411 protein-coding genes, 5 tRNA genes, 1 other RNA gene, 5 pseudogenes and 1 riboswitch (2 of these 423 cut by a window edge) are annotated in these 461,373 nt (G+C 63.0%); of the genes and pseudogenes, 189 read left to right on the forward strand and 233 right to left on the reverse strand.

Annotated features, from left to right (window positions below; all coding sequences use genetic code 11):
- The 3 genes in view from BLW25_RS14260 to BLW25_RS14270 are tightly spaced (each overlapping or abutting the next) and all read left to right on the forward strand, a layout consistent with a single transcriptional unit that may run on beyond the window.
- A protein-coding gene (locus BLW25_RS14260; protein ID WP_092902119.1) for an FGGY-family carbohydrate kinase crosses the window boundary here: on the forward strand, positions 1-533 show its final stretch. Its footprint begins 988 nt before the window's first position; the window shows 533 of its 1,521 coding nt (coding positions 989-1,521); its start codon lies beyond the left edge, outside the window; the stop codon is at positions 531-533.
- On the forward strand, positions 530-1,312 hold the full coding sequence (locus tag BLW25_RS14265) for a DeoR/GlpR family DNA-binding transcription regulator (RefSeq protein ID WP_092900120.1): 783 nt from the start codon (positions 530-532) through the stop codon (positions 1,310-1,312). The genes BLW25_RS14260 and BLW25_RS14265 overlap by 4 nt, the downstream gene beginning before the upstream one ends.
- Complete coding sequence (locus tag BLW25_RS14270; protein WP_216279369.1) at positions 1,305-2,954, forward strand: glycerol-3-phosphate dehydrogenase/oxidase; 1,650 nt, start codon at positions 1,305-1,307, stop codon at positions 2,952-2,954. The genes BLW25_RS14265 and BLW25_RS14270 overlap by 8 nt, the downstream gene beginning before the upstream one ends.
- On the opposite strand, the gene BLW25_RS14275 is transcribed toward BLW25_RS14270, so the two are convergent.
- Positions 2,955-3,419, reverse strand: a complete 465-nt coding sequence (locus BLW25_RS14275) for a 6,7-dimethyl-8-ribityllumazine synthase (protein ID WP_092900124.1) — start codon at positions 3,417-3,419, stop codon at positions 2,955-2,957.
- Between the two features lie 84 nt (positions 3,420-3,503).
- Positions 3,504-3,636: riboswitch (FMN riboswitch) on the reverse strand.
- A 224-nt stretch (positions 3,637-3,860) separates the two neighbouring features.
- On the opposite strand from BLW25_RS14275, the gene BLW25_RS14280 reads away from it, so the two are divergent.
- The 5 genes from BLW25_RS14280 (at position 3,861) to BLW25_RS14305 (ending at position 12,303) form a co-directional block, all read left to right on the forward strand.
- Entirely contained in the window at positions 3,861-4,970 is a 1,110-nt protein-coding gene (locus BLW25_RS14280) for an efflux RND transporter periplasmic adaptor subunit (RefSeq protein ID WP_092900126.1), read from the forward strand.
- Positions 4,971-4,980: 10 nt separating this feature from the next.
- Positions 4,981-8,064, forward strand: a complete 3,084-nt coding sequence (locus BLW25_RS14285; RefSeq protein ID WP_092900128.1) for an efflux RND transporter permease subunit — start codon at positions 4,981-4,983, stop codon at positions 8,062-8,064.
- A gap of 643 nt (positions 8,065-8,707) precedes the next feature.
- Positions 8,708-10,261 carry a TerC family protein gene (locus BLW25_RS14295; RefSeq protein ID WP_092900133.1) on the forward strand — a complete coding sequence of 518 codons (1,554 nt, stop codon included), beginning with the start codon at positions 8,708-8,710 and terminating at the stop codon, positions 10,259-10,261.
- Positions 10,262-10,382: 121 nt separating this feature from the next.
- Entirely contained in the window at positions 10,383-12,068 is a 1,686-nt protein-coding gene (locus BLW25_RS14300) for a pilus assembly protein TadG-related protein (RefSeq protein ID WP_171909560.1), read from the forward strand.
- Positions 12,069-12,226: 158 nt separating this feature from the next.
- A tRNA-Pro gene (locus BLW25_RS14305) sits at positions 12,227-12,303 on the forward strand.
- Between the two features lie 473 nt (positions 12,304-12,776).
- Here the strand turns inward: BLW25_RS14305 and BLW25_RS14310 are convergent.
- The 6 genes and pseudogenes from BLW25_RS14310 to BLW25_RS14335 all read right to left on the reverse strand — a co-directional run.
- Positions 12,777-12,997: pseudogene (locus BLW25_RS14310) on the reverse strand (hypothetical protein); the annotation flags it as partial.
- A 92-nt stretch (positions 12,998-13,089) separates the two neighbouring features.
- A complete protein-coding gene (locus BLW25_RS14315) occupies positions 13,090-14,499 on the reverse strand; it encodes a hypothetical protein (RefSeq protein ID WP_092900137.1) in 1,410 nt (469 codons plus the stop codon).
- Positions 14,496-15,593, reverse strand: a complete 1,098-nt coding sequence (locus tag BLW25_RS14320; protein ID WP_092900139.1) for a family 8 glycosyl hydrolase — start codon at positions 15,591-15,593, stop codon at positions 14,496-14,498. Before BLW25_RS14320 ends, BLW25_RS14315 begins: the two co-directional genes overlap by 4 nt.
- Positions 15,590-18,034 (reverse strand): cellulose biosynthesis cyclic di-GMP-binding regulatory protein BcsB, encoded by a 2,445-nt coding sequence (locus BLW25_RS14325; protein ID WP_092900141.1) that lies wholly within the window; start codon positions 18,032-18,034, stop codon positions 15,590-15,592. The genes BLW25_RS14320 and BLW25_RS14325 overlap by 4 nt, the downstream gene beginning before the upstream one ends.
- Positions 18,031-20,364 (reverse strand): UDP-forming cellulose synthase catalytic subunit, encoded by a 2,334-nt coding sequence (gene bcsA, locus BLW25_RS14330; protein WP_092900143.1) that lies wholly within the window; start codon positions 20,362-20,364, stop codon positions 18,031-18,033. Before bcsA ends, BLW25_RS14325 begins: the two co-directional genes overlap by 4 nt.
- A gap of 45 nt (positions 20,365-20,409) precedes the next feature.
- Complete coding sequence (locus BLW25_RS14335) at positions 20,410-21,093, reverse strand: hypothetical protein (RefSeq protein ID WP_143040516.1); 684 nt, start codon at positions 21,091-21,093, stop codon at positions 20,410-20,412.
- Between the two features lie 227 nt (positions 21,094-21,320).
- Between BLW25_RS14335 and BLW25_RS14340 the strand changes: the two genes are divergently transcribed.
- Positions 21,321-21,557, forward strand: a complete 237-nt coding sequence (locus tag BLW25_RS14340) for a hypothetical protein (protein WP_092900147.1) — start codon at positions 21,321-21,323, stop codon at positions 21,555-21,557.
- Entirely contained in the window at positions 21,547-22,515 is a 969-nt protein-coding gene (locus BLW25_RS14345; protein ID WP_092900149.1) for a sensor domain-containing diguanylate cyclase, read from the forward strand. Before BLW25_RS14340 ends, BLW25_RS14345 begins: the two co-directional genes overlap by 11 nt.
- 6 nt (positions 22,516-22,521) lie before the next feature.
- On the opposite strand, the gene BLW25_RS24450 is transcribed toward BLW25_RS14345, so the two are convergent.
- From BLW25_RS24450 to BLW25_RS25355, 8 genes are all read right to left on the reverse strand, one after another.
- Complete coding sequence (locus tag BLW25_RS24450; RefSeq protein ID WP_092900151.1) at positions 22,522-23,598, reverse strand: hypothetical protein; 1,077 nt, start codon at positions 23,596-23,598, stop codon at positions 22,522-22,524.
- Positions 23,585-24,427 (reverse strand): hypothetical protein, encoded by an 843-nt coding sequence (locus tag BLW25_RS14355; protein WP_092900153.1) that lies wholly within the window; start codon positions 24,425-24,427, stop codon positions 23,585-23,587. Before BLW25_RS14355 ends, BLW25_RS24450 begins: the two co-directional genes overlap by 14 nt.
- A gap of 1,071 nt (positions 24,428-25,498) precedes the next feature.
- On the reverse strand, positions 25,499-26,302 hold the full coding sequence (locus tag BLW25_RS14365) for a DUF1217 domain-containing protein (RefSeq protein WP_092900157.1): 804 nt from the start codon (positions 26,300-26,302) through the stop codon (positions 25,499-25,501).
- A 1-nt stretch (position 26,303) separates the two neighbouring features.
- On the reverse strand, positions 26,304-26,708 hold the full coding sequence (gene flbT / locus BLW25_RS14370; protein ID WP_092900159.1) for a flagellar biosynthesis repressor FlbT: 405 nt from the start codon (positions 26,706-26,708) through the stop codon (positions 26,304-26,306).
- On the reverse strand, positions 26,705-27,076 hold the full coding sequence (gene flaF / locus BLW25_RS14375) for a flagellar biosynthesis regulator FlaF (RefSeq protein WP_092900161.1): 372 nt from the start codon (positions 27,074-27,076) through the stop codon (positions 26,705-26,707). The genes flbT and flaF overlap by 4 nt, the downstream gene beginning before the upstream one ends.
- A gap of 67 nt (positions 27,077-27,143) precedes the next feature.
- Positions 27,144-28,700 carry a flagellin gene (locus tag BLW25_RS14380; protein ID WP_092900163.1) on the reverse strand — a complete coding sequence of 519 codons (1,557 nt, stop codon included), beginning with the start codon at positions 28,698-28,700 and terminating at the stop codon, positions 27,144-27,146.
- Between the two features lie 271 nt (positions 28,701-28,971).
- Positions 28,972-29,286, reverse strand: a complete 315-nt coding sequence (locus BLW25_RS14385; RefSeq protein ID WP_092900164.1) for a hypothetical protein — start codon at positions 29,284-29,286, stop codon at positions 28,972-28,974.
- Positions 29,276-29,926, reverse strand: coding sequence for a rod-binding protein (locus BLW25_RS25355; protein ID WP_366268160.1), 651 nt, complete (start codon positions 29,924-29,926; stop codon positions 29,276-29,278). The genes BLW25_RS14385 and BLW25_RS25355 overlap by 11 nt, the downstream gene beginning before the upstream one ends.
- A gap of 1,212 nt (positions 29,927-31,138) precedes the next feature.
- On the opposite strand from BLW25_RS25355, the gene BLW25_RS24455 reads away from it, so the two are divergent.
- Both BLW25_RS24455 and BLW25_RS14400 read left to right on the forward strand, forming a co-directional pair.
- The gene (locus BLW25_RS24455; RefSeq protein ID WP_171909561.1) at positions 31,139-31,693 is read left to right on the forward strand and encodes a flagellar hook-length control protein FliK; all 555 of its coding nucleotides are present in this window, start codon (positions 31,139-31,141) and stop codon (positions 31,691-31,693) included.
- Between the two features lie 8 nt (positions 31,694-31,701).
- Entirely contained in the window at positions 31,702-32,361 is a 660-nt protein-coding gene (locus BLW25_RS14400) for a flagellar hook capping FlgD N-terminal domain-containing protein (protein WP_092900170.1), read from the forward strand.
- Between the two features lie 4 nt (positions 32,362-32,365).
- On the opposite strand, the gene ubiB is transcribed toward BLW25_RS14400, so the two are convergent.
- Positions 32,366-33,907, reverse strand: coding sequence for a 2-polyprenylphenol 6-hydroxylase (gene ubiB, locus BLW25_RS14405; protein WP_092900172.1), 1,542 nt, complete (start codon positions 33,905-33,907; stop codon positions 32,366-32,368).
- A gap of 1 nt (position 33,908) precedes the next feature.
- The gene (gene ubiE, locus BLW25_RS14410) at positions 33,909-34,658 is read right to left on the reverse strand and encodes a bifunctional demethylmenaquinone methyltransferase/2-methoxy-6-polyprenyl-1,4-benzoquinol methylase UbiE (protein WP_092900174.1); all 750 of its coding nucleotides are present in this window, start codon (positions 34,656-34,658) and stop codon (positions 33,909-33,911) included.
- Between the two features lie 149 nt (positions 34,659-34,807).
- On the opposite strand from ubiE, the gene mutM reads away from it, so the two are divergent.
- From mutM to gyrB, 9 genes are all read left to right on the forward strand, one after another.
- Entirely contained in the window at positions 34,808-35,659 is an 852-nt protein-coding gene (gene mutM / locus BLW25_RS14415) for a bifunctional DNA-formamidopyrimidine glycosylase/DNA-(apurinic or apyrimidinic site) lyase (protein WP_092902122.1), read from the forward strand.
- 67 nt (positions 35,660-35,726) lie between these two features.
- Positions 35,727-36,503: an enoyl-CoA hydratase gene (locus tag BLW25_RS14420; protein WP_092900176.1), complete on the forward strand. Its 777-nt coding sequence runs from the start codon at positions 35,727-35,729 to the stop codon at positions 36,501-36,503.
- A 164-nt stretch (positions 36,504-36,667) separates the two neighbouring features.
- A complete protein-coding gene (rpsT, locus tag BLW25_RS14425; RefSeq protein ID WP_092900178.1) occupies positions 36,668-36,940 on the forward strand; it encodes a 30S ribosomal protein S20 in 273 nt (90 codons plus the stop codon).
- A 690-nt stretch (positions 36,941-37,630) separates the two neighbouring features.
- Positions 37,631-39,022, forward strand: a complete 1,392-nt coding sequence (dnaA, locus tag BLW25_RS14430) for a chromosomal replication initiator protein DnaA (protein WP_092900180.1) — start codon at positions 37,631-37,633, stop codon at positions 39,020-39,022.
- A gap of 177 nt (positions 39,023-39,199) precedes the next feature.
- A complete protein-coding gene (dnaN, locus tag BLW25_RS14435; protein ID WP_092900182.1) occupies positions 39,200-40,318 on the forward strand; it encodes a DNA polymerase III subunit beta in 1,119 nt (372 codons plus the stop codon).
- A 61-nt stretch (positions 40,319-40,379) separates the two neighbouring features.
- The gene (gene recF / locus BLW25_RS14440; protein WP_092900184.1) at positions 40,380-41,468 is read left to right on the forward strand and encodes a DNA replication/repair protein RecF; all 1,089 of its coding nucleotides are present in this window, start codon (positions 40,380-40,382) and stop codon (positions 41,466-41,468) included.
- On the forward strand, positions 41,465-41,893 hold the full coding sequence (locus BLW25_RS14445; protein WP_092900186.1) for a VOC family protein: 429 nt from the start codon (positions 41,465-41,467) through the stop codon (positions 41,891-41,893). Before recF ends, BLW25_RS14445 begins: the two co-directional genes overlap by 4 nt.
- A 3-nt stretch (positions 41,894-41,896) precedes the next feature.
- Complete coding sequence (locus tag BLW25_RS14450; protein WP_092900188.1) at positions 41,897-42,517, forward strand: LysE family translocator; 621 nt, start codon at positions 41,897-41,899, stop codon at positions 42,515-42,517.
- A gap of 81 nt (positions 42,518-42,598) precedes the next feature.
- Positions 42,599-45,049, forward strand: coding sequence for a DNA topoisomerase (ATP-hydrolyzing) subunit B (gene gyrB / locus BLW25_RS14455; protein ID WP_092900190.1), 2,451 nt, complete (start codon positions 42,599-42,601; stop codon positions 45,047-45,049).
- Between the two features lie 59 nt (positions 45,050-45,108).
- Here gyrB and BLW25_RS14460 read toward each other — a convergent pair whose 3' ends face one another.
- The 5 genes from BLW25_RS14460 to BLW25_RS14480 all read right to left on the reverse strand — a co-directional run bounded on the left by BLW25_RS14460 (position 45,109) and on the right by BLW25_RS14480 (position 49,537).
- On the reverse strand, positions 45,109-46,344 hold the full coding sequence (locus tag BLW25_RS14460; protein ID WP_092900192.1) for a saccharopine dehydrogenase family protein: 1,236 nt from the start codon (positions 46,342-46,344) through the stop codon (positions 45,109-45,111).
- 50 nt (positions 46,345-46,394) lie between these two features.
- Complete coding sequence (locus BLW25_RS14465) at positions 46,395-47,489, reverse strand: carboxynorspermidine decarboxylase (protein WP_092900194.1); 1,095 nt, start codon at positions 47,487-47,489, stop codon at positions 46,395-46,397.
- A 136-nt stretch (positions 47,490-47,625) separates the two neighbouring features.
- Positions 47,626-48,453 (reverse strand): CE1 family esterase, encoded by an 828-nt coding sequence (locus tag BLW25_RS14470; RefSeq protein WP_092900196.1) that lies wholly within the window; start codon positions 48,451-48,453, stop codon positions 47,626-47,628.
- A 123-nt stretch (positions 48,454-48,576) separates the two neighbouring features.
- Entirely contained in the window at positions 48,577-49,281 is a 705-nt protein-coding gene (locus tag BLW25_RS14475; protein WP_092900198.1) for a winged helix-turn-helix domain-containing protein, read from the reverse strand.
- A complete protein-coding gene (locus BLW25_RS14480; RefSeq protein ID WP_092902125.1) occupies positions 49,253-49,537 on the reverse strand; it encodes a hypothetical protein in 285 nt (94 codons plus the stop codon). Before BLW25_RS14480 ends, BLW25_RS14475 begins: the two co-directional genes overlap by 29 nt.
- Before the next feature lie 303 nt (positions 49,538-49,840).
- On the opposite strand from BLW25_RS14480, the gene BLW25_RS24990 reads away from it, so the two are divergent.
- From BLW25_RS24990 to BLW25_RS14510, 6 genes are all read left to right on the forward strand, one after another.
- Positions 49,841-50,350: a hypothetical protein gene (locus BLW25_RS24990; protein ID WP_253188564.1), complete on the forward strand. Its 510-nt coding sequence runs from the start codon at positions 49,841-49,843 to the stop codon at positions 50,348-50,350.
- Positions 50,351-51,221: 871 nt separating this feature from the next.
- Positions 51,222-53,594 carry a sensor histidine kinase gene (locus BLW25_RS14490; RefSeq protein ID WP_092900200.1) on the forward strand — a complete coding sequence of 791 codons (2,373 nt, stop codon included), beginning with the start codon at positions 51,222-51,224 and terminating at the stop codon, positions 53,592-53,594.
- On the forward strand, positions 53,591-54,244 hold the full coding sequence (locus BLW25_RS14495; protein ID WP_092900202.1) for a response regulator transcription factor: 654 nt from the start codon (positions 53,591-53,593) through the stop codon (positions 54,242-54,244). Before BLW25_RS14490 ends, BLW25_RS14495 begins: the two co-directional genes overlap by 4 nt.
- Before the next feature lie 2 nt (positions 54,245-54,246).
- The gene (locus BLW25_RS14500) at positions 54,247-55,011 is read left to right on the forward strand and encodes a LamB/YcsF family protein (RefSeq protein ID WP_092900204.1); all 765 of its coding nucleotides are present in this window, start codon (positions 54,247-54,249) and stop codon (positions 55,009-55,011) included.
- A gap of 6 nt (positions 55,012-55,017) precedes the next feature.
- Positions 55,018-55,710, forward strand: a complete 693-nt coding sequence (locus tag BLW25_RS14505) for a 5-oxoprolinase subunit B family protein (RefSeq protein WP_092902128.1) — start codon at positions 55,018-55,020, stop codon at positions 55,708-55,710.
- A complete protein-coding gene (locus BLW25_RS14510; protein WP_092900206.1) occupies positions 55,703-56,659 on the forward strand; it encodes a 5-oxoprolinase subunit C family protein in 957 nt (318 codons plus the stop codon). Before BLW25_RS14505 ends, BLW25_RS14510 begins: the two co-directional genes overlap by 8 nt.
- Here the strand turns inward: BLW25_RS14510 and BLW25_RS14515 are convergent.
- The 10 genes from BLW25_RS14515 to fliL all read right to left on the reverse strand — a co-directional run bounded on the left by BLW25_RS14515 (position 56,656) and on the right by fliL (position 66,393).
- Complete coding sequence (locus BLW25_RS14515; RefSeq protein ID WP_092900208.1) at positions 56,656-56,994, reverse strand: hypothetical protein; 339 nt, start codon at positions 56,992-56,994, stop codon at positions 56,656-56,658. The genes BLW25_RS14510 and BLW25_RS14515 overlap by 4 nt on opposite strands.
- Before the next feature lie 3 nt (positions 56,995-56,997).
- Positions 56,998-58,083 (reverse strand): EscU/YscU/HrcU family type III secretion system export apparatus switch protein, encoded by a 1,086-nt coding sequence (locus tag BLW25_RS14520; protein ID WP_092900210.1) that lies wholly within the window; start codon positions 58,081-58,083, stop codon positions 56,998-57,000.
- Positions 58,083-58,880 (reverse strand): flagellar biosynthetic protein FliR, encoded by a 798-nt coding sequence (locus BLW25_RS14525; protein WP_092900212.1) that lies wholly within the window; start codon positions 58,878-58,880, stop codon positions 58,083-58,085. The genes BLW25_RS14520 and BLW25_RS14525 overlap by 1 nt, the downstream gene beginning before the upstream one ends.
- Positions 58,877-60,949 (reverse strand): flagellar biosynthesis protein FlhA, encoded by a 2,073-nt coding sequence (flhA, locus tag BLW25_RS14530; protein WP_092900214.1) that lies wholly within the window; start codon positions 60,947-60,949, stop codon positions 58,877-58,879. The genes BLW25_RS14525 and flhA overlap by 4 nt, the downstream gene beginning before the upstream one ends.
- A gap of 10 nt (positions 60,950-60,959) precedes the next feature.
- Entirely contained in the window at positions 60,960-61,643 is a 684-nt protein-coding gene (locus BLW25_RS14535) for a transglycosylase SLT domain-containing protein (protein ID WP_092900216.1), read from the reverse strand.
- Positions 61,644-61,723: 80 nt separating this feature from the next.
- A complete protein-coding gene (locus tag BLW25_RS24015) occupies positions 61,724-63,130 on the reverse strand; it encodes a hypothetical protein (protein WP_143040519.1) in 1,407 nt (468 codons plus the stop codon).
- An 833-nt stretch (positions 63,131-63,963) separates the two neighbouring features.
- The gene (gene motA, locus BLW25_RS14545) at positions 63,964-64,833 is read right to left on the reverse strand and encodes a flagellar motor stator protein MotA (protein WP_092900220.1); all 870 of its coding nucleotides are present in this window, start codon (positions 64,831-64,833) and stop codon (positions 63,964-63,966) included.
- 91 nt (positions 64,834-64,924) lie between these two features.
- Positions 64,925-65,488 carry a MotE family protein gene (locus BLW25_RS14550; RefSeq protein ID WP_092900222.1) on the reverse strand — a complete coding sequence of 188 codons (564 nt, stop codon included), beginning with the start codon at positions 65,486-65,488 and terminating at the stop codon, positions 64,925-64,927.
- The gene (locus BLW25_RS14555) at positions 65,485-65,892 is read right to left on the reverse strand and encodes a DUF6468 domain-containing protein (RefSeq protein WP_092900224.1); all 408 of its coding nucleotides are present in this window, start codon (positions 65,890-65,892) and stop codon (positions 65,485-65,487) included. The genes BLW25_RS14550 and BLW25_RS14555 overlap by 4 nt, the downstream gene beginning before the upstream one ends.
- Before the next feature lie 9 nt (positions 65,893-65,901).
- On the reverse strand, positions 65,902-66,393 hold the full coding sequence (gene fliL / locus BLW25_RS14560; RefSeq protein WP_092900226.1) for a flagellar basal body-associated FliL family protein: 492 nt from the start codon (positions 66,391-66,393) through the stop codon (positions 65,902-65,904).
- Positions 66,394-66,506: 113 nt separating this feature from the next.
- Here fliL and fliF point away from each other — a divergent pair, with 113 nt between their 5' ends.
- From fliF to speB (BLW25_RS14585), 5 genes are all read left to right on the forward strand, one after another.
- Positions 66,507-68,099, forward strand: coding sequence for a flagellar basal-body MS-ring/collar protein FliF (fliF, locus tag BLW25_RS14565; protein ID WP_092900228.1), 1,593 nt, complete (start codon positions 66,507-66,509; stop codon positions 68,097-68,099).
- Positions 68,099-68,692, forward strand: a complete 594-nt coding sequence (locus BLW25_RS14570) for a FliH/SctL family protein (protein ID WP_092900230.1) — start codon at positions 68,099-68,101, stop codon at positions 68,690-68,692. Before fliF ends, BLW25_RS14570 begins: the two co-directional genes overlap by 1 nt.
- Positions 68,685-68,954, forward strand: a complete 270-nt coding sequence (locus BLW25_RS14575) for a FliM/FliN family flagellar motor switch protein (protein WP_092900232.1) — start codon at positions 68,685-68,687, stop codon at positions 68,952-68,954. Before BLW25_RS14570 ends, BLW25_RS14575 begins: the two co-directional genes overlap by 8 nt.
- Before the next feature lie 38 nt (positions 68,955-68,992).
- Positions 68,993-69,706: a flagellar type III secretion system pore protein FliP gene (gene fliP / locus BLW25_RS14580; protein ID WP_394328448.1), complete on the forward strand. Its 714-nt coding sequence runs from the start codon at positions 68,993-68,995 to the stop codon at positions 69,704-69,706.
- Positions 69,707-69,770: 64 nt separating this feature from the next.
- A complete protein-coding gene (gene speB, locus BLW25_RS14585; RefSeq protein ID WP_092900254.1) occupies positions 69,771-70,733 on the forward strand; it encodes an agmatinase in 963 nt (320 codons plus the stop codon).
- Between the two features lie 54 nt (positions 70,734-70,787).
- Here the strand turns inward: speB (BLW25_RS14585) and BLW25_RS14590 are convergent, their stop codons facing one another.
- Genes BLW25_RS14590 through BLW25_RS24020 form a run of 4 tightly spaced genes read right to left on the reverse strand, consistent with a single transcriptional unit; the run spans position 70,788 to position 79,126 of the window.
- Positions 70,788-71,966: a beta-barrel domain-containing protein gene (locus tag BLW25_RS14590; protein ID WP_092900255.1), complete on the reverse strand. Its 1,179-nt coding sequence runs from the start codon at positions 71,964-71,966 to the stop codon at positions 70,788-70,790.
- Entirely contained in the window at positions 71,963-74,191 is a 2,229-nt protein-coding gene (locus tag BLW25_RS14595) for an ATP-binding cassette domain-containing protein (RefSeq protein WP_253188472.1), read from the reverse strand. Before BLW25_RS14595 ends, BLW25_RS14590 begins: the two co-directional genes overlap by 4 nt.
- Positions 74,188-75,537, reverse strand: coding sequence for a TolC family protein (locus BLW25_RS14600; protein ID WP_171909563.1), 1,350 nt, complete (start codon positions 75,535-75,537; stop codon positions 74,188-74,190). Before BLW25_RS14600 ends, BLW25_RS14595 begins: the two co-directional genes overlap by 4 nt.
- A 34-nt stretch (positions 75,538-75,571) precedes the next feature.
- Positions 75,572-79,126, reverse strand: coding sequence for an Ig-like domain-containing protein (locus tag BLW25_RS24020; RefSeq protein WP_171909564.1), 3,555 nt, complete (start codon positions 79,124-79,126; stop codon positions 75,572-75,574).
- 550 nt (positions 79,127-79,676) lie between these two features.
- Here BLW25_RS24020 and BLW25_RS14610 point away from each other — a divergent pair.
- Positions 79,677-79,988, forward strand: a complete 312-nt coding sequence (locus BLW25_RS14610; RefSeq protein ID WP_092900259.1) for a hypothetical protein — start codon at positions 79,677-79,679, stop codon at positions 79,986-79,988.
- Between the two features lie 15 nt (positions 79,989-80,003).
- Here BLW25_RS14610 and BLW25_RS14615 read toward each other — a convergent pair whose 3' ends face one another.
- The 9 genes from BLW25_RS14615 to BLW25_RS14655 form a co-directional block, all read right to left on the reverse strand.
- Positions 80,004-81,167 (reverse strand): alpha-hydroxy acid oxidase, encoded by a 1,164-nt coding sequence (locus BLW25_RS14615; protein ID WP_092900261.1) that lies wholly within the window; start codon positions 81,165-81,167, stop codon positions 80,004-80,006.
- A 1-nt stretch (position 81,168) separates the two neighbouring features.
- Positions 81,169-82,452 carry a hypothetical protein gene (locus BLW25_RS14620; RefSeq protein ID WP_092900263.1) on the reverse strand — a complete coding sequence of 428 codons (1,284 nt, stop codon included), beginning with the start codon at positions 82,450-82,452 and terminating at the stop codon, positions 81,169-81,171.
- Positions 82,449-83,447, reverse strand: a complete 999-nt coding sequence (locus tag BLW25_RS14625) for a zinc-dependent alcohol dehydrogenase (protein WP_092900272.1) — start codon at positions 83,445-83,447, stop codon at positions 82,449-82,451. The genes BLW25_RS14620 and BLW25_RS14625 overlap by 4 nt, the downstream gene beginning before the upstream one ends.
- Before the next feature lie 3 nt (positions 83,448-83,450).
- On the reverse strand, positions 83,451-84,776 hold the full coding sequence (gene hisD, locus BLW25_RS14630) for a histidinol dehydrogenase (RefSeq protein WP_092900273.1): 1,326 nt from the start codon (positions 84,774-84,776) through the stop codon (positions 83,451-83,453).
- A gap of 20 nt (positions 84,777-84,796) precedes the next feature.
- A complete protein-coding gene (locus tag BLW25_RS14635) occupies positions 84,797-85,594 on the reverse strand; it encodes an ABC transporter permease (RefSeq protein ID WP_092900274.1) in 798 nt (265 codons plus the stop codon).
- Positions 85,591-86,538, reverse strand: coding sequence for an ABC transporter permease (locus BLW25_RS14640; protein WP_092900275.1), 948 nt, complete (start codon positions 86,536-86,538; stop codon positions 85,591-85,593). The genes BLW25_RS14635 and BLW25_RS14640 overlap by 4 nt, the downstream gene beginning before the upstream one ends.
- Positions 86,539-86,685: 147 nt before the next feature.
- Positions 86,686-87,795 (reverse strand): ABC transporter substrate-binding protein, encoded by a 1,110-nt coding sequence (locus BLW25_RS14645; RefSeq protein WP_092900276.1) that lies wholly within the window; start codon positions 87,793-87,795, stop codon positions 86,686-86,688.
- Between the two features lie 37 nt (positions 87,796-87,832).
- Positions 87,833-88,930: an ABC transporter ATP-binding protein gene (locus BLW25_RS14650; RefSeq protein ID WP_253188473.1), complete on the reverse strand. Its 1,098-nt coding sequence runs from the start codon at positions 88,928-88,930 to the stop codon at positions 87,833-87,835.
- 155 nt (positions 88,931-89,085) lie between these two features.
- Entirely contained in the window at positions 89,086-89,856 is a 771-nt protein-coding gene (locus BLW25_RS14655; protein WP_092900278.1) for a glucose 1-dehydrogenase, read from the reverse strand.
- 146 nt (positions 89,857-90,002) lie between these two features.
- On the opposite strand from BLW25_RS14655, the gene BLW25_RS14660 reads away from it, so the two are divergent.
- From BLW25_RS14660 to BLW25_RS14670, 3 genes are all read left to right on the forward strand, one after another.
- On the forward strand, positions 90,003-91,121 hold the full coding sequence (locus tag BLW25_RS14660; RefSeq protein WP_092900280.1) for an aminotransferase class I/II-fold pyridoxal phosphate-dependent enzyme: 1,119 nt from the start codon (positions 90,003-90,005) through the stop codon (positions 91,119-91,121).
- Positions 91,122-91,469: 348 nt separating this feature from the next.
- Positions 91,470-92,255: a hypothetical protein gene (locus BLW25_RS14665; protein ID WP_143040521.1), complete on the forward strand. Its 786-nt coding sequence runs from the start codon at positions 91,470-91,472 to the stop codon at positions 92,253-92,255.
- A gap of 412 nt (positions 92,256-92,667) precedes the next feature.
- Complete coding sequence (locus tag BLW25_RS14670; RefSeq protein ID WP_092900284.1) at positions 92,668-93,105, forward strand: TadE/TadG family type IV pilus assembly protein; 438 nt, start codon at positions 92,668-92,670, stop codon at positions 93,103-93,105.
- Positions 93,106-93,132: 27 nt separating this feature from the next.
- Here BLW25_RS14670 and BLW25_RS14675 read toward each other — a convergent pair whose 3' ends face one another.
- On the reverse strand, positions 93,133-94,467 hold the full coding sequence (locus tag BLW25_RS14675) for a formimidoylglutamate deiminase (RefSeq protein ID WP_092900285.1): 1,335 nt from the start codon (positions 94,465-94,467) through the stop codon (positions 93,133-93,135).
- A gap of 123 nt (positions 94,468-94,590) precedes the next feature.
- Between BLW25_RS14675 and hutI the strand changes: the two genes are divergently transcribed.
- Genes hutI through BLW25_RS14700 form a run of 5 tightly spaced genes read left to right on the forward strand, consistent with a single transcriptional unit; the run spans position 94,591 to position 100,389 of the window.
- Positions 94,591-95,790 (forward strand): imidazolonepropionase, encoded by a 1,200-nt coding sequence (hutI, locus tag BLW25_RS14680; protein WP_092900286.1) that lies wholly within the window; start codon positions 94,591-94,593, stop codon positions 95,788-95,790.
- Positions 95,787-97,331, forward strand: a complete 1,545-nt coding sequence (gene hutH, locus BLW25_RS14685; protein WP_171909566.1) for a histidine ammonia-lyase — start codon at positions 95,787-95,789, stop codon at positions 97,329-97,331. The genes hutI and hutH overlap by 4 nt, the downstream gene beginning before the upstream one ends.
- Entirely contained in the window at positions 97,331-98,131 is an 801-nt protein-coding gene (hutG, locus tag BLW25_RS14690) for an N-formylglutamate deformylase (RefSeq protein ID WP_092900287.1), read from the forward strand. Before hutH ends, hutG begins: the two co-directional genes overlap by 1 nt.
- A gap of 12 nt (positions 98,132-98,143) precedes the next feature.
- Complete coding sequence (gene hutU / locus BLW25_RS14695) at positions 98,144-99,838, forward strand: urocanate hydratase (protein WP_092900288.1); 1,695 nt, start codon at positions 98,144-98,146, stop codon at positions 99,836-99,838.
- The gene (locus tag BLW25_RS14700; RefSeq protein WP_092900289.1) at positions 99,835-100,389 is read left to right on the forward strand and encodes a HutD/Ves family protein; all 555 of its coding nucleotides are present in this window, start codon (positions 99,835-99,837) and stop codon (positions 100,387-100,389) included. Before hutU ends, BLW25_RS14700 begins: the two co-directional genes overlap by 4 nt.
- Here BLW25_RS14700 and BLW25_RS14705 read toward each other — a convergent pair.
- The 3 genes from BLW25_RS14705 to BLW25_RS14715 form a co-directional block, all read right to left on the reverse strand.
- Positions 100,350-101,090, reverse strand: coding sequence for a UTRA domain-containing protein (locus BLW25_RS14705; protein ID WP_092902137.1), 741 nt, complete (start codon positions 101,088-101,090; stop codon positions 100,350-100,352). The two genes, BLW25_RS14700 and BLW25_RS14705, sit on opposite strands and share 40 nt — an antisense overlap.
- Positions 101,091-101,157: 67 nt before the next feature.
- Complete coding sequence (locus BLW25_RS14710) at positions 101,158-102,882, reverse strand: D-apionate lactonase family protein (protein ID WP_253188475.1); 1,725 nt, start codon at positions 102,880-102,882, stop codon at positions 101,158-101,160.
- Positions 102,882-103,913: a Gfo/Idh/MocA family protein gene (locus BLW25_RS14715; protein WP_092900293.1), complete on the reverse strand. Its 1,032-nt coding sequence runs from the start codon at positions 103,911-103,913 to the stop codon at positions 102,882-102,884. The genes BLW25_RS14710 and BLW25_RS14715 overlap by 1 nt, the downstream gene beginning before the upstream one ends.
- A 196-nt stretch (positions 103,914-104,109) precedes the next feature.
- Here BLW25_RS14715 and kdsA point away from each other — a divergent pair, with 196 nt between their 5' ends.
- Positions 104,110-104,937: a 3-deoxy-8-phosphooctulonate synthase gene (kdsA, locus tag BLW25_RS14720; RefSeq protein WP_092900295.1), complete on the forward strand. Its 828-nt coding sequence runs from the start codon at positions 104,110-104,112 to the stop codon at positions 104,935-104,937.
- Positions 104,938-104,948: 11 nt separating this feature from the next.
- A complete protein-coding gene (locus tag BLW25_RS14725) occupies positions 104,949-105,761 on the forward strand; it encodes a 3-deoxy-manno-octulosonate cytidylyltransferase (protein WP_092900297.1) in 813 nt (270 codons plus the stop codon).
- 50 nt (positions 105,762-105,811) lie between these two features.
- On the opposite strand, the gene leuB is transcribed toward BLW25_RS14725, so the two are convergent.
- From leuB to BLW25_RS14785, 12 genes are all read right to left on the reverse strand, one after another.
- The gene (leuB, locus tag BLW25_RS14730; protein ID WP_092900299.1) at positions 105,812-106,918 is read right to left on the reverse strand and encodes a 3-isopropylmalate dehydrogenase; all 1,107 of its coding nucleotides are present in this window, start codon (positions 106,916-106,918) and stop codon (positions 105,812-105,814) included.
- 68 nt (positions 106,919-106,986) lie between these two features.
- Entirely contained in the window at positions 106,987-109,701 is a 2,715-nt protein-coding gene (gene metH, locus BLW25_RS14735) for a methionine synthase (RefSeq protein WP_092900302.1), read from the reverse strand.
- A complete protein-coding gene (locus BLW25_RS14740) occupies positions 109,698-110,738 on the reverse strand; it encodes a homocysteine S-methyltransferase family protein (RefSeq protein WP_092900306.1) in 1,041 nt (346 codons plus the stop codon). The genes metH and BLW25_RS14740 overlap by 4 nt, the downstream gene beginning before the upstream one ends.
- Positions 110,739-110,837: 99 nt before the next feature.
- Positions 110,838-111,929, reverse strand: coding sequence for a flagellar basal body P-ring protein FlgI (locus tag BLW25_RS14745; RefSeq protein ID WP_092902140.1), 1,092 nt, complete (start codon positions 111,927-111,929; stop codon positions 110,838-110,840).
- 32 nt (positions 111,930-111,961) lie between these two features.
- Positions 111,962-112,867 (reverse strand): flagellin, encoded by a 906-nt coding sequence (locus BLW25_RS14750; RefSeq protein ID WP_171909567.1) that lies wholly within the window; start codon positions 112,865-112,867, stop codon positions 111,962-111,964.
- A gap of 95 nt (positions 112,868-112,962) precedes the next feature.
- Complete coding sequence (gene flgK, locus BLW25_RS14755) at positions 112,963-114,420, reverse strand: flagellar hook-associated protein FlgK (protein ID WP_092900311.1); 1,458 nt, start codon at positions 114,418-114,420, stop codon at positions 112,963-112,965.
- A gap of 6 nt (positions 114,421-114,426) precedes the next feature.
- The gene (locus tag BLW25_RS14760) at positions 114,427-115,752 is read right to left on the reverse strand and encodes a flagellar hook protein FlgE (protein ID WP_092900318.1); all 1,326 of its coding nucleotides are present in this window, start codon (positions 115,750-115,752) and stop codon (positions 114,427-114,429) included.
- Positions 115,753-115,836: 84 nt separating this feature from the next.
- Positions 115,837-116,646, reverse strand: a complete 810-nt coding sequence (locus tag BLW25_RS14765) for a flagellar motor protein MotB (RefSeq protein ID WP_092900320.1) — start codon at positions 116,644-116,646, stop codon at positions 115,837-115,839.
- 112 nt (positions 116,647-116,758) lie between these two features.
- The gene (gene dnaQ / locus BLW25_RS14770; protein ID WP_092900322.1) at positions 116,759-117,457 is read right to left on the reverse strand and encodes a DNA polymerase III subunit epsilon; all 699 of its coding nucleotides are present in this window, start codon (positions 117,455-117,457) and stop codon (positions 116,759-116,761) included.
- The gene (gene coaE, locus BLW25_RS14775) at positions 117,450-118,052 is read right to left on the reverse strand and encodes a dephospho-CoA kinase (protein WP_092900324.1); all 603 of its coding nucleotides are present in this window, start codon (positions 118,050-118,052) and stop codon (positions 117,450-117,452) included. Before coaE ends, dnaQ begins: the two co-directional genes overlap by 8 nt.
- Positions 118,049-118,888, reverse strand: coding sequence for a shikimate dehydrogenase (locus BLW25_RS14780; protein WP_092900326.1), 840 nt, complete (start codon positions 118,886-118,888; stop codon positions 118,049-118,051). The genes coaE and BLW25_RS14780 overlap by 4 nt, the downstream gene beginning before the upstream one ends.
- Positions 118,885-119,520 (reverse strand): Maf family protein, encoded by a 636-nt coding sequence (locus BLW25_RS14785; RefSeq protein WP_253188477.1) that lies wholly within the window; start codon positions 119,518-119,520, stop codon positions 118,885-118,887. The genes BLW25_RS14780 and BLW25_RS14785 overlap by 4 nt, the downstream gene beginning before the upstream one ends.
- Positions 119,521-120,091: 571 nt before the next feature.
- On the opposite strand from BLW25_RS14785, the gene rho reads away from it, so the two are divergent.
- From rho to BLW25_RS14815, 6 genes are read left to right on the forward strand one after another with little or no spacing between them, the layout of a single operon-like run.
- On the forward strand, positions 120,092-121,360 hold the full coding sequence (gene rho / locus BLW25_RS14790) for a transcription termination factor Rho (protein WP_092902145.1): 1,269 nt from the start codon (positions 120,092-120,094) through the stop codon (positions 121,358-121,360).
- 22 nt (positions 121,361-121,382) lie between these two features.
- Positions 121,383-122,663: a tRNA uridine-5-carboxymethylaminomethyl(34) synthesis GTPase MnmE gene (mnmE, locus tag BLW25_RS14795; RefSeq protein WP_092900329.1), complete on the forward strand. Its 1,281-nt coding sequence runs from the start codon at positions 121,383-121,385 to the stop codon at positions 122,661-122,663.
- Positions 122,664-122,674: 11 nt separating this feature from the next.
- Entirely contained in the window at positions 122,675-124,540 is a 1,866-nt protein-coding gene (gene mnmG / locus BLW25_RS14800; RefSeq protein WP_171909568.1) for a tRNA uridine-5-carboxymethylaminomethyl(34) synthesis enzyme MnmG, read from the forward strand.
- A 3-nt stretch (positions 124,541-124,543) separates the two neighbouring features.
- A complete protein-coding gene (locus BLW25_RS14805) occupies positions 124,544-125,179 on the forward strand; it encodes a 16S rRNA (guanine(527)-N(7))-methyltransferase RsmG (RefSeq protein WP_092900338.1) in 636 nt (211 codons plus the stop codon).
- Positions 125,180-125,183: 4 nt separating this feature from the next.
- The gene (locus BLW25_RS14810; RefSeq protein WP_092900340.1) at positions 125,184-125,969 is read left to right on the forward strand and encodes a ParA family protein; all 786 of its coding nucleotides are present in this window, start codon (positions 125,184-125,186) and stop codon (positions 125,967-125,969) included.
- Positions 125,970-125,991: 22 nt separating this feature from the next.
- Positions 125,992-126,879, forward strand: a complete 888-nt coding sequence (locus BLW25_RS14815) for a ParB/RepB/Spo0J family partition protein (protein WP_092900342.1) — start codon at positions 125,992-125,994, stop codon at positions 126,877-126,879.
- Here the strand turns inward: BLW25_RS14815 and hemW are convergent, their stop codons facing one another.
- The 3 genes from hemW to rph are packed head-to-tail and all read right to left on the reverse strand — an operon-like array spanning position 126,880 to position 129,373.
- Positions 126,880-128,052 (reverse strand): radical SAM family heme chaperone HemW, encoded by a 1,173-nt coding sequence (gene hemW, locus BLW25_RS14820; protein WP_092900343.1) that lies wholly within the window; start codon positions 128,050-128,052, stop codon positions 126,880-126,882.
- Entirely contained in the window at positions 128,049-128,660 is a 612-nt protein-coding gene (locus BLW25_RS14825) for a non-canonical purine NTP pyrophosphatase (RefSeq protein WP_092900345.1), read from the reverse strand. Before BLW25_RS14825 ends, hemW begins: the two co-directional genes overlap by 4 nt.
- On the reverse strand, positions 128,657-129,373 hold the full coding sequence (gene rph / locus BLW25_RS14830) for a ribonuclease PH (protein WP_171909569.1): 717 nt from the start codon (positions 129,371-129,373) through the stop codon (positions 128,657-128,659). The genes BLW25_RS14825 and rph overlap by 4 nt, the downstream gene beginning before the upstream one ends.
- A 144-nt stretch (positions 129,374-129,517) precedes the next feature.
- On the opposite strand from rph, the gene hrcA reads away from it, so the two are divergent.
- Positions 129,518-130,588 (forward strand): heat-inducible transcriptional repressor HrcA, encoded by a 1,071-nt coding sequence (gene hrcA, locus BLW25_RS14835; RefSeq protein ID WP_092900346.1) that lies wholly within the window; start codon positions 129,518-129,520, stop codon positions 130,586-130,588.
- Between the two features lie 42 nt (positions 130,589-130,630).
- Positions 130,631-131,170 (forward strand): nucleotide exchange factor GrpE, encoded by a 540-nt coding sequence (locus BLW25_RS14840; protein WP_092900356.1) that lies wholly within the window; start codon positions 130,631-130,633, stop codon positions 131,168-131,170.
- Here BLW25_RS14840 and mutS read toward each other — a convergent pair whose 3' ends face one another.
- Positions 131,171-133,798, reverse strand: coding sequence for a DNA mismatch repair protein MutS (mutS, locus tag BLW25_RS14845; RefSeq protein ID WP_092900361.1), 2,628 nt, complete (start codon positions 133,796-133,798; stop codon positions 131,171-131,173).
- A 129-nt stretch (positions 133,799-133,927) separates the two neighbouring features.
- Here mutS and BLW25_RS14850 point away from each other — a divergent pair, with 129 nt between their 5' ends.
- Positions 133,928-136,183: an NADP-dependent malic enzyme gene (locus BLW25_RS14850; protein ID WP_092900362.1), complete on the forward strand. Its 2,256-nt coding sequence runs from the start codon at positions 133,928-133,930 to the stop codon at positions 136,181-136,183.
- A 361-nt stretch (positions 136,184-136,544) separates the two neighbouring features.
- Here the strand turns inward: BLW25_RS14850 and BLW25_RS14855 are convergent, their stop codons facing one another.
- Positions 136,545-137,777 (reverse strand): argininosuccinate synthase, encoded by a 1,233-nt coding sequence (locus BLW25_RS14855; protein WP_092900363.1) that lies wholly within the window; start codon positions 137,775-137,777, stop codon positions 136,545-136,547.
- Between the two features lie 158 nt (positions 137,778-137,935).
- On the opposite strand from BLW25_RS14855, the gene ilvA reads away from it, so the two are divergent.
- On the forward strand, positions 137,936-139,183 hold the full coding sequence (gene ilvA, locus BLW25_RS14860) for a threonine ammonia-lyase IlvA (protein WP_092900364.1): 1,248 nt from the start codon (positions 137,936-137,938) through the stop codon (positions 139,181-139,183).
- 63 nt (positions 139,184-139,246) lie between these two features.
- Here the strand turns inward: ilvA and BLW25_RS14865 are convergent, their stop codons facing one another.
- On the reverse strand, positions 139,247-139,849 hold the full coding sequence (locus BLW25_RS14865; protein ID WP_092900365.1) for an HD domain-containing protein: 603 nt from the start codon (positions 139,847-139,849) through the stop codon (positions 139,247-139,249).
- A gap of 188 nt (positions 139,850-140,037) precedes the next feature.
- Between BLW25_RS14865 and ahcY the strand changes: the two genes are divergently transcribed.
- The 3 genes from ahcY to BLW25_RS14880 all read left to right on the forward strand — a co-directional run bounded on the left by ahcY (position 140,038) and on the right by BLW25_RS14880 (position 143,240).
- Positions 140,038-141,438 (forward strand): adenosylhomocysteinase, encoded by a 1,401-nt coding sequence (ahcY, locus tag BLW25_RS14870; RefSeq protein WP_092900366.1) that lies wholly within the window; start codon positions 140,038-140,040, stop codon positions 141,436-141,438.
- 147 nt (positions 141,439-141,585) lie between these two features.
- Positions 141,586-141,927 (forward strand): DUF2853 family protein, encoded by a 342-nt coding sequence (locus BLW25_RS14875; protein WP_092900368.1) that lies wholly within the window; start codon positions 141,586-141,588, stop codon positions 141,925-141,927.
- A 110-nt stretch (positions 141,928-142,037) separates the two neighbouring features.
- Positions 142,038-143,240, forward strand: a complete 1,203-nt coding sequence (locus tag BLW25_RS14880) for an MFS transporter (RefSeq protein WP_092902149.1) — start codon at positions 142,038-142,040, stop codon at positions 143,238-143,240.
- A gap of 167 nt (positions 143,241-143,407) precedes the next feature.
- Here BLW25_RS14880 and BLW25_RS14885 read toward each other — a convergent pair whose 3' ends face one another.
- Genes BLW25_RS14885 through tsaD form a run of 4 tightly spaced genes read right to left on the reverse strand, consistent with a single transcriptional unit; the run spans position 143,408 to position 146,132 of the window.
- Entirely contained in the window at positions 143,408-143,830 is a 423-nt protein-coding gene (locus BLW25_RS14885; RefSeq protein WP_092900370.1) for an EVE domain-containing protein, read from the reverse strand.
- The gene (locus BLW25_RS14890; RefSeq protein WP_092900373.1) at positions 143,827-144,099 is read right to left on the reverse strand and encodes a YciI family protein; all 273 of its coding nucleotides are present in this window, start codon (positions 144,097-144,099) and stop codon (positions 143,827-143,829) included. Before BLW25_RS14890 ends, BLW25_RS14885 begins: the two co-directional genes overlap by 4 nt.
- A 3-nt stretch (positions 144,100-144,102) precedes the next feature.
- Positions 144,103-145,053: an NAD(P)H-dependent glycerol-3-phosphate dehydrogenase gene (locus BLW25_RS14895; RefSeq protein ID WP_092900375.1), complete on the reverse strand. Its 951-nt coding sequence runs from the start codon at positions 145,051-145,053 to the stop codon at positions 144,103-144,105.
- The gene (gene tsaD / locus BLW25_RS14900; RefSeq protein WP_092902151.1) at positions 145,050-146,132 is read right to left on the reverse strand and encodes a tRNA (adenosine(37)-N6)-threonylcarbamoyltransferase complex transferase subunit TsaD; all 1,083 of its coding nucleotides are present in this window, start codon (positions 146,130-146,132) and stop codon (positions 145,050-145,052) included. Before tsaD ends, BLW25_RS14895 begins: the two co-directional genes overlap by 4 nt.
- 118 nt (positions 146,133-146,250) lie before the next feature.
- Here tsaD and BLW25_RS14905 point away from each other — a divergent pair, with 118 nt between their 5' ends.
- The 3 genes from BLW25_RS14905 to BLW25_RS14915 all read left to right on the forward strand — a co-directional run bounded on the left by BLW25_RS14905 (position 146,251) and on the right by BLW25_RS14915 (position 149,731).
- Positions 146,251-146,973, forward strand: a complete 723-nt coding sequence (locus tag BLW25_RS14905) for a uroporphyrinogen-III synthase (protein WP_171909570.1) — start codon at positions 146,251-146,253, stop codon at positions 146,971-146,973.
- Positions 146,974-147,048: 75 nt separating this feature from the next.
- Positions 147,049-148,191, forward strand: a complete 1,143-nt coding sequence (locus BLW25_RS14910; protein ID WP_092900380.1) for a COG4223 family protein — start codon at positions 147,049-147,051, stop codon at positions 148,189-148,191.
- 10 nt (positions 148,192-148,201) lie between these two features.
- Complete coding sequence (locus BLW25_RS14915) at positions 148,202-149,731, forward strand: heme biosynthesis protein HemY (RefSeq protein ID WP_092900381.1); 1,530 nt, start codon at positions 148,202-148,204, stop codon at positions 149,729-149,731.
- A 34-nt stretch (positions 149,732-149,765) separates the two neighbouring features.
- Here BLW25_RS14915 and BLW25_RS14920 read toward each other — a convergent pair whose 3' ends face one another.
- Positions 149,766-150,968 (reverse strand): benzoate/H(+) symporter BenE family transporter, encoded by a 1,203-nt coding sequence (locus BLW25_RS14920; protein ID WP_092900384.1) that lies wholly within the window; start codon positions 150,966-150,968, stop codon positions 149,766-149,768.
- Between the two features lie 189 nt (positions 150,969-151,157).
- Between BLW25_RS14920 and BLW25_RS14925 the strand changes: the two genes are divergently transcribed.
- The 4 genes and pseudogenes from BLW25_RS14925 to BLW25_RS14940 all read left to right on the forward strand — a co-directional run bounded on the left by BLW25_RS14925 (position 151,158) and on the right by BLW25_RS14940 (position 154,776).
- The gene (locus BLW25_RS14925; protein ID WP_092900386.1) at positions 151,158-152,672 is read left to right on the forward strand and encodes a MocR-like pyridoxine biosynthesis transcription factor PdxR; all 1,515 of its coding nucleotides are present in this window, start codon (positions 151,158-151,160) and stop codon (positions 152,670-152,672) included.
- An 89-nt stretch (positions 152,673-152,761) separates the two neighbouring features.
- Positions 152,762-153,565 (forward strand): YggS family pyridoxal phosphate-dependent enzyme, encoded by an 804-nt coding sequence (locus BLW25_RS14930; RefSeq protein ID WP_092900389.1) that lies wholly within the window; start codon positions 152,762-152,764, stop codon positions 153,563-153,565.
- A gap of 41 nt (positions 153,566-153,606) precedes the next feature.
- Positions 153,607-154,122, forward strand: coding sequence for an ABC transporter substrate-binding protein (locus BLW25_RS14935; protein ID WP_290438700.1), 516 nt, complete (start codon positions 153,607-153,609; stop codon positions 154,120-154,122).
- 72 nt (positions 154,123-154,194) lie between these two features.
- A pseudogene (locus tag BLW25_RS14940) lies at positions 154,195-154,776 on the forward strand (aldehyde dehydrogenase family protein).
- 365 nt (positions 154,777-155,141) lie between these two features.
- Here the strand turns inward: BLW25_RS14940 and BLW25_RS14955 are convergent.
- From BLW25_RS14955 to BLW25_RS14965, 3 genes are read right to left on the reverse strand one after another with little or no spacing between them, the layout of a single operon-like run.
- Complete coding sequence (locus BLW25_RS14955; RefSeq protein ID WP_216279370.1) at positions 155,142-156,413, reverse strand: MFS transporter; 1,272 nt, start codon at positions 156,411-156,413, stop codon at positions 155,142-155,144.
- Positions 156,349-156,741: a hypothetical protein gene (locus tag BLW25_RS14960; protein WP_092900414.1), complete on the reverse strand. Its 393-nt coding sequence runs from the start codon at positions 156,739-156,741 to the stop codon at positions 156,349-156,351. Before BLW25_RS14960 ends, BLW25_RS14955 begins: the two co-directional genes overlap by 65 nt.
- A 1-nt stretch (position 156,742) precedes the next feature.
- Entirely contained in the window at positions 156,743-159,016 is a 2,274-nt protein-coding gene (locus tag BLW25_RS14965) for a TonB-dependent receptor (protein ID WP_171909572.1), read from the reverse strand.
- 279 nt (positions 159,017-159,295) lie between these two features.
- Here BLW25_RS14965 and BLW25_RS14970 point away from each other — a divergent pair, with 279 nt between their 5' ends.
- Positions 159,296-160,141 carry an AraC family transcriptional regulator gene (locus tag BLW25_RS14970; RefSeq protein ID WP_143040522.1) on the forward strand — a complete coding sequence of 282 codons (846 nt, stop codon included), beginning with the start codon at positions 159,296-159,298 and terminating at the stop codon, positions 160,139-160,141.
- Between the two features lie 5 nt (positions 160,142-160,146).
- On the opposite strand, the gene BLW25_RS14975 is transcribed toward BLW25_RS14970, so the two are convergent.
- The 10 genes from BLW25_RS14975 to BLW25_RS15020 form a co-directional block, all read right to left on the reverse strand.
- Positions 160,147-161,322 (reverse strand): acetyl-CoA C-acyltransferase, encoded by a 1,176-nt coding sequence (locus BLW25_RS14975; RefSeq protein WP_092900421.1) that lies wholly within the window; start codon positions 161,320-161,322, stop codon positions 160,147-160,149.
- 34 nt (positions 161,323-161,356) lie between these two features.
- Entirely contained in the window at positions 161,357-162,982 is a 1,626-nt protein-coding gene (locus BLW25_RS14980; RefSeq protein WP_092900423.1) for an AMP-binding protein, read from the reverse strand.
- Between the two features lie 78 nt (positions 162,983-163,060).
- Positions 163,061-163,459, reverse strand: a complete 399-nt coding sequence (locus BLW25_RS14985) for a RidA family protein (RefSeq protein ID WP_092900427.1) — start codon at positions 163,457-163,459, stop codon at positions 163,061-163,063.
- A complete protein-coding gene (locus tag BLW25_RS14990) occupies positions 163,456-163,878 on the reverse strand; it encodes an acyl-CoA thioesterase (protein WP_092900429.1) in 423 nt (140 codons plus the stop codon). The genes BLW25_RS14985 and BLW25_RS14990 overlap by 4 nt, the downstream gene beginning before the upstream one ends.
- A gap of 10 nt (positions 163,879-163,888) precedes the next feature.
- Positions 163,889-164,341, reverse strand: a complete 453-nt coding sequence (locus BLW25_RS14995; protein WP_092900431.1) for a cupin domain-containing protein — start codon at positions 164,339-164,341, stop codon at positions 163,889-163,891.
- A 41-nt stretch (positions 164,342-164,382) separates the two neighbouring features.
- The gene (locus BLW25_RS15000) at positions 164,383-165,516 is read right to left on the reverse strand and encodes an acyl-CoA dehydrogenase family protein (RefSeq protein WP_092900433.1); all 1,134 of its coding nucleotides are present in this window, start codon (positions 165,514-165,516) and stop codon (positions 164,383-164,385) included.
- 73 nt (positions 165,517-165,589) lie between these two features.
- Positions 165,590-166,417, reverse strand: coding sequence for an enoyl-CoA hydratase family protein (locus tag BLW25_RS15005; protein ID WP_092900435.1), 828 nt, complete (start codon positions 166,415-166,417; stop codon positions 165,590-165,592).
- Complete coding sequence (locus tag BLW25_RS15010; protein ID WP_249496145.1) at positions 166,414-166,845, reverse strand: MarR family winged helix-turn-helix transcriptional regulator; 432 nt, start codon at positions 166,843-166,845, stop codon at positions 166,414-166,416. The genes BLW25_RS15005 and BLW25_RS15010 overlap by 4 nt, the downstream gene beginning before the upstream one ends.
- On the reverse strand, positions 166,842-167,582 hold the full coding sequence (locus BLW25_RS15015) for an SDR family NAD(P)-dependent oxidoreductase (RefSeq protein WP_092900437.1): 741 nt from the start codon (positions 167,580-167,582) through the stop codon (positions 166,842-166,844). Before BLW25_RS15015 ends, BLW25_RS15010 begins: the two co-directional genes overlap by 4 nt.
- Positions 167,579-169,864 (reverse strand): bifunctional salicylyl-CoA 5-hydroxylase/oxidoreductase, encoded by a 2,286-nt coding sequence (locus BLW25_RS15020; RefSeq protein ID WP_092900439.1) that lies wholly within the window; start codon positions 169,862-169,864, stop codon positions 167,579-167,581. Before BLW25_RS15020 ends, BLW25_RS15015 begins: the two co-directional genes overlap by 4 nt.
- 105 nt (positions 169,865-169,969) lie before the next feature.
- On the opposite strand from BLW25_RS15020, the gene BLW25_RS15025 reads away from it, so the two are divergent.
- Complete coding sequence (locus BLW25_RS15025; RefSeq protein ID WP_092900440.1) at positions 169,970-170,725, forward strand: enoyl-CoA hydratase-related protein; 756 nt, start codon at positions 169,970-169,972, stop codon at positions 170,723-170,725.
- 1 nt (position 170,726) lies between these two features.
- Positions 170,727-171,836: a 3-hydroxyacyl-CoA dehydrogenase gene (locus BLW25_RS15030; protein ID WP_092900441.1), complete on the forward strand. Its 1,110-nt coding sequence runs from the start codon at positions 170,727-170,729 to the stop codon at positions 171,834-171,836.
- A 51-nt stretch (positions 171,837-171,887) separates the two neighbouring features.
- Here the strand turns inward: BLW25_RS15030 and BLW25_RS15035 are convergent, their stop codons facing one another.
- Genes BLW25_RS15035 through BLW25_RS15055 form a run of 5 tightly spaced genes read right to left on the reverse strand, consistent with a single transcriptional unit; the run spans position 171,888 to position 178,397 of the window.
- Positions 171,888-173,429, reverse strand: coding sequence for an indolepyruvate oxidoreductase subunit beta family protein (locus tag BLW25_RS15035; protein ID WP_092900443.1), 1,542 nt, complete (start codon positions 173,427-173,429; stop codon positions 171,888-171,890).
- A complete protein-coding gene (locus tag BLW25_RS15040; RefSeq protein WP_092900445.1) occupies positions 173,426-175,567 on the reverse strand; it encodes a thiamine pyrophosphate-dependent enzyme in 2,142 nt (713 codons plus the stop codon). The genes BLW25_RS15035 and BLW25_RS15040 overlap by 4 nt, the downstream gene beginning before the upstream one ends.
- Before the next feature lie 3 nt (positions 175,568-175,570).
- Entirely contained in the window at positions 175,571-176,044 is a 474-nt protein-coding gene (locus BLW25_RS15045) for a MarR family winged helix-turn-helix transcriptional regulator (RefSeq protein WP_092900447.1), read from the reverse strand.
- Entirely contained in the window at positions 176,041-177,600 is a 1,560-nt protein-coding gene (locus BLW25_RS15050) for a phytoene desaturase family protein (RefSeq protein ID WP_092900449.1), read from the reverse strand. Before BLW25_RS15050 ends, BLW25_RS15045 begins: the two co-directional genes overlap by 4 nt.
- A gap of 5 nt (positions 177,601-177,605) precedes the next feature.
- Complete coding sequence (locus tag BLW25_RS15055) at positions 177,606-178,397, reverse strand: cyclase family protein (protein WP_092900453.1); 792 nt, start codon at positions 178,395-178,397, stop codon at positions 177,606-177,608.
- 170 nt (positions 178,398-178,567) lie between these two features.
- Between BLW25_RS15055 and BLW25_RS15060 the strand changes: the two genes are divergently transcribed.
- From BLW25_RS15060 to BLW25_RS15090, 7 genes are all read left to right on the forward strand, one after another.
- Complete coding sequence (locus BLW25_RS15060) at positions 178,568-180,145, forward strand: phytoene desaturase family protein (RefSeq protein WP_092900455.1); 1,578 nt, start codon at positions 178,568-178,570, stop codon at positions 180,143-180,145.
- A gap of 85 nt (positions 180,146-180,230) precedes the next feature.
- Positions 180,231-181,748, forward strand: coding sequence for an ABC transporter substrate-binding protein (locus BLW25_RS15065; protein ID WP_092900457.1), 1,518 nt, complete (start codon positions 180,231-180,233; stop codon positions 181,746-181,748).
- A gap of 96 nt (positions 181,749-181,844) precedes the next feature.
- Positions 181,845-182,855 carry an ABC transporter permease gene (locus BLW25_RS15070; RefSeq protein ID WP_092902155.1) on the forward strand — a complete coding sequence of 337 codons (1,011 nt, stop codon included), beginning with the start codon at positions 181,845-181,847 and terminating at the stop codon, positions 182,853-182,855.
- A complete protein-coding gene (locus BLW25_RS15075) occupies positions 182,848-183,699 on the forward strand; it encodes an ABC transporter permease (RefSeq protein WP_092900459.1) in 852 nt (283 codons plus the stop codon). The genes BLW25_RS15070 and BLW25_RS15075 overlap by 8 nt, the downstream gene beginning before the upstream one ends.
- Complete coding sequence (locus BLW25_RS15080) at positions 183,696-184,568, forward strand: ABC transporter ATP-binding protein (protein WP_092900461.1); 873 nt, start codon at positions 183,696-183,698, stop codon at positions 184,566-184,568. Before BLW25_RS15075 ends, BLW25_RS15080 begins: the two co-directional genes overlap by 4 nt.
- On the forward strand, positions 184,561-185,364 hold the full coding sequence (locus BLW25_RS15085) for an ATP-binding cassette domain-containing protein (protein WP_092900463.1): 804 nt from the start codon (positions 184,561-184,563) through the stop codon (positions 185,362-185,364). The genes BLW25_RS15080 and BLW25_RS15085 overlap by 8 nt, the downstream gene beginning before the upstream one ends.
- Positions 185,365-186,076: 712 nt before the next feature.
- Positions 186,077-186,152, forward strand: a tRNA-Thr gene (locus BLW25_RS15090).
- A 151-nt stretch (positions 186,153-186,303) separates the two neighbouring features.
- Here the strand turns inward: BLW25_RS15090 and BLW25_RS15095 are convergent.
- The 7 genes from BLW25_RS15095 to BLW25_RS15125 all read right to left on the reverse strand — a co-directional run bounded on the left by BLW25_RS15095 (position 186,304) and on the right by BLW25_RS15125 (position 193,875).
- Positions 186,304-187,920 (reverse strand): terminase large subunit, encoded by a 1,617-nt coding sequence (locus BLW25_RS15095; protein ID WP_171909573.1) that lies wholly within the window; start codon positions 187,918-187,920, stop codon positions 186,304-186,306.
- 14 nt (positions 187,921-187,934) lie between these two features.
- On the reverse strand, positions 187,935-188,342 hold the full coding sequence (locus BLW25_RS15100) for a phage terminase small subunit P27 family (protein ID WP_092900467.1): 408 nt from the start codon (positions 188,340-188,342) through the stop codon (positions 187,935-187,937).
- Positions 188,339-188,560, reverse strand: coding sequence for an HNH endonuclease signature motif containing protein (locus tag BLW25_RS25520; RefSeq protein WP_394328439.1), 222 nt, complete (start codon positions 188,558-188,560; stop codon positions 188,339-188,341). The genes BLW25_RS15100 and BLW25_RS25520 overlap by 4 nt, the downstream gene beginning before the upstream one ends.
- A 211-nt stretch (positions 188,561-188,771) precedes the next feature.
- On the reverse strand, positions 188,772-189,692 hold the full coding sequence (locus BLW25_RS15110) for a head-tail connector protein (protein ID WP_143040523.1): 921 nt from the start codon (positions 189,690-189,692) through the stop codon (positions 188,772-188,774).
- Between the two features lie 47 nt (positions 189,693-189,739).
- Positions 189,740-191,704, reverse strand: a complete 1,965-nt coding sequence (locus BLW25_RS15115; protein WP_092900472.1) for a sensor histidine kinase — start codon at positions 191,702-191,704, stop codon at positions 189,740-189,742.
- 1 nt (position 191,705) lies between these two features.
- Positions 191,706-192,911 carry a sigma-54-dependent transcriptional regulator gene (locus BLW25_RS15120; protein WP_253188479.1) on the reverse strand — a complete coding sequence of 402 codons (1,206 nt, stop codon included), beginning with the start codon at positions 192,909-192,911 and terminating at the stop codon, positions 191,706-191,708.
- Between the two features lie 91 nt (positions 192,912-193,002).
- Positions 193,003-193,875 carry a LysR family transcriptional regulator gene (locus BLW25_RS15125; RefSeq protein WP_092900474.1) on the reverse strand — a complete coding sequence of 291 codons (873 nt, stop codon included), beginning with the start codon at positions 193,873-193,875 and terminating at the stop codon, positions 193,003-193,005.
- A gap of 461 nt (positions 193,876-194,336) precedes the next feature.
- Here BLW25_RS15125 and fdnG point away from each other — a divergent pair, with 461 nt between their 5' ends.
- The 5 genes from fdnG to BLW25_RS15150 all read left to right on the forward strand — a co-directional run bounded on the left by fdnG (position 194,337) and on the right by BLW25_RS15150 (position 201,587).
- Positions 194,337-197,429 (forward strand): formate dehydrogenase-N subunit alpha, encoded by a 3,093-nt coding sequence (fdnG, locus tag BLW25_RS15130; RefSeq protein WP_092900476.1) that lies wholly within the window; start codon positions 194,337-194,339, stop codon positions 197,427-197,429.
- Positions 197,426-198,367 carry a formate dehydrogenase subunit beta gene (fdxH, locus tag BLW25_RS15135; protein WP_092900478.1) on the forward strand — a complete coding sequence of 314 codons (942 nt, stop codon included), beginning with the start codon at positions 197,426-197,428 and terminating at the stop codon, positions 198,365-198,367. Before fdnG ends, fdxH begins: the two co-directional genes overlap by 4 nt.
- A gap of 10 nt (positions 198,368-198,377) precedes the next feature.
- The gene (locus BLW25_RS15140; protein ID WP_092900480.1) at positions 198,378-199,019 is read left to right on the forward strand and encodes a formate dehydrogenase subunit gamma; all 642 of its coding nucleotides are present in this window, start codon (positions 198,378-198,380) and stop codon (positions 199,017-199,019) included.
- Complete coding sequence (gene fdhE, locus BLW25_RS15145; protein WP_216279371.1) at positions 199,016-199,858, forward strand: formate dehydrogenase accessory protein FdhE; 843 nt, start codon at positions 199,016-199,018, stop codon at positions 199,856-199,858. The genes BLW25_RS15140 and fdhE overlap by 4 nt, the downstream gene beginning before the upstream one ends.
- Before the next feature lie 115 nt (positions 199,859-199,973).
- Positions 199,974-201,587: a GMC family oxidoreductase gene (locus tag BLW25_RS15150; protein WP_092900484.1), complete on the forward strand. Its 1,614-nt coding sequence runs from the start codon at positions 199,974-199,976 to the stop codon at positions 201,585-201,587.
- On the opposite strand, the gene BLW25_RS15155 is transcribed toward BLW25_RS15150, so the two are convergent.
- Entirely contained in the window at positions 201,584-203,095 is a 1,512-nt protein-coding gene (locus BLW25_RS15155; protein WP_216279372.1) for a MocR-like pyridoxine biosynthesis transcription factor PdxR, read from the reverse strand. The genes BLW25_RS15150 and BLW25_RS15155 overlap by 4 nt on opposite strands.
- A 148-nt stretch (positions 203,096-203,243) precedes the next feature.
- Between BLW25_RS15155 and BLW25_RS15160 the strand changes: the two genes are divergently transcribed.
- From BLW25_RS15160 to BLW25_RS15180, 5 genes are all read left to right on the forward strand, one after another.
- Complete coding sequence (locus BLW25_RS15160; RefSeq protein WP_092900489.1) at positions 203,244-204,362, forward strand: mandelate racemase/muconate lactonizing enzyme family protein; 1,119 nt, start codon at positions 203,244-203,246, stop codon at positions 204,360-204,362.
- A gap of 144 nt (positions 204,363-204,506) precedes the next feature.
- Positions 204,507-205,595: an extracellular solute-binding protein gene (locus BLW25_RS15165; RefSeq protein WP_092900491.1), complete on the forward strand. Its 1,089-nt coding sequence runs from the start codon at positions 204,507-204,509 to the stop codon at positions 205,593-205,595.
- 72 nt (positions 205,596-205,667) lie between these two features.
- A complete protein-coding gene (locus BLW25_RS15170) occupies positions 205,668-206,744 on the forward strand; it encodes an ABC transporter ATP-binding protein (protein WP_092900492.1) in 1,077 nt (358 codons plus the stop codon).
- A gap of 3 nt (positions 206,745-206,747) precedes the next feature.
- Entirely contained in the window at positions 206,748-207,617 is an 870-nt protein-coding gene (locus BLW25_RS15175; RefSeq protein ID WP_092900499.1) for an ABC transporter permease, read from the forward strand.
- A gap of 4 nt (positions 207,618-207,621) precedes the next feature.
- Positions 207,622-208,488, forward strand: coding sequence for an ABC transporter permease (locus BLW25_RS15180; protein WP_092900501.1), 867 nt, complete (start codon positions 207,622-207,624; stop codon positions 208,486-208,488).
- Between the two features lie 21 nt (positions 208,489-208,509).
- Here the strand turns inward: BLW25_RS15180 and BLW25_RS15185 are convergent, their stop codons facing one another.
- On the reverse strand, positions 208,510-210,579 hold the full coding sequence (locus tag BLW25_RS15185; RefSeq protein WP_092900503.1) for a bifunctional aldolase/short-chain dehydrogenase: 2,070 nt from the start codon (positions 210,577-210,579) through the stop codon (positions 208,510-208,512).
- A 114-nt stretch (positions 210,580-210,693) separates the two neighbouring features.
- On the opposite strand from BLW25_RS15185, the gene BLW25_RS15190 reads away from it, so the two are divergent.
- The gene (locus BLW25_RS15190; protein WP_092900505.1) at positions 210,694-211,668 is read left to right on the forward strand and encodes a sugar-binding transcriptional regulator; all 975 of its coding nucleotides are present in this window, start codon (positions 210,694-210,696) and stop codon (positions 211,666-211,668) included.
- 21 nt (positions 211,669-211,689) lie between these two features.
- On the opposite strand, the gene mtnA is transcribed toward BLW25_RS15190, so the two are convergent.
- Both mtnA and mtnK read right to left on the reverse strand, forming a co-directional pair.
- Entirely contained in the window at positions 211,690-212,796 is a 1,107-nt protein-coding gene (gene mtnA / locus BLW25_RS15195) for an S-methyl-5-thioribose-1-phosphate isomerase (protein ID WP_092900513.1), read from the reverse strand.
- Positions 212,793-214,070, reverse strand: a complete 1,278-nt coding sequence (gene mtnK, locus BLW25_RS15200; RefSeq protein ID WP_253188481.1) for an S-methyl-5-thioribose kinase — start codon at positions 214,068-214,070, stop codon at positions 212,793-212,795. The genes mtnA and mtnK overlap by 4 nt, the downstream gene beginning before the upstream one ends.
- Before the next feature lie 189 nt (positions 214,071-214,259).
- Between mtnK and BLW25_RS15205 the strand changes: the two genes are divergently transcribed.
- The 6 genes from BLW25_RS15205 to BLW25_RS15230 are packed head-to-tail and all read left to right on the forward strand — an operon-like array spanning position 214,260 to position 220,955.
- Entirely contained in the window at positions 214,260-215,768 is a 1,509-nt protein-coding gene (locus tag BLW25_RS15205; protein WP_092900514.1) for a sugar ABC transporter ATP-binding protein, read from the forward strand.
- Positions 215,765-216,781: an ABC transporter permease gene (locus BLW25_RS15210; RefSeq protein ID WP_092900515.1), complete on the forward strand. Its 1,017-nt coding sequence runs from the start codon at positions 215,765-215,767 to the stop codon at positions 216,779-216,781. The genes BLW25_RS15205 and BLW25_RS15210 overlap by 4 nt, the downstream gene beginning before the upstream one ends.
- 33 nt (positions 216,782-216,814) lie before the next feature.
- Complete coding sequence (locus BLW25_RS15215) at positions 216,815-217,852, forward strand: substrate-binding domain-containing protein (RefSeq protein ID WP_092900516.1); 1,038 nt, start codon at positions 216,815-216,817, stop codon at positions 217,850-217,852.
- A gap of 51 nt (positions 217,853-217,903) precedes the next feature.
- Entirely contained in the window at positions 217,904-218,833 is a 930-nt protein-coding gene (locus tag BLW25_RS15220; RefSeq protein WP_092900517.1) for a transketolase, read from the forward strand.
- A 2-nt stretch (positions 218,834-218,835) separates the two neighbouring features.
- Positions 218,836-219,837: a transketolase family protein gene (locus BLW25_RS15225; RefSeq protein ID WP_092900518.1), complete on the forward strand. Its 1,002-nt coding sequence runs from the start codon at positions 218,836-218,838 to the stop codon at positions 219,835-219,837.
- Positions 219,837-220,955 (forward strand): RuBisCO large subunit C-terminal-like domain-containing protein, encoded by a 1,119-nt coding sequence (locus BLW25_RS15230; RefSeq protein ID WP_092900519.1) that lies wholly within the window; start codon positions 219,837-219,839, stop codon positions 220,953-220,955. Before BLW25_RS15225 ends, BLW25_RS15230 begins: the two co-directional genes overlap by 1 nt.
- A 3-nt stretch (positions 220,956-220,958) precedes the next feature.
- On the opposite strand, the gene BLW25_RS25525 is transcribed toward BLW25_RS15230, so the two are convergent.
- From BLW25_RS25525 to BLW25_RS15240, 3 genes and pseudogenes are all read right to left on the reverse strand, one after another.
- On the reverse strand, positions 220,959-221,081 hold the full coding sequence (locus BLW25_RS25525; protein ID WP_394328440.1) for a hypothetical protein: 123 nt from the start codon (positions 221,079-221,081) through the stop codon (positions 220,959-220,961).
- A gap of 86 nt (positions 221,082-221,167) precedes the next feature.
- A pseudogene (locus tag BLW25_RS25530) lies at positions 221,168-221,275 on the reverse strand (ABC transporter ATP-binding protein); the annotation flags it as partial.
- Between the two features lie 185 nt (positions 221,276-221,460).
- The gene (locus BLW25_RS15240) at positions 221,461-221,784 is read right to left on the reverse strand and encodes an ABC transporter permease family protein (RefSeq protein ID WP_253188482.1); all 324 of its coding nucleotides are present in this window, start codon (positions 221,782-221,784) and stop codon (positions 221,461-221,463) included.
- 230 nt (positions 221,785-222,014) lie between these two features.
- On the opposite strand from BLW25_RS15240, the gene BLW25_RS24460 reads away from it, so the two are divergent.
- On the forward strand, positions 222,015-222,164 hold the full coding sequence (locus BLW25_RS24460) for a hypothetical protein (protein WP_171909575.1): 150 nt from the start codon (positions 222,015-222,017) through the stop codon (positions 222,162-222,164).
- A gap of 71 nt (positions 222,165-222,235) precedes the next feature.
- On the opposite strand, the gene BLW25_RS15245 is transcribed toward BLW25_RS24460, so the two are convergent.
- The 6 genes from BLW25_RS15245 to BLW25_RS24730 all read right to left on the reverse strand — a co-directional run bounded on the left by BLW25_RS15245 (position 222,236) and on the right by BLW25_RS24730 (position 226,681).
- Positions 222,236-222,469 carry a hypothetical protein gene (locus BLW25_RS15245; RefSeq protein ID WP_092900520.1) on the reverse strand — a complete coding sequence of 78 codons (234 nt, stop codon included), beginning with the start codon at positions 222,467-222,469 and terminating at the stop codon, positions 222,236-222,238.
- 192 nt (positions 222,470-222,661) lie between these two features.
- Entirely contained in the window at positions 222,662-223,594 is a 933-nt protein-coding gene (locus BLW25_RS15250; RefSeq protein WP_092900521.1) for an ROK family protein, read from the reverse strand.
- Positions 223,591-224,739, reverse strand: coding sequence for an N-acetylglucosamine-6-phosphate deacetylase (locus tag BLW25_RS15255; protein ID WP_092900522.1), 1,149 nt, complete (start codon positions 224,737-224,739; stop codon positions 223,591-223,593). Before BLW25_RS15255 ends, BLW25_RS15250 begins: the two co-directional genes overlap by 4 nt.
- A 2-nt stretch (positions 224,740-224,741) precedes the next feature.
- On the reverse strand, positions 224,742-225,860 hold the full coding sequence (locus BLW25_RS15260) for a D-TA family PLP-dependent enzyme (protein WP_092900523.1): 1,119 nt from the start codon (positions 225,858-225,860) through the stop codon (positions 224,742-224,744).
- Positions 225,860-226,387, reverse strand: coding sequence for an MlrC C-terminal domain-containing protein (locus BLW25_RS24725; protein WP_216279374.1), 528 nt, complete (start codon positions 226,385-226,387; stop codon positions 225,860-225,862). The genes BLW25_RS15260 and BLW25_RS24725 overlap by 1 nt, the downstream gene beginning before the upstream one ends.
- A 12-nt stretch (positions 226,388-226,399) precedes the next feature.
- Positions 226,400-226,681, reverse strand: coding sequence for a M81 family metallopeptidase (locus BLW25_RS24730; RefSeq protein ID WP_253188483.1), 282 nt, complete (start codon positions 226,679-226,681; stop codon positions 226,400-226,402).
- On the opposite strand from BLW25_RS24730, the gene BLW25_RS24465 reads away from it, so the two are divergent.
- Positions 226,670-226,825: a hypothetical protein gene (locus BLW25_RS24465; RefSeq protein ID WP_171909432.1), complete on the forward strand. Its 156-nt coding sequence runs from the start codon at positions 226,670-226,672 to the stop codon at positions 226,823-226,825. The genes BLW25_RS24730 and BLW25_RS24465 overlap by 12 nt on opposite strands.
- A 178-nt stretch (positions 226,826-227,003) precedes the next feature.
- Entirely contained in the window at positions 227,004-227,189 is a 186-nt protein-coding gene (locus BLW25_RS24025; protein WP_143040524.1) for a hypothetical protein, read from the forward strand.
- Between the two features lie 634 nt (positions 227,190-227,823).
- Here BLW25_RS24025 and BLW25_RS24030 read toward each other — a convergent pair.
- The 7 genes from BLW25_RS24030 to BLW25_RS15305 form a co-directional block, all read right to left on the reverse strand.
- Positions 227,824-228,030 carry a hypothetical protein gene (locus BLW25_RS24030; protein ID WP_143040525.1) on the reverse strand — a complete coding sequence of 69 codons (207 nt, stop codon included), beginning with the start codon at positions 228,028-228,030 and terminating at the stop codon, positions 227,824-227,826.
- Positions 228,031-228,129: 99 nt separating this feature from the next.
- A complete protein-coding gene (locus BLW25_RS15280; protein ID WP_171909576.1) occupies positions 228,130-229,470 on the reverse strand; it encodes a sugar ABC transporter substrate-binding protein in 1,341 nt (446 codons plus the stop codon).
- Between the two features lie 65 nt (positions 229,471-229,535).
- A complete protein-coding gene (locus BLW25_RS15285; protein WP_092900531.1) occupies positions 229,536-230,879 on the reverse strand; it encodes a sugar ABC transporter substrate-binding protein in 1,344 nt (447 codons plus the stop codon).
- 109 nt (positions 230,880-230,988) lie between these two features.
- Positions 230,989-232,326: a sugar ABC transporter substrate-binding protein gene (locus BLW25_RS15290; RefSeq protein ID WP_092900532.1), complete on the reverse strand. Its 1,338-nt coding sequence runs from the start codon at positions 232,324-232,326 to the stop codon at positions 230,989-230,991.
- 32 nt (positions 232,327-232,358) lie between these two features.
- Positions 232,359-233,762 (reverse strand): NtaA/DmoA family FMN-dependent monooxygenase, encoded by a 1,404-nt coding sequence (locus BLW25_RS15295; RefSeq protein WP_092900533.1) that lies wholly within the window; start codon positions 233,760-233,762, stop codon positions 232,359-232,361.
- An 11-nt stretch (positions 233,763-233,773) separates the two neighbouring features.
- Positions 233,774-234,772, reverse strand: a complete 999-nt coding sequence (locus tag BLW25_RS15300) for an ABC transporter permease (protein ID WP_092900535.1) — start codon at positions 234,770-234,772, stop codon at positions 233,774-233,776.
- A complete protein-coding gene (locus tag BLW25_RS15305; RefSeq protein WP_092900538.1) occupies positions 234,769-236,460 on the reverse strand; it encodes a sugar ABC transporter ATP-binding protein in 1,692 nt (563 codons plus the stop codon). The genes BLW25_RS15300 and BLW25_RS15305 overlap by 4 nt, the downstream gene beginning before the upstream one ends.
- 504 nt (positions 236,461-236,964) lie before the next feature.
- On the opposite strand from BLW25_RS15305, the gene BLW25_RS15310 reads away from it, so the two are divergent.
- From BLW25_RS15310 to BLW25_RS15330, 5 genes are read left to right on the forward strand one after another with little or no spacing between them, the layout of a single operon-like run.
- On the forward strand, positions 236,965-238,305 hold the full coding sequence (locus BLW25_RS15310; protein WP_171909577.1) for a sugar ABC transporter substrate-binding protein: 1,341 nt from the start codon (positions 236,965-236,967) through the stop codon (positions 238,303-238,305).
- A 21-nt stretch (positions 238,306-238,326) separates the two neighbouring features.
- A complete protein-coding gene (locus tag BLW25_RS15315) occupies positions 238,327-239,736 on the forward strand; it encodes an FAD/NAD(P)-binding protein (protein WP_171909578.1) in 1,410 nt (469 codons plus the stop codon).
- Entirely contained in the window at positions 239,723-240,988 is a 1,266-nt protein-coding gene (locus BLW25_RS15320) for an acyl-CoA dehydrogenase family protein (protein WP_092900546.1), read from the forward strand. The genes BLW25_RS15315 and BLW25_RS15320 overlap by 14 nt, the downstream gene beginning before the upstream one ends.
- A 12-nt stretch (positions 240,989-241,000) precedes the next feature.
- Positions 241,001-241,858: an oxidoreductase gene (locus BLW25_RS15325; protein WP_092900548.1), complete on the forward strand. Its 858-nt coding sequence runs from the start codon at positions 241,001-241,003 to the stop codon at positions 241,856-241,858.
- On the forward strand, positions 241,855-243,207 hold the full coding sequence (locus BLW25_RS15330; protein WP_092900550.1) for an LLM class flavin-dependent oxidoreductase: 1,353 nt from the start codon (positions 241,855-241,857) through the stop codon (positions 243,205-243,207). The genes BLW25_RS15325 and BLW25_RS15330 overlap by 4 nt, the downstream gene beginning before the upstream one ends.
- A gap of 32 nt (positions 243,208-243,239) precedes the next feature.
- Here the strand turns inward: BLW25_RS15330 and BLW25_RS15335 are convergent, their stop codons facing one another.
- Positions 243,240-244,544 (reverse strand): FliI/YscN family ATPase, encoded by a 1,305-nt coding sequence (locus tag BLW25_RS15335; RefSeq protein WP_092900552.1) that lies wholly within the window; start codon positions 244,542-244,544, stop codon positions 243,240-243,242.
- A gap of 98 nt (positions 244,545-244,642) precedes the next feature.
- Between BLW25_RS15335 and BLW25_RS15340 the strand changes: the two genes are divergently transcribed.
- Genes BLW25_RS15340 through BLW25_RS15380 form a run of 9 tightly spaced genes read left to right on the forward strand, consistent with a single transcriptional unit; the run spans position 244,643 to position 249,104 of the window.
- Positions 244,643-245,023: a FlgB family protein gene (locus BLW25_RS15340; RefSeq protein WP_092902159.1), complete on the forward strand. Its 381-nt coding sequence runs from the start codon at positions 244,643-244,645 to the stop codon at positions 245,021-245,023.
- Between the two features lie 11 nt (positions 245,024-245,034).
- Positions 245,035-245,415 carry a flagellar basal body rod protein FlgC gene (flgC, locus tag BLW25_RS15345; RefSeq protein WP_092900557.1) on the forward strand — a complete coding sequence of 127 codons (381 nt, stop codon included), beginning with the start codon at positions 245,035-245,037 and terminating at the stop codon, positions 245,413-245,415.
- Positions 245,416-245,426: 11 nt separating this feature from the next.
- Positions 245,427-245,708 (forward strand): flagellar hook-basal body complex protein FliE, encoded by a 282-nt coding sequence (gene fliE / locus BLW25_RS15350; RefSeq protein WP_092900560.1) that lies wholly within the window; start codon positions 245,427-245,429, stop codon positions 245,706-245,708.
- Positions 245,705-245,971, forward strand: a complete 267-nt coding sequence (locus tag BLW25_RS15355) for a flagellar biosynthetic protein FliQ (RefSeq protein ID WP_092900563.1) — start codon at positions 245,705-245,707, stop codon at positions 245,969-245,971. Before fliE ends, BLW25_RS15355 begins: the two co-directional genes overlap by 4 nt.
- A gap of 2 nt (positions 245,972-245,973) precedes the next feature.
- The gene (locus BLW25_RS15360; protein WP_092900573.1) at positions 245,974-246,681 is read left to right on the forward strand and encodes a flagellar hook-basal body complex protein; all 708 of its coding nucleotides are present in this window, start codon (positions 245,974-245,976) and stop codon (positions 246,679-246,681) included.
- Between the two features lie 8 nt (positions 246,682-246,689).
- Positions 246,690-247,475, forward strand: a complete 786-nt coding sequence (flgG, locus tag BLW25_RS15365) for a flagellar basal-body rod protein FlgG (protein WP_092900576.1) — start codon at positions 246,690-246,692, stop codon at positions 247,473-247,475.
- Complete coding sequence (gene flgA / locus BLW25_RS15370) at positions 247,475-247,909, forward strand: flagellar basal body P-ring formation chaperone FlgA (RefSeq protein WP_092900578.1); 435 nt, start codon at positions 247,475-247,477, stop codon at positions 247,907-247,909. The genes flgG and flgA overlap by 1 nt, the downstream gene beginning before the upstream one ends.
- On the forward strand, positions 247,906-248,631 hold the full coding sequence (flgH, locus tag BLW25_RS15375; protein ID WP_092900580.1) for a flagellar basal body L-ring protein FlgH: 726 nt from the start codon (positions 247,906-247,908) through the stop codon (positions 248,629-248,631). Before flgA ends, flgH begins: the two co-directional genes overlap by 4 nt.
- Positions 248,632-248,633: 2 nt before the next feature.
- The gene (locus BLW25_RS15380) at positions 248,634-249,104 is read left to right on the forward strand and encodes a flagellar basal body-associated FliL family protein (RefSeq protein WP_092900582.1); all 471 of its coding nucleotides are present in this window, start codon (positions 248,634-248,636) and stop codon (positions 249,102-249,104) included.
- 80 nt (positions 249,105-249,184) lie between these two features.
- Here BLW25_RS15380 and BLW25_RS25360 read toward each other — a convergent pair whose 3' ends face one another.
- From BLW25_RS25360 to BLW25_RS15410, 7 genes are all read right to left on the reverse strand, one after another.
- Positions 249,185-249,748 (reverse strand): DDE-type integrase/transposase/recombinase, encoded by a 564-nt coding sequence (locus BLW25_RS25360; RefSeq protein WP_366268207.1) that lies wholly within the window; start codon positions 249,746-249,748, stop codon positions 249,185-249,187.
- A 752-nt stretch (positions 249,749-250,500) separates the two neighbouring features.
- Positions 250,501-251,982 (reverse strand): ABC transporter permease, encoded by a 1,482-nt coding sequence (locus tag BLW25_RS15385; protein ID WP_092900584.1) that lies wholly within the window; start codon positions 251,980-251,982, stop codon positions 250,501-250,503.
- Complete coding sequence (locus tag BLW25_RS15390; RefSeq protein WP_092900586.1) at positions 251,979-253,022, reverse strand: quaternary amine ABC transporter ATP-binding protein; 1,044 nt, start codon at positions 253,020-253,022, stop codon at positions 251,979-251,981. The genes BLW25_RS15385 and BLW25_RS15390 overlap by 4 nt, the downstream gene beginning before the upstream one ends.
- Positions 253,023-253,119: 97 nt before the next feature.
- Complete coding sequence (locus BLW25_RS15395) at positions 253,120-254,085, reverse strand: ABC transporter substrate-binding protein (RefSeq protein WP_092900588.1); 966 nt, start codon at positions 254,083-254,085, stop codon at positions 253,120-253,122.
- Positions 254,086-254,291: 206 nt separating this feature from the next.
- A complete protein-coding gene (locus BLW25_RS15400) occupies positions 254,292-255,617 on the reverse strand; it encodes an aspartate aminotransferase family protein (RefSeq protein ID WP_092900591.1) in 1,326 nt (441 codons plus the stop codon).
- On the reverse strand, positions 255,614-257,134 hold the full coding sequence (locus BLW25_RS15405; protein WP_253188485.1) for a trimethylamine methyltransferase family protein: 1,521 nt from the start codon (positions 257,132-257,134) through the stop codon (positions 255,614-255,616). The genes BLW25_RS15400 and BLW25_RS15405 overlap by 4 nt, the downstream gene beginning before the upstream one ends.
- Positions 257,135-257,217: 83 nt before the next feature.
- Entirely contained in the window at positions 257,218-258,204 is a 987-nt protein-coding gene (locus BLW25_RS15410; protein WP_092900595.1) for a LysR family transcriptional regulator, read from the reverse strand.
- Between the two features lie 116 nt (positions 258,205-258,320).
- On the opposite strand from BLW25_RS15410, the gene BLW25_RS15415 reads away from it, so the two are divergent.
- The 8 genes from BLW25_RS15415 to BLW25_RS15450 all read left to right on the forward strand — a co-directional run bounded on the left by BLW25_RS15415 (position 258,321) and on the right by BLW25_RS15450 (position 269,309).
- On the forward strand, positions 258,321-260,711 hold the full coding sequence (locus BLW25_RS15415; protein ID WP_092900597.1) for an FAD-dependent oxidoreductase: 2,391 nt from the start codon (positions 258,321-258,323) through the stop codon (positions 260,709-260,711).
- Positions 260,708-263,110, forward strand: coding sequence for a GcvT family protein (locus BLW25_RS15420; protein ID WP_092900599.1), 2,403 nt, complete (start codon positions 260,708-260,710; stop codon positions 263,108-263,110). Before BLW25_RS15415 ends, BLW25_RS15420 begins: the two co-directional genes overlap by 4 nt.
- On the forward strand, positions 263,107-263,910 hold the full coding sequence (locus BLW25_RS15425) for an SDR family NAD(P)-dependent oxidoreductase (protein WP_092900602.1): 804 nt from the start codon (positions 263,107-263,109) through the stop codon (positions 263,908-263,910). Before BLW25_RS15420 ends, BLW25_RS15425 begins: the two co-directional genes overlap by 4 nt.
- Positions 263,911-263,958: 48 nt before the next feature.
- Entirely contained in the window at positions 263,959-264,894 is a 936-nt protein-coding gene (locus BLW25_RS15430; protein ID WP_253188487.1) for an ABC transporter substrate-binding protein, read from the forward strand.
- Between the two features lie 22 nt (positions 264,895-264,916).
- Positions 264,917-265,966 carry an ATP-binding cassette domain-containing protein gene (locus tag BLW25_RS15435; RefSeq protein WP_253188494.1) on the forward strand — a complete coding sequence of 350 codons (1,050 nt, stop codon included), beginning with the start codon at positions 264,917-264,919 and terminating at the stop codon, positions 265,964-265,966.
- Positions 265,966-267,981, forward strand: a complete 2,016-nt coding sequence (locus BLW25_RS15440) for an ABC transporter permease (protein ID WP_092900605.1) — start codon at positions 265,966-265,968, stop codon at positions 267,979-267,981. The genes BLW25_RS15435 and BLW25_RS15440 overlap by 1 nt, the downstream gene beginning before the upstream one ends.
- Before the next feature lie 25 nt (positions 267,982-268,006).
- Positions 268,007-268,759 carry a sulfotransferase-like domain-containing protein gene (locus tag BLW25_RS15445; RefSeq protein ID WP_092900608.1) on the forward strand — a complete coding sequence of 251 codons (753 nt, stop codon included), beginning with the start codon at positions 268,007-268,009 and terminating at the stop codon, positions 268,757-268,759.
- Between the two features lie 169 nt (positions 268,760-268,928).
- Positions 268,929-269,309, forward strand: a complete 381-nt coding sequence (locus BLW25_RS15450) for a hypothetical protein (protein ID WP_092900611.1) — start codon at positions 268,929-268,931, stop codon at positions 269,307-269,309.
- Positions 269,310-269,323: 14 nt separating this feature from the next.
- Here BLW25_RS15450 and BLW25_RS15455 read toward each other — a convergent pair whose 3' ends face one another.
- The 3 genes from BLW25_RS15455 to tauA all read right to left on the reverse strand — a co-directional run bounded on the left by BLW25_RS15455 (position 269,324) and on the right by tauA (position 271,991).
- A complete protein-coding gene (locus tag BLW25_RS15455; protein WP_092900614.1) occupies positions 269,324-270,160 on the reverse strand; it encodes an ABC transporter permease subunit in 837 nt (278 codons plus the stop codon).
- Positions 270,160-270,933: a taurine ABC transporter ATP-binding protein gene (locus BLW25_RS15460; RefSeq protein ID WP_092900617.1), complete on the reverse strand. Its 774-nt coding sequence runs from the start codon at positions 270,931-270,933 to the stop codon at positions 270,160-270,162. Before BLW25_RS15460 ends, BLW25_RS15455 begins: the two co-directional genes overlap by 1 nt.
- A gap of 71 nt (positions 270,934-271,004) precedes the next feature.
- Complete coding sequence (tauA, locus tag BLW25_RS15465) at positions 271,005-271,991, reverse strand: taurine ABC transporter substrate-binding protein (RefSeq protein WP_092902165.1); 987 nt, start codon at positions 271,989-271,991, stop codon at positions 271,005-271,007.
- Positions 271,992-272,280: 289 nt separating this feature from the next.
- On the opposite strand from tauA, the gene BLW25_RS15470 reads away from it, so the two are divergent.
- Genes BLW25_RS15470 through BLW25_RS15485 form a run of 4 tightly spaced genes read left to right on the forward strand, consistent with a single transcriptional unit; the run spans position 272,281 to position 275,423 of the window.
- Positions 272,281-273,525, forward strand: coding sequence for a GTP-binding protein (locus BLW25_RS15470; protein WP_092900620.1), 1,245 nt, complete (start codon positions 272,281-272,283; stop codon positions 273,523-273,525).
- A gap of 3 nt (positions 273,526-273,528) precedes the next feature.
- Positions 273,529-273,852, forward strand: coding sequence for a DUF6525 family protein (locus BLW25_RS15475; RefSeq protein ID WP_253188502.1), 324 nt, complete (start codon positions 273,529-273,531; stop codon positions 273,850-273,852).
- Between the two features lie 36 nt (positions 273,853-273,888).
- On the forward strand, positions 273,889-274,542 hold the full coding sequence (locus BLW25_RS15480; RefSeq protein ID WP_092900623.1) for a DUF1007 family protein: 654 nt from the start codon (positions 273,889-273,891) through the stop codon (positions 274,540-274,542).
- Complete coding sequence (locus BLW25_RS15485; protein WP_171909580.1) at positions 274,539-275,423, forward strand: nickel/cobalt transporter; 885 nt, start codon at positions 274,539-274,541, stop codon at positions 275,421-275,423. The genes BLW25_RS15480 and BLW25_RS15485 overlap by 4 nt, the downstream gene beginning before the upstream one ends.
- Positions 275,424-275,899: 476 nt before the next feature.
- Here BLW25_RS15485 and alkB read toward each other — a convergent pair whose 3' ends face one another.
- The 3 genes from alkB to BLW25_RS15510 all read right to left on the reverse strand — a co-directional run bounded on the left by alkB (position 275,900) and on the right by BLW25_RS15510 (position 278,601).
- Complete coding sequence (gene alkB, locus BLW25_RS15500; RefSeq protein ID WP_092900632.1) at positions 275,900-276,547, reverse strand: DNA oxidative demethylase AlkB; 648 nt, start codon at positions 276,545-276,547, stop codon at positions 275,900-275,902.
- Positions 276,548-276,674: 127 nt separating this feature from the next.
- A complete protein-coding gene (locus tag BLW25_RS15505) occupies positions 276,675-276,962 on the reverse strand; it encodes an HU family DNA-binding protein (RefSeq protein ID WP_092900635.1) in 288 nt (95 codons plus the stop codon).
- Positions 276,963-277,134: 172 nt separating this feature from the next.
- Positions 277,135-278,601 carry an AMP nucleosidase gene (locus BLW25_RS15510; protein ID WP_092900637.1) on the reverse strand — a complete coding sequence of 489 codons (1,467 nt, stop codon included), beginning with the start codon at positions 278,599-278,601 and terminating at the stop codon, positions 277,135-277,137.
- Positions 278,602-278,782: 181 nt separating this feature from the next.
- Between BLW25_RS15510 and BLW25_RS15515 the strand changes: the two genes are divergently transcribed.
- The 3 genes from BLW25_RS15515 (at position 278,783) to BLW25_RS15525 (ending at position 281,581) form a co-directional block, all read left to right on the forward strand.
- A complete protein-coding gene (locus BLW25_RS15515; RefSeq protein WP_092900640.1) occupies positions 278,783-279,631 on the forward strand; it encodes an SDR family oxidoreductase in 849 nt (282 codons plus the stop codon).
- An 83-nt stretch (positions 279,632-279,714) separates the two neighbouring features.
- Entirely contained in the window at positions 279,715-280,350 is a 636-nt protein-coding gene (locus BLW25_RS15520) for a ribonuclease HII (protein ID WP_092900643.1), read from the forward strand.
- A gap of 88 nt (positions 280,351-280,438) precedes the next feature.
- Entirely contained in the window at positions 280,439-281,581 is a 1,143-nt protein-coding gene (locus tag BLW25_RS15525) for a site-specific DNA-methyltransferase (RefSeq protein ID WP_092900646.1), read from the forward strand.
- Between the two features lie 108 nt (positions 281,582-281,689).
- Here the strand turns inward: BLW25_RS15525 and BLW25_RS15530 are convergent, their stop codons facing one another.
- The 6 genes from BLW25_RS15530 to BLW25_RS15555 form a co-directional block, all read right to left on the reverse strand.
- Positions 281,690-282,241 carry an NADPH-dependent FMN reductase gene (locus BLW25_RS15530; protein ID WP_092900649.1) on the reverse strand — a complete coding sequence of 184 codons (552 nt, stop codon included), beginning with the start codon at positions 282,239-282,241 and terminating at the stop codon, positions 281,690-281,692.
- 112 nt (positions 282,242-282,353) lie between these two features.
- Positions 282,354-283,112, reverse strand: a complete 759-nt coding sequence (locus BLW25_RS15535) for an SDR family oxidoreductase (RefSeq protein WP_092900652.1) — start codon at positions 283,110-283,112, stop codon at positions 282,354-282,356.
- Between the two features lies 1 nt (position 283,113).
- A complete protein-coding gene (locus tag BLW25_RS15540) occupies positions 283,114-284,001 on the reverse strand; it encodes a transglutaminase family protein (protein ID WP_092900655.1) in 888 nt (295 codons plus the stop codon).
- The gene (locus BLW25_RS15545) at positions 283,998-286,409 is read right to left on the reverse strand and encodes a circularly permuted type 2 ATP-grasp protein (RefSeq protein ID WP_092900658.1); all 2,412 of its coding nucleotides are present in this window, start codon (positions 286,407-286,409) and stop codon (positions 283,998-284,000) included. The genes BLW25_RS15540 and BLW25_RS15545 overlap by 4 nt, the downstream gene beginning before the upstream one ends.
- An 8-nt stretch (positions 286,410-286,417) precedes the next feature.
- On the reverse strand, positions 286,418-289,729 hold the full coding sequence (locus BLW25_RS15550) for a transglutaminase family protein (protein ID WP_092900661.1): 3,312 nt from the start codon (positions 289,727-289,729) through the stop codon (positions 286,418-286,420).
- Between the two features lie 160 nt (positions 289,730-289,889).
- Complete coding sequence (locus BLW25_RS15555) at positions 289,890-291,095, reverse strand: AI-2E family transporter (protein ID WP_092902167.1); 1,206 nt, start codon at positions 291,093-291,095, stop codon at positions 289,890-289,892.
- 399 nt (positions 291,096-291,494) lie between these two features.
- Here BLW25_RS15555 and BLW25_RS15560 point away from each other — a divergent pair, with 399 nt between their 5' ends.
- Together BLW25_RS15560 and BLW25_RS15565 are read left to right on the forward strand one after the other, a co-directional pair.
- Entirely contained in the window at positions 291,495-292,886 is a 1,392-nt protein-coding gene (locus tag BLW25_RS15560; protein ID WP_092900664.1) for a phosphomannomutase, read from the forward strand.
- Between the two features lie 9 nt (positions 292,887-292,895).
- Positions 292,896-293,915, forward strand: a complete 1,020-nt coding sequence (locus BLW25_RS15565) for an SDR family NAD(P)-dependent oxidoreductase (RefSeq protein ID WP_092900667.1) — start codon at positions 292,896-292,898, stop codon at positions 293,913-293,915.
- 655 nt (positions 293,916-294,570) lie between these two features.
- On the opposite strand, the gene BLW25_RS15570 is transcribed toward BLW25_RS15565, so the two are convergent.
- Positions 294,571-294,849, reverse strand: a complete 279-nt coding sequence (locus tag BLW25_RS15570) for a hypothetical protein (protein ID WP_092900670.1) — start codon at positions 294,847-294,849, stop codon at positions 294,571-294,573.
- 126 nt (positions 294,850-294,975) lie between these two features.
- On the opposite strand from BLW25_RS15570, the pseudogene BLW25_RS15575 reads away from it, so the two are divergent.
- A pseudogene (locus BLW25_RS15575) lies at positions 294,976-296,123 on the forward strand (IS3 family transposase).
- Between the two features lie 299 nt (positions 296,124-296,422).
- The gene (locus BLW25_RS15580) at positions 296,423-297,313 is read left to right on the forward strand and encodes a recombinase family protein (RefSeq protein WP_092900673.1); all 891 of its coding nucleotides are present in this window, start codon (positions 296,423-296,425) and stop codon (positions 297,311-297,313) included.
- A gap of 264 nt (positions 297,314-297,577) precedes the next feature.
- Here the strand turns inward: BLW25_RS15580 and ffs are convergent.
- The 3 genes from ffs to BLW25_RS15595 all read right to left on the reverse strand — a co-directional run bounded on the left by ffs (position 297,578) and on the right by BLW25_RS15595 (position 300,313).
- Positions 297,578-297,676: signal recognition particle sRNA small type (gene ffs / locus BLW25_RS15585), an RNA gene on the reverse strand.
- Between the two features lie 41 nt (positions 297,677-297,717).
- The gene (locus tag BLW25_RS15590; RefSeq protein WP_171909581.1) at positions 297,718-298,347 is read right to left on the reverse strand and encodes an HAD family hydrolase; all 630 of its coding nucleotides are present in this window, start codon (positions 298,345-298,347) and stop codon (positions 297,718-297,720) included.
- A gap of 43 nt (positions 298,348-298,390) precedes the next feature.
- Positions 298,391-300,313, reverse strand: coding sequence for a metallophosphoesterase (locus tag BLW25_RS15595; protein WP_171909582.1), 1,923 nt, complete (start codon positions 300,311-300,313; stop codon positions 298,391-298,393).
- A gap of 223 nt (positions 300,314-300,536) precedes the next feature.
- Between BLW25_RS15595 and nudC the strand changes: the two genes are divergently transcribed.
- Together nudC and BLW25_RS15605 are read left to right on the forward strand one after the other, a co-directional pair.
- Positions 300,537-301,481 carry an NAD(+) diphosphatase gene (nudC, locus tag BLW25_RS15600; RefSeq protein ID WP_092900682.1) on the forward strand — a complete coding sequence of 315 codons (945 nt, stop codon included), beginning with the start codon at positions 300,537-300,539 and terminating at the stop codon, positions 301,479-301,481.
- A 218-nt stretch (positions 301,482-301,699) separates the two neighbouring features.
- On the forward strand, positions 301,700-302,170 hold the full coding sequence (locus tag BLW25_RS15605) for an SRPBCC family protein (RefSeq protein ID WP_092900685.1): 471 nt from the start codon (positions 301,700-301,702) through the stop codon (positions 302,168-302,170).
- A gap of 55 nt (positions 302,171-302,225) precedes the next feature.
- Here the strand turns inward: BLW25_RS15605 and fnrL are convergent, their stop codons facing one another.
- Positions 302,226-302,966 (reverse strand): transcriptional regulator FnrL, encoded by a 741-nt coding sequence (gene fnrL, locus BLW25_RS15610; protein ID WP_394328449.1) that lies wholly within the window; start codon positions 302,964-302,966, stop codon positions 302,226-302,228.
- Positions 302,967-303,049: 83 nt separating this feature from the next.
- On the opposite strand from fnrL, the gene hemN reads away from it, so the two are divergent.
- Entirely contained in the window at positions 303,050-304,405 is a 1,356-nt protein-coding gene (hemN, locus tag BLW25_RS15615; RefSeq protein ID WP_092900690.1) for an oxygen-independent coproporphyrinogen III oxidase, read from the forward strand.
- A gap of 21 nt (positions 304,406-304,426) precedes the next feature.
- On the opposite strand, the gene BLW25_RS15620 is transcribed toward hemN, so the two are convergent.
- The 6 genes from BLW25_RS15620 to BLW25_RS15645 form a co-directional block, all read right to left on the reverse strand.
- The gene (locus BLW25_RS15620) at positions 304,427-305,656 is read right to left on the reverse strand and encodes a glycosyltransferase (protein ID WP_092900693.1); all 1,230 of its coding nucleotides are present in this window, start codon (positions 305,654-305,656) and stop codon (positions 304,427-304,429) included.
- Positions 305,653-307,302, reverse strand: coding sequence for an ABC transporter ATP-binding protein (locus BLW25_RS15625; RefSeq protein WP_092900696.1), 1,650 nt, complete (start codon positions 307,300-307,302; stop codon positions 305,653-305,655). The genes BLW25_RS15620 and BLW25_RS15625 overlap by 4 nt, the downstream gene beginning before the upstream one ends.
- Positions 307,299-308,408, reverse strand: coding sequence for an ABC transporter permease (locus BLW25_RS15630; protein WP_092900699.1), 1,110 nt, complete (start codon positions 308,406-308,408; stop codon positions 307,299-307,301). Before BLW25_RS15630 ends, BLW25_RS15625 begins: the two co-directional genes overlap by 4 nt.
- Entirely contained in the window at positions 308,408-309,559 is a 1,152-nt protein-coding gene (locus BLW25_RS15635; protein WP_092900702.1) for a microcin C ABC transporter permease YejB, read from the reverse strand. The genes BLW25_RS15630 and BLW25_RS15635 overlap by 1 nt, the downstream gene beginning before the upstream one ends.
- A 57-nt stretch (positions 309,560-309,616) precedes the next feature.
- On the reverse strand, positions 309,617-311,665 hold the full coding sequence (locus tag BLW25_RS15640; protein ID WP_253188504.1) for an extracellular solute-binding protein: 2,049 nt from the start codon (positions 311,663-311,665) through the stop codon (positions 309,617-309,619).
- Positions 311,666-311,832: 167 nt separating this feature from the next.
- Complete coding sequence (locus tag BLW25_RS15645) at positions 311,833-312,363, reverse strand: c-type cytochrome (protein WP_092900705.1); 531 nt, start codon at positions 312,361-312,363, stop codon at positions 311,833-311,835.
- 124 nt (positions 312,364-312,487) lie between these two features.
- On the opposite strand from BLW25_RS15645, the gene BLW25_RS15650 reads away from it, so the two are divergent.
- Positions 312,488-313,342 carry a prephenate dehydratase gene (locus tag BLW25_RS15650; RefSeq protein ID WP_092900708.1) on the forward strand — a complete coding sequence of 285 codons (855 nt, stop codon included), beginning with the start codon at positions 312,488-312,490 and terminating at the stop codon, positions 313,340-313,342.
- A gap of 24 nt (positions 313,343-313,366) precedes the next feature.
- On the opposite strand, the gene BLW25_RS15655 is transcribed toward BLW25_RS15650, so the two are convergent.
- The gene (locus BLW25_RS15655; protein ID WP_092900711.1) at positions 313,367-314,212 is read right to left on the reverse strand and encodes a universal stress protein; all 846 of its coding nucleotides are present in this window, start codon (positions 314,210-314,212) and stop codon (positions 313,367-313,369) included.
- A gap of 265 nt (positions 314,213-314,477) precedes the next feature.
- Between BLW25_RS15655 and ccoN the strand changes: the two genes are divergently transcribed.
- Genes ccoN through ccoP form a run of 4 tightly spaced genes read left to right on the forward strand, consistent with a single transcriptional unit; the run spans position 314,478 to position 317,938 of the window.
- Positions 314,478-316,082, forward strand: a complete 1,605-nt coding sequence (ccoN, locus tag BLW25_RS15660; RefSeq protein WP_092900714.1) for a cytochrome-c oxidase, cbb3-type subunit I — start codon at positions 314,478-314,480, stop codon at positions 316,080-316,082.
- Positions 316,083-316,093: 11 nt separating this feature from the next.
- Positions 316,094-316,837 (forward strand): cytochrome-c oxidase, cbb3-type subunit II, encoded by a 744-nt coding sequence (gene ccoO, locus BLW25_RS15665; protein ID WP_092900717.1) that lies wholly within the window; start codon positions 316,094-316,096, stop codon positions 316,835-316,837.
- Between the two features lie 12 nt (positions 316,838-316,849).
- Positions 316,850-317,056 (forward strand): cbb3-type cytochrome c oxidase subunit 3, encoded by a 207-nt coding sequence (locus BLW25_RS15670; RefSeq protein WP_092900720.1) that lies wholly within the window; start codon positions 316,850-316,852, stop codon positions 317,054-317,056.
- A gap of 3 nt (positions 317,057-317,059) precedes the next feature.
- Entirely contained in the window at positions 317,060-317,938 is an 879-nt protein-coding gene (gene ccoP, locus BLW25_RS15675) for a cytochrome-c oxidase, cbb3-type subunit III (RefSeq protein WP_092900723.1), read from the forward strand.
- A 115-nt stretch (positions 317,939-318,053) separates the two neighbouring features.
- Here the strand turns inward: ccoP and BLW25_RS24470 are convergent, their stop codons facing one another.
- Complete coding sequence (locus BLW25_RS24470) at positions 318,054-318,209, reverse strand: hypothetical protein (RefSeq protein ID WP_171909583.1); 156 nt, start codon at positions 318,207-318,209, stop codon at positions 318,054-318,056.
- Between the two features lie 671 nt (positions 318,210-318,880).
- Here BLW25_RS24470 and BLW25_RS15685 point away from each other — a divergent pair.
- The 8 genes from BLW25_RS15685 (at position 318,881) to ccoS (ending at position 331,619) form a co-directional block, all read left to right on the forward strand.
- Positions 318,881-320,914 carry a dynamin family protein gene (locus BLW25_RS15685; RefSeq protein ID WP_092900728.1) on the forward strand — a complete coding sequence of 678 codons (2,034 nt, stop codon included), beginning with the start codon at positions 318,881-318,883 and terminating at the stop codon, positions 320,912-320,914.
- Positions 320,914-322,110 (forward strand): dynamin family protein, encoded by a 1,197-nt coding sequence (locus tag BLW25_RS15690; protein ID WP_092900731.1) that lies wholly within the window; start codon positions 320,914-320,916, stop codon positions 322,108-322,110. Before BLW25_RS15685 ends, BLW25_RS15690 begins: the two co-directional genes overlap by 1 nt.
- A 9-nt stretch (positions 322,111-322,119) precedes the next feature.
- Positions 322,120-324,243, forward strand: a complete 2,124-nt coding sequence (locus tag BLW25_RS15695; RefSeq protein WP_092900734.1) for a dynamin family protein — start codon at positions 322,120-322,122, stop codon at positions 324,241-324,243.
- 624 nt (positions 324,244-324,867) lie between these two features.
- A complete protein-coding gene (locus BLW25_RS15700; protein ID WP_092900737.1) occupies positions 324,868-326,133 on the forward strand; it encodes a hypothetical protein in 1,266 nt (421 codons plus the stop codon).
- 1,109 nt (positions 326,134-327,242) lie between these two features.
- Positions 327,243-328,679: a cytochrome c oxidase accessory protein CcoG gene (gene ccoG / locus BLW25_RS15705; protein ID WP_253188505.1), complete on the forward strand. Its 1,437-nt coding sequence runs from the start codon at positions 327,243-327,245 to the stop codon at positions 328,677-328,679.
- Positions 328,676-329,227, forward strand: a complete 552-nt coding sequence (locus BLW25_RS15710) for a FixH family protein (protein ID WP_253188506.1) — start codon at positions 328,676-328,678, stop codon at positions 329,225-329,227. Before ccoG ends, BLW25_RS15710 begins: the two co-directional genes overlap by 4 nt.
- Positions 329,228-329,243: 16 nt before the next feature.
- Positions 329,244-331,448 carry a heavy metal translocating P-type ATPase gene (locus BLW25_RS15715; protein WP_092900743.1) on the forward strand — a complete coding sequence of 735 codons (2,205 nt, stop codon included), beginning with the start codon at positions 329,244-329,246 and terminating at the stop codon, positions 331,446-331,448.
- A gap of 9 nt (positions 331,449-331,457) precedes the next feature.
- Positions 331,458-331,619 (forward strand): cbb3-type cytochrome oxidase assembly protein CcoS, encoded by a 162-nt coding sequence (gene ccoS, locus BLW25_RS15720; protein WP_092900746.1) that lies wholly within the window; start codon positions 331,458-331,460, stop codon positions 331,617-331,619.
- Between the two features lie 261 nt (positions 331,620-331,880).
- On the opposite strand, the gene BLW25_RS15725 is transcribed toward ccoS, so the two are convergent.
- Positions 331,881-333,932, reverse strand: a complete 2,052-nt coding sequence (locus BLW25_RS15725; RefSeq protein ID WP_290438701.1) for a D-alanyl-D-alanine carboxypeptidase family protein — start codon at positions 333,930-333,932, stop codon at positions 331,881-331,883.
- 183 nt (positions 333,933-334,115) lie between these two features.
- Entirely contained in the window at positions 334,116-334,823 is a 708-nt protein-coding gene (locus BLW25_RS15730; protein WP_092900748.1) for an HAD family hydrolase, read from the reverse strand.
- Positions 334,824-334,973: 150 nt separating this feature from the next.
- Between BLW25_RS15730 and clpS the strand changes: the two genes are divergently transcribed.
- From clpS to BLW25_RS15745, 3 genes are read left to right on the forward strand one after another with little or no spacing between them, the layout of a single operon-like run.
- The gene (gene clpS, locus BLW25_RS15735; RefSeq protein ID WP_249496036.1) at positions 334,974-335,342 is read left to right on the forward strand and encodes an ATP-dependent Clp protease adapter ClpS; all 369 of its coding nucleotides are present in this window, start codon (positions 334,974-334,976) and stop codon (positions 335,340-335,342) included.
- 36 nt (positions 335,343-335,378) lie between these two features.
- Positions 335,379-336,365 carry a class I SAM-dependent methyltransferase gene (locus BLW25_RS15740; RefSeq protein ID WP_092900751.1) on the forward strand — a complete coding sequence of 329 codons (987 nt, stop codon included), beginning with the start codon at positions 335,379-335,381 and terminating at the stop codon, positions 336,363-336,365.
- Positions 336,366-336,391: 26 nt separating this feature from the next.
- On the forward strand, positions 336,392-337,204 hold the full coding sequence (locus BLW25_RS15745) for an SDR family NAD(P)-dependent oxidoreductase (RefSeq protein WP_092900754.1): 813 nt from the start codon (positions 336,392-336,394) through the stop codon (positions 337,202-337,204).
- A gap of 25 nt (positions 337,205-337,229) precedes the next feature.
- On the opposite strand, the gene gph is transcribed toward BLW25_RS15745, so the two are convergent.
- The 5 genes from gph to BLW25_RS15770 all read right to left on the reverse strand — a co-directional run bounded on the left by gph (position 337,230) and on the right by BLW25_RS15770 (position 340,950).
- A complete protein-coding gene (gene gph, locus BLW25_RS15750) occupies positions 337,230-337,886 on the reverse strand; it encodes a phosphoglycolate phosphatase (protein ID WP_092900756.1) in 657 nt (218 codons plus the stop codon).
- Positions 337,883-338,575, reverse strand: a complete 693-nt coding sequence (gene rpe, locus BLW25_RS15755) for a ribulose-phosphate 3-epimerase (RefSeq protein WP_092900759.1) — start codon at positions 338,573-338,575, stop codon at positions 337,883-337,885. Before rpe ends, gph begins: the two co-directional genes overlap by 4 nt.
- 92 nt (positions 338,576-338,667) lie before the next feature.
- Positions 338,668-339,243, reverse strand: coding sequence for a Smr/MutS family protein (locus BLW25_RS15760; RefSeq protein ID WP_092900762.1), 576 nt, complete (start codon positions 339,241-339,243; stop codon positions 338,668-338,670).
- A 3-nt stretch (positions 339,244-339,246) separates the two neighbouring features.
- Positions 339,247-340,275, reverse strand: a complete 1,029-nt coding sequence (locus BLW25_RS15765) for a murein transglycosylase A (protein WP_253188560.1) — start codon at positions 340,273-340,275, stop codon at positions 339,247-339,249.
- Positions 340,276-340,290: 15 nt separating this feature from the next.
- Positions 340,291-340,950, reverse strand: a complete 660-nt coding sequence (locus tag BLW25_RS15770; protein ID WP_092900768.1) for a Tim44/TimA family putative adaptor protein — start codon at positions 340,948-340,950, stop codon at positions 340,291-340,293.
- A 152-nt stretch (positions 340,951-341,102) separates the two neighbouring features.
- Between BLW25_RS15770 and BLW25_RS15775 the strand changes: the two genes are divergently transcribed.
- Both BLW25_RS15775 and secB read left to right on the forward strand, forming a co-directional pair.
- On the forward strand, positions 341,103-341,639 hold the full coding sequence (locus tag BLW25_RS15775) for an FxsA family protein (RefSeq protein ID WP_092900771.1): 537 nt from the start codon (positions 341,103-341,105) through the stop codon (positions 341,637-341,639).
- A gap of 176 nt (positions 341,640-341,815) precedes the next feature.
- Complete coding sequence (secB, locus tag BLW25_RS15780) at positions 341,816-342,316, forward strand: protein-export chaperone SecB (RefSeq protein WP_092900774.1); 501 nt, start codon at positions 341,816-341,818, stop codon at positions 342,314-342,316.
- 77 nt (positions 342,317-342,393) lie between these two features.
- Here the strand turns inward: secB and rlmH are convergent, their stop codons facing one another.
- The 3 genes from rlmH to BLW25_RS15795 all read right to left on the reverse strand — a co-directional run bounded on the left by rlmH (position 342,394) and on the right by BLW25_RS15795 (position 343,740).
- On the reverse strand, positions 342,394-342,864 hold the full coding sequence (gene rlmH, locus BLW25_RS15785; RefSeq protein ID WP_092900777.1) for a 23S rRNA (pseudouridine(1915)-N(3))-methyltransferase RlmH: 471 nt from the start codon (positions 342,862-342,864) through the stop codon (positions 342,394-342,396).
- Positions 342,865-342,867: 3 nt separating this feature from the next.
- Complete coding sequence (gene rsfS / locus BLW25_RS15790) at positions 342,868-343,188, reverse strand: ribosome silencing factor (protein WP_092900780.1); 321 nt, start codon at positions 343,186-343,188, stop codon at positions 342,868-342,870.
- 303 nt (positions 343,189-343,491) lie between these two features.
- Positions 343,492-343,740: a hypothetical protein gene (locus tag BLW25_RS15795; RefSeq protein WP_092900784.1), complete on the reverse strand. Its 249-nt coding sequence runs from the start codon at positions 343,738-343,740 to the stop codon at positions 343,492-343,494.
- A gap of 325 nt (positions 343,741-344,065) precedes the next feature.
- On the opposite strand from BLW25_RS15795, the gene leuC reads away from it, so the two are divergent.
- The 5 genes from leuC (at position 344,066) to BLW25_RS15820 (ending at position 348,887) form a co-directional block, all read left to right on the forward strand.
- Positions 344,066-345,499, forward strand: a complete 1,434-nt coding sequence (gene leuC, locus BLW25_RS15800; protein ID WP_092900787.1) for a 3-isopropylmalate dehydratase large subunit — start codon at positions 344,066-344,068, stop codon at positions 345,497-345,499.
- A gap of 26 nt (positions 345,500-345,525) precedes the next feature.
- A complete protein-coding gene (locus tag BLW25_RS15805; protein ID WP_092900790.1) occupies positions 345,526-346,047 on the forward strand; it encodes an HdeD family acid-resistance protein in 522 nt (173 codons plus the stop codon).
- Positions 346,048-346,057: 10 nt separating this feature from the next.
- Entirely contained in the window at positions 346,058-346,663 is a 606-nt protein-coding gene (gene leuD / locus BLW25_RS15810) for a 3-isopropylmalate dehydratase small subunit (RefSeq protein WP_092900793.1), read from the forward strand.
- Between the two features lie 275 nt (positions 346,664-346,938).
- Positions 346,939-347,835, forward strand: a complete 897-nt coding sequence (locus tag BLW25_RS15815; RefSeq protein ID WP_092902177.1) for a hypothetical protein — start codon at positions 346,939-346,941, stop codon at positions 347,833-347,835.
- A gap of 56 nt (positions 347,836-347,891) precedes the next feature.
- Positions 347,892-348,887, forward strand: a complete 996-nt coding sequence (locus tag BLW25_RS15820) for an endonuclease/exonuclease/phosphatase family protein (protein WP_253188508.1) — start codon at positions 347,892-347,894, stop codon at positions 348,885-348,887.
- A 9-nt stretch (positions 348,888-348,896) separates the two neighbouring features.
- Here the strand turns inward: BLW25_RS15820 and BLW25_RS15825 are convergent, their stop codons facing one another.
- The 3 genes from BLW25_RS15825 to ubiG are packed head-to-tail and all read right to left on the reverse strand — an operon-like array spanning position 348,897 to position 351,435.
- Positions 348,897-349,754 (reverse strand): YihY/virulence factor BrkB family protein, encoded by an 858-nt coding sequence (locus BLW25_RS15825; protein ID WP_171909584.1) that lies wholly within the window; start codon positions 349,752-349,754, stop codon positions 348,897-348,899.
- Positions 349,751-350,686: an Lnb N-terminal periplasmic domain-containing protein gene (locus BLW25_RS15830; RefSeq protein ID WP_253188510.1), complete on the reverse strand. Its 936-nt coding sequence runs from the start codon at positions 350,684-350,686 to the stop codon at positions 349,751-349,753. Before BLW25_RS15830 ends, BLW25_RS15825 begins: the two co-directional genes overlap by 4 nt.
- A gap of 8 nt (positions 350,687-350,694) precedes the next feature.
- Complete coding sequence (gene ubiG, locus BLW25_RS15835) at positions 350,695-351,435, reverse strand: bifunctional 2-polyprenyl-6-hydroxyphenol methylase/3-demethylubiquinol 3-O-methyltransferase UbiG (RefSeq protein WP_092900802.1); 741 nt, start codon at positions 351,433-351,435, stop codon at positions 350,695-350,697.
- A 49-nt stretch (positions 351,436-351,484) separates the two neighbouring features.
- On the opposite strand from ubiG, the gene pip reads away from it, so the two are divergent.
- From pip to BLW25_RS15880, 6 genes are all read left to right on the forward strand, one after another.
- Positions 351,485-352,450: a prolyl aminopeptidase gene (gene pip, locus BLW25_RS15840; protein ID WP_092900805.1), complete on the forward strand. Its 966-nt coding sequence runs from the start codon at positions 351,485-351,487 to the stop codon at positions 352,448-352,450.
- A gap of 760 nt (positions 352,451-353,210) precedes the next feature.
- A tRNA-Ser gene (locus tag BLW25_RS15850) sits at positions 353,211-353,300 on the forward strand.
- Between the two features lie 96 nt (positions 353,301-353,396).
- Positions 353,397-355,133, forward strand: coding sequence for a site-specific integrase (locus tag BLW25_RS15855; RefSeq protein WP_092900811.1), 1,737 nt, complete (start codon positions 353,397-353,399; stop codon positions 355,131-355,133).
- A gap of 317 nt (positions 355,134-355,450) precedes the next feature.
- Positions 355,451-356,230 carry a hypothetical protein gene (locus tag BLW25_RS15860; RefSeq protein WP_092900814.1) on the forward strand — a complete coding sequence of 260 codons (780 nt, stop codon included), beginning with the start codon at positions 355,451-355,453 and terminating at the stop codon, positions 356,228-356,230.
- 992 nt (positions 356,231-357,222) lie between these two features.
- Positions 357,223-357,696, forward strand: coding sequence for an NUDIX hydrolase (locus BLW25_RS15875; protein WP_092900823.1), 474 nt, complete (start codon positions 357,223-357,225; stop codon positions 357,694-357,696).
- A 67-nt stretch (positions 357,697-357,763) separates the two neighbouring features.
- The gene (locus tag BLW25_RS15880) at positions 357,764-359,263 is read left to right on the forward strand and encodes an inorganic phosphate transporter (RefSeq protein WP_092900826.1); all 1,500 of its coding nucleotides are present in this window, start codon (positions 357,764-357,766) and stop codon (positions 359,261-359,263) included.
- Between the two features lie 15 nt (positions 359,264-359,278).
- On the opposite strand, the gene BLW25_RS15885 is transcribed toward BLW25_RS15880, so the two are convergent.
- The gene (locus BLW25_RS15885; protein ID WP_253188512.1) at positions 359,279-360,172 is read right to left on the reverse strand and encodes a LysR family transcriptional regulator; all 894 of its coding nucleotides are present in this window, start codon (positions 360,170-360,172) and stop codon (positions 359,279-359,281) included.
- A gap of 104 nt (positions 360,173-360,276) precedes the next feature.
- Between BLW25_RS15885 and BLW25_RS15890 the strand changes: the two genes are divergently transcribed.
- Both BLW25_RS15890 and BLW25_RS15895 read left to right on the forward strand, forming a co-directional pair.
- Positions 360,277-361,047 carry an SDR family oxidoreductase gene (locus tag BLW25_RS15890; RefSeq protein WP_092900829.1) on the forward strand — a complete coding sequence of 257 codons (771 nt, stop codon included), beginning with the start codon at positions 360,277-360,279 and terminating at the stop codon, positions 361,045-361,047.
- A gap of 62 nt (positions 361,048-361,109) precedes the next feature.
- Positions 361,110-361,661 carry a DUF924 family protein gene (locus tag BLW25_RS15895; protein WP_092900832.1) on the forward strand — a complete coding sequence of 184 codons (552 nt, stop codon included), beginning with the start codon at positions 361,110-361,112 and terminating at the stop codon, positions 361,659-361,661.
- Positions 361,662-361,907: 246 nt separating this feature from the next.
- On the opposite strand, the gene BLW25_RS15900 is transcribed toward BLW25_RS15895, so the two are convergent.
- The 18 genes from BLW25_RS15900 to BLW25_RS15985 form a co-directional block, all read right to left on the reverse strand.
- Positions 361,908-363,002, reverse strand: a complete 1,095-nt coding sequence (locus BLW25_RS15900) for a glycosyltransferase (protein ID WP_171909585.1) — start codon at positions 363,000-363,002, stop codon at positions 361,908-361,910.
- Between the two features lie 61 nt (positions 363,003-363,063).
- A complete protein-coding gene (locus BLW25_RS15905) occupies positions 363,064-363,339 on the reverse strand; it encodes a hypothetical protein (RefSeq protein ID WP_171909586.1) in 276 nt (91 codons plus the stop codon).
- Complete coding sequence (locus BLW25_RS15910; protein ID WP_143040526.1) at positions 363,336-364,037, reverse strand: hypothetical protein; 702 nt, start codon at positions 364,035-364,037, stop codon at positions 363,336-363,338. The genes BLW25_RS15905 and BLW25_RS15910 overlap by 4 nt, the downstream gene beginning before the upstream one ends.
- Positions 364,027-365,421 (reverse strand): APC family permease, encoded by a 1,395-nt coding sequence (locus BLW25_RS15915; protein WP_092900843.1) that lies wholly within the window; start codon positions 365,419-365,421, stop codon positions 364,027-364,029. Before BLW25_RS15915 ends, BLW25_RS15910 begins: the two co-directional genes overlap by 11 nt.
- A gap of 4 nt (positions 365,422-365,425) precedes the next feature.
- Positions 365,426-365,599, reverse strand: coding sequence for a hypothetical protein (locus tag BLW25_RS24475; protein ID WP_092900846.1), 174 nt, complete (start codon positions 365,597-365,599; stop codon positions 365,426-365,428).
- Between the two features lie 9 nt (positions 365,600-365,608).
- Entirely contained in the window at positions 365,609-365,986 is a 378-nt protein-coding gene (locus tag BLW25_RS15925; protein WP_092900849.1) for a hypothetical protein, read from the reverse strand.
- Positions 365,979-366,281, reverse strand: a complete 303-nt coding sequence (locus tag BLW25_RS15930) for a hypothetical protein (protein ID WP_249495968.1) — start codon at positions 366,279-366,281, stop codon at positions 365,979-365,981. The genes BLW25_RS15925 and BLW25_RS15930 overlap by 8 nt, the downstream gene beginning before the upstream one ends.
- 646 nt (positions 366,282-366,927) lie before the next feature.
- On the reverse strand, positions 366,928-367,851 hold the full coding sequence (locus tag BLW25_RS15935) for a GGDEF domain-containing response regulator (RefSeq protein ID WP_092900852.1): 924 nt from the start codon (positions 367,849-367,851) through the stop codon (positions 366,928-366,930).
- Positions 367,848-371,993, reverse strand: coding sequence for a response regulator (locus tag BLW25_RS15940; protein ID WP_171909587.1), 4,146 nt, complete (start codon positions 371,991-371,993; stop codon positions 367,848-367,850). The genes BLW25_RS15935 and BLW25_RS15940 overlap by 4 nt, the downstream gene beginning before the upstream one ends.
- A gap of 195 nt (positions 371,994-372,188) precedes the next feature.
- Complete coding sequence (gene speB / locus BLW25_RS15945; RefSeq protein WP_092900857.1) at positions 372,189-373,148, reverse strand: agmatinase; 960 nt, start codon at positions 373,146-373,148, stop codon at positions 372,189-372,191.
- 12 nt (positions 373,149-373,160) lie between these two features.
- The gene (locus BLW25_RS15950; RefSeq protein ID WP_092900860.1) at positions 373,161-373,622 is read right to left on the reverse strand and encodes a GNAT family N-acetyltransferase; all 462 of its coding nucleotides are present in this window, start codon (positions 373,620-373,622) and stop codon (positions 373,161-373,163) included.
- Positions 373,623-373,771: 149 nt separating this feature from the next.
- Positions 373,772-378,310: a glutamate synthase large subunit gene (gltB, locus tag BLW25_RS15955; protein ID WP_092900863.1), complete on the reverse strand. Its 4,539-nt coding sequence runs from the start codon at positions 378,308-378,310 to the stop codon at positions 373,772-373,774.
- Positions 378,311-378,321: 11 nt separating this feature from the next.
- A complete protein-coding gene (locus tag BLW25_RS15960; RefSeq protein ID WP_092900866.1) occupies positions 378,322-378,774 on the reverse strand; it encodes a GFA family protein in 453 nt (150 codons plus the stop codon).
- Complete coding sequence (locus tag BLW25_RS15965; RefSeq protein ID WP_253188513.1) at positions 378,764-379,507, reverse strand: hypothetical protein; 744 nt, start codon at positions 379,505-379,507, stop codon at positions 378,764-378,766. Before BLW25_RS15965 ends, BLW25_RS15960 begins: the two co-directional genes overlap by 11 nt.
- Positions 379,504-379,764, reverse strand: a complete 261-nt coding sequence (locus tag BLW25_RS15970; RefSeq protein ID WP_092900869.1) for a hypothetical protein — start codon at positions 379,762-379,764, stop codon at positions 379,504-379,506. Before BLW25_RS15970 ends, BLW25_RS15965 begins: the two co-directional genes overlap by 4 nt.
- A gap of 21 nt (positions 379,765-379,785) precedes the next feature.
- Positions 379,786-381,219 (reverse strand): NAD(P)-dependent oxidoreductase, encoded by a 1,434-nt coding sequence (locus BLW25_RS15975; RefSeq protein ID WP_092900871.1) that lies wholly within the window; start codon positions 381,217-381,219, stop codon positions 379,786-379,788.
- Between the two features lie 161 nt (positions 381,220-381,380).
- A complete protein-coding gene (locus BLW25_RS15980) occupies positions 381,381-382,184 on the reverse strand; it encodes an undecaprenyl-diphosphate phosphatase (RefSeq protein WP_092900874.1) in 804 nt (267 codons plus the stop codon).
- A gap of 1 nt (position 382,185) precedes the next feature.
- The gene (locus tag BLW25_RS15985) at positions 382,186-383,172 is read right to left on the reverse strand and encodes a complex I NDUFA9 subunit family protein (protein WP_092900877.1); all 987 of its coding nucleotides are present in this window, start codon (positions 383,170-383,172) and stop codon (positions 382,186-382,188) included.
- Between the two features lie 197 nt (positions 383,173-383,369).
- Between BLW25_RS15985 and BLW25_RS15990 the strand changes: the two genes are divergently transcribed.
- Positions 383,370-383,454 (forward strand) — tRNA-Leu (locus BLW25_RS15990).
- A 520-nt stretch (positions 383,455-383,974) separates the two neighbouring features.
- Here BLW25_RS15990 and wecB read toward each other — a convergent pair.
- Together wecB and BLW25_RS16000 are read right to left on the reverse strand one after the other, a co-directional pair.
- Complete coding sequence (gene wecB, locus BLW25_RS15995; protein ID WP_092900880.1) at positions 383,975-385,033, reverse strand: non-hydrolyzing UDP-N-acetylglucosamine 2-epimerase; 1,059 nt, start codon at positions 385,031-385,033, stop codon at positions 383,975-383,977.
- The gene (locus tag BLW25_RS16000) at positions 385,030-386,628 is read right to left on the reverse strand and encodes a glycosyltransferase family protein (protein WP_143040527.1); all 1,599 of its coding nucleotides are present in this window, start codon (positions 386,626-386,628) and stop codon (positions 385,030-385,032) included. Before BLW25_RS16000 ends, wecB begins: the two co-directional genes overlap by 4 nt.
- A 642-nt stretch (positions 386,629-387,270) precedes the next feature.
- Between BLW25_RS16000 and BLW25_RS24480 the strand changes: the two genes are divergently transcribed.
- Complete coding sequence (locus BLW25_RS24480; protein ID WP_171909588.1) at positions 387,271-387,414, forward strand: hypothetical protein; 144 nt, start codon at positions 387,271-387,273, stop codon at positions 387,412-387,414.
- Positions 387,415-387,883: 469 nt separating this feature from the next.
- Here BLW25_RS24480 and BLW25_RS16005 read toward each other — a convergent pair.
- The 3 genes from BLW25_RS16005 to BLW25_RS16015 form a co-directional block, all read right to left on the reverse strand.
- A tRNA-Met gene (locus BLW25_RS16005) sits at positions 387,884-387,960 on the reverse strand.
- Positions 387,961-388,021: 61 nt separating this feature from the next.
- Entirely contained in the window at positions 388,022-390,055 is a 2,034-nt protein-coding gene (locus tag BLW25_RS16010; RefSeq protein WP_092900886.1) for a hydantoinase/oxoprolinase N-terminal domain-containing protein, read from the reverse strand.
- Between the two features lie 37 nt (positions 390,056-390,092).
- Positions 390,093-391,430: an RNA polymerase factor sigma-54 gene (locus BLW25_RS16015; protein ID WP_092900889.1), complete on the reverse strand. Its 1,338-nt coding sequence runs from the start codon at positions 391,428-391,430 to the stop codon at positions 390,093-390,095.
- Between the two features lie 137 nt (positions 391,431-391,567).
- Here BLW25_RS16015 and BLW25_RS16020 point away from each other — a divergent pair, with 137 nt between their 5' ends.
- Together BLW25_RS16020 and BLW25_RS16025 are read left to right on the forward strand one after the other, a co-directional pair.
- Complete coding sequence (locus tag BLW25_RS16020; RefSeq protein WP_092900891.1) at positions 391,568-392,275, forward strand: hypothetical protein; 708 nt, start codon at positions 391,568-391,570, stop codon at positions 392,273-392,275.
- A 95-nt stretch (positions 392,276-392,370) separates the two neighbouring features.
- On the forward strand, positions 392,371-393,087 hold the full coding sequence (locus tag BLW25_RS16025) for a hypothetical protein (RefSeq protein WP_092900893.1): 717 nt from the start codon (positions 392,371-392,373) through the stop codon (positions 393,085-393,087).
- Positions 393,088-393,189: 102 nt separating this feature from the next.
- Here the strand turns inward: BLW25_RS16025 and BLW25_RS16030 are convergent, their stop codons facing one another.
- From BLW25_RS16030 to BLW25_RS16050, 5 genes are all read right to left on the reverse strand, one after another.
- Positions 393,190-394,284, reverse strand: a complete 1,095-nt coding sequence (locus BLW25_RS16030; protein WP_143040528.1) for a serine protease — start codon at positions 394,282-394,284, stop codon at positions 393,190-393,192.
- A 45-nt stretch (positions 394,285-394,329) separates the two neighbouring features.
- Complete coding sequence (locus tag BLW25_RS16035) at positions 394,330-396,345, reverse strand: caspase family protein (RefSeq protein WP_171909589.1); 2,016 nt, start codon at positions 396,343-396,345, stop codon at positions 394,330-394,332.
- A gap of 127 nt (positions 396,346-396,472) precedes the next feature.
- Positions 396,473-397,867, reverse strand: coding sequence for a sensor histidine kinase (locus BLW25_RS16040; RefSeq protein ID WP_092900902.1), 1,395 nt, complete (start codon positions 397,865-397,867; stop codon positions 396,473-396,475).
- Positions 397,857-398,561, reverse strand: a complete 705-nt coding sequence (locus BLW25_RS16045; RefSeq protein WP_253188514.1) for a response regulator transcription factor — start codon at positions 398,559-398,561, stop codon at positions 397,857-397,859. The genes BLW25_RS16040 and BLW25_RS16045 overlap by 11 nt, the downstream gene beginning before the upstream one ends.
- A gap of 13 nt (positions 398,562-398,574) precedes the next feature.
- Positions 398,575-399,993 carry a trypsin-like peptidase domain-containing protein gene (locus BLW25_RS16050; protein WP_092900907.1) on the reverse strand — a complete coding sequence of 473 codons (1,419 nt, stop codon included), beginning with the start codon at positions 399,991-399,993 and terminating at the stop codon, positions 398,575-398,577.
- A gap of 165 nt (positions 399,994-400,158) precedes the next feature.
- Here BLW25_RS16050 and BLW25_RS16055 point away from each other — a divergent pair, with 165 nt between their 5' ends.
- Together BLW25_RS16055 and BLW25_RS16060 are read left to right on the forward strand one after the other, a co-directional pair.
- The gene (locus BLW25_RS16055; RefSeq protein ID WP_092900910.1) at positions 400,159-400,797 is read left to right on the forward strand and encodes a hypothetical protein; all 639 of its coding nucleotides are present in this window, start codon (positions 400,159-400,161) and stop codon (positions 400,795-400,797) included.
- A gap of 27 nt (positions 400,798-400,824) precedes the next feature.
- Positions 400,825-402,939: a caspase family protein gene (locus BLW25_RS16060; protein ID WP_092900913.1), complete on the forward strand. Its 2,115-nt coding sequence runs from the start codon at positions 400,825-400,827 to the stop codon at positions 402,937-402,939.
- 15 nt (positions 402,940-402,954) lie between these two features.
- On the opposite strand, the gene BLW25_RS16065 is transcribed toward BLW25_RS16060, so the two are convergent.
- Positions 402,955-404,109 (reverse strand): alkane 1-monooxygenase, encoded by a 1,155-nt coding sequence (locus BLW25_RS16065; protein WP_092900916.1) that lies wholly within the window; start codon positions 404,107-404,109, stop codon positions 402,955-402,957.
- Positions 404,110-404,384: 275 nt separating this feature from the next.
- Entirely contained in the window at positions 404,385-405,560 is a 1,176-nt protein-coding gene (locus tag BLW25_RS16070; protein ID WP_092900919.1) for an A/G-specific adenine glycosylase, read from the reverse strand.
- Between the two features lie 196 nt (positions 405,561-405,756).
- Between BLW25_RS16070 and BLW25_RS16075 the strand changes: the two genes are divergently transcribed.
- Genes BLW25_RS16075 through BLW25_RS16085 form a run of 3 tightly spaced genes read left to right on the forward strand, consistent with a single transcriptional unit; the run spans position 405,757 to position 408,123 of the window.
- The gene (locus tag BLW25_RS16075; protein WP_092900922.1) at positions 405,757-406,314 is read left to right on the forward strand and encodes a DUF721 domain-containing protein; all 558 of its coding nucleotides are present in this window, start codon (positions 405,757-405,759) and stop codon (positions 406,312-406,314) included.
- 10 nt (positions 406,315-406,324) lie between these two features.
- Positions 406,325-406,990 (forward strand): DsbA family protein, encoded by a 666-nt coding sequence (locus BLW25_RS16080; RefSeq protein WP_092900925.1) that lies wholly within the window; start codon positions 406,325-406,327, stop codon positions 406,988-406,990.
- Between the two features lie 5 nt (positions 406,991-406,995).
- Positions 406,996-408,123: a CaiB/BaiF CoA transferase family protein gene (locus BLW25_RS16085; RefSeq protein ID WP_092900928.1), complete on the forward strand. Its 1,128-nt coding sequence runs from the start codon at positions 406,996-406,998 to the stop codon at positions 408,121-408,123.
- An 85-nt stretch (positions 408,124-408,208) separates the two neighbouring features.
- Here the strand turns inward: BLW25_RS16085 and BLW25_RS16090 are convergent, their stop codons facing one another.
- A complete protein-coding gene (locus BLW25_RS16090) occupies positions 408,209-408,613 on the reverse strand; it encodes a hypothetical protein (RefSeq protein ID WP_092900931.1) in 405 nt (134 codons plus the stop codon).
- A gap of 131 nt (positions 408,614-408,744) precedes the next feature.
- On the opposite strand from BLW25_RS16090, the gene hemF reads away from it, so the two are divergent.
- Together hemF and BLW25_RS16100 are read left to right on the forward strand one after the other, a co-directional pair.
- The gene (gene hemF / locus BLW25_RS16095; RefSeq protein ID WP_092902187.1) at positions 408,745-409,611 is read left to right on the forward strand and encodes an oxygen-dependent coproporphyrinogen oxidase; all 867 of its coding nucleotides are present in this window, start codon (positions 408,745-408,747) and stop codon (positions 409,609-409,611) included.
- Positions 409,612-409,614: 3 nt separating this feature from the next.
- Positions 409,615-409,968, forward strand: a complete 354-nt coding sequence (locus tag BLW25_RS16100) for a hypothetical protein (protein WP_092900934.1) — start codon at positions 409,615-409,617, stop codon at positions 409,966-409,968.
- Here the strand turns inward: BLW25_RS16100 and BLW25_RS16105 are convergent.
- From BLW25_RS16105 to hemE, 3 genes are all read right to left on the reverse strand, one after another.
- Entirely contained in the window at positions 409,934-410,770 is an 837-nt protein-coding gene (locus tag BLW25_RS16105) for a hypothetical protein (protein WP_092900938.1), read from the reverse strand. The genes BLW25_RS16100 and BLW25_RS16105 overlap by 35 nt on opposite strands.
- A 66-nt stretch (positions 410,771-410,836) precedes the next feature.
- A complete protein-coding gene (locus BLW25_RS16110; protein WP_092900941.1) occupies positions 410,837-411,793 on the reverse strand; it encodes an SdiA-regulated domain-containing protein in 957 nt (318 codons plus the stop codon).
- A complete protein-coding gene (hemE, locus tag BLW25_RS16115) occupies positions 411,790-412,824 on the reverse strand; it encodes a uroporphyrinogen decarboxylase (protein ID WP_092900944.1) in 1,035 nt (344 codons plus the stop codon). Before hemE ends, BLW25_RS16110 begins: the two co-directional genes overlap by 4 nt.
- 218 nt (positions 412,825-413,042) lie before the next feature.
- On the opposite strand from hemE, the gene BLW25_RS16120 reads away from it, so the two are divergent.
- Together BLW25_RS16120 and BLW25_RS16125 are read left to right on the forward strand one after the other, a co-directional pair.
- The gene (locus tag BLW25_RS16120) at positions 413,043-413,543 is read left to right on the forward strand and encodes an ABZJ_00895 family protein (RefSeq protein ID WP_092900947.1); all 501 of its coding nucleotides are present in this window, start codon (positions 413,043-413,045) and stop codon (positions 413,541-413,543) included.
- Positions 413,540-414,274, forward strand: a complete 735-nt coding sequence (locus tag BLW25_RS16125) for a BUD32 family EKC/KEOPS complex subunit (RefSeq protein ID WP_092900950.1) — start codon at positions 413,540-413,542, stop codon at positions 414,272-414,274. Before BLW25_RS16120 ends, BLW25_RS16125 begins: the two co-directional genes overlap by 4 nt.
- Here BLW25_RS16125 and BLW25_RS16130 read toward each other — a convergent pair.
- The gene (locus BLW25_RS16130; protein ID WP_092900953.1) at positions 414,271-416,778 is read right to left on the reverse strand and encodes an ABC transporter permease; all 2,508 of its coding nucleotides are present in this window, start codon (positions 416,776-416,778) and stop codon (positions 414,271-414,273) included. The two genes, BLW25_RS16125 and BLW25_RS16130, sit on opposite strands and share 4 nt — an antisense overlap.
- Positions 416,775-417,476 (reverse strand): ABC transporter ATP-binding protein, encoded by a 702-nt coding sequence (locus BLW25_RS16135; RefSeq protein ID WP_092900956.1) that lies wholly within the window; start codon positions 417,474-417,476, stop codon positions 416,775-416,777. The genes BLW25_RS16130 and BLW25_RS16135 overlap by 4 nt, the downstream gene beginning before the upstream one ends.
- On the opposite strand from BLW25_RS16135, the gene BLW25_RS16140 reads away from it, so the two are divergent.
- Positions 417,475-418,176, forward strand: a complete 702-nt coding sequence (locus BLW25_RS16140) for an arylesterase (protein WP_092900959.1) — start codon at positions 417,475-417,477, stop codon at positions 418,174-418,176. The two genes, BLW25_RS16135 and BLW25_RS16140, sit on opposite strands and share 2 nt — an antisense overlap.
- Positions 418,177-418,255: 79 nt before the next feature.
- Here BLW25_RS16140 and BLW25_RS16145 read toward each other — a convergent pair whose 3' ends face one another.
- Positions 418,256-419,395 carry an alpha-D-ribose 1-methylphosphonate 5-triphosphate diphosphatase gene (locus BLW25_RS16145; RefSeq protein ID WP_092900962.1) on the reverse strand — a complete coding sequence of 380 codons (1,140 nt, stop codon included), beginning with the start codon at positions 419,393-419,395 and terminating at the stop codon, positions 418,256-418,258.
- Positions 419,396-419,542: 147 nt separating this feature from the next.
- On the opposite strand from BLW25_RS16145, the gene BLW25_RS16150 reads away from it, so the two are divergent.
- Positions 419,543-420,232: a DUF1045 domain-containing protein gene (locus tag BLW25_RS16150; protein WP_092900965.1), complete on the forward strand. Its 690-nt coding sequence runs from the start codon at positions 419,543-419,545 to the stop codon at positions 420,230-420,232.
- Here BLW25_RS16150 and phnN read toward each other — a convergent pair.
- From phnN to phnG, 7 genes are all read right to left on the reverse strand, one after another.
- Positions 420,214-420,768 carry a phosphonate metabolism protein/1,5-bisphosphokinase (PRPP-forming) PhnN gene (gene phnN / locus BLW25_RS16155; protein WP_092900968.1) on the reverse strand — a complete coding sequence of 185 codons (555 nt, stop codon included), beginning with the start codon at positions 420,766-420,768 and terminating at the stop codon, positions 420,214-420,216. The two genes, BLW25_RS16150 and phnN, sit on opposite strands and share 19 nt — an antisense overlap.
- 13 nt (positions 420,769-420,781) lie before the next feature.
- Positions 420,782-421,477: a phosphonate C-P lyase system protein PhnL gene (phnL, locus tag BLW25_RS16160; protein WP_092900971.1), complete on the reverse strand. Its 696-nt coding sequence runs from the start codon at positions 421,475-421,477 to the stop codon at positions 420,782-420,784.
- Positions 421,478-421,481: 4 nt separating this feature from the next.
- Positions 421,482-422,264: a phosphonate C-P lyase system protein PhnK gene (gene phnK / locus BLW25_RS16165; RefSeq protein WP_092902189.1), complete on the reverse strand. Its 783-nt coding sequence runs from the start codon at positions 422,262-422,264 to the stop codon at positions 421,482-421,484.
- Between the two features lie 14 nt (positions 422,265-422,278).
- Positions 422,279-423,151: an alpha-D-ribose 1-methylphosphonate 5-phosphate C-P-lyase PhnJ gene (locus BLW25_RS16170; protein ID WP_092900974.1), complete on the reverse strand. Its 873-nt coding sequence runs from the start codon at positions 423,149-423,151 to the stop codon at positions 422,279-422,281.
- 85 nt (positions 423,152-423,236) lie between these two features.
- Positions 423,237-424,322 (reverse strand): carbon-phosphorus lyase complex subunit, encoded by a 1,086-nt coding sequence (locus BLW25_RS16175; RefSeq protein ID WP_092900977.1) that lies wholly within the window; start codon positions 424,320-424,322, stop codon positions 423,237-423,239.
- Positions 424,322-424,915, reverse strand: coding sequence for a phosphonate C-P lyase system protein PhnH (phnH, locus tag BLW25_RS16180; protein WP_092900980.1), 594 nt, complete (start codon positions 424,913-424,915; stop codon positions 424,322-424,324). Before phnH ends, BLW25_RS16175 begins: the two co-directional genes overlap by 1 nt.
- The gene (gene phnG, locus BLW25_RS16185) at positions 424,912-425,379 is read right to left on the reverse strand and encodes a phosphonate C-P lyase system protein PhnG (RefSeq protein ID WP_092900983.1); all 468 of its coding nucleotides are present in this window, start codon (positions 425,377-425,379) and stop codon (positions 424,912-424,914) included. Before phnG ends, phnH begins: the two co-directional genes overlap by 4 nt.
- Before the next feature lie 114 nt (positions 425,380-425,493).
- Between phnG and phnF the strand changes: the two genes are divergently transcribed.
- Positions 425,494-426,210 carry a phosphonate metabolism transcriptional regulator PhnF gene (gene phnF / locus BLW25_RS16190; RefSeq protein WP_092900986.1) on the forward strand — a complete coding sequence of 239 codons (717 nt, stop codon included), beginning with the start codon at positions 425,494-425,496 and terminating at the stop codon, positions 426,208-426,210.
- Here phnF and BLW25_RS16195 read toward each other — a convergent pair.
- The 7 genes from BLW25_RS16195 to BLW25_RS16225 form a co-directional block, all read right to left on the reverse strand.
- The gene (locus BLW25_RS16195) at positions 426,207-426,824 is read right to left on the reverse strand and encodes an LbetaH domain-containing protein (protein WP_092900989.1); all 618 of its coding nucleotides are present in this window, start codon (positions 426,822-426,824) and stop codon (positions 426,207-426,209) included. The genes phnF and BLW25_RS16195 overlap by 4 nt on opposite strands.
- Before the next feature lie 85 nt (positions 426,825-426,909).
- Positions 426,910-428,247 (reverse strand): phosphonate ABC transporter, permease protein PhnE, encoded by a 1,338-nt coding sequence (gene phnE, locus BLW25_RS16200; protein ID WP_092900992.1) that lies wholly within the window; start codon positions 428,245-428,247, stop codon positions 426,910-426,912.
- A gap of 3 nt (positions 428,248-428,250) precedes the next feature.
- The gene (gene phnE / locus BLW25_RS16205) at positions 428,251-429,072 is read right to left on the reverse strand and encodes a phosphonate ABC transporter, permease protein PhnE (protein ID WP_253188562.1); all 822 of its coding nucleotides are present in this window, start codon (positions 429,070-429,072) and stop codon (positions 428,251-428,253) included.
- Between the two features lie 156 nt (positions 429,073-429,228).
- Entirely contained in the window at positions 429,229-430,125 is an 897-nt protein-coding gene (gene phnD / locus BLW25_RS16210; RefSeq protein ID WP_092902191.1) for a phosphonate ABC transporter substrate-binding protein, read from the reverse strand.
- 60 nt (positions 430,126-430,185) lie between these two features.
- Complete coding sequence (phnC, locus tag BLW25_RS16215; RefSeq protein ID WP_092900997.1) at positions 430,186-431,004, reverse strand: phosphonate ABC transporter ATP-binding protein; 819 nt, start codon at positions 431,002-431,004, stop codon at positions 430,186-430,188.
- A gap of 104 nt (positions 431,005-431,108) precedes the next feature.
- Complete coding sequence (locus BLW25_RS16220; protein ID WP_092901000.1) at positions 431,109-432,518, reverse strand: FAD-binding oxidoreductase; 1,410 nt, start codon at positions 432,516-432,518, stop codon at positions 431,109-431,111.
- Positions 432,519-432,905: 387 nt separating this feature from the next.
- Entirely contained in the window at positions 432,906-435,119 is a 2,214-nt protein-coding gene (locus BLW25_RS16225) for an NADP-dependent isocitrate dehydrogenase (RefSeq protein WP_092901003.1), read from the reverse strand.
- A 370-nt stretch (positions 435,120-435,489) separates the two neighbouring features.
- Here BLW25_RS16225 and BLW25_RS16230 point away from each other — a divergent pair, with 370 nt between their 5' ends.
- From BLW25_RS16230 to BLW25_RS16245, 4 genes are all read left to right on the forward strand, one after another.
- A complete protein-coding gene (locus BLW25_RS16230; protein ID WP_092901006.1) occupies positions 435,490-436,194 on the forward strand; it encodes a fumarylacetoacetate hydrolase family protein in 705 nt (234 codons plus the stop codon).
- An 81-nt stretch (positions 436,195-436,275) separates the two neighbouring features.
- Positions 436,276-437,100: a sulfite exporter TauE/SafE family protein gene (locus tag BLW25_RS16235; RefSeq protein ID WP_171909611.1), complete on the forward strand. Its 825-nt coding sequence runs from the start codon at positions 436,276-436,278 to the stop codon at positions 437,098-437,100.
- A 72-nt stretch (positions 437,101-437,172) separates the two neighbouring features.
- The gene (locus tag BLW25_RS16240) at positions 437,173-437,526 is read left to right on the forward strand and encodes a hypothetical protein (RefSeq protein WP_092901012.1); all 354 of its coding nucleotides are present in this window, start codon (positions 437,173-437,175) and stop codon (positions 437,524-437,526) included.
- Between the two features lie 62 nt (positions 437,527-437,588).
- Complete coding sequence (locus BLW25_RS16245; protein ID WP_092901015.1) at positions 437,589-438,053, forward strand: copper chaperone PCu(A)C; 465 nt, start codon at positions 437,589-437,591, stop codon at positions 438,051-438,053.
- A gap of 84 nt (positions 438,054-438,137) precedes the next feature.
- Here the strand turns inward: BLW25_RS16245 and lpdA are convergent, their stop codons facing one another.
- The 17 genes and pseudogenes from lpdA to mdh all read right to left on the reverse strand — a co-directional run bounded on the left by lpdA (position 438,138) and on the right by mdh (position 454,648).
- Entirely contained in the window at positions 438,138-439,526 is a 1,389-nt protein-coding gene (gene lpdA, locus BLW25_RS16250; RefSeq protein ID WP_092901018.1) for a dihydrolipoyl dehydrogenase, read from the reverse strand.
- A gap of 223 nt (positions 439,527-439,749) precedes the next feature.
- Entirely contained in the window at positions 439,750-440,154 is a 405-nt protein-coding gene (locus tag BLW25_RS16255; protein ID WP_092901021.1) for an MAPEG family protein, read from the reverse strand.
- The gene (locus BLW25_RS16260; protein WP_092901024.1) at positions 440,154-440,372 is read right to left on the reverse strand and encodes a hypothetical protein; all 219 of its coding nucleotides are present in this window, start codon (positions 440,370-440,372) and stop codon (positions 440,154-440,156) included. Before BLW25_RS16260 ends, BLW25_RS16255 begins: the two co-directional genes overlap by 1 nt.
- Positions 440,373-440,487: 115 nt before the next feature.
- A pseudogene (gene odhB / locus BLW25_RS16265) lies at positions 440,488-441,720 on the reverse strand (2-oxoglutarate dehydrogenase complex dihydrolipoyllysine-residue succinyltransferase); the annotation flags it as partial.
- Positions 441,721-441,791: 71 nt separating this feature from the next.
- The gene (locus tag BLW25_RS16270; RefSeq protein WP_092901027.1) at positions 441,792-444,755 is read right to left on the reverse strand and encodes a 2-oxoglutarate dehydrogenase E1 component; all 2,964 of its coding nucleotides are present in this window, start codon (positions 444,753-444,755) and stop codon (positions 441,792-441,794) included.
- 52 nt (positions 444,756-444,807) lie between these two features.
- Positions 444,808-445,497 (reverse strand): hypothetical protein, encoded by a 690-nt coding sequence (locus BLW25_RS16275; protein ID WP_092901030.1) that lies wholly within the window; start codon positions 445,495-445,497, stop codon positions 444,808-444,810.
- Between the two features lie 5 nt (positions 445,498-445,502).
- Complete coding sequence (gene sucD / locus BLW25_RS16280) at positions 445,503-446,387, reverse strand: succinate--CoA ligase subunit alpha (protein ID WP_092901033.1); 885 nt, start codon at positions 446,385-446,387, stop codon at positions 445,503-445,505.
- A gap of 97 nt (positions 446,388-446,484) precedes the next feature.
- Positions 446,485-446,754, reverse strand: a complete 270-nt coding sequence (locus tag BLW25_RS16285) for a hypothetical protein (protein ID WP_092901036.1) — start codon at positions 446,752-446,754, stop codon at positions 446,485-446,487.
- A gap of 53 nt (positions 446,755-446,807) precedes the next feature.
- Positions 446,808-447,320, reverse strand: a complete 513-nt coding sequence (locus BLW25_RS16290) for a hypothetical protein (protein WP_092901039.1) — start codon at positions 447,318-447,320, stop codon at positions 446,808-446,810.
- 8 nt (positions 447,321-447,328) lie between these two features.
- The gene (locus tag BLW25_RS16295) at positions 447,329-447,862 is read right to left on the reverse strand and encodes a hypothetical protein (RefSeq protein WP_143040529.1); all 534 of its coding nucleotides are present in this window, start codon (positions 447,860-447,862) and stop codon (positions 447,329-447,331) included.
- Between the two features lie 14 nt (positions 447,863-447,876).
- Positions 447,877-449,070 (reverse strand): ADP-forming succinate--CoA ligase subunit beta, encoded by a 1,194-nt coding sequence (gene sucC, locus BLW25_RS16300; protein ID WP_092901045.1) that lies wholly within the window; start codon positions 449,068-449,070, stop codon positions 447,877-447,879.
- A gap of 230 nt (positions 449,071-449,300) precedes the next feature.
- On the reverse strand, positions 449,301-450,494 hold the full coding sequence (locus BLW25_RS16305) for a hypothetical protein (protein ID WP_092901048.1): 1,194 nt from the start codon (positions 450,492-450,494) through the stop codon (positions 449,301-449,303).
- A gap of 227 nt (positions 450,495-450,721) precedes the next feature.
- Entirely contained in the window at positions 450,722-451,396 is a 675-nt protein-coding gene (locus tag BLW25_RS16310; protein WP_092901051.1) for a class I SAM-dependent methyltransferase, read from the reverse strand.
- A complete protein-coding gene (pepT, locus tag BLW25_RS16315; protein WP_092901054.1) occupies positions 451,393-452,628 on the reverse strand; it encodes a peptidase T in 1,236 nt (411 codons plus the stop codon). Before pepT ends, BLW25_RS16310 begins: the two co-directional genes overlap by 4 nt.
- Positions 452,629-452,715: 87 nt before the next feature.
- Entirely contained in the window at positions 452,716-452,877 is a 162-nt protein-coding gene (locus tag BLW25_RS24485) for a hypothetical protein (protein WP_171909590.1), read from the reverse strand.
- 72 nt (positions 452,878-452,949) lie between these two features.
- Positions 452,950-453,576: a trimeric intracellular cation channel family protein gene (locus BLW25_RS16320; protein ID WP_092901057.1), complete on the reverse strand. Its 627-nt coding sequence runs from the start codon at positions 453,574-453,576 to the stop codon at positions 452,950-452,952.
- A gap of 109 nt (positions 453,577-453,685) precedes the next feature.
- Positions 453,686-454,648, reverse strand: a complete 963-nt coding sequence (gene mdh, locus BLW25_RS16325; protein WP_092901060.1) for a malate dehydrogenase — start codon at positions 454,646-454,648, stop codon at positions 453,686-453,688.
- A 162-nt stretch (positions 454,649-454,810) separates the two neighbouring features.
- Here mdh and BLW25_RS16330 point away from each other — a divergent pair, with 162 nt between their 5' ends.
- Positions 454,811-455,560: a sulfite exporter TauE/SafE family protein gene (locus BLW25_RS16330; protein WP_092901063.1), complete on the forward strand. Its 750-nt coding sequence runs from the start codon at positions 454,811-454,813 to the stop codon at positions 455,558-455,560.
- A 107-nt stretch (positions 455,561-455,667) separates the two neighbouring features.
- On the opposite strand, the gene BLW25_RS16335 is transcribed toward BLW25_RS16330, so the two are convergent.
- Positions 455,668-455,859: a CsbD family protein gene (locus BLW25_RS16335; RefSeq protein ID WP_092901066.1), complete on the reverse strand. Its 192-nt coding sequence runs from the start codon at positions 455,857-455,859 to the stop codon at positions 455,668-455,670.
- Between the two features lie 263 nt (positions 455,860-456,122).
- On the opposite strand from BLW25_RS16335, the gene BLW25_RS16345 reads away from it, so the two are divergent.
- The 8 genes from BLW25_RS16345 to sdhA all read left to right on the forward strand — a co-directional run.
- Positions 456,123-457,019 (forward strand): HpcH/HpaI aldolase/citrate lyase family protein, encoded by an 897-nt coding sequence (locus BLW25_RS16345; RefSeq protein WP_092901070.1) that lies wholly within the window; start codon positions 456,123-456,125, stop codon positions 457,017-457,019.
- Between the two features lie 53 nt (positions 457,020-457,072).
- Positions 457,073-457,621 (forward strand): NnrU family protein, encoded by a 549-nt coding sequence (locus tag BLW25_RS16350; RefSeq protein ID WP_092901073.1) that lies wholly within the window; start codon positions 457,073-457,075, stop codon positions 457,619-457,621.
- A gap of 4 nt (positions 457,622-457,625) precedes the next feature.
- On the forward strand, positions 457,626-457,829 hold the full coding sequence (locus tag BLW25_RS16355; protein ID WP_092902193.1) for a DUF1737 domain-containing protein: 204 nt from the start codon (positions 457,626-457,628) through the stop codon (positions 457,827-457,829).
- Between the two features lie 110 nt (positions 457,830-457,939).
- Positions 457,940-458,968, forward strand: coding sequence for a MaoC family dehydratase (locus tag BLW25_RS16360; protein WP_092901076.1), 1,029 nt, complete (start codon positions 457,940-457,942; stop codon positions 458,966-458,968).
- Between the two features lie 156 nt (positions 458,969-459,124).
- Complete coding sequence (locus BLW25_RS16365; protein WP_092901079.1) at positions 459,125-459,784, forward strand: TorF family putative porin; 660 nt, start codon at positions 459,125-459,127, stop codon at positions 459,782-459,784.
- A 322-nt stretch (positions 459,785-460,106) separates the two neighbouring features.
- Entirely contained in the window at positions 460,107-460,496 is a 390-nt protein-coding gene (gene sdhC, locus BLW25_RS16370; protein WP_092901082.1) for a succinate dehydrogenase, cytochrome b556 subunit, read from the forward strand.
- 13 nt (positions 460,497-460,509) lie between these two features.
- Entirely contained in the window at positions 460,510-460,881 is a 372-nt protein-coding gene (gene sdhD, locus BLW25_RS16375) for a succinate dehydrogenase, hydrophobic membrane anchor protein (RefSeq protein ID WP_092901085.1), read from the forward strand.
- A gap of 53 nt (positions 460,882-460,934) precedes the next feature.
- Positions 460,935-461,373 carry the 5' end (the start) of a succinate dehydrogenase flavoprotein subunit gene (gene sdhA / locus BLW25_RS16380; RefSeq protein WP_092901088.1) on the forward strand. It continues 1,367 nt past the right edge of the window, so the window shows 439 of its 1,806 coding nt (coding positions 1-439); its start codon is at positions 460,935-460,937; its stop codon lies beyond the right edge, outside the window.

Consider the following 461,373-nt stretch of genomic DNA (forward strand, 5'->3'; position numbering starts at 1 on the left):
ACGCGCTGATCACGCCCGAAATCGAATCCGCGTTCCAGCGCCCTTCGACCCTGATGTTCCATCCCTATCTCTTCGGCAGCCCCCATGGTGCAGGCGCTTCGGCCAGTTTCCTCGGGCTGCGCGGCTGGCATGACCGCGGCGATATGCTACGTGCGGTGATCGAGGGGATCGCTTTCAACCACCGCATCCATGTCGATGCTTTGCGCGATGGGTTTCAGCCGGAAACCGCGCTGCTGACCGGGGGCATTTCACGCAATCCGCTTTTCGCCCAGGTCTTCGCGGATGTTCTGGGCCTGCCAGTCACGGTGACGGCGACCGAGGAACCCGCCGCCTGGGCGGCAGCGCTTTGCGCAGGCTCGGGCGTGGGGCTTTTTGACAGCCCGACCGCCGATCCGCGTGACCTTGCAGCGCTTGGCAAGACCTGGGCGCCCGATCCGGCCCGCAGCGCCGGGATGGACGCGCGCTACCGGCTGCATTGCGATCTTGCCGCCTCGCTCGCGCCGCTCTGGCCGCAGCTGGAAGCGCTGGCATGAGCAGCGCCGCCGGAAAACCGGGGCGTCGCGACGAGATCGCCGCACTGGTGATCGAGAAAGGCGAGGTCCGGATCGACGATCTGGTCCAGGCCTTCGGCGTCTCGCGCATGACGATCCACCGTCATATCGAAGTGCTCGCGCGGCAGGGGGTTCTGCGCAAATTGCATGGCGCGGTCTCGGCCCAGCCTTCGGGCGTCTATGAAAGCCTGATCGCCTGGCGCGAGACCCATGCCGCCAGCGCCAAGGCCGCGCTGGCCCGCGCGGCTCTGGCGGAAATCCAGCCGGGCCAGGCGGTGATCCTTGACGACAGCACCACGGTCGCCGCGCTTGGCCCCCATCTGGGCCAGATCGACCCGCTGACGGTGATCACCAACAGCCTGGGCATGATGCAGCGCCTTTCTGGCCCCGAGGGGCCGCAGCTGATCGCTTTGGGCGGCGATTATCACCCGACCTATAACGCCTTTATCGGCCATCTGTGTGAGACCGCGCTGGCCGGGCTGCATGTCAATCTCGCGATCTGTTCGGCCTCGGGCGTTTCGGGGGCCACGGCGCTGATCCAGGACGCGCGGGCGGTGCGCGTCAAACAGGCGATGCTGAAAGCGGCGGCGCGGCGCATCCTGCTGCTTGACCATACCAAATTCGGCAAACTGGCGCTGCACCGCTTTGCCGATCTTACCGAATTCGATGCGGTCTATGTGGATCGCGGCCTTCCCGATGCTACGGAACGCGATTTACGTGCGGCGGGTGTTCCCCTGATCCTGGTGGATGAGAATGAGTGATATACAAGATATTGACGTGCTGATCCTCGGCGCCGGGGTCAATGGCGCCGGTACCTTCCGCGACCTCGCGGAACAGGGGCTGAACGTGGTGATCGCGGATAAGGGCGATTTCAGTTCGGGCACCTCGGCGGCGCCGTCGCGGCTGATCCATGGCGGTATCAAATACCTTGAGACGGGTGAATTCGGCCTGGTCGCGCAATCAACGCTGGAGCGCAACCTGCTGCTCAGGAACGCGCCACATGCGGTGCATCCGCTGCATACGGTGATCCCGATCTTTTCATGGTTCAAAGGCATTCCGGCGGCGATCCGGACGCTGTTCGGATCGACCACCGCGCCCAGGTCGCGGGGGGCCGTGCTGATGAAGATCGGCCTCAGCCTCTATGATTTCTATGGCGCGAAACGCCGGGTGATGCCGAAGCACAGCCTCTGGTCGAAAAAGCGCGCGCTGAAGGAGATCCCGCCGCTGACGCCGAAGATCGTTGCGGCCGGCACCTATTATGACGCGACGGTGCGGATGCCAGAACGCCTGGTGCTGGAACTGCTGATGGATGGCAAGCGCGCCAATCCGAATGCCGAGGTGCTGAACTACACCTCCGGCCTTGCCGCTGAGGGCGATGTGATCCGCCTGACCGATGCGACCGGCACCGCGCGCGCCTTCCGCCCCAGGATCGTGCTGAATGCAGGCGGGCCCTGGATCGACCGGGTCAATGCGCAGCTGGGGCTGAGCACAAAACTGATCGGCGGCACCAAAGGCTCGCATATCCTGCTGGATCACCCCGGGGTCATTGCCGCGCTGAACGGCCGGATGATCTATTTCGAGGCCGATGACGGGCGGATCTGCCTTGTCTTCGACTATCTTGGCCGGGCGCTGGTGGGGTCGACTGATATCCGCGCGGCGGATCCGGATGATGTGCGCTGCGAAGAGGACGAGATCGACTATTTCATGCAGGCGATTGCTTCGCTGCTGCCAGGGCTGAGTTTCTCGAAGGATCAGATCGTCTATGCCTATGCCGGGATCCGGCCGCTGCCGGCATCGGATGCAGCGAATCCCGGGTTGATCAGCCGCGATCATTCGGCGCCGGTGATCGAAGCCGAAGGCGCGCGGACCTGGCCGGTGATTTCGCTGGTGGGCGGCAAATGGACCACTTTCCGGGGTTTTTCGGAAGAAGTGGCCGATGTCGTGCTGAAACGGCTCGGGCAGACGCGGAAAGTGTCAACGCAGGATCTCGCCATTGGTGGCGGGCGCGACTATCCGGCGGATCAACCGGCCTGGGTGGCACAGGTCGCAAGCGAGACCGGTGCCGGCCAGGGCAGGGTGAAGGCGCTGTTCGCGCGGTATGGCACAACGGCGCGCGCGGTGGCAAAGGCCGAAGGGCCGCGCCCGATCACGCTTTCGGATGCGCCGGATTATTCCCTGCAGGAACTGGGCTGGATCATCCGCAACGAACAGGTCGTGCATCTGGATGACCTGGTCAAACGCCGCACGGCGCTGTCGGTGACCGGTGTGCTGACCGATGCCAGTCTTGAACAGGCGGCGGGCGTGGCTGCCGCCGCGCTCAACTGGGATGAGGCGCGGCGGGCCATGGAAGTTGAGCGGGCGCGGGAGGATCTTAAATCCCGCAACCGCCTGCGGCTGAAATGATCAGCCGTTGATTTTGGCTTCGAGGTCGCGCATCGCCTTGACGGCTTCTGCGGCCTCGGCGCCTTTCTTGACGAAATGCGCGTGGTAAAAGCCTTCCAGCACTTCGACCGGCTGGAAGTTATGCGGCGTCAGCGAGACGGAATAGACCGGCACTTCGGTCTCAAGCCCGACTTGCACCAGGCCGTCCACCACCGCACCGGCGACGAAGTCATGGCGGTAGATGCCGCCATCGACAACCAGGGCCGCAACGACGATTCCTTCATATTTGCCGGTTTTCGCGAGCTTTTTCGCCACCAGCGGCGCCTCGAGCGCGCCGGGCACGTCAAAGACATCGATCCCGGTGCCGGGCAGCACTTTCTCCGCGCGCTCGGTAAAGCCTTTCAGCGCCTGATCGACGATTTCAGAATGCCAGCGGGCACGGATGAACGCGATGCGCGGAGATTTGGAGGAGGAGTTATCAGTCATTTCGGAACCTATCCGTTGAGTTAACGTCTTCGGCCCCAGAGCATTGCCCGCCTGACAGACCGGCGAAGCCGGGTTTCCCATCAGACAGGTTCTCTTTCATCCGGACTATACCGTCGGCCCCGGAATTTCACCGGATCTGCTGACCCTCTCCCACCGGGAGAAGCGCTCGCGGGCTATAACCGCCGGTGGGGAATCTCACCCCGCCCTGAGAACTCCTAAGGGCTAACATGAGAGAAAATATGAAATCAAGGCCCGGCCGCGCATTGCCGCTCTTGTGATCCTCACAAGAACAAATAAGCATTGCCGCCGAAGACCCGGGAAAGCGGTCGGTCCGATACAGCTATGTCAGATTGACCACTCGGACCGGAAAGTTCAGTTAAACACGGTTCAAGACCGGAATAGTGCCGGCATCCGACAGAACCGCGCCAGCAGGAGTAACCGATGATCAAGCGGCTCATAATTGCAGTCATTCTTTTGGGAATAGTTGTCGGCGGAATCGTCTGGTTCAAGTTCTTTCGTGACGAGATGATTGCGCAGTTCCTCGGGGGGATGGTGCCGCCGCCGGTCGCGGTCAATGCCGAACCGGTGCAGCCGGTGACATGGGAGCCGGGCATCGACGCCATCGGCACTTCGCTGTCGCGCCAGGGGGTCGATCTGGCAATTGAGAGCGGTGGTCTGATCCGCGCGGTGCAATTTGCCGCCAATGACAAGGTCACCGAAGGTCAGATGATGATCCTGATCGACGATGACAGCGAGAAGGCGCAGCTCGGATCTGCCGAGGCGGCGCTCAAGGTCGCCCGCGCCGAGGAAAGCCGCGCCCGCACCCTGTCGGATCGCGGTGTCGGTGCCGCGACCACGCTGGAAAGCGCCGAGGCCCAGGTCGAAAGCGCTGCGGCGCAGGTGGCGATTGCGCAGACTGCGCTTGACCGCAAAACCCTGAAAGCGCCCTTTGCCGGGGTGATCGGCATCCCGCGGGTCGAGGTCGGGCAATATGTCTCGGCCGGCGAAATCTATGCGACGCTGCAGGATCTCAGCCGGATGCGGGTCGATTTCTCGGTTCCTGAACAACAGCTTGCCGTTCTGAAGATGGGCGGTGCCGTGACGGTCACTTCAGAGGTCGGCGATTTTTCCGCCACCGGCACCATCACCGGCATCGAGCCGCGCGTTGACCCGAATACCCGGATGGTTTCGGTCCGGGCCGAGGTTGAAAACCTCTCGGGCGGGCTGGTTCCGGGACAGTTCCTGCGCGTACGCATCACGCTTCCGAAAGAGGAAGGCGTGATCGCGGTGCCGCAAACGGCGGTCAGCTCTTCGCTTTATGGCGATACGATCTATGTGATCCAGGGCGGCGAGACGGCAGAAGAACAGAAAGTCGAGCAGGTCTTCGTGAAGCTTGGTCGCCGCGCCGGCGGCCGGATCGAGGTCACCGAAGGGATCAAGGCGGGAGACCTGATCGTGACCTCGGGTCAGAACCGTCTGACCTCGGGCGCGCGGGTCAGGGTCGACAATTCGGTCGATCTGATGCCCAAAGCCGAAACCCAGGCTGAATAAGGGGAAACGGATGCATTTTTCTGAGATCTTCATCCGACGCCCGGTCCTTTCGACGGTCCTTGGCGCCCTGATCCTGTTTATCGGCCTCGCTTCGGTGGTGAACCTGCCGGTGCGCCAATATCCCGAGGTCGAGGAATCGGTCATCACCATCAGCACCGTCTATGCCGGTGCCGATGCCGAACTGATCCAGGGCTTTATCACTTCGCCCATCGCCTCGGCGGTCTCGACCACCGAGAATGTGGATTACATCACCAGCGCCTCGCGGCAGTCGGTCTCCACCGTCACAGTGCAGATGAAACTGGGCGCCGACCCGGATATCGCGCTGACCGAGGTCATGTCCAAGGTCAACCAGGTCCGCGGCAATCTTCCTTCCGACGCCGATGATCCGGTGATCCTGAAAGGCACCGGCCAGACCTTCGCGCTGATGTATCTTGCGGCGCAGAACCCGAATATGTCGCCCGAGCAGCTGAATGAATATCTGGAACGCGTGATCAGCCCCAGGGTGACCAATATCCAGGGCGTGGCTCAGATGGATATTCTGGGCGGCCAGGAATTCACCATGCGGGTCTGGCTTGATCCGCTGAAACTCTCGTCGCGCGGCGTGACGGCGGCGGAGGTGCTGGGGGCGATCAGGTCATCGAACTTCCTCTCGGCACCGGGCAAGACCGAGAACGAATATTTCGTTTATTCGCTTACGCTTGCCTCGACGCTGCAGGATGCCGAAGCCTTTGGCGAGCTGCCGCTGGTATCGGGTGAGAATGGCGTTGTGAAGCTGCGCGATGTCGCGCGGATCGAACTGGCCTCGGGCGAGCCGGAAGGGATCGTGACCTTCAAGGGCCAGCCCGGCACCTTTATCGGCATCATTCCGGCACCGGGCGAGAACCAGCTCGATGTGGCCTCGAACGTGCTCGAGGCGCTGCCAGAGCTGCAGGCCACGCTGCCCCGGGGCATGGAAATCACCATGGTCTATGACAGCACCGAGACCATCGCCGCCTCGATTTCCGAAGTGTTCAAGACCATCGCCGAGGCGGTCGCCATCGTGGTGGTGGTGATCTTGCTGTTCCTCGGGTCGTTCCGCTCGGTGCTGATGCCGATCGTCACCATTCCCCTGTCACTGATCGGGGTCTGCGCGATCATGCTGGCGCTTGGCTATTCGATCAACCTGCTGACGCTTCTGGCAATGGTGCTGGCGATCGGCCTTGTGGTGGATGACGCCATCGTCGTGGTGGAAAACATCCACCGTCACATCGACGAGGGTCTGTCGCCACCCAAAGCTGCAATTCTGGGGATGAAAGAGATCACCGGCCCGGTGATCGCGATGACGATCACGCTTGCCGCCGTGCTGGCGCCTCTGGCCTTTACCGGCGGTCTGACCGGGTCGCTGTTCACCGAATTCGCACTGACACTCGCCGGATCGGTGATCATTTCGGGGGTCATCGCGCTGACCATCACCCCCGCGATGTCGGCGCGTCTGCTGACCCATGGCGAGCCGGGGCGCTTTCAGAGGATCGTCGACAAGACGCTGAACGGGCTTGCGAACTGGTATGAGCGGCGCATCTCATCGTCGCTGGATTACCGGCCCGTGACCCTTCTGATGGTGGTCTCATTGCTGGGCGCGACGGGCTTCATGCTGATGAACACCTCGTCGGAACTGGCGCCCGAAGAAGACCAGGGCGCGCTGTTCGCGCTGATGAATGCGCCGCGCTATGCGACGCTGGATTACACCCAGGCCTTTGCCACGGAAATCACCAACCGCACCAAAGACATCGAAGAGGTCGAGACCTATTTCTCGGTCGCCGGGATGGGGACGCCGAATACCGGTTTCTATATCTGGGCGCTGAAGGACTGGGCCAATCGCGGTCGCAGCCAGGAAGAGATCAAACAGCAGATCCAGGGCGTTCTCGACAATGCGCCGGGGATGCAGAGCTTCGTCTTCGCACCGCCCTCGCTGCCCGGCGCCGGGGGTGGTCTGCCGATCTCGATGGTGATCCAGTCGATCCACGCCCCCGAACGCGTGGTCGAAGTCGCGGATGAGATCTACCAGAAGGCGATGGCCAGCGGCCTTTTCATCGTCGTGCAGAACTCGATGTCGTTTGACGCACCCCAGGTGCGGGTGACGATTGACCGTGACCGCGCGGCCAATCTTGGCGTTTCGGTCTCGGATATCGGCACCACGCTGGGCCTCCTGGTCGGCGGTGGCGCAGTGGCGCAGTTTGACCGCGATTCGAACAGCTATGATATCGTGACCCAGGTCCCGTCTGAATGGCGCGACAACCCCGAGCGGCTGAACGATTTCTTCGTACGGTCTTCTTCGGGCGCGATGCTGCCTTTGTCTGCGGTGATCAATCTTGCCCCGGGCGTCGCGGCCTCGTCGATCGAGCAGTTCAACCAGCTCAACTCGGCCACGCTGTCGGCTATGGCTATGCCGGGCATTGCCAGCGGAACGGCCTTGGCAAAGCTTGAGGAGATTGCCGCAGAAGTACTGCCGGATGGCTTTTTCATCGACTATTCCGGCCAGTCGCGGCTGGAAAAGACCGAAGGCAACACGATCATGCTGGCGTTCGGAGCGGCAATCATCGTGATCTATCTGGTTCTGGCCGCGCAGTTCGAAAGCTTCCGCGATCCCTTCATCATCATGATGTCGGTGCCGCTGTCGATTTTCGGCGCGCTCCTGCCGCTGTATATGGGGGCGAGCACGCTCAACATCTACACCCAGGTGGGTCTGATCACACTGATAGGTCTGATCACAAAACACGGGATCCTGATGGTGGAATTCGCCAATCAGCAGCGTGAAGATCACGGGCTGTCGCGGCGCGCGGCGATTGTCGCGGCGGCGAAAACCCGTCTGCGCCCGATCCTGATGACCACGGCGGCCATGGCTCTGGCCGTGGTGCCGCTGATCATCGCGGAAGGCGCGGGGGCCGCAGCGCGGCAGGCGATGGGTCTTGTGATCTTCACCGGCCTTCTGATCGGGACGCTCTTCACCCTCTTCGTGGTGCCGATGTTCTACACGCTGATCTCGCGTTCGGACGCGGCCTACGCCCTGCACAAACGGCAGGTGGAGCAGCAATTCGGGTCCACCCCGGCACATTGAGCCGGCAAAACACACCGGAAAGGAGGGCTCCGGCCCTCCTTTTTCTTTGCGCGCTCCCATGCCGGTGGCGTGGTTTCTCCGCCCGATGGCTATAAAATCTTCACAGTTTTCATGGAAGCTCGCCGCCAGGATCATGGCCCTGGCGCCATTCCGCCGGCAAATCCGCCTGTTTCTGGCAGAAGTGCTTGCGGCTGGCGCCGACATGAAGAAAACTTACGCTGCACCGGGGCGTGCGCGACGGCGGGATAATCGCCCGCTCGCAGCTCCGGACCGGCAATTATGGGAACACGGGTGAAACTCGGTCACGTCACAGCGCGGCAGACGCGCAGGTCAGTCGGCATATCATGCCGCGCCCCCGCCAGATCGCGGGGCACCTGCAACACGGGTGCCACCGGCGCAGGCCGTGGCACCTCTTCTGCCGAACCGGCCGCCGCGCCGGGCCCCTCGGATGAGGGCTCAGGCAGTATAGGGCGAAGTCTCGACGCCCAGCCCCCCGCGCCCCGACGAAGGGAAACCTTCGCAAGAAGGCCCCTCTTACTGCTGATCTCCCTGCCCTGCCTTTCTGCGGGCAATCTCATCAATCTTTACCACAACCGCGCCGGGATGATCCCTGCGCGGCTTTCTCACTTCGGAGCCAAGCCTCGTGTTATTTGAATGGATGTCTGACCCGGCCGCCTGGGCCGGCCTCGCGACACTGATCGTTCTTGAGATCGTCCTGGGGATCGACAACCTCGTCTTCATTGCTGTCCTGGCGGATAAACTGCCGCCGCATCAGCGCGACAAGGCCCGTATCATCGGCCTGTCCCTGGCATTGGGCATGCGTTTTGTGCTGCTGGCCTCGATCGCCTGGATCGTGACGCTGCAATCGAACCTGTTCACCATATTCGGACACGGTTTCTCGGGGCGCGATCTCATCCTGATCTTTGGCGGCCTGTTCCTGCTGTTCAAAGGCACGATGGAGCTGCATGAGCGGCTGGAGGGGCATTCCGGCCGAAAAGAGGGTTCTGTCGTCCAGGTCGCCTTCTGGCAGGTCCTTTTGCAGATCGTGGTGCTGGATGCGGTGTTTTCGCTGGATTCGGTGATCACCGCCGTCGGCATGGTTCAGCATCTTTCCATCATGTATATCGCCGTGCTCGTCGCGATGGCGGTCATGCTTCTGATGTCGAAGACGCTGATGAATTTCGTCTCGAAACACCCGACCGTGGTCATCCTCTGCCTTGGCTTCCTGATGATGATCGGTTTCTCGCTGATCGTTGAGGGCTTCGGCTTCCACATCCCGAAAGGCTATCTCTACGCCGCCATCGGGTTCTCGGTTGGCATCGAGGCGCTGAACCAGATCGGCCGCGCCAATCGCGAACGCTATATCACCTCGGGCGACCTGCGTGACCGCACCGCCGAGGCCGTGCTGCGGCTTCTGGGCGGGCGCAAGGGCGAGGATCTGGGCGGCACTGCGGATGTGATCGCCGACCGCGCAGCCGAGCAGGCGCTGTTCGCGCAGGAAGAGAAAGAGATGATCCAGGGCGTTCTGGGTCTCACCGACCGGCCTGCAACCTCGGTGATGACACCGAGGAATGAGATCGACTGGATTGATCTTGATTCCGACGAGGCGAAGATCCGCGAACAGATCCTTGATCAGAAGCATGCCCGTTTCCTGATCGCGCGTGGCAGCCTGGATGAGTTTTCCGGCGTGGCGCTGGCGCGTGATCTGATGCGCGATCTGCTGACGGATGGTCATATCAGTGTCGAGCGTTCGGTGCGCGAGCCGCTGGTGCTGCATGAAAGCGTCTCGGTGCTGCGCCTGATGGAACAGCTGCGCCGCGCCCCGGTGCAGCTTGCGGTGATCGTTGACGAATTCGGCTCGCTCGAAGGGATCGTCACCCCGACCGATGTGCTGGAGGCGATTGCCGGCGACTTCCCCGACGAGGATGAAGAGCCCCTGACCGAGGAACGCGCCGAGGATGGGTCCTGGCTGGTCGATGGCTGGATGGATGTCCGCCGCGCCTCGCAGCTTTTCGAGGCCGATCTTGAGGATGAAACCGAACGCTATTCGACCCTCGCCGGCTATATCCTCTGGCGGCATGGAAATATGCCGGTGGAAGGAGAAAAGCTGGAATTCGACGGGCTGGAATTCGAGATCGTCGCGATGAACGGCCGCGCCATAGACAAGGTCCGCGTCCGCCGGTCTGAAACGGTGTGAGCATGTCTGTAAGAGTTTAACAAAAACAGAGGCTTAATTTTCTTGGTGGAAGGAAGAGCTGCGGTCACAGTGAGGGATAGTGCACCGATGGCCGCAGCTCTTCCGGACAATGCCACCCGAAATGATCCGTTTTCCACATATTGGCGCCCTGTATCGCTGGCTTGCCGATACCACCGGCAGCGTGACGATCTCTTTCGTGGTGATCTTTCCGATCCTGATGCTGATCGGTGGCCTGGCAACAGACGCCGTGCGGCTCAATGCCCAGAAGCGCTATACCCAGTCTCAGGCTGATCTTGCCGCTCAAAGCGCGGCGCGGTTCCTGCCCGATCCGGTGAAGGTGCGCGCCACCGCCCGCAAGGTGGTGGCTGCGAATACGCTCTATGGCGAGATCCAGTTGCAGAATTCGGATATCCTGCTCGGCAGCTACAGCGCGCAAGGCGGGTTTGTGCCACATGCGAACCAGGCCAATCCGACCGGCGCCAGCGCGGTGATGGTAAAGGTGCCCTCGCGTTACCATCCACTGCTTCTTGGCCCGGTCATGCGCGATGAGAATGTGGTGATCAGGCGCTCGGCCGTGGCGGGGCAACAGACTGTGGTGGTCTTCACGCTGCGCAACCGCCTGCTCGGGGTGGACACCCGCAAAGCGATCCTCGATCCCGTGCTCTCGGGCCTTGGGATCGGGCTGAACGTGTCGGTTCTCAGCTATGAAGGGCTGGCGAATACCAGGTTCAAAGTCGAGGATCTTCTGTCACTGGTCTCGCTTGGCCTCGCAACCGAGGTCTTCACCATCAACGATGTGCTGCATCTGCCCCTGAGCGGGCCGCGCCTTTTTACCGGGCTTGTAAAGACCGGAGGTCTGCCGGCGGGCGCCCTGCCTGCGGCGGCGCGTGGCGGCCAGCTGGTTACCCTGGCCGAGGTGATGAACATGTCGCCGAGCCTGCTGAACGCGAGAATCGGGGATGTGCTGCCCGATGTAACGGTGAATGCCTTCGATCTGGTGATGACCTTCCTCGGTCTTGCCGCCGATCCCAAAGAGAGGCTGGATATCGGCACCGGGCTCAATCTCGGGCCGCTGGCCAATGTCGGGCTGAAGATCGGCCTGGTGCGCCCGCCGGTGATCGGCATTGGCCGCATCGGCGACACGCCGCCGCCGCGTGCGTCGGTGTCGCAGGTCGATGTGGCGCTTGGCGCAGATACGATCAATGCAGGGAATACCGCACTCTTGCGGGTCGCTCTGAATGTCGCCGTGGGAACAGCAGATGCCACCGCGCTCAGCCTCAATTGCGGTGCGAGCCAACCCTCGGATCATCTCGCACTCTTCCGGGCCGAGACCGCGCCGGTCGAGCTGGCACTGAGGGTCGGTCTTCTCGATTCCCGTGCCAATGTCGCGCCCGCCGATATGAACCGTGTCAGGCTGGCGCGCGGGGTTAAGGATGTACCAATCCGCCTTGACCAGTTCCGCAAGCCGGTGCCGGTGCGCAACCCGCTGACCCTTTCCCGCCTGGTCGCCGATGTCAGCACTTTCCTCGATTCGGTCCGAAACGATCTGCAGGCCCAGGTGAATGCCAGGGCCTGCGAGGGAGGGCTGTTGTCCCTGCTCTCCTGCCCGCTGTTTACGGTGGTGAATGCGGCGGTCGCCGCGCTGCTATCGGTGCTCAGCGGGCTGATCAGCAGCATTTCCTCGCTCCTCGCCTCGCTGGGGGTGGATGCCATCGTGCAGGCTTTGCTGGATCTGCTGGGGATCAGCGTGGCCCAGGCAGATCTTATCCTCGACGACTACAGCTGCAGCACATCTGTCCTGCAATAAGCGGGGAACGGCCAGCACCAGGCTGCGGGCCGCCCCCCTGCCCTCTTCCGCCACGGGCCCCGAAACCCGCCGGCCGGCCGCCTCGCGTTGATTTCCTGCAAAGACCAGGGAATGCCCCTTGCAAAACCCCTGCTCTGGCGCTATCCCGCCCCAATGGTCGGAGCGTAGCGCAGCCTGGTAGCGCACCTGCTTCGGGAGCAGGGGGTCGGAGGTTCGAATCCTCTCGCTCCGACCAATTTCCCGAATGATAACTGTGCTGCGTCAGGCAGGAGCTCCGTTACACCCCTCATCGCTTCCATTTGTGTCAGTTTCCGGTTCCACTGGCATGAAATCCCGAATCCGAACGCACTTCCGCCCCGCAGCTTGCACTTTCTCACCGTGTCCTTCCAGTCGCAGGCACAGGGTTATGACGCATGATCGCTGTCGGAACTGCAGTACCAGCTATTTCTCTAGGCCTTGATTGGGCAGTAGATGACTTGAGCATCCTCCTTTTTTCGCACACCGCCGCGATTTTGCGCGGCGCTTTGCTGTGCGTATATGAAAGGAGAGCACATGCATCCCAATGATTTTCCCCGTATACAGAGACGCCGGTTCGACATCGAGGCGCTTCAGTTCGAGGCTCTGTCCCTTTTCACACCGATGGTGCGAACTGCGGTTCACCGTCCAGCTCCAGCTAGTGGCCTAAAGGGCGGAAAGGGGCCAATAGCAGACCGATGACGACTTGCCGAACTCTTCGGCAGGTTGCGCCATGGCGCACCGGTTCTTGTGTCGCGCTGCGCCTCGAACCTGTGGCGGCTTGCGCTCCGCCAGAAAATGCCAGCCAAAACGAGACGATGATCCGCAGGCTTCCGCCCATTCGGGTGTCGGACGGCACGAATGAAGCCCTCGAAAAAGGCCCACCCACCGTCGGATATCAGGTTGCGCTCCAAGCCCGTCTCCCAAGCAGAGATGAGCTTGAATCATAGGACGCCTGCCAACAGAATCCCTTTTGTCAAAACGGCCTGATCCCCGGATCGCGCGCCTAGCCGCCGCTGGTCGCTCGCAGGCCGCGGCGGGTTTCGTCGGTCGACAGTTCACTGTTGAGTTTCTGGAATTGCCGCCGCGCCTCGGCGCGATCCCCGAGGTTCAGCCAGGAATAGGCTCGCAGCATAGCAAGGTCGCGGCGCAGACCGCCACCCAGCTGTTCAAGCGCGTCAAAATAGGCGATCGCCTGTTTGTAGCGCTTGTTCTTATAGGCATTCACGCCCCGCTGATCGAGGATCTGGCGCTCAATATCAAGCCGCTGTTTATGGGTAAAATCGGTCGATGCCGCGATGCGTGAGGCTTCCTCGGGCATTTGCATTTTCAGATGGGCCAGCGCCAGGCCATAGCCAGCATCCCGGCGCTGTTCCGCATTAAGCCCGGCCTTCAGCGCCGCTTTGAAGCTCTGCACTGCCTCCATCGGCTGGTTGAGATTATAGGCGCACCAGCCGCGCTGATAGATCACCGAAGTCACGCGTGAGCCGGAGGAAAGCGCAAGGCAGCGCGGCCAGTCCCCTGCCGCCACGGCAGCCTGAAAGCCGCTGCCGCCGGACCCGCCCTGAACAGCGGGCGCTTTGGCAACCGGTCGCGCCGGTACCACTTCGCCAGAGGATGCCGGGGCCGGTGTTGCTTTCGGCGTCTTTCCGGCCGCGGGCGGCTCCACGGGTGCGGTCACCACGCCGGCGGGCGCGGCTATGTCATGGCCACGCCCGGCAAGCAACCGGCTGCGCAATGTCTGCAATTCCGGATCTATCGCGGGCAGGCGCTGGCCCACCTGCGACAGGAGGGCGAGGATCTCGGCCTCGCTTGCAACCGCATCGGCCTTTTCCAGCGTTGCGATCAGATCCGCCGTCACGACGCAGGTTCCCGCCACAGAGCGATAGGTGCCAAACGCATCCGCCGCCCGCCCTGCCGCCGCCTGGGCCTCGGCAATGCGCCAGGCGTTGTTGATCCGGTTACAGCGCAAAAGTCCCGGTACCGACGAAGCCACCGAAATCGCCTGGCTGAGATTTCCCGCCGCCAGCGCAGCGTCAAACCGCATCTGGCCATCAGCAGTCGCCAGCAGATCGGTCATCGCGGCAGGCGGCTCCCATGACGGAAACTCCGCGCGTGTCGCGGCAATCAGCGCGCGGGCCTGGTCGATCTGCCCCGCCGCGATCAGGCGAAACATGTCATCAATCTCGGTCGAGGGGCCGGTCACCGTCAGCCTGCTCAAATCCGCAGGCGGTTTCCAGGCCGGGTATTTCAACTGCAACCGGCGCAGTTCGGCCTCGGTCGAAGCCTGATCCTTTTGCTGCACGTAAAAGCTGAGCGCCAGCAGTTCATCAGGGGCGGGCGCAGAAACCTCCTGGGCCGCAGCCGGGCCGGCTGCCGTCAGCAAAAGGGCGCAAAGCAGAAGGGAACGCATCATATCGGCACACATCTTTGAAAGCTGGAGGCCTGGACGACCAGCGCCATCAGATGCAGCGTGGCCGGATAATAGGGCTGATCGTCGGTAAAGCCGGGCATCACCGACCCGACCGCATTGCTGGTGACGCAATCGGCCAGCGCACCGAGGGCCGCATAGCCGGGATGGGCGCTGCGTTCAAAAACGCCAGTGCCGACGGTGTCGAAAACCGTGGCAACGCCGCCAACATCCCCCGCCACTGCCATCCGCGATGCATAGGCGCGCACCGCCGGGCTTTGCGCCTGATCCGACCAGAGCGCGAAAAGCGGAATCCGCACGGCCTCGTAGCCGGAAACGCCGGAAAAGGGTTGCGGCGCCGGGGCCACGCCCTGAGGCGTCACCATGACCCAATCCGGCACCGGGCCGCGTGCGGCCAGCGCCGCAATCAGCGTGTCTCCATCCGTGGCCAACCGGGCGAGATCGGGCAGTGAGGCAAGGGCCGCGAGGTCGCGCAGCGCCCGCGCCATGTAATAGGAAGGGTTGACAACTATCCCTTCATCGCGCCGGAAACCGTTGGTTCCTGGCAAGAGCATCAGCCTGCCGGATCCGTCCGGACAGGGCGCGATGCAGCGGCGCGCCAGATCACCTGCAATGGCCCCCGCGCGCGCAAGCCGGGCTTTGCTGTCGCTCAGCGGTGCCGCAAGGCTCAGCCCCCAGGCGTAAAAGAGATCGCCGTCGCTTGCATTGTTGCGATCCGTGACATGCGGGGTGGCATCTGGCCGCCAGCGCCAGGCCAGCAGCTCATCCTCGCGGATGGCGAGATTGGTTTCGGTCCAGCGGATGATCTGCGTCACCGCCGCATCATCGCCGAACAGCGCGGCAAGGGTCAGCCCATAGCCCTGGCCTTCGGAGTGGCTGGCATCGCCCTGAAAACCGTCCACCACGCGACCGTCCGGCGCAAGGCAGAGGGCTTTCCACGCCCGCCAGCTTTCCTGCAACGGATGATCCGGTGCAAAGGGGCTGACACTGGCCATGGCGGCATGAGGTACAAATGGCATCGCAAGCGCTGCCCCCATTCCCGCCCCTAAGCCGGCGCCCAGAAAGGATCTGCGGTTCATCGCTCTTCCCGCCCCCGTCGGCTCAACAACACATAAAGCAAGGCCGGAATCGCCGAGAGAAGCGTCAGCCCCAGCATCGCAAGCGTGAACAGAAGCGGCGACCAGGAGGCGTAATTGCCCAGAGCCGTCCGCATCCCGGCTGCATCCGGCACGGTCAGCATGCGCGGCGGGCGGATCGGGGTCCAGACCTGCCAGCTGCCATCCGCCTGGAGCAAAGCGGCCTCTCCCTGGGCCATCGACGCCACACGCAGACGGTTCAGCGCCTCGCCGATCGCCTCGGGGGCCACGCCCGGGCCCAGCATCAGCCAGAGCTCACCACGTTCGTTGAAATCGGGGCGCAGCAACAGGGCCTGGCCCCGGCGCCCCTCCAGCCAGTCCGGCAGGCTCTGCGAAGTGCCGACGAAAGAGCTTTCACGCAACAGCCTGTATTCGTGCGCAAGCAGGGCAGAGGGCGAAAAACTCTGCCAGAGGTCCCGGACAAAGCCCCCGACTGCGGCAGGATCCTCCGGCTGCCCGGGCGCCTCGGGATCCGCATCTTCGACCAGGGTGAAGGCGGAGGTACTGGTCGCGCGACTATTGGGTGCGGGCGTCCCGCCAGGGGCCGGCTCTGCGGCAACCTGCGGCGGATCGTTCAGCGGAAAGAGCACACGCTGCACGGTGCTCAGGCTGAGATCGGTCTTCTCGAAAGGCACCAGGCCGAATTCGCTTAACCCGACGACCTGCAGCCTGACCGTGCCGGACATTTCTGTCGCAGGGGCGAGTTCGGCTGCGATCCGCATCGCATCCTGTGCGAGCTTTTTAGATTCGATGGCACCCTCAGGCGCGATCACCCCCGACGGGTCCAGCCGCAACAAAACGGCGGCAAGCCCCGGGAGCAGCATGGAAGGCGAGGGCGGGATGGTCAGACTGCTGTCGTTCAACACGGCCAGGAGATCCGCGCGGCGGACCGGGCAGGCACCGTCCGGCGGATTGCCGGGCACCATCATTTCAAAGGACAGCGTGTTGCGGCCCGGATGTAGCAGATTGGCGTTGAAGCTTACGGGCAGCACCGGCAGCACCTCGCCGCCATTCTGGTCAAGCGGCAAAAGCCGGATGGTCTCGTCATTGATCTTCACCAGCAGGATCGCACCTTGCGGCAAATTGCGGGCGAACCCGTAATGCAGATCAAGGCGGGCCTTCTGATTGGCCATCAGCAACCAGTCTGCGGGCAGCGAAAACGGAAGATCGCGTCGGAAATAATGTGTATTTCCAATCACATCTCCGATTCCCAGATCGGACAGAAAGGTCTTTTCCCCCGGCCTGATTGCAGGCGCGCTTTCAGGCAGCGCCGGCGGAAAGGCCGCCAGGAAGGGGGTCAGATCGGGCAGGGTACCGTCCTGATATTCCACCTGAAGCACCAGCCCGCGACCTGCCCCGCGCCGCACCAGCGCGTTCGGCCGGTCCGAGCGGATCAGAGCCACAGTGGCGATTTCGCGGGTCTCGAAACCGTAGAACGAGGCCTGGGCGACGCGCCCGCCCGGCCCGAGCGCCCGGCCAAGCTGTTCCGACAGGCTGCGGATCAGCGCGGGATCGGTTGCCTCATCGGCCAGCAAAGCGAGGTCACGCCCGCCGGCGGTCTCGCTTTGCGCGGCCAGCGCGAAGCCCGCCGCATCCGCAGGCAGTGCGCTGTCATCAATCAGGACCCCGCTATTGGTCAGGTCGATCTCGGTCCAGACCCCGAATGTGGCCTCGGGGCCACAGAAAATCCGGTGCGGCTGCTGCAAAGACAGTCTGATGCGGTTGGCGCCATGAATCAGCGCCGCAGTCTCGACCGTAACCCCGGTGAAATCCCCCAGCTGATCAAGTCTGATCCCAACCGGATCTGCATCATTCACCACGATCTGCATCATGGCCTGATCAGGAAGGACATTGACGCTGGAATGCAGGGTAAACTGCAGTGTTTCGGGCAGCACAGTCCCCGCAGGCAGGTCGAGGCGCAGTTCCACCCCGGCGGTTTCGCCGGTCAGGCGGATGATGCCGGGCGCCACGAGGCTCGCCCCCACCTGCACCCCATCGGGCAGGAGGGTCGCAGGCCGGGGCCGGATCAGCCAGCCTGTGCTGGCGGTGGCGCTGCCCGCGCTGCGGTCACGGTCAACCGGTGTCTGGGCAATTACGGCTTCTTCGCCGGGCGCGTCCTCCGGAACCTCTGCCTCTGCTTCGGTTTGCGCCGGTGCAGGCAGGCGGATGATCCCGTCATCCGGCGCATTCGTCTGATCGACGGGCAAGGTTTCGGCCGGAGTTTCGGCGGTGGCTTCGGCGGGGCTTTCCGCAAGAGTGGAAGGCAATGCGATCTGCGGGGTTTCGGCCCTGACCGGGCCAACCGCCGCAAAAAGGGCAAGGGCCAGCGAGGCCAGGATCAGCCTGCCCCCGCCGAAGGCTCCTGTGATCAGCGGTGCGGTCATTGCGCTTTCTCCACACCGATAAAGGCCTCGGGGGCGAGCTTTGTCTGATCCAGCCGATATTCCTCGGCATCGAAATCGGCGCCGAAGGTGACCAGATGCGCGGGTTTCGGGCTTTGCTTGGCGAAAAGGGCGGCGCGGCGACGGCGGCCTGGCTCGCGCAGGAAATCGCCCAGCGTTTTCGGCAAAGAACTGATCGAGAGCCAGATCACATAGCCCAGTCCCATCAGCAGGCCTTTGCCCCGGCGGCTGTTCTGACGGATCGCCAGCCAGTTTTCCGACGAGCCGAACAGGAGCTGCGCCACCGCCTCGCGCACGATCATCGGCTGATCGGGCAGGAATTGCACCCCGACGGCAATGCCGTTTCCGGCCTCGTTGAAAACAGCGCGGACCACAGCACGAACCTCGCGCTCGAGATGCGGCGCATGGGGGAAGCGCGGGCGGAACACGACCTCATCGCCCTTGACCACCATACGGCTGCCAGCGCCCTGCGGCAGCCCGGTCAACCGCATCTTCAACCCGCTGGTCGAGACGTCAAACACCTCGGTCGGCAGGGCTTTCTCGCCCGACCCCTCCCAGCGGACCGTGCCCTCTTCGCGAATCTCAACGCGCGGCGAGCTGCGGCGCTGCTGTTTCTCGGATACCGCCCGCAACGAGAGGCCGACCAGCAGGAAGTTGATCACCGCCCAGACGCCGACCACGGAAAGCACCGAATGATCCCCCGGGAAGGCGATCCAGCGCACGACGAGCGCGACAAGCCCCGCCAGCATCAGGAAGAACAATCCCACAAGCGGCCCAGCGATAGGCGAGATGTAATCCTCGACCAGGGTCTCATCCTTGGCGGTCACGTTGAATTTCGCGCCGCGCGGCCTGAGGATGGTACTGATGATCGCCTTGGCCAGATAGGGGGCCTGGGCGACCTCATAGACCTCGGAAATCAGCGGCCATCGGTAGCGCGAGAAGATGGCGTTCTGCACCAGAAGGCTCACCGCCATATAGCTCAGCGTATAGGCCATGGCCTCGCGGAAGGTGGTGACGAAGATCTCGACGCCGAAAAACAGATAGGCAAGCGGCGCCAGAAGATAGGTCATGCGCACCAGCGGGAACAGCCAGAAGGCCATCGAATTCAGGTAGCACAGCCGCTGGAACGGCCGCAGCCCCGGGCGGAAGATCGGGTTTTTCAGCATGAACATCTGCATCATGCCCGAGGCCCAGCGACCGCGCTGCTGGATGAAAGACGCGAAGGTCTCGGGCTGCAGCCCGGCAATCATCGCGCGGTCGAGATAAAGGCTGCGCCAGCCTTTGGAATGGATCTCCAGCGCGGTTTCGGCATCCTCAGTGATGGTCTCACCGGCAAAGCCACCCACCGAATCCAGCGCCTTGCGGCGCAGAACGGCGGCAGAGCCGCAAAAGAAAGCCCCGCCCCAGCGATCAAGCCCGGGATGGATGCGGCCATAGAACATCTCATTCTCGGGCGGGCATTTCAGATCAAGATTGCGCTCGATCGGGTCTTTATTGATGAAAAAATGCGGGGTCTGAACAAGGAAAAGCTTTGGATCCTCGACGAAATAGCCGACCGTGCGGGCCAGAAAATCGCGCGACGGCACGTGGTCGGCGTCAAACACCACCACCAGATCGCCATTCAGCTTTGCCAGCGCCGCGCTCATATTGCCGGCTTTCGCATGTTCGTTCTTCGCGCGGGTCGAATAGACCACGCCGAGTTCCTCGCAAAGCGCCTGCAATTCGGCGCGCCGCGCCTTTGACTTTGCGGCCAGCTCGGGATCGGGCGAATTGCAGCGCTGATCGGTGCCGCCATCATCGCACAGCACCACCGTGCGCAGCCGCGCCGGGTAGATCATGTTGCGCGCCGCCGACAGGGTCACCGCCAGCATCTCGGTCGGCTCATTGTAAGAAGGCACGAGGATATCGACGCTGGGCAGGTTCTCGGGCTCGACGCGCGGTGGCAAGGCGCGCTCGACCGGATCGGCGGTGATAAAGGCGTTCAGGAAGAAGACGAGGATGGAATAGGTTTCAACCACCAGCAGCGCGATGGCCAGCACGAAGGAGACCGTCAGCCCCGGATCGGGCAGCGTCGAGGTCAGCCGCCAGATCCAGTAGCGCAGCACCAGGACGCTGGCGACGCTCATCATCGCGACGCGGCAGATGATATTCCCGGCAAAGGGCTTGAGCAAAATGACCAGCAGCAACGCGGCCAGACCCAGCATGGCCTGGGCCGCATTCGAAACCGGGATCGAGGCCAGCACCAGAACCGGTGTCATCGCGATCAGCCAGAGCAGCAACAGGACGCCATTGCGGATACGATCAGAGCTCATATGCGCCCTCGGCCTTGTGCTGGGGGGATCACCTTGCGCATCGTCTCATTTCCATTCCAGATCTGCGCCTGGCGCCGCGAGCGGGGAAAGCATCCTTGTGCTCCCGCCACCGGTATTGCCCGCCACCGCGCCATAACCAATGCTCGCATCAAGCACCGGCACCAGCGCCTCGGCGGCCGTCCCGGCGATGCAGTTGCGCAGCATCACATCCATCACCCGCGCGCCCTGCGGCAGACCACGCTCGGCCTGGGTCAGCCGCCTGAGCGCGAGAACGCAGGTCACATTGGGGCCCATCGCCTCTTCGGTCCAGAAATAGAGCCCGAGACTGTCCTCGCCAGTCATCAGAGCACCCGGTTTTACCGAAGTGAACGGCGCAGGCGCGCCGCCGATCCGGGTCACGAATTCCTCAAACCTGAAGCGTGCCGCCGCCAGATGGCCCAACCGCGTGCGCAGAATCAGAAGGTTATCGCCGGGCACCGCCACGTTGTTTGGCAGCCCGATCCGCTGCTCAGACCCGCCGAGCAGGCCGCGCTGCATCACAAAGGTCATCCCCTGCGGGTTGGCCCATGCCTTCGCGGCCGGAACCGGATGAAACAGCTCACGGTCCTCGATCTGCTTTTGTGTCAGACCGAAGGTATCGATTTCATATCCGCAGCCCGTCAACAGGGCGCAGAGGAATGCTCCGGCGATCATTCTGCCGATGCGGGGATAGTCTGCTCTATTCGTCATGCTTCCGGGCCGGATCAGGACATTATTATCGTTTTCGGGATCGCCCCCACGACCCACAACCCCAGGATGATCTGATTCCAGCCGAAAAGGCAACGCACTGGTTAATTTTTGCCGGGAGGTGTGGCACATGGCCGACGGTCGGGGCGGGAAGTCTTTACCGATGGTGTCACAGGATTGAGCTATTCAATAAATTAATCAACAATAATGCGCAGAACAGGAGATTATCCATGGAAGCAAGCGAGATGGTGGCCGAAGAGCTGGATCGTGGCCTGCCGCAATGGAAAGATCTGCCCGACGCCCTGCGCCCGGCGCTGGAACGCCACTGTGCAAATCTTGTCGGCCTCGCCGCTTCTTTGCGGGCAGCAGGCCGGGAGACCGACGATATCCGCGAGCTTGTGGCAGAGCTTTTGCGCAGCTATGGCGCAGATCTCATTGCGGCCCTGGAGACCAAAAATGACGATTAAGCCATTGTTCAGGCTGAATGACGAGGCCGGTCGCCTTGCCGCGCTGCGCCGTTATGAGATCCTCGACAGCGCGCCCGAGACGGAGTTTTCCGATATCGTCGCGCTGGTGAAATCCATCTTCAACACGAAATATGCCGCCATCAATCTGATCGACAGCGAGCGGCAATGGATGAAAGCCGCCGCCGGGCTGGAGCCGCTGGAATGTGGCCGGGGCGATGCCTTTTGCGACCATACGATTCGCGGCACCAGCGCGCTGGCGGTCGAGGATGCCACTGCAGACAGCCGGTTTTCCGACAATCCTTTCGTGACCGGCGAGGCGAGTATCCGATCTTACCTCGGCGTGCCGCTGACCAGCCCGGACGGATACAATATCGGCGCGATCTGTGTTTTTGACACAGGGCTGCGCAAATTCAGCGATGCCGATAAGACGGTGCTGGAGAATTTCGCCAAAGTGGTGATGTCGCAATTCGAGCTGCGGCTGATCGCCCGTCAGGACAGTCTGACCGGCAGCCTCACCCGCCGCGCCTTTGTGGAACGCATGGACCGCCTCTCCGGTCGCGAAGACCCGGTCTCCCTGCTGATGATCGACCTTGATCGCTTTAAGCTGGTCAATGACACATTCGGTCACCCGGTGGGTGACATTGTCCTGAAGAGCGTGGCGACCACGATCCAGTCCAGCCTGCGCAAAAGTGATGCGCTCGGGCGGCTTGGGGGCGAGGAATTCGCGGTGTTGCTGCCTGGCGCCGATGCCACGGGCGCGCTGGCCTTTGCCGACCGGCTGCGCAACGAGATCGCCACCCGCAAGCTCGATGAGATCGCCGGGGCAAATGTGACGCTCAGCATCGGGATCGCCGACCACCGCGCAGGAGAGAGCCGTGACCTGTGGCTGGCGCGCGCGGATCACGCGCTTTACGCCGCCAAGACGACAGGACGTAACCGCTGTGTCGTGGCAGAGTGACGCCGTTTAACGCAGCAGATTGCTGAAACGGATGTCAAAGGTGATCTGGTCATAATCCGCAATTGCAGCGGTAGAGCGGCTGGACATCACCCCGAGCCGCAGCGTTACCCCGGGGCGCAGCGAGGCCGAAAGACCAAAGCCATGGCTGCGATCTTCGCGCGGCTGGCCAAGGAAAGCGCCACCCTCTGCCCGCTGATGCCAGAGATCAATCCGCCAGTCGCGCCCCGCCCGGGCCCAGGAATAGCCCGCCTCGATCCGCTGGCGCAGGACGGTCGTCTCATCCACTTTGGCCCCGAGGGTCAGCGCGATATCGCTGACACCCGCGCGTCCGATTCGCTCCAGCGACAGGCGGAGCCGGTCCTGCATTCCGCCGGAGGTCGAGACGGCCTCATATCTCAGCCCGGCCTGCTGGACGCTGCCGCCGGCGGCAAAGACCTTTGACAGCTCTGCTGAAAGACGATGGGCATTGCTGGTATCCAGTTCGCGCCAGCTGCGGGTGCCCAGCGCGCAGAGATCGAGAAACACCCAGTCCTGCAGATGGTTGCGCGAACAAAGGCTGAGCGCAGCATCTGCGCGGCCGATCTCATGGCGGGGCGACCAGGCCAGTTCCCCGCCGGCGGTAAGCTCGACCACCCGTCCGGGCCCCCAGGCAAAGCGGGCCATCGCCCCGCCCGCGCCACCAAAAACCAGCCCGGCCTTTGCGCGAAATGCAGGGTCCGCCTCAAGCACCAGGCCGCCAATGGTCAGCCGGTCCTGCAAAACGCCGCCATTGATATTGCCGTCCCAGCCCAGCACCGGCGCAAAGCTCAGTCGCCGCGCCGTCAGGGACAGCTGCCCCGGCTCAACCCCATAGCCCTGCGCCAGAAGCTCGCGGCGCATGAACAGGGTTTCTGCTGGCCCCAGCCGCCCCGCCTCAAGCGCGGTGCCGAAGGCCCGCAGGCGAAGACGTTCAGAGCCGCTCAGAAAAGCGTTGCGCGTCAGATCGGAAGTATCGGCTTCCGCCTGCCCCGCGGCGAGACCCACAAGACAGACCCCGACAAGCGCCGCGCGGAACCAGGCCCGCAGCGATTTACGGCTTGGCATTCGGATCGCGGCCGAAGAAGACACCGTCCACCGAAACCTCGTGACTGCCCTGGTCACTGGTCAGGGTACCGCTGCCGGTATAAAGCCCCGACGTCGTCATGCCATGCTGACCGTTGCTATAGCCCGGCGTGCCACCGACATTGCCGCGCAGGGAACCCGCAATCGCCCCCTCCAGCGCCGGGTGACGCACCTCGATGCTGACATCCCCGCCATAGGCCCCAGTGCGGATATTGAAGGGCAGGTTTTCGCCCCTCAGTTCGATCCATGTCTCTGACCCGTTTTCGGTGCCGGTGCGCAGGCTGATCGACGCTGTCTGGGCATCGAAATCAAGAACGAGATTTTCCAGCCCCTGGGCATGATGGCCCGACAAAAGCGCGCCGTCATCGATGGTGACCCAGGCGAATGTTTCCCCCCGGAAGTAATATTTCCCCTTGGCCTCGATCAGCCTGCCATTGCGCTCATTGACGAATTGCGACTGGTCGGCGGTGAGGCGCAGGAGACGGGTCGCTTTCCCGGTGCCGGACCCGACCTCGGCAATCACCTCTATCGTCATATCCCGCGCATAGGGGGTGTCAGTAAGGTCGATCAGGCTGAGATAACCTGCAGGGCCGCCGGCGGGAGAATCGAACGCGTTCAGAACCTGTTGTTCGGCCCCGGTCACACTGATGCGCGAACGAACGCGGTTCCGCCCGTTATGCTGTGTCTGGTAGGTTTCAAATGCTGCGACATCAACGCCTTTGCCTGGTGGCAAATCCGTACCGCCGCCGCCTCCGCCGCCGCAGCCCGCGAGCATGGCCAGAGCAAGGAACCATACCGCCAGATATCTCATGAACTTGCCTCATATCGTTGGTCCGGTCCGTCACCCGGAAATCACTTCGCGATTGCATTTATATTAAATTACATCAACCTGAGGATATGAACAGATGGGCTGGTTACGATCCGCCCGATCTTCTCAGGTGGTGGTTATCGCAGGCCATTCCTGCGCCAGATCCCGTGAAGGACAGCCCCGGTCTGCGAGGCCTATCGGCTGGATCCGGCCGGGCGTAATTCCAGGTGCATCACACGCCACCTTCGGCGGACCGAACCTGACGGAAGATACTGCCATAGGGCCACCCCCGTGCCCGGCCTGCACGTCTGTGCTCTGCCCCGATACGGTGCCGCTCAGAGGGGCATGTCGCGACGGGCATAAAGAGGACACCCGATTGCTTTCACCTGGAAACGATTTCCACGCAGGCATAACAGAAAACTGTATTACTTCCGGTGAGCTGACGGGTCAGGTCCCGCAAAGCATCGGGCCATGCCAACAGATCGGCCAACAAATCTAAAGCGGCAACCGACCGCCGGCTCGCCAGAACATCACGATGTTATGGCGCCGGAGATGGGTGATCGCCCCTCTGGCGCCATCAATCACGAGGCGCAGTGGCAGCGCCCGGAAGCCCCGCCGGGGCATTTCCCGGTCGGCCCCGCCGTCTGTGATCGAACCGCAAGACGGACCTCGGCGGTTGCGCATCAGCATCCCGAAAAGGTCGCACGGATCATCGGGGTCAGCGATCATATCGAGCCGAACGCGTCTGCCGCGCGTTTCTGCTGCGAACGAAAAATGACTGTCGCAACCTGGCCTTAACCAGTGTCGTCTTCGCCGGCTCACTCCTCACCAGGCGCTGCCATTCTGCTCTGATCCAAAGCGACTACCGCTGACAGGAGATCCTCACGCAGCATCGCACGCATTCCAGAATGAAATGCTGGATCGGGTCATCCGAACGCTGAAGGCATAATGCATTCCGCGCCGCCGCGTTAGAGTATTCAGCTTGCTACCCGTGCCATCGGCGACTGGATCCTGCTCCACAAAACCCGACACCCTTTATCAGCCACTTGCCATATGCAGGGCTGATCCCGGTTTCTATTTTGCTGTGCCGCGACGTGCTGCCAGCAAAACAAGGGCATTCCGCGCCGGGGAGTTGCTCATAGTAGTCAGAGACTCCCGCACGATGAAGTTTCTGACCAGCTTCTCCATCTTTGTACTTTCGCTGAACTGGCTCACCGTGGAGGCGCCAAACTGGCTTTGAGCCCTGGATTTCAGCACTCGCAGCTGTTGATCAATGTCAAGATTGCTAAACCCGGCCGGCAATCCGAAAGATTTCTCAAAAACCTGCCGCAATGGTTTGTTTCCCATGATGGTAAACCATTTCGTATCCTCGCTCGCCGCGGATGCAGCCAGTTTCCCGATCTCTCTTTCCGCGTTCAAAGCAAGACGGAAAGAGTCATTTTGCTCTCCGACTGCCGCCTCGAACTGACGCACGTAATATTGATCAAGCAGAGCATCAGCAAACCCCTCATCGAGGGTCTTTGGCAGCTGAGTTCCATCCAGACCAAAGCTTGAAGCAAACGCCCGGTAGCTTTTATCCGCAAGTCGATTCGAGAGGTCTTTTGGGGAATCGACTCCATCTGAAAGGATCTTTTTGACGAATGCTTTCGCATTTATGTCCTGTTCCAGGCCAAACGCACTCAATGCGATCTTTAGCAACCTGCGATCAGATACCAGGTCATCGGCCGTCGTCACTGTCCCGATCTTATTGCGAAAATACTCCGCGTCGCGCTGATTTACCGGCGCCTGTTGAAAAGCTTTCGCTTGCGCCGGCATTGTTCGCTTCAGCAAAATCCAGCCGGCATAGCCATAAGCCGGGAGGACTGGCTGAAAACTCATCTCAGTTTCCTCCCGCCGCCAAAAGGCGCGTCTCGCGGGGAAGCAGACCGCGAAGTGCCTTAAGAACCTGATAATGTTGATCTTCGAGGACAGCCTGGCTGGCAATCGTCAGCAGGCGTCGACTGTCGGGATCCGTCAGAACCTGGCTGAGTTGTTCAATCCCGCGCAGCAGTTGCGACCTGGTATCGCCCGGGCCGGCATCACCGGAAAGGACCAGCTGGGCGATATAGCAAACCCGCCGCACCGGCGTATTGGCTTCCTCCGGATGCAGCGCATCGCGCAGCCGGAGAATATTCGCATTGGGCGTCATAACCGCAAGACGCGACCGCTTGTCACCGTTTTCGATCACCGCACCATTGATAAGGACCCTTTCATGTGGGCCGAGTTTCAGAACCAACCCCGTCATGTGGCCGCTCCTTCGCCACGCAATCCTTTCAGGACCGCCTTGTTGATTTCGATGAGAACGCCGGCATCAGCCGTTTTCTGGCGAATCTTCCGGCTATGGTCTGCAGTAAAGCGGTAAAGGTAGAACAAGCGCGCACGAAGCGCTTCAGGAAGCCCGTTTCCGGGCTCCGCTACATCGGCTGCGAGCGTCGACCACAGTTTCTCGTTGTGGAAAACCGCCTCGAGAAGTCCGCTGTGATCTTCGTTGCCCCGCCGATCTGCGGCGACAAGACGTTGCGTGATCCGTGCGATAACCTCGTATTCGGCCATGCGCGGGGTACGAATTGGCGCTGTCGGTTGCGCATAGGCAAGACTGGAGCTGAGAGTCATTCTGACATGTTCCGTACTTAAGATAGTTTAAAAGCTGGCCGGAGCCCGGAGACCCCGGCCGCGGGCCTTAACGGAACAGGGACAGCAGATTCTGTGGCTGCTGGTTGGCGATGGAAAGCGCCTGGATGCCCAGCTGTTGCTGGACCTGAAGCGCCTGGAGGCGGGCCGAAGCTTCCTCCATATCGGCATCGACAAGCGTACCGATACCGGCCGTCATCGCATCTGTCAGTGACGACACAAAACTGGTCTGGGTATCGATCCGGCCCTGAGCCGAGCCGAATTCGGCAGCGGCATCAATGGCCTTGTTGATCATGGTTTCGATATTGCTCAGCGCAGAGCGTGCGCCGGCGATTGTGGTCACGTCGATCGCGCCGAGCCCGAAGAGGCCCCCCGAAGCCTTGCCATTGACAGTGCCGGAGCTGGCCGCAATTGCGCGGGCAGTATCGGAGGAGTTGTCGATATTGAGCTGCCATGCACCGGTCGCACTCTGGGTGACCCTGGTGGACAGACCGGGCACTTTCCCGGCATCGATGGCGATTTTCAGGCCGCGCACCACATCCTCCGTGGTTTCGCCTTTGCCGGCGATATAGCTGTAAGCCACACCTCCCACACTGAGCGTATAGCCGTCGCCATCTTTGACCGCATTGCCGCCGAAGACATAAGTTTCGGCACGTTGGGCAATCGTGGCAACCGAACCGGTGACCGTGCCCTCGCCCGCAGTCGGAATCGTTGGAACAGCAAAGCCGGCGACATGTTCGACGGTGACCTGTTCGAAAGCCCGGCTCGACTGGATATCAACGTCAGCAGTGCCGTTCAGAACCGCCGTCACCCCCTCAAGGCCAAGCTTGTTGACCTCGCTGATCATGCGGGTTGCCGCTTCCGCCGCCGTCATGGCAGCACCGCTGTCATTGGTGAAGGTGACGGTCTGACCGTTTATCTTCAGCGTTGCAGAATCCCCGATCGCCAGGCCAGCCCCGGCCAGCCGCGCCGAATTCGCGCCATTCGTGATGCTGGTCACCGCAGTCCCGGCCAAATCGACCGGCGCCGTGATGTTTCCGGTGATCACCGCGACACCTGCGAGGATCTGGGGTGAACCTGAATCAACGCCCAAAGTCCCGTTGCCTGCGCTGAGATCCTGACGCGCGACGGTGATGTCCGACGTGGTGACGCCCGAATCCGAGCGGTCCAGCGAGGCAAGGAATCTCACATCATCGGTGCCGGAGACGAGGTTCAAGCCGCTGAACTGCGCGCCGCTGACGATGCCGGCGATCTGATTGCGCAACGCGTCGATATCGGTCTGAAGCTTTTCGCGCGGCACATTCTCGCTTTGCGCCGAAACGATCTTTTCTTTCATACTGTTCAGAAGACCCTGGATCTTCTCAGAGGCTTCGCGCGCGACCGAGAGCGAGGAGGAGCCAAGCGCGAGGCTGTCGGAAATCCCCTTGAACCCTTTGACGTCGGATTCCATCACCTTCGAGATCGACCAGACAGCGGCGTTATCCCGCGCGGTGGCGACAGTCTTGCCGGTGGAAATCTCCGACTGGACCTTGTTCATATTGCCGTTGATGGTTTTGAGGGTCTGCAGCGCGACCATTGCGCTGGAATTCGTCAGAATGGACGACATTTTGTTTTCCTCTGGCTGCCCTGGGTGCTTTGCACGGGGGCGAAAGCGCCGCCCTTGCAGGCGGCAATTCCGGCGTTCTGGCCGCTGCCGGGGGTCGACCCTCAGCGCCATCCCCACATCGGGATGCAGGTTAAGCTTTGCAGTTCATCCCTGCCAATTTGTTAATGCGGCAGGTCAGTTTTGCCCTGAAAATAAGCGGATTTTATGAGATTTCTTCCGATCATCCCCCATGCTGACGGGTTTCCCACCGACCCGATTTTCCAGGTGAAATTCAAAGCCGCTTCGCTTTGCCGGGCTCATCCGCCTGCACCGCGCCGCGCTGACCTTGGGAATCATAGGTGGAAAACGTTGCCGGGCGGTTCAGCCGGCCTTTTGCCGCCGCGATTCCCCGCGCCGCGGCCTCGAAAAGTACCGTATTCGCTGCGGCCATTTCGCGGATGAGATCCAGCGATTCGGGATCCGCGCCCGGCAGGGCCTCCAGCACCGCCCCGGTGTCCCGCGCCAGGTCATCAAGCGCAGCGAAATCCCCCTCCAGCAGGGCGCGGCGCGTCTGCTCCAGCAGGTCAACCAGGGTCTCAGAGCTCATTCACATCCCCTCCCATCGCCCGGAACAGTGTTTCTGCGAGACCGATTCCCCCGCGCTCCACCATCAGTTTCGCCTGTTCTGCGCACAGAAAGGACCCGAACTGCTCTTCGCCGATCCCTCCGCCAAAACTCTCGGATGTCGCGCCAAGCCCGCATTGCGCAAGCATCTCCGTCAGGAAAACCGCCTCCATCTCCTGCGCTTTTTCCATCAGGAGATGCGGATCGGGCGCCCGCTTCATCGCCGGTATGTGAGCCGGCTGGATCTGGATTTCTGCCATCAGATCGAGTCCTTTTATGTTGAATTTTTCGACTCTGGCGCGATGTCGGTAAACATCCGGTAACCCGATGCTGGCAAAAACGACGGGACTCAGAAGAGATTCCCGCATATGCAGAACGTCCAGATCAGCCTGCCGCTTCTTCGCCTGCCAATCTCTGCCAGCGTAAGCCTTGCGGGGACGAAATCCGGTGCCGGTGATCAGCCAGGGGCGGATCTGTTTTCGCTCGACCTTGCCTCTGATGGTACAGACACGCCGCTGCGGGTTTCCGCGCCAACGGCCGCGCTTCCGGAAGCAGAGCCTGAGGGTCCCGATCTGGCCGACAGCTACGAGACCTGTGACCTGCCCCTTGCCACAGGCGGGCATGAGGCGGATCGGACAAGGCGGAATAACGGCTTCGCCTTTGTACCCGCGCTCCAGTACAGGCTGCCCCAGTCCGACAGAGATCCCGAAGCCGAAGAGATACTGCCTGACGACAAGCCGGCTCCGGCGCCGCCTCATCCGACCGGGACGAGGCAGGCTGAAGCGGGTGATTTCGCGCGGGTCGGAGATCGCGCAGCACCCGCTCCGCCCCAGTATAGGCTGCCCCAGTCTGGCAGAGATCCTGAAGCCGAAGAGGCACTGCCTGACCACAAACCGGCTCCGGCGCTGCCTCATCCGACCGAGACAAACCAGGCTACAGAATGTGATCTCGCGCGGGTCAGAGATCGCGCAGCACCCGCCCCCATTTCGCTGCCGGGTGGACGTGAAACGCGGATCATTTGCGCGGCGCCCCCTGGTTCCGGTAAGTTGCCCGAACCGATCTGGTCCGCAGTGCCAGATCTGCCAGACGGGCCGGAAAGCGGCACTGGCAACCTTCCAGTTGCGCCGAGCGGTCAGAGTCTCTTGCAACCTGCAAATCCGTCTCCCGACGTGACCTCTGACGCAAATCCTGAACGCCGGGCGCAGCCCCGTATTCCGGATCCGGCCGCCGCAGCACCGCCCCCCCTCCAGGTCGAACCATTCGGGCCGGCCAATGGGTTGCCCGAGCCGCCGCTCGCACCGACTCGTCCCCTGGCCATCGAGACGCCTCCGTCTGCCCACCTGCCCCGCGCTGAAAGCACACGGGAATGGCCCGCTCAGCGACATCTGCCGCCCCTGCCACCACCGACAGGGGCAGAGCCTGGTCGTCTGACACCGTCTCCGCCTGATGCGAACGTGAACACCGGCGAGACCTCTGCCCGGATCGCGCCTGAACCGGCCCGTCTCGCAGCACCACAACAGTCGCATATTGCAGGGGCCGTAACTGGCAGCACGCCCCTGTCGGACCTTACGGATCAGGTCCTGCCTGCAGTTGCAGCGCCTTTGCCACCGCCGTCCCGTCCCGCGCCGCCACAGGCAGAGGTGAAGCCCCAAAACCTCGCGCCATTGCGGAACTCCAGGACAGAATCGCTGCCTCTTGTCATGCCGGTCATAGCTGTTGCATCGCGATCTGCGGTTCCCGGGCACAAGGCTGAGACGGCTGAACCGGTTCTTCCCGAAAACGTCAGAACCGCCGCGAATACTGAAATAATTTCGCGGCAACCGGCGGCATCCGCCGTGACCAGAACCGAATCCGATCCCCTCGCCAATGAGGCTCCGCTGCCCGCCGGCACCGGCCAGTCCGACCCTGGCACGGCGCCGCTCGGCACATATCATATGCCCACGGGACGTGAGATCCCGCCGCATCATGTGGCACCGGCCACACGTCCCGAAATGCCGGCACAGGTTCCGGCCCAGATCAGCCAGGCCGTCATAAATGCCGGCGGCCCGGTGACCGAACTGCGGCTTTCGCCGGAAGAGCTCGGGACGGTGCGGATTGAAGTGAAAACCGAGCGCGAGAAGGTGACGGTCACTTTGCTGGCTGAACGTCCGGAAACGCTGGATCTCCTTCGCCGCCATGCAGATCGCCTGGTGGCAGAATTCAGGGCGGCCGGTTTCAGTGAGATGAACCTTGGTTTCGGAAACCTCTCTGCCGGTGATCAGGGGGGCGCACAGCCTGGCCCTGCCCCTTCTGTCCCTGAGATGACCGAGGCGGCAATTTCTGCCGCGACCCCGATTTCGGCGCCGGAGACAAGGTCCGGCCCGCAAGCTTCACTTTATCTCAGATTGTAGGAGAAGACATGCAGGTCAATGCGGTGAATTCCGCCTACGGGGCAGCTCAGGCACCCTCTGAAACCTCGGCACTCTCGTCGGATTTCACGACATTTCTGAAGATGCTCACGGTTCAGATGCAAAACCAGGACCCGATGAACCCGATGGAATCCACGGATTTCGCGGTACAGCTCGCGACGTTTTCCGGCGTGGAACAACAGGTGCGCACCAATCAGCTGCTCAGCGCGATGTCGGGGGAGTTTTCGCTGATGGGGATGGCACAGCTGGCGGGCTGGGTCGGCCAGGAGGCGAGGGCTGCGGCAGATGTCGTCTGGTTCGGTGGCAACCCGGTGACACTCTCGCCCAATCCGGCCTCGACGGCGGATCAGGTTGTGCTGGTTGTACGTGACTCACGTGGCAATCTGGTGTCGCGCGAGGACCTGCCGGTCTCGGCCGAGCCCTATCAATGGCTTGGCGGCGATGCGGCCGGCAACCGGCTTCCGGATGGCCGCTATATCCTGACACTTGAAAGCTGGCGGGAAGGGACGCTGCTTGGCGAAGATCCGGTCGAATATTATGGCCGCGTCGTAGAGGCCAGGGGCGGCGCCAAAGGAACGATGCTGGTTTTCGAAGGCGGGATCGAGGTCCCCTCGGGCTCGGTCACGGCTTTGCGCCTGGCCCGGAACTGACCCCTCAGAACAGTTTCGCAATCAGCACGGCCGCCCCGAGCGTCCCCAGCGTCATCGCGGCCGCGAGCAGCAGGACTGTACCCCAGCCAAAGCCCGGAACCGGGCGCTGCATCTGATTGCGTTCGTCCAGAGCAACCAGCCTTGCCTCGGCCAAAGCCGGGAGCCGGGGCAAAAACCGCGCCAGAACGCGGCTGGTGCGCCAGAGATCACGCAGCACCGCTTTGGGCCCGATACTGGTGCGAATATAGGATTCGACCACCGGCCGTGCGACTTCCCACATGTTCAGATGTGGGTCGAGGCTTCGTGCCACGCCTTCGACGACAACCATGGTGCGCTGCAGCAGGATCAGCTCGGTCCTGGTTTCCATGCCAAAACGCTCGGTCACCTCGAACAGATAGGCCAGCAGCTTTGCCATCGAGATCCGGTTCGCCTCCATACCGAAAATCGGCTCTCCGACCGCGCGCAGGGCCCGGGCGAATTCGTCGATATTGCGGTCTGCCGGCACATAGCCCGCCTCGAAATGCACTTCGGCGACGCGGCGATAATCCTTCTGGATAAAGCCCATCAGGATCTCGGCATAAACGCGGCGGGTATATTCGTCGATCCGCCCCATGATCCCGAAATCATAGACGATCAGATCGCCATTCGGGGCGACCTTCAGATTGCCCTGATGCATATCGGCATGGAAGAAGCCGTCCCGCAGCGCATGCGACAGAAAAAGCACCAGCACCCGCCGGCCAAGTTCCGCCCGGTCGATTCCGGCGGCGTCGATTGCGGCGATTTCGTTAAGCCCGATCCCCTCGGCCCAGTCGATTGTCAGCACAGTCCGCCCCGAAAGCCCCCAATGCGGGCGCGGCACGACAAGCCGGTCATCTTTGGCCGTATGTTCTGCAAATTCAGCGGCTTCGGCACATTCCAGCCGCAGATCCAGCTCGCCCTGCACCACGCCATCGAAATGCGCGACCACATCGGAAGGCCGCAACCGGCGCGAAAACGGCGCCAGTCGCTCCATCCATTTCGCCGCATAATAAAAGGCGTCGATATCCCTGCGGAAAGCGCGCTCGATCCCCGGGCGGAGGACCTTCACCGCCACTTCGGCGCCTGTATCACGCAGGCGCGCATGGTGAACCTGGGCAATCGAGGCCGCGGCGACCGGCTCGGAAAGCTCGGAAAAAAGTGCATCGGCGGGGGCGCCGAATTCCGCGGCAATGATCTTGCGCGCCTCCTCCATCGGGAAGGGCGGCAGTTTGTCCTGCAGATATTTCAGCTGATCGGCCAGCTCGGCGCCGACAATATCGGGGCGCGTCGAAAGCACCTGACCCAGCTTGATATAGGCCGGCCCAAGCGCGGTGATCGCACGCGTCACCGGCGGCAACGAAGGATCCCCCTTCAGCCCGAGGAAACGGAACGGCCGCCCCAGCAGACGCGCGGCGAAACGCAGCCGCGGCGAGACTTCCATCGCCTCGAGCGCCACGACCATGGCGCCGGTACGCTCGAAAGTCGCGCCGGTGCGGATCAGCCGCCAGATATTATGCGGGCCGCGCATCTCAGACCTTCCAGCCGGAATGCAGCGCCGCAATCCCCAGCGAAAGGTTGCGATATTTCACCAGGTCGAACCCGGCCTTGCGGATCATATCAGCAAAGACCTCTTGTTCCGGGAATTTGCGGATCGATTCCACCAGATATTGATAGGACTCGCGGTCACCCGTCACCATCTGGCCCATCGGCGGGATGATGTTGAAAGAATAAAGGTCATAGACCTTTTGCATCAGATCATTCGGGATCTGGCTGAACTCCAGCACCATGAGCCGCCCGCCGGGGCGCAGCACGCGGTAAGCCTCGGACAAAGCGTCCTGAACCCGTGTCACATTCCGGATCCCGAAGCTGATCGTATAGGTGTCAAAGCTGTTCGTGGCAAAGGGCAGCGCCATGGCATCCCCGACCACCCAGTCGAGCTGATCGGCCATGCTGGCGGCCTCGGCGCGGGTGCGCCCGGCGATCAGCATGTTTTCGGTCATATCGCAGACCACCGCCGATGCGCCCGGCGCGCGGGTCAGATAGCGAAAGGCCACGTCTCCGGTGCCGCCCGCCACATCCAGAAGCCGCGTCCCGGGCCTTGGGGCCAGCCAGTCCATCATCGCATCCTTCCAGATCCGATGGATGCCGACCGACATCAGGTCATTCATGACGTCATATTTCGAGGCGACCGAAGAAAACACGCCATGGACCAGGCCCGCCTTTTCTTCCTCCCGCACGTCGCGAAAGCCGAAATGAGTGGTTTTGTCCTGATCTGACATGGTTTTCGCCCGGATTGTGCAGCGGATAGCGGCTCTGCACCGGGGATATACCGCAAGAATGCAAAGGGAAACCAGTCAAACCGCGCAGCCCCTTGGAGCGGCGCGGTCTTGCGCTTAGGTTGCGCTTCGAAATGCGGGGGAAGACGAAGATGCCGGAACTGCCCGAAGTGGAAACCGTGCGCCGTGGGCTTGAGCCGGTGATGGAAGGGCAGCAGATCCTCACCGCACAGGTAAACCGCCCCGATCTGCGCTGGCCTTTTCCGCCGCGCATGGCGGAACGGCTGACCGGCGCGCGCATCAATGCGCTGCGGCGGCGGTCTAAATATATCCTTGCGGATCTTTCCAGTGGCGAGACGCTGCTGATCCATCTCGGCATGTCGGGGCGGATGCTGATCTCGGGCGCGCAGGTCGGCGGCTTCCATCACGACCATCCGCAACCGGCGAAACATGACCATGTCGTCTTCGATATGGAAGGCGGCACCCGCGTCACCTTCAACGATCCCCGCCGTTTCGGCGCGATGGATCTTCTGGATACAGCGAGTGCCGAGGCGCATCCGCTTCTCGCCGTGATCGGGCCGGAGCCGCTGGGAAATGCGTTTGACGGCGATTATCTGGCGGGGCGGCTTGCGGGGCGGAAGACACCGGTGAAATCGGCGCTTCTGGATCAGCGGATCGTCGCGGGTCTGGGCAATATTTATGTCTGTGAGGTGTTGTTTCGCGCCGGTATCGCCCCCGACCGCCTTGCCGGCGATCTGACCGGCAAACAGGCCCAGGGCCTTGTGCCGCTGATCCGCGAAGTGCTGTCAGAGGCGATCGAGGCCGGGGGATCTTCGCTGAAAGATTACCGTCAGGCCGATGGCGAGCTTGGCTATTTCCAGCACAGTTTCCGCGTCTATGGCCGCGAGGGCGGCGCCTGCACCACGCCTGGCTGCAAAGGCAGCATCGCGCGGATCGTGCAGGCAGGCAGATCTTCCTTCTACTGTCCGGATTGCCAGAGATAAGGGCTCAGCTTGCCTTCCCGGGCCTCAGGTGGCAGGAGTCACGGATCTGTTAACCGGAGATCCCGCGATGGCCTATGAAACCCTGATCGTCGAGATCGAGGATTATACCTGCCTCATCCGTCTCAACCGCCCCGATGCGCTGAACGCGCTGAATTCGCAGCTGATGAGAGAACTGGCGCAGGCGGTCACCGCCGCAGACAAGAATGACAAGGTGCGCTGCATCGTGATCACCGGCAGCGAAAAGGCCTTTGCGGCCGGCGCCGATGTGAAAGAGATGGCGTCCAAGGGCTTTACCGATGTGTTCTTCGACAATCTCTTCGGCCCCGAGGCCGAGGCGATCATGCGCTGCCGCACTCCTATCATCGCAGCGGTCTCGGGCTATTGCCTTGGCGGCGGCTGCGAGCTGGCGATGCTGAGCGATTTCATCATCGCCGCAGATACTGCGAAATTCGGCCAGCCCGAGATCAATCTCGGCATTTGCGCCGGAATGGGCGGCACCCAGCGTCTGACGCGGCTCGTGGGCAAGTCGAAATCGATGGATATGCATCTGACCGGTCGTTTCATGGAGGCCGCCGAGGCAGAACGGTCGGGCCTTGTGAGCCGTGTCTTCCCGGCAAAAACCCTGCTGGAAGAAGCACTGAGAATCGCGGCGAAGATCTCCGAAAAGTCGATGATCACCGCGATGATCGTGAAAGAAACCGTGAACCGCGCCGAAGAGACCAGCCTTTCCGAAGGGCTCCTGTTCGAGCGCCGCATGTTCCATGCCGCCTTCGCGACCGAAGACCAGAAAGAGGGCATGGCGGCCTTCCTGGAAAAGCGGCAGCCACAATTCCGCGACCGCTGATTCCCGTTTGCAAAGCCGGGGCCTTTCACGTATAGGCCCCGGCAGACATGCGCGTGGGCCCGCTTAGGCATTTGTGATTCCCGTCCTCCGGGCCAGTTCTGGCCATATGGGCGGGGCCATCGGGTTTCGTGCATTTGTAGTTTGAAATCCGAAGGACAAAGCCCATGGCAAATACCGCCCAGTCGAAAAAACGCGCCCGCCAGGCCGAAGCACGCTATGACGTGAATAAAGCCCGCCGCTCGCGCATCCGCACCTTCCTGCGCAAAGTTGAAGAAGCCATCGCTTCGGGCGATCAGGCTGCTGCTGCAGCCGCTCTGAAAGCCGCTCAGCCCGAGCTGGCACGTGGTGTGACCAAGGGCGTTCTGCACAAGAACACCGTTGCGCGCAAAATGTCGCGTCTCGCGGCCCGTGTGAAAACCACCGGCGCAACCGCCTGAATTCGGTTCACCGTCCCGGCACTATCGGGGAAATTTAAGGGCGCGATCCGCAGGGATCGCGCCCTTTTCCGTTCCCGGTTTGGTGCCCTGTCTCCCGGTCCGGAGCCAGTCTGGCAGCAGTACGGCGCAGGCGCGGCGCGAAGACCGCTCCATGCCGCGTTAACAAAGCGATTCCCCAGGCGCCGGATTGGGGTCAATCCCGCGCGGGAAAAATATACACACTGTCGGATTTCGGGCGGGATTTTGCCGCTGACATGGCCTCAGACAGCCAGAGAACGTAGCGCTTCTGCCGCCTCGCCAGGATTCGCCCCGACGGACTCTGTGTCAAGCGAGTTGTTCAGTTGCAGAGCGCGCGCGCCGCTTGCTACCTTTACCAGGCGATTCACTTCGTCCTGGGGGACAGGGAAATGACGCAAACCTGATATCACAACCGACACTTTGGGCTGCCAGCCAACAAGATCGGGGATTTCAGTTTGTGTTCAAACGGATAGAGCCAACAGTCTGGCTTTTATCCGGTGCCCGGCCGGTGCAGCAGGTCTGCCCGGCATGTCTTATGTTTTGCCCTGCGGCGGAGGATGACCCTCTGACCTTCGCAGCCTTTCCGGCGCGGCGGTCATAGGGTCGGGTCTCGCAAATTCGACCGTGCCGCATCGGGCGGAACGGTGAGGTGATTGGGCAGGTCTGGTTAGAATGACGAATGAAACTTGGGGGCAGATCCGCGAAGGTCTCATCAGCCGGGTCGGACGAAATAATTATACAACGTGGATCGAACCCCTGCGGCTGTCACAGCTGGAGGGCGGTGTAGCGCTGTTCGAGGTCCCCACTCCGTTTTTCGGAGATTGGGTGCAACGCAACTATGGCGACCATATCCGCAATCAGCTGCTGACCTCCGGCGCTCTGGTCGAACGGCTTGAATTCCTGGTCGGCGCTGAAGCCCCGCGCCCTGCCGCGACCGCGTCTTCCGAGCGTGCTGCGGGTGCCAGACCCGCTGTTGCCGCGCCTGCATCGCAGACCCGCAGCCGTGCGACCCAGGACGATGATCTTCCGGGCGCACCGCTGGATGGTCGCTTCACCTTTGAAAGTTTCGTCGTCGGCAAGCCGAACGAGCTTGCCCACGCCGCCGCGCGCCGTGTGGCCGAAGGCGGACCGGTCACCTTTAACCCGCTCTTTCTCTATGGTGGCGTAGGCCTCGGCAAAACCCACCTGATGCATGCCATCGCGCATGAGCTGCGCGAGCAGAAGCCGGATCTGAAGGTGCTCTATCTCTCGGCCGAGCAGTTCATGTATCGCTTCATCCAGGCGCTGCGCGACAAACAGGTGATGGATTTCAAATCGTTGTTCCGCTCGGTCGATGTGCTGATGGTAGATGATGTGCAGTTCATCGCCGGCAAGGATTCCACCCAGGAGGAATTCTTCCATACGTTCAACGCGTTGGTGGATCAGAATAAGCAGATCATCATCTCGGCCGACCGCGCGCCAGGCGAGATCAAGGATCTGGAGGACCGGATCAAATCACGGCTGCAGTGCGGCCTGGTGGTTGACCTGCATCCGACCGATTACGAACTGCGTCTCGGCATTTTGCAGCAGAAAGCCGAATTCTACCGTGGCCAATATGGCGGTCTCGCGATCAGCCATGGCGTGCTGGAGTTCCTCGCGCATCGTATCACGACCAATGTGCGGGTGCTGGAAGGCGCGCTGACCCGGCTTTACGCCTTCGCCTCGCTGGTCGGGCGTGAAATCACCCTGGAACTGGCGCAGGACTGCCTCGCCGACATTCTGCGCGCCTCGGATCGTAAACTGTCGATCGAGGAGATCCAGCGCAAGGTCGCCGAGCATTACAATATCAGGCTCTCGGATATGATCGGGCCAAAACGCCTGCGCACCATCGCGCGGCCGCGTCAGGTGGCGATGTATCTGTCGAAACAGCTGACTTCGCGCTCTTTGCCGGAAATTGGCCGCCGTTTCGGCGGGCGTGACCATACAACAATCATGCATGGCGTGCGGAAGATCGAGGAACTGGCGGCGCTCGACAGCCAGCTTGCTGACGACATCCAGTTGCTCAAGCGGCTGTTGCAGGGCTGACCGCCCGATTTCTTGCAAGAAATCGGCCCGGAGTTTTTAAAAACTCCGGGTTGCGCCAGATGGATACGGCTCGGTCTTGACGAGACTGGCAAAGCTTCGCAAAGTCGGGCAAAACAGGCAACCGGGCTTCCCGGCTCGCTTCGTGCGCCCTGAATGCGGGCAAGAGGATTTAGACGAATGAAACTCTCGATCGAACGCGCATCGCTTCTCAAGGCGCTGGCTCAGGCTCAATCCGTTGTCGAGCGGCGCAATACGATCCCGATCCTTGCCAATGTGCTGATCGAGGCAGAAGGCGCCCAGGTGTCCTTCCGCGCGACCGATCTGGATATCGAGGTGGTCGACCGGACCGATGCGATGGTCGAACGCGCCGGAGCAACCACGGTCTCGGCGGTCATGCTGCATGAAATTGTACGGAAACTGCCGGATGGAGCGCTGGTCAACCTGTCCGAAGATGGTGCCTCGGGGCGGCTGACGATCACAGCAGGGCGCTCGACCTTCAGCCTGGCGACGCTGCCGAAAGAAGATTTCCCGGTGATGGCGTCATCGGAATACAGCACGAATTTTTCGGCCCCCGCCACCGATCTGCGCCGGCTGTTCGACAAGGCGAAATTCGCAATTTCAACCGAAGAGACACGCTATTATCTCAATGGCGTTTATCTGCATGTTTCGACCGGCGATGATGGCCCGGTCCTGCGCGCGGTAGCGACCGATGGTCACCGTCTGGCACGGATCGATGCTCCGCTGCCGGCGGGAGCCGAAGAGATGGCTGGCGTGATCGTGCCGCGCAAAACCGTCAACGAGCTGCGCAAGCTGCTTGATGATGATGAGGCGAAAATCGCGGTTTCGGTTTCAGAAACCAAGATCCGCTTCGCGACCCCGGCGATTACGCTGACCTCGAAAGTGATCGACGGCACTTTCCCGGATTATACCCGCGTGATCCCGCAGCATAACACCCGCCGGCTTGAGGTTGACGCCAGCGAATTCGCCAAGGCGGTTGACCGGGTGGCGACGGTGTCGTCGGAGCGCTCGCGCGCGGTGAAGCTGTCGCTTGACGAGGATCGGCTGGTGCTTTCGGTCAATGCCCCGGACAGCGGTGCGGCGGAGGAAGAGCTCGCGGTCGCCTATGCCGATGAGCGGCTGGAAATCGGTTTCAACGCGAAATACCTGCTGGAAATCGCCAGCCAGGTGGATCGTGAGAATGCGGTGTTCCTGTTCAATTCATCAGGCGATCCGACGCTGATGCGCGAAGGCAATGACACATCGGCAGTTTATGTCGTGATGCCGATGCGCGTCTGATCGGGCCACCGGGGGCATTCGCCCCCGGCCCCCACAGCGTATTCTCTCAAGAGGAAATGTCCTGGCTGGTTTGACTGTCAGCTTGTTGTCTCTGTCGCATTTCCGCAGCCATCGGGCCCTGCGGCTGGAATTCGATGGCCGGCCGGTGGCGATTTCCGGAGCCAATGGCGCCGGAAAAACCAATATTCTGGAAGCGGTATCGCTTTTGTCACCCGGTCGCGGGTTACGCGGCGCGACTTCCGAGGAATTCATCCGCAGGCCCGAAGCAATCGGCTGGAAAATCACAGCGGATGTTTCAGGCCCGGGCGGGTTGCACCGGCTGGAGACCTGGGCCGAGCCGGGCGGGACGCGGCAGGTCCGGCTTGATGACAAGGGCTCGACCCAGCTGGCGCTTGGTCAGGTGATGCGGGTTCTGTGGCTGGTCCCGGCGATGGACCGGCTCTGGCTGGAAGGCGCCGAGGGGCGGCGCAAGTTCCTCGACCGTATGGCTTTGTCGTTTTTTCCCGACCATGCCGAGGCCGCGCTGGCCTATGAAAAGGCGATGCGGCAGCGCAACCGCCTGTTTCGCGACGACGTCAGTGACCCGCATTGGTATTCCGCACTTGAGGCGCGGATGGCCGAGACCGGCGCGATCATCGCCGCCAACCGGAGCGCGGTGCTGGAGCGGATCAAAGCGGCCCAGGCCGGGGCGGTTTCGGCCTTTCCCCGTGCCGATCTCAGCCTGAGCCACCCGGAAGATGACAAGGGCAATCTTGCCGCCGCCCTGGCTTTGGGCCGGCGGCGTGATATGGCGGCAGGCCGGGCGCTGATCGGGCCGCATCGTGCCGATCTCGAGGCGGTCTACAGCGACAAGGGCGTGCCGGTCGCCATGTGCTCTACCGGCGAGCAGAAGGCGCTTCTCATCTCGCTGATCCTTGCCAATGCGCGCGCTCTGGCGGCCGAGACCGGTTTCGCGCCGGTTTTGCTGCTGGATGAGGTGGCGGCGCATCTCGACCCGGGCCGGCGGGCGGCGCTGTATGACGAGATCTGTGCGCTTGGCGCCCAGGCACTGATGACCGGGACGGATGCATCCCTGTTTGACAGCCTTGGCGGAAGGGCGCAGACACTGGTTGTCGCCGCAGATGGCAACCAGTCAGGAGTGACCCAATGACCCCGCAGCGCGTTACCCTGATCACCCTCGGCGTGGCCGATCTGACCGCCGCGCGCGCCTTTTATGCGCGGCTGGGCTGGCAGGAACATGGCGAGAGCCAGGAGGGGGTTGCCTTCTTCCAGATCAACGGTCTGGCGCTGGCCTTGTTCGGGCGCGAGGCGCTGGCCGCAGATCAGGGACGGCCCGGCGCCGCGCTTGGCAGCGGCGCGGTGACGCTGGCGCAGAATTTCGCGACAGAGGCCGAAGTTGACGCGGCCTATGCTGCGGCGCTGGCGGCCGGCGCAACCGCGCTGAAAGCGCCGGAAAAAGTGTTCTGGGGCGGCTATTCCGGCTATTGGTCCGATGCGGATGGCCATGTCTGGGAAGTGGCGATGAACCCATACTGGCCGCTGAATGCCGATGGCAGCCTGACATTGCCGGGCTGACCCATGACCGTGACCCTGTGGCAATTGCTGGTCTATGCCGGCGCGATGGCAGCACTCTGGGCCGTGCCGGGGCCGGTCTGGGTCGCATTGCTGGCGCGGGCGCTTTCGGGCGGCTTTGCGGCTGCCTGGCCGCTGGCGGTGGGGGTAGCGCTTGGCGATCTGGCCTGGCCCTTTGCCGCAATCATGGGGATGAGCTGGATCCTCAGCCAATATGGCGGGTTTCTCGAGATCCTGCGCTGGCTGGCGGCAGCGATTTTCCTTCTGATGGGGATCATGCTGCTGCGTACGCCCGGCGGTGCAGTTACCGCCGACAGCCGGCTCACACGGCCCGGGCTGATCGCAGGTTTTACCGTCGGCCTTGCGGCGGTGATCGGCAACCCCAAGGCGATCCTGTTTTACATGGGCGCGCTGCCCGGATTCTTCTCGCTTGATCAGCTGACCCGCTGGGACATTCTGGCGATCATCTCGATTTCCGCCTTTGTGCCGATGCTTGGAAACCTTGCCCTCGCGCTGTTTCTCGACCGGGCGCGGGCGCTGTTGCAAAGCCCGTCGGCGTTGCGGCGGCTCAACATCGCGGCAGGGGTCATGCTGATCGTCGTCGCCCTGCTTATCCCCTTTCTCTGACTACAAAATCTTGTGGCAGATGCGTGACATTCCCGCTCTGAACCGCTATAAATCGCGGGCAATCTGAGGGGTTACGTGACCATGGCTGAAGAAGCCCGCAAGCCCGCCGAGTACGGTGCCGATTCCATTAAAGTTCTCAAGGGGTTGGAAGCCGTTCGCAAGCGGCCCGGCATGTATATTGGCGATACTGATGACGGCTCGGGCCTGCATCACATGGTCTATGAGGTCGTCGATAACGGCATCGACGAGGCGCTGGCCGGTCATGCCACCGAAGTGGTGGTGACGATCCACGAAGACGACTCCGTCTCGGTGCGCGATAACGGGCGCGGCATCCCGGTCGGCATCCACCCGGAAGAGGGGGTTTCCGCCGCCGAGGTCATCATGACCCAGCTGCATGCCGGCGGGAAGTTCAACAATACCGATGACGGCGGCAATGCCTATAAGGTCTCGGGCGGCCTGCACGGGGTCGGTGTTTCCGTGGTGAACGCGCTGTCGGAATGGCTCGACCTGACCGTCTGGCGCGATGACAAGGAATATAAGGGCCGCTTCGAATTCGGCGAATGCACCACGCATGTCTATGAGGCGGGCCCGGCGCCCGGCAAACGTGGCACTCAGGTGCGGTTTCTGGCCTCGGCCAAGGTCAATCGCCCGGACGGGACATTTTCCAACCTCGAATACAGCTTCAAGACGCTGGAACACCGGCTGCGTGAACTGGCCTTTCTGAATTCGGGCGTCCGGATCGAGCTGAATGACCTGCGCAGCGCCGAGCCGCAGCATGTCGAGCTGTATTACGACGGCGGCGTGCGGGAATTCGTGAAATATCTCGACCGCTCGAAACAGTCGGTGATGGCCGAGCCGATCTATATCGTCGGCGAGCGCAATGGGATCGGCGTCGAGGTCGCGATGTGGTGGAACGACACCTATCACGAAAACGTCCTGCCCTTTACCAACAATATCCCGCAGCGCGATGGCGGCACCCATATGGCGGGCTTCCGCGGCGCGCTGACGCGGACGATCACCTCTTACGCGCAGTCTTCGGGCATCGCGAAAAAGGAAAAGATTGACTTTACCGGCGATGATGCGCGCGAAGGCCTGACCTGCGTGCTTTCCGTGAAAGTGCCGGATCCGAAATTTTCCAGCCAGACCAAGGACAAACTGGTCTCCTCCGAGGTGCGGCCTGCGGTCGAAAACCTGGTGAATGAAAAGCTCGGCGAATGGTTCGAGGAAAACCCGGCCATTGCGAAAGTGATCGTCGGCAAGATCCTCGAAGCCGCACTGGCCCGTGAGGCGGCGCGCAAAGCGCGTGAGCTGACGCGGCGCAAGACGGCGCTGGATGTCAATTTCAACGCCGCCAAGCTGAAGGACTGCACCGAGAAAGATCCGTCGAAATCCGAAGTCTTCCTCGTCGAGGGTGACTCGGCAGGTGGGTCGGCGCAGACCGGTCGCGACCGCAAGAACCAGGCGATCCTGCCCTTGCGCGGCAAGATCCTGAACGTCGAACGGGCGCGATTTGACAAGATGCTGGGCAGCCAGGAGATCGGCAACCTGGTGATGGCGCTTGGCACCGGCATTGGCCGCGACGAATTCAACATCGAAAAACTGCGCTACCACAAGGTCGTCATCATGACCGATGCCGATGTGGATGGTGCGCATATCCGGACGCTGCTGCTGACCTTCTTCTTCCGCCAGATGCCGGAACTGATCGAGGGCGGCTATCTCTATATCGCGCAGCCGCCGCTTTATAAGGTCGCGCGCGGCAAGTCCGAAGTCTATCTGAAAGACCAGGCTGCGCTGGATGATTACCTTGTAGAACAAGGGCTTGAAGGCGCCGTCCTGCGTCTGGCAACGGGCGAGGAGATCGCCGGCGCCGATCTTGCGCGGGTGCTTGAAGGCGCCCGTCAGTTCCGCCGGATCCTTGACGCCTTCCCGTCCCACTACCCGCGGCCGATCCTTGAACAGGCAGCCCTGGCAGGGGCGTTTGAGGCCGGCGCGGCAGATCGTGACCTCCAGTCGGTGGCGGATCAGGTGGCGCGGCGGCTCGACCTCGTTGCGCTGGAATATGAGCGCGGCTGGTCGGGGCGCATCACCCAGGACCAGGGCATCCGCCTGTCGCGCATTCTGCGTGGCGTGGAAGAGCTGCGGACGCTGGATGGTGCCGTGCTGCGCTCGGGCGAAGCGCGCAGGCTGGCGCAGTCGGCCGGCACCCATCGCGATGTATATCGCAATCCGGCCCGCCTCGTGCGCAAGGATCGCGAGCAGATGATCTATGGCCCCGGCGATCTGTTGAAAGCCATCCTTGCCGAAGGCGAGAAGGGCCTTTCGCTGCAACGCTATAAGGGTCTTGGCGAGATGAATCCGGAACAGCTGTGGGAAACCACGCTGGACCCGGAGGCCCGCACGCTCCTGCAGGTAAAGATCGACGATGTGGCCGAGGCCGACGACATCTTCACCAAGCTGATGGGCGATGTGGTGGAGCCGCGCCGCGACTTCATCCAGCAAAACGCGCTGACGGTCGAGAACCTCGATTTCTGATCAAAGCATAAAGAAAAAACCCCGCGAAGCAGGCGCTTTGCGGGGTTTTTCTTTGTCTGTCAGTAGCTGAGCAGCCGGTCGCCATCCTTGTCGATGATGCGTGTCGGCAGGCCGATTTCGTTAAGAAGATTGATAAAAGGCTTCGGATCCAGCTCTTCGGCATTAACCATGGTGCCGACATCCCAGAGGCCCTCGGCGATCAGAACCGCAGCAGCAACCGGCGGCACACCAGCGGTATAGCTGATGCCCTGGCTGCCAACCTCTTCGTAGGCCTCCTTGTGATCGGCGGTGTTGTAGATCATCACCTCGACCGGCTGACCGTCTTTCTCGCCTTTGACGAAATCGGCGATCAGCGTTTTGCCGGTATAGCCCGGCGCCAGGGTTGCCGGATCGGGCAGCACGGCCTTGACCACTTTCAGTGGGATGACTTCCTGCCCTTCGGCGGTCTTCACCGGTTGTTCAGACAAAAGCCCGAGGTTTTTCAACACGGTAAAGACGTTGATGTAGTGGTCGCCAAAGCCCATCCAGAATCGCACATCGGCCTGGGGGTAGTTTGCGGCAAGGCTGTGGACCTCGTCATGACCTGACATATAGGCCTTTTGCGGGCCGACAACCGGCAGATCCCAGGTCTTGCCGATCTCGAACATCCGGTTTTCCTGCCAGACACCGCCCTGCCAGGAATAGACCGTGCCGGTGAACTCGCGGAAGTTGATCTCGGGATCGAAATTGGTCGCGAAATACTTGCCATGCGAACCGGCATTGATGTCGACAATGTCGATCTCGTTAACCTTATCCATCATATCGGCCGCAGCACGGGCCCAGACGTTAACCACGCCCGGGTCGAAACCGATGCCCAGAACGGCCGTCACGCCCGCCGCTTTGCAGGCGTCGCGCTTTTTCCATTCATAATTGCCATACCAGGGCGGCGTCTCGCAGATCTTAGTCGGATCTTCATGAATTGCGGTATCAATATAAGCGACGCCGGTTTCGATACAGGCGTCCAGCACCGTCATATTCACGAAAGGAGAGCCCACATTGATGACGATCTGAGCCCCGGTTTCCCGGATCAGCGCCGCCACCGCCTTGCTGTCCATTGCGTCGACCGAATGGGCTTCAAAGCGACCTGCGACTTTCATCGCGTTTTTCTCATGGACTGAGGCAATGATCGCCTCGGCCTTGGGCTTCGTGCGGCTGGCGATATGCAGCTCCCCAAGGCGGTCATTCAGCTGCGCCGCCTTATGCGCCACCACCTGAGCGACGCCACCGGCGCCAATGATCAACACGTTGCGTTTCATGGGGAAACCGCCTCCTCTTGAGTGCTGGGGAAGGGGGGACTGCCTGGGCCTCAGCCGAGACTGTCCCGGTAATCGGCATAGCCGAATTCGCGTGCGACAGTGAGCGAGCCATCCAGCTCTCTCACCACGATGGACGGCATTTTCACGCCATTGAACCAGTTCTTCTTGACCATTGTATAGCCGGCCGCATCCGGGATCGAGATCCGGTCGCCAATCTGCAAAGGCGCTTTGAACCCATACTCGCCATAAATATCGCCGGCGAGACAGCTCTTGCCGCAAACCATAAAGCGATGCGGCCCGGTATCGTCCATCCGGGCGCTTTCGCGGTAGATCAAGAGGTCAAGCATATGCGCTTCGACCGAGGAATCCACGATGGCAAGGTCTTTGCCATTGTTCAGCACGTCGAGCACCGTCACTTCCAGCGTGGTCGTGTTGGTGATCGAGGCTTCGCCAGGCTCAAGGAACACCTGGACGCCGAACCGGTCCTGGAAGACCCGAAGCCGCTCGGCCAGGGCTTTCAGCGGGTAACCTTCGCCAGTAAAATGAATGCCACCACCAAGGCTGACCCAGTTCAGACGGCGCAAAAGCGGGCCGAATTCTTCTTCGATCCGCGAGAGCTGGCTGTCAAACAGCGCGAAATCGCGATTCTCGCAATTGTAATGGATCATGAAACCGGAAATCCGGTCCATCACCCGCTCGATCTTTGCCTGATCCCATTCGCCGAGGCGCGAAAACGGTCGCGCCGGGTCAGCGAGGTCGAAGCCGCTGGTCGAAAACCGCGGGTTCAGCCGCAGCCCACGCTGGATCTGTGCCGACTGATTGTCGAACCGTTCCATCTGGCTGATCGAGTTGAAGATGATCTTATCGGCATAGCCAACCGCTTCTTCGATCTCGTGATCCGCCCAACCCACGGAATAGGCGTGGGTTTCTTTGCCGAACTTCTCGCGCCCCAGGCGCAGCTCGTAAAGCGAGGAGGAGGTCGTGCCATCCATGTGCCGCGCCATCTGGTCAAATACCGGCCAGGTCGCGAAACATTTCAGCGCCAGCAGGCATTTCGCGCCCGACAGGCTGCGAAGCTCATCCATGATCGCCATATTCCGCGCCAGTGCGGTGCGATCGATCAGGTAATAGGGCGTCTGGATCATCGAATCCCCCCGGGTTGCAGCAGAGAACCAACGGCCACACGGCCAGAACGGCCATGTAGGGCCGCAGGCCCCCTGATGCAAGCATCATCGGTGCTGCTTAGCCCGCCGTCGGTGACGGCGGGATGACAGAAAGCTGTCACTTTGCTGCGAACCAGGCCCAGGCATCGGCGGCAATGGCGGGCGCCGCGTCATAGAACCAGTGATCGTGATCGGGGATCACCACCAGGTCGGTCGGATGCCCGGCAGCGGCCAGAAGCTGTGCCGACTGCCGCACCTGGACAAGCGGAAACAGGCGATCCTGATCGCCGACATAGATCCGGACCGGCACCGGGTTTTCCGGCTGACCGGTCGCAAAGAACGCCCCGGCATGAGCCACGATCGCCCGCACGCCCGCAGGCGGCCGGGCGGAAAGCGAGAGCGCCATATTCGCACCCGCCGAATGTCCGAAAAGGTAAATCCGGCTGCGATCTATTGCATAGAGATCGGCGGCATCGGCCAGAACCGCCTCGAGAAATTCGACACCATCGCGGCCGCCTGACCAGGCCTGGCTGTCAGCGGCATCCGGTGCAATCAGCATCAGGCCTTCGCGCTTTGCAATTTCCTGCCAGGGCGCCAGCATATCGCGCCCGTTGCGCCCCGAGCCGTGGAACAGGATCACGACAGGCGCGGTCTGGCCGGATTTCGCCCCGTCATAGCCGTACCATGTCCGGCTTACGCCATTCACCTCGAGGATATGCTCGCTGACGCCCGGAGCGGGGATGGCCGGTGCCGCGCTCTGGCGTGGCGCGGCAAGCGTCGCGTTAACAGTTTCGGTGAAATCCGCCCCGCCCGAGGGGGCAGGAACCGGGGACGGTCCCGTGGCTGGCTGCCAGTCCGGGATGAAGCGCGGCGCGGCAAGCAGAAACGCACCGCCCAAAAGCGTGAAAAAAACGAAAGAGAGGAGCGTGTTCAGGTAGCGTTTCATTCCGGGCAATTTTCAGTATCTTTGGACAGGGTTCGCCTCCTGATTGCTGCCCGATTGAGACAACCAGAAGGCGTCATGGTGATTTGTTGGGTCCAACTTTCGGGAAACAGCAACAATCCAGGGTCAGATCATGCGGATCGTTTCCTTTCCAACGGCCAAAACATAGCCGCGCCGGGCAATGGTCTTCACCAGAAGCTCGCTCACCAGTTGATTGCCAAGTGCGTCACGCAGGCGTTTGACCCGCGTGGCCCCTGCCGCCTCTTCGCAATCCGCCTCGGACCGGCCCGAGATCACCGCTTCGATCTGCACCCCGGTCAGCACTTCATCATCCATCCGTGCCTCTGCCAGCACAGAGAGCGTCTCCAGCGCGGCCTCGGTCAGGGTGAATTCCAGGTCGTTGATATAAACCGCCCGCGCCTCGCGTGAGATCATCAGCGAGGAGACCTGGATGCCTGACCGCTGGATCGCGCCGATCTTCTTGTTCAGCACGATGATCATCACAAGGAAAACCAGGGCCGCAACCAGAAGTGCAGACGAAAAGACCAGCAGCACGAAAATCACCATCCGATAGCTGGTCAGAACCTCGGAAAAAGTGGTTCCGGATCCCGCCAGAATCTCAAGAAGCCGGATCTCGGCCCCGCTGCGCAGGTCGTCATTCTCGATAAAGATCCGCTCAACCCTTGCATTGAATGCATTGGCGTCGGGCAGGTTCAGGAACAGAAGCAAGGCGGCCGCGAACAGAATCAGCACGATCCCGGCGATTCCGAAGGTCACGACCCGGTTGCCCTGTTTCAGGCTGTCAGTAACGAAGGAACCAGGCCCCGGCATTCGCTTTCCTCTCATCCAGCCCCTCCGGCCCGAAAGTGGACAGGACATTGAGCAAAGTCCAGCCGCCGGCGGCAAGACGGGGTTTCAGCTCGGCTCCGGCCTTGCCCGGAGAGCAGTTGCCATCGGAAACCTGTGCCACCCCATAGTGGAGTTGCAACGGGTCGTCTTTCTTGGCCTTGTAATCTGCGTAGCAATCAGCCGCCGCAGGCCCGGCAAGGGCAAGCGCCAACAGGGCGGCAAGCATGGTTCTGATCATCTCCGGCTCCATCGTCGGAATACTGCCCGTCCCTTAACGGGGCGTTATATTTCTCTGCTCAATCTGCGGAAATCCGCCTGGATATTCAATAACGAGCACGGCCTGACGGCGGTGATATCCCATATCACGCGCGTCGGGGGCGGCTGTTATGGCCTGGCCATGCGCCGATATTGCGCGACCTGGGCGCTGCGGGCCAGGTCGGGTCATCCGCTGCAGGACGCTGACGGCCCTCCCGAATCCAGACCGGGGTCAGGGATGAGGACAGCGACCGGCAGTGGCGCAACAAGACCCAAGGAGGCATTCGTGCAGCATTACAGGACAGCAGCGGCTCCGGCCCGGCAGAGCAACCAGTCGCATCCCGATGATTTCGATTTCGGCCAGGCCCGCGCGACGGGCAAGCCACGGAAAACAGCACGCCCCGGCCTCACCGCCGGTCTGATTGCCTTTGCTTTTGCCGTGTCGATGTTCTTGCCGGTCGGCGCAAAGGCGGAAGCCGCCTGGCAGCGCTATCCCGATCAGCTGAGCGAGCCGGTCCGTCCGGGCATTCAGCCAGAGGTGCTGAACGTGGACAGCAAACGCGGGATGCGCCCCGGCTGGGACAAACCGCATCGCGCGCGTCTGCCCGGGGTCTGCGCGCTGCAGATCGACGGGCGCCGCGGCTACAGCGGCTATTCCGAGAATTGCCTGCGAAATCAGGGGCTGCGCGAAAAGCTGCCGCGTGACTGCGGCACTGCGGCCCGCGTTTTCGGGCAGCGCGACCGGCTGTTTTCCTCGGCCTGCCTGCGCGATTTCGGCTATCTGCTGCGCGATTGATCCGCCATGGCCCGCGCGCGTCCGCAATCCGGGCGCGCTTGCGATCCTGTAGCAGATCGCCTGGCCATCGCGGCGGCCGAAAATGATCCTGTCGCGCCGCAAAAGCGCCAGATGCTGCGAGACAGTCAACTCGCGGAGCCCCAAATACCCTCCCAGCTGACCTACCGATTTCTCGCCCTCGATCAGGTGGCAGGGAATCAGAAGCCGGTGCCGGTTGTCAGGCGCCCTCAGGAGCGCGCCGGCCTCCTCGGCGGCGGCGAGCAGGGTCTGAGGGTTCAGGGCCATCGGGGGATGCGCCTGACCCTATCTATATAAAATCGCTGATAAAAACAAAGCGTGCGGCCAAACTGTCACAAAAGGCCCGAAAACAAAAGCACCCCCGAGGCCGAGGGGGACTCCGGGGGTGAGATCACCGATAACTGGTCCGCCGGTGGGTTGCCGGGAACCAGCAACCACCAACCGGCGGCCTGACAGGTTACTCACTGACACGTCAACTCGTTAAGCGCATTGGCAAGGTTCGTGCACAACGACCGCCCAAGGCCCAGACCGCCGGCGGTCTGAAACTGGAACTCTACGGATCCGGCATACAGACTTATTCCATGGGCCCGGTAAAAGTTAAATTCGCGTGGTTGCCTAGGCAGAACTGCCTATTTCCTCTTACAGGGCCACTGGCATTCGCCTTACAGGGCCACTGGCATTCGCCGACCGTAGCCTCTAACCTGCCCCGGATCCGGCCCAGCCCCGGAAGCTTGCAATAACAGGCAGAAATTTTGCAATCAGGCCCGAGACTTGCGTCACCACAGTGCTGCCCCGGCCCCGCCGAGTCCGCCTTCCGTAGCGTCAACGCGCGCCTGGACTGCGGAGGTCGGTGATGCGCTATTCGCTGCGGATCCTTCTGGCGCTCTGCCTGGCCGGCCTGCAGCTGATCGCTGTTCTTGCAGTGGTGTTCTCGTCATATTTCACCTCGGAAAAGGCGCTGATCGCCCATGCGCGCCACCTGTTGCGCGATGTCGGCACCAATGCGATCGAACATTCCAAGGGCTTCCTGAACCCCGCCCAGGGCGCCGCCGAACTCGCGGCGCGGCTGGCGCAGAACCAGGTGGTTGCCAGCGATGACCAGGCGCGGCTTGAACAGCTCCTGTTCCAGCAATTGCAGATCTCGCCGCAATTTGCCGGCCTCTATTTCGGCGGCGAGGATGGCCATTTCGTCATGGTCTCACGCACACCCGATCAGGCAGGGCCGTTCCGCACCAAGCTGATCACGATTGAAAACGGCGTCCGTCGGATCGAACTGATCTGGCGCCGCGATGATTTCTCGGTCATGGCGCGACGGCTGACCCCGGACGATCCCTATGACCCGCGCACGCGCTCCTGGTTCATTCTGGCAAAGAACAGTCTCGGCACGGTCTGGACCGACCCCTATATCTTCTTCTCGTCGCAACAGCCGGGGATCACCCTGGCGGCGCCGGTGCTGCGTCCGGTAAAAGGCAAACGTGGGGCCAGCGGCGCGCGAAGGTCGATCTGGGGCGTGGTCGGTGTCGATATCGAGATCAGCCGCATCTCGGAATTCCTGTCGCGGCTGCAGATCGGCACCTCAGGTAAGGCACTGATTATACACAAGAACGGGGATGTTATCGCGCATCCCGATCTGAACCTTTTGCGCGTGACCGCCGAAGATGGCTCGTTGCGCTTCGCCAGTATCGGCGAAATCGACGACCCCATTGCGCGCGCCGCCTTTGCGCCGCTGGCAAGCAGCGGCGAGTTGAAAATCGCCCAGCTCACCCCCTCACAATTCACCTATAAAGGTGAATCCTATGTCTCGACCGTGATGCCGACGATCAGTGGCAAATTGCCCTGGACCATCGGCGTCTATGCGCCCGAGAGCGACTTTACCGCCTCGATCAAGGACAACCGGACCCAGAATATCTGGATTGCTGTGCTGGTTGCCGCGACCACCGGCATTGTCGGGCTTTTGCTGGCCGATTACATCTACCGCCCCGTCCGCGCCTTTGCGGTTCGCAATGCCTTGATTTCTCAGGGTGAAGTCGACACCACAAAACCGCCGCCGCGCACCTATAAAGAGCTGGAAAAGGCCAATTCCACCCTGATGCAGCAAATCGTGGCGCGCCGCGAGGCAGAGCGCGAATATGGCCAGACTTTCGAGCTTTCGACCCGTGCGATGGCGCAGATCTCGCCGGTGGATGGGTCGATCATCCGCGCCAATGCGAAATTCGCCGAACTGGTCGGCGCCCCTTCGACCGGGGCGGTGATCGGGCGCAAAGTGACGGATGTCGCGCATCCTGACGATCTTGCGGCCTATGCCTGCGCCGATGGATCGCAGGTGAATGAGACCGGCGGAGCCGAGGCCAGCCAGGAAATGCGCTGGTTCCGGCGCGATGGCGCGGTGATCTGGGTCAAGCTGAATTCGATCATCATTCGCGATGAGGCGGGCAAGCCCCTGCATGGCGTGCTGACCGTCGATGACATCACCGAGGAAAAGGCCAGCGCCGGCAGGATCGAGCAACTGAACCGCGACCTCTCTCATATGGCGCGCGGCAATACGATGGGGCAGATGGCGGCCGGCCTCGCTCATGAGCTGAACCAGCCGTTGACCGCGATCTCGCAAAATGCCGATACCGCCTTGCTGGCGCTGCAACTGGGCAAATGGACCGACACCGAGCTGCGCGAGCTTCTGACCGAAATCGAAAGCCAGTCGCTGCGCGCCGGCGATATCATCCGCGCCCTGCGGGGCTTTATCCGCAAGGACGAAGGCGCGCTTGCGCCCTTTGATTTCGCTGAACTTCTGGGCCAGACGCTGCGCCTCGTCCAGGCCGAAGCCCGCGATTCCGGCGTACGGATCGTCGAGGATCTGGCTGTGCTGCCACCGGTTCTGGGCAACCGGATCCAGGTGGCGCAGGTGTTGGTCAATCTTTTGCGCAATGCCATCGAAGCCATTGCCTCTGACAGCGAAAACACGCGCCAGGTGACCGTGACCGTGCGGCCTTTGCTGCAGGACAGCCGCGATATGCTGGTCGTCACAGTCGAGGATACCGGGCCCGGCGTCAGCGACTCCATCACGCTTTTTACCCAGTTCGATACATCGAAACCCGAAGGGATGGGCCTTGGTCTCTCAATCTGCCGGTCGATCATCGAGGCGAATGGCGGCACGCTCTGGCATGAAAAGCCGGGGACGCGCGGCGCAAGATTCTGTTTCACGCTGAACACAGCTGCGGAGGCGGTATGAAAGAGCAGTCGATTGGACAGCAGGACCCCGTGGCCGGGCTCACGGTCTTTCTGGTCGATGATGACGAGGCGATCCGCAATTCGCTCGCCCGTGCACTGCAAAAGCGCGATTACCGGGTCGAGACATTTGCCTCGGCGGCGGATTTCCTGCTCCGCTATGATGGCGAGGCACCCGGCTGCCTGATCCTTGATTACGGGATGCCGGGGATGAACGGGCTGGAATTGCAGGCCTGGCTGGCCAGGGCCGGCCATGACCTGCCGATCATCTTCATCACCGGCCATGGCGGCGTGCCGGAATCGGTGCAGGCGATCAAGGCGGGCGCGCTGGATTTCCTTGAGAAACCCTTCCGGCAGTCGGTACTGATCGAACGGATCGAGACCGCTTTCGCGATGGTTGCCGAACATCACGCCGCCCGCGCCGGGACCGAGCGGCTCAGGGCGAAATTCGACCGGCTTACCAGCCGCGAGATGGAAATCGTCAGCCATATGGTGTCAAATCCGTCCGAGACCTCCAGCAAAGAGGTCGGCGCGCGGCTGGGGATCAGCCCGCGCACGGTCGATCACCACCGGGCGCGGATCCTTGAGAAGCTGCAAATCCGCTCGGTGGCAGAGCTGATTTCGATGGCGCAACATTTCCTCGCAAAGGGCTGAGCATGGGGCAGATCGACCTCAATTCCGACCTCGGCGAAGGCTATGGGCCCTGGACGATGGGCGAGGATGCCCGGATGCTTGAGCTTGTGACTTCGGCAAATCTGGCCTGTGGTGGCCATGCCGGTGATCCCGAAACCATGTTCACCGCGCTGTCGCTGGCGGCTTCCCGGAATGTCGTGATCGGCGCCCATCCCGGCTATGCCGACCGGGAGGGGTTTGGCCGGCGGGTGATTCCGATGCAGCCGGCCGAAATCACCCGGATGGTGGTGGCCCAGACCGCCGCTTTGCAGGGTCTGGCCGCGCTGGCCGGGGCCGAGATCCGCTATCTGAAACCCCATGGTGCCCTGTCTGGCCTCGCCGCGGCGGATCCGGTGATTGCCGGCGCCATTGCCGATGCGATTGCCGCGCTGCCGGGCCGCCTTGCATTGCTGGCGATCTCGGGGACGGCGCTGGAAAGCACCGCGCGCGCGCGCGGCCTTACCGTCTTTTCCGAGATTTTCGCAGATCGCGCTTATCTGCCCAATGGTCAGCTGATGCCGCGCAGCCAGGCCGGCGCCGTGCTGCATGACGCTGATGAGATTGCCGAACGCCTGATCCGGTTCCTCGACAGCGGTAAGATGCCGGTTGCGGGCGCGGCGCCGATCGCGCTTGATGCGCAGTCGGTCTGCATCCATGGTGATACGCCGGGCGCCGTCGATCTTGCCGCCGATCTGCGCCAGCGGCTGAGCGCGGCGGGCGTGGCGATCCGTCCCTTCCTGGCCGCCTGAGCAATGATGACCGACGCACCCCGCTTTCGTCCCGTCGCCGAACATGGCCTGCTGGTGGAATTCGGCGAGGGCGTCAATACGGCGCTGCATGACCGCGTGATGGCGCTGGATGCCGTGCTGAACGCCGCACCGCTGCCGGCGATGATCGAAACCGTGCCCGGGAATGCCTGTCTGCTGGTACGTTTCGATTGTCTGGCGACAGACCATGCCAGCGTGGAGGCAGACATACGTCAGCGGCTCGGCACCGGGCGGCCTCAGGTGCCGGAGGGCCAGCTGCATGACGTTACAGTGTGCTATGACGCGCCCTTTTCTCCGGATCTCGCTTCGGTAGCAGCGATGACGGGGCAGAGCCCGGAAGCAGTGATCGCCGCCCATCTCGGCGGCGCGTATCAGGTCAGCCTTTACGGCTTTGCACCGGGCTATGCCTATCTGACCGGCGTGCCGGATTCGATCCGCCTGCCTCGCAAATCCGCTGCCATCCGCGACATCCCGGCGGGGTCCGTTTTGATCGCGGGTTCGCAATGCATTGTTTCGACACTGAAAATGCCAACCGGATGGTGGATCATTGGCCGTTCGGCCACAAGGATCCTGACGGCTGATGCGGCCCGCCCCTTTCTCTTCGATCCCGGCGACCGGGTACGGTTTCGCCGTATTCGCCAGGACGATCCGGAAATGGCCCCGGAAATGACCGATGTCTGAGGTCGAACTCTGCCTGCGCTTTGCCGGCCCGCATGTCTCGATCCAGGACGAGGGCAGGCCAGGCTGGGCGCGTTTTGGTGTGCCGCAATCGGGCGCGATGGACCGGCTCGCCATGCGGGCGGCGAATGCGGCCATCGGGAATGCCCCCGGCACGCCGGTAATCGAGATTTCGCGCGGCGGCGTTCAGATCGGCTGCGAGGCGGGAGAGATCGCCTTTGCCCTCACCGGCGGTGGTTTCATCCTGGAACATGCCGGCCAGCGCCTGGGATCCTGGTCACGCGGGCTGCTTCGGGCCGGGGAAACCTTGGTGATCAGGCCTGGCATCTGGGGCAATTGGTGTTATCTGGCCTTTGCCGGGCAAAGCCTGATACCGACCTGGCTGGAGAGCGCCGCCACCCATGGGGCTTCCGGCTTCGGAGGTGGCAAACTTGCGATGGGTTCAAAGCTGCATTTTGCCCCTGTCGGGCCGCGCCTGCCTTTGTCGCCGCATATCCCCTGCCCGATCCTGGCGCGCCCCCGCCATATATTGCGTGTCACGCCCGGCCCGCAGGAGCGTTATTTTCCCGAAAGCACCATCGAGGCGCTCTATGCCGGCCCCTGGAATGTGACCAGCGCAGCGGATCGGATGGGAACCCGCATTAACGGCCCTGCAATTGCACCGCGTGCGCCGCTTGATATGGCCTCAGAACCGCTCACGCGCGGCTCGATCCAGGTGGCAGGGGATGGGGTCGCGACGATCCTCACCGCCGATCATCAGACAACGGGCGGCTATCCCCGGATTGCGACGGTGCTGGATTGCGACCTTGACGCCTTCGCGCAGGTGGCGCCGGGCCAGAGGATCGCCTTCGTGCCGGTTACGCCTGGACAGGCCATTGCTTTCGCCCGGCAGCACCAGTCCGCCTCGGAGCGTTATATTGCGCGCCTCGCTTCCCGGGGTCAGCCGGTTTAGGGCCTTTTCCTGCCCTCCTGCAGCTGGGCGAGAACCTGATCTCTTCCAAAAGCCTGTCGCGCTGCCGCAAGCTCTGTGCGCCAGATCACCTCTTGCCGCGCCAATTGCTGGTTCAGTTTTGTCCTGCGCCCGGCCGCCCATGCTTCATAGACCAGAAATCTCTGTGCCTCGGTCATATCCGCCATCGCCGCCTCATCCGGAACCCGGTTCAGCGCCGCCAGCCTTTCTCTGACTGCCTCCCGCTCTGCCGCAGCTTTGGCGAGGCTGGCCGCCCGAAGTTCAAGCACCATGCCGGCCATCCTGCGCAGCCGATGCAGTTTTTCGGCCCGATTCATCGCTCATCTCCGTTTTCTGGCTTTTTCCCTCATCATGGCGGCGAACCGGATCGCCGCCGCCACGGCGGCATAATGTTCGCGCCGGATCTCCTGGCCGATCTCGGTGATCCCGTAGATTGCCCGCGCGGTGGCAGGATCGCGCCGGATCGGCACCCCGGCCTCCTGCGCGCGTTCCTTTATCCGCGCCGCGATTTCATCGATTCCCTTGGCAACACAAACCGGCGCCCCACCCCTGATCCGGTCCCATTTCAGCGCGACGGCGTAATGGGTCGGGTTGACGATCACCACATCCGCGCCCGGCACATCGGCAAGCATCTGCCGCGTCGCAATTTCCTGCGCGCGGCGCCGGCGATCAGCCTTCATATGCGGATCGCCCTCGCTGTCTTTCATCTCATCGGTCAGGTCTTTCCGTGTCATCCGGTTGCGCCGCATGAATTCGGCCCGTTGCCAGAGGTAATCCACCGCGCCGATAACAGCGTTGAGCGCGATCAACAGGGCAAGGAAACCGGCAAGCAGACTGACCAGCAAAAGTGCCACCTGCCCGGCCCCGAGCCGGGTACTGCCAATGATCTGATCGGCGCGGCTGGTCAGAAACAGGGCCAGGGCCAGCGAAATCAGAACCATTTTCACTGATTTCTTCAGGAAATCGACGAGGCCGCCGCGCCCGAATTTCTGTCCGAAATTGCTGATAATCGAGATCCGGGACATTTTCATAGTCAGCTTCGACGGTGCAAAAACAAACCCTTTTGACGTAATCAGCCAGATCAGGATCAATGCCGCCGGCACCAGCAGGAGCGCGATGACCGGCCCGGCCATCGACAGAGCAGCCCTACCGATCACGGCGGCCGCCCCCTGATCGCCGGGCCCCGGCAGGCGGTCGGCCTGATCGAAAAAGGTCGCCGCCACCTCTCCGGCCCGGGTGATGGCAGCTTTGCCAAAAATGGCGGCGGCCAGCAGAATGCCCGCACCCGCAAGCGCGGTGTGGATATCTTCGGATCTGATCGCATCGCCCTCTTCCCGTGCCCTTTCCAGCCGGCGGGGAGTGGGGTCGAACTGCTTTTCATCCTGATCACTGTCGGAGCCTGACATCACCAGGGTCCGAACGGGTCAAGCAGGCGGACGCCCAGGGCATCGTGCCAGCTTTGCAGCAGGAAAGGACTGGCCAGAGCAAGCAGGATCAGGCCGCCAAGGGTCAGGGCCGGCGCTCCGATAAAGGTCACCATCAGAGAGGGCATGGCGCGGTTGATGGCCCCGAGCGCAAGATTATAGAGCAATGCCGCGAGGATGAACGGTGCAGAAAGCGTGAACGCGAGGGAGAAGGCCCGCGCGGTCAGCCCCAGCGCCCAGCGCGAGATCTCGCCCGGATCCGGCAGCTGACCAGCAGGCAAAACTTCATAGGAATAGACCAGCAGTTCAACAGATCGCGCCAGCCCGCCCATAGAGCAAAACAGAACAAGCCCGCCAAGTGTCAGCAGATTGGAGACGATGGGCTGGGGCTCGGGCCCGGTTCCGTTGAACATCTGGGCCAGTGAAATCGACTGACCGATCATCGTTCCTGCGGTTTGCAGGCAAAGGATCATCAGGCGCAGCGTGAAACCAAGGAGCAGGCCCGCGACAAGCTCTGCCGCAATGTTGAGGGGGGTAAAGACGGTGCTTTGCGGATCAGGGCCAAGCAGGCCAGCGGGCGCCTCAAGAACGGCGGGAAACACAATCGCCGCGATGACCATTACGGCGGTGATCTTAACCTTTTGTGGCAGGAAGCTTTCGCCCAAACCGGGGAGCAATGCGACCGCCGCGCCGACGCGCAGGAAAACCAGCGCCGCCTGCCAGATCACCGCCTCTGCGATGCTGAAAACGCCGCTGAGTTGCGCGATCAGGCCGGTCATGCCGCGACCTGCCCGAATAGCGCAGGTCGACTGTCCGCGCCGATTTCCTCATAGGAGAGGACAGGAACCCTGAGCCCCCGCGCCTGAATGACAGTGCGCAGGAACCGTCGTCTTGCCGCCGAGGTGACGATGGCAGGCGAGGCGCCGTTCTCGCCGGCTTGCCCGACCCGCTCAGCTATCCCATTGGCAAGCTTTGCAAAAACATCCGGCGGCAGGGCGACATCGCGCAATCCGCGATCCCCGTCGGTTTGATGGGCCTGGAAGGTCCGCTCCCATTCGGGGGCAAGCTGGATCAGCGGCACGGTTCCGTCTTCGCGGCGGAATTCGGCAACGATCTGGAAGCCGAGGCGCTGACGGACATGTTCGCAGACCGCCTCGGGGGAGCCGAAACTGCGCGCCTCGGCGACCGCTTCCAGGATCAGCGGCAGGTTTCTGACAGAGACCCGCTCCTCGAGCAGCAGGCGCATGACCGCATGAAGCAGATCCATCGGCACTTTTTCCGGGATCATTTCGTCGAGCAGCCGGCGGTTCGCCTCTGCCCTGTCCCGATCCGAGAGATCGGTGAATTCGTCGAGCAGGCGGCGCAGACCACGCAGCGACAGAAGTCGCGAAAGGCTGGATTTCAGAACTTCAAGCAAATGGGTGGCCAGGACTTCGGCCGGCGACACCACCGTCAGGCCGGAGAGTACCGCATCCTCCTGATAGTCCGGCCGGATCCAGCGGGCAGGCGCGCCGTAGACAGGCTCTTTAACATCCTCGCCCTCGGGTGCGCTGGCGCCATCAGACATCAGCACCAGCACGCTATCCGGAACCAGCCGGTCAGTTACTTTTGCGACACCCTGAATGCGGATCCGGTAATGTCCCACCGGCAGCATGGCCTCATCCGTGAGACGAATTTCGGGGAGAATAAGCCCATAGGTCGCGGCGATATGATTGCGCATACTGGCAATCCGCCCATCGAGGCCGGTCGCAGGATCCAGCGCCATATCCACGAGATCTGGCGAGAATTCGATATGAATTTCGTCAAAATCAAGCACATCTCCGATATGGTGTTTTGCAGTGGTCTGGGTGTTGCTGAGCACTGGTTCGGCCTTTTCGACAGGCTTTCTCCGGACAAGGCGCGCAAGCCCTGCAAGCCCGGCCGCCGTGCAGACGAACGGAAGGAAGGGCATGCCCGGCAAAACCGCGAGAACCGCCATTAACCCGGCAACGGTTGCAAGGGCCGCGGGATATTTCCCAAGCTGCTCCACCAGGCTGATATTGACGGCGCCTTTGGTGCCGCCGCGCGAAAGAAGGAGCGCTGCTGCAACCGAGATGATTACCGCAGGGATCTGACCCACCAGACCATCCCCGACTGTAAGAATCGCGTAGGTCGAGAAAGCGCGGGCGGCATCCATATCGTGCATCCCGATACCGACGCCCAGGCCCACCACAAAATTCAGCGCGGTAATCAGCAGTCCGGCGATCGCATCGCCTTTCACAAATTTCGAAGCACCGTCCAGAGAGCCGAAGAATGTGGTTTCGGCAAGTTCGGTTTCACGTCTCTGGCGCGCCTCGTCATGCGTGATCGCGCCGGCGGACATATCCGCATCAATCGCCAGCTGGCGCCCCGGCATCCCGTCGAGCGCGAACCGCGCGCCGACCTCTGCCATTCGCCCCGCGCCTTTTGTAATGACGATAAAATTCACGATCATGATGACGGTGAACACCACCAGGCCGAGCACGATGTTGCCGCCCATGATAAAGCTCGCGAAGCCCTCGATCACATGGCCGGCGGCAGCCGTGCCAGTATGCCCCTGGCCGATGATCAGCCGGGTCGAAGAGACATTGAGCGCAAGCCGCAGCAGGAGAGATGCAAGAAGGATCGTTGGGAAAGACGAAAAGTCCAGCGGCCGTTCGACAAACAGCGTGACGGTCAGCATCAGGATCGCCAGCGAGAAGGACAAGGCCAGGCCGATATCCAGCAATGCAGGAGGTATCGGCAGGATCACCATGCCGATGACAGACATCAGGGCAATGGCCATCAGGACGGTCGGATGGAACAGGTTGCGCGCTCTCAGAGTCTCCATTTCGGTCGCCTCACGGTGACCCAAAGAGCGGGCGCACAGAGCCCGAAACCGTCACGAGTGAGCCCAGGCTCAGAACATTTCCCATTTGCAACAAGGGGTAATTGTTCTCGCGCGGTGTATCGGCGGCCATCAGAGCACTGTCTAATGACTGGCCCTGCACGGATGCATAGATCGGCCTGAAGCGCTTCATATAGCGCTCTGCAAGTTCTGGTGTGAAAGAGTGAAAGCCCGCAACTGCTTTTTCCCAGCTGCCGGTCTGGTGCATCAGGTCAGACAGAAATCCGGCCGCGTAATCGGCATTATTTTGCGGGTCTATCATCGCATCAGTTGATGCGAAGGATTTACCATGCCAGCGCCAGTTTAACTGAAAACAGCCAATATCTATATTGGTCACGCCCCGGGCGATGACAGTGTTGAGCCATTGCAGCGCCTGCACCCGGGTGTCGAACCATTTACTGTCGCCCGCCTGGTTCAGCGCCCAGGGCCAGGGCTCCGATCCATTCACGCCCTGACGGCCGGTTTCGGTCATTGCGACTGCCAGCAATATGTCACGCGGAACACCGGAGACCTGAGACGCACGGTTAATCGCGTCCAGACATTGCCGGGCCTGGTCAGCATTCTGACCAGTTGCCGGAATGCCAGATGCGCATAGTATGAACAGGGGAAGGCCAGTCAAAAAGCTGTATCGTGACATTCTGTCTGATCCACAGGAGCCGGATCATTTCCGGATGAAGGGTGCAATTCGACTATTGCGCATTGGTGGTTGCCAAAGGGTTACGGAAACTGCTCCGGAACAGCCTGCATCAGATCGACTATGGCTTCGCGTGCAGTCTCGCTTTCGCCTGCCAGTCTTGTGCCGCGCGCGAGAATCCCCTCGGAGGCTCCGACTGCCGGAGATGAGAGCAATATGGCCGCCGCCGGGCTGAGGCCCGCCGCATCCTGATCGGCAATGTAGCTCCAGTCGCCGGCCCAGAACTCCGCCCGCAGGGCTCTGCGCTTGTCGCCGCTTGCCAGAAAGATAGCAGCAGCAGCATTTGCGTTTCCCAGTTGTATCGCGGCCCGCGCCCGCAGAGCATCCGCTTCGGCACCGCCGAGGCCTGCAAGGATCCGAACCGTAAGCCGGGCATCGCGAATCGCAAGTGCGGCCTCAGCAGCCAGCACCCGGTCGGCCTCCGCCTCCAGGCTGCCGGCAGGCCCAAGCCAGTGCAGCGCTTCCTGAGCGAAGCCGAAACGCAGCAACCGTTGCGCAACCTGTCTGTTAACTTCTCTTTTTCCGCGAGGAGGAACAGAAACCTTCAGCGCCTCTGTCAACAATATCTCATCCGGCGCCGCGACCGAGGCGAGGTCCCACAGGTCTCCGTCGGTATCGGGGGCTTCCGGCAGGAGATCGAACGCAGCCCGAAAATTGCCTGTCATGGCAAGAGTAAGAACTTCGGCCCGCCGGATGCGTGAATAACTGTCTGTCCCTCGCAGCTCTGCTGTCAATGCAGCGAGCTGCGCCGCCAGATCCGGCGGAAGCAGGCGATCCCCCCGGAAAGCGGATTCCGCACGCAAAATTGCCGCCTCCGCAGCCGAAACTCCCGGATCGGAGAGCACTTCTTCCGCAATATCCGCGGCCGCGTCGGCATTGCCGGTTGCGAGTTCGATTCCGGCATCCATTAACCGGACCTGCTGACCAGTCGGCCCGGGCATGCGCAGAACAGCATCCCGCAATCGGCGTGCCGTGGTTTCGTCGCCTCCCGCCATGAAATAGCTGACCAGAGCAGGTGCGAGGTGGCGGCGCAGATCCTGAGAAAGTGCCGAGAAACTGCGGGTAACTGCGGCCGTATTCGGCGCAGTTGCACTTCGCTCGGATCCTTCTGTGGCAAGCGCAAGAATTGCCCACAGGGCCGCATAGGAATCGCAGCTTTCCATTCCCGAAAAGGCCCTGCGAGGCCCGGGTTCCAGATCCACGAGGTAGCTGAGATCGTAAAGTGCGGCCTGTTGAGCCGCCTCTTCCACCGGCAGCAGTGTGAGAATTTGTCTCGCCTCCGCACCGAAGCCGAGGGCAATATTAACCCGGGCCGCCTCGAGCACGTTTTCGACCACTGGCCGGTCGAACTCTGTCAGGAGGTTCGTCCGCAGATTGCTCAACGCGGCAAGCGGCGCCTGGTCCGGAAGCCATGCCGCAATATCGGTCATGCGTTCGGGAAGACAGGGTTTGCCGTCAGCCGTCAGATTTGGCCCCGGGGACCTGTCGGTTCCGGCGCGAATTCCCGGCATCTCGCCATTCGCAATCCGCACGCCGGGTGATTCGGCCAGGGGGGATTTCGCCGGTGCCGGCAATTCCGTGAGAGCGCCTGGCACGACGACCCCTTCGACTATGCCAAGACTGATCTGCCGCAAGAGCGCATCGCGCAATGGAGTCAGCAGAAAACGCATGTCATCGCTGGCTTCTTCATCGCTGATTGAAGGCTCTGATGGCAGACCGAAACCCGCAATTTCAAGCCAGTTGTAGAAGGGCTTCTGCGCCACGCCTGACGCCGGAGACGCTTTCGGCGGTTTGATAACCGGCGCGGCATTAATCGGGGCTGCCGGGTCTTGCGACGGCTGATTTCCTCCGGCGGGGTCAACTGCCTCAAAGGGGTGCTCGAATTCAGATCCGGGGGGCGCGGGTCCGTTTCTGACATCTATCGCAATGACGCCCGGCCTGACCTCGAAAGCGATTGCGTGGCAGGTGCAGCCGATATCGATCCGAAGCGCCCCGGAGGCCTTGTCCTGCGAAAGAGACCGGATGCGGGATTTCGGGATTTTATCGAAGGCTTTGCTCAGATCATAACCGTCAGGCTGATCTTCAGCCCTGAAGGCGTAGTCCCCCTCCTCCTTGCCAAGTTTCCAATGGCCGAGCGACGGGGCTTCGATCACAATCCGCGTAAATTCATCATGTTCGCCACCACGAATCCTGGCAATTTCAGCCTGAGAAGCAGATGGCAGCAGGATAGCGAGGACCACAGCCGCACTCCGGAACGCGTGCATCATGCTGCCTCTTGCTTAAGAGCACGCAGCGCTTCTTCAAGATCGCCAAATTCCGGACGCATGTGATGCGGCGTGTTCTGGCGTCCGACCTCGATACAGATATTCGCCGGATGGCGATGCAGGTTCGCGATCAGAACCTCACGTATCAGATTGTAGAAGTGGCCATCTTCCTCGATCACCGACCGGACACGCGCGGCGAAGGGCCCCATGAGCCCATAGGCAAGGAACACGCCGAGAAAGGTGCCCACCAATGCGCCACCGATCATTTTGCCAAGTATTTCGGGCGGCTGATCAATCGAGGACATCGTCTTGATAACCCCAAGAACCGCAGCAACAATCCCAAGCGCAGGCAGGCCATCAGCCATGTTCTGCATCGCATGACTGGAATGCAGTGCATGGGTCATCTGCACGTCCATGCGTTTGTCGAGAACTTCCTCCACCTGATGGGGGTCATCGTAGTTCATCGAGGCCGCACGCAACGTGTCACAGATAAGATCAACGGCGTCGTGATCCGCCTGAATGCGGGGATATTTGCCAAAGATCGTCGAAGCACCGGGATTCTCTACATGTTCCTCCAGGGCGACGGGGTTCGCCCTGGCCAGCCGCACCAGCTCGAACAACAGGCAGAGCAGATCGCGGTAATCTTCCGGCTTCCAGCTGGGGCCTTTGAAGACCTTGCCAATGTCCCGCATGGCCTGTTTCACGCCGGACATTCCATTCGATATCAGGAAGGCCCCGACGGCCGCACCACCAATCATCGCCAGCTCGAACGGCAGGGCTTTCAGAATGATCCCGAGTTTACCGCCAGCCGCAGCATAGCCGCCGAAGACCATGATAAAGATCACTGCAATGCCGATCAGACCGATCATGGGAAATATTCCTGCCTTGGTTCACGCCAGCCTGGAGGGAAGGCGTTAAAAAAACGCCAGGCTTGCCGCCCGTCAGCCAGACAACCCACAGCTATTCGCGCGGCGCAGCCGCATTCCTGCCCGCGAGAATGGCACTGACCGCATAGGCTTTGTCCGGCGCCATGCCGGTCAGGATCGCCGCTGCGGCATCGGGGCGCATCCGCCCCAGAAACCCGGCGGCAAATTGCGACTCCATCGCCGTGAAAAGAAGGGCTGCATCTTTTGGCTTCATCGATTCGTAGACGGTGGTCAGCCGCGCAAGATCCGCCTCTGCCGCACCATCCGCGAGCGCGAGGGTCGCACGCAGTTCCGTCTCGGCCTGGCGAAGAGCTTCCATTCTGCCGTCGAGGACCTCACTCGCGAGATCCAGAGCCGCTGCGCGATCCGCCAGCGCAGCTTCCTGAGCGGTCACCCTGGCCTCCCGCGCCGAGAAGGCGGCGGCAAGCTCCTGTGGCAGCGGGCCGCAGTCTTCGGCAACCATGGCTTCCGGCACCGGATCGGCGCCCGCCGCCCAGGCAAGCGAAGATCCAAGGCCATCGCCAAACCTTACCGCCCCGGATGCCGCGAACAGAAAGGCGATCAGAACCAACGTACCGCGCCCGGTGCGCCGGTTCATTCGGCAGCTTCCATCACGCTGCCGCGTCGACGCACCAGCCGCACACGACGCAGATCCTCTCTATCCTCTGGTGTCCTGGCCATGGCATATGGCTGCAACGCTAGGCTGCCAGGCGAAGCCGCCGGGATATCATGCATCGCGGCCACCATAAGCTCGAGCCTGGTCGAGAGATCCTCCGCGCGGCTGGTCAGGACTGCAAGACGCTGGCCGGACTGACCAGCCACCTGCTGCGCCTTTTCCAGCGCGCGCGTCATTTCATCAACCTGGCCCGAGAGCACGGCAATCGCCCCCCCCATCCCGGTTTCCAGCGCAGTAAAGCGCCGCAGGCGGCCCGCCAGAACATAGCAGTAAACTGCTGCGCCCAGGGTCGCGGCCAGCAGCAGAATATCGGCGATCAAGGTCATTTAAGCCCCTCAGTTCATGACAAATTCGGTGATCAGAAGATCGCGCACCCTGCCTTCGCCGGTGACAATCTGGATACGGCGCAGCATTTGCGCCCGAAGCCGCGTCATCGCGCCAGGATCATCAAAACCAGCAGGATCGACGGCGCGCAGATAGCTGTTCAGGACATCAAGCACGCGCGGCATCAGCAATGTGACCTCGGCCGCATGGGGCTTTGCCACCTCGATCTGGGCCGCGAATCGCAAATGCCGCCCGGGCGCCCCGGGGGGCAGCGAAATCAGGATCTGATCCACCGGAACATAGGCGATATCCGAGAGCCCCTGCACCTGCGACCCGGCCAGAGCATCGTGCCCCGCGCCCAGCAACAGGCCCGATTTCATGACATAGAAACCCGCGCCACCCGCGCCGGCCGCCAATAAAAGGCCAATCAGCAGCGGCAGCTTCGTGCGCTTTTTTTCGCCCCCCTCCGCGGCAGCCTCTTCAGGAATTGCAGTATCCGACACGCGAGCCTCCGTTTCGTCTTGAGAACGAAGATAGATCGAAGGACACTAACCGATTGTTAATCCAGACCCTTCATTTCTGGTCCCGTCAGGAAAGAATTCCGGCGGAGAGAAAAGTGCAGAACGTGATCTCGATCTGGAACGGGCTGGAATTGCGGCGCAAGCTCATCCTTGCGGGCGCGACAATCGCAGTATTTCTTGCGGTTCTGGCCCTTTCACGCCTCTCGGGCGGCGGGCCATCGGTTCTGCTTTACGCCGGGCTGGATGGGCGGGCGGCGGGCGAAGTGGTCACAGCGCTGGACCAGCGCGGCGTCCCTTACGAGGTGCGGGGCGATTCGATCTGGGTCGATTCCGCCAGTCGCGACTCGCTGCGGATGTCGCTGGCCGGAGAGGGGCTGCCCACGGCCGGCGGCGCCGGATATGAATTGCTGGATACGCTTTCGGGCTTCGGCACCACCGCGCAGATGTTCGATGCCGCCTATTGGCGGGCAAAAGAAGGCGAACTCGCCCGAACAATCCTGGCGGTTCCGGATGTGCGGGCAGCGCGGGTCCATATATCTCAGGGTCCGTCAGACCCATTCCGGCGCGCGGCAACGCCAACGGCAAGCGTCACGGTGACAACCGCCTCGGGGCGCATATCGGATGATCAGGCGCGGTCCCTGAAACATCTGGTCGCTTCGGCGGTCAGCGGGATGACGCCGGCTGATGTCCAGGTGATCGACACCACCGGCGGGCTGGTGTCGCCCGCCGAAGACGGGACCAGCGGTTCCGCCAGTGATCGCGCGAAAGAGATCCGCCAAAGCGTCGAGAGGCTGCTTGCCGCCCGGGTCGGCCCCGGGAAAGCCGTCGTCGAGGTCTCGCTGGACCTGCAGACCGAGCGTGAACAGATCACGGAAAGGCGGTTCGATCCGGAGGGTCGGGTCGCCATTTCAACCGATACCGAAGAAAAAAGCAGTCAGAACAGCGCACCTGGCGGAGATGTCACCGTCGCGTCCAACCTGCCCGAAGGGGATACGGGCCCTGGTGCCGCTGGCCAGTCGCAGACGAATGAGACCCGTGAAAGGGTGAATTACGAGATCTCCGAGACGCAGCGTGAAGTGTTGCGCGGCCCGGGTGGCATTCGCCGGATGACGGTGGCTGTACTGATCGACGGCCAGATCGTGACCGCAGCCGACGGGACCCAAAGCTGGGTCCCCCGCAGTGAAAGCGAACTCTCTGCGCTCCATGATCTGGTGACTGCGGCTGCGGGAATCGACACGGCACGCGGCGACAGCCTGACGCTTAAATCTCTTGAATTTCAGCCTCTTGTGACCGAGGGCGCCGAGGCTTCCTCTGGTTTCCTCGCGCGTTTTGGCCCGCTGGATACAATGTCCCTGATCCAGGTTGCCGCGCTTACCATCGTGGCCCTGATCCTCATGCTTTTCGTGCTGCGTCCGATCCTCGCCTCCGGCCGCGCAGCGGCGTTGCCGGCCCCGCCTTTGCCGCTGCAATTGCCCGGGATGGATCTCGCCGGCGCCGCTGACGCACCACTGAACGGGGAAATAGACAATGGATTCAGCCTGCCAGACCTTCCGATGGTGGATTTCAGCGGCTCTGACGTCTTGCAGGAAGACCCGGTGGAGCGGCTGCAGCGGCTGATCCGCGAACGTCAGGCGGAATCGATCGAGATCCTGCGCGGCTGGCTTGGTCCGGATGAGGAGCGAACCTGATGCCCCTGCCGCAGCTTGAGGTCTTCGAAGCCGGGCGCAGTACGGGGCGGGACATGGTCGTCACCGACACGGCTTCGGTCGAAGAAAACCGTGCCGCAGCCTGGGAGCAGGGATACCGCGCCGGCTGGGACGATTCAGAGGCCGCCCATTTGCAGAATGGTGACCGTGTCAGGGCCGAGCTGGAGCGCAACCTCATGACACTTGCCTTCACCTGGCAAGAGGCACGGGCACATATCCTCGGCGCGATGGAGCCGCTGCTGCAAGAGATCGTCAACCGGCTGCTGCCGGATCTGGCACGCGAGACGCTCGGCCCGATCCTCGTCGGGCACCTGATGCCAATGGTGGCTGAAACTGCCGGACAACCGGCAAATCTGATCCTTCACCCGGCCGCCCGCGCACAGGTCGAGGCGCTTCTTTCGCGCAGGCCCGGCCTGCTTTTCGAGATTTCCGAAGATCCGGGCCTCGGCGAGACCCAGGTCTTCCTCCGCCTCGGAGCGAGAGAAGTCAGCATCAATCTGAACCGTGTCACCGAGAGCATTATCAGATCCGTTCAGGACTTTTTCACCCTGTCGCAGGAGACCCCCGATGGATGAACCCGCAAGTTCCAGCCCCTTTGCCCAGGTCCCGATCGAGATCACCATTTCGGTGGGCCGCGCCCGCCCCAGGGTGCAGGAGCTGCTGCGCCTGGGCAAGGATACCGTCCTGCCACTGGATCGCCGCGTGGATGATCCGGTCGAGCTTTATGTCGGTGACCGGCTGATCGCACGGGGCGAGCTGACCGAGCTGGAAGGCGACAAGGCCGGGCAGCTTGCCGTCCGCCTGACAGAGGTCGCCAATCTAAAGAGCGGATTGTGAGCGCATTTTTCCCAGTCCCTGCCCGGAAATGCGTGGCCCTGATCACAGCCGTGCTGGTGGTTTGCCTGCTCTCGGCCCCGCCGGTGCTGGCGCAGGCGATCACCCTGGATCTGGGCGGCGAAGAAACTCTGGCCTCGCGTTCGGTGCAGCTTTTGCTGATGATCACCGTGTTGTCGGTCCTGCCGGGCCTGGCAATCATGGTGACCTGCTTTCCCTTCATCGTGACGGTGCTGTCGATCCTGCGCCAGGGCCTCGGGCTTCAGCAGGCCCCGCCCAATATGCTGATCATCACGCTTGCAATGTTCCTGACCTGGTTCGTGATGGATCCGGTCTTTACCGAGGCCTGGGCGCGCGGCATCGGCCCCTTCACGCGCAATGAAATCGACCTTCCCACCGCCTTTGCCGGGGCCTCGGCCCCCTTCCGTCACTTCATGGCGGCGCGGATGGACCCGGACACATTCGCCCGCCTCGACGCATTGCGCCCGCGCGCGCCTACCGCGATCACCGAAGCGCCGCTTTCGGTCCTGGTTCCCTCGTTCCTGCTGTCGGAAATCCAGCGCGCTTTTGAGATCGGCTTCCTGATCTTCCTGCCCTTCCTGATCATCGATCTCGTGGTAGCGGCGATCCTGATGTCGATGGGGATGATGATGGTGCCACCGGCCGTGGTCTCGCTGCCCTTCAAACTGGCCTTCTTCGTGGTGGCGGATGGCTGGAGCCTGCTCGCCGCCGCCCTTGTCCGAAGTTACACATAATGAAAGCAGCCCTTGCCTGGCCGACGCAGCTGTGGCCTCTTCCCGGAAAACAAGGAGGTCAGAGATGACGTTCAACCAACCGCTCGGCGGCAATGAAATGCCGCGCTTCGGCGGGCCCGTCACCTTTATGCGTTTGCCCGCAGCGCCATCCGCCGAGGGGCTGGATGTCGCATTTTGCGGCATTCCGATGGATATCGGCACATCGAACCGGCCCGGCACAAGGCTGGGGCCAAGGCAGATCCGCGATGAAAGCCGGATGCTCAGGCCCTTTAACATGGCAACCGGCGCCGCACCCTTTGACCATCTGCAATGCGCCGATATCGGGGATGTGCCGATCAACACCTTTGATCTGAAGAAATCCGTCGGTATTATCGAGGCGCATTACGATCAGATCCTCGCCGCCGGTGCGCTGCCGCTGACGATGGGGGGCGATCACACGCTGACCTGGCCGATCCTGCGCGCGATCCGCAAGAAACACGGGGCCGTGGCGCTGATCCATGTCGATGCCCATGCCGATATCAACGACACGATGTTCGGCGAAAAGGTCGCGCATGGCTGCCCGTTCCGCCGCGCGTTTGAGGATGGCTGTCTGCAAAATGACAAGGTCTTCCAGATCGGGCTGCGCGGCACCGGCTATAGTCCCGACGATTTCGACTGGGGCCGTAAGAATGGCTGGACGGTGATCCAGGCCGAGGAATGCTGGCACAAATCGCTGAAACCGCTGATGGCAGAGATCCGGGCGCAGATCGGCGATACGCCGGTTTACCTGTCCTACGACATCGACAGCCTCGACCCCGCTTTCGCGCCAGGCACCGGCACGGTAGAGCCGGGCGGGCTCACGATCTGGCAGGGGCTGGAGATCGTGCGCGGCTGCGCCGGGCTGAACCTCGTCGGCGGTGATCTGGTCGAGGTCTCGCCACCCTATGACCCCTCCGGCAATACCGCGCTGATCGGGGCGAACCTGCTTTACGAGATGCTCTGCGTGCTGCCCGGCGTGCCGCAAAACCCACCAAAAGCGCTGCGTTAGAGACGAAAAAGCCCGCGCCGGATCAGGGCGCGGGCCAGTCACATTGCCGGGTCCTCAGCGCTCGCGCAGGGCCTCGTTGGATTTGTAAAGCGGCTTCAGCAGATAGGTCATCACCGTCTTCGCTCCGGTTTCCAGCTCGACACTGGCCTGCATCCCGGGGCGGATCTCGAGATCTTTCTGCCGCTCGGTCAGCTGCGCCATATCGACTTTCAGCGTCACGATATAATGCGGGTCACCATCTGCCGATCGTGACCGTTCGTCGATGAAAGTGTCGGCCGAGACAAAGGTGACCTCGCCCTTCAGCGAGCCATAGATCGTGTAATCATAGGCCGAGAGCTTGATCACCGCCGTCTGCCCCTCGCGCACCGAGGCGATGTCGCGCGGTTTTACCTTTGCATCGATATACAGTTCTTCATCCAGCGGGATGATCTGCAGGATCTCTTCACCCGGGCGCACAACACCACCAATAGTGGTGATACCGATTTTGTTCACAACACCTCGCATGGGCGAAACCAGAGTGGTGCGACCCAGCTGATCCTGCGCCACTTTCAGCTTCTGCTCCAGCGTCGCCACTTCGGCCAGGGTATCGGCATATTCCCGGGCGCGTTCCAGTTCCGTCTTGGTCACGGTGTCAGACAGCTGGTTCTCGGCATCGCGATGCGCCTTCTTGGCCCGCGTCACCTCGATGGCGGGCGCGACCTCCTGGGCCAGCATCCGTTCCATGATATCCAGTTCGCGTTTCGCCTGTTCAAGGATCGCCTCGGCACCTTCCTTGCGGGCGGTGAAATCATCGATCCGCGCCTTCAGCAGCGAGGTTTCCGAGGCCAGAATATCGGGCACCCGCGCCGCGAGGCCTTCGGGCACGGTAAAGGTGATCTCACCGCGCATCTCGGCCTCGATCCGGGCGCGGCGGATCGACAGACCCGCCAGCTGATCGGTGTAATCATCCACCGCCGCGTGATATTGCGTCGATTGCAACCGGCCAAGCACGTCGCCCGGTTCGACCACATCGCCTTCGGCAACGTTCAGCTCGGCCAGAATGCCGCCTTCGAGGTTCTGGATGATCTGCGGCCGCGACGAAGACACGACCGTCCCCTCGGCGCTGACAATCTCGTCCAGCCAGGCAAAGGCCGACCAGATGACAAAGACCGCGATCACCGCCCCGATGGCCCAGATCACCATTGACGGGCTTTTCGAACGGCTCTCGAATTCGTCAGACCAAACCGCCGTCATGCGCCCGCTCCTGCCAGTTTCACGCCCTGGGCTTTCGCCAGATGCGCCAGCACCGCTTCTTTCGGCCCGTCCACCGCCAGCTTGCCGTTTTGCAGGATCAGCGTGCGTTCGGTCAGTTGCAGGATCGGCACACGATGGGTTGCGACCACCGCCGTGCGGCCCTTGAGCCAGCCGCCCAGCCGGCTGACCAGCGTGGTTTCCAGCGTCTGATCCAGCGCGGCGGTCGGCTCGTCCAGCAGCACGATCTGCGGATCCTGGAGCCAGAGCCGCGCCCAGCCGATCGACTGGCGTTGCCCCACCGAAAGCCCCTCGCCCAGCTCGCGGACCTCAAGATCCAGGCCGCGCGGATGGTTGCGGACAAACGGCCCGAGACCTGCGAAATCCAGCGCCTGCAGCAGCCGGTCGTCATCGCGTTCCAGCTGGTTCATGTTGAGATTGTCGCGGATGGTGCCCTGGATCAGCCGCACCTCCTGGCCCAGATAGCCGATGCCGCGGCGCAGGTCGCGCGGATGGATCTGGTTCAGGTCGATCCCATCCACCAGCACCCGCCCCTTGCCCGGCTCATAAAGCCCGGCCAAAAGCCGCAATAGCGTCGATTTCCCCGAGCCGTTCGAGCCCAGAACCGCGACATGCTGCCCCTGTGGGATGGCAACACCGTTGATTTCCACCACCGGCGCGCTTTGCTCGTCATAGCGGAATTCAAGGTTCCTGAGTTCAAAACTGCCGGCCATACGGTCGCGGCGCAGATAGCGGCGGCCCTCTTCTTCGGCCTGACGCGAATCTGCGACCTGTTCCAGCGCTTTCAGCGAGATTTTCACCTGGCTCCAGCGTGCCATCATGGTCGAGATCTGCGACAGCGGGCCAAGGGTGCGGCCGGTCAGGATACCGGTCGCGATGATGGTGCCGACGGTGAACTGGCCGGAAAAGACCAGGTAGGTGCCGGCGATCACGGTCGCGACATAGGTGATCTGCTGCACCGCCTGCGACCAGGTGGACAGAAAGGTCGTCAGCTTGCGCTGTTCGGCGCTTTGCACCGCGTTGACGGCCACCAGCTCTGACCAGATCCGGTTGACCCGGTCTTCTCCGCGCTGCGTGGTCAGGGTTTCATGCTCGAACACCGCCTCGTAAAGCAGTTTCGCCTGCTTGATCGATGCGCCTTGGGTCTCGCCGGCCAGCCGCACCATCTTTTTGCGCATCAGGAAACCAGGCAGCACCATAATGATGCCCCCGATGACCACCAGCCAGACCAGGTTGCCGGCAATGGTCGCGATCAGCGCGAGGAAAAGCAGCAGGAAGGGCAGATCGGCCATCGTGCCGACCGTGGCCGAGGTGAAGAACTCGCGCACCGAACCGAATTCCCGCATCGCGGCAAAGACTTCCGACGGTTTACGCTCTCCGGGGCCCATTTTCATGCCCAGGAGCTTTTTCATCAGCCGCTTTTGCACGGCGATTTCGACCTTGCGGCCGGTATTGTCCATCAAAAGCGCCCGGGCGATTTTCAGCGTCGCCTCAAGGCAGACCGCCAGCAATACACCGATCCCCAGCACCCAGAGTGTCGGCTGCGACTGATAGGGGATCACACGGTCATAGATCTGCATCGAGAACAGCGAGATCGCGACGGCGAGAATATTGGCCACCAGCGAGGCGGCCGAAACTTCGCCAAAGGGGCGGCGGAAATGGCGGAACTCGCCCCAGAACCAATGCGGCCTGGCCTTGACCTCGATATGGCGGGCTTCCAGCTCGCTCAGCGGTGCGCGCGCCTGCAGGATTCGGCCTGCATAGAGACTGTTCAGATCGGAAAGAAGCAGTTCAGCGCGGTTGTCATGCGCGGTCTTGTCATAGATCGTGGCGCCTTCGCCATCGACCCCCAGCACCAGCACGACCTGGCCATTGGTGGTCTCGGCCAGCGCAGGATAGCCATCGGGTGGCAGCTGGACCGAACGCAGGATGCGGGTCGAAAGACCGCCCTGCGTCAGGGCCTGGCCCATCTCATCGAGCCCCGGCGCCGCGCCCGAGGCATCGGCGGCGCTCTGGATCCGCTCCAGCAGATCGGGCACCGAAAGTTCGGACCCGATCAGCCCGGCATAGACCGAGGCCAGCGTGGCGCGGTTCTTTGCCCGGTTGGTAAAGCGCTGGCTTGCCGGTCTGGCGGCGATGACCGGGCGGGCGCCCGCTGCCACCTGACCCGCATTCATTTCGAAAGCGATCACCCGATTATCGGTCACATTGCGCCTCCATCCACCAGAACTCCGCGCATCAGCGCGATATCCAGCCGCGCGAGCGCGATCTGGTATTTCAGCGAAGCATGATCCCGCTTCATCGAGGTCAGGGTCTCGAACTGGCCGGTCAGCTCGATCAGGCTGCGGCGGCCGGCCTTATACTGTTCGGTATAAAGACCCATATTGCCCTCCATCTGGGCGATCACCTGGCCATCGGCCTGCTCGCGCAGCGCCAGCATGTTGATCTCCTGGGTCAGCGAGACGATCTTGCGATTTGCCTCGCGGTCGGCCTCGTCAACCTTGCGCCGCGTCACTTCGACCGCTTCGTCCAGCGAGGCCAGATTGTCGGCACGACCAAAGCCGAGAATGTCACCGCTCAACGACAACCCGCCATCAATGCCGCCATCCTTGCCGACCGAAGCCCCTGCCCCGATCCCCGCGAGCAGCCCGGATTTCGCAACGGCGACCTCGGCCAGGGTGCGCGCGGCTTCGCCTTTGGCATAGACCACGGTCAAAGGTTCAGGCGTGCCATTGTCCGGCGGCAGCGAGGTCAGCCCCCGCTCGGCCTCCATCGATTGACCGGCAATGACCGCAAGCTCGGCCCAGGCGCTTTTCTCGCCCTGCCGGTAAGACATCAGCGTCGCCTCGATCTCGGCGCGGCGCTGGCTGACAAGCCGGTATTCCGACCCGTCCGACAGCCCGCCGCTGACGCGGATCTTCGTGATGCGTTCGAACTCCGTCATCTGCGTCAGGGCGCCATCAGTGATCTGTGCAAGATCGGCGGCGCGCTGTGCCTCGATATACAGTTTCAGCCCGTCATAGACCCTTTTGTTCAGGTCCTGGACAAGGCCAATCGCTGCCATCTCGACATCGGCCGCCGCGAAATCCCGTTCGGCCTGGCGTCGGCCGCGGTCAAAGATCGCGGTATCCAGAACAAGGCTGGCCGCAATCGACGACAGCGAGCTGAGGCTGACATCCGGCCCCAGTTTCGGCAGCCAGTTCTTCGATCTCGCCCGCGCGGTCAGGCGTTTGACGCGCAACTGGGATTCAGCCGAGGCCTGGCTGCTTTTCAGGACCGCAGCCCCGACCCGGCCAAAGCTGCTGTTGGCGGGCAGGATCGACTGTCTGAGCTTCAGCTGGTCGATCTTTTCCGACACAACCTCGCCCTTCCTGTCGAGATGGGCAGCGGTTTCTCCGGCGGCTGCCGGATCGCCCGGCGATGCAGAGGACCTGGTTGCCTGGGGGCCGCCAAAGCAGCCCGCAAGCGCCAGGATCAGAGCGCCGGATATGAGGGGGGCAGCGGCAGAGCGAAATCGCTCTGCCTGGCCTGCCTTGCTGGTGCGGGCTTCCATTTCCGGTTCTCCGGGTGGTTTCCGGGATGTCGGATCAGAAGAAGGTGGTGTTGATATCCTGATCCACCAGGACGGTCCCACCATCCATCGCATAGACGTTGTAGTGCTGGCCATCGATCTCGCGGACGTCCACCGGGGTGGTGTTGGTCAGCTGCAGCCTGACCTGATCCAGGCTGTCGCCGCGGATCACCAGCTCGTTGTCGCCTCCGGTCAGCGCGTGCAGATCGGAATTGGTCAGCGTCAGGCGGGCCTGCGGTGCCACATTGAGGTCGATGGTCGAGAAATCGAAGCCGGCAAGCCCGATCCGGCTGAGATCCACATTCACACTGCCGCGGTTGTCGACGATGAAGAGAGTAGAGCTTTCATTGCCAGCCGCATCGGTGTTTTGCAGCACCAGGTAGCTGCCATCGCTGACACCCTGATCAAGGCTGTAATGATCAGCGGTCACCCGGCTGCCACCGACATTGAGCCGAACGTTTTCGTTCAGCTCAAAAGTCAGCGCGTTTGCCCCACCGGTGCTGTCGACCCTGAAGATCGAGACATGTTCGCCATCGGTGGTGGTGTAAAGCTCGGTCATCACATTGGTATTGACCGCCTTGCCGAAGGCCAGCACGCCAAGGGCTTCCGGTGCCTCGGTGTCCACGATCACGTTGCGGACTAGGTCGGCGGTATTGCCGGCGCGGTCGGTCGCGGTGACGGTCGCAGTCATCGACACCCCGTCACCAACCGGCAGATAGCTTGCCGGGATCGTGACAGACCAGTTGCCGCTGGCATCTGACGCGGTGCGCAGGACCTGACCGTTCGAGAGAACAATCTCGATCTGCGAGAAAGCCTCTGCCGTGCCGCCGAAGGGCACGCCGTTCAGGCGTTCATGGGCGTTGATGTAACCGTCGCCGCTGATCAGGGTATCCGCCCCGAAATTGGTCACGACGCGGTCGATCACGATGGTCTCGGTCGGCAGGGTCGCCGTATTGCCATAACGGTCAACCGCAACTGCGACGACATTGACAGTGGTCTCGCCGGGCGGGATCACGCCGGGCGGGATGATCACGGTCCAGGTGCTGCCGGTGACGGTTGCGGCATAGGGGCCGTTTGCGCCAAAGCTGACCTGAACCTGCGAACCCGCCTCGACGCTGCCGGTGATGGTCAGGCCAGAGGCCGCCTCGGCATTGTTGAGCACATTGTCGGCCCCGGTCGAGTTGCCGGTGATGGCGAAAGGATTGACCAGGGTATCGATGGTCACCAGATGGCTCGCGGTTGCCACATTGCCGGCCACATCGGTCGAAATGACGGTTGCGGTTTGCGCCAGGCCGTTGCCGGTCGGGATCTCGGCGGCGGTAAAGGTCGCCGACCAGGTGCCCGTCGCGCCGACCGTCACGGTACGGGTGCCCGAACCGAACTGAACCACCACGGTTGCGCCTGCTTCGGCGGTGCCGGTTAGGCTGACGCCGGCGCCACGCTCGGCCGCCGAAACCACGTTATCGCCGGCCTGGATCGCATCAAATGCCACCGAAGTGCCAAGGTCGATCGAGATCACGCGGCTGTCGGTCGCGGTATTGCCGTAAACATCGGTCGCGGTGACAGTTGCAGTCGTGGCGGTCAGCACAGCGCTGCCCGAGACCGCCGGGAAGATCACCGACCAGGTGCCATTCGCGGCGACCGTCGCCGGAAGGGTCGAGCCCTGCCACGAGACCGAGACCACCGAGCCGGGCTCTGCGGTGCCGGTCAGCACCACATTGCGCGATTCCGAGGCGTTGACGATATTGTCGCCCGCCACGGTGCCGCTGAAGGCAACCGAAGCCTGGGTGTCGACGCGGAAGGTATGGGTCTCGCTGCTGCCATTGCCGGCGGCATCGGTCGAGGTCGCGGTGACGGTCGCGTTATACTCGCCGCCCGGCAGGGTGCCGGCGGGAATATTCAGCGTCCAGGTGCCATCCGCCTGGGTGGTCACGGTCTGGGTATAGCTGGTCGCGCCGGCCTGAACCGTCACCACCAGCACAGCGCCGGCAACCGAAGTCCCGGTCACAGCGAAGCCGAGGGTGTTTTCGCCATTATTGACCACATTGTCGCGGGTCACAGCGTCGAAATCGATCGGGTTCGGCACCGTATCCACCACGAGCCGGTCGGTGATCACCGTGGTATTGCCCAGCGGATCGCGGGCGGTCACGGTGATGTCGGTGGTATATTCGCCGGTACGGATCTCGGTGGTGGTGAACACCACCGACCAGGTTCCGTCATCCGCAATCACGGTGGAATGGCTGTGGCCTTCGATCACAACCGTCACCGAGGCGCCGGGCTCACCCGTGCCGCCGATGCGCACGCCGTCGGTATAATCGGCTGCGTTTTCAACATGGCCGACCGATTCCGATCCTTGCGTGATGTCCACATCCGGCGGAGTCAGATCGAGGATGAAATCCGGGCCCGGCAGCGTGGTGGTCACGCCATCGGTCTGATCGAAGACGACCACGGCCTCATAATTGCCATCGGCCGGCAGGTTGGTTTCCGGAAAAGTGACATGCCAGGTGCCGTCTGGCCCGATCACGGTCGTTTCGGTGACAGTGCCGATGGTGACGGTCACAGTATCGCCCGGCTCACCCGTACCGGAGACGTCGAGCTCCTTGTCGGGCGTATCGATGATGACCGTGGTGGAGTCTTTCGGATCGACGGTCGGCGGGCGGCGCTCGGGGTCAACCGGGCCGGTGGGGCCAGTCGGATCGACAGGGCCAGTTGGGCCGGTCGGATCAACGGGGCCAGTGGGGCCAGTCGGATCAACGGGGCCAGTGGGGCCGGTCGGATCAACAGGGCCAGTGGGGCCGGTCGGATCGACAGGGCCAGTGGGGCCGGTCGGATCAACGGGGCCAGTGGGGCCAGTCGGATCAACGGGGCCAGTGGGGCCGGTCGGATCAACAGGGCCAGTGGGGCCGGTCGGATCAACGGGGCCAGTGGGGCCGGTCGGATCAACGGGGCCAGTGGGGCCGGTCGGATCAACGGGGCCAGTGGGGCCGGTCGGATCAACGGGGCCGGTGGGGCCAGTCGGATCAACAGGGCCGGTCGGGCCTGCAGTGCCACCACCGCCACCTGCTACGGCCAGGCCGGCGAGACCGAGGCCCGCAGCCCCGGCACCAAGCCCACCCAGACCCACGAGGCCCGGCGCAAACATGGCCATGCCAGCCGGCTCATCCACCGCACCGCCGGCAAGAGCGACATCATCGCCCTCCGAGAAACGCAGCGCATCGAGATTGGAGTATTTGTCCCAGCCCTCAACCGGACCGTAGCTGGCGTAAAGCCCGCCATCAGCGGCATTCGAAAGCTGAACCGCGATCACCTCGCCATTTTGCGAGAGATATAGCTGGTTGGCGGTGCCTGCGGTGAAATACCCGTCAAGCACAACCGTGCGGCCATCGATCAGTGTCAGAACAAGACTATCGCCCTGGCGCGCATAACCGGCGACGCTCTGCCGGGAAAGATTCAGCGAAACCGCGTCGCCCGAACCCATCTGGATGAAATTGTTTCCTGCATCACCCGCAATCGCACCGCGAGAGGTGCCGCCCGCAGAATCGCGGACGACGAATTCAATCGCCTTAACCATTTTAATACTCCGCCTCATACCGCCAGGCTCTTTGGCCTGTACGTGTTTTATTGACGCACTTCCGGCGTCTATTGCCGATCTCAATACCCGGGTTTCACTTTCATTTCCAGTAGGTATCAGGCGTCCTTCACATGCCTGGCCGCAATTTTTCCCAACTTTCGCCCCAAAGTGGGTCTTTTCGGCAACCCTCAGATCCGGCCTTTCAACCCCTGGAAGAACGCGAAATATGCCTTCGCGCGCCAACTGTTGTGTTCCTGGTCGCCCGGGCTACCAGCCGCTGTTACCCGCTGCCTCATTCACGCCCCATTCAGGCCACAATCTCAAAGACCCCGGCACGGAGGGTGAAAATATCTTTGCCGGCTCAGGAATCTGTTGACGGCACTGTGAGGCCTATGCGGCGTCCCCGCATTGCGGGACAGGCCGCGTCATGACAGTCTGATGACAGGTTGCGCCACTTTCGGTGCCGCTTTCATGGTGGCCTTTCGGGCAAATGCCAGAAGGCCGCGCTCTGGCCCGACCGGTTGAATGTAGTGTGAAGCGAGGTGGTTCAATGACCCTGATCCCAACCAGAACCGCAATTATCAGCCTGCTTGGCGCCAGTGCCATCGGCGCCGCCGGTTGCGTGGAAAACCAGGCCGCAAAGCCCGCCGCCCCTCCGGCAGTCGCTGCGGCGGCACCTGCCGCGCCTGCCGCGCGCCCGCTGGATGCGGCCGGTCAGGCCCGGGTTGCCGCACGCCTGAAGGAGCTGGAGCCGGAATTCTGGACACGGCGCTCGAAAGACGGTGAAGCCGCCGCGAATGCCTGGTTGCAGCAAAAGGCAGTCGACATCGGCCGCGAAGAGGCGCGACGCGGCGCGGGCTGATCAGGTTTTGCTGATTTAGCCGCCGGTAATATAATCGCCCGCTGGCGCCGCCTTCAGCTGATCGACGGAATTCAGCCCCATCAATTGCAGCGTGATGCCGATTTCTGCGGCCAGCAGCGAAAACAGGCGCCCGGTGCCCCAGGCGCCCTCGGCCGCGACCGCCCAGGCAAAGGGCCGTCCCATCATCACCGCATCGGCGCCCAGAGCCAGCGCCTTCACCACATCGCTGCCACGCCGGAAGCCGCTGTCCACCAGAAGCTCGCATCCCGGGCCAAGCGCGGCACGCATCGCGGCGACCTGGGAAATCGTCGCATGGCCGTGATCCAGCTGTCGTCCGCCATGGTTCGACAGAACCACACCATCGACCCCGCTTTGCCGCGCGATCTCGCCATCGCGCGGATCAGAAACCCCCTTGATCACCAGCCGGCCCGGCCAGAGATCTCGCAGGGCTTTTACCTTGTCCCAGGTCAGGTGCTTGTCGAGCCGCGACGACAGGGCCGAGGCCTGGGCCAGCGCGCCGCGCCCGAATTCGGGCCTTCCCTCGACCAGTTCCACCCCCGGAAAACCGTTGCGCAACAGGTCCAGCGACCAGCGCGGGCGTTTCGCGAATTGCCAGGCCAGACCCGGCGTGATGTGTTTCACCGCGCGAAAGCCATTGCGATTATCGCGCTCGCGCACCGAGGTGATGGCGGTGTCGACGGTCAGGAAGATCGTCTCCACCCCCGCCTCTCGGCAGGCGGCAAGATAGCTTTCATTCACCGCCGGATCGCGGTCGAGATAAAGCTGAAACGCCAGGTTATCGCCCAGCTGAGGCGCAAGGCTGGCGATCCCTTTGATCGAAAAGGTCGAAAGCCCGAACGGCACCCCCGCCGCTTTTGCCGCGAGCCCGACCAGCAGATCTCCGTCGCGGCGATAAAGCCCGAGAAAACCGATCGGCCCCGGAAAAAAGGGCAAGGACCAGCGCCGGCCGAGATAGGTCGCGCTCAGATCAGGCTGCGGCGCGAGATCCTGCAGCACCCGCTGCGACAGGGCATAGCGGTCAAAGCCCATCCGGTTGCGGGCCAGCGTGGTTTCCGAAAAGGCACCGCCCTCGATGTAATCGGCAAAGATCTTCGGCAGGCGGCGGCAGGCGGCGCGGCGGAAATCATCGACATTCTGGTAGCGACGGTCGCGCGACATGTTACGGCTCCGGACGGATGGAATCGAAGAACCGCACCATCCGGTCCTCGCCTGCAAGGGGCCTCGCGCCGCAAAGGATCGCCTGAGACAGCCCGATGGCCGAGCTTTGCGGGTTATGCCGCCCGGCACCGGCGCGCAGGTTCATCACCAAAGTCGGGCACAGAAACAGCGCGAGCCGCAAGACCTCCTCCCAATCCGCGGGCAGCATGTCTTGCTCTGCCAGATGCGCGAGCCAGGGCTTCCAGAAGCTTTCGGCCTTTACCGCCAGCAACGCGTCGCGCAAAACGCCCGGCGCCCAGTCACTGTCGATATAAAGGCAGCCATCCGCCAGCCGCGCCGTAACCTGCCAGCGCCCCGGAACCATATCGCTGTCATAGAGCCAGAGCGGATGGGCGAGGATATTGTGGAAGATCGATTTCACCTCGGCCAGCAGCGCGGGCACATGTTCCCCGGCGAAAGCCGGGTCGAAAAACGCCAGATGATCGGCAGTCTCGCCGCGCTCATACCAGACATTGGCGTTATGGGCGTCACCATGCGCCACGATGCCGCCTGCATCCGCCAGCCGCGCGGGCGCAAGCCGGGCAAGCGCCGCGTCGAACAGCCCGGCAAGGGGGCGGTCATATTCAACCCCATTGATCACCGGACGGGCCAGCGCGATCTCATCCCAGGAGGCATTCTGGCCGGCAAGGTCAAAGACCTGGCCGATATAGAAAGAGGCCAGCCGCCCGCCGGGGTATTGGCCGGTCGCAGGGTCGATCAGGCGTTCGGAAAACAGACGGTGGATCGGTTCGGCGGCGGATTGATCCGGCGTGATCTCATGCAGGCTGGCCTTTGCCACCGCCAGCAGATGGTCATTCAGCGCGCGTTCTGCCGCCAGCGCACGGGCCATCGCAGGCGCATCGGGTACAAGGTCCAGCGCGCGCAGCACATCTGAAAAACGCGGGTCACTGCGGCGCCGATAGACGAGAATCTGCTCGCCCGGCAGGGTCGAAGACAGGATCGGCTGGTCCACCGGCAGACCGGCGCGGGCGAGAATATCGGCGCGGTAATATTCGCCGCGCATATCCTCCTCCCCCTCTTCCTGATGGAACTTAAAGAAACATTCGCCCCTTTCGCAGGTGAAGAACCCGTTCAGCGAATTCAGCGAATACTGGTCGTGATTGATCCGGACATCGCTGGCCGTGATCGCAAAAGTCTCATCCAGAAAAGCCGCGAGCATCGCTTCGGCACGGCCAGGATCGGTGGCGGCAGTGGCGCGGATTTCGGCAGTGCGCGACAGCGTCATGGCTGCATCTCCGGCAGAATAATCGTCTTGGCGCCCATCACTTCACCCGCAAGATGGCGCGCATAGGCAGCGGGAACCGCGTCGAGCGGGATTTCTGCATCGATCAGCTGTTCCAGCTGCGGGCCGATAAGGTCGATCAGCGCCACGGCCTCGGGCAATTCATCCCCGAAAGCATGACAGCCGGACAGCCGGATCTCGCGTTCCACCAGCAGCGTCGGGTTCAGGCTGAGCGGGCGCGCACCGATCCCCACCAGCGCAATCGCCCCGCCGCCGCGCAGGGAGCGGATCAGATGGTCGATCACCTCGGGGCTGCCGGTCGCGTCAATCGCATAGCGAGGGGGGGTCGGGCCGAGGTCGTCAAGCTGCACGACCTTGCCACCGAAAGCCGCCGCTGCACGCGTGGCGCGGATCTGGTTGCGATCAACGATGCTGACCGGGTGGCCTTTATGCGCCAGGACAAGCGCCGAAAGTGCGCCGATGGCACCGGCGCCCGTCACGAGAACCGGCGCGCCGGCAGGTGCGTTCAGAAGTCGCGCGGCATGGAGCGCCACGGCCAGAGGCTCGGCCATCGCAAGCAGGCGCGGCGGCAGACCGGCGGGTGCTTTTACCACGTTTTTGGCCGGAATAGTGACGTATTCCGCGAAGCCGCCATCGATCACCTCGCCCAGAAATCCAAGGTCTTCGCAGATCTGGCTGAGGCCCTCCAGGCAGTTGCCACAGCTGCCGCAGCTCACGCGGCTGTCCACCGCGACGGTATCGCCTTGGGCAACATGATGCACCCCTGCCCCGACCGCCGTAACCATGCCGGCAAATTCATGCCCCACAACCGAAGGGCTGCGCCAGATCCAGGCCCCGGTCGCGAAATTATGCAGGTCTGATCCGCAGATCCCCGCTGCCGTTACCCTGAGCGTCACCTCTGCCGGGCCGGGAGGCTCCGGCAGAGCGATGTCTTCGACCCGCAGATCCTTTACGCCATAAAGCCGAACGGCGCGCATATCTCAGCCTTTCAGATATTGCTTGCGGATGTCGGAAACTGCATTGGCGTGATTGTCGAACCCCTCATAGCGCGCCAGCGTTCCGGCAGCCTCGGCCAGTTCCGGAAATCCCTTTGCCGTGACATAGCCGACCGAGGACCGGCGGATGAAATCGGTCACGGAAAGCGGCCCATAAGTGCGCGCTCCCCGGGAGGTCGGCAGCACCGCATTCGGACCGAGGCAGAAATTGCCGATCGAGACCGGCGTATGTGGCCCCATCAGGATCTCGGCGGCAGCGGTGATCTCGCCCAGATGCTCGAAGGGTTTTTCCGAAAGGAGCTGGAGATGTTCGGGCGCGTAATCATTGATGAAGGCATAGGCCTCGGCCAGGGTCCCGGTCACGAGGATGCCGCCATGGGTGCCGCACAGCACCGCTTTCGAGAACGCAACCCGCTGCTCGCTCATCCGCGACCAGTGTTCCGGCAGCGCGGCCAGCGCCTCATCGGCGACGCGGCGGGAATTGGTCACGAGCCAGGCGGAACTGTCGGGCCCATGTTCTGCCTCGATCAGCAGATCCAGCGCGGCGAGGCCGCCATGCACGGTGTCATCGGCGAAGATGATCGATTCCGACGGGCCGGCGGGCAGGCCGGGGTCGATCACGCCCGACAAGAGGCGCTTTGCCGCCACCACCCAGGGGCTGCCCGGACCAACGATCTTATGGCAGGGCCGCACGGTTTCGGTCCCATAGGCCGCCGCAGCAACCGCCTGAGCACCGCCGGCCTTATAGACGGTCTTAACCCCCGCGAGCCGTGCCGCCACCAGGGTCGCCGCATCGACCTTGCCGCCCGGGATCGGTGGCGTGAAGATCGCGATATTCGGCACCCCCGCCACCACCGCCGGAACGCCGGTCATCATGGTCACGGACGGGAAGGAACCCTTGCCCCGCGGCACATAAAGCGCGACCGAATCGATGGGGATGAACCGATCCCCGGCAAAGGCGCCGGGACGGATTTCCTTCAGCGTCATCGGCTCGGGCAGTTGTTCCTCATGGAACGACCGGATGTTCGAAATCCCCAGCTCAATCGCGCGGATCACCTCGGGTTCGACCAGGGTGAAGGCCTCGTCAAACTCGGCCTCGGTGACCTTCAGCTTTTCCGCCGTCAGCCCTTCGGCCTTGTCGAAACTCACGCCGAATTCGACCAGCGCCGCATCGCCGCGCGATTTCACCGCCTCGATGATCGCGGGAACCTTGTCGAGGAAGCCCGACAGATCGGTCTCGGATCGCGCGAAGAGCGCCTCACGTTCGGCCGAAGTCAGATCGGCCAGGATTTTGAAATTGACCTCAGCCATGGACAGGCCCTCTCGCATAGTCATTTGGATTTAAGAAAGATTTCCAGCCCGACGAGCTTGTCGAGCAGCCAGATCGCCGCCAGCGCAATCGCGATGAACACCACCGAGACGGCGGCCAGATCAGGCGTGATGATCGAGCGGATGGAGTTGTAGATCAGCACCGGCAAAGTGACGATGCGGGCATCAGTGAGAAGGAGGCTCACGAGGAATTCGTTCATCGCGAGGATGAACATCAGAAGCCCCCCGGTGATCACGCCCGGCATCACCGAAGGCAGCGTGACATGAAGGAAGGTCTGCACCCGCCCTGCCCCGCAATTCTGCGCCGCAAGCTCAAGATCCGGATCCAGCAGCACTGCCGAAGACGAGACCGACCAGATGATGAAGGGAAGGTTGATGACCGCACAGGCCACGCCCACCGGCCAGAGGCTGCCCAGCACATGCCATTCGCCAAAGACCAGCATCAGACCGATCCCAGATCCGATCAGCGGCACGGTGAAGGGCAGCAACAGATAGACCTGGATCGCCGTGGTAAAGCGCAGCCGGAACCGCGACAGCGCAAGGCCCGCCAGCGTCCCCACGGGCACTGCGACCAGGGTGCAGATCCCCGCGACGATCAGCGACCGCAGAAAGGCCTGCTGCAGGTCGCGGGCCAGCGCGATTTTCTCATACCATTGCAGCGACAGCCCTTGCGGCGGGAAGGCGACCATATTGCCGGCGGTCAGGCTCGCCCCCAGCACCACCAGCGTCGGCAGCGAAAGCGTGATGATGGAAAACCAGACCAGGCTCCAGACGGTGATTTTCTGGCTGAAGGACATCATTTGCGGCCTCCCATCGCGAGGGTTCCGGCACCGAAGATCATGAACACCAGGCCCACCAGCACCGACCCCGCCGCCACCAGCATCAAAGCCAGCGCCGAACCAAGCCCCTGATCGGCGGTGCGGAAAAACTGGTCATAGATCGCATTGGCGATGAAATCCTGACCTCCGCCGCCCAGCATCGCCGGCACCGCGAAATCGGTAAGCGCCAGGGTAAACACCACCAGCCCCGCCCCGATCAGCCCCGGCTTCGCCATGGGCAGCAACACATGCCACAGTATCCGCGGCCAGCTTGCGCCCAGCGACCCGGCGGCGGTTTCGGTCTCTTCCGGGATCGCGGTCAGCGCCGGCACCAGCAGAAGCACGGCGAAGGGCAGCATATATTGCACCAGGCCAAAGACCACCGCGCCGTAATTGAACAAAAGCCGCATCGGGGCCACGCCGACCAGCGACATTGCCTCATTCACCATGCCGGAATTCCCGAGGATGATCAGCCAGCCATAGGCGCGCACCACCTGGCCGATGAAAAACGGCAAAAACAGCGTGATCAGCAGCGCCTTGCGGATCCAGGACTTTTTCACCCGGACCAGCGCATAAGCGTAGGGAAACGCCAGGATCAGCGTCAGAACCGTGGTCAGCAGAGCGGCCGACAGCGATCGCCAGGCCACCGTCAGATAGGTCGACGAGACCAGCGCCTTGCGGTAATTCTCAGTCGACCAGTCCTCCGACATCAGAAAGGTCGACGTGTCCAGCGTCCGGAGCGAGGCGTCGGCGATCTGGATCAGCCCCAGCACCAAAAGCCCGACCAGCAAAAGCGCGGGCGCGATGAACAGCCAGCCGGTATGGCGCGACAGGCGGCGCGGCCAGACCAGATCGGCAATCCGCTCCACCGCATCCATCAGGCGCCAGTGCAGCGGGTAGCGAAACTCGGGAGAGGGGTTCGGCATCGGCTCTATCCGGAAGGGTCACCCCACCCGCCGGGTGAACCACCGGCGGGCAGGCGCGGGATGGGGGGTCCGGGGGGCTTGCCCCCCGGCCTGCGCTGACGGTGCCCCCTGGCCTTCAGGCCTGGGGAGAGCCGTCAGCCCCCCTCGTTATCCCTGCATGATCTCTTTGAACTTCGAGAACCATTCGCTCTCATTCTCGACCTGCACCTTTGTCGAGATGCGGATCAGATGCGACATCTCTTCCGGCGTATCCGGGTAAGACGGATCGTCCAGCAGATCCTCCGGCGGCGTCAGCCCCGGCACAACGCCCGGCAGCCCCAGCCCGTCACACCAGACCTGTTGCGCATCCTTCGAGATGGCAAAATTGATATATTCCTTCGCCCAGTAGAGCTCGTTCTCGGGCAGGCCTTTCGGAATCCAGAGCCCGTCCGTGTCGAACTTCGCGCCCTCTTCCGGCACGGTCCAGGCCAGATCGACACCATTCTTCTTCGCTTCGCGCGCATTGGTCGAAATCGTGCAGGCGATGTCGATCTCGCCATTCTGGAACCAGGCGGTGAAGTCGGGGTCTTCGCCCAGAAGCGGCTGCTGCTGTTTCACCTGGGCGATGAAATCCCAGGCCGCCTGCATATTGCCCGGAATATCCTCGAGCTTGCCGCCGCCCGCCACCTGGGCCGGGAAATGGAAGCCGATCCCGTCATTGTAAAGCGCGATCCGCCCCTTGAATTTCGGATCCAGCAGCGCCTTCCACGAGGTCGGCGCGCCATCCGGGAACGCCCCGGGCCGGTAGGCCAGCACATAGACATAGCCATAGGTGTTCACGATCGGATATCCGTCGAGGCCCACCGGCTTTGCCAGGTCGGTCGTATTCGCAAGGTTCGCCAGGTCTGACAGATCCTCGGTCACACCGCGCAGCGCCGATTTCGTCGCATTGGTGGTGGTGTCCCAGTTGATATGGATCGGCGGCACGCGGCCCTGTGCGACAGCTGCCCAGACCTTCGGCTGGATCTCGTTATCCTCGGTCAGGTCATGACGCACCTGGATGCCGGTCGCGGCGGTGAACGGGTCAGAGACGCCTTTCTTCAGCGCCTCTACCCAGGACCCACCCCAGGCCCGCACGATGATCTCGGCGGGTTTTGCCGGTGCATCCTGCGCCATCAGCCGCCGCGCCGGCAGCGATCCGATCAGCGCCGCTGCCCCTGCAGCAGCCGTTCCGCGCAAAATCGCGCGGCGATTGGGGCGATAAACAGGGTTCGACATGTCTCAGGTCTCCTTGTTGATATGGCTTGCCGCCTGTTTAGCGGTCTTTTGCGGGAAAGATCAGCAGGTCTCTTGCAGTCCAGCCGACCGAAACTGTTGCACCCCGCGCATAGGGCGCATGTTCTGCCGGATCATGGTGAAAAACCTGTATCGTGGTCGCAAGCGCCGGCAGGGTGACAAAGTATAAAAGCCGCTCGCCTTCGAAAATCGTATCGCTGACCTGGCCTTCCAGCACGCTATCGCAACCGGAAAGCGCGTCGCCAGGCGCCGCGATCCGCACCTGTTCGGCCCGGATCGCCCCCCGCGCCTCGGCACCCGGCGCGATATCGGCCACGGCCTGGCCTGCACAATCGGTTCCATTCACGATCAGACCCGTTTCTGTCCGCCGCCCGGTCAGAAAACTCGACACGCCGATGAAATGCGCCACGAACGGGTTCGCGGGGTGTCGATACATCTCGACCGGCGCGGCATGTTGCTGGATCTCGCCCTGGTCCATCACGATGATTTCATCCGAGACCACCAGCGCCTCGCGCTGATCATGGGTCACATTGATGGTGGTGACGCCCAACTCTTTCTGAATACGGCGAAATTCCAGCTGCATCTCTTCGCGCAGCTTACGGTCCAGCGCCGCCAGCGGCTCGTCCAGCAGCAAAAGCTCCGGCTCGAATACCAGGGCCCGCGCAATGGCAACCCGCTGCTGCTGGCCGCCCGAAAGCTCATTGATCCGCCGTTTCGCAAAGCCACCCAGCCGCACCAGATCCAGATATTGCGCCACCCTTCCCGGGATCTCACGCGGGTTAAAGCGCCGCATCTTCAGCGGGAAGGCCACGTTTTCCTCGACACTCATATGCGGGAAAAGCGCCAGTTTCTGAAACACCATACCGACCGAGCGACGATGCGGCGCGACCGCATCCGCCGGCTTGCCGCCGATCAGGATCTCGCCACGCGTCGGCGTCTGAAAGCCCGCAATCATCCGCAAGAGTGTGGTCTTCCCCGATCCCGACGGGCCGAGAATGGTCAGGAACCGCCCGCGCGCAAGGCTGAACCCGGCCTGTTTCACCGCCAATGCGCCGGTGCCGAAATCCATATCCACATTCCGCGCCACCACGGCGTCAGACGAGCCCGTAGCGCTCATTTCTGCGTTGCTCCTGCCTGACATTTCCGTAGGTCCTCACCCATCGCATCGCGCCTTCCGCTGTCTTTCTTTCCCTTGACCGGTATAAGGTATATACCTGACAAGGGTTTCGGCCCGGATTTTACAGCATCACGCCTGTATTTCAGGCAGATGGCTCAGATCGAGGCCAGATACCCGCCGTCAATACCGATACATTGCCCGGTGATATAGGCCGAAGCGTCCGAGGCGAGGAAAATCACCGCGCCGATCAGATCGGCGCCTTCGCCAAAGCGGCGCTGCGGGATCTTGTCGAGCATCGCTCCCGCCCAGGCCTCGTTCTGGTAGAACACTTCCGTCATCTCGGTGCGGAAATAGCCCGGCGCGATGGCATTGACCCTTACGCCGCGCGCCGCCCATTCCGATGACAGCGCCCGCGTCATGCCCAAAAGCCCCGATTTCGACGATCCGTAAGGCGTGGCGGTCGGCACGCCCACATAAGAGGTCAGCGAACAAAGGTTAATGACCGCACCGCGCCCGCGCTCCAGCATGCCCTTCGCCACCGCCTGGGTGGTGAAAAATGCGCCTTTGAGATTGGTATCAACGATCTTGTCCCAAAGCGCCTCGCTCACTTCGGTCGAGGGACGGATTTCCTCGACCCCGGCATTGTTCACCAGGATGTCGATATCCCCCTGGCCTGCAAGCGCGGGTTCGATGCCACGAACCTCACGCTGATCCAAAGCAAGCGCGGTGACCGTGCCGCCGGCGTCACGGATCAGCCCGACGGTCTCCTCAAGCGCATTGACGCTGCGGGCGGAAATCACCAGATCCGCCCCCGCTTTCGCCAGACCCAATGCCATGGCCTGGCCAAGTCCCCGGCTGGCGCCAGTCACAAGGGCACGGCGGCCGGCAAGAGAGAAGAGCGCGTTGACACTGGACGCGGTATGCATGGCGGGCTTCCTTTCATTGCCGGCAAGATTAACGATCCTGGCCGGAAGAGAGAACAGCAGACGGCACTCTTTACATGTATATACAAGAGACATAGCTTCGGCCTGGCTGTCAACCGCCCTCGCTCTCCGCTTTCCCCTGAGGCTCCATGACCGGATCTGCCCCGCTTCTGCGCCCCGAGCTGGCTGCGCTCAGCCCCTATAATGCCGGGCTGACCCCGGCCGCAGTCGCGTCGCGCCCCGGTGTGACCCGGGTGGCAAAGCTGGGTTCGAATGAAAATCCCGCCGGCCCGGCACCCGAGGTGATCACGGCTGTTCGTGAAGCGGCGGCCCGCATCGGGGCCTATCCCGATCCGGAGGGGCGCGATCTGATCGCCGCGCTGGCAGCGTTTCACGGGTTCAATCCAGAGTATTTTACCCTTGGAAACGGCTCTGAGGATCTGCTGGCGGTGCTGGCCCGCGCGGTTCTGCGGCCCGGGGACGAGGTGGTGACGCTGTTTCCCTCCTTCCCGCTGCATGAGGATTATGCGCTGGCCATGGGTGCGAAAGTCACGCGAATTGGGCTGACCGCAGCGGGAGAGATCGACCTGCCAGCCCTGCTTGCGGCTGTGTCACGGCCGGTGCGCCTTGTGCTTTTCGCCAATCCGATGAACCCGGCCGGCCTCTGGCTTGACGCTGTCGGGCTGCGTTCGGTGCTAGCGGCTGTCCATCCCGACGCGATTACCTGTCTGGATGAGGCCTATCACGAATATGCCTCGGCCCCCGGTGACGGGCCGGATTATGCCAGCGGCGCGCCCTGGCTTGCCACCCATCCCGGCGCACTGGTGATCCTGCGGACCTTTTCCAAGGCCTGGGGGCTTGCGGGTTTGCGGATCGGCTATGCCATGACCAACACCGCCGAACTGAAGCGCGGCTTTGATCTTGCCCGCACGCCATTCAATACGAATCTCCTGGCGCAGATCGCGGCGCGGTCCGCGCTGGATCATCCCGGCGCGATGCACCAGGCCGTCAGCCTCGCTGTGCTGGAACGTGATCGTATGGCAAAGGCGCTCCGGTCACTGGGGCTGCGGGTCCTGGCCTCGCGCGGCAATTTTCTCTTTGTCGATTGCGGGCGGCCTGCCAGTCTGGTTGCTGAGGGGCTGCTTGATCGCGGCATCATCGTGAAACCCTGGAAACAGAAGGGTTATGAGCACTGGCTTCGGGTTTCGACCGGGACGGCGGAAGACGGAGACCAGGTGCTGGCGGCACTTGGCGCGCTTCTCGCCTGACAGCCTCCGCCCGGGTACGGCCACCTGCTGACAGATGAGACAGCCGCGCTGCGTCTTCAGGGCGGCGTGGCTTAGGCCGGCCTTATCCTGGTATCCCAACTTACCCGGATCATCATAGGATTTTCTAGGCTTAACAAAGTGTTGATCAAAGCAGGCTTCCCTTCTGCCGCGCGCTCGAAGTAGCGCGCTTCGTCCTTTTCCGGCGAGGCACAGCCGGCTGAAGAGACCTTAAGCCAAACATCTTTCACAAAAGTTGACGCGTTTCTTGCCGGACCGGACCGCCAATACCCCTGGCGACGTTGACATTCTATAAAGCTGTGCCGCGCAGAATGGGGCTGCCCGAGGTGCATGAAAGCGATTCCGATGCTGCCTTTCTTTTCAGGAAATCTGCCGGTCGATCGCCTGATGGCGCCGGCCGCCTTTGTCGCGAGTTCTCATGAGGTCGGGTCCGGCAGGCTGAGCCCCAATGTTTCGGGCGCAAAACTCATAAAGCCTGAAAAACCCGGCTCGGCGGTTTTCCTGTCAGACCCTTCGATTGACGTACCCGACCTGCCGGAAATGCGCTGTCTATATATAGCCGGGCGCAAAGTCGGATCCACTTCGATATCTGATGGCGCGGGGGTCATTGTCGCAATGCTGTCGGGCGACAATTCCACCATCGTGAACCTGCGCGAAGCCGTGACCGGTGCTCAGGTCAAGCTTCAGATCCGGATCGAAGAGGTTTCTCGCAGCAACAGCGAGGATCGCGGCAACAGCCTGAGCGCCAACCGCAGCGACATGCGTCAATCGATCCGAAGCTTTCCCCGGCTGAAAGCGCATTCCCTGATCGGGGCCCGGTTCCGCTCATCGCGGTTGGCGCGGGGCGAGACGGATAGGGGCAGCGGGTTAGAACAGGCGGTGGCCTGCAGGCTGCTCCCTACAATCACGCCGGGTGAAAAGAGCAGCGCACACAGCCGCTGCGGCGGCATCATTCCGAAATCAGATGGGGGTGGGTCATGCGCAAACCGTTGTACCTCGCCGATGCAATGCTCGCCGCATATACCAAGACACCACTTGCGCACATATCGGATCGCCAGGAGGGCATGGCCGCCGGAGCAATGCTTTCCTGTCACGTCGCGCGTGGCAGCCACTTAATCGACAACGCCAATCGCTGCAGGATCCGCTATTTCCCTGCCACTCCCGGATTGCGCCGCGAGGACATGCATGTTGTCGAGATGCCAACTGCCCGCGGAACTGCAACCGCGGGACGTCGGAAAGAAATGCGGGTTTTGCCCGCGTCCGCTCCCGCGCGCCTGAGCATATTCGCTGAAATGGGTTTAGAGGGCGCAGGAGCAATTTTGGATCAGGGCATCATCGGGGGCATCCGGGTGCTCAGCACAGCATCCACGTGCAGGGCCCGCGCGACGGAGACGGGCTGCGCAAATGCCCGGAGCCACGGGCGAAGGGCTGCAATCCCGGAGGATGCAATATGTCCAATCAGGCGCAGCCAATTCGGTTCTGCACCGAATAAGACATTGATCTAGATCGCAATTTCTGGGAACCTGCTATGACCGGTCGCCCGTTGCTGAGATTTTTCCTCCGCTCAGACGCTGCGGTGACGACGGAATTCGTGATCATCTTCCCGCTCGTGCTGGCGCTGATTTTCCTTATCGTCTTTATCAGCATGTATATTTCTGCAGCCAGTGATCTGCAGCAGGTCGTGCACGAACTTGCCCGCTATTCCTACCGCTATACAGGCCGGCCCGAAGCGAACCAGCTCTGCGCGACCCTTGAACGCGACGCCGTCCCAATTCTCGTCAATGCCAGCCTGCTTCTGCATCCCGAGAATTTCACGCTTATCTCGTGCAGCCCGCCTCAGGGTCCGGACAGGATTATTGTCATCGCAGCCAGCTATGATTTCGCGGGCAGTTTCGTGCAATCCGTTGGCCGGACATTGGGGCTGAGCATCGGAACGATCACCCGTCAGTCGCTGTTCATCCCGTGACCCGCATCACAGCAGCCTGTGACAAGGTCAGGCCAGGACCGCGCGCAGCGCTGATGCATATGCCGCTGCAACGGGGCCGCGCAAAATATGTTCCCCGCCCTGCACAACATGAGCGCCAAACGCCCAGACATCAGCGACCCTCAGGTCTCGACCAAAGATCCAGCGATCCATGATCTGTTCCGTGGCAAAACCCGGCCCCAGCGGATCGGTCAGGGCCACAAGATCCGCATCTGCGCCCGGCGCGATCTGCGGCTTCGCAGCTGACAGCGCCTGCGCCCCTCCCCTTATTGCCGCTGCAAAAAGGGCAGCGCCAACTGAGCCGCCAGCGGTCATAACATTGCGTGCCCGCGAAGCCAGTCTTTGCGAGTATTCCAGCTGTTTCAGTTCCCCCGCGACGGTGATCTCGACATTGCTGTCAGTGCCGATCCCCCAGGCGCCCCCCGAAGTCTGATAATCCGATCCCGGAAAGATCCCATCGCCCAGATTGGCCTCGGTCAGTGGGCAAAGGCCAACAACCGCACCCGAAGCCGCAATCGCCCTGGTCTCGGCGCTGGTCAGATGTGTCGCATGAATCAGACACCAGGAGGGATCGACCGGCGCCTGATCCAGCAGATATTCCACCGGGCGCGCGCCGCAAAAGCCAAGGCAATCCTCAACTTCCTTCACCTGTTCGGCGATATGGATATGGAAGGGGCGATCCGGGAAATCTGCCGCCAGCTGCCGGATTTCAGCCATGCTTGCCGCGCGCAGGCTATGCGGCGCGATGCCCACCCGATCCTGTTCCCGTCTCAGGGTCTCACAATGTTCAACCAGCCGCGCGAAAGCGTCATAGCTGTGCAGAAAGCGCCTTTGCCCCTCGCCCGCCGGGGTCTGGCCAAAGCCACCATGCGCGTAGAAGACCGGCAGATGGGTCAGCGCGATGCCGGTATCCCGTGCTGCCGCGAAGATCCGGCCCGACATCTCGGCAGGGTCGGAATAGGGGCGGCCGTCCGGCGCATGATGCAGGTAATGGAACTCTCCCAGCCGGGTGTAGCCCGCCTCGAGCATCTCGACAAAGGCCATGGCCGCGATGGCCTGCATCTGATCCGGGGTCAGGCTGAGGGCGAAACGGTACATCATCTCGCGCCAGGTCCAGAAACTGTCCGGACCGGCGCCACGACGTTCCGTTAACCCCGAAAACCCGCGCTGAAACGCATGGCTGTGGAGGTTGGGCATGCCGGGCACCAGAATCTCCGCACTGTGATCACCTGGCCGCGCCGCCACCTGGCTTTCGACCGTTACGATCCGCCCCGCCGCCGTCGTCAGCCGGACATCCTCGGCCCAGCCGCCCGGCAGCAAAGCCTGTTTTGCATGGATCGCCATTCACCCCTCCTGCCCGGTCCGAGAAACCGCTTCCCTTTTCATCTCATTATGTATATACCTGAAAGAGATCCAGGGGAAGAGAAAAGCCCATAGCGGCCCCTTCCTTTGCACAGGGAGACACAGATGGACGCCACGCTCTACACCAATGCGCGGATCGTCACCTGCGACGGCGAGGTTGCGCGCGACCCTGAACCCGGCGCGCTTGAGCTGGAAGTGACCGGCACCCGCATCACCGCGCTTGGCCGGGCGCTGCCGCGTGACGGGCGGCGGATCGTCGATTGTGGCGGGCGGCTGATGACGCCGGCACCGATTGACTGCCACACGCATCTGGTCTTCGGCGGCGACCGCGCCAATGAATTCGAGATGCGGCTCGACGGGGTTCCTTATGAGGAGATCGCGCGTCAGGGCGGCGGGATCAAAGCCTCGATGGCGGCCACCCGCGCCATGTCCGTCGATGCGCTGATCACGGCAAGCCTGCCGCGCCTGGATCATCTGCTGGCCGAGGGGGTCTCAACAGTCGAGATCAAATCCGGCTATGGCCTGTCGGTCGAGGCCGAGCTGAACATGCTGCGTGCCGCGCGGCAGCTGGCGCAGATCCGGCCGGTGCGGATCAGAACGACCTGGCTCGCAGCACATGCCCTCCCGCCGGAATATGCCGGTCGCGCCGATGCCTATATCGACGAGGTCGCGATTGCCGGGCTTAAGGCCGCCCGGGCAGAGGGCCTGGTCGATGCCGTTGACGCCTTTTGCGAGGGGATTGCCTTCAGCCAGGCCGAGTTAGAGCCGCTTTTTGATGTAGCCCGCGCCCTCGGCCTGCCGGTTAAGATACATTCGGAACAGCTGAGCCATCAGGGCGGCACCGCCTTTGCCGCGCGCTACAACGCCCTTTCCGCCGACCATCTGGAACATGCGACAGCGGAAGATGCGCGCCTTATGGCGGCCTCGGGCATGGTGGCCACCTTGCTGCCGGGTGCCTTTTACATGTTGCGCGAAACGGTGATGCCGCCGGTCCGGGCCTTTCGCGATCATGGCGTGCCGATGGCGCTTTCAACCGATTGCAATCCGGGCACTTCGCCGCTGACCTCGATCCTAATGGTGATGAATATGGGCGCGACGCTGTTTCGCCTCACCGTCGCCGAATGCCTGATGGCGGTGACCGCCAATGCCGCAAGCGCGCTTGGTCTGAGCGCCGAGACCGGGCGCCTCAGGCCCGGGCTTTCTGCCGATCTGGCGCTTTGGGATGTCACGCGCCCCGCGCAGCTGGTGGCGCGGATCGGCTTCAATCCGCTTCATGCCCGCATCTTCCAGGGAGACCTGCAATGACTGAGACCCTCATCCCCCAAAGCCTGATTCCGGGCGAGGTGCCGCTCTCCCTCCTGCGGCGGATCTGGTGGGAGGGGATCACCCCCCGCCTCGATCCGGTCGCAGATGCCGGCATCAGACGCGCGGCGGCGCGGATCGCCGAAGTCGCTGCCGGCAATGAGGCGGTCTATGGCGTCAATACCGGCTTTGGCAAACTGGCCTCGATCCGCATCGAGGCGCGCGATGTCGCCACCCTGCAAAGAAACCTGATCCTGTCGCATTGCTGTGGGGTGGGCGCGCCTCTGACCGAGCCCGTGGTGCGGCTGATCATGACGCTGAAACTGATGTCACTTGGGCGCGGCGCGTCGGGTACGCGCCCCGAGGTCGTGGCGCTTTTGGGCGCTATGCTGGCTGAAAACGTAATCCCGGTGATCCCAGAAAAGGGTTCGGTCGGGGCCTCGGGCGATCTGGCGCCGCTGGCGCATATGGCTGCGGTTATGATCGGCGAGGGTGAAGCATTTTACCGGGGTGAGCGCCTTTCGGGCACCGAGGCCCTCGCACGTGCCGGGCTGAAACCGGTCACGCTTGCCGCGAAAGAGGGGCTCGCACTGATCAACGGCACGCAAGTCTCGACCGCGCTCGCGCTGGCGGGGCTTTTCCGGGCCGAGCGCGCGCTGCGGGCCGCGATCATCACCGGTGCGCTGTCGACCGATGCAGCAATGGGATCGACCGCGCCATTTGCCGAAGAAATCCACACCCTGCGCGGCCATCAGGGCCAGATCGATGTCGCCCGCGCGCTGCGCGAATTGCTTGAGGGCAGTCAGATCCGCAACAGCCATGTAGAGGGGGATGAACGGGTCCAGGACCCCTATTGCATCCGCTGTCACCCCCAGGTCGCGGGCGCCGCACTTGACGTACTGCGCCAGGCGGCGCGGACGCTTGAGATCGAGGCCAATGCCGCCACCGACAACCCGCTGATCCTCTCGGATGGCCAGGTGGTCTCAGGCGGCAATTTCCATGCGGAACCAGTGGCCTTTGCCGCCGATATGATCGCGCTGACTGTGGCCGAGATCGGTGCAATCGCGCAGCGCCGCGTCGCGCTGCTGGTCGATCCTGCGCTGTCATACGGGCTGCCGGGCTTTCTGACACCGAAGCCGGGGCTGAATTCCGGCATGATGATCGCCGAAGTCACGACCGCCGCTTTAATGAGCGAAAACAAACAGATGTCACATCCGGCAAGCGTCGATTCCACACCCACCTCCGCCAATCAGGAGGATCACGTCTCGATGGCCTGCCACGGCGCGCGCAGGTTGCTCGCCATGACGCAGAACCTGTTCTGGATCATCGGCACCGAAGCGATGATCGCAGCCCAGGGCGTGCATCTGCGCGGGCCGCTGAAATCCTCGCCCCGGCTTGAAGCCGCAATCGAAGCCATCCGGGCGCGCATTCCGGTGCTTGAAACCGACCGTTTCATGGGAACCGATATGGAGGCGGCGGGCGAGCTGATCGCCAGCGGCGAGCTCGACCTCGCCGGGGCCGGCCTCTTGCCGGAGGTGGGCTGATGGACCCGTTCACCCTCCGAAAGGGCAACAGTCCGATCATTCTTGGCTTTCCCCATGCCGGGTTTTCCTACCCGCATGAGGTTGGTCAGCGCCTGAATGACGAGGGTCGGCTCAGCCGCGATACCGACTGGCATATTCAGCATCTCTATTCTGATCTGATCCCGGGCCTGACCACGATCACCGGCAATCATTCGCGCTATGTGATCGATCTGAACCGTGATCCGCATGGCAACAGCCTCTATCCCGGCCAGACCACAACCGGGCTTATTCCCGAGACCACCTTTGACAACACCCCGATCTGGCGCGAAGGGGCCGGTCCAGCCGCCACCGACACCGGCCATTGGCTGGAAACCGTGCATCGCCCCTATCACGCAGCACTTCTGGCTGAAATCGATCGGGTTAAGGCGCTGCATGGCGTGGCGATTGTCTATGACTGCCACTCGATCCGCTCGCAAATCCCCTGGCTTTTCGACGGCGTTCTGCCTGATCTGAACATCGGAACAGATGGCGGCGTGACCTGTGCGCCGGAACTCGAGGCGGCAGTGGTTGATATCGCCCGGGCCTCGGGCCATTCCTGGGTGCTGAACGGGCGCTTTCGCGGCGGCTGGACCACGCGCCATTATGGCGAGCCCGCGTCAGGTGTTCACGCGATCCAGATGGAACTGGCGCAAAGCAGCTATCTCGCGACCGAAACGCCCCCCTTCGCAACGGATCCACAGAAAGCCGCCCATTTGCGTCTCACCCTGGCACAAATACTCAAAAAACTTGCCGAACTCGCGCCCGCTTTGGCCAATCGCTGAGAGGTTCCCGCCATGACCATGACCCGCCATAACACCCGCGACATCTACCCGCCGACCGGGCCGGAGATCAGCTGCAAGACCTGGGGCGCCGAAGCCGCGCTCAGGATGCTGATGAACAATCTGCATCCGGATGTGGCCGAGAACCCGCATGAGCTGGTGGTTTATGGCGGCATCGGTCGGGCCGCCCGCAGCTGGGAGGATTTCGACCTGATCGTCGACGCGCTGCGCGATCTGGAAGCGGATGAGACTCTTCTGGTGCAGTCGGGCAAGCCGGTTTCCATCGTCCGCACCCATACGGACGCACCGCGCGTGCTGATCGCGAATTCCAACCTCGTCCCCCGCTGGGCCACCTGGGAGCATTTCAACGAGCTCGATCGCAAGGGCCTGATGATGTATGGCCAGATGACGGCCGGATCCTGGATCTATATCGGCGCGCAGGGCATCGTTCAGGGCACCTACGAGACCTTCGCCGAAATGGGGCGCCAGCATTACAATGGCGATCTGACCGGGAAATGGGTGCTGACCGGCGGGCTTGGCGGTATGGGCGGCGCACAGCCGCTGGCGGCGGTTTTCGCAGGCGCGTCGTGCCTTGCGGTCGAGGTCGATGAGACGCGGATCGATTTCCGCATCCGCACGAAATATGTCGATGCGAAAGCGCGCACGCTGGATGAGGCGCTGGCCCTGATCGCGGATTGGACCGCAAAGGGCGAGGCGAAATCGGTGGGCCTTCTGGGCAATGCCGCTGAAATCTTCCCCGAACTGCTGCGCCGCAAGCTGGCCGGTGAGGCGCTGCCGAATGGCGGCCCCGATATCGTGACCGACCAGACTTCGGCCCATGATCCCGTGCATGGCTATTGCCCCGCCGGCTGGAGCGTTGGCGAATGGCGCGTACGGCAGGAAAGCGATCCGGCTGGCGTCGAGCGCGCCGCGCGGGCCTCGATGCGGGCGCATGTCGAGGCGATGACCGGTTTCCATGATGCCGGTGTGCCCACGGTCGATTACGGCAATAATATCAGACAGATGGCCAAAGAAGAAGGGTTCGCGCGCGCCTTCGCCTTTCCCGGTTTCGTGCCCGCCTGTATCCGGCCTTTGTTCTGCGAAGGCATCGGCCCTTTCCGCTGGGCGGCGCTTTCGGGCGACCATGAGGATATCGCGAAAACCGATGCGGCGATGAAGCGGCTCTTTCCGGAAAACAGGCACCTGCATCGCTGGCTGGATATGGCCTCCGAGCGGATCGCGTTTCAGGGCCTTCCCGCCCGGATCTGCTGGATTGGCCTTGGCGACCGGCATCGTGCCGGACTGATGTTCAACGAAATGGTGGCTGGCGGAGAGCTGAAGGCGCCCATTGTGATCGGGCGCGATCATCTGGACAGCGGCTCGGTCGCCAGCCCGAACCGCGAGACAGAGGGCATGATCGACGGGTCGGACGCCGTCTCGGACTGGCCGCTGCTGAACGCGCTGACCAATACCGCTTCGGGCGCAACCTGGGTGTCGATCCATCACGGCGGTGGCGTGGGAATGGGGTTCAGCCAGCATGCGGGCGTGGTTATCGTCGCGGATGGCACGCCCGAGGCCGCGAAACGGCTGGAGCGCGTGTTGTGGAATGACCCTGCCTCGGGTGTGATGCGCCATGCCGATGCGGGGTATGAGCTGGCGAAAGACTGCGCCCGACTGCATGGTCTGCGCCTGCCAGGCATATTGAAGTGAGGGGGATTTATCCTGCCGAAGGCCGAAGCTTCCGGCCCTGGAAGAATGGCGGTGGGCAGACGGCAGAGATCGCCATTTCGCCCCTTTCTGCCGGGTCAGAGACGTTTATCTGGCGGGTCTCTACCGCCTGGGTGGCGTCTGACGGGCCGTTTTCCGAATTTCCCGGCATTGACCGCGTGATCACGGTGATCGAAGGCGGGCCAATGGTGCTGTCCAGCCCGCAAGGCGACCACCGGCTTGACGAGACCAGCCCGCCCTTTGCGTTTTCAGGCGAGGCCCCGGTCTCGGCACGGCTGATCGGTCCTGCGCTGCTGGATTTCAACGTCATGTGCCGTCGTCCCTTGCAGGCCGAGGTCAGCAAGGGCGCGCTGCCGGTGGAACATGCTTTCGACCTGGCGCTGTTGCTCGCGCCGGCGGGCGGGTTGCAGCGGCTGGACCTTGTGGATTTCACTCAGCGGCCAGATCTGATCAGCACGCTGGCCGGAACCCTGGCCATCGCGGTCCGCTTTACTCAGCCCGGGCGGGAATCGTCGGCGCGCGGTTCGAACTGAGCCATCAGCTGGTGGCGTTCTCCCGGATAGCTTTGCCGCACCAGCGTCACCCATTGGCCGGAAAGCTCCGTCCGCCGCGTCAGTTCCAGACAGGCCTCTCCCGCAGGCAGGTGCAGATCGCGCGCCAGCGCTTCGGATGCATTGACCGCCCGGATCCGGTTCTCCGCCGAAGTCCAGGGAATTTCCAGCCGCAGCCAGTGCCCCGGCGCCTCATGGCTGAAATCCTGGTCCAGTGCAGCCGGGGCGGCTGCGGGGTTGATGATCCGCTCTTCCAGACAAAAGGGCAGATCGCCCGCGAAATGCAGCCCGCGCAACGCCAGAACCGGCGCCGCAGCGTCAGAAATCCGCGCTTCACGCATCTCGCCTTCCACCGCCGGGCGCAGCGCCCGTGACATCAGCTGGAACCGCCAGGCCAGGCCGAGCGCCCTTACTTCGGCCTCGATATCGGTGATCTCCATCACCGCCGATTGCGCGCGTGGCTGTGCGACAAAGGTGCCCAGCTTGCGCCGCCGCACCAGATAGCCCTCGCGGGTCAGCTGCGTCAGCACCTTATTCATCGTCATCCGCGACACGCCGTGCGCTTCGGCCAGATCGGTTTCAAAGGGCAGCTGAAAGCCCGGTGGCCATTCCTGGCTGACGATGAAGCCATGAAATTTCGTCAGCAGCGTCTCATGCAGACTGCGTGCTTTCTCTGGCTTCATCGGGGGACCGTCCATTGGGCGCATAACCCTTCTTAGGCAGAGACGGCGCGCGCGTCCATGGTGCGGCTTATAACGGCGTCACCACCCAGCCAAAGGGCGGCAGATCACCGGTCTGAACAGCGGTCAGGTTGGCACGGAAAAGCCGGTCACCAAGCCGGAGCCTCGCTTCTCCATCCTGGATCTGCGCCGCAATGACCTGCTGCCCGGCGCTGGCCGCCAGTTCTCGCAGCAATGCCGCAACCGGCCAGGCCCCATCGCCCAGGCCACGCGGACCGAACAGCGCCGCAGGCGTCCAGACAGCAGGCGCGAAAGGCGCCAGCGCCGTCGCCATACCCAGCGTCCAGGCAGCGCCGAAGGCCGCGCGGTGGCGGGGGTCGTCATCGGTCATCGCCACGCGGCCGCCCTTCGGGTTCGGGATGGTCCGCGAACCGTAAGGGTTCTGCCGCATCGCGATGGTCGACGGGCCGATCCGGTATTCCGCCGCCCCGATGATTGCGCGGGCCGAGCGCGCGATATGCGGCACCGCCTCCAGCGTCTCCATCACCGCGAGATCGTCGGAGGCGTGGATAATCGGGCAAAAGCCGTGGCTGACAAAATCGAGCCCGGCAGGCGGACGTTTGCGGTTCAGTTCGGGGAAGAAGCTCGCCATGCCGCCGCCGCGTTTGATGCCAGGGAAGGCGCGTGCGGCCGCGGCATGGATCTGGTCCAGTGGCGGGCAATCGGGCCAGGCAGAACCCGGCGGCGTCGATTGCCGGTCAACCGAAGGGCAGACGAACACCGACGCCACAGCCAGGCCCGATGCACCAAGATCCCTGGCATGCGAGGTGAGTTCCGGCACGGGATCACCCCGGAAACGGCAGATCAGTTCCAGATCATAGATCCCCGCCGGGTAAGCAACCTGCAAAGCGGCAAAAGCGGCGAGCTGACTTGAGACCGGCTCGGTGCGCGTCGCATCGACATGGGCAAGTATGCGCTGCGGTGCGACCAGTGCCAGCATCTGAGCGGCCTCCGGGTTACGCGCCTCGTCCGGGGTCACGACCAGTGCAAGATCGGGGAAGACGGTGCCCGCCGGGATCGCGACCGGTGCGGCTTTGGCGGCAATGCCCGCACCGCTCCAACTAAGCGTGACCGACTGGCGCAGCGTATCGGCGCCGGTCAACTGATAGGGCCAGGGCAGGGCCAGCGGGCGGTTATAGGTCTTGTAAGAGGCATCGCCCCATTGGCGCTGATCCTCCATCTCGAACGTATCGCCCTCGAACGCGCAGCTGATCGTCAGCCCATGCGCTTCATGTTCGAGATGGACGATATCCATAAAGGGCTGCCATGGCTCGATCAGATCAGGGAAGCGGCTGTGGTCCACCGACCCGTCGCTATGGGTCACACGGGCCGGCGCCCCGGCAACCCCGGTGACCGGATGCAGCACGGTAAAACCGGTTCGATTCGTCTCGAATATGCCTGAAATTCGCGATTCAGCGGCAAAGGTGAGGCCGGTCGTACCGATGGTCAGCGAAAGGCTCACATGCTGTTCCGCGCCGTTCGAGCGGAAGACCATCGGGAAGCGGAGCAGCAGGTCGTCCCCCCTGGTCGTACGCCCGACCGCGCCGATTTCCGGGCGCACGGTGCCCCAGTCGCGGTCGCGCACCAGAAAGGCGATCTGACGGATAATCTCGATACCACCCAAGCAGATATGGCGAAGGGCGCCATCCTGAAACCCGAGGCTGACATCACCATGGCGGATGATTTCCGCCTCGGCCACCGGTTCGGCCGTGCCATAAAGCTCAACTGCGCCCATCAGAGCGCCCCCGGATCGACCGAGCGGCCTTCAGCGGCGGAAAGGTAAGCGGCCTCGACCAGGGCAAAGGTTTCAAGATTGTCAGTGCCCGAGGTTTCCGGCTGGCGTCCCTCCCGCAGGCAATCCACGAAATGCTGTTGGATGATCTGAACACTTTCCTGGATATTGTGCCAGGGTTGTTCCGCCCAGGGCAGAAGCGGCGGGCTGACATCCCGGGTCTGCGATCCGCCATCACGCTGGATTACCAGCTTGTATCCGGCATCAAGACGCAGGCTGCCTTCGGTCCCGTCAATCTCGATCAGGCTTTCGGGGAAGGTCTCGGGGAGGCGTTTGGTCGCGTAGGAACAATCCACCACCGAGGTCACGCCCGATTTGTGCAAAAGCTGCATCGTGGCGACGTCCTCGCCTTTGATCTTCGGATTGACCCGCCGCGTGGTCGCCGCGATCCGCGCCACATCGCCGAACAAAGCCCGCGCGATGTCGAGGATATGGATCCCGAGATCCTCGATGATGAAGCGTTCGCCCTCGGCCAGGTAAGGCTGGCCTGAGAACACATCAAAACCCGAGCGGAAGGATACGCGGCCAAAGAACGGCTCGCCGATCTCACCCGCGCGCAGCGCGTCGATCACCTGACGCACGGCGGATTGCCAGCGGAAATTCTCGTGTATCATCAGTATTTTGCCGGTCTCTGCCACGGCGGCAACCATGGCTTTCGCATCCTCCAGGGTGGGCGCAAACGGCTTCTGGCAGATCACATGCACACCGGCAGTCGCAGCCATTTCAACCAGTGCCCGATGTGAGCCCACCGTCGTCGCGATATCGGCCACATCGAAACCGCCATCGGCAAACAGCTCTGCCGCGTTCCTGTAACGGCGCGCGATCCCGAATTCATCGCCCGCAGCCGCGAGCCGCGCCGGGTCGCGGTCGCAGATCGCGACGACCTCTGCCCCTTCGATCCCCGCCCAGGCAAACAACTGGTTCCGGGCAAAGAAACCGGCGCCGATCAGCGCAATCTTCAGGGTCTGAGTCATGCCGGGGTCCTCCTGCGACGGAACTGGTATAATGAGGTAATGTGTATTTGTCACGCGACAAGCGGCGGCCCGCTCTGTACCCGCGCCGCCTCGGTCTGTACCCGCGCCGCCTCGGTCTGTCTGGCCCGGACTGTCTGGCAGAGAGACCCGATTTCATGCCATAACCGTGCCAGATCGCAGCGCCGGAGAAACACAGATGAGCCAGAACATTGTCACCATCGGCGATATTGCCTTCGGCGGAAAGAACCCGATCGCGCTGATCTGCGGCCCCTGCCAGCTGGAAAGCCATGACCATGCGCGGATGATGGCCGAAAGGATCCTTGAGGCCTGCGCGCCCACGGGCACGAAATTCATCTTCAAGGCCAGCTATGACAAGGCGAACCGGTCTTCGCTGGGCGGCAAGCGCGGCCTCGGGATGGAGAAGGGGCTCGAGATCCTCGGCCTGATCCGCGACGAATTCCGCGTACCGGTGCTGACCGATGTGCATGAGCCGGGCCATTGCGCGCCTGCGGCAGAGGTTTGCGATGTGCTGCAGATCCCGGCTTTTCTCAGCCGTCAGACCGATCTTTTGCTGGCGGCGGGCGCGACGGGCAAAGCTGTGAATATCAAAAAGGGCCAGTTCCTTGCGCCCTGGGATATGGATAATGTCGCGGCCAAGGTCGCCTCGACCGGCAACCACAATATCATGCTCTGCGAGCGCGGGACGTCCTTTGGCTATAATACGCTGGTCACCGATTTCCGGGGCCTGCCGCGTATGGCCGAAACCGGCTGGCCGGTGATTTTCGACGCCACCCATTCGGTGCAGCAGCCGGGCGGGCAGGGGAATTCCTCGGGCGGGCAGCGCGAATATGTGCCGGTTCTGGCGCGGGCGGCCTGTGCGGTCGGCGTCTCGGGCCTGTTTATCGAGACCCATCAGGATCCCGACAATGCGCCCTCGGACGGGCCGAATATGGTGCCGGTCGATCAGCTGAAAGACCTGATCGGTACCTTGCGCAGCTTTGACGCATTGGCCAAGGGCCTGTGAGGTAAACCGCGATGGATACGGTCATCATCATCCCGGCCCGCTATGCTTCGACCCGCTATCCGGCCAAGCCGCTGGCCATGCTGAAAGGCGCGAGCGGGGCAGGGCGCAGCCTGCTGGAACGCTCCGTCATAGCCGGGCGCCGCGCCGTCGAAGAGGCCGGCGGCGGCATCGGGCTTTATGTCGCAACCGATGACAGCCGCATCGCCGATGAGGCGCAGCGGATCGGGGCCGAGGTGATCATGACCTCGGAAACCGCGCGCAACGGCACCGAGCGAGTGGCAGAAGCAGTGAAGAACGCCGGGCTCGCGCCGCAGATTGTGGTGAATTTGCAAGGCGATGCGCCACTGACGCCGCCGTCTTTCGTCACCGCGCTGATCCAGCATATGCGCGATAACCCTGCCACCGGCATCGCCACACCGATCCTGCGCTGTGACGAAGACGCCGTGCGGAATTTCATCGCCGACCGCGCGGCCGGGCGCGTGGGCGCCACGACCGTGGTCGCGAACCGGCTGGGCCAGGCGCTTTATTTTTCGAAAGAGGTGATCCCGTTCACCAATGGCAAAGGTGTGGTCGACGGCCAGGTGCCGGTCTTCCACCATGTCGGGCTTTACGCCTATCGCCCCGCCGCGCTGGCCGCCTATGGTCAATGGGAGCCAGGCCCGCTCGAGACGCTGGAAGGGCTGGAGCAGCTGCGTTTTCTTGAAAACGGCCATCCGGTCGATGTGGTCGAGGTCTCGGCCCCCGGTGCGAAATTCTGGGAGCTTAACAATCCTTCTGACGTGCCGCTGATCGAGGGCTATCTGAAGCAGATGGGCTGGGATTAAAGGCCCGAAGCAATCGTCCCCGGAGCCAATGGCGCCGGGGACAAATCAGGTCAGACCGAGGCAGCAAGCGCCGCGATGATCGCGTCACCCATAGCGGCGGTGCCGATGGGCGAGCCGCCCTCCGGGCCAAGAAGGTCTGCGGTGCGCAGCCCGTCGGCGAGCACCTTTTCAACGGCTTTCTCGACGCGGGTGGCCTCGTCGCCAAGATCAAAGCTGTAGCGCAGCGCCATGGCGAAGCTGAGGATACAGGCGATCGGGTTCGCCTTGCCCTGGCCCGCAATGTCGGGGGCCGAGCCATGCACCGGCTCATACATCGCTTTCGGGCGGCCATTGGCCATCGGTGCGCCAAGGCTGGCCGAGGGCAGCATGCCGAGCGAGCCGGTCAGCATCGCGGCCAGATCCGACAGAAGATCGCCGAACAGGTTGTCGGTCACGATGACGTCGAACTGTTTCGGCCAGCGGGTCAGCTGCATCGCGCCGGCATCGGCATACATATGGCTGAGCTCGACATCCTGGTAATCGCGCTGATGCACCTCGGTGACGACGTCGCGCCAAAGAATGCCGGATTCCATCACATTGGCCTTCTCCATCGAGCAGACCTTGTTGCCCCGGCGCCGCGCGAGTTCAAAAGCCGATTTCGCGACCCGGGCGATTTCGCTCTCGGTATAGCGCTGCGTGTTGATGCCAACGCGCTCATTGCCCTCTTTGAAGATCCCGCGCGGCTCGCCGAAATAGACGCCCGAGGTCAGCTCGCGCACGATCATGATGTCGAGACCGGCAACCACATCGCGCTTCAGCGACGAGAAATCGGCCAGCGCGTCAAAGCACTGCGCCGGGCGCAGGTTGGAAAACAGGTCCATCTCTTTGCGCAGTCGCAGCAGGCCACGCTCGGGCTTTACGCTGAAATCGAGCTTGTCATATTTCGGGCCGCCCACCGCGCCAAGGAGAACCGCATCAACCTCCTGCGCCTTTGCCATGGTCGCGTCGGTCAGCGGCGTGCCATGTGCGTCATAAGCGCAGCCGCCCACCAGATCCTCGGAGACATCGAAATGGATGCCGCGGGCGGTGCCCATCCAGGAGATGACTTTTTTCACCTCATCCATGACTTCGGGGCCGATGCCGTCACCGGCAAGGATCAGGAGGGAGGGGTTGGCCATCGGGGCGCTCCGTTTGAATGGGGTCGGCAGCGGGCTAGCCGATGCCTGACCCCTGGTCAAGGTCGGGCCTATTCCGCCGCCAGTTTTACGCCATTATCAGGGGTGTAATTCAGGATCGGCGCCAGCCAGCGTTCGGCCTCAGCAAGATCCATTCCCTTGCGGGAAGCGTAATCCAGCACCTGATCCCGCTCGACCCTGGCCACGCCGAAGTAATAGCTGGCGGGATGGCCGATATAGAAGCCAGACACCGATGAACCGGGCCACATCGCCATACTTTCGGTCAGCGTGACGCCCGTATTTTTTTCGGCATCCAGCAGGCGGAAGAGGGTGAGTTTCTCGGTATGGTCGGGCTGCGCCGGATAGCCCGGGGCAGGGCGGATGCCGGCATAGGGCTCGCCGATCAGTTCATGCGGCTGGAAGGTCTCTGCCGCGCCGTATCCCCAATATTCCTTGCGCACCCGTTCATGCAGCATCTCGGCCATGGCTTCGGCATAGCGGTCAGCCAGCGCCTTGACCATGATCGAGCCGTAATCATCATTCGCCCGCTCATAGCGCGCGGCGATCTCGGCCTCTTCCGGGCCGGCCGTCACCACGAACCCGCCGACATAATCCGGCGTGCCGTCCGGGCCGACGAAATCCGAAAGCGCCACATTCGGACGCCCGTCCCGCTTGGTCGTCTGCTGACGCAGCGTGTGCAGCATAGCCAGCGTTTCGGCACGGTTTTCGCCTGTATAGAGACGAATATCGTCGCCGGTCGCGTTGGCGGGCCAGAAGCCGATCACGGCGCGCGGGCGGAACCATTGCTCGGTGATGATGCGCTGCAGCATGTCCTGGGCATCTTCGAACAGCTGGCGCGCAGCCTCGCCCTGCTTTTCATCCTCGAGAATGCGGGGATAGACGCCTTTCAGCTCCCAGGTCTGGAAGAAGGGAGTCCAGTCGATATAGCGCGCGATATCCGCAAGATCCCAGTCTTCGATCACCCGGGCACCGGTGAATTGCGGGGCAGGGGGGGCATAGCCCGTCCAGTCGATTTTGAACGCATTGGCGCGGGCGGCTTCCAGTGGCAGGCGTTTCTTTGCCAGTTCGGCGCGTTCGTGACGCTCTGCCACCTCGACATATTCGGCCTGGATCGACGCGATATAGGGCTCTTTCTGCGTTTCACTGAGCAGCTGGCTGACCACACCGACCGCACGGCTGGCATCCAGCACATAGATCGCCTGGCCTTTATGGTAGCGCGGCGCGATTTTCACCGCCGTATGCACCTTCGACGTCGTCGCGCCGCCGATCAGCAGCGGAATGCTGAAACCTTCGCGCTCCATCTCCGAGGCCAGATGCACCATTTCGTCAAGACTGGGGGTGATCAGGCCGGAAAGCCCAATGACATCAACCTGTTGTTCGCGCGCGATCTCAAGGATCTTCTGCGGCGGCACCATCACACCAAGGTCAATGATCTCGTAATTGTTGCAGGCCAGCACGACACCGACGATGTTCTTGCCGATGTCATGCACATCGCCTTTCACCGTCGCCATCAGCACCCGGCCAGCCGAACGGCGCATCTCGCCGCCCTGAGCCGCCTTTTCCTCTTCCATATAAGGCAGGAGCACGGCGACAGCCTGTTTCATCACCCGTGCCGATTTCACCACCTGGGGCAGGAACATCTTGCCGGCGCCGAACAGGTCACCGACGACGTTCATCCCCGCCATCAGCGGGCCCTCGATCACATGCAGCGGGCGGGCGGCCTGCTGGCGTGCAACCTCGGCATCCTCTTCGATGAACTCGGTGATGCCATTCACAAGCGCATGTTCGAGACGTTTTTCCACAGGCCAGTCGCGCCATTGCAGATCGCGAACCTTTTCCTCGCGCGCGCCACCGCGGAATTTTTCCGCGATTTCCAGCATGCGTTCGGTCGCGTCATCACGACGATTGAGGACGACATCCTCGCAGGCCTCGCGCAGCTCGGGCTCGATCTGGTCATAAACGGCAAGCTGGCCCGCATTGACGATGCCCATATCCATACCAGCCTGAATGGCATGGTAGAGAAAGACGCAATGCATCGCCTCGCGCACAGGTTCATTGCCGCGGAAGCTGAATGAAAGGTTCGAAACGCCGCCCGAGATGTGACAATGCGGCAGGTTCTGGCGGATCCAGCGCGTCGCCTCGATGAAATCGACGCCGTAATTATTGTGTTCCTCTATACCGGTCGCGACCGCGAAAACGTTCGGGTCAAAGATGATATCTTCCGGCGGAAAGCCGATTTCCTCGGTCAGGATACGGTAGGCCCGGGCGCAGATCTCGGTCTTGCGCTGGAATGTGTCGGCCTGGCCCGTCTCGTCAAAGGCCATGACCACCACAGCCGCACCGTAAGCCAGGCACAGACCGGCATGGTGGCGGAACTGATCCTCACCCTCTTTCAGGCTGATCGAATTGACGATCGGTTTACCCTGAGCGCATTTCAGCCCGGCCTCGATCACCTCCCATTTCGAGCTGTCGATCATCACAGGCACGCGGGCGATATCGGGTTCGGAGGCGACAAGGTTAAGAAATTCGACCATCGCGGCCTTACTGTCGATCAGCCCTTCATCCATGTTGATGTCGATGATCTGGGCGCCGTTTTCCACCTGGTCACGCGCCACGTCCAGCGCTGCGGCATAGTCGCGATTGGTGATCAGTTTGCGGAATTTGGCCGAGCCGGTGACGTTGGTGCGCTCACCGACATTCACAAACGGGATGTCGGGCGTGAGAATGAAGGGTTCCAACCCCGAGAGACGAAGATAACGGCTCATTTTTGGATCTCGCGCGGTTTATGGGGACGGACGGCGTCTGCAATGGCCTGGATATGGCCGGGCGTGGTGCCGCAGCACCCGCCAACCACATTCACCAGCCCGTCGCGGGCAAAAGTCTCCACCTGGGCGGCGGTGTCTTCGGGTCCCTCGTCATATTGACCAAACGCATTGGGCAAGCCGGCATTCGGATAGGCGCAGGTGAAGGTTTCAGCCACCGTGGAAAGTTCCACCAGGTGCGGACGCATCGCGCTGGCCCCGAGCGCACAGTTCAGCCCGATGGTGAAGGGTTTCGCGTGGCGCACCGAATGCCAGAACGCCGTCGGGGTCTGCCCCGACAGGGTGCGGCCCGATGCATCGGTAATGGTGCCCGAAATCATCACGGGCAGCCGGCTTCCATGTTCAGCAAAGGCACTGAGGCAAGCGAAAATGGCGGCTTTGGCGTTCAGAGTGTCGAAAATCGTTTCGATCAGAATGATATCGGCGCCGCCCCGGATCAGGCCCCGGATCTGTTGGGCATAGGCTTTGTGGAGATCATCGAAAGTCACCGCGCGATAGCCCGGATTGTTGACGTCAGGGCTGATCGACGCGGTCCGGTTGGTCGGGCCAACGGCTCCGGCCACAAAGCGGGGCTTGCCGTCAATGGCGGTGGCCCGGTCCAGCGCGCGGCGAACGATGCGGGCCCCCTGGACGTTCAGATCGTCTACCGCTGCTTCCAGCGCATAATCGGCCTGCGCGATGGTCGTCGCCGAGAAGGTGTTTGTCTCAACGATATCGGCACCAGCCATGGCATAATTGAAATGAATTTCCTCGATGGCCTCTGGCTGGGTCAGGATCAGAAGATCGTTATTGCCCTTTTGCGGGTGTTCGGAGTGGTGCCGGCAGGCACAACCGGAACCATGGCCGGAATAGTCCTCTTCTGTCAGCCCAAGGCCCTGGATCTGGGTTCCCATCGCCCCATCGAGAATGAGAATCCGCTGCCTTGCAGCGGCTTCCAGGGCGGCGAGAGCCGGAGTGGGGGGGAGAATGAAGTTCTGCATGTATCCGGCGTTCCTGGTTCGCGCGGACCATATGAGACCAGATGCCTGTTGTGAAATTCATAATACTGGGGAATATTATGAGATATTTCGAATATTATCCTACTGGATAACAAATTCTGCGTGTAACGCGCCAGCCGCATGGATGCTTTTGAGAATATCGATCATGTCATACGGCTGAACACCCAATGCGTTCAGGCCGGAAACCACTTCGGACAGGCTGGTACCACCGGCAACTTCCGCCAGGCCACCGCCTTCCGTGGTGATTTCAGCATTGCTTCTGGGCACCACAACGGTTTCACCTTCGGCGAAAGGGTTGGGCTGGATTGCGATAGGGTACTCTTCCACACGCAGGGTAAGATTTCCCTGCGCCACCGCAACACGGCTGATCCGAACATCAGCGCCAATCACGATTGTACCGGATCGCTGGTCGACCACCACCCTGGCCCTGGCCGCGGGGTCGATCCGCAGGCTCTCAATCCTGGCTATGGCATGTGCCGGAGAACCACCACCAATACGGCCAAGGTCGAGCGCGACCGTGCCCCCGTCCAGCATCGTCGCCGAACGTGAGCCAAATTCCTGATTGATGGCCCGTTCAATTCTGGCGGCTGTTGTAAAATCTGCCGATTTCAGCGCAAGCCGCAAAACTGAAACCTGGTTGAAATCAAACGGAACTTCTCGCTCTACCCGTGCGCCCGAGGGGATCGTCCCCGCCGTTGGCACGCCCTGGACAACCCGAGCGGCATCGCCTTCGGCAGAGATCCCGCCTGCAATGATGGTCCCCTGCGCCACCGCATAGATCTGGCCATCCGCACCATTCAGCGGTGTCATCACAAGCGTTCCACCAAGCAGGCTTTTCGCATCGCCAATGGCCGAAACCGTTATGTCAATCCGCGCCCCGGCCCGGGAAAACGGCGGCAGGGTCGCAGTGACGAAAACGGCCGCGACATTTTTGGGACGCGAGGCTTCACCGACGACGTTGACACCAAGCCTCTCCAGAAGATTTGCCATAATCTCTTCTGTGAACGGTGAGTTCCGGATGCCGTCACCGGTTCCGTTCAGCCCTACGACAAGACCATATCCCACGAGATCGTTGCCTCTGACCCCGTCGATTTCGACCAGATCTTTGATACGAACCGGTTGCGCGAGGACCGGGATCGACAAAGCGAGGCTTGAGACAAGCAGCAGGATCAGACCTTGTAGGGCGTAGGCGAAGATATTCGGTTTCACCGGAGATATCCCGTCAGGCTGAGTTGTGACAGTCGCGCTGTGATGGTGTAGAATGCGTCCAGTCTGCTTTCGAGATCCTTAAGGCGCACCGTAGCCTCATAGGGATCTGCTTCGGTCAGGCCGTTGCGCGTCAGAGCAAGTGCCGATTTCTCTGCGGAATTCCGGCTTTGTGCCTGAGACAGTTGTTGCTCAACTGTGCCGATCCTGCCGGCAAGGACAGTCCTCGCTTCGGAAGAGTTGAAAAGATTTTCACCCGCCCTGAGCGCAAGCGCAGACCGCGAGGCGTGATCTCCAGTAAAGAGACCCCGGTCAAGCAAAGCCACCTTAGAGAGGCCCGCCAGTGTCGCGCGGATTGCAGGGTCAAGGGCGGTGAAGGGAAGCGACGCCGTCTCGCCGGGTGCCACATTGAGGCCAACCCGACCCTGGCCTCCGGTGTATAATGCCTGATATCCGGCGGTCCCGTTGAACCAGTCATCTATCGCATTGGAAATGTCGTCGACATCCGTCAGGCCGGCGATCGCGGTCTCAAGTGCGGTGAGTATCGTCTCGGAACCGGGCAAAGCCAGTCGGTCAGAAGCATCGCCGCCAAAAACCGATTTGTCGGCAAGGCGGGTGTTTAGTGCTGAACTGGCAGTGTTGAAATCACGCATGCCGGTGGACAGGATCGAAGAAAGCAGGGTGTCAGACGCGCCACTGGTTGTTCGCAGCAGGTTGGCCGCAAGCTCTGTGGTCGCTTCAGAGATGACAGATAACGCGCGCTGCATCGTCTCGCCCATCAGGGTAAGTTCGGTGGTGGCAGCGGCAAACCCGACAAGCCGGGCAAGAGCATGATCTGTGGCGGCCAGAGCTGAGAAGTCGCCACGCAAGGCTTTACCCTGATCAAAGAATTTACCGGTCGTCATCTCTTGCGTGGCCTTTTGCAGGCCCGCACGAAGTTCAGACGACTGTCGGAGAAGTGCCGGAGTCAGAAACGGGTTTGAGCTTATGCGTTCCATCGTCAGAGGCCCAACAGTGTTCTGATCATTTCGTCTACAACCTGAATGACCCGCGCATTGGCCGCGTAGTTTTTCTCGATCACCAGCAGCGACTGCAGTTCCTCATCGGTGTTCACGCCCGATGCCGCCTCAAAATCGGACAATGCCGTGTTTCTCGCGGCGGTATAGCTTTGTTCGGTCTCTTGCGTGACACGCTGGGAGGAGGTTCGGGACAAAATGGCTGCGGCCAGGCCTGCAAGGCTTCTGCTGCCGCCGGGGATCGGTGATGCGATGGTTCGGTTGGTGTTCAGCGCAGTGGAGAGTGAATTGAGAAGCGTGGAGTTTCCAACAGCGCCCGGCGGCATGGGCGCGCCGAGCCCGTCGCGCAGCCGCGTGACTTCTCCGCCTTTCAAAGGATCTGTGGCGAAATTCAATGCGATACGTGACGCGAGACCCACCTCATCAGCGGGATCAAAGGCCAGACCGCCATCGGTGAACAATCCGGGGGCGCCAGCAGGTAAAGTGGGATCGAGGCCCGCTGCGCTGAATCTTTCAATCATGTCACGCGCCATTGCGTCGAGCATAGACTGGCCTTCAACAGCCAGTTCGTCGCGAACCGCGAAGAGCGCCCCGAGCTCTCCGCCGAGGATCATGCTGCCGCTGCCCGTGGTTGCCATCGGTTTACCATTGATGGTCAGCCCGTAGAGGCCACCACTTGCCTGGGTCATTTCAGGCACGATTGTATGGACTTCGGTGAAGCCGAAAGTCACGGGGTTGCCGTCCAGCAGGACGGCGCCCCCGGCAGAGATCAGCGCAACCTGATTGCCGTCTCGTGGCATTTCCTTCAGCGGAATGATGCTGGCGATGCTGTCGATCACCTGCTGGCGCTGATCCATCAACGCCGAGACATCCCGACCGGAGCCGCTGTGAGAGGCGATCATCCGGTTCAGCTCCTGAACCTGGCGCAGGCTGCTGTTAAGACTTTCCACAGCCGAAGCGATGCCCTTCTCTGCCTTGAGACGTTCAGCCTGAATGGCTTCACTCGCCTGATTCAATCCCGTGGCAAGGGATCTTGCTGCCGAAACCGCAGCAGAAAGCCTTGCCTCGGATTCGGGATGGCTCGCGGCTTCAAGCAAGGTGGTGTCCAGCGTGCTGACGCGGGAAACGAGAGAGCCCGGAGATTCGGTTGTGCCCAGAATGGTCTCAAGCCGGTTGAGAAATCCCGCCTTTGTCGCGCTTTCACCCGCAGCGGCCTGAGCGCCCCTGCGGTCATTGATCAGATAGAGATCTGCATGTCTGGTAATGCCGACCACGCGCACGCCCTGACCCGATCCTCCGAGGTTAAGAGCCGAAAGCGAGACGGAACGGCGCGCATAGCCCGAGGTCGTTGCATTGGCGACATTGTTGGACACCGCCTCGGCCTGCCGCGAGGTGGCGGTCAGTCCGGTCAGCGCGGAATTGAGGGCCGAGGTGATGCTCATTTTGCGTTACCGTTTGATATTGGTGGTTTCCTGCAACATTTCGTCGACCGTCTGGATGACCTTGGCGTTGGACGAATAGGCCCGCTGGGTCTGAATCAGCGAGGTCAGTTCTGCCGCGACATCGGTTGTCGATCCCTCACGGGCATAGCCTTCGATCGAGCCGGTCGGGCCATCACCGGCATCCCAGAGGAAGAAGGAGCCCGATTGCGGCGAGACCTGATAGGTCTGGTTATGCAGCGAGATCAGGCCATTGGGGTTCGGCACATCGACCAGCGGGATCTGGTAAAGCACGCGGTTGAACCCGGTATCATAGGTCGCGATGATATAGCCGTTCGGATTGATCTCGACCGTGGTGAGATTGCCGACCGGGGACCCGTCCTTGGTGATCTGCACCGGCGCAAAGTCATCGGAAAGCTGGGTCAGACCGTTCGGATCACCGACGCGGCCGATAGCAACACTCATCGGGCCGCCGGCCACGGTCAGCGGCAGGGTTCCGGTGGCACCGTCATAAGCCGGCCAGGCCGGAACCGCCGGAACCGCAACAACCGTCGCGAGCGTGCCGCCGGCCGCGCGGGAATCGTCGAAGGTCAGAACATATTCCCCGATGATCGCATTGTTGCTGGCTGAATCGCGGATCACCATGGTCCAGGTGTTCGATGGCGGGCTGCCCGCCGCCGGAACGGTCGGTGTGAAGTTGAAATCCAGCGATTCCGACGTGCCGAGATTGCCGAAATATTCGATCGCGAAGGGCAGCGGATCGCCGGTGGCGCCGGCTTCGGTAGCGGTAGCGGGAAGGTTGACCCCCGCCGTGATCTGGGTGGTCGGATCGCCGGCGGTCTGGTTCGCATTGATCACAACAGGTACGAGGCCAGTGATCGTATCCCGCGGGAAGACCGGAATGGTGCCATCCGAAGTGGCAGGCCAGCCCATCAGCACCAGACCGGACTGGGTTTTCAGCACGCCATTCGCATCGGTGCGGAAAGAGCCGGTCGTCGTCATCAAAAGCGCGCGGTCCACTGAATTGGTTCCCAGCGAAACCTCGGTGATCACCGGCAGCATGCCGCGCCCCGAAACCGCGATATCCAGAGGATGCGAGGTGCCCACGAGGCCGCCGCGCTCTTCGATCAGACGCATTGTCGAGGCGCGAACGCCGCCTGCCGAATAGGTGCCAGAGCCGCGATTATTCGTGATCACCATGCTGGAGAATTCAGCATGGGCGCGTTTATAGCCGAAAGTGCCCGAATTCGCGATATTGTCTGAGATCGTCGCGAGCCGCGTCGCGTTGGCGCTGAGCCCGGCTACGCCGGCATTGAGCGCGGAGGAAATCGTCATCAGTCGCACCTTTATCCTGAATGAGCTTGCGACAGGTTTGGCCCGCAGGACTGAATTTTCCGCTAACAGATAAAATTATCGGGATTACCGGTCACGCCGCAGCAGCACGATCTCGATCCGGTTGTTGCGGCGGGAGGCCGGATCGGCCACGGCGGGCTTACGGTCGGCAAAGCCCCCGATGCGGCTGAACCGGGTCGCCTGAATGCCGGCCCCCTGGAGCAGACTGCGCATGGCACGGGCACGGTCGGCCGTCAGTTCCCAGCCCGGATTTTCAACCAGCGGCACCGGAAAACTTTGCACATAGGCATTCACCGCAAGGCCATTCACGGTCAGATTGAGCACCTCGGCCAGCATCCGCGCCAGTTGAACGGTAACTTCCTGCGGCTCGGCGGTATGGCCTTTGAACAGGCTGGCCTCATCAAGATCGAACAGTTCGATCACAAGGCCCTCATCGGTGACCCGGGTGACAACATGGCGCATCAGCTGTTCCATGGTACGGCTTTCACCGCCACGATCGAACAGGGCCTCTTTGACGGTTTTCACCATCTCGGCCTGGGCATTGTCCTCCGCCTCGCCGGCCCCTGTCTGGCTGGCGAGACCGCCGCGGCCCATCGCCGTCCGATCCTCTTCGGAAAAAATCGACTCCCCGCCCAGCGTGCCGTCGCCGCCCCCTGAAACCTTGCTGAGCGGGATAGACGGATTGAAGTAATCCGACAGGCCCTTACGTTGTTTTTCTGTCGTCGCATTCAGCAGCCACATCAGCAGGAAGAAGGCCATCATTGCGGTCACGAAATCCGCATAGGCCACTTTCCAGGCGCCACCATGATGGCCGCCGCCCGAAACCACTTTCTTCCGTTTGATGATGACTGGCGGCGCATTGCTTTGCCCGGCCATTCCCGTCACCCTTTTCACTCACCCCAGGACAGGATCACAGATCAGAGTGAAGAACGCCTTAAAGTTCTGATTTTTAGGGAATAGTCCAGAAAATGCCCGGATCTGCGGCGGCTCAGTTCCGCTTCAGCCAGATGGCGGCATCGCCCAGTTTCGCAACAAAAGCCTCATGTGCGGCGGTTTCCGCAGCGGTGATCCGAGCGGGCAGAGCGGTCGGGCGGGGACGGGGGCGCCAGTCTCCATCCGTCTGCGCGCCGCTTGCGGGGCTGTTGCTTTGCACCGGCGCCAGCACGAGGTCGGGCTGACGACCGCCGACCAGCTCAAGGTAAACCTCGGCCAGAATTTCGCTGTCGAGCAGCGCGCCATGTTTTTCACGCCGGGAATTGTCGACCCCAAAACGCCGGCAAAGCGCATCCAGCGAGGCTGGCGAGCCGGGAAAACGTTGCCGCGCGATGGCCAGCGTGTCGATGGCGCGCGCCCAGGGGATGTCGCCCAGCCCCATGCGCTTCAGTTCGAAATTCAGAAATTTCATATCGAAGGCTGCGTTATGGATCACCAGTTTCGCATCACCGACGAAATCCATAAATGCCTGGCCGATTTTCGCGAAAACCGGCTTGTCACTGAGAAACTCGCTGCTGAGCCCGTGCACCTCGAAGGCGCCCTGCGGCATGTCGCGTTCGGGGTTGATATATTGATGATAAACCTTGCCGGTGGGCAGGTGGTTGAACAGCTCCACCGCGCCGATCTCGACGATGCGGTCGCCCTGTTCCGGGTCAAAGCCGGTGGTCTCGGTATCAAGGACGATTTCACGCATTCTGGCCCGCCATTCCTGCGCGCAGATGCGCGATCAGCGCCTGTACATACGCCCGGGTGCTGTCGATTGACAGGGTTTCGACAATATGGGTGGCGCGGGCGCGCTTGTCCTGGTCGGGCATCTGGCGCGAGAGGATCAGGTCAAGCTGTCCCGCCGTCATACCCGGCCGCGCAAGGACGCGGGCGCGTTGCAAAGCGGCGGGTGCGGTGACCAGCAGCGTCGCGTCACATTCCCGGTCGATGTCTTTCTCAAACAAAAGCGGCACATCGAGAAGCAGGATATCACAGCCGGTATGGGCCAGAAACCCGGCGCGATCTTCCGCAACAAGCGGATGGATCAGCTGTTCCAGTTGTTTCAGGCGCGACGGATCGGCCGCCAGCAGCGCCTTTAATGTTTCCCGTGAAACACCCTGGTCGGAAACCGCTTCAGGAAAAGGCCCCGCCAGAGCTGCGGCGCCCTTTGCGCCGGGGGCATAAAGCCGGTGCACCGCCGCATCCGCATCCCAGACCGGGATACCCGCATCCGAGAACATCGCGGCCGTGGTCGATTTTCCCATCCCGATGGAGCCGGTCAGGCCAAGGCGAAAGGCTTTCATGCGTTTAAGACCGCAAGCCGGGTCTCATCATCCACCACCGGGCGCTTGCCGAACCAGCGCTCGAACCCTGGCACAGCCTGGTGGAGCAACATTCCAAGCCCGTCGACGACAGTGCAGCCGCGCGCCTCAGCCTCGACCAGCAGGCCGGTTTTCAACGGCGCATAGACAATGTCGGTTACAAGGCAGCGCTGGCTGATCCGGTCGAGATCAATGACAAGGTCCGGCTTGCCGGTCATCCCGAGCGAGGTCGTATTCACCAATGTGGCACAACCTTCGATCATCGCGCCGACATGGGTCCAGTCCCAGACCACCACTTTCGCCCCGAAATCCGAACGCATGGCCTCGGCCCTGGGGCGGGTACGGTTGACGATGCGGATCTCGGGCGCGCCGACCTCGATCAGCGCCGCGACAACGGCACGGGCCGCGCCACCGGCGCCCAGCACCGCAGCCGGACCGGCGGCAGGATCCCAGAAGGGCGCATTCTGCCGCAGATTGGAAATAAAGCCTGACCCGTCGGTATTATCCGCATGGATCTTACCATCTTTACGGAAAATCAATGTGTTAGCGGCCCCGATCAACGCCGCGCGATCGGTGATGATATCAGCGATCTTCAGGATCGCCTCTTTATGCGGGATGGTGACATTGGCCCCGACAAAGCCCATCTGTGGCAGGGTGCGCAGGACATGTGCCAGATCCTGCGGCGCCACATCCATCGGGATATAATGCCCCGCCAGACCATAGCGTTTCAGCCAATAGCCATGCAGCGCCGGGCTGCGGCTATGCGCGATCGGATGGCCGATCACACCGGCCAGCGGAATACGCGGATGGTCAGTCATGCGGGAATGTCCCCTCTCAGCGAAAGCCAGTTCAGAAGGGGAAGCAAGGGCAGCCCCAGAATCGTGAAATGATCCCCCTGCATCGAGGAGAACAACCGAACGCCTTCCTCTTCAAGCCGGTATCCACCGACGGAATGACGGATTTTCTCCCAGTTGCGCAAGATATAGCCGTCAAGCCACAGATCTCCGAAATCCCGCATCGTAAGCCGGGCCTCGCCGATATGACGCCAGAGCGGCTGCCCCCCCTGACAAACCACCACCGCCGAGATCAGGCGGTGGGTTTTGCCCCGCAGATCGGTCAGTTGGGCGCGTGCTTCCTCAGCGCTTTCGGGTTTGGCAAAGATCCGGCCGTTCAGCTCCAGCAGCTGATCCGAGCCGATCACCAGCGCCTCTGGCCGCTTGCCCGAGATTTTCAGCGCCTTGGTTTCGGCCAGCGTATCGGCAACGTCGCGCGGCTTTGCGCTTTCGGCCTCCAGAGCGCGGCGAATGCTGTCTTCATCCACCCGCGCGGCAAGGCTCTCAAACTCCAGCCCTGCCGCCTGCAACAGGGCGATTCTCGTCTCCGAGGCTGAGGCCAGCACCAAAGGCGGCGTTTTCTCGCCTGCTACATCTTCGGGAACATCTGAGAGCACTTGTGGATAATCCTGTTTTGTTCGCGGGACGACTCGGGCGGTTATCCCATGCCGGAAGGCCAGGGCCAGGATATCCTGACAAAGCGCCGGCCCGCGACCCCCGGTTATCCCACTGCGTATGCTGTTTTCCACCATCGGCCAGGGCAAAGGCTTTGCCCGGGCTGTGACATTTCTCCTCCACAGGCAGATAGCTGAAAACCATTTTCTAAGAACATGATATAAATAGATAAATCAAAATTCCATGGATTTTTTCCCAACCTTTCCCACTTCTGTCCACAGGTGGAAAACTTAAGGGAAAATGCCCCGGAACTGCCGCTATCCTGTTATCCTCAGGCCCTACAACAACAACATCCTTCATATCTTTTTCTTAAATATATTATGAACTCTGCACAGTTTCGGCCTCGCGGAAGGTCTTTCGACTTATGAACGCCAGTTTTGCTCAGAAAGATTGACTTACAGCGCCAGCCCCCCTATCTGCAGGCAATGCGGGGCCGTCCGGTCCTGACGCTTCCCTATTTCAGCCTCTGATCCAGCACCGCGCTACATGCGCGTCTGGCATAATGGTATTGCGATGACAGAACGCCTCAACCTCTCCGATCTCAAGGCCAAGACCCCGGCCGATCTTCTCGCTATGGCGGAGGAGTGGGAGATCGAGAATGCGCCCTCGATGCGCAAGGGCGAGATGATGTTCCAGATCCTCAAGGAACATGCCGAGGAAGGCTGGGAAATCGGCGGCGATGGCGTGCTCGAGGTGCTGCAGGACGGTTTCGGCTTTCTGCGCAGCCCTTCGGCCAACTACCTGCCCGGCCCCGATGACATCTATGTCGGGCCCGAGATGATCCGTCAGTTTTCGCTGCGCACCGGTGATTCAATCGAAGGCGTGATCAAGGCGCCGTCCGAGAATGAGCGCTATTTCAGCCTGGTGAAGGCGACGCTGATCAATTTTGACGATCCCGAACGCGCGAAACACAAGGTCCATTTCGACAACCTGACACCGCTTTACCCGGAAGAGCGGCTGAAGATGGAAATCGAGGATCCGACGATCAAGGACCGCTCGGCCAGGATCATCGATCTGGTGGCGCCGATTGGTAAGGGCCAGCGGGCGCTGATCGTGGCGCCGCCGCGCACGGGTAAGACGGTTCTTCTGCAAAACATCGCGCGCTCGGTCGCAGCGAACCATCCGGAATGCTATCTGATCGTTCTGCTGATTGACGAGCGGCCCGAGGAAGTGACCGATATGCAGCGTTCGGTGAAGGGTGAGGTTGTGTCCTCGACCTTCGACGAGCCGGCAACGCGCCACGTGGCTGTGGCCGAGATGGTGATCGAAAAGGCCAAGCGCCTGGTCGAACACAAACGAGATGTTGTGATCCTTCTTGATTCGATCACAAGACTTGGCCGTGCCTTTAACACTGTCGTGCCGAGCTCGGGTAAGGTGCTGACCGGTGGTGTCGACGCCAACGCGCTGCAACGCCCGAAGCGTTTCTTCGGTGCTGCACGGAATATCGAAGAGGGCGGTTCGCTCACCATCATCGCAACCGCACTGATCGATACCGGCTCGCGGATGGATGAGGTGATCTTCGAAGAATTCAAAGGCACCGGTAACTCTGAGATCGTGCTGGATCGGAAAGTGGCCGATAAGCGCGTCTTCCCGGCGATGGACATCCTCAAATCCGGCACAAGGAAAGAGGATCTACTGGTCGATAAATCCGATCTGCAGAAAACCTATGTGCTGCGCCGCATCCTGAACCCGATGGGTACCACCGACGCCATCGAATTCCTGATCGGCAAGCTGAAACAGACCAAGTCGAATTCCGAGTTCTTCGACTCGATGAATACCTGATCCGGAGGCCAGCGGGGTTGCGATGGCTGATACGATCTATGCCAGCGCGACAGCTCGTGGGCGGGCGGGCGTCGCGGTAATCAGGGTCTCTGGCCCGAATTCCTTCGCCATATGCAAGGCACTGACAGGCGCGGCTCCAAAGCCGCGCCTTGCCAGTTTACGCAATATCTCGTGGCAGGGTGAGCATCTCGACCAGGCTCTGGTGTTGGGCTTTGCGGAAAATGCCAGCTTTACCGGCGAAGAGGTGGTCGAGCTGCAGATCCATGGCGGACTGGCGGTGGTCAATGCTGTGCTGCGTGCGATTGGCGAAACAGGCCTCGCGCGTATGGCAGAGGCGGGCGAATTTACCCGGCGGGCGCTCGACAATGGCATGCTCGACCTGACACAGGTTGAGGGCCTCGCCGATCTGATTGATGCTGAAACCGAAGCGCAACGCAAACAGGCGCTGCGGGTATTGTCAGGCAGTATCGGAAAAACGGTTGATCACTGGCGGAGCCGTCTGATCCGGGCCGCGGCTCTGATCGAGGCAACAATTGATTTTGCCGACGAAGATGTTCCGGTCGATGTCACCCCGGAAGTGCGCGAGATTCTGACCGCGCTGTTGGATGAGATCGCACGCGAAGCGGCGGCCGTTTCAGCCGCAGAACGGATCCGCGAAGGTTTCGAGGTGGCGATTATTGGCCCGCCGAATGCCGGGAAATCCACACTTCTCAATCGTCTGGCGGGTCGGGAAGCGGCGATTACTTCGGAAATTGCCGGCACGACACGGGATGTGATTGAGGTCAGGATGGATCTTTCCGGCCTTGCGGTTACCTTGTTGGATACCGCAGGGCTCAGGGAAAGTGACGACCTGGTGGAGCGCGAAGGCATCAGACGTGCCATCCAGCGCGCAGAAGCCGCCGATTTGCGGCTGTTCCTCGGCCAGGGTGATCTTGGGATTGCGCTTCGGGAAGGTGACATCCAGCTGAGCGGGAAGGCCGACCTCGGTGGTCCTGGTCCTGGCCTCGCGGTCTCGGGACTCACTGGCGAAGGAATTGATGCATTGCTGCAGCAAGTTACAGCGCAGCTCTCGGAAAAAGTCGCTGGTGCTGGTATAATGGTTCGCGAACGGCATCGCCAGGCGCTTGAGCAGGGAATCACTGCGATCAGGGCTGTGTTGCAGATGATGGATCACGGTGTTCAATCCGAGATCGTGGCGGAAGAGTTGCGTCAGGTGCTGCGGTCGTTGGATATTCTGGTCGGGCGCGTTGATGTCGAAGAATTGCTGGGCGAGATTTTCGCCAGCTTCTGTATCGGAAAGTGAGGGTGTTTCACGTGAAACATTTTGATGTTCTGGTGGTCGGCGGCGGCCATGCCGGGGCCGAAGCTGCCGCAGCCGCGGCACGAATGGGTGTGCGGACGGCATTGGTAACAATGCGCGCGGAAACCATTGGGGTGATGTCCTGCAACCCGGCGATTGGCGGTCTTGGAAAAGGCCATCTCGTTCGCGAAATCGATGCGATGGATGGCATTATGGGCCGTGCGGGGGATATGGCGGGTATCCAGTACCGGCTTTTGAATCGCAGAAAGGGCCCGGCAGTGCAGGGGCCAAGGACCCAGGCGGATCGTAAACTTTATCGTCAAGCGGTGCAGGGCCTCCTGGCCAAGGAAACACTCCTCTCAGTCATCGAGGGAGAGGCGGCCGAACTCATCACTCAGACCGGTCGCGTTACCGGCCTGCGACTGGCTGACGGGTCAGAGATTTTTGCAGCGGCGATTGTGCTTACAACCGGCACATTCCTGAACGGACTGATCCATGTTGGTGATCAAAGCCGTCCTGGCGGCCGTGTGGGCGATAAAGCATCTGTCAGCCTTGCGCAGCAAATCCGGGAGCTTGGGCTGGAAACAGGCCGCCTTAAGACCGGGACCCCGCCGCGACTGGATGGCAAGTCGATTGACTGGGACAGGCTGGAAATGCAGCCCGCCGATGAAGACCCTGTGCTTCTGTCTTTCATGAATAGCCGTGCGGTCGCAAGGCAGATTTCCTGTGGTATTACGCATACATCTGCGGCTACGCATCAGATTATCCGTGATAATCTTGGTCGTTCCGCAATGTATGGTGGCCATATTGACGGTGTCGGGCCGCGTTATTGCCCGTCGATCGAAGATAAGGTCGTGCGCTTTGCCGACAAGGACAGCCATCAGGTCTTTCTTGAACCCGAAGGCCTTGACGACGACACAGTCTATCCGAACGGAATATCAACCTCCTTGCCCGCAGAGGTGCAGGAGGCCTACGTCCGTACTATGGCCGGCCTTGAGAATGCGACCATTCTGCAGCCAGGCTACGCCATCGAATATGACTATCTCGACCCACGCGGGCTAAAGTCGTCGCTGGAGGTTAAAGCTCTTGCAGGTCTATATCTTGCGGGGCAGATCAATGGAACCACAGGATATGAAGAGGCAGCAGCGCAGGGCATGGTTGCCGGGCTGAACGCAGCGCGTGCCTCAAGGGCGCAGGAGCCAGTAAGTTTTTCGCGCAGTGACAGCTATATCGGGGTCATGATTGACGATCTGGTCACCCGTGGCGTCACCGAACCCTATCGCATGTTCACCTCACGCGCAGAATACCGGCTCAGCTTGCGCGCGGATAACGCAGATCAGCGCCTGACACCGAAAGGTCAGGAGATCGGTTGCGTCCGGGAGGCGCGTATACGTGCGTTTGGGGCGAAGATGGAGGCGCTCGCGGCGGTCACACAGGTTCTGACTACGGCCAAATTCACACCAAAAGAGCTGGCCGAGGTTGGAATCACCGTCAGCAAGGACGGAGCCCGGCGCAGTGCCTGGGATCTGATGGCCATGCCGGATTATGATCCGACGGTTCTGGACGGGCTGGTGCCGGCGCTTGCAGATCATCCGGCTGCGGCAAGGGGGCAGGCGGAAATTGAATCGCTTTATTCGCAATATACGGATCGTCAGGCCGCTGCGGCCGAAGAACTGCGCCGTCATGAGGCGATGAAGATTCCGGCCGATTTCGATTATACCGCTCTTTCCGGTCTTTCGGCAGAGCTTACGGGGAAATTGCTGCGTAAACTGCCGGAAACCATCCATCAGGCGCGTCAGATCGAGGGGATGACTCCGGCTGCAGTGATGCTGCTGATCGCATCGCTGCGCAAGATCGCAGCGACCAGGCTGGCCGGGTGACCCTTGGATAAAACTCTTTGGAATGAGCTGGGCATCAGCCCGGAAGGGCTTGAAAAGCTGCGACTCTATGAGGCTCTGACGGCTAAATGGACCCAGAAGATCAATCTGATCTCCCGCTCCACCATGGGAGAGATCTGGTCGCGGCATATCGAGGATTCGGCGCGGATTTTTCTGCTTGCGCCGGAGCAACCGCGACTTTGGGCGGATTTCGGGTCGGGCGGCGGATTTCCTGGGATCGTTGTGGCCGCTTTGCTTCAGGATCGCGGTCTTGCAACCAGGGTTGTGCTTGTTGAATCGGACCAGCGCAAGGCCACTTTCCTGCGTGAGGCGGCGCGGCAGATGGGTATCCCGGTCGATGTGCGGGCCGAGCGGGCCGAAGCAATTGCGCCACTAGGAGCAGATGTTGTGTCTGCGCGTGCGCTCGCACCCCTGGATATGCTTTGCGCCATTGCAGAGCGGCACGGATCGCCCAATATGACCTGTCTTTTTCCCAAAGGCGAGAGCTGGGCGGATGAGGTCGCGGCTGCGCAGAAAAACTGGCGCTTCGATCTGGAGGCGGCGGACGATCCGGGGCATAAAGGATCAGCCACCCTGAGATTAAGGACAGTGCGCCGTGCCAGCCGCGATTCCCAAGACTGACGCCATGCCCTTTCCGGCGCATGTCATCGCCGTTGCCAACCAGAAAGGCGGTGTTGGGAAGACCACGACCGCGATAAATCTGTCCGCAGCTTTGGCCGAGCGGGGTCTGCGGATCCTGCTGGTCGATCTTGACCCCCAGGGCAATGCCTCGACGGGTCTTGGGGTTGCGACGAATGATCGTAAACTCACCACTTATGACCTGATTCTGTCGGATGGGGCACCGAACGCAATCATTCAGCGCACTTCGGTTAATAATCTGTGGATCAGCCCGGCGAATTCCGACCTGGCTTCGGCGGATATCGATCTTGTCGCCAATGAAAAGCGCAGCTTTCTGCTGCATGACGCGTTGCGCCATCCGGATATCGAGGCAATGGGCTTCGATGTCGTGCTGATTGACTGCCCACCGTCGCTGTCTTTGCTGACGGTTAACGCACTTGTGGCGGCAAATTCGGTGCTTGTTCCGCTTCAGGCCGAGTTTTTCGCGCTGGAAGGGCTCTCGCAGCTGCTTTTGACGGTGCGGGATGTGCGGCGCTCGGCGAATCCGGATCTGCGGATTGAGGGTGTTGTTCTGACGATGTATGATGGGCGCAACAATCTGGCGCAGCAGGTCGAGACGGATGCGCGCGAGAACCTTGGCGATATGGTGTTTCGCACGATCATCCCGCGCAATGTGCGGCTTTCCGAAGCACCCTCTTACGCCAAGCCCGTGACGGAATATGATCCGACCTCGCGCGGGGCCGAGGCCTATCGGTCTCTGGCCGGGGAAATTGCCGCTAAACTGCGGTCCTGACAACAAGAAGAAGAGGCAGAGCATGGAACGCAAAGGGCTTGGTCGTGGTCTTTCGGCATTGATGTCGGATGTAAATTTACGCCCCGAGAGTGAGGGGCCGCGGCGGGCGGACACCAGGCTGCCGGTCGAAAAGCTGCAACCGAACCCGGAACAGCCGCGCAAGGATTTCGACCAGGCGGCACTGGAGGCTCTGGCGGATTCGCTGCGGCAGAAGGGGGTCATTCAGCCGCTGGTCGTGCGGACCAAAGGCGATCATTACGAGATCGTTGCCGGCGAGCGGCGCTGGCGTGCGGCGCAGATCGCGCAGCTGCACGAGGTTCCGGTCGTCATTCGCGAGCTTGACGATACCGAAGTGCTGGAAATCGCGATTATCGAGAACATCCAGCGCGAGGATCTCAATGCGATTGAAGAGGCTCTGGGTCTGCGCCAGCTGATTGATCGCTTTGGCCATACCCAGGAAAAGGTTGCCGAAGCGCTGTCGAAAAGCCGCAGCCATGTGACCAATTTGCTTCGGCTGCTGAACCTGCCCGGAGATGTGCAAAAGATGGTGCGCGAGGGCGCATTGTCGGCCGGTCATGCGCGGGCACTGATCACCGCGCCGGATCCCTTGCGGCTTGCTCAGACCGTGATTGCGCGCGGACTCTCGGTGCGAGAGACCGAGAAACTCGCCCGTGAGGCGCTGGAACCGACGAAATCAACCCCGTCGGAGCAGGTCAGCGCGCGTGAGAGCACGAAAGATGCCGATACGCGGGCGCTTGAGGGGGATTTGTCGGCTCAGCTTGGGATGACCGTACGGATCGATCATAAAGGGCAGGGCGGCAATCTGGTGATTTCCTATCGCGATCTGGAAGAGCTGGATCTTCTTTGCCAGCTGCTGTCTTCCGGCCCCTCGGGTCTGGCCCGCGACTGATCAGGCTTCTGACAGCTCCAGGATCAGCCGGTTGAGCAACAACCGGCCGGTCGCGGTGGCTGTCAGGCGATCATCCTGCAGGGTGATAAAGCCATCCTGCTGCAGGGTTTCCAGAACTTCCGCCCGCGGCTGGCGCCCCAGCATCCTGATATAGCGCGGAAATGACATGCCCTCGCTCAGCCGCAACGACATCATCAGATATTCCAGCGCCTGATCCTGAGTGCTGATCGTTTCACGTGGAACCTCGCCTTTACCCGTCTTTCTCAGGAATTCCAGCCAGAGCTCGGGTGATTTATGCGCGAGCGTTGCCACGCGCTGGCCGTTCAGGGTGAGGCGGCCATGTGCCCCTGGGCCGATGCCGAGATAGTCGCCCATGCGCCAATAGGTCAGATTATGGCGGGATTCGCTGCCTGGCCGGGCATAGTTCGAGACTTCATATCCCGACAGACCGGCCTCGCCGCAGATCTCGGTGGTCAGATCGTACATATCGGCTGCGAGATCTTCATCAGGAAGGCCACGAAGCTTGCCCGCGTCATAAAGCCTGGCAAAGACCGTGCCCTCTTCCACTGTCAACTGGTAGAGCGAGATATGGTCGGGGCCTCGTGCCAGAACGTGGCGCAATTCATCGCCCCATGAGGCGAGGTCCTGATCCTGGCGGGCATAGATCAGATCACAGGAGGTACGGTCAAAAAGGCTGCGGGCAAGATCCAGTGCGGCCAGTCCTTCGGCGGCGCTGTGCTGGCGTCCAAGGCGCCGCAGATCCTGATCATTCAAGGCCTGAAGGCCGAGTGAGACACGGTTCACGCCTGCCAGACGATAGGCTGCAAAACGCGACGCCTCTACAGAGGTCGGGTTTGCCTCAAGGGTGACCTCGAAGTCATTGGTCATACGCCAGTGACGCGAAACCCGATCCAGTATCGCACCAACCGTATCGGGATCCATCAGGGAGGGGGTGCCGCCACCGAAAAATACCGAGTGCAGAATGCGGCCTCCGGTTTCGGCGGCGGCGCGATCCAGCTCTTTCAGATAGGCCTTTTTCCATTCGGCCTGATCAATTCTCGCACGAACATGGCTGTTGAAATCGCAATAGGGGCATTTTGCCTTGCAGAAGGGCCAATGAAGGTAGAGGGAGAAGCCCCCCTCTTTCCAGTCTTCTGCATGTTCCTGTTTCACGTGAAACACTTTTCCATAATAGCGGCGACGGCCCGCGCCCGGTGGCTGATCGCATTTTTCTGATCGGCTGACATCTCGGCAAAAGTCTGCGCGTATCCGTCAGGCTGGAACATGGGGTCGTAGCCATGGCCTTCAAGACCCCGGCGCGGCCAGATCAGTTCTCCGGCGCAGCTGCCTTCGACGGTTTCGTCATGACCATCGGGCCAGGCAAGAACCAGAGTACACCGAAACTGGCCAAGGCGCGGGGCAGGCGCCCCGCGCTCTTCAAGAAGCGCCCAGGTTTTCTCCATAGCCATGCCGAAATCTCGGCCATTCGGCGTTTCTGCCCAGTCGGCGGTGTAGACACCCGGAGCGCCGTCCAGCGCATCAATCGTCAGGCCGGAATCATCAGCCAGTGCGGGAAGGCCGGTGGCCTTTGCCGCGTAATGCGCTTTTATCCGGCCATTGCCGACAAATGTGCTTTCGGTCTCTTCCGGCTCATCAAGACCAAACTCACCGGCCGAAACGCAACGGATGCCAAGAGGCGCCAGCAATGTCGCGAATTCCTCCAGCTTGCCTTTGTTATGGCTCGCGATCACAAGCTGGTCGCCGGTGAATTTGCGGGTCATGCGCCAATGGCCTTCTTTTGTGCCTCGACCAGGGCCGCAGTGCCTCTCAGGCCAAGGTTAAGCAATACGGTGAGGTCTTCGACCGCGAAAGGCGCGCCTTCTGCCGAGGCCTGAACCTCAACCAGCTTGCCCTTGCCGGTGATCACGAAATTGCCATCGGTGCCGGCAGCCGAGTCTTCATCATAGTCCAGATCCAGCACATTCTGGCCGGCATAGATACCGCAGGATACTGCTGCGACGTGATCCAGCAGCGGATCGCCGGTGACGATGCCCTTTTGCATCAGCTTGTTCATCGCCAGACGCAAAGCGACCCAGCCGCCGGTGATGGCTGCGCAGCGGGTGCCACCATCGGCCTGGATCACGTCGCAATCGACGGTGATCTGACGTTCGCCAAGCGCTTGCCTGTCAACGACGGCGCGCAGGCTGCGTCCGATAAGCCGTTGAATCTCTTGCGTTCTGCCGGATTGCTTGCCTGCCGCGGCCTCGCGGCGCGACCGGGTATGGGTTGAGCGCGGCAACATGCCATATTCCGCCGTCACCCAGCCCATACCGGTATTGCGCAGGAAGGGCGGCGGCTTGTCTTCAATCGAGGCGGTGCAGAGCACATGGGTGTTTCCCATCCGGATCAGGCAGGAGCCTTCGGCGTGAAGGGAAACTCCGGTTTCAATGGAAACCGTGCGAAGTTGGTCGAGCTCTCTTCCAGACGGGCGCATAACTGATCCTTTCAAAGATTTGCGGTCAGATATGCGCGGGCAGGCGCCGGATGCAACCCTGATCACCAGGCGTAACAGGGGGTTGGCGCATTGACGGCGGATGGTATTGGTTCTTAAGTCAAATGAAAGGCGGGCCGGGATGTAATGGCGGACAGAAAAGAGCTGCTGCAGCAAATGAGTGACAGATCGCGCGAAGTTTTCCGGCGCGTCGTCGAAGGCTATCTTGAAACCGGTGAGCCGGTCGGATCGCGCACGCTTACCCGCAGCCTGAGTGAACAGATTTCGGCCGCGACCATCCGCAATGTCATGCAGGATCTGGAATTTCTCGGTTTGCTGGACAGCCCGCATATCTCGGCGGGGCGGATCCCGACACAGCAGGGGCTGCGGCTGTTTGTCGACGGCTTTCTCGAGGTCGGAACGGTTGATCAGGCCGACCGTGCGCGGATCGATGCGACGCTCAGCGGTGAGGATCATGATGTCGGCATGGCGCTGGATCATGTTTCGGCGGCGCTTTCCTTCCTGACCGGGGGCGCCAGTATCGTGATGACGCCAAAGCATGAATCCGCTCCGATCCGGCATATTGAATTTGTCTCGCTTTCGGCAGATCGGGCGCTGGTGGTACTGGTCTTTGCCGATGGCCAGGTTGAGAACCGTCTGTTCCATCCGCCGCCCGGGCAAACACCATCCTCGATGCGCGAGGCTGCGAATTTTCTCAATGCCATGGCGGGCGGGCGGACGCTTTCAGATCTGCGCCAACATATCCGCGCAGAGGTTGCGGCCCGCCGCCAGGAGGTTGATGTTCTGGCCCGCGAGCTGGTCGAAAGCGGGCTGGCGGTCTGGGAGAATGCAGGCCTGTCATCAGAGCGGCTGATCGTGCGCGGGCGCGCCAATCTTCTGGAAAGCGCCGGATCCGAGGATGTCGACCGGATCCGCAGCCTTTTCGACGATCTCGAACGCAAGCGCGATATCGCCGAATTTCTGGAACTTGCGGATGAAGGCGACGGAGTGCGCATCTTCATCGGCTCGGAAAACAAACTCTTTTCACTTTCGGGTTCAAGTCTGGTCGTTTCCCCCTATATGAACGCCGAGCGAAAGATTATCGGTGCCGTCGGCGTGATCGGACCGACCCGGCTGAACTATGGGCGGGTTGTGCCGATTGTCGATTATACGGCGCAGCTCGTCGGTCGGATGGTTTCCGATCGCGGACGCGGTTGAAGTGAAAAGGGGCCTTAGGCCCGAAAGACTTGAGGAGTGGTCATGGCGCAGGAAGACAACGCCGCCCAGGAAAACGGCCAGGCAGGCGATCTGCCGGAATTTGAAGAGATGTCGGTTGACGAGCTGGAGACGCTCCGTCTGGAACGTGATGAGTTCCGCGACAAGTTCATGCGGGCGCTGGCCGATGCCGAGAATTCGCGTAAACGGGCTGACCGGGATCGCCGTGAGGCCGAGCAATATGGCGGCACGCGGCTCGCACGGGATCTTTTGCCGGTCTATGACAACCTGAACCGCGCGCTTGCGGCCATTCCGGAAGAAAGCCGCGCGGCGTCGAGTGCGCTGATCGAAGGCGTCGAGCTGACGCTGCGCGAACTGTCCAAGGTGATGGACAAGCACGGGGTAAAGGCAGTGTCGCCGGCGGTCGGTGACCAGTTCGATCCGCAGATGCATGAGGCGATGTTTGAGGCGCCGGTGCCGGGGACCAAAGCCGGGCAGATCATTCAGGTGATGACCGAGGGCTTTATGCTCCATGACCGGCTGCTGCGTCCGGCGCAGGTGGGCGTGTCCTCGACCCCGGGCTGATCAGCCCAGCAGGGCCTTGAGCTCATAGATAAGATTCAGGGCCCCGATCGGCGTAAGCTGGTCGGGGCTCGTTTCTTTCAGCCGGGCCTCGATCCTGCTTTCCTGTGCGGGTTTCACGGCAGAAGGCGGCGGGGCGGCGCGGAACAGCGGCAGGTCGTCGATCAGGGCGGCTTGTTTCGTACCCTGGCGGTCGCCCTGTTCAAGTGCTTCGAGAACCGTTTTCGCGCGTTCGATGACCGAAGGCGGCAGGCCGGCGAGGCGGGCGACCTGGACGCCGTAGCTGCGGTCGGCGGCGCCGCGTTTGACCTCATGCAGGAAGATCACTTCGCCTTCCCATTCACGCACCGAGACGGTGGCGTTCTCGACGCCATCGAGTTTCGCGGAAAGCTGGGTCATTTCGTGGTAATGGGTGGCGAAAAGCGCGCGGCAGCGGTTGATTTCGTGCAGATGTTCCAGCGTGGCCCAGGCGATGGAGAGGCCATCCCAGGTGGCGGTGCCACGGCCGATCTCATCCAGGATGACGAGGGCACGGTCATCGGCCTGGTTCAGGATGGCGGCGGTTTCCACCATTTCGACCATAAAGGTCGAGCGGCCGCGCGCGAGGTCGTCTGATGCGCCGACGCGGCTGAAAAGCTGGCTGACAAGGCCGATATGGGCCGCGCGGGCCGGAACGAAACTGCCGGCCTGAGCCATCAGCGCGATCAGTGCATTCTGGCGCAGGAAGGTCGATTTACCCGCCATATTCGGGCCGGTCAGCAGCCAGATCGCGGGGGAATTGCCGGTGGTCAGGTCGCAGTCATTGGCGACAAAGCTCTGCCCGCCCTGGCGTCTGAGGGCACGTTCTACCACCGGATGGCGTCCGCCCTCGATCAGGAAAGCGCGGCTGTCATCGACCTTTGGCTCTGTCCAGTCGCCCTCGGCGGCGAGATCGGCAAAGCCGGCGCAAAGGTCGATTTCGGCGAGGGCACGGGCTGTGGCGCCAATTGGGCCCGCCTGGTCGAGAATCGCACGTTTCAGGCCTTCATAGTGACGTTTTTCTAGCTCAAGCGCCCGGTTGGATGAATTCAGGATCCGGGTTTCCAGATCTGACAGCGCAACCGTGGTGAACCGCACCTGACCCGCCGTGGTCTGGCGGTGGATGAAAAGGTCGGGATGGGCGCGGAGTTTTTCCTCGTGCGTCGTGGTGACCTCGATGAAATAGCCCAGCACGTTGTTATGCTTGATCTTCAGCGCCGAAACACCAGCATGTTCCGCATATTGCGCCTGCATGCCGGCGATCACGCCTCTGCCTTCGTCGCGCAACTGGCGGGTCTCATCCAGTTCATGGTCGAATCCGGTGGCGATAAAGCCGCCATCGCGCGCAAGCAGCGGCGGCTCGGCGACCAGCGCCCGGTCCAGCAGATCAACCAGGGTTTCATGGCCGGTGAGGGCCCGCGAGGCTTCGCTCAGCAGATCGGGCAGGTCGTTCAGTTTGCCCGTCAGGCTCAGGGCCTGGGTCAGGCCGGCGCGGATCGCGGTCAGATCCCGCGGGCCACCGCGATCCAGTGCGAGTCGCGAGAGCGCGCGATCCATATCGGGCACGCGGCGCAGGTCGTTGCGCAGATCCTCGCGCAGCCGGCTTTTATCCAGGAGCGCGCGCAAAGCGTCATGGCGGCTGCGGATCGTGGTCAGATCGCGTGAGGGCGAGGAGAGACGGCGCTCCAGCAGGCGCGCTCCGGGGGCGGTCACGGTGCGGTCGATGGCGGCCAGCAGCGAGCCCTCGCGCCCGCCCGAAAGCGCCTGGGTGATTTCGAGATTGCGTCGGGTCGAGGCATCGATCTGCATGGTGCCGCCGGGCAGTTCTTTGATCGGCGGGCGCAAAAGCGGCAGGCGACCGCGCTGCGTCAGGTCGAGATAGTCGACCAGCCCGCCCATTGCCGCGATTTCGGCGCGGGTGAACGATCCAAACCCTTCAAGAGAGCTGACCTGCCACAGTGCACAAAGCCGCTTTTCGGCACCGGTGGAATCGAAACTCGCACGGGCCAGCGGCGTCATCGCGGCGCCGGAATCAGTCACCAGGCTTGCGATTTCGGTCGATTCTTCATCCGGAACCAGCAATTCGCGCGGCGCAAGCCGGGCCAACTCGGGCCCGAGGCGCGAGAGGGCGCAGGGCATGACCCGGAACTCGCCGGTCGAGATATCGCACCAGGCCAGCGCGCCCTCATCGCGCAGGGCGGTATAGGCTGCGAGGTAATTGTGGCGCCGCGCTTCGAGCAGGGAATCCTCGGTCAGGGTGCCGGGCGTTACCAGCCGAACCACATCGCGTTTCACCACCGATTTCGAGCCGCGCTTCTTCGCTTCGGCCGGGTCTTCCAGCTGTTCGGCGATGGCGACGCGGAATCCCTTGCGGATCAGTGTCAGAAGATAGCCTTCGGCGGCGTGATAGGGCACGCCGCACATGGCAATCGGCTCGCCCTTATGGAAGCCGCGTTTGGTCAACGCGATATCCAGCGCCTCGGACGCCGCCAGGGCGTCATCAAAGAACATCTCGTAGAAGTCGCCCATCCGGTAGAACAACAAAGCCCCAGGATTCTGCGCTTTGATGTCGAGATATTGCGCCATCATTGGCGTGACGGTTTCGTCTGACATGGTTCCCCCGGGCTTCGGCGCCGACCCTACAAAAACGAAGGCGTGACGAAAAGGCCGTCATCCGGGCTTTTCATTTCATGCGTGACAAGGCATGTGCAAAGTAACTTTAATTCGCACCATGGCCCGAAAATGACCCGTTCCAGAACCACGCCCGAAGAAGCCCTCGCTTATCATTTCGAGCCGCGTCCGGGGAAATACGAGATCACTGCGTCGAAGCCAATGGCGACGCAGCGCGATCTGTCGCTGGCCTATTCGCCCGGGGTCGCGGTACCGGTCCAGGCCATCGCCGACCGGCCCGAGACGGCTTATGACTATACGGTCAAAGGCAATATGGTCGCCGTTATCTCGAATGGAACGGCGATTCTGGGGATGGGGAACCTTGGCGCGCTGGCCTCGAAGCCGGTGATGGAGGGGAAGGCGGTTCTTTTCAAGCGCTTTGCCGATGTGAATGCGATCGATATCGAGCTTGATACCGAAGATGCGGATGACATCATCAGGGCGGTAAAGCTGATGTCGCCGACCTTTGGCGGCATCAATCTCGAAGACATCAAGGCACCTGAATGCTTTATCATCGAGCAGCGGCTGAAAGAGATCTGCGATATCCCGGTCTTCCATGACGACCAGCATGGCACGGCGGTGATCTGTGCGGCGGGGCTGATCAACGCGCTGGAGATTTCGGGCAAGAAGATCCAGGACGTGAAGATCGTGCTGAACGGGGCAGGGGCCGCGGGGATCGCCTGTCTGGAACTGTTGAAATCCATGGGCGCGCGGCATGAGAATTGCATCATGTGCGACACCAAAGGTGTGATTTACCAGGGCCGTACCGAGGGTATGAACCAGTGGAAATCGGCCCATGCGGTAAAGACCGATGCGCGCAGCCTTGAAGAGGCGATGGCCGGGGCGGATGTGTTCCTAGGCGTTTCGGCCAAAGGGGCGGTGACGCCAGAGATGGTCGCCTCGATGGCCGAGAATCCGGTGATCTTCGCCATGGCGAACCCCGATCCTGAAATCACGCCGGAAGAGGCCCATGCGGTTCGCGCGGATGCCATCGTGGCGACCGGGCGTTCGGATTATCCGAACCAGGTCAATAATGTGCTGGGCTTCCCCTATCTGTTCCGGGGTGCGCTGGATATCCATGCCCGCGCGATCAATGACGAGATGAAGATCGCCTGTGCGCAGGCGCTGGCGAAACTGGCGCGTGAGGATGTGCCGGATGAGGTGGCGATGGCCTATGGGCGCAAGCTGTCCTTTGGCCGCGATTACATCATTCCGACGCCGTTTGACCCGCGTCTGATCTATGTCGTGCCGCCCGCCGTGGCGAAGGCCGGAATGGATACCGGCGTGGCGCGCCGCCCGATCATCGATATGAAATCCTATGAGGCAAGCCTGAAGGCGCGGATGGACCCGACGGCGACCATCCTGCAGGGCCTGCATGCAAGGGCCCGCCAGGCCCAGGCACGGATGATCTTTGCCGAAGGCGATGATCCGCGTGTCCTGCGTGCAGCGGTGGCCTGGCAGCGGTCTGGTCTGGGGAAATCTCTGGTTGTCGGGCGCGAGGCCGATGTGCGCGAAAAGCTGGATGCGGCGGGCCTTGGCGACGCGGTGCGCGAGCTGGAAGTGGTGAACGCCGCCAATTCCCGCCATCTCGATCAGTATAAAGACTTTCTCTACAAACGCCTGCAACGTCAGGGTCATGATCGCCAGGACATTCACCGCATTGCCGCACGCGACCGGCATGTGTTTGCATCGCTGATGCTCGCGCATGGCCATGGCGACGGCCTGGTGACCGGCGCGACCCGCAAATCGGCGCATGTCCTTTCCCTGATCAATACCGTCTTTGACGCCAAAGCGGTGGATGGCGCGGTGGGGGTGACCGCCTTGCTGCATAAGGGGCGGATCGTCTTCATCACCGATACCCTGGTGCATGAATGGCCGGATGAAGAGGATCTGGCGACCATCGCGACCCGGGCCGCCGGCGTGGCGCGCTCGATGGGGGTCGACCCGCGTGTGGCTTTCGTCAGCTTCTCGACCTTTGGCTATCCGGTGTCGGAACGCGCGACCAAGATGCACCGGGCTGTCGATGTGCTGGACCGGCGCGGCGTCGATTTCGAATATGATGGCGAGATGACCGTCGATGTGGCGCTGAACAAGGATCAGATGGCGGCCTATCCTTTCTGTCGTCTGACCGGGCCCGCGAATATCCTTGTGGTGCCGGCGCGGCATTCGGCCTCGATCTCGGTCAAGCTGATGCAGGAAATGGCGGGGGCGACGGTGATCGGGCCGATCCTCTCTGGCGTCAACAAACCGATCCAGATCTGTTCGACCTCGTCCACCGTCAATGACATCCTGAATATGGCGGTCATGGCGGCCTGCAAGGTCGGCTGATATCCGACCCCGATCTTGCTGAGGCGCTGCCGGAATTGCGGCGCCTTCAGCTTAAGGTCTGGGTCTGGATCGCCGGCCTTGCGGCGGGCGGCCTGATGCTGATCTGGCTGCTGACAAGTATCAGGTGGCGAAGGGGCAGGGCACCGGCCAGGGGATCAGCACCGGCGGCGTGACATTGCGCGAAAGTCATACTCATCTGCCGGCGCAATATGTTCAGAGGCAGCGGGTTATTCGCCGGGCGGCAGCAGATCTTGCGGGATTTGCGTCGGGCAAGCGCTGAGATCGGCCTCGTGCTGCATTTCGCGACCGAGGCGCTGAAGGCAGAGCGGGGCCTTTCCGGTCCCGCCCTGCAAGGGGTCTGTTAGCCCTTATTCGCCACGCGGGCGTTGCGGGTGGCGATCAGCCGCAGCCGCAATGCGTTCAGGCGGATAAAGCCTGCCGCATCTTTCTGATCATAGGCACCGGCATCTTCTTCAAAGGTGACATGCTTTTCGCTGTAAAGCGAATGGTCTGACCAGCGGGCGACGGTGCGCGCGACGCCTTTGTAAAGTTTCAGCTTCACGGTGCCCGAGACATATTCCTGGGTCTTGTCGATCAGGGCCTGCAGCGCCTCGCGTTCCGGCGAGAACCAGAAGCCATTGTAGATCAGCTCGGCATAGCGCGGCATGATCGAGTCCTTGAGGTGACCCGCGCCGCTGTCGAGCGTGATCTGCTCGATGCCGCGATGGGCTTCCAGCATGATGGTGCCGCCGGGGGTCTCGTAAACGCCGCGCGATTTCATGCCGACGAAACGGTTCTCGACGAAATCGAGCAAGCCGATGCCATGCTTGCCGCCCAGTTCGTTCAGTCGGGTCAACATGGTCGCGGGCGACAGCGCTTCGCCATTCAGCGCGACGGGATCGCCCTTTTCAAAGGTGATCTCGATGAATTCGGGTGTATTCGGCGCATCTTCCACGGCGACGATGCGCGAGGCGACATAGTCGGGTGCTTCAACTGCCGGGTCTTCCAGTACGGTGCCCTCGGACGAGGTGTGCAGCAGGTTGGCATCAACCGAGAAGGGCGCCTCGCCGCGCTTGTTTTTCGCAACCGGGATCTGGTTCGCCTCGGCGAATTCCAGAAGTTTGGTGCGGGACGAAAGATCCCATTCCCGCCAGGGCGCAATCACCTGGATCGACGGATCCAGCGCGGCCACGCCGAGTTCGAACCGGACCTGGTCATTGCCTTTGCCGGTCGCGCCATGTGCCACGGCATCTGCGCCGGTGGCCTGAGCGATCTCGACGAGGTGTTTTGCTATCAGCGGGCGGGCGATCGAGGTGCCAAGCAGATAGAGCCCCTCATAGACCGCATTGGCGCGGAACATCGGGAAGACGAAATCGCGCACGAATTCCTCGCGCAGGTCGAGGATGTGGATGTTTTCCTCTTTGATCCCCAGCAGCAGCGCTTTCTGGCGCGCCGGTTCCAGCTCTTCACCCTGGCCGAGATCGGCGGTAAAGGTCACCACCTCGCAGCCATATTCGGTTTGCAGCCATTTGAGGATGATCGAAGTGTCGAGGCCGCCCGAATAGGCAAGCACGACTTTGCTGGGCTTTTTCACGGGAAGTGCTCCATTGCCGGTTTCGCCCGCGATTAGCGGGAAACCACAGGAAGGGCAAGCGAGGCCGCGTCATCCGGGTGTCGCCGGGCCCTTGTGACACGGCTTTTCGGCGCGGGACGGATCTTGCGCAACATCGCGCCTTGAGGCATGGCTCTGCCATGACCGATTTTGTCCAAGCCGCAAGAGCCGCCGCGCGTGAGTTGCGCCAGCTGTTCCCCGAAACGCCGCTTCAGCGCAACGAGCATCTCTCGTCGCGTTATGAGGCCGATATCTGGCTGAAACGCGAAGATCTGACGCCGGTGCGCAGCTATAAGCTGCGGGGCGCCTTCAATGCGATGCGCAAGATGCGGGTGGCGGCGCCGGATCAGATGAATTTCGTCTGTGCCAGCGCGGGCAATCATGCCCAGGGCATGGCCTTTGCCTGCCGGCATTTCGGGGTGAATGGTATCATCTTCATGCCGGTGACGACGCCGCAACAAAAGATCGACAAGACCCGGATCTTTGGCGGGCCGAATGTCGAGATCGTGCTGACCGGCGACTATTTCGATCAGACGCTCGCGGCGGCGCAGGCCTTTTGCCTTGAACGCGGCGCGCATTTCCTCGCGCCTTTCGACGATCCGGATGTGATCGAGGGCCAGGCCAGTGTCGGTGTCGAGATGCTGGAACAGCTGGGCCGGATGCCTGATCTTGTGGTTGTGCCGGTTGGCGGCGGCGGGCTGGCCGCAGGGGTGACGACCTATCTGCATGCCGTCTCGCCGCAGACCGATTTCCGCTATGTCGAGCCCATGGGCGGCGCCTGCCTGGCCGAGGCGGTGCGCCTTGGCGGGCCGCAAAAGCTGGCAAAGGTGAACAGTTTTGTCGACGGAGCGGCGGTGGCGAGATTGGGGCAGATGACCTGGGACCGGCTGAAACATGTCAGGCCCGATCAGGTGCTGCTGGCGCCCGAAGACCGGGTCTGCATCACCATGCTCGAGATGCTGAATGTCGAGGGGATTGTTCTGGAACCCGCCGGCGCGCTGTCGATCGATGTGCTGCCGGAACTTGCCGGTCAGATCCGTGGCAAGACGGTGGTCTGTGTCACTTCGGGCAGCAATTTCGATTTCGAACGGCTGCCGGAGGTCAAGGAACGCGCGCAGCGCTATGCCGGGCTGAAGAAGTATTTCATCCTGAGAATGCCGCAGCGCCCCGGTGCCCTGCGCGAGTTTCTGTCGATGCTGGGTCCTGACGATGACGTGACCCGGTTTGAATATATGAAGAAATCGGCGCGGAACTTCGGTTCGATCCTGATCGGGATCGAAACCAAAGTGCATGGCGATTTCGATGCGTTCACGGCCCGTATGGATGCGGCCGGCTTTGCCTATCGCGATATCACCGATGATGAGGCACTGGCCGAGTTTCTGATCTGACGGTCTCTTTCATCCTCGTGACCCTGAAATCCGGCAAGGCCGAGGGTGCCAGCGGGTCTGATCTCACTGGCCTGTCAGGGTCATAAGCGCTTCATGGCGGCTGACGAAATCACGCCGAACTTCGGCGGGCGGGCGCAGGACGATTTCAAGGCCGCGCGCCAGCGCCGGATCGGGGCGGCCGAAGAACCGGTTGGCCTCAGCCTCGGAAAAGCCCGCGATCTGCACCGCCTCCAGCCAGGCCGAGACATTATCGGCCAGCTTGATCTGTTTCTTGATCGCCGCCGGCAGCATTGAAGGCAGGCCGAATTTCAGATGGACCGCCGCTGTCAGCCTTGTGTCGAGCTCGCCATAACCTGGCCCGACGGCCGCTTTCACCGGGCTGATCATGTCACCGATCACATATTCGGGCGCGTCATGCAGCAGCGCCGCCAGCTGCCAGCGCGGCGCGATGCCGGGATTGGCGCGCGAAAAGATCGCCTCGACCAGCAGCGAATGTTCGGCGACCGAATAGGGCCAGTCGCCGCGCGTCTGCCCGTTCCAGCGCGCCACAAAGGCAAGGCCATGGGCGATATCGGCAATCTCGATATCCATCGGTGTGGGGTCCAGCAGGTCCAGCCGGCGCCCCGAGAGCATTCTTTGCCAGGCACGCGCCTGTTTCGCTGCCATTCACGGCCTCCCGCCCGGGCGCAGCCCGGAATTCTGTCGGGGCACAGCGGAAACCGATCCGGAAACGGTCCCTGGATCGGGCATTCCGGCTGGTCCCGGGCCGTGCCGGAACCATCTTATTGCCCGTTTCCATTGCCGATGGTAAGGGGGCGCCGAGAAGGTTCAGCGGTCAGGTTCAGGAGAGAAGTATGGCAACGGATTATATCGTCAAGGATATCGGCCTCGCGGATTTCGGCCGCAAGGAACTGGTTATCGCAGAGACAGAAATGCCGGGCCTGATGTCCTGCCGTGAGGAATTCGGCCCGTCGCAGCCGCTGAAAGGCGCGCGGATCGCAGGCTCTCTCCACATGACGATCCAGACCGGCGTGCTGATCGAGACGCTGAAAGCGCTCGGTGCCGATGTCCGCTGGGCGTCTTGCAATATCTTCTCGACCCAGGATCATGCGGCTGCCGCGATTGCTGCCTCGGGCACCCCGGTCTTCGCGATCAAGGGCGAAAACCTTGAAGAATACTGGGAATATACCGACAAGATCTTCCAGTTCGGTGGCGAGGGCGGCACCTGCAACATGATCCTCGACGATGGCGGTGACGCCACGCTCTATATCCTGATCGGCGCCCGCGTTGAGGCAGGTGAGACGGATCTGATCGAGAATCCAGGCTCGGAAGAGGAAATCTGCCTCTTCAACCAGATCAAAAAGCGGCTTGCTGCGACCCCCGGCTGGTTCACCAAACAACGCGCCGAGATCAAGGGCGTGTCCGAGGAAACCACCACCGGCGTGCATCGTCTGTACGAGCTGCACAAAAAGGGCCAGCTGCCCTTCCCGGCGATCAACGTCAATGACTCGGTCACCAAGTCGAAATTCGACAATAAATATGGCTGCAAGGAATCGCTGGTCGACGGTATCCGCCGCGCCACCGACACCATGCTGGCCGGCAAAGTTGCGGTTGTCTGCGGCTATGGCGATGTGGGCAAAGGCTCGGCGGCTTCGCTGCTTGGCGCTGGTGCCCGGGTGAAAGTCACCGAAGTCGACCCGATCTGCGCGCTGCAAGCGGCTATGGACGGGTTCGAGGTCTGCACGCTGGAAGACGCCGTCGCCACTGCCGATGTCTTCATCACCACCACCGGCAATAAGGACGTGATCCGCATCGAGCATATGCATGCGATGAAGGACATGGCCATCGTCGGCAATATCGGCCATTTCGACAATGAAATTCAGGTCGCGAACCTGAAAAACCACAAATGGACCAATATCAAGGACCAGGTGGACATGATCGAGATGCCCTCGGGCGCCCGGATCATCCTCCTGTCGGAAGGCCGTCTGCTGAACCTCGGCAATGCGACCGGTCACCCGTCCTTCGTGATGTCAGCCTCTTTCACCAACCAGACGCTGGCTCAGATCGAGCTGTGGACCAAGGGCGAAGAGTATCAGCCCGGCGTCTATATCCTGCCGAAAGCGCTGGATGAGAAAGTGGCCCGTCTGCATCTCAAGAAAATCGGCGTTAAACTGACCGAGCTGAAAGCCGATCAGGCCGCCTATATCGGCGTGAATGTCGACGGACCCTACAAGGCCGAACACTACCGCTACTGATCGCTCACGCCTTTCGGCATATGCGCGCGCCCCGTCTCTTCTGAGGCGGGGCGCCATTTTTTCCCATTGCCGTTTGAGGCTGACCGCATAAACTCTGCCGCGACCCCGTATTGTGGGGGGGTTTCTGGGAAAATAGCGAGGACAGCTATGGGCAAGCGGGACGAACTGATCGCCAAATATGCCGACGATCTGAAGAACAAATGCGGCGTGACGCCGGATCTGGACCTTCTTACCAAGGTCACAATCGGCTGTGGTCCGACGATCTATAACGCGGATTCCTCGACCGTCGCGGCCTCGGATCCGGAAGAGCTGGCCCGGGTGAAAGCCAGTTTCCTGATCAAGAAGCTGGGCCTTGCCGACAGCGCGGCGCTGGATGAAGGCATCAATGCCGCGATTGAGACCTATGGTAAATCCGAGCGCAACAAATACCGCGCCGTGTTCTATTATCTGCTTGTTAAACATTTCGGAAAAGACGGCGCTTACGCCTGATCACGCCGGTCCGGATCCGCTCCGGATTGTAACCGGATCAATCCGACAGATTGTCATTCTCTTAAAGCCGCGTCATGGTGACGCGGCTTTCTGTTTTCGCGCAGGTCGTCATGTCCACCAATGTCCAAAGCAGCACAACCGTGGAAACCACGGTGGTTCCGATCGTGCTCGCCGTCTCTATGGGTCATCTTCTCAATGACCTGATGCAAAGCCTTATCCCGGCTTCCTTCCCGTTATTCGAGGAGAAATTCTCGCTGAGCTTTACCCAGATTGGGCTGATTACCCTTGTTTTTCAGGGGATTGGTTCGATCTTGCAACCGCTGGTCGGTTATTACACGGACCGGCGTCCGATGCCCTATGCGCTGTCGCTCGGGATGCTGTCGACCGGGGTCGGGCTGATCGCGCTGGCCCATGCCACAAGTTTCGCGATGATCCTCTGGTCGGTCGCGCTGGTCGGGCTGGGCTCGGCGATCTTCCATCCCGAGAGTTCGCGCATCGCGCGGCTGGCGGCAGGGATGCGGCCGGGCTTTGCGCAAAGCCTGTTCCAGGTCGGCGGCAATGCCGGCACCGCGCTTGGCCCGCTGGCAGCGGCCTTTGTCGTCATGGCCCAGGGTCAGCTTTCGATCCAGCTTTTCGCCGGGGTCGCGCTCGCGGGGATGCTGCTGCTGGCGGCGGTCGGGCGCTGGTATACCCAGGTGGGCGCCGGCCGGCTGGTTGCGCGCAAGACGCGGCTGAAGACCGTGGTGCCGCTGCCGCCCGAGGTCGTGCGTCGGGGCATGTTCCTGCTGATCCTGCTGATGATGTCGAAATTCATCTATTCGGTCAGTTTCTCCAGCTACTACACCTTCTACCTGATGAAGCAGTTTGCCATTCCGGCCGAACAGGCGCAGGTCTGCCTCTTCATCTTCCTCTCTGCTGTGGCGGCAGGGACGATCATCGGCGGTCCGATCGGCGATAAGATCGGACGGCGGAAGGTGATTCTCTGGTCGATCTTCGGCATTCTGCCGCTGACCATCGTATTGCCCTGGCTGCCGCTGATCCCGAATGTGATCGTGGCCTCTGTGGCGGGGCTGATGCTGGCCTCGGCCTTCCCGGCAATGGTGGTCTATGCCCAGGATCTGATGCCGCAAAATACCGGCATGGTCGCCGGTCTTCTGTTCGGCCTGGCCTTTGGCATCGCGGCCATCGGGGCGGCGGCGCTTGGCGTGCTGGCGGATGAATATGGCATCATCACCGTCTACAAGATCTGCGCCTTCCTGCCTTTGATCGGCGTTGTCGCGATCTTCCTGCCCAATCCGCGCGTTACACACTGAACCCGTTGGATTTGCGATAAATGAAGGGCGCTTCGGATTTGTCCGAAGCGCCCTTTTCTGTCACTGTAACCCTGTCGGCGGCAGAAGCCCGGGACCTTTATCTCAACACGTGCGGGGTGCATGTGGGGTGGAAGGAGGGTCCTGCAGGGGTGCGGGGCCCTCCGAATTTAATACGGCTCAACCCCACCCATAAGACAGATGATTTCCCATTCCGCAGGGCTGACAGGCTGAACTGAAAGCCGCGTATTGTTCACCAGAACCATCTGTTCCAGGCCCGGGGTCACCTTGGCCTCATCCAGCGTGATATGCCGCGTCAGCGGTTTAATCGCCCTGATCCAGACGCAGTCCCAGCGGGGATCCTCGGTGGTGCTGTCGGGGGCGCTTTCGCGGCAGACCTCGACAATGCCGACCACTTCCTTGCCGATATTCGAATGGTAGAAAAAGCCGCGATCGCCGATCTTCATCGCCCGCATATTGTTGCGCGCCTGGTAGTTCCGCACGCCGTTCCATTCCTCGCCCACGTCACCTTTGGCAACCTGGGCATCCCAGGACCAGGTGTCGGGTTCGGATTTGAAAAGCCAGTAATTCATCCGATCACCTTTTTCCATTCGCGGATGGTGACATCCTGGAACAATCCGGCCTGGGCGTAAGGGTCTGCCGCGGCCCAGGCGCGGGCCTGGTCAAGGCTGTCAACGGTCAGGATCACCAGGCTTCCGATCATCGCGCCATCGCTGTCCAGAAACGGGCCGGCCATTTCTACGATCCCGGTCCCGGCAATATAGGCCAGATGGGCATCACGATTGGCCTTGCGGGTCTCGAGATGGCCCGGCTTATCGATGCAGATGAGGGCTGCGCGCATGTCTCACTCCTGTTTCAGCGGGCGCGACATCAGGTCCCTGACCGCTTCTCCCAGATTGATTTCGCCTGCGACCAGCCGGGCGACCATGGCGGTCACCGGCATGTCGATCTTCTTTTCACCTGCGAGCCGCGTTGCCGCCTGGGCGGTCGCGACCCCCTCGACCGTGGCCTTTACCGCGTCGCGGCCCTGTCCAAGTGCCAGCCCATGCGAGAAATTCCGCGACTGTTCCGAGGTGCAGGTCAGGATCAGATCGCCCAGACCCGAGAGGCCTGCCAGAGTTTCGGCGCGCGCGCCAAGAGCGACCGCGAGCCGGCTCATCTCGGCATAGCCCCGGGTGATCAGCGCGGCACGGGCGGAATCGCCAAAACCCGCGCCGATCACAACGCCGGCGGCAATCGCGATTACGTTTTTCAGCGCGCCGCCCAGTTGTGCGCCGGTCACATCATCGCTGCGATAAAGCCGCAGCGTCTGGGTCGACAGCAGATGTTGCAAAGCCTCGGCGCGGGGGCAATCACTGGCGAGCGTCAGCGCCGTTGGCAGGCCCCGCGCGATGTCGGCGGCAAAGCTCGGGCCGGTCAGCACGGCTTTCGCCCCGCTAGCCCCCGCCGCCGCCATCACTTCGGCCGGGCCTTGCAGCGTGGTCAGGTCAATGCCCTTGGAACAGGCGACGAGGTCGGTGTTCAGAAGTTCCGGGGCCTCGGCAAGGAAACCGCGCATCGCCTGCATCGGCATGGCCAGAAGAACCGCCTCGCATTCTGCCAGATCCGCCAGCGTGTCACGGATCGAGATCCGTTCCGGCAGCGAGATGCCCGGCAGTTTGTCCGCCTCGCGCTGGCTGCGCATCCGGTCGCGTGCCGCGGTATCGCGGGCCCAGAGCCGCACTTCGCGCCCGTCTTTGGCCAGTGTGACCGCAAGGGCCGCTCCGAAGGCCCCGGCACCTGCGATCCCGATCATGCCTTCGCCCCCCGTTTCCCTGACCCCAGCATCGGCGCGGCGCTTTCATCCAGCGGCCAGCGCGAGCGGGCGATGAGGGCCGAGCTGTCTTGCGCATCAGAAAGAAAACGCTCGATCCCGGCCCAGGCGATCATCGCGCCATTATCGGTACAAAGCCGCAAGGGGGGGGCCAGGAAATCTGCGCCGGCGGCATCACAAACAGTCTCTAACCTTGCCCGAATGGCCTGATTTGCTGCGACACCGCCCGCCACTGCCAGCACGGGCGCGGGAAAAAGCTCCAGCGCACGCCGGGTCTTTTCGGCCAGAACCGAGGCCACAGCCTCCTGAAACCCGGCGCAAAGATCTCGGCGGTCTTGCAGCATCAGCCCGCCTTTCTCTGCGATGATCGCATCGCGCGCCCGCAGCACGGCGGTTTTCAGCCCCGAGAACGACAGATCGCAGCCCGGCCGATCCAGCAGCGGGCGCGGAAAGCGGAACCGTTTCGCATCGCCGAGGGCGGCCTCGCGTTCAACATGCGGCCCGCCAGGTTGTGGCAGGCCGAGGAGTTTCGCGATCTTGTCAAAAGCTTCGCCCGGCGCATCATCGATGGTCGACCCGAGGCGGCGGAAGTTTTCCGGCCCTTCGACAGCAAGAAACTGGCAATGCCCGCCCGAGACGAGCAGCATGAGATAGGGATAAGCGATGCCATCGGTCAGGCGCGGCGTCAGCGCATGGCCGGCGAGGTGGTTCACCGCGACCAGAGGCAGGCCGGTTGCCGCAGCGAGACCTTTTGCCAGCATCAGCCCGGACAAAAGCCCGCCGATCAGGCCCGGGCCCGCCGTGACCGCGATTCCATCAAGGTCACGCAGCCCGAGGCCCGCCTCGCGCAAGGCGGCCTCGACCGCATAGTCCAGCCGTTCGGCATGGGCACGGGCGGCGATTTCAGGCACCACGCCGCCAAAGGGCGCATGCAATGTCGCCTGACCCTCGACCACGGAAGACAGGATTTCGGCCTCGCCTGTGGCATGGCGACGCACGACCGCGGCCGCCGTATCATCGCAGCTTGATTCAATCCCGAGAAAGATCGTCGTTTCCGTCATGGCGCCTGGCATTCCCGGGCGGCGCGGCTTGTGGCGCGACCCTTCCTGCAGGTAGCATCCGCCCCGGCATCAGACAATGCCGGAAGACAATCCAGCCAGCGCGGAGAGGCCCCGGCGCATGCCGTCCCAGATCATCCTCAACACCCGACCGGAACCTCAGGCCAGCCGCTTCACCGCCGAACTTGTGGCCAGCTTCGGGGATCGGGCGCTTGTGGTCGCCTCGCCTCTGATGCTGCCGGAGTTTGTTGCGCCGGCCTTTCCGGATGGGGATTTCCAGGCGCTGGTCCTGACATCAGAGGCTGGCGCGCTTGCGGCTATACGTTTGCAGGCAGAGGGTGCGCAGTTGCCGCCCTGTGCCATCTGCGTCGGGGATCGCACGGCGGAAGTGGCAAAAAACGCAGGCTTAGAGACTGTTTCGGCGAGTGGAGATGCCGGGGATCTTGTCCGGCTGATCATCTCGCGGCAGGAGGACCGGCTGTTATACCTGCATGGCGAGGACCGGGCGGCAGATCTTGGGGCGGCCCTTATGCCTTTCGGGCGCAGGGTCACATCACTGGTGGTCTACCGTCAGCGCGCCTGTCCTCTGACCGCCCGCGCGCGGGCCGCGATTGCGTCGGGCGAGCCTCTGATCCTGCCGCTGTTTTCGCCGCGTTCGGCGCGGCTTTTTCTTGAGGCGGCTGAAGGGCTGCCTTTGTCGCATCTGCAGCCGGTGGTCATCAGCGAGAATGCGCGGGTGATTCTGCCAGAGGCGCTGGCCGATCTGGCGCTGGTCGCGGCGCGGCCGGACGGGCCGTCGATGCTTGCGGCGATTGCCCGCTGCTTTCCGCCGCTTGCAGGCTGACGGCGGGTTGAACAGAGGGGGCCCTGGGGCTTACCTTGCAGGCATATCGGAATGCGTCTGACGGAGTGACCCTGAATGGCAGTGGAAGAAGATCCGGCTCGGGTGACGGGCGAAGCCACCGCAGCCATTTCGCCAGATGCGAAGGAGGCGGCACCGGCGGAAGCTGTGTCTGCCGTTGAACCCGCCGCGGAATCTGCGCCCGTTGATAATGCGACTACGGGCATTCATCGCGCGCCGCCGCCACGCAGGGGCGGCTTTGTTGCGCCTTTTCTGGGTGGCGTTGTCGCTGCGGCCCTGGGGTTTGGCCTGTCGCATTTCAACGTATTTGGCCTGAGGGCCGATCTCGATGCCGAAGGGATCAGGGCCGAGATTGCACAGCTCGGGGCGCGGCTGACCGAAGAGGGGCAGACCGCTGCGGGCGCGAGCAAGGGGGCAAGCGATGCGGCGGCGGCAGCCGACAGCGCGGCCCGGGCGGTTGGCGAACAGGTTTCCGCGCTGGCCGGGCGGATTGACGGGCTTGACGCGCAGGTGCGGGCTCAGGCCGAAGCTCTGCCGGACGGGACCATCCCGCCTGCGGCCTTTGCGGCGCTGAAAGCCGAGGTTGATACGCTGAAAAATGCGCCTGTCAGTCAGCCCGGTAGTCAGATCGATGCCGATGCCCTGCGTCAGCAGATCACCGCCGAACTGGATGCCCGCGCCGGCGAGGTCGCGGCCGAGGCCGAGCGCGCGGCAGAGGCCACGCGCCAGGCTGCGTTGCGGGATGCGGCCTGGATCACGCTGAATGAGGCGGTCAAAAACGGCCAGCCCTATGCCGACGCGCTGACCGCGCTTGGCGTGACAGCGGTGCCCGAGGCGCTTGGCGCCCATGCGGCGGAGGGTCTGCCTGGCGTGCAACAGCTTGCCGCGAGCTTCCCCGATGCGGCGCGCGAAGCGCTGGATATTTCGCTGCGTTCCGATGAGGCGGGCGGTTTTGGCGACCGTGCGCTTTCATTGCTGCGCGTCACCACCGGCCAGCGTTCGCTGACGCCGCAGGCGGGAACCGATCCCGATGCGGTGCTGTCGCGCGCCGAAGCGGCGGTTATCGCCGGGGATCTGCCTGCCGCGCTGACCGAATTGAAGGGTCTTCCCCCCGAGGGGCAGGTCGCGATGGAGCCTTGGGTTTTGCAGGCCCAGGCGCGCATTGATGCCGAAGCGGCGCTTGCCGCGCTGAAGCCGTAAGGAGGGCATCATGCTCTGGTCGCTGGTCAAAATTGCGGTGTTCCTTGGTCTGGTAACCCTGCTGGCGGTGATCGCCGGTGGCATGTCCGAACAAGGCGGGACGGTGCGGCTCTGGGCTTTTGACCAGGAGTTCACGCTGAACCCGCTCGCGGCGCTGGTTGTGCTCTTGCTGGCGGTGGTGCTGGTCTGGCTCGGGCTGAAACTGGTCGGGCTATTGTTCGCGGTGCTGCGGTTTCTCAACGGCGACGAGACCGCGATCAGCCGCTATTTCGACCGCAACCGCGAGCGCCGTGGCTATGCCGCGCTCTCGGACGGGTTGATTGCGCTGGCCTCGGGCGAGCCGAATACTGCGCTGGCCCGTGCGCGTACTGCCGAGCGTCTGCTGCAAAAGCCGGAACTCACGCGGCTTCTGACCGCGCAGGCTGCCGAGGCTGCCGGGGATGGCCGCGCTGCGACCGAGGCCTGGAAGGCGCTTCTGGCGGATGAACAGACGCGCTTTGTCGCGGTGCGTGGGCTGATGCGGCAGAAGCTGGCATCAGGCGATACCGCAACCGCGCTGAAACTTGCGGAACAGGCGCTGGCCCTGAAGCCGAAACATTCCGAGACCCAGGACGTTTTGCTGAAACTTCAGGCCGAAGGGGGCGACTGGGCCGGGGCGCGCGGCACCTTGTCGCAAAAGCTGCGTTCGGGGGAATTGCCGCGCTCGGTCTATCGGCGCCGGGATGCGCTGCTGGCGCTGCAAGAGGCGAAAACGGTGCTGGATGAGGGCTCGACGATCGAGGCGCGTGAAGCGGCGATCGAGGCCAACAAGCTCTCGCCCGACCTGATCCCGGCGGCGGTGATCGCGGCGCGGGCGCTGGTGGCGAAGGGCGATACCAAAAGCGCGACCCGGGTGCTGAAAAAGGCCTGGGAGGCGCAGCCGCATCCCGATCTGGCGGCGGCTTTCGCGGCGATTGAACCGTCCGAGACGGCGGAGCAGCGTCTGAAGCGTTTCCGTGCATTGCTGGCATCGCGCCCCGATCACGAGGAAAGCCGGCTGACCGAGGCCGAACTTCTGCTCGGGGCCGAGGATTTCCGCGGCGCGAAAGCGGCACTTGCGACCATCCCGGCGGATCACCCGACGCAGCGCTCGCTTGCGATCCTGGCGGCGGCAGAACGCGGCATGGGGGCCCCGGATGAAGAGGTGCGCGCAGTGCTTGCCCGCGCCCTTGCTGCGTCGCGCGGGCCGGAATGGGTTTGCGACAAATGCGGCACGGTTCATGCGCAATGGGTGCCGATCTGTGCGTCGTGCAGCGGTTTCGACACCCTGTCCTGGCGCGAACCCGATGGCATCCAGGGCAGCCGCCCTGCGACCAGTGCCGGCCTCGCGCCGCTTTTATTCGCGGCGACACGTCCGGCGCCGGTGCCGGAATTGGTCAGTCTGCCGGACCCCGAAGAGGCCGAGGTGATCGAGACCAGCGCGCCTGTGCTGCCCGACAAGGCCGAAGAGGTGCCGGATCAGGCGATCACGCCGGATGAAATCCTGCGCCGGGTGACCTGAGGGGCGGTTGCGCCCCGGAAGGCGGGTTGTGAGATCAGCCGGGCTTTCGGTCCCGCCTCGTCAGCACCGCCCAGGCGATCAGCCCGATCACCAGGCCCCAGAACGAGCCGCCAATCCCCAGCATCCGGATATTTGCGGCCGAGGCGAGAAAGGTGATCAGCGCCGCCTCGCGGAGCCTCGGCTCTGCCATCGCGGTGGCAAGGCTGCTGCCGATGGTGCCTAGGAGGGCGAGCCCCGCGAGTGTGCTGATGAAACCGGCCGGAAGGGCCATGAACACCCCCACCAGCGCCAGGCCGAAAACGCCTGTCAGCGTGTAGAACAGCCCCGCCGCGATGCCGCCGATCCAGCGCTTTGACGGGTCTTCATGCGCTTCGGGTCCGGTCACGATGGCCGCCGTGATTGCCGCGACATTGAAGGCATGCGAGCCGAAGGGCGCCATCACCAGCGAGCCAAGGCCGGTAACCGTTACAATCGGGTTGGCACTTGTCGTATAGCCATCATTTCTGAGCACGAGCATCCCTGGCATATATTGCCCGGTCAGCGTGATCAGGAACAAAGGTAATGCGACACTGAGCGCTGCGTTCAGGGTGAAGACGGGCGCGGTGAAAAGCGGCATGGCCGGCTCGAATTGCAGGCCGGAGAACCCGACCTCGCCGCGCAGCAACAGCCAGGCGAGGCCGATGGCGAGGATCCCCACAATCGCATAGCGCGCGGTAAAGCGTCTGAGGATCAGATAGCTGCCGACCAGCACGCCAACCAGGGCCGGGTCGACGCTGGCGCCTCCGAAAGCATCGATCCCGAATTGCAGCAGGATCCCGGCCAGCAGGGCGGCGGCGATGGCAGGGGGGATCAGGCGGATCAGGCGGTCGAAACAACCCGAGACGCCCAGAATAACGAAACCCAGGGCCGAGAGCATATAGGCGCCGATGGCCTCGGGATAGCTGACGCTCGCAAGTGCTGTGACGAGGAAGGCGGCCCCGGGTGTTGACCAGGCGGTTATGACGGGGGCGCGGCAGCGCCAGCTGAGGAACAGGCCGGTCAGGCCCACCCCCACAGAAACCGACCAAACCCATGAGGCGGTCTGTGCGAGGTCGAGCCCGGCCATGCGCGCCGCCTGGAACACCAGGATGAAAGTGCCGCCGTAATTGACGATGACCGAGATCAGCCCGGCGGTGACCGGATGCAGAAGATCCCGGGCGCCGATTTTGGCTGTGGGGGCAGAGATGGGCGCAGACATGGGGGATTCCGGATTGCGATCAGTGGCCTCAGGGAGTAGCCCGAAAATGGCCGGAACGATCCGGCCAATTATTGCAATTGATACCAGCCAATCTGGCCGGGGATGGCGCATCCCGGCGTCTCGGCCTCGCATTCAGGTGGCATTGCTGGCAGGATACGAGTTCCGAAATGCGCCAGAGGAGCAGACCAATTGTTCCGCCATTCCCAGCTTGAAACCGTCAAGGCCTGGCTCCTCCATCCTGATCAGGCCGGCCTGCCATTGCATGGCCGCATCCAGCGGGCGATCCGTCAGCTGATCCTTGACGGCGCGCTGGCGGCTGACAAACCGCTGCCGGCGACGCGGGGGCTGGCGGTGTCGCTCGGGGTATCCCGCGATACGGTCGAGGCCGCTTACAACCAGCTCCATGCCGAAGGTTTCATCCGCCGCCGCGTAGGCAGCGGCAGTTTCGTGGCGGCGATCCGCGATCTGCGTCCGGTGTCGCGCCGCGCCTCAGGCCCGGGGGCGCAGGCTTCGGGTGAGGTCACTGCGCCGGGCGGGCTCAGCGCGCGGGGCGCCGCGATTGTGGCCAATGGCGGCACGCATACCGGCCCGCCGGGGCGGATTTTTCAGCAGGGCCTGCCCGAGACGCGCAATTTCCCGATCCGGATCTGGGAACGGCTGGAGCGCCAGGTGCTGCGCGATCATGGCACCAGCGCCCTGATCATGACCGACCCACAGGGGGCAGAGCCGCTGCGTCAGGCGATTGCCGACCATGTCAATCTGGAACGCGGGGCGCGCGCGACCGCGGATCGGGTGCTGATCCTTACCAGCTCGCAACAGGCGATGGCGCTGACAGCCAATCTGCTGCTTGATCCGGGCGACAGGATTTTCGTCGAAGACCCGGGCTATCACGGCGCGCGGCAGGCTTTTGCGGCGGCGGGGGCGGTGCCTGTGCCTGTACCGCTTGATGACCAGGGCATCCTGGTCGACCGCATGCTCGAGGCGCCGGACCGGGCGCGGGCGGTGTCATTGACCCCTTCGCACCAGTTTCCGACCGGTGCGACCCTGTCGCTGGAGCGCCGCCTTGCCCTGATCGGCTGGGCTGCCGAGCATCGCGGATGGATCATCGAGGATGATTATGACAGCGAATTCCATTACACAGGCCGGCCGACCGCCTGCGTTCAGGGGCTCGATCCGCATGGGCGCACGATCTATATCGGCACTTTCACCAAATCGCTGTTTCCCGGGCTGCGGCTTGGCTATCTGATCCTGCCGCCCGATCTGGTGCAGCCCTTCACGCTTGCGCGGACGCAGCAGGATGGTCACCCCGCCTCGATCCCGCAGCTTGTGCTGGCGCGGTTCATGCAGGGCGGACATTTCGGCGCGCATATCCGGCTGATGCGTGCGATCTATGCGGAAAGGCTGCGGATTCTGGCGCGGCTGGTCGAGACGCATCTTGCGGGCCTCGTCGAGGCGCGGATGCCGGCGGGCGGGTTGCAGATGCCCTGTCTCCTGACCTGTGCGCTGTCAGAGGCCCAGGTGATTGACGCAGCCGCAAAGGCCGGGCTTGGTCTCACCGGTCTGACCGGATTGCATGCGACCGCACGGCCGAGGCCGGGATTCCTGCTTGGGTTTGCCGCCTTTACCCCCACGGAACTGGAAAGCGGTGTGCGCAGGCTGGCCGCCATTCTGAATGGCCTGCTGCGTGACCGTGACGGCGCCTGAATTGGTCGGCTGACCTGTCCGGAATTGGTGGGGTCGGCACCACCGGTTCCGGGCCAGAATGGGCGGCCCCCAGTCTGCGAGATATGCCCATGCCGACGACCATTGCCCCGTCACCCCAGCCTGGCGCTGACCTGAGCGCGGCTGATATCGCCCGTTTTGGCCCCGATCCGCGGCAGAGATTCGCGCAGGGTCTTGCGGATACAGAGGCCCGGATCGCGGCCGCCTGCCTGCGTTCCGGGCGTGACAGGCGCGAAGTGCGGCTTTTGCCGGTCACCAAGACCCTGCCCGCGCATATTCTGCGCCTCGCCCATGCCGCCGGGATCCGCGATTTCGGTGAGAACAAGCTGCAGGAGGCGCGAGAGAAGCAGGCGGCGTTGTCGGATCTGGCGATCCGCTGGAGCATTATCGGCCATCTTCAGACCAATAAGGTGAAATATCTTGTAAGATTTGCTTCCGAATTTCATGCTTTGGACAGCCTGCGCCTCGCGGCAGAGCTGAACCGGCGGCTGGATGCCGAGGGGCGCGACCTGGATGTCTTTATCCAGGTCAATACCTCGGGTGAGGAGAGCAAATACGGCCTCAGCCCCGAAAGGCTCCACGAATTTCTCGGCCAGCTGGATGGTTTTGCGCGCCTGAAGCCACAGGGGCTGATGACACTGGCCATTCTCAGCCCCGATCCGGTGCGCGTCAGGCACTGCTTTGCGCTTTTGCGCCGGTTGCGCGATGAGGCCCAGGCCCTGCATCCGGAGATTTCGCGCCTTTCCATGGGGATGACCAGCGATTTCGAAATCGCAATAGAAGAGGGGGCCGATGTGGTTCGGGTTGGTCAGGCGATCTTTGGCCCGCGCCCGAAAGAGGCCGGGCCGTTCTGGCCGGGCCTCGATGATCTCTGAACCGCCTGCTGCATCTCGTGACGTTGCAGGACGGCGCGAACGTGGCCCGGCCACCACCAGCGAGGGCTGGGATAATAGCCTCCACGCGCGACGGGTTCAGAGAGATTGCCTTTTCCGCCAGCGCCCCGATCAGATTGAAGGTGCGGCATCCGACCAATGCGGCGGATTTCTCATCCTACCTGTTACAGGCGCAAAGCAGCGGTGCCGATGTCATCGCGCTGGCGAATACCGGCGGTGATGCCAGCAATACGCTGAAACAGGTAGCGGAATTCGGCAGGGTTGGCGGTGGCCAGAGATTCGCCGGGATGCTGATGTTCCTTTCGGACATCCATTCTACCGGCCTTGAAACCGCACAGGGCCTTTTGCTGACCACCGGCTTCTGCTGGGAACGCAATGAAGAGCCCCGCGCCTTTGGCGAGCGCTTTGCCAAACTGAACAACGGGCGCAAGCCGACGATGAACGAGGCCGGCGATTATGCGGCGACGATCGCCTATCCTGAGGCGGTCGCCGTGATCGGCTCGCCCGAAGATGGGGCCTGCCCGCTGATCGCGCCGTAACGCGCCTGACCTAGGCCCGCCGGGGATCTCTGGCGGGCCGAGCCCTTTTCCTGAACAGAACGAGAGACCCCGATGCCCGTAACACCGGCAAATAGCGAAGTATTGCGTTTCGACAGGCTTTATATCGGTGGCGAATGGGGGCTGCCGGAAGAGGGCGGTCTGATTGAAAGTATCGACCCCTCAACCGGTGCGGTCTGGGCTTTGGTTGCCCGGGCTGGGCGCGGCGATGTCGACCGCGCGGTGGCGGCGGCGCGCCTGGCGCTGGAAGGGCCATGGGGCAGGATACCTAGGCATGAACGCGTCGCGCTGATGCGTCGGTGTGCCGATCTTTATCAGGCGCGGGCGGGCGAGCTGGCAGAGCTGGAATCGCGTAATTCCGGTCGCGCGATCCGCGCGGCGCGGGCCGATATTGGCGGCCATCACAATGGCTGTCACTGATGGGCATCGCTGGCCGACAAGGTCTCGGAGCGGACAATCCCCTTTGACAATACGGTTCACGCTTTTACCAGCCGCGTGCCGGTCGGCGTGGTGGCGACGATTACGCCCTGGAATGTGCCGCTGATGGCGGCGGCCTGGAAGCTCGGTCCCGCGCTGGCGGCGGGCTGCATACGATCCGCGCCGATCTGTCGAAACCCGAAGAAATGCGCTCGTTGATCAATGAGGGCGCGGTGTTGCCGGGCGGGATTGATGTGCTCTGGGACCATGCCGGCATCCCCGGTCCGGGCGGCGTCGAAGCCCTGGATGTTGATGCCTGTAACCTTTCCATGACGCTGCCGGCATTCTTGTCGCATCTGGCAGGCGCGAGGGCGGTGTCGGCTGAGTGTTCGCTCCATCGTCTTGCCGCAGGATCAGCCTGTCGTAACCCGGTCCGCCTGCATGTTTCGCGGAGCCTTAGGCTTCGGCCCTTTTGAACAGGTGGTCATGGCCGGGCTTGGGGATCGCGATAAGCGGCTTGTCCTGTGGGGTCGCGACGGAAGAAAATTATTTATCAGCGTGTTGAACCTCATGCGAGGTTGGTTTCACGTCCTGACGCTTACATGGGCGCTTCTGGCCCCATGCCAGCGCGTTCCGGCGGTTGCGGCCATCGAGATCAGCGTGGCGATCAGGAAAAGGCCACCATAGCCGAGCTTTGCAGCGATAAAGCCCGAGGCAACGCCGCCAAACTGATAGACGATCATCTGCGCGCAGGCGAGGAGGGTGAAATCGGTTCCGGGCTGGTCCGAGGAACAGACCTGCATGAACAGCGAATAAAGCGCCACGATTTCCATATAGCGGATCAGGGTCTGGAACACCGCCGCTGCTCCAACCGGGTAGAGGCCCCCGAGAATGCCGAAGGCATGCAGCGTGAAAATCGCAAAACACAGGCTGCGCAGGCTGCCCAAAAGCACCAGCGTCTGATGTGCGCCGCGACCCTTTACCAGGATCGCCGCAAGGGCCGCGCCACCCAGGCCCACACTCGCCGCGGCCGCGCCCGAGAGATAGCCGATCCAGTCAAGCGGCATTCCGGCATCGACGAGATAGGCGCCTTCCATCGCTTTCACGAGCCCTTCTGAGGCGCGGTAGAAGAGCGCAAGGCCGAGGACGCTGAGCGCTTCGGGGCGGGCGAGGAAGGCCCGGATCGAGGGCCGCCGGCGTGGGGCCGGGCGGGCCTGATCCTCATACATCCATGGCAGGATGATCAGCGGCAGAAGCGTGACAAAGCCCATGATGATCATGGTCACCTGCCAGCCGAAATGCTGGTAGATCAACAGGCTGGCCGTGCCGCCGATCAGAACCGAGGCGGCAACCGCGCCACCCTGGATCGCATTGCCGGTGGCGCGTTCCTGTGGCGCCAGGGTCAGCACCGCATAACCATCAGTGGCGATGTCCTGGGTCGATGTTGTCAGAGCCAGCGCGAGGCCGATGACAAACAGCGCCGGGATATTGGTCGGCGCGATCAGCGCGAGGGCGAAGATGCACAAGGCGGTGGCAAGCTGCATCGGCACGATCCAGCCCCGCCTTGGCCCAAGGGCGCGCAGCGGATTGAAGCGTTCGATCCAGGGCGCCCAGAGGAATTTCAGCGCCAAAGGCAGCATGATCAGCGCCAGCATCCCGATCGCTTCTTTCGACACCCCGTTTTCGCGCAGGATCGGCGGCACGGCGGCAGCGACAACATAGGACGGCACCCCCTGCGCGATATACAGCGCGGCCAGAACCGCATAGCGGCGCATCGGGCCGGGCAGGGTCTCACCTGTCTGCGAAAAGCCGGTCATGGAGGGCGAGGAAAGCGGCCTCGGCGATGCTTTGGTCATCATAAACCTCGACGGGGATAGACCAGAATTGCGAGAAGGCGGCCCGCTTGCGCTCGGTCGGGGTATCGGTGACGAGCACCAGCCCCCGGATCCGCTCGGCGGTGGCCGCACGGCTGGCTTTGGCCAGCTGGTTCTGCGCCACCTCGCCGTCGTGATCAAGACGGAAGCCCCTCAGATCGGAATAGAGCACGAAGGGGCAGTCATGGCGGGCGAGCCGGTCGAACAGCGCCAGGTAGCCGGCGCTGTCGGTGATATCCTGAGGTGGCTGGAAGCGCAGGGACAAAGCCGAAGCCATATCCCGCGCCGCATGGCGGCCAAAATGGATCATATCAGAACGAAACCCGGTATCCGACGGTCACTGTGCGGCCGAGGCCCATGCTGTCGACATTGCGCGTGGCGGTGGCGGTGGGGTTGGCGTAACCCTTGTCGAAGAGGTTTTCGACCGCGACCGAGAACAGCCCCGGCCCGATCTGTTTCGACACGCTCGCATTGACCAGGTTGACGCTTTGCAGATCGATCTCGCCCGGCGCGCGGTCACGGCCCGCCAGATGCAGCGCCTCGACCCGGGCCCGCCAGCCATTCCCGAACTCCTGCGTCACCCCGAGCCGCGCCCGCAACGGCGAGCCGATCCGGTTATTGCCGATCCAGGCGTCGACATTCCCGTCGCCGTTTTTGTCAACGCGCCCCTCGCGATAGGCGATCATGCCATCGAGAACCGTCGCGTCGGAAAGGGCATACATGCCCTGGGCCTCGATGCCCCAGATCTCTTCGTGCTGCTGGCTGACCTGATTGGTGACCGGGTTGAAATTCACCCCCTCATCCGAAGTCGAATACCAGGCCGAGATCTGGCCGTTCCAGGCCTCTTCCTCGTGACGCAGCCCGATCTCCCAGGTGTCCACCACCTGCGGCTTCGGCCCGATATCGGCATAGGAGAGCGCATAGGTTCCGGGGGTGCTGCAGCCATAGGCGCCGGCGATCAGCGGGTTGTCATTGCCGTAAGCGGTGCAGATCTCGGCCACCGAATTCATCCCGGCGCGGCGGGTAAAGCTGCCGATATCGGTCAGCGAATAGCCCTGGGACCAGCCGCCGAACAGCTGCGTTGCCTCGCTGAGTTTCCAGGTGAAGCCCAGATTGCCGGTGAATTCTTCGAAGGTGAATTCACCGCCGGTCACGCTGACCGGGGCCAGATCCAGCCCGACCCGGTAGGCCGGAAAGTAGTAATAGGCGCGCGGGCGGGAGAAATTGCCGACCGTCAGATCGTAATGGTCGTACCGGATGCCGCCCGAAAGCGTCAGCGCGTCATTCACCGGCAGGGTCAGCTGCGCAAAGAGCGCCCGGCTGTCGCTGTCGAGCGGCGTCGAAATCGCCTGGCCGTTGATTGCATTCTGCCTTGTCTCGTCCGTTCCGGCCTCAAAGCCCCAGCTCAGCCCTGCTTCACGCCCGAAAATGGTCAGCGGGCTGTCGATGGCCACCGTGAGCGTGTTGCGCAGGCTTTCCAGTTCCGACTGGTTGTAATCGGCGGTCGGATCGGCCGGATTGCCGCTGTAATAGACCAGCGTATTGACCACCGGATCAAAGACGTTGAACGAAAACCGCTTCATCACGTCATTGCGGGAAAAGGTGACCGCGAGCTTGCCGAGGGCGAAATCCTGATCGGTGTAGCGCAGCGTCAGATAGTTGGAATCCTCGGTCACCGGCTTGCCGTAATAGGGGCGGCTCAGATCCGGCGCGACCGGCGAAACGGTGTAGCTGGTGAAATATTCCGGCCGCTGGTCGAGGCGAACCTGTTCAAAGCTCAGCTCGATCCGTTTGGCATCGTCGATATCATAGCCAAGGCGCAGACCCAGATTGGCGGCTTTGGTATGGTCACCGCCGCCCTGGCCCAGCATCGGATCCGAGGGCAGAAGATTGCCAGCCCCGTCAAAAGTCTCGCGGCTTTGCCAGCCGGACAGGGTAAAGGCATAGTCAAAGGCACCGATCTTTTGGTCGACCTGAACCGAAAGCTCGGGCGCGATTGAGGCACCGATGTCAGTCGTGAAGGCTTTGGCGCGCAGATCCACCGTCACCCGCGCGGTGCCATCGGCATTGGCGCCCGACCGGGTGATGAAATTGACCACGCCCCCGGTGGCCCCGGCGCCGTAAAGCGAGGAGGCGCCGCCGATCACCTCGATCCGTTCGACCGAGGCGAGGTCGATCAGCGACAGCGTCCGCGAGCTGTCGCGCAAGGGCGTGTTGCGTGGCACGCCATCCACCATCACCAGAAGGCTGCGGCCCCGGAAGGTCTCGGACGCGCCAGAAAGCGTCTGATTGCCAAAGCTGAAGCCCGGCACCAGCCGCGCCAGCAGGCTGGTTGCGTCACCGCCCTGTTCGATCTGGGTGGTGATCTCGTCTTCGCCGATCACCTGGACTGCGCCGGGGATCGCAGAAACCGGGCGTTCGCTGCGATTGGCGGTGACGACGATGGTGCCGAGAAAGACCGGCTCCTCTGTTTGCGCCCGGGCGGGCGGGGCAATCGTGATCAGGCAGGTGGTCAGCAAAAGCCCGGCAACGCCGGTCCGCTGGCGACAGCGGGCAAGGGCACGGGGCGAACTTGTGGTCGGCATGGCGGCAAATCCCTTCAGGAGGCAGGGGAAGATCGGGGGTATGCGATCAGGGTTAGACATTGCTGACGAAAATAGTAAGTTTAGCTTGTCCCGCCTCAGGATTTGTCTGGACCCATGTTCCATCCATCTGGATTTTCACGACAGAGTGCTGCGCCACCCGGGTCTTCACCAGGGGCGGGCGGGGCGATGCACGCTTCCGGGGCAGGGGGGCAGCTATGGGCAGCCGACCGGCTGACACGACGACATTTCGCGCGGCCGCGCTTTCGGACGGCGCTGCGGGTGGCGGCCGGGCTCTGGGGCAGGCTGATCGAGGCCAGGGCTGTGGTACGTCAGGCAGCCACGGAGGACGGGCATTTCCAGGCCATCGAGATCGGCGATGTGCTGTTGTCGACGCTGGATCTGGGCGGCGGCGAGCAGAGCTGGCATTTCACCCCGACCCCGGGATCTGCCGGGCGGGTGCTGCTGCTGTTGCGCCTGATCCGGGGCGGCTGGCTGCAGGAAGGCGACGGGCCACGGGTCTGGCTCCCTGCCGGGCAGATCGCGCTTCTGACCCCCGCAGGCCCGTTTGATCTCGGGCTGCCGGATGGCGGGCGCTGTGATCTGGGGCTGATCGAAAGCGATGCGGCCCCTGGCCCGGGTGTGCGGGTGCTGGCGGGCACCATGCCTTCGGTCAATCATCTCGCCTTTGTCGCGGGGTACCTTCTGCGCTGCGCCCCCCATCCGGAAGGCCGCAGCCAGGAGCTGAAACAGATGCTGTTTCGCGCGCTGGATCATGTGCTCAGCGATCTGGGCGGCAAGAACAATGGCAGCGCCGAAACCCCGTTCGAGCGGTTCAAATTCCTGATCGGCGCCAATCTGGGCCGGGCGGATCTGTCGCTGGAAGAGGTGGCGGCGGCGATGGAGCTCAGCCCGCGCCAGCTCCAGCGCTTTTTGCAAAGTCATGGAACCAGCTTCCGCGCCCATCTTCTGCTGCGGCGCCTGCATCACGCTCATGATCTGATCGAGGCCGCGGGCCAGGCAAAGCTGCGGATCGCCGACCTCGCCTGGCGCTGTGGTTTTCGCGATCCGAACTACTTTTCAAGGGCCTATGCGAAACACTGGAAAGTGCCGCCCAGCCGGGATTAGGCGCCTCAGACGGCCAGCAATTCGACCGCGACCCCCTGGCCGACGCCGATGCAAAGCGTGGCAAGCGCCGAGGCACCGCCCGTTTCTGCAAGCCGTCTTGCCGCGTTTGCGACGATGCGGGCGCCCGACATGCCGAGCGGATGGCCCATGCTGATGCCGCCGCCTTTGGCGTTGACGCGCGGATCAGCATCGCTGAGCCCCCAGGCCCGGGTACAGGCCAGAACCTGGGCAGCAAAGGCCTCGTTCAGCTCGATCACATCCTGATCGGCGGGCGGCTTTGCGCCCCGTGCGACCAGGCGCTCTGTCGCCGCAATCGGGCCGATTCCCATGATCCGGGGCGCAACCCCGGCCGAGGCCGCGCGCCCGATCCGCGCCAAAGGCGTCAGGCCAAGCGTGCTGACGCCTTTGGCCGAGGCCAGCAGCACCGCCGCCGCACCATCATTCACGCCCGCCGCATTGCCTGCGGTCACCGTGCCGCCGTCGCGAAACGGTGCCGGCAGGGCAGCGAGCTTTTCAATTGAGGTCGCGCGGGGATGTTCGTCGGCACTGACCACGGTGTCACTTTTGCGGCCCCGGATCGTCACCGGAAGGATATCCGCCGCATGCCAGGCTGCATCATAGCGGGTCTGCGACGACAAAGCGTAAATGTCCTGATCCTCACGCGAGATGCCGTAGTCTTCCGCGACATTCTCGGCGGTCTCGGGCATCGACTCGATCCCGAACTCCTTTGCGATCCGCTTATTGACGAAGCGCCAGCCGATGGTCGTGTCATAGATCTCGGCCTGGCGGGCAAAGGCCGCATCCGCCTTGGGCATCACGAAAGGCGCCCGACTCATCGATTCCACACCGCCCGCGATGATCACATCGGCCCCGTCCCGGATCGCCCGTGCCCCCGCAATCACCGCATCCATCCCCGAGGCACAAAGCCGGTTCACCGTCAGCCCCGGAACGGAAACATCCAGTCCTGACAACAGAACCGCCATCCGCGCGACATTGCGATTGTCCTCGCCCGCCTGGTTGGCGCAGCCAAAGATCACCTCATCCGGGGTCAGATCCGGATACAGCGCCAGCAGACCGTCGATCACCTGCGCCGCCATATCATCGGGCCGCACCAGGGCCAGCGCGCCGCCATAGCGCCCGATCGGCGTGCGGCGCATCGCGCAAAGAAAGACGTCATTCATCGGGAGGCTCCGGTTTCACAGAAAAAGTGGCCGTTCAGGATTTCGCGGGCTGGCGCAGCTGGAAGCGCTGGATCTTGCCGGTCTGGGTCTTGGGCAATGCGCCGGTAAAGATCACGCGGCGCGGGTATTTATAGGGGGCGATCACCTTTTTCACATGGTCCTGCAGCGCCCTGATCATCAGCGCATCACCTTCATGCCCCGGAGCGAGGATCACATGTGCCTCGACAATCTGGCCACGATCCGCGTCAGGCGCGCCGATCACCGCGCATTCCTGCACCGCCGGATGCGAAAGCAGCGCCGCCTCGACCTCGGGCCCGGCGATATTGTAGCCGGCCGAGAGGATGATGTCGTCGGTCCGGGCGGCAAAGTGGAAATAGCCCTCTTCATCCTGCCAGAACGTGTCGCCGGTCAGGTTCCAGCCATCCCGGACATAAACCTCCTGGCGCGGGTCATCCATGTAGCGGCAGCCTGTCGGGCCGCGCACCGCAAGGCGCCCGGTCTGACCGCGCGGCTTTTCGTTCATGTCTTCGTCAACGATCTTCGCCTCATAGCCGGTGATGGGCTTGCCGGTGCAGCCGGGGCGGTGATCGTCAAAGCGGTTGGTGATGAAGATATGCAGCATCTCGGTCGCGCCAATGCCGTCAAGCATCGGCTTGCCGGTCTTTGCCTGCCATTCCTCATAGACCGGCGCCGGCAGGGTCTCGCCCGCCGAAACCGCCGCGCGCAGCGAGGAAAGATCCGCCCCCTGATCCATCGCGGCCAGCATCACGCGATAGGCGGTCGGCGCGGTAAAGCAGACGGTGGCGCGGTGCTCTTCGATCATGCCGATCATATTGGGCGGGCTGGCCTGTTCCAACAGCGCCGCCGTCGCGCCAAAGCGCAGCGGAAAGACCGCGAGGCCCCCCAGCCCGAAGGTAAAGGCCAGAGGCGGGCTGCCGATGAAGATATCATCGGGCGTGACGTTGAGGATTTCCTTTGCATAGCCATCCGCGATGATCAGCAGATCGCGGTGGAAATGCATCGTCGCCTTCGCGTCCCCGGTCGTCCCCGAGGTAAAGCCCAGAAGCGCCACATCGTCGCGCCCGGTCTGCACCGCGTCAAATCGGACGGGTTTTTTCAGCGCAATCCGGTCCAGTTCCGCATCATGATTGGCGGTGCCGTCAAAGCCGATCACTGTCGTAAGAAAAGCACTGTCATTCTTGCAATGGATCAGGTCTTCCATCAGCCGTGTATCGCAAAGCGCATGGCTGATCTCGGCCTTGTCGATCACCTTTGCCAGCTCGCCTGAGCGCAGCATCGGCATGGTATTGACCACCACCGCCCCCGCCTTGGTTGCCGCAAGCCAGCAGGCCACCATCGCCGGATTATTGGCAGACCGGATCAGCACCCGGTTGCCGGGCTTCAGACCATAATCCTCGACCAGGGCATGGGCGATGCGGTTGGTCCAGTCGGTCAGCTCCTTATAGGTGCGGCTGCGGCCATTGCCGATCAGCGCAATATGGTCACCAAAGCCCTTTTCGACCATGCGGTTGGTCAGCTCGACCCCCACATTCAGCCATTCGGGATAGTCAAAACCCGTCAGATCCAGCCCCGGCCAGGTCTCTGTGGCGGGCAGGCGGTCGCGGGTGAAAGTGTCCAGATGGCCCGTTGGTCCCATCATGAGGTTAGCTCCCTGTTGGCCCCGCCGATGTCTGGTCGCTGTCTTGTCGCAGCTTGCGGGGGATGTTCTGTCTTATGGTCAGGCCGGGATCACGGCCGTGGCCTCGATCTCGACCTTGGCGCGGTCTTCCATCAGGGCGATGACCTGGACCACGGCCATGGCGGGGTAGTGGCGGCCGATGATCTCTTTGTAATGCGCGCCAAGACGCTTGAGCCCGCCGAGATATTCGTCTTTGGTGGTGATATACCAGGTCAGCCGCACCAGATGTTCGGGCCTGGCGCCGGCTTCGGCCAGCACCGCGACGATATTGCGCAGGGTCTGCGCGGTCTGATCGACGAAATCATCGCTCTCGAATTCGCATTGCGCATTCCAGCCGACCAGCCCGCCGGTCACGACGATCCGGCCCTCGGCGGCCATGCCATTCGCATAGCCTTTTGCGGGTTTCCAGCCTTCGGGATGCAGGGTCTGAATGCTCATGGTTTCTCCTGAAATGCTATGATCCGGGCCCGGACATCCTCCGGCCAGGGATGGGATTGCCCCGATCCGTCAACATAGACCAGCGTCAGACCAGCGGTCAGACGGTGGCTGCCCGCGCCGTTCTCATCGGAATGATGCGCCTCGATATGGCAGGTGATCGAGGCGCGGCCGATCCGTTTGATGGTCAGCTGCCAGTCCAGCACCTCACCGAGGCGCGAGGGCGCATGGAATTCCGCTGTGACCTGGGCCAGCGGCACACCATTGCCGCCGGCCATCATCACCTCATAGGGCAGGCCCGCCACCTCCCGGAAAAAGTTCTCGGCAACCGAATTCGTCATCTCGAAATAGCGCGGATAGAAGACGATCCCCGCCGGGTCGCAATGGTTGAACTCTATCCGGATGGGGCGGTGCCAGATCATTTCCCGTGCCTCATTCGTTGGCTTCGGGCGGCAGGAAATCAACCGCATGTGCAGCCGAAACGCGGACGACCTCTTCCACATCGGTCATGTTGTGCAACTGCTCGAACAAAGCGCGCAGATCTCCGGCAGGAGAGACCCAGAACAAAGCGCGCGACGGCACATCGCCCTTGTTGAAATAGCCATGCGGCACGCCTCTGGGCATCTTCACCAGATCGCCGGGCCGCGCCACCGACCAGACACCATCGAGTTTCACATGCAGCTCGCCCTCCTGGACCAGAATGAATTCATCCTGGGTCGGGTGGATATGCACCGGCACGAACTGGCCCGGTTCGGAATTGGTCTCGAAGGAAAAAGTGCTGCCGCAATCGGCTTTCGGGAAATAGCGCTGGCCCAGAATGTTCCATTCCACGCCTTCGATGCCCGTACCCAGCCGGGTGATGCCGCCGTCAAGTGCTTTGGTCATTGCCGTATTTCCCTGTTGTTGATGGTCGTCCTGAAATCCTGTCACAGAAGGCTGCGCGCAATCACCACGCGCTGCACATCCGAGGCGCCCTCATAGATCCGGAGCGCGCGGATATCGCGGTAAAGCTCCTCGACCTTCATGCCGCTGCGCACCCCGTCACCGCCATGCAGCTGCAGCGCCGCGTCAATCACCTCCTGGGCGGCCTCGGTCGCGTAAAGTTTCGCCATAGCAGCCTCGCGGCTGACCCGGGCGGCGCCCTGATCCTTGGTCCAGGCGGCCCGGTAGACCAGCAAAGCCGCCGCATCGATCTTGAGCGCCATATCGGCCAGATGCCCCTGCACCAGCTGCAGGGAAGACAGCGGTTCACCCTGGATCCGGCGGCTCTGCGTGCGGCTCAGCGCCTCATCCAGCGCGCGCCGTGCCATGCCCAAAGCCGCCGCCCCCACGGTCGAACGGAACACATCCAGCACCGACATGGCCTGTTTGAACCCGGCCCCCGCCGTGCCGATCAGCGCAGAATCGGGCAGGAATACCTGATCCAGTTTCAGCCGCGCCAGAGGATGCGGTGCCATCACCGAGATTCGTTCCGCGATTTCCAGCCCCGCCACATCGGCCGGCATCAGAAAGGCCGAAAGCCCGCGTGCGCCCGGCGCCTCGCCGCTGCGGGCAAAGATCACATAAAGATCCGCGATGCCCCCGTTCGAGATATAGGTCTTCTCACCAGAAAGCCGCCAGCCGCCCCCGACCTTTTCGGCCATGGTGGTGCTGTTGGCCACATCCGACCCCGATCCCGGCTCGGTCAGCGCAAAGGCTGAAATCGCCCGACCTTCCCGCGTCTTTTTCAGCCAGAGCCGCTGCTCGGGCGTGCCGAACAGCGAGACCGCTCCCATGCCAAGTCCCTGCATGGCAAAGGCAAAATCCGCCAGCGCATCATGGCGCGAAAGCGTCTCGCGGATCAGACACAGGCTCCTGACATCAAGCGTCTCGCCCGCATCGGCGCCTGAATGCCGCAGAAAACCCGCCGCCCCCAGATCCCGCACCAGGCCTTTGCAGGCGGTATCGACATCACTGTGATCCACCGGCAGATGCCCGGCGGCCCATTCCTCCAGCGCCGCTGACAACTCACGGTGACGCGTCTCAAAGAAGGGCCAATCCAGAAAACTGCGGTCGCTCATTTCATCTGTCCAAAAATATCCTGCGGGGGTCCGGGGGTGCAAAACCCCCGGTCATCGGCCAGAATCCCAAAGCTCAGTCGCCCTGGAATACGGGTTTTTCTTTCGCGACAAAGGCGTGATAGGCACGTTCAAAGTCCCGGGTCTGCATGCAGATCGCCTGGGCCTGGGCCTCGGCCTCGATCGCCTGTTCCAGCCCCATATTCCATTCCTGGTTCAGCTGGGTCTTGGTGATGCCATGCGCAAAGACCGGCCCTGACGCGATCCGTGTGGCGAGTTTCAGTGCCTCCGCCTCCAGCGCCTCCGCCGGATGGACCCCGTTCCAGAACCCCCAGGCCGCACCTTCCTCAGCCGACATCACCCGTCCGGTATATAAAAGCTCAGCCGCGCGGCCCTGACCGATGATCCGGGGCAGCATGGCGCAGGCGCCCATATCGCAGCCAGCGAGGCCTACCCGGGTGAACAGAAACGCGCATTTCGCCTCGGGCGTCGCCAGCCGCAGATCCGAGGCCATGGCGATGATTGCGCCAGCGCCGACACAGATCCCGTCCACCGCCGAAATGATCGGCTTGCCGCAGCCGATCATCGCCTTGACCAGATCCCCGGTCATGCGGGTAAAGGCCAGAAGATCCTTCATATCCATGCCGACCAGCGGGCCGATAATGTCATGCACATCGCCGCCCGAACAGAAATTGCCGCCATTCGGGGCAAAGACCACCACATCCACATCTGTCGCATAGACCAGCGCCCGAAATGTGTCGCGCAGCTCGGCATAGCTCTCGAAGGTCAGCGGGTTCTTGCGGTCCGGCCGGTTCAGCCGCAGCGTCGCGATCCGGTCCTTCACCTCCCAGAGGAAATGTTCCGGTTTCAGCCCGGCCAGTTCGGTCCTCGTGAGATTGCTCATTTCTTCATCGCCTTCTTCAGAATTTCCGTCAGAACATCGACATCCGCATCGTCGAGCCCGGCAAAGATCTTCGCCACCTCTGCCTCATGCCCCGAGGCGAGGGCTTCGAACTGGCTCAGCCCTTCGGGCGTCAACCCGACATAGACCGTGCGGCGGTCGGTCTCGGACGGGCGGCGCGCGACCAGCCCGTCTTTCTCCAGCCGGTCCACCACGGTCGTTGCGTTGCCGTTCGAGACCAGCAAAAGCCGGCTCAGCTCGCTCATGGTGCAGCCTTCGCGCCGCCGGTAAAGCGCCGCCAGCACGTCAAAGCGCGGCAATGTCGTGTCATGCGTCAGCCGCAGGAATTCGCGCAGACCGGCTTCAGAACTGCGCGTCACTGCCAGCATCCGGATCCAGAGTTTCAGCCTGCGTTTGGAACCCTCACTCACACCTCGCCTCCTGCAATGGCCAATGCCTGACCATTGATGCCCTCACTGCCCACACCGCACAACCACAGCGCGGCAGAGGTCACTTCGGCGGGCTGGATCAGGCGCAGTTGCGGATTGGTGGCGGCAAGTGTCCTGCGCGCATCATCCGCATTCATCCCGGTCTTTCCGACGATATTTGCGACCGAACGGTCGGTCATCTCGGTATCAAGAAAGCCCGGGCAAAGCGCATTCACCGTGACCGGTTTCTTCGCGACTTCCAGCGCCAGGCTTTTGACCATGCCGACCACGCCATGTTTCGCCGCCGCATAGGGTGCGACATAGGCATAGCCTTTCAGCCCGGCGGTCGAGGCGACCGCAATCAGCCGCCCCCAGCCGTCAAACTGCGACAGCGCCTCGCGGAAGGTCAGGAAAACCCCGGTGAGATTGACCGCAAGCATCGCGTTCCAGTCCGCCAGCGAGGTCTTCGCCAGAGGCGCCGAGGCTGCGGCCCCGGCATTGGCGATCACAATGTCGCAGCGCCCGGCCTCGGTGAACAGGCGTTTCACATCCGCCTCATCCGTCACATCGGCCTGCAGGGCCTGCGCGCCAATCGGCCCGGCCACCGCCTGCAAAGGTGCGAGACGGCGCCCGCAGATCACCACTTCGGCGCCCCGGGCGGCAAAGCCCCGGGCGAGATCGGCCCCGACGCCGGTGCCTCCGCCGGTGATCAATACGCGCTTGCCTGCAAGATCCGTCATGCCCTTATCGCCTCTTGCTGGCGCTGATGCAGCCGGGTCAGAGTCACCTGGCCATGGCGGTATGGGGCAGGCCATTCGGCATGGGTCTCGCCCTGGTCAATCGCGGCATGCAGCGTCCAGTTGGCATCGGCCAGATGCATCCGTCCGATCATCACCAGATCGGCGCGGCCTGCCATCAGGATGCCATTTGCCTGATCCCAGTCGGTGATATTGCCGACCGCCATGGTCGAAAGCCCCGCCTCGTTGCGGATGCGGTCGGAAAACGGCGTCTGGAACATGCGGCCATAGATCGGTCGTTCGGCCGGGTCGGTCTGCCCGGATGAGACGTCGATGATATCGGCGCCCGCCGCGCTGAACTGGCGCGCGATCTCCACCGCCTCTTCCGGCGTCACGCCGCCTTCGATCCAGTCATGAGCCGAGATCCGCACCGACATCGGCTTTTCCTCGGGCCAGACCGCCCGCATGGCGCGGAAGACTTCCAGAGGATAGCGCAGGCGGTTTTCCAGGCTGCCGCCATATTCGTCGCTCCGCCGGTTGGTGACCGGGCTGATGAAGGAAGCCAGCAGATAGCCATGCGCCGCATGCATCTCGATCATATCGGCGCCGGCGCGCTGGGCCATTTCGGCGCCCGCGACGAATTCGGCTTTCACCGCGGCCAGATCGGCCTTGTCCATCTCTTTCGGCACCGCAAGGTCGGGCTTGTAAGCGATGGGCGAGGCCGAGATCACCGGCCAGTTGCCGGTCTTGAGCGGCGCGTCGATACCACCATCCCAGGGAACACAGGTCGAGGCCTTGCGCCCGGCATGGCCGATCTGGATGCAGAGCTTCGCCGTGGTCTCGGCATGAATGAAATCCGCGAGCCGCTTCCAGGCTGCCTCATGTTCCGGCGCGTAAAGCCCCGGGCAACCAGGAGTGATGCGACCAGTGGCCGAGACACAGGCCATCTCGGTATAGATCAGCGCGGCACCGCCCTTGGCGCGTTCCGCGTAATGGATCAGGTGCCAGTCGGTCGGGCAGCCATCAACCGCCTTATATTGCGCCATCGGCGACATCACGATGCGGTTCTTCAGCTGCATGTCCCGCAGCTTATAGGGCGCGAACATCGGGCGGCTGCCCTTCTGGCCGCCTGCCTGTTCCTGGAACCAGTCTTCCGCGCTGGCAAGCCATTCGGGGTCGCGCAGCCGCAGGTTTTCATGGCTGATCCGCTGGCTGCGTGTCAGCAGCGAATAGGCGAACTGGGGCGAGGGCATATCGAGGTAACGCTCGACCTGTTCGAACCATTCAAGGCTGTTGCGCGCCGCCGATTGCAGGCGCAGCACCTCGACCCGGCGCTCTTCCTGATAGCGTTCAAACGCGGCCTGCATATCCGGCTCGGAATGCAGATATTCGGCCAGCGCAATCGCGGAATCAAAGGCCAGGCGCGTGCCCGAGCCGATCGAGAAATGCCCGGTTGCCGCCGCATCGCCCATCAGCACGACATTCTCATGATACCACTTGTCGCAGATCACGCGGGGGAATTGCGACCAGACCGCCGAGCCGCGCAGATGCGCCGCGTTCGAGATCAGTTCGTGCCCGCCAAGATGCGCCTCAAAAATCTGGCGGCAGGTCTCGACGATTTCTTCTTTCGACATCGTGGCGAAACCGAATTTCTCCCATGTCTCGGGAAGGGTTTCGACGATGAAAGTCGCGGTGTTGTTGTCGAACTGGTAGACATGCGCCCAGACCCAGCCGTGCTTTGTTTTCTCGAAGATAAAGGTAAAGGCGTCATCGAATTTCTGATGCGTGCCAAGCCAGATGAACTTGCATTTGCGCAGGTCGATATCGGGCTGGAAGACGTCCTTATATTCGTTGCGTACGATGCTGTTGATGCCGTCGCAGCCGACGACAAGATCGTAATCCCGGCGATACTCTTCGGCAGATTTGAAGATGGTCTCGAATTGCAGATTGACGCCCAGTTCGCGCGCACGGTTTTGCAGAAGGATCAGCATCGCCTTGCGCCCGATCCCGGCGAAACCATGCCCGCCGGAAACCGTGCGGACCCCGTCATGCACGACCGCAATATCATCCCAATAGGCGAAATCGGCGCGGATCGCCTCGGTCGAGACGGGATCGTTCTTCTGCATCCGGCCAAGCGCGTCATCCGAGAGCACCACGCCCCAGCCGAATGTGTCATTGGCCTTGTTGCGTTCAAGCACCGTGACGTCATGGGACGGGTCGCGCAGCTTCATCGAAATGGCGAAATAAAGGCCCGCCGGACCCGCCCCGAGGCAAAGGATCTTCATAGCCGGAACTCCCTGATTTGCGCCGATCCTTGCGGCTTTCAGAATAAATTTCAAGTTTAAAATTTTTCGACTTGAATATTCATCGTGAGAGGGCATTCTGCCATCATGGAACATCTGATCGAGAGTGATGAGGGCGGCTGGACAAAGCTGATCCTGAACCGGCCTGCGGCAAAAAACGCGCTGAATACGGGGCTTCTGGCGGATCTGGCGGCGGTGCTGAACCGGCTCGCAGGGGATCCCGGCTGCCGCGCGGTGCTGCTGCAAGGTGCCGAGGGAAACTTTGCCGCAGGCGCAGATATTGCAGAGATAGAGACGAAATCCAGCGCCGAGGCGGCGCTGGATCCGCGCAAGACCCATTGGGCGGCGATCCGCGCCTTTCCCAAACCGCTGGTGGCGGCGGTCGAGGGTTTCGCGCTTGGCGGCGGGCTGGAACTGGCGCTGATGGCAGATCTTTTGCTGGTCGGTGATACCGCGCGGCTCGGCCTGCCGGAAAGCAATCTCGGCATCATTCCCGGTGCGGGGGGCGGGCAGCGTCTTCTCGCCCGGGTCGGCCCGGCGCGGGCGGCGCGGCTGGTGCTGACCGGGGAAATCATCGACGCGGATACGGCTTTCGCCTGGGGGCTGGCCTCGCATCGCATGGGCGATGCCCTGGCCGAGGGTGCCACGCTGGCCACGCGTCTTGCGCTGCGCGCGCCGCTGGCACTGGCGGCGGCAAAGGCCGCGTTGGTCGAAGGCGCCGAGGCCCCGCTTGCGCTGACCGCAGAGCGGGCCGCATTCGAGACGCTTCTGGACAGCCAGGACAAGGCCGAGGGCATCCGCGCCTTCCGCGAAAAGCGTAAACCCGTCTATCAGGGGAATTGAGATGGCAACGGTTGCGGTGATTGGCCTTGGCACGATGGGGCTGGGGATTGCGCAGACCTATGCGGCGGCAGGGTTTGACGTGCTCGCCACCGATGCGCATGAGCTTGCCCGCGACAATGCGGTCGAACGCCTGACGGGCGCGCTCGCGCCCCGGGTCGAGGCCGGCAAGCTGACACCGGAGGCTCGCGATGCGCTGCTGTCGCGGTTCCAGGTTGTGCCGGATGCCGGGGCGATGGGGGCCGCAGACCTCGCCATCGAGGCGGTGGTCGAACGGCTTGAGGTCAAGACCGCGATCTTCACCGCGCTTGAGGCGGTTATGGCCCCGGACGCAGTGCTGGCGACGAATACCTCCTCGCTGTCGGTTGCTGCGATGGCCGAGGGGCTGCGCAACCCGGGGCGCCTTCTGGGCCTGCATTTCTTCAACCCTGCGCCGGTGATGAAACTGGTGGAGCTGGTCGCGCATGACGGATCTGCGCCAGAGGCGCTTGCCCGTGCCCGTAATCTGACCGAGGCTGCGGGCAAGACCGTGATCGCCTGCCCGGATCGCCCTGGTTTCATCGTCAACCGCTGCGCGCGGCCTTTCTATGGCGAGGCACTGGCGCTGCTGGAAGAGGGACGCAGCGCAAGCGAGATCGACGCCGCGATGCTGGCGGCGGGCTACCGGCTGGGGCCGTTCGGGCTGATCGATCTGGTCGGAGCCGATATCAACCTTGCCGCCACCGAAAGCCTGGCGCGCGCGATGGCAAACAACCCGCGCTACCACGTCTTTGACGCGCTGAAAGCCCAGGTCGCGAGCGGCAATCTGGGGCGCAAGACCGGCAAGGGTTTTCTCTTCCCTGACCGCCCCGAAACGCCGCCCGCCGATGCTGCAGCGATCGCGCTCAGGATCGAGGCCACGCTGGTGAATGAAGCCGCCTGGCTCCTCGCGGAAGGTGGCACGACCCGGGACGGTATCGATACGGCGCTGAAGCTCGGGCTGAATTTCCCGCGCGGCCCGTTTGCGATGCTGGAGGCCCATGGCCCGGCGCGCATTCGCGCGGTGCTTGCCGGGCTGGAATACGCCGCACCGCCCGCGCTGAAAAGGCGCTATCTGCCTGCGCCGGGTCTGTAAGTCGGGGTACATGCGAACAAAAGGGCCGGGAGATCAACCCGGCCATTTGCGTTACAGAAAGCTCTGGATCGTCTGGATCGCGCCGTCGAGATCCTTGCCTTCCTCATCCTTCAGTGCGGCCTCGCGCAGGCGCCGCGCCCAGTCGGCGGCATCCTCGCGATCCGCCACCAGATCAATCGCCGCCAGCACACGGTCGAATTTCGACAGGCCCCGCGCATGGGTGTCGGAATAGCCCTTGATCAGACGGCGGCAGCGGATCAGCTCGACTGCGAGCGGATAGTTGCGGTCGACCTCGGCCATCGCGCGGGTCAACCAGGCTTCGAGATGCGCCACTTCCTGTGCGTGGCGGAGCGTGCGGCGGCGCCAGAATTTCATCCCGCCCAGCACATAAAGCATCGCATAGCCGCGAAAGCTGTCGGTGCGGATGCGTCGCCCATGACCAAACCAGCGATTGAGCCGCGCCATGGATTTCGGACTGGCCTCGACCTTCGCCCCCCATTTGCGGGGTAACATGCCGGCGATTTCCTCGGCGCGGGGATGCATGAATTCGGTCAGCTGCATCAATTGCTGATCTTTCGCGCCCATCTCGCCCCGGATCCGCTGAAAACGGCTGCTGCGGGTTTTCAGATCGGCGACCCGGATCACATCATCATAACACATTGCATTGGCGACATATTTCGCCGCCTGGACCGATAGATCCCAGGGGGCATGGTCCCGCGCCAGCACCGTCGCCAGCCGATCGAGATAGTCGGCGCCATAGGCGATGTCCTGAAACCCGACCACCTTGCGCAGCCCGTGTTCCGCCATTTCAGCGACCGGAGCGGGCATTGCGCTGACCCGGGTCATCAGTTTTTCCCAGGCCGCCATCAGCTTTGCCGGGCCGCGCACGGGGGTATCCGGGCTGACGGGCGCGGGTTCGTTCTTGCCGATATCACCCTGCAGCGCGGCGTCATAACCTGCGCCAAAGGCACGAATACTGGCCTCGATCCCCTTGCCGCCGGACTGGCGGATCGCCTCTTCAAAAGCCTCGCGCGGGAAAGGGAGTGCGCCCGAGGCTGCCAGTGCCCCGAACAGGGTCGAGGAAATGACCGAGCCGTTTTTTACCGCCACCGCCTCATAATCGGCGGCTAGCAGGCGTTTCGCGGTCTGGGTTGCCGCTTCGCGCACGGCCTCAGGGTCGGCGACACCGTCGCCCGGCACCATCTTTTCGGACACCGCCAGATTGCGATGGGTCGAGGCGATCAGCGTGGTGCGGTCCGGCGTGACAAAGCCGCGAATGATGGCACGCCCGGCCTCCATCCATTCGGCAGCGATCATCACATCGACATCACCCGCCGCTGGCATCAGCGAGAAAACCGGCTGGCCGCCCTCCATCGGGGCCATTTCGACATAGTAGATCGTGGCGCCGGTACGCTGCGACACGCCCGCGACCGAGGTCGCCTGGGCCGCAAAGCCCTGCGCGCGGGCGACATCCTCGATCCAGCCGGTGAGCACGCCGCCACCCTGGCCACCGACGGCATAGATCGCGACTTTGATGATGGATGTCAGCTTTTCATCGGGCTGGCGTGGGGGGATGACCTCGTGCAGGCTCATGCCGGGAACTCCAGCCTGCGGGCCGCGCGACGACGGGCAAGCCATCCGATCAGGCGGCCACTGAGACCGGCCCGCCATTTCTCGAACCCGGTCGGGTTATGAACCACATCGGCGCGGTAAAAACTGGGGCAGAGCACAGCCGCATCGGCCACCTCGCCGCAATTGCCACAGCCGACGCAGGTCTGGTCGATCCAGGCCACCGGATCGTCGCGCAGCGGGTCATTTGTATGTTTCAGCCCCAGAGACGGGCAGCCCGACAGCCGCATACAGGCGTGATCACCGGTGCAGACCGCTGCATCCACGCCAAAGCGCGGCGCCTCGACCCGGCGCCCCTCTTTGATCGCCCGGGCTTTCAGCGGGCGCTCGCGGCGCTGCTTGTTCAGCATACATTCCGACGAGGCGACGATGACCTTGGGGCCCTTTTCCGGCGTAGTCAGCGCCTCGGTGATGGTCGCTTTCAGCTTCGGCACATCATAGGTGTGATCGATCTGGCGCACCCATTTCACACCGATCCCCTTCACCGCCTGCGAGATCGGGTTGTTGGTGGCCTTGGTGTCGTTTGCCGCGCGCGACGACATCACATCCTGGCCGCCGGTCGCCGCCGAATAATAGTTGTCGACCACCACAACGAGGCCGTCGGATTTGTTGAACACCATATTGCCGATCGAGCTGTTCAGCCCGTTATGCCAGAACCCGCCATCGCCGATGATCGAGATCGGCCGCCGCTCGCCGCCGCCGTCAAAGGCCGCATTGGCCGCCGGGCCAAGCCCGTAGCCCATCGTGGCGCCGCCGACGTAAAAGGGCGGCATCGAGCCGAAGAGATGGCAGCCGATATCGGCGGTGATCTGATGCTTGCCGCGTTCCTGCTGCACCATTTTCAGCGCGGCAAAAATGGGTCGCTCGGGGCAGCCGGTGCAGAACCCCGGCGGGCGCATCGGCACGACTTTGGTCAGATCGGGCAGTTGCGGCTTGTCTTCATTCGGCGCGCGCACCGTTGCCGGCAGCATTCCAGGCGCCGCGATTTTCAGGAACGCCGTCAGGCTGTCGAGCATGACCTGGCCGGTATATTCGCCCCCCATCGGCAGGATGCCCTTACCATGGAGTTTGACCGATGACCCGGCGCGGTAGAGATAGGTAGAAAGCTGCTGCTCGATGAACTCCGGATGGCCCTCTTCGACGACAAGGACATGGTCCTTGCCTTCGCAGAAGCCCAGAAATTCCGACGAAACCAGCGGATAGGCCACGTTCAGGCAATAGATCGGCACTTCGGTATTGCCGTAAAGATCGGCGAGGCCCATGCGCTGCAAGGCCCGGATCACGCCATTATACATGCCGCCCTGGACGATCAGCCCGGTTTTGCCCCCTTTGGGGCCGAAGAATTCGTTCAGCTTGTGGTCGACAATGTATTTCTCGGCGGCGGGCCAGCGATTGTTGATCTTGTCCTGCTCGTGCAGATAGGTGAAGGGCGGCAGCACGACGCGGGTGAAATCGGTCTGCGGGTTCTTCAGCGCGTCTTTCACCGTCAAAGCAGGGCGCCTGTTGTCGCGGCATTCAAACGTGCCGGTGACATGGCAGGACCGGATCCGGACGATCATCATGACGGGCGTATTCGTCGCCTCGGACATGTCGAACCCGTAATGCACCGCATCGACCATCGCCTGGAGGTTCGGGCGCGGGTCCAGCAGCCACATCTGCGACTTCATCGCGAAAGCATGGCTGCGTTCCTGCATGATCGAGGACCCCTCGCCGTAATCCTCGCCCACGATGATCAGCGCGCCGCCATTCACGCCGGAATCCGTCAGGTTCGCCAGCGCATCTGACGCCACATTGACGCCGACCGGCCCTTTGAACGTCACCGCGCCGCGGATCGGATAATGCACCGAGGCCGCCAGCATCGCCGCCGCGCCCGCCTCATTGGCATTGGCCTCGAACCGGACGCCCAGCTCGGCCATCAGCTCTTCGGCATCGGAAAGCACATCCATCATGTGAGAGATCGGCGCGCCCTGATAGCCGCCGACATAGCCGACGCCGGATTCCAAAAGCGCCTTGGTGAGCGCCAGAATCCCTTCGCCCGTAAAGGTCTCGCCCGCGCCTTTGCGCAGGTGTTCGACCTCGGCTTTGAAACTGCGCTCTGCCATGGCTTAAACCTCTTGCTTGCAGATATTGGCCAGCATTTTTTGCAAAGTGCCGACGAAAGCATGCCGCTCGTCATCGGAGATCCCGCGAAACATCCGCTCGGCGGCGAGGGCCATATGCGGCCAGATCCGTTCAAACGCGGCACGGCCGAGATCGGTCGAATAAATCCGCGTGGCGCGGCTGTCATTCGGGTCGGCTTCACGCCGCACGAGCCCTTCGGCCTGAAGCTGGTCGAGCGCGCGTGACAGTGTCGATTGCTCGGTCACGGCGAGTTCCGCCAGCTCGCGGATCAGCGGGCCGTCCATCACGGAAAGCACGCCAAGCGCCCGCATCTTGGCGGTGGTCAGGCCCATATCGGCCATCTCGCTGCGCAAAATGCCGTTATACTGGCCCATCAGCCGGTTCATCAGATAGGGGGGGAAGGAAGACAGCCCGATCTGGCCAAGGCGCTGCGCGGGGGCAGGGGGTTCACTGCTCATGCGCCCAGCCTCTTCGCTGCATTATAGCCAGAGCCGCCGCCCAGCCCCGGCCCCGGATGGGTCGAGGCGCCGATATGGATCAGCCCGCGCACCGGGCCAGTGCCATTGGTGGCATTGTAAAACGGCCGCCAGATGAAGAACTGATCCACCGCGCAGGAACCGCCATAGGGGTCGCCGCCGACAAGGTTAACGTTCATCCGTTCCAGATCTTTCGGGCTATAGGCGCGGCGTGCCAGAACGAGCCTGTCGAAATCTTTGATATGGCTGGCGAGAATGGCCTGAAGGCGGTCGGCGAAAGCCTCGCGCGCCTCGTCCCAGTCGCGGGCCTGGATCTCGCCCGCTGCGTCGCCTTTGATCTCGGTCGGTGCATCGGGGATCTGCATCCAGATCACGGCCTTGCCTTCCGGGCAGCGCGTGGGGTCCAGCCGCGAGGGCTGACCGACGCAGATCGTCGGCCTTGCAGGAAAGAGTCCACGTTCGGCCTCGTTAGACGATTTCGACACCGCATCGACGCTTTCCGCCAGATGGATCAGCGCCACCTGATCAAGGCCCGGTGTCTTCCATTCCGGCACCCCGTCCAGCGCGAAATGCAGCTGGAAATCGCCGCGCCCATGGCGGAAGCGTTTCAGCGCGACCTTCTCTTCGGGCAGGTTCACGTCTTTGAGCAAGCGGTTGTAAAGCTGCCCCGGCGCGACCGAGGCCAGTACCGATTTCGCCCGGATCGTGACGCCATCCTTCAGCCGGACGCCGGTCACCCGGCCCTTTTCCACTGTGATTTCATCAACATCGGCATTGCAGCGCACCTCGCCGCCATTGGCTTCGATCAACGAGACGAAAGCTTTCGCCGCCTGGCCTGCGCCGCCCTTCGAGATGGGCGCGCCAGCGGCCTCCAGCGCGAAGGCGATCACGCGACCCATGGCGCCGGAATAGGCATTCTCGACCGTCAGTCCGCAATGCAGCGCCCAGGGCGCAAACAGCGCACGGGTGTCTTCAGATCTGAAAGTGGTCTCAAGCCAGCCGCGCATCGGGTCAAGCTGCTGGCCCATCCAGCCCGCGAGGCCACGAAGCCCGCGTTTGCGGGTCTCTTTCAGCAGCACTTTCAGCGTGGCCCAGGACCAGAGTGGCTGACCCAGGATCGCGAACATGAAAGGCGCATCCGCCGCCAGCCGGTCGACCTCGGCGGCAAAGGCATCGCCGTCACCGGGCGCGGCCGCGTTCAGCGTTGCAATATTCTCTGCCCGATTGGTCGAGAGCACCAGCGCCCGCCCGTCCGGTCGCAAAACTGCGGTCGGATGCGGCGTATGGCAATAGTCAAACCCGTGTTTCGCCAGATGTGGCCCAAGCGCCGCCCCGGCCGGGCTGGTCATGAAAAGAACGAATGTGGCCGCCATCGGATCATGCAGGAAACCGGGATGCAGCTCGGTCGTGCGCAGGCAACCACCCGCAACCTCCTCGCGTTCCAGCACCAGGACCTTGCGGCCCTTCAGTGCCAGCAGACTGGCGGCAACCAGCCCGTTGATCCCGGATCCGATAATGATGTGGTCGACAGCGGCCATAGGGTTCAGCTTCCCGCAACGAGCGCCAGCGCGCGGATCGGCGAGCCGGTGCCCTGTTTGATTTTCAGAGGGGCCGCAATCAGGATCGCGCCCTTCGCAGGCAACTTGTCGAGATTGACCAGCGAGGCAAGGCCAAAGCGGTTATTGGCATGGAGCAGATTATGCGCGGGATAGGGCGGCGTCATGCCACCGGCGCAGCCCGCATCGGTGCCAATACACTGGCTGCCCCAGCCGACAATGCCTTTGTCGATCAGATATTGCACCACTTCGGCGGTCGGGCCGGGGGTATGGGGGCCGGTCTCATTGGCGTTCAGGAAAAGCGCCTCGTCATGGTTGAACCGATCCCAGTCCGAGCGCAGGACGACCCATTCGCCGGCCCGGATTGCGCCATGTTTTGCCTCCCAGGCCTTCACATGGTCGATGGTCAGCAGGAAATCCGGATCGGCCGCGCATTCCGCGCTGAAATCGAGCACATTGACCGGCGCGATCAGGCGCTGGACGTCTATTGTGTCGGTATAGCCTTCGGGGTTTTCGCGACCGGTGATCCAGTGATGCGGCACGTCGAAATGGGTGCCGGAATGCTCGCCCAGCTCTAACCAGTTCCAGGCCCAGAAGGGGCCATTCTCGTCATATTCGCTGATCTTGTGGATCTTAACCGGCGGCGTGTCTTTCGCGAATTCCGGTGGAAGTTTCAGAAGCGGCGTTTCCGGCCCGAGCGTCGCGGTCAGGTCAACCACCCTGACCCCACCCGAAGCCAGCAAACCCGCAAGCTGTATCAGCGCATTGGCTGCGGTCATATCCGTTCTCCCTGTCTGACCATCCGGTCTTTGATTGGTGTCCGGCGCGCCACCTGTTTTTCCAGGACCATTCCGGCGCGGCGTGACGCTTTTCTCAGCGCCTGTGAGAATCACGCTAGACAGAAATAAATGCGTTTGCAAATATATCTTAAAATGCAGGGATCAGAAAAATGTCCGACAGCTATGATGCGATCCTGATCGGGGCGGGGCATAACGCCCTTGCCTGTGCATTGCACCTTGCAGCAAAGGGTTGGAAAGTCGGGCTTTTCGAGCAGGCCTCTGCCCCGGGTGGTGCGGTGAAGACCGGTGAATATACCCTGCCGGGCTTTCGCCACGACTGGGCGGCAATGAACCTGAACCTCTTCGCCGGATCGGCGTTTTATAAGGATTATGGGCAGGAGCTGGCGCGGCATGGCTGCACGTTCCTGCCGGTGTCAAAGCCCTTTGCCTCGGCTTTTCCGGATGGAACCTGGCTTGGCGTGACCACGGATCGCGCCGAAACCCTCGCGCGGATCAAAGCCGAGGATCCCGCAGATGCCGAGGCCTGGGCAGGGCTGATTGAAAGCTTTCCGCAAACTGCCGAAGCGATTGGCGGCATCCTTTCAATGCCGATGAAATTCAATGCGATTGCATATTTCATGTTTAAAGTGCTGCACCGCAACAAAATCGGTGGCAGTCTGGATATTGCGCAGTTCATGGCGCAGACGCCGCGCCGCTTTCTGACAAAGACCTTCCGTTCGCCAAAGATGCAGGCGCTTCTGGGGGCCTGGGGGCTGCATCTCGATTATGCGCCCGATGTCGCGGGGGGCGGTATTTTTCCCTATCTCGAGGGAATGGTTGCACAAAATTTCGGGATGATGCTGGGCCAGGGCGGTGCAGACACCATCATCCGCGCCATGGTCGCGGCAATTGAGGCGCGAGGCGGGCGGGTCGAATGTGGCGCCAGCGTCAGCCGCATTCTGCATGAGAATGGCAAGGCGAGCGGGATTGAACTGGCCGACGGGCGCCGCATTGCAGCGAGAAAAGCGGTGATTGCGGGGGTCGCGCCGCAGGCGCTCAGCCGGCTGACCGGCGCGACGGAGCCGCGTTTCGACAAGGCGATGACCGATTACGCCTACGCGCCGGGCACGATGATGATTCATCTGGCGATGGACAGCCTGCCCGACTGGGCGGCGGGGGAGGAACTGAAGCGTTTCGCCTATATCCATCTTGCGCCCAGCCTTGATCAGCAGGCGCGGGTTTATCAGCAGGCCCAGGCCGGGCTTTTGCCTGATGAACCGATCCTGGTGGTGGGCCAGCCGACCGGCCAGGATCCGTCGCGCGCGCCGGAGGGCAAGCACATCCTCTGGGTGCAGGTGCGGATGGTGCCGGGCGAGATCAAAGGCGATGCGGCGGGCCAGATCACCGCGCGCAACTGGGAGGCGGCCACCGCGCCGATGTCCGAGCGTGCGCTGGATATTCTGGAGCGCTACGCGCCGGGCACGCGCGCGAAGATCCTTGGGAAACGTGTGGTCTCGCCCCTGGATCTGGAGGCGGAGAATCCCAATCTGGTAGGTGGCGACCAGGTTTGCGGCAGCCACCATATTTCGCAGAATTTCATGTTCCGCCCGGCGCGGGGTCATTCCGATGGCTCGACCGCGCTGAAAAACCTGCATCTGACCGGCGCGGCGGTCTGGCCCGGCGCTGGCACCGGCGCGGGGCCGGGCTATCTGCTGGCCCGAAAGCTGGCGGGGAGGGCGGCCCGGTAAAGCAAATTACTGCGCGCGCGACAAAACGGCATCAGACCGGCGCGCGATCACTGACCCATCCACATAAAAACGACAGGGAAACATGATGAAACTCAACCGCAGAGCCTTGCTGCAGCTCTCTGCTGCCAGTGTCACACTCGGCGTCTTCAGCCTGCCTGCGCTGGCTGAGATCGACGAGCTGGTGATCGCCTATAACGTCACGCTGCCCAGCTGGGACCCGACCACCGGCCCGAGTGCGGTGAACCCGACGATCCAGGGCATTTACCAGTCGGTCTTTGACCAGTTCATTCTGCAACAGCCCGATCTGAAACCGGCGCCGGGGCTTTTGACCGAATGGGGCTGGAACGAGGATTACAGCCAGATCTGGATGGTGGTGCGCGAGGGTGTCAAATGGCATGACGGCTCGGACTTCACCGCCGAGGACGTCGCCTGGAGCCTGGCGCGGGTGGCAGACCCGGCCACCGGCAGCCCGATCCAGTTCGTCTGGGGTACGCTGGAAAACCACCGGGTCGAGGGCAATCGTGTCATCGCCGATGTGAAGCAATTCGACCCCACGATCTTCAAATGGATGTATTTCCTGACCGGCTATGTGCTCCCCAAGACCTATTATGAAAAGGTCGGCGCGCAAGGTTTCGAGGCGGCACCGATCGGCACCGGCCCCTATATGGTTGAGAAATTCGAGCGCAATGCCTTTGTCCGGTTGAAGGCGAATGAGGCCTATTGGGGCGGCGCGCCCGAGTTCAAAACGGTGACGATCAAATTCGTGACCGATGCGGCGGCGCGGGTGGCGGAAATCGAATCCGGCAACAGCCATGTCACGCTGGAAATGCCCTATGAGGAATATGACCGCCTTAAGGGCTCGATGAACGGCGTGGCGACGCCCATCTCGGATATCGGGATGATTTTCCTCAATGATATTGACGTGATGCTGGACCCGAATGTCCGCAAGGCCGCCGTTCATGCGATTGACAAACAGGCGATCATCGACCGGCTGCTGTCGGGTTACGGCGTGAAAATCGACACGCTGGAGACGCCGGAATATGAGGCCTATGACCCGTCGATCACTGTCGATTACAACCCGGAAAAGGCGGTCGAATTGCTGGCGGCCTCGGGCTATTCGACAGACAATCCGGTGAAGTTCAAAATCCAGACCACGCGGGGCTTCAAGCCCAAGGATTACGAGATGATCCAGGCGATTGTGGGTCTGTGGCGGCGCGTGGGGATCGAGGCCGAGATCGAGGTCTATGAGATCGCCAAACATTACGAGCTGCGCGCGGCCGATCAGCTGGCGCCGGCGGCGTTTTACAACTGGGGGAACTCGGTCGGCGACCCGACCACGGGGACCGGGTTCGCGATGTACGGGCCGAGCCCGCATTCGGTCTGGGACGGGCAGGATCTGATCGACATGATCGATCCGCTCTGGGGTGAGAAGGACGAGGCGAAGCGGATCGCGGGCTGGAAGGCGGTGGACCGGTTCATCGCGGAAGAGGCCCTGGTGATCCCGCTGTTGCAATATGTGCAGCCTATCCTCTCGGCGAAGGGTGTGGTGGTCACGCCGCATGCTTCGGGCGCGCTGTTGCCGCATCTGATGACGCGCGGCTGAGTGTGGTGGCGCCGGGGGCTTCGCGCCCCCGGACCCCCGCGGGATATTTAAGGACAGATGAAAGGGCCGGGCCTGCGGCGCTTTCGGGATGTGGCGATGCAATTTTTCAGAACGGTAATGGGGCGGCTGGTGACGACATTGATCACGCTTTTTGGCGTGGCGGTGATTGTTTTTGTCGTCATCCGGGTGGTGCCGGGCAATCCGATTGCGATGATGCTGCCACCGGGCGCGAGCGAGGCCGATATCGCGCGGCTGAACGCGCTTTACGGCTTTGACCGCTCGATTATGGAGCAGTTTTTCATCTGGCTGGGCGGGGTTGTGCAGGGCGATTTCGGCACCTCGATCACCGCGCGCCAGCCGGTGACGGCGATGGTTTTGAGGCGGCTTCCGGCGACGCTGGAACTCTCGGTCATGGCGCTGGCCATGGCCTGCGTCATCGGGGGGGGCCTCGCGCTTTGGGGCACAAGGCGGCGCGAGACCAGCACCGAGGCGGCGATTGATATTGCCAATGGGATGGCGCTTTCGGTGCCGGATTTCCTCTGGGGGCTTTTGCTGATCCTGGGGTTTGGCGTGCTCTGGCCGGTGTTTCACATCTCGGGGCGGGTGACGCCGTCGCTGGATCTGCCCTTTGTGACGAATTTCTACCTGTTCGAGAGCCTGATCCGGCTGCGGTTCGATCTTTGGGCCGATATTGTCAGCCATATGTTCCTGCCGGCGCTGGCGCTGGCGATCCCGCTGGCGGCGATCATCGGGCAGCTTTTGAAGCAGAGCCTGAAAGAGACCATGCATCTGGATTACGTCACCCTGGCAAGGACGCGGGGCTATGGCGAGACGCGGGTCATTTTGCGTGAGGCCCTGCGCAATGCGGTGTTGCCGACGCTGACGCTGGTCGGCGTGCAGTTCACCTTTCTGATCGGCGGCACCGTCATCATCGAGCGGCTGTTTTCCTATGAAGGGCTTGGCAATATGGCCATTGAGGCGGTGATCAACCGCGATCTGCCGCTGATCCAGGGCATCGTGATCCTCTTCGCGCTGATCTTCACCGGGGTGAACCTGGTGGTTGATCTGCTTTATGCCGTTCTGAACCCGAGGCTGCGTCATGGCTGATGCCCGATCGCTTGTGAAACGCCGGGCGGGGCCGCGGCTCTGGCTTTCGGCGGGCTGGATTGGTCTTGTGGTGCTGGCGGCGATCTTTGCGCCGCTGGTTGCGCCGCAGGATCCACTGGCGCAGGATCTGTTCCTGGGCCGGATGCCGCCCTTCTGGATGGCGGGGGCGGAACCTGGCTACTGGCTCGGGACTGACAGTCTGGGCCGTGATGTGCTGAGCCGGATCATCTATGGCGCGCGGGTGGCGCTGTCGGTCGCGCTGGTGGCGGGAGTGGTGACCTGTATCCTTGGCGCTGGGCTCGGGCTGATGGCAGGCTATATGCGCGGCTGGGTCGATACCGTGATTTCGCGCTTTATCGACATCTGGATGGCCTTTCCGCCGGTGCTGTTTTCCATCCTTTTGATCGCCGTGATGGGGCCGGGGCTCACCTCGATCATCGTGGCGATTGTGGTGATCGACTGGACGCGCTTTGCCCGGGTGATCCGGGCCGAGGCGATGTGCCAGGGGGCGATGGACTATGTCGCCTCGGCGCGCGTGGTGGGGCGGGGCCGGATTTCCACCATGCTGACCGAGATCCTGCCCAATGTCCTGCCGACCATCGTGGTGCTTCTGACGCTGGAGATGGGCATTGCGGTGATCATCGAGGCGATCCTGAGCTTTGTGAACCTCTCGATCCCGACCGATGACCCGACCTGGGGCGGGATGATTTCCGAGGGGCGGATCTCGATCAACCAGGCATGGTGGGTGCTGGTCTTCCCGCTGATCACGCTTTTCCTGACCGTTCTCGCCTTTTCCCAGCTGGGGGAAGGGCTGAAGAACCGCTACGATCCGGTGCTGCGATGAATTATCTTGAGCTGAAAGGCCTGTCGGCGCGGATCACCCGGCAGAACCACCCGCTTTTGCGCAATGTTTCGCTCGCGGTTGCGCCGGGCGAGGTGCGCGGGCTGGTTGGGGAAAGCGGCGCCGGCAAGTCGATGATCGGCAAAGCGGTACTGGGGATCCTGCCGAAAGCGGTGGAGCTGACCGGGGGCGAGATACTCCTCGGCGGTGAAGATCTGCAGCGCCTGTCGGAGCGGGACCGGCGGCACCGGATCGGCCAGACCTGCGCCCTGATCCCACAGGATCCGCTGACGGCGCTGAACCCCTCGCGCCGGATCGCGCCGCAGATTACTGACCGGCTGGTGGACATTCTGGGCTGGGACCGGGCGCGGGCGGTGGCGCGGGCCGAAGAGTTGCTGGATGAGGTCAGGATCCAGGACCCGGCGCGGGTGATGCGGGCCTATCCGCATGAGCTTTCGGGGGGGATGCGGCAGCGTATTCTGATCGCTTCGGCCTTTGCGGCTGAACCAAAGCTGATCGTCGCCGATGAGCCGACGACCGCGCTGGATGTGACGGTGCAAAAGCAGATCCTGAAACTGATCAGGGATATGCAGACAAGGCACGGCACGGCGCTGTTGTTCGTGACCCATGATCTGGGCGTGGTGTCCAAGGTCTGCAACCGGCTTTCGGTGCTTTATGGCGGCATGGTGGTCGAGGATAATGACGTGCCCGGCTTCTTTGCCGGCCCGCGCCATGCCTATTCGCGGGCACTGCTGGCGGCGACGCCGAAATATACCGATCCGGGCGCCAGCCTGACCCCGGTGCCTGACCAGGTGATCGCGGAGGTGAGGGCGGAGATTGACGCATACGACCGGGGGGTGGCGCATGTCTGACGAGCTTTACCGCGTCGAGGGGCTGCGCCTCTCGCTTCCCGATCTGAACCGCAAACCGCTTTGGGGGCCGGCGCCCCGCAATGAGATCCTGAAGGGGCTCGATTTCAGCATCGCGAAGGGTGAGATCATCGGGATTGTCGGTGGCTCGGGGTCGGGGAAATCGACCCTCGGGCGCTGTCTCGTGCGGCTCCTGGAGCCGACGGCGGGGCGCGTTCTGTTTGACGGGCAGGACATCACGCATCTGGATGAGGCGGCGCTGCGGCCGCTGCGGCGAAGGTTCCAGATGATCTTTCAGGACCCGATGTCATCCCTGAACCCGCGCCACCGGGTCGGCCAGCTGATCGCCGCGCCTTTGCGCCTGCATGGCGTGGCGGATGTGCGGGGCCGTGTGGCCGAGGCGCTGGATCTCGTCGGCTTCCCGCAGGAGATGGCCGGCCGCTACCCGCATGAGATGTCGGGCGGTCAGCGTCAGCGGGTGGGCATCGCCCGCGCCATCGCCCTGCGTCCGGATTTCATCCTTGCAGATGAGATCGTCTCGGGCCTCGATGTCTCGAGCCAGGCGCAGGTGCTGAACCTGCTGGAGCGGCTGGTGAAAGAGCTTGGTCTGACGCTGGCCTTTATCAGCCATGACCTGAGCGTGATCCGGAGGCTGTGTTCCCGGATCATGGTGCTTTACCAGGGCGAGATCGTCGAAGCATCTGATACGGCAGCACTGTTCGACCAGCCCCGCGCGGCCTATACGAGGGAGCTCCTTGATGCGATCCCCTTGCCCGATCCGGATCAGGCCTGGGCCTGAGCGACTGCGCCACCCTGGCAATGGGCATCCGCGCCCGGATATGGCCGGGATGATCGGCGGGACTGGTCAGGTCCGGGGCATTTGCCTCGCGGGGTGTGGCGCGTGACCTTTCAGCAAAGGAGGCGAAGGGCCCGCTAGTCAGGGGCGGAACACCGCCGCTGTCCTGATCGGCAGCGTCGCCCGGAGCGATTTGACAGGCGCTGTCATTCAGGGCGCCCTGGACATCTTGATTCCACATTGATCCGGACCGACATGCCAAAGATCGTTCTGTGCCCGCCCAGGTATCGCGTGGGGCCGGGATGAGGTTGTGGGTGTCAAATAACGTATTGATAATAATAATAACTTTACGTCATATTGCATGAAATCTCCTCAGGATGGCCTGCGGCAAAGGGTGGCGAGCTGTCTGGGGACGCTTGCCCTGAGGGGCGCCGTCTGGACGCGCCGCCGGCCCGCGGGGGGCGCCCCTTACGGCACCGCGCCAGTCCTATGTCCCGACCTCTCCAATGCGGGGGGCCGGATAAGGGAAATTGCCGTGAACGGACACTGGACAAGAAGGCCTCGCGCGTTTAAACGAGCGCCTGCATGGCTCCGGTAACGCGATCGGCAGAGCTTTCACAGGCAGCGATTTCGGTGCCGGGTGACAGGCAAAGCCAAAGAGTTCTGAGGCCATCGACGACAAGCAGGACAGAATTGGGGCCTGTATCTGGAATATGCCGCTGTAGCTCAGCTGGTAGAGCACGTCATTCGTAATGATGGGGTCGGGGGTTCGAGTCCCTTCAGCGGCACCAGTAACTTACTGGAATACCAGCATAAAATGGCCGTCCTTCGGGGCGGCCTTTTGCTTTGGCAAAGTCGTGCAACCACGGCGGAACCAGTTCAGAAGCGGAGCAAGCGGGGGCATGATCGCGAACATGTGAAGCCTTCGAGACGCCTGCCGGGTCAGAGAAAGGCGAAGCCGCGTCCCTCATAGGGCGATGGCGTCACCTCATTGGCGATGATTCTGCCAACCGCCATTGCGGCCGCAACCGCTCCGTCGATCCTGCCCCGAGCCTTGGCCTTGGTGAACTTCTCATTCTCGTGGGCATCCTTCTCGCCCACCACGTTCCCGAAGCACATCCGCAGAAGCGGACTGTCGCCGTGGCGGAAATGCCCGGAAAGGATTGCACGCTTCAACTCTTTCACCGGCGCCGACATCGAGGCCATCCCCTGGCCGAACTGGTTCACCGTGAAACCCTCCTCCTGAAGAGCCGTGTTGACCGCAGTCAAGTTCCAGCGGTCGATCACGACTTCCTGGACAGCGAAGCGTTCGGCCAGATCGTTCAGATAAGCAATGACTGCGGAGTGATCGACCACATTGCCCGGGGTCAGGGTCAGGAAGCCTTCGTCCGCCCAGCGCAGGTAGTCCGCCTGATCCTTCTCGCTCTTCATGGCGATGTTCGCCTCGGGCAGGAAGAACATCGGCAGCACATCATAGCGGCGGGCCTCACCATCACCCTCGGCGAACACCGCAACGGCGGCGGTCAGATCCTCGACGCTGGAGAGGTCAACGCCGATCCAACACGGCCGCCCCTCAAGGGCGGAAATCGGGGTCATAGCCTCAGCCCTGTCATAAACCTCCAGAGCAAGCCAGGGCTCTGCCGCCCCTTCCTGCCAGAGGTTCAGGTGGAAGCGTTTGAAGTCCGCGATCTCGGCGGGGAAATGCTCAATCCGGCGGGATTTGGTCTGAAGCTCCTCCATTGAGAGAAACCCTGCCTCGATGGCCGGGTTTGCCATGCGCCAACCTTGTTCGTCTCGCCAGTCCAGCTTCGGATCGGCCGCCAGGATGATAGGTGCGAAGCTCGGGTCTTCGACCTCTCCGGTCGCCACCTTGTGCGAATAGTTCCACATATCCCATGCGAGACCACCTTGGCCCTCGCCTGCCGTGGTGATGATCACGCTGAGAGGGTTCGAGCGTTTCACCATCGAGTCAGTGACGGTCTTGAATAGCTTGCGACCCTCGGCGGCAGGCCATGCGTGGATCTCATCGGCAAGGAAGAACGAGACGTTCAGACCATGCTTGGAATAGGCCTCCGACGAGATTGCCTTGAGGGTGCTTTTCGACTTCGGATGGATGAGCGTCTTGCGGCTCTCGAGCGGACGGACACGCTGGCTCAGGGCCTCCTCCTGAAGCACGAACTGATGTGCCGAGTTGAAAGCGATCCCAGCGTTTTCACGGTCGGCGGCGGCCATGACAACCTGGCCGCCTGCCTCGGTCTCCGGCCCCATGAAATGCGCAAGGCCCAGAGCCGCCGCCAGAGTGGTCTTGGCATTGCCCCGTGGGATCCAGATGCAGGCAATCTTCACAGCCCGGCCACCATCCTCTTTCGTGGGGCCATAGATGCGCCGGATAATAGCTTCCTGAAACGGATGCAGGGCGAAGGCGCTGCCAGCGAAATCCCCCTCCCAGAGGGTGAGGTTGCGGACGAACCGGCACATGCGATCCGCCCGTCCCGATAGGTCGGGATAGAGCGCAGGATCAGGCACGAAAATCGGGGAGCGGGCAGCTTTTGCGGTCATGTCTTCACCTGCGATCAGGCGAGAAGCCCATCGCCCCATTTGTCTTCCTTAGGAGATTCAGCAGGCTTCGAGCCTTTTCGATGCGGGGTCAGCCCCAGTTCGGCGGCCAGCAACCGGGCTTCACGCATGGCAGCGCTCTGCATCCTGAAGGCAGGGTGAGGTGCCATCCCTTTTTCAGTCTGAACCATACGGCCATCACGCCCCATCATCTCCTCGGCCTCGCGCACCATGCCAGCGGCGATACAGTAGCTTTCCAGCATGGCGGTGGTGTCGGGCGTCAGCAGGTTCCGGCTGAACAGTTCGGGCGCGGCACGCTTCCATTCGGCCTTCGCCTGGGCTGTCAGCCATGCCGGGGCCGAAGGGCACTTGCCCCTGACAGAGCCCCCATCGATTGCGGTCAGCTTCGGCTTCCGGCCCTTCATCCCCAGAAATCCCATTTTCCAGATGTTTGCGCGCAAGACTGAGGCGCGGGTCCGGCAACCGGAGGGTCAAATTTCCGATCCCCCCTGGTCGGTCGACCAAAGCCGCCGTCCTCGGTCGCGGTTTTGCGATTGTGGCAGGAGGCACAGAGCGGCTGCCAGTTGGACCGATCCCAGAACAGCTTCTTGTCACCCTTGTGCGGCACGATGTGGTCCACCACCGTGGCAACAGCGCCGCAGGAACAGGTCGGGTGCGATCCGAGAAAGCCCTCCCGTGCCTTCTCCCACTTGCTGTCATATCCGCGCTTGCGGGCTGTAGGGCGGGCAGCATCTACCCGTGCCTGAGCCGCGGCAGCACAGACAGGACAGCGGCGGCCGGTGAAGGACGGGTGGCCGGCGGCGCAATGGCGGGGGGGGGGGCAGCCCAAGGCATCAGAACCCCCAGACGCGATAGTTGCGGATCAGGTCATCCTCGCCCAGCGGCAGTCCAGCCACACTCTCACCGATCACCACGCTTTCACGGTTGGCATAGAGATGGCCAACGCGGAGGAGGATGGCGGCACGGATTGGGTCTGGCGTTATACTATAACCCGCCGTGAAGGTTATGCTGGCGCTGTCCGTCTCAGGCCAGTCACCCACCGGATTGATGCGGGCGACATCGCCAATACCCCGGACACGATACATGGATGAGCCCAGCGCCTGCTGCTTACCATCCTTGTCCAGATAGGTGATCGAGGTAAATTTGACAGGGCGGCAGAGGAAGAGTGATAACCCCACGCAACTCATCCAGATCGAGCCGCCACATCTGAGGCATGAGGCAGCGCCCCAGATATCCGAGATGATCGAAAGCCCCTCGGTCGGCACCAGATGGGCGACACCTTCGAAACGTTCCCCTGCGCCGTCGCGGCTGGTGTGAAAGCGGATCAGGCGGTCATCGCCCGGGGCAGGGATCCTGAGCCGCGCCGAGACCCGGCCGCCGCGATCCGTGGCGGGGAGGAGGCTTTCCGGCGCGTCCGGGCCATCGAAACCGTCGAAACGGATCAGCAATTCCTTGCCGCGCTCGGAATCTGTCAGAAACCAGCGACTGCGTTCGGCGAAGATCTTATTTGCTTCAGGGCCTGCGACTTCCATGTCGATGCCGAGCGCGGTGGTGAATGCAAGCCGCGCACCGGGGCGGCGTTCGAATTCAAACACCCAGGCCTCGATATTGACCTCGATGAGGCCCGGCAGAATCCCGCGCGCATAGCCGGGCAGGAAAAGCACCGTTTCATCGGCTTTCAGCCCGCGCGCAAGCAGCCGCCCCGGCAAGGCCGTCAGACCGATCCCCGCCAATACCCCGCGCCGTGTCAGCATCATCCGCCCTCCGCCTGAGGTCATGATCGGCGCCGCGCCTGCCGTGGTCAATCCGGGCTGTCATCCGCCATCGGCAGGAAGATGCGGAAACTGGTGCCCCCGTTCTGAGGGCTGTCTGCGGTCAGGCTGCCGCCCTGACGGGTCACGAGGTTCAGGCAGATCGGCAGGCCGAGGCCGGTGCCGCCCATCCGCCCCCGCGTGGTGAAGAAGGGATCAAAGGCGCGCGCGAGGGTGGCTGGATCCATGCCCGGCCCGTCATCGCTCAGCGTGATCACCACGCCCTCGCGCCCGCTTTCCGCCCCGTCTTCCAGCCGCAATGTGATCTGCCCGCCCTGTGGCATCGCCTGGACCGCATTCGAGACAAGGTTGATCAGCACCTGCTGCAATTCATGCGGGTTCATGCGGATCGGGCGCGTCGGATGGATCTCTTCCACCAGCACTACGCCGGAGCGCGCCAGCAAATGGCGGATCAGCGGTTTCAGCCCCTGGATCGCGGCGGCGGGGTCGGTGCTGAGCGGGCCATCGGTGAATTCCTCGGGCCGGGCGAACTGCAACAGCTGCGACACCAGCCCGTTGATGCGGCGGATCTGTTCGTCGATCAGCCGCAATTCCGGCGCGATATCAGAGTCGCGATCCGCCAGCACCATGCGAATGACTTCCAGATTGCCGGAAATCACCGCCAGCGGGTTGTTGATCTCATGCGCGACCCCGGCGGTCACCTCGCCGATGGTGGCGAGTTTTTCCGCAAGGATCAGCTGGCGGCTGGTGATCTGAAGCGCCTGATTGGCGCGGGTCAGGTCCTGGGTGCGCGCCTCGACCCGGGCGTTCAGATCGGCGTTGAGATTGCGCAGCTCCTGCTCGCGAGACGACAGCAGGGCGAGCAGCTCATCCAGATGGGTCGAAACCAGGGCAATTTCAGCGGCGCCCGGAACCGGTCCGGTGCGTGCCCCCATATCGCCGGCCTCGACCAGCGCGATCGTGTCCCGCATCGCCGCAAGCGGGCGGAAAATGCCGCGCGCCCAGCTGAGTGCAAGCGGCACGAAAAGCCCGCCGACCAGCAGGAAGGCCGCGCCGATCATCAACAGTGTCACCTGGCGGGCAGCGGTATAGGGCGCTTTCGGGATGCCGGCGTAGAGCATCCCGACCCGGTTTCCCTGCACATCCGTCAATGCCTCATAGGCCGAGATATACCAGCCATTCACCACGAAAGCGGTGTCATGCCAGGGTCGGCCTATGCCCAGCACCTGGGCCGAGACTGCCGCAGAAGCGCGGGTGCCGATGGCACGTTCGGACCCGGTGGGGCGCAGCGTGGTCGAGATGCGGGTATCGCCGAGGAACAGAGTGATGACGCCGCGATCAAGCTCTGCGTCGATCTCACCGGACAGCGCCGGATCGCTTGCCGGATAGACCAGCGCCGAGATGCGGTCGATGAAACCTTCATTTCGGTTCAAAAGAATGCCGCCGACCAGCAGTCCGTTCACGCCTTCGGGCAGGATCACCCAATCGGTGGCCAGAACCACGAGCCCGCGATCCTCGCTGGTTGCATCGGTGGGGCGGCTGCCTTCGGTTGTGATCAGCGGTACCGGGGCACGGGCGGCAAGTCCGGGGGAAAGCTGCTCCAGATCTGAAGGGGTGAAAACGGCCAGCCCGCCCTCTGGCACGGCAAAGATCCCGCCGGGCAGGCGCGCGCTGGTCAGCATCAGGAAATCCAGCCCGGCATGGCGCCGCGCTTCTTCCAGAAAGGCCGGCATCTCTGCCGCTGACGCATCGCGATACGCGGCCGAGCGGGCAATCGCCGCCACGTCGCGCGCGGTATTGGCGGTGAGATGGTCAAGATATTGCCGCCCGACAGTCAGGTCACTGGTGACCCGCGCGGCGAGGATCTGGTCGGTCCTGTTCAGCCAGCGCTGCATGGTGATCCCCAACAGGATCGGGGTCAGAACCAGCATCGGCAAGAGCGCGATGATCAGCAGGCGTCCGCGTACCGAAGGCCAGCCGCCGGGCCGCGCCATGTCACTGCCCCATCAGATCGGGCGGAAAGGCCCCGAGGATCAGCGCCCGCTCCACCAGGTTTCTCAGTTCGCGCACATTGCCGGGCCAGGGCCGCGCCATCAGGGCGGCTTCGACCTCGGGTGTGATCGCGACCGGGGGCATGCCGAGCCGGCCCGACAGCGCCTCCATGAAATGCGCGGCAAGGTCGACCACATCGCGCCCGCGCGCGGCCAGCGGCGGCATCGGCAGCTGAAGGATATTTATGCGGTGCCAGAGATCCTCGCGCAGCTTTCCGGTTGCGACCAGCATCGCCGGATCGGCATTGGTCGCGGATATCAGGCGGATATCGACCGGCAGCTCGCGTTCGGCGCCGACCGGGCGGATGCGGCGGTCTTCCAGGACGCGCAGCAGCCGGGCCTGGATCGACAGCGGCAGCTCTGAGATTTCATCCAGAAACAATGTGCCGCCCTGGGCATGAAGAAAGAACCCGCGCCGCTCGCCCCCGACCTCGCCGAAGAGATCGGCTTCGGCATGGTCCTCATTCAGGGTCGCGCTGTTGACGGGCACGAAAGGCGCATCGCGGCGGTCCGACATCGCATGGATCAGCCGTGCCGCGACCTCTTTGCCACTGCCCGAAGGGCCGGTCAGCAAGACCGAAGACGGCAAGGGCGCCACCCGTGCAATGGTCTCACGAATGGCGGTGATCCCGGGCGAAGTGCCGATCAGCGCAACCGGGCCGGGCGTCATTTCCGAGCCGCGCCGCAGCTCGTGTTTCAGGACCTGGTTCTCGCCCATCAGCCGCGCCTGTTCGGCCGAGCGCGCCACCGCTGTCAGCAACTGGTTCGACCGGAAGGGTTTGAGGATCAGATCGACCACGCCGGCCTGCATCGCCTCGATGGCGATTTCCAGATCGGCAAAGGCCGAGATCAGGATCACCGGCGGCACGATGCCGCGCGCGCGCTGTGTCACCAGCCAGTCAAGGCCGCGCTCATTCCCGAGGATGTTATCCAGGACGATCACATCGAAGGGCTCGACCGCGAGCCATTCCTGCGCCTCCTGGACCGAGGCCGCCAGTTCGATCCGCCGGCATTGCGGGCCAAGGATCCGCGCCATGAAATTGCGCATCCCCGGCTCATCATCCACCACCAGCACCGAAACGCGCGCCAGCTTTGCCGCGAAGCCGGGCGGGTTGGCGGTGCGTGTCAGGGGGCGGTCGGAAAGGGTCACGCGGCGGTCTCCTCGGGGACGTGCTCTTCCCGTGTCTGGCATTTTGACCGGGCCGGAACAAGGTTGGGATCAGGGGCGGTGCTGCGAAGGGTCAGGCCGCCATCTGGCCGGAAAACCCGCTCAGCGCCTCTTCAAAGGCGCGCACCATCGGGGCCTGCGGCTCGCGCCGGATCAAAAGCGCGCCAAGGCTATGGCTTTCGCCCTGGTCGCTGACTGGCAGGAGCCGGATCTCGTCCTGCTCCGCCAGCAGCGCCGTCAGGCTGTCGGGCACCAGGCTGCACCAGGCGCCCGAACGCAGATGCGCCAGAACCCCATCCAGCCCGGAACAAAGGATCGCAGGTTTCAGCGCCGGGCGCAGGAGCGGCAGATCAGCGGTCAGGCAAAGCGGTTGCGTGGTCACATCGGCCAGGCTGACCGGCCCGCCCGCAGCAAAGGGGTGGTCCTTGCGGCAGGCAAAATACAGCCGCATCTGCCAAAGCGGCAGGTGATGCGCCTGGTCTGATTTTGCCCTGCGTGCGGGCAGCCAGCCAAAGCCGCCATCCAGCGAAAAGTCAGTCAGGCCGGCCTCAATCCCCGCGCCATCCGCGAGCGAAATCTGGATGCGCGCCAGCGGGTTGCGGGCCTCGAAATACTCACAGAACTGCGCCATCATCGGCATGGCCGAGGCGGCAACCCCCAACCGAAGCACCCCTGTCAGCCCGCCTTTGCGGCGCCCTGACAGATCGGCGCGCAGATTGCCATAATCCGAGAGGATCTGACGCCCCCAGATCAGCACTTTCTCGCCTTCGGCGGTCAGGCCCTGAAAGCGCTGGCCGCGCAGGATCAGGGGCATCCCCAGATCATCCTCGAGCTTGCGGATCGCCAGAGACAAGGCAGGCTGGCTGACACCGCAGAGTTCGGCCGCGCGTCCGAAATGCTCTTCCTCGGCAAGGGTCACGAAGAAGTCGAGATGGCGGATCAGCATGGCAATGTCCGGGGTTCAGATGCGGGGTCGCTGGCAGAGCTCGGAGGGTGGCAGGGCTGGTATACCCGGGAACGATATGTTTTCATATACATAACGAAACTGACGAATCACAGCCAAAACGGCACATCAAACACCATCGTGCCTTTGTCTGTCCGGGTCATTCGGCCCGGCTGCTTCCTGCGGCGGGTGAAATCACCATATCACAGTTTCATGATTATCAATGCTTACTGCATCATAATCATTATAAATCACAAAATAAATCCATTGCGTGGCGGGGGGTTGGTAAGACCATGTAATTGCCTCGGAATTTATTCTGCCTGCGGATGCTGCACCATGTCGCGGCCCTGCCCTGCATTGTGCATCTTCTGTCTTGCCCGCTGCCGGAGCCGGCAGCTACTGCGACAGGGTAACGGTGTGCCATCGCACACAATCCCACTCAGTCAAGGGCAGGAGCGGTTGCCATGTATGGTGCCAGTACAAAGATCGGGCGTCGCGGTTTACTGAAAATCCTCGGCGCCGGAGCAGCGGCACTTTCGGCTCAGGCGATGGGGCTTTCAACTGCCGAGGCACAGGTCTCGGCGGGGGTGCGGCCGTTCAAGCTATTGCGCGCGAAAGAGACCCGCAACAACTGCACCTATTGTTCGGTCGGTTGCGGCATTCTGATGTACAGTCTTGGCGACGGGTCAAAAAACGCCAAACCGCGCATTTTCCATATCGAGGGTGACCCGGATCACCCGGTCTCGCGCGGCTCGCTTTGCCCGAAAGGGGCGGGGCTTCTGGATATGATCCATTCCAAAGGCCGGCTGACGCATCCCGAATATCGCGCGCCCGGGTCAAGCGAGTGGGTGAAGATCAGCTGGGAGGATGCGACGAAACGCATCGCGCGGTTGTTGAAGGATGATCGCGACGCGAATTTCATCTCGCATAACGAACAGGGGCAGCTGGTAAACCGCTGGCTTTCCTCGGGGATGCTGGCCTCGTCTGCGGCCTCGAACGAGACCGGCGTGCTGGATTACAAATTCTCCCGCGCTCTGGGGATGCTGGGGATCGACTGCCAGGCGCGGCTTTGCCATGCGCCGACGGTATCGGCGCTGGCGCCCTCCTTCGGGCGCGGGGCGATGACGAACCATTGGGTCGATATCAAGAACGCCAATGTGGTGATCGTGATGGGCGGCAACCCGGCCGAGGCGCATCCGGTGGGGTTCAAATGGGTGATCGAGGCCAAGATCAAGAACAAGGCCAAGGTGATCGTGGTCGATCCGCGGTTCAACCGGACGGCGTCGGTCGCCGATATCTTCTCGCCGATCCGGGCAGGTTCTGATGCGGCTTTCCTGATGGGAATGGTGCGCTATCTGCTTGAGACGGGTCAGATCCAGCATGAATATGTGCGCGACTACACCAATGCCGCGCTGATCGTGCGTGATGATTTCGCCTTTGATGAGGGTGTGTTCTCGGGCTTCAATGCCGAGAGCAACAGCTACGACAAGACGTCCTGGACCTATGCGCGCGGCGAAGACGGGCTGGCTTTGCGTGATGAGACGATGACGCATCCGCGGTCGGTCCTGCAACTGCTGAAGGCCCATGTCGACCGTTATACACCTGAAATGGTCGAGGAGATCACCGGCGTCAAAAAAGCCGATTTCCTGCAGATCGCCGAGGTGATCGGATCCTGTTCAGCCAAAAACAAGACCATGACCTGGCTCTATGCGCTTGGCTGGACCCACCATACCGGCGGCGCGCAGATCATCCGGGGTGCGGCGATGATCCAGCTGCTGCTCGGGAATATCGGCATGGCCGGTGGTGGCGTGAACGCGCTGCGCGGGCATTCGAATATCCAGGGCTATACCGACCTTGGCCTGCTGTCCTTGCGCGTGCCGGGCTATATGAACCTGCCTTCGGACAAGCAGACCAGCCTTGCGCAATATCTGGATGAGACCACGCCGAAGGATGTCACGCCCGGCCAGGTCAATTACTGGAAACACACGCCGAAATTCTTCATCTCTTATCTGAAGAACCAATACGGCCATCACGCTACGAAGGAGAATGACTTCGCCTTCGACCTCCTGCCGAAATGGGATCGCAGCTATGACATGCTGGCCTATTTCGACATGATGTATAATGGCCAGGTCAACGGCTATATCGCCCAAGGGTTCAACCCGCTGGCGGCGATGCCGGATAAGAACAAGACCTCTAAGGCGCTGGCGAACCTCAAGTTTCTGGTGATCATCGACCCGCTGGCAACCGAGACCTCGAATTTCTGGCGCAACGAAGGCCGGTTCAATGATGTCCCGACCGAGGAGATCATGACCGAGGTCTTCCGCCTGCCCTCGAACTGTTTTGCCGAGGAAGACGGGGCGATTGTGAACTCGGGTCGCTGGCTGCAATGGCACTTTGCCGGGCAGGAACCGCCGGGCGAGGCGCGCCATGACCCGGCGATCCTTGGCGGTATCATGATGGAGCTGCGGCGGCTTTATGAGGCCGAAGGCGGCGCCTGCCCGGAGCAGGTTCTGCATATGACCTGGGATCACGAGACCTATCACGACCCATATTTCCCGCATCCCGAAGAAATGGCGAAAGAGGCCAATGGCTATGCGCTGGAGGATGTGTTCGACGAGAACGGCGTCCAGATCCTGCGCAAAGGCCAGCTCCTGGATAACTTTGGCCAGCTGCGCGATGACGGCACGACGCAAAGCTTCTGCTGGGTCTTTGCCGGGTCCTGGACCGAAAAGGGCAACCAGATGGCCAATCGAGACAATACCGATACCGGGCTGGGGAATACCCCCGGCTGGTCCTGGGCCTGGCCTGCGAACCGGCGGCTTTTGTACAACCGCGCGAGCATGGATAAAGACGGCAATCCCTGGGATCCGGACCGCCAGATCCTGCATTGGAATGGCGAGAAATGGGTTGGCTCCGACGTGCCCGACTTCCCGGCGACCATTCCGCCCGGGGCCGATGCCGCGCCGTTTATCATGCTTCCCGAAGGGGTTGGCAGGCTGTTTTCCGAGAAGGGTATGAATGATGGGCCCTTCCCCGAACATTACGAGCCGGTGGAAAGCCCGATTGCCAAAAACCCGCTGCATGAGGTCGTGACGCACAACCCGACCGCGCGCATCTTCCAGAATGACCGCGAGCGGATGGGGAACCGGACCGATTACCCCTATGTGGCAACGACCTATTCGGTGACCGAGCTGTTCCGCCACTGGACGAAACACAGCCATCTGAACGCCATGCTGCAGCCCGAGCAATTCATCGAAATGGGGGAAAAGCTGGCGGCGGAAAAAGGCATCAAACATGGCGATACCGTCAAGGTGACGACCAAACGTGGCTATATCACTGCAAAAGCCGTGGTCACCAAACGGATGCGGACGCTGAATGTGGCGGGCCAGGAAGTCGAGCAGATCGGAATCCCCTGTCACTGGGGGTTCGAGGGCGCGACCCGCAAGGGCTATCTCGCCAATACGCTGGCGCCGGGCGTCGGCGACGCGAACTCGCAAACGCCTGAATTCAAAGCCTTCCTTGTCAATGTCGAAAAAGCGGTGGGGGAACTGGCATGAACTCGCAAAACATCGTCCGCCGCTCGGCGACCTCTGATCTGACCCCGGCCCCCCAGATCCGGGACCACCAGATGGAGGTCGCCAAACTGATCGATGTCTCGATCTGTATCGGCTGCAAGGCCTGTCAGGTCGCGTGCAATGAATGGAATGATCTGCGCGGCCCGGTCGAAAACAATGTGGGTGTCTATGACAACCCCGCCGATCTGCATCCCGAGACCTGGACGCTGATGCGCTTTACAGAACATGTCGATGAAAACGACAAGTTCGAATGGCTGATCCGCAAGGATGGCTGTATGCATTGTGAGGATCCTGGCTGTCTGAAAGCCTGCCCGATCCCCGGCGCGATTGTGCAATATGCCAATGGCGTGGTCGATTTCCAAAGCGACCTCTGCGTCGGCTGCGGCTATTGCGTCGCGGGCTGCCCCTTCAACGTGCCGCGCATCTCGAAGACCGATCACAAGGCCTATAAATGCACGCTTTGCTCTGACCGTCTGGCGGTGGGCCAGGCCCCGGCCTGTGCGAAAACCTGCCCGACCGGCGCGATTGCTTTCGGCTCGAAAGAGGAAATGAAAGACCTCGCCGCGACCCGTGTCGCCGAGCTGAACGAGCGCGGCTATGACAATGCCGGTCTTTACGACCCCGCAGGCGTTGGTGGCACCCATGTGATGTATGTGCTCCAGCACGCCGACGACCCCGAGCGGTATGCCGGCCTGCCGAAAGATCCGAAAATCTCGCCCATCGTTGAGGGCTGGAAGGATCTGCTGAAACCCGCCGCTGCCGTTGCCGGTGCGGTCGCGGTTGGCGCGATGGCGGCGCATTTCATCGGGGTTGGCCCCAATACCACCGATGATGATGACCACCCCGAAGGCTCGGATGGCATGCTGCCGGAAGCGCCGCCGGACAATGTCACACCTTTCCCGCAGCACGCGGCAGAGTGAGGGGCACGCCATGGCAAAACCCAAAAAAGACCAGATCCTGCGCACGAAATTCCTTGAGCGGCTTTGCCACTGGAGCATCGTTCTGTGCTTCTTTTTCGCCGCAACTTCGGGGATCTCCTGGTTCTTCCCGACCTTTTCCTGGCTGTCCGGTTTCCTCGGCTCGCCCCAGATGGCGCGGGTGCTGCACCCGTTCTTCGGGATCGCGGTGTTCCTCGGGCTTTGCTACATGTTCAAACGTTTCATGCATCACAATCTGCCGGCCCGGACCGATAAGATCTGGTTTAAGAACGTGGTGCCGGTGCTGGCGGGCGATCACTCCCGCAAACTGCGGATCGGCAAATACAATGCCGGGCAGAAAGTGCTCTTCTGGCTGATCATGGCCTCGATTGTGGCGCTGCTGATTTCCGGCCTGATCATGTGGCGCGCCTATTTCGCGGAATATTTCCCGATCTGGGTGCTGCGCCTTGCCATCCTCGCGCATTCCGTGGCCGGGATCGGGCTGATCCTCCTGATCCTCGGGCATATCTATCTTGCGATCTGGGTCAGGGGTTCGATCACGGGCATGGTGACGGGCTATGTCTCGAAACGCTGGGCGGCGCAGCACCATGACCGCTGGGCCGAAGAAGTTGAATCCGGGAAGGCCGACCATTGAGCATCCACCCCATCCCCGAGGCGCGCCATTTCGACCCGATCCTGCGCGAGGATCTCGGCGCGCTTTATACCGCCCGCGCGACGCGGCTGCGGGCTCTGGCCGAGGGGCATGAGCTTTCGGCATTCCTGAACCTTGCGGCTGAGATTGCGTTCGCGCAGCACGCCGCGATCAGGGCCAGTTATACGGGGACAGAGCCGGTTGACGCCGCCCGTATCGCGGTATCGGGATGCTGGCTCCCGGGGCTTGAAACGATGATCACGCAGATTGGCGGGCGCGTTCCCGAAGGGGTCCATCCGCATCTCGACCGTCTTGCTGCGCTGCCCGAAGCCGACAAGATCACAGCCGCTGTGGCCCTGACCGAAAGCCGTTTCGACGCAGTCGATCCGGCGCTGGCTCCGTTTATCTGGGCTGCCTTGTCGGTTGAGGTGGCCCAGGCCGCCCGTGCCGCGCCCTTGCCGCCGATGGGCGATGAGGAAACGACATATTGCCCGATCTGCGGTTCGCACCCGGTGGCAAGCCATATCCATACCAGCGAACGCCAGGGGCTGCGCTATCTGCATTGCGCGCTATGCGATTGCGAATGGCATATGGTGCGGGCGAAATGTTCCTGTTGCGGCGAAGCGGGGCAGCTGGATTACCTCAGTTTCGACACGCCCGAAGCGGCGATCCGGGCCGAGGCCTGCAATGACTGTGGCGGTTATCTCAAAGTGATCAGCGCCGAGCGTGACCCGGATATCGAGACCGTGGCCGATGATCTGGCCAGCCTGGTGCTGGATGATGCAGCGGTGTCTGAAGGCTTTGGCCGCACCGGGTTCAACCCTTTCGCGCTTCCGGGCTGAGGCGTAAGGGGCCGGGCCGCAGGAACCGGAATGGTCCGGTCATTTCGCCGCAATGGCTTTTCCTGAACCGCGCGGCAGGGGATAAGCCTCTGACCGGGATCAGAGCGGTGGGACCATGGCTGCGTTTGACTATATCATCATCGGGGCTGGATCGGCCGGCTCGGTTCTGGCGGAACGGCTGAGTGCCTCGGGCAGGTTCTCTGTCCTGGTTCTGGAGGCCGGCGGCAGCGACCGGCGGTTCATGATCCGGATGCCGGCCGGCTATGGCCACAGCTTTTACAATCCGAAGGTGAACTGGTGTTTCTGGACCGGCCCGCAAGCGGCGCTGGCCGGGCGGCAATCTTACTGGCCGCGCGGCAAGGTGCTGGGCGGGTCTTCCTCGATCAATGCGATGGTCTGGGTGCGTGGTCAGCACAGTGATTTCGACGACTGGCAGGCGCATGGCAATCCCGGCTGGGGCTGGGACGATGTGCTGCCGCATTTTCGCGCGATCGAGACCTGGGAGGGCGGCGAGGATGCCTGGCGCGGTGGTTCGGGCGGGGTGAAGGTCGGGGAAATGGGCGCTTCGGTCCATCCGCTCAGCCACGACTGGCTGGCGGCGGCGAAAAGCGCGGGGTTCAGTGAGACCCCGGATTACAATGGCGCGACGCAGGAAGGTGTCTCGATCTACCAGATCAGCGCGGCCAGGGGGCTGCGGTCTTCTGCAGCCACCGCCTTCCTGCATCCGGCAATGCGGCGCGCCAATCTGCGGGTCGAGACTGGTGCGCTGGTGAACCGCCTGACGATTTCGGAGGGGCGCGTTACGGGTGTTGAATACGCGCGGGATGGCCAGGTCATGACCGCCACGGCGCGGGCCGAGGTGATCCTGTCTGCGGGCGCAGTGCTGTCGCCGGTGATCCTGCAACGGTCCGGCCTCGGACCGGGGGCGCTGCTGCAAAGCCGGGATGTGGGCGTGATCCGCGACCTGCCGGCCATTGGCGCCAATCTTCAGGACCATCTGGGGATCGACTATCTCTTCCGCTCGAAAGTGCCGACGCTGAACACGCAGCTCAGGCCCTGGCTCGGGCGGGCGATGCTGGGGCTGAGATACCTGCTCTTGCGCGATGGGCCGCTGGCGATTTCGGTCAACCAGGCGGGCGGGTTCGTCCGTTCGCGCCCCGGGCTCGACCGGGTGGATCAGCAGCTTTATTTCTCGCCGGTCAGCTATTCAAAGCCGACGCCGGGCAGGCGGCGACTGACGCTGCCGGATCCGTTTCCGGGGTTTTTCATCGGTATCCAGCCCTGCCGGCCGCAAAGCCGTGGCCGGATCAGTCTGGCATCAACCGACCCGAATGCGCCGCCTGTGATCGAGCCGGATTACCTCTCTGCACCGGGCGATATGGAGCAGATGCTTGACGGGGTGCGGCTGATCCGGCGCATTGCGGAACGCCCCGAGATCGCCCGCTATATCGAGGCCGAGATGCAGCCCGGTCCGGATATCAGGGATGAAGAGGCGCTGATCGCCGATATCCGCGCCCGCGCCGGCAGTGTGTTCCATGCCTGCGGGACCTGCCGGATGGGGCCGGATGACGGAACCAATGCGGTCGATTCGAAGCTGCGGCTTTACGGGATCGAAGGGTTGCGGGTGGTGGATGCCTCGGCCTTCCCGAATGTCACCTCCGGCAATATCAACGCGCCGGTGATCATGCTCGCCGACCGCGCCGCAGCGATGATCCTCGGGGACCGTTAACCGGTTTCAGCGGCGATCTGCGCTTCGAGCACCGAGGCGAGCACCCCGACCCCGCGCTGGATCGTGCGGGGCGGCACCGCCGTCACCCCCAGCACCAGCCCGGCGGGGCAGGGGTCAGGGCCAAAGCGAAAGCGGTCAAGGCCCGAGACGATAAGCCCCGCCGTCTCGCAGGCGCTGACCACGGCGGGCTCGGACAAAGCGGGATGCCGGAACGTGCCGATCCGGTGAAACCCTGCGGCGGGCGAGGCGCGCAGTTCCATCAGCCCGTCAAGCCGGGTCGCCGCAGCCTCGGCAAAGGCCATGTGGCGCGCGGCATAGATTTCGCGCATCCGGCGCAGATGGGTGGCGAAATGGCCCTCGGCGATAAAACGGGCCAGCACCGCCTGGCTGTCAGGCGAGACGCCTTGCAGGAAGGCGCGCGAGACATGCGAGAACACATCGACCAGCGGCGGCGGTGCGATGTAAAAGCCCAGCCGCAGCGCGGGAAACAGGTTTTTGGAAAAGGTGCCGACATAGATCACCCGATCTGCACGGTCGGCGCTTTTCAGTGTCGGCAGCGGTCGCCCGTCATAGCGAAACTCGCCGTCGTAATCATCTTCGATGATCCAGCCGTCGCAGTCATAGGCGGCGCGCAACAGCGCCGCGCGCCGTGCAAGGCTCATCTCGGCCCCGGTCGGATGCTGATGCGAGGGCGTGACAAAGGCCAGCCGGAAAGCAGGCGCGCGGGCAAGGCCAGCGGCCACGTCCAGCCCCTCGTCATCGACCGGAACCGGAATCATGTCAGCCCCGCAGGCAATCAGGCTGTTGCGGGCACCAATGGCGCCGGGGTTCTCGAACCAGACCGGATCGCCGGGGTTCAACAGCACGCGGCCGATCACGTCAAAGGCCTGCTGGGCGCCTGCGGTGATGAAAATCTGTTCCGCCTCGCAGGCGATGCCGCGATTGGCGCGCAGGTGATCGGCAATGGCGCGGCGCAGCTCCGGATCGCCCTCGGGTTCGGCATAGCCAAGGATGCGGTTGCGCGACGATCTCCAGTGGCTGGCGGTCAGGCGCGCCCAGATCGCCAGCGGGAAACTGTCGAAATCGGGGAGGCCGGTGACAAAGGCGCGGGGCTGATGCGGATGCGGCAGGCGCTGGTGAAAGCGCTGCGAGGCAGTGTCGATGGCGGTCGAGAGCCGGGCTGTGCGGGCCTCCGGCGGCGGCTCGACCCCGATGATCCCCTGCGGCAGCCTTGCCCCGGCCTGGGCTGAAACGTAGGACCCTGACCCGGTTCGCGCCTCGATCAGCCCTTCGGATAAAAGCCGGTCATAGACCGCCACAGCCGTCGTGCGCGAAATATCGAGATCCCGGGCGAGGCTGCGGCTTGACGGCAGGCGCCGCCCGGGCGCGAGATCGCCCGCAAGGATCAGTCCGCGCAAAGCCGCACAGACCTGCAGGGTGATCGAGGCAGGCAGGCTGCGGTCGATGCGCAGACCGAAGAGCAACTCTCCAGATGAGCGTTTGACCAAATCCCTGTCCCTTCCTCCGGTCGCCCGGCTGTAACCGGCTTCCGACAATTTCGAAAGTGGACCTTATCCGACGCACCTGGCCCGGGGCAATCTTGTCGCCACAAAGAGGCCCGCTGCAAGAGGCCAGCCTTAAGAGAGGACCGACCCCGTGAAGATCACCCGTATCGAGACCTTTTCGTCGCGCTATATCGGTTTTGTCCGGATCACGGATGCCAGCGGCGCGACCGGCTGGGGCCAGGTCTCGACTTATAATTCCGACATCACCGCCCAGGTGCTGCACCGCCAGGTTGCGCCCTGGGTGCTGGGGGTGGAGTTTGACGATCTCGACGCGCTGACCGACAAAGTGTTCGAGCGCGAGCATAAATTCCCCGGCTCGTATCTGAAGCGCGCCATTGGCGGGTTTGACACCGCGCTCTGGGATCTGCGCGGCAAAGAGGCCGGTCTGCCGGTCTGTTCGCTGATCGGTGGCAGCCCGGGGCCCTTGCGCTGCTACGCCTCGTCGATGAAGCGCGATATCACGCCTGTGCAGGAGGCCGAGCGCTTCCGCCGCCTTCAGGGCGAGTTCGGCTTTGATGCCTTCAAGTTCCGCATCGCGGCCGAATATGGTCATGACATCGATGAGTGGCCGGGCCGGACCGAGGAAATCATCCCGACGATCCGGAAGGCGCTCGGCCCGGATGCAGCGCTGCTGGTCGATGCCAATTCCGGCTTTTCGCCGCGCCGCGCGATCCAGGTTGCGGATATCCTGCTCGACAACGGGATCGAACATTTCGAGGAACCCTGTCTCTACTGGGAACTGGACCAGACCGCCGAAGTCACCCGTGCGCTGGCGGACAAACCCATCGCGGTCACCGGCGGCGAGCAGGATTGCGAGATGCCGGTCTGGCGGCAGATGATCACCGACCGCGTGGTCGATATCGTGCAGCCCGATATTCTTTATCTGGGCGGGATCAGCCGCACGCTCAGAGTCTGCGAAATGGCCCGCGCGGCCGGCCTGCCGGTCACGCCCCATGCCGCCAATCAGGGGCTGGTGACGCTGTTCACCATGCATCTTCTGCGCGCCATCGAAGGGGCGGGCAAATATCTCGAATTCTCGATCGAGGGGCCGGATTACTACCCCTGGCAATACGGGCTTTACACCGAAGACCCCTACCGGGTCGAAGCGGGCCAGGTCACCATCAGCGACCGGCCGGGCTGGGGCGTCGAGATCGCGCCGGAATGGCTGGCGAAATCGGCCTGGCAGATGTCAGACATATCGGATCTCTGAGCCCGCGCCGCGGGCTGGCAAAAGCGGTCTCATGTTTCTTCGAAAGTGGACCTTAGCCCCTGTCACGCCGGGCCACATAGTCAGAGCTTATAAAATACGAGCGGGGTCATTGATGCCCCGCCGGATCAACATAGGGAGTGAACAATGACTGCCAGGACAACCCTGTTTGCACGGCTGCTTGCCGCGTCCGCCTGCGCCACCGCCCTTTGCATCGGCGCAGCCCAGGCCGAGACGCTGCGTCTTCTGACCTGGGGCGGCTATGCGCCTGACAATGTGATCGCGCTTTTTGAAAAGGAATATCCCGATATCAAGGTCGAGGTGACCCTTTCCAACAATGAGGAAATGGTTGCCAAGCTGCGCGCCACCGGCGGTGCGGGCTTTGATCTTGCGCAGCCCAGCCATGACCGCATCTTCGCGGCGCAAAGCGAGTTCGAGATCTACAAGCCGCTGGATCTGTCGCAGATCGAGACCGGCAAGATGCAGGCCAACCTGCTGGAGGCCGTCAAAGCCAATACCACCATCGATGGCGCCGTCTACGGCGTGCCGCATCAATGGGGTACGTCCGGCCTTGTGGTCGATGTGACCAAAGCGGCAGATGTGAAGGACTGGTCCGATCTGTGCAAAGAGGAATATAAGGGCAAGACCTCGATGCGCCTGCGCCGGACGATCCTTCTCGGGATGGGCTTCTCGCTCGGCTATGACCCTTTCGCGCTTTACTCTGACACGGCGGCCTATAGCGAGATGCTCGACAAGGTGGCCGATAAGATGATCGCCTGTAAATCGGTGATCAAGACCTATTGGAATGGTGGCGACGACCTCTCGACGCTTCTGCTGTCGGGCGAGGTTGTGGCGTCTGAATCCTGGGATTCCACCGCGTTCAAGCTTTATGGCGAGAACCAGAACCTTGTTTATGTGCCGCCGGCTTCGGGCGCACTGACCTGGATCGACACCTTTGTGATCCCCGCCAAGGGTCGCGCCGATGACGCCGCCTACAAGTGGATCAATTTCGTGATGCGCCCCGAAATCGTGACCATCATGTCGGATTCGACCGGTGCGATTGCTGCGGTCGAGGGCGGGATCGAACTTCTGCCTGAGGCGAAGAAGGTTGCGGTCAAGCTGGCCTTTGACGATGCAGCCATCGCGAATATGAAATTCTTCGCCAATATCCCCCCGGGGCTGGAAGATATCGAAGGCAAGGTGCTGGAGCGTATCAAAGCCGCTTCGGGGAACTGAGGCCCCCTTATGACACCGGGACAGGCGTATCCCCGCCTGTCCCCGCCGCTACTTACCTTTGACGAGCCCCCTATGCATGATCTGGAATGTGTGAACCTGACCAGGGTTTTTGGTCGCCACAGGGCCGTGAATGACGTCTCTTTCACCGTGCCGCGCGGGTCATTCTTTTCGATCCTCGGGCCATCGGGCTGTGGCAAGACCACATTGATGCGGATGATCGCGGGGTTCGAGACGCCGGATTCCGGCGATATCCGCATCAAAGGCAAATCGGTGCTGGAGGTGCCGCCGAACAGGCGTTCGGTCAAGATGGTGTTCCAGCATCTGGCGCTGTTTCCGATGATGAATGTCGGCGAGAATATCGCTTATGGTCTGAAATGCAGGGGCGAGAGCCGTTCGGAAATTGCGCGCAAGGTCGCGGATGTACTGGCGCGGATCGGGCTGCCGGGGGTGCAGGAAAAGCAGGTCGCGCAACTTTCTGGCGGGCAAAAACAACGCATCGCCATCGCACGCTGCATGGTGCTGGAGCCGGATGTCCTTTTGCTCGATGAACCGCTTGGCGCACTGGATCTGAAACTGCGCGAGCAGATGAAGATCGAGCTGAAGCTCTTGCAGCATCAGTTCAACACGACCTTCCTCTATATCACCCATGATCAGTCCGAAGCGCTGGTGATGTCTGACAATGTCGCGGTGATGAATGCCGGTCGGTTCGAACAGATCGGCACTCCGAAAGAGCTTTATAACCAGCCGGGATCGGGCTTTGTCGCGGGCTTTGTGGGCGACACCAACCGCTGGGCGGGCCGGGTGACGGCGCTCAGCGGCGATGAGGCGCGGATCGTGCTGGACGGCGGGCCGGAAACCATTGCCCGCCAGGGCGCGACCCTGGCCGCAGGCAGCCGCGTCGAGGTGTTTTTCCGCCCTGAGACAATTTCCCTCACGCCTGTCGAAGGCGGCAACCAGCTTGCGGGTGAAATTGACAGCCTTTTGTTCAATGGCGCCAATTCGCGGATCCTGTTGCGCAGCTCGGGCCGGCTGATCGAGATCGCGCAAAGCGTAATGGATGCGACCACCCCGGTCGCGCGCGGTGACAGCGTGACGGCCTTCTTCCGCTCTACACATGCGCTGGCCTTTCCGGCGCCAGAGGCGGGGTGAGGGATGAAAAGCTCTGACGCTAGCCGGTTGACGCTGATCCTGCTGTTCGCGCCCTTTGCGCTGTGGATCATCCTTCTGATCATCCTGCCGCAGATCGGTGTCGGCTGGCTCTCCTTGCGCGAAAAGCTGGGGCCGCGCGAATATGCGTTCGGTTTCGGCAATTACTTCGATTTCTTCCGCGAGCCGATCTACTGGAACACGCTGTTGCGCACCGCCTGGATCTCGGTTCTGGTCACGATCCTTGCGCTTTTCATCGGCTTTCCGGTCGCCTGGTATATCGCGAAAATTGCACGGCAGCGGTCGCGCGCGGCCTTGTTCCTGATGTGCCTGATCCCGCTCTGGGTGTCGGATCTGGTACGCGCTTTCGGCTGGATCCTGTTGCTGCGCGAGACCGGGATCATCTCGGGCGCGCTGCAATGGGCGGGGCTGAGCTCGGGCCCGGTCGAGCTTTTGTATAACGACGTCACAGTCGTGATCGGCATGGTCTATACGGTGGTTCTGTTCATGATCGTGCCGCTGGTCTCGACGCTGGACGGGATGGATAATGCGCTGCTTGAGGCCGGTTACAATCTCGGCGGCAGCCGGATCACCGTGTTTCGCCGTATCGTCATTCCCTATGCAATGCCGGGAATCGTTGCGGGCTGCATCATCACCTTCATGCTTGCGGCGGGCAGCTATCTGACGCCGATCCTTCTGGGCGGCAAAAATTCCATGTGGTTCACCGAGCAGATCTACGAGCAATTCGTCACCCGCTATAACTGGGAATCCGGGGCGACATTCGGTGTGCTTTTGCTGGTCTTCACCTCGGGCGTGGTCTGGCTCGGGCTGCGGCTGACCGGGCAGAACCTTGCCTCCACCGTGGCGAAGGAGTGAGAGGATGAACGTCGCCGCCCCCCGTTCCGGTCTGATGCGTGGCCTTTATCTCGGCTATATGCTGGCCTTTTTCTTCTACCTCGCCGCGCCGCTGATCGCCGCCGCGATCTTTGCCTTCAACGACTCGCAATTCCCGGCCTTGCCGTGGAAGGGCTTTACGCTCAATTGGTTTTTCGGCAGCGAAGAGCCGGTGATCGGCCTGTTCCATGACCGCCGTCTGATGGCGGGGCTGATCAATTCGCTCTGGATCGGGCTGATCGTCTCGGGCCTGGCGGTCGTGATCGGCACCTGCAATGCGTTTTTGTTCGAGCGGAAGAGCTTCCCCTTCAAAAACGTGCTTTACGTGCTGATGATCGTGCCGCTGGTGATCCCGGGCGTGATCCTCGGGATCTCGATCCTGGTGTTTTCCAGCATGATCGCGAATGGCGTCAGCGATGCCTTCTGGTGGGAATGGGATTTCCTGCGCCCGGGCGTATTGCTGGTGATTCTGGGGCAGCTTTCCTTCCTGGTGACGATCACGACGCTGGTGATCTCGGCCCGGCTGCGCAAATTCGACATCGCGCTGGAGGAGGCGGCGCTGAACCTTGGCGCCTCGCGCATCAGGGTGCTGGCGACGGTGACGCTGCCATACCTTACCCCGGCGCTGTTTTCCGGCTTTGTGGTGGCCTTCCTGGTCTCGTTCGAGAATTTCAACACGACCCTGATGCTGGTCGGCTCAGACGCGCCGCTGACCATCACCATGTATGACCGCATGGTCAAAGTCGGCTCGACGCCGGTCCTGAATGCCGTTTCGGTGTTTCTGATGGTCGGATCGGGGTTGCTGGCGCTGGCCAGTGTCTTCGCGCAGCGTCCGCGTCGCGGCGAGGGCTAGGCCCCGCCGCGCGCTTTCGCGTCAGCGCAAAGCCGCTTCGATATTGCCGCCATCCACCGTCATCACATGCGCGGTGGTGCGGGCCGACGCCGCCAGCGCGGTGAAGGCCTGCGCAACATGGCCCGCCTCGACCTCGCGGCCCAGCAGGTTGCCGCCCATATAGCTCGCCTCATCAAGACCACGCGCGGCGGAGCGCGCCGCGATCATCTCGCCGGTCAGAAGGCCCGACCGGATGCGGTCGGCATTGATCCCGTTCACGCGGATGCCCTCGGCCCCGAGTTCCAGCGCGAGCTGGCGCAGAAGGAAGAAGGTCGTTGCCTTGGGCAACCCATAAGCGCCGAAATTCCTGCCCGGGTTCACCGCCTGTTTCGAGACATTGATCAGGATCTGCCCGGCATCGCCCGCGCCGCGTGTGCCGCGCGCGGCGGTCTGGGCGCGGAACACCGCGACGGCGGCCTGGGCAAAGGCCTGATGCGCAAAGAAATTCAGCTCGAAACTCTGGCGCAGCGTGTCGTCGGGCAGGGTCGCAATCTCGCCTGTGATCGCGGCACCTGCATTTGACACCAGGATATCGAGCCCGCCGAAGCGTGCCACGCAGGCCTCGACCGCGACCTCTGCCGCGCCTTTCGCGGTGATGTCACAGCTGATGCCGCCATGATCGCGGCCAAGCGCCTTCAGGGCGGCGTCAAGCAGCGCCTCGTCGCGGTCGACAAGGAAGATCGCCGCGCCTTCCGCCGCGAAAGCCCGCGCGGTGGCAAGACCAATCGCCCCCGCGCCGCCGGTGACCAGCACCACCTTGCCCTGAAAGCGCGGCGGCTTGCCCTTACCGAGCTTGGCCTGTTCCAGCGACCAGTATGCCATCTCGAAAAGGTCACGCTCGCCGATCGGATAGAACCCGCCAAGCCGCTCGCCATCCGCCATCACGCGGGTGGTCTGGCTGCCGATATCGCCGGCAATCCGCGCCGCTGCGGCAGTGGCGCCGATACCGACGACGCCTTCACCTTCGATCCATGCAAGGCCGGGCATCGGCGAGAGCATGGTCTTCGGTGTTGCGGCAAGCGGCGCCTGACGGTCGAAATAGCCCGCGTAATCTGCAGCGAAATCGGTCACCGCCTGGCGCAGCGCCTCTGGCCCGCCTGCGAGGATCTCACGGGTGATCACCAGCGGATGGCCCTTGGTGCGGATCACGTGATCCGGGGTCGCCACACCGCGTTTCGCAAGCGTGGCCAGGTCGTCGCGCAGAGTAAAGGCGCGGGCCGCATCATCGGCGCGCAGGTCAAGGACCGGCAGGCCTGCCGCCTCGGGCAGGCAAGAGGCCAGCGCGCCGCGCAGCGATGCCAGCGTCTGCGCCAGTTGCGGCGGCGGCAAAGCGGCGCCCGGATAGACCGGGCCGGGGCGGCGCTGCGCGAGCCATGCCTCGACCTCGTTCGTATGCGAGATCAGCCGGTCGTAAGAGGCTTTCGCTCCTGGCCCCCAGGTGAAATGGCCGTGATTGATCAGCAAAAGCCCTTCGGCCTCGGGATTGCGGTCATAGGCATCTGCCGCTGCTTTCGCGAGCGCAAAGCCCGGCATGATATAGGGCAGAAGCGTCAGCCGGTCGCCGAAGATCTCGCGCGTGGCGGCTTCGACCTCGGGCAGGTTCGCCAGCGTCAGGAAGGCGGTTGCATGGGTGTGATCGACATATTTATGCGGGATCCAGGCGTGGAGCAGCGTTTCGACCGACGGATTGGGGCCGGTGCTGTCCAGAAGATTGGCGCGCTGGACATCGACCATCGCTTCGTCCGACAGCGCAGCCAGTCCGCGCAGCCGTGCAAGGGGCGCCATGCGCACAGCGGGCAGACCTGCGGCCAGGATGGTCTCCAGATCCCAGCCCGAGCCCTTCACATGCAGCACATCAACCGTGTCGCCGTAAACATCGACGGCCTGCGCCTTCATCGAAGTATTGCCGCCGCCATGCATCACCATATCCGGGTCGCGCCCGATGATGCGCGAGGAATAGACTCGGAGCGCGAGTTCCCGCGCCGCCGCGTCAGACCCCGCCGCCTCCTGCAATGCCTGCGCCTCGGTCTCATTCCAGAGATTCGTTCTCATTTGCACCCTCCCCGGTGGATCCCTAAAAGCAGCCTGTCCAAAGGCAATTGCACGATCATCCGGCATTGTCTACAAATGTCAAATATAGCTGTCAAACGTTGAATGAGGCCAGAGGTGAACAACACAGCCAGGCGGCGCACAATCGGCCAGGTCAGCGGCGAGAATGCCGTGATCGAGGTTGCCTGGCTCTATTATCACGAGGGGCTGAACCAGAAGGATATTGCTGAAACGCTGGGGATTTCGCGCGCGACAGTGGTGAATTACCTGCAGGAGGCGCGCGAGCGCGAACTGATCCGCATCACCCTGGCGGCGCCTGCTTTCACCACGCATCGGCTGGCTTCGGATCTCTGCCGCCGCTTCGGGCTGAAAGCGGCCTATGTGGTGCCCGATGAGGGCGCGAGCGTCGAGGACGCCTTTCGCCGGGTGGTGAAGGGCGCGGCGCTCTGGTTGCCGGATCTGCTGGCGCCGGGCGACAATCTGGGCGTGGCCTGGGGGCGCACCGTCTATGATCTCGCCGAGGCGCTGGAGATCACCCGCACCGAAGAGATGACGGTGTTGCAACTGGTCGGTTCTATGGCCACGCCTTACGGCTTTACCGCCGAGGCCTGCTCGACCCGGCTGGCGCAAAGGCTGGGGGCGCGCTGCCTCAACCTCCATGCGCCCGCGATCCTGTCCAGCGCCGATCTCGCCCGCGCGCTGCGGGCCGAGCCGATCCTGCGGGTACAGCTCGATGAAATTGAAAAGCTGAACAAGCTCCTGTTCTCGGTCGGCACCGCCAGCGAGGACAGCCATATCGTGTCGAGCGGCCTCGCCACGACTGAGGACCTGGCGCATTACACCGGCAATGGTGCGGTGGGGGTGATCTGCGGGCGGTTCGTCGATGCGGCAGGTCGCGCGATCCCTGGCCCGATGGAAGACCGCATGATCGGCATCCCGCTTGAACGCCTGACCGGGCTTGAAATGGGCATCCTGGTGACGCCGGGCCATGACAAGGTTGAGGCCACCATGGCCGCGATCCGGGGCGGCTATGCCACCCATCTCGTCACCGGCCTTACCGTGGCCGAGGCTTTGCTGGCGCAGGATCTGTAACCCCCCGCGCCAGCCTCATTTTCAGCGTTTCAGCGCGGCGGATTTCAGATCGCCGAACATTGCCTCCATCGCGGCCGCATCGGCGGCGACCACGCCGCGCTCGGTGATCAGGCCCGTCACGAGCGCCGCCGGTGTCACGTCAAAGGCCGGATTGCGGCCGCCGGTGCCATCAGGGCTGATCTGCACCTGGATGATCCTGCCCGAGGCGTCCTTGCCCTGAACATGGGTGACCTCGGTATCGGAACGCTCTTCGATCGGAATCTCTTTCACGCCGTCGACCACCGTCCAGTCGATGGTCGGCGAAGGCAGGGCCACATAAAACGGCACCCCATTGGCCTTTGCGGCCAGCGCTTTCAGATAGGTGCCGATCTTGTTGCAGACATCGCCCTGTGCCGTGGTGCGGTCGGTGCCGACGATCACCAGATCGACCTCGCCATGCTGCATCAGATGGCCACCGGCATTGTCGACGATCAGATCATGGCTGACGCCTGCCGAGTTCAGCTCCCATGCGGTCAGCTGTGCGCCCTGGTTGCGGGGGCGGGTCTCATCGACAAAAACATGCACCGGAATGCCGGCCTCGACCGCGTGATAGATCGGCGAGGTTGCGGTGCCCCAGTCGACCGTTGCGGGCCAGCCCGCGTTGCAATGGGTCAGGATATTGACGGTCTGCCCCGGTTTCCTGGCTGCGATCTCGCGGATCAGCGCGAGGCCGTGTTCGCCGATGCGGCGGTTGATTTCGACATCTTCATCGGCGATCTCATCGGCGCGTTTCGCCGCCGCCGCCGCGCGTTCCCCGGCAGGCAGCGGGCGCAACACGCGGTCCATCTCATCCAACGCCCAACGCAGGTTGATCGCTGTGGGCCGCGTTTCATGCAGCACTTCCCAGGTCTCGGTGAGCGACGCGTCCGAAGGGTCGCGCGCCATCTGATCGGCCACGCCATAAGCCGCCGTGGCCCCGATCAGCGGGGCGCCACGCACCCACATATCGCGGATCGCGACGGCATATTCGTCGCGCGTGCTCAGCGGCACGATGCGCAATTCATGCGGCAGCCAGCGCTGGTCGATGATCATCACCTGACCTGACGCCTCGCGCCAGATGGAGCGGTAGGGTTTGCCATTGATCTTCACAGGTGGTTCTCCAGGCTGATGCGCCGTGCGAGGTCAAGCACGGCAGGAATTCCGGTAAGGCCATTGCGGCCATGGATCAGTGCGGTGCCAAGCGCGAGGGCACGGGCCTCGCAGCCGGCGCGGGTGGGTGCATCGCTGATGCGTTCGAAATCGGCGTTATGGGCAAGACCAAGGATGCGGCGATGCATCTCGACCCCGCAGAAGCCAAGCGCATCGCGCCAGATCATGCCAAGCCGTTCCGCCCGCGCGATCTCGCCGGCGAGGCCGTGGCCCTGATCCTCATACAGCGTTGCCTGATAGAGGATGCCGGTGCGTTCCTCGCGCCAGAGCCGGGTGAATTCGGCTTCGAACGAGGTCCAGACCGCGGCGGTGACCGACAGCAGCCAGTCCTGGTAGCCGGCCCGCGCGCCCGCGCTGGTCTCGTGGCCGGGCTGCGACATATAGGCCATCAGAAAGTTGGAAATCAGCATGCCGACGTCAAAGCCGATCGGGCCATAAGTGGCGAATTCCGGATCAATCACACGGATATCGTCATCAGACACCATGATGGATCCGGTATGGAGATCGCCGTGCAGCATGGTCTCGGCCTGCGAGGTGAAGCCCATCTTCAGATGCTGCGCGGCGACTTTCAGGGCCATATCGGCCTGGATGCGGGCAATGGCGCCTTCCAGCCCAGGTGTATGGTGGTTCAGCTTTGCGTTGAAATAGGGGTCGGAAAAGACAAGGTTTTCCGTGATGTCGCAAAGTTCGACATTGCCCGCGAACAGCGCCATATCGGCCTTTTTCGCGGCCGGGGTCATCGACAGATCCGATCCCCGGAACAGCGTGCGCGCGCAGAAATCGCCCAGCCTTTCACCAAGGCCCTTATAGCGTTTTCCTGCGATCAGCCCGTGGCGCAGGATGATATGCGGCGTCAGGAATTCCATCACGACAATGGCCTGCGCCTCGTCGAAATGCCAGACCTCCGGCACTGCGCCCGGGTCACGCGCTTCCTGGCGGATCAGCGCGTTATATTCAAAGAAGCTGCGTTTCAGCGGCAGGGGCCAGGATTCGCCCACCAGCCGCACATAGGGCAGCGCCTGTTTCACAATCGCCGCACCCGCCGCGCCGCGCAGAATGAAAACGAGGTTCAGGTTGCCATCGCCGACCTCTTCGACCTGCCAGCTGTCGGCTGGGCCGACGCGGTTGGTCAAGATGCTCAGCCCGCCCAGACGGGACGGCAATGTGCTGGGGGTCAGCGCCTCATATTGCGACGCAGTGTCTGACGGAATCACGGCTTTCTCCTCCCGCAGGTGACATGCCAGAGCTGGCCCGGCCCACCAAATCTTGCCCTCCGGAATGCGGATTCCTCCTCCCGCATCCCGGGGTTCCGGCTAAGGATTTCCATTCTTGCGGCATTTGTCAAACGTTATTGACATTTGAATAACCGAGACGCTAGCCTCGGGTCGGGAGAGGAGACCATCGTGCCGCAGGACGCCATCGTTATCACGGGGCTGACCCGTTCTTTTGCGCGCAATCATGTGCTCCGGGGGGTCAATCTGACCCTGCCGGCCGGCAAAGTGACAGTGTTGATGGGGGCGAACGGGGCGGGGAAATCCACTCTGGTCAAGATCCTCTGCGGGGTGCAGCGCCGCGATACCGGCGAGATCACGCTGGATGGCCAGCCCTTTGATCCGCCCGATCCGGCCAGTGCTTTGCGCGCCGGGGTGGTGACCGTGCATCAGAACATCAATGACGGGGTGGCGCCTGATCTCGACGTGGCCTCGAACCTCCTGCTCGACGAGCTGGCGGCGGGTTCGTCATTCTTTCTCAACGGGCGTCGGATGCGCGCGGAGGCACGGCGGATTGCCGGCGCCGTGGGGCTGGATGTCGATGTCACGCGCCCGGTGCGCGAGCTGAGCCTTGCAGACCGGCAGCTGGTTTCCATCGCGCGCGCCATGTCACATCGCCCCCGGCTGCTGATCCTGGACGAGCCGACCTCGTCACTTTCGGCGACTGAAACAGAACGGTTGTTCATTTTGATCGACCGGCTGAGGGCCGAGGGTGTGGCGATCCTTTATATCTCGCATCGCATGTCCGATATCCGTCGCCTCGCCGACCGGATTGTCTCGATGCGGGACGGGCAGATTTCCGGCCAGTTCGAGGGCGAGACCCTGGATTATGCCGGTGCGGTACGCGCCATGCTGGGTCATGAGATCACCGAAGTCGATATCGACATTCCGCCTCAGGGCCGCGCGGTGATTGAGGCGCGTGCACTGCGGCTGCGCCCTGATGCGGTGCCGTTCGATCTGAGTCTGCATGAAAATGAGGTCGTGGCGGTCACCGGCCTTGTCGGGTCGGGGAAATCCCTGCTGGCCGAGGTGCTTTTTGGCGTCTCGCGCGCCGAGGGCGGCACGATCAGCCTGGACGGCACCCCGTATACACCGAAAAATCCGGGCGCAGCGGTGCAGGCGGGGGTGTTTCTTTCGGCGAAAGACCGGCTTTTGAATGCGGTAATCCCGGAATTCGACATCACCCGCAATATGGTGCTGCCATTCCTGTCGCGTCATACCGGGCTGCTGGCACTGCTGCGCCCCGGGTCCGAGCGCGCCACCGCAACCAGGATGATCGGCGAGATGGGCGTCGTGTGTCAGAGCCCGAAAGACGGGATCCTCACGCTGTCGGGCGGCAATCAGCAAAAGGTTGTCGTCGCGCGCTGGCTGGCCGAGGCCTCGCGCCTTCTGATCCTTGATGAGCCCTTCCAGGGCGTCGACATCCAGGCCCGCCGCGACATCGGCCGCCATATCCGGGCCAGCGCCTCTGGCCGCGCCACCCTGGTTCTGTGTGCCGAAATCGACGAGGCGCTGGAAGTGGCCGACCGCATCCTTGTCATGAGCGAGCATTCGATCATCGGCACCCACCGCAATCAGAATATCGACCTCGGCCTGGTGATGGCGCAGGTCACCGAATCCGCCGCAGGACATGTCGCATGAAAAAAGACTTCAATCTGACCGATTTCGCGATCCGCTACGGGTTCCTGATCCTGATGGCGGGGCTGGTGATCGGCTTTTCCGTCGCGCAACCGGCCTTCCTGACCGCACGCAGCGGCGTGTTCATCCTGCAATCGGTGGCGATCACCGGCATTCTGGCGCTTGGCGTGACCGCCACGCTGGTGGTCGGGGGGTTCGATCTTTCCATCGGGGCGGTGGCGACCTCATCGCTGATGCTTTCGGCCTATACGATGGTGATCTGGGATCTCGGCGCGGTCGAGGCGGTGGTGTTCTGCCTGGCGATGGGGGCTTTCGTGGGCCTGGTCAACGGATTGCTGATCGTCAAAATGCGGGTGCCGGATCTTCTGGCGACGCTTGGGATGATGTTCCTGCTGATGGGGTTGCAGCGTATCCCGACGGAAGGAAATTCCATCTCGACCGGCATGTCGCTGCCCGGAGGCGGCACCGCGACCGGCACATTCTCGCCCGGCTTTCTGATGCTGGGGCGGCACCGGCTCGATTTCATCCTTGACGATCTGGTGCCGCTTTCTGTGGTGTTCCTGATCGTGATCGCGTTTCTGGTCTGGGGGTTTCTCGAACTCACGCGCCATGGCCGCGTCATGTATGCGATCGGGTCGAACGCAAAAGCGGCGAGCCTTGCCGGCATCAACGTGAATTTCTACCGCATTCTGGCCTATGTGATCTCAGGCACGCTGGCGTCTTTTGGCGGCATCCTGCTGGCGGCGCGGCTGGGGCGGGGTGATGTCGCTTCGGGCAATAATCTCTTGCTCGATGCGGTTGCCGCAGCGCTGATCGGCTTTGCCGTACTGGGCGCCGCGAAACCCAACGCCTTTGGCACCGCCATCGGCGCACTGTTTGTCGGCATCCTGTTGCAGGGGCTGACCATGCTGAACGCACCTTATTACACGCAGGATTTCATCAAGGGCGCTGTTCTCGTTGTCGCCCTCGTCTTTACTTTCGCGCTTTCCGGTCGGGGAGGCCGGGCGCGCGGCTGAGCAAAACGGATAACAGAGAAGAGGGAGGAAACCATGTTCTCAAGACGGGTGTTTGTGGGCCTGATGGGTGGTATTGCCCTGATCCCGGGCCTCGCTATCGCGCAGGATGCTCCGGCGCCATTCGACAAGCCCGCCGATGTAAAGATCGCGCTGGTGCGCTATCTGTCGACCGGTGATTTCTTCCAGGCCTATCTTTCCGGCGTGGAAAAGCAGTCAGAGGCCCTCGGCGTCAGCCTCCAGGTCTTCGACTCGCGCCAGGATGCGGCTTTGCAGGCCGATATGGTCGATCAGGCCATCGCGCTGGGCGTTGATGGCATCATCATCCAGCACGGTCTGACCGAGTCGATGAAGGAAGCCGCGCAGCGCGCGGTCGACGCTGGCATCAAGGTTGTGGCCTTCGACGTGAATGTCGAAAATGCCGCCATCCCGCAGGTCGAACAGTCTGACCGTGACCTCGCCCGTCTGGCGCTGGAACAGGCGATCAAGGATCAGGGCGAGACCTGGACCGCAGGTTACGTCTATGTCCCCGGCATCGCGCCGCTTGATCGCCGTGATGAGACCTGGAAAGAGTTCAAGGCGAAATATCCGGGCATCACCGAGAAAGCGATGTTCGGCACAATGGACAACCCGATTGCCAATTCGGTCGCGAACCAGGCGCGGTCTGTCCTTTCCGCGAACCCGGATATCCAGGTTGTTTTCGCCCCCTATGACGAGTTCGCCAAGGGCGTGAAAATCGCCGTGGACGAGGCCGGCATGGGCCAGGATGTCGCGATCTATTCGGCTGACGTCTCGACCGCTGATATTGCCCTGATGCGCGAAGACGGGTCGGGCTGGAAGGCGACTGCCGCGACCAACCCCGCCGTGGTGGGTGAAGTCTCGGTGCGTACCCTCGCGCAGCTTCTTGCCGGTGAGACCGTCGCGGCCCAGGTCATCGTGCCGCCGACCCTGATCACCCAGGCCGATCTGAACGAACTCGATATCTCGAATATGGAAGAGCTGGGCGCGAAAATGCCGGCTTTCGTCCATGCTGAAGTGTCGGTGAGCCCCTGGATGAAGCTCCCCGCACGTTGATCTGACCGGGGCCGGTCTGTCCGGCCCCGATTTTCCGCGATGAGGCCACAAATGCAAAACTCCCGTACCACCGAAGAGGTGGCCCATGGCATCCGCTGCCGCGTGTTCGAGCATTCGATGCGCAACAATGGCGGCTATCTGAGCCAGGCCTGTTCCGCCGCCGAGCAACTGGCGTTTCTGTATAACGAGGCGCTGAATCTCGGCCCCTCGACCATGCCGATGGTGCCGCCGCCCTTTGGCGGGGTGCCCTCGGCCGCGAACCATGATTACCGCACCGGCGCAGGCTATAACGGCCCGTTTGACGCCGTGCATGACCGGCTGTTCATCGCGCCCGCGCATTACGCATTGGTGGCTTACGCCTGCCTGATCGAGACCGGCCGTATGGCCCCCGAAGGGCTGGAGATGTTCAACCAGGATGGCTCATCCGTCGAGATGATCGGCGCCGAACATTCCCCGGGGATGGAGGTGCATAATGGCACTCTCGGCATCGGGCTTTCGACCGGCGCGGGCCTTGCCTGGGGCCGCAAGCGGCGGGGCGAGACCGGCGAGGTCTGTGTCTATATGTCGGATGGCGAGGTTCAGGAGGGGCAGACCTGGGAGGCGGTGCAGGCAGCCTCCCATCACGGCATCGACAATCTCTGGGCCCTGATGGACGTGAACCGCCAGCAATGCGACGGCGCGATGGATTCGGTGATGACGGTGGGCGATATCGCCACCAAATTCCGCAATTTCGGCGCGGTGGTGGCCGAAGTTGATGCCCATGACCTGACGGCACTGCGTCAGGCCAAAGCCACGCCGCATGAAGGCCAGCCGCTGATCATCCTTGCCCATTCCAGCCCGACAAAAGGCATGGAATTCCTGATGAAGCGCTTCCCGCGCCTGCATTACGTGCGGTTCAAATCTGACGAGGAACGCCGCGAGATGAACATCGCCATAGCCGCAGAGCTTGGCATTGCACCTGTCGACCTGGGAGGGCACTGAAGATGGAAATGGTGAACCGCCCCTATGCGAAGGCGTTTGAAGATTACGCCGTGCAGCACCCCGAGGTGCTGTGCCTTTCCGCCGACCTGACCTCCAGCTGCGAGATCGACGGCTTTCGTGATCGCCACCCGGACCAGTTTCTGTCGCTTGGCATGGCAGAACAGAACATGCTGTCCTTCGCCGGCGGGCTTGGCCTCGCGGGCTTCCGGCCTTTCCTGCATTCCTTCGGCGTGTTCCTTTACCGCAGGCCCTATGACCAGCTGATGGCCTCCATCGCCTATCCGCGCCGCCAGGTGCGGCTGATGGGGTTCCTGCCCGGCATCACCACTCCGGGCGGCATGACGCATCAGGCAATCGAAGACATTTCGGTGATGCGCACGATCCCGAACATGACCGTGCTGGAGGCCGGTGACGCGAGTGAGGTCGAGAGCATCGTCGCTGCCGCCGACAGTGTCGATGGTCCGGTTTATTGCCGCATCCTGCGCGGCGCGGTGCCGCGGCTTTTTGATACCCCGCTGGAGATCGGCAAGATCCGCGTTCTGGCAGAAGGCACCGATGTGCTGATCGTTACCGCAGGGATCACCACCGAAGAAGCGATCCGGGCAAGGGCCGCGCTGGACCGGGCGGGGGTTTCGGTGCGTCACCTGCATCTGAACACCCTGAAACCCTTTGATGCCGCGACGATCATCGGCCATGCGGAACAGGTGAAACATGGTGTCATCACGCTGGAAAACCACCTGGTGACCGGCGGTATCGGCTCGATGGTGGCCGAGGCGCTGGCCGAGGCCGGGCTTTCGCGCCGCCTGATCCGGCTGGGGCTGCAGGACACCTATGCGCATGGCGGCTCGCGCCCCTATCTCATGTGCTATTACGGGATGGATGCGCTGAGCCTTGTTCGCGCGGTCGAACGCCTGACCGGACAGCAGACCGGCATTGACGAAGATGCGCTTGGCGCGGTCCGGGTCGAGGCGGTGCATTCGGTGGTCAAGGCCGAGGCGCTTTGATGCGCTTTACCGTCACCTACCGCATCCGCGCCGGTGATCTGGCCGAAGCTCGCGCCCGCGCGGATGCAATCGCGCTGGAACAGACGGTCGAGATCCCGCGCGCGGTGGTGCCGCCGGGCTATATCGAAGACGATATCCTCGGCCGGGTTGAAGAGACCGGCACGCTGTCGGACGGCGTCTTTCAGGCGAAAATCTCTTACTCGCCCGACAGCGCCGGAGAGGAGTTCAGCCAGTTCCTGAATGTGGTTTTCGGCAATTCCTCGATCCAGCAGGGGATCCGGGTGACCGGAGTTGAGCCGGGTGAGACGATGCTGGCGCGCTTTCCAGGCCCGCGTTTCGGCATCAAAGGCATCCGGGCGCGCTGCGGTCGCGCAACAGGCGGAATGATTGCGCCGGTGCTGAAGCCGATGGGCCAGCCACCCGCGGCCTTTGCCGCGCTGGCCGCAGGCGCGGTGCGCGGTGGGGCTGACATCATCAAGGAAGATCACGGGCTTGCGGGTCAGGATGCCGCGCCGTTCGAGGCCCGCGTCGAGGCCGTAGCGAAGGCCGTGGCCGTGGCCAATGCCGAATATGGGCGCAATGCGATCTATATCCCGAACCTCTCTGGCCGGGCGGACCAGATCGAGGCCCGGCTGCGCTTTGCCCGGGATGCCGGAGCGGGCGGTGTCATTGTGATGCCGGGGCTTCTGGGGTTTGGCATGGTACATCGCATCGCGCAGGATCCGGGCCTTGACCTGCCGGTGATGACGCATCCGTCTTTCCTGGGCCCCTGGGTGCTGAACCCCGATACCGGCATGGATCACGGTGTGGTCTTCGGCACGCTTCCAAGGCTTGCGGGGGCGGATATCTCGGTTTTCCCGAATGTCGGCGGGCGGTTCGGCTTCTCGGCAGCGGATTGTCTGCAAATCGCAGAGGCCTGCCGCGCGCCTGACGGGCCTGCGACGGCGATGCTGCCCAGCCCCGGTGGCGGGATGAGTGTGGAACGCGTCGCTGACATGGTGCGGATGTATGGCCAGGATGTCGTCTATCTGCTGGGCGGCAGCCTGCTGGCCGATCCGCCGAACATCCATCTTGCTGTGGGCGCGATGCGCAAGGCGGTGGATGCGGCGGAGAGCTGAGGCTCAGCCCCTGATCGTTCCGGACGAGAGGCGGCGTTCCAGCGCCTCGCCTGCCGTGTCAAACAGACTGCAGTCGGCGGCACTGAACCCGACGGTGGCCGCCTGGTCGCCGGGCAGGAAATTCATCCGCAGATTGCCGATGACCCCCGCGACGAATGTGTTTTGCGGCTTGTGATACAGGTCCTGCGGCGCACCGCCCCGGGCGATTTGGCGCCAATCTGTTTATGCAGCCGGGTGAGTTCAATCCGCATATCGGCGCGCAGGGCGGCATCAGAATTCGAGAGCGGCGCGTCAAAGAGGAAGATTTCGGCGCCTTCGACGGAATAAGGCGTGATGTCCTGATAGGCCGTCAGCGCGGCGAGGACTTCGGTACTGTCCATGGTGATGCTGCCATCGGCGTCGATGATCTGGTCGTTATTGGTACAGGCTCAGTGCAGGAACTGGTGGACGGGAGTGTCAAAGGTCCTGGCGGGCAGGGCGGTGGTGCAGGCCAGCACCGCGCCGATCAGGCTGTTCCGAAAGAGGTCGGACACGTCACATACTCCCGGTTGTGAAGGGTATTTTTTACCGCCCCGGCGGTCAGCCCGCCGACAAGGTATCTTTGCAGGAAAAGGATGATGATCATGGCTGGGGCGATGCCTAGGAAAGCGGTGGCCATCAACTCGTTCCAGAGCACATCCTGCTTGCCGAAAAAGGCATAAAGGCCAATCGGCAGAGGCATGTATTCGGTTCTGGAATTGAAGGTCAGCGCGAAGGTGAATTGCTCGTCCATCGACAAATCCAGCACACCTGCCGCAGGGGTATCGAGGCGCGAGACCGGCAGGGCCACGCCTTTGGTTTCAAAGGCTGCGCAACGGCGGACCTGGTAGTCGAAGATATCACCATCGGAAACGAAGGCTTTCTCCGACCCGTTCCAGCCCGACGGTTTTTATAGAACATATCCACATCGTTGACGCCATAAATGCGCGGGCCATTTTCCGGGATAAAGGTCTTCCTGCCTCCGAAAGACGCCACCCGCTCGGGCCACGCCCGGATCAGCCCGTTGTAAAGGTCGAGATCATGGCAGCATTTCTCCTGGCGCCGCCAGTCGCGCATGAAAAGCGCGCCGTGGCAGCAGGGGTAGATATGTTCGGCCGCCTCGACCGAGACGATATCGCCCAGAGGGTCGGCGTCACGCGCCGCCAGAGGTCGCGGTGCGACGGCGCGTAGCGCACACGGGGGCGACCGAGGGGTTCTCAGGCCAGTATCGCACCAGCAGATGCGCCAGCGCATAAGTGTCCTCAGGTGATGAGATGATGGGTTTTTCCGAGAAGACCTGCCCCCGCTTCCAGCCCCAGCCGGATATGGTCAAGGTGGAAATGATCGGACGAGCTGATCATCGGCAGATCGAAACCGCCGGCCTTTACCAGCGCCTCGGCGCTTTCATGCGAGATGCCGGCGGGGATGCCATGTCCGGTCAGGGTCGCCGCCCCGGCCCTGGATCTCGAAATCCGGGTCCATTTCGCGGAATACATGGGCAAGATAGCCGAGACAAAAAGCCGGGGCCGATAATCGCACCTCGTATAATTCACTCCCTGGGGGGATTACCTTTCTGTAACCTGGAGGGATCGCGCGATGATCCCCAATGAGTTTTCGATGGCGCAGACTGTTGCACGCAAAACCGGCGGAACATCACTCCGCCGGGCAAGCAGGAAATATGGGGCGGGTCAGCCGTCGCGCTTCCGGTTCAGGCCAAGCACTGCTGCGCCGACAAGGCCGGGCTCGATCGGGCATTGTGCCTGGACGATCAGCGGGCGGGAAAGCCGTTGCAGGATCCGTCCCCGAACCGCCTTATCCAGCGCGTCGATCAGCGGACGCGCATTCGACAGGCCGCCGCCCACCGCGATCACCCCGGCCCCGAGCATGTTCTGCACCATGGCGAGAGGGCCAGAGAGCAGGTCGAGCCAGATCGCGATGGTGCGCGAGGCTGCGGGCTCCTCAGCCTGCCAGGCGGCAATGATGTCCTCTGCGGTTAGTGCCACGCCGCCAAGGGCGAGATGCAGCTTTTCCATCCCGCGCGCCGAACAGATCGCGTCAAGGCAGCCGGTCTGGCCGCAGCCGCAGGGAAAGGCCGGAAGCACGGTATCGCCGACAATGCGCTGGGCGACAGGGCCATGGCCCCATTCGCCGGTAAAGCCGCCGCCTGATCCGCCGCCCGATGCGGAACTGTCATTGATCAGCCGGCCCCGGACCACGATGCCGCCACCGACCCCGGTGCCGAGGATGATGCCGAACACGACCGCATGGCCGCGCCCGGCGCCGATGGTGGCTTCGGCCAGCGCAAAGCAATCGGCATCATTGCCCAGAACCACCGGCAGGCCGAGCGCCGCCTCAAGGTCAGAGCGCAGGCGCCGTCCGCTCAGGCAGGGGATATTTGCCACGGTCGCGATGCCGGTTTCCGGGTCGATCACCCCGGCGATGGAAAAGGCGAGACAGTCGGGCCGCTCGGGTGCGGCGTCGATGGCGGACTGCAAAACGCTGGTGAAGGCGGTGAAATCCAGGGCCGGTGTCGGAACGCGGATCGTTGGCCTGATGTCGTCGGGGCCAAAGGCTTCGGCGATCTTTATCGTGGTGCCGCCGATGTCAAAGCACAGGATCACGACCGCGCCTCCTGTGCGGCAATCCCGCCAGAGGGTGCGCCTGCAATCCAACAGCCGAGGACCTGCAGCGCATCGTCCAGGCAGATCAGATCCGCCCATGTGCCGGGCCGCAGATGCCCGCGATCCGTCAGGCCAAGCGCCGCCGCTGGCGCTGCCGAGCCCAGGCGCAGTGCCGCGCCCATGTCCAGGCCCAGCCGCAGATGGCAGTACCGCACCGCATCTGCGAGCGCGATATCAGCACCGGCCAGGGTGCCGTCTGCGAGGGTCAGCCTTCCCCCGGCACGGAAAATTTCACGACCGTTCAGCATGAAGCCGGTCAGATCGCTGCCGACGGTCGACATCGCGTCTGACACGAGAAACACCTCCCCGGGCTTTGCCCGCAGCGCGACCTGCATCGCGGCATCGGCGATATGAAAGCCGTCTGCGATCAGCCCGGCATGAAGGCCGGGCGCCGTCAGCGCGGCGCCGACCAGCCCAGGGGCGCGGTGGCCGAGCTGGCTCATGGCGTTGAAGAGATGGGTGACCATGCGGGCGCCCGCCGCGATATAGTCGCGCGCGGTGTCATAGTCGCAATCGCTGTGGCCGAGGCTCACCGTTACCCCGGCTGCGACAAGCGCGCGCACCTGATCCGGCGTGACCGATTCCGGCGCCAGCGTCACGATCAGATGCCGCAGCCGGCCCGCCGCAGCGAGGATCATGCCGAGGTCCTGATCCTGCATCACCCGGATCAGCGCGGGGTCGTGGGTGCCTTTGCGGGCCAGCGACAGATGCGGGCCTTCGAGATGCAGCCCGAGGAAGCCAGGCACGCATGCCGCTTCCGCCGCCGCGACCGCGCGGTCGGTGATATCGGGGCGGTCGGTGATCAGCGTCACCATCACAGCCGTGGTGCCAAGTTGCGCATGCGCGGCGCAGATCGTTGCGATCCCCCCTGGCGTGGGGTCATTATTGAATAGCACCCCGCCACCGCCATTGACCTGAAGGTCGATATAGCCGGGCGCGATCAGGCCGGGCAGGCGCGGCCCAGGGGGGGCCGCACCCGACGGGCGGATCGCGGTGATCCGGCCCGCGTCAAAGCTGATCGCCGCATCCTGGTGCCAGGTCTCACCATCGAAGATCTGGCCTGCGTGAAGGGTTCCGTTGCCCATGCTCACCAGACTGTGCCCCGCGCGGCCAGAGGCTCGACCCGCGTGACCACGCCATTCTTGTGGAACACCATCCGGTCAAAGAGGTTCGAGACCACACAGGTATGGTTCGGCACCACCCGCACCAGATCGCCAACCTGCGGCAGGGGGCTGGTACAGGCGCTCAGATCGACCACGGCATGTTCCTCGGAAAGGCTGGTGATCCTGGCGCCCGCGAGGCCTTCGATCTCGCCGTAGTCCGTAAAGCCCAGCAGATCAGAAGTCAGCGTCTTCGATCCGCAATCGAGAACCGCACGCACAGGCGTCGGGCGGGAGACCACCGTCGCCAGCACATGCATCGCCAGATCCTCCGGCCCGCACGCGCCCGCCCGCACCATCGAGCGGTCATTATAGACGTAAGTGCCGGCGCGATGCTCGGTCGCCGAAGGCACCAGATGCGCTTTCCACAGATCGGGCGAGCCGCCATTCGTGCGCATAGGGCAGGGAAGGCCCGCCTGCGCCAGCAGCGCCATGGTCTCTTGCAGGAAGGCCTCGACCCGCGCGGCGCCGCCAGGGCCGGGATAAGTCATCAGCCCGCCGAAATTCAGGCCCGGCGCGGCGGTGATCAGCTGCGCCAGGGCGAAGGCATCGGCGGCGCTCTGCACGCCGCAGCGCCCGCCGCCGGTATCGCATTCGACCAGAACGGTGAGCGGTTTCTCTGCCGGGAAAGCTGCCGCCAGCCCCGCCACCGTCACCGCCGAATCCGTCGTTACCGCCAGCCGCGTCACACGGGCGTTCAGCGCGAGCAGCCGCGCGACCCGCACCGGCCCGAGGATGTTATAGGTGATCAGGATATCGTCGAATCCGGCATCGGCAAAGGCCTCGGCCTCGGTCAGCTTCTGGCAATTGATGCCCACAGCCCCGGCCGTGATCTGCTGACGGGCCACGGCGGCGATCTTATGGGTTTTGATATGGGGGCGGAAATTCAGCCCATGCGCCGCCATATAGTCCTGCGCCCGCGCGATGTTGGTGGCGAGCCGGTCCTCGTCGATCACCGGCAGCGGTGTTGCCACATCTGCCAGCGGCGTGCCGGCTTCGGGCCAGGGAAAACCCGGAATGGGAAGGCCGGGTGGGGGAAAGCTCATCACATCTCTCCGAAAGGGTCATCCATGCGCGGCCAGATATCCGCCCGGACCAGCCGGTAGGGATTGGGTGCCGGAATATTCGGATAGGGCTTCCCGGCGCCGCAATAAAGCACTTCCGAGGCGATGGGCGCAAAAGCTGCACAGAAATGGTTGGTTGATCTGATCACGACGATATTTTGCGCCACCGGATCGATCCCGAGCGCGGTGAAAAGTGAAGGGTCATAGCTTTGCACCCGCAGGGTCTTGAGGAGGACCGCGATCCCGGTCGTCTCGCCCGCACGGTCGAGAGGCGCAATCTGCGCCGCCGGACCGACAAGCGCGATGCTCTCGCCGAACCGCATTTCGGCCTCCGCATTCAGACCGATGACCCGGATCAGCGCGTCGCAGTGCTTGCCGGTCTCGGGCGCGGATCTGGCGTCAAAGCGCAGGGGCTTCCCGGCGCCCTCGCCGGCGACGAAACAAAGCTGCGCCGCTACCGGGGCCCAGGGCGCGCCAATGGCCACGCCGCGCGCGCGCCTCAGTCTCATTGATCTGCGGCATCATATGCTTGCCGCGATTGCGAGAAGCGCGCGCCCGAGTTGCTTGGCCAGGATGCGCCAGAGACCCTCGGCGCGGCCGACGAAATCGGTATGGGGGAATTCCTTGAAGACGGTGAGGAAATCCGGTGCGGCGACGCGTTTTGCAGTCAGATGGTTGTGGAGGGGCATCTCGGCGCCACGCAGCCCCAGCACCACTGCATCCACCGGCAACGCGCGCTGCAGCCGGGCAAGCATTTCGTCCTGGACGAGCCGCTGAACAAAACCGTCGTGATGGTACTGCATGACATCAATTTCGCCTCGGCCCATTCCGACCGGTTTATCGCGATGAAGGCCGGGCGCGTGATCCGCGAAGGCAGCGCGGCCGAGATCGTTCCGCCCCTTTCTCCTTTGTCCTGGCCTCAGAGCCGGACCTGGGCGGCCAGCTGACCGAACGGCCCACCTCGTAAAGCGGGGTGATCGGGTTGAAATCCTGGCCATCGATGGCGCGGTCGCCACAGGTCCTGTCGCAAAGGTTGTTGACCCCGGCCCGGTTCACCGGGCCCTCGACCGCAGGCGGCTGATCATCGGTGAAGAGGTTCGGTACTGCATAGCCCGCGACGGCTTAATGACCGTGGCATCTCTGTGGCCACTGGCCTTTGCCGCCCTGATCGAGCCGCCAAAGGTCAAGGCACTGCCCTCTGGCATGTGCCGCGCCTCGATGGCCAGCACGCCCCCGAGAGGGGTTCCAGGATCGACCGCGCGCCAGCTGTCGGTGCCGGCGCCGTTTACTTTGATCCTGCTTTGCGAGTAGCGCGCAGATAGCCGCTCTCCCGGCCATTCATGATCACGCGGTCGCGGGCAGCGACGATCTTTGACAGGAAAATCTCGCCACCGAGGCTGCGATTACCGGTCTCAGAGTCAAAACCAGCGCGAAACTTTTCGACCGCGAAGCGTCAGAGCATCGGCCCGCATCACAGACTATCGAGGCATAGCCGCTCAACCCCGAGAAATCGCTCTTACGGCCGGAGATGCCGGTAACGCTCTGGTCATTTCAGAGAAGCCCGAAAGATCTCGACAGCCCTCGGTCGGTTCAGGCCGCGCCTGGGCATAAAGGTCAACATTTCTGGCTTTTTCGGACAGCGGGCCGAAGGTCAGATCGCCAAAGGTGCTGTCCTGGTTGTAACAGTCGACGCCGGCGGTGATCGTATTGGTATCTGACAGGTAGAAGCGGTTTTCTGCCCGTGCCGGGAAGTCTGGTGCAGCGTTCAATGGCGGCGCAAGGGCTGCGGCGCGTCATCATCCATGCGCTGTCCGCACAGCTTGAACCGGTGACCTTCGGGGGGGGCATAGGCCAGTTTTACTTGTGCCGAGGTCACAGCGGTGGTGCTGCCTTCGAGCCTGGTGCCGGGGCCGGTTCTGTCATCCTTGCCCTCGGCGCGTTTGTCTTAAAGCAACCATTCGAAGCCGGCATAGCGGCCGGAAAGTGTTCCGGTTTCAGCAGCAGCATTTTGATACGGAAGATCCCGTGAAGTCGCGTCGCGATCAGGTGCGGCGTGTTCAGCGCCCGCGCCGCACCTGTTCTGCACATGCTCGACCGTGACAATGCCAATCCGCGCAAGCGCGGCTGTCTCGCGAAAGGTCGGTTTGCGCAACACCCGGACCTGGTTCGGGCACCGAGGGAAGATGGCTATGTTCCGGGCGGTGAAGCAAGCTGTTCACCGCCCGGCACGAGGGTTGGATAAAGACAGCGCTCAGGTCGATTTATGCGGCGAAGGTCCGTCGAATTTGATTTTATAGTGATCGGCATATTCCGCGCGCAGCTGATCCCATTCGCCATTGTCGCGCGCCGCAAGATAGGGTGCCGGGTATTCCCAGCTCGCGGGGCGGTCGACACCGGCCCAGGCCTTGTCGACATCCAGCGGGAAAACCTCGGCCTGGGGGTCCCAGTCGTCGGGATGCAGGACCTTAGAAATCTTGCGGTAATCAAAGGGATCAAGGCCGTTCGTATCGACATAGCGTTCGATATAGCTTTCGACATTCTCCGCCGTGACCGTGAGCGAGCGCCAGTTGAGCAGCCGCTCGGACGCGCGCGGCACCCAGCCGTGGCTGACATCATAGATGCGGCCGGTCAGGATCGCCGCCGCATAGGCGGGGCTGTTCCCTGAAGTCGCCAGCTGTTTGCCGTCGCGGATCGCCTGGGCGCCAAGGCTGGTGCCATCGGCGCCGACCACGAGGATATCCTCGCCCGGGCGCAGACCGGCGGCCTGGATCGCCGCAATCGCGCCCTGTGCCACATCGTCATTCTGCGCCACGACCCCTTTCAGGCCGGGATGGCGGGTCAGCAGATCTTCGGTGGCCTTCAGCGAATCTTCGCGGTTCCATTTGCCCGGCAGCGTGTCGACCAGCCTTGTCTTCGGGAAATCGCGGAACGCGTCGTCACGCCCGCGCGAGCGTTGCAGATCGGTCAGATTGCCATTGGTGCCGGTCACGCCGACGATATCACCGCCGCCGAACTTTTCCGTCACAGCCGCCAGCAGTTTCGCGGTCACCGCGCGATGGGCCTCGAATTCTTCGGGCACGGTGTAAAGCGTCCAGTAATCCGAGGCTTCGAACGGGGTGAACCAGGGCAGGCTGTCCCAGACATTGGCGACCCAGACCTTGTTTTGCTCGGCCAGCCGGCTGACGCCCCGGATGGTGCCACCATCGGCCAAGTTGAAGATCCCGGCCTGCACACCCGAGGTCACCTGTTGTTCGAACTGATTGAACTGGCGTTCGCCGTCGAACTGGCTGTCGAGCCCGGTATACGAGAAATCCAGCGCTTTGGTTGCAGATTCAAAGGCGCCATTCAGGATCTGGTTATATTCATTCGACATGAAAGCCGAGATGAAGGCCAGTTTACCATTCCCCGAGGCCAGCGCGACATTCGGCATTCCCGCCGCCGCCGCAAAGGCCGAGGCTGCGGCCCCGGCCGATGCCATTGCGAGGAAATCGCGCCGCGATACGCCATGGGTGTCGAGGCGCTCCATATGACGCCCGACGGCTTTCGGGTTATCAAGATCGCGCATCCAGCGCGGCAGGGTGACTTTGCCCATTTCCATATCCTTTTGTTCTGTTCTGCCGGGGCTGCGTATTGCGCGCAGCCCGGGCCTGCGTCGGCTCAGGCCGGTTTGTTCGGCGAAGGCCCGTCGAATTTGATCTTGTTGCGGGCGGCGTAATCCTCGCGGACCGCGTCGAACTCGCCATGCGCCTTTGCCTCGGCGAGAGCCGCGGGAAGGGTCCAGCCTTCGGGGCGCTGATAGCCTTTCCAGATCTCTTCGGTCTCGGCGGGGTAGACATAGGCCTGGGGATCCCAGTCATCGGGGTTCAGGACGCGCGAGAATTTGCGGAAATCAAAGGGATCAACGCCGTTATTGTCGACATAGCGTTCGACATAGGCATCGACATTGTCCTTCGTCACCACGGTCGGTTTCCAGAACAGCTGACGTTCTGCCGCGCGCGGTTTCCAGCCATTTGCCACATCATAAAGCCAGCTGGTCAGGAAGGCGCCGGTAAAGACCGGGCTGTTGCCGCTGGTCGAGGTCTGAAGCCCTTCCTGGATCGCCTTTGCCCCCAGCGAGGTGCCATCCGCCCCGCCGACGAAGAAATCCTCGCCCGGCCTGAGCCCGGCATTCCTGAGCGCGGTCAGCGCCCCCTGGGCCTCGTCATCGTTCTGCGCGACGATACCCCTCAGGTTGCCGTTGCGGGTCAGGAGATCCTCGGTCGCACGCAAGGATTCCTCGCGCAGCCATTTGCCGGGCAGCTCGTCGGTCTGACGGATATTCGGGAATTCCTCCAGCGCGAGATTGCGGCCCGCATTGCGCGAGATCTCGCACCAGTTGCCGGGGGTGCCGGTCAGCGCCGCAACCTCGCCCTCGCCGAATTTGTCGGTCACGGCCTGATAGACGGCGCGGGCGACGCCGCGATGGGCCTCGTCCTCATGCGGGTTCAGATAGACGGTGAAATAGTCGCCGACATCAAAGGGGGTAAACCAGGGCACGCTGTCCCAGATCGCGGCGAAAAAGGTCTGGTTGTCTTCGGCAAACTGCCCGGCGCGGCGCAGTGCCGAGCCGTCGAGGATGTTGAAGAACCCGCCGATCGCCTGTTCGGTGCCAAGCTGTTCAAACTGCGACAATTGCCGCCCGGAATCGATCTGGCCGTCGAAAAAGCTGTAATTCAGCCCAAGCGCAGATGCCGCTTTTTCAGCGCCGAGGCTGACGAGCTGATTATATTCGGTGCTGGCGCTCCAGGCCAGATAGGCCACCTTATTCGATCCCGAGGCCACCGCGACATTGGGCATCCCAAGTGCTGCCGCCGCCGCGCTGGCCGCGACACCGGCCGAGGCGAGCGACAGGAAATCGCGCCGCGACACGCCGCTGGTATCCAGCCGCTCCATATGGCGGTCGATGATCTTTTTCTGCGTGAAGTCGGGCAGATGCCGGGGGTTAAAGCCTTTGCGGACCATGATGGCCTCCGTGAGGGTGCAACCGGCCGCATCGCGCCGCGACCAGCGGGCGAAGGGCCTGGAAAAAGCGGGGCGGGGGGACCCGGCCCGTTACGGGCCGGGATGGAGGTCAGGCCTTGTTCGGCGAAGGCCCGTCATATTTGATTTTGTAGTGATCGGCATATTCCGCCGCGACCGCAGCGCTTTCGCCATTCTCACGCGCGGCAACATAGGCGGCGGGGTATTCATAGCCCTGGGGCTTGTCGATCCCGGCGAAGTTATTGTCGATATCCAGCGGATAGACCTCGTTCTGCGGATCCCAGTCTTCCGGGTGCAGCACTTTCGACATGCGTTTGTAATCGAACGGTTCGACATCGCCATTGTCGACATAGCGTTCGATCCAGCCGTCGATATTCGACTGATCCAGCGTCAGCGTGTTCCAGTTCAGCTGCCGTTCCGGTGCGCGCGGCACCCAGCCGTTCAGCACGTCGTAGATCCGCGTGGTGAAAAGCGCGGCGGCGAATGCCCCGGTATTCCCCTTGGTTGCCAGCATCTCGCCGTTCTTGACCGCCTTCGACCCGAGCCCGGTGCCCGAGGTGCCGACGATCAGCACATCCTCGCCCGGGCGCAGGCCGGCGGCCTTCAGCGCCGCGATGGAGCCAAGCGCGATATCGTCGTCCTGGGTCACGATGCCGACCACATTCGGGTTGCGGGTCAGCAGATCTTCGGTCGCTTTCAGTGCGTCCTCGCGGTTCCATAGGCCCGGAAGCTCATCGACCAATTTCGTCTTCGGGAATTTCTCGAAAGCCTGGTCGCGGCCGCGGTTCCGTTGCAGCTCCAGAAGGCTGCCTTTCGATCCGGTGACGCCGATGATGTCGCCGCCGCCGAATTTCTCGGTGACTTCGGCCAGCAGCACTTCGGTGATTTCGCGATGCGCAGTGACCTCTTCCGAGACCGCGAAGAGGGTGTAGTATTCATCGGCGTCAAAGGGGGTGAACCAGGGCAGGCTGTCCCAGACATTGGCGACATAGATCTTGTTTTGCGAGGCGACACGCGAGATCCCCCGGATCGCGCTGCCATCCGCCAGGTTGAAGATCACGCCATTGGTGCTGGCCGCGACCTGGCTTTCAAACTGGTTATATTGCTTTTCGCCATCCAGCGAGCTGTCGAACGAGCTGTAATTCAGCCCCAGAACCTCACCTGCCTTTTTCGCGGTGCGGTCAAAGGTGACGTTCCATTCATTGATCAGGAAGCCGGTGAGATAGGCGAATTTGCCGTTTTCCGAGGCAATCGCGGTGGCGGGCAGGCCGAGATAGGCTGCCCCTGCCGCCGCCGCAGCACTTGCCGAGGCAAAGGACAGGAAGTCGCGCCGCGACACGCCGCTGGTGTCGAGCCGCTCCATATGGGCGTCGATCACTTTGCGGTTGGTAAAGTCGGGCATCCGACGGGCGAGGTCTTTGAAGTTCATCTTGATAGGGCCTTGGCTCAGGTTGGTAAGGGTTATTTTGCCGGAACGGTCGCGGCTTTTGCGACCGGCGCGGTGGCTTGCGCAAAGGCGCCGCGATAGCGCGATGCCGGGTGACGGGTGTTGACGCGGGCTCCCTCGCCGAGGATTTTCTCGCGATAGGTCCCGGGGGCGTAGTCGCGCTGCGCGAGGCCGCGTTTTTGCAGTACTGGCACCACATGTTCGGCGAATTCCAGGAACGACGCCGGCAGGCGGTGATAGCTGACATTGACGCCGTCGATTCCGGCCTCCTGCCAGACTTCCAGTGCATCGGCGATGCTTTCCGGTGTGCCGGTGATATTGCCGGCCTTCGCATAGACCTGGCCCAGATCGCGCACTTTCGGGACCACGCCGGGGTTTGAATCCTCAAACGCGCGGACCACGCCCTGAACGCCCTCGATCTCCAGCTCTTTCACCGGGCGTTCCGGGTCGAGAACGCCAAGGTCAATGCCCAGATCGCGCGAGAGATGCGCGAGATAGCCGTCGAGGCTGACATCCTCACTGATGTCGCGGGCTTTCCGCGCCGCCTCTTCCTCGGTCGAGCCGATGATGAAGCTCATGCCCTGGATATATTTCAGATCGCCGACCTTGCGCCCGGCCTCGATCAGATAGCGGTTGGTTTCCTCGATCTGGCGGCGCGCCCCTTCGGGTTTTTGCGCGACGATATAGGTGCCTTCTGCGTTACGGGCCGCAAAGGCGCGACCGGCGGTTGATGATCCGGCCTGGAACAACAGCGGCACCCGCTGCGGTGAGGGCTGCGACAGATGCGGGCCCAGCACCTTGTAGCGTTTGCCCTCATGATGGATGCGGTGGATTTTGGCCGGATCGGCGTAGCGGTTGCCTTTTTTATCGGCCAGCACCGCGCCCTCGTCCCAGGATCCTTCCCAGAGCTTATAGACCACGTCGATATATTCATCGGCCCAGGCGTAGCGCTCGTCATGTTTGACGATGCGGTCAAAGCCGAAATTCTGCGCCGCGTTATGGCTGACCGATGTCACCAGGTTCCAGCCGATCCGCCCTTTCGAGAGATGATCCAGCGTCGAGATCTTGCGGGCGAAGTTGAACGGATGTTCCTGCAGGATCGAGGAGGTCAGGGTGAGGCCCAGCTGATCCGTTGCGCCGATCAGCGCGGCAATCAGCGCGCCGGAATCGTTGATCGGGATCTGGACGGCCTCTTCGATATAGGTCTCCCACCCGCCTTTATAGGCCGGGTCGACTCCGATGATATCGGCGGAAAAGAGGGCGTCGAATTTGGCGGCCTCCAGCGCTTTTGCCAGCGTGGTCCAGGTGTTCAGATCGTTGAATTCGGTTTGCAGCGTATCGTCACGGCGCCAGAGGCCGTGATGGATATGCGAGACAGAGTTCATCACGAACCCGTTGAGGATCAGACGTTTGGTCATGAGCTTATGCCTTATTTGATGACCTGATCAGCGCCGGATTTGCGGCTGACCAGCACGGCGGCGATGACGACGAGGCCCTTGATGATCATCTGCAGGAACTGCGAGACGCCCATCAGGTTGAGGCCATTGTCGAGGATCGCGATGATGAGAACGCCGATCAGCGTGCGGTGAACGCCGCCGACACCGCCGGCCAGAGAGGTGCCGCCCACCACGATTGCGGCCAGGCTGTTCAGCAAAAGATCCGAGCCAAGCGATGGCCCCGCCGCGCCGAGGCGCGCGACCGCCAGGATCGCACCAAAGCCCGCAAGCAGCCCCGACAGCGCGAAGGCGTAAAGCTTATACCGTTCCACCGGGACGCCTGCGGTGCGCGCGACCTGCTCGCCGCCGCCGATCAGGTACATATAGCGGCCAAAGCGTGTGCGGGTCCCGATGACGACCAGCACCACCCAGGCGAGGATCGCCCAGAGCGCGATATTCGGCAGGCGCGGGATCCATTGGCCGATCGAGATATCTTCCAGCCCCGGGGCGTTGAACTGGATGGCGCGGCCATCAAGCAGTGTCAGCGCGATGCCGGAGAAAACTGACAGCGTGCCGAGGGTGACGATGAAAGAGGGGATCTTTCCGCGGGTATAGATCAGCCCGTTCACCAGCCCGAGGCCCGCGCCGACAAGGGCTGCAAAGGGGATCACCAGCCAGCCGATGCTGAACGCGTTCAGCACCGAGACCGAGACCGCACCGACCAGCAGCACAATCGCGCCGACAGAAAGGTCAATCGACCCCATCAGCACGATGAACGTCGCGCCAAGGCAGACGATCAGCAGCGTCGCCGCCTGGCCGCTGACGGCCGAGAAATTGCGCAAAGTGGCGAAACTGTCGGTGGCAAAGCTGAAAAAGACGAACAGCGCCAGCACGACCCCGATGGGGAACCAGAGCGAGGTCTCGACCTTTGCAAAAAGGCCGGTGAGGGGGGACAGGAAGGTGCGGCCTTCCGGATGCGGGGCGGTGGTCATTCTGCGGCTTCCAGCTGTGTTTCAGGTGCGGCGGTTTGGGCGCCAGGGGCAGGGTTGGCCACGGGCTGCGCCCGGGGCGCGGCCTGGCCGGGGTCGCTCAGCATCAGGCCGACAAGGGTCTGTTCCGAGGGTTTGTCATCCGCCGGCGCGGCCACTTCGGCCACCACGCCGCCATGTTGCAGGATCAGGATGCGGTTCGAGAGGCCAATGAGTTCGAGGAGTTCATCGGTGATCAGGATGATCGCGACGCCCTGATCGGTCAGGTCGCGCAGCACGCGGTAAATTTCCTGTTTCGCCCCCGCATCGACACCGCGCGTCGGGTTGTCGAGGATCAGCACATCGGGTTTGCGCTCCAGCCAGCGGGCCAGCACCACCTTTTGCTGATTGCCGCCCGAGAGCCGCGACATGGCAAGATCTGGTGTGGCCGAACGGATCGCCAGCGCGTCGATATGGGCGCGGACGGCGCGGCGTTCCTTCCGGCCGCGCCAGATTCCGAAGCGGTTCGAAAACAGATCGCCGCCGCTGCCGGTCGAGAAATTCCAGGCAGTGGGGAAAGAGGGGATGATGCCCTCGGCAAGGCGTTCCGCCGGGATATAGCCAAGCCCCTCGCGCGTGGCGCGGCCGATATCGGGGCGCCGGAGCGGGCCATTCCCGATCGCGACCTGACCGGCAAGCGGCCGGATCACACCGGCAATCGCCTTACCGAGCCGCGACTTGCCGGAATCGAGCAGCCCGCCAATGCCAAGGATCTCGCCCGGCCGGATCTCAAGATTGATCTCTGGCCCATCGGCCAGCACGCGCAACCCCTCGGCCCGCAAGGCGGGCGTCACCGGCAGCGTGGTCTGCTGGCGGTTCTCGTAATAGTAGTCGGTGGCGCGTTCACGCCCGACCATGAAACCATGCAGCCGGTGCTCGTCGGTTTCTGCGGGCGTTACCCGGGTGACCATCTCGCCGTCTTTCAGAACATAGATCACATCCGAGATGTCCAGCACCTCGGTCAGCCGGTGCGAGACGAAGAGGAGCGAGCCATATTGGCGGATTTTGCGCACCAGCCCGAAAAAGCTCTCTTCGTCGCGCCGGTCGAGCGCCGAAGTCGGCTCGTCCAGCAAGACCAGAGGTTCTGTGACCCCGCGCAGAAGTTTCGGCGTCAGGCAGGCCCGGGCGATCTCGATGGATTGCCGGGTCGAGAAATCATAGTCACCGGTCTTGCGACGGACATCGACATCCAGCCCCGCCTCCTGAACGATTTCCCGTGCGGCGCGGATCATCGCATCGCGATCAACCCATTGGCCAAACCTGGTAAAACGCGCCTCTTCACCCAAAAGCAGGTTTTCATAGACCGGCACATTCTGGACGAGGGATTGTTCCTGAAAGACGCGGGTGATGCCCTGCGCCACCGCCGCGCGATGGCTCGGCGGGCTAAAGGGCGCACCGGCGAGATGCAGCGTGCCATGATCGGGCGCAGTCAGGCCCGAAAGGATGTTGAATATGGTCGATTTCCCGGCGCCATTCTCTCCGACCAGCGTCACCACCGATCGGCGCGGCACGTCAAAAGAGACGTCGGAGATCACCTGTACGGGGCCATAGGATTTCGAAAGGTTGCGCACCTCCAGCAGGTTGTCGCCAGTTTGTGCCGCGTCCCCCGGCCTCTGCGCCGGGATGGAGTTCCATTCTGATCTGAATGACATTTCGCTGTTCCGGGATGGATGCAACAAGCCTCTCTTTGCCCGGGGACAAAAAGTCTGGCTCGCCACCGGCTACGGACCTCCGCAGCCTCATTCCGGTGAATATAGGCAAGTCAGAGAGTAAGTGTTTCCAAACATTCCCCGCTTGCGGCGATGCAGCATTCTTAAATCACGATTCTTACAGGCGATATTTTCTCCGTCTCGCCTGTCAGCTGCGCTTTGCTGAAATTACAGGTCGATTCTGAGAGGTTATTGCCCGCAGATTGGAAGGGTGGCGCCAGGGCAATTCCTGCCGGGGCAGAATATTTTTCGCCTCAAGTGGCCACGAACAGATCATATCTTCTGTTGAGCGCATTCCTTCCAATTCGACCCGGCTAATTGGCAGGAATTTCCCGGATCTGCACCGAGAATGATAAAGATCTGACTGCGCCCCCTGTGTCATCTGTTCTGGCGCCAGGCCCTGACGCTGAGCGTTGCGGGATGCCGGCATCAGATGCGGAGATATCCATGAAATTCCTGAAACAGGCCGGCGGATGGTTTTCCCCCGATGGTTCTGCGGCGGTTGACGCTCACCTTGACCGGCTCGACACGAAAGGCGTGTCGCGGCGCGATCTGCTGGCGCTCGGGTCGGCGGGGCTGGCGGCGACTGCTTTTGCCGGGGTCAGCGGTCTGCCGAATGTGGCGCTTGCGTCGGCGGATGGCAAACTGGCCTATCTGGCCTGGACCAGCCGGGTCGAATTCATGATCCAGGCGAGCCGCGCAACCGAAGCCGCCACCCGTGAGTTTGGCTTTTCCTATAGCTATCTCGATGGTCAGATGAGCAGCCAGACCCAGCTGGACCAGGCTGAACAGCAGCTGGGCCTTGGCGTGAATGCGATCATCCTGCATGCGCCTGATGGCAGTGCGGTGCGGCGGATTGCGGAATATTCGGCGCAGAACAAGACCTATTTCTCGAATGTATGGGCCACTTTACCCTGGCTGACCCCCTTCGATGTCAGTGATTACTACACGCTCTATGCGGTGCCCGAAGAGTTCACGGCCCATGGCGCGGTGACGCGGATCCTGCTTGACGAGGTGACAAAGCGCTTTGGCGGCGGCAAGATCATCGGCGTGACCGGAGTGCCCGGCTTCTCGACCGATACGGTGCGCAGCCGGGGTCGGGATGCGGCCTTTGCCGATTTCCCCAAAACCACGCTTGCCGACCAGCTGCCGGGCCTTTTCAACCGCGAGGATTCGCTCAAGGCCGCCCAGGATCTGCTGACCCGCCACCCCGATATAAGGGGCGTGGTGGCGCAAAATGACGATGTGGCGATGGGGGTGATCGCCGCGCTGCGCGCGGCCGGACTGGTGCCGGGCGAGGATGTGCTGGTGGTTGCCGCCGATGGCACGGCCGAGGGGCTGCTGGCGGTCAAAAGCGGGCAGTTGTTGGCCACTTCGGCCAATTCTCCGGCCTATCAGGCAGGCCTTTTCACCTCGCGGCTTTATGACGTTCTGAATGGCTGGCAACCGCGTGCCTCTGAACGGATGCAAAACTGGAAATCGCTGATCGTTACGGCGGAGAACGTCGACGGCTATATCGCGCGCCATGTCGATAATGGCGATGTTTTGCCCTTTGATTATCGCCGCATGTCGAAAGTTCTTCACCCGGATGACTGGGATCCCCAGGCACAGGTGACGCCGCTTGATATTGACCAGGAATGGAACGGGTTTGAGAAACCCCCGGGCTGGGATTATCCGGCGCCTTATAAAGCCGCCAAAGAGAATGGCGAATGGGAGGCGGTGACGGCGGAATATGCCGAACATTACCGGATCCCGTTCGAGGGACCTTCGCCTTTCGCGAAATCCTGATCATGGCTGATGATTTCAGCCATGACTAACCAGGCGACAAGGGCCGTATTCGTGATCGGCGACGGGCTTTCCGGGGCGCTCGTGGCGGCGGCTCTGCTGCGCCAGGGCGCCGAGGTGATCCTGATCGGCGAGAATGGCCGGCCGGGGCGGGGCACTGCCTATACCGCTGGTGCAGATATCCACCAGGCCAATGGCCCGGCCTCGGCGCTCAGCGCTGACCCTGCTGACCCGGACCATTTCAGCCGCTGGCTGGAGGAGCGCTATGCCGGTGGCCCGATCCCCGGGGGCGGGCCTCAGGCGCGGGCGGCGGATGTCTTTGTGCCGCGCTGGCTTTACGGGCATTATGCCGCTTCGATCCTGGAGGCGGCAGCCCGGAATGGTGGCCTGACCTGCATCACGGCTGAGGTCACCGACCTTGCGCCGAAAGCGGGCGGGTTCAACGCCAGGCTGGCGGATGGGCGCGAGATTGCAGGCAGCCATGCCGTGCTGGCAACCGGGCTGCATTTTTCGCGCCCCGATGCAGGTCAGGCAGCGGGTAGCGCGATTGCCCCCTGGGACATCGCGCGGATGCGCGCGCTGCGGCCGGGGGCCGAAGTTGCGATCATCGGTTCGGGGCTGAGCATGGTCGATGCCGTGGCCTCGCTTGCCGAGGCAGGCCATCACGGCCATATCACGGTGTTTTCGCGCCATGGCCGCCGGCCAGAGCCGCGTCGGCTGGCGCCGGAATGGCCGGATTATCTCGCCGACCTGCCTGACCGCATCACCATCCGCGCCCTTTTCGCGCTGGTGGTCCGGGAATGCCGGCTGGCGCAGGCCTCGGGGGGCGACTGGCAATCGCCGCTTGATCTGGTGCGGGCCCATATCGGGCGCTGGTGGCGGGCTTCGGACCTAAGAGAGAAACGTCGCTTTCAGCGCCATGTCCGCAGCCTGTGGGAGGTCAACCATCACCGCGCCCCGCCCATCGGACATGCCCATGTCATTGCAGCCGCGCGCGAAGGGCGGCTGCATCAGGTCGCCTCGACCGTGCAGGGGATCAAGGAGGGCCGGGGCGTGACGATCCGCCACCGTCTGCGCGGTGGCCAGGCGGTGACGGCTTCGCGCTTCGATGCGGTGATCCTCTCTGCCGGGGTGGAATATGACTGGCGGCGGATCGAACGCCCGCTGGTTCAGAACCTGCTCGAACGCGGGCTGGTGCGACCCGGCCCCTTGTCGCTGGGGATTGACGCGGCGCCTGATGGGCGGGTGACCGACCGGGATGGGCGGTGCTCGCTTCGGCTGTTTGCCCTTGGCCCCCCTTTGCGCGGGCTGTGGTGGGAGAGCACCGCCATCCCCGACATCGCAAGGCAAGCCGTGGAAATTGCAGAAATTATAGGGTCGGAACGGGATGCTGTCTCTGACCAGACGAAGGAGAAAGTGAATGAGCCAGATTGACCAGCTTTGGGGCGCCCCCCCTGCCGCGCAGACGGATCCTGGCAGCCGGTATGAGGAGGTCGCGTCCGGCTTCCGCCCGATCCTGGCCGCGATCACCGATGCATTTGGCCGGCGCGAGCGCGAGCACAGCCTGCCGCTGGAACAGATCGCGGCGCTGAAGCAAAGCGGCTTTACCGCGACGCGGCTGCCGGTTGCAGAAGGCGGCAAGGGCCTCAGCTTTCCGGAATTCCTGAACCTGATCATCGAGCTGGCCGAGGCGGATTCGAACATCGCCCAGGCGCTCCGGGTGCATTTCGGCTTTGTCGAGGATGTGCTGAACCAGCGCGATGCGGCGCGGCGCGCGCTCTGGGCCCCGCGGCTGGCGGCGGGCGATCTGGTCGGTGTCGGCTTTACCGAGATCGGCGAGGCAAAGACCGACCGTTTTTCGACCCGGCTCAGCCAGACTGCTGACGGGCTGCGGCTGACCGGCAAGAAGTTCTACACCACCGGCACGCTTTACGCCGACTGGATCGACGTTTCCGCCAGTGATGATCAGGGCGAGACCGTCTTTGCCTTTGTGCCCCGCACCGCGCCGGGTGTGACCGTTCTGGATGACTGGGACGGGTTCGGCCAGCGGCTTTCGGCCTCGGGCACCAGCATTTACGAGAATGTCGAAGTCGCGCCCGGGAACCTCTGGCAAGGGGCCGAACGGCTGCGCTATTCGACCGCCTATTATCAGCTTTACCATCTCGCGACGCTGGTGGGCATCGGGCGGGCGCTGGTGCGTGACACAGTGGCGGAGCTTGGGTTGCGGCGGCGCACCTTCAGTCACGCGAATGCGGCGCTGCCCCGCCATGATGCTCAGGTTCTGGCGGTGCTGGGCAAGCTTCGCGCGCAGGTCTATGCCGCCCAGGCCATCACGCTGAAAGCGGCAGAGGCGGTCGGGCGCGCCTTCGCCACCCGGTTTGCCGGCGACGAGGCAGCAGAGGAGGCGGCCAATATCGTGGCCGAGCTGGAATCGGCCCAGGCGCAATCGGTGGTGATCGATCTGATCCTGGCGGCGACGACCTCGCTTTTTGACGCGCTGTCGGCCTCGGCCACGCGCAGCGGGCTGGGGCTCGACCGGCATTGGCGCAATGCCCGCACCCTCGCCTCGCATAATCCGCGTATCTACAAGGACCGGATCATTGGCGACTGGGCGGTGAACGGCACGGTGCCGCCGCCGCAATGGATCGCCGCGATACACCCGGATGCCAAACCGGCGGTGGCATAAGGGAGCAAGATCATGACATTAAGGGATAACTCTGTCTGGTTCATCACCGGTGCCTCCACCGGCTTCGGGGCGATCTTTGCCCGCCAGGCGCTGGAGGCCGGGCATCGTGTGGTCGCGACCGCGCGCGACATCCGCGCACTGGACCCGCTGGTCGCGCGGTTTGGCAATCGCGTGCTGCCGCTTGCGCTGGATGTGACGGATGACCGCGCGCGCGAGGCGGCGATCAGCGCCGCCGAGGCACGGTTCGGGGCGATTGATATCCTCGTGAACAATGCGGGATTTGGCTATCTCGCGGCCCAGGAGGAAGGCCAGGACGCCGAAATCCGCCAGCTTTTCGAGGTGAATGTCTTTGCCCTTGCGGCGCTGACGCGGCTGGTTCTGCCGGGGCAGCGGGCGCGTGGCTATGGTCATGTCGTCAATATCAGCTCGGTCGCCGGTCTCGCGGCGAAGCCTGGCGTCGGTTATTATGCGGCGACGAAATTCGCGGTCGAAGCGCTGTCAGAGGCGCTGTCGGAAGAGGTGGCCGAGTTCGGGATCCGGGTGCTTCTGGTCGAACCGGGGCCGTTCCGCACCGATTTCGCCGGGCGTTCGATCCTTGCGGCACCGCAGATCGACGCCTATCGCGGGCGCGTCGCGCATCAGCGTCCGGCTTCGATCCGGGCCAGAGCGGGCCAGGAAGACGGAGATCCCGAACGCGCGGTGCAACTGGTGCTGGCGCAGCTCGCGCGCGATGATGCACCGCTGCGGCTGGCGCTTGGCGCCGTCGCGGTCGATCGCGCATTGGAAAAGCTGGAGCCGCTGGTGGCAGAGCTGAAGGCGCAGCGCGCCCTTTCTATCGCCGCCGACCACAAACCGGAGGGGGGCGCATGAGCCGCAAGCTTCGCCTTGGTGCGTTTTTGCCCGGCGGTGGTCAGCATGTCGCGGCCTGGCGCCATCCGGATCAGCCGCTGGACGGCGCGGTCAGCCTCGCCTTTCACCAGGAGCTCGCGGCCCTGGCCGAACGCGGGCTGTTCGACGCCTATTTCCTTGCCGATACGCTTTCCGCCGAAATTGGCGGGCGCGAGGGGGGCAGTGCAAAGGCCGCCGGTTTCGAGCCGCTGACCCTGTTTGCGGCGCTTTCGGTGACGACAAAGCACATTGGTTTCATCGCCACCGCCTCGACGAGCTATGAGGAACCCTATCATGTCGCGCGCCGTTTCGCTTCACTGGATATGATTTCGGGCGGGCGCGCGGCCTGGAATGTGGTGACCTCGCATGGGGACGGGCCGGCGCGGAACTTCGGTCTTGCGGCACAATATGGCCATGACGCGCGCTATGCCCGGGCGGCCGAGCATCTCGATGTGGTCAGACAGCTTTGGGACAGCTGGGATGATGATGCCTTCCTGCGGGACCGCGCCACGGGGGTCTATTTCGACCCGGCAAAGGTGCGGCCGATCCGGCATGAGGGCAAATATTTCCGCGTCGAAGGCCCGCTGAATGCGCCGCGCCCGCCGCAGGGTCATCCGGTGATCGTCCAGGCTGGTCAATCCGAGACGGGCCGCGATTTTGCCGCCGCCTCGGCCGAGGTGATCTTTACCACCCAGCAGGATCTGGCTTCGGCCCAGGCATTTTATGCCGATGTGAAGGGGCGGGCGGCGGCATTTGGCCGGTCGTCGGATGAGATCCTGATCATGCCGGGCCTCGCCCCTTTTATCGGGGCGACAAAGGCCGAGGCCCAGGCGAAATATGACGCGTTGAACGCGCTGATCCTGCCGGAAGAGGGCATCGGGCTTCTGAACGCGCTGACCGGCGGCACGCTGGATCTGGCGGGCTATCCGCTGGACGGGCCGCTGCCCGAGGCGCCTGTGACCGAGGGGATGAAGAGCCGTCAGCAGCTTTTGCGCCGTATCGCGGATGAGACCGGTTTCTCGATCCGCGAGCTTTACGCCTGGGTTGCCACCGCGCGCGGCCATCTGACGCTGATCGGCACGCCGGTCGAGATCGCCGATCTGATGGAGGAATGGCTTATCGGCAAGGGCGCAGACGGGTTCAACATCCTGCCCCCCTGGCTGCCGGGCGGGCTTGAGGATTTCGTGACGCTTGTCATCCCCGAATTGCAACGGCGCGGTATCTTCCGCCGCGAATATGAGGGGCGGACCCTGCGCGAAAATCTCGGGCTGAAACGACCCGCGAACCGCTGGGCTACGGTCGGATCAGATCAGGGTCTGGCGGCGGAGTAAGCCGGTGCCGGGGCGCCTGTCGTCCCGGTCCCTCACGCTTTCAGGTGGATCTGCAACCGCTCGAAGCTCGCCTTATTGCCGCCGGGGGGCGCGGATTCTGCCAGAAAGCCATCAAGGCCCGGCCAGAGCCGGATCGCGCGGTCGATCTGCGGGTCGCTTCCGGCGACATAAAGCCCGGCATGGATCATCATCTCGGCCTGATCATAGATGGATAAGAGCCTGCGCGCCTCGGTGATCACGTCGTTCTCTGCATCGGTTGCGGCACCGGGCAGGCTGCGCGAGACCGAGCGCAAGAGATCCACCGCCGGATAGCGGCCACGCTCGGCAATCTCGCGGCTGAGCACGACATGGCCGTCCACCGTGCCGCGAATGATATCGGCAATCGGCTCTTCCATATCCGAGCCGGCGACCAGAACCGAAAACACTGCCGTAATATCGCCGGGCCCGTCGCTGCCCGGCCCCGCCCGTTCGCATAAAGACATCAGCGCATGGGCGGTCGAGGGCGGATAGCCCCGCAGCGAGGCCACCTCGCCCGAGGCCAGCGCGACCTCGCGATGCGCTTCGGCAAAGCGGGTGACAGAATCGACCAGCAGCAGCACATGTTTGCCAAGGTCGCGGAAATACTCGGCCACCGTCATCGCCGAGAGGAGGCAGCGTTTGCGCATCAGTGGTGACTGATCCGAGGTTGCGGTGACGACGACCGCGCGCGCCATGCCATCCGGCCCCAGCACCTTATCGGTGAATTCCCTGAGTTCGCGCCCGCGTTCCCCCACCAGGGCGATCACCGCCACATCCGCCTGCACCCCGCGCGCGAACCGCGCCAGCAGCGATGATTTTCCGACGCCGGATCCCGCGAAAAGCCCGATCCGCTGCCCCCGGACCAGCGGCAGCAGCGTGTCGAACACCGCGACCCCGGTCGAGAGCCGCGCGCCGAAACCGCGCCGATGCGCGGGGTCGGGCGGGGTTGCGACCATCGGGCGCCGTTCCGGCCCCGCCAGCAGGGGGCGTCCGTCAAGCGGTCGGCCCAGCGGGTCGACGATCCGGCCCAGCCAGGAGGAATCGGGCGCAAGTTCGGCCTTTCCGACCAGCTCGACCCGGTTGCCGATCCCGAGACCGCCGGTCTCGCCCTCGGGCAGGATCAGGGCGCCTGTTTCCGAGACACTGATCACTTCGCCGCCGAGTTGCCCCGCGCCTGCAAGCACGCGGTCGCCGGGCGAGGCACCGTGTAAGCCTTTGACAATAAGGCTTCCCATCGAGTTTCCGGTGATACGGCCCACCTCTCGCACGGCAGAGAGAGCGGCGATTTCTGCGCGAAGCGAGTCAAATTCGAATGCCATCCGGAGCCTCCTGTTCAGCCAATTACGGTTTCTAAAGGAATCACCCTTAAACCTTGGTGAAGCAGATGAGGGAAACCGCATCCGAAGGGAGAACCCCGGTGTTCGCTAAACTTGAACTGACCAGAATGGCACAGGCGCTGGCGTCACATGCAGGATCGCGCATGGATGTCATCGCCCGCAACGTCGCCAATGCAGATACGCCGGGATACCGGGCGCATGACCTCCGGCCATTTGCCGAGGTCTATAAAAGTGAACCCGACATGCGCGCGACCCGCCCCGGGCATTTCGCCACAGGGGGCAATGCGCCGCGTGGTGAGATCATCGCCGGCAGCGGCAGCGAGGCACCCAATGGCAATGATGTCTCGATCGAAATGGAAATGGTGAAATCGGCCACCGCCCGTCAGGACCATGAAATGGCGCTGGCGATCTATCGCGCAACTTCGGGCGTCATCCGCGCCTCACTCGGTCGCAATAGCTAGGGACGGACATCATGAATGATCTGACCACGTCACTCGCCGTCTCTGCCTCGGGGATGGAAGCCCAGGCCAACCGTTTGCGCCATGTGTCCGAGAATATCGCGAATGCCGATACGCCCGGCTATCGCCGCAAGGTGATCAGCTTTGACCAGGTGGTCGAAAGTGGGACGGTTCGGGCCGGAAAAGTCCGCCTTGATCCGCGCGAACTGCCCGAGATTTACAGCCCTGGCCATCCGATGGCCAATGAGGCCGGATATTACAACGGGTCCAATGTGGACCTGATGATCGAGATCGCTGACGCCCGCGAGGCACAGCGCAGTTACGACGCAAATGTCAGACTCTTTGATCAGGCAAGGCAGATGATGCAGAGCCTGTTTGAGGTTCTGCGCCGCTAGGAGACACCAGAATGGATGTAAACACTTCTTTTGCCGCAGCACATTACGCGCAGGCCAGAACGGCCGCAGCGCCCGGCTCCGGCAGCGGTCTTAGCTTTGCCTCGGTTGCGGGCGAGTTCACCGATACTTTGATGCGTCATGAAATCACGGCGCGTGACGCGATGGCCGGCAATGCCAGCCCGCATGCGCTGGTCGAGGCGCTGTCCTCGTCGCAGCTTGCCGTCGAGACTGTGGCGACGGTGCGCGACAAGGTGGTCGAGGCCTATCAGGAAATCCTGAGGATGCCGGTATGACCGAGGCCGCCTTTTTCGATGTTTTGCGCCAGGCGCTTTGGGTGGCGGTGAAAATATCCGCCCCGATCCTTGTCGTGGCGCTGGTGACAGGTGTGGCGATCGGCCTCTTCCAGGCCCTGACCTCGGTGCAGGAGATGACGCTGACTTTTGTCCCCAAACTGGCGGCGATGCTGGCGGCATTCTGGATCTCGATGGGCTTTATGACCAGTTCGATGACCGCGCTTTACGGTGACGTCATCATCCCGCTGATCGAAGGAGGCTGACCATGGATTCCGCAGGTTACGTCGCGCTCAGCCGGCAATCCGGGCTGATGCGGGAAATGCAGATCGTGGCGAATAACGTTGCCAATATCTCGACCAACGGCTTCCGGCGCGAAGGCCTCGTCTTTGCCGAACATGTTGCGCGGCTTGACCGGGAACCGTCGCTTTCGCTCAGCCATGGCAATGTGCGGATCGCCGATCTTGCCCAGGCGGGTGTGACCATGACCGGCGGTGCTTTTGATCTCGCGATCCAGGGCGATGGCTTTTTCCTTGTCATGACGCCCGAAGGGGAACGCCTGACCCGCGCGGGCAGCTTTACGCCCTCGGTCGATGGCGAGCTTGTCACCCCCGAAGGGTATCAGCTGCTGGATGCCGGCGGCGCCCCGGTTTTCGTGCCATCTGGTGCCGCGATTGCCGTGGGCGAGGATGGCACCATCTCTGCAAATGGCGAGGCGGTGGGGCAGATCGGGCTCTGGCAGCCCGGCGATCCACTGGCGCTGCGCCACCGCTCCGGCACGCTGTTTGACGGCGGAATGGTCGAACCGGTTGCGACCGGCAAGATCATTCAGGGCTTTCTCGAAGAGAGCAATGTGAACCCGGTCGCGGAGATCGCCCGCATGATCGAGGTGCAGCGGACCTATGAGATGGGCCAGAAATTCCTCGAGGCCGAGGACAGCCGTGCCCGCAACGTCATCCAGACCCTTGGTCAATAGGTGGGCCGATGAAAGCACTCCATATCGCCGCGACCGGCATGTCGGCCCAGCAGATGAAGGTCGATGTCGTCTCGAACAATCTCGCGAATATGTCGACCACCGGCTATAATGCGCGGCGCGCCGATTTCGCGGATCTGCACTATCAGCAATATACCCGCCCCGGCACGGTCTCGGCCAGTGATGGCACCATGCTGCCGACCGGGGTGCAGATCGGCCTTGGCGTGCGGCCTTCCTCGGTTTCCGTCGTTTTGCAGCAAGGCTCGCTTTCGCAGACCAATGGCGACCTCGATGTCGCCATCGACGGCAATGGCTATCTGGAGGTCGAGCTGCCCTCCGGCATCTCCGGCTACACCCGGGATGGCGCGCTGAAACGCTCGGCGGATGGGCAGATCGTGACCTCCGACGGTTATCCGATGGTCCCGGGGATCACCATCCCGCCCGAAACGCGCTCGGTTGCGATCAATGCCGCCGGAGAGGTCTGGGCCTATTTCAGCGACCGTGTCCAACCCGAGCTTCTGGGCCAGTTCACCCTGACCGATTTTACCAATGAAAAGGGGCTGGAGGCCATCGGCTCGAACCTCTTCCTGGAAACCGCCGCCTCCGGCCCGCCGATTGTAAACGAACCCGGCACCGAAGGTCTGGGCACGCTGCGTCAGGGCTATCTCGAGGAAAGCTCGGTCGATGCGGTGCGAGAGATTACCGATCTGATCAAGGCGCAGCGCGGCTATGAGCTGAATGCGAAAGTCATCACCGCCGCCGACCAGATGCTCGGCGCAACGACGCAGTTGCGCTGATGCTTCGGGGCCTTGCACGACTTATCCTGCCCATCCTGATCCAGGCTGGGACAGCCCGCGCTGAAAGCCTTGTCGCGGCCCGAAATCTGCCGGCGCAGACCATCATTGCGCCAGGCGATCTGATGCAGGTTGTGACCAGTATCAGCGGCGCCCTGACGCTGCCCGCCGAGGCCGTCGGCCAGGAGACCCGCGTTGCCATCTATGCCGGCAGACCTGTCAGGCCAGGCGATATCGGTCCTCCTGCCCTGATCGAGCGCAACTCAATCGTTGCGCTGGAATATCGGGCGGGCGGGCTTGTGATCCGTGCCGAGGGCCGCGCCCTTGCCCGGGGTGGGGCAGGGGAGATGATCCGCGTCATGAACCTGGCGTCAAAAACCACCGTTTCGGGCCGCATCGGTGCCGATGGTCTGATCCTGGTCGGAGGATTTCCGTGAAATACACGCTCATTCTTTTGTCTCCGCTGGCTCTGCTGGGCTGCGGTGATCTTTCTCAGGTCGGCAAGGCCCCTGACTTCAGCCCGCTGGAGGGCAGCTACCAGCATCACGCGATCTATTCGACACCAATGCCCCGGACGACACCCCCTTCCGGCGTGGCCTATGATTCCTCTCTTTGGAACGCCAGTTCGGAATCGCTCCTGGGCGACAGGCGTGCGGCAACGCGTGGCGATATTCTGACGGTCGTGATCGAAATCGACGACAGCGCCGAGATCTCGAATTCGACCGGCCGGTCGCGCACCGGCGCGCAAAAAATGGGGATGCCGCAGCTTTTCGGAATTCCGCAACGGATCAACGAGAAACTTCCGACCGGTGCGACGATGGGGAACGCGGTAGATACCAGCTCTTCATCGACATTTTCCGGCAGTGGTGACGTGTCGAGGTCGGAGAAGCTGACCCTCCGCATCGCAGCCACGGTGGTCGAACAACTGGCAAATGGTGTTTTGCGTATCGAGGGGCAACAGGAGGTAAGGGTGAATAACGAACTTCGCGAACTTATCGTCACCGGCTATGTGCGCCCGACCGATGTCTCGCGGCAGAACGAGATCACCTATGACAAGATCGCGGGAGCGCGGATCTCTTATGGCGGCAGAGGACAGATCACAGATGTTCAGCAGCCCCGCTACGGGCAGCAGATCACCGATATTCTGCTGCCGTTCTGACCATGAAAAAGCTGCTTGTCCCATTGCTTCTTTCCCTGATCGGGTTCGCGCTCGGCGGTGGTGCCGGCTACTACCTGCGCGTGACACCTGCCGGCGAGCTCGCCCAGGAAGGTTCTGATCGCAAAGCGAGCGAAACGCCCGATCCTGCGAAAGTGGAGTTTGTGCGGCTCAACAATCAGTTCATCGTGCCGGTGATGGAGGGCGGGCGGATCGTGTCTCTGATCGCGGCCTCGCTGAGCCTGGAGATTGTTGCAGGGCAGTCTGACCTGGTCTTTGCCCGCGAGCCAAAACTGCAGGATGCCTTTCTTCAGGTCATGTTCGATCACGCGAATTCCGGGGGGTTCAGGGGGTCTTTCACGGATTCCTCAAATCTTATTGTCCTCCGTAAAGCTCTGCTGGAACAAGCGAGAACGGTACTTGGTCCGACGGTCAATGATGTGCTGATCACCGAGATCGCGAGACAGGACAGTTAGGGCATTGGGGCCTGGGGGGAATAAACTCTGCCTGGTTGGCAGTCAGCTGCCCCGGGTTTCCCGGGCGCTTTCGCGTCTCATTACTTGCTGCCGTTTGAACCCGGCGGGCGACAGCATTCCATTCCCCGCTTGCTTGCGCTTTGGGTTGCAGAATATTCCGATGTTGTCGAACATGCCCTGCCTGGCGTTTTCGCAGCTCTGGCAGGTCCTGCGTCTGATCCGCCCGCGCCTGGGCTAGGATGAGAAGCGCTCGGCGACTGCGTTGTCGTGGCAGTTGTCACGGCGTTTTCTGGAAGGCTCCCGATTATCGGTGCGTGAGACAACGCCGCCGGGACCGTGCTGGTGACCTGGCTCCCCTGATCCGCAAAACCGAGCACTTTCCCCCACGGCTTGCGCCGTGATACAGCCATCGGCAGGGCCTGCAGAACGACATCCGGCGTCTGCCTGCTTTGCATCAACCAGCCGATTACGTGCCGGGTACAGAGGTCAATGATCGGGCCATAGGAACGCCATTGGTCCGGGAGACCATGGCGAGGCGAAAGGTAAACAAAGCTCTCTTGCCGCGGGATGAAGGTGATATCGGTCAGCCAGGCCTTGTCCGGGGCCTCAGGATTGAGCTGCCGATCGTGGCCAAACCAGTTCACCTGAACCGCTGGCGTTCACCGGCTCGATGATGACCACGACCGATGGCTTGCCACATCAGTTGCGGGGACAGCGCCTGTATCCGATCTGCGACCTGATCTCGGCAAGCGAGGCCAATCTGGCAGCGAAGGGTTCGGGCCGCTGCTTTCGCTCTGTTCAACCAGATCGTTATGCAGCTCGCGATATCCGCAGATCTGGCCGCTCTCCGCCCAGGCGTTCCGCAGCCGCTCAGTCAGGCGTCGGCCTTGCCTCATGCGCGCACCCTCATCGAGGCGTGGAGCCGGGCATGGAATCCGCTCGGCTGCAGGCGCAGGCACATGGCCGGGACAGAAAACTGCCCCCGATGCCCGGTCACGAACTCCGTCGCCATTCGGGCCGAGCCAATGGCGTCTCAATGGCTGCACTTACTTTGCATCCCTGACGAAATATGCGGTGGCTTTTCTCAGGATATCACGCTCCCCAACGACCCGCGTCAGCCCTCGCTTCAGGCACAGAGATAGGGCTTGCTCACCCCAGGCCGGCGCGAAACGTCACCGACCGGACAGAGATCTGCGCGACGGCATCGCGCCTGAACCCTTCAGCGGAATTATATGTGCCCCTCACGGCCTCCCTGCCTCAAAATCTGCGAAGAAGACCTGCACAGCATGGGGCTATTCACAAATGACCTGCGCCGGTTTCACAATTGCCGCCAATTCCTGTCGCTCGGATTGCATGGATATCGCGCCCGTCCGGTCCGGGCGGAACACCTGCGCCCTCATTTGCTGCGGCCCTGGACGATACGGTCAATCACCATGGCACAGGCCAGAATCGCGAGACCGGCGAGGACGCCTTTTCCGACTGCAGCATATTGCAGCGCGGAAAGGACATCTTCGCCAAGGCCCCGCGCCCCGATCAGCGAGGCGATCACGACCATCGAGAGGCACATCAGCAGCGTCTGGTTCACGCCGGCCATGATCGAGGGGCGCGCGATGGGCAGGTCGACCTGAAAAAGCATGAACCGGCGGGAGGCGCCAAAGGCCTGGGCGGCCTCGCGGATGCTCTCGGGCACCGATGCGATACCCAATGCCGTCAGGCGGATCACCGGCGGCATCCCGAAAATCAGCGTGGCGATAATGCCGGGGGGCTTGCCGATCCCAAAAAATGCAATGACCGGAATAAGATAGACGAAGGCCGGCATGGTCTGCATCAGATCGAGCACCGGCCGCATCAGGGTGAGGACACGGCGGTCCCGACCCGCCCAGATGCCCAAAGGCAGGCCAAAGAAGACACAGAGGAACGCGGCGGTTCCCAAAAGGGCGACCGTTGCCATGCTCTTTTCCCAAAAGCCGAACAGCGCGAGATAGGCCAGGGCTGCGGCGGAAAAGATCGCGACGCGGCGGCCGGACACCTGCCAGGCGATCAGGATCACGCCGGCCATCACAACGGGCCAGGGCGTGGCCACGAGCGCCAGTTCCAGCAGGGTGAGGATGGCGTTGATGCCCGATGCGATGGCGCGAAACAGGCCGCCCAGCCCGTCGGCGGCAGATCTGAACCCGCGATCCAGCCAGCGCGCGCAGGCGTTGTAGATCTCGGGGGATGAAGGGAAGCTGGTCAGCCAGGCAGGAGGGTCGGTAAAGGCGAACCGCCAGGCCGAAAGCGCTGCGCTGGCAAGGGTCAGGCTGGCCGCGAAAACGGCGCGTTGTGGCGGCAGCCCATGCCCGAGCCGGCGGTCAGCCCGCCAGCGCCGGAAGCGCCGGTTCAGCAGGATGGTTCCCAGAAATCCGGTCGCCAGATGCACGGCGATCAGACCGAGCCCGCCCGCAAGGCCATAGCCAAAGGATTGCGATTGTGCCTCTTCTGCCTCGGCCCGGGCATTTGTGGCAGCTTTCGCGATACCTTCGGCCGAACGTTTCATGCCCTCGCCCAGCGGGTCGCCATTGGCGATGGCGGTTTCGGCAGCGGCAAGGCGGTTTGCGGATTGTGCCTCAAGCCGGTCGGCCCTGGCGCGGGCATCAGCGCCCGGGTCTCCAAGTACTGCAATGGCCAGCAGGACCACACTGACGACAGTGGCGAAAAACGCCGGCCAGAAAGCGGCCCAGAGCGATCTCGCCCCGAGCCAGGACGCGCCGAACAGGGCCGCCATCGGGTTGAAACGCGGGCGGGGCCGGGCCTCTTCATCCAGCAGCGCGAAGGCGCGGCTGTAAAACGCCGCGCCGCGCTGTACGAATTCGGCGACAAGCGGATCCGGTCGGGTCATTGCGCGGCCTCTCCTCGATTGCCGATGGCGGCGAGCAGCGTCTTCTGATGCACAAGGCCGACCGGAACGCCGTCACGGCAGACCAGAACCGGGGCGTCGCTGGTGGCAAAATGTGTCGTCAGCGCGGTAAGCGGCGTGTTCAGATCGACCCGCGCCGGATCCTCTGTCAGACCTTCCGGCAGTGCAGGCAGCGGCTCCATGATCGTGCCGGCGCGCAAGACCTGCAACGGCGAGACATGGCGGGTGAATTCCGCGATGAAATCGGTGGCGGGCCGGGTCACGATCTCTTCCGGCTGGCCGATCTGCTGGATCTCGCCATCCTTCATGATGGCGATCCGCGACCCGATGGCGATGGCCTCGTCGAGATCATGGGTGATGAAGATCACCGTCTTGCCCATTTCCCGGGCGAGATTGCGGAACTGGTCCTGCAACTGGCGTCGGATCAGCGGGTCGAGCGCGGAAAAGGGTTCGTCCATCAACAGGATCGGCGGGTCGGCGGCCAGAGCACGGGCAAGGCCGACGCGCTGCTGCATGCCTCCGGAAAGCGCGGTCGGCAGGCTGTCCCCCCAGCCGGCCAGCCCAACCTTTGCCAGCGCAATCTCGGCCTGGTCGAAACGCTGACGCGGCGTGGCGCCCTGGATCTCCAGCGGCAGGGCCACGTTTTCGCGCACCGTGCGATGCGGCAACAGGCCAAAGCTCTGAAATACCATGCCGATCCGGGACGATCGCAGCTCGCGCAGGCGTGCGGGGCTGGCCTGCGTGATATCCTCGCCTTCGAGAAGGATCTTGCCCTCGGTCGGCTCGATCAGCCGGTTGATCAGCCGCACCAGGGTCGATTTTCCCGACCCTGACAGGCCCATGACGCAAAAGACTTCGCCCCGCGAGACGGAAAACCCCGCATCGCGCACGCCGATCACCGCGTCAAAGGCGGCCATCAGCTCGGCTTTGCTTTTGCCGGATTTTGCCCCGGCCAGCGCCGCTCTGGCGTCATGGCCGAAGACTTTCCAGACCGAGCGCAGTTCGATTACGGGGTCGCTCACTGTTCTGTTCCGTCTGACTGGCCGCGGGGGGCGGCGGAAAAGCGGAAAGCCGGAGAGGCAAGACCGCTCCGGCCCCGAAGGTGCAAAGGATGATAGATTACTGCGCGGTCCAGGCGGCAATCTGCGCCGCATTGGCCTCGATCCAGGGCTTCACGACCTCATTCGGGTCTTTGCCGTTGATGATCTCCAGCGACCATTTGTTCACATCATCGGCGCTGAGCTGGATGTTTTGCAGCAGCGTCACCAGAGCGGGGTCGCGCGTCGCCAGATTGGCCGACCAGGAGATGTGCACGGTGGTCTCGGGATAGGCCGAAGCGACATGGGATTTCGCCTGCCAGTCCGGGTCCTGGTCGGGCTGCACGATGACGAAATTCGCGGGGTCATGCGCCGGTTCCTGCAGCAGGACCAGATCATAAATCGCGAAATTCTGGTGCGGGCCGTAGCAATAGCCCAGCCAGGGGCGGTCGGCTTTCACCGCCGCGTCCAGACCGGCTGTAGCAATGGCCTCATCAGTCGATTGCAGCTCGAAAAACTCGGCAAAGCCGTAATCGCGGGCACGGATGGTCTCGATATTGGTCGACAGCCAGCCCTGCGGGCCGATCCAGACCTCGCCTTTGCCATTGCCATCCGAATCGAACAGTGCGGCAATCTCGGGATTCGCCAGGTCGAAAACCGAACGGATATTGTGCTTTTCGGCGGCGGCTTTCGGCACGCAATAGCCCTGCACGGCGGGGAAAGACTTCTCGCCGACGGTGACCAGCTTTTCCTCATCGGCATATTTGGTTTTGGGCGCGCTCTGGTTCGGCAGCCAGGTCTCGGTCCAGATATCGACCTCGCCGGTGCCGCGCGACATTGCCTCCCATACCACCGGGACCGAGGCGACCGGCACGGTTTCCACCTCAAGCCCGAGCGCCTCTTCGATGATGCCCTTGACCGCGAAAGCAGTCGCGCGGCCCGAGGCGTAATTCGGATCCGGGATCACCAGCTTTTCGGCCAGCGCAAGGCCCGGCGCGAGGCTGGCAGAGGTGATCAGAGCGGCAAAAAGGCGGGAGGCGGTCAGCATTGCTATGGTCCTGTCTGGGTATGGGAGTGGCTGCGCGTTTCCGTCATTCCCTGCAGCGCTTTATCGCATCGCAGGTGGTTAAGGGACATTCCAAAGCCTGGAGCCGGACAGAAGGTTTGTTGTCCGAATACACGGTTTTTGGGCATATCTGTTCTGTTCGACCCGGGATCTGGCCCTGTGACAGAGAAAATTTCCCGAGATGATGGTCAGCCCCGTCTGGCGCGGTCAAAGGCGCGGTCCAGCCCCTCGGCGACCTGATCGACATCTTTGAGTGTCAGGCACAAAGGCGGCACCATCCGCAAAGTCGACCGGTGCGGCCCCGATTTCGACAGGATCAGCCCGGCTTCGCGGCAGGCTTCAAACACCGCGCCGGTGGTTTCGGCGTCTGGGGTCTTTTTCGCCCTGTCCGAGACCATTTCGATTGCCAGCATCAGGCCGCGACCGCGCACATCGCCGATAACCGGATATTTCTGCCGCAGCTCGCGCAGGCGCGAGAGCAGCGCGGCGCCGACTTCTTTTGCATTCTCCTGCATCCGGTCGCGTTTCAGGATTTCGAGCACCGCGCGCCCGGCGGCGCAGGAGGTCGGGTTTGAGCCATAGGTGTGGAACATGAACCTCTCGCCCATCGGCTCGGCGATCTCACGCCGCACCACCACCGCGCCCAGCGGGAAGCCATTCGAGATGCCCTTGGCCATGACGACGATATCGGGGATGACGCCGTCGGCCTCGAACCCCCAGAAATGATCGCCGGTGCGGCCAAAGCCCGATTGCACCTCATCCGCGATATAGAGCCCGCCCGCCGCGCGGATGCGTTCGGCCGCGCCGGACATATAGCCCGGCGGCATTTCGATGATGCCGCCATAGCCCTGGACGCTTTCGACCAGTATCCCGGCGACCCGGCCGGTGGTCGAGGACTGGATCACGTGGTCGATCTCATCAAGATAGGGGGCGGCGCCGGCATTCTCGCCGAAAATGCCGCGATACTGGTTCGGCTCGGCCACAAAGGCGACATTCCCGGGCATACCCGGATGCCGCCAGCCGGCGATCCCGGTCACCGATTGTGCGGCAGAGGTCGGGCCGTGATAGGCGGTCCTGAGCGCGATCAGATCGAGATTGCCGGTATATCCCCGCGCCATCGCCATCGCGAGGTCAATGGCCTCGGACCCGGAATTGGTGAAATGCACCACCCATTCGATATCGCCCTTTTCGCCTTTCGGCATGGTGGACGCCAGTTCCTCAGCGAAATGCGCGGGCACCGGATGGTAGAACATCGTGGTGCAATGGGTCAGCTCTGCCGCCTGATCCATCGCGGCTTTGACCACTTCGGGATGCGAATGACCGACCGAGATGCAGACATTCATCCCCAGAAGGTCGGTATAGCGGCGGCCCGCCTCGTCCCAGAGATATTGCATCTCGCCCCGGCGAAACACCATCGGCTCGCGGAAGGGGACGAATTTGCGCAAAGCGGCCGAATAATAGCGGTCGCGGCGGACGGCGGTTTCCTCGAGGTTCCAGCTGGTGTGAAGCGTCATGCCATCTCTCCGGTGATCTCATATGTGCGGCGCGCGACGAAATCGTCGAGCGCTTCGCGGATGCTTTCGTCCATCGCGGGCGCCTCGTAATCGCGCAGGATTTGTCTGACGCGGTCCGATGCGCGGTCCTGCTGCCAGAGCCCGCCTTCCGCCGTCCATTGCTCGTAAGTGCCGTTGTCCGACATCTCGCCCAGCCAGAAGGCGGATTCAAAGTTTTCGCGGGTATGGGCTGCGCCGAGGAAATGGCCGCCAGGGCCGATTTCGTGAAAGGCCTCCATCGCCTGGGCGGCTTCTGAAAAATCAATGCCTTGCGTGAAACGCGCCATGGCGGCGCAGCGGTCGGCATCCATCACGATCTTCTCGTAACCGGTGGTGAGCAAGCCTTCGAGGCAGCCCGTGGCATGGATAATGAAATTCACGCCCGCCATCACGGCGCCCATCAGCTGGGCCTGTGACTCATACCCGGCCTGGGCATCGGGCACTTTCGACGCGGTCAGCGCGCCGACCGAATGGAAGGGCAGGCCAAGGCGATCCGCCAGCGTCTTCGCGCACATCTGGAACTGGGTGCCTTCGGGCGTGCCAAAGGTGGGGGCACCGGTGCGCAGGCTCAGCGGTGAGAAAAACGTGCCAAAAACCGAAGGCGCGCCGGGCCGGATCAACTGGATCAGCGCCACACTCGCCATGACCTCGGCCAACACCTGCGCGAGTGTGGCCGCGACCGTCACCGGCGACATCGCGCCGCCCAGCACGAAGGGCGAAACGACCGTGGCCTGCCCGGCCCTGGCATATTCCTTCAGCGCCCAGAGCATGGTCTCATCCAGCACCAGCGGCGCATTGGTATTGACCACGGAATAAAGCACGCAATTCGCGTCGACGAACTCTGCCCCCATGGCGAGCTTTGCCATTTCAATCGTGTCACGGGCGCGTTCGGGCGCGGTGACGGCCCCCATGAAGGGTTTGTCAGAATGGGTCAGATGGGTATGGGCCATATGCAGATGGCGCACAGGAACCGGCAGATCGACCGGTTCGACCACCACGCCGCCGGAATGGTTCACGGCGTTCAGGCTGTAATGCAGCTTGGTTATCTCACGGAAGTCGTGGATCGTCGCATAGCGGCGCCCCTTTTCCATGTCATGCACGAAAGGAGGGCCGAAACTGGGCGCGAAAAGCTGCGCCTCGCCGCCGATCTGGACGGATCGGCCCGGGTTGCGGGCATGTTGGGTAAAGACCTTGGGCGCGGTTTTGATCTTGTCGCGGCACCAGCCGGGATCAAAGCGCACCCTTTCGCCATCGACCCGCGCACCGGCCTTGCGGAAGATCTCCAGCACCTCGGCATCGCCGCGGAATTCCATGCCAATCTCGTCGAGGATGCGGTCTGCATTTCTCTCGATGATGGCGACGGATTCGTCGTCGATCAGACTGACAATGCCGATGCGGCGCAGCACATAGGGCGACGAGACCTTGTTCCTCGCGCTTCTCTCCTGCATCCGGGCACTGCGGCCCCGCCTCTCCTGCATCCCGGTCTCCATCGGCGTGTTGCCGGGCCGACGATAGCGGGGCGCGAAGCTCTGCAAAGGTTAAACTTATACTATCGGTAATCCTAATAAGACGGATTAGCGATCTCGTGGTAACTCACCTGGCCGGAGATTGCGGGGAAATGACGATCGAAGGCACGTTTCAGGATCTTCTGGCTTTCCAGCGCGATGCGCAGCGGTATCGTGCCAAGATCATCACGACGCGACACCAGGCGGATGGTGCGTTTGAGCGGCGCGAAGGGCAGCGGCTCGATCCTGAGACGCATCCCTTCGGCGACACCGTCGATCAGAAGCGTCGGTGACAGGATCGCGAAACATTTGCCGGTGATGACGCCGGCCATCACCATCGCGGTGCGGTCGGCCTCGATCGCGCGGGGCAGATCAAGGCGGCAGCGTTGCAGATGCTGGTCGGTGCGGCGCCCGACCGGGGTGGTTGTGCCAAAACGTGCGAGGGAAAGCTTGCGGGAAATGGCGTGAATGTCGTCAGCGGGTCCTGTGTAACTATCTGGCAGAATAAGATAAAACGGCTCATCCAGGATCGGGATAAAGCTGAATCCCGGCCCGTCCTGCAGCCGTTCAGAGGTGACCGCCATATCGATCCGCCGGTCATTCAGTGCCGCGAAATGGTCGGTGGCGAGGCCTGCCGACAGGATCAGCTCGGGCACTTTCATCGCATTATTGACCAGATCATAAAGCCCCGGCGTCAGCGTGGTCGCGGTCGAGGCCAGCAGCCCGACCCTGAGCGCCGGCAGCGAAGAGGCGCCCAGATGCTGCATGTCGCGCTTCAGATCGTCGATTTGGTTCAGGAGCCGAAAGCCATGCCGCTGCAGCGTTTCGCCGGCATAGGTCAGGGCAATCGGCCGGGTCGAGCGGTCGAACAGTGCCATGCCAAAGATCAGCTCCAGGTTCTTCAGATGCTGCGAGGCGGCCGATTGTGTGATCCGCAGGGCCGAGGCCGCCGCCGTCACCTGCCGCATCTCGGCCACCGCCATGAAAACCTCGATGGCGCGGAACAGGTTGATATCAGGTTCGTCTTTGCCGCGTTCGCGCATGATCTTAACCGGGTTGTTGTTCTGATAAGAATTAGTATCCCTAATGATGCCTGTCCATCCTTGCGCGAAAGCCGCTGCCTCTGTCTGATTTTGCCAGAAGAGACGGGGCGCCTGGAATGCGGAAGATCGTGATTATCGGCGGCGGTGCGGTGGGGCTCAGCCTCGCATATCATCTGACAAAGACCGCTGCTGCTTCGGTCACGCTGCTGGAGCGTGGCAGCCTGACCTCGGGCACCAGCTGGCATGCGGCCGGGATCGTCGGGCCGCTGCGCGCGACCCCCAATGCGACCCGGCTCGCGATGTATGCGGGCGAGCTTTTTCCAAAGCTTGAGGCAGAAAGCGGGCTTTCGACCGGCTATCGTCGCACCGGCGGCTATTGGCTGGCGCGCGATCCGGCGCGGATGGATGAATTGCACCGGATTGCGGCGCTTGGCCGGCATTTCGGGCTGCACCCGACACTTACCGGGCCTGAAGACGTTAATGTGCGGGGGCTCGATCTGACCGGCGTGATCGGCGCGATGGCGGTCGAGGAAGACGCCAATGTGAACCCGGTCGATCTGTGCATGGCCTATGCGCGGCTGGCAAAAGCCCAGGGTGCGCAGATCCGCGAGGGCGCGCGGGTTGACCGGATCCTGACCGAAGGCAGCCGCGTGACCGGCGTGTTGCTGGCAGATGGCGAGGTGATAGAGGCCGATCAGGTCGCGCTATGCGCCGGCGCCTGGTCAAAGCGGCTGGCCGATCCGCTGGGCGTCGCGCTGCCCTTGCAGGCGGTTGAGCATATGTATGTCGTGACCGAAGCCATGCCCTTGATGCCGCATCCTTTTCCGGTGCTGCGCGACCTTGATCGCGGCATCTATATCAAGGGCGATGCCGGCAAGCTGGTGATCGGTGGCTTCGAGCCCGATGCCAAATGCTGGGATGCGTTCGGCCCTTCGGGCGACCGGCCGTTTCTGGAACTGCCCGAGGACTGGGAGCAGTTTACCCCCTTTATGGAGGCGGCCCTTGCGCTGATCCCGGGCCTTGCCGATGTCGGCATCCAGCATTTCATGAACGGCCCCGAAAGTTTCACCACCGACACCAGGATGCTTCTGGGTGAAGCGCCCACGGTCGACGGGCTTTACGTTGCGGCGGGGATGAATTCGGTGGGCGTGATGTCATCGGCCGGGGTAGGTCGGGTGCTGGCCGACTGGATGCTGGCCGGCCATGCTCCGATGGATCTCTGGGAGACCGATATCGCCCGCGCCGATCCGCTGGCGGCCGCGGCCGCGCATGTCGAGACCCGGATGCAAGAAGCCGTGGCCGATGCTTTCGCGCTGCATTGGCCGTTCAAACAGCCGAAAGCCGGGCGCGGTTTGCGCAAATCGGCGCTGCATGATGAATGGCAGGCTGCGGGTGCGGTCTTCGGCCTTACCGCCGGGTGGGAGCGCGGTCTGTGGTATGCGCAAACCCCGTCGGAACAATCCCTGCCGCTGTCGACCGGCGCGCAGCCCTGGTATCCGATTGCGGTCCGCGAGGCGGCACAGATGGCGACGGGGGTGGTGCTGCTCGATCTTACGCCTTTCGGGAAATTCGACATTGCCGGGCCCGATGCGCTGCCCTTCCTGCAACAGATCACCACCGCCAATATGGATGTGGCGCCTGGCCGTGCGACCTATACGCTGCTTCTGAACGCGCAGGGCGGGATCGAGGGCGATGTGACGGTGCGCCGGGCTGCGGATCACTTCCGCCTGGTGTCCGGTGCGGCGACGCGCTGGCGGGATATGGCCTGGCTCCGGCGCCGGGCGCACGGGTTTGATGTCGCGATAACCGATGCGACGGAATCCGAATCCGTGATCGGCGTGATGGGCGCGGGGTCGCGGGCGCTGCTGGCCGGGCTGTCGCCGGATGACTGGCAGGATTTCGCCTTTTCGACCGCACGCGAGGTGGTGATCGCGGGCCGGTCCTGCCTGGCGCAGCGGGTCAGCTTTGTCGGCGAACTCGGCTGGGAGCTTTACATCCCCAACGCCGCCGCCCCGGCGGTGTTCCGGGCGCTGCGCGCAGCGGGGGCGGCGCCGATGGGCCATCACGCGCTGGATGCCTGTCGGATCGAGAAGGGGTTTCGCCATATGGGCCATGATCTGGGCCAGGACATTTCAGCGCTTGAGGCGGGGCTTGGCTTTACCATTGACTGGTCGAAGGATTTCATCGGTAAAGCGGCGCTTGAGGCGCAGCGCAAAGAGGGTCTCCGGCGCCGCCTCGTGCTGTTCGATCTGCCCGATCACCCTTTGGTCCTGCATGACGAACCGATCTGGGATTCGGGCCGGGTGGTCGGGCTGACCACTTCGGGCGCGCGGGGCGCGCGGACAGGCAGGACCCTGGCGCTTGGCCTTATCGAAATTGCGCCGGGCGAGACCCCGCAGGCCACGGCCACACGGCAGTTTACCATTGAAATCGCAGAGAAACATTATGCGGCACTGGCGCTGAGCCGGCCGCCATTCGACCCCTCGGGCGAGAGGATGAAGGCATGACGCGCGACGCACAGGTTCTGATCATCGGCGGCGGCGCCATGGGCGTTTCGCTGATGTATCACCTGATGAAATCGGGCTGGACCGATGTGATCCTGACCGAGAAAAACGACCTCACCCATGGGTCCACCTGGCATGCGGCCGGGCTTTGCACCCATTTCGCGCATAACCCGACCATCCAGGAGCTGCGCGCCACCAGCGTCAGGCTTTACCGCGATATTCTGCCCGCCGAGACCGGCGAAAGCTGCGGCTTTCACCCGTCGGGCGCGATGCGGATCACTTCGAACCCCGAGCGGATGGCGGAATTTGCCCATGTCGCGGGCCTGTCGAAATTCACCGGCTATGAGCTCAGGCTTTTGCACTCGCCCGAAGAGGTGGCGGCGCTGCATCCGCTCGCGCGGACCGAAGGGATCATCGGCGGAATTTATGAGCCCGATGACGGACATGTCGACCCGACGCTTGCGACCAATGCGATGGCGAAGGTCGCCCGTGCGCGCGGCGCTGTGATCTTGCGGCGCAATCCGGTGCTTTCGATCCGGCGCGAAAACGGTGTCTGGGCGGTCGAGACAAAGCAGGGTCTGATCCGGGCGCAGCATATCGTCAATGCCGCGGGCACCTGGGGGTTCGAGATCGGGCGGATGATGGGGGCGAATGTGCCCTCCGTCCCGGTGCTGCATCAGTATCTGGTGACCGATACTGTCCCGGCGGTGGCCGACCGGATCAAAGCGGGGCTGCCGGAACTGCCGATGATCCGCGACCCCGAGGAAAGCTGGTATGTCCGCCAGGAGCGTGATGCGCTGATCCTTGGCCCCTATGAGAAAGAGGCGCAGGTCTGGTCGGTTGACGGCGTGCCGCCCGAATTCGGTGCCGAACTGATGGAGCCGGATCTTGACCGGGTTGAACATATCCTGATGGCGGCAATGGCGCGGATCCCGGCGCTGGAAACCGGCGGCGTGAAATCGGTGGTCAATGGCCCGATCACTTTTACTCCCGATGCCAATCCGCTGATCGGGCCGGCCTGGGGTCTTGAAAACGCCTGGCTTCTGACCGGGTCTTCGATGGGGGTGATGGAGGGCGGCGGCTCCGGCTGGTTCCTGGCGCATTGGATGACCCATGGCGCGCCGCCGATGGATGCGCTGGCGGTGGACAGCCGCCGCTTTGGCCCCTGGGCGGATCGCGATTACCGGGTGGCAAAGGCGGTTGAGTGTTTCGGCCTGCAATTCGGGGTGCATTACCCGCATGAGGAACGCCCCGCCGCACGCGGCAAACGCCTGACGCCGCTTTACGATCTGATGCTGGCGCGCGGCGCGCAGATGGGCGCGGCTTATGGATGGGAACGCCCGAACTGGTTCGGCGCGCCGGCGCGGCTTACCTTCGGGCGGCCCGACTGGTTCGATGCCGTGGCGCAGGAATGCCGGATGGTGACAGAGCGCGCAGGCCTTGCCGATATGTCGGTCTTCTCGAAATTCGAGGTGAAAGGGCCGGGGGCGCGGGCCTTTGTCGATGCGCTTGGCTGCAATATGGCACCGAAGCCCGGGCGGGTGGGGCTGACCTATGCGCTGAGCCCGGCGGGCGGCACCGAGTCGGAATTCACGGTCGCCTGTCTTGCGGAGGATCATTTCTACCTGACTTCGGCCGCGGCGGCAGAGATGCGCGATGATGATCTTCTGCGTGCCCGGGCGCCCGGATCTGATGTGGAAATCAGCCGGGTCAGTGACGATTTTGCGGTGATCGGTCTGATGGGGCCGGCGGCGCCCGCGATCCTCGGGCGGCTGACCTCTGACCCCTTCGGCGCCTGGATGTCGGTGCGTGAGATGACGGTCGCGGGGATCCCGGTCCGCGCGTTGCGGCTTTCCTATATCGGTGAGGCGGGGTGGGAGCTGCATGTCCCCGCCGCCCGCGCGGCAGAGCTGTTCCTTGCGCTGGAAGCCGCAGGCCAGCCCGAGGGGATCGGCTGTTTCGGGTCTTATGCGATGAATGCGATGCGGCTGGAAAAGGGCTATCCCGCCTGGGGTGCCGATTTCACCACCGAACGCACACCCGCCGAAACCGGAATGGGGTTCCTTGTGAAACCCGATCACGATTTCCCCGGCCGCGAGGCGCTTCTGGCCCGTATGGCCGACCCTGCGCGGTGGGAGATGGTGCTCCTGGAAATCGACCCCGGCGAAAGCGAGCCCTATTACGCGCATTCTCTCTGGCAGGGCGCGGCCCCGGTCGGCATCGTGACCTCGGCCGCGACCGGGCATCGGACCGGCAAGGTTCTGGCGCTGGCCTATCTGCGCGACCGGAATGTGCGGGATGGGCTGGAGGTTGAAATTCTCGGCACCCGGCGCAAGGTGCGGATCCTTGATCGTCCGCCTTTCGACCCGGACAATCTCCGGCTGCGGAGCGGGGCGACATGAGCCCCCCGGTGCCGCGCGCGGTTGCCATCGTCACCGGCGGCCTTTCCGGCATCGGCCATGCTGTGGCGCTGGATCTTGCGGCGCGCGGCTACCGCGTCGTGGTCGGTGCGCGTGATCTGGAAAGCCGGGCGCGGCTGGATGCTTTTGGCGCACTGACCGGGGCGGCGATTGCCGGCGGCGGCGAGGTTCGGGCGGATATGCTCGACCTCACCGATCCGGGTTCGGTTGCCGGGTTTTGCGAGCGCACGACCGAGCGTTTCGGCCCGGCGGATGTGCTGATCAACGCCGCCGGGATCACCGCCGAACAGCCGGTCGAAGGGCATGGCGATGCGCTCTGGCAATCCATCATCGACACCAATCTGACCGGCGCCTTCCGGATGATCCGGGCCTGTCTGCCGGGGATGAAGGCGCGGCGCTGGGGGCGGATCGTCAATATCGGGTCCACCGCCGCCACCATAGGCTGGAAGGACAATCCGGCCTATTGCGCTTCGAAAGCCGGGCTTCTGGGGCTGACGCGCTGTGTCGCGCTGGAGGGGGCTTCGCATGGCGTGACCTGTGTGATGGTCAGCCCGACCTGGGTCGATACCCCGATGATGGCCTCTGATCTGGCGCAGGTCGTGGCCCGTGAGGGCCTGGGCCGGAGCGTCGAAGAGGCCCGCGCAGCGATTGCTGCTGAAAACCCGCAGGGCCGCATCATCCAGCCCGGCGAAGTCGCGGAGCTTGTGGCTTTTCTGATCACCGATGCCGCCAAAGGCATCACTATGGAGGAGGTGAAGATCACCGGCGGCGCGCTCTGGTGAGCGTTTCCGGTGGGCAAAACACACCAGACAACCGACAGGGAGATTATAATGACAAAGAAGAGCATGAATGCCGCTGTGTCACTTCTCGCATTGGCCGCCATGGCCGGTGGGCCGGCGCTGGCCGCTGACCCCGGCGCGGTCGATGAGCCGATAAAGCTCGCCATGCTGGAATGGACGGGCGCGCAGATTTCCGCGCAGATCGCCGGCAAGGTGCTGGAAAAGGCGGGCTATAAGGTCGATTACGTGACCGCCGGAAATTACCCGCATTTCCAGGGGCTTGCGGACGGCGATATCGCGGCCTCGGTCGAGATATGGCTGAATAATGTCGGGGATGTTTACCCGAAAGTCCTCGCCGAAGGCAAAGTCGAGGATATTGGCAGTCTTGGGCTGACCACCAATGAGGGCTGGCTCTATCCGAAATTCATGGAGGAGCTTTGCCCGGCCCTGCCGTCATGGGAAGCGCTGAATGACCCGGAATGCGTGGCGCTGCTTGCGACGCCCGACACGCTGCCGAATGGGCGGTTTCTGGATTACCCGGCCGATTGGGGGTCGCGCGCGGCAACGATCATCCTGGACAATAACCTGCCCCTGACGGCGGTGCCTTCGGGGTCGGAAGGGGCGCAGCTGGCAGAGCTCCGCGCAGCGGCAGCCGCGAAGACACCGCTCGTCATGATGTTCTGGGCGCCGCATTTCATCCTCGCCGAGGTCGAGACCGGCTGGATAGAGATGCCGCCCTGCAAGGACCAGTCCAATGAACATTGCATCATGCCGCCCGACGTCAACAAGGTGGTCTGGTCGGGCTTTGCGCCGAAATGGCCGGCCGCCTATGAAATCCTGAAAGCCTTTGAGATCACGACCGAAGATCAGCAGAAGATGATGCTGGCGATCGACGAGAAGGGCCAGTCTCTGGATCTGGTGACAACCGAATGGGTCACTGCGAATGAGGCGATCTGGCGTCCTTGGCTTGATCAGGCGCTGAACTGAGGCCGGGGCGGTGGTGAGCGCCGTGGCATCAGACAGCATCATGCTCAGCTGCCGGGGGTTGTGGAAGGTATTCGGGCCACGGCCCGGCTACTATTTTGACACCACCGGCTACCGGATCGACCCTGAGGCGCTGGTCGCGCGCCTCAGGCAGGAGGGGCATATTCCGGCGGTGGCGGATGCCACATTCGATGTCCGCAAAGGCGAGATTTTCGTCATCATGGGGCTTTCGGGGTCGGGGAAATCGACGCTGGTGCGCTGCCTCTCGCGCTTGCTGGATATCGAATACGGGGTGCTGGAATTCGAAGGGCGGGATCTGTCGCGCATCTCGGGGCGCGAGCTGACCGAAATCCGGCGTCGCAAGATGGGAATGGTGTTCCAGAGTTTTGGTCTTATGCCGCATCTGACGGCACTGGAAAACGTCGCCTTCCCGCTGAAACTGCAGGGTATGGCGCGGGCCCCGCGTGAGGCCCGCGCGCGCGAAATGCTGGAGCTGGTGGAGCTTGCCGCCCGCGCCGATGCGCTGCCGGCGCAGCTTTCGGGCGGACAACAGCAAAGGGTCGGCATCGCGCGAAGCCTGGCGCCGGACCCGGAACTGTGGTTCCTTGATGAGCCGTTTTCAGCACTGGACCCGCTGATCCGGCGGCAGATGCAGGATGAATTCCTGCGGCTGCAACGCCAGCTGAAAAAGACCATCATCTTCATCACGCATGACATTATGGAGGCCTGCCGGCTTGCCGACCGTATCGCGCTGATGCGGGGCGGGCAGATCATCCAGATCGGCACGCCGGCCGAAATCCTGCTGTCCCCGGCCGATGACTATGTCGCGAGCTTCACCGCCGAAGTGGCGTTGAGCCGGGCGATCCGGGTGCGCGATCTGATGACGCCGGGTGGAATGTCGGGCGCCGCAGACGGCCCCGCAGTCGCGTCCGAGGCCTTGTTAGAGACGCTTTTGCCCGATCTTGCCACGGGACGGCGGCAGTTCGCGGTCGCTGGCGCTCCGGGGATGGTCCTCGAGGCCGAGGCGGTTCTGGCGGTGCTGCGCCGTGATGCCTCTGGCGCGGGGGAACGGTGATGCCGCATTTCACCAGGGAAGAGATGATCTGGGCGGGGCTGTTTCTGGTGTCGGTTCTGCTGGTGGGGCTGGCGCATCATCTGCCTGTCCTGCGGGGCTTTCCCGCCGGGCTGACCCTGCCGCTGTCCGAGGCGCTGAATACCGTGATTTCCCCGGTGTTCGAGACCTTGCGGCCGTTGGGCCGGGTGCTGTCCTTCATGATCGAGACTCCGCTTTCCGCGATCCGCGCGGGGCTGGCCTGGGCGCCCTGGCCCGCGACGGTCCTCGCTCTGGTCGCGCTGGCCCTTTATGCCGGAGGGCGGGGGCTCGCGGTGTTTGCGGCCCTGGCGCTTGGGCTAGTGGTCCTGATGGGCTATTGGCCCAGGGCGATGAACACGCTCGCGCTGGTGTTGATTTCAGTGCCGCTGGCGGTGGGGATCGGCTTTGCGCTCGGGACGCTCGGGCATCTTGTGCCGAGGGTCCGGCCCGGCCTGACCTTCCTGCTGGATGTCATGCAGACCTGGCCCGCGTTTGGCTATCTTATTCCGCTTTTGCTGATGTTCGGCTTTGGTCCGGCGGCGGGGCTGGCGGCGAGTGTGATCTTTTCGATCCCGCCGATGGTGCGCAATACCATGCTGGGGCTGGACGAGGTCCCCCCGGCGATTGTCGAAAGCGCGCTGATGGCCGGGGCGCGGCCCGGGCAGCTTTTCTGGCAGGCGCGGGTGCCGGTGGCTTTGCCGCAGCTGATGGTGGGGGTGAACCAGACCACGATGGCATCCCTGTCGATGGTGATCATCATCGCGATCATCGGCGGCTTCAACGATATCGGCTGGGAGGTGCTTTCCGCGATGCGCGCCGCCGAACTGGGACGCTCGCTGGGCGCAGGGCTGGTGATCGTGCTGATCGCGGTGCTGCTGGACCGGATCACGCGGGGGCTTGCCGGGCGCCGGCGCAGGTCAGGGGGCTGGTTCATGGCCGGGCTGATCGTCGCGCTGGTGCTGGTGGTGGTGCTGCCTGGTGAGGCGCTGTTGCCGGGTGAAGAGGCGCAGCGCTGGCTGCGGCGTCTGGACGCGTGGCTCCTGGATTTCGTCGCCTGGAGCGCGCCCTTCTTTGCCCTGCTGCGCGATGCAATCACTTACGGCCTGATGCTGCCGATGCGGCTTGGTTTCTCCGGATCGGCAAGTCCGATGGTCTGGGGTTTTGTGCTGAGCCCGCCGGTGATCTTTGCCTATGTCCTTGTTGCAACCGGGATCGCGCTTGGCCTTGGATGGCGCCGGCCCGGGCGCGGCATTGCCTTTGCCTTTGCCGCGCTGATCTTCTGGACCGGGCTGCCGGGCTTTCCCTGGCCCGGTGTCTTCCTTCTGACCGCCTGTGCAACTTTTCGGGCCGGGGGCGCAGGGCTCACCGCGCTTGCGACAGGGGCGCTGTTGCTTGCCGGTGTCTCGGGCCTCTGGCAGCCGATGATGCAATCCATCTATCTTTGCGCGGTGGCGGTGCTGATCTCTTTCGCGATCGGCGCCACGCTGGGCGTGATCGCGGCCGAGAGCGACCGCGTCTCGGCCCTGATGCGCCCGGTTTGCGACACGCTTCAGACCATGCCGCAATTCGTGTTTCTGATTCCGGCGCTGATGCTGTTCCGGGTGGGCGAATTCACCGCCCTCATCGCCATCGTGCTTTACGCCGTGGTGCCGCCGATCCGCTATGTCGAACACGGGCTGCGCAATGCCCGGGCCGATCTGACCGAGGCAGGCCTGCAGATGGGGGCCACGAGGTGGCAGCTTTTGTGGCAGGTGAAACTGCCGCTGGCGCGGGGCTCGGTGCGGCTTGGGCTGAACCAGACCATCATGGCGGCGCTGTCGATGCTGGTGATCGCGGCGCTGGTGGGCACGCGCGAGCTGGGGCAGCAGGTCTATGTCGCCTTGTCCAAAGCCGATGCCGGGGCAGGGCTGATCGCGGGGGGTATCATCGCCGCTATCGCGCTGGTCGCGGACCGGCTTTTGCGGGCGCCAGAAGGCAAATCCGGGGACAAAACATGACGCAAAAGGGCAAGAGGAGATTCGGATGAACAGGATCTACGCTTTGTGGTCGCATCCGCGGTCGATGTCGACGGCGATGGAGCGGGTGATGCGCGAGCGCGGCGATCTCGACTGCGCGCATGAGCCCTTCATGTATGATTATTACGTCCATCGCGCGATCCGGCAGATGCCGCATTTCGATGTCCGCCAGGATCACCCGGTCAGCTATCCCGCGATCCGCGACCATCTGCTGGCACGGGCGGCGAAGGGGCCGGTCTTCTTCAAGGACATGTCTTATTATGTGATGCCGCATATCCTGGCGGATGAGGCCTTCGCACCGCATCTGGTGAATGCGTTCCTGATCCGCGACCCGCTGGCTTCGATCACCTCATATTACAAGCTGGATCCCGAGGTCAGCCTCGACGAGGTCGGGCTGGAGGCGCAATGGCGTCATTTCAGCGCGCTGAAGGCGGCGGGCCGGAACCCGGTCGTGCTTCGGGCCGAGGCCGTGCGCGAGGACAGTCGCGGCACGATGGCGCAGTTCTGGCAGGCGGTCGGGCTGCCATTTTCCGAACGTGCCTTCACCTGGCAGGACGAAAAGCCGAAAGACTGGGATCAGGTCGGCGGCTGGCATGGGGATGTCAGCGCGTCAAAGGGGATCCGACCGCTGAGCGCGACCGAGGCCGGGGAAACGCGCGCCAAATTCGACGCTCTCGCCCAGACGCATCCGCGCATGAAACGCGATCTGGCGCATCATCTGCCCTATTATCAGAAGCTTCTGGCCGAAGCTTTGTGCTGATCCCCTGCGTCTGCGGGGCGAATCGTCCTGCAGGCGTGGGAAAATGCCTCTCTCCCGGCTCCGGCGGAGAGAGAGTATATCCTGTCGGGGCGCAAAGTCTGACTGGCCCCTTCCCTTGCCGCGCTTTGCCGGAATCGAGACTATTTCGCCTGAAACCACAGGTGAACCCATGTCTTACGCAGCCGGCCCGGCCAGAGATGCCGGTCACTCACCCCGCTCCGGCCCTGCGCGGAGCCTCGCGGATCTGGCGCTGAGGCTGACCACGCGGCGGGCGCGAGATCAGGCGATCAATCTGCCGCCAGGGTACCAGCTCCGGCTGGCGTCGCCGGTCTGGTATGAGATCTGGTCGCGCGATGCGGCGCGGCTCGGGCGGTTGGGGGTTGCGGTTCTGCCCGAACAGATCGCCTCGCTGGCTGCTGACGAGCGGCAGGCGCTGGTATCCGATCAGCTGGCGCGCAGCGGAGCAGGGGCCGCGCTGCCGGACTGGCTGAAGCCGGCGCTGAGCCGGGCGAAAGCGCGCCTTGCGATGCGGCTTTCCTGGCTCGACTGATCGCCTTCTCCGTCTCAGCTTTTGCCGATCCAGGGCAGGAAGCGTCTTTCCATCCAGCGCAGCAGGATTTCGGAGATCGTGGCCAGAGCCGAGATCACGAGGATCCCCGCAATTACCATATCCGTGACCAGGAACTGCGCCGCCGACTGGATCATGTAACCCAGGCCCCGTGTTGCCGCGACCAGCTCGGAGGCGACGAGCGTGGTCCAGCCCGCGCCAAGCGCGATGCGCATACCGGTAAAGATCGATGGAAGGGCTGCCGGCAGCATCACTTCGCGGATCAGTTGCGCACGGGTGGCGCCAAAGGTGCGGGCGGCGCGGATCTGGTTCTCGCCCGCGGCTTTGACGCCCGAGACGGTCGAGATCACGATGGGCGCCAGCATGGCAATCCCGATCACAAGGATTTTCGAGCCTTCGCCGATGCCGCACCAGATGATGATCAGCGGCAGATAGGCCAGCGGTGGCAGCGGGCGGATGAATTCTACCAGCGGATCAAGGATGCCGCGCCCGATCTTTGACGTGGCGATCAGAAGCCCGACCGGCACCCCGATCAGCATGGTGAAGAACAGCGCGGCAAAAACCCGCCAGAGGCTTGCGCCCATATGTTCCAGCAGCGTGGCATTGGCATAGCCGTCAAAGGCCACCCTGGTCAGCGCCGCCCAGACCTTTGCAGGCGAGGGCAGGAACACCGGCGAGGCCCAGCCCGCCCAGGAGGCCAGCGCCCAGATCAGCACCAGCCCGCCTATTGTGGCAAGACCCAGCACCAGCCCCCAGGGCAGGCGCAGCTTTGGCTGCTCGCCCCTGGAGTGCGGCGTGGTGAGGGCGGCGGTATCTGCGGTATTGTCGGTCATCAGGCGGGCTCTTTCTCATAGATCGCGGCCAGCAGGCGTTCGCGGGCGGCGATAAAGCCGGGTTCGGATTTCAGCGCGCGCGGATCTTCGCCCCGGATGAAGCGGCGGCCATAATCATAGCTTTCCTGAAAGCTGATCCGGCCCGGATCCGGTGCCAGCACCACGACCGAGGTTGAAAGAAACAGCGCCTCTTCGACCGAATGGGTGATCAGCAGAGCGCCGGTATGGCTCTGATCCCAAAGCTGAAGCAGCAGCTCATGCATCCGGTCGCGGGTCATGGCGTCAAGCGCGCCAAGGGGTTCATCCATCAACAGAAAATCCGGCCCCGAGGCCAGCGCGCGGGCAATCCCCACCCGCTGGCGCTGCCCGCCGGAAAGCTGCCAGATATGTTTGTCTTCCTGGCCTTCCAGATGCACTGCCGCCAGCCAGCGCCGGGCGGTGGCTTCGCGCTCCTCCCGCGCCACCCCGGCCAGTTTCAGGGGCAGCGCGACATTCTCGACTACGGTGCGCCAGGGAAAGAGGGCGTCATCCTGGAAGACCACGGCCCGGTCCGGCCCCGGCCCGGTGACAGGGGCGCCGCCGATGCTGACCTGGCCGGAACTTGGCTGCAAGAACCCTGCCGCAAGGTTCATCAGTGAGGTTTTCCCCGATCCCGACCGCCCGATGACCGAGATGAAATCACCCTGCGACAGCGAGAGGGTGACATCTTTCAGTACCGGCTGCGCGGTACCGGAATAGGTCAGGGATATATGCGACAGGCTGAGAACAGACATGATGCGACTTTCAGAACGGCAAAGCCCGGCGCCGGGAAAGGCGCCGGGAAGAGGCTTTTCGCGCGCGCAGATTACTTCAGTGCGGCTTCGGCAAAGCCCTTGTTCACGAAGGCGCTGTAATCCTCTTTCGCCGTCGCAGAGCCCTGTTCCTGCAGGAAGGCAGCGGTGTTTTTGATGGCTGCCGCAGTGGCGCCGCCAAGGAAGGCTTCCGAGGTCTGGTCCTTCAGACCGGCAAAGACATAGCCTTTCAAAAGCGCCGGCACGTCAGCCGCAGGTGCGCCGGTCAGCTCGGCGATCTTTTTCGCCGCGTCGCTGTCCGCGCCCCAGGCGGCGGGGTCTTTGATATAGGCATCGGTCGCCTCGCCGGTCACTTTGACGAAAGCGGTGACGATTTCTGGATGCGCCTCGGCATAGTCCTTGCGCACGATCCAGGCGTCAAAGGTCGGGCCGCCCCATTCCGCCACGTCAGAGCTGTCGGCCAGAACCGTGCCGCCGGTGGTCTTGATCTGGTTCAGCACCGGATCCCAGATATAGGCGCCGTCGATGTCACCGCGTTCCCAGGCGGCCGCGATTTCCTGCGGGCGCAGGTTCAGAAGGTTCACCTCGGACGCCGGGATGCCCCAGTGTTTCAGCGCCGTCAGCAGCGAATAATGCGCGGTCGACACGAAAGGCGTGGCGATCTTCTTGCCCTTGAGGTCTTCGGGTTTCTCGACCCCCTTGACGGCCAGCGCCTCGGCTTCGGCGATATTGCCGACAATATAGATGGTCTCGATCGGCAGATCCTGCGAGGCGGCTGCGGTCAGCGGCGACGAGCCGACATAGCCGATATCAATCGAGCCCGCCGCGACGGCCGCGATGACATCGGCGCCGCCTCCGAACAGGTGCCATTCGACATCGGCGCCGGTGGCGCTTTCATAGGTTTTGTCGGCCTGGGGCACGCGCGAGGGCTCGACGATCTGCTGCCAGCCGATCCGCAGCGTTTCGGCGAAAGCGGGCAGCGAGACGCCGGCAAGCAAGCCGGCAAGGGTCAGGGTGGTGGTCAGTTTGCGAAGGGTCATGTTGGTCTCATTCCGGGTTGTCACAGGCTGCCAGGGCGGCGTTTGCATGGGTCAAATCTGGCCGGGAAAGCCGTTTCAGGCCATTCTGAAGAGGCCACCGGTTAAAGCGAGCGCCATTTGCGGGCCCTGCGGGGAGGAGAAGAATATTCCCCTCCCCCGGTCAGCATGGCCTTTGAGAGGGCAGAATCAGCCGGTGTCGCCCATTTCCCCGGCACCCCGGTGTTTCAGGCGGTTGCGGTTTCGGTTTTACTCGATATAAGATGTAATAACATTACGTATTGAGGTCGCCATGCCCGCCAGCCCCTTTCCGAACCTGCCCCGCTCCGGGGATCAGCGCCTGCCTGTCACCGTGCTTTCGGGCTTTCTCGGCGCTGGCAAAACCACGCTTCTGAACCATATCCTCAACAATCGCGAGGGTCGCCGCGTCGCCGTCATCGTCAATGACATGTCCGAGGTGAATATCGACGCCGATCTTGTGCGCAGCGGTGCCGAACTGTCGCGATCCGAGGAAAAGCTGGTCGAGATGACCAATGGATGCATCTGCTGCACCTTGCGCGATGATCTTCTGAGCGAAGTCCGGCGCCTCGCCGGGGAAGGGCGGTTCGACTATCTGCTGATCGAATCGACCGGTATTGCCGAACCCCTGCCGGTCGCCGCGACCTTTGACTTTCGCGACAGTGACGGCGCCAGCCTTTCGGATCTGGCGCGGCTTGATACGATGGTCACCGTGGTCGATGCGGTCAATCTGACGGTGGATTTCTCAAGCCATGATTTCCTCGCCGACCGGGGCGAGAGCCTTGGCGAGAACGACACGCGCAATCTGGTCAGCCTGCTGACCGACCAGATCGAATTTGCCGATGTCATCGTTCTGAACAAGGCCGGGCTGGCGGGGCCGGTGCGTCTTGATCAGGCCCGCAAGATCGTCCGTGCCCTGAACCCCGAGGCGCGGCTGATCGAGACCGATTTCTCGCGCGTTTCGCCCTCGGACATCTTCGATACCGGGCTTTTTGATTTCGACCGCGCCCATCTGCATCCGATGTGGGCGAAAGAGCTTTACGGTTTTGCGGATCACCAGCCCGAGACCGAGGAATATGGCATTTCCTCATTCGTCTATCGCGCGCGCCAGCCGTTCCACCCGCAAAAGATCCATGACCTGTTCAATGGCGATCTGCCGGGAGTGATCCGCGCCAAGGGGCATTTCTGGATCGCCTCGCGCCCGGACTGGGCGGTGGAATTCTCGCTTGCAGGCGCGATCTCCGGCGTCACGCCGTTGGGGCGCTGGTGGGCCACGGTGCCGCGTGACCGCTGGCCAACCCATCCCGAGGGCCTGGACCAGGTGATGCAGCATTGGGCGGAACCCTGGGGGGATCGCCGGCAGGAACTGGTCTTTATCGGGGCCGGGATGGATGAGGCGGCGATCCGGGCGGGCCTTGATGCGGCGCTGATGCCGGAGGCCGGGACAGAACGGGCAGGGGCGGCATGGGCCGATCTGCCCGATCCCTTCCCCGACTGGGCCCGGCGCGAGGCTGTCTGACCCATGGGGCGAAACCTGGTGACAAGCCTGCGCGGCCGCGCCCGCCCGCGCCCGATGGAGCGGTTTGACCGCCTGCCGCCCGATCTGCGCCGCTGGCTGTCGCAGGCCGTGCTGCCCTGGAGCCCGCATTCCGCATTGCGGCTCTGGACGCGGCTGGGCCGCGAGACAGGCGGAGACCTCGCGCGGATGCTGGACCGCCTTAATCAGGCGGAACAGAGACTGATTTCGCGCGATGCGCTCGTGATCTGGGGAAGCGCTGCAGCTGGCAGCGCCGTCGCTGGCGGGGCAGTTTCCTGCCTGGATGATCCGGTTTGCACGCGGCGGTGAATTGCCGCGCCGTTCCGCCAGAGGTTATGAGAGGGTATGGTCCTGCGGCTCCTCTCCCTTCTCACTTGTTTCGCGCTGCCGCATGTGGCGCGGGCGCATCCGCATGAATTTGTCGATACCGGCCTCACCTTCCGGTTCGACGACCAGGGGCAGTTGACGGCGGTGTCGGTGGCCTGGGTCTATGACGACCTCACCTCGCTTCTGATCCTGAGTGATCTGGGCATGGACCCCGATGGCGACGGCATCCTGACCGCAGCAGAGGCGAAAAGGCTGAACGAGATGGCGAGTACCTGGCCCGAAGGGTTCGATGGCAATCTCTGGCTGAGCCAGGGCGGTCAGTCCATCGCGCTTTCGCGCCCGCTGGACGGGGCGGCGGGTCTCAGGGAGGGGCGGATCTGGATGACCCATATCCGTGCCCTGCCCGGGCGGCGCGATCCGGCTGGCGGCGAAATCCGGCTTCAGGCCTATGACCCGTCTTATTACATCTTTTACGATCTGACCGGCACGCCGGGCATTGAGGGGCGGCCCGACTGCACCGCGCGGGTCGAGCCTGCCGACAGCAGCCGCGCCCGTGTCCTTTATGAAGAGGCGCTGGCCGCGCTGAGTGATGCGGAGCTTGAGGCCGGGGGCTATCCCGAAATCGGTGGCGCCTTTGCCGACACCGTCTTGCTGGCATGCGGTCAGCCATGAATGCCCGGCGTCTCTTCACAGCGGTCCTGCTCCTGCTCGTCGTGCTGATCGCAATGGCGGTTTACGTGACCGGATTGGATGATGCATTGGCGCGCCGGTTGATTGGCTTGCAGCGTGACTTTCAAAACGCGCTCGGCCAGTCGTTGCGGGCGCTCCGCACCGGCGACAGCGGGGCTGTGTCAGGGTTTCTTGGTCTCTGTTTTGCTTACGGGTTCTTTCATGCGCTCGGGCCGGGGCACGGCAAGGCGCTGATCGCCGGCTATGGTTTTGCAAGCCGCGCCACGTTGCGACGTCTCGTCTGGATTGCCGGGCTTGCAGCGCTTGGTCAGGCGCTGGTCGCGATTGTTCTGGTCTATGGCGGGATCTGGATGTTCGAGGCGCGCGACCGGGTCGAAGGGCTGGCTGCTTTGATCGAGCCCCTCGCCATGCTGGCAATCGCCGGTCTCGGGGCCATGCTGTTGCGGCGCGGGCTGCGGCGATTGCAGCCCGCGCAGGTCCATAGGCATCACCCCCATGACGAGACCTGTGGCTGCGGCCATGCCCATGCGCCCGGCCCCGATCAGGTTGCCGCCGCCTCTGGCTGGCGCGAGGTGCTGGCGCTGGTGGCGGGGATCGCGCTCCGCCCCTGCACGGGCGCATTGTTCCTGCTGATCCTGACCTGGCGGCTGGGGATCGACGGGCTGGGGATCCTCGGCACCATCGTGATGGCGGCTGGTACCTTCCTGATCACTGCGCTTGCGGCGACCCTTGCGGGGGTGAGCCGCCAGGGTCTGGCGCTGGCCATGCCCGGCGCCAGCCCGCGCCTCTTTGCGGCGGCCGAGATCGTGACCGGCGTGATCGTCATAATCCTTTGCCTGAGCACCGCGCTGAGGTTGCTTTAAGACAGCACCTCGCTGAACGCGCACCTCGCGATCCCGCTGGCCGACGCGCCTGGGGAGTGGCACCGTCCGCCATTCTGCGCAGGGGGCGGATGGCATGGGGGTGAGCTGTGCCCCGCAGTCAGGAACGGGGCTGACCGCACGATGGCTGTGCCCTTGCGTGATCTCCGTCCGTTATTTGACCTCGGCGAGGGGATCCCGCTGGCGCAGAACGGCACCGCGCGTTCAGATCTGTTGGCGGTGCGCCGCCGGATCAGCTGCCGGTCCGCCGCCGCCATCGACGCCAAACCAGAGGGGGCTGTCGGCGGTGCGATATATGCGGCGGTTCCCCCCGGTAAGCGTGGTTTCAGCAGATTAATGCGGTTTCATTTCCGCCGACATAAAGGCTGTCCGCAATGACAGGGTCATGACGTATTCCTGCGTCTGCATTGGTTCCGAATGTATAAAGGAGGGCCATTTCAGGGCTGTATCGTGCGGTGTCAGCTGCGGCGGAAGGTGAGGTTCAGCCGCACATCACCGCAAACCGGGTGTGTGCCCGGTTTCAGCGAATCGATCCCGTGGAAGTAAAGCCGCGAGGGGCCACCCCAGACCACGACATCCCCATGCAAAAGCGGGACCTTCCGCGCCGGGTCGCTGCGGTTCAGCCCGCCGAAGCGGAAGATCGCGGCGAGGCCCAGCGAGACCGAGACGATGGGCTGCGAGAAATCGGCTTCATCCTGATCCTGGTGCAGCGCCATTTTTGCGCCGGGCTGGTACCGGTTGATCAGGCAGACATCCGGGGCAAAGCCGGGATAGCCGGCCTCTGCGGCGGCATCCTGCGCGAGGGCGCGGAAGGGGGCAGGCATTGCGGGCCAGGGCGCGCCGGTTTCGGGATCAAGCGCCTGATAGCGATAGCCGCGCCGGTCGCTGACCCAGCCGCCGCTGCCGCAATTCGTCATCGCAACCGACATGGCAAAGCCGCCACGCGTGACCATATGGCGAAAGGGCGAGATGGCGGCGACCGCCGCGATCCCATCGGTCAGCGCATCGGCCTCCGGGCCTGCATAGCCCCTGAGCAGCACCGCACCGGGGGCCAGGTCTTCGCGACCCCGTTGCGGGAGGTCTGCATCACCGAAAAGATCTGTCATTGCCGCCTCCGCGCCTTATCGCAGTATCGCCTCCCGGATGGCGGAGCGCAAAAGAAAAGGGCCGTCCCGGGCTGATCCCGGGCGACCCCATCCGTCTTACAACCGGTCTTCTGGCCTGATCCGAAGATCAGCCGTTGACCAGGTCTTTAAGAGCTTTGGCGATGGTGAATTTCACCTGCTTGTCGGCCGGTTTGGTCATGGTTTCACCGGTGGCCGGGTTGCGGACCTGACGCTCGGGGCGCTCTTTGCAGGCCACTTTGCCGAGGCCCGGCAGGGTGACCGCACCACCTGCAGTGACTTCCTTTGCCACCACATCAGCAATCGCATCCAGTGCGGCCGAAGCGGTTTTCTTGTCGGCGCCCATTGCTTCGGCAAGGGCAGCCACAAGCTGGGTCTTGGTCATCGGCTTGGACATTGGTGTCTCCTGTTCTCGTTCGGCGTGTCCTTCTGATCCCGGGCCTGCAATTGCGGCTTCGGGACCCCCTTTTCAGGGCTGTCGCTCAGTCACCTGGAAAGCGGGGCGAAATCAAGCCCCAGAACGCAGCCGGGGCTGGAAATCAGCGGTTTTCACCGGAATTCCCTATGTCTCACAGGAATGCGGTTTCCTCAAAGCTGCGCAATTTGCGCGAATGGATGCGTTCCAACGGGGTTTCGCGCAGCAGCTCCATCGCGCGGATGCCGATCTGCAGGTGCCGCCCGACCTGGGCCTGGTAGAATTCGGTCGCCATGCCGGGAAGCTTCAGCTCGCCATGCAGCGGTTTGTCGGAAACGCAAAGCAGCGTTCCGTAAGGCACACGGAAGCGGAACCCGTTGGCCGCGATGGTGGCCGATTCCATATCCAGCCCCACCGCGCGCGACTGCGACAGCCGCCGCACCGGGCCGGACTGATCGCGCAATTCCCAGTTGCGGTTGTCGATGGTGGCGACAGTGCCGGTGCGCATGATGCGCTTGAGCTCATAGCCTTCCAGCCGGGTGACCTCTTCGACCGCGTCTTCCAGTGCGATCTGGATCTCGGCCAGTGCCGGGATCGGCACCCAGACCGGCAGGTCGTCATCCAGCACATGATCCTCGCGCAGATAGGCATGGGCGAGGACGTAATCGCCAAGCGCCTGGGTGTTTCTGAGCCCGGCGCAATGGCCGACCATCAGCCAGGCATGCGGGCGCAGGACCGCGATATGATCGGTGGCGGTTTTGGCATTTGACGGGCCGACGCCGATATTGACCAGCGTGATGCCGTCCCCATCCGGGCGTTTCAGGTGATAGGTCGGCATTTGCGGCATTTTCGACGGAAGGAGAATCCTGCCATCTCCTGCGGTGATCTCCTGATCGCCGGTTGCGACAAAGCTGGAATAGCCGGAATTCGGGTCGTCCAGGGCTGCGCGGGCGAAGGCCTCGAATTCATCGACATAGAACTGGTAATTGGTGAACAGAACATGGTTCTGGAAATGCCGCGGGCTGGTTGCGGTGTAATGCGCCAGCCGCGCCAGGCTGTAATCGACGCGCTGCGCGGTAAAGGGCGCCAGCGGCATCGAACCATCGGCGAAATGTTCAAGCGTTCCGTTGACGATGTCGTCATTGGTGGTCGCGAGGTCCGGCACATCAAACACATCGCGCAGCGGGAAATCCAGCGCACCGGCCTGGGGGATGATCAGGTCGGGCTGACCAGCCACCGCGAAATGCAGCGGGATCGGCGTGACAGAGGGGCCGATGGTGACCGGCACCCCGTGATTGCGGATCAGAAGGCCGATCTGCTGGATCAGATAATTGCGAAACAGATCGGGGCGGGTCACGGTGGTGGAATAGGTGCCTGGCCGCGCGACATGGCCAAAGGACAGGCGGGTGTCGACATTCGAGAAACTGTCCACGACGAGGCGGATTTCCGGGTAATAGGCGCGGATCCGGTGTGCCGGTCGGCCAGTGATCAGCGCCTCGCGGAACTGGCTGATCAGATGGGCGGTGGCCTCGTCATATAGCACATTCAGCCGGTCAACGGCTTCGGTGGCATCGGTGAAGCTTTGCGCTTCGCTCGGGTCTGGCAAAAGAAGGATCGACACTTGTCCGTTTTGTCCTTTGGATCGCTGCGGCCTGACGGATGATCCGGAGAGACATCCGGTGGGCCATCTGGCTGAGTTAAGCGCAAAGCGGGGCGCTGAGGCAAGTGAACTCCAGGTAACGGGGCGCGGGGGCCGAGCGGGGCGCTTGCAGTGGCGCGCGTGCAGGGAGATAGTCGCGGCCATGAAAACACTGCTTTCTCTTGGACATGGATATTGCGCCGCCGCGCTGGCGCGCGGGCTTTTGGCCGAGGGCTGGACCGTGATCGGCACCACCCGGGATGCGGCAAAGGCGACGGCGTTTGAGGCGATGGGCGTCGAGCCGCTGGTCTGGGACCCGGCGCGGGGCGCGGATCTTGCACCGGCGCTGGCGCGCGCCACGCATATCCTGCATTCCGCCAGCCCTGACGAGGCGGGCGATCCGTTCCTGAACGCCTGGCCCGGGATTCGCGAGGCGCAGGTGGAATGGATGGGGTATCTTTCGACCACCGGGGTTTACGGCGACACGCGTGGCGCCTGGGTGGATGAGACCTCGCCGGTTCTGCCCGCACGGGCGCGTTCGGGCGAACGGGTCCGGGCCGAGCGCGACTGGCTGGCGAGCGGGCTGCCGGTGCAGGTGTTTCGTCTGGCCGGGATTTACGGGCCGGGGCGCGGGCCGTTCGAGAAGATCCGCAATGGCTCGGCCCGGCGGATCCTGAAAGAGGGCCAGGTGTTTTCGCGTATCCATGTCGATGACATCGTACAGGTGCTGGGGGCTTCGATCGCGGCGCCGCGCCCGGGACGGGTCTATAATGTCTGCGACGATCTGCCGTCCTCTGCCGCCGAGGTGCTGAGCTTTGCTGCCGGTCTTCTGGGGCTGCCGGAGCCACCGGCGGTGGAATTTGCAGAGGCGCGGATGGGGCCGCTGGCGCGGAGTTTCTATGAGGAATGCCGGCGGGTCCGGAATACCCGGATCCGGGAAGAGCTGGGAGTGCAGCTGTTATACCCCGATTACCGGGCGGGGCTGCGGGGGATCCTCGCGGCTGAAGGCTGAGAGGGGTGCCGGCCGCGGGAGCCTCCGGCGGGGATATTTAAGAGACAGATGAAAGCCGCTTTCAGGAGCGGGCAGGGGCGGCGATGGTGACGGTTCCGGATTTCAGTTTTGAGACGGAGGCGCTGGCGGCGGGTGCGACCTTTGTCGCGGGAGTCGATGAGGTCGGGCGTGGGCCGATTGCCGGGCCGGTCACGGCGGCGGCGGTGCGGCTTGATCCGGGGAACATCCCTGAAGGGCTCAGGGACAGCAAGGCGATGAGCCAGGCGGCGCGCGAGCGGCTTTCAGAATGGCTTCTGACCCATGCGGCCGTGTCGGTCGCGCATGCCAGTGTCGAAGAGATTGACGAGATCAATATCCTGCGCGCCAGCCATCTCGCGATGGAACGGGCGGTGGCGGGGCTGGGGCAGGGGCCCGACTTCGCCCTGATCGATGGCAACCTTTTGCCGCGCGGTCTGACGATCCCTGCCCGGGCGCTGGTCAAGGGCGATGCCCGCTGCCAGTCGATTGCCGCCGCATCAATTGTCGCCAAGGTTGCGCGCGACCGGATCATGGTGGATCTGGCGCAACAGTTTCCGGGTTACGGCTGGGAGCGGAATGCCGGCTACCCGACAAAGGCGCATCTCCAGGCGCTCCTGGATTTTGGCGTAACCCCTGTGCATAGACGGTCCTTCAAACCTATCCACAACATCTTGTATCAAGGGATTTATGTAACCCCTTGATTCAATAAACAATTTGACGCCGAATCGGTTCTGACTCATCTTTATCCACAAGACGGCACACAAGAATTGCCGCGAGCAGAGGCAGAATATGGCGACGAAAAAAGCACCGGCGGAGCATGCGCTTCCGCTGAACGAAATTCTTGCGGGTGATTGCATCGAGATCATGGAGAGCCTGCCGGCGGGCTCGGTAGACCTGATTTTTGCGGACCCGCCCTACAACCTTCAGCTGAAGGGCGATTTGCACCGGCCGGATAATTCCAAGGTCGATGCGGTGGATGATCACTGGGATCAGTTCGCCTCTTTCGCTTCCTATGACGAGTTCACCCGGCGCTGGCTGGCGGCTGCAAAGCGGCTGTTGAAGCCCAATGGCGCGATCTGGGTGATCGGATCCTATCACAATGTGTTCCGTCTGGGCGCCGAGCTGCAGAACCAGGGCTACTGGATTCTGAACGACGTGGTCTGGCGCAAATCGAACCCGATGCCGAATTTCAAAGGCAAGCGGCTGACCAATGCGCATGAGACGCTGATCTGGGCCTCGAAAGACGAAAAGGCGAAATATACCTTCAATTACGAGGCCTTGAAGGCATTGAACGAAGGCATCCAGATGCGGTCAGACTGGGTGATTCCGATCTGCACCGGGCATGAGCGTCTGAAGGACGAGCATGGCGACAAGGCGCATCCGACGCAAAAACCCGAGGCGCTGTTGCACCGCGTGCTGCTGGCGACGACCAATCCGGGCGATGTTGTGCTGGACCCGTTTTTTGGCACCGGCACCACGGGCGCGGTCGCCAAGATGCTGGGCCGCGATTTCATCGGGATCGAGCGCGAGGAAGCCTATCGCAAGGCCGCGCTGGAGCGGCTGGCACGGGTGCGTAAATATGATGCTTCGGCGCTGGAGATCACCGGCTCGAAACGGGCTGAACCCCGTGTGCCCTTCGGCCAGGTGGTGGAGCGCGGCATGCTGCGCCCGGGTGAGGAACTCTGGTCGCTCGGCAATCGCTACAAGGCCAAGGTGCGCGCCGATGGCACGCTGATCGGCAATGACGTCAAGGGCTCGATCCACCAGGTCGGGGCGGCCTATGAACGCGCGCCGTCCTGCAATGGCTGGACCTACTGGCATTTCAAACGCGACGGGAAAATGATCCCGATCGATATCCTGCGCCAGCAGATCCGGGCCGAGATGGGGGCCGATGCAGGAGCAGCCTCGGCGGCGGCTTCGCGCCCGAACTGATGCGATTACAATAAGATACATGAACGCCTGCGCCCCGGTCCGCCTGGGGTGCCACTGCCCCGCCATGTTCGCATGGCGGGGCCTTTTGTCACTGCCCGGCCTGGAGGCTCAGAGATTTTTTGCGGCGAAAGTCGCGAATTTCTCCAGCACGGTGCCGAGGAATTTCGCGGTATCGGGTTTCAGCCCGCCTTTGTCGTCGAGCATGTTCTGCACCTGGGCGAGATAGGCCTCTGGCTGTTGCAGCGTTGGCATATCGAGGAAGACCAGCGACTGGCGCAGATGGTGATTGGCCGCAAAGCCCGAAATCGCACCCATCGAAGCCGAGATCACCGCCGCCGGCTTGCCGCCCCAGACACTGTGCCCATAGGGGCGCGAGCCGACATCCAGCGCGTTTTTCAGCGCCGCCGGCACCGAGCGGTTATATTCCGGCGTGACAAAGATCACCGCCTGTTTCGCCGCAATCGCCTTGCGGAACGCGGTCCAGGCGGCGGGTGGGGTGCCCTCGTCCAGATCCTGGTTGTAAAAGGGCAGATCCCCGATCGGGATGATCTCGAGGGTCATGCCCCCGGGGGCGATGGCTTGCAGCCCTTTGGCGACCGAGAGATTGTAAGACCCGGCGCGCAGGCTTCCGACCAGGACGGCGACTTCCAGCTTGGACATTTGAAGGCTTCCTTCTGTTGATCCATGCATTCAGTGTTGCGCATTCCGGCCCGGGCGCAAAGGCTCGGGTGCCGGAGGCCCTGTGCAGATCGGCAAGGATCAGCCGCGTGGGTCAGCCGCGCCCGACATAGGGCATCGCGGTGGCCATGATCGTCGTGAAAAGCGTGTTCACCGTCAGCGGCTGGCGCGCGATCATCACGATGGCCCCGGCGACATGGGCGACATCCATCACCGGCTCGGGCCGGATGCTGCCATCGGCCTGGAGCATGCCCTTCGGCATTTCTGCGGTCATTGGCGTTGCGGCATTGCCGATATCGATCTGGCCGACCGCGATGCCATGGTCGCGCCCCTCGAGCGCGAGGGCCTTTGTCAGCCCGGTCACCGCATGTTTCGATGCCACGTAAGAGATCGTCTGCGGCCGCGGCACATAGGCCGAGATCGAGCCATTGTTCAGGATGCGCCCGCCTTTGGGCTCTTGCTCCAGCATCTGCCGCCAGGCCTCGCGGGCGCAGTAGAAGGCGCCGTTCAGGTTGATCGCAATCACCGCATCCCAGGAGTCCGGCGTGGTATCCTCGACCCGCGCCTGGCCGCCAAAGGCGCCGGCATTGTTGAAGAGGAAATCGATGCGGCCAAAACGCGCGACGATCTGCGCGAAAGCCTCACGGACCGCGTCGGACTGGCTCAGATCGGCGGTGACGATCAATGCGCGGTCGGGATCTGCGCTTTGCGCCGCCGTTTCTGCAAGGGGCGCTTCGCGCCGACCGATCAGCGCGCAGCGATAGCCCGCCGCGATCAGTGCCTGCGCCACGGCGCGCCCGATCCCTGATCCGGCGCCGGTGATCACCGCAACCGGCAATTCGCTTTGTGTCATCTCAGCCCTCCCCGGCCTCGGTAATATCCACCGAATGGCGGCCCTCCTGCTGGCCGTCAAGCCGCAGCATCCCTGTCACCGGCGCCACATCACCATAGTCGCGGCCCATGCCGACTTCTATATGGTCCGCGCCGGTGAAACAGGCATTGGTCGGGTCATAGTCGATCCAGCCGCGCTGGCTGCCGCCCCAGGCCCGGACCCAGGCATGCATCGCATCGGCACCGACAAGGCGCTTGCGCCCGGGCGGCGGCAGGGTGCGCAGATAGCCCGCCACATAGGTCGCCGGAATGCCGAGGCTCCTGAGACCGCCCACCATGATCTGCGCGAAATCCTGACAGACGCCGTGGCGCGCGGCAAAGGCCTCGGCCGGGGGCGTGTCGACATCGGTGGCGCCGGTTTCGAATCTCATATGGTCATGGAGCATGAGGCCAAGCCGTTCGGTCACCACTGCCACGCTGTCGCCCGGCCTCAGCGCACCTTCCGCAAAGTCGCTGATAGCGTTCACCTCTGGGATACGGCGCGAGGGCAGGTGGTAATGCAGCGGCGATGTCGGCCCGAGGCTGCGACATTGCGCGATCTCGGGGCCAAGCCGGCACACCGGCATCGAGAGGTCGAGCCCCCCGGCCTCTGCAAGCCGCTCGACCCGGGCTTCAAGGCGCAGCTCAAGCCGCGTCAGCCCGGCGGGGATCGCTGCCTCAACGACGGAAGTGCCGAAAAAATCGGTGAAAAAGCTCAGCTCGCCCGGTTCCGGCTCCAGCGTCACCAGGGATCCCAGCAGGCGCTGGCGCCCGGGCAGTGTGGCGGGAAGGATGCGGAAATGCTGCCGCCCGGCGCCGCTGGGCCGGTCGAATTCATAGCTGATCTGCAGGCGCAGGTTATAGAGGCTCATCGGAAATAGCGCTCCGAGATCAGGTCTGAAACCTCGCCAAGCCGCGTCTGCACGGAATAGAGCGCTGCACTGTCGAGGGTGTCCGGCGTGGCGGTGGCGAGGTCGGTCTGCAACCGCAGCAATGCGCGCGCCGGGGCGCTCAGCCGGTTTTCGACGAGGGCCTCGGGAAGCATCCGGACCAGATCCATCATGCCATCAACCTGGTTGCGGATCGCGCGCGGGTTCAGCGGGTCCAGCGCCAGAAGCCCGATCACGGGCCCGCGCGCCGAGCTCATGGAATAGCGGCGCCGATGGATCATGACGGAATCGCCCAGCTCGATACACAGGTCGAGGCCACCGGGATCGGCTTCGGGATCGGTCAGCGCCGCCAGCCAGCCCGCCATATTTCGGGCGCGTTCCTGCATCCGTCCCAGCGTCAGAAACCGCCAGCCGATCAGGCGGTACATATTCTCATGCACCAGGCCCGAAAAGCCCGCGAGCTTGCGCAATAGTGCCGAAAGCGCCTGGGCCGCGTCATCTCCCGGGGTGACCTGCTGCGCCAGGCGCCGCGCCGATTTGTCGAGATCTGTCAGCGCCGCCCAGCCATCGGTCGAGAACCGGTCGCGCAGCTGCGCCGCCGAGGTGACTGCACGCCCGATCGTGTCCAAAAGCCCGTTGGGGATCGGATCGGCAGGGTCGAGACCGGCAAACTCCAGTAGCTGATCGGTCTCGGCCAGCAGCGGCAGTGATCCGGTGCCGCTTTCGGCGATGCGGCCATGGCGCGCGCGCAAGAGCCGCACCATGCCCTCGCTGCGTTCGACATAGCGGCCCAGCCAGAACAGGTTGTCGGCGGCGCGGGCTGGCAGTTCATCGGGTTCGGGTGTGCTACTGTACCCCGCGGGGTGGTTCATCAGGGTGTCGCCACCCACATGGTCGGGCGAGATGATCCAGACATCCGCCGCCCCGCCGCCGCGCTGCATCGCCAGCGCCGCCGGGTCGGTGGTGGCTCCGATCCTGGCGAAACCGCCCTGCATCACCTTCCACCCCGAAGCGGTGCGCGCGAGATAGACCCTGAGCGACATCGGGCGCGGCGTGATCCGGCCATCGACCAGGGCGGGGGTGGTTGAAAGCCGCACGGCCTCCTGCGCCACCAGCGCGCCCTGGTCACGTTCAAGCCGGTCGCGCAGCGCGTCTGGCGTCAGGCTGGCGGCGGCCAGCGGGTCCTCCATCCGGTCATAGGGCAGGCCGGTGCCAAGCGCGGGAGAAAGGATCATGCGATCTGCCGCTGCCATCACCGCCGCGCGGGCCGCCGCATCGCCGCACCACCAGGTGGCGATATTCGGCAGCAGCAGCTCTTCCCCGGTCAGGACCGGCGCGAGGCGCGGCAGGAAGGCCATCATCGCCCGCGTTTCCAGCACACCCGAGCCGGGCGGGTTGACCATCGAAAGCCCGCCCCGGCGCAGCGCCGAGACGAGGCCGGGCGTGCCGAGCCGCGAGGCGGGGTCCAGTTCCAGGGGGTCGGAAAATGACCCGTCCAGCCTGCGCCACAGCACATCCAGCGGCTTGAGGCCCGAGACAGTGCGCAGCATCAGCCGGCCGTTTTCGACCGTGAGATCCTCGCCCTGAACAAGGCTGATCCCAAGATATCGTGCAAGCCAGGCCTGTTCATACCAGGTCTCGTTCCAGGGGCCAGGCGTCAGGATCGCCACCCGGGCGGCAGGATCCGCCCGCATCGACAGGAGGTGGTCGCGAAATTCGCGGAAGAACCCCGCAAGCCGGTGCAGCTGCGGACCAAAAAGCTGCGGGCCAAAGGCGCGGGTGGTGGCGACCCGGGTCTCAAGCGCATAACCCGCGCCCGAAGGCGCCTCGGTCCGGTCGGCGAGCACCCACCATTGGCCATCGGGGCCGCGCCCGATCTCAAAGGCGACGAAATGCAGGAAATGGCCCGAACGCGGGCGGATACCCACCATCGGGCGCGCCCAGGCCGGGTTACCGGCCAGCAGTTCCGCCGGCAGATGCGCCTCTGCGACCATCCGGTTCGGCCCATAAAAATCCGCCATCACCAGTTCCAGCAGATCCGCCCGCTGGATCAGCGCGGCGGAAAGCCGGGTCCAGTCGGCCTCGTCTATCAGCACCGGCAGATGGCTCAGCGGCCAGGGGCGCTCGACCGAGGCCGTACCGGCAGAAGTGTCATACTGACGGTAGATCACCCCGGAATCGCGCAGATAGAGGTCGGCGCGGTCGGTGGCACGGGTCAGATCGGTGGGGGAAAGCGCCGCCAGATGGTCCAGCATCGGCTGCCAGAGCGGGCGGACCTGGCCATCCGGCCCGATCAGCTCATCCGGGACGCCGGGCAGCGGCTGGTATCCGGCAAGACCGAAATCATGCCGGGCGAGGGGATCACCGGAGGAAGAAACATCACCAGTCATGGCCAGGATCAGATGCCGATGGGGCGCCTCAGGTCAAGGGTGAGCGGAAATTCCGGGTGGCGGATTTCAGCCTCAGGCCGCCAGAGACCGCCGGTCCCGCCCGAGGGCTGAAAGCGCGCGAGGCGGCGCGCCTCGGCCTCGTTGCCGTTGACCGGGAAGGTGTCGTAATTCCGCCCGCCCGGATGCGCGACATGCCAGGTGCAGCCGCCAAGACTGCGCCCCGACCAGCGGTCATAGAGGTCAAAGGACAAAGGCGCCTGGGGTTTCAGACGCGGATGGATGGCCAGTGCCGGCTCCCAGGCTTTGAACCGGACGCCCGCCACCGCCTCGCCGCTTCGGGTAGCGGTCAGGGGCAGTTCGCGCCCGTTGCAGGTCATGGCGTAGCGGGACGGGTCCGCCGTGGTCAGTTTCACCTGGAGCCGTTCGGTCGAACTGTCGGTATAACGCGCCGTGCCGCCAATGGCGCCGGTCTCGCCCAGCACATGCCAGGGCTCCAGCGCCTGGCGGATCTCGATATGGCTGCCCTCATAATCCACCTCGCCGCAGAAGGGGAAACGGAACTCTGCCTGCGCGCTGAACCATTCCTCTTTCAGATCAAAACCATGGGTGCGCAGATCGGCCAGCACATCGCGGAAATCCTGCCAGACGAAATGCGGCAGCATGAAACGGTCATGCAGGCTGGTGCCCCAGCGGGTCAGGGGGCCGGAGGCCGGAGCGTTCCAGAACCGCGCGATCAGGGCGCGGATCAGAAGTTGCTGGGCCAGCGACATCCGCGCATCCGGCGGCATCTCGAAGCCCCGGAATTCGACAAGGCCCAGCCGGCCGGTCGGACCATCGGGGGAATAGAGCTTGTCGATGCAGATCTCGGCGCGGTGGGTATTGCCGGTGACATCAGTAAGCATGTTTCTCAGCAACCGGTCGGTCAGCCAGGGCAGCGGCGCTTCACGTTCGGAAGGCGCGGGGATCTGCGACAGCGCGATTTCCATCTCGTAAAGCGCGTCATGGCGCGCCTCGTCGATCCGGGGCGCCTGGGAGGTCGGGCCGATGAAGAGCCCCGAGAACAGGTAGGACAGCGACGGGTGCCGGTTCCAGTGCAGGATCAGCGAGCGCAGCAGGTCAGGGCGGCGCAGGAAGGGGCTGTCGAGCGTCGTGGCGCCGCCGACCACGACATGGTTGCCACCCCCGGTGCCGGTATGTTTGCCGTCGATCATGAATTTCTCGGCGCAAAGCCGGCTTTGGCGGGCATCCTCGTAAACGCCATTGGTGATCGCGACGCAGTCTTCCCATGAGGTGGCCGGGTGGATATTCACCTCGATCACACCCGGATCGGGGGCGACGCGGATCACGTTCATCCTTGGGTCATGCGGTGGCTGATAGCCTTCGATATGGACCCTGAGCCCGAGTTTGGCCGCCGCAGCCTCGGTTGCCGCCAGCAGGTCGAGGTAATCCTCAAGCCGCACAACAGGGGGCATGAAGACCGAAAGCCGCCCCTCGCGCGGCTCGATAGACAGGGCGGTGCGGACGGCACCGCCAAGGTCGGAACCGGCGATCTGTTCGGTGATCTGCTGGCCTTCGGTCGCGGCGGTAAAGCTGGCGCGGGGCTGGGGATGGGCGTCAGATTTCGGCAGGTCGGGGCGTGGTTCGGTCGGATCGGCGGGGTTCAGCCAGGGGTATTCCGCGGCGGAGAGATGCTTCAGGCTGCCGAGCGGCAGACGGTAGCCAACCGGGCTGTCGCCAGGGGTCAGAAAGACCTTGCCCCGGCGCATGGACCACAATTCAGACATCCATTTGCGACTGCTTTCGCGCCCCTGCCAGGGCTGCACCGGCAAAACATAGCCGACAGGCTCCGTCAACCCGCGCGCGAAGACCTGCGAGATGCGATGCCGCGCCTCGGGGTCTTTCAGCTCGGGGTTTTCCGGGGTGACGTTCTCGGGAAGCATCGCCTCTTTCACCAGCCATTCGGCGGGGTCTTCATAGGCGGGCAGAATGAAATCCTGCGGCAGATCAAGCTGTAGCGCGATTTCCGACAGCAGCGCCGCCGCCTGTTCGGGCGTCGCGCCCTGATCCTCGCCTTCGGGGGCGATCAGGCTGGCATCTTGCCAGACCGGATGGCCGTCCCGGCGCCAGTAAAGCGAAAAGGTCCAGCGCGGCAGCGTTTCGCCCGGATACCATTTGCCCTGGCCGTAATGCAGAAAGCCGCCCGGCGCGAAACGTTCGCGCAACCGGCGCACCATCTGATCGGCAAGTGCGCGTTTTTGGGGGCCGACGGCTTCGGAATTCCATTCCGGGCTTTCGAAATCATCGATGGAGACGAAAGTCGGCTCGCCGCCCATGGTGAGGCGCACATCTCCGGCCGCCAGCGCCTGATCAACGCGGGCGCCAAGGGCGGTCAACTCCTCCCATGCCGCATCGGAAAACGGTTTGGTGATGCGCGGATGCTCAGAAATGCGGGTCACGCGCATGTCGAAATCGAAACCGACATTGGCCTGCCCCGTAAAACCGCCGGTGATCGGGGCGGCATTCCGATAATGCGGCGTTGCGGAGAGCGGAATATGGCTTTCGCCGGTCAGAAGACCCGAGGTCGGGTCAAGCCCGATCCAGCCGGCGCCGGGCAGATAGACCTCGGCCCAGGCGTGAAGATCGGTGAAATCGACTTCGGTCCCCGACGGGCCGTCGAGCGCCTTCAGATCCGGTTTCAGCTGGATCAGATAGCCCGAGACAAAGCGCGCAGCGAACCCCAGATGCCGCAAAAGGTTGACCAGCAGCCAGGAGCTGTCGCGGCAGGAACCTGAGCCAAGTTGCAGCGTCTGCGCCGGCGTCTGGACGCCCGGCTCCATCCGGATCAGGTAATTCACCTCTGACGAGATCCGCGCATTCAGCCCGACGATGAAATCAACGGTGCGCTGCGGCGCGCGACTGATCGAGGCAAGCAGGGCGTCGAATTCGGGGCCATGTGGCTCCACCTGGCGATAGATCGACAGGTCCTGGATCAGATCGTCGGGATAGGTGAATGGGAAGGTCTCGGCGCTTTCCTCGACGAAGAAGTCAAACGGGTTATAGACGGTCATGTCGGCGACCAGATCGACCTCGATCTTCAGCTCGCGCACCGGTTCAGGAAAGACGAAACGCGCCAGCCAGTTGCCGTAAGGGTCTTGCTGGTGGTTTACGAAATGGCCGCCCGGGCTGACCCTGAGATTGTGGCTGATCACCCGGGTGCGCGAATGCGGCGCCGGTCGCAGCCGGATCACCTGGGGGCCAAGCATGACCGGCTGGTCATAGATATAATGGGTCAGGTGATGGATTGCGGCCGTGATCGACATCGGAACTTCCTGTTGGCGACCGGCAAGATGTTCCACCCCGGCCCGGAACCCCAGAGTTCAGGGCAAATCCGGGTCGGACAAGGGGGTTTTGCCATCTCTTCGCGCAATTGGCGCAAATCGGGGCAATTGCTGCCCGCCAATCGGGCAGTCCGCAGGGGTGCTACCCGTCAGCGGTTGTGACCGGCGGCGGTACCAGCGGTGGCAGGACATTCGTGTGCGGCTGGCGGCGCGCCTCGTCTTCCCGGATCTCGCGCTGCCATTCCCGCCAGATCGACATCAGAAGCGCCATCAGCACCGGACCGACAAAAAGCCCGACAATGCCCATGGTCTTTACCCCGCCGATCAGCCCGAAAAAGGTCGGCAGGAAGGGCAGCCGCACCGGGCCACCGACCAGCATCGGGCGGATGGTCTTGTCGACGATGAACAGCTCGACCGTGCCCCAGGTGAACAGCGCGACCCCGGCCCAGGGCGACCCCGAGGCGACCAGATACAGCGAGGCCAGCGTGAAGGACAAAGGCGCGCCGCCGGGGATCAGCGCCATGACGGCGGTGATGACGGCGAAGGTTACGGGCGAGGGCAGGCCGGCGAAGTAATAGGCGACGCCCAGCACCACGCCTTCGCCAATTGCGATCAGTGTCATGCCGGTCACTGTGGCCGAGATGGTCGCGGGCGCGATGCGCGACAGGCGATTCCAGCGCTCGGGCAGGATGCGGGCGCCGACGCGGTCGATCTGTTCCACCACGCGGTCACCGTCACGATAGAACACGAACAGCGCGATCAGCATGAATACGAGGTTCAGGAACAGGTGGAAGGCGGTTGATCCCGCGCTGAGCACACCGCGATAGATCGAGCCGATATTCTCGCCCGAAATCAGCTGTACCAATTCCCCAAGGCCGCCGGGATGGCCGATGGTCGCGCGCCATTTCTCATCGATCCAGCCGCCGACCTGCGGCAGTTCGACCAGCCAGTGCGGCGGCGGCGTGCCGGTGCTGTTGATGCGGAACCCCCAGGAGATCCAGTCACGCAATTCATGGAAGGCGTAGAACAGCGCCGCAAGGATCGGCAGCACCAGAAAGCATAAAAGCACAAGCACCAGCGCCGTGGCGGTCAGGGTGCGCCCCAGCTTTGGCAGCGAGCGTTCGCGCAGGGGCCAGCTTGCGACCGCGATCACGGTGGCGGCCAGCACGGGCACGATGAAGCCGTAGAAGAAATAGACCGAGGCTGCGAGGATCGCGAGCAAGAGCCAGCGCGCTGCCGAAATATCAGTGATCAGCGGGCGACGATATCCGTGCCGCGCCTCTGCAGCAAATGACGGCTCGGGGCGGGGCGGAGGCCCGGGGAGGGAAGGGGGCGTCGTTGCGGCCATGTTCCGATCTTTTCCATTTTCCGGCATAGTCGCGCCCCGGGGCGCCAGTGTCGAGATGCCAGTGTCAGGACAGCGGCACTATGGATCGCAGTTTCATGAGACATTCCGATGAAAATCTCTTTTCTGCGGCAGGATTTTCGCGGCACTATGGCCGCGAGGTCACCATCACCAGATGGGGTGGCGACCCGCCAACTGCAAGTGTTTATGATCTGCAAGTGGTTGCTTTTCCGGATCGTTTTGCGATTTTGCCCATCCGCCGGAAGAGTCGGCGGGACAGGATTTTCCGGCCCGCCCACTGCCTCCTCGCGACCGCGAAGGTTGTGATGCATATATTTGCAGATTATGGCCTAAGCCGAAAGCGACTGGAAACTCAGGACGATCCTGACGGGAGGCGAAGCTATGGCTCCGAAATTTGGCACCAGCGGCCTGCGCGGCCTCGTGACTGAACTGACTGACGCATTGGTTGCGGATTACACCCGTGCCTTTCTCGCAGCCTGCCCCAGGGAAGGCGGCCCGGGCGGTGGGCTGTTTGTCGGCGAAGATCTGCGGCCCTCAAGCCCTGGCATTGCGCGTGTGGTGATCGAGACCGCGCTGAAGGAGGGCGTTGATGTCACCGCCTGTGGCGCACTCCCGACGCCGGCGCTGGCCAATCTCGCGCGTCGGGCCGGAGCGGCGGCGGTGATGGTGACCGGCAGCCATATCCCCGCCGATCGCAATGGGCTGAAATTCTACACTCCTGCGGGCGAGATCACCAAAGAAGATGAGACCGCTATCCTTGGGGCCCTTGGCCGCGATCCGGGTAATGCCGCCCATGACGGCCGCCGGCTGCAGGAGACCGGGGGCAATACTGCCTTTATTCACCGCTATGTGTCGGTCTTCGGCCCTGATGCGCTGCAAGGGCGGAGGATCGGCGTTTACAGCCATTCGGCGGTCGGACGCGAGGCGATGCTTTCAACGCTGCGCGGACTTGGCGCCGAGGCGATTGAGTTTGGCCATTCCGACAGCTTCATCCCGGTCGATACCGAAGCCGTTGACCCCGATGTTGCGCGCCGGATCGCGATCTGGGTGGCAGAGAACAGCCTTGATGCCCTGATTTCCACCGATGGCGATTCCGACCGCCCGCTTTTGGCAGATGAGACCGGGCGCATCGTGCCCGGCGATATCCTCGGCCAGATCGCGGCGACGGCGCTGGGGGCGGATACGGTGGTGACGCCGGTTTCCTCGAATTCGGGTGTGATGCGGAAGGGGTTTGCCTCGGTCCGGCGCACGAAGATCGGCTCGCCTTTCGTGATCGCGGCGATGGAGGCCGCGGGTGGGCGCGTGGTGGGATATGAAGCGAATGGCGGCTTCCTGCTGGGCTTTGACGCGGCGCTGGCCGGCGGCGTGATCAGGGCGCTGCCGACCCGCGATTTCCTTCTGCCTATCCTGATGGTGCTGATCGCGGCGCAGGGCGGCAAGGTCTCGACCCTTGTGGCGGGTGAGCCACCGGTCGTGACCCTGTCGGACCGGCTGCAAGAGATCGCGCCAGAGCGCTCGGGCCCCTTTCTCGCGCGGCTGATCGGGGATCAGGGCGCGCGGGCGGCCTTTCTCGCCGGGCTTGGCCAGGAGGAAAGCGCTGTCGATCTGACCGACGGGTTGCGGATCTCCCTGGCGACCGGCGCCATTCTGCACCTGCGCCCCTCTGGCAATGCGCCCGAATTCAGGCTCTACACTGAGGCGGAAGATGCAGTCTCAGCACGGATTTTAATGGATCGCGGGCTGACATCGCTGAGGCAGGAACTGATCGGATAAAGGTGATTTATGGCTGAGACACGCAAAGCGCTGGTGACGGGATCTTCGGGCTTTATCGGCTATCACCTCTGCCGGCGCCTGCTGGCGGATGGGTTCCAGGTGATCGGGCTCGACAATATGTCCGATTATTATGACGTGACACTGAAACAGCGCCGCCAGGCGATGCTGAGCCAGGATCCGGGCTTTCAGGTCGTGAACGATTCGGTCGAAACGCCGGGTCTTATGATGCAGCTGTTCGACACCCATCGCCCCGATGTGGTGATCCATCTCGCCGCCCAGGCCGGGGTGCGCTATTCCATCGACAATCCGCGCGCCTATCTGGAAAGCAATATTGTCGGCACTTTCGAGATCCTCGAGGCCGCCCGCGCCTTCCCACCGCAGCATATGCTGCTGGCCTCGACCTCTTCGGCCTATGGCGCCAATACGAAGATGCCCTATGCGGAAACCGACCGCGCCGATCACCAGATGTCGTTCTATGCGGCGACGAAAAAGGCCACAGAGGGCATGGCGCACAGCTATGCGCATCTCTTTGGCCTGCCGGTGACGATGTTCCGCTTTTTCACGGTTTACGGACCCTGGGGGCGTCCGGATATGGCGCCGATCAAATTCACCGCGAGAATTCTCAGAGGCGAGCCCATCGACGTCTATAACAATGGCGAGATGAAGCGCGACTTTACCTATATCGACGATCTGGTCGAAGGCATCCGCCTGTTGATCGATGCGGCCCCGGCGACGCCGGAAAATGGCCAGGTGCCCGAAGGCGACAGTCTCTCGCCGGTGGCGCCCTGGCGTGTGGTGAATATCGGCAATTCCGAGGCCGTCGAGCTGGATGATTTCATCGCAGCCATCGAGGCCGCCACCGGGCGCAAGGCGCTCCGCAATCTGATGCCGATGCAGGCCGGTGACGTACCTGCGACCTGGGCCGATGCGAATTTGTTGAAAAGCCTGACCGGTTATCAGCCGAAAACCCGCGTAACCGAAGGGGTGGCGGCTTTCGTCGCCTGGTATCGTGACTACTACAATGTCTGAGGGCGCGGGCTTTATCGGCTTACATATCTGCAAGGCGCTGGCTTCGCGCGGGGTGCATCCGGCCTGCATTTGACAAGCTCCCGACCGGCTGGGGCGAATGGACTGCTGGCCAGTATAAGCCGGTGACGCATCTCGCGGCGCTGGCAGCAAATACCGGCTCATACCGAGCATTTGCCGAGTGTCGCCATCCCTGATCCTGTTCCGGCAGGCGCCCCCGACCCGGAAGTATCAGTAAGCCCTTGTTTGCAAGGGCGTTATTTCGCGTCAGCAACCGATAAGGGGAAAAGGTCAGAGGCTGGACTTCTCAGTGCGCCGGATCACTTATTATTTTTCAATGGCTTACGGTGCGAAAAATTCCCGCTTTGTAGCAGGCGCAGCGTTTTGAATTGTAGTCACGCGACAACAGTCCATCAACCTTATCCGAGACGCCGCTAAGAACCATAGCAATTCGGGGAACAGGAACGGCTGACCTTGCCTTGCCTGACGCCTCATCCCGCGTCGAGCATCTCCCGCAGTGCCTGCACCCGTGCGGGCGTGACACGGGGATCTCTACCCCCGCTGATAACACGAACGAACTCGACCCACGCCCTCTCGTTCTCGGTCAACTGCTCCCACAGCCCGGAAGGGGCAGTCGGGGTCATGAACAGGTTCCGGGTCATTTTCCGAAGATCCCCCGGACGGAGGCACGCGACCGTGACGTGATACGTGGATCACCATTGTCGGACGCACAGCGGATTTCGGACAGCCAGCCGCGCTCGTTTTCGGTCGCTGGAGTGCCGAAGATTTCAGTGATCGCCTTGGCCGCAGTGGTGCCAACTGCTTGGTCAAGTGCCAACCGCATCAGATAGGCCGGATCGACCTCCAGCGCTTTCGCGAGCGAGGGAACGCGATCGAGAGGCACTTTGTTACGGCCATTCTTGAGGAATGTCATCATGTTGGCGTTTGCGAAGCCTGCCTCGCTGGCGATTTCTGCCTGTGTTTGAGCTACTCCCTGGAAATCGGACAGTGACGGAAGCTACGATCTGACGTTTGCTGGTCTCCACGGACGAGGAGATCAGGCATGCGAAAACGCAGGAACCATGACGCGGGCTTCAAGGCGCGCGTGGCACTTGAGGCCATCAAGGGCGAGCGCACTGTGTCGGAGTTGGCGGCCGAATACGGCGTGCATCCGACGATGATCCATCAATGGAAGAAATCGCTGCTCGACGGGGCTGCGGACATCTTCGAGCGCGGCGGCAAGAAGCCCGCGACGGAGGTGGATGAAGAGACGGTCCGGTCATTGCACGCCAAGATCGGGGAGCTGGCTGTCGCCAACGATTTTTTGTCACGAAAGCTCAAGCCGTGGAGCGGAAAGTGAGGCGTGGGATGATCGAACGGGACCACCCTGCACTGTCGATCGGGGCGCAGTGCCGCCTGCTATCGATCTCGCGCTCGTCGTTCTGCCACGAGCCGGCTGGAGAGACTGATCAGAACCTCGGCCTGATGCAGCTGATCGACCGGCAGTTCATGGATACGCCCTTCTACGGCGTCCGGCAGATGACCTGGCATCTGCAAAACGAGGGGCACGGCGTGAACCAGAAGCGCATCCGGCGGCTGATGCGGCTCATGCGTTTGATGCCGATTTACCAGAAGCCCAACACCAGCAAGCCGAGAAAGGGCCACAAGACCTATCCCTACCTGCTGGGCGGGCTGCGGGTCGATCGCCCCGGTCAGGTCTGGTGCGCCGACATTACCTATCTCCCGATGCGGCGGGGGTTTCTGTATCTGGTCGCCATCATGGACTGGTTCACGCGCAAAGTTCTGGCCTGGCGCATATCGAACACCCTGGAAGCGGACTTCTGCGTCGAGGCGTTGAACGAGGCCATCCACCGGTTCGGCGCGCCCACAATCATGAACACTGACCAAGGCAGCCAGTTCACGTCCTTCGCTTGGACAGATCGGCTGAAACGCGTCGGAACCCGCATCTCGATGGACGGCAAGGGGCGGTGCATCGACAATGTCTTCATCGAGCGCCTGTGGCGGTCCCTGAAATACGAATGCGTCTATCTGCATGCCTGGGAGACCGGGTCTCAGGCAAAGGCCGCAATCGGATCCTGGGTCAGCTTCTATAACCATCGGCGGCCACACACTGCCCATGGCGGGTTGCCCCCCGCCGTGGTCTACTTCAACAGCATCGAAACCGACCGGCAGGCACAGGCAGTAGCTTAAACATCCTCGAAAACTGTCCAAGCATCGGGGAGTAGCTCAGCGTGACATGGGACAACTGCAGACCAACTGAGCCTTTTGAGTGCTCGCGCTTCACGGGAGCGTGGATGGGCACTTGGCTATGTCTGAACCGCGTGCACTGGCGGTCAGTGAGCGATGACGGGATTTTGTCAGCAGCTTCCAGCAATAGAGACGCAAAAACAGTGTCTTGCTATAAATGTTCCGATTTCGTATTGTTTGCGGAAATTGAGGTGCATGCGGGACCGTATGCATTTGTTCACCCCTAGAGACCGTTAACGACCATGACTTCACCAGCCAGTGCTATTGGATACATCAGGGTATCAACCGCGAAGCAGAATGAAGAAGATCATGCCCTTGCGGCACAAGCAGAGAAAATCCGCAGGCAGTGCGTTGAGCGCGGTATCAGATTGATCGCGATCTATGAGGACACTAGCTCTGCGGTGGGTCCCCACAGTCTGGAGCGCAGGCCGTCCCTCGGCGAGGCTGCCAAGTGGGCCGCTCGCGAAAATGCTTGTCTGATGGTGCCGGAGCCGACGAGGCTGTTTCGAAATGCGGAAGTCGCCAAGCGATGGCTGCGCACGATGACTGTTCCGGTCTATTCGGTGCGACACGCGCGTATTCTGACTGAGGTGGAGCTGTTGGTGGCGATCCAGGACGGTGCGGATGTTGCGCGAGCAACGCGTGAAGGCACGACCAAGGCGCTGGATGCTAAAAGGAAAAGCGGCGCGACCCTTGGCTCTAAGGGGGATCGAGCGGCTGCGAACAAAGCATCTGCGCTTGCACGAGCGCAGCGGTCTGACGGCATTAGCGACACCATTGCTCGTATCCTTCTTGAAGACGAAGCCTATCGCGCGCTTTCTCACCAGGCTTTGGCTGACCTGCTGAACCGGCGCAAAATTCTGTCCGGATGGAGTCGCCCCTGGACGCGGGACAGTGTCAAGCGCCTCCGTAAGGATGCTGAGCAGCGTATCGGTGAGTGGGCAGACTGGGACAATGAACCTCTCCCGGCCCATCAGATCATCGACGAAAAAGCGTCAGAGGTTATTACAGCATCCGATGCCAGCGTGCAGCATAGTGCGACTTTGCAGCTGCCGACAGTAAGACAGAGGGAAATTTCTGTCGTGCCTCTAACGCGTCTCGCGCCTCGTCTATTTGCGCGAAGAATCGGTTGATGATTCCATGCGCGAGCTTCTCACACGATTTCGCGTCCGAAGGGAGGTCGCTTTCGACCAGCTCACGCTTGCCTAAGATCGCCCTCAGCTCCTCCGGAACTGTGATGCGGACCTTCCACTTGCCCCGATCATGCTGGACGTATTTCATGCACTCTCCAGGTCCCGTTTGTAGCAGGACTTGTAGCATCACTTGTAGCATCACTTGTAGCAGACGTGATTGAAAACCAACGGCGTCGTTATTTTTCAACGCGATAGATGTTGGAAAGGTGAGAGGCTGGACAACGACCCAAACGGATCTCGTTACGGCTGCTTCCTTCCGGACCTGACCGGGTTGGCGAGGCGTTCACCCGCGCCAACCTCTCAAGTCCGATATAAGCGGCCTGAAAGGCTGACGCAAGAGGGGCTCAGATGGCGAGACCGGCAAGGCGGGCGCCCGCCAGCAGGTCATCGGCGATGTGATGTGCCCAGCGGCCTGTCGGGCTGACGACGTCTTTCACCTGCACCACGGTGCAGCCGGCGCGGTGGCCGGCCTCAGCGCCGGTCTCGCTGTCCTCGAAGACCAGGCAGCGCGACGGGTCGAGATCCAGCATCTGGGCCGCCATCAGATAGGGTTGCGGATCGGGCTTCGGCCGCGTCACCTCGTCCAGCGTGATCACCCCGGCAAAGGCCGCATGAATGCCGGTCAGCTCCAGCTTGCGCAGCGCGCCCGGGCGCCCCGACGAAGTCACCAGCACCGCAGGCACCGCGAGCCCGTCAAGGAGCTGGCGCGCGCCGGGTTTCAGATCAAGGCCCGCTTCGAGATCTTCGTAAAAGGCGCGGTGCAGATCGGCCTGCAGCTGATTGGCGTCGAGCCCCGGCATCGTCTCACGCAGCAATTCGGTGATTGCGGGCTCGTCCTTGCCGATCATCTCATGCAGGAAATCGGCTTCGACCGGATGGCCATGCTCCGCAAAGACCCGCATGTTAGAGCGTAGCGCCAGCGCCTCGGTATCGACCAGAGTGCCGTCGAGATCGAAGAAAACCGCGTCAAACATATTCATCCTCAGCCATAGAATCCGCTGGCCGGACCCTGCACCATCAAAGATGCAGACGAAAGCGCGAAAAGCCTGATGGCATCAGCCCGATTGGCTCGGGACGCAGCAGGGCGGCGGAGTCGAGCCGCTCGCCGGCGCCGGTTCCACTGTCAAAAAACACCGAGGTGCCCGGCATCGGCATGAAGCGCCAGCCGGGGCGATCATCTGAGACGATCCGCTCCTGGTCGCGGATATAATCTGCGATGATCCCGGTACAGTTGTGGCCCTCATCAAGGACCACCTCACCGGCGGGGCGGCGGGGATCGTCGGTTATGTAATTATTGACGACGAGGATCACAGGATCCTCTGGTCCAAGCGGCCGGCCGTCGATCATGAGGTCCCTGATGCGGCCGCTGCCAAAGGGGCGCGCGATCCCGGGCAGGGCAGGGGGCAGGCTGAGGTCGATCTGATAGGCGGCGCCGATGGCCGCGGCGTAGCTGAAGGCCGGAATCACCGGATTGGTCAGGATCTGGTCAGGTTTGCCTGGCATGATCTGGTTGAAGAGGGTGCAGGAAAGGTCAAGCCGCCTGGCCAGCTCCGCTCCGGTGGTCAGGAGCGCGGTCAGCGTATTTGGAAACGGATAAAGGCTGAACACATGGCGCAGCGAGACATTTCCCTGCGGAATGTCGACATAGTTCATCGGCCCGCCGCGCCCGCCAGAGCGGAAAGACGAAACCAGCGCCACCATCGGCAGCTTGCTCCATGGACCGCCTTCGAGACGGGCGCGGGCATGCGCGCTGAGCGCAGCGCCGATGAGCCGCATCGCCTGGCCGTCAGCGACACTGGCAAACCAGGACGAGACCGGCATCGCGACCGCCCCAAGGCGCTGCCGCATCCGGAACAGCGCGGCGGAATGATCCTGGGCCAGCGCAAGCCGCAAAGGGGCCGAAGCCTCGCGGATGGTGCGCGAGGGCATCCCGGCAACCTTTTCCTGGCCGGCGATCAGGTGCGTCCGGCTGCGCGTCACCTCCCATCGGCGGTTCGGGATGCCGTTCACCGGGCTCAGCCAGAGGTCGATCACCCCCAGATGTGACCCTTCATGCCCCGGCTGCACCACCGGCTTGCCGGAAATATGGCCGCTGATCCCGTTCACTCTTGGGTCGGCATAGCTGCGCAGGTCGGGAAAGGTGAGGTGGCTGTGGCCCGCAATCACCGCATCAAGCCCGGGGATCCCGGCAATCTCGACCGCCTGATTGTCTTCGGACACCCCTGCGACCGGCTGCGCGATGCCGGTATGGGCAAGGCAGATCACGATATCCGCCCCCTGCGCCCGCAATTCTGGCACCCAGGCGCGGGCGGTCTCCTCCATCTGCCGTATCTCGAGCCGGTCCCGGATCCAGCGCGCATTCCATTGCAGCGTCTCGGGCGGGGTCAGGGCGAAAATCCCGACAGTGACCGCGCGCCGCGTTCCGTCCGGAAGTAAGATCTCGCGGGTCAACAATGTTGCAGGCGTGGTGAAATGCCGGTCTGCAAGCGGCGTTGATGCCTTTTCGATCAGGACATTGGAGGAAATCACCGGAAAAGCGGCGCTCTCAATGGCGCGGTTCAGCGTTTCGAGCCCGTAGTCGAATTCATGATTGCCAAGCGCCACAGCATCATAAGAGAGGGCGTTGAAGGCGGTGATCGCGGGATGCGGCCGTCTGCCGCGCCGCATCGTTCCGATCTCGGCCAGGGCACCACCCTGCAGAAAATCACCGTTGTCGAGCAAGAGAGAGGTGGGCGCAGTACGGCGCGCTTCGGCGATCAGACAGGCGATCTGTGCGAGGCCGGTGCCGGGAAGCTGACGATTTGCGAAATAGTCATAAGAGAGCAACTGCGCGTGAAGATCGCTGGTCGCGATAATCCTCAGCAGGCCCGAGCCGTCAGGCGGCGTTTCGCGGGCAAAGACCAATCCTCCGGACCAGAGCCTGTCAGGTTCTGAAGACACGTTGCCTTGCCTTCGAAGGGGGTGAGAGTGCAACCATTCCGGTCATATTTGATGAAACACGATTCACATTCTAATGTACAACTGAAGGTTGTCACGCCGGAGGCTCAGCTGCAAGCCCCTGCCGGAAACTCTGCGCCGGGTGTGGCGAAGGGGCTTTTCGGCGCCTGTCCGGCATGTCATCACCGCCTGAAGATCCCTGAAGGCTAATGCGGTGGAGCAAGTGATGCAACAGGCCAGTTCCGTGACTTTCGGCGGCACCGGGCGCGACAGGGGCCATGAGCTGCGGTCTGACCCCGAGGCGCTGGCGGCGCTTCTTGCAGGCGGGCTGATCCTGCCGCTCTGGCGCGGGATGCCGCTGGCCGATGACACCACATTGGGGTTCCTGTCTGCGGGTGATCCGTTGCTGGCCGATGCCCCGCCGCCGGTTTTTCTGGGTCTCTGGCGGGAAAAGGGCGTCTTTGCCGCTGATGTCTCATCCTGGAAGCCGGAAGAGGGTCTTCCGACCGAGACGATTTTCGATGCCGGGCGACAGCCGCATCCGCTGGCACCGGCGGGGCGGCAATTCATCGAACTGCGCCAGATCATGGCCGCGCTTGACCCGGACGAGGCCGAGATGGCCGCAACCGCCCGGGCGCTGCTGGAATGGCACCGCACACATGGCTTCTGCCCGGCTTGCGGTGCGAAATCCGAGGCGGGCGGCGCCGGCTGGCACCGCAAATGCCCGTCCTGCAAGGCGATGCATTTCCCGCGCACCGATCCTGTGGTGATCATGCTGGTGACCAGGGATAATAACCTTCTGCTTGGCCGCAGCCCGGGCTGGCCCGAGGGCATGTATTCGACGCTTGCGGGCTTTGTCGAACCGGGCGAGACCGTCGAGGCTGCGGTGCGCCGCGAAGTTCAGGAAGAGACCGGCGTGATCTGCGGCGCGGTGCGCTACCTGGCCAGCCAGCCCTGGCCCTTCCCGGCCTCGCTGATGCTGGGCTGCCAGGCGCAGGCACTCAGCGATGAGATCATTCTCGACCCGGTCGAGCTGGATCACGCGCTCTGGGTCAGCCGCGAAGATATGGTGCGGGTGGTCAATGGCACGCATGAGGTGGTGCGACCGCCACGCCAGGGCTCTATTGCGCGCTATCTTATCGAAAGCTGGCTTGCCGACCGGCTGGATTAAGGGGATTGTCGCAAATCCGGTGGTAAAAGCCGGAATAAAATCGCGGCGAAATATCTGACGATACACAGGATATATCTGACGTAACGCTGCGCCCGGGTTTAAGGTCGTGGTATCTCCGGCAAGGTTGCGCCGGTACAGTTTTCACCCGCCGTTTTGCCTCGCAGATGTGGCGGTCTGCGGTCTGGCATATAACAACACTGACAGTCAGGTTCTGACATATGAAATTCAGCGCGAAGCAGGATATTGAGGCACCACTGGACTTTGTCTGGCAGGAAGTCATTGATTTCGATCATTTCGAACGCATGGCCGTGCGCCGTGGTGCAGAGGTCGAGCGGATCGACCATCAGAAACGCCCGGGGGCCGGCATGGGCTGGCGACTGCGTTTTGCCTATAAAGGCAAGCCGCGCAAGGTGCTCTTGCGCATTTCCGAACTGAGCCCGCCCAACGCGCTTGACCTCGATCTCGACAGCCCGTCGGTGGCGGGAGGGGTGCGGCTGGAATTGCTGAGCCTTGCGCCGAAACGCACGCGGGTTTTGCTGGTTGCCGAGACCCGCCCGAAGACCATCGCGGCGCGGCTGCTGATCCAGTCGCTGCGCCTGGTCAAAGGCCGCACGCAGCGCAAGCTGGACGGGCAGATGGGCAAATTCGCGAAGATGATCGAAGAGCGCTGGCGGGAAAGCGCAGGCTGAGCGTGGGCTGGCCGGGGTCACAGGCAGGGTCAGCGCCCGGTCTCACGCAACTGGGTCAGGCGGGCATCCCGCCATCGGAATCGTCGCCGGCCTCTTCCAGCAGGCGACGATAATCCGGGATCTCGATCAGCCGCTTGCCATGCAGCCGGATCACCCCGTCGCGCTTCAGCGCCGAGATCTGGCGGCTGACAGTTTCCAGCGTCAGGCCAAGGTAATCCGCCATCTCTTCGCGGGTCAGCGGCAGCTCGACCGAGGCCTTGCCCAGTGTCTCATGCACCTTCAGCGACGCATCGCGCCGCGCCACAATCGCCAGCAGCGAGGCGATCTTTTCGCGCGCGGTCTTGCGGCCCAGAAGCAGCATCCATTCGCGCGCCGCATCCAGCTCGTCCAGCGTCATTTCCAGCAGGCGCTGCGCCACATGCGGGGTTTTCACCAGCATGTCCTCGAAGGGTTTGCGGCGGAAACAGCACATTACCAGATCGGTCGTCGCGGTGACGTCATAGGTTGCGGTCGCCCGCCCCGGCCGCCCGACGAAATCCGATGGCAGCAAAAGGCCCACCATCTGGCGCCGCCCGTCTTCCATTGTCTGCGTGAGTGTGGCGATGCCCGAGACCACCGAGGCCACGAAATCCATCCGGTCCCCCGACCAGATCACCGTCTGGCCGGCCTGAAAGCTGCGGTAATATTTCAGCTGCTCCAGCGTATCCATCTCGTCGCTGTCACAACGGGCGCAAACGGCACGATGGCGGATCGGGCACCCGCCGCATTCCATGTGCAAAGCCTGTTTGTCGTGCAGCGTTAAATTCACGCCAGGTGCCTCATTCAAAATCATTGATCTGCGTCAAGGAAGCAAAGCCTGCGCCTCTTTAGGGTAGAGCCATGACGCCAGATAAGCAACTTGAACGGCTGGGACTTTTTGACGCGAAGGTGCCCCGCTATACTTCATACCCGACCGCGCCGCAGTTTCGGGACGGAATCGGGGCGCCTGAGTTTACCTCCTGGCTGACGCAGATCCCGGCCGGGTCGAGAATATCGCTTTATCTTCACGTGCCTTTCTGTCGGAGGTTGTGCTGGTTTTGCGCCTGCCGCACCCAGGGCACGCAATCCGAAGACCCGGTCATCGCCTATGCCCGGACACTGCGCGACGAGATCGCGCTGCTGGCGCAACATCTGCCTGATAACGTTACCCTTTCAAGGCTGCACTGGGGTGGGGGCACGCCCACCTTGCTGCCGCCGGACGAGATCCTGCGCCTGACGGATGCGATCTTCTCGGTCGCGCCGATGGCACCGGGCGGCGAATTCTCGGTCGAGATCGATCCCAATGAGGCCGATGAGGCGCGCCTTGATGCGCTGGCGCAAGCGGGCATGACCCGGGCCTCGATCGGGGTGCAGGATTTCGATCCCGAGATCCAGAAAGCGATCGGCCGCGACCAGAGTTACGCGCTTACAAAGCGCATTTCCGATGGGCTGCGCGCCCGTGGCATCACCAGCCTGAATGCCGATATCCTTTACGGGCTGCCGCATCAGGACCGCGCCCGCATCGCTGATTCGGTGCAAAAGCTGCTCTCGTTGGGGCCGGACCGGGTGGCGCTTTACGGCTATGCCCATGTCCCCTGGATGAGCCGGCGCCAGCAGCTGATCCCTTCGGAAAGCCTGCCGACACCGCAGGAACGGCTGGCTTTGTTCGACACCGCCCGGGCGCTGTTCGCCGCCGATGGCTATGACGAGATCGGCATCGACCATTTCGCGCTGCCCTCGGACGGGCTGGCGAAGACCTGGAAAGAGGGGCGTCTGCGCCGGAATTTCCAGGGCTATACCGATGATCAGGCCGGGGTGCTGGTGGGGCTGGGGGCCTCGTCGATCTCGCGCTTTCCCCAGGGCTATGCGCAGAACGCCCCCGCCACGGCCGCCTATACGAAAGCGATCCGCGAGGGGCGGTTTTCGGTTGCCAAAGGCCATGCCTTCCAGGGCGAAGACCTGATGCGGGGCCGTATCATCGAGGCGCTGATGTGTGATTTCCGCGTCTCGGGCGCCGAGCTTATCCGTGATTACGGCGCCAGCCCGGCAGGGCTTGCGGCGCTGTTTGACACAGTAAGCGCGCGGTTCGGCGATATGGTCCGGCGCGACGGTGCCGATCTGATCATTCCGCCCCGGGGCCGGCCGCTGACGCGGATGATCGCGCGGATGTTTGACGCCTATGACAGCGCGAAGGCGCAGCATTCGGCGGCGGTCTGATCCTTTCGACGCCCCGGACCGTTACACGCCCTGCACGAGGCTTTCGACCAGTGCGACCTGGGCCGGCAGACAGACCCGCTTCAGATCGTATTTCGTGACCACCTCCGCACGGGCGCGGGCACGGATCTCGTCAAACCGCGCGGGTTCGGCCAGGCATTCGGCAAGCTGCCGCGCCCAGGCTTTCTGGTCGAAGAAATCCACCAGAAGCCCGGTCTCGCCATGGCGGATCATCTCTTCGACCGGCGCGGTACGTGATCCCACGACCAGTGCGCCTGCCGCCATTGCCTCGACCATCGACCAGGACAGCACGAAAGGATAGGTCAGATAGGCGTGCGCCCGGCTGACCTGCATCAGCCGCAGATAATCGGCATAGGGCAGCTTGCCGGTGAAATGCACGCGGGACAGATCAAGCCGGTCTTTCACCTCATCAAGGATGATATCCTTCCAGCCCTTCGCAGTCTTCGGCGGGGCGCCATAGCTCACCTCATCACCGCCCACGATCACCACCTGGGCATTGGGGCGTTCGCGCATCAGGTGCGGCAGCATCCGCATGAAGATGTGATAGCCGCGATAAGGTTCGAGGTTGCGGTTCACGAAGGTCAGCACCTCGTCTCCGGCCCGCAAGACCTGGCCCGAGGGGGTGGTGAAATGCGCGCCCGGATCGGGGCGGACGATGTCGGTATCGACGCCGTCAAAGATCACATCCACCATCGGGCGCAGCGCGGCGGGCAGCGTCGAGGCCTGCCATTCGGTCGGCGCGAGCCCGCGATCCGCATGGATCAGCGCCTGGCCCAGATGCGCGGCGCGGCCCTGGGCGATCATCACCTGGTCAAAGCCGCCGGGCGAAAACTCGGGGTCAAAGCCCACATCCTGACCAGCACCGCGATAGTAGAATTCCGAATAGACCAGCAGTTTCGCGTCGGGCCAGATATCTTTCAGAAACAGCGTCTCGCCCCAGCCGGAATGGCCGATGATCAGATCGGGCGAGAACCCCTCGCGGTCGCGGATGGTCATTGCGGCGCGGGCCGCCACCACGCCCCGGTCGGAATGGGTGGTGTAATTGCGCCCCAGACGCGTGGCGCGGGGGTCGACCGGGTCGGGTGTGAACTTGTAGCGCCAGGTCTTAAGCGGCGAGGGCCGGGCATTCTCCTGATCGGTCAGGGCCCGGCAGTCATGTCCACGCCGCACCAGTTCCGGCGCCAGATGCGGGAACTGGCCGGGGAAATTCTGGTGGACAAAGAGGATCTTCACGCATCATCCCCGGGGGGGCCTGCTGCAGCGCTTTCGGGAACCTCTTCTGCGCTGACAGGGCGCAGATCGCCGAAAGCGGCCTCCATCAGGGCACGGGTGTAATCGCTGGCGGGGCGGCGGAATACCTGTTCGGTCGTGCCGGATTCGACCACATCGCCCGCCCGCATCACCATGACTTTATGCGACATGGCGCGGATCACCCGGAGGTCATGGCTGATGAAGATATAGGCCAGCCCCCATTTCCGTTGCAGCCCGCGCAGGAGTTCGACGATCTGCACCTGCACCGTCATGTCCAGCGCCGAGGTCGGCTCGTCCAGCACCACAAGTTTCGGGCGCAGGATCATGGCGCGGGCAATGGCGATACGCTGCCGCTGCCCGCCGGAAAACTCATGCGGGTAGCGGGTCATCATCTCGGGGTCGAGCCCGACCTCGCGCATGATGTCTGTCACCATATCGCGCGGGTCGCGACCCGGTTCGACGCCATGCACACCGAGGCCTTCGGCGATGATCTGTTCCGCCGTCATCCGGGGCGAGAGGCTGCCGAACGGGTCCTGGAACACGATCTGCATGTCGCGGCGCAGATCGCGCAAAGCCTGACCGCGCAGCCGCGAGATATCCTTGCCCATGAACAGCACCGGCCCTTCGGAACCGATCAGCCGCATCAGCGCCAGCGCCAGCGTGGTCTTGCCCGAGCCGCTTTCGCCGACGATTCCCAGCGTTTCCCCCGCACGGACCGAGACATTGGCGTCGTTCACCGCCTTCACATGCCCGACCGTGCGCTGAAGGAAGCCCTTTGTGATCGGGAACCAGACTTTCAGATGTTCCGAGCGCACCACTTCCGGGGCGTCAGGTGCCACCGGCCCGGGGCTGCCGGCGGCCTCGGCGGCAAGCAGTTTTTGCGTATAGGGATGCTGGGGGTTACCAAAGACCTCGGCCGCCTGCCCCTGTTCGACGATCACCCCGTTTTGCATCACGCAGACCCGGTCTGCGATGCGGCGCACGATGTTCAGGTCATGGGTGATGAACAAAAGGCTGAGGCCTTCCGAGGCTTTCAGTTCCGCCAGCAATTCAAGGATCTGCTTCTGGATCGTCACATCCAGCGCGGTGGTCGGCTCATCCGCGACCAGCAGCTCCGGCCCGTTGGCCAGCGCCATCGCGATCATCACCCGCTGGCGCTGCCCGCCCGAAAGCTGATGCGGCCAGGCATTCAGCCGGCTTTCCGGGTCGCGGATGCCGACCTTGGTCAGAAGCTCGATCACCCGCGCCCGCGCTTTGGCGCCGCGCAGGCCCTGGTGGAGTTCGAGGCTCTCGGTGATCTGCCGCTCGATCGAATGGAGCGGATTCAATGAGGTCATCGGCTCCTGGAAGATGAAGCTGATATCATCGCCCCGCATCCTGCGCAGCTCTGGCTCCGAGAGTTTCGCGATGTCGCGCCCCTGCCAGGAGATGGTGCCCGAAACCGTGGCGTTATCGGCCAGAAGCCGCACGGTCGACAGCGCGGTCACCGATTTCCCGGAACCGCTTTCGCCGACCAGGGCCACCGTCTCGCCCTTGCCCACGGAAAAGGAAACGCCCTTCACCGCTTCGATCCGGCGGCCGTCCTGGGCAAAGCTGACGCGCAGGTCTTTTACGTCAAGCAGGCTCATCGGAAGGTCTTCCTCGGGTCGAATGCGTCGCGGATACCTTCAAAGATGAAGATCAGCAGCGTCAGCATGATGGCAAAGGTGAAGAAGGCGACAAAGGCCAGATGCGGGGATTGCAGGTTGGCCTGGGCCTGGCGCGAAAGCTGGCCAAGGGAGGGCGCCGACAAGGGCAGGCCAAAGCCGAGGTAGTCGAGCATCGCAAGCGTGCCGATAGTGCCGGTGACCATGAAAGGCAGCATGGTCAGGGTGGCGACCATCGCATTCGGCAGCATATGGCGGAACATGATCTGAAGATCGGGCACCCCGAGGGCGCGTGCCGCCCGCACATATTCGAAATTCCGTGCGCGCAGGAATTCGGCCCGCACCACGCCCACCAGCCCCGTCCAGCCGAACAGCACCAGAAGAAACACCATCAGCCAGAAGCTCTTCGCCCAGATCGCGGTCAGGATGATGATGACATAGATCGAGGGGATCGAGCCCCAGAGTTCGATCACGCGCTGGAAGATCAGGTCGGTCTTGCCACCGAAATAGCCCTGTACCGCCCCCGCCGCGACGCCGAAGACCCCGTTCAGCACGGTGACGATCAGCGCGAAGGTGACGGAAAGGCGGAAGCCATAGATCACGCGGGCCAGCACGTCGCGGCTGGCCTCATCGGTGCCCAGCAGGTTCCGCGCCGAAGGGGCAGCCGGTGCGCGCCCGCCGGTATCGACAATGGTGCTGTAGCGATAGGGGATCGGCGCCCAGAGGATCCAGCCCTTCTGGACCGGCTCACCCAGAACGGTGCCCTTCTCGTTCAGTTCAGCCATGACGGCGGCGGTGTCATTCTCGCATTCGGCATTGCCGCCGGTCATGATCAGGCATTGCACTTCGGGCGCGCGCCAGGTCGCCTCGGTGCGCAGGACACCGCCAAAACGGGTTTCGGGGTAAAAGCTGAGAAAGGGCGTATGCCAGCTGCCCTGGTAGCGTACCAGCAGCGGCCGGTCATTGGCGATCAGCTCGGCGCCAAGGGTCAGCAGATAGAGCACGCCAAACAGGATCAGCGACCAATAGGCGCGCCGGTTGGCTTTGAAATTGCGCCAGCGGCGCTGGTTCAGCGGCGAAAGTGCCATCAGCCCGCCCTCTTAGAGAAATCAATACGGGGATCGACGAGCACATACATCAGATCCGAGATAATCCCCACGACCAGCCCGATCAGGCCAAAGGCAAACAGCGTGCCGAACATCACCGCAAAGTCGCGTTCAATCGTGGCACGGTATAAAAGCAGCCCCAGACCGTCCAGCGTGAAGATCATCTCGATGATCAGCGACGAGCCGAAGAAAACCCCGAGGAACAAGGCCGGGAAGCCCGCAATCACGATCAGCATCGCATTGCGGAAAACATGGCCGTAAAGCACGCGGCGTTCTGACAGGCCCTTGGCGCGGGCGGTCATGACATATTGCTTGCGGATCTCGTCAAGGAAGCTGTTCTTGGTCAGAAGCGTCAGCGTGGCAAAGCTGGCGATCAGCTGCGCCGTCACCGGCAGGGTGATATGCCAGAGATAATCGCCGACTTTGCCGATCCAGGACAGGCTGTCCCAATTGTCCGATGTCAGCCCCCGCAGCGGGAACCATTGCCAGTAGGTGCCCCCGGCAAACAGCACCATCAGCAGGATCGCAAACAGAAAGCCCGGGATCGCATAGGCGGCGATGATGATGCCCGAAGACCAGGTGTCGAACGAGGATCCGTCCTTTACCGCCTTGCGGATGCCCAGCGGGATCGAGATCAGATAGGCGATCAGCGTCGACCACAGGCCCAGCGTGATCGAGACCGGCATTTTCTCGATGATCAGATCCACGACCGAGATCTTGCGGAAAAAGCTCTCGCCAAAGTCAAAGCGGGCATAGTTCCACATCATGATGCCAAAGCGTTCCCAGAACGGGATCATCTCTTTGTGGCAGGCCTCGTTGCGGATGTCGCGTCTGCCGGTGAAGCCATCGTCACAGATGATGCGGGCAAAGCCGAATTGCTCCTCAAGCTGCGCCCGGTATTCCGGCGACAGGCCTTGTGCGCCGGTATAGCCCGACTGGCCCGAGTCACCCGTTCCGGCATCGCCGCCCGCCCCGGCGATCCCTGAAATGGAATCGCCCGATCCCTGCAGCCGTGCCTCGATCTGATCCAGCGGGCCGCCCGGCACCACATTGGTGAGGGCGAAATTGATCAGCATGATGCCGAACAGGGTCGGGATCACCAGCAACAGCCGTCGGAGAATATAGGAGCCCAAGGTCGTCCCGCCTGTTCGTTCAAAATTCGGTCGTGAGAGGGTCGGTCAGAAGAAAGATCACTGTCGCAGCGCGCCGCGAGCCTTCAGCGCGGCGGCTTTTTCCGCATTGACCCACCACCAGCTCCGCTCGCCCGTGGCATAGGGCGGCAGCTCGGCGGGGTGTTCATACATATCGTAATAAGCGACCCAGACCTCCGGCTTGTGCCACATGGGCACGCGGAAGCGATCTGCGCGCAGCACCCGGTCAAGGGCATGAACCGCCGTGGTGACCTCGTCGCGGGACTGTGCCGCCACGATGACATTGATCAGCCGGTCCACCGCCGGATCTTTCAGCCCGGCAAGGTTCCTGACCGAGACATCCGCCTCGGCCGATCCGATCCATTGTCGCAGGCCGGAATCGGGGAAATAGTCAAAGACAAAGAAGGTGCTGGTGAAGTCGAAATCATATTCGGGGTTGCGGGTCCGCACTTCATATTGCGCAGAATCGATCTGGTTCACATTTGCATCAATGCCGACCGCGCGCAGGTTTTCGACAAAGGGTGCCAGGATCTTTTCAAAGGTCGGGTTGTCATCGAGGATCTCGATCCGCAGCACCTCGCCTTTCGCATTGCGGCGGATGCCTTTGTCATCCACCAGCCATCCCGCCTCATCCAGCAGTTGCGACGCTTTGATGAGGGATTTGCGGTCGAGGAGCTTTCCGGCATCCGAGACAGGCTGCGAATAGGGCTCGTCGGTCAGGATTTCGGCCGGCAGCAACCCTTCCCCGACCAGTGGCTGCAGCAGCGCGATCTCTTCCGGCGCGGGCGGGCCTTCGGCCTGCAACCAGGAATTTTCCCAGAAGGAATTGATCCGGTGGTATTTCCCGAAGAACAGCGTGTCGTTGCTCCATTCGAAATTGAACAGGATCGCGACGGCCTCGCGCAGCCGTGGATCCTGCCAGATGCCGCGGCGCAGGTTGAAGACCCAGGACTGGCCGTTGGAGACCCCGTCAAGCGCCAGTTCTTCCATGCGGACGCTGCCATTCTGGACGGCGGGGAAATCGTAATTCAGCGACCATTGCCGCGCGACGTTTTCCTGGCGGAACGTATAGGCGCCGCCTTTAAACCCTTCGAATCCGGCATTGGCCTCGGCGAAATATTCATAGCGGATCACATCGTAATTGTTCATGCCCCTGCCGAAAGGCAGATCCTGCGCCCAGTAATCGGGGTTGCGCCGATAGCTGATCGTGGTCGGGCTTTTCGCGGGCAGAACAGGCACATAGGCGCCGGTACCAAGAAAAGGCTGCATCGAGCCCTGTTCAAGATCCATGTTCCGCGCTTCGTAATCGGCTTTTGAGAGGACCGGCAGGCCGCCAACCATCGCGGGCAGGTGCCGGCTGGGCACCCCGGGCTGGAACGTGAATTTCACCCGCAGTGGGTCAAGCACCTCTGCCGAAGCCACCTGGGCCTCAAGCTGCGGACGAAACTCGGCAAGGCCCTTGGTCAGAAAGACGTTGTAGGAAAACACCACATCTTCGGCGGTGAGGGGCGAGCCATCCGAGAAACGCACATCATCGCGCAGGTTGAAGATCACCCAGGAGCGATCTTCGGGGAATTCCATCGTGGTGCACATGAGGCAATAGGACGAGCCGATCTCGTCGGCGGTGCCGGTCAGGATCCCTTCCAGCATCATCGTGGCGCCCTGGGCCGCGCGGCCCTGGACCGAAAAAGGGTTCATCGAATCATAGCCGTCCTGAATGGCCTGCATGCTGAACTCGCCGCCCTTTGGCGCGTCGGGGTTCACATAGGGCAGGTAGGCCATATCCGCCGGATGCAGCAATGTGTCGGAATTGAAGGTGGCAATGCCATGCGAGATGATCACGCCGGTTTCGGCCTCAGCCGGGATTTCCGCTGCATCGGCGGGCGCGGCTGTCGGGGTGACTTCGGCCGGTGCGGCGTCCTGGGCGCGCAGGGCCCCGGCGGTTATCAGGGCCGCAGCCAGGGCGAGGGTTCCGGTTAACAGGACGGCACGCATCCGGGACAGGGGGGCGGGATCCCGGGCCATGATCGCGGCCTCGCCCGCCATCATCCGGCCTTTGTCGCCCCTGCGATCCGCCCTTGCCGCCATTCCATCCCCCGGTTTCTGCCCGATCCGGATTGTGATGCTAAAGCCATGCCGCGCGGGGGGAAAGGCGCGAATGCGTTACTCTGATGATGAGCGCATGAAAAAGGCCGCACCAGAAGGTGCGGCCATTGTTTTCAGCGGAATTTTTCCCCGGATGGCGGAAAAATCCGTTACTTTTGCTGTTCCAGGAAGGCGATCAGGTTGATGCGCTCATCCTGCTTCGGCAGGCCTGCGAAAGACATCTTGGTATTGGCCGCAAAGGATTTCGGCGCGCGCAGGAAATGGTCCAGCTCTTCCGCATCCCATTTCGTGCCATCGGTGCCGTGATCCGCCATCGAAGAGGAATAGGCAAAGCCCGCAGAGCTGGCGATCTGGCGGCCAACCACACCGTTCAGGTGCGGGCCGGTGCCGTCGGTGCCATCAAGCTTGTGGCAGGCCTTGCATTTGTTGAAGACCTTTTCGCCCTTGGCCGGATCCGCCGTTGCCATCAGCGCGGCGATATCAACCACCTCGGCCGGTTCGTCGCCGCCGGCAGCTGCGCCGGTGTCGATCGTATAGGCCTGAGCGACCTCTTCGCCATGGCCACCGCCATGGGGCGCGGTGCTGTAAAGTGCAGACGCAGCCCAGCCCCCCAGCAGCAGCACGAGCAGTGCGCCACAGACAGCTCCGGTCGCCTTGGTCATCGTCATTGTGTCGAACATGTCGAACGCATCCCTTGGTCGTCTTGCCCGGTATTAGCCGCTTCCCTGCATGGCTTGCAAGGTGTAGGAGCGCGACCAATCGTCTCTCATGTGCGAAACCCGCGATTTTTCAGGAGATCATGCCATGTCCGCAGCAGTTGTTGATGCAAAGCCCGGCCTGATTTCCTTCCAGGGCGAGCCTGGCGCCTATTCGCACCAGGCCTGCGTCCAGGCGCGGCCGGGGATGGAGGTGCTGCCCTGCAGTACTTTCGAGGAGGTGGTCGAATCTGTCCGCGACGGTCGGGCGGATCTGGGAATGCTTGCGGTCGAGAACTCGACCTATGGTCGTGTGGCGGATGTTCACAGCCTGTTGCCGAATTCGGGCCTGCATATCATCGACGAGACATTCGTGCGGGTGCATGTCAATCTTCTGGGGGTCAAAGGCGCTGGCGTGGCGGATGTGCGCGAGGCGCATGGCCATGTGGTAATCCTGCCGCAATGCGCAGGGTTTCTGAAAAAGCACAAAATCCGTGGCGTGATCAGCTCGGACAATGCCAAGGCCGCGCGCGAGGCGGCTGAGGCGAATGACCCGTCCCATGCGGCGCTGGCAAGCGAGCTGGCGGCAGAGATCTACGGGCTCGACGTGCTGGCCCGTCATATCGAGGATCACGCGAACAACACCACCCGCTTTCTGGTGATGAGCCGCGCGCCCGATCACCGTCGCCGGGCCGAAAAAATGGTCACGACCTTCACCTTCCAGGTCCGCAATATTCCGGCGGCGCTTTACAAGGCGCTTGGCGGCTTCGCGACCAATGGGGTCAATATGACCAAGCTGGAAAGCTATATGGTCGGCGGCCATTTCACCGCCACCGCCTTTTATGCTGATGTCGAGGGCCATCCCGAAGACCCGGCGCTGGCGCGGGCGCTGGAAGAATTGAGCTATTTCACCACAGAGCTGAATATCCTTGGCGTCTATCCGGCCTCTGGCGAGCGGCGCTGAGCCGCCCGCCAGGGTTCCCGGCGTTTAATGCGCCATGAAAACAGGAACTTCGGCGCTTTCCAGCATATTGCGGGTGGCGCCACCCAGAATCGCCTCGCGGAAACGGGAATGGCCGTAAGCCCCCATCACCAGCAGATCGGCGCCAATATCCTGGCATTGCCGCGCCAGCACATCCGAGACCCGCGGCAGGGTGCGCGCCAGCACGGAAACCTCGGCCCTGACCCCGTGGCGCACCAGCAGCTGGCACAGATTGCCGCCGGGATCTGATCGTTCGGGCCCGTTTGCCGACGGGTCGACCACGGTGATCACCACCTGTTCGGCGGCTTTGAGGAGGGGCATCGCGCGACGCGCGGCCACCATTGCCTCGCGGCTTTGATTCCAGGCCAGAACGATCCGTTTCGGCAAAGCCGCAGGCAGACCGGAGGCGGGCAGCACCAGCACCGGTGCCGCGCCGTCGAACAGGGCGGCCTCAAGCACCGCCTCGCCCTCGGCGCCCTGACCATCGCCATAGGGCTGCGGCAGCACTACCAGATCGCTGTAGCGCGCGCGGGCGCCGACCAGCTCTCCGAGGGCGCCCAGCTGGCAAACTGCCGAATCAAGCGACCAGCGCAGGTCCTGGCCCTGGGCTTCAAGCGCTGCGCGCAGGTTTTTCTCGTGCAGGGCCGCCTCTTCGGCGGCGCGTTCCATCGCGACCTGCATGATCACCGCGCCGGTTCCGATATAGGCATAGCCCAGTTGCGAGCGGTCCACCCCGAGTGCGAGCGTTTCCAGATGCGCATCCATCGCAAGCGCGAGTTTCGTCCCCGCATCGACGGCGGTGCGCGTGCCAGTCTCTGAACTGGCGATGGTGAGAAGCGATTTATAGGCCATGACCCGTCTCCCGCAGGGTTGTCGAAGGTTCATTCACAACCATAACGCTAGAGGCCCGGCCCGGGTTCCGCCTTGATGGAGGTCAAATTCCCGGGCCTGCCGATGCTGTGTTTCGCGGCGTGGCAAGATGCCACAGCGCCCGGACGTGTTGACGCAGATCAAGGCGCGCGCGCCCCGTCTATAGCACAAGGCAGACAGTCCGGAGGTCTGTCAGGGGGGATCTAACCCCCTCAGACGCCGTGGATATAAGACGAGGGAACGCCTTATGTGGGATTACGTCAAACTGATCGCGCTTGGCCTGACAGCGGTTCTGGCCGCTATCGCGGCCAATTTCGCGCGCGATCTGGCTTATCAGGTCAATGCGATCACGGTCATGCTGGCCGCCGCCATCACCTTTGTGGTGGTGCTGCGCGGCGTCGGTGAACCGAGGGTCGTCAACAGGAACGAATATATGGACGGCGTCGTCCGCGCCGGGGTGATCGCCACCGCCTTCTGGGGCGTGGTGGGCTTTCTGGTCGGCGTGGTCATCGCCAGCCAGCTGGCTTGGCCCTGGCTGAATTTCGAATTCCTGCAGGGGATCGGCAATTTCGGGCGGCTGCGCCCGCTGCACACCAGCGCCGTGATTTTTGCCTTTGGGGGCAATGCGCTGATCTGCACTGCGTTCTACGTGGTGCAGCGCACCTGTGCGACGCGGCTCTGGGGCGGCAATCTGGCCTGGTTCGTGTTCTGGGGCTGGAACCTCATGATCGTCCTGGCGGCGAGCTCCTATGTGCTTGGCGGCAGCCAGGCCAAGGAATATGCCGAACCCGCCTGGCATATCGACATCTGGATCACCATCGTCTGGGTCGCCTTCCTCGCGGTCTATGCCGGCACGGTGATGAACCGCAAAGAGCCGCATATCTATGTGGCAAACTGGTTCTACCTCGGCTTCATCATCACCATCGCCATGCTGCATGTCGTCAATAACATGGCGGTGCCGGTTTCGATCTTCGGCTCGACCTCGGTCCAGGTCACCGGTGGCGTGCAGGATGCCATGATCCAGTGGTGGTATGGCCATAACGCGGTGGGCTTTTTCCTGACCGCAGGCTTCCTTGGCATGATGTATTACTTTGTGCCGAAACAGGCGGAACGCCCGGTCTACAGCTATAAACTGTCGATCATCCACTTCTGGGCACTGATCTTCCTTTATATCTGGGCCGGTCCGCACCACCTGCATTACACCGCTCTGCCGGAATGGGCCTCGACCCTTGGCATGGTGTTCTCGATCATCCTCTGGATGCCGAGCTGGGGTGGCATGATCAACGGTCTGATGACGCTTTCGGGTGCCTGGGACAAGCTGCGCACTGACCCCGTTCTGCGGATGATGGTTGTGGCGCTTGGTTTCTACGGCATGGCCACGTTTGAGGGGCCGATGATGTCGATCAAATCGGTGAACTCGCTGTCGCATTACACCGACTGGACCATCGGTCACGTTCATTCCGGCGCGCTTGGCTGGAACGGGCTGATCACCTTCGGCGCACTTTACTATCTGACGCCGAGGCTCTGGAACCGCGAGCGGCTTTACAGCCTGGCGCTTGTGTCCTGGCATTTCTGGCTGGCGACCATCGGGATCGTTCTCTACGCCTCGGCGCTTTGGGTGTCTGGCATCATGGAAGGCCTGATGTGGCGCGAAGTCGATGCCAATGGCTTCCTCGTCAACGCTTTTGCCGACACCGTGGGCGCCAAATATCCGATGAACGTGGTGCGCACATTGGGGGGGCTTCTTTACATGGGGGGCGCGCTCATCATGTGCTGGAACCTCTGGATGACCGTCCGGGGTCAGGAAGCGAAAGCACCAGTCAATGCCAACAACGCCATTCCGGCTGCGTGAGCGAGGGTTAAATGTCCATACTCGACAAACATAAAAAGATCGAAACCCACGCGACACTCCTGATGGTGCTGGCCTTTATCGTCGTCGCGATCGGCGGCCTCGTGCAGATTGTGCCGCTTTTCTATCTCGAGAACACGATCGAGAAGGTGGAAGGGGTTCGCCCCTACACCCCGCTCGAACTCGCGGGCGCGCAGGTCTACAAGAACGAGGGCTGCTACAACTGCCACAGCCAGATGATCCGCCCGATGCGGGACGAGGTGACGCGCTATGGCCATTACAGCCTTGCCGTCGAATCGATGTATGACAAGCCGCATCAATGGGGATCGAAACGCACCGGGCCGGATCTGGCCCGGGTGGGCGGGCGTTATTCGGATGAATGGCATGTGGATCACTTTACCGATGCCAAACAGGTGGTGCCGGAAAGCCTGATGCCGCCCTATGGCTTTCTGAAAAACAAGGTGATCGATGGCAGATATATCGCCGATTCCCTGAAGGCGAGCCGCATCGTCGGCATCCCCTATACCGATGAGATGATCGAAAACGCGCAGGCCGATTTCCTGGCCCAGGCCAATCCGGATGCCGACAGTTCCGGGCTTGAGGCACGTTACGGCGAGGCCGCATTCGGCCGCGCGGTCAATGTCAGGAACTTCGACGGCTCGCCGAAGATCACCGAGATGGATGCCCTGATCGCCTATATGCAGGTCCTGGGGACGATGGTCGATTTCTCGACCTTCACCCCGGATCCGACACGCTGAGGAGGACAAAGAATGGAACTCTATTCATTCCTGCGCGCCACCGCCGACAGCTGGGGCCTGCTGCTCATGTTCCTGATGTTTGTCGGCATCGCATTCTGGGCCTTCCGCCCGGGCAGCCGGAAAGTCCATGACGAGATTGCCAGCTCGATCTTCCGCAATGAGGACCGCCCTGCTGCGGACCCCGCGGAGCCCCGTAACAGCCAGCGGACGGAGGCGTGAATCATGTGCGCCAAAAAGATTACCAAAGTCGAACGTGAGGTTCCGACCACAGGCCATGACTGGGATGGTATCCAGGAGCTGGACAACCCGATGCCGCGCTGGTGGGTCTGGGTGTTCTATGCCTGTATCGTCTGGGGCATCGGCTATACCATCGCCTATCCGGCCTGGCCTTTGCTGACCCGTGCGACGCAGGGCGTGATCGGCAATAATGAGCGCGCCAATGTCGCGGCCGAGATCGCCGACTGGAATGCCAGGAATGCGGGCAATCGTGAAAAGCTGGTGGCGACGGATCTGAACGCGATCGGCGATGATCCTCAGCTTGCGGCTTTTGCCGAAAACGCAGGTGCGGCCGTGTTTCGCACCAATTGCGTCCAGTGTCATGGCGCAGGTGCGGCCGGGATTCAGAGCCTTGGCTATCCGAACCTTCTGGATGATGACTGGCTCTGGGGCGGCTCGATGGAGGCGATCCATCAGACTGTCAGCCACGGGATCCGCAATACCACCGACCCCGATGCGCGCTACAGCCAGATGCCGGCCTTCGGGAAGGATCAGCTGCTGGAGAAACCGCAGATCGCGGAAGTGGTGGAATATGTGCTGCAGCTTTCGGGCCAGGAGCATGACGCCACACTGGCCTCTGCGGGGGCAACGGTCTTTGCCGATAACTGTTCCTCCTGCCATGCCGAGACCGGCAAGGGCGACCGCGAACAGGGCGCCCCTGATCTGACCGATGCGGTCTGGCTCTATGGCGGCTCGCGCGAGGCGATCACCTATAGCGTCAACAATGCGCGGTTCGGGGTGATGCCAGACTGGGCGGGGCGGTTGTCAGAGGCCGATATCCGCGCGGTCAGCTGGTATGTCCACAGCCTTGGCGGTGGCGAGTGATACTTGAGACGGGCCCTTCGGGGCCCGTTTTCATATCCGGGATCAGAGAGAAAGCCGGGGCCCTGGCGCATTGTGCCCTTCCAGGGCCTGTGGCCGGTCTCTTCGCCATCGCGGATTAGCCGGCCACCAGAACGCTGGCCAGGGTGATGTGGTCTTCCGCTGCTTTGATCAGGCCGTCGATCCGATGCTTCAAGCCGTGCGGCGAAGAAGCGGGCCGTAACTCCGGCATCGTTCCGGTTGGGTCCGGCGCCTGTGCCGCGGCTTTGCGCAAAAGCCTTCACCTGAGCCGGGGGCAGCTGGCGGGCGGCAAGAATTTCCTGCAAGCGCCAGGCCGGTCTTTCGCGGGCTGCAGGTGCGCGACAGGGGCGGGCGAGTGTTTGCGGCGTTGTAACCTGAGGGGGGCCGCGCCGGTGAATAGTGCCGCCGCCGCGGAGACCGCGACAGGATCGCAGGGCAAGGCATCTCCATTCAACTGCAGAGTATCTGAAACAAAAACCTGACCTTTCGATGCGATCTTCCGGGCGCGCCGTCCTGAAAGCACCGCGAACCTGCCTGATTTGAGCCCAAAACAATGGACATGGTCTGACCATGTGCAGTCACGAGTCAGGGTGGCAAATGTCAGGCCAGGTTTTGCAGTTTGAGGAAGAAGGCGGTCACCGGTTTGTTGTGGCGGTCAGAACACGGCGTTTGGGGCAGACGGATCTCTTCGCGCGCCTGTCCAGCCCCCGGCCGGCTGAATTCAGGTCGCGGCGGGCCGGAAGTGGCGCGGTCAGGACGGGCGGGAGCGGCCAGGATCCCGGACAGGATATGGCATGGGAGACCGCCTCCAAAGCCCAGGCCGGAGCCTTGTAGCGACCGGCAGGATCAGCCCCGGCATGCAGGGGCCGGGTTCGGTTCTGATTTCTGTAAGCGGCCTGTCCGCGCTAAATTTGAGAGGCCTTCATGACGAAGGGTAACATCAGGCTGAAGCATCGCGAGGGGTTCGGGGAACTGAACCGCTATTGGTCGCGCCTGGCGGATCTTGAGAAGGCTGTCGAGGATTTCTACGATTTCTCGCTCGCCTTTGTCGAAGAGCCGATTGACCGGGTGCTGGATAAGATCCGGTCGTTCGAGCCTTCGGTCTCGGTGATCGGCCAGATCAAGGCCGGGAAAAGCACACTGGTCAATGCGCTGGTGGGCGAGACTGATCTCTTGCCCTCAGATGTGAACCCCTGGACTTCGGTGATCACCGCGCTGCATCTGAACAGCCGGCACCGGCCGATGAATACCCGCGCGCTGTTTCGCTTTTTCGACCAGCATGAATGGGACCGGCTGGTCGCAACCGGGGGCCGGCTTGGCGAGATGGCCGCCCGCGCCGGATTCGACCAGGAGGCCGATGAGGTGCGCGCGCAGGTCACGCAGATGCGCCAGAGCACCGAGGCGCGGCTGGGGGCGGATTTCGCCGGTATCATCGGGTCAAACCATTCCTTTCCAGACCTCGATAAGGAAACGATCAACCGCTACATCTGCTACGGTGACCCGTCCGACCTGAAGGACGCATCGGGCGACGGTGTCTATGCCGATATCACCAAGACCGCCGATCTTTATATTGACGCCGAAGGGCTGCCATCGGGCCTGTGCATCCGCGATACGCCCGGTGTGAATGACACATTCATGATGCGCGAGCAGATCACGCTCAATGCGATCCAGGACAGCCGGGTCTGTGTCGTTGTGCTGTCGGCGCATCAGGCGCTTTCCACTATGGATGTGGCGATCCTGCGCATCATCTGTGCCGTCGAGGCGCGCGAAGTGGTGATTTTCGTCAACCGGATCGACGAGCTGGCCGATCCGAAGGCCGAAGAGGAAAAGATCAGCGCTTCGATCCGCCGCACCCTGGCGCGGCTGGGGCTGAACCAGGATATCCCGATCCTGTTCGGCTCGGGCTATTGGGCGAATTTTGCGCTTTCGGGCGAGGGCGCGCTGATGCCGCGCAGCCTTGCGGCGCTGCAACAGCTGACTCCCGATCTGGATGTCACTGACCATGGCGCGCTGCGCGAGGCGGCGTTCGAGGCCTCGGGCGTGCCCGCCTTGCACCGGCTTATTGCCGAACGTGTGATCGATGGCCCGGGTGCGGCTTTCCTGAAAGACATCGAAGCCGAGATCAAACTCATCATCGAAATGAGCGAAGCGGTGGATTCGGCGGCACGGCTGCGGGATGCCGGCATGGCGGTGCTGACGATCAGCCAGGAAGAGCTGCTGCTGAAGGTGGCAGATTCGCAGCAAAAGGTGATGACCACCTTTGACGCGGCAGCCGTCGATCTGCGCGCCGCGTTGCACGAACGCCTGACCCGCGCCCGCGATACCTTTGTCGAGTCTGCGGTCGAGGCGCTGCAATCGCATATCCAGGCCTTTGGCGAGACCGGCTCCTGGGATCACGACCCGACCGGCCTGCGGATGATGATGCGCACGGCCTATCTTTCTTCCTGTGCCCGACTGCGCCGCGAAGGCGAGATCAGCTTTGAATCGATGCTCGATGCGGTGCAGGACGTGCTGCAAAATGAGCTGGGCGTCTATCGTAATGCCGCCAGCATCGATTTTCCCGAACAGCAGCAACATAGCGCGCCGACCGTGCTGGCCCGCACGCTGTCCTTCGACCTTCAGGCGACGTGGTGGCATCGGATCTGGGATACCGGTGCGACCGGCAGGCTGGCCGGGCGCTTCCTGCGCTTTGGCCAGGCGAAGAAGGTCGAGAAGAAGTACCGTGCGTTGATTATCGAAGAGACCCAGCCGCTGATCGACAATCTGCTGGCGGACTTCTTTGATCCGGCGGTCGCGGCCACGCGCGGGATCGTCACCGGATTTGCGCTGGATCAGAGCCGGTTCTGCGAGGCGCTGCTGGAGCGGCTGCATGAAAAGGGGCCGGACGAGGTGAATTCCGGGCAGATGGATGAGACCAGTCTCGCCCGTCTGGCCGATACGCGGAGGATGTCGGCGTGATGGGCTTCTGGAACCGCAGGAAACCGGTCGACCCGGCGGCTGAATGCCCTGGTGCTCCGGTGCAGCGCAAGCCACGCATCCTGATCGCGGGCGAATTCAGCGCCGGCAAGACCCAGCTGATCAACGGGCTGGTCGGTGGCCCGGTGCTGCCGTCGAATGTCACCGCGACCGCGCTGCCGCCGGTCTGGCTGGTGCGGGGCGAGCCGTCGCTGATCCGTGTCGGTCAGTCGGGCCGGGGCGAGCCGCTGGCCGATCTGAACACTGTCGATCTGGAAACGACCCGATATTGCGTGATGGCGCATCCGGCGCCGGTCCTGACCGGGATGGAAATTATCGACACGCCCGGCAATTCCGATCCGAACATGGCGGCCGAGACCTGGCAGCGCATGCTGGAATTTGCCGATGCCGTGGTCTGGTGCACCAATGCGACCCAGGCCTGGCGGCAAAGCGAAAAGGCGGTCTGGCAGGCGATGCCCGCGCGGCTGCGGCAGAATGCGACCATGGTGGTGACCCATGCCGATCTGCTGGGCAGCCCGGCCATGGCTGACCGCGTGTTGCAGCGCGTCCAGCGCGAGGCCGGCGCGTTTTTCGAGAGCTTCCTCATGGCGTCGCTCCTGCAGCGCGACGATCTTGACCGCATCGCGGCCCGTCTGCGTATGGTCAGCGGTTGCGTGCGGCTGGACGGGGCGCCCAATACGCTGATCGGCCAGTTCGCGGCCTCGGTGCCGGTACGTGTCACGACGCCTGAGCCGGCGACCTCATCCGTTGCGACCGGGGCTGCGGACCCGCAGCCCGCTCCTGCGCTGAAAGCGCAGAAAGAGGCCGGCGAGGATCCCGATCCTTCCGCATCACCGCGCGATGTGGTCGGGGCCAATGTCCTGCAGCTCGTCCTGAACCGTCACCCGGAAGAGACCCCGCCCGATACTGCGCCAGAAACCGCGCCTCTTGCAAACGCGGCTCTGGTCCGCGCCGCGCTGGCCGGGGCAGGGATCGGGCGTGCGCGCAGCCTCTGGAACGAAATGAGCCAGAGCGTTGACCACAGCGATCCGGAATCGCTGCTCGCCGCTGTGGAGCACTTTATTGCCCGCCTGGATGCGCAGCCCGCTCAGTCCGGCGCTGTGAATGGTAACTCTGTGAATAGTGGCTCTGCCAGTGGTGCCGGACGTGCCGGTTTCTCTGCGGATTTTTGTGAGTGAGAAGCTGACATGCAAATTGCACCTGACCAGCGCCAGGAACTGAATTTTCTTCGGGATTCCCTTGACCGGATCGACAAGGTCATCAGCCGTGACATGCGTCCGGGCTTTCGCGCGTTGCGCGAGCGGCTGGACAATTGGGCCGCAAAAGTCGCGGTGATCGGCCAGGTCAAGGCGGGCAAATCGACCTTTCTGAATGCTTTCCTTTACAGCCATGATTTCCTGCCCTCGGATGTGAATCCCTGGACTTCGGTCGTCACCAATATCCGGGTGAACCTGCCCGGTGACCCGGTGATGGGGGCAAAGTTCGAATTCTTCGGCAATGCCGACTGGAACGAGATCGTCAATGGCGACAGCCGTATCCGCAAGCTGACCGAACAGTTGCTGCCGGGCTTTGACACCCAGCTTTTGCGCGAGCAAAGCGACCAGATGCGCCGGCGCGCCGAGGAACGCCTTGGCAGGCGCTATGCCGATCTGTTGGGAACGGCGCATGATTACGACTATGTTTCCTCGGATCTGCTGCGGAGCTATGTCTGCGCCGGGGCCGAGGATGAGACCGATCCGACGGCGGCAGGGCGTTATGCGATGCTGACCAAAGTCGCGAATGTCTATATGCGGCTGCCGGAATTCCAGGTGCCGACCATCATCACCGATACGCCCGGCGTGAATGACCCGTTCCTTGTGCGCGATGAATTCACCTGTCGCAGCCTCGATAAGTCGGATGTGTTTGTCATCGTCCTGTCGGCGCATCAGCCGCTGACCGATGTCGATATCGCGCTGATCCGCATTCTGGCGAAACAGGATAGCAAGGATGTTCTGGTCTTTGTGAACCGGATCGACGAGCTTGACGATTACGACACAGATGTGCCGCGCGTGATCGAGGATGTCTCGCGGCGTCTGTGCGGTGCGATCCCCGATATTGATTTCACCATCGTGGCCGGTTCGGCCTGGATGGCGGATCTGACGCTCCAGGACGGGGATGAGGCCGAGGCCGATCGCGCCGCCCTCGATGACACCCGCCTCGCGCGCTATATCCATTCGCGCTACGGCTATCTGCCCGATGACCGCTGCGAGCGCCTGATGCTCGCCTCCGGCATGCGCGACGTGAAAGTGGCGCTGTCGCAGCTGATCGATTCAGGCGTCGGCCGGTCGCAGATGGCGCAGATCAGGGCCGATATCCGGGCCGAGCTGAATGGCGCGCTGTTTGTGGCGCGGCGCGAACGCGCGTCGCTGCAAACCCAGGCCGGCAGTGTCAACAGTGAGGTCGCCAATATGGCGATCGAGGATCTTCAGCTTGAGATCGACGCCATCCGCAAGGCGCAGACCGGGCTGGAAGCCCATGTCGAGAATGCCGAGGTGCAGATCGAGAAAGTGCTGACCAGGTCCTGGTCCAGGCTGGAAACCCGGCTGATCGGCATGATCGAGAGCTTTGTCGAAGATCAGAAGCCGGAATTCGAGGCGCGGATCATGGCCGGAAAGCTGCGTGGCGAGACGTCGCGGGCAATGGAAATTGACCTCTCGCCTTTGCAAAAGGTCATGGAGCGCGAGCTGACCGCGGCCTGGAGGAATTCGCGCGCGGGCACCGATGTGGTTCTTTCGAACGGGTTGTCATCGTGCCAGCAGACCATCAAAGACCGCTTTCAGGAACGGGCCGAGGGGATCAACCTTTCCGATCTTCCCTATGATGAATTCGTCTCGACGCTGACGCTGGCGAAACGGTCGCTCAGGGTGAATTTCATTTCGAATCGCAGCTGGGCCTTCTGGCGCCGGCCCGGGATTAATGTCGAAAAGAGCCTTGCCGCGCTGCGCATGATCGCGGCAGAAGAGCTGCGCCCGCCGATGGAAAAACTTCTGGCCGCTTTCAACGAGGCCCAGGTGGAACGCGCAGATGCCGGCATCGACCGGCTCCGCGTGATGCTCCGGATGTTCGAGCTCTCGTTGAATGAGCGGGTCCACCGGCTGAAAAAAGACATGGTGGAATTCGAGATGGTCGTGAATGACCCCGATTTTCGCAGCCGCATCGTCCACCGGCTGCAAAGCCAGATGGAGGTGCTGGAGCGCCGGCTGATCAACCTTTCAGCCGTAGATAGCGCGCTGGCGCAGGCGGAGATGACGCGGGCCGCTGCTGCGGCCTGACAGATAGCCCCTGACCGGGGGCGGACAGCCTGGCACGACAGGCTGGTTGGCCGGGGCGCCGGATATGGCGGGAACGGGTTTTCATACCGCCGGTTCCCGCCATTTTTCGATGTGAATTCCGCTATTTTTCAAAGCCTTGTAACACAGCTGAAAGGCGCTTCCGGAACAAAGAAAATCCTCCGGAGATCCACAGATTCTTCACAAAGCCGGGTCAATTTCATCCTGTACGAGGAGGAGGTCATCTGGCTGGCTTCCCCGGATGTATGATGGTTCTCGTGTCGGAGCGGTTTTTGCTCTTTCTGGTTCTTTGTCCTCAGCCGGCGGCCCGCCTGTTACCTGATCCCCGGGGATTTTCAGGCGGGTTGTGTCCCCTTCGGGACGCAGCTGTCCTTGCGATGCTGCGATCTGTGCTCCCGCACAGGGGAAGGGGAATATGAAAGTCATTCAATCCGCCGCAAATGATGCATTCGCCGCACAAGCGCTTTCCGGATCGGCCTCTGACGCAAAACCTTCCTCCGGGTTTCCGGCAGCTATCTGTTCCGCGATACGCCCGGCGGGAAAGACACGTTTCTCACGCGCGAAGAGGTCACCCTGCAGGCGCTGCGCGGGGCAAAGGTCTGTGTCGTGGTTCTCTCGGCGCATGAGGCGCTGAATACCACCGATCTTGCGCTGATCCGGCTGATTGCAAACGCTGAATCGCGTCAGGTTGTGCTGTTCGTCAACCGTATCGACGAGCTCCATACGCCCTCTGAGCATGTGGCCGGGATTCATGAGGGTATCCACAAAACGCTGCGCCCCTATGGCCGTCTGCGGGATGTTAAGGTGGTATTCGGCTCGGCCCGCTGGGCTGCGATGGCGTTGCAGGGCGAGCGCCCGGATCGTGACGCAGATGGCAGAACCCCGCTGTCCGACTGGGCCGGAAATTGCGATGTCGGGGCCGATCCGCGCAACATGGCGCATCTGTGGAAGCTGTCCGGCATTCCCGAACTGATGCGCAGCATCAATGAGCGTATCGTTAACGGCTCTGGCGCCCGCCATCTGGCGGCGATGCGCGCCAAGCTTGCCAATATCGCCGCCGCCAGGGCCGCCCGCAAGGCATTGGTCAGCGGGCGCGATAGTGCAGGGCGGCTGACAGCTGTCGATCCGGAACAGCTGCGCGGCGATCTCAATGCCATTGTCGGTCGCGCACGGGATAGACTGGAAGAGACGCTTTCCCGGCTGGAGGGTGAGCTGGCACCGGTACTGACCCAGGTGCAGCAGGATTATGTGCTCCGCGCCACCGACGCTCTGACCGATCATCTTTGCAGGGCCGGCCCGGAGGACAGCTGGACCTTCAATTCCTCAGGGCTGCGGCTGGTGCTGCGCACGACCTTTGACCGGTTTTCGGCCCGGGTGCGGGTGCGGGTGCAGGTGGAAACGGTGTTCTGTGGCGCAGCAAGTGATCTGAGCCCGCTCTGTGCCGGCGCATTGGGGCCTGCGGGCCGCGGTATCCAGATCGGGCCGCCGCAGGTGCCAAAAGCGCCGCCACCGGTGGTGATGGGCGAAACCATCACCATCAACCTCCACCGCAGCTGGTGGAAGCGCTGGTGGCTGCGCCGCAGGGATCCCGCCACGTTTGCCGCCGGGTATCGCGGCCTGATCGAGGTCAGGATCGGCGCGGTGACCGATGAGCTGAAACAGAGCCAGGTCATTGAAGTATCGAAAGAAATCAGGCGCATCTTCGATGACTTCCTCACTGAGCAGACTGCGACCGTGCTTGATCGCGCCAACCGACAGCCCGAGGCCAGTGATTTCGGGTCTCGGCGTGCCAATGTGTTTGACAGGATCCGACCGGAGAAGGCGTCTGAGGCTGATCCCGGGGAACTGCGCAAAGCGGTGGGGGGCTGTTGATGGGCGGTCGGGATGGTCGTGAGCGTCTCGTCCCGGGGGGGGGGCGCAGCATCCGCCTGATCTGGCGGATTGCGGTTCTGTTCCGCCGGAAAGCACGGTTTCTATCAGGCTATTCGTGAGGCCGACATTCTGCAACACCGCGACCTGATCGCCAGGCCGGGCGTCACGGACCAGAATATTCCGCTGAAGGGCCGGAACCCCGGCATCGGCCACACCAGGGCGCTGATCTGAGGCAACTGGTTGGCCAGGCCTTACGTGAAAGGGGGCGCGGCTGCGTCAGACCTCGCGCAGGCTGATCACCTGCAAGGAAAAGATCACCTCTGACCAGGAGTGCCACAAGATCGAACGCCGGCCGGAGCGTGAGACCGGAGCGCATCCAGAGGGTTGATCTGCGACTGCGGTCCGCCTCGGATGGTGACGCCGCCAGATGCCCGTTCGGCTTTGGTGGAGAGGCAGGCGCATTATCACGGCAAGCCCGCAGCTCAGCACTTCTATATCGGAAATATCGGCGGACTCTGGGGGTTATTGTCATGTCGCGGATGCAGAGGATCTGGCTCTAGAGATTTTGCCCGGGGTATCTGTCCGCGCCGGTTCCCGAAGGTAACAACGGCCTCGCTGCTGGCCGTTCTCTTTGTGGCCAGGTCCGTTTCCGGTCGGGCCAGCCGGTCTCGATGGTCTTTGCCGGTGAGCGCCGGGTGATCACCACGGGTGAATTTGAGGCGATTTTCGCCGGTCGCGGGCGATGAGAGCTGGAATGCACAATTGTAAGCGAACGGCCTGACCGAGCCCCGCATCTGGGATTGATCCAGGTCAAGGCCCTGACGAGGCGCTTTTGGCACTAAGAAACTGCCCCGCCTTTTCGAACCCCATCGGAGGCGGCGGGGGGCGACCCTGGCCCAACCCTTCCTGTTCGCGCGTTCCGGGGTTTGGTCAGGGTCGGGATCCGGGCCGCAAACGCTGACCCTTGCGGTCACGGCTGCGGCATTTGCGCACTGCGGCACCGCACAGGATCAAACTTGAATCGCCCATGGAATATTTGACGCATGTCAAAGCCGGATCGCTGCCGGTCTGCGATACCAAACTGCAACAGCCGATTCCGGAGCGAGTCCGTGTCCATACCAGAAGCCAGCCCGCCGAGCCTTTATGCGGCGCGTGAGCCGATCTTTCCCCGCCGCGTCAAAGGCCATTTTCGCACGGCGAAATGGTGGATCATGGCGATTACGCTGGGCATTTATTACATCACGCCCTGGATTCGCTGGGATCGGGGGCCGAACCTGCCCGACCAGGCGGTGCTGGTAGATCTGGCCAATCGCCGCTTTTTCTTTTTCATGATCGAAATCTGGCCGCATGAATTCTATTTCGTTGCGGGTCTTTTGATCATGGCGGGGCTGGGGCTGTTTCTCTTCACCTCGGCCGCCGGGCGGGTCTGGTGTGGCTATGCCTGCCCGCAAACCGTCTGGACCGATCTCTTCATCCTGGTCGAGCGATGGATCGAGGGGGACCGCAATGCCCGTATCCGCCTGCACCGGAGCAAATGGACCGCAGAGAAGATCCGCAAAAGCGCGGTGAAATGGACGGCATGGTTCCTGATCGGGCTTGCAACCGGCGGTGCCTGGATCTTCTACTTCACCGATGCGCCGACTTTGCTGCGTGACCTGGTGACGCTCAGCGCCAGCCCCGTCGCCTGGATCACCATGCTGACGCTGACCATGACCACCTTCGTCTTCGGTGGGTTCATGCGCGAACAGGTCTGCATCTATATGTGCCCCTGGCCCCGGATTCAGGCCGCGATGATGGATGAAGAGACCATCACCATCGCCTATCGTGACTGGCGCGGCGAGCCGCGCGGCAAGCCAGGTGCCGACAAGGGCGACTGCATCGACTGCATGGCCTGCGTCAATGTCTGCCCGATGGGGATCGACATCCGTGACGGTCAGCAGCTGGCCTGTATCACCTGCGGGCTGTGCATCGACGCCTGCAATGACATGATGGACAAGATCGGCAAGCCGCGCGGGCTGATCGACTATCTCGCGCTGACCGACGAGGCGCGCGAGCGCAGGGGTGAGCCTGCTGTTCCGGCCTGGAAACATGTTCTGCGCCCGCGCACGATCCTTTACACCCTGCTCTGGGCCGGGGTCGGGGCGGCGCTGGTGGCGGCTTTGTTCCTGCGCAGCCCGATTGATGTCAACGTCACTCCGGTGCGCAATCCGACCTTTGTGACGCTTTCGGACGGCACGATCCGCAACACCTACGAGATCCGTCTGCGCAATATGGAAGGCGAGGCTCGCTGGTTCTCCTTCTCTGTCGAAGATCCGGCGCTGGCTTTGTCGGTCGAAGGCGGCACAGGGGGTCGGATCGAGGTTCCGGCCAATGAAACCGCGCATGTGCGGCTTTACGTTACGGCGGCACCCGGGACGGTGGCAGCCAGAGCGCAACGCAGCGATATCCGGCTCTGGATCGAGGGCGAACCGGTGCCCGGCGTCAAAGATACCACCGATCTTGTGTCGAAAGACACGGTCTTCAACGGCAAAGGCGATCAACCATGAGCAACTTCCAGCTTCCGGGCTTTCAGCCGATGTTTCTTCTGTTTGTCCCGCTGGTTCTGGTGGTGATCGGCTTTGGCCTCTGGTTCCGGCGCGGCAAGCTGACAGGGGGGAAAGTGCTGTTCGCGGTGCTGTCCTTCTTTGGGATCATCACGGCGGTAAATGTCTTCATGGCGTTCAAGGCGGTGTCGACCTTTCCGGGGCTCGAGGTGCAAAGCTCTTACGTTGCGGGCCGGGGATTCGACGGGCGTCGCGAGGCGCAGGAGGCGCTTGGCTGGGGGATCGAGCAGGTTTACGAGCCGGGCCGGATGTCCCTGACGATCACCGATGCCAGCGGCCAGCCGGTCGAGGCGCGCGCGCTTGAAGCGCTGATCGGCCGCGTGACCATCGCGAGGGATGACCAGAGCCCCGATTTCCGCTGGACCGGGAAAGGCTATGAGGCGGCGGTCGACCTTGGTTCGGGCGAATGGATGATGAAGGTGCAGGCCATCGCGCAGGATGGCACGCCTTTCGAACGCCGGCTGGATTTCGCCGTGGCACCAAAGAGCTGAGGTCAGAATCATGAGCATGACGGCCAGCGATCTGAACCGGATGTCTGATAGTCCCGGCGGCATTTCGGCCTGCCCGGCCTGTGTCGTCGCCCCCGCTGCCGCCGATCTGGCGCGGGTGGTGAAGGATGCGCGGATCGTGCTGTCGCTGCCCGCAGCGCATTGTGCGGACTGTATCTCGACAGTGGAAAAGGCGCTGCAGGCGGTGCCGGGTGTGCGCTCGGCACGGCTCAATCTGACGCTGAAACGGGTTTCGGTCGATGCCGGGCCAGAGATCACGCCCGCCGACCTGGTTCAGGTACTGGATCGCGCCGGCTATGAGGCGCATGAGCTGGATCCGGGGCTTTTGTCGGTGACCGAGACCGATCGCCAGGGCCGCGATCTTCTGATGCGGATGGGTGTCGCCTTCTTTTCCATGATGAATGTCATGCTTTTGTCGGTGGCGGTCTGGTCCGGCGCCGATGGGGCGACGCGCGACATGTTCCACTGGATTTCCGGCGCCATCGCGCTGCCGACAGTGGTGTTTTCCGCGCAGCCGTTTTTCAGGGGCGCCTGGCGCTCGGTGAAGGCGGGGCGGCTCGGGATGGATTTCCCGATCAGCCTCGCGATTGTGCTGGCCTGTTTCATCTCGATATTCGAGACCATCAATTCCGGGCCGCATGCCTATTTCGATGCCGCAGTGATGCTGACCTTCTTCCTGTTGATCGGGCGCTATCTCGATCACCGCACCCGGGCGATTGCGCGTTCTGCCGCGCAGGAACTGGCCGCGCTGGAAGTGCCGCGCGCCATCGTGCTGACGGAGGGCGCCGAACTGGTCAAACCGATCAGCGAGGTCGCGGTCGGTGATCTGGTCCTCGTGCGCCCAGGCGGGCGGATGCCGGTTGATGGCGTGGTGACTGCCGGCGCCTCCGAGATCGACCGCAGCCTTCTGACGGGAGAGACACTGCCGGTCGCAGCCCTTCCCGGCGCGCAGGTCTCGGCGGGAGAGGTCAATCTGACCGGCCCGCTGACTTTGCGCGTCACGGCGGCGGGCAAGGACAGTTCGCTGCATCAGATGGCCGATCTGGTCGCGGTGGCCGAGGCGGCAAAGACCCGCTACACCTCTCTGGCCGAACGCGCGGCGCATGCCTATTCGTCGATCGTGCATGTGCTGGCAGCTGCGGCCTTTGCCGGCTGGCTGATCTGGACCGGTGGCGATTTCCGTCTGTCGGTCAATATCATGGCGGCGGTGCTGATCATCACCTGCCCCTGTGCGCTTGGCCTCGCCGTTCCGGCGGTGCTGACCTCTGCTAGCGGAAAGCTCTTCCGCAAGGGGATGCTGATCAAGGACGGCACCGCGCTGGAGCGGATGTCACAGGTGGATACGGTGGTGTTCGACAAGACCGGCACGCTGACCATGGGCCAGCCGCTGGTGACGAATCTCGACGATCACCCGCTGCCCGCACGCGAGGTGGCGCTGGCACTGGCGGCGGCCTCGTCGCATCCGCTGGCCATGGCGCTTGCCGGTGCGGCGCGCGCCGCAGGCATACGCCCTGCCCGGGTTGAGGAAATCCGCGAGATGCCCGGCTATGGGATCGAAGGCTGCTGGAAAGGTATGCGCGTCCGTCTTGGCCGCGCCGAATGGTGCGGCGCAGACGCGGGCAGTGAGACCGCAACCTGGCTTTCCACCGGCGAGGGCGCGCCGCGTGCCTTCACCTTCTCCGACCGGCTGCGCCCTGGCGTTGCCGATCTGATGACCGCGCTGAAGGCAGGGGGGCAGCGGGTGATCCTTTTGTCGGGGGACAATGCGGCGGCGGTGTCGTCACTGGCGGCAGAGCTTGGCATTGACGACTGGTCGGCAGGGGTATTGCCATCTGAGAAAGCCGCGCGGATCCGGGATCTGCGGGCCGGGGGCGCCCGGGTCCTGATGGTCGGGGACGGGCTGAACGATACGGCGGCGCTGGCCGAGGCCTATGTCTCGATCTCGCCCGCCTCGGCGCTGGATGCGGCGCGGGTGGCCTCGGATATCGTGCTTCTGGGCCAGAATATCGCACCTATCGCCGATGCCATCCGCATTTCGCGTCAGGCCTCGAAGCGGATCGTCGGGAATTTCAGGATTTCCGCCGGGTATAATATCGTGGCAGTGCCGCTGGCGCTTTTCGGCCTCGCAACCCCCCTTGCGGCGGCGCTGGCAATGTCGCTGTCTTCGATTACGGTCTCGCTTAATGCCCTGCGTCTGAAATAGGGAGCGCTTATGGAAATCCTTGGCATCCTGATCCCGGTCTCGCTGTTTATGGGGGGCATTGGCCTTCTTGCCTTCATCTGGGCCATGCGGTCACGGCAGTTTGACGACCCCGAAGGCGATGCCAGCCGTATCCTGACGAAAGACTGGGACGACAAGCCGCGCCCGGATTGAGTGGGATTTCCTGACTTCGCGACCGTCTCACATGGGCGCAGGATGGCGCTGAGTGACGTGAGGGGGCACCGGATGCGACATATCCTGTCTGCAATGGCTGCGGCCCTGGTTCCGGGGCCGGTCCTGGCCTGTCAGATTACCCATGTTCCGACGCCGGAAAGCGCGGCTGCGGCGGAGTGACGGGGCAGGGGGAACGAAAAAGGCTCCGGGATCTGATCCCGGAGCCTTTTGCATTCAGTCAAACCTGTCAGCCGGAGACGCTCAGGCCGGCCCCATCGTCTCGCAGGCGGTGCCGCGTGCGCGCAGCCGGCGGCAGGCAAGGTCAGCCTGGTCTTCGGTGAGGCCCAGGAAGGAGGCACGGTATTTTCCACCCTTCTGCGTGACCTTGCGCAGCCCCTGGTCGAGCGTGGCGCTTTCGGTCAAGCCGGTGCGCAAAAGCGCGCGTTCGGCCTCGTAATGCGAATTATAGGCGCCGACCGCGACACCAAAACCGCGCCCGCCCGAGGTCGATTTCGACACGACGACCAGCTCTTCAGCCGGAGCTTCGGGCACGGGCTCTGCCGCCGCCATGCGGACGGGTTCAAAGATCGGCGCGCGACGGGTCGGGGCCTCGGGATCGGTGACCATGGTTCGCGCATCCGCCGCCACGGTTTCCACGGCTGTCAGCGCGCCCTCATATCCCGACGGCGCAGGGAGTTCGGACACCACTTCGGGCGCGACATCGCTGACCCCGGCAAGCCGGATCTCTTCAGCAGCCGGTTCGGCGGCCGGTGCGACAAGCTCATAGACCGGAGCGGGTGCAGGGGCGACTTCAGCCAGCAGCGTTTCAGGTGCAGCATCGGGCACAACCGCAGCCCGCGTCACATGTTCAGGGCGGGGCATCGGCCGCAGCCCGGCCAGAGCCACATCCTGCGCGGCGGGGGCAACGGCCTCGGGCGCCGGGGTTTCTGCCGGGGCGCCACCCGCGGCCAGTGCCGCAGCCTGGGCCTCAAGGCTGCCCGGAGCGGGGGCTGGTGCCACCGCAGCCATTGCCACAGCCGGCGCCTCTTCGGCGACCGGTGTCGCAGCTGCCGCGACGGCCAGCGCCGCCTCGACCGCTTGCGGGTCAACCGTTTCGGATGCGCCCCCGGATGCGGCTGCAAGTTCGACGGCCTGCGCCTCAAGCGTGCCGGGCGGCGGCGGAACGGCGGTGGCTTCGGCCAAAGCCGATTCGACGCCTTCTGCAATGGCCGCCGAAAGCGCATCCGGCACCACGACCGGCGCCGCCTCGGCGATCAGTGCCTCGGGGGCACCTCCCCGGGTGGGCCGGGCTTTCGGGCGCGGCGAGCTGGTCATCGCGCCAGACACGCGCAGCGTCTTGGCGGCGCCACCGGGCACATTCGGCGTGTCGATGGCCGCCGGGCTGTTATCGGCAAGCAGGTCGGCGGCAACGGCATCGCCGCCCTGGATACCGGCGGCCGCCGGCCGCTTTTCACGCACGCCATTCTTCGCGAGGTTAAAGCCCTTGTTCATCAGTTCGACCATCTTGGCGTTGCGCTGTGCGGTCGATGTGCCGCCAAAGACAGTGGCAATGATGCGCTTGTCGCCACGCTTGGCCGATGCGGTCAGGTTGAACCCGGCGGGCACGGTATAGCCGGTCTTGATGCCATCCGCGCCTTCATAGCCATCGAGGAACCTGCTGTTGGTGTTCACCACCTTGGCGATGCCGGCATCAGCTGTGCGGCGCGAGAAGATGTTGTAGAATTGCGGGAAGTCGTAAAACAGGTGCCGCCCGAGCAGGTTCATATCGCGCGCGGTCGAAAGATGGCCCGTCGCGGTCAGCCCATTGGCGTTTTTGAAAGTGGTGTTCTTCATCCCGAGCGCGCGGGCGGTGCGGGTCATGCGGCTTGCGAAAGCCGCCTCATTGCCGCCGATATGATCGCCAAGCGCCGAAGCCGCATCATTGGCGGATTTGATCGCGGCGGCGCGGATCAGGTAGCGTACTTTGATCTGCTGCCCGGCCTTGAGCCCCAGCCGTGAGGGCGGCTGCGCGGCGGCATGTTTCGTCACGGTGACCACGGTATCAAGCGACAGGCGCCCGGCCTGGATCTCCTGGAAGGTGATGTAGAGCGTCATCATCTTGGTCAGCGAGGCGGGATGCAGCCGTGTATCCGCATTCTGCGACCAGAGCTCCTCGCCGGTGCGCGCATCCATGATGATCGCAGCAAAGGGTGCAGCATGGGCCGGAGTCGGCGCCAGCGCAGGAAGAATCAGCGCAAAAAGCGCAATGAATAGCGTGATGCTGCGGATAAACCGCCCGATAAGCGATGCCACGTCGCCGATCCTTTGCCTGTTTCGGACCCCGGTTTTTATGGGATCTCACTTCTGCCTGACAGACAGGCTAGCACAGGTCACCCTGGTGGAAAACCCGGAAATTTCAAGGGGTTTTCGTGGAAATTTCACCTGATGCAGCTATGTTTCACCCGCCATATCCAGGGTGAATGGCCGCAAACATCGCTATTTCCTGGGGGCCTGGCAGAGGTCTTGCAGCAATCCGGGCAGGAAAGACAGGTCCGCAAGGTGACGGTAGCGGGGGTTTTCCACCGGTTCATCGGCGGATTCCAGCTCCCAGGCGGGTCCGTTGGGCACATGCACACCCCAGGCGCCCGCCTCCAGCGGTGCCACCACATCCGAACGCATCGAATTGCCTGTCATCAGCGCGCGCGATGCCCCCTCGCCATGGCGTGCAAAGATCTTCTGGTACATGTCGGGCGTCTTTTCCGAAACGATCTCGACCGCGTCGAAATGATCACCAAGCCCGGACTGCGCCAGTTTGCGCTCCTGATGCAAAAGATCGCCCTTGGTGATCAGGATCAGCCGATACTGCCCTGCCAGCGCCTCGACCGTTTCACGGGCATGGGGGATCAGTTCGACCGGATGATCCAGCATCGCACGCCCGGCGCCCAGCAGTTCCGCGATCACCGAGGCCGGCACACGCCCCTCGGTCACCTCGATCGCGGTTTCGATCATCGACAGGGTAAAGCCCTTCACCCCATAGCCATAGGCGCCGATATTGCGCTTCTCCGCCGCGAGCAGCCGCTCATGCAGCTGATGCGGGTCGCTGTAGTCGTGCAGGAGATCGGTGAAATATTCCTGGGTGAGGCGGAAAAACGCCTCATTCTGCCACAGCGTATCATCCGCATCAAAGCCGATGGAGGTGATCATCTGGCGGTTCCCCGGTGTTGTTGTGACACGGGCGTTGATGCATCAATGCGATCTTAACACTCTCGTGGCTCTTTTCGTGGTGAGAAAAGCGATTATATTCCTGTCAGATTCAAGACAATGCGAATCCTTTCAGCAGCCGGAGAACCCGATTTGGCCTATAACCCGTTTACCCTGTCTGACCGCGAAAATGGTCCGGGCGCCGGTGGGTCGGGTGGCGCGCCGGGCGAGGAGACATCGCTTCTCGCCAAGCCCAAGCCGAAGACACAGCGTCCGCCGCTTTATAAGGTCCTGCTGCTGAACGATGACTACACACCGATGGAATTTGTGGTCCATATTCTGGAACGCTTCTTCGGGATGAATCATGCCCAGGCCTTTGATATCATGCTGATGGTTCATAAAAAGGGTCTTGCCGTGGTCGGCGTGTTCTCGTTCGAGGTGGCCGAGACCAAGGTCGCCCAGGTGATGGATTTCGCCCGTCGTCACCAGCATCCGCTTCAATGCACGATGGAAAAAGAGTAAGGCGGGCAAAACTGGCCCTCGCGTTACAGGCGGAACATGCGTGCATCCCGGATAGAGCTGGCCCTGGAACAGGGCCTTTTTGTGCTTCCTTCAGAAGGCAGGATTGCCGTTTATCGTCCGCAGGAAGGCGATGACTTCTCTGCCCTTCCGAAAGATCGTACCACCGTGCTGACGGGCTTTCGTCCCGACCGCGACCATTTCGCGGCGCGCGGTTACGCGGTCGAAGGCGAGGGGCCCTGGGCGGCTGCGCTTGTCTGTGTGCCGCGCGCGCGCGAATATGCACGTGCACTTCTGGCGGAGGCGGCAGCAGCGGTCAGCCCGGGCGGGCAGGTGCTGGTAGACGGGCAAAAGACCGATGGTATCGAGACCGCGCTGAAGGATCTGAAGCCGCTCGTCGCGCTGTCGGGCCCGATTTCCAAAGCGCATGGTCGTATAGCGGCCTTCCCCGCCGGGCCGGAACTGGCAGCATGGGCCGCCCGCCCGCGCGAGATCGGGGGCGGTTTCATCACCCGGCCGGGAGTTTTCTCCGCTGATGGGCCGGATCCTGGATCGGTGCTGCTGGCACAGTCGCTGCCCGAAAAGCTCGGCTCGAAAGTGGTCGATCTGGGTGCGGGCTGGGGCTATCTGTCGCAAACGATCCTTGCGCGGGCCAGCGTCAAAAGGCTCGATCTGGTCGAGGCCGAAGCGGTTTCGCTGGACTGTGCGCGCGAGAATATCCAGGACGCGCGCGCCCGGTTCCATTGGGCAGATGCGCTGAATTTCCGCCCGGAAAGCCTTGTCGAGACCGTGGTGATGAACCCGCCCTTCCATATCGGCCGCAGCTCTGACCCAAGGCTGGGGCTGGCCTTCATCCAGGCGGCGCGGAAGATGCTGGCGCCGGATGGGGCGCTCTGGATGGTCGCCAACCGCCATCTGCCCTATGATGAGGCGCTGACCACCCATTTCCTGGAATATGAGACGGTCGCGCAGACCAATGCGTTCCGCGTGACCCGCGCCATCAAGCCGCGCCGCCCGACCCGCTAAGCGCCGCCAGAACCCCGAGGCCCAGCATGTCCTTTTCGCTTTCCGGCAAGACCGCCATTGTTACCGGCGCCGCCAGCGGCCTCGGTCTCGCCATCGCGCGCCATCTGATCCACAAGGGCGTGCGGGTCATGCTGGCCGATGCGGATGAGGTGCGGCTGATCGCCGAGATGGGCGAGGCAGCCCAGGACGAGAGCTCGGTGCGGCTGTTCCCCGGCGATCTGACGAAAAAACTGACGCTGGTGAACCTGGTCTCGGCCACAATCGAGGCTTTTGAGCGGATCGACATTCTGGTCAATGCCGCGCGCCGCTGCCAGATCTCAGACGTGCTGAACCCTGAGGCGGATTATGTCGAGACGCTCTGGCAGCAGAATGTGGTTGCGACGCTGCGGCTCAGCCAGCTGGTGGCGAAACGGATGATCCAGGCCGCGGCCGGCAGCGAGCCGGATGAATATGGCGCTGTCGGTTCGATCATCAATTTCTCATCGGTGGCGGCGGTCCGGGTCCAGCCCGAATTGCTGGGCTATTCCATGGCCTCGGCGGCGGTGGAGCAGATGACGCGGACGCTCGCCGTGGCGCTGGCGCCGAAAGGGATACGGGTCAATGCGGTCTCGATCGGCTCGGTGATGAGCGCAAGCCTGCAACTGGCACTGAAAGAAGTGCCCGCGCTGCGGGAACGGATCGAGAGCGGCACGCCCCTTGGCCGGATCGCGGCACCCGACGAACTGGTCGAGACGATCCAGTATCTCGCCTCGGATGCGTCACGCTTTGTCACTGGTCAGGTGCTGGTGGTGGATGGCGGGCGCGGGCTGCTGGATGCAGTGGCCGCGCCTGCGTTTTAACGCCTGCGTCCCGGGGCGCCGGGCTTCAGCCCTGTTCGGCCACGAGCCAGGGCAGTTCCGAAAAATCCGAAAACCGCGCTGTCTGCGGCATCTCTTCGGCCGGCGATTTGCGGTAGCCTTCGGTGAAGAGGAGGAAAGGCAGACCGGCTGCGACCGCGGTATCGGCATCGACTTCGCTGTCGCCGACATAGAGTGCCGTCCCGCCGCCCAGTTCGCTGATGCACAGATGCAGCGGCGCGGGATCCGGCTTCAGCGCGACACGGCCCCCGCCGACGATGGCGGCGAAATAGCCGGTCAGCCCCATCTGGTCGAGGACGATCCGTGCTGCTGTCTCGGGCTTGTTGGTGCAGATGCCAAGCGGGTGGCCAGCGGCCTGCAATGCGTCAAGCGCCGCGATCACTCCGGGATAGATCCGCGTGCGCGCGGTGGGATCGGCCTCATATGCGGCCTCCATCGCGGTAACCAGCCGGGGATGTTGCGCCATGTCAAGGCCCCGGGTCTCCATCGCGCGCCGCACCAGATTGGCGATGCCTTTGCCGATGAAAGAGGTGACCGTAGGGAGGTCGAAAGGCGCCAGGCCCTCGGCCTCGAAAACCTGGTTCAGCGCGGCCCGGAGATCGGGTACGGAATCGATCAGCGTGCCGTCGAGGTCGAAGATTACCGGGGTTGCAGAGGCGGTCATTGGCGGGCCGCCTCGGCCACGGCGCGCAAAGCGCGGATGTTCTCGCCATAAGGTGCGGGGTTTTTCACCGACCCGCCAGAGAAGACCGCCGAACCTGCCACCAGCACATCGGCACCGGCAGCAACGACCAGCGGCGCGGTTTCGGTGGTGACGCCGCCATCGATCTCGATATGGATCGGGCGGTCACCGATTATGGCGCGCAGGCGGCGGATCTTGTCGATCTGCGAAAGGATCAGCTTTTGCCCGCCAAAGCCCGGATTGACCGTCATCACATTGATCAGGTCGATCTGGTCGAGCAGATATTCCACCGATTCAATCCCGGTTGCGGGGTTGAGGCAGATCCCTGCCTTGACGCCGTATCCCCGGATCGCCTGAAGCGAGCGGTGCATATGCGGGCCCGCCTCAAGATGGACCGAGATGAAATCGGCGCCGGCTTTGGCAAAGGATTCGAGATAGGCATCGACCGGCGCGATCATCAGATGGACATCCATCACGCCCTTGATATGCGGACGGATCGCGGCGCAGGTCGCCGGGCCGAAAGTGATATTCGGAACGAAATGCCCGTCCATCACATCGACATGCACCCAATCGGCGCCCTGGGCCTCGATCGCTTCGCATTCAGCGCCGAAATTTGCGAAATCGGCTGAGAGGATCGAAGGGGCGATCTTGATCGCGCGCGAGAAGCTCATGTGCAGGGCCTTTCCGACTGGGATGCGCCTGAAATAGCCGTGATCGGGTCCTGGTGCCAGAGCGGAATGTGGTCAATATCCGCCGCGCGGAGTCAGCCGCGTCGCAGCCAGACGTAAAAGGCGCCGGTGCCACCATGTTTCAGATGCGCCTCGGTCACCTCCTGCACCACTGCCGACAAAGGCGGCAGGCGCAGCCAGTGCGGCACCTGATGGCGCAGCGCGCCGATGGGGCGCGGCACCGGCTCATAGACCTGTTTGCCCTTGCCGGTGATCACCAGCACCAGCCGCTTGCCCGCAGCCTGCGCGCCAAGGAGAAAGGCGATCAGTTCGGGATGCGCCACGGCGAGCGTCATGCCATGAAGGTCGATCCGTGCCTCGGGCGCGATCTTGCCGCGGATCATCTTCTTGTGAAGCCCCGCATCCATCTGCAAAGGCGGCGGCGCGGCGGGCTTTTGCACGGGTACCGCCTTTTCCCCCAGCCGGAAGCGCGGCAGCACCGGCTCACGCGGCGGGAGGGGAAGGGGAAGCGTCTCTTTCGGGACGATGGCCTCCGGCACCAGATCCTCGGGGAGCGCACTGTTCTCAATGCCATGCATCGGGCGCAGGGTCCGCGCCACGGCCTGCCAGAGGTCACGCTCCTCGGGGCGGAGCACCCGTCGCCGTGCCATGGCTCAGTTCCCCCCGGTCAGCGCCCAGGCGCGGTCGATGGGCAAAAGCTGCACCATCCGCCCGCCATCGCGCACGATCCCGGCGGCATCGCCTGCGCGGTCGCCATAGCCGTAGAAAATATCCGCCCGCTGCGCGCCCTTGATCGCGCCGCCGGTATCCTGCGCCACCATCAGCCGGCTGAGGGCGGCCTGGCCCTCTTTCTCGATCCAGACCGGGGCGCCCAGCGGCACGAAAGCCGGATCCACCGCCAGCGAGCGCATCGGCGTGATCGACTTGCCCATCGCACCGATCGGGCCCTTTTCCGGGGTCAGATTGCTGATCTTGCGGAAGAAAATATACGAGGGGTTGTGGTTCAGCAATTCGGCCCCGATGGCCGGATTGCGGCGCACAAAGGCCTGGATGGTCTGGGCCGAGACCTGATGCGCCGCGAACATACCCCGCCGCACCATTTCTTGCCCGACGGAGCGATAGGCATGGCCGTTGCGGCCCGCATAGCCCAGTCGGATCGTCGAGCCATCGGTCATCTTCACCCGGCCCGAGCCCTGGATATGCAGAAAGAACACCTCAACCGGATCATCGATCCAGGCGATCTCCAGCCCGCGCCCGCGCAGAGCCCCGGCTTCAATCTCGGAACGGCTGTAATAGACCATACCGTCCTGCAGATCCGGCGGGCGGCGGTAAAGCGGCCAGGCATAGATGGGCGTGCGGACCGGCGAGCCGTTCAGCTCTGGCTCGTAATAGCCGGTGAACAGCGCCGGTGGCTTGCCGATGATCACCGGGCGGAACAGGAGTTCAAAAAACGCCCGCGCCGAGGCATCGTCTTTCGGCACATCGCCTGCCAGCTTGCAGACCGGCCGCCAGTAAGGTGCATCAAGCTGGTTGCAGGTGACAAGAAACGCCTCGAGCGCCTCAAGCTGCCCGCCCTCGCGCCAGCCGGACAGGGATTCGAACTCCACCATCTCGGCGCGCGCGTCATCCGCGCCCGTCACCGCAGCCAGTCCGACCAGTAATGCGATGACCAGAGGGCGCAGCAGCATGGCATCAGATCAGTCGCCGGTGGCGACCAGCTGCCAGTTCGGATCGTCCGACCCCATTTTGCGGGCAAAGACCCATACATCGCGCTGACGTTTGACGGCCTTGGCGTCGCCTTCGATGACCGTGCCGTCTTTGTCGCGCACCACCGAAGTCAGCTCGCCGACAAAGCGCACGGTCAGTTCGGCAAAGCCGGAAACGCGGTCGAAGGTCGCCTCTTGCAGCGCCATTTCCTTCAGCCCGACGAAATTCGCCTCGACCGTCAGTCCACGCGCCTCGCGGGCCTGGATCACTTCGGTAAAGCTGGCCTCGACCTCGTCACCGAGGAAATCGCGGATCGGGTCGAGATCGCCACGCTCAAAGGCCATAAGGATCATCTCATAGGCCTGACGCGCGCCCGAGAGGAACGGCGTCAGCGCGAAGGAGGGTTCGGCCTTTTTCATGCCCGCAAGGGCCTTTGCGGCATCCGAGCCCTCGGCCACATGATCGGTGATGTCACGGTCAGGTCCGCCCTCGATTACCTCGAAATCGCGTTTCACCGGGGCCTGCGCATCTTCGAGCGGGAGCGGTGGCTTTTCGAAACCGTCGCGGGTTCCCAGCACCGAACGGAGCTTGAGAACCAGGAAAATAGCGACCCCGGCAAGGACCAGGAGCTGGATAAGCATGGAATTCATCGGTCATCCCGCCAAAAAACACTGGCGCCGCCCTGTCGCAATGGCCGGAAGGTGCGGCAAAGGCTTGGGGAGGCGTGATTGATCTCCTATGTAGGTTTTAGCAGGCCGCAAGTAAACCTTGCGACAATGATGCTTTCGACAAGGACCCCAAAATGCCGCGTTTTTTGCTGATTCTGGCCTGGCCACTGATTGAAATCGGTTTGTTTGTGGTTGTCGGGGGCTGGATTGGCCTCTGGGCGACCCTTGCCTGGGTGGTCGGGACGGCGGTTGTCGGCATTGTGATCCTGCGGATGGTGGCGCAGCGCGGCGCCGGGCTTTTGCGCAACGGGCTGAGCGGTGGCCTGAACCGGGGGCTGAGCGGGGCGGCGATGGCGGCCGATGCGCCGGTTACCGGGCTGATGCGGGGGCTTGCAGCCGTCTTGCTGATCCTGCCGGGGTTTCTGACCGATGCGCTTGGTTTGTTGCTTTTGCTGCCACCGGTGCAGGCCCTGGTGAAAGGCGCAGTGCTGGCCCGCGTCAGCGTCATGGGCGCCGGCGCGTTTTCGCAGCATCAGACTGGCGCGGGCAGGGGGCAGGCCGGCACGCAGCAAGGCGATGTGACGGTCGATGGTGAATGGGTCGAAGTACCGCCCGAACATCCCGCAGGTCCTGGCCGCAACCGCCCGTCGCGCTGGACCGAAATCGAATAGCCGCTGCGGGAGCTGAGCCCGGTCCTGGAACCGGAGCTGCCCCATGGGCTGGCCCCGGAGCTTGCCATTGAGCGCGGCCCCCCGCTCTGCTAGGGGAAGGCGGTAGCTTTGACTGGCGCGGCGCGCCCCCGGGCGGGCAAACTGCCTCTGCCCGCGCAAATTCCAGGAGGATTTCGATGGCCGAAGAAACAGGTGCGAACGGGGCTCAGGCTCCGCAGGTCCGGATGCAGGTTCTGGCGCAGTATATCCGCGACATGAGCTTTGAAAATGTCGTGGTGCAAAAGGGCCTCGCCGGCGTCGAAGTGCAGCCCGATGTGCAGGTTGCGGTCAGCCTTGATGCGCGCAAGCGCAGTGTCGAGCACCAGTATGACGTGATCACCAAATTCAAGGTCACCTCGAAGAACAAAACCAATTCCGAAACGCTGTTCCTGCTCGAACTGGAATATGGCGGGACCTTCCTGATCGATGGCGTGCCTGAGGATCAGCTGCATCCGTTCCTGCTGATCGAATGCCCGCGCCTGCTGTTCCCCTTCGTGCGCCGCATCATTTCGGATGTGACCCGCGATGGCGGCTTTCCGCCGCTGAATATCGACAATGTCGACTTCCTGGCACTTTACCGTCAGGAAATCGCGCGCCGCCAGGCCGCGCAGACCGAAGCGCCGCTGGTCACCAACTGATCCGCGCGCAACAGGCGCAGAATATGACAAAGGCGGCAGAGCGATCTGCCGCCTTTCTGCTTCGCCGGAGGGTGCGTTCAGACCCTGTGATAGGGCCCGCCCGCAAGGATTGTTGCCGCACGGTACAGCTGTTCGGCAAGCATCACCCGCACCAGCATATGAGGCCAGACCATCGCACCGAAACTGATCGAGTGATCGGCCCTGGACCTGAGGTCAGGGTGAATACCATCGGCACCGCCGATCACAAAAGCCAGGTCCTGGCGCCCGGCATCGCGCCATTTCGCCAGCAGACCCGCGAAATCCGGCGATGACATCTGCCGCCCGCGTTCATCCAGGGTGCAGATCAGCGCGCCGGCAGGAATCGCGCGTGACAAAAGGGCGGCCTCGGCCTCCATGCCGCCGCCCTTTTTGTCCTCGACCTCAATCTCGGCGGCGGGGCCAAGCGCGAGAGCGCGGCCCTGCTTGCCGAAACGGTCAAGATAATCGTCGATCAGATCGCGTTCGGGCGAGGCACGCAGCCGCCCGACCACGCAAAGATGAACCCGCATGGCTTACAGCGTGCGGGCGGCCCCGACCTGTCCGGCGGGCAGCCACATCTTTTCCAGCTGGTAGAATTCACGCACTTCCGGGCGGAAGACATGGACGATCACATCGCCCGAATCGATCAGCACCCAGTCGCCGGTTTCTTTGCCTTCCATGCGGGAGACAATACCGAAGGCCTGCTTCAGGCGTTCCGACAATTTCTCGGCAATCGCGGCCACCTGGCGCGACGAACGTCCCGAGCAGATCACCATGTAATCGGCGACATCCGAACGGCCGCGCAGGTCGATCAGCACGACATCCTCGGCCTTGTCATCCTCAACCGAGGCCATGACGGCATCGCGAACGGCGTCCGAGCTGAATTCCGTCTGGGCAGGGCGTCCGGCGCGCGGGGCAACCGGCAGGCCGGTTGCAGGGTCAGTATGGGACAGGGAAGTGTCCTCCAAAGCAGCGCGCAAGCCCCGCGCCGGGCATCTCAGGCCAGCCTATCACCCGAAGCGGGTAATCTCAACATTCGACGGATCAGGTTGCATGGCGGCGGCGGGCGGGGGTTCAGAGCGTGAAGGCCGCGACTTCGGCGTGGGTGCCCGGACGGCAGCGCCAGGCCATCACGCCACCCACCAGTGGCCGCCCGCTCATCGAAGCGGGAGATCTTCGCGCCGCAGTGCAACCCGCTCTGTCAGCGCCTTAATCGCTGCCGACAGCCGGGCAGGGTGATCCGGATCGTCGACCAGAAGTGTAAGGCCGCGCGGGCGGGGCATCACATCGAAGGTGGTCCCCTTCCTGTCCAGGACCGGGAGTTTCATCTGCCTGTCTGCGGTCGAAACCGGCAGACAGAACCGCCATGTCTCGCCCCGGGCGATCTGGTTCAGCGGCGTGGTCATCCAGAGCGTCCGCCTGTCGTGATTCTCGCCGTTGAAATAGCCCGAGCGCGCCTCCCATCCCGCGTCAGAGGGGGCCTGCCCGCCTTCGCCATGGCGCCATCTGGCCCGACCCTTGCCTGAAACAGGATTCGGGGCTAGATACCAGCTTATGCAAGGGTTCATCTATTTCAACATCACCGACCACGCGCGTCTTCCGGCGCGGTTTTTCGGTGCGACCCGCAACATTCTCGCACGTCTTTGACGCGGCGGGCAGGATCACCTGCCCAGACGCCGCCGGACCTCGTGAACCAGTCAATCTGAAAAGCTATCCCAAAAGGTGAGAGCCATGACCGCCCCTAAATCGGCCGCTCCGAGAACACTCTACGACAAGATCTGGGACGACCACGTCGTCCATACGTCGGAAGACGGCACCTGTCTTCTGTATATCGACCGCCATCTGGTGCATGAAGTCACCAGCCCCCAGGCGTTCGAAGGCCTGCGGATGACCGGTCGCAAAGTGCGCGCGCCCGAGAAAACCATCGCGGTGCCCGACCATAACGTGCCCACGACCGAGGGCCGTGAGACCCATATCGACAATGAGGAATCGCGCATCCAGGTCGAAGCGCTCGACAAGAACGCGCGTGAATTCGGCGTGGTTTACTATCCGGTGACCGATATCCGCCAGGGCATCGTGCATATCGTCGGCCCGGAACAGGGCTGGACGCTGCCGGGTATGACGGTTGTATGCGGCGACAGCCATACCGCGACCCATGGTGCGTTTGGCGCGCTCGCGCATGGGATCGGCACGTCTGAGGTCGAACATGTTCTGGCGACGCAGACGCTGATCCAGAAAAAATCGAAAAACATGAAGGTCGAGATCACCGGCAAGCTCTTGCCCGGCGTGACCGCGAAAGACATCACCCTGGCCGTGATCGGCAAGACCGGCACCGCTGGCGGCACTGGCTATGTCATTGAATATTGCGGCGAAGCGATCCGTGATCTTTCGATGGAAGGCCGGATGACGGTCTGCAACATGGCCATCGAAGGCGGCGCCCGCGCTGGTCTGATCGCACCGGATGAGAAGACCTTCGCCTATTGCATGGGCCGCCCCCATGCGCCGAAAGGCGCGAAATGGGAGGCTGCGGTCTCTTACTGGAAAACGCTCTTCACCGATGAAGGCGCGCATTTCGACAAGGTGATCACGATCAGAGGCGAAGATATCGCGCCGGTCGTGACCTGGGGCACCTCGCCCGAAGACGTGCTGCCGATCACCGCGACGGTGCCTTTCGCCGCTGACTTCCAGGGTGGCAAGGTCGAGGCGGCACAGCGCTCCATCGACTATATGGGCCTGACCCCTGGCATGAAACTGACCGATGTAAAGGTCGATGCCGTGTTCATCGGCTCCTGCACCAACGGCCGCATCGAAGATCTGCGCGCCGCCGCCGGGATCCTCAAAGGCCGCAAACTGGCGCCGGGCGTCCGTGGCATGGTTGTGCCGGGTTCGGGCCTCGTGCGGCTTCAGGCCGAGGAAGAGGGTCTGGCGCAGATCTTCACCGATGCCGGCTTTGAATGGCGTCTGGCCGGGTGCTCGATGTGCCTCGGCATGAACCCTGACCAGCTGGCCCCGGGCGAGCGTTGCGCTGCCACCTCGAACCGCAATTTCGAGGGCCGGATGGGTCGTGGCGGCCGCACGCATCTGATGTCGCCGGTGATGGCGGCCGCAGCAGCAATTACCGGCCACCTGACTGATATTCGTGATATCATGGCGGAAACCGCCTGATTTCACACAGTCAAAGGACAGTCGTCATGAAGGGTTCCACTACCAGCATTCTTGCAGGCGTGCTCGCCGTAATCGCCGGGCTTATCGCACTGATCTTTCCGCTTCCTGCCTCGTTGGCGGTGGCGGTGTTTGTTGGCCTGGCCTTTCTGATTTCGGGTGCGCTAGGGCTCTTTGCCGCCTTTTCGGACAAAGCGCTGCCATCGCGCGGCTGGCTGATGCTTCTGGCACTGATGCAGCTGGTGCTGGGCGTCTGGCTGCTGGCCAATCCGCTGGCGGGCCTGATTTCGCTGACGATTATGGCGGGGGCACTGTTCTTCGCGACCGGCGTGTTGCGGCTGGTCTGGGCCTTCCGTCTTGGAACATCCGCAGGTCAGGGCTTCTGGGTCCTGATCCTGACGGGGCTGCTTTCGGTCGGACTTGGGCTCTATGTCCTTTTCTTCCTTCCCGCAGCCAGCGCGATCCTGCTTGGAACGCTTCTGGCCATCGAACTTCTCTCTGTCGGCGCCGCCCTGATCGCGATGGGCATTGCGCTGAGAAAACTCCAATAGGCGAAAACCCATGGATAAATTCACCACCATCACCGGGATTGCGGCGCCGATGCCGCTTGTGAATATCGACACCGATATGATCATCCCGAAGCAATTCCTGAAAACGATCAAGCGGTCCGGCCTCGGCGTGAACCTGTTTGACGAAATGCGCTACACGCTCGACGGCAAGGAAATCCCGGATTTCGTGCTGAACCAGCCGGCGTATCGCGAGAGCCAGATCATCGTGGCAGGCGATAATTTCGGCTGTGGCTCCTCGCGCGAACACGCGCCCTGGGCGCTGATGGATTTCGGGATCCGCTCTGTGATCTCGACCTCTTTTGCGGATATTTTCTACAATAACTGCTTCAAGAACGGCATTCTGCCTATCATCCTGCCGCAAGACGCTGTCGACTACCTGATGGACGACGCGAAAAAGGGCGCCAATGCCCGCATCACCGTGGATCTTGAGAACCAGACGGTTTCGGCCTCGGATGGCAAGAGCTTTGCCTTCGAGGTGGATGCGTTCAAAAAACACTGCCTCCTGAACGGGCTCGACGATATCGGGCTCACGATGGAGAAAGTCTCGGCGATCGACACATTCGAGAAGCAGAACGCGGCCGCCCGCCCCTGGGCCTGACGCCTGGCCCCTTTAAGTCTGCCTGGGGCAATCCCGGGGTGGTTGATTTCAACGCGGCATCCCCGGGGTGCCGCGTTTTTTGTCGATGTGTTGAATTCTCGTGATTTTTCTTCCGGATTTACCGGGGATTGTCGCTTTTGCTCCATTCTTGCAACATCTTCGCCCTGTTTCGGCCACAGGGCCAGGGTCTCATAGGGATGATAGTTGCTTCACTCGGCGAAAGTAGGCAAAAGTTGGGCAAAATTGAGGCGATCCGCCATAATGTCGGCGGGATCATGGGAAACAGGAGGCGGCATCGTATCGCTTCCGTCCATGTTGAGGAAGTGAAGGCAGTGGTCTCACGGCTGACCGGCGCCCTTGTGCGCGCATTTCTGGTGATGCTTCTCATCGCCACACCCTCGGTGATCCTGCCGGGGACGGGGCCTGATACGCAGCAGATGGTGGCACTGATCGCTTTGTTCGGCGGCGTCCTGACCTTTGCCGAATATAATGCCGTCTATCCGAGCCTTGTCGAATTCCGCGACGCGCCGCCCTTCAACCGCATCCGTTACCTGGCGCTGTTTCTCACCGTTTTCATTCTTTCGGTGATCGAGGCGGCCAATATCGCCCCCACTTCCTTTACCCGCCTGTTCGAGGCGCTTGGCCTGTTGATCGGGCATTCGCTCGACTTTCCCTATTCGCCCGTCCGCCTTGCCACGATGATGATGTCGGAAAACGCAAGCGCGGCCGATATTTCGGCTGTCCGCAGTGCCGCCGGAACGGCCTATATCATCTCATTGATTTCGCTGGCTTTCTTTGTTGTGATCTTCAAGCTGAAAGGCTGGCCGTCGCGCCACAAGGATTTCAATGTCTGGGTGAACCTGCCGACATTCGAGCCGACAGCCGGCGGCGATGTGGTGGACCGGCTCGAGCGGGACGCGCGTCTTAACCTTTCCTTAGGCTTTCTGCTGCCATTCCTGATCCCGGCGGTGGTGACACTGGTCTCGGGCGGGTTTGATCCGGTAACGCTCACCTCGCCGCAAACCCTGATCTGGACGATGGCGGCATGGGCATTCCTTCCGGCTTCTCTTCTGATGCGTGGCGTCGCCATGGGGCGGATCGCGGCCATGATCCGGCAGCGCAGGGTCGCCAATCTGCCGCCCACTCATCCGGGTATCGTTGCCGCCCTCTGATCGCCTGGCTTTGCCTGATCCTGTTGCCCGTCACTGCCGCGCTGGCTGAGACGGGGGTGAAGCTTGCAGTGTGGAATATCGAGCTGGAGCGCCGGGGGCCCGGCCTTTTGCTGCGCGACATCGTCAGCGGCAAAGATGCGCAGGTCGAGGCGGCGCTTCGGGTGCTGGCAGATCTTGATGCCGATGTGATCCTGCTTGCAGGGTTCGATTATGACCACGGGCTGCTGGCGGCGCGGCATTTTGCCGACCGTCTGGCCCTGATCGGGCCGGATTATCCGCATCTCTTCGCGCTGCGGCCCAATCGGGGCATCGCGACCGGTCTCGATCTGGATCTTGACGGGCGGCGCGGCGGGCCGGGGGATGCCCAGGGCTGGGGCTATTTCGCCGGTCAGTCCGGCATGGTGATCCTGTCAAAACTCCCGACAGACGGCGCCGCTGCGCGTGACTTCAGCCCCTTTCTCTGGGCCGATCTGCCCGGTGCGCTCTGGCCGCAATCACTGCCTTCCGAGGCGCGCGAGGTGCTCCGGCTCTCGACCACCGGCCATTGGGAGGTGCCGCTGATCCTCCCTGATGGCAGGCGGCTGCGGCTGCTGACCTGGCATGGCGCGGCTCCGGTTTTCGGTGCGCCGGGCGAGGTGAATGCGCGGCGCAACCATGATGAGACCGCCTTCTGGACCGCGCTGATCGAGGGGCGGCTGCCATGGGCACCGCCTGCGCCCCCCTTTGTCGTGATGGGCGTCAGCAATCTCGACCCGATTGACGGGGATGGCCGGCATGATGCGATCCGCAGCCTGATCACGCATTCCGCACTGCAGGACCCGGCGCCGCGCGCGGCTTTTGCACCGGCAGATCCGGGTCAGCTGGGCGATCCGGCGCTGGACACGGCGGTTTTTGCAAAAACCGGGGGCCTGCGCACGGCGGTAATCCTGCCCGGTGCCGCGTCTGAGGTGGCTGAGGCGGGGATCCTGCGCCCGGCATCGGAGGATCCGCTTTCGGAAGCCTCCGGTGCCGCGTCGCGCAGCTTTCCGATCTGGATCAGGCTGGCGCCATGAGCGCGGCGCTCAGCCCATCCGGCCCATCTGGCGCCGGATGCGGCGCGCCTGATCCAGCTCCGCATTGATTGCCCCGCCTGCGAGAATTGCCCAGACCGAGAGGTAGAGCCACATCATCAGGATTACCGCGGCCCCGATCGAGCCATAGATCCTGTTGTAACTGTTGAAATTCTCGAGATAGAGCGAGAAGCCCATCGAGACCCCCGCCCAGGCCAGGGTCGCGAAAATGACCCCGCCCGAGAACCAGCGCGAACGCTCGTTCCGGGGGACATTGGGGCCGTAGCGGTAGAGGATCGAGAGGCAGATCAGCACCAGCAGCAGCATCGCCGCCCAGGGCAGAAAGCGGGTCAGCCGTGGCGCGAAATCATCCAGTGGCATCCAGGACAGGAGGATCGGCACCACCACCACCGTGGCCAGCGTTCCGATCAGTGCGCCGATCAGCGCGAGCGTCAGAACAAAATCACGTGCCATGCCGCCCAGCCAGGAGCGCGGCACTGCGCGATGCACCACATCAAGCCCCTGGACCAGCGCCGAAACCCCGTTGCGCGCCGAATAAAGCGCGACCAGCAGCGAAAGCACCGTGGCCCAGCCCAGCGTTGTGCGCGGTGCATTGACCAGTCCCATGACCTGCTCATGGATCAACAGGCTGGCATCGGGGGGCAAAAACCGCTCGGCCACCTGGAGATAGCCCGCGATCACCACCGGATCGGCCATCATCCCCCAGATCGCCACCACTGCCGCAAGGCCGGGAAAGACCGCGAACATGGCGTAAAAGGCCACTCCGGCGGCGACGAGGCCGAAATGGCCATCGGTCATCCGCTCGCCCACCGCCGGGATAAAGCGCCAGATCCGGCGCAGCGCCTTCATTGCCGGATCCATGTGGAGAAATCTGCGCCTGGCGGCATTTCGCGCGCGCGCGGCGAGATCAGGGCGCGGGCGCGCTTTTCGTCCAGCGTGCCGGGCCCGGCAAGGGCGCCGAGGCGGTCGAGATATTCCGGCAGCAGGCCCGGCATCACGAGGCTGCGGTCCAGCGGCAGATCGGAAGACAGTACCCGTGCCAGCTTCCACACCACCGAGGCGCAATTCGCGGTTACGGTATTATACCAGGCGGGCCGTTCGTTCAGGTCATTGCCCAGCCTGAGAAAGCCAAGAAAGACCGCGATCTGCTGATCCTGGGTCAGATCCAGCGGGTAGAGATGCACCTCTTCGGCGCGCGGCACGGCGCGCCATTGCACGATATCTGCCTCATCAGCGGCGATCAGCGACAGCTCGAACTGGCGGAAGAAACCGCCAAGCGCCGAGAAACTCTCGCCTTTCTCGCGGCGGATCTCGACCGAGAAGGTCAGGGGGGTGCCGTCCTGAAAGCGGAAGCTGACCAGCAGATGTGCGATTTTCGGATTACCCCAGGAGGAGGTGATCATATCGACCCCGTCGAGTTTCGCCAGGTCGACGGTCCGGCTGGTCCAGCCCTCAACTGCCGCATCGGCGGTCTTCCAGCGGAAGGTGCGGATGTTTTCCAGATGAACCAGGCTGCCTTCGGCCTCGCCCTTGACTATATACGCGACATCGGGTGCCCAGTCGCGATCCTGGCGCGGCTGCAGGCTGAAAAACCAGCCCAAGACCAGAACCAGCAGCAGGGCAAGCCCGGTCCAGCCCCAGCCGGGCCCCAGCCGCGCCCAGGCCACCAGGAGGACCGCAATTCCCAACCCGGCCAGTGCCAGCAGGCGTGCATGCGGGAACTGTACCCACAGCGCCGCCGCCGCCCAGGCCGCAAAAAGACTAAGGACAAGCCAGAACACCACTGCTTTCACCGTTTTACACTCGCCGTGACATAATTGACCGAAAGATCGCGCGAAGACAGGCTCCAGCGCCAGGAGACCGGGTTGAAGACCATCCCCTTGCGATCCACCGGGTCAAGCCCGGCCTGCCGGATCAGATCGTAAAGCTCATCCGGCGTGATGAATTTCGCCCAGTCATGCGTGCCTTTCGGCAGCCAGCGCATGATCCATTCGGCCCCTATGATCGCCATGGCGAAGCTTTTCGTGTTGCGGTTCATGGTCGAACAGATCATCAGCCCGCCGGGCTTCAGCAGCTGCTGGCAGGCGGTCAGATAGGCCAGCGGATCGGCGACATGCTCGACCACTTCCATATTCAGCACGACATCATAACGCTCACCGGCGGCGGCCAGTGCCTCGGCGGTGGTGTGGCGATAGTCGATCCGGAGACCCTGGGTCTCGGCATGGACGCGGGCCACCGGGATATTGCGCTCGGCCGCATCGGCACCGGTCACATCAGCCCCCAGCCGCGCCATCGGCTCGGATAAAAGCCCGCCACCACAGCCGATATCGAGGAGACGCAACCCGTCAAAAGCGCGCGGTGCTGTCAGATCACGGCCAAATTCGCCGGCAATCTGGCTGGTTATATAGTCAAGCCGGCAGGGGTTCATCAGATGCAGCGGGCGGAATTTACCCTTAGGATCCCACCATTCCTCTGCCATGGCCTGGAATTTGGCGACTTCGGCAGGATCGATAGTGCTTGCGGCTGACATCGCATGTCCTCGTTCGACTTTGTCTTTTCATCACGTTATATAGACCGCAATGGACCAGAGATCAGGACAAAAACGCGCATCGGATTTCCTTTACCCGCCGGTCGAGCCTTTCGACCAGCGTATGATGGATATGGGCGACGGCCATCAGGTCTATGTTGAACAATGCGGCAATCCGGATGGCGTTCCGGTGATTGTCTTTCACGGCGGTCCCGGGGGCGGCTGCAGCCCGCTGATGCGGCGCTATTTCGACCCTCGCCATTACCGGGTGGTGCTGTTCGATCAGCGCGGCTGCGGAAGATCGGTGCCCCGCGCCTCGGTGATCCGCAACACGACATGGGATCTGGTCGCCGATGTCGAGCGTATCCGCGAGGCACTTGGCATCGGGCGCTATATCGGTTTTGGCGGCAGCTGGGGGGCGACGCTGGCGCTGATTACCGCCATCACCCATCCAGGCCGCGTTTCGAACCTCGTGCTGCGCGGGGTCTTCCTCATGACGCGGCGCGAGCTCACCTGGTTTTACGGCGGCGGCGCGGGGGCGTTTTTCCCCGAACTGTGGCAGCGCTTCATCGACCCTATTCCGGAGGAGGAGCGCGGCGATCTGATCGCGGCCTATCACCGGCGGCTCTTTTCGGGCGACCGGATGACGGAAATCCGCTACGCGCGGATCTGGTCGGGCTGGGAAAACGCGCTTGCCTCGATCAGCAGCGACGGCTGGATGGGCGAAAGCCCCGCCGATTATGCCCATGCCTTTGCCCGGCTCGAGAACCATTATTTTATCAATGGCGGCTTTCTGGACCAGGACGGCTGGATCGTACAGAACCGTGCCCGGATCGCAGATATCGACACCGATATCGTCCAGGGGCGCTATGACATGGTCTGCCCGCCGCAATCGGCCTGGAACCTCGCGGAGGGCTGGGCCAAAGCGCGGGTGCATTTCGTGCCCCTGGCCGGTCACGCGCTGTCGGAACCCGGCATTTCCGAAGCGCTGGTGCGGGTGATGGACCGTCTGCGCTGAAGCACCGTGCTTAATTGGGACAAGACTGCTGATAGCTGACAACGAAGTTTGCACCGCGTGACACGCGAACCTGCAGCAGACCAGTTCAGCGGAAACAAGGCACTGCCTTTGCTCTTTATGGCCAACGTATCGGTCTGCAGCGGCTTCGCACTGATCGGAGATGTCGGCGGGGTTCTCGAAGAAGAATTTCCATTTCGCGATAAGTGGCTTCAGGTGACGCAGCACTTCGCGAGTGAAGCACTACTCCCAACCGTGAGGCCTGTCTGTTGCTATACGCTGGATGACGGGCGGATAGCCGGCAAGAAACTCGAAGGGAGCCATTTCCATCTTGTAACGGAGGCATTCACTTAGCGCTTCAGTCCCGGCCTCTGGTGGATCGGGGTAATGACCCGCTGTAGCCGGGAATGGACCCCAGAGCGAACAACAGTCCCTTCACCAGTCCTGGGTTGAAAGGCTTCTCAATGTTATTGCCTTTCCAGGTCTGGCGCCCCTGATTTAGCATCCTCGGAGCTATCGTGCCCCAGATGACATTGTTCGCGGTACCCCCCAACCGGCTCGCTGCGATCTTCTGTGGTCTTGTGTGAACAGGCGCCGGATATCACCAGAAATTGTGCTTTTCCGCAGGTGTGGCCGCGACATATCGGCGATCACCTCGCTGAACAGCCGGAAAATTCCTGCCGTACAGAGGTGATGCCCGCATGACTTTGGCCCGGTGAAAAAGCCCTTGTTTATCCGGCCTTCGCTCAATATACGAGGCGGTGGAGATGTGGCCGAGTGGTCGAAGGCACACCCCTGCTAAGGGTGCAGGCCCGGAAGGGTCTCGAGGGTTCGAATCCCTTCGTCTCCGCCACTTGGCCTTCAAAGCATTGAACGCCAACGTTATTTTCAAGGATAATCTGGTCGAACCTGTTCCTGCTACAGCACACTGCTACAGCGGGGGCCAAGGATGGGCACCACATCACGACTCGTCAGACGCGGAGCGGTCTTCTACTTCCGCATGAGCGTCCCGCGCCGCCTCGTTGCCCGAGTCGGGCGCAGCGAACTCTCCTTGTCGTTGCGGACTGGCTGCCGTTACGCTGCGACCCAGAAATGCCGGGCGCTCTCGATCACGCTCGACCGATACTTTCTGGGGCTGGAGCGAATGACGAAGACCACGATTGAGCAGATCAACGATCAGCTCCGGCGCTATTTTCAGACTTGCCTGAACCGCAATGAGGAAATTGCGACGATCTACCCCAGCGATCCGGTCTTCGATATCTATCCCGAGGCTGAGGGCCTGTCAGAGCGTGTTAAGGGATACAGAGAACAGCTCCGCAGTCGCGTATACGCTGAGGCCATTCAGAACGAGGCCAGGGAACTGCTGGAAGGCATCCCGGCCAGCGCGTCTACCTCGGGGCTGGATGCCTTGCACCACGCCTGCAGGGGCGTCCTGCGCGCCCGCATAGATAGCGCGCAGCATCTTGTGGCCGAACTGACGGGAGAGCCGCAAGCGCCTCGTGATGCTATGTTCGTCGGGATCACAGCGGATGATCTGCCCTTGCCGCCGGGCGAAGAGGCGGACCCCAAGCAACCTGCACCTGTCTCAGCCCTTGCTGCTGTCGAAGACAGTGTCGAGCAAATCAGCGTCACGGAGCTGGTGGAGCGCTTTCAAAAGGCCAAGAGTAAGGGAAAGTGGTCCGTCAAGACCGCCAGCGATCTTGGTTACACCATGCAGATCGTCTTTTCGGTCATACAGCCGGAGATGCTGATCACGTCGATCACGGACAAACACATACGTGCTTTGCGGGATCTGATCGTGAGCCTGCCTCCCAATGCCCAAAAGAGCAAGGAAGCGGCAGGGGAAAGCCTGCTCGCGCTGGCCGAGGCGAACACCGAAGGGGCGACGCTGAGCTATGCCACGCAGGAGAAGCGGCTGCGCTTCTTTAAGACAATGTTGGGTTGGGCTGTTGATGAAGGCTATCTGGCGAAAATCCCGGGGGCCAAAGTTAAGGTTGAACGGCCCGAGCGGGATGCGGAGGAAGACCGCGCTCCGTATTCGCAGGACCAATTGCGCAAGATCTTCCGGTCGCCCGTGTACACTGGGCGTAAGAGCGAGGCGCATTCCAATACCGCCGGAACCCTGTTGTTGCGTGACGGCAAGTTCTGGGTCCCCTTGATCGCGCTGTATTCGGGGATGCGGCTCGGGGAGATCGTCCAGCTGCTCAGAGCTGACATAAAGCAGGAGAACGGGGTTTGGTTCTTCGACAACGCCAAAACGCCGGGGGTAAGCAAGCGGCTCAAGACCAATTCGTCGATCAGGCAAGTGCCGATCCACAAGCACCTGATCGAAGCCGGGTTTCTCAGGTACGTCGACGGTGTGAAATCTGGAGAGCGCTTGTTCCCAGAGCTTAAACCGGGGAATGACGGATATTTCAGCACCAATTTTTCAAAATGGTGGACACGCTACGCGAAGGATTGCGGTTTCTACGGTAAACGAACCGCCTTTCACAGCTTCCGCCACAGCTTCATCGACGCGATGCGCGCGGCAGAAGCCCCTGCATATGCGATTGAGGCCGTGGTGGGCCACAAGAACGACTCGATTAACGCACGCTATGGCTCCGGTGTGAAACTGGCCCATATGCGGGAACTTGTTGATCAGATTTCGTATGATTTGCCTGAGCAGGATGCCCTGAGAATGGCATGATGCCCCTGATCTGGCGGCCAGAGACAAATCGGCCCGAGAGACACATTGAGAGAATTGCTCCTGAAACGTTAACTTATTTGCCCGCACAGTTTTTTGCGTTTGGCACTCGTTCTCTACACGCTCATTCCGGCCTGTGAGACATGTGCAGTTGACCGCTTGCCGCTGCCGCTTCCATCATTTGTCCCCATGTGAATTAAGATATTGAAAAGTTAACTATATTATCGCCGTATCCGCATTTTCCTTCCCTGCGCCTCGGTCCTGAATACGTTATACGAGGGCACAATGGGCTTGCTCCCCTTCGCTCAAGGAGGAGCTGAATGTCCCAGAACGACCAATTGGAACGCTTTCGAGAAGCGCTCGACCATGCCACCGCGAACGGGGGTATACCCCCCCGTCCAACCCCCATTAGCATCACCGTGTGGCAGGCTATGAGCCTGCTGCAAAAAGCTGTCAGGCGTGGGCGACTCGAACTGGCATTGCAAGCCGCATCGACATTGCTTGAGATAGCGCCGGATCGCTTCTGGCGGCGCGCGGGAATCATCGCCTTCGAGGATATAGGAGTTGCAGACCTGACAACCGCCGGGATTGTCACCGTCGCACTGGAGGGTAAGCGGTTCCGGCAGCGCCTTGGCGGGGAATGGGCGGTTGCGGCGGCCATAACTATCCGCATGGTCGCCTGCCCGAAGAACCTTGCTGCCGACGATCTCTTTTGCGTACTCGAAAGCTGGCCGGGGCTGTCTGATAATCGTCAGAGACTGGCGCAGCTGCCCGCTCCCCGGTTGAGACTGATCGCGCTCACGACCGATCTCTTGCCTCTGCGCGCATTGGCCCTGCGGATGATCTTCATGGATCGCCGTCTGGATCTTCCACGCCGGGGAAGCGCTGATTTGGGTCTCGACCTGCTTGATGAGCTTGGTGTCGCCCCCACTACGCTTGCTATCGCCCGTGAGGGCTATCGTCGAACGGGCGAAATGCTTGCGCCGCTGGTTGCGCTGCTCTCGCTGGAAAACGGTTTGCGCGATGAGGTCCGAGACGATCTGCTCCCGCCAGAAAAGATGATCGGTCTGCCACCTCACCATCGTCCTTCGATGAATTGATGGAGTGCGACTTCATCTTGTACCTGCGGGGGGCGTTGGCAGGCACAGTGGGATGGGGGCCGCGAACACTCGGCTACAGGATGACCGGCAGCCCCATGAGGGCATTTCAGCGTGCGAGATCACAAAAAGAACTCACACGGCTTCTCACGTACCTTGGTGTGGAAAAGAAAGCTGACCTCGGCAATTTTTTTGAGAGGGCAGCCAACAGGGAAGTTTGGGTTCCTCGGATCGGCTGGCGAGGTTTGGGGCCGGACCTCCCCGCGATTACCGGCTACGATAGCCTTGGCACGTACCCCTAGAACGGGCGTATGGCCCGAATCTTGTTTGCTGCAACCTTGCGTGTCACGCCCTGCAAACTTCGCTGTCAGCTATCACTCCTGCCTCTGCGCGCATTGGCCCTGCGGATGATCTTCATGGATCGCCGTCTGGACCTTCCACGCCGGGGAAGCGCTGATATCGTACTCTACCCAGACGAGACATTGGGGGAAGTCGACTTCGCGGACATAGTCCCGAATGTGGGCCTCCTGCGGCTCCTCCCACGGCATGCCTCGGACACGCTATCGTCATAGGCCCGGACGATAGCGCGCGCCTTGGCCAGCAGCGCGCGGCCCGGCGGGATAAACTCCGGCGTCCTTTGTGGCGCGGTTGAAGATCTTACCTGCCATTCCTCCTCCAGCGCCTGCATCTGCTGGCTGACCGCGGCAAGGGTGACGAAAACCGCCTCGGCGGTGGCGCTGCCCTTATCTGCAGGGGAAGGGGCGGTTTATGGCAGCTATTCTTTACTTTGATCTGTAGTCGGGGCTGGTTTGCAAAGATGAATTTACAGATCCCGCAGGGCCCGGCCTGCCTTTCCTGGCGGGGGCAGCCGCGAAAAAGACTGTCCTGCCACGAATGTATGAACTTTGTAACGAAATTATGACGTTTACTGTCGATCATCGGATGCGGGCCTGTTAGGGGGCTGACTGGGACAGGCCCGAACCCGGGGGGTGCGTATGTTTAGGAAAATCTGGACCGATTTCGGGGCGCTGATCCTGCGCCGGCCTTCGCATTACCAGGTGGCGGCGCTGTGCTGGCATGAGACGGATGTCGGTGGGATCGAGATTTTGCTGATTTCCTCGCTGACCACCGGTCGCTGGATCCTGCCGAAGGGCTGGCCGCAAATGGGCCGCGACGGCGCCGGGACCGCGCTGGAAGAGGCCTGGGAAGAGGCCGGGATCCGTATCGAAGACCCGCAGCCGCAGCTTGTTGGCCGTTACAGATACCAGAAGCGGCTCGCGGGCGACGTGCCGGCGCGCACGATGGTCGATGTCTGGGCGATCCGCGTCGACCGGCTGCTTGACAAATACCCCGAGGCGGGGCGGCGCAAACGCGAATGGTTCGCGCCGGAAAAAGCCGCGAGCCTCGTGGATGAGCCGGAGCTGGCCCGCCTGCTGCGCGCCGCGCCGCAGCTGATCACACCCGCCTGATCGCATCCCGGCGGACCCTCCGCTGCCCGTTCCCGATTTCCCGCCACCTTCCACGCCGTGAGACCCTATGAGCGACAGAACCGACCCGCAGCTGCGCGATCAGCCCGAGCCCGGCTGGCAAGTGCTGGACCGCGACCTGAGCCGGATCTCCCGGCTGGAACTTGCGACCTCTTATGTGGCGCAGCCACTGGTCGCGGTGGGTCTGGGGCTTGTCTTCGTGGCGCTTGCCGCGCTCTGGGCGGCACTGGTGTCCGGGGGCGGCTCGGGCGGGCTGGTGATTGTGGTGGCCGCAGCTTTCGCGGCCTATCTGGCGCTGAATATCGGTGCCAATGATGTGGCGAATAATATGGGCCCGGCAGTGGGCGCCAATGCACTGACCATGGCCGGCGCTTTGGCCATCGCCGCGATCTGCGAGACCGCCGGTGCGCTGATTGCCGGGGGCGAGGTGGTCGATACCATCGCCAAGGGGATCATTGCGCCGTCGAGCCTCGGGGATGAGGCGTCTTTCGTGGTCGCGATGATGGCGGCGCTGCTGTCATCGGCGCTCTGGCTGAACCTTGCGACCTGGGTGGGGGCCCCGGTTTCGACCACCCATGCCATTGTCGGCGGCGTGGTCGGAGCAGGCGTGGCCGCCGCCGGCTTTGGTGCGGTGGACTGGGGCGGCATGTCCCGCATCGCCGCCAGCTGGATCATCTCGCCGGCAATGGGCGGGGCGCTGGCGGCAGCGGCACTGTGGGTCGTGCACAAGCTGGTGATCGACCGCGACGACAAGATCGCTGCGGCGCGGGTCTGGGTGCCGGTGCTGATCGCAGTGATGGCCGGGGCCTTCGCCACTTATCTTTCGCTCAAGGGGCTGAAACATCTGATCGATCTCAGCTTTGGCCATGCGCTGCTGATCGGGCTGATCGCCTGCGGGCTCAGCTGGGCGGCGGCAAAGCCCTATATCCTGCGCCGCTCCAGGGGGCTGGAAAACCGCAATAAATCGCTGAAAGTGCTGTTCCAGATACCGCTGGTGCTTTCTGCGGCGCTGATGAGCTTTGCGCATGGTGCCAATGATGTTTCGAACGCCATCGGGCCGCTGGCGGCCATCGTCTCGCTGCTGCATGGCGGTGTGGCCACGGCGGCGGTGCCGCTTTGGGTCATGCTGATCGGGGCGCTCGGGATCTCGGTCGGGCTTTTGCTGTTCGGGCCCCGGCTGATCCGCATGGTGGGCGGCCAGATCACCCGGCTGAACGCGATGCGCGCTTATTGCGTGGCGCTCTCGGCGGCGGTGACGGTGATCGCGGCCAGCTGGTTCGGTCTGCCGGTCAGCTCGACCCATATCGCGATCGGTGGTATTTTCGGCGTCGGCTTTTTCCGCGAGGCGGTGGAGGCGCGGCGGATGCGGCAGATGACCGGGGCGGTGGAACTGCCGGAAATGGCCAGCGAAGAGCGCCGCCGTCGCAAGCTGGTGCGCCGGTCGCATTTCATGACCATCATTCTGGCCTGGGTGATCACGGTGCCCGCAACGGCGCTGGCTTCGGGTCTGATGTATCTTGCGCTGAAAGCCCTCGGCGCGGTTTCCTGAAAAGAGGCGAGGGCTTCAGCCGGTGATCTCTGCGCGGATCACGGTTTCCAGCCAGTCGGAAACGGCGGTGATCCGGCGCAGCCCGCGCGGGCGGCCGGGAAACAGCAGATGCATAGGCATGGCGGGCGGACGATAGGCGGTCATAATCTCAACCAGCTCGCCCGAGGAGATATGGGCGGCGACATCATAGGCGGGGATCTGGATCAGCCCGAGCCCCGCCAGTGCCGCTGCAATATAGCCCTCGGCACTATTGGCCGAGACCCGCCAGGGCACAGCGCAGCTTTTGTCTTGCGCGCCTGCCTGCCAGTCCCACTCCGCCACCCGCCCGGTCGAGGGCGAGGCATAGGCGACCTGCCAGTGTCGGCCCAGGTCGCCCGGGTTCTGCGGTGTGCCATACTGCGCAAGATAGGCCGGGCTTGCGACATTGATCTGGGCGATTTCGCCCAGGCGCCGCGCCCTGAGCCCGGAATCCGTGAGGGGCCCGACCCGCAGCGCCAGATCTATGCCTTCCCCGACCAGATCCACCGCCCGGTCGGTCATGCCCAGTTCGACCTGCAGACCCGGCCAGCGCGCCATGAGCCCGGGCAGTTGAGGCGCCACGATCAGCCGCCCGATCCGCGCCGGAAGATCAATCCGCACCCGCCCCTCAACCTGGCGCGCACCACTGCGAAACAGGCTGTCGAGTTCTTCGCTTTCGGCCAGAAAGGCGAGGCATCTCTCATGGAATTCCTCGCCCTCTGCGGTGGGGGCGACAACGCGGGTGGTGCGGTTCAGCAGCCGTATCCCAAGCCTCGCCTCCAGTTCCGCGATCGCGGTCGAGACGCTGGAGCGCGGCATCTGCAATATATCCGCAGCCCTGGTAAAGCTGCGGGTGGCCACCACACGGGTGAAGATCTGAAAGAGGGTCAACTGGTCTATTGTTCGAATCCTGCGACATATGAAGCCAGAATTTGTGAGTTTATTTAATTCATTCAGAACATAAATTCCACTCCGTAACCAGTAGGAGTGCGACGATGACACGGAGTATCACGGGCAAGACCATCTTCATCGCAGGCGGGGCCAAGAACCTGGGCGGGCTGCTGGCGCGCGACTTCGCCGCTGCCGGAGCAAAGGCGATTGCGGTCCATTACAACAGTGCGGCCAGCGCGGCCGAGGCCGAGGCGACTGTCGCGGCGGTGCGGGGCGCAGGGGCGAAGGCGATTGCGATCCAGGCCGATCTGACCACGGCGGCGGCGGTCACCCGGTTTTTCACCGAGGCCGAAGCCGCGCTTGGCCGCCCGGATATTGCGATCAATACGGTTGGCAAAGTGCTGAAAAAGCCGATCTCAGAGATCAGCGAGGCCGAATATGACGAGATGAGCGACGTCAATGCCAAAGCGGCCTTCTTCTTCCTGAAAGAAGCCGGGCGCGCGGTGCAGGACAATGGTGCGATCTGCACATTGGTGACCTCGCTTCTGGGCGCCTATACCCCGTTTTATGCGAGCTATGCCGGCACCAAGGCGCCGGTCGAGCATTTCACCCGGGCTGCCTCGAAAGAATTCGGCGCGCGCGGGATCTCGGTGACCGCAATCGGCCCGGGTCCGATGGATACGCCGTTCTTTTATGGTCAGGAAGCGCCTGACGCGCAGGCCTATCACAAATCGGCCGCAGCGCTTTCGGGCTTTTCAAAGACCGGGCTGACCGACATCGAAGATATCGCGCCCTGGATCCGGTTCCTCGTCACCGAAGGCTGGTGGATGACCGGCCAGACGATCCTTGTGAATGGCGGTTACACCACGAAGTAACCACCACTCCTGGCCCGGTCGTCCCCAGCGGCCGGGCCGCCCTTTATCGGTTGGAGCCCCGTATGTTGCCCTTCACCCCCAAAACAGAGGATGTCGTCACCTTCTGGCAGGAGGCCGGCCGGCGCGGTGACTGGTTCGCGCAGCGCCCGGCTTTTGACCGCATTTTTCACGACCGCTTTCTGGCGCTGCATGAACATGTGGCAGCGGAGGATCCCGAGGGCTGGATCCGTACGCCCGAAGGGGCGCTGGCGCTGATAATCCTGCTTGACCAGTTTCCGCGCAACGCCTTTCGCGGTACGGCACGGATGTATGCGACCGACAGTCAGGCCCGTGCTTTCGCACGCGAGGCGGAGGCGCGCGGTCATGCCGCCGATGTTGACCCCGAACTGCGGCTCTTCTTCGCGTTGCCCTTTTCGCATTCCGAGGATCTGGCCGATCAGGAGGTCGCACTGCGGCTCAACCGTCGGCTTGGCCAGCCCTGGCTGTCCCATGCCGAGGGCCATCACGAAATTATCCGACGATTCGGCCGCTTTCCGCACAGGAACCGGATCCTGAAACGTGAAACCCACCCGGATGAGGCGCGTTTTCTGAAAAATGGCGGCTTTCGCGGCTGAGGCACAGCTGTCGCGGCCCGTGCTGAAACCACACGCCGCCCCCCAGGGGCCATAAGGCAGGAAAGCATGCCGGCATCGACCTGACACCGCCCGGGCGCGATAATCTGATGGCTGTGATCAGCGCGGCGATATAGCGGGCAGCCTGCGTGCAGAAACCGCCAGCCTCCCGCTGCCCGCAATCGCGCATGAGATCATGGGGAGCGCTGAGATGCCAGCGCCTGGCACGTTGGGCCAGCCTGCGCCCGGTCAACCGGTGATCAGCGCGAAGAGATGCGCCGGCGCATGGGCTGCCCGCATCCGCGCCAGTGCCTCTTCGCCCTCGGCCAGCCGGTTCAGCGCTTTGAGGCACATGAGATATTCGAAATCCATCCAGAAGGCATAGATGTCGAACCAGAGAAACAGCCGCGTCCGCGCCGGCAGCGGGATCTTCAGCCCTTCGCGCGCGAGGATCAGTGCCATTTCCGGTCGCCCTTCGGCCCGGAGCAGTTGCACCAGATGGAACAGGCATTCGGCGCGGTCGGAACAGACTTCATGTCCCTGCATAAAGGCCTGGATCGCACCTTCTGTGTCGCCGGTCTTGCGCAGTTCGATCCCGAGCCCCATCCAGGACAGGCAGAGCTCATCCTTCCAGCCGCCAAGGTCGATGCGGCGGCGATACCAGTGGATTGCCTCATGCGAGGCGCCGGCATCGCGCCAGGAATTGGCGCAGTAAAACGCGTAGCGTGGCAGCAGGTCGCGGTCGGCGTCAGGCAGCGTCGCGACCGCTTTCGCCAGCATCGCAGCATCGCGCAGGAAGGTGACCGGATCGCGCGAGCGCGCGCCCGCGGAACGGCTGATCACCGCGTAATCGCCGGGCACATGCACGACTTTTTCTGCGCCACCTAAGGGAGCGCGGTCAGGTGCGCCCTGGAAATACAGCCCCTCATGCACCACGCCGCGCCAGCGATAACGGCCATCATTGCGCAAGATCAGCTTGGTCGGATAGGTGATCGCTCCGCGCTTCATGTTCAGCGTCAGCGAGTCACAATCCTGCGGCATCTCGGGCAGGGTGCCTTCGAACCCGTCATCGGCGTCGAAAATCAGCGCAAATTCGGCGCGGCCCTCGGCATCCTTCAGCGCATATTGGCGGTTGGCGCCGAAATTCTCCCAGTCGCGGAAGGCCAGCTGCCCGGGAATGCCGCGCGTCTCGAAGAAATCGCGGATGATCTGCGGCGTCGCATCGCGCGAGCCGGTATCATGGATCACCCAGGTCGAGATTTCGATATGGTCGAGGATATTTGCCAGCGTTTCCGCAATGATCGGCGCCTCGTCGCGCACGATCATATTGAGACAGAGATCCATCCTCACCCCCCACAACACCTGCGCTTTCAATAGCGCGGAACGGTTGCGGGGCGAAGGGGGCTCAGGTGGCGCGACCCTTATGGGCGGTGATCTCGGTGCGGATGCGGGCGCGCTTATAGGCGTCGAAGATCGCCATGGCCCAGACGAAGAAGCCGCCGGCATAGCGGCCGACAAAGGAGATGTCCGGCCCGGCGGTGACCATGGTGAAACCGCCCAGCAGGAAGATGAAGAACAGGAAGATCAGCCCGCGCAGCGGCTCGCCGTTCCAGACCTGGCCGGAACCCGGAAGCACAATGGCAGACGCCAGCACGAGATAGGGGTTCGGGGGCGTTTTCATGCGGATTTCCTTGCGTCTTTGTCAGAGGCCCCGGCGAGGATATCGGCGCGCAGATCCGCCAGCGCCCCGAGAAGGGGCGCGAGAGTTTCGGGCTCCAGCGGGTCGCGGCCCATCTCGGCCTCGCGGAAAATCAGGTAGCGGCCGCGTTCGGCCTGATCGGCGAAAAAGGTCAGGCGCAGGCCCTCGGGGGCGATGATCAGCTCTTTGATGCGGGGGTCCTGCAGCAGATGCTGATGGCGCTGAAGAAGGGCGGCCTCGCCGGGTGAAAGCGGGGTCTCGCTGCGCAGGCAGGCGTCAAAGGGAAAATCCTGCGGCAGGCTGGTCTGATGCGGCAGGGTGTCAAAGGTCGAGAAAGGCTCGATCCCGCGCGGGCGCACCATGAGGTCGATGCGCTGCGATACCGGCAGCGCGCCGGGTTGCGTGACCAGAAGCCAGAGCGTTGGCAGTTTCCGCCAGGTCAGCGTGTCGGGGATCAGTTGCAGATCGGTCAGCTGGCCGCCGATCTGGCCCGAGATGCGGGCGAAACCCGTGGGCATTACCGCGCGTCTGAGGCCGGTCATATGCGGAGCGATCAGGTCGAAATATCCTTCGCGCGCGATGCGGCGGGCGCGGGTCGCGCGCGAAAGACGGAGGGCCAGAATGACCAGCCCCCCGCCGAGAATAAGGGCGAGAATGCCCGCTTCCATTTCAGTAGCCACGCGGTTTCGGCCAGGGCATGGTGAATTGCGCCCCCCGGTTGACGAAGCGGTAGCGCCAGAAGTGGAACCACAGCGAGACGACGATATAGAAGGCGATCATCGCCACAAGCTGGGTGCCATAGCCGAGGAACACCGCGAAGAATGTGGTGCCACACAGCGCAAGCAGCACGAAAGCCGGCACCGGATGGAACGGATGCTCATAGCCGCGCTTGATCGAATCGAGCGGCCATTTGCGGCGGAACAGGATGATGTTCAGTGGCATGAAAGTATAGCCGAGCAATCCTGAAAGGATCGAGAAGGTGATCACCTGGTCGATCGGCGCACCAAGTGCGAAGATCAGCGCGATCGGCACCAGAAAGATGATCGCGCGATACGGGGTGCGATAGCGCGGATGCACCGCCCCGAACCAGCCGGGCAGATAGCGGTCGCGCCCCATCGCGAACCAGGCGCGGCTCGCGTCATTGATACAGCCATTGGCCGAGGCCAGCGTCGCGAACAGCGTGCCGATGCCCAACAGCACCATCAGGAAGGTCGATCCCGACAGCCGCGCGGCGTCAAACAGCGGCACCCCGGCCTGGCCAAGATATTCCCAGGGCATCAGGCCGGAGCAGACATACCAGGTCAGCGTGGCCGCAATCGCCAGCGTCATCACCCCTGCAAGCGTGCCGAAGGGCAGCGACCGCGCCGGTGAACGTACTTCTTCAGCGGCCTGGGTGGTGCCCTCGATCCCGAGGTAATACCAAAGCCCGAAATGCATCGCCGCCAGGATGCCAAGCCAGCCATAGGGCAGGGAGGCGGGGCCGCTCATCAGTTCCGCATGTTGCAACGGGCTGGTGGTAAAAATGCCCGAAGTCGCGAGGAACAGGATGATCACTGCCGAGAAGGCAATGGCGGTGATGACGAGGTTGAAGGTCAGCGTTGCCAGCACGCCACGATAGTTCAGCCAGGCGAGGAACATGATCGCCAGAATGATGAACGGCCGCTGATCCAGCACGCCGGTATGGCCCGACATCGTGGCCACCGTATCGACGAGGAAGCCCACCGTGATCGCATTCGCCGCCTCAAGCATCGTATAGGCGAAGACGAGATAAAGCCCCACATTGAAGGCCATCAGCGGGCCGACGATATGCTTGGCCTGGGTATACTGGCCGCCGGCAGCTGCGACCGTCGAGGTGACCTCGGAGTCGATCATCGCAACGCAGCTGTAAAGGATGCCCGCGAACCAGCAGGCGATCAGCGCCGCATAGGCACCGCCCTTTCCGACCGCGAAGTTCCAGCCCATATATTCGCCCACCAGCACGATGCCGACCCCGAGCGCCCAGACATGGGCGGGGCCAAGAACGCGGGCAAGGCCGACATGTTCGGTTTGTTGTTCCTGTGCCATTCCCTCACCCCCGATGATGCTGTTCTTCGGTGAGCGCTTCCAGCTCGCCTTCGCGCGACGAGGTCAGAAACTCTTCACTGTACTGGCTGTCGGTCTTGATCCAGTCGATCACGATGAACACGCCAAACAGCGCCGATGCGGCCCAGGCCGCATATTCAAGATAGTTCCAGAGATCCATGTGCTGCCCTTACTCGCCGAATTTTTCAGCGATAACATCGCAGTATTCTTTTTCAGAAAACCGCAGCAGAATTGCGTAATAGCCCACGATGACCACGATCATCACGATCAGCGACGAGATCGAGAAGGAATAGTCGAAGCGCGCGGTGATCAGCTCGGCGGCGGCGGCCGGGTCGCTGAAGCCAAGCTTCTCCCATTGGCCGACCATGGCCGGGTTCTGGCCAAGCGCGTCCCAGGTGGGGTTCTCGACGGCGACGGGTTCCTTTGAAGAGCCGGCCATGCCCATCCACAACGGAATATAGAGCGCGCCGATGGCCATGATCAGAAGGACGATCACGTCAATGATCTGGCCGATCTTGCTTTGCACGGGGGCGGTATATTTAGCCATGTTTCCGCCTCCGCTTCGCGTCGCGGGCCTCATCAAGGAACTGGATATCCAGCCCATACATGAAGTCGCGGTCTTCGCGGTAATGGCGCAGCATCGCGAGAATTGCTGCGGAGTTAAACAGGAGCACAACGGCGCCGCCGATCAGCAGCACCGCGCGCGTCGCACCCGAAGGCGCGAGCGACCATGTGCCAATGGCGACAAAGATGATCGCAAACCACAAGCCCAGAACGAAGGCCCATGCCACGGCGACGTCGCGCCGGTGCATGGTCTCGATCCGTTTCGTCAGATCTGACACTTTGCATCCCTCCCTGAGGCCCTGATGATGGATATTTCCGCGCCGGGCCCTGGCGTTTGTTTTCTGTGTTTGAAAACTTTTTCCCCACAGTGAGCGCGTGCTGCGACATTCTGTCAAGTTTCTTGTGCAGGAAATTCAGGCTTTCTGCGCAGAAAACGGGCAGAATAAGAACGCTGAAAACGACGTCTGAAACGGTGGGATATCGCCTGAGAAGGGCGTGATAATTTCGAATATCCCTGTTGTTTCCGGCCGGTACTCTTTCGCCGCGTCGCAGCATGGCATTGCCCGGAACCCCCCGGTTCCCGCGCAATGCGAGACGGGCCCCGTGGGTGACGATGACGGGCTCTCTGCTCTGTTCCGGCCCCTGATCCGGCGCATGATCAGATTTCGGGCCCGGCTCATTCCCGACCTCGCGCGTTCCGGCAGGAGATGAGACCGGATGTCCCTGCCGCAGGATCTGCGACATGCGATCTCTCCGGGGGGATCAGCCTTGCGCGGGGGCTCTCAGACCATCAGGCAAAGCCGATCAGTCACAGAACAGGTGACCGCGTTAAGCGCGCCTGGGGCGCCTTATTGCGGGCGCAGCCGGGAAGGGCCGGCAACCCCCGGAAGAGGGCGGGTAATGGTCCCGGCAAGACGGCAATGATCAGGCCCGTACCACCAGAACCCGGTTCCGGCCGCCGGCTTTGGCGCGGTAAAGCAACTGATCCGCCAGGGCCAGCGCATCGCCCGATTGCGCCAGTGCTGTCGCAGGTACCACAACCCCGCCCCCGCTGACCGTCAGCCAGTCTGAGGTCGCCGAGCGTTCATGGGGGATCCGGGCATCTTCAACGCTCTGACGGAAGCTGTTCATCACCTCCTCCAGCTCAGAGCAGCCCGGGAGGAGCAAGACAAATTCTTCGCCACCGTATCGGGCCGCCAGCTCGCCGGCGCGCCGCGCGAACCTGGTCAGAGTGACTGCCACAGTGCGCAATGCCTGATCCCCGGCGCCATGGCCGTAGTGATCATTATACTGCTTGAAATGGTCGACATCGAACAGGGCGATGCCCATAACATCATTGCTTCGCGTGGTCTGGCGGGCCACGCGATCCATGGTTGCGTCAAAGCAGCGCCGATTGGCGATGCCGGTCAGGCCATCCAGCGAGGCGAGCGCCTCCATCTCGTTGCGCTGACGGGCCAGCCGCAGATGCGTCATGACCCTGGCGCGAACAATGGCCGGACGAATGGGCTTATGCACGAAATCGGCGGCGCCCAGCAGCAGCCCGCGTTCTTCATCTGCGGCATCTGACATGCCGGTGATGAAGATCACCGGAAGATTGCTGGTATGTTCCGCTGCGCGAATGGCGCGCAACACAGCATAGCCGTCCATCCCGGGCATAGAGACATCCAGCAAGACGAGGCTCACCGCCTCACGCGTCAGGATCTCGAGCCCGGATGGACCATCCCTGGCCATCAGTACCCGGAAATCCGGCTGCAGCAGCTCTGCCAGCGCAACGCGGTTCAGCCGGTCGTCATCGACAACCAGAATTGTCGCGAGCTGAGAGCCTGCCTGAAGGGCCGCTGCTTTCATGCATCTGTCCTTCGCATCATGGTGGCGAGCGCGTCGCTGACTTCGCGCAGCGTGACGATCGCCGGTCCCAGCTCCAGATCCTCGAATTGTTCCAGCCCGAACCTTACCTGCCTGCGCAGATTCGTATCTGTCAGCCCCTCGGCCAGAGCATGCAGATTGGCACGTGCCGCAAAGTCACCGGCAGCGACCAGCGGCAGGGTGACTTCCAGCTGTTCCCAGGCCTCCTGCGCCGACAGACCTGCCGCACCCGCTTGCGTCGGCTCAGCCTGCATCTCTCTGGCCAGCTGACGCAGCCCGGCCACGCATTCCGCCATCAACTGTCGGAACTGTTCCGAAACGGCCTCTATGCCGGCGATATCGCCCTGACGTGCGGCCGTCTCGACCGTGCCGGACATAGCGAAGAGGCTCTCTGCCTCGACATAGCCGACCACCCCCTTCACCCGATGGGAGAATTCCGCGACCGTGGTGATATCCGTCTCGATATTCATCTCTGCGAACCGTTCAGCCATATCGCCGAAGTCACGCAGAAAGCCGTTGATAAATCGCAAAAGCCGGTCACGCGAGCCGCCGAAGCGACGCAGAAGTTTAGGCAAATCGGCGTGATATTCGGGTAGTGCGGGCGCAGCGGAGGGCAGCGAGGCCGGCGGGGGATCCGTTTCTGCCGTCTCATCCTTTCTGGTGATCAGGTCGCAAAGCAGGTGGAACAGGGCCTGTTCATCAAGCGGTTTGGTGAGATGCGCGCTCATGCCGGCTGCGATGCTTTCACGCTCGTCCTCGACCCTGGCCTGGGCCGTCAATGCGACAACCGGAAGGTCCGACCATTCCGGGTGGCGGCGGATCTCGCGGATCGCTTCAAGCCCGTTCATCACCGGCATATGCACATCCATCAGCACGACGTCAAAGCGACGTTCTTTCATCCGTGCAATGGCGTCGAGACCGTTATCCGCCATCGTGACCTTTACCCCGACGAGATCGAGAAATTCGCCGACGACCTCGCGGTTCAGGGCATTGTCATCGACGACGAGGATCTCGCGACCGCCGAGAATCCGTTTCAGATCAGTATTTTCCGTTATCTTAGGTTCCGGGGCACGGTTGAAGCCATCGACAGGTGCGACCGACAGCACCTCCATGAACGTGTTGAGGATCATCGAACGCGTCACCGGCTTGAGCAGCACGCCCTGCAACCCGATCCGAGTGGCCTCTGCGATCACGAGCTGGTGGCCATAGGCCGTCACCATCAGTACGGCGGGCATGTTCACCAGATGCGCATCGCTGCGGATGGCGCGGGCAAGTTCCAGCCCGTCCATCCCCGGCATCCGCCAGTCTGACAGCACGATATCAAAAGGCTCGTCTCCGGTCTGAGTGCGGTGCAGCAGACGCAATGCCGCCTCACCACTGTCGACCGCGACCGAGGACATGCCAAAACTGTCAACGATCTCAGAAAGCGCCTCCCGCGCGGTTTCGTTGTCATCGACGATCAGAACGCGCCTTGTGCCGAGGCCTGCGGAAAGCTGCATCAGTGACCCGGGGACAATCTCGGGTGCGGCGGGTTCGAGTTCGACCGTAAAGCAGAAGGTGCTGCCCTGGCCTGGCCGACTTTCCACCCAGATCGTGCCACCCATCAGTTCGACGATGCGCCTGCAGATCGCAAGACCAAGCCCGGTGCCGCCGAATTTGCGGGCGGTATCGCTGTCCCCCTGGGAGAAGGGGCGAAAGAGCCCGTCGATCTGATCCTGACTGAGGCCGATCCCGGTATCCCGGACTGTGAAGAACAACTGATGCACCCCCGCAGGCGCCTCGGGAAGCGTGCAGATCGAGACGACCACATCGCCTTCAGTGGTGAATTTCACCGCATTGCTGACGAGGTTGGTCAGAACCTGGGCCAGCCGCAGCGAGTCGCCGCGCCAGTGTTGCGCCGTGCCGGGGGCCACTACGAAAGTGAGCTCAAGCGCCTTTTCCTCGGCCTTGAGTGCGGTGACCGATGCTACTGATTCCAGCACGGATTCCAGCCGGAATACGGATTTTTCCAGCACCATGCCACCCGCCTCGATCTTGGAGAAGTCGAGGATATCATTGATTATTCCCATCAGGACATTGGCGGAATCATTGATCTTGCCAAGATAGGCGCGCTGTTTGGGGTCAAGCTGCGTCTGCAGCGCGAGCCGGGTCATCCCGATCACGGAATTCATCGGCGTGCGGATCTCATGGCTCATCGTGGCGAGGAAATCGCTCTTGGCATGTTCCGCAGCCTCGGCGTCTTCCTTGGCCCGACGCAGAGCTTCTGCGGCCTCATGGGCCGGGGTGACATCGAGGATGATCCCGTCCCAGATACGCCCCGCCTCGGAAGCGCGCGGCGCCGAGCGGACCTGGATCCAGATGATCTCGCCATCAGGGCGGATCAACCGGAATTCGCATTCGAAATTCGTGCCCGAAGCGGTCGCGAGACGCGAGGTTTCAAGATAGCGGGCGCGGTCCTCGGGATGGACGGCTTCAATAAAGAGCGAGGGATCCCGGATCAGCGCGTTGTGACTGATGCCGATCAGAGCATCGATGCCGGCGCTGACATAGGAGAAGCGCATCTCCTGGCGCGTTACCGTCTCTCCGGTCAGGCCAAGCTCGGGGGTCAGGAAATCGAGCCGGTAGATTGCCCCATTGGGCAGGCTGTCGGCGATGGCGGCCATCTGGGCGCGGGACGCCTCGCGCTCGCTGACATCCTGGACGGTGCCGCTGAGGCCACAGATGGCACCGGCCTCGTCGCGCAGCACGCTGCCGCGGATCTCGGCCGCGAAAGTGCCGCCACCGGGTGTGTAATGCTGCACATCAACGGTATAGGCTTCGCCGGTTTCGAGGCAGCGGGCAATGGCATCGCCAACCCGTTTGAAATCCGCCTCGGGCATCATCCGTTTCAGATCTTCCACCGTCACCGGGTCTTTGGTGGACCGGCCGTTCATTTCGGCCATCATTTCCGAAAAGTGGAATCTGCCGCTGGCAAGATCCAGCGTCCAGGAGCCGATCCTTGCAAGTCGCTCCGCCCGCTGCATCGCGTCGAGATTGGTGCGCGAGGCCGCCTCTGCGGCGCGGCTTTCTGCAAGGCGCCCGCGCATTTTACGGTCGGCCAGTTCCAGGCTGCGCCGCAATGTTTCGAACTCACGGATGCGGGCTGGTGGGATGCCGACGGAGGCCTCATCCGAGGCACCGCCGACGCGCGCGATCTTGTCGGATCGCTGCGCAATATCGTGAATCGGCTGCAGCAGGCCACGCACCAGCACCAATGCCAGCAGCAGCGCCACTGCGATCGTTCCCACCGACATAAGGATCATCGAGCGGATCGGGTGCTCCCAGCGGGCATCGAATGTGACCAGCGGCTCGCCGACCACGGCAACCCATCCCGGCGTATTCGGGATCTTCTGGAACGAGAACATGATGGCGCGACCCTCCATCGTGGTCGCCCGGAAGCTGCCACTGTCAGTTCCCATCGCCGTCAGCTGTTCCCAGTCGGGTACCTTGCGCCCCAGCATACGGTCGCCATCGACCGAGCGCGCCAGCAGCCGCCCTGTGCCATCGGTGATCGCCAGCACGGCGTTGCTCTCTCCCATGCTGTCATCAGTGAGCGAGTGGAGCAGGCTGGACGGGTGGTCGGTGACCGCGACAACATGTATCAGCTGCCCGCCATCCGCCATAGCGCCTTCGGGAGCGGCTTCAGGATAAGCGATTGCCACCCGGGGCCTGTCGTCGTCAAACCGTGGAGGCAGCAGGTTCGAGATCTGCATCCTGCCGCTCTCGGCGGCCTGCAATACCAGTCGGGCGACCTCGGCCTCACTGAACTCAGGCGCGATGATCTTACCCGAGGCATCACGCCGCAGGGTGAAAAGCTTATAGGTGCCCTCTTCTTCGCGGTTGGACAGGATCAGGACGCCCGGCGATACCTCGTTGCTGTCGCGGCTTTGTCCGCTGCGGACCGCATGCAGCAGCCGCCCGGTGACGCTGATCTCGCTTTCGGTCGTGCGCGCGAGGATATGCGCGGTTTCCAGCAGCCTTTGCTCTGACAGTGTCCGGAAGGATTGCCCGACATTCAGCAAGGCCATTGCAACGACGCCCAGGGTCGGCAGGAGCACGACCAACAGGATTGCGATGATCGACATTCTGAGTGTCGGGTGGGTTATCCAGCCTGGCAGACGAACTCTCATGTTATCGGGATCCGGTAACCAAAGTAGGTGACTGTATCTTCTTTATGATACAACCCTTTCTGATAAGTGAAGCATTTAATACAACCAGAGATGGGTGTTCAGCCCGTTTTCGCGGGGGCAGGGGCGGTGTTTCTGTGCGATCGCTACGGGTCAGCGTTTCAGGCCGGCCGAAATCACGCAGAGAAGTTCGAAGAGAATTGTTGCTCCGGTCAGCGCCGTCAGCCCGCAGATATCGAAAGGCGGAGAGACCTCGACCACATCCGCGCCCCGGATGTTCAGGCCGGCAAGGCCGCGCACCATGGTCTGGGCCTCGCGGGTGGTGAAGCCGCCGATCTCGGGTGTGCCGGTGCCGGGCGCCATTGAGGGGTCGATCCCGTCGATGTCGAAGGTGACATAGCAGGGGGTGTCGCCCAGAATGCGATGCACTTCATCCACCACACCTTGTGGGCCAAGCCTGTCGGCCTCCTCGATATAGATGATGCGGATGCCCTGATCTTTCGCCCACTGATGTTCATCAGCGGCATAGACCGAGCCACGAATGCCGATCTGCACGATCTTCTGCGGGTCGAGGATCCCCTCTTCGATGGCACGACGAAAAGGGGTGCCATGGGTGTAGAGATTGTCGCCGAAATAGCGGTCATTGGTGTCGGAATGGGCGTCGAACTGCACAAGACCCAGCGGCCCTTCCCCCCGCGCCTTATGGATCGCACGCAGAACCGGCAACGTCGTCAGATGGTCACCCCCGACCGACAAGGGCAGCGCACCCGCCGCGCAAATCGCGGCGATCCCCGCCTCGATCTGGGCCAGCGCCGCCATCAGGTCGATGGGCTGCACCTCGATATCGCCCACATCCGCCACTGCGACCAGCTCATAGGGGATCACGCCCGAGACATGATGGCCGCGCCGCATCAGGCTTGACTGGTTGCGGACCTCGCGCGGGCCATGGCGGGCGCCGGCGCGGTTGGTGGTGCCCCCATCCCAGGGGATGCCGACCAGCGCGATATCAAGGCCCTCGGGCGTGTCCGGGGTGGGCAGCCGCATAAAGCTCGGCCGGCCGGCGAAACGCGGCACCCGGGACGCATCGACGGGTTCGTGGAGGACGCGGGTCATGTGATGGGCTCCTTACAGCGCGCGCGTCATATAAAGCGAATTCGGGTCATGGCTGTAATCGCCAAAGGCCTCGCATTCGGTGAACCCGGCCTTTTCATAAAGCCGCTTTGCCGGGGTGAAGATCTCTTCGCGCCCGGTTTCCAGCGAAAGCTGCCCGTAACCATCCCCCTGCGCCGCCGCGATCAGATGCGCGAGCATCTTCGACGACAGCCCACGCCCGCGCGCCTCAGAGAGCACATGCATGGATTTGATCTCGGCATGATCCGGCGTGATCCGTTTCAGCGCTCCCATAGCCAGGGGCGTCCCGGCCTCGCGCAGCACGAAAAACCGCGCATCTGCCGCCGCCAGCGCAGATTTATCCATCATATAGATGCTCTCGGGCGGGGTCTGGGCGTGCATATCAGCGGTATGGCGGTCAAACAGCAGCGCCAGATCGGGCGTAAGCGGGTGTTCTTCGGAAATGATTGCGGTCATGGCGGATACCCCTTTGCACCGGGATATGACTATCCAGGTCCAGGCGCGGGTCAAGAGCGCAAGGACAGGGACGGGCAGAATGGAAAAGGCCCCCCGATCAGTCGGAGGGCCTTTGTCGTTTCAGGCAGCGTCTGGTGCAGCCGGACCGCTTATTCGGCAGGCACCTTATCCGCCAGCGTGGTCAGCGGATGCGCCAGATGCGGCAGCATCTCTTTCGGGCAGACCTGAAGGAAATTGCCGCGCTCGCTCTCCCATTCGGCAAGGATCCTTTCGGCCTTGCGCGAGCCGGTCTCGGCACGGTGGCGTTCCACCAGGTCTTTCAGCTGCGTCTCCCAATGCGGGTGACCAAGGCCGTTCGTGAGCAGCCCCTCGGGGTTGACCAGATCCGCAGCCCGGCCTTCGGGGTCGTAAATATAGGCCATGCCGCCGGTCATGCCTGCGCCGAAATTCGCGCCGACCTCACCAAGGATCACTGCCACGCCGCCGGTCATATATTCGCAGCCATTCGAGCCGCAGCCCTCGATCACCACGCTCGCGCCCGAATTCCGGACCGCAAACCGCTCGCCCGCCTTGCCGGCAGCAAAGAGGAAACCATCGGTCGCGCCGTAAAGCACGGTATTGCCGATGATGGTGTTGTCTTCGGCTTTCAGCGGCGAGGCCATCATCGGCCGCACCACGATCACGCCACCCGACAGCCCCTTGCCGACATAGTCATTCGCGTCACCCTGGACCTCGATCTTGATCCCGTTGACCGCGAAAGCGCCAAGGCTCTGCCCGGCATTGCCGGTCAGTTTCACCGTCAGATGGTCATGCTGCAGGCTGTTCTTCATTCCGAACTTGCGCACGATATGCGACGAGGCCCGGGTACCGATGGTCCTGGACGTGTTCCTGACCGCATAGGACAGCTGCATCTTCTCGCCATCCTCAAAGAAGCGGTGGCCATCCTTGATGATCTCGGCATCCAGCGTATCGGGCACTGCATTGCGCGGCTTCGAGCGGTCATAGGTGATCTTCTGCGTGCCATCGACCGTGATCAGAAGCGGGTTCAGGTCAAGATCGTCAAGGCTCGCAGCCCCACGCGAGACCTGGACCAGCAGATCCGGCCGTCCGATGATCTCATCCATCGACCGCGCCCCGATGGAGGCGAGGATTTCCCGCACTTCCTGCGCGTAGAAGGTGATCAGGTTGACGACCTTATCGGCATTGCCGGTGAACTTGTCGCGCAATGCCTTGTCCTGCGTGCAGACGCCGACCGGGCAGGTGTTCGACTGGCACTGACGCACCATGATACAGCCCATCGCGATCAGCGCAGCGGTGCCGATGCCGAACTCTTCCGCGCCCATCATCGCCGCCATGACCACATCGCGCCCGGTCCGCAGGCCACCATCGGTGCGAAGCGTCACCCGCTCGCGCAGGTTGTTCATGGAAAGCACCTGATGCGCCTCGGTCAGGCCCATTTCCCAGGGCAGGCCGGCATATTTGATCGAGGTCCCGGGCGAGGCCCCGGTGCCGCCATTATGGCCGGACACGAGGATCACATCGGCTTTTGCCTTGGCGACACCCGCCGCAATCGTGCCGACGCCGGAGGCCGAGACCAGCTTTACCGTCACCTTGCAGCGCGGGTTGATCTGTTTCAGGTCATAGATCAGCTGCGCCAGATCTTCGATCGAATAGATGTCGTGATGCGGCGGCGGGCTGATCAGCGTGACGCCTTTCGTCGAATGCCGCAGCCGCGCGATCAGATCGGTGACCTTCATCCCCGGAAGCTGGCCACCCTCGCCGGGTTTTGCGCCCTGGGCGACCTTGATCTCCAGTTCCTCACAGGCGTTCAGATATTCCGCCGTGACGCCAAAGCGCCCGGAAGCCACCTGTTTGATCTTGGCACAGGGGTTGTCGCCGTTGGGGAACGGGTATTGATGCGCCGGATCTTCGCCGCCCTCTCCGCTGTCCGACTTCGCGCCGATGCGGTTCATCGCGATGTTCAGCGTCATATGCGCTTCGGGCGACAGCGCGCCCAAAGACATGCCCGGAGTCACGAACCGTTTGCGGATCGAGGTGATGCTTTCCACCTCTTCAATCGGCACGGGTTTCCCCAGCGTCTTGATGTCGAGCAGGTCACGCAGATGGATCGGCGGGTTCGACCGCATCGCGGCGGAATAGGTCTTCCACAGATCATAGCTGGCGCGGTCGCAGGCCGCTTGCAGCATATGCATGGTCTGGGCTTCCCAGCCATGCTTTTCACCCGAGCGCCGTGCCTTGTAAAAGCCGCCGATCGGCAGCACATCCGAGCCGCCGAGCCAGCCACGCGCATGGACCTCTTCGATCTTCTGCTCGATCCCGTGCAGACCGATGCCCGAGATGCGGCTGTGCATTCCGGGGAAATATTCCGCCACCATGGCGCGCGACAGGCCCACGGCTTCGAAGTTCAGACCACCGCGGTAAGACGAGATCACCGAGATCCCCATCTTCGCCATGATCTTCAGAAGCCCGGCGTCAATCGCATCGCGGTAACGGCGCATCGCCTCGACAAGGCTGCCTTCCAGGAGGCCCCGGTCGATGCGGTCAGCGATGCTGTCCTGCGCGAGGTAAGGGTTCACGGTGGTGGCGCCACAGCCGATCAGCACCGCGAAATAATGCGGGTCGATACATTCCGCCGAGCGCACATTGATCGAACAGAAGGTCCTCAGCCCCTTGCGCGTCAGCCAGCTGTGCACGGCGCTTGTCGCGAGGATCATCGGCATGCCGACTTTGCCCTCGCCCTGATGCTCATCCGTCAGAATAAGCTGGCCCGCGCCAGACCGCACGGCATCCTCGGCCTCGGCCCGGATCCGTTCCAGCGCATTTTGCAGGTCGTTCAGCGTCGGGCCGACCGGGAAGGTGCAGTCGATGAAAGCGACATGTTCGCCGAACTGCTTCACCATCGCGTCAAATTCGGCATTCGCGACGAAGGGGCTTTCCAGCACCAGGATCTCGGTCTGGCTGGAGTTTTCATCCAGCACGTTGCGCAGATTGCCGAAACGCGTTTTCAGCGACATCACCCGGCCTTCGCGCAAGGAGTCGATGGGCGGATTCGTCACCTGGCTGAAATTCTGCCGGAAATAATGTGACAGCGGCCGGTAGATTTTCGACAGCACCGCCGGCGGCGTGTCATCGCCCATCGAGGCGATCATTTCCTTGCCGTCTTCGGCCATCGGGGCCAGAACCTGCTCCAGATCCTCGACCGAATAGCCGGCCGCAATCTGGCGTTTGCGCAATTCGCCCGCCCGGAACATCGCATGTTCCGGCAGCGCGTCGAGATCGGGCGAGAGATGGGTGATCTTGCCGACCCATTCGCCGTAGGGCTGGGCAGAAGCGAGTTTGTCCTTCATTTCGGTGTCATGGTAGAGCTTGCCATCCACCATATCGACCGCGATCATCTGGCCCGGCCCAAGCGCACCTTTTTCGCGGATGGTCAGTTCATCGACCGGCACCATACCCGCCTCGGACCCCGCGATCAGCAGCCCGTCGCCGGTGATGACATAGCGCATGGGCCGCAGCCCGTTGCGGTCAAGCCCGCCGCAGACCCAGCGGCCATCGGTCATCGCCAGAGCTGCCGGGCCATCCCAGGGCTCGATCACCGAGTTGCAATAGGAATACATATCCGCCCAGGCCTGGGGCATGGTATCGGTCTGTTTCGACCAGGCTTCGGGCACCAGCATGGTCTTGGCCATCGGGGCCGAACGGCCCGAACGCACCATGACCTCAAACACCGCATCCAGCGCGCCGCTGTCTGACGTGCCGCCCGGGATGATCGGCTTGATGTCTTCCGCCATCTCGCCGAAAGCGCTCGATGCCATACGGATCTCGTGCGATTTCATCCAGTTGACATTGCCCTTCAGCGTGTTGATCTCGCCGTTATGCGCGAGCATCCGGAAGGGCTGTGCCAGCCACCATTGCGGGAAGGTATTCGTGGAATAGCGCTGGTGGTAGATCGCGAAAGCCGAGACGAAACGCTCGTCCTGGAGGTCGGGGTAGAAGACCGAGACCTGCTCGGCCAGCATCATGCCCTTGTAGATCACCGAGCGGCAGGACAGCGAACACAGATAGCAGCCATAGATCCCCGACGCGGTGACCGCCTTCTCGATCCGGCGGCGGATGATGTAGAGTTCACGCTCGAACTGCTCGCGGTCGATTTCCTTTTCGCAGCGGATCAGGATCTGTTCGATCTCGGGGCGGGTCGCGTTCGCTTTCTCGCCCAGAACCGAGATATCGACCGGAACGTGGCGCCAGCCATAGATATAATGGCCCATGCGCAGAACCTCGGTTTCCACGATGGTCCGGCAACGCTCCTGGGCTGCGAAATCGGTGCGCGGCAGGAAGACCTGGCCGACTGCGATCCATTTCTGCGGATCTGGCTCATGCCCGGTGCGGCGCACCACGTCATAGAAGAAATCGACCGGGATCTGCACATGGATGCCGGCGCCGTCGCCGGTTTTGCCGTCAGCATCGACCGCGCCCCGGTGCCAGATCGCCTTCAGCGCGTCGATGCCCGCCTGCACCACCTTGCGCGAGGGCTTGCCCGAGACCGCCACGACGAGACCCACGCCGCAGGAGGAATGTTCGTCCTCATCGCGGTAAAGGCTGTTTTCAGCCATGAAAGCGCGCTTGGCTTCTTCCGCTTTCACCCAGGCTTCATCATAGATCGTCATGGCTCACTCCTTCAGGTGCTGGCGGGGTCGGAATCGGCAGAGATGCCCATCGAGGCAAGCAGCTCGGCTTCGGTCATTTTCTCGGTCGGGCCGGCAAAGGCCCAGGCATCGGGCTTGGCGTCGATATAGATCTCGCGGGTCAGCCTGATGTCGGTCAGGTCATCCAGCAGCCCGGCCGCGATGTAATAATCGTCATGGCCCGGCGCATCTTTCAGCCGATACCAGAGCGTGGTGCCGCAGGTGTCGCAAAAGCTGCGCGAGGCCCAGTCTGACGAGGCATAGGCGCGCACATGACCGGCCCCTTCGATATGAAGATTATGCGGCGCCACATCGATTGTGACAAAGGCCGACCCGGTCCAGCGCCGGCACATGCCGCAATGGCAGACACTCAGCTCTGACGGCGGGCTGGAAATGGTCAGCCGCACCGCACCGCACAGGCATTGGCCGGTTTTTTCAGTCGCCATAACGCGCCCTCCACAGCCGCTCCAGCGCCGGATTGGCAGGAGCCTCGGTCATCAGCGGATCACAGTCATAAAGCGGGCGGGGGGAGGCAAAGCCGGGCTCTCCGGGGAAGATGAAGTCGATCGGGCTGCCGTCGATCGGCAGCCATTGGCCATCGCCCAGATCGCTCTGGCCGGGGCCGGAAAAGAACAGCCGCATCTCACGCGAGATATATTCATTGCCGCGCGAGCGCCGGACCTGGGCGCCATCGGCATCGGTCTCGGTCGCCTCGAATTCGGTTTCCTCCAGCACGACACCGTCAATCGTTACGCTGCGGCCGGTCAGCCGGTCAAAACCGGTCACCGTGGTGTCAAAGCCGGTATTGCGGGTCAGCGAGAATTCAAACGTGTCGATCCCGGTCTCAATCAGTTCCGAGAACGAGGCCGGATCGGCGGGGGCCGGTGCCAGCATCTGCACCGTTCCGGCGCCTTCGCCTTCGCTGATGCTCTCGACCCATTCGGTTTCGGAATTGATCCGCGACCGGAAGAAAAGCCCTTCCTGGTCGAAATCGGCGCGCCACTGATCACCTTTCGGATCGGTGGTGCAGGTATAGTAATTCGACACCCGGCAGCCCTTGGCCTGCACGGTCATAAAGATCTCGCAGCTTTCCGGGGCAGACCAGGTGCGCGCCTCTGCCAGACCCGCCAGCATGGGCAGCAGCGCGGAAGACAGGGTTACGGTGAAAAAGCGGTTCATATCGGCGAGACCTCGTGATCAGGGAGCACTGCCCCCGACTGTACCTTGCTTCTGATGGTATCGGTATTCACTTCAAAGCCATCGTCGCCCGAGAGGATCATGGCGAAGGGGCGCAGATGACGGGCCTGTTTCGCGCCTTCACAGCCCTCGCCGCACGCCCCGCCCGGGATCGCGGGGGAGGTCGCGTCAAAGGGTCTGGCTGCGGCCAGGGCAGGCGAGACCACCACGGCGCAGAGCAGAGCAAGGCAACGGATCATGGCGCTTCTCCCGGGAAAGGGTCACTCGGCCGCTACAGCGGCATGACCAAGGGAGTCGATGATCGCATCTGCCGCCTCGCGGCCGTCACGGATCGCCCAGACGACAAGGCTTGCCCCGCGCACGATGTCACCCACGGCATAGACGCCCGGAATTGAGGTCGCATGGCTGCGGAAATCGGCCTTGATCGTGCCCCAGCGGGTGACGGTCAGCTCGTCGACGCCCCAGAGTTTCGGCAAGGCTTCGGGTTCGAAACCGAGCGCCTGCACGACGAGATCGGCGGGTTCGACATAATCGGCGCCCTCGATCACCTCGGGCGACTGACGGCCCGAGGCATCCGGCGCGCCAAGGCGCATCTTCTGTACCATCACGCCCTCGACCGCTGTGCCGCCCGAAAAGCCCTTCGGCGCCGCGAGCCAGACGAAGTCTACGCCTTCCTCTTCGGCATTCTGCACCTCGCGCTGCGAGCCGGGCATATTGGCGCGGTCGCGGCGATAAAGGCATTTCACCGAAGTCGCGCCCTGGCGGATCGCGGTGCGCACGCAGTCCATCGCGGTATCGCCGCCGCCGATGACGACGACGCGCTTGCCGCTCGCGTTCAGGCTGCCATCTTGATATTCCGGCACGCTGTCGCCGAAAGAGAGCCGGTTCGACACGGTCAGATAGTCAAGCGCCCTGACGATGCCGCGCGCGCCCGAACCGGGGGCCTCGATCTCGCGGATCTTGTAGACGCCGGTGGCGATCAGCACGGCGGTATGGCGCGCGCGGATTTCCTCGAACGAGAGATCAACGCCGACGGTGCAATTCAGGACAAAGGTGACACCCGAGGCTTCCAGCTGTTCCACCCGGCGCATGACAACCGGCTTTTCCAGTTTAAACCCCGGAATGCCATAGGTCAGCAGCCCCCCGGCGCGGTCATAGCGGTCATAGACGGTGACCTGGACACCCGCGCGGCGGAGCCGTTCAGCAGCGGCAAGGCCGCCCGGGCCCGCACCGATGATGCCGACCGATTCCATGCGTTCGGCATGCGGGGCAACCGGCTGCACCCAGCCTTCTTCCCAGGCGGTATCGGTGATGTATTTCTCGACCGAGCCGATGGTGACCGTGCCATGGCCGGATTGTTCGATGACGCAATTGCCTTCGCAAAGCCGGTCCTGCGGGCAGATACGGCCGCAGATCTCGGGGAAGGAATTGGTGGCCTGGCTGATCTCCCAGGCCTCTTTCAGCCGGCCCTCGGCGGTAAGGCGGAGCCAGTCGGGGATATTGTTGTGCAGCGGGCAATGCGACTGGCAATAAGGCACGCCGCATTGGGAACAGCGGCTCGCCTGCTCGGCCGCCTTTTCTGCCGCGAATTCGCGATAGATCTCGTCGAAATCCTGGTTGCGGTCAGAGGCTTTGCGTTTCTCGGGCATCTCTTTGCCCAGGGAAACAAATTTCAGCATCTTTTGCGTGGCCATGGCTGCGCTTCCCTCAAAGCAGGTTCCGGGTGCGCCTTCCTACATCTGAGGGGTTTTGAATAAAAGTCAGCAGTTCTGACCTATATATCGTTTTCGAGGGCTTTCGATTAGAAATCCTCATCTGTGTGTGTAAAATAGGTCAGTATTGGTTCCAAACATGCCTATTTGCCAGCCATGAGCGCGATCAGCGCTGCCGTTCCCACGATGATTCGCCACCAGCCAAAGATCGCATAGCCATGGCGGCTGACGTATGAGAGCACCCATTTCACCACGAGAACCGCTGCAAGGAAGGCCACGGCAAAGCCGACGGCGATATCCCAGACCGCGCTGAAATCGAGATCATTGCGGCTTTTGAACAGATCATAGGAGACTGCGGCGATCATGGTCGGCAGGCTCAGCAGGAAGGAAAACTCGGCTGCGGCGCGTTTTTCGACCCCCATCATCAGGGCGCCGACAATCGTGGCGCCCGAGCGCGAGACGCCGGGGATCATCGCAAGACACTGGCAAAAACCGATGGCGAGCGACTTGCCCAGCGGCAGTTCCAGCGCGTCGAAATGCTGCGGCTTCGGCGCGATACGGTCCACCACCAGCAGAATGACGCCGCCGATGATCAGCATGATCGAAATCAGCTTCGGCGATTCAAACAACACGCTTTTGATATAGCCATGTGCCAGCAGCCCGATCACCACGGCGGGCAGAAAGGCCAGTGCCACTGACACAATGGCACGCCGCGCCGCCATATCATGGCGCGCATCCATGAAAAGCCGCCCGACCTTGACCGCAAATACCGAGGTAAGCGCCAGGATCGCCCCAAGCTGGATCACCACCTCGAAGGTCCGGCTTTCCGAGGTGAAGCCAAGGAAATGCCCCGCCAGCAGCAGATGTCCTGTCGATGAGACCGGAATAAACTCAGTGAGCCCTTCCAGGAGACCCAGAAAGGCGGCAATCAGCGTGTTGTCCACAATCTCAGACCTTCTTCAGGTTTTTTGCCGAGTTCTTGATGGCGGCATATTGCCCCGAAGGACGGAAGCGCCACAGGTAATCCGGAATCACCGCTTCAAAAGCGGAGGCAGTCACGCCCAGATCGGCGAAGCCGCGCGCGCCCTCAGTCACCACATTATCGGCCTTCAGCATTTTCAGCTGATCGCGGGTGAGGATCTTGTTGACGATCAGGCCACCGGTCAGCACTTCGGCCATGTCAAAGCCGAAGGCCGGCAGCGACATCAGCCCGCCTGGCAGGTTGAGGATCAGGCGGCGACGCTGGATCACCGGCAGCATACGCTGCAAAAGATCCTGGAGCGGCATCGCCTCGGGCCCGCCCAGCTCGTAAATGCCGGCAGCGGCGTCAGAGGTGACGGCATTCACGGCCGCCAGGGCCACGTCATCGACCCAGACCGGCTGGAAGCGGGTCTGACCGCCGGCAATCGGCAAAATCGGTGCGAATTGCGCCATGCCGGCGAATTTGTTGAAGAAACTGTCTTCGGTGCCGAAAATCACCGAGGGGCGCAGAATGACCGCATCGGGGAACTCCGCCGCGATTGCGGTCTCGCCGGCTGCTTTGCTGCGGCCGTAAAGCGAGGCGCTGCCGGCATCGGCCCCGAGCGCCGAGATATGGATCAGCTTTGCGACACCGGCCTCGCGCGCGGCGCGGGCGATGATCGTGGCGCCGTCGACATGGACGGCCTGGAAGTTGTTCCGGCCGCCGCGACGGAAGGTGCCGACGCAATTGACCACAGCATCCGCGCCAAGGGCTGCGCGTTTCACGCTGGCTTCATTGCGGATGTTGCACAGGATCGGTTCGACCTGGCCCGGGGCGCCATAGGGTTTGACGAAGATCGCCTCGTTCGGGCGGCGTACCGCGACGCGGACCCGCCAGCCAAGGCCGGCGAAGCGCCTAGCGATATAGCGGCCGACAAAGCCCGACCCGCCGTAAATGGTGACCAGCTTGCTCATGCGGAAATCTCCCCTGCGGGCGTCGCGTCCATTCCCCGTTCCATAGCCCCCGGATGCCGGGCCAGCAAGCCCAAAGCCCCATGAGAGGACCGCGCCAGCGAGCCTTTCGCACGAGTGTCAAAAAATCTTGCGATTTCCGCGCGAGCCCGTGTTGACAACCCTTTGCCCCAGGGCTACATCGCCCTCACTGAAAGCGTGCCCAGATGGCGGAATTGGTAGACGCACTGGTTTCAGGTACCAGCGCTGCAAGGCGTGGAGGTTCGAGTCCTCTTCTGGGCACCAAATCTATACCAAGCAATTGTTTTTGCTGGATAGCCCCCGATCAGGGGGCTTTTCCATTTCTGATATCCGCAAAAACAAGAGCGACCAGTCGCCACCAATGACAGCCAGTATTGCGGCAGAGTCTCCCCCAACCGAAGCCGGGGGCGGAAGTCGTGATATCAGCCCGGAACGCTCCGGACGCGGCTGGGGCTGCGATTGAGATATCAGCCGATCTGCCGGAGGCTTGCACCGCCATTCCGGATCCCGACTATCTTTCGGCGCTAATGCGTAACTCTCGCCTGAGACAGGATTCGCCCTTGCCCCGCTGACATCACCCCACGCGGAGGATCTCTGCCGTTCCGGCGGCCGAGAAACGGTTGATCAGTGCGATACGGATCTGAATTTCGGCAGGCTGGCGGGCCGGTAGTGGATTGCTCATGCGGACCATCTGACCGCCTGGATTCACAACTTGAGTCCTTTGCGGCCAGAGGCATGCAACAAGGTCCGGCGCGAGGCAAAAGCCACACTCGGTGAGGTCCGGTCAGCGCCTCTGATAGAGGAAGTCAGAAAGGATGCGGGTGATGGCACCGGCGCTGTCGCCTGTACCGTAATCGGGTATCGACCGGCGCTCGGTCTGGCCTTCCTGGGTCCAGAGCCGGTTCCAGCCGGCTTCGATCGTCTCTACCCATTCGGTTTCGTCACGCAGCGTGACGCAGGGGACGGAATGGAAATAGGCTTCCTTCTGCACCCCGCCGGAGTCGGTCAGCATCAGCCGGGCATCACCAAGCAGACGGTGGAAGTCGAAATAACCCTGCGGCTCAATCACCATGATCCCATCCAGATCCAGGTTCGCGGCCACTTGCCGGGTCCTCGGATGCAGGGGAAGCACCAATGGAACACCCTCAGCCGCCGCGGCCTCGCGCAGATAGGTGATAACCCGTGCCAGCTTTTCGGGCGAGGAGGTGTTCTCTGCCCGGTGGATGGTGGCGAGGCAATAGCCCTTCGGCGTCAGGCCGAGGTCCCTGAGGATATCGGAGCGGTCGGCCGACAGGCTGCGGGCGTGCAGCGTGGCGTCGAACATGACATCGCCCACCTCATGCACCTGCGGTCCGGTGATTCCCTCGGCGGCCAGGTTGCGCACAGAGAGGCCAGTCGGGCAGAATAACAGGGCGCTGAGGTGGTCGGTCAGGACGCGGTTGATCTCCTCGGGCATGGCACGGTTGAAGGAGCGTAGCCCCGCCTCGACATGGGCGATCGGAATGCCCAGCTTTGCCGCCGCAAGCGCGCCCGCCAGGGTGGAATTGGTATCCCCATAGACAAGCACTAGATCCGGGCGGTTCTCGACCATGACCGTTTCCAGTGCAGCCAGCATCCGGCCTGTCATCTCGCCATGCTGGCCACCATGAATGTCCAGACTCCAGCGCGGGGCGGGAATGTCCATTTCGGTGAAGAAAATGTCGGACATATTGGCGTCGTGGTGCTGGCCCGTATGAACGATCCATTCGGTTAGTTCCGGGTGGGCCCGCAGTGCCCGGCTGACCGCGCCCGCTTTTACGAATTGCGGCCTGGCGCCGACCACAGTCAGGACGGATTTCGTCATGCTTCCATTCCCGTTTTCTTCTGGGTGAAGGAATGCCCGGTCAGCCGGCCGATCTGCTCAAGCAGTTCGAGGGTGCCGCCGCGGCGGGTGAACCTGTCATTATATGACGCGTCGCGCCGAGTTGCCGCGGGCGTGTAATCAGCGATGAAAGAGGCAAGTCCCTCAGGCGTATTCTGTGCCCAATAGATTCCCTCAAGCCCTTTTAGCACCTCGGCAACCGCGCCGCCATACAGAGGGCCATGGGTTACGATCAGGATATCCAGACCATAGGCCAGGTAGTCGTAAAGCTTGGTTGGCGTTTCGAATCCGGTTTCCGAGACGAAGACGATGCCACAATCGGCCTGCGAGATCAGGCCCAGCACTTCGGGATAGGGCAGCGTGCCATGCAGCTCCACCTGGGGAGCCTCCTGATCGGCGGGATCGATTCCTGCGAGGTTACCGATGTGATGCAACCGGTGGCGCGTGGGGTCCAGCGCCCCGATCAGCGCCGTGGGCGAGCGATCATGGAAGATCGTCCCGGCATGGACGAAGTGGATGGAAGAATCCGCCTCCCGCCAGCGTGTCCGCGCTTGTACCAGGGTGCGCTCGTCAAAGCCGTTCGGGATGACTTTGACCGGCACATCTTCCAGCGCCTCTACTTTGGCGATGCAGTCGTCGTTGACGACGGTCACCAGGTCGGCCTGGAGGTTATAGCCCTGTTCGAGGTAACGGACAGCTTCCCGCGCCTGCGGCGTGAAGGCCATGCGTGGATTGTTGGCAAAGGGGTCGCGGTAATCGAGGATCACCCGCGCATACCAGCGGCGTTTGGCCCAGGTGGCGAAGTCGAAGACCGCAAAGGGATTGCCTGACAGAATCACCACGTCGTATTGATCGTCTGCGGCTTCGAAATGCCGCTCCAGTGCGATGCGCCAGTAATAGGAAAGCGTCGAGGCGCTCTTGGCGTTCAGCTTCTCGCTGTCGAGGAAGGGAACTGCCCAGCTTTCAGGCTTGCCGTCGGGCCTGATCAGCACGGCAGGGCCCCAGTCGGGGATGATCCGTACATTTTGGGGAGGATTCGGCCATGGTGTCGCCGTGGCGAGGGTGATCTCCACCTCTCCCTGCGACAGGGCTTCCATCTGAGCGTGCCAGTAATTGATCCGCTGCACTCCGACAGTTCTGGATGGGCCGGAGAAATAGGCGATCAGCAATACCTTCAGCTTCCCCGAGCCGGACTTCCCGGATGGTTGGAGGCTGACCGGGGTGGCGCACACCGGCTCCAGCGCGCGGGCGATGGCCTGTGGACCATCGGAAGCCAGGACACCGGTGTAATGGGGAACATAGGCGCGGCGGAACTGTTCCTCTATGTCGGCATCGGCAAAGATGCACAGCGAAGCTGACCCGATCAGGGCATAGTCCCCGACGAAAACGCGCTGAAGCGCCTGCGCGAAGGTCAGGCCATAGGAAAACAGCCCCTGGGCCGAGCCCAGCAGTGCCAGGTCGCGCAGAGGATTGGCATGCGAGATGATCAACGCGCGGTCCGGACCCAGGCGGTCTGAGATCCAGCGAGCGACTGCAATCCATTCGTCGAGCTTCCCGGCGGTGATTGCCGCAGCCACATCCAGTCGCGCAGCGGGAAGGGCAATGCGGTGGCCCTCGAAACTCAGCTCGCCCGGGACGTGGCGGATGCGGGGAAGATCGTCGAGGCCAGGCAGGGCGGCATCGCCAAGCGCAAGCGCAGACGTGAGGACCGGGGCGTTCATCGTCTCAGGTTCCTTCTGCTCCAGCTGTGGCGGCCAGCGCGGGGTGTGCGGCTGGCGGGGCGGATACCTTGCGAACCCGAATATACGATCCCCCGCAACAGGGATAGTCTTGTAAGCTTGTCGTGCCAGGTTGTTTCGGGGCAAGGAGTGGGTTGATCGAGCGAACAGGAAGGACGAGAGCCTGCGTAGCAGTTATCGGGATGGCATTGCTGAAGGGCCGCCCAGGGCATCCCGGGCTCCGCTCACCACCGCCCGGCCATCCGACGAGGCCACCAGTACCGTGGGATGATCGGCCCGTGCTGCCCGCGATCCGTCACAGAGCGCGTCACCGCTGGCTGGCGTTCCGTTCAGGCAGCCCGGCCAGCGCGCCCTCGATCTGCTCAAGAACGAACGCCTCGGTGAGGGCGATGTCCAGTTCGGCCTTCTGGTCATTGCGCGAGAGCTGAGTGATGAAATCTGCGGGAACCCCGACAGCGTCAATTTGCCGAAGGGGCGGGCATGAGCGACGACACTTCCGAACTCACTGCAATCAGGACGGGCACCCCATGTGACAACCTCATGGCGGCATTCGGCATCTTGCAGCAGGCGGTCCTCGCGACCGATCACATCTGGAATGCTGATGCCGTTTCTCGCAATAGTTGATGATGCCCGGTGGGAGGCCTGATCCGTGACCTGGTCTGACAAGGACCGGGCCGAGGTCGCTACTCGCAATTGCGCCCTGGTACGCTGTCCCGTGCCGATCATCCCGCCCGGGGTGACCGCGGCTGACACAGACCCCTGGGCAACTGACGGGGCTGTCCGATGTGCACGGCTTCTCATTGCGAAAGCGCACGAAAATACGGCCGATCTGCGGGACAGCGGCGCGAGCTTCCGGGAGATCGGGCGGTATCTCAACCGTAGCTACAGTCACGTCCATAGCGTTCCTGGCGGATTCTCGTGATGGCCGAATTACCCCTCGGTTACGACGGAGGGGTGATTTGTCGCGCTGACTTAATGCCGCCACTGGTTAGGATCGGTCGCCATGCGTCGTTTTGCTATAGGCGGGCAGATAAGCGGAAAGATCGGGTCAATCCCAAATTTTCCGTTTAAAACCAACCATTATGATTGAAAGTGGTGGCGAGGGAGGGACTCGAACCCTCGACCTTGCGATTATGAGTCGCACGCTCTAACCAGCTGAGCTACCTAGCCACTGGGCGCGGGGATATGCGGGCCGGTCAGAAGCGTCAAGGGGGTATACGCGCTTTTTGCCTCAGTTTGCGGACTCATCTGCGCCAGGGCCATGGGCGATGCGGGGTCTGCCGGTGGCGGTGACGGTTACCGTGGCTTCGATAAACAGGATCTGCCCCTCGATCCCGGCCTCGGAAATCTCGCGGCTGGCGGTCAGGTGAAGGTCGACTGCCCCGGCCTGGCGGGCGCGGGCGGCGGCCTCAGCGCGCAGCGCGGTTTCCATTGCCTCCAGCGCCTCGTCGCGGTCGCCATAGGCCTTGGGGCCAGAGGTGAAATGCGCGACAAACCGTCCCTGGGCCGGTGATGTCACAAGGCCCGAGACGCGCTGGCTGACCTGACCCGCTACGGCCCCGATCGCATTCGCGACACCGGCATGTTCCGGCAGGATCATCTCGCAGCCCAGTCGCGCCCCCACCGCGCCATAATAGGACGGCGCCGAGGCGCCAAGGCCGATCACCGGCAAAGCCAGGTGTGCTGACAGCGCCATGACGCCCTGGTGCTGGTCAAGCCCCGCCACCAGCAGCGGATGCCGCGCCAGTGCGGCTGCATCTTCGTCACTGAACCGGGGGTCTTCGGCGAAGGCGGCCTCCAGCAGGCAGCCGGCGGTCTGGGCGGTGACCTGATCAATGATCCGCCGCGCCATTTCGTCAGGGCCGGGCGCGAACCGCTCGCCCGCGCCATTGCGGCGCAATGCCAGCAGACGCAGCGCTTTTTCGGCAGCCTCCCGGTCCCAGTCGCGCAGGCGACCCGCAACATGGCTCGCATCCGAGGGGGTCACGCCGGAAAGCATTACCAGCCCACGCGCGACAAGGCGGTCCAGCGCTGCTGCTTCGAGCCGCGAGGTCAGCGCCTTTGCGATCGGCATCGGCGCGGTGATCCGCTCCAGCAGGGCGCGGTCACGGGGGCCAAGGCCACCGGCCTGTTCGACCCCCTTCATCGGCACGACAAAGCGGCCATCATATTCGCCCGGCGCCGGGCCCGAGAGCCAGCGCTCCAGCGCTTCATGCACCATATCGCGCGCCGTCATTGCCAGCAGCGAGACCGGCAGCAGGCGGCGCGGCCCGAGGCGCAGCCGCCCCGAGAGGCCCTCATTGATCAGGTGCACTTCCGAATCGCCGCCAAGGCCGGTGGTGCGCATCGCCACAGCCTCGACCATGGTGCGGAACCCCCCGACGCGGGCGCCTTCGGGGTCGATCTCGGGCAGGCCACCGCGCAGGATCGCCACATCCGTTGTGGTGCCCCCGATATCCGAGACCAGAGCGTCCTGCGCACCGGTCAGCCAGCGCGCGCCGACAATCGAGGCGGCGGGGCCGGAGAGGATCGTCTCGATGGGGCGCTCGCGCACCATCGCGGCCGAGATCAGCGCACCATCGCCGCGCACCACCATCAGGGGGGCCTCGATGCCGATCCGGGCCAGATGCCGTTCGCAGGCGGCGACAAGACGGTCGATCATCCCGATCAGCCGCGCGTTCAGCACTGCAGTCAGCGCGCGTTTCGGGCCATTCAGCCGCGCGGACAGCTCATGCGAACAGGTGACCGGGCGACCTGTCACCTGGCGGATCAGGTCGCGTGCCGCAAGCTCATGCGCGGGGTTGCGGGTGGCGAAACGGGCGGCGACGGCAAAGCCCATTACCTCGGGGCCAAGCGCGGTCACCTCTGCCCTGAGCCGTGCGAGATCAGGGGGGGAAGCCTCTATTCCGGCATGGCTGTGGCCGCCGGCAATGCGGATCACCGGATCGCCCTTCAGCGCATCAGAAAGCCCCGCGCGCGCGAGGTCATCTTCATCGAACCCCATGGTGATCAGCGCGACACGGCCGCCCTGGCCCTCGACCAGCGCATTGGTGGCCAGCGTCGTGGACAGCGAGACCAGCGCGATCTGCTGCGCCGATACGCCCGATTGCGCCAGCGCGCGATCGACGGCACCGCCGATGCCTTCGGCCAGATCATGCCGCGTCGTCAATGACTTGGCTGTTCCCAGAATGCGGTTCTCCGCCTCGTCCAGAATGACCGCATCGGTATAGGTGCCACCGGTATCGACCCCGAGGAAAAAGGCCATGACCCGTCCTTCACTGCTGTTCGTCGCGCGCCTCTTGCTACTGCGGCGGGCAAGGCGGGTCATCCCCGGAAACGACGTTTTCCGCTCGCTTTCGCGTCGCGGATGACAGTTTCGCCGCCTGTTTGCGCCGGGAGGCCGGCGGGATGCCCAGCTGCTCGCGGTATTTGGCGATGGTGCGCCGGGCCAGGGGCGCGCCGGCACCGGCCAGGGCTTCGGCCAGCGCGGCATCGGTCAGGGGCGCGACCGGGTCTTCCGCCGTGATCATCTGCGTCAGCGCATCGCGCATCGCCGCCCCTGCCGGCCCCCCCTTGCGCACTGCGGGCGAGAACATCGCGCGCAGCCAATAGACCCCGCTGCCGGTATCGACCGAGGTGCCCTGGACAAGCCGGCTTACCGTGCTCTGATGCAGGCCAAGGCTTGCCGCCACCTCGCTCATGGTCATGGGGGAAAGCGCGCGCAGCCCCTGTTTCGCCACCAGCGGCTGGCGGCGCAGGATCTCGGTCCCGATGCGCAACAGCGAATTGTTGCGGCTTTCCACAAGGCGGATCACCTCGCGCGCGGCAGCGCGGTCGCCCGCTCCTGTTGTGGGCTGCAGCCGGATCGAAGGCAGCGCCGAATGGTTCAGGCTGAGTTCCGGCCCCGAAGATCCCTCGCGCAGCACAAGGTCCGGTTCGGCCACCGGTGCGGAGCCGGGCTGAAACCGCGCGCCGGGCTTCGGGTCATAGCTGCGCAACATGCGGATGCGGCGCGCGATTTCCTCGACCGTTGCGCCGGTCTTTACCGCCAGCGCCTCCAGATTGCCGGCCGCGACCAGCGTCAGATTGGCCAGCACCGCCTGCATGACCGGGTCGAGCTCCCCTGTGTCGTGGGCCTGGAGGCTCAGGCATTCCGCAAGGTTGCGCGCAAAAAGCCCGGCGGGTTCCATCGCCTGGAGCTTAAGCAGCACCGCTTCAAGCGCCGCCGGTGTACTGCCGGTATCGCGGGCGATGCGGCTCAGCGGCGGCCCGAGCCAGCCGCTAGGTTCCAGCGCCGAACACAGCGCCAGCGCCAGCGGCATTTCGGCAGGCGCCAGCCGCATCAGCGCCACGCCCGCCGCGACATGGGCCTGCAACCCCGGCGCGGGGGCGGCCAGCGCCTCTGTCCCGCCACCCGCCCCCGATTGCCGCGACAGCGCATCATGCCAGCGCGGCGCCCAGATTGCGGGCAGCGCCGGCGGAGGAACCAGCTGCAATTGCGGGTTTTGCGCGGCCATATCCTCGAGCCAGTCGCCAAGCGAGCCCGCATCCGATTTCAGCATCGAGATCGCGCTGACCAGGGACAGGTTCAGCGACAGGCGCTGTTTCTGGGCGATGGTGATGCGGTTGCGCTGTTTCATGGCGCGACTTTGCCGGGGTGCGGGCGGCACTTCAATCGGCAAAGAGGGCCAGGTGCCGGTGATCGCTTTGCGGCTTCTCTCTCGCCGCGCTTTGCGCCAGGATTGACCGGGCAATGCCCCTTTGCCTGCTGTGTCCCATGTTCCGCGCGTCTCTGGCCCTGATCCTTTTCTGTTCCGCCCCCGCGCTTGCCGAAGGCGAGGCAAAGGCTCCGGGCCCGGTGGCCACGCTTGCGCTGGCGCTCAGGCTTTATGATCAGGCCGAGGGGCAGGGCGATGCTTTGGGCATGGCGGTCGCGGCGCGACTTGCGGCGACGATCCGCCAGCGCGGGGCGCGCCATTGGGAAAAGCAAAGTGGTAAATACTCCGGGCCGGTGCTGCAGGACGCAGGGACGGCGCGCCTGCGGGCGACGCCCGATCTGCTGACCTCCGGCGCGGCATGGTCGGGCGCATTGCTGATGGCCGAAGAAGACGAGGCGCTCAGCGATCTGCTTTATGAATTATCGCCGCCGGTGCTGCGTGGTGGGGTCAGCCAGGTGGCGGCAGAGCTGAAGCCGGGGCACGAGGATCGCTGGACGCTGCCCTTTGCCGGGCAAAGCCCCGCCGAGATCGCGGTCTTCGCCACGGGCACAGACAGCGATGCGCCCCAGAGTGATCCGGGTGCGGCAGGCACATTGCTCTGGGCGGTCGAGGATGGCGCGGGCGGCATCCTTTGCCCGATGCGGCCCGTTGCCGCCGGTGTCTGTAGCTTTACCCCGGCCGAGAATGGGTTTTATGAGGTGGTGATCGCCAATCCTGCGGGTGGCTCGACGGCGCGGGCCGGGGCCTATCTGCTGGTCGCCAACTGACGGGCGCGGATAAGCGCATTTGTCACCGCTGTCTGGCTTCCCAAACCCCTGCCTGGCTGCGACACTGCCTGAACGACCCCTGACGAGGAGCCGCCATGTCTTTCCCTGCCTGTTCCGCACCCCGTCGCCTTGCTGCGGGGCTGTTTGTTGCGGCGCTCATCGCCGGTCAGGCAGCCGGTCCGCTGGCCGCCGAAGAGGCGAAGGGGCCGAATATCACCCAGGGGGCAAATGGCGCGATGGGCGCCGTGGCGACGCTCGTGCTGGCGCATGAGCTTTTTGTACTTGGCCGGGCGCATGGGGATGCGCTGACCGTGCTGGCGGGTGCCCGTCTGGCCGCCTCGGCAGAGGTTGCGCCCGGCAGGGATTTCAGACGCAGCATCAGCGGTGAGGGCGCGGCCGGTGCAGAGCCTGTTGACGCACCTGTCGATGCGGCGGCGATGTTCGACCTCGCGCTGATACTGGCGGGGCAGGATGAATTCCTGACTGACGTGATCCTGGATGCACAGAGCGCGACCGGCAGGGGCCGCATCGGGGGCGCCTTTTCGCAACGCGTCAGCCTTCTGGCGGGGCGGACCGACAGCTGGGAGATCCCCTTTGACGGAGGCACCACTGCCGAACTGGCGGTGCTTGGCAGCGGGACATCCGATCTCGACATCGTGGTCACCGATGAGAATGGCAATGTCATCTGCTATGAAGGCGGCCAGGAAGACAGGCTCTATTGCGATTTCGTGCCCGCCTGGGATGGGTTCTTCTTTGTTGCGGTCGAAAACAAGGGCACGGCTGCGGCGGCTTATGACCTTGTGACCAACTGAGCCGCGCGCCTGCGCCGAAACCAGAAACCCCCGGACGCCATTCCGGATCCGGGGGTTTTGCTGGTGCGGTGCGGGCGATTGCGGGCGCCGGGCGGATCCCGGTCAGGGATTGGCGGTGATGACCTCATTCAGCCAGGGCACAAAATGCGACACATCGGTATAGGCCGAAAACTGCGCCATTTCCGGGCAGCCATGGCCAGAGGCATCGCTCAGACCCCAGCTGACGATTCCGGCCTGGATGTATTTTCCATTGTCCAGCGGCACCACCAGCGGCCCGCCGCTGTCACCATTGCACGAGCTTTTGCCGCCCTCGAAAGTGCCCGAACAGATCATATTCTCGCTCATCGGCATCGGCGCCGCAGCCATGATCTCATCCCAGAGCGCATAGGCTTTGTCCTCTGGCACATCCATCAGATTGACGGCAAAGGCAAAGCCCTCGACGGCCTCTTCGGCGCGACCTTCCAGCAGGACCTGGTTGCACAATTCGCGGTCCAGCATCTGGATCTGCGCCTGCATCAGCTGTGACGAAGGCACCGCGCCTGCCTGAAGCCCCCATCCGGTGACGACCGTGGTGATTCCCGGCTCGCGCAGAAGATCGCCGTAAGTGGCATCCGGCACCTCGACCGTCTTATACGGGACCTGCGGTTTGCGCGCGAGTTTGACCAGCGCGATATCATAGTCGAAATCATTCACCGAATAGGACGGATAGGTGAAAACCGCCTCGACCGGCACCCGGTCGCCGCTGCCATCCAGCAGGTTGGTGCCGACAAGAATGTCGAAATCGCCGGGCTTCAGATCGGCCCCATTGCCGGCGTCATCCGCCATATGGACGCAATGGGCGGCGGTCAGCACCCAGCGATCCATCACCATGGATCCACCGCAGAACTGGCTGTCGGTGCTGATCGGCTGACCTCCGAGCAGGAAAGCAACCTGCCAGGGCCAGGCGCCATCGGCTGCGGGCTGGCCGCCGACCACTTTCGCCCCCGAAGGTTCGGCTTTCGCGGCTTTCTCGCCGCGCTCGGCCTTGGCGCCCGAGGCGGCAAAGCTGTAGGGCGAGCTGTCGGCGGCGCTGGTCTTCGCGCCGAAGCCCGGGGCGGCGGTGGGGCTTTCCGCCAGGGCCATGCCGGTGACACTGCACAAAAGCACCAGGGCGGAAAGCGGCCTGACAACGGTGGCAGGCATGAAGCGGGAGGTCATCTCTTTGATCCTTCTGCGGAACTGGGCTGGGGCCGTGATGGCCATCTATTCGGAATTGGTCGGGTTCAGCCGCACGATCTGGCGGATCATCGTCAGATCGGCGGGTTTGGTGGAAAAGCCGCGCATCGAGGTCTCGTCTTTCGGTGCGATCTGGCTTTCCAGCCAGAGCGCGGCGTCGCTGCCGCCCTCAGCCGTACCGCGCAGCGTTGCGCTGGCAAGCGGGGTCAGATCAGTCCGGAGCGCATGGGTCTCGTTCATCGGGACGGCCAGGATCCAGATCTCCTCGACCCCGGCATGGCTCACCGGATCGATCTGCAGCCCGACCCGCGCGGCCTCGCCCGGGGCGATGCGGTTCACGATATTCTGTGAAGGCCAGATCGGCAGCACCTCCATATCGGAGGCGAGGTAAAGCACTGTGACATCCTGCGCCTTGCCCGAACGGTTGGTCAGCGTGAGCCAGAGCTGGTCGCAGCCATTCACCCCCTGTGCCGGGTCATGCGCCGCACCTGCCCCCGCCTTGCCGCTGCAGGAGGCACCTTGCGCCGGGTCGGTGATTTCGGTGCCGGGGCGGCGCTCGATCGCGACCGATATCACCTCGGTCTTCGTAAAGCCGCGCCCGGCGGCCTGGGACAGCACGTCGCGCAACCGCGTCGCATGGGCCATGGTTGAAAGCACGCGCTCCAGGGCATCCGCCTCGGTTTCGCCCCCGGTGACCACAACGCGCGGTGACGTGCCGGGCCCGCGTGCGTCAAGCACCGCATCGGGGCCGGCAAGAGCCAGCAGCCCGTCCGTCAGGACCGGCACCAGATCCGGCACCGCACCCGGCACCGGTCTTGGCGCGGCGGCGACGGCCGCATCCCAGAGGCTATAGTCCAGCCCGTCTTCGGGATCCGCGCGCACGAGGTTCGCCAGAGTCAGCGGCACAGGATCGGGAAGCCTGCCGGGCGCGGCCCAGATCGTCGCGCCTTTCGCGACCTGCGGCAGCGGGTCGCTGATCTTCGCCTCGCGCGCGCCGACCTTGCCGAGCGTCACGGAGCCGATGCTCTCGCCCCCGGCGCCGGATGCGAAAAGCACGATCTCGCCCCCCTCGGCAAAGCCCTGCAGAAGGCCCGCCTGCAACACGGATCCGGTGATGCGGTAGCGCGCGGTGCCGGCGCCTTCGCCAAAGACCCGTTCCTGCAAAAGCGAGCCCTCGGCATCGGGGAGTTGCCGCGCCACGCCCTGGATCATCGCATCCGAGGTGGCGGCCAGCACCTGCTGCCAGGTCGCATCCTCGGCGCTGGCCAGAACCTGCGCGAGGCGCAGGGTGAACTCGCCATGCCAGATCCCGGTATCGCCCAGCGGATATTCAAATGATCTTTCATCCGATTGCGAGGAGTAGAGAAAGACGAAATCGCCGGACAGCTCTGCCGCGCCGGTGAACGGTACCGGCGGCAGGTCATCGGGAATGCCAAGCGCATCGGGGGGCAACGAACGCGCAACGCCTGCTGCCGGATCGGGATCGATAGCGCGAAAGCCGGTGGCCGAATGGCAGGCGTCGATAATGCCGACCAGCTTTACATCGCGTGCAAGCAGGGCCCGGGCCCAGAGGTTCAGCTCGTCATCAATGATGGCGTTTTCCACCATGCCGATCTCGCCCCGCCAGTTCTTTGCATCCATCGGCAGGAAGATCTCATCATAGCCGCCGCCCTCGTCGCCGTTCAGATCGGGCGCCTGGGAGCCGTGACCGGAAAAATAGAAGACCAGCGTATCGCCTGGCGCGGCATCGGCCGCCGCCTGGTCAAGCGCGGCGAATATCCCCGCGCGGGTTGGTGCGGCGATGGTGGCTCCCTCGGGAAGATTGGCCGGATCGGTGGTCAGGATGGTCATGGCCTCCGGCGCGATGCCGCGGCCGCTCAGCACTTCGGCCATCAGCCGCACGTCATTGGGCGGCCCTTTCAGATCTGCATCCAGATACTCATAATCGCCAACCCCGATCAGCACGGCCCGGGTGTCGGCATGGAGCGTCGTGCTCCAGAACAGGAGGCTGGCGGTCAGGGCATATGTGAGCTGCGGTTTCATGCGCGAAAACATGCCTGGACTTCCGGCACCGGGCAAGGGGCCAGCGCGAGATGACGGCATTTGTCACCTCTGGTCTGTGGTGCAGGCCGGGGGGCACAGCCCTGCCCCGAGCCGGAGGCATCCGGCCTCAGCCAGGGGAGAGGGGCTGCCATTCGAGGCGAAGCGTCAGGCCTTTGCCGGTTGCAGGCAAAGAGAGTTTTGCGCCGTGGCGCATAGCGATCGCGCGAACCAGGGCAAGGCCCAGGCCATGGCCCCTGATCCCGCGGTCACGATCAGCGCGGGTAAAGCGTTCGAAGACGTCCTCGCCCATACCGTCGGGCAGGCCGGGGCCGCTGTCGGCGATCTCGAGCATATGCAGAGGGCCGGGGGTGAGGGTCAGGCTCAGCCTGTCGCCGGGGGCGCAATATTTGATCGCATTATCCAGCAGATTGGCCAGCATCTGCGAGATCAGCGTGCGATCCCCCAGCACCATCAGGTCAGGGGCGATATCCGCCGCCGGGATCAGGCCCTTTTCCTCGGCGGCCGCTTCGTACAGCTCCCACACCCCTTCCGCTAGGGAAGAGAGATTAACCGGCAGCAGACCACCGCCGGAGCCCTGATCCGCCTCGGCGCGCGAGATGTCGAGAAGCGCGTCGAAGATCCGGATCGCCCCCCGCATTTCTTCGCGCAGCTGGCTGACAGTGTCTTCCTGGCCCTCGATGGCCGAGAGCCTGGCCGCCATCCGGTTCAGCGGCGTGCGCATCTCATGCGCAATGGTGTCCGAGAGGCGATGTGTCGCGCGGTTCAGGCTTTCGATCCGGTCCAGCATCAGATGCATATGGGTTTCCAGAAGACCGAACTCATCCGCCATGCGCGGGCCGGGCAGGCGGGCTTCGAGATCCCCGGCCGCGACCTGATCCGCGAGCCGGTTCAGCCGTCCGATCCGTCCCATCACCTGGCGCGCCGCGATCCAGCCCACCAGCGCCGCCGCGATCAGCAGCGCGAGGGCCAGCCCGATCATCCCCTGCCGCAGCGCCGCCAGTGTCGCGTCGACGGGGGCCAGCGGGCGTCCGGCCAGAAGGCCGAAACCGCCGGGCAATTCACGCGCCACCACCAGCCAGCGGCCCGTGCCCCGGGTGATCTCCTGCGGGGTGGAAAGGTCAAAACCCGCACCTTGCGGTGCCACATCGGCGGGCCAGCGGTCTTCGGTTCCGGCGAGGATCCGGCCATGACGGTCGGTCAGCAGCAGGAGTTCCTGCCCGCCCGAGGCGGCGCGATAATCAATCGCCTGGCGCAGCGCGATGATGCGGCGCTGGTCATAAAGCGCGCCAAGACCGCTGAGATCGGCGGAGAGGAGTTGTTTTTGCGCCTCGGTCAGCCTGGTCGCCACCAGACGGTATTGCAGCGCCATTGCACCCAGCGACAGCACTGCGACCGCAGCCGCCATCAGGCCTGCCAGTCGCAGCGTGGCACGGGCTCTGAACACCGGACGCCAGAATACCGGGTGCCAGAATACCGGGTGCGGCCCCGGATCAGCCGCCACCGGGATCTCCGGCCATGGGCTGCGCAAACAGATAGCCTTCGCCCCGGACCGAGCGGATTACATGGGCACCGGCCTCTTCCAGTTTGCGCCGCAGCCGCCCGACATGCACGTCAACGACATTGGTGCCAGGGTCGAAATGCAGGTTCCAGACGGTCTCCAGCAGCTGCATCCGGGTGACGACATGGCCGGCATTCTGCGCGAAAAAGGTGAGCAGCGCGAATTCGCGCGGCGAGACCGGCACATGGCTACGCCGCACATGTACGGTGCGCGCCTTCAGCCGGATTTCCAGATCGCCAAAGGCCATAAGGTCATTATCCGCGACCTGGATCGTGCCGCGCCTGAGCAGCGCGCGCAGCCGGGCGCGGAGCTCCTCGGGCTCATAGGGTTTCGGCAGATAGTCATCGGCGCCCATTTCAAGCCCCTCGACCCGCTCAGCCGCGCGGCCAAGCGCCGAAAGCACCAGGATCATCGCGCGCGACCCTCCGGCGCGGATCTGCGCCATGGCGTCAACCCCGTCGCCGCCAGGCAGCATCCGGTCGAGCACGATCACCCGGTAGTCTCCGCTGGTGGCCTCGGCGAGGCCGCCGGCCAGGGTATCACGATGGCTGGGCTCGCAGCCAAGCGCGCGCACCTCTGTGGCCACAGCGGCGGCGATTTCGGGGTCGTCCTCGATGATCAGGATGTGGTCGGTCATGGTCATCGCAGATTCAGAACACCACAACCGCCGGGTCAAGCACATTCGCGCCGCCGATGGCACGCGGCCCTGCCGCGGTGCCCCAGGGATCGAGCCAGAGATGCCGCGTGACCCCGTCCGGCGCCTCGACCAGCAAGAGCGTGGCGGCGGTGATTTCCAGCGCGTCCAGCCCGGCCCCGTCCATTGCCGCACCATTCACGGCGCGGATACGGTCGCCTTTGGCGAGGCCCGCGAGCGCGGCGGGGGAGTTGATTGTCAGATCCGAGACCCGGCCGTCTTCGCCCTGCACCACACCAAGCGCCGCGAGACGGTAGCTCCGGATGCGCTCGGGGGCGGGGGACGCGTCTTCGGGCCCGCGCAAGGTGAGGCCGATCAGGCCGGGCTCGGGCGCGGCGGCGCTGAAATCCAGCACCAGGGTCAGGTTTTCGCCCGCGCGGGACAGGGTGATGCCGGCAGAGCCCGCCGCCAGAACGGCATCAAGCAGGAAGGCGAAATCGCCGGGATTTTGCAGCTTCGTGCCATTGACCGACAGAATGATGTCACCGGCAAGGATGCCTGCGCTTGCGGCCAGCCCGCCAGGGCTTACAGCATCGACCAGCAGCCCTTCGGCTGGTACCCCCAGCGTATCGGCAAGCCTGCGCTCCATCGGCCGCGCATTCAGGCCGAGCTTGGGGAAGGGCAGCAGGCTTTCGTCGATCAGCCCGTCGACGATGCGGCGCAGATCGCTGCCGGAAATCGCATAGGCGATGCCGACAAACATGCGGCTGCCATCGGCGATGCGGCTGTTCATACCCATAAGCCGCCCCGCTGCATCGACCAGCGGACCGCCCGATGATCCTGGATTCACCGCCGCATCATGTTGGAGGAACATCAGGGGCACCGCGAGGTCGATCTGGCGTGCCATGGCCGAGACCATGCCCCGCGTCAGGGTGAATTCCGCTCCGAGCGGCGCGCCAAGCGCATAGAGCTCAAGCCCTGGCAGGGGGGGCGCGTCTGAGATCCCGATGCCGGTCAGCACGGCACCATCCGGGCCGGAAAGCCCCGGCTCCAGCTGCAGGATGGCGACATCGCGGGTGCTGTCGCGGCCGATCACCGTGGCGATCACCACATTGCCCTGCCGGTCGGTGACGCGCACCTCTTCCGCCGTGCCCACCACATGGGCATTGGTTACGGCGATATCCGCGACGCCTGCCCAGATAAAGGCCGAGCCGAGAAAGCCATCCTCGCGATCCGCGCTGCGCACCACCAGAACCTGATCCATCGCCAGATCGGTTGCGGCGCGGGAAGGCGCAGAGGCGAGCGGAACGGTCTCGGCCTGCGCTGCGGTGGAAACCCCGACCATTTGCACGGTCTGAACAGCGAGGATGGCGGCAAGCAGCGGGGCCGCAAATCCGGACCAGGCCCTGTTCCGGACCCTTTTATCGAGGCGCATTCTTATAGTCTCCGGCTCATTCTCAACGGTACCGGCAGGTTAGCCCGCCGGGCCGCCCGGGGTCACATGACAAAGCCCGTCATCCGGAGATTGTGCGTTTACAGCCCGCATCCATCACCCCATCCTGCCGCGATCCGAAACAGCCCCGTGACCAGAGCAGAGAACATGACCCTTTCCGCCCGTATCGCCGCCCGGCTGGCCAGTTCTGTCATGATCGCCCTGCTGGCCTCTGAGGCAAAGGCCGAAGGCCCGGGCCCCCTGCGCCAGGCGGCGCTGTCGGCCGAGCTTTACGCCCGGGGGGTGGCGGACGAGGATCCGCTCCTGATCCTTGCGGCCGCGCAATTGCGCAAATCGGTCGATATGCAACCGCTGGAACCGGCGCCCGAGGGGGCAGCGCCCGCCTTCGCCCCGCTCGGATGGGAGGCGATGATCGCAACTGCGGTCACGCTGACCGATGCCGGCGACCCGCTCAGGGATGTGGCCGAGGATATCACCGCACAAAGCTGGAAGGGCGTCATCCATGGCCCGGTCTACCGGATCGGCGCGCTGGAGGGGGGCGCGGAAACCCGGTTGCCGGATCTGTTGTTCCGGGGTGGTGAATATGCCGAAGTCTATGCCGAGGCCGAGCCGGGCCTTGATCTCAACATCACCATCCTCGATTCCGAGGGCCGCGAGGTCTGTGCCGACACGGATCCCACCCATGTCGCCTATTGTGGCTGGACCCCGGCGGCGGATGGCAGCTTCACCCTGGTGATCGTGAATTCCGGCACGCGTGATACCGGGTTCGCGCTGATGACCAACTGACTGAATACACGCCGGAAAGGGCAGGACATGATCCGCAGGTTTTTTCTGACCACTGCGCTCGGGCTGATCGCCTTTCCGGCGCTGGCGCGCGAGAATTATGCGCTCCTGATCGGGGCGAGCGATTATCAGAATATCGAAAAACGCTGGTCCCTGAAGGGGCCGAAAAACGATATGGAGCTGGTGGCGAATTACCTTCTGACCGAGGCGCCGGTGCCGTTTGAGGCGGAAAATGTCACGGTTCTGACCGATAAAGAGGGCGCCGATCCGGCGACTTTGGGCAATATCCGCGCGGCTTTTGCCGATCTGACCGCAAAAGCGCAGCCGGGTGATTTCATCTATCTCCACCTTTCGGGCCACGGCACCCGCGCCCCGGCGCTGGATCCCGAATCTGAGCCCGATGGCCTCGACGAGCTGTTCCTGCCGGTGGATATCGGCAGCTGGAACAACACGGTCGGCACGGTCGAAAATGCGCTGGTCGATGATGAGATCGGCCAGCTGCTCGACGGGTTGCGCGCAAAGGGGGCCGATGTGTGGATCGTGCTCGACAGCTGTCATTCCGGCACTGCCACTCGCGCCATCGAGACCGAAGACGATGTGGTGATGCGCCAGCTTGAGCCCGCCGCGCTGGGGATCACGGATGAGATGATCGACGCGGCGGTCGATCGGGCGTCAGCCATGGCGGAGGCTGCGAACCGTGGTGTCGGCAGCGGGGCTGCGGCCAATGGCACCGGGGGCGGGGTTTCCTTTCTGCCGAAGGAGGCAACCGTCGCGGCTGAAGGCGTGGAGCCTGGCGGTCTGGTGGCCTTTTACGCCGCGCAAAGCACCGAGATGACGCCCGAGATGCGGCTGCCGCGCGGCGCCCCGGACCGCAAATCGCAGGGCGTTTTCACCTTCACCCTCTTCGAGACACTCGCGGAATATCCCGGTGCCACTTACGGCCAGGTCGCGCAGGAGGTTCTGCGCAAATATGCGCTGCGCGGCACCGCGAAATCGACGCCCTTGTTCGAAGGCGATCTGGACCGTGTGGTCTTTGGCGGCGAGGCGCGGCCGCGGGTCTCGCAATGGCCGGCTGTGGCGACGGATGCAGGTTTCACGCTGAATGCCGGCACGCTGCATGGGCTCGCCGTCGGGACCGAGCTGGCCGTTATGGCATCCGCTGCCGATGGCAGCGACAAAGCGCTCGGGCTGGTTCAGGTGACTTCTGCAGATACGTTCAGTGCGACGACCGGGGCCTTCGCGGGCGAGCTGCCTGAGGGGGTCTGGCTCCGGCGCAAAGAGGCGGCGCTGGATTTTTCGCTGACCGTAGCGCTGCCGCCCGAGGGTTCGGCCCCGGCGCTGGCCCTGGCTGCCGCAATGGAAGATCTGCGCGAGATCGCGGGCCCGCGCCTGAACTTTGTGAAGGCGGGATCCGAGGCCGATCTGGCACTGGCGGTGCTCCCCGACAGCGCGACGCCGGATGCGCTCTGGATTCTGCCCGGCACCGGGCTTGCCGAAAGCGGGATCCAGGCGCCGAAGGTGGAAACCGCCGGTGTGACGCCGGGTGATCTTGCCGGCAATCTGCAGGAAAAACTGACCGCAATCGCCAAGGCGGTGAACCTGATGAAGCTTGGCGCGGCACTTGGGCCGGCGAACGGGCCGGGGGCGCTTGATGTTCAGGTCGAGCTTCTGACCCGCAATGCCGATCACCCGACTCTGCGCGGGTTGCCCCTCGTGCCGGTGCCGGAACTGGTGACCAATGACGAGGTCCATGTTCTGGCCAGAAACAATATGGACCAGCCGGTCGATGTGAATGTGCTTTATATCGGCGCCGATTACTCGATCACACATTTCTATGCCGGGCGGCTGCATCCTGGCGAAGAGCTCAAAAAGGGGCTTTTCGCGATCGGAGGCGAGAGCATGGGTCAAGAGCGGATGATCGTGGTGATGACGCCGGCGGCAACCCATAGCAAGGTCGAGGATCTGAGCTGGCTTGCCCAGGATGCCGTGCGCAGCACCGGCCTGGGCGGCGGGTTTGCCGGCTCGCTTTATGAGGCGGGGTTTGGCCAGGGCACGCGGGGTGCGATTGCGCTGAGCGATGACAGCGCGGTGTCCGGCCCGGCGCCGGCGATCCTTCAGGTCGAGCTGCGCACCAGAGCGGATTAATCGGGGGCCGCGTGATCAGGTCCTGGGCGGCGCGCCTTTCGGCATCGGGTTCTTTGCCTTGTTATAGGGCTTCCAGTCGCTGATATCGGGGTAGAACTGTTTGCGCCAGGCACGCACCCGCGGGTTCATCGCGCGTTTCCACAAGGGCGGGATCATCGCGAGGCTGGTCATCACCGGATAACCATAGGGCAGCTGCGGCGCCTCGTCTTCCTCGTAATTCTGCAACAGCGGGAAGCGCCGGTCGGGTTTATAGTGGTGATCCGAATGGCGCTGAAGGTTGATCAGGAGCCAGTTCGTGGCCCTGTGCGCCGCATTCCAGGAATGGCGCGGCAGGGCATGTTCATAGCGCCCCTCGCCCAGATGACGTCGGGTCAGGCCGTAATGTTCGACATAATTCACCAGTTCCAGCTGCCATTGTGCGATCAGGGCCTGGGCCACGAAGATCACGAGACCTTCCCGGCCGCCAAGCGCCAGCGCGAGCGCGAGGAAAGCGGCCTGAAATGCCCAATAGCGCCAGAACGGGTTCGTCCGGTGCCACCAGGGCAGGTTCTTGCGCGCCAGCATCGCCGTTTCCGAGGCAAAGGCCGAACGGCGCTGGCCGATCAGCACCCGGGGGAAGAAACGGTGGAAGCCTTCGTTATAGCGGGCGGTGACGGTGTCGCGCGGCGTGCCGACATAGAGGTGATGCACGCGCATATGTTCAGAGCGGAAATGCGAATGCAGCACCGAGGCGAGGAGGAGATCTGCGGCAAGGCGCTCGGTCTTCGGTTTCTGGTGGAGAAGTTCATGTGCGTAATTCAGCCCGATAGTGCCGGCCATGACACCCATGCCAAAGATCATGCCGGCTTTCTCCCAGCCGGTCATGGCGCTGCGCGGCAGGTACCAGAGGGTGACGCAGAGGGTTGCAAGCTGGATCGGTACCCAGATCAGTGTCAGCAGCGTATAGACCTTAAGCTGGTCATCCGGGGTGTCGGGGTCCGCATTGTCCTTGTTCAGGCCCAGAGCGGCGTCGAGGGCGGGGAACAGGATCCAGCAATAAGCGGGGAGGGCCAGCACCCAGAGCCCGCCCCAGGTGAGGCCGGCGACCGCGACGGGCAGGGTGCCGAGAGAAAGCCAGAAGGGCAGGGCTTGCGCGGGGCTGGCCAGGGTTTCGGGTGAGAGCTGCGCCATGATCGTCCTCCGGTCGCGGCGGATGGTAACGCCGGAGTGGTCGCGGATCAACGCGACGAAATGGACTGATATGGCAGTGCGGAGCCCTCGCTCAGAGTGAAGGCCATTTTGCGGAAGCCGGAGGAGGCGCGGCAGATGCCCGTGGTGACCTGCAGGTCAGAGGCCGCGCCCGTCACTTTTCCATTCCGGATTTTGCGGCAGAAGATGCCACCCGTTCCGGGGTGAAAAGCGAGAAGCCTGCGGTGATCGGCATCACGGCGGCGGAGGCCTCGCCATCAGTCACTTCCGGCCAGTCCGGCGGCGCCGAGGTCGAAAGCCTTGCGAAAGACGGTTGGCAGACTGTCGGGGTTGAAGTCATGCGCGGCAAAGAACTCGCCTTTGTGGGGATTGATGTCGGAACGGGCGATCATGACGCGCAGGATGAGATGGAAATGGGTGAAGGTATGGCGGATTTCGCCAGCCATCTGCCAGTCGGCATCGGCGGGCGCCGTGGTCGGGCAGGGTGTCCCGGGGGGGGCAGGGGGGGCAAAGCCCCCCCTGCCCCCCCCGGGACCGTGCGCGCCGGACTTTGTCCGGCGCGCACGGTCTTCGGCCGGACTATCGTTGCGCGGGGCTTTGGTGGCGCGCTGGTCCCAGTCGTCGCCGGGAAGGCCGATCATACCGCCCAGGAGGCCGGTTTCAGGGCGCCGTTCCAGTAACCATCCTTGCGGGCTGCGCAAAAGCCAGACCACGCCTTCCCGGACGGGCTTTTCGGGTTTCGCGAGTTTGCGGGGCAACTCCGCCTGGATTCCGGCGGCACGGGCCACGCAGGGCAGCATCAGCGGGCAGATCCCGCAGGCCGGGGATCTCGGGGTGCAGATGGTCGCGCCGAGGTCCATCACCGCCTGGGCATAATCGCCCGGCCGTCTGGCCGGCGTGAGCCTCGCGGCCAGTTCCGTCAGCTCTGATTTTGCCGCCGGCAGCGGGGTTTCCACCTGGAACAGCCGCGACATCACCCGCTCGACATTGCCGTCCACGACCACGGCGGGCTCGTCGAAAGCAATCGCCGCCACCGCCGCCGCCGTATAGGGGCCGATCCCCGGCAGCGTCAGCAGCCCGTCACGGCTCTCTGGAAAGCCGCCACGCGTCGCGACCGCACGGGCGCATTTCAACAGGTTGCGCGCCCGTGCATAATAGCCGAGCCCGGCCCATTCCGCCATCACCGCCTCATCCGGCGCCGCCGCCAGCGCTGCGACATCCGGCCAGCGCGCGGTGAAGCGCAGGAAATAGCCCCGCACCGCCGCTACTGTTGTCTGCTGCAACATCACCTCTGACAGCCAGACCCGGTAGGGATCAGGGCGAAGGCCCGCTGCCCGCGCGGCGGGGCCGACCCGCCAGGGCATCTCGCGCGCATGGCGGTCATACCAGGCCAGCAGCGCCACACTTATATCGGCCGTCTCCCCGCCAGGCATCCGGGCCGGCTGCTGATTTCTTACAGCGCTTTCACGCAAGATTTATGGCCTCCGATGCCGCCGGCATTGCTTCCGGGCTTTCCGCCGCGCCTGCTTGCTCTAAGATAGGCTGCGAATTTGGCCGGGGAAACCGTCTCTGCGCGCTTTATCTGCGCGTGCTCTTACGGCCCTACCGATCTGGCAAAGACAGGACCCCATGGCGCGCAAGCCTGCCAGTCTTCCCTCAAAAGAACACCGCCGGCGCGGGTTCGAACCGGCATTCTCGCTGGTCTCGAACCAGGTGCGCGGCGCGGGAGAGGCGCGGGGCTTTGCGGTGGCGCGTCTGGTGACCCATTGGGCCGAGACAGTGGGAGAAGATATCGCAAAGATCACCAGGCCGGTGAAGATCGGCTATGCGGCCGCAGGCCCGGGCGGTAAAGGCTCGGGCATGGGTGCCACGCTCACGCTGCTCGTCCAGGGCGCACATGCGCCGATGATTGGCATGCAACTTGACCGGATCCGCGAGCGCGTCAACGCCGTCTATGGCTACAACGCCATTTCGCGCGTTCATCTGACCCAGACCGCCAGCACCGGCTTTGCCGATGGCCAGGCGCAGTTCACCCATGCCCCCGCAGTGCCACGCCCTGACCCGGAGGCCGAGGCAAAACTCACCGCCACTGCCGCGCGGCAGACCGAAGGCGTCGGAGATCCCGGCCTTCGCGCAGCGCTTGAGCGGCTGGCGCAGAACATATTATCCCGCCCAGACAGGAAATGAGGACGAGACAATGACCATGATCAACCGCCGGCTGCTGCTTTCGATGGCTGCAACGCTCGCCGCAGCGCCGGCCTGGGCGCAGGAGACCACCGCATCCGAAGGCGAGGCCGCTCCGGAAGCGGCCACTGATGCGCCTGCCTCAGCCGCTCTCACCCCGCGCGATTTCACCCTGGGCGACCCGGATGCGAAGGTGAAAATCGTGGAATATGCCAGCTTCACCTGCCCGCATTGCGCCAATTTCCACGACACGATCTACCCGAAGCTGAAGTCTGACTATATCGATACCGGCAAGGTCCATTTCACCCTGCGGGAGGTCTATTTCGACCGCTACGGATTCTGGGCCGGGATGATCGCGCGCTGCGACGACAACAAGCGGTATGAAGGCATCTCGGACATCGTCTTTTCGACACAGGCAAAATGGCTCGATTCCTCTGACCCTACCGTGGTGATGGACAAATTGCGCACCATCGGCCTGACCGCGGGCCTTACCAATGAGCAGCTGGATGCCTGCACCGCGAATGAGGCTTTCGGTGAAGAGATGCTGAAACAGTTCGAGGCGAATATGGCCGCTGACAAAGTGACCGGCACGCCTACCGTCATCCTGGATGGTGAAAAAGTTGACAACTGGGCCTGGGACAATCTCAAATCCCTGATCGACGCGAAACTGGCGGGCTGATCCCGATGTCCGCGCCGCTGGAAGGCATCCGCGTCGTCGAGCTGGCGCGGATTCTCGCTGGCCCCTGGGCGGGCCAGATCCTCGCCGATCTCGGCGCGGAAGTGATCAAGGTCGAGGCTCCGGAGGGCGATGATACCCGCCGCTGGGGCCCCCCCTTCATCACTCATGAGGGCGAGACCTCGGCCGCCTATTTCCACTGCTGCAACCGTGGCAAGAAAAGCGTGACCGCCGATTTCCGCGACCCTGCCGATCAGGCGCGGGTGCGTGAGCTGATCCGGACCGCCGATGTCGTGATCGAAAATTTCAAGCTCGGCGGTCTTGCGAAATACGGGCTGGATTATGCCAGCCTGCAAGAGATCAATCCGGGGCTGGTCTATTGTTCGATCACCGGTTTCGGTCAGACCGGGCCCTATGCGCATCGCGCGGGCTATGATTTCATCATCCAGGGCATGGCCGGGCTGATGTCGGTGACAGGCCCCGCCGATGGTCAGCCGCAAAAGGTCGGGGTGGCGGTGACGGATGTGTTTACCGGCATCTATGCCTCAAATGCGATCATGGCAGCGCTGATCCAGCGCGGCCGCACGGGTGCTGGTCAGCATATCGATATGGCGCTGATGGATGTGGCGACCGCGATCATGGCCAATCAGGCGATGAATTACCTCGCGACCGGCACGGCGCCGGTGAAAATGGGCAATGCCCATCCGAATCTTGCGCCCTATGCGGTGTTTGACTGCTCGGATGGCTGGCTGATCCTTGCGATCGGAAATGACGGCCAGTTCCGCAAGCTGTGCGGGCTGCTTGGCCTGAGCGACCTGGCTGATGATCCGGCCTTTGTGAGCAATGCCGACCGCGTGACGCATCGCGCCGGGCTGACCGACAGACTGTCTGCCGCGACCCGCGCCATGACCAAAGCAGAACTGCTGGCCGCCTGCGAGGCCAATGGCGTCCCTGCCGGCCCGATCAATGATATGGCCGAGGTCTTCTCGGACCCGCAGGTCATTGCCCGCGCCCTGCAGATCGCACCCGGCGGCGTGCCGGGGGTGCGCAGCCCGATGAGTTTCTCGGGGGCGGAGCTGTCGCTGGGCGCGCCCTCGCCGCGTCTGGGTCAGCATCAGGCCGAGATTTTCGGCTGAAGGGGAGAAGGCGGGGGGCCAGCCCCCCGGCGCCCTTTCAGGGCGCTCCCCCCGGGATATTTTCCGACAGATGAAGAGAGGCAGCCTATTCGGGATAGGCCGCCTTGCATTGCGCGATCACGGATTGCGCCTGGCGCGACAGATCGCGCTGTTTTACCTGCAGTTGCGAGAGCTTTTTCGCCTCAAGCGCGAGGTCGATTGAGCGCGGCCTGGTGCGGACCTCGGTGTCCCAGCTGCGGCAGGTGGTCGAGACCGGGCGCGGCGTCGGGTCTTCTTTGGTGCCGGGCACATAGCGGATACAGGGCCGCCAGTCGGGCACTGTGACCTCGTATCGTTCAATCGCATAGCCGCGCTGCAGGTTGCCCTGCGATTCGCCGATCAGCTTTTCCACTGTCCGCAGATCGCGCGTATTGCGGCTGATACATTGTTCTTGCGGCGTGCCGCAGGCGGCGAGGGTGGTGAGGATAAGAAAGGCGGCGGTTTTTTTCATGATGCGACTCGCGAGGGTCTGGCGGGGAGCGGCTGGCGACCAGCATGGCATAGCCGGGACGGGGGCCAAACGGGTTGGAGGCTCTGGCTTGCGGTGATAGGCAAAGGCTGGCCGAGACGATGGATGTGACAATGGGCAACGATCTGACCGAATACAAGATACGGGCTTCCGACTGGTTCCGTACACTGCGCGACCGGATTGTCGCGGCGTTCGAGGATCTGGAGGATCGTGCACCCGGCGATCTTGCGCCCGGCCGGTTCGAGGTCACCCCCACCAGCCGCGAAAATGACGGCGGCGGCGGCATCATGAGCGTGATGCGCGGCGGCAGGGTATTCGAGAAGGTCGGCGTCAACTGGTCCGCGGTCCATGGGGCACTGGGTGCGCGGGCGCAAAAGGCGATGGCGGCGCGTGGTGTGCCAGGGATGGAGCAGGATCCGCGTTTCTGGGCCAGCGGCATCAGCCTCGTGGCCCATATGCAGAACCCGCATTGCCCGGCGGTGCACATGAACACCCGCATGTTCTGGACGCCGCATGCCTGGTGGTTCGGTGGCGGCGCCGATCTGAACCCCTGTCTGGAATATTCCGGGGACACCGCGCATTTCCATGGCGTGTTGCGGGCCGCCTGCGATGCCCATGACCCGGGCTATTACGCGAAATTCAAATCCTGGGCGGATGAGTATTTCTTCATCCCGCATCGTGGTCGCGCGCGCGGTGTCGGCGGCATCTTTTATGACGACCTCAATACCGGCGACTGGGAGGCCGATTTCGCCTTTACCCGCGCTGTGGGCGAGGCCTTCCTGCCTGCCTTCCTGCCGGTGACCGAACGCCATATTTCCGAGGCTTTCGCCGGACCCGAGCGCGAGGCACAGCTTGTCCATCGCGGGCTTTATGCCGAATATAACCTTGTCTATGACCGGGGCACGAAATTCGGCCTCGAAACCGGTCATGACGCCAATGCGGTTCTTATGTCCCTGCCACCCCTGGCAAAATGGATCTGAAACATGTCTGACATCACCGTCAAAGCCCTCTATGTCTCGGTTGTCGAGGATGAGGGCCAGCTGTTCATCGGCTTTGTCGAAGGCGAGGATGAGGAGGAGCCCTATGTCATGTTCCGCCGCGACGCCTTTGGCGGCCCGGTCTGGTTCGAGGTGTCCGACGAGAGCCTCGGCGCCGAAGAGGCGGTGGAAAGCGTGACCCGCACCGAGCGCGGGTTGTCGATTCTGATCGACCCTGCCAAAGCGTCGAAATTCCTCATGGCGCGTGAGATCGTGGTGAAGGTCACTGCCGCGACCGAGAATGGCGAAGAGGCGATTGAGGCGCTCAGGGATCTGATGGGGGAGCGGTTTCGGGGGTGAGGTCAGCAGGCTTGCTTTGTTTCGCCAGCGTCAGATTATTTCGGAACAAATCCAGAAACCTGTAACCATCCGGCGTGATGCTGATCGTGTATTCGCCTGAACTGCGGTCGCCCCCCGTCTTTACAAACCTGCGTTCGATCAAAGCCTCCAGTGCCGCTCTCAACTCAACTCTTTCCCGCTGCGATTTGGGGGAGAGATTGAGGTTGCCACCGGTAATACTCACGAGTCTGTCGTCCCTGAACGTTACGGTCGCTGGTCCATCTATGCCATTGATAGATAACAGCAAAACCCCGATACGATTACTGAAGGCGGCCTGCGTTGTTGCGGCTTCCGCCGCTTCTGCGCTGTTCCGCAGACGAGCTTCCTGTTCGAGAATCTCCAGCATCTTTTCAGCATTTACTTTGCGGGTCTCCAGGCCAGCCCGATGCAGCGTCTGATAGACGGCCTCCTCCTCTGCATCAAATGTTCGTCTGGAGGAGCGGATACTGGCGCTGCGACGCGCCAGTACTGATTTGCGCCAGAGTTCAACGCCTGAAATCACGAAGCTCAGCACTGCATGAAGTATTGCAAAACCAACGCAAACCAAAGCGGCGGTGCCGGCCGGGTAGAGGAAGGAACGAAGCGGCCCCGTTACAGTCTCGATCCGCTCCAGCTTTTCAACTGTCGTCAGATCACCGGCAAACAGGAGCAGAACTACCCGCCAGTTCCACAATACAAGGCTGCTCAGGAAAAACAGCGTGAAATAGCCGCTGCCGGTTTTGTCGCGCCAGTCGGCGTAAAAGTCTTTGAAAAACGCGGTCAAATCAGGCTCTGCAATCAGGAAATGATTGCCAGGCTATGCCGGATCACAGGTGGAAGACAAGCGCTCTCACTCTGCCCAGACGGGTGCCGGATCGCGGCTGAAGCGATAGAACAGGTTCGGCTCGGATACGATATAAATGTCGCCCCGCGCATCAATCGCCAGCCCTTCGGCCTGGGGGACATCATCGCGCAGCCCATGCCAGCCGGACCAGAGCGGCATCACGCTGACCGGGCTTCCATCCGGCGCATATTCGGCCAGCGCGCCGGTCATATCCGACAAAAGCAGCAGATTGCCGGTCGCGTCATGGGCCGAAAGCGAGGAAAGATCGGTGGTGAAATGGCCGAAGCGGTCGCCTGGCGCCCATTCGGTCACGCTGATCGAAAAGCCCTCACCGGCAATCGCCTCGGTCAGGCCCCTGACCCGCAGCACCCGGATCGGCAGCATTTCCTGGGCGATGAACAGCTCGTCACGCGCGCTGTCCCAGGAGACGCCCTCAAAGCCCATATTGTGGTACGTTCCGTAGTTCAGCACCAACTCTGGTGAGCCTGCCAGATTGACCTCGCTGGTCTCCGGACCGATCACCACCCAGTTCAGGCTTTGCCGCGCCTCATCGGAAATGACAAAGATCGTACCCTCCACATGCGAAATCCCCTCCGGATCCACCGCACCGATCAGCGGGATCAGCCGCAAAAGGGCACCCTCTTTCGACAGTTCCGCTATCCCCGGCGGGCGGTTGATCACCGCAAAGAGCGTGTCACTCTCGGGCGCCCAGGTCAGGCCGGAAAGGTTGCTGTCAACCCCCACTACCGGCTGCGCCTCGATCTGCGCAGTGTAATAGGGCAGCCATATCCCCTTTTCATGCCAGTCGGCTGCGGTCTGGCGCATGTTCATATATTGCAGCCCGAGCCCGAAAAGCCCTGAAGCCCAAAGCCAGAAGCCGCCGCCCGCCAGCACAAGCGCCGCCAGTGCCCAAAGGAGAGGGCGCTGGCGTCGGGCAAGGGGCAGGGCTGTGCTTAGGCTCATCCCCCTTCCCGCACGGCGTCGATCATCCGCTGCACATTATCGGGATCCGCATCAGGGGTGATGCCATGGCCGAGATTGAAGATATGCGGGCCTTTCGAGAAGGCGCGCACCACATGGCGGGTCTCGCGGATCAGATCTTCGCCGCCGGTGACCAGATGATGCGGTGCCAGATTGCCCTGGACACAGATCTCTTTCTGCACATGTTCCGCCGCCCATTCCGGGCTGACCGAATTGTCCACCGCGACGCAATCGGCGCCGGTCGCGCCTGCGAAACCGATATAGCCCGCGCCCGCTTCGCGCGGGAAGGCAATCACCGGCAGGCCGGGGTGACGAGCTTTCAGCGCGGCGATGATCTTTGCCGCCGGTTTCACGGCAAAATCCTGAAAATCCTGGCCTTTCAGACTGCCGGCCCAGCTGTCGAAGAGCTTGATCACCTCGGCCCCGGCCTCGACCTGGGCCGAGAGGTATTCGATTGTCGCGCCGGTCAGCCGGTCGATCAGCGCTTCAAAGGTCGCGCGATCCTCGCGTTTCAGGCGATGCGCGCCCGCCTGTTCCTCTTTGCCGCGCCCCGCGATCATATAGGTCGCGACTGTCCAGGGGGCCCCGGCAAAGCCAATCAGCGTGGTTTCCGCCGGCAGCTCGCGCTTGAGGATCCTCAGCGTCTGATAGACCGGGGCCAGGGTCTCGTGAATCGCTTCATCCGGGCGCAGCCCCGCCACTTCGGCGGCCGAGGTCGTGGTCTCCATCCGCGGCCCTTCACCGGTTTCGAACCACAATTCTCGCCCGAGCGCCTGGGGCAAAAGCAGGATATCGGCAAAAAGGATCGCCGCATCGAAGCCATAGCGCCGGATCGGCTGCAGCGTCACTTCCGCCGCAAGCTCGGAATTGTAGCACAGCCTGAGAAAGTCGCCCGCCTCGGCCCGGGTCGCGCGATATTCCGGCAGGTAACGGCCTGCCTGGCGCATCATCCAGACCGGCGGCACCGGCTGAACCTCTCCCCTCAGGGCGCGCAGGATCTTTTTCTCGCTCATGGCAACCTCCGGCTTATCCCAAGCGCCGTGCCCCGCCTGCGACCACAAGTCAAGCGACCATCCGCCCGCAAGGCCCCTTGGCGCGTCCATCTGCCGCGCGTTCCTCCTCAATTCCGCCTGTTACAGATACGCCCGCCGCCACCCGCCAAAGGGCCGCAGAGATTGTCATTTCGCACCGGATCAGCGATGGTGCCGCAGATTTCAGTCAAAGGTGCCCTATGTCTGCCGATCCCCTTGCCGCCCCGAAAAAGCGGGTCTCGACCAGTGTTTTGCTGCTGGTCTACCTCGCCTTCATGCTGTTCGGGATTGTGATCGTCGCGGTGATCTGGATGGTGGCAGACCAGTTCCTGACCAGCTCATCGCAAAACAGCGCGATGGGGGTGGTGGTTCCGATGATTGCCGCCATGTCGATGTCTTCCTTCTGGGCGAGGCGCGAGGGACGTCCCACCTCTGGCCGGCAATGGTGGATTGCGCTGCTGGCCACTTTGCTGACGCTTGCGCTGAACGGCGCGCTGATCTGGGCCATCGCCTCCAGCGGGGCATGGCGGGAACTTTCCTTCCGCAACGGCTTCAGCCGCGATGACCTGGTGTTCGGCAGTATCGTTGGCGCGGTGCTGCTGGTGCTTTTGACTCTGGTCGTCCGGTTCGGCTTCTGGCTGGGGCTCAATGGCTGGGAAAAACAACAGGCCAAACTCGCCGCGCTGAAGACCCGGCGATGAGCGGCGATGATCTGTCGCATAAGGTGGATCAGGTTCTGGCGGAACCTCCGCGCCGGGTGACACGGCTGGTCTCGGAAGGGGGCCGGACCTGGTGGCTGAAACGGGTGGAGCACCTGTCGCTGAGGCTCAGGCTGCAAAAGGGTGACCCGTCCCGCGCTTTCGAGGCCGAACGCAATGGTCTGAAAACCCTGGCGCAAAAGGGCATTCCGGTGCCTGAGATCGCCATGGAGGGGGCGGATTACTTCCTCCTCCCCGATGCGGGTCCGACGCTGCAGATCCTGGTGGAAGAGGCGGCGGATGATCCTGGGACGCGCGCCGCTTTTGCCGCCGCCGGGCGGGCGCTCGGGCTGTTGCACTGGGCCGGGCTGTCGCATGGCCGTCCGGCGCCGCGCGATATCTGCTGGGACGGCACGACCGCGCGTTTCATTGATCTCGAACGCTTTTCCGCCGCGCATCGCAGTGGTTTCTGGCAGGCGCTGGATATCGTGATCTTCATCCAGAGCTGTTATGGGCGCTGGCCCGATGACCCGCGTTTCCTTGATGCTGCCCTTGAGGCTTACCGGGTCAACGCGCCCGAAGATGCGCTGGCGCGCGCCGGGCGGCTGGCCTTCTGGCTGGGCTGGCTGAAGCCAATGGCGCGCCTTGTGACCAGGTTCAAACCGCGCAGCCGCGAATTCCGCGCGATCCCGCTGACGCTTGCACGCCTGGCGGGATTCCGGCGGGGCGATTAACCGTCTTCGCGCAAGACCTGCGCCGGTTTGACCGCCAGCGTTCGTCCGGCAAAGACCAGCCCCGCCAGCAAAACCGCCGCCACGCCACCGAGGATGATCAGCGCGGCCGGGACCGGTTCGAACCGCCAGCTGCTCTCCATCACGAAATACATCACGGCCCAGGATGAGATCGCGCCGGCGACCACCGCGACAAGCCCGGCCGCCAGCCCGAGAATCGCGGCGCGCAGCGTAAAGCTCGCGATGATCCGCGCCCGGGTGGCGCCGAGCACCTTGAGAATCGCAGCCTCGCGGGCGCGGCGCCGCTCGCCTGCCGCCGCCGTGCCGATCAGCACCGCAAAACCGGTCAGGAGGGTTCCCGCCGCCGCCCAGGCCGTGGCGGTCGCGATGGCGGAAAGCGCCTCGGACACCCGGTCCACGGCCTCGCGGATGCGGATTGCGGTGATGTTCGGCCAGGCCTTGGTGACCTCGCGCAGGATGGTCGCTTCGGCCTCGGGCGGCGCGTAGAGCGTGGCAATATGGCTGTGCGGTGCGCCGCGCAAAGCGGCTTCGTTCATCACGATCACAAAGCCCATTCCCGCATTCGAGAAATCGACTTCGCGCAGCGAGGTGATGGTGCCGGTGATGTCGCGGCCCAGAATATTGACCGTCATCTCATCGCCGATTTTCAGCCCGGTCTCTTCCGCGACCTGGGCCGAAAGGCTGATCTGCGGCGCGCCCTGATAGGCCTCGGGCCACCAGGAGCCGGCGGTGATCTTTGTGCCCTCGGGCATCGCAGCGGCATAAGAGACGCCGCGGTCGCCGCGAATGATCCAATGCTCGCCGATCACTTCGCGCGCGGGGCGGCCATTGATCCCGGTGACCACGCCGCGCAGCATCGGCGCGGTTTCATACTGGCTGACGGCGCTATTGGCTTGAGCCATCTCGATGAAGGGGTCGATCTGGTCGGGCTGGATATCGACAAAGAAGAAGGCCGGCGCCCTTGTCGGCAGGTCACGGTCAATGGCGGCGCGCAGATTGGCGTCGATCTGCCCGACAGCGGCCAGCACCGAAAGCCCGAGACCCAGCGACAGGATCACCGGCAGTGCCTCGGATCCGGGGCCGCCAATTGCGGCCAGGGCCGCGCGCAGGCCCGGGCGGCCTTGCGCGATGCGGCTATGCGACAGACGCCGCGCGATCCGTCTGAGGGCCCAGGCGGCCAGCGCCAGCACCGCAAGCGCGGCGAGCACCCCGCCGGCCGTGCCAAGCGCCAGTTCGGGAATGCCCGAGGTGAAGACCGCCACCACGACCAGAAGCACGATCAGAACGCCAAGCAGTGCCAGCCAGCGCTTGCGCGGCCAGCCCGAGACACCGCCGCGATAAAGCGCCGCCGCCCGGATGCGCTCGGCCCGCGCCAATGGCAGAAGGGTGAAGATCAGCGCCGTCAACGCGCCGTAAAACGCGGCCTCACCAAGGGCGGCGGGTGCGATGCCGACCTTTGCCGGGAAGGGCAGCGAGGCCTCGATCCAGGGCGCGGCCATAAGTGGCACGCCCGCCCCGATGATCAGCCCCAGCACGATCCCGGCCAGCGTCAGCACCGCCACCTGGATCAGATAGGTCGAGAAGATCAGACCCGAAGAGGCCCCGATGGTCTTCAGCGTCGCGATGGTCTTTTCCTTGCCCTGAAGCCAGGCCCGGACGGCGGCGGAAATGCCCACCCCCCCGACCGCCAGCCCGGCCAGCCCGACCAGCACGAGGAAAGACCCCATCCGGTCGATAAAGCGCTCGATCCCCGGGGCCGGGCGGCGGCTGTCGGTCCAGCGCATACCCGACTCCTGGAAGGCCTGTTTTGCGGCCTTTTCAAGCGTTTCAAGATCGGTCCCCGGGGCGAGGGCGAGGCGGTATTTCGTCTCATACAGCGTGCCGGGGGCGAGCAGACCCGATGTCGCCAGCGCCGGTGTGGCGACGATGCTGCGCGGCCCGAGCGAGAAACTGTCGGCGCCGGTGTCGGGTTCGTCGATCAGCGCGGCCATGACAACAAAGCTCTGGGTGCCAAGGCTGAATGTGCCGCCGATCGCAAGCCCGAGACGTTCGATCAGCAAAGGGTCGAGCACCGCACCGGGGAGGCCATTCTGCCCTTCCAGCGCCTGGTCCAGCGGGATCGCCGGGTCGAGCGTGACCGTGCCGTAAAGCGGCCAGGCGGTGTCGATGGCCTTGACCTGGGTCAGCGCCTGGTCCTCTGGCGTGATCGCCATGGAACGGAAATCGACGATCTCCGACACGCGGGCGGCATGGGTGGCCATGAAAGCGCGCTCGCTGTCACTCGCGAACCGGTAGGTGAAGCGCATCTCGGCATCGCCGCCGAGGAGAACCGAGCCCTGATCGGCCAGCCCGGCCTGGATCGAGGCCCGCAGCGTCGCCACGCCGGCAATCGCCGCCACGCCAAGTGCGAGGCAGATGAGGAAGACGCGCAGCCCCCTGAGCCCGCCCCGGAGTTCGCGGGCCGCTATACGGAAGGCGAGGCTCATGCGACCACCTGGCCCGATGCGCTCTGGTCTGGCACGATCTGGCCATCAATCAGCCGCAGCACCCGGTCGCAGCGTTCGGCCAGCTCCGGCGCATGGGTGACCATGATCAGGGTCGATCCGTCCCGGTCCCTCAGCGCGAAGAGCAGATCCATGATCGCCTGGCCATTCACGCCGTCAAGATTACCGGTCGGCTCATCGGCCAGCAGGATCGGCGGGCGGGCGACGATGGCGCGGGCCAACGCCACGCGCTGCTGCTCGCCCCCGGAAAGCTGCGCCGGGTAATGGTCGATGCGGTGCTCCAGACCCACGGCTTCCAGTTCAGATTTCGCACGGGCAAAGGCATTTTTCTCGCCGCCCAGCTCCAGTGGCAGGGCGGTGTTTTCCAGCGCGGTCATGTTCGGGATCAGGTGGAAGGACTGGAACACGACGCCCATATTGCCACGCCGGAATTTCGCGAGCTGGTCTTCGTCCATGCGGCTGAGATCCTGGCCGAGCGCCTCGACCTGGCCGGATGTCGCGCGCTCCAGCCCGCCCATCAGCATCAGAAGCGAGCTTTTGCCGGAGCCGGAAGGACCGGTCAGAGCCAGGGTTTCCCCCTGGTTGACCTTGAGCGAGATGCCCCGCAGGATCGGCACCGGCCCGGCATTGCCCTGTAGGGTGAGGCCAATATCGGTCAGTGAAAGGACGGTCCCGGTCATGCGCAACTTCCTGAAACGAATAGGTCAGACCGGATATGCCGCATCGCGGCGCGTTCGCAACCTCACGTTTGCGTTGGGTCTTGTGGTTTCGCCGGCTTTCGCGGCGGAGCCGGTGACGATTGTGGCGCTTGGCGACAGTCTGACGGCGGGCTACGGGCTGCCGGCCGGCGAGGGGTTCGTGCCGCAGCTGCAGACCTGGCTTGACCGTCAGGGGGCAGGGGCGATTGTGCTCAATGCCGGCGTGTCGGGCGATACCACCGCGGGGGGGCTGTCACGGGTTGACTGGGCGCTCGGGCCCGAGGCGGATGCACTGATCGTGACGCTGGGCGGCAATGACATGCTGCGTGGCATTCCGGTGGCGGAGGTGCGGGCCAATATGACCGGTATCATGGAGGCCGCGAAAGCGCGGGGCCTGCCGGTGCTGATCGTAGGGATGAAGGCGCCGCTGAACTGGGGGCCGGATTACAAGCGTGATTTCGACGCGATCTATCCGGAGCTGGCGGCGGAATATGGCGCGCTGCTCGCGGATAATTTCTTTGCCGGGCTTATCGCGACAGGGGCGGATCCCTCGGACCCGGCTTCGCTGAATGCCTGGATGCAGCCTGACGGGATCCATCCGAATGCGGCCGGGGTGATCCTGATTGTCGAAGGGCTGGGGGCAGAAGTGATGCGGCTGATTGCTGCGGCCCGGGCGCAATAACGGGCAGACCAGCAACCTCCGGCGGGAGGATTTCGTCAGGGGAAAAGGCCCCGCCGGAAGTCTGGTGGAGGACCTGTGATCAGCCGACGCGCCGGCCTGCGACCCACGTGCCGCGAATGGCCCCGGCGGCACCGACGCGGTGGACGCGGATCAGGTCGGCGCGTTTGCCGATGGCAATGTCGCCGCGATCGGTGAGGCGTGCGGCCTCAGCCGGGGCTTTGGTCACGGTGCGGATGCCGCGCGGCAGATCACCCCAGAGATCACCCAGCATCAGCGAAGCCGACAAAAGCGACGAGGGCACGTAATCCGAGGACAGGATGTCGAGAAGATCGGCCTGCGCCAGATCCGCCGCGGCGACATTGCCCGAATGCGAGCCGCCCCGGATCAGGTTCGGCGCCCCCATCATCACAAGGATGCCCTGGTCACGGCAGGCGCGCGCAGCCTCGACCGTGGTGGGGAATTCGGCAAAGCTTACGCCCTTTTCGCGGCTGGTCACCACCTGGTCTTCGGTCGTGTCGTCATGGCTTGCGATCACGGCGCCATAGCGGCGCGCGGCTTTGACGGCGGCCTCTTCATGCGCGCCACTCACCCGGGCCGAGAGCGCCTGCTGGCTTGCGATATGCTCGGCGAATTGCGTCTCGGACATGCCGCGCTTGCCCATGACATAGTCGCGGAGTTTCGTGATGTCGCGGAACTGGCGCTGGCCCGGGGTGTGGTCCATCAGGCTGACGATGCCGATGCGGTCCTCGGTGCCGAATTTGTCGAGTTCCTCGATGAGGGTTTCCGAGCAGACCTCGGCGCGCAGATGCAGGCGGTGGCTGATTTTCAGCGCGCCCATCTCGCGCAGGCCCATGATCTCATGCGCCAGCGCTCTTGCATATTCGCCGTAACCGGCATTGTTTGACGAAAAGATCGATCCCACCCGCAGCGCGTCGAACACGGTTGTGATGCCCACCGAGGCCAGTTCGGCATCATGGGCGATGATTGCACTTGCATGGGGCCAGTCGACGCGGGGGCGGGGCTGGAGATGGCGTTCCAGGTTGTCGGTATGCAGTTCCACAAGGCCGGGCATCACCAGATCGCCCTGCATATCTTCGGCGCTTTGCGGGGCTGTGCCTGTGTCAATGTCGTCAATCAGCCCGTCCCGGATCACGATATTGCCGGTGACGATTTCATCGGCCAGAAGGATGCGGGCATTGGCGAGGATGGTCTGGGTCATGACTGGGCTTTCTCGGCAGGAGGCAGGGTCGGCAGGCGGGAGAGCGCTGCAAATGGCACCGTGATGTCACATCCGTGTGACAGATGGCGGTTAGGGCGAAACTGGTTCCGAAGGATGATGCGGGATCGGGCTGAGAGGACGGTGGCGATGAGCGATTTCACGAGATATGCGGTCTATTACGCGCCGCGCCCGGGGGCCTTTGCGAGAAGGGTGGCGGGCTGGCTCGGCTGGGATCCGGAGGCAGGGCTGCCGATCGCTTTCGCAGGGCCCGAAGGATTGCCACGCCCCCAGGCCGAGCTGACGATGAGCCCGCGCAAATATGGCTTTCACGGCACGATCAAGGCGCCGTTCCGCCTGGCCGAAGGTCTGGAGCGTGCGGATCTTTCCGGAGCGCTTGCGGACCTTGCAGGCAGTCTGGCGCCGGTCGGGACGCGGGGGCTGGAGCTGCGCCGGATCGGGGGATTCCTTGCGCTGGTGCCGCAGGGGGATGAGGCGGCGCTGCTGGCTCTGGGCGCCGGGGTGGTCACGGATCTCGACCCTTTGCGTGCCCCCCTCACCGAGGCAGAGATCGCAAAGCGCCGCCCCGACAGGTTGACCCCGCGCCAGCGTGAGTTGCTGTCGGCCTGGGGCTATCCTTTTGTGATGGAGGAGTTCCGTTTCCATCTGACGCTTTCTGACAACCTGCCGGAATCCGAGGCGGCTGAACTGGCCGCGCGGCTGGATCCCTGGCTCGCCCCCGATCTGCCACGTCCCTTTGCCATCGAGGATCTGTGCCTCTTTGGCGAGGATGCGGCGGGGCGGTTTCACCTGCTGGAGCGTCATGCGCTGACCGGCTGAAGCGCGTCGAGAAAACGGGCGATGCCGGTCTCGGGGCTGGCATCGTTCATCACCGTGATCACGCTGAGGCCACCCGAAAGCCCCTCGGGCCAGGGCTGCCCGGCGCGGGCGACCCGCGCGGCGATGTCCAGAGCGCTTTCGCGTCCACGTGCCATCAGCCGCGCCGCCAGCACCTGGGGCGGTGCGGTGACATGGATCACGCGCAGCCCCGGCCAAAGCAGGGCGGCGCGTTCAAGCCCCTGGCGCGAGCCATTGAACAGAAGATCCGCGCCATTCGCCAGCGGCGCCAGCGCGGCGGCCGGGATGCCGTAGCACAGCCCATGTGCCTGCCAGTCCAGTGCGAATTCCCCCGCCGCCTGGCGCTCTGCAAATTCTGCAGCCGTCACGCCCTCGAAATCCTCGCCACCGGCATCCGTGGGCCTTGTGATGACGCGGCGTATGACATGAAGATCAGGTCTCGCCGCCAGCGCGCCCTGGATCAGCGTGTCCTTCCCGGCCCCCGAGGGGCCGACAATGGCGAAAAGCCGTCCCGTCATGGCGCGAGCCTCCTCATGCTGCCAGACCCGGGGTGAAGCCGGTCACATCCAGCAGCCGGTCGCAGACCCGGGCGCGGGCCTCTTCGTCATGGAAGATCCCGAGGATCGCCGCGCCGCGCGCCTTGGCCTCGGCTATCAGCCCCAGCACCACCTCGCGATTGGTGGCGTCAAGGCTGGCGGTCGGCTCGTCCAGCAGCATCGCGGGGTAGGGATGGATGAAGCCGCGCGCGATGTTCACCCGCTGCTGCTCGCCGCCCGAGAATGTGGTGGGCGAGAGCGACCAGAGGCGTTCGGGCAGGTTCAGCCGCGACAGCAGCGCCGCCGCCCGGTCGCGGGCCTCGTCTGCGGCAGTGCCGAGGGTCAGGAGCGGTTCCGCCACCACATCGATCGTCGGGACACGCGGCACGACGCGCAGGAACTGGCTGACATAGCCCAGAACCTCGCGCCGCAATGCCAGGATCTCGCGCGGGCTGGCCTTTGCGACATCAAGGTCGCCGACGAGGATCGCACCCGAAGCGGCAAGGTAATTGCCGTGGATCATCCGCATCAGCGTGGATTTTCCTGCACCCGAGCGCCCGGTCAGCGCCACGCATTCTCCGGGTGCGACCGAGAGGCTGACGCCGGCCATAACCGGGATCACGGCACCATCCTGCCCGCCGCCCTGATTGTGCAGCGTAAAGGTCTTTGAAACGTCTTTCAGCATAATCATGGGGTCAGACCTGCAAAACCGAGGAAACAAGAAGCTGGGTATAGGCATGTTGCGGATCATCAAGAACCTGATCAGTCAGGCCCTGTTCAACCACATGGCCCGATTTCATCACCATAAGCCGATGCGCCAGCAGCCGCACCACGGCAAGGTCATGGGTGACCAGCACCACCGACAGCCCAAGATCGCGCACCAGACCCCGCAAGAGATCCAGAAGCCGCGCCTGGACCGAGACGTCAAGGCCACCGGTCGGCTCGTCCATAAAGACCAGACGCGGCGCAGTGACGAGGTTGCGCGCAATCTGCAACCTTTGCTGCATACCCCCGGAAAAGGCGGATGGCCGGTCGTCGATCCGCGCCCCGTCAATTTCGACCCGGCCAAGCCAGTCGAGTGCCGTCTCGCGGATGGCGCCGTAATTCCGCCCGCCCACCGCCATCAGCCGCTCGCCAATATTGCCGCCGGCGGAAACGCCCATCCGCAGCCCGTCCCGCGGGCTCTGATGCACAAAGGCCTGTTCACTCCGCGCGAGCCTCCGCCGCTCCGGTTCTGCCATGGTGATCATGTCACGCCCGTCAAACAGGATCCGCCCCTCCTCCGGCGCCTGATGCCCGGCGAGGCAGGAGAGCAGGGTCGATTTTCCGGACCCGCTCTCTCCGACGATCCCCAGCACCTCGCCGGGAAACAGATCAAAGGAGACATCGGCGCAGCCGATCCGGCTGCCGTAGAATTTCGACAGCCCCCTGACCGAGAGCAAAGGCCCGGCCTCTTTCACCTTTGCATAAATGTTCATCTCAGCCCCATCCATCAGCTGCGCTCCGTTTCCAGGGCCGCGCTGCGGCTGCTACAGAAGTCAGTGTCCGAACAGACGAACATCCGTCCGCCCTGGTCATCGGTGATCACCTCGTCCAGATAGCTCTCGCGCGATCCACAGATCTCGCATTCATGATCCGCTTTTGACGCAACGAACGGGTGATCCTCGAAATCGAGGCTGACCACCTTCGTGTAGGGCGGCAGCGCATGGATCCGAGCCTCGCGCCCGGCCCCGAAAAGCTGCACGGCGGGGCTGTCCGAAAGCTTCGGATTGTCGAATTTCGGGATAGGCGAAGGCGTCATCACATAGCGGTCATGCGCCATCACCGGCCAGGCATAGGAATTGGTGATCTCGCCATGCCGGGCAATATCTTCGTAAAGCTTGACATGCATGAGGCCATATTCCTCCAGCGCATGCATCCGCCGCGTCTCGGTCTCGCGCGGTTCCAGAAAGCGCAGGGGTTCGGGGATCGGCACCTGATAGACCAGGATCTGATCCTCGGTCAGCGGCGTTTCCGGGATGCGGTGGCGGGTCTGGATCAGGGTTGCCTCTGTGGTCGCTTCGGTCACCGCGACCCCGGCCGTGCGCTGAAAGAACTTGCGGATCGAGACGGCATTGGTCGTGTCATCCGCACCCTGGTCGATCACTTTCAGGCGGTCCGCCGGCACCAGACAGGCGGCAGAGACCTGGACCCCGCCGGTTCCCCAGCCATAAGGCATCGGCATCTCGCGGCTGGCAAAGGGCACCTGATAGCCCGGCACCGCCAGCGCTTTCAGAATGGCCCGACGCAACATGCGTTTGGTCTGTTCGTCGAGATAGGCAAAATTGTAGCTTTCGGCCTCGACGGGGGGGATGGCGGCGGTCATTTTCGCGCTCCCGAAGGCCGGGCACCGCCTGGGTTGCGGGCGCCGGCAAGGGTGATCAGCAGAGCGGCGGCGATCTGGACGGGCATCATTCTTCCTCCTGTGCGGAAAGGGCGGCGCTGCGCAGCCGGCGGATCAGCTCCAGCTCGGACTGGAAATCGACGTAATGCGGCAGCTTGATATGTTCGAGGAACCCGGTGGCCTGGATATTGTCGCAATGCGACAGCACGAATTCCTCATCGCGGGCGGGGGCCGGATTGTGGCTTTCCCCCAGTTCCTTCCAGCGCAAAGCCCGGTCAACAAGGCTCATCGACAGCGATTTGCGCTCGCTCTGGCCAAAGACCAGACCATAGCCGCGGGTGAATTGCGGCGGCTCGGTTTTCGATCCGCCAAACTGGTTCACCGTCTCGCATTCCGAAAGCTCGATCTCGCCGATCTCGATGCTGAAACCCAGCTCGGGGATCTCGGCCGCGATGGTGACCTGGCCGATGCGCAGCTCGCCGACAAAGGCATGGGTATTGCCGTAGCCGCGCTGCGTCGAATAGGCGAGCGACAGGAGAAACCCCTCATCGCCACGCGCCAGTGCCTGAAGACGCAGCGCCCGGGTCGCGGGCAGTTCCAGCGCTTCGCGGGTCAGATCGGGGGGGGTGTCGGTGCCGGTGCCGGCCTCTTCGATCAGCCCTTCGCGGTTCAGAAAGCCCATCACATGCGGCACCGCATCCAGCCCCTCCGGGCTGGCGCTCGCTGCTTCTGGCGGGGTGATCCCTTCGGCGGCCAGCGCGAAATCCAGCAGGCGATGCGTGTAATCGAAGGTCGGCCCGAGGATCTGGCCGCCCGGCACATCGCGGAACGTGGCAGAGACGCGCCGGATCACCGCCATCGTGGCGGTTTCGACCGGCAGCGTGGCGCCGAAACGCGGCAGGGTTGTGCGATAGGCGCGGATCAGGAAAATCGCCTCGATCAGATCGCCCCGCGCCTGTTTGATCGCCAGCGCGGCGAGGTCGGGGTCGAAAAGCGAGCCCTCCGCCATCACCCGGTCGACCGAGAGTTTCAGCTGCTCGCGGATCTGCGCGATAGACAGCTCGGCGATGCCCGTGTCGCCCCGGCGTTCTTCGGCGAGCCAGGCATGGGCGTTGTCGATGGCGCGCTCTCCGCCTTTGACGGCAACATACATCAGATATCCTCCAGCCTCGTTGAGCGCGGCAGACCGGCGATCTGGTCCCCGGCGGTCAGGAAAGTGTCAAACCCCAGCGGGTACAGCGCGTTATTGGCCTGGAAAGCGGCGATTTCCGGCAGGGAAAGCCGGGCGCTGTCCTGAATGCCCGGCCCGGTCAGGCGGGCGCCGCGCGCCTCAAGCGCCGGCATTTCGACGATCAGCGTGGCGGCGCGGTCGGGATAATCTGGCGTGCCGGTGGCAAAGCGCGAGACCGGCGCCAGCGCCTCCCAGCTGCCGATCACGAAATGCGCGGCCTCAGCCGTGGTGAAGGGCGCGGCTGTGTGAAATGTCAGCCAGGCGCGCAGCCCGGCACTGTCATGCGAAGGGGCGATCCAGACCGGCGTCGTCTGATCCATCAGTACCAGCGCCAGCGTCCCCGCCGCAACCGAGAGCGGCGCGGGCGGCAGCGCGCCGGTGATCTGCTGGATGCGACCGGGGCGGGCCAGGGCCTGCATCGCGGCACGGAAAGCACGGGCGGCGTCATGCGCCGGATGGGCGAAACCGCCGGCGAGCGAAGGCGTGACCGGGGCAGGTTGGACGGGCGCGTTCATTTGTCATCTCCGCGTACAAGGGTGAAGAATTCGACGCGGGTGGCGGCGGCTTTGGCAGCGCGCGCCTTGCGGCGGGCGGCCTCGGCCTCGGTCAGGGGCATGAGGATGGTTGCACGGATGCGCTCTGCCGCATCGGTCTGCATAAGCGCATCGACCAGGGCGGCATGGCGGGCATGGGCGCGGTCGCGCCCCTGGACCAGCGCATGGCCGGTGGTGCCATCCGGGAGATGCAGCGTGGCGCGGGTCACGGTGACCTCGCCCAACGAAAACGGCGCGCCGCTGCCGCCGATGCGGCCCTGGACCATCATCGTGCCGGTCTCGGGCGCGCGCAGGTCGTGATGGTCGGGCAGCGGCATCGGCAAAAGCGCGGCAAGCGCCTCGGGCCGCGCGCGGGCGAGGGTGCCCATCCAGGCGCGGCGCGCCCCGGTGAGATCTTTGGCAGGGGAAGGTCCGGTGTGATTCATAGCAGACATCTTTTCTGACTTGTCTGTTGTACTAGACAACTATACAAGTAAGCGGCGGGCGACAGGTGACGTCAATGCGAATATTTTGCGAAACTTCGGTAACGGGGGCAGGGAATGGCGCGCACGGCTTTGTGGAAGGGAATCGCCGGGACACTGGCGGCTGAAGTCGCGCAGGGCCATTTTCCCATCGGCGCGCGGTTGCCAAGCGAAGCGGAGCTGTCGGTCCGGTTTGGCGTCAACCGCCATACTGTGCGCCATGCGCTGGCCGATCTGGCGGAACGCGGCCTGGTCCATGCGCGGCGCGGTGCCGGGGTTTTTGTGCTGGGACGGCCCACGGATTACCCGCTCGGGCGGCGTGTGCGCTTTCATCAGGCGATGGAATCGGGAGGGCGGCTGCCATCGAAACAGCTGACACGGCGCGAGACGCGGCCCTCGGATGCGAAGGAGGCGCAGGCGCTCGGGCTGGCGACGGCGGATGCTGTGCTTGTGGTTGAGGGGCTTTCCTCGGCCGATGGGCAACCGCTTGCGGTGTTCCGCTCGGTCTTCCCGGTGGCGCGCCTGCCGGGTCTCGCGGCGGCTTTTGAGGGCGAAAGCTCGATCACGCGCGCGTTGGCGGCGGTGGGGGTGGCGGATTACACCCGCGCCTCAACGCGGCTCTCGGCCAGGGCCGCCAGCACCATGGTGGCGCTGGCGCTGCGGATCCCCGAAGGCGCGCCGGTTCTGCGCACGACTTCCGTCAATGTGGACGGGGCGGGGGTGCCGGTTGAGTTCGGCATCACCTGGTTCGCGGGGGACCGGGTGACGCTGACGGTAACGCCGGAAGGGGTTTAGCCCTCGTATTTCTCAAGGAAAGCCTCGGCGGGGAGCTTGCGGAAGTCGGGCAGGACGTCGCGCAGGCGGGAATGATCCCAGTCCCACCAGGCGAGTGCCATGAGCCGGTTGATCACAGAGTCGGAAAAGCGCATCCGGATCAGTCTTGCCGGGCTGCCGCCGACGATGGCGAATGGGGGGACGTCTTTGGTCACCACCGCGCCCGAAGCGACGATGGCACCGGCGCCGAGGGTGATCTCGGGTTTGATGATGGCGCCATGGCCGATCCAGCAATCGGGACCGAGCACCGTGCGGCGGGCGGCGCGGGCGGCGAAGAAGTCCGGGTCATCTTCGGCATCGTCAAAATACCAGGAGGAGCGGTAGAGGAAATGGTGTTGCGCCGCATTGGCGAAAGGGTGGTCGGTCGGGCCGATCCTGGTCAGGGCGGCGATATTGGCGAATTTGCCGACCGTGGTATTTGCGATGTCGGAAAGGCGTTCGGCATAGGCGTAATCTTCGAAGGTTGAGTTCAACACGCGGGTGCCTTCGCCGACCTCGCAGTAAGCGCCGAAGGTGGAATTGGCGATATGGGTGTTGGGGTGCAGGAAGGGCGCAATCGGCGAGAGGCGGGGCATTTTCCGGGGCTTTCAGGGGAGTGGTCCGCCGGTTGGCTGATGGGGGAGCCTCCGGCGGGGATATTTATGGACAGATGAAAGGGGCTTATTCGCCCTTGATCAGTTTTCGGCGGATCCAGCCGGAGAGGCTGTCGAGCGCCATGACCATCAGCACGATCAGGATCATGTAATAGGCGACATCCTCCCAGTCTTTCTGGGTGATGATGGCCTGGGTGAGCAGGAGCCCGATGCCGCCGCCGGTGATGGCGCCGATGACGGTGGCGGAGCGGGTGTTCGACTCAAAGAGGTAGAGCACCTGCGACATGAGGACGGGTGTGACCTGCGGCAGCACGCCGAACCGCGCGCGCTGCAGGGTGGTGGCGCCGGTGGAGCGGACGCCTTCGACCTGCTTTTCGTCGATGTTTTCAAGGGCTTCGGAGTAAAGTTTGCCGAAGGTGCCGGTATCGGTGATCAGGATCGCCAAGGCGCCGGTCATCGGGCCGGGGCCGAAAGCGCGGGCCAGCACGATGGTCCAGATCAGCGCATCGACGCCGCGGATGAAGTCGAAGATGCGGCGCATCACAAAGCGCAGCGGCCCCAGCGGGTTGAAGTTCCGCGCTGCCATGAAGGCCAGCGGCAGGGCCACGAGGGCTGCGAGGAAGGTGCCGATGAAGGCCATCAGCAGGGTCTCGAACAGGGCCCAGGCGACCTCGCCATGGTGCCACATTTTGTTAGTCCAGAATTCTGACGCCATATAGCTGATATTGGACCGCGCCGGGTCGATGCGGTCACCGGAGAAGGCGAGCGATGCGAGGTCCCAGGGGGATTTCTGGAAGAAGGGGCTGTCGGCGGTGAAGAAAAACAGCGCCCAGCCGGCCTGGTAGCGGAAGGTCTCGACCTTGGAGCGCGAATAGTTGAAGCGGCCCGCCGGGGTGGTGACGGTAATCAGCCGGTCTGAGGCGTTGATCCAGGAGGGCAGCGGCTCTGGCGCGTCGAGGATGAGCGACTGGCCATCGGCGGAGGGACGGATGTCGATGGTGCCGTAGCCGGGGACGACATAGCGCGCGCCCTGATCATCATAGGTCACGATATTGCCGGAGCCGAGGTCGATGGTGGTGACACCATCGGTGACGCTGACCCAGTCGGGCAACAGGCCGGGTGGGTAGGCACCACGGTTTTCGCCATCCTTCGAGATTGAAAGCGCGCCGCTGCGATTGTCGCGGGTGACATGGGTTTTATGCGCCCAGAAATCGGTCAGGAGTATGGCGGCATTGTCGGTTTTGGCGCGCGCGGCGATGCCCGGGATGTCGAAGGCAAAGAAGATCCAGGTCAGATAGGCGAGGATGATCCCCGGGACGATGAAAGACATCCGCATCCGTTTGCGGAATGTGGCGATCAGGGATTCGGTGGTGTGGGTGGCCGGGACATTCAGGCTGATGGTCATGGCTCAGGCCCTCGTCTTCTGGATCGCGCCCCGGACGAGGCGGGTGCGGTAAAAATCGGTGACCTGGTCGATCAGCACGATGGTGAGGAACAGCAGAAGGAAAATCGCGACCACCTGGTCATATTTCCCCGCGCCCCATTGCATGGCGAGTTTCAGGTCATAGCCGATGCCGCCGGAACCGACGAAGCCAAGGATCGCCGAGGCGCGGACATTAATCTCGAACCGCAGCATCAGGTAGCTGAGCCAGTTCGGCGCAACCTGGGGAATGACGCCGAGCCACATCCGTTGCAGCCAGCCCGCGCCGACCGAGGTCAGGCCCTCGACCGGTTTTACATCGGCGTTTTCAGCGACTTCGGAGAAGAGTTTCCCCAGGGCCCCCGCCGTATGCAGGCTGATTGCGATCATTGCGGGCACCGGGCCGCCGCCGAGGATGAAGATCAGCATCAGGGCGATCACGATTTCGGGGATCGAGCGCGTCAGGTCCATCATTCGGCGGAACAAGGGCGTCAGGCGCGGCCAGCGGGCGAGGCCGCGCGTGGCCAGCAGCGCCAGCAGCGCCGCCGTGAGGCCGCCGATCAGGGTCGAGACGGCGGCGATATTCACAGTTTCCATCAGCGATGGCAGGAATTGCAGGAAGAGGCCGGGGATATTGGCGCGTTTCTCCCAGGCTTCAGAAATCACCTCGGAGGGGAAAGCGAAGATCTGCGGCAAGCCGTTGATGAGCCCGCCCGCATTGCGGCTTTCGGCAAGCTGGAAGCCCGCGATCATCAGCGCAACAAACAGCGCCAGAATGATGCCGCTGTAGAGACGGCGGCGGCGGACCATGTCGAGATAGGCTTCGGTTGTGTCCAGGCTGGTGCCCGGTTTTCGGTCCGGTCCAGACCCGTTTCCCGGCCCGTAAGCGATATCGACCATGCTGCCTCCGCGTAAAAAGAGGCCGGGCCTTCGATTGGCGAAGGCCCGGCTTTGGATCAGGTGAGATTACTGGCTGTCTTGCAGCTTGCGGGCTTCGACGATGCCGATATAGGCCTCGTGGGTGACCGGCACGAAGTCCAGCGCCTCGCCTGCGGCGACGCCGTAAGCGCATTCCTTGTTGGTCTCATGCAGGTCGGCGGTCAGCTTGATAACCTTGTCTTTGACGTCCTGGGGCAGGGCCTTGCGGACGACCATCGGGCCTTCGGGGATCAGGGCCGAGCGCCAGATTTCCTGGATGTCGTTCATATTGACGAGGCCGGCATCGGCCGATTTGCGGAAGGCGCCCGAATTGTAGCCGTCTTCCCATTCGCCAAGGCCATCAGCCCAGGCGACAGCGGCGTCGAAATCGCCATTGGCGACGCCGACGATGGATTGCTCATGACCGCCCGAGAAACGGACTTCCGAGAAATACTGCTCCAGCGGGCCGAATTTTGCGACCATTTCGGCGCCGGGAACCAGGTAGCCCGAGGTCGAGTTCGGCTCGGCAAAGGCGAATTTCTTGCCCTTGGCGTCTTCGAGCGTCTTGATGCCGGAATCGGTGCGGGCAAAGGCGATCGAATAATAGCCGGTCGATCCGTCCATGTTTTGCTTGGTCAGAACAGCCTCAACCGATTCCGGGTCGGTGATATAGGCTTTGGCGTAACCGCTCGCGCCCATCCAGGCGAGGTCGATGGTGCCGCCAAGCAGGCCCTGGATCACGCCGTCATAATCGGCGGGGGTGAAGACTTTGACCGGAACGCCAAGCGCTTCTTCGATGGCGGCGCGGTAGCACTCGTTCGAGGTCATGCGGTCCTGTGCGTTCTCGCCGCCGAGGATGCCGAGGTTGAACTGTTTGATTTCCTGGGCCTGCGCCATGCCGGTCAGGGCGGTGGTCACGGCCAGAGCCAGTGCGATCTTTTTCATGGTCTTCTCCATGGAGGGGTAAAGAAAAACCCCGGCACGCGGGCGCGTCCGGGGAATGGGTTACGACATCAGCGTGTCGGCGTAAGAGCGGTCGGCGCCGGTGTCAGACGGGATTGCGGTCGAGGTCGCAGCTTCGTTGAAGCTTTCATCCGCGCCGTAAATGTCACGCGCCACGCCGGTCGAAAGCTGGTCAGGCGTGCCGTCGAACACCACGCGGCCATCGCGCATCCCGATCACCCGGTCACAGTAACGGCGGGCGGTGTCGAGCGTGTGCAGGTTCGCGATCACCATGCGGCCGTCTTCGACATTGATCGCTTTCAGCGTATCCATCACGACCTGAGCGTTCATCGGGTCCAAAGACGCGATTGGTTCGTCGGCGAGGATGATTTTCGGGTCCTGCATCAGCGCGCGGGCAATCGCGACGCGTTGCTGCTGGCCGCCGGACAGCGCTTCGGCGCGTTTCGGGGCCTGTTCCTGGATTCCGAGCCGGTCGAGGATTTCCAGCGCTTTCAGGATATCGGTTCGCGACCAGATGTTGAACAAAGTCTGCAAGGACGAACGGCGGTTCAGGATGCCATGCAGCACATTCGAGGCCACATCCATGCGCGGCACCAGATTGAACTGCTGGAAGATCATCGCGCACTGGCTTTGCCAGGCGCGGGCCTCGCGACCCTTCAGCGCCAGCACATTGCGACCATCAACCAGGATCTCGCCCGAAGACGCGTCCAGCAGGCGGTTCATCATCCTGAGGAAGGTGGATTTACCCGCCCCCGACCGCCCGATGATGCCCACAAAACCCGGGCCGTCGATGCGGAAACTGACATTGTCCACGGCCGCTTTCTGGCCAAACATCCGGGTAACGGATTTTACTTCCAGCATGAGGGTCCGCCTCTGATTTCCTCAGGCGGACCTATTGGGCTTTTGTGACATCGGGTTCTCTCCGATGTGAAACTTGCGTAACGGCGGCGGGCCTTGGCCCCCGTTTACCTTGCGGGAATGACCTTGCCGGGGTTCATCAGCCCTGAAGGATCCAGCGCCGATTTCACCGCCCGCATCACATCCAGCGCCACCGGATCCTTTCTGCGCCGCATCGAGGCCAGTTTCGAAAGACCGATGCCATGTTCGGCCGAGAAGGAGCCGCCGAGTTCTGCGACCATGTCCTCGATGCAGTTCATCACCTGATCCTCATGGCCCTCTGCCGCCGGATAGACCGAGAAATGCAGATTGCCATCGCCCAGATGGCCGACAGTGATCGTTCCCGCGCCGGGCGAGATCGCTTCAAGCCGGGCAACGATGCCGGTCAGGAAAGTGTCCACCCGGTCCACCGGCAGGCAGATATCGGTATCCACAAACGGGTGGAGGCCGTGGCAGATTTCGGCGGCGGCCTCACGCCGGGCCCAGATCGCCATGCGCTGCGCCTCGGATTGCGCGATGATGGCGTCTTCGATCAGCCCCTCTTCGAGCATCGCGCCCAGGACAGATTCCAGCTTTGCGACCAGGGGCACCTGGCCATCAGGGCCCGGATCGGCCTCTTCGGCGGATGTTGTCGCGGCCTCGATCAGCAGCGTCACGGGGGGGATGGTTGCGAAGGGCTGGCCGAGATCCGGGCGCGCTTTCGACAGCTGGCGCGAATAATCCTCTGGCATCAGCTCAAAGGCCTCGACGCGGCCGCCGGTCGCCTCCTGCATCCGATTGAGCAAACCAAGCGCCTTTGGCAGGCTGTCTGCCGCCACGACGGCGGTGGCATGGGCGCGGGGCGCCGGGACCAGCTTCATCACCGCGGCCGTAATGATGCCCAGAGTGCCCTCGGCGCCGATGAACAGCTGTTTCAGATCATAGCCGGAATTGTCTTTATGCAGCTCGCTCATCAGGTTCAGCACCCGGCCATCGGCCAGCACCACCTCAATCCCGAGACAAAGCCCGCGCGTCGAGCCATAGCGCAGCACGTTTGAGCCGCCTGCATTGGTCGACAGCGCGCCGCCAAGCATCGCCGAGCCGCGCGCGCCGAACCAGAGCGGGAAGTAAAGCCCTTCCGCCTCGGCGGCCTCATGGATCTTTTGCAGGATAACGCCGGCCTCGGCGATCACAAGGCGCGCGCCCGCGCGCAGCTCGCGGATGCGGTTCATCCGGTCAAGGCTGATCATCACGCCGCCCACAGCCATCGTGCCGCCGACAAGGCCGGTATTGCCGCCGACCGGGACCACAGTCACCCCGGCCTCTGCCGCCACGCGCAGGCAGGCTGCCACTTCTGCGGTGGAGCCGGGCCGTAGCACCGCGACCGGTGTGCCGTGGTAATGGCCCATCCAGTCATCGGCATATTTGCGCGTGTCGTCGCCGGTCAGCACATAGGCCGCGCCTATCGCGGCCTGCAATTCCGTCAGCACCCTGTCCATCCGGCTTTCTCCTGATTTCCGTCAGGGGAGTATCTGCGCGCCGCCGCCACCGGGATCAAGCAAGATCAGAAGATCACGACGTCGCTATGGGGCAGCGCCATTAGTCGTGCCGGCCTGGAAGGCCGCAGCGGCAGGGGGTTCGGTGGTCAGATTGTCGCGCGGCAGGTCATTGCTGCCGCGCCCGTGCCGCCAGTTGCATGTTTCACGACGTTTAGCGCCCCGTCGGTCTCACTGCCGGTGACGGCACCTCCGTTCAGAAAATTTCCCTGCCTCCCGAAGGATGAAAGCCCCATTCAGCCCCCGCCCCTGGCGGTCGGCGGCGCGCAAAAGAAAACCGCTGACACCCGGATGGGGTGCCAGCGGTGTTTTCGGGTGACGTCAGCGATCTCAGTCGATGATTGCGTTCAACGTCCTGGATGGGCGCATCACAGCAGCGGTTTTTGCGGCATCGCCATGATAATAGCCGCCAAGATCAACCGGCTTGCCACGATCAGCGCGCAGTTCGGCGGTGATGGTGGCCTCGCCTTCGGACAGGGCTTTCGCGATGGGGGCGAATTCCGCAGCCAGTTCGGCGTCGGAATTCTGTTTCGCCAGCGCGTCGGCCCAATAAAGTGCGAACCAGAAATGGCTGTCGCGATTGTCGGGCTGGCCGGCCTTGCGGCCCGGGCTGCGGTCATGGTCCAGGATGCCCTGGGTCGCCTGATCCACGGCTGCGCCAAGGACGCGCGCCTTCTCATTGCCGGTCGCTTCCGCGAGGAAGCTGAGGCTTTCGCCAAGTGCGCAGAATTCACCGAGGCTGTCCCAGCGGAGGTGGTTTTCCTCCATCAGCTGCTGCACATGTTTCGGGGCCGAACCGCCGGCGCCGGTCTCGAACATGCCGCCGCCCTGCATCAGTTTCACGATGGAAAGCATCTTGGCCGAGGTGCCCAGTTCCAGGATCGGGAAGAGGTCGGTCAGGTAGTCACGCAGCACATTGCCGGTGATCGCGATCGAATCTTTGCCCGCACGGATGGTCTCGAACGAAAGCCGGGTTGCCTCGCGCGGTGCCAGAACCTGGAATTTCGCCTCGACGCCTTTATCCTTCAGGATCGGGCGGACATAGGCCAGCAGTTCCCGGTCATGGGCGCGGGCCTCATCCAGCCAGAAGATCGCCTGGCAGCCTTCGAGCCGCTGGCGGTCGATGGCCAGCTGCACCCAGTCGAGGATCGCGGCTTTGCGGGTCGAACACAGGCGCCAGATATCGCCCTTTTCCACCTTATGCTCGTGCAGCACATCGCCATTCGCCGCGATGACGCGGACGGTGCCATCCTCGGGGATTTCGAAGGTGGTCGGGTGCGAGCCATATTCCTCGGCCTTTTGCGCCATCAGACCGATATTCTGCACCGTGCCTGCGGTCGCAGGATCCAGCGCGCCGGTCTCGATGAAATATTTCACGCTTTCATCATAGACGGGGGCGTAAGACGTATCCGGGATCACGCAGACCGTATCTGCCTCTTTGCCATCCGGACCCCAGCCCTTGCCGCCCGCGCGCAAAAGCGCCGGCATCGAGGCGTCGATGATCACATCCGAGGGCACATGCAGGTTGGTGATGCCCTTATCCGAATTCACCATGTAAAGCGGCGGGCGCGCCGCCATGGTCGCATCGATATCGGCGAGGATCGCCGCGCCATCCGGCAGCGACCTGATCTGTGCGAGCAGGCTGCCAAGCCCGCCATTCGCGTCGAGACCGGCCAGGTCCGGGTGTTTCTCGTAAACCGGTTTCAGCCAGGCCTTCACCACATGGCCGAAGATGATCGGGTCCGACACCTTCATCATCGTGGCTTTCAGATGGACCGAGAACAGGATGCCTTCGGCTTTGGTCTTTTCGATCTCATCCGCCAGAAACGCATCCAGCGCTTTCGCCGACATGAAGGTCGCGTCCACCACGGTGCCTTCGGGCAGGCTGTCGCCTTCTTTCAGCACAGTGACCTTGCCCGATGCGCCAGAGAGCTCGATCTTCACGGGGCCGGCCTGTGCAGCGCTCAGGGTGACCGAGGTCTCGTTCGAGAAGAAATCGCCGCCCGACATCGCAGCCACGCGGGTTTTGCTGTCCGCCGCCCATTTGCCCATCGAATGCGGATGCGCTTTGGCGTAATTCTTCACCGCTTTCGCGGCGCGGCGGTCGGAATTTCCTTCGCGCAACACCGGGTTCACGGCCGAGCCCTTGATCGCATCGTAGCGCGCGCGGATCTCTTTTTCCTCAGCCGTCGCGGGTTCCGCCGGGTAATCCGGCAGGGCGTAGCCCTGGCCCTGCAGTTCCTTGATCGCCGCCACCAGCTGCGGCACCGAGGCCGACACATTCGGCAGCTTGATCACATTGGCCTCGGGCGTCTTCACCCATTCGCCCAGACCCGCAAGATCATCGGCCTGTTTCTGTGCCGCGGTCAGACGTTCCGGGAAGGCCGAGATGATGCGGCCCGCCAGCGAAATGTCACGGGTCGCAACCGAGATCCCGGCCGCTTTCGCAAAACGCTGGACGATCGGCAGCAGCGAGTATGAGGCGAGTTCCGGTGCCTCATCCACTTTGGTGTAAACGATTGCGGGCATTCCCTTGTCGGCCATGGTCGGCTGATCCTCCGTTAGCGATTCACGTCATCCGCCCGGGGCTGAATGGGGCGGTCAATGCCGGGGCCCCGTGCCTTGGATGCAGCCCTGACGACCCCGCGCCGGCGCTGCCCTGCAAGGGGCAATTCAACTCTGTGCCTCTTCTGGGCGACAGTTGCCGCCGGTGCAACTGTGCAACCGCAGCAAAGGCTGATTTTTCCGTATTTTCGCCGGTTTTGCGGGGCCGGTAAGGCCCGTGAGGGCCTGATTGCCATAACCGGCGCGCGCCTTGCGCCAGAATGTGATCACAAGAGACGGCGCAGAGGGGCTTGTGCAAATCCCGACCGGGCCTGAAAATGGCTGAAACGGTTGTGAGGAGCCCGCCCGGATGCCCGATTCACAAGAAGCCGCCCGTTGGGTGATCACACCGCCGCCGCAGCCGGGCCTGCCGGTCCTGGGAACGGATGAGCGCTTTCCGGTCGGGCGCATTTTCTGCATCGGGCGCAATTATGCCGCCCATGCTGTCGAGATGGGCCATGACCCGGATCGTGAGCCGCCGTTCTTCTTCCTCAAAAGTGCGGACAGCATCCTGACCGGGGATACGATGCCTTACCCCGCTGCGACCAGCGATCTGCATCACGAGGTCGAGCTGGTGGTGGCACTGTCCAAAGGGGGGCGGGATATACCTGAAAGCGCGGCGCCGGATCATGTCTGGGGCTATGGTATCGGCCTCGACATGACGCGCCGCGACCTCCAGTCCGAGGCAAAAAAACTCGGCCGCCCCTGGGAGATCGCGAAAAGCTTTGAAAACTCTGCGCCCTGCGGACCGCTGGTGCCAGTGTCCCTGGTCGGTCACCCGGTATCCGGCGCCATCACGCTTGCCGTGAATGGTGACCGCCGGCAGGAGGGCGATCTGAACCAGATGATCTGGAAAGTGCCGGAAATCATCGCCGTGCTGTCGCGGTTCTTCACCCTTCGCCCCGGCGACATCATCATGACCGGCACCCCTGCAGGTGTCGGAGCGGTGGGGCGCGGTGATCTGCTGGTGGCCCATATCGACGGCATCGGGGATCTCACGCTGCGTCTTGTCTGAACGGCGCGAAGATCTGCACGGGCTTTTCTCTGCCGGCGCGGTGACCTATGCAGGGCGCATAATCATGAGGAGGCGCCCGTGATCCCCGATCTTGCAACCCTGTTGCCGCTGGTGGCGCTTTTGTTCGTGGTCGGCGCGCTTGCCGGGATCATTGCCGGGCTTCTGGGCGTTGGTGGCGGCATCGTGCTGGTGCCGGCCTTCTTTTACGTCTTCACCGCGCTTGGCTATGGCGGGCCGCAGGTCATGCAGGTCTGCCTCGCGACCTCGCTGGCGACGATCATCTTCACCTCGATCCGTTCGGTCATGGCGCATAACCGCAAGGGTGCTGTCGACTGGGAGGTGCTGAAGACCTGGGCGCCGGGGATTGTGATCGGCGCGATCCTTGGAATGCTGGCAGCAAGCCAGATGCGATCAGACGCGCTTCAGGCGATTTTCGGCGTGCTGGGAATGGTCGTAGGGCTTTACATGGCCTTTGGCAGGCAAAGCTGGCGCATCGCCGATACGATGCCGACCGGGCCGGTGCGTGCCGTGCAATCCTCGGTGCTGGGCTTTTTGTCCGTGCTGATGGGGATTGGCGGCGGATCCTTTGGCGTGCCGCTGATGACGCTTTACGGGGTGCCGATCCACCGCGCGGTGGCGACGGCTTCGGGCTTTGGCATCACCATCGCGGTGCCGTCGGTGATCGGGTTCCTGCTCATGCCGCTGGACCCGGCCACGCGCCCGCCGCTGACGCTCGGCGCGGTGAACCTGCCGGCCTTCGTCGTGGTGATCGGCATCACCATGGTCACCACCAGCTATGGGGTGAAGCTGGCCCATGCGATGGACCCCAAGCCGCTGAAACGCATTTTCGCGGTCTTCCTGATCTTCGTCGCGGCCAATATGCTGCGCAAGGCGCTTGGCTGGTAAGGGCAGAAACCTTCCCCCCGGGGTAAGCTGCCGCATTGCCAGGCCCTTGCGGATCGGGCATCTTGCCGCCCGATGACTCGGGACCTTATTCAGAAGCTGACCGGGGCGGTGACCGCCTGCCTCATGGTTCTTGCCATGACGGTAACGGCCTATGCGCATAAGGTGCCGGCGGGCGATGATCTCGCCATGCGCAATTTCATTATGGCGGGCGGCAATCTCAACGAGCTTTGCGGCGATGGTATCTTCGCGCCGGGCGACTGTCCGCTGTGCCGGCTGAGCGATACGGCCACGGTGCCCGAGCCGCCGGCGGGTCTGTCAGAAATCACCTATCGCTTTGTTCTGGCGCTGGAGCCGGTGCCTCCGGCCCCCATTCGCGCAGCGTTCGCCTGGTCGGTCCCCGAGGCGCGCGGCCCCCCATCCATCTGAGAGCGGATTTCTTGCCACCGGCAGATGCCGGTCACCCCTCTGATGGAAAACGGAACAGAATGATGAAAATTCTCAGCGCGGCTCTGGCTGCAATCATGATCTCGGGCGCGGCTTTCGCACATGGCTTCAAGGGCGGCGATCTTGAAATCGGGCACCCCTATATCCCGACCCCGCCCGCTGTGGCGAAAACTGCGGGGGGCTTTCTCAGGATCACCAATACCGGGACCGAACCCGACCGGCTGATCGGGGTCGAAAGCGATCTGGCCGAAAAGACCGAACTGCATGTGACAGAGCTGGATGCGAATGGCGTCACCACGATGAACCATGTGCCGGTGCTGGAAATCCCCGCCGGTGAGACCGTCGCGCTGGAACGCGGCGGCTATCACATCATGTTCATGGGGCTGAAGCAGAGCCTGAAAAAAGGCGAAATGGTTCCCGGCACCCTCGTCTTTGAACGGGCTGGCCGGATCGAGGTGGAATTCTCGATCGACGAACCGAAAGAGGCCGAGGATCATACCGGTCACTGACCGGAAGCCACGGATCGGCCCGGGCAAAAGAAAAAGGGCGGGTGCCATGCACCCGCCCTTTATCATCTGCGCAGAAGTGAGGGGTCAGGCGTGGATCGCGCCAAGACCGCAGGCCAGCGCCGCTTCGCGCACGGCTTCCGAATAGGTCGGGTGGGCGTGGCAGGTCAGCGCCAGATCCTGCGCCGAGGCGCCGAATTCCATCGCGACACAGACTTCATGGATCAGATCGCCGGCGCCCGGCCCGATGATATGGCAGCCGAGAATGCGATCGGTTTCCTTATCGGCCAGCAGCTTGACGAAACCATCGGCCTGGAACACGGCCTTGGCGCGGGCATTGCCCATGAAGGGGAACTTGCCCACTTTATAAGCGCGGCCTTCTTCTTTCAGCTGCTCTTCGGTTTTGCCCACGCTGGCGACTTCGGGGGTCGAATAGACAACGCCGGGGATCACGCCGTAATTCACATGGCCCGCCTTGCCGGCGATAACCTCGGCGACCGCCATGCCCTCATCCTCGGCTTTATGGGCGAGCATCGGGCCCGGCACCGCGTCGCCAATGGCATAGATGCCCGGGACCGAGGTCTGCCAGTGGTCATCGACTTTGATCTGACCGCGCGGCAGCATCTCGACGCCGAGGGCTTCGAGGCCCAGCCCGTCGGTAAAGGGTTTACGCCCGGTGGCGACGAGGACGACATCGGCCTCGATCTCGCCGGCCGAATCGTCCTTCTTCAGTTTCCAGGCGACTTTCGCGCCTTTCTTCGTGCGCTCCACCACCTGGACGGCGGCGCCGAGCACGAATTTGAACCCTTGTTTCGTTAGGATCTTCTGGAAGCTTTTCGCAACTTCGGCATCCATGCCGGGCGTGATCGCGTCGAGATATTCGACCACGGTCACTTCGGCGCCGAGACGGGCATAGACCGAGCCCATTTCCAGCCCGATGACGCCGGCGCCGATCACGACCATGCTCTTCGGGATCTTCGGCAGCGCAAGCGCGCCGGTCGAGGTGACAATGACCTGTTCGTCGATGGTGATGCCCGGCAGAACGGAGGGCACCGAGCCGGTGGCGATGATGATGTTTTTCGCGTTATGGGTTTCATCGCCGACCTTGACCTGACCGGCGGCAGGGATCGAGCCCCAGCCCTTCAGCCAGGTGATCTTGTTCTTTTTGAAGAGGAATTCGATCCCCTTCGTATTTCCGGTCACCACGTCATCCTTGTAGCGCAGCATCCGTTCCCAGTCGACTTTGGGATTGGCGCCCATCAGGCCCATTTTCTCAAAGTTCTCATGAACTTCGTGCAGCTGATGGGTGGCATTCAACAGCGCTTTCGACGGAATGCAGCCGATGTTCAGGCAGGTGCCGCCAAGGGTTTCGCGCCCTTCGACACAGGCGGTTTTCAGGCCAAGTTGTGCGGCATGGATCGCGGCCACATAGCCGCCTGGGCCGCCGCCGATCACGATAACGTCGAAATCTGCCATAGGTGGTTTCCTTGTGCTGGCGGAAAGCCGGGGCTGCCTGCCCCAGGCGAACATCGGTTTACCTGAACCGGTGGCGCAAACGATCCTCGCGCCCCGGAGATATTTGTAGGCGGGTGAAAGTCAGGCCAGGATCTGGATCAGCAGGGCGATCAGCGAGACCGGGTCAGAGCTTCCGAAGAAAAAGAGGAACGGGGGGGAGGCGACTTCCTGCATGGATGCGCTTTCACAAAGGGGCGGGGCCGAACAGGGCGACCCCGGCAAGCGTAAGCGTGGCAATCAGGCCGGCCAGCCAGATGAGCGAGCGCCAGGGCGCAAGGCCAAGCCCGTAAGCCGGGATATAGAGGATGCGGGCGGCGACATAGATCCAGGCGGCGGTGGCGGTCAGCGGCGAGGTCTTGCCCGCCAGCACCAGGATGAGCACCACAGGCGCGAACATCGCCAGCCCCTCGAACCCGTTTGTGACCGCGCGGCGCAACCGTCCCAGCAGCGGCGACATGTCCACCGGCTGATCGCGCGGGCCGGCATTGTAGCGCGGCCCGAGTTCGCGGTTCATCTGCGCCCCGGCAATACCGATGGCCACAACCTGCAGCAGCACGGCACATGTCAGGGCGCTGAGTTCGGGTGCCATCATGCTGTCCTGATGAATTCTGCCGAGGTGACATGGCCAAGCGCCTGCTGCGCCTTGAGCCATTCCCGGGCGGCGGTGGGATCATTGACCGAAAACAGGAAAAGGCGGCTGCCATCATTGCCTGCCCAGATCTGCAACTGGGTCAGCCCGGTATCACCGAAGGCAGGGTCATGCCCGGAAAAGCTCGCAAGGCCGGTGCGGACGAGGACTTGTTCCATTCTTGATCTCCATTCCCGAAAATGACGGCGTTGTGCCGAACGTGCTCAGGTATAGCGGGCAGAGCCGGGATCGGTTCCGCCCGCCGCAAGAGGATTATGCGGAGCCTGGCCCGGATCAGAGATCCATCAGCAGACGGCGCGGGTCTTCCAGCGCCTCTTTGACGCGGACGAGGAAGGTCACGGCGCCTTTGCCGTCGACGATGCGGTGATCATAGCTCAGCGCCAGATACATCATCGGGCGGATCACGATCTGGCCGCCGACCACGACCGGGCGGTCCTGGATCTTATGCATACCGAGGATCCCGGATTGCGGCGGGTTCAGGATCGGCGAGGACATCAGCGAGCCATAGACGCCGCCATTCGAGATGGTGAAAGAGCCGCCCTGCATCTCTGCCATGGTCAGCTTGCCGTCACGGGCACGCAGGCCAAGCTCGGCGATCTTTTTCTCGATCGCGGCAAAGCCCATCTGATCGGCGTCGCGCACCACCGGCACCACGAGACCAGAGGGCGTCCCGACCGCCACGCCCATATGGACGTAGTTTTTGTAGACGACATCGGTGCCGTCGATCTCGGCATTGACCTCGGGCACTTCTTTCAGCGCATGGGTGCAGGCCTTGACGAAGAAGGACATGAAGCCAAGCTTGACGCCGTGCTTCTTCTCGAACTGATCCTTGTATTCGTTCCGCAGCTGCATGATCCCCGACATATCCACCTCATTATAGGTGGTCAGCATGGCGGCGGTGTTCTGCGCGTCTTTCAGGCGGCGCGCGATGGTCTGGCGCAGGCGGGTCATCTTGACGCGCTCTTCACGGGCGGCGTCATCGGCGGGCACAGGCGCGCGCGGGATCGCGGCGGGGGTCGGGGCAGGCGCGACAGCGGCAGCGGCAGCCCCCGGGGCACCGGCCACGGCACGTGCCACGTCTTCTTTCATCACGCGGCCATCCTTGCCGGAGGCCTGGACCTGGTCGCGGGTGAGCCCGGCTTCGGCCATGGCCTTCTTGGCCGAGGGCGCATCTTCGACATCCTTGCCGGCCGGGGCGGCAGCTGCGGTTTTCGGGGCCTCGACTTTGGCGGCAGGTGCTGCGGGCGCGGCACCAGCTGCGCCTTCGCTTACGATGGCGAGACGGGCATTGGCGGCGACGGTTTCACCTTCCTGGGCGATGATCTCGACCAGAACGCCGGCGACGGGCGAGGGCACCTCGACCGAAACCTTGTCGGTTTCGAGTTCGCAAAGCATCTCGTCCTGGGCCACCGTGTCACCGACCTTTTTGAACCAGGTGGAAACGGTTGCCTCGGACACGGATTCGCCGAGTGCGGGGACCATTACGTCAGTCATCTTCTCAACTCCTTAGCCCCCGGGGTCTGGCGGGCATCAGTCAGATTTCGATTTCCCCGCGCGCGGCCCGCGCGGGGGGAAACTCATTCAGCAAGCGCGGCGGCGACCAGAGCGGTCTGTTCGGCTTTGTGGCGGGAGGCCAGACCGGTCGCGGGCGAGGCCGAGGCCACGCGGCCCGCATAGGACACGCGGGTCGTGGTGCCGCGCACGCGGGTCAGCAGCTGCTCCAGCTCCGGCTCGATAAAGGACCAGGCGCCCTGGTTCTTCGGCTCTTCCTGGCACCAGACGAAATCGGCATTGGCGAAACGTGCCAGTTCGATCTGCAGGGCCACGGTCGGGACCGGGTAGATCTGTTCCAGGCGCAGCAGATAGACGTCATCAAGACCGCGCGCATCGCGTTCCGCGAGCAGGTCATAATAGACCTTGCCCGACGAGATCACCACGCGGCGGATCTTGTCATCGGCCTGCAGTTTCGTTTCCGAATTGCCCTTCTGCGCGTCATCCCAGAGGACGCGGTGGAAGGTCGAGCCATCGGTGAAATCTTCGGCCTTCGAGATCGCCATCGGATGACGCAGCAGCGATTTCGGCGTCATCAGGATCAGCGGCTTTCTGAAATCGCGATGCAGCTGGCGGCGCAGGATGTGGAAATAGTTCGCGGGCGTGGTGCAGTTCGCGACGATCCAGTTTTCCTCGGCCGAAAGCTGGAGGAAGCGTTCCAGACGCGCGGAGGAGTGTTCCGGCCCCTGGCCCTCGAACCCATGCGGCAAGAGCACCACAAGGCCCGACATCCGCAGCCATTTCGATTCGCCCGAATTTACGAACTGGTCGAACATGATCTGCGCGCCATTGGCGAAATCGCCGAATTGCGCCTCCCAGAGCGTCAGGGCGTTCGGCTCTGACAGCGAGTACCCATATTCAAAGCCCAGGACCGCATATTCCGAGAGCATCGAGTCGATGACCTCATAGCGGGCCTGGCCAGCGCGGATATGGTTCAGCGGGTAGTGACGCTCTTCGGTCGTCTGATCGACGATGCCGGAATGGCGCTGCGAGAAGGTGCCGCGGGTACAATCCTGACCCGAAAGCCGGACCGGGAAGCCCTCGACCTGGAGCGAGCCAAAGGCAAGCGCCTCGGCGGTGGCCCAGTCAAAGCCCTCGCCGGTCTCGAACATCTTCTTCTTGGCCTCGAACAGGCGCGTGATCGTCTTATGGGCGTCAAAGCCCTCGGGCAGGCGGGTCAGCGCTGTGCCGATCTCCTGGAAGGTCTCGGGTTTGATCCAGGTCTCGCCGCGCTGGTAATTGTCGGCACCAGGCCGGCTCATGGATTTCCAGCGCCCGTCCAGCCAGTCGGCCTTGTTGGGCTTATACTCCTTACCGGCCTCGAATTCTTCATTCAGATGGGCCTGGAAGGCGGCTTTCATATCCTCGATCTCACCCTCGGGGATGAGGCCGTCTTTCACCAGCCGCTCGGTATAAAGCTGCAAAGTGGTCTTCTGTTTGCGGATGTTTTTATACATCGCCGGGTTGGTGAACATCGGCTCGTCGCCTTCGTTGTGACCAAAGCGGCGGTAGCAGAAGATGTCCAGAACCACGTCCTTGTGGAACTTCTGGCGGAATTCGGTCGCGATGCGCGCGGCATGGACCACGGCCTCGGGGTCATCCCCGTTGACGTGGAAGATCGGCGCCTCGACCATCAGCGCGATATCGGTCGGATAGGGCGAGGTGCGCGAGAAATGCGGCGCCGTGGTAAACCCGATCTGGTTGTTCACGATAATATGGATACAGCCGCCGGTGCGGTGGCCACGGATACCGGAAAGTTGGAGGCATTCCGCCACCACGCCCTGGCCCGCGAAAGCCGCGTCGCCATGGAGGAGGATCGGCAGCACGGCCACACGTTCTGCCACATCATTCAGCTGGTCTTGCTTGGCGCGGACCTTGCCGAGGACGACCGGGTTCACGGCCTCCAGGTGCGAGGGGTTCGCGGTCAGCGAGAGGTGGACGGTGTTGCCGTCAAACGTCCGGTCCGAGGAGGCACCGAGGTGATATTTCACATCGCCCGAGCCGTCGACATCTTCGGGCTTGAAGCTGCCGCCCTGGAATTCGTTGAAGATGGCGCGGTAGGGTTTCGCCAGCACATTGGCGAGAATGTTCAGACGTCCCCGATGCGGCATGCCGATGACAATGTCTTTCACACCCAGCTGACCACCGCGCTTGATGATCTGCTCCATCGCGGGGATCAGCGCCTCGCCGCCATCAAGGCCGAAGCGCTTGGTCCCCATATATTTCACATGGAGGAATTTCTCATAGCCCTCGGCCTCGACCAGCTTATTGAGGATGGCGCGGCGGCCCTCGCGGGTGAAGGCGATTTCTTTGCCGTAACCCTCGATCCGCTCTTTCAGCCAGGCCGATTCCTCTGGGTTCGAGATATGCATGTATTGCAGCGCGAAAGTGCCACAATAGGTGCGTTTCAGGATGTCGGTGATCTGGCGCATCGAGGCATGGGTCAGCCCGAGCACATTGTCGAGGAAGATCGGGCGGTCGAGATCAGCCTCGGAGAACCCGTAAGAGGCCGGGTCAAGCTCGGGATGGTTGCTCTCATCGCGCATGTTCAGCGGGTCGAGATCGGCGGCGAGGTGGCCGCGGATCCGGTAGGCGCGGATGATCATCAGCGCGCGGATCGAGTCGATCACGGCGCGTTGCAACTGGGCCTCGGTCAGATTGACGCCCTGATCCTGCGCCTTGGCCGCGATTTTTGATCCCGCAGCATTCGCGTCTTTCGCCTGAGGCGCCGGCCATTCGCCGGTCAGCGCGGCGGTCAGATCGTCCACCGGCTGCGGCGGCCAGTCGGCGCGCGCCCAGGACGGGCCGGCGGCGGCCTTTCTCGCATCGGCCTCGCTGTCACCAAGCGCGCGGAAGAATTCCGCCCAGGCGGCATCGACCGAATTCGGGTCAGCCGCATAACGCGCCTGAAGCTGGTCGACATAATCGGCATTGGCCCCGTCGAGGAAGGACGAGGCGTTGAAGGCAGCGGTCGGAGACTGGTCGGTCATGGCAGGATCCTCGATCCCAGGGACAACAAGGGGTGACAACGGGGCATGACAGCTACGCCCCGGCGGGTTTTGGAAAGCTGGTGAATACGAGCAGCGTCAGATTGCCCTTCGCTGTCGCGGTTGCGCCCTCGGGGCGCGGCAGTTCATTCCAGTCAAAGAAAACCGGGGTTTTCTCATCGAGCATGAAAACATCGACAGCATGAATGAAAGCCGACCAGGCGGGCGCCGGGCCTGGCCCCGCATCGGCCTGGGAAAGCCTGTCTGAGATGTCCTGAATTGCGGTTCCCGCGAATAAGCACGAGGCGGCAACCGTATCGGCCGTTTCGGTCACGAAAACCGCGGCGGCGTCATCGCCGCGCATGAGAAAAACAGCATCCTCGAAGTAGGGAGGGAAGCGATCGCCCTGAAAGGCCAATCCCGTCAGATCGCTGTTCTCGCCGAACAGTTTTTCATAGGCATCCGTGGTCATGGACGCACCGTTCAGGAAGGCCGAGACGCGCATCTTTTCGATAATCTGCCGCTGCGCGCGGGCGCGATTGTCCCCATCGGCATCTGACCAGCCTTCCCGACGCAGCGCGGCAGCATAGGCCTCGGCGCTGTCGCTGATCATGACGCAAGGTTTGCCCAGAGGTGCGATATCCCCAAAGGCAATTTCTGCGGCACTGATATCAGACGCCGTAAGGGCGGCGCTGAAAAGCGCCACCCCGGGCAGTGTCAGGAAGGTCTGTCGCCAGATGGCCACGTCACTCAGCCCTTGATCGCTTTCAGCACGGCTTCGCCCAGCGTTGCGGGGCTGTCTGCCACCACGATGCCTGCGCTCAGCATGGCTTCGATTTTCGATTCCGCATCGCCCTTGCCGCCTGCCACGATGGCACCGGCATGGCCCATGCGGCGGCCCGGAGGGGCGGTGCGCCCCGCGATGAAGCCGGCGGTCGGCTTCCAGCGGCCTTTTTTCTTCTCGTCTGCCAGGAATTGCGCAGCCTCTTCCTCGGCAGAGCCGCCGATTTCGCCGATCATGATGATCGAATGGGTCTCAGGATCCGCGAGGAACATTTCCAAAACATCAATATGCTCGGTGCCCTTGATCGGGTCGCCGCCGATGCCGACAGCCGAAGACTGGCCGAGGCCGACATCGGTGGTCTGCTTCACCGCTTCATAGGTAAGCGTGCCCGAACGCGAAACAACACCGACCGAGCCGACCGAGAAGATATTCCCGGGCATGATGCCGATTTTGCATTGCGACGGCGTCATGACGCCGGGGCAGTTCGGCCCGATCAGGCGCGATTTTGAATTAATCAGCGCGCGCTTGACCTTCATCATGTCGAGAACCGGGATGCCCTCGGTGATCGCGACGATCAGCGGGATCTCGGCATCGATGGCCTCGAGGATCGAATCTGCTGCGAAGGGCGGCGGCACATAGATCACGGTTGCATCGGCGCCGGTCTTTTCGACCGCATCATGCACCGAGTCGAAAACCGGCAGGCCGAGATGGCTTGATCCACCTTTGCCCGGGGTCACACCGCCGACCATTTTCGTGCCATAGGCAATCGCCTGCTCGGTGTGGAAGGTGCCCTGCGAGCCGGTGATGCCCTGGCAGATGACCTTGGTGGTATTGTTGATCAGAACGGCCATCCGGGCCTCCTTGAAGGTAACTTTTTGCAGATGTCGGCCTGGACGGGCCAGGATGACGCATGTTCTTCGCCTTTGCCCGACCCGCCTGAGGCCGGGATTACTTTGCGGTGCCGACCGCGATCATGGCGGCATTGCCCGCCTGATACATTTGGTATTTCGCATCATAGCTGTTGCCTGTGGCCGTGCGGCTGTCGCGGGTCGGGCAGGTGATGATGATCTCGCGCCCGTCGACACGGCCAGCCTTTGCCATCTCGGCCTGCTCCTGGCAGACGGTGATGGGGTCGTTCTCCGGCGTCGCGTAACCGCCGCTGCACGCCGCAAGGGCGGACAGAAGAACGAGAGCAGGCACGGTCAGTCTGATGCGCATCTGATTGCTTCCTTACTGTAAACGCATTCTGCGGGTCCTTACCCGCAGGGCCGCTATTCGGTCTGGGCCCACATGAAACTCACGCCACTGGTCTCCGCAGGCGTACAGACGGGGTCGTTGCCCGAAGAGGTGACCTCGGCCCGCAGGCCATCCTCCTGCAGGTCGAACGAGAGACAGCCGTCTTCGCCTGTTTCTTCCACTGCCGTCTGCCCCGCCGCTGCGATCACCGCTGACAAAAGCGCCGCCGCCCGGTCAGAACCGATGGTTTCGGATTGCACGAGGCAATAGCCGCCATCGCTCCAGGTCAGGGCATAGATTTCTTCGGGCCCGGCGATTTCAGAGAAACCGGCCTCGTCATCGGTTGCGACATCCCAGCCCGCAGCCCGGAATGCCTCGGTCGCCTGATTGCCGGCGCCGCCAAGCGAGAGGCAGGTGGCATAGGCGGCCTGCAAAAGATCCTCGCCCTGAGAGGTCGCGAGCGCCGCAGCGGGCGCCGTGTTTTCGGCCAGTGCAGGCCGGGCCACCGGGGCGAGAAGCAGTGTGAAAGCGAGGAGACAGCGGATCATGGCGGGGCTCATTCCTCCAGGTCGATTATGACGACAGACGCGCTGTCCGAGTTGCAGTCGGAATAATCCTCGCCGGAGATCACCTGAAGCGTCAGAGGGGATCCGGGCAGGGCGGATGTCACCCTGTCCTTGCCGCATTCGCCCTCTGCTCCGGGCGCGCCGGGCGTGACGGTGAACGCATCAGCCGCAAGCATTTCCCCGACAAGCGCGCCGACGACCCCGGTGCCGGTCGTCAGATCCACGACGCTGCAAGAGGGGTGATCCGCATAAAGCATCACCCAGAGTGTCTCAGCCTGGCCCGGAGGGCTGTAAGACCAGCTGCCCTCATCCTCATGGTCCTGCCGTTCCCAGCCCGCCTTGTCGAAACCGGCGATCAGCCTGGCCTGGTCGCGACCATAAAGGATACAGGCGGCATAGGCCGCGTCGCGTTCCTCGCCCGGATGGCCCGAGCCCATTTTGCCCAGCGATGCGTCCAGCGTGGCCCCGGCGAAAGCCGGGGCGCCGGCGCAGGCCGCGGCGCAAAGGGCAAGGTTACGGGCCATCACGCGCATCGGGATCAGCCTTTGACAGCCTTGACGATCTTTTCTGCGGCATCCGACAGATCATCGGCGGCGATCACATTGAGACCGCTGTCATTGATGATCTTCTTGCCGAGATCGACATTGGTGCCTTCAAGACGCACAACCAGCGGCACCTTCAGCCCGACTTCCTTCACAGCCGCGATCACGCCCTCGGCGATGATGTCGCAGCGCATGATGCCGCCGAAGATATTCACAAGGATGCCTTTGACGTTCGGATCCGAGGTGATGATCTTGAAGGCCTCGGTCACTTTCTCTTTGGTGGCGCCGCCGCCGACATCGAGGAAGTTCGCCGGTTCCGCGCCGTAAAGCTTGATGATGTCCATCGTCGCCATGGCAAGGCCTGCGCCATTCACCATGCAGCCGATTTCGCCATCCAGCGCGATATAGTTCAGGTCGAATTTCGACGCCTCAAGCTCTTTCGGATCTTCCTCGGATTCGTCGCGCAGCGCGGCGATATCGGCATGGCGGTAGATCGCATTGCCGTCAAAGCCCATCTTGGCATCAAGCAGCTTGAGATTGCCGTCGGTCATCACGACCAGCGGGTTGATCTCGAGCATATCCATGTCTTTGTCGATGAAGAGCTTATAGAGGTTCTTCACGATGCCGACGGCCTGCTTGACCTGGGCGCCCTTCAGGCCAAGCGCGAAGGCGACGCGGCGGCCGTGGAAATCCTGCAGTCCGGTGGCCGGATCGACGGTGATGGTGTGGATTTTTTCCGGGGTCGAATGCGCGACCTCTTCGATATCCATGCCGCCTTCGGTCGAGGCCACGATCGAAATGCGCGAGGTCTGGCGGTCGATCAGCAGCGCAAGATACAGCTCGCGCTCGATGTCAGAACCGTCTTCGATATAGATGCGGTTGACCTGTTTGCCGGCCGGGCCGGTCTGGATCGTGACCAGCGTGCGGCCCAGCATCTGACGCGCGAATTCAGCGGCTTCTTCCACCGATTTCGCAAGGCGCACACCGCCCTTGTCGCCGGCTTCCGGCTCCACGAATTTGCCCTTGCCGCGCCCGCCGGCATGGATCTGCGACTTCACGACCCAGAGCGGCCCGTCCAGCTCGCCTGCGGCGGTCTTGGCGTCTTCCGCTTTCAGGACGACACGCCCATCGGAAACCGGGATGCCATAGGACCGGAGAAGTGCCTTGGCCTGATATTCGTGGATGTTCATGGGGCCGTATTCCCGTATTCGGTGATGATCTGGCGCAGTTCTGGCACGGATCATCCGGCCTGGCCAATCCTATCCGCCCCGCATCCGGGATATAAGGCGAAAATCCGCGCTTTGTGATCACGAATTTTCTGGCTGTGATCACAGATTTTAAGCCGTGATCACACTTGTTGCAACTGGCAGGAATCAAGGGCGTGACAGAGCAGGAGGCCGCGTGATTCGTGTTAGCGGCATCAGTTGAACAGCACTGCGAAAAGCACGGCATCGCCCTGCATCAGCCGCTCAAAATCCGACCAGGCCTGGCCCGACATCACCACGCCTTTCTCAGCATAGGGCAGCAAAGCTTCGCCCTGGATCATCCCGATCAGATCCACTTTCGGCGGCGCCTCGAACAGCTTTTTCAGGCTGATCCCGGCCTCGGCCCCATAGCGCCAATGCGGCATCAGGATTTCGCCTTTCAGGAGCTTTTCGGCATCCGCCAGCACCGCCTGCCATTGTGCGCCGGTGCCTGGCGGCAACTGGAGCCCAAGCGCAGAGACCTGCTTTTCATTCGGGATCCATTCGCGGTCATTATCGGTCTCAGCTTCGACCAGCGACCAGAAGCGGCGGTTTTCTTCGATCATCGCGAGGAAATGGCCATGGGCTTTGGCGGCAAGGGCGGCATCCGGCTCCTGCGCCAGGGCCTGGAGGATGATCGTGACCCGGTCGACCTGCTTGCCAAACATCATATCCCAGGCGTTGGGCGGCGGGGTCTCTCCCCAAAGCGCATGCATGTCGCGGGTCGATTGCAGGATGCGGTCGATCGCCGGGCCGGGATCATAGGCCTGGAACACCGTGGCCGTCCCGGAAATCAGATGCGTATAGGCCGTGAGCCAGGCGGCATCGGAGCCGTCGAAACGGATGACGATCTGGCCGGGTTCGGGCGCCAAGCCCCACAGGCCAAGCGCCTCGACCGCGACATCCGCAATGGCTTCGCCGGGATCGCGCTGTCCATTCGCGTTGATGTCAAACCAGAGATCGGCAAGATCGATCTCGAGCCCGAAATCGCGGTTTCCGACCTGGCCAAGGGCAGCACGGGCCTCGTCCATTCCCGTGGTGACGCCGGCGATCAGAGCGGTGATGTCCTGGCCCTGCATCTCGCGCGCCTCCGGATTGGGCGGGATCGGCAGGCGCAGGATCGGAAGCTCCGACCAGTCCGCCTCGAGCCCCACCTGCCACCGGAGTTGCAGCGCCTGTTCGACCGCGCCGAGGAAGCGCAACCCGGCCAGAGCAAAAGCCTCTTCTCCGGTCGGCGCGTTCAGCGCCGCAAGCCGGGACTGCGTGGCCTGGAGCCCCTTGTCGCGGATCTCATGCGACAGATCGAGTGGCCCGGCAAAGGCGAGGCCGGGCATCAGCGAAAGCAGGGTGGCACAAAGAAAACGACGCATGGGACCCTCCGGTATGGCGGGGAAAGGATGCGGAGGGGGGAGGGGGCGGTCAAGAGGCGCTGCAGGCCACCCGGGGTGCGGAATTCCCAACGTTGTAAAGAGAGGGGGCCCGCCCCCTCGCGGCTATGCCGCTCACCCCGGGGATATTTAAGGACAGATGAAAACGCGAAGCGCGCATGCCGATTTCATCTGTCTTTAAATATCCCCGCCGGAGGCTTCCTCAGATGTCAGGAGCGGCGGGGTTCGAGCACTGCGAGCGCCTGGCCGCGGGGCAACAGGTCTTCCCGCCAGCGGATCGAGAAACCAGCCGCCTCAGCATCTGCTGCGATATCGGCGCTGCTGCGATGCCAGGGCGGGCGGTTTGGATGGGTTACCACGCCGTCGCGCTGGCGGAACGGGCCGGTGTGATTTTCGGGGGCGAGGAAGATGGTCAGCATAAGCTTGCGCAGCGCGGGGAAGCTATGCCGCAGGGATTTCAGCGCGGGCAGCAGGGGGGCGGCGGGCAAATGGGTAAAGACGCCCCAGCACAGCGCGAAGGTGATGGTTTCCGGCAGGCCCGGGAAGCAGAAGGCGCTGTCCTCAATCAGGTGTTCTTCGGGCAGGCGTGATCGGGCTTCGGGCGTCAGCTCGTCCGTATGGCCGCGCAACATCAGCGCGCGGGAAGCATCAGTGCCCCAGTAATGGCCGGGGTCGAGCCAGGGCACCAGCATATGACCAAGCCGCAGGCAACCGCAGCCGATATCAAGGAAATGGTCCTGCCGCGTGAGCCCCTCATCAAGGATCACCTGCATCTGATGCAGCGCGGTTTCTTCCCAGCGGCCGCCGACGATGTCGCGATGTTTGCCGCGCGTCAGCGCATCCTCGTAGAAACCGGGCTTAAGATAGGGCGAGGCGAGGGTCATGTGCCTGTGGCCGCGCGGGTGACGATGCCCTGCATCAGGGCGACGGCCTGCGCCATGTCCTGGAGGCTGACCCATTCGCGCGGCCCGTGGATTTCCTGCATTCCGGTGAAGAGATTGGGGCAGGGCAGGCCAAGCTCGGTCAGCCTTGAGCCATCGGTGCCGCCCCGGATCGGGACCGAGACCGGATCAAGGCCGATATCGCGGGCGGCGGAGCGGGCGAGATCGACAGGCGTCATGTCGGTCTCGAGCCAGTAGCGCATATTGCGGTATTGCGGGCTGATTTTACAGGTGATTTCCGCGCGGGGCTCGGTCAGCGCGAGGGCCTCGCAGGCGCGGGTCAGCATCTCGCCTTTGGCCGTCAGCCCGTCGCGTTCGAAATCGCGCAGGATGAAATGGATCACCATTTCCGAGGAGCCGCCGGTCATCCCGACCGCATGGATGAAGCCCTCTCGGCCTTCGGTCACTTCGGGCTGCATTGTCGCTTGCGGCAGGAAAGAGATCAGTTTCGCGGCAAGGTGGATCGCATTGACCATCTTACCTTTGGCCCAGCCGGGATGGATCGAGACGCCCTTGATCGTGACTTCGGCGCCATCGGCCGAGAAGCTTTCATATTCGATCTCGCCGGGATTGGCGCCATCGAAGGTGAAGGCGAAATCGGCACCGATGTCTTTCGGCAGGCGCGGATCGACGCCGCGGCCGATCTCTTCATCAGGGGTGAAGGTGAGGCGGATTTCGGGATGGGCGGGCCTGTCCGCCATCAGGCGGCGGGCAGCGGCCATGATGATGGCGATGCCGGCCTTGTCATCGGCGCCCAGCAGCGTGGTGCCCGAGGCGGTGACGATGTCATGGCCCTGGCGAGTGGCGAGGCCGGCCGAGGTTTCGGGCGAGAGGATCAGTGCCGGATTGTCGGGGAAGGTGATCTCGCCGCCATTATAGCCCCGGATGACGCGCGGTTTTACCCCGGTCGCGTTGAACTGGGGGGCGGTGTCCATATGGGCGAGGAAGGCAATCACCGGGCCGGGGGCGGTGGCCGGAATCGTCGCCAGCACGGCACCATATTCGGTGACGCGGATATCGGTTGCGCCGATCTCTGCGAGTTCGGCCTGAAGAAGCCGGGCCATGTTCAGCTGGATGGCGGTCGAGGGCTGCGAGGGGCTGGCCGGGTCGCTCTGGCTGTCGATGGCACAGTAGCGGGTCAGGCGGTGTTCAAGCTCGGTGATAAGGCTGGACATGCGGGTGCCTGGATCTGGCCGGGTGGGGGCGCTGCCCCCGACTGCCTCTGGCAGCCTCCCCCGGGATATTTAGGGACAGATGAAATTTCAGGTTTTTTTGCGGGCGGCAGCAGCGGATTTCATCCGCTCAAGCAGGGCAGCCTTCTTTTCGGCGGCGGCCTTGTCTTTCGGGGCGCCGCGACGGGGCAGGTCCAGGGCATGCTGGGTGTCTTTGGCGTTTTTGGGATTGCCGGATTTGGAATAGTCCATGGCGGGCTCCTTGTCGTTTCATGTGGCATGACGCAAAGGGGGCGGCGGGGCAAGAGGCGAGGTCGCAGCTGGTCAGGGCGCGCGCGGGATCCTGAGGCCGAGCCACACCGAAAGGACACGGATCGCGAAGGTGGCGGTCAGGGCCAGGGCGGTGGTGATCAAAGGCGGCCAGCCGAGATGATCGCCAAGGATCACGAGGCCCGCGCCGAGAATGGCGGCGACCGCGTAGATATCCTCGCGCAGCACGCGGGGGATCTCAGACACCAGGAGGTCGCGAATCACACCGCCTCCGACAGCGGTCAGCACGCCGATCATGCAGGCGCTTGCGGGGGGGAGGCCGAATATCAGGGCCTTCTGGGTGCCTGCTACTGTGAAGGTGCCAAGGCCAAGCGCGTCCAGCAGCATCACCGGTTTCGAGGCACGTTCGATCAGGCGGTGGAAGAAGAAAGCCGTCAGCCCCGCGATGAGGGTCACCACGAGATAGGACGGGTCGCGCAGCACCGCGGCCGGCTGGTCGCCGATGGCCATATCGCGGATTGCGCCGCCCGCCGTGGCGGCGGCCGTGGCCAGGACGATCACGCCGAAGAGATCAAGCTGGCGGCGCACGGCCAGCATGCCGCCGGACAGGCCGAAGACATAAGTGCCGGTCATATCGAGCCACCACAGAAGCGAGGCGTAATCCGCCGCCATCCAGTTCATCGCTGTCTCCGCCTTTGCTCTGGCGGTGATCCTGGCCTGATGCCCGCATAAAGAAAAGCGCGCGCCCCGATGAGGAGACGCGCGCGGGTGGAGTCACTGGTGAAGAACCTCAGTTCAGCGAGGGATCGATTCCCTTGCAGGCGGTCACGAGACCTTTGACCGCGTCGATGGATTTATCGAGCATCGCCTGCTCATCCGCGTTCAGCTTGATCTCGACCACTTTCTCGATGCCGCCGGCGCCGATCACGGTCGGCACGCCGACATAGATCCCGTCAAGCCCGTAGGCGCCTTTGACGAAGGCAGCGGCCGGGAGGACGCGCTTCTGGTCTTTCAGATAGGCTTCGGCCATTTCGATCGCCGAGGTGGCGGGCGCGTAGAAGGCCGATCCGGTTTTCAGCAGGCCAACGATTTCGGCGCCGCCGTCACGGGTGCGCTGTACGATGGCGTCGAGCTTTTCCTGGGTGGTCCAGCCCATGGCGACCAGATCCGGCAGCGGGATGCCCGCGACGGTCGAGTAACGGGTCAGCGGCACCATCGTGTCGCCATGGCCGCCCAGCACGAAGGCCGAAACGTCGCGCATCGAGACGTTGAATTCGAGCGAGAGGAAGTGGCGGAAGCGCGCCGAATCAAGGACGCCGGCCATGCCGACGACTTTCTCATGCGGCAGGCCCGAGAATTCGCGCAAAGCCCAGACCATCGCGTCCAGCGGGTTGGTGATGCAGATCACGAAGGCGTTGGGGGCGTATTTCGCGATGCCTTCGCCGACCGATTTCATGACTTTGAGGTTGATGCCCAGCAGGTCATCGCGCGACATGCCGGGCTTGCGCGGCACGCCTGCGGTCACGATGCAGACATCGGCGCCGACAATATCTTCGTAGGAATTCGCGCCTTTGAGCGCCACGTCAAAGCCAGCGACCGGGCCGCATTGTGCCAGATCAAGTGCTTTGCCCTGGGGGGTGCCTTCAGCGATGTCGAACAGGATGACGTCGCCGAGTTCCTTGGTGGCGACGAGATGGGCGAGGGTGCCGCCGATCTGGCCTGCACCGATAAGGGCAATCCTGGGTCGTGCCATTGGGATGGTCTCCGTTGATGGGGTCGCGGGAGGCGTAGTCCCTTAATGGGCATCTGTCCAGCGGCTCCGATTTGCAGTATGCCATTGTATGCCGAAAAATCGACGCTTCCGTCTGCCACGCCACGGGAGTAGCGGTCGGGTTAGCGGTAACGGGGTTTCGGGATGGAAGAACTTGGGTTCTGGCTGCTTGCGGTGACGGCCGCAGCGCTGGTCGGGCTGTCAAAAGGCGGGTTGCCGGCAATCGGGATTCTGGCGGTGCCGGTGATGGCGCTGCAGATCTCGCCGGTGCTGGCGGCGGGGATTCTACTGCCGGTCTATGTGGTCTCAGACATGTTCGGGCTCTGGGCGTATCGCCATGCCTTTGACCGCAAGGTGCTGCTTTATCTGCTGCCCGGTGCGATTGTGGGGGTCGCGGTTGGCGGGCTGACGGCCTCGCTGGTGCCGGAGGCGGCGGTGACAGCGCTGATCGGGGCGATTGGTCTTGTCTTCAGCCTTAATCTGCTGCTGCGGCGTCCGGCCGATGGCCCGCCGCGGGATCCAAAGCCGGGGCCAGGGCTGTTCTGGGGGCTGATCACCGGTTTCACCAGTTTCGTCAGCCATTCCGGTGCGCCGCCCTGGCAGGTCTATACCCTGCCCCTGCGGCTGGAAAAGGCGGTGTTTGCCGGCACCTCGACCATCGGATTCGCGGTGATCAATGCGGTGAAGCTGATTCCCTACGGGATGCTGGGCCAGCTGAACCCGGCCAATCTCAGGATTTCTGCGCTGCTGATGGCGCCGGCAGTGGGCTCGGTCTTTGTCGGGGTCTGGCTGGTCAGGATATTGCCGGCGAAAGCCTTTTTCCGCATCGTGACCTGGTCGCTGCTGCTGATCTCGCTGAAACTGCTCTGGGACGGCGCACGCGGGATCTTCTGAGCTGCAAAATGTGATGCCCGGAACGAAAACAGGGCCGCCAGACGGCGACCCTGTGTTTTTGCGCGTATCGGAGCCCGTATCAGTCAGGGCCTGTCCGCAAGGTCAGGTCAGGCCTTGTCGACCGCCTTCTTCACTGCGTCTTTCGTCTTGCCAAGCGCCTGCTGCGCTTCGCCTTTCAATTCCTGGGCGGCACCTTCAGCCTGCAGCCGGTCATTGCCGGTTGCCTTGCCCACGGCCTGTTTCACATTTCCCACCGCTTCATTGGTGAGACCTTTGATCTTGTCACCGGTGCTGCTCATACTGAACTCCTTTGACTGGGTGTAACCTGAGCGTCTCAGTGCAGGGAAAACACGCGACGCTGCCTCTGGTTCCCCCAGACCAGGTTCACACAAGGTCACTGCGGCGTGTTTTCGCCAGGGCATGAGAACAGAAGGCCGTGGCAGAAACCGGTGCCGGAGATCTGAAGATGCAGAAATAGTTTCTGCGATGCGGCATTTCATGGCTTGCTGAATGTGCCAATTTTGTGCTTTGACACGCAAGATTATTGCCATGGAGGCCCGCCATGTCCCGCTCGCATCCGGCTCAGCCCTGCCGTTCGGTTCTTTATATCCCTGCCTCGCGCGAGCGGGCGCTGGAAAAGGCGCGGGATCTGGCCTGTGACGCGATCATCTTCGATCTGGAGGATGCAGTCGCGCCTGAGGAAAAGCCCGCCGCGCGCGACCTGCTGGCGCGGGTGCTGGCGGAGGCCGACTATGGCACCCGGCTGAAACTCGTGCGGATCAACGGGTTCGACACCGAATGGGGGCGTGAAGATGCGGCGGCTATGGCGCGCGCAATCGCGGCCGGGGCGAAGATCGACGCGCTGCTGGTGCCAAAAGTCAGCACGCCTGCCGATCTTGATGCGGTGGCTGCCGTCGCACCGGGTGTCAGCCTCTGGGCGATGATGGAGACTTGTGCGGGTATGCTGAACGCGGCGGCGATTGCGGCGCATCCGCAATTGCGCGGCATGGTGATGGGCACCAATGACCTTGCAAAAGAGCTCGGAAGCCGTTTCCGCCCCGACCGTCTGCCGATGCAGGCGGGGCTGGGGCTTTGCCTGCTGGCCGCGCGCGCCTATGGGCTGGCCATCGTCGATGGCGTCTATAATGCGTTCAGGGATGACGAAGGCCTGCGGGCGGAATGCGAGCAGGGCCGTGATATGGGCTTTGATGGCAAGACGCTGATCCATCCGGCGCAGCTCGACATCGCCAATGCCGCTTTCGCGCCGTCAGAGGCCGAACTTGATCTTGCCCGACGCCAGATCGCGGCCTTTGACGAGGTCATGGCCGCGGGTGGCGGCGTTGCGGTGGTCGATGGCCGCATCGTCGAGAACCTGCATATCGTGACCGCGCGGACGCTTCTGGAGAAGGACGCCGCAATCAGGGCTGCGGCGATCGGGGCGCTGGCGCTTGCCGGCTGATCGGGCGAAACCTGCCTGACCCTTTTATTGCCAGCCGAATCGGAGCCCGCGCCATGATCATCCTTACCCTCGGAGTGCTTTTGTGGAGTCTCGCCCATCTTATGGGCCGGGTCGCGCCGGGCCTGCGGGACCGGCTTGGTGGCAGGGCCGGGATGGGGCTGATCTCATTGACCGCGACGGCGCTGATGGTCTTTGGCTACCGCGCGGCGGAGGGTGAGTTTTACTGGGGTCGTGACCCGATGACGACCGGGATCAACAACCTCCTGATGCTGGTCTCGGTCTATCTCTTCGCAGCAGCGGGGATGAAGACGAAAGTCGGGCGGATGATCCGGCATCCGATGCTCTGGGGCGTGGTGATCTGGACCTTCGCGCATATCCTCGTGAATGGCGACACGCCGTCTTTCGTGCTGTTTGGCGGCATCGGGATCTGGGCGCTGTTGCAGATGCTGGCGATCAACCGGATGGGGCCATGGCAGCGGCCGGAGCCCCGCCCCGGCAAAAGCCCTGCGCGCATGGAGGTGATTGCCATTCTCGGCACTCTGGTGGTCTATGGCGCGATTGCCGCGGCGCATTACGCGCTCGGCTATGCTGTATTCGGGTGATCTGATGAGACTTTACCGCTTTCTGACCGGCGATGACACTTCCGCTTTTTGCCACAAGGTTTCGGCCGCGCTGGCGAAAGGCTGGGAGCTTTATGGCGAGCCGAGCTATGCGTTTGACGCCTCGAACGGGGTGATGCGCTGTGGCCAGGCGGTGATCAAAGAGGTGCCGGGGGAATATTCGCCGGATCTGAAGCTCGGCGAGCAATAGAGACCGGGGAGGGGGCACTGCCCCCCGTCTGCCTCGGGCAGACTTCCCCGCAGTATTTTGGTCAGGAAGAAGGGCCTTAGCGCCTTTCTTGCGGCATTGGGGGAAGAGGCATGAAGACCAATCCGGGGCGGTTTTTCGAGGATTACCGTATGGGCGAGGTGATCCGCCATGCGGTGCCGCGCACGGTGTCGGGGGGCGAGCGGGCGCTCTATCACGCGCTCTATCCGGCGCGGGGCGCGCTTTATTCCTCGGATGAATTTGCGCGGGATTCGGGGCTGGCGGCGAGCCCGCTGGATGATCTGATCGCGTTTCATACGGTCTTCGGCAAGACGGTGCCCGATATCTCGCTGAATGCGGTGGCCAATCTGGGCTATGCCGAGGGGCGCTGGCTGTTGCCGGTCTGGCCGGGCGATACGATCAGGTCCGAATCCGAAGTGATCGGACTGAAGGAGAATTCCAACGGCAAGTCCGGCGTGGTCTATGTGCGCACGCGCGGGCAGAACCAACGTGGCGAGGTGGTCCTGGACTATGTCCGCTGGGTGATGGTGAAAAAGGCGCGGGATGTGCCTGCGCCCGAGCCGGTGGTCCCGGATTTGCGCAAGGTGGTGCCGGCCGCGGAATTGGTGGTGCCGGCCGGGCTTGATTTCAGCCGCTACGATTTTGGTCTGGCGGGCGAGCCGCATCGCTGGGGAGATTACGCGGTCGGCGAGAAGATCGACCATGTCGACGGCGTCACTGTCGAAGAGGCCGAGCATATGCTCGCGACGCGTCTCTGGCAGAACACCGCGAAAGTGCATTTCGATGCGACCAATCGTGAAGACGGGCGGCGGCTGATCTATGGCGGGCATGTGATCAGCCTGGCGCGGGCGCTTTCGTTCAACGGGCTCGCCAATGCCCAGATGATCGTGGCGCTGAATGCCGGCGCCCATGCGAATCCGTGTTTCTCGGGCGATACGGTCAGGGCCTGGTCCGAGGTGCTCGACCGGGCGGAAACTTCTGCACCGGGGGTCGGGGCGCTCCGGCTGCGTCTTGTCGCCGTAAAACAGGGCGCGGCTCCTTTCGCGCTGAAAGGCGAGGACGGCAAATACCAGCCCGAGGTGTTGCTCGATCTGGATTACTGGGCGCTGGTGCCGCTCTGACGCAATTGACTGTGGCACAGCCGCCCGAAAACCGGGCTGCTGTGCCCTGTTATACACTTGTTCAGTTTCTTGTTGTACGGTTGTAAAACAAGTCTTGCATGAAAGGTGCAAGCGATTCCAGGCTGTGAGGGCAAGCTCAAGCAAGGAGTGATGACGATGTCGGAACGCGTTATTGATGGCCCGGGGAAACTCGCAGGGGCCGCATGTTTTTGTCTGTGTCTTTTCACCACTGCAGCTGCCGCGCAGGATCTGTCGCTCTACAGCGGCACCGCGCTGCAATATTACACCAAGAATGATGACGGCCCGTCGAAATCCGATCTGAACGCCTATCTCGAACTGGATTACAGTGGCGCTTATGCGGGGATCTGGGCCGAGGTCACCAACTGGGAAGATTACAACGAGGTCGATCTTTATCTCGGCTATCGCGGCGAGGCCGGGCGGCTGAGCTATGATGCCAACTATTATTACTACATCTACCCGGATGTGGATGATGCCGATTATGGCGAGCTGGGCCTCGTTCTCGACTATGCGCTGACGGATACATTCTCCATCGGCACCGAGCTTTACACCCAGCCGGAGAGCGGCAATGGCAGCGCCTATCTGACGGCGGCACTGGCGGCGGGGGACCGCTTTGGCTTTGACGTCTCCTGGGGCAAAAATGACGAAGGTTTCGGCACTTATGCCGAATGGGAGATCGGCGGATCCTATGCGATCAGCGATGAGGTCAGCCTTGGCCTGCGCTACTATAACGGTGAGGCCTATGATAATTACTTCCGGCTGGAACTGGCCTGGAATACGACGCTCCTGACCCGCTGATACCAGGCGCGGCAGCGAGAGACGGCAGGATGAGACGGCGGGGGCCAGCGACGGCCCCCCTTAAAGGCTTGCCCATAATATCTGAATAAAACACCAGGTTATTCCCCGTGATCACTGATGTGATCACGGTTTTCAAAATCGTGATCACAAACTCGCGAAAAACTTGTGGGGTTAGCGGGAACAGGACGCGTTTGCAGCATTGCCCCCGGTGACTTGGGTGATAAAAGCGATATGACGATTGGCATATCGAAGCGCGCTCCATCGCGAAACCCGCCTCCGACCGGGTCCCGTGCGGGGCAAGCCAGCGACGAAGGGACAAGCGATGTCTGCACCGAAACAGGTCCAGCGACCTCTTTCTCCGTTCATGATCGGCCCGTATTACCGGCCGCAGATGACCTCGATTTCCTCGATCATGGTGCGGATCACCGGCATCGCGACGCTGGGGACGATCTTTCTGGTCGTGGCCTGGCTGGTGGCGGCGGTGACCTCGCCTGCGGCTTTTGACTGTGTCAACTGGCTCCTGACCTCGGTGATCGGCGATATCATCATGACGCTGGCGGCCTGGGCGATCTGGTATCACGCGCTTGGCCGCCTGCGCCATGTGATCTGGGATCTGGGCTATTTCATCGAGGTGAAGGCCAATGAGATCATGGGCTGGTCGATGTTCATCGGGGCCACGATCCTGACCATCGTCACCGTGCTTGTGGTCTGAGGGAGGACAAGAGATGCGTTTCATCACCGACCGCAAAGCCGCTGATGGCCTTGGATCCGCCCGGGCCGGCACCCATCATCACTGGAATATGCTGATCAGCTCGGTGTTGCTGGTCGTGCTGGTGCCGCTGTTTGTGTTCACCTTCGGCTATGGCCTTGGCCGCACGCATGAAGGCGTCCTGGCCTATTTCTCGCGGCCCTGGCCTGCGATCATCACCGGGCTGACGCTGATCGTGGTGACGTTGCATTGCAAGGCCGAGGCCGAAGAGGCGATCATTGACTATGTGCATGGCGCAAAGGCGAAACTGGCGCTGGTCGCGGTGACGGGCCTCGCCTGGGCGCTGATTGTGGTGGGGCTTTTCGCTCTGGTTAAACTGGCGCTGTAAGCGGCTGCCCGGATGGGGCTGCCCTGCAAGAGATGCGGTAAGGAAAGACGGAAATGACGGCTGCATACCAATACGAGACGCATGAATATGACGTCGTGGTTGTCGGTGCCGGTGGCGCGGGCCTGCGCGCAACGCTTGGCATGGCCGAGCAGGGGCTGCACACCGCCTGCGTGACCAAGGTCTTCCCGACGCGGTCTCACACCGTCGCGGCCCAGGGCGGGATCGCTGCGTCTTTGGCCAATATGGGCCCCGACAACTGGCAGTGGCATATGTATGACACCGTCAAGGGATCGGACTGGCTGGGCGATACCGATGCGATGGAATATCTCGCGCGCGAAGCCCCCAAGGCGGTTTATGAGCTGGAACATTACGGCGTGCCGTTTTCCCGCACGGAAGAGGGCAAGATCTATCAGCGTCCCTTCGGCGGTCACACGACCGAATTCGGCGAAGGCCCGCCCGTGCAGCGCACCTGTGCCGCCGCTGACCGCACCG

Origin of the sequence: Rhodobacter sp. 24-YEA-8 (assembly GCF_900105075.1) — a bacterium.
Classification (GTDB): domain Bacteria; phylum Pseudomonadota; class Alphaproteobacteria; order Rhodobacterales; family Rhodobacteraceae; genus Pseudogemmobacter.

Coding starts and splice junctions, on each gene's coding strand:
- BLW25_RS14265 (WP_092900120.1), top strand. CDS start 530: ATGAGCAGCGCCGCCGGAAAACCGGGGCGTCGCGACGAGATCGCCGCA.
- BLW25_RS14270 (WP_216279369.1), top strand. CDS start 1,305: ATGAGTGATATACAAGATATTGACGTGCTGATCCTCGGCGCCGGGGTC.
- BLW25_RS14275 (WP_092900124.1), bottom strand. CDS start 3,419: ATGACTGATAACTCCTCCTCCAAATCTCCGCGCATCGCGTTCATCCGT.
- BLW25_RS14280 (WP_092900126.1), top strand. CDS start 3,861: ATGATCAAGCGGCTCATAATTGCAGTCATTCTTTTGGGAATAGTTGTC.
- BLW25_RS14285 (WP_092900128.1), top strand. CDS start 4,981: ATGCATTTTTCTGAGATCTTCATCCGACGCCCGGTCCTTTCGACGGTC.
- BLW25_RS14300 (WP_171909560.1), top strand. CDS start 10,383: ATGATCCGTTTTCCACATATTGGCGCCCTGTATCGCTGGCTTGCCGAT.
- BLW25_RS14315 (WP_092900137.1), bottom strand. CDS start 14,499: ATGATGCGTTCCCTTCTGCTTTGCGCCCTTTTGCTGACGGCAGCCGGC.
- BLW25_RS14320 (WP_092900139.1), bottom strand. CDS start 15,593: ATGAACCGCAGATCCTTTCTGGGCGCCGGCTTAGGGGCGGGAATGGGG.
- BLW25_RS14325 (WP_092900141.1), bottom strand. CDS start 18,034: ATGACCGCACCGCTGATCACAGGAGCCTTCGGCGGGGGCAGGCTGATC.
- bcsA (WP_092900143.1), bottom strand. CDS start 20,364: ATGAGCTCTGATCGTATCCGCAATGGCGTCCTGTTGCTGCTCTGGCTG.
- BLW25_RS14335 (WP_143040516.1), bottom strand. CDS start 21,093: ATGACGAATAGAGCAGACTATCCCCGCATCGGCAGAATGATCGCCGGA.
- BLW25_RS14340 (WP_092900147.1), top strand. CDS start 21,321: ATGGAAGCAAGCGAGATGGTGGCCGAAGAGCTGGATCGTGGCCTGCCG.
- BLW25_RS14345 (WP_092900149.1), top strand. CDS start 21,547: ATGACGATTAAGCCATTGTTCAGGCTGAATGACGAGGCCGGTCGCCTT.
- BLW25_RS24450 (WP_092900151.1), bottom strand. CDS start 23,598: ATGCCAAGCCGTAAATCGCTGCGGGCCTGGTTCCGCGCGGCGCTTGTC.
- BLW25_RS14355 (WP_092900153.1), bottom strand. CDS start 24,427: ATGAGATATCTGGCGGTATGGTTCCTTGCTCTGGCCATGCTCGCGGGC.
- BLW25_RS14365 (WP_092900157.1), bottom strand. CDS start 26,302: ATGAGTTTTCAGCCAGTCCTCCCGGCTTATGGCTATGCCGGCTGGATT.
- flbT (WP_092900159.1), bottom strand. CDS start 26,708: ATGACGGGGTTGGTTCTGAAACTCGGCCCACATGAAAGGGTCCTTATC.
- flaF (WP_092900161.1), bottom strand. CDS start 27,076: ATGACTCTCAGCTCCAGTCTTGCCTATGCGCAACCGACAGCGCCAATT.
- BLW25_RS14380 (WP_092900163.1), bottom strand. CDS start 28,700: ATGTCGTCCATTCTGACGAATTCCAGCGCAATGGTCGCGCTGCAGACC.
- BLW25_RS14385 (WP_092900164.1), bottom strand. CDS start 29,286: ATGAGCTCTGAGACCCTGGTTGACCTGCTGGAGCAGACGCGCCGCGCC.
- BLW25_RS25355 (WP_366268160.1), bottom strand. CDS start 29,926: ATGCCCGCCTGTGGCAAGGGGCAGGTCACAGGTCTCGTAGCTGTCGGC.
- BLW25_RS14400 (WP_092900170.1), top strand. CDS start 31,702: ATGCAGGTCAATGCGGTGAATTCCGCCTACGGGGCAGCTCAGGCACCC.
- ubiB (WP_092900172.1), bottom strand. CDS start 33,907: ATGCGCGGCCCGCATAATATCTGGCGGCTGATCCGCACCGGCGCGACT.
- ubiE (WP_092900174.1), bottom strand. CDS start 34,658: ATGTCAGATCAGGACAAAACCACTCATTTCGGCTTTCGCGACGTGCGG.
- mutM (WP_092902122.1), top strand. CDS start 34,808: ATGCCGGAACTGCCCGAAGTGGAAACCGTGCGCCGTGGGCTTGAGCCG.
- BLW25_RS14420 (WP_092900176.1), top strand. CDS start 35,727: ATGGCCTATGAAACCCTGATCGTCGAGATCGAGGATTATACCTGCCTC.
- rpsT (WP_092900178.1), top strand. CDS start 36,668: ATGGCAAATACCGCCCAGTCGAAAAAACGCGCCCGCCAGGCCGAAGCA.
- dnaA (WP_092900180.1), top strand. CDS start 37,631: ATGACGAATGAAACTTGGGGGCAGATCCGCGAAGGTCTCATCAGCCGG.
- dnaN (WP_092900182.1), top strand. CDS start 39,200: ATGAAACTCTCGATCGAACGCGCATCGCTTCTCAAGGCGCTGGCTCAG.
- BLW25_RS14445 (WP_092900186.1), top strand. CDS start 41,465: ATGACCCCGCAGCGCGTTACCCTGATCACCCTCGGCGTGGCCGATCTG.
- BLW25_RS14450 (WP_092900188.1), top strand. CDS start 41,897: ATGACCGTGACCCTGTGGCAATTGCTGGTCTATGCCGGCGCGATGGCA.
- gyrB (WP_092900190.1), top strand. CDS start 42,599: ATGGCTGAAGAAGCCCGCAAGCCCGCCGAGTACGGTGCCGATTCCATT.
- BLW25_RS14460 (WP_092900192.1), bottom strand. CDS start 46,344: ATGAAACGCAACGTGTTGATCATTGGCGCCGGTGGCGTCGCTCAGGTG.
- BLW25_RS14465 (WP_092900194.1), bottom strand. CDS start 47,489: ATGATCCAGACGCCCTATTACCTGATCGATCGCACCGCACTGGCGCGG.
- BLW25_RS14470 (WP_092900196.1), bottom strand. CDS start 48,453: ATGAAACGCTACCTGAACACGCTCCTCTCTTTCGTTTTTTTCACGCTT.
- BLW25_RS14475 (WP_092900198.1), bottom strand. CDS start 49,281: ATGCCGGGGCCTGGTTCCTTCGTTACTGACAGCCTGAAACAGGGCAAC.
- BLW25_RS14480 (WP_092902125.1), bottom strand. CDS start 49,537: ATGATCAGAACCATGCTTGCCGCCCTGTTGGCGCTTGCCCTTGCCGGG.
- BLW25_RS14490 (WP_092900200.1), top strand. CDS start 51,222: ATGCGCTATTCGCTGCGGATCCTTCTGGCGCTCTGCCTGGCCGGCCTG.
- BLW25_RS14495 (WP_092900202.1), top strand. CDS start 53,591: ATGAAAGAGCAGTCGATTGGACAGCAGGACCCCGTGGCCGGGCTCACG.
- BLW25_RS14500 (WP_092900204.1), top strand. CDS start 54,247: ATGGGGCAGATCGACCTCAATTCCGACCTCGGCGAAGGCTATGGGCCC.
- BLW25_RS14505 (WP_092902128.1), top strand. CDS start 55,018: ATGACCGACGCACCCCGCTTTCGTCCCGTCGCCGAACATGGCCTGCTG.
- BLW25_RS14510 (WP_092900206.1), top strand. CDS start 55,703: ATGTCTGAGGTCGAACTCTGCCTGCGCTTTGCCGGCCCGCATGTCTCG.
- BLW25_RS14515 (WP_092900208.1), bottom strand. CDS start 56,994: ATGAATCGGGCCGAAAAACTGCATCGGCTGCGCAGGATGGCCGGCATG.
- BLW25_RS14520 (WP_092900210.1), bottom strand. CDS start 58,083: ATGTCAGGCTCCGACAGTGATCAGGATGAAAAGCAGTTCGACCCCACT.
- BLW25_RS14525 (WP_092900212.1), bottom strand. CDS start 58,880: ATGACCGGCCTGATCGCGCAACTCAGCGGCGTTTTCAGCATCGCAGAG.
- flhA (WP_092900214.1), bottom strand. CDS start 60,949: ATGGAGACTCTGAGAGCGCGCAACCTGTTCCATCCGACCGTCCTGATG.
- BLW25_RS14535 (WP_092900216.1), bottom strand. CDS start 61,643: ATGTCACGATACAGCTTTTTGACTGGCCTTCCCCTGTTCATACTATGC.
- BLW25_RS24015 (WP_143040519.1), bottom strand. CDS start 63,130: ATGACCGATATTGCGGCATGGCTTCCGGACCAGGCGCCGCTTGCCGCG.
- motA (WP_092900220.1), bottom strand. CDS start 64,833: ATGATCGGTCTGATCGGCATTGCAGTGATCTTTATCATGGTCTTCGGC.
- BLW25_RS14550 (WP_092900222.1), bottom strand. CDS start 65,488: ATGAACCGGCGCACCGGGCGCGGTACGTTGGTTCTGATCGCCTTTCTG.
- BLW25_RS14555 (WP_092900224.1), bottom strand. CDS start 65,892: ATGACCTTGATCGCCGATATTCTGCTGCTGGCCGCGACCCTGGGCGCA.
- BLW25_RS14570 (WP_092900230.1), top strand. CDS start 68,099: ATGCCCCTGCCGCAGCTTGAGGTCTTCGAAGCCGGGCGCAGTACGGGG.
- BLW25_RS14575 (WP_092900232.1), top strand. CDS start 68,685: ATGGATGAACCCGCAAGTTCCAGCCCCTTTGCCCAGGTCCCGATCGAG.
- speB (WP_092900254.1), top strand. CDS start 69,771: ATGACGTTCAACCAACCGCTCGGCGGCAATGAAATGCCGCGCTTCGGC.
- BLW25_RS14590 (WP_092900255.1), bottom strand. CDS start 71,966: ATGACGGCGGTTTGGTCTGACGAATTCGAGAGCCGTTCGAAAAGCCCG.
- BLW25_RS14600 (WP_171909563.1), bottom strand. CDS start 75,537: ATGGAAGCCCGCACCAGCAAGGCAGGCCAGGCAGAGCGATTTCGCTCT.
- BLW25_RS24020 (WP_171909564.1), bottom strand. CDS start 79,126: ATGGTTAAGGCGATTGAATTCGTCGTCCGCGATTCTGCGGGCGGCACC.
- BLW25_RS14610 (WP_092900259.1), top strand. CDS start 79,677: ATGACCCTGATCCCAACCAGAACCGCAATTATCAGCCTGCTTGGCGCC.
- BLW25_RS14615 (WP_092900261.1), bottom strand. CDS start 81,167: ATGTCGCGCGACCGTCGCTACCAGAATGTCGATGATTTCCGCCGCGCC.
- BLW25_RS14620 (WP_092900263.1), bottom strand. CDS start 82,452: ATGACGCTGTCGCGCACTGCCGAAATCCGCGCCACTGCCGCCACCGAT.
- BLW25_RS14625 (WP_092900272.1), bottom strand. CDS start 83,447: ATGCGCGCCGTTCGGCTTTATGGCGTAAAGGATCTGCGGGTCGAAGAC.
- hisD (WP_092900273.1), bottom strand. CDS start 84,776: ATGGCTGAGGTCAATTTCAAAATCCTGGCCGATCTGACTTCGGCCGAA.
- BLW25_RS14635 (WP_092900274.1), bottom strand. CDS start 85,594: ATGATGTCCTTCAGCCAGAAAATCACCGTCTGGAGCCTGGTCTGGTTT.
- BLW25_RS14640 (WP_092900275.1), bottom strand. CDS start 86,538: ATGCCGAACCCCTCTCCCGAGTTTCGCTACCCGCTGCACTGGCGCCTG.
- BLW25_RS14645 (WP_092900276.1), bottom strand. CDS start 87,795: ATGTCGAACCCTGTTTATCGCCCCAATCGCCGCGCGATTTTGCGCGGA.
- BLW25_RS14650 (WP_253188473.1), bottom strand. CDS start 88,930: ATGAGCGCTACGGGCTCGTCTGACGCCGTGGTGGCGCGGAATGTGGAT.
- BLW25_RS14655 (WP_092900278.1), bottom strand. CDS start 89,856: ATGCATACCGCGTCCAGTGTCAACGCGCTCTTCTCTCTTGCCGGCCGC.
- BLW25_RS14660 (WP_092900280.1), top strand. CDS start 90,003: ATGACCGGATCTGCCCCGCTTCTGCGCCCCGAGCTGGCTGCGCTCAGC.
- BLW25_RS14665 (WP_143040521.1), top strand. CDS start 91,470: ATGAAAGCGATTCCGATGCTGCCTTTCTTTTCAGGAAATCTGCCGGTC.
- BLW25_RS14670 (WP_092900284.1), top strand. CDS start 92,668: ATGACCGGTCGCCCGTTGCTGAGATTTTTCCTCCGCTCAGACGCTGCG.
- BLW25_RS14675 (WP_092900285.1), bottom strand. CDS start 94,467: ATGGCGATCCATGCAAAACAGGCTTTGCTGCCGGGCGGCTGGGCCGAG.
- hutI (WP_092900286.1), top strand. CDS start 94,591: ATGGACGCCACGCTCTACACCAATGCGCGGATCGTCACCTGCGACGGC.
- hutH (WP_171909566.1), top strand. CDS start 95,787: ATGACTGAGACCCTCATCCCCCAAAGCCTGATTCCGGGCGAGGTGCCG.
- hutG (WP_092900287.1), top strand. CDS start 97,331: ATGGACCCGTTCACCCTCCGAAAGGGCAACAGTCCGATCATTCTTGGC.
- hutU (WP_092900288.1), top strand. CDS start 98,144: ATGACCATGACCCGCCATAACACCCGCGACATCTACCCGCCGACCGGG.
- BLW25_RS14705 (WP_092902137.1), bottom strand. CDS start 101,090: ATGAAGCCAGAGAAAGCACGCAGTCTGCATGAGACGCTGCTGACGAAA.
- BLW25_RS14710 (WP_253188475.1), bottom strand. CDS start 102,882: ATGGGCGCAGTTGAGCTTTATGGCACGGCCGAACCGGTGGCCGAGGCG.
- BLW25_RS14715 (WP_092900293.1), bottom strand. CDS start 103,913: ATGACTCAGACCCTGAAGATTGCGCTGATCGGCGCCGGTTTCTTTGCC.
- kdsA (WP_092900295.1), top strand. CDS start 104,110: ATGAGCCAGAACATTGTCACCATCGGCGATATTGCCTTCGGCGGAAAG.
- BLW25_RS14725 (WP_092900297.1), top strand. CDS start 104,949: ATGGATACGGTCATCATCATCCCGGCCCGCTATGCTTCGACCCGCTAT.
- leuB (WP_092900299.1), bottom strand. CDS start 106,918: ATGGCCAACCCCTCCCTCCTGATCCTTGCCGGTGACGGCATCGGCCCC.
- metH (WP_092900302.1), bottom strand. CDS start 109,701: ATGAGCCGTTATCTTCGTCTCTCGGGGTTGGAACCCTTCATTCTCACG.
- BLW25_RS14740 (WP_092900306.1), bottom strand. CDS start 110,738: ATGCAGAACTTCATTCTCCCCCCCACTCCGGCTCTCGCCGCCCTGGAA.
- BLW25_RS14750 (WP_171909567.1), bottom strand. CDS start 112,867: ATGACGACCGGTAAATTCTTTGATCAGGGTAAAGCCTTGCGTGGCGAC.
- flgK (WP_092900311.1), bottom strand. CDS start 114,420: ATGAGCATCACCTCGGCCCTCAATTCCGCGCTGACCGGACTGACCGCC.
- BLW25_RS14760 (WP_092900318.1), bottom strand. CDS start 115,752: ATGACGATTTCCTCCGCGCTCAATGCCGGCGTAGCCGGGCTCAGCGCC.
- BLW25_RS14765 (WP_092900320.1), bottom strand. CDS start 116,646: ATGGCCGGGCAAAGCAATGCGCCGCCAGTCATCATCAAACGGAAGAAA.
- dnaQ (WP_092900322.1), bottom strand. CDS start 117,457: ATGCGTGAAATCGTCCTTGATACCGAGACCACCGGCTTTGACCCGGAA.
- coaE (WP_092900324.1), bottom strand. CDS start 118,052: ATGAAAGCCTTTCGCCTTGGCCTGACCGGCTCCATCGGGATGGGAAAA.
- BLW25_RS14780 (WP_092900326.1), bottom strand. CDS start 118,888: ATGACTGACCATCCGCGTATTCCGCTGGCCGGTGTGATCGGCCATCCG.
- rho (WP_092902145.1), top strand. CDS start 120,092: ATGACAGAACGCCTCAACCTCTCCGATCTCAAGGCCAAGACCCCGGCC.
- mnmE (WP_092900329.1), top strand. CDS start 121,383: ATGGCTGATACGATCTATGCCAGCGCGACAGCTCGTGGGCGGGCGGGC.
- BLW25_RS14810 (WP_092900340.1), top strand. CDS start 125,184: ATGCCCTTTCCGGCGCATGTCATCGCCGTTGCCAACCAGAAAGGCGGT.
- BLW25_RS14815 (WP_092900342.1), top strand. CDS start 125,992: ATGGAACGCAAAGGGCTTGGTCGTGGTCTTTCGGCATTGATGTCGGAT.
- BLW25_RS14825 (WP_092900345.1), bottom strand. CDS start 128,660: ATGACCCGCAAATTCACCGGCGACCAGCTTGTGATCGCGAGCCATAAC.
- rph (WP_171909569.1), bottom strand. CDS start 129,373: ATGCGCCCGTCTGGAAGAGAGCTCGACCAACTTCGCACGGTTTCCATT.
- hrcA (WP_092900346.1), top strand. CDS start 129,518: ATGGCGGACAGAAAAGAGCTGCTGCAGCAAATGAGTGACAGATCGCGC.
- BLW25_RS14840 (WP_092900356.1), top strand. CDS start 130,631: ATGGCGCAGGAAGACAACGCCGCCCAGGAAAACGGCCAGGCAGGCGAT.
- mutS (WP_092900361.1), bottom strand. CDS start 133,798: ATGTCAGACGAAACCGTCACGCCAATGATGGCGCAATATCTCGACATC.
- BLW25_RS14850 (WP_092900362.1), top strand. CDS start 133,928: ATGACCCGTTCCAGAACCACGCCCGAAGAAGCCCTCGCTTATCATTTC.
- ilvA (WP_092900364.1), top strand. CDS start 137,936: ATGACCGATTTTGTCCAAGCCGCAAGAGCCGCCGCGCGTGAGTTGCGC.
- BLW25_RS14865 (WP_092900365.1), bottom strand. CDS start 139,849: ATGGCAGCGAAACAGGCGCGTGCCTGGCAAAGAATGCTCTCGGGGCGC.
- ahcY (WP_092900366.1), top strand. CDS start 140,038: ATGGCAACGGATTATATCGTCAAGGATATCGGCCTCGCGGATTTCGGC.
- BLW25_RS14875 (WP_092900368.1), top strand. CDS start 141,586: ATGGGCAAGCGGGACGAACTGATCGCCAAATATGCCGACGATCTGAAG.
- BLW25_RS14880 (WP_092902149.1), top strand. CDS start 142,038: ATGTCCACCAATGTCCAAAGCAGCACAACCGTGGAAACCACGGTGGTT.
- BLW25_RS14885 (WP_092900370.1), bottom strand. CDS start 143,830: ATGAATTACTGGCTTTTCAAATCCGAACCCGACACCTGGTCCTGGGAT.
- BLW25_RS14890 (WP_092900373.1), bottom strand. CDS start 144,099: ATGCGCGCAGCCCTCATCTGCATCGATAAGCCGGGCCATCTCGAGACC.
- BLW25_RS14895 (WP_092900375.1), bottom strand. CDS start 145,053: ATGATCGGGATCGCAGGTGCCGGGGCCTTCGGAGCGGCCCTTGCGGTC.
- tsaD (WP_092902151.1), bottom strand. CDS start 146,132: ATGACGGAAACGACGATCTTTCTCGGGATTGAATCAAGCTGCGATGAT.
- BLW25_RS14905 (WP_171909570.1), top strand. CDS start 146,251: ATGCCGTCCCAGATCATCCTCAACACCCGACCGGAACCTCAGGCCAGC.
- BLW25_RS14910 (WP_092900380.1), top strand. CDS start 147,049: ATGGCAGTGGAAGAAGATCCGGCTCGGGTGACGGGCGAAGCCACCGCA.
- BLW25_RS14915 (WP_092900381.1), top strand. CDS start 148,202: ATGCTCTGGTCGCTGGTCAAAATTGCGGTGTTCCTTGGTCTGGTAACC.
- BLW25_RS14920 (WP_092900384.1), bottom strand. CDS start 150,968: ATGTCTGCGCCCATCTCTGCCCCCACAGCCAAAATCGGCGCCCGGGAT.
- BLW25_RS14930 (WP_092900389.1), top strand. CDS start 152,762: ATGCCGACGACCATTGCCCCGTCACCCCAGCCTGGCGCTGACCTGAGC.
- BLW25_RS14955 (WP_216279370.1), bottom strand. CDS start 156,413: ATGACCAAAGCATCGCCGAGGCCGCTTTCCTCGCCCTCCATGACCGGC.
- BLW25_RS14960 (WP_092900414.1), bottom strand. CDS start 156,741: ATGATCCATTTTGGCCGCCATGCGGCGCGGGATATGGCTTCGGCTTTG.
- BLW25_RS14965 (WP_171909572.1), bottom strand. CDS start 159,016: ATGCCGACCACAAGTTCGCCCCGTGCCCTTGCCCGCTGTCGCCAGCGG.
- BLW25_RS14975 (WP_092900421.1), bottom strand. CDS start 161,322: ATGAATGACGTCTTTCTTTGCGCGATGCGCCGCACGCCGATCGGGCGC.
- BLW25_RS14980 (WP_092900423.1), bottom strand. CDS start 162,982: ATGATGGGACCAACGGGCCATCTGGACACTTTCACCCGCGACCGCCTG.
- BLW25_RS14985 (WP_092900427.1), bottom strand. CDS start 163,459: ATGAGCATTCAGACCCTGCATCCCGAAGGCTGGAAACCCGCAAAAGGC.
- BLW25_RS14990 (WP_092900429.1), bottom strand. CDS start 163,878: ATGATCTGGCACCGCCCCATCCGGATAGAGTTCAACCATTGCGACCCG.
- BLW25_RS14995 (WP_092900431.1), bottom strand. CDS start 164,341: ATGACCAAAGCACTTGACGGCGGCATCACCCGGCTGGGTACGGGCATC.
- BLW25_RS15000 (WP_092900433.1), bottom strand. CDS start 165,516: ATGAGCGACCGCAGTTTTCTGGATTGGCCCTTCTTTGAGACGCGTCAC.
- BLW25_RS15005 (WP_092900435.1), bottom strand. CDS start 166,417: ATGAGCAATCTCACGAGGACCGAACTGGCCGGGCTGAAACCGGAACAT.
- BLW25_RS15015 (WP_092900437.1), bottom strand. CDS start 167,582: ATGACGGATCTTGCAGGCAAGCGCGTATTGATCACCGGCGGAGGCACC.
- BLW25_RS15020 (WP_092900439.1), bottom strand. CDS start 169,864: ATGAAGATCCTTTGCCTCGGGGCGGGTCCGGCGGGCCTTTATTTCGCC.
- BLW25_RS15025 (WP_092900440.1), top strand. CDS start 169,970: ATGGAACATCTGATCGAGAGTGATGAGGGCGGCTGGACAAAGCTGATC.
- BLW25_RS15030 (WP_092900441.1), top strand. CDS start 170,727: ATGGCAACGGTTGCGGTGATTGGCCTTGGCACGATGGGGCTGGGGATT.
- BLW25_RS15035 (WP_092900443.1), bottom strand. CDS start 173,429: ATGAGCCTGCACGAGGTCATCCCCCCACGCCAGCCCGATGAAAAGCTG.
- BLW25_RS15040 (WP_092900445.1), bottom strand. CDS start 175,567: ATGGCAGAGCGCAGTTTCAAAGCCGAGGTCGAACACCTGCGCAAAGGC.
- BLW25_RS15045 (WP_092900447.1), bottom strand. CDS start 176,044: ATGAGCAGTGAACCCCCTGCCCCCGCGCAGCGCCTTGGCCAGATCGGG.
- BLW25_RS15050 (WP_092900449.1), bottom strand. CDS start 177,600: ATGGCCGCTGTCGACCACATCATTATCGGATCCGGGATCAACGGGCTG.
- BLW25_RS15055 (WP_092900453.1), bottom strand. CDS start 178,397: ATGACCGCAGCCAATGCGCTGATACAGCTTGCGGGTTTGCTGGCTTCG.
- BLW25_RS15060 (WP_092900455.1), top strand. CDS start 178,568: ATGTCCGACAGCTATGATGCGATCCTGATCGGGGCGGGGCATAACGCC.
- BLW25_RS15065 (WP_092900457.1), top strand. CDS start 180,231: ATGAAACTCAACCGCAGAGCCTTGCTGCAGCTCTCTGCTGCCAGTGTC.
- BLW25_RS15070 (WP_092902155.1), top strand. CDS start 181,845: ATGCAATTTTTCAGAACGGTAATGGGGCGGCTGGTGACGACATTGATC.
- BLW25_RS15075 (WP_092900459.1), top strand. CDS start 182,848: ATGGCTGATGCCCGATCGCTTGTGAAACGCCGGGCGGGGCCGCGGCTC.
- BLW25_RS15080 (WP_092900461.1), top strand. CDS start 183,696: ATGAATTATCTTGAGCTGAAAGGCCTGTCGGCGCGGATCACCCGGCAG.
- BLW25_RS15085 (WP_092900463.1), top strand. CDS start 184,561: ATGTCTGACGAGCTTTACCGCGTCGAGGGGCTGCGCCTCTCGCTTCCC.
- BLW25_RS15095 (WP_171909573.1), bottom strand. CDS start 187,920: ATGACCGCAAAAGCTGCCCGCTCCCCGATTTTCGTGCCTGATCCTGCG.
- BLW25_RS15100 (WP_092900467.1), bottom strand. CDS start 188,342: ATGAAGGGCCGGAAGCCGAAGCTGACCGCAATCGATGGGGGCTCTGTC.
- BLW25_RS15110 (WP_143040523.1), bottom strand. CDS start 189,692: ATGCTGACACGGCGCGGGGTATTGGCGGGGATCGGTCTGACGGCCTTG.
- BLW25_RS15115 (WP_092900472.1), bottom strand. CDS start 191,704: ATGGCGCGGCCCGGCGGCTGGCCTTCGGTACGCGGACGCCTGCTGATC.
- BLW25_RS15125 (WP_092900474.1), bottom strand. CDS start 193,875: ATGCTGATCCGCCATCTCGACTTCTTCGTGACCCTTGCCGAGGAAGAG.
- fdnG (WP_092900476.1), top strand. CDS start 194,337: ATGTATGGTGCCAGTACAAAGATCGGGCGTCGCGGTTTACTGAAAATC.
- fdxH (WP_092900478.1), top strand. CDS start 197,426: ATGAACTCGCAAAACATCGTCCGCCGCTCGGCGACCTCTGATCTGACC.
- BLW25_RS15140 (WP_092900480.1), top strand. CDS start 198,378: ATGGCAAAACCCAAAAAAGACCAGATCCTGCGCACGAAATTCCTTGAG.
- BLW25_RS15150 (WP_092900484.1), top strand. CDS start 199,974: ATGGCTGCGTTTGACTATATCATCATCGGGGCTGGATCGGCCGGCTCG.
- BLW25_RS15165 (WP_092900491.1), top strand. CDS start 204,507: ATGACTGCCAGGACAACCCTGTTTGCACGGCTGCTTGCCGCGTCCGCC.
- BLW25_RS15170 (WP_092900492.1), top strand. CDS start 205,668: ATGCATGATCTGGAATGTGTGAACCTGACCAGGGTTTTTGGTCGCCAC.
- BLW25_RS15175 (WP_092900499.1), top strand. CDS start 206,748: ATGAAAAGCTCTGACGCTAGCCGGTTGACGCTGATCCTGCTGTTCGCG.
- BLW25_RS15180 (WP_092900501.1), top strand. CDS start 207,622: ATGAACGTCGCCGCCCCCCGTTCCGGTCTGATGCGTGGCCTTTATCTC.
- BLW25_RS15185 (WP_092900503.1), bottom strand. CDS start 210,579: ATGAGAACGAATCTCTGGAATGAGACCGAGGCGCAGGCATTGCAGGAG.
- BLW25_RS15210 (WP_092900515.1), top strand. CDS start 215,765: ATGAAAAAAGACTTCAATCTGACCGATTTCGCGATCCGCTACGGGTTC.
- BLW25_RS15215 (WP_092900516.1), top strand. CDS start 216,815: ATGTTCTCAAGACGGGTGTTTGTGGGCCTGATGGGTGGTATTGCCCTG.
- BLW25_RS15220 (WP_092900517.1), top strand. CDS start 217,904: ATGCAAAACTCCCGTACCACCGAAGAGGTGGCCCATGGCATCCGCTGC.
- BLW25_RS15225 (WP_092900518.1), top strand. CDS start 218,836: ATGGAAATGGTGAACCGCCCCTATGCGAAGGCGTTTGAAGATTACGCC.
- BLW25_RS15230 (WP_092900519.1), top strand. CDS start 219,837: ATGCGCTTTACCGTCACCTACCGCATCCGCGCCGGTGATCTGGCCGAA.
- BLW25_RS25525 (WP_394328440.1), bottom strand. CDS start 221,081: ATGAATTTCCTGCCCGGCGACCAGGCGGCCACCGTCGGGTTCAGTGCC.
- BLW25_RS24460 (WP_171909575.1), top strand. CDS start 222,015: ATGGCAGCATTTCTCCTGGCGCCGCCAGTCGCGCATGAAAAGCGCGCC.
- BLW25_RS15245 (WP_092900520.1), bottom strand. CDS start 222,469: ATGTATTCCGCGAAATGGACCCGGATTTCGAGATCCAGGGCCGGGGCG.
- BLW25_RS15255 (WP_092900522.1), bottom strand. CDS start 224,739: ATGGGCAACGGAACCCTTCACGCAGGCCAGATCTTCGATGGTGAGACC.
- BLW25_RS15260 (WP_092900523.1), bottom strand. CDS start 225,860: ATGAGCTTTCCCCCACCCGGCCTTCCCATTCCGGGTTTTCCCTGGCCC.
- BLW25_RS24725 (WP_216279374.1), bottom strand. CDS start 226,387: ATGAGACTGAGGCGCGCGCGCGGCGTGGCCATTGGCGCGCCCTGGGCC.
- BLW25_RS24465 (WP_171909432.1), top strand. CDS start 226,670: ATGGTACTGCATGACATCAATTTCGCCTCGGCCCATTCCGACCGGTTT.
- BLW25_RS24730 (WP_253188483.1), bottom strand. CDS start 226,681: ATGCAGTACCATCACGACGGTTTTGTTCAGCGGCTCGTCCAGGACGAA.
- BLW25_RS24025 (WP_143040524.1), top strand. CDS start 227,004: ATGACCGTGGCATCTCTGTGGCCACTGGCCTTTGCCGCCCTGATCGAG.
- BLW25_RS15280 (WP_171909576.1), bottom strand. CDS start 229,470: ATGGGCAAAGTCACCCTGCCGCGCTGGATGCGCGATCTTGATAACCCG.
- BLW25_RS15285 (WP_092900531.1), bottom strand. CDS start 230,879: ATGGTCCGCAAAGGCTTTAACCCCCGGCATCTGCCCGACTTCACGCAG.
- BLW25_RS15290 (WP_092900532.1), bottom strand. CDS start 232,326: ATGAACTTCAAAGACCTCGCCCGTCGGATGCCCGACTTTACCAACCGC.
- BLW25_RS15295 (WP_092900533.1), bottom strand. CDS start 233,762: ATGACCAAACGTCTGATCCTCAACGGGTTCGTGATGAACTCTGTCTCG.
- BLW25_RS15300 (WP_092900535.1), bottom strand. CDS start 234,772: ATGACCACCGCCCCGCATCCGGAAGGCCGCACCTTCCTGTCCCCCCTC.
- BLW25_RS15305 (WP_092900538.1), bottom strand. CDS start 236,460: ATGTCATTCAGATCAGAATGGAACTCCATCCCGGCGCAGAGGCCGGGG.
- BLW25_RS15310 (WP_171909577.1), top strand. CDS start 236,965: ATGAAATTCCTGAAACAGGCCGGCGGATGGTTTTCCCCCGATGGTTCT.
- BLW25_RS15315 (WP_171909578.1), top strand. CDS start 238,327: ATGACTAACCAGGCGACAAGGGCCGTATTCGTGATCGGCGACGGGCTT.
- BLW25_RS15320 (WP_092900546.1), top strand. CDS start 239,723: ATGAGCCAGATTGACCAGCTTTGGGGCGCCCCCCCTGCCGCGCAGACG.
- BLW25_RS15325 (WP_092900548.1), top strand. CDS start 241,001: ATGACATTAAGGGATAACTCTGTCTGGTTCATCACCGGTGCCTCCACC.
- BLW25_RS15330 (WP_092900550.1), top strand. CDS start 241,855: ATGAGCCGCAAGCTTCGCCTTGGTGCGTTTTTGCCCGGCGGTGGTCAG.
- BLW25_RS15335 (WP_092900552.1), bottom strand. CDS start 244,544: ATGGCATTCGAATTTGACTCGCTTCGCGCAGAAATCGCCGCTCTCTCT.
- flgC (WP_092900557.1), top strand. CDS start 245,035: ATGAATGATCTGACCACGTCACTCGCCGTCTCTGCCTCGGGGATGGAA.
- fliE (WP_092900560.1), top strand. CDS start 245,427: ATGGATGTAAACACTTCTTTTGCCGCAGCACATTACGCGCAGGCCAGA.
- BLW25_RS15355 (WP_092900563.1), top strand. CDS start 245,705: ATGACCGAGGCCGCCTTTTTCGATGTTTTGCGCCAGGCGCTTTGGGTG.
- BLW25_RS15360 (WP_092900573.1), top strand. CDS start 245,974: ATGGATTCCGCAGGTTACGTCGCGCTCAGCCGGCAATCCGGGCTGATG.
- flgG (WP_092900576.1), top strand. CDS start 246,690: ATGAAAGCACTCCATATCGCCGCGACCGGCATGTCGGCCCAGCAGATG.
- flgA (WP_092900578.1), top strand. CDS start 247,475: ATGCTTCGGGGCCTTGCACGACTTATCCTGCCCATCCTGATCCAGGCT.
- BLW25_RS15380 (WP_092900582.1), top strand. CDS start 248,634: ATGAAAAAGCTGCTTGTCCCATTGCTTCTTTCCCTGATCGGGTTCGCG.
- BLW25_RS15385 (WP_092900584.1), bottom strand. CDS start 251,982: ATGACCCGACCGGATCCGCTTGTCGCCGAATTCGTACAGCGCGGCGCG.
- BLW25_RS15395 (WP_092900588.1), bottom strand. CDS start 254,085: ATGCTGACCGCCTCCCGCCTTTTTGCCGCTCTGATCACCTCTGCCAGC.
- BLW25_RS15400 (WP_092900591.1), bottom strand. CDS start 255,617: ATGACGCTTCACACCAGCTGGAACCTCGAGGAAACCGCCGTCCGCCGC.
- BLW25_RS15405 (WP_253188485.1), bottom strand. CDS start 257,134: ATGCAGGAGAGGCGGGGCCGCAGTGCCCGGATGCAGGAGAGAAGCGCG.
- BLW25_RS15410 (WP_092900595.1), bottom strand. CDS start 258,204: ATGCGCGAACGCGGCAAAGACGAACCTGATATCAACCTGTTCCGCGCC.
- BLW25_RS15415 (WP_092900597.1), top strand. CDS start 258,321: ATGCGGAAGATCGTGATTATCGGCGGCGGTGCGGTGGGGCTCAGCCTC.
- BLW25_RS15420 (WP_092900599.1), top strand. CDS start 260,708: ATGACGCGCGACGCACAGGTTCTGATCATCGGCGGCGGCGCCATGGGC.
- BLW25_RS15425 (WP_092900602.1), top strand. CDS start 263,107: ATGAGCCCCCCGGTGCCGCGCGCGGTTGCCATCGTCACCGGCGGCCTT.
- BLW25_RS15430 (WP_253188487.1), top strand. CDS start 263,959: ATGACAAAGAAGAGCATGAATGCCGCTGTGTCACTTCTCGCATTGGCC.
- BLW25_RS15440 (WP_092900605.1), top strand. CDS start 265,966: ATGCCGCATTTCACCAGGGAAGAGATGATCTGGGCGGGGCTGTTTCTG.
- BLW25_RS15445 (WP_092900608.1), top strand. CDS start 268,007: ATGAACAGGATCTACGCTTTGTGGTCGCATCCGCGGTCGATGTCGACG.
- BLW25_RS15450 (WP_092900611.1), top strand. CDS start 268,929: ATGTCTTACGCAGCCGGCCCGGCCAGAGATGCCGGTCACTCACCCCGC.
- BLW25_RS15455 (WP_092900614.1), bottom strand. CDS start 270,160: ATGACCGACAATACCGCAGATACCGCCGCCCTCACCACGCCGCACTCC.
- BLW25_RS15460 (WP_092900617.1), bottom strand. CDS start 270,933: ATGTCTGTTCTCAGCCTGTCGCATATATCCCTGACCTATTCCGGTACC.
- tauA (WP_092902165.1), bottom strand. CDS start 271,991: ATGACCCTTCGCAAACTGACCACCACCCTGACCCTTGCCGGCTTGCTT.
- BLW25_RS15470 (WP_092900620.1), top strand. CDS start 272,281: ATGCCCGCCAGCCCCTTTCCGAACCTGCCCCGCTCCGGGGATCAGCGC.
- BLW25_RS15475 (WP_253188502.1), top strand. CDS start 273,529: ATGGGGCGAAACCTGGTGACAAGCCTGCGCGGCCGCGCCCGCCCGCGC.
- BLW25_RS15480 (WP_092900623.1), top strand. CDS start 273,889: ATGGTCCTGCGGCTCCTCTCCCTTCTCACTTGTTTCGCGCTGCCGCAT.
- BLW25_RS15485 (WP_171909580.1), top strand. CDS start 274,539: ATGAATGCCCGGCGTCTCTTCACAGCGGTCCTGCTCCTGCTCGTCGTG.
- alkB (WP_092900632.1), bottom strand. CDS start 276,547: ATGACAGATCTTTTCGGTGATGCAGACCTCCCGCAACGGGGTCGCGAA.
- BLW25_RS15505 (WP_092900635.1), bottom strand. CDS start 276,962: ATGTCCAAGCCGATGACCAAGACCCAGCTTGTGGCTGCCCTTGCCGAA.
- BLW25_RS15515 (WP_092900640.1), top strand. CDS start 278,783: ATGAAAACACTGCTTTCTCTTGGACATGGATATTGCGCCGCCGCGCTG.
- BLW25_RS15520 (WP_092900643.1), top strand. CDS start 279,715: ATGGTGACGGTTCCGGATTTCAGTTTTGAGACGGAGGCGCTGGCGGCG.
- BLW25_RS15525 (WP_092900646.1), top strand. CDS start 280,439: ATGGCGACGAAAAAAGCACCGGCGGAGCATGCGCTTCCGCTGAACGAA.
- BLW25_RS15530 (WP_092900649.1), bottom strand. CDS start 282,241: ATGTCCAAGCTGGAAGTCGCCGTCCTGGTCGGAAGCCTGCGCGCCGGG.
- BLW25_RS15535 (WP_092900652.1), bottom strand. CDS start 283,112: ATGACACAAAGCGAATTGCCGGTTGCGGTGATCACCGGCGCCGGATCA.
- BLW25_RS15540 (WP_092900655.1), bottom strand. CDS start 284,001: ATGAGCCTCTATAACCTGCGCCTGCAGATCAGCTATGAATTCGACCGG.
- BLW25_RS15545 (WP_092900658.1), bottom strand. CDS start 286,409: ATGACTGGTGATGTTTCTTCCTCCGGTGATCCCCTCGCCCGGCATGAT.
- BLW25_RS15550 (WP_092900661.1), bottom strand. CDS start 289,729: ATGTCGATCACGGCCGCAATCCATCACCTGACCCATTATATCTATGAC.
- BLW25_RS15555 (WP_092902167.1), bottom strand. CDS start 291,095: ATGGCCGCAACGACGCCCCCTTCCCTCCCCGGGCCTCCGCCCCGCCCC.
- BLW25_RS15560 (WP_092900664.1), top strand. CDS start 291,495: ATGGCTCCGAAATTTGGCACCAGCGGCCTGCGCGGCCTCGTGACTGAA.
- BLW25_RS15565 (WP_092900667.1), top strand. CDS start 292,896: ATGGCTGAGACACGCAAAGCGCTGGTGACGGGATCTTCGGGCTTTATC.
- BLW25_RS15570 (WP_092900670.1), bottom strand. CDS start 294,849: ATGATGACATTCCTCAAGAATGGCCGTAACAAAGTGCCTCTCGATCGC.
- BLW25_RS15580 (WP_092900673.1), top strand. CDS start 296,423: ATGACTTCACCAGCCAGTGCTATTGGATACATCAGGGTATCAACCGCG.
- BLW25_RS15590 (WP_171909581.1), bottom strand. CDS start 298,347: ATGTTTGACGCGGTTTTCTTCGATCTCGACGGCACTCTGGTCGATACC.
- nudC (WP_092900682.1), top strand. CDS start 300,537: ATGCAACAGGCCAGTTCCGTGACTTTCGGCGGCACCGGGCGCGACAGG.
- BLW25_RS15605 (WP_092900685.1), top strand. CDS start 301,700: ATGAAATTCAGCGCGAAGCAGGATATTGAGGCACCACTGGACTTTGTC.
- hemN (WP_092900690.1), top strand. CDS start 303,050: ATGACGCCAGATAAGCAACTTGAACGGCTGGGACTTTTTGACGCGAAG.
- BLW25_RS15625 (WP_092900696.1), bottom strand. CDS start 307,302: ATGAGCCTGCTTGACGTAAAAGACCTGCGCGTCAGCTTTGCCCAGGAC.
- BLW25_RS15630 (WP_092900699.1), bottom strand. CDS start 308,408: ATGGCACTTTCGCCGCTGAACCAGCGCCGCTGGCGCAATTTCAAAGCC.
- BLW25_RS15640 (WP_253188504.1), bottom strand. CDS start 311,665: ATGGCGGCAAGGGCGGATCGCAGGGGCGACAAAGGCCGGATGATGGCG.
- BLW25_RS15645 (WP_092900705.1), bottom strand. CDS start 312,363: ATGTTCGACACAATGACGATGACCAAGGCGACCGGAGCTGTCTGTGGC.
- BLW25_RS15650 (WP_092900708.1), top strand. CDS start 312,488: ATGTCCGCAGCAGTTGTTGATGCAAAGCCCGGCCTGATTTCCTTCCAG.
- BLW25_RS15655 (WP_092900711.1), bottom strand. CDS start 314,212: ATGGCCTATAAATCGCTTCTCACCATCGCCAGTTCAGAGACTGGCACG.
- ccoN (WP_092900714.1), top strand. CDS start 314,478: ATGTGGGATTACGTCAAACTGATCGCGCTTGGCCTGACAGCGGTTCTG.
- ccoO (WP_092900717.1), top strand. CDS start 316,094: ATGTCCATACTCGACAAACATAAAAAGATCGAAACCCACGCGACACTC.
- BLW25_RS15670 (WP_092900720.1), top strand. CDS start 316,850: ATGGAACTCTATTCATTCCTGCGCGCCACCGCCGACAGCTGGGGCCTG.
- ccoP (WP_092900723.1), top strand. CDS start 317,060: ATGTGCGCCAAAAAGATTACCAAAGTCGAACGTGAGGTTCCGACCACA.
- BLW25_RS15685 (WP_092900728.1), top strand. CDS start 318,881: ATGACGAAGGGTAACATCAGGCTGAAGCATCGCGAGGGGTTCGGGGAA.
- BLW25_RS15690 (WP_092900731.1), top strand. CDS start 320,914: ATGGGCTTCTGGAACCGCAGGAAACCGGTCGACCCGGCGGCTGAATGC.
- BLW25_RS15695 (WP_092900734.1), top strand. CDS start 322,120: ATGCAAATTGCACCTGACCAGCGCCAGGAACTGAATTTTCTTCGGGAT.
- BLW25_RS15710 (WP_253188506.1), top strand. CDS start 328,676: ATGAGCAACTTCCAGCTTCCGGGCTTTCAGCCGATGTTTCTTCTGTTT.
- BLW25_RS15715 (WP_092900743.1), top strand. CDS start 329,244: ATGACGGCCAGCGATCTGAACCGGATGTCTGATAGTCCCGGCGGCATT.
- ccoS (WP_092900746.1), top strand. CDS start 331,458: ATGGAAATCCTTGGCATCCTGATCCCGGTCTCGCTGTTTATGGGGGGC.
- BLW25_RS15730 (WP_092900748.1), bottom strand. CDS start 334,823: ATGATCACCTCCATCGGCTTTGATGCGGATGATACGCTGTGGCAGAAT.
- BLW25_RS15740 (WP_092900751.1), top strand. CDS start 335,379: ATGCGTGCATCCCGGATAGAGCTGGCCCTGGAACAGGGCCTTTTTGTG.
- BLW25_RS15745 (WP_092900754.1), top strand. CDS start 336,392: ATGTCCTTTTCGCTTTCCGGCAAGACCGCCATTGTTACCGGCGCCGCC.
- gph (WP_092900756.1), bottom strand. CDS start 337,886: ATGACCGCCTCTGCAACCCCGGTAATCTTCGACCTCGACGGCACGCTG.
- rpe (WP_092900759.1), bottom strand. CDS start 338,575: ATGAGCTTCTCGCGCGCGATCAAGATCGCCCCTTCGATCCTCTCAGCC.
- BLW25_RS15760 (WP_092900762.1), bottom strand. CDS start 339,243: ATGGCACGGCGACGGGTGCTCCGCCCCGAGGAGCGTGACCTCTGGCAG.
- BLW25_RS15770 (WP_092900768.1), bottom strand. CDS start 340,950: ATGAATTCCATGCTTATCCAGCTCCTGGTCCTTGCCGGGGTCGCTATT.
- BLW25_RS15775 (WP_092900771.1), top strand. CDS start 341,103: ATGCCGCGTTTTTTGCTGATTCTGGCCTGGCCACTGATTGAAATCGGT.
- secB (WP_092900774.1), top strand. CDS start 341,816: ATGGCCGAAGAAACAGGTGCGAACGGGGCTCAGGCTCCGCAGGTCCGG.
- rlmH (WP_092900777.1), bottom strand. CDS start 342,864: ATGCGGGTTCATCTTTGCGTGGTCGGGCGGCTGCGTGCCTCGCCCGAA.
- rsfS (WP_092900780.1), bottom strand. CDS start 343,188: ATGGCCTCGGTTGAGGATGACAAGGCCGAGGATGTCGTGCTGATCGAC.
- BLW25_RS15795 (WP_092900784.1), bottom strand. CDS start 343,740: ATGACCACGCCGCTGAACCAGATCGCCCGGGGCGAGACATGGCGGTTC.
- leuC (WP_092900787.1), top strand. CDS start 344,066: ATGACCGCCCCTAAATCGGCCGCTCCGAGAACACTCTACGACAAGATC.
- BLW25_RS15805 (WP_092900790.1), top strand. CDS start 345,526: ATGAAGGGTTCCACTACCAGCATTCTTGCAGGCGTGCTCGCCGTAATC.
- leuD (WP_092900793.1), top strand. CDS start 346,058: ATGGATAAATTCACCACCATCACCGGGATTGCGGCGCCGATGCCGCTT.
- BLW25_RS15815 (WP_092902177.1), top strand. CDS start 346,939: ATGGGAAACAGGAGGCGGCATCGTATCGCTTCCGTCCATGTTGAGGAA.
- BLW25_RS15825 (WP_171909584.1), bottom strand. CDS start 349,754: ATGAAGGCGCTGCGCCGGATCTGGCGCTTTATCCCGGCGGTGGGCGAG.
- ubiG (WP_092900802.1), bottom strand. CDS start 351,435: ATGTCAGCCGCAAGCACTATCGATCCTGCCGAAGTCGCCAAATTCCAG.
- pip (WP_092900805.1), top strand. CDS start 351,485: ATGGACCAGAGATCAGGACAAAAACGCGCATCGGATTTCCTTTACCCG.
- BLW25_RS15855 (WP_092900811.1), top strand. CDS start 353,397: ATGGGCACCACATCACGACTCGTCAGACGCGGAGCGGTCTTCTACTTC.
- BLW25_RS15860 (WP_092900814.1), top strand. CDS start 355,451: ATGTCCCAGAACGACCAATTGGAACGCTTTCGAGAAGCGCTCGACCAT.
- BLW25_RS15875 (WP_092900823.1), top strand. CDS start 357,223: ATGTTTAGGAAAATCTGGACCGATTTCGGGGCGCTGATCCTGCGCCGG.
- BLW25_RS15880 (WP_092900826.1), top strand. CDS start 357,764: ATGAGCGACAGAACCGACCCGCAGCTGCGCGATCAGCCCGAGCCCGGC.
- BLW25_RS15890 (WP_092900829.1), top strand. CDS start 360,277: ATGACACGGAGTATCACGGGCAAGACCATCTTCATCGCAGGCGGGGCC.
- BLW25_RS15895 (WP_092900832.1), top strand. CDS start 361,110: ATGTTGCCCTTCACCCCCAAAACAGAGGATGTCGTCACCTTCTGGCAG.
- BLW25_RS15900 (WP_171909585.1), bottom strand. CDS start 363,002: ATGGATCTCTGTCTCAATATGATCGTGCGCGACGAGGCGCCGATCATT.
- BLW25_RS15905 (WP_171909586.1), bottom strand. CDS start 363,339: ATGAAAACGCCCCCGAACCCCTATCTCGTGCTGGCGTCTGCCATTGTG.
- BLW25_RS15915 (WP_092900843.1), bottom strand. CDS start 365,421: ATGGCACAGGAACAACAAACCGAACATGTCGGCCTTGCCCGCGTTCTT.
- BLW25_RS24475 (WP_092900846.1), bottom strand. CDS start 365,599: ATGGATCTCTGGAACTATCTTGAATATGCGGCCTGGGCCGCATCGGCG.
- BLW25_RS15925 (WP_092900849.1), bottom strand. CDS start 365,986: ATGGCTAAATATACCGCCCCCGTGCAAAGCAAGATCGGCCAGATCATT.
- BLW25_RS15935 (WP_092900852.1), bottom strand. CDS start 367,851: ATGAAAGCAGCGGCCCTTCAGGCAGGCTCTCAGCTCGCGACAATTCTG.
- BLW25_RS15940 (WP_171909587.1), bottom strand. CDS start 371,993: ATGTCGATCATCGCAATCCTGTTGGTCGTGCTCCTGCCGACCCTGGGC.
- speB (WP_092900857.1), bottom strand. CDS start 373,148: ATGACCCGCGTCCTCCACGAACCCGTCGATGCGTCCCGGGTGCCGCGT.
- BLW25_RS15950 (WP_092900860.1), bottom strand. CDS start 373,622: ATGACCGCAATCATTTCCGAAGAACACCCGCTTACGCCCGATCTGGCG.
- gltB (WP_092900863.1), bottom strand. CDS start 378,310: ATGACGATCTATGATGAAGCCTGGGTGAAAGCGGAAGAAGCCAAGCGC.
- BLW25_RS15960 (WP_092900866.1), bottom strand. CDS start 378,774: ATGGCGACTGAAAAAACCGGCCAATGCCTGTGCGGTGCGGTGCGGCTG.
- BLW25_RS15965 (WP_253188513.1), bottom strand. CDS start 379,507: ATGAACCGCTTTTTCACCGTAACCCTGTCTTCCGCGCTGCTGCCCATG.
- BLW25_RS15970 (WP_092900869.1), bottom strand. CDS start 379,764: ATGATCCGTTGCCTTGCTCTGCTCTGCGCCGTGGTGGTCTCGCCTGCC.
- BLW25_RS15975 (WP_092900871.1), bottom strand. CDS start 381,219: ATGGCCACGCAAAAGATGCTGAAATTTGTTTCCCTGGGCAAAGAGATG.
- BLW25_RS15985 (WP_092900877.1), bottom strand. CDS start 383,172: ATGAGCAAGCTGGTCACCATTTACGGCGGGTCGGGCTTTGTCGGCCGC.
- wecB (WP_092900880.1), bottom strand. CDS start 385,033: ATGACGAAATCCGTCCTGACTGTGGTCGGCGCCAGGCCGCAATTCGTA.
- BLW25_RS24480 (WP_171909588.1), top strand. CDS start 387,271: ATGAGCGACGACACTTCCGAACTCACTGCAATCAGGACGGGCACCCCA.
- BLW25_RS16010 (WP_092900886.1), bottom strand. CDS start 390,055: ATGGCCTTTTTCCTCGGGGTCGATACCGGTGGCACCTATACCGATGCG.
- BLW25_RS16015 (WP_092900889.1), bottom strand. CDS start 391,430: ATGAAACAGCGCAACCGCATCACCATCGCCCAGAAACAGCGCCTGTCG.
- BLW25_RS16020 (WP_092900891.1), top strand. CDS start 391,568: ATGTTCCGCGCGTCTCTGGCCCTGATCCTTTTCTGTTCCGCCCCCGCG.
- BLW25_RS16025 (WP_092900893.1), top strand. CDS start 392,371: ATGTCTTTCCCTGCCTGTTCCGCACCCCGTCGCCTTGCTGCGGGGCTG.
- BLW25_RS16030 (WP_143040528.1), bottom strand. CDS start 394,284: ATGACCTCCCGCTTCATGCCTGCCACCGTTGTCAGGCCGCTTTCCGCC.
- BLW25_RS16035 (WP_171909589.1), bottom strand. CDS start 396,345: ATGAAACCGCAGCTCACATATGCCCTGACCGCCAGCCTCCTGTTCTGG.
- BLW25_RS16045 (WP_253188514.1), bottom strand. CDS start 398,561: ATGACCGACCACATCCTGATCATCGAGGACGACCCCGAAATCGCCGCC.
- BLW25_RS16050 (WP_092900907.1), bottom strand. CDS start 399,993: ATGCGCCTCGATAAAAGGGTCCGGAACAGGGCCTGGTCCGGATTTGCG.
- BLW25_RS16055 (WP_092900910.1), top strand. CDS start 400,159: ATGACCCTTTCCGCCCGTATCGCCGCCCGGCTGGCCAGTTCTGTCATG.
- BLW25_RS16060 (WP_092900913.1), top strand. CDS start 400,825: ATGATCCGCAGGTTTTTTCTGACCACTGCGCTCGGGCTGATCGCCTTT.
- BLW25_RS16065 (WP_092900916.1), bottom strand. CDS start 404,109: ATGGCGCAGCTCTCACCCGAAACCCTGGCCAGCCCCGCGCAAGCCCTG.
- BLW25_RS16070 (WP_092900919.1), bottom strand. CDS start 405,560: ATGCCTGGCGGGGAGACGGCCGATATAAGTGTGGCGCTGCTGGCCTGG.
- BLW25_RS16075 (WP_092900922.1), top strand. CDS start 405,757: ATGGCGCGCAAGCCTGCCAGTCTTCCCTCAAAAGAACACCGCCGGCGC.
- BLW25_RS16080 (WP_092900925.1), top strand. CDS start 406,325: ATGACCATGATCAACCGCCGGCTGCTGCTTTCGATGGCTGCAACGCTC.
- BLW25_RS16085 (WP_092900928.1), top strand. CDS start 406,996: ATGTCCGCGCCGCTGGAAGGCATCCGCGTCGTCGAGCTGGCGCGGATT.
- BLW25_RS16090 (WP_092900931.1), bottom strand. CDS start 408,613: ATGAAAAAAACCGCCGCCTTTCTTATCCTCACCACCCTCGCCGCCTGC.
- hemF (WP_092902187.1), top strand. CDS start 408,745: ATGGGCAACGATCTGACCGAATACAAGATACGGGCTTCCGACTGGTTC.
- BLW25_RS16100 (WP_092900934.1), top strand. CDS start 409,615: ATGTCTGACATCACCGTCAAAGCCCTCTATGTCTCGGTTGTCGAGGAT.
- BLW25_RS16110 (WP_092900941.1), bottom strand. CDS start 411,793: ATGAGCCTAAGCACAGCCCTGCCCCTTGCCCGACGCCAGCGCCCTCTC.
- hemE (WP_092900944.1), bottom strand. CDS start 412,824: ATGAGCGAGAAAAAGATCCTGCGCGCCCTGAGGGGAGAGGTTCAGCCG.
- BLW25_RS16120 (WP_092900947.1), top strand. CDS start 413,043: ATGTCTGCCGATCCCCTTGCCGCCCCGAAAAAGCGGGTCTCGACCAGT.
- BLW25_RS16125 (WP_092900950.1), top strand. CDS start 413,540: ATGAGCGGCGATGATCTGTCGCATAAGGTGGATCAGGTTCTGGCGGAA.
- BLW25_RS16130 (WP_092900953.1), bottom strand. CDS start 416,778: ATGAGCCTCGCCTTCCGTATAGCGGCCCGCGAACTCCGGGGCGGGCTC.
- BLW25_RS16140 (WP_092900959.1), top strand. CDS start 417,475: ATGCGCAACTTCCTGAAACGAATAGGTCAGACCGGATATGCCGCATCG.
- BLW25_RS16135 (WP_092900956.1), bottom strand. CDS start 417,476: ATGACCGGGACCGTCCTTTCACTGACCGATATTGGCCTCACCCTACAG.
- BLW25_RS16145 (WP_092900962.1), bottom strand. CDS start 419,395: ATGACCCAGACCATCCTCGCCAATGCCCGCATCCTTCTGGCCGATGAA.
- BLW25_RS16150 (WP_092900965.1), top strand. CDS start 419,543: ATGAGCGATTTCACGAGATATGCGGTCTATTACGCGCCGCGCCCGGGG.
- phnN (WP_092900968.1), bottom strand. CDS start 420,768: ATGACGGGACGGCTTTTCGCCATTGTCGGCCCCTCGGGGGCCGGGAAG.
- phnL (WP_092900971.1), bottom strand. CDS start 421,477: ATGATTATGCTGAAAGACGTTTCAAAGACCTTTACGCTGCACAATCAG.
- phnK (WP_092902189.1), bottom strand. CDS start 422,264: ATGAACATTTATGCAAAGGTGAAAGAGGCCGGGCCTTTGCTCTCGGTC.
- BLW25_RS16170 (WP_092900974.1), bottom strand. CDS start 423,151: ATGACCGCCGCCATCCCCCCCGTCGAGGCCGAAAGCTACAATTTTGCC.
- BLW25_RS16175 (WP_092900977.1), bottom strand. CDS start 424,322: ATGTATGTTGCCGTCAAAGGCGGAGAGCGCGCCATCGACAACGCCCAT.
- phnH (WP_092900980.1), bottom strand. CDS start 424,915: ATGAACGCGCCCGTCCAACCTGCCCCGGTCACGCCTTCGCTCGCCGGC.
- phnG (WP_092900983.1), bottom strand. CDS start 425,379: ATGAATCACACCGGACCTTCCCCTGCCAAAGATCTCACCGGGGCGCGC.
- phnF (WP_092900986.1), top strand. CDS start 425,494: ATGGCGCGCACGGCTTTGTGGAAGGGAATCGCCGGGACACTGGCGGCT.
- BLW25_RS16195 (WP_092900989.1), bottom strand. CDS start 426,824: ATGCCCCGCCTCTCGCCGATTGCGCCCTTCCTGCACCCCAACACCCAT.
- phnE (WP_092900992.1), bottom strand. CDS start 428,247: ATGACCATCAGCCTGAATGTCCCGGCCACCCACACCACCGAATCCCTG.
- phnE (WP_253188562.1), bottom strand. CDS start 429,072: ATGGTCCGCCGCCGCCGTCTCTACAGCGGCATCATTCTGGCGCTGTTT.
- phnD (WP_092902191.1), bottom strand. CDS start 430,125: ATGAAAAAGATCGCACTGGCTCTGGCCGTGACCACCGCCCTGACCGGC.
- phnC (WP_092900997.1), bottom strand. CDS start 431,004: ATGCTGGAAGTAAAATCCGTTACCCGGATGTTTGGCCAGAAAGCGGCC.
- BLW25_RS16220 (WP_092901000.1), bottom strand. CDS start 432,518: ATGGACAGGGTGCTGACGGAATTGCAGGCCGCGATAGGCGCGGCCTAT.
- BLW25_RS16225 (WP_092901003.1), bottom strand. CDS start 435,119: ATGGCCGACAAGGGAATGCCCGCAATCGTTTACACCAAAGTGGATGAG.
- BLW25_RS16230 (WP_092901006.1), top strand. CDS start 435,490: ATGCCCGATTCACAAGAAGCCGCCCGTTGGGTGATCACACCGCCGCCG.
- BLW25_RS16240 (WP_092901012.1), top strand. CDS start 437,173: ATGACTCGGGACCTTATTCAGAAGCTGACCGGGGCGGTGACCGCCTGC.
- BLW25_RS16245 (WP_092901015.1), top strand. CDS start 437,589: ATGAAAATTCTCAGCGCGGCTCTGGCTGCAATCATGATCTCGGGCGCG.
- lpdA (WP_092901018.1), bottom strand. CDS start 439,526: ATGGCAGATTTCGACGTTATCGTGATCGGCGGCGGCCCAGGCGGCTAT.
- BLW25_RS16255 (WP_092901021.1), bottom strand. CDS start 440,154: ATGGCACCCGAACTCAGCGCCCTGACATGTGCCGTGCTGCTGCAGGTT.
- BLW25_RS16260 (WP_092901024.1), bottom strand. CDS start 440,372: ATGGAACAAGTCCTCGTCCGCACCGGCCTTGCGAGCTTTTCCGGGCAT.
- BLW25_RS16270 (WP_092901027.1), bottom strand. CDS start 444,755: ATGACCGACCAGTCTCCGACCGCTGCCTTCAACGCCTCGTCCTTCCTC.
- sucD (WP_092901033.1), bottom strand. CDS start 446,387: ATGGCCGTTCTGATCAACAATACCACCAAGGTCATCTGCCAGGGCATC.
- BLW25_RS16285 (WP_092901036.1), bottom strand. CDS start 446,754: ATGCGCATCAGACTGACCGTGCCTGCTCTCGTTCTTCTGTCCGCCCTT.
- BLW25_RS16290 (WP_092901039.1), bottom strand. CDS start 447,320: ATGATCCGCTGTCTCCTCGCTTTCACACTGCTTCTCGCCCCGGTGGCC.
- BLW25_RS16295 (WP_143040529.1), bottom strand. CDS start 447,862: ATGGCCCGTAACCTTGCCCTTTGCGCCGCGGCCTGCGCCGGCGCCCCG.
- sucC (WP_092901045.1), bottom strand. CDS start 449,070: ATGAACATCCACGAATATCAGGCCAAGGCACTTCTCCGGTCCTATGGC.
- BLW25_RS16305 (WP_092901048.1), bottom strand. CDS start 450,494: ATGCGTCGTTTTCTTTGTGCCACCCTGCTTTCGCTGATGCCCGGCCTC.
- BLW25_RS16310 (WP_092901051.1), bottom strand. CDS start 451,396: ATGACCCTCGCCTCGCCCTATCTTAAGCCCGGTTTCTACGAGGATGCG.
- pepT (WP_092901054.1), bottom strand. CDS start 452,628: ATGTCCAGCCTTATCACCGAGCTTGAACACCGCCTGACCCGCTACTGT.
- BLW25_RS24485 (WP_171909590.1), bottom strand. CDS start 452,877: ATGGACTATTCCAAATCCGGCAATCCCAAAAACGCCAAAGACACCCAG.
- BLW25_RS16320 (WP_092901057.1), bottom strand. CDS start 453,576: ATGAACTGGATGGCGGCGGATTACGCCTCGCTTCTGTGGTGGCTCGAT.
- mdh (WP_092901060.1), bottom strand. CDS start 454,648: ATGGCACGACCCAGGATTGCCCTTATCGGTGCAGGCCAGATCGGCGGC.
- BLW25_RS16330 (WP_092901063.1), top strand. CDS start 454,811: ATGGAAGAACTTGGGTTCTGGCTGCTTGCGGTGACGGCCGCAGCGCTG.
- BLW25_RS16335 (WP_092901066.1), bottom strand. CDS start 455,859: ATGAGCAGCACCGGTGACAAGATCAAAGGTCTCACCAATGAAGCGGTG.
- BLW25_RS16345 (WP_092901070.1), top strand. CDS start 456,123: ATGTCCCGCTCGCATCCGGCTCAGCCCTGCCGTTCGGTTCTTTATATC.
- BLW25_RS16350 (WP_092901073.1), top strand. CDS start 457,073: ATGATCATCCTTACCCTCGGAGTGCTTTTGTGGAGTCTCGCCCATCTT.
- BLW25_RS16355 (WP_092902193.1), top strand. CDS start 457,626: ATGAGACTTTACCGCTTTCTGACCGGCGATGACACTTCCGCTTTTTGC.
- BLW25_RS16360 (WP_092901076.1), top strand. CDS start 457,940: ATGAAGACCAATCCGGGGCGGTTTTTCGAGGATTACCGTATGGGCGAG.
- BLW25_RS16365 (WP_092901079.1), top strand. CDS start 459,125: ATGTCGGAACGCGTTATTGATGGCCCGGGGAAACTCGCAGGGGCCGCA.
- sdhC (WP_092901082.1), top strand. CDS start 460,107: ATGTCTGCACCGAAACAGGTCCAGCGACCTCTTTCTCCGTTCATGATC.
- sdhD (WP_092901085.1), top strand. CDS start 460,510: ATGCGTTTCATCACCGACCGCAAAGCCGCTGATGGCCTTGGATCCGCC.